301 protein-coding genes, 3 tRNA genes and 1 pseudogene (1 of these 305 only partly in view) are annotated in these 337,670 nt (G+C 44.5%); 133 read left to right on the forward strand and 172 right to left on the reverse strand.

What is annotated here, in order from left to right; all coding sequences use genetic code 11:
• On the reverse strand, window positions 1-603 hold the start of the coding sequence (locus R3D86_11230; protein MEZ5758782.1) for an ABC transporter transmembrane domain-containing protein. It extends 1,191 nt beyond the left edge of the window; only the first 603 of its 1,794 coding nucleotides appear in the window; its start codon is at window positions 601-603; its stop codon lies beyond the left edge, outside the window.
• A gap of 203 nt (window positions 604-806) precedes the next feature.
• On the opposite strand from R3D86_11230, the gene rpmE reads away from it, so the two are divergent.
• Window positions 807-1,031 carry a 50S ribosomal protein L31 gene (gene rpmE / locus R3D86_11235; protein MEZ5758783.1) on the forward strand — a complete coding sequence of 75 codons (225 nt, stop codon included), beginning with the start codon at window positions 807-809 and terminating at the stop codon, window positions 1,029-1,031.
• A 64-nt stretch (window positions 1,032-1,095) separates the two neighbouring features.
• Here the strand turns inward: rpmE and R3D86_11240 are convergent, their stop codons facing one another.
• Window positions 1,096-1,572 carry a DUF1465 family protein gene (locus R3D86_11240; protein MEZ5758784.1) on the reverse strand — a complete coding sequence of 159 codons (477 nt, stop codon included), beginning with the start codon at window positions 1,570-1,572 and terminating at the stop codon, window positions 1,096-1,098.
• A gap of 217 nt (window positions 1,573-1,789) precedes the next feature.
• Between R3D86_11240 and R3D86_11245 the strand changes: the two genes are divergently transcribed.
• On the forward strand, window positions 1,790-2,248 hold the full coding sequence (locus tag R3D86_11245; protein ID MEZ5758785.1) for an Hsp20 family protein: 459 nt from the start codon (window positions 1,790-1,792) through the stop codon (window positions 2,246-2,248).
• Window positions 2,249-2,260: 12 nt separating this feature from the next.
• On the opposite strand, the gene R3D86_11250 is transcribed toward R3D86_11245, so the two are convergent.
• Window positions 2,261-2,449, reverse strand: coding sequence for a DUF1192 domain-containing protein (locus tag R3D86_11250; GenBank protein ID MEZ5758786.1), 189 nt, complete (start codon window positions 2,447-2,449; stop codon window positions 2,261-2,263).
• An 81-nt stretch (window positions 2,450-2,530) separates the two neighbouring features.
• Here R3D86_11250 and R3D86_11255 point away from each other — a divergent pair, with 81 nt between their 5' ends.
• A complete protein-coding gene (locus R3D86_11255; protein ID MEZ5758787.1) occupies window positions 2,531-3,508 on the forward strand; it encodes an NAD(P)H-quinone oxidoreductase in 978 nt (325 codons plus the stop codon).
• On the opposite strand, the gene R3D86_11260 is transcribed toward R3D86_11255, so the two are convergent.
• The gene (locus R3D86_11260; GenBank protein ID MEZ5758788.1) at window positions 3,509-5,185 is read right to left on the reverse strand and encodes a DUF87 domain-containing protein; all 1,677 of its coding nucleotides are present in this window, start codon (window positions 5,183-5,185) and stop codon (window positions 3,509-3,511) included.
• A 262-nt stretch (window positions 5,186-5,447) separates the two neighbouring features.
• Between R3D86_11260 and ykgO the strand changes: the two genes are divergently transcribed.
• Complete coding sequence (ykgO, locus tag R3D86_11265; protein ID MEZ5758789.1) at window positions 5,448-5,573, forward strand: type B 50S ribosomal protein L36; 126 nt, start codon at window positions 5,448-5,450, stop codon at window positions 5,571-5,573.
• 221 nt (window positions 5,574-5,794) lie between these two features.
• On the opposite strand, the gene pyk is transcribed toward ykgO, so the two are convergent.
• Entirely contained in the window at window positions 5,795-7,210 is a 1,416-nt protein-coding gene (gene pyk, locus R3D86_11270) for a pyruvate kinase (protein MEZ5758790.1), read from the reverse strand.
• Window positions 7,211-7,223: 13 nt separating this feature from the next.
• Window positions 7,224-8,684, reverse strand: coding sequence for a hypothetical protein (locus R3D86_11275; GenBank protein ID MEZ5758791.1), 1,461 nt, complete (start codon window positions 8,682-8,684; stop codon window positions 7,224-7,226).
• 158 nt (window positions 8,685-8,842) lie between these two features.
• Between R3D86_11275 and R3D86_11280 the strand changes: the two genes are divergently transcribed.
• The 3 genes from R3D86_11280 to R3D86_11290 are packed head-to-tail and all read left to right on the forward strand — an operon-like array spanning window position 8,843 to window position 10,181.
• Window positions 8,843-9,592 (forward strand): N-formylglutamate amidohydrolase, encoded by a 750-nt coding sequence (locus R3D86_11280; protein ID MEZ5758792.1) that lies wholly within the window; start codon window positions 8,843-8,845, stop codon window positions 9,590-9,592.
• Window positions 9,593-9,603: 11 nt separating this feature from the next.
• Window positions 9,604-9,924, forward strand: a complete 321-nt coding sequence (locus R3D86_11285) for a DUF1244 domain-containing protein (GenBank protein ID MEZ5758793.1) — start codon at window positions 9,604-9,606, stop codon at window positions 9,922-9,924.
• Window positions 9,925-9,929: 5 nt separating this feature from the next.
• Complete coding sequence (locus R3D86_11290) at window positions 9,930-10,181, forward strand: DUF2312 domain-containing protein (GenBank protein ID MEZ5758794.1); 252 nt, start codon at window positions 9,930-9,932, stop codon at window positions 10,179-10,181.
• Window positions 10,182-10,228: 47 nt separating this feature from the next.
• Here the strand turns inward: R3D86_11290 and R3D86_11295 are convergent, their stop codons facing one another.
• Together R3D86_11295 and R3D86_11300 are read right to left on the reverse strand one after the other, a co-directional pair.
• Window positions 10,229-10,480 carry a hypothetical protein gene (locus tag R3D86_11295; protein ID MEZ5758795.1) on the reverse strand — a complete coding sequence of 84 codons (252 nt, stop codon included), beginning with the start codon at window positions 10,478-10,480 and terminating at the stop codon, window positions 10,229-10,231.
• Between the two features lie 111 nt (window positions 10,481-10,591).
• A complete protein-coding gene (locus tag R3D86_11300; protein MEZ5758796.1) occupies window positions 10,592-11,668 on the reverse strand; it encodes a sigma-54 dependent transcriptional regulator in 1,077 nt (358 codons plus the stop codon).
• A 253-nt stretch (window positions 11,669-11,921) separates the two neighbouring features.
• On the opposite strand from R3D86_11300, the gene R3D86_11305 reads away from it, so the two are divergent.
• Genes R3D86_11305 through R3D86_11315 form a run of 3 tightly spaced genes read left to right on the forward strand, consistent with a single transcriptional unit; the run spans window position 11,922 to window position 14,846 of the window.
• Window positions 11,922-13,073: a Re/Si-specific NAD(P)(+) transhydrogenase subunit alpha gene (locus tag R3D86_11305; protein MEZ5758797.1), complete on the forward strand. Its 1,152-nt coding sequence runs from the start codon at window positions 11,922-11,924 to the stop codon at window positions 13,071-13,073.
• A 1-nt stretch (window position 13,074) separates the two neighbouring features.
• The gene (locus R3D86_11310) at window positions 13,075-13,428 is read left to right on the forward strand and encodes an NAD(P) transhydrogenase subunit alpha (GenBank protein MEZ5758798.1); all 354 of its coding nucleotides are present in this window, start codon (window positions 13,075-13,077) and stop codon (window positions 13,426-13,428) included.
• Complete coding sequence (locus R3D86_11315; GenBank protein MEZ5758799.1) at window positions 13,425-14,846, forward strand: NAD(P)(+) transhydrogenase (Re/Si-specific) subunit beta; 1,422 nt, start codon at window positions 13,425-13,427, stop codon at window positions 14,844-14,846. The genes R3D86_11310 and R3D86_11315 overlap by 4 nt, the downstream gene beginning before the upstream one ends.
• Here R3D86_11315 and R3D86_11320 read toward each other — a convergent pair.
• The 5 genes from R3D86_11320 to R3D86_11340 form a co-directional block, all read right to left on the reverse strand.
• Window positions 14,841-15,464, reverse strand: coding sequence for a YigZ family protein (locus R3D86_11320; GenBank protein ID MEZ5758800.1), 624 nt, complete (start codon window positions 15,462-15,464; stop codon window positions 14,841-14,843). The two genes, R3D86_11315 and R3D86_11320, sit on opposite strands and share 6 nt — an antisense overlap.
• Before the next feature lie 114 nt (window positions 15,465-15,578).
• The gene (locus R3D86_11325) at window positions 15,579-16,193 is read right to left on the reverse strand and encodes a putative metalloprotease CJM1_0395 family protein (GenBank protein ID MEZ5758801.1); all 615 of its coding nucleotides are present in this window, start codon (window positions 16,191-16,193) and stop codon (window positions 15,579-15,581) included.
• Between the two features lie 65 nt (window positions 16,194-16,258).
• Entirely contained in the window at window positions 16,259-16,786 is a 528-nt protein-coding gene (locus R3D86_11330) for a periplasmic heavy metal sensor (GenBank protein MEZ5758802.1), read from the reverse strand.
• Window positions 16,787-16,791: 5 nt separating this feature from the next.
• Window positions 16,792-17,151, reverse strand: coding sequence for a hypothetical protein (locus tag R3D86_11335; GenBank protein MEZ5758803.1), 360 nt, complete (start codon window positions 17,149-17,151; stop codon window positions 16,792-16,794).
• Window positions 17,148-17,723 carry an RNA polymerase sigma factor gene (locus R3D86_11340; GenBank protein MEZ5758804.1) on the reverse strand — a complete coding sequence of 192 codons (576 nt, stop codon included), beginning with the start codon at window positions 17,721-17,723 and terminating at the stop codon, window positions 17,148-17,150. The genes R3D86_11335 and R3D86_11340 overlap by 4 nt, the downstream gene beginning before the upstream one ends.
• A 222-nt stretch (window positions 17,724-17,945) precedes the next feature.
• On the opposite strand from R3D86_11340, the gene R3D86_11345 reads away from it, so the two are divergent.
• Window positions 17,946-18,479 (forward strand): hypothetical protein, encoded by a 534-nt coding sequence (locus R3D86_11345; GenBank protein MEZ5758805.1) that lies wholly within the window; start codon window positions 17,946-17,948, stop codon window positions 18,477-18,479.
• 45 nt (window positions 18,480-18,524) lie between these two features.
• On the opposite strand, the gene R3D86_11350 is transcribed toward R3D86_11345, so the two are convergent.
• Both R3D86_11350 and R3D86_11355 read right to left on the reverse strand, forming a co-directional pair.
• A complete protein-coding gene (locus tag R3D86_11350; protein MEZ5758806.1) occupies window positions 18,525-19,547 on the reverse strand; it encodes a 2-oxoacid:ferredoxin oxidoreductase subunit beta in 1,023 nt (340 codons plus the stop codon).
• Window positions 19,544-21,406 carry a 2-oxoacid:acceptor oxidoreductase subunit alpha gene (locus R3D86_11355; GenBank protein MEZ5758807.1) on the reverse strand — a complete coding sequence of 621 codons (1,863 nt, stop codon included), beginning with the start codon at window positions 21,404-21,406 and terminating at the stop codon, window positions 19,544-19,546. The genes R3D86_11350 and R3D86_11355 overlap by 4 nt, the downstream gene beginning before the upstream one ends.
• A gap of 183 nt (window positions 21,407-21,589) precedes the next feature.
• Between R3D86_11355 and R3D86_11360 the strand changes: the two genes are divergently transcribed.
• Window positions 21,590-22,927 carry an MATE family efflux transporter gene (locus R3D86_11360; protein ID MEZ5758808.1) on the forward strand — a complete coding sequence of 446 codons (1,338 nt, stop codon included), beginning with the start codon at window positions 21,590-21,592 and terminating at the stop codon, window positions 22,925-22,927.
• Here the strand turns inward: R3D86_11360 and R3D86_11365 are convergent.
• Window positions 22,920-24,281 carry a CapA family protein gene (locus R3D86_11365; protein ID MEZ5758809.1) on the reverse strand — a complete coding sequence of 454 codons (1,362 nt, stop codon included), beginning with the start codon at window positions 24,279-24,281 and terminating at the stop codon, window positions 22,920-22,922. The genes R3D86_11360 and R3D86_11365 overlap by 8 nt on opposite strands.
• Before the next feature lie 139 nt (window positions 24,282-24,420).
• On the opposite strand from R3D86_11365, the gene R3D86_11370 reads away from it, so the two are divergent.
• The 5 genes from R3D86_11370 to R3D86_11390 all read left to right on the forward strand — a co-directional run bounded on the left by R3D86_11370 (window position 24,421) and on the right by R3D86_11390 (window position 28,247).
• Window positions 24,421-25,071, forward strand: a complete 651-nt coding sequence (locus R3D86_11370; protein ID MEZ5758810.1) for a hypothetical protein — start codon at window positions 24,421-24,423, stop codon at window positions 25,069-25,071.
• 68 nt (window positions 25,072-25,139) lie between these two features.
• The gene (locus tag R3D86_11375; protein ID MEZ5758811.1) at window positions 25,140-26,279 is read left to right on the forward strand and encodes a TonB family protein; all 1,140 of its coding nucleotides are present in this window, start codon (window positions 25,140-25,142) and stop codon (window positions 26,277-26,279) included.
• Between the two features lie 33 nt (window positions 26,280-26,312).
• Window positions 26,313-26,615 carry a hypothetical protein gene (locus tag R3D86_11380; protein ID MEZ5758812.1) on the forward strand — a complete coding sequence of 101 codons (303 nt, stop codon included), beginning with the start codon at window positions 26,313-26,315 and terminating at the stop codon, window positions 26,613-26,615.
• A 126-nt stretch (window positions 26,616-26,741) separates the two neighbouring features.
• On the forward strand, window positions 26,742-27,479 hold the full coding sequence (locus tag R3D86_11385) for a hypothetical protein (protein ID MEZ5758813.1): 738 nt from the start codon (window positions 26,742-26,744) through the stop codon (window positions 27,477-27,479).
• Window positions 27,480-27,569: 90 nt separating this feature from the next.
• A complete protein-coding gene (locus tag R3D86_11390) occupies window positions 27,570-28,247 on the forward strand; it encodes a hypothetical protein (GenBank protein MEZ5758814.1) in 678 nt (225 codons plus the stop codon).
• Here R3D86_11390 and R3D86_11395 read toward each other — a convergent pair.
• A complete protein-coding gene (locus R3D86_11395; protein ID MEZ5758815.1) occupies window positions 28,224-28,994 on the reverse strand; it encodes a bifunctional sulfur carrier protein/thiazole synthase protein in 771 nt (256 codons plus the stop codon). The genes R3D86_11390 and R3D86_11395 overlap by 24 nt on opposite strands.
• A gap of 37 nt (window positions 28,995-29,031) precedes the next feature.
• Window positions 29,032-29,235 carry a sulfur carrier protein ThiS gene (thiS, locus tag R3D86_11400; protein MEZ5758816.1) on the reverse strand — a complete coding sequence of 68 codons (204 nt, stop codon included), beginning with the start codon at window positions 29,233-29,235 and terminating at the stop codon, window positions 29,032-29,034.
• Window positions 29,236-29,324: 89 nt separating this feature from the next.
• Here thiS and aroQ point away from each other — a divergent pair, with 89 nt between their 5' ends.
• From aroQ to aat, 4 genes are read left to right on the forward strand one after another with little or no spacing between them, the layout of a single operon-like run.
• The gene (gene aroQ, locus R3D86_11405; protein ID MEZ5758817.1) at window positions 29,325-29,762 is read left to right on the forward strand and encodes a type II 3-dehydroquinate dehydratase; all 438 of its coding nucleotides are present in this window, start codon (window positions 29,325-29,327) and stop codon (window positions 29,760-29,762) included.
• Window positions 29,763-29,790: 28 nt separating this feature from the next.
• Window positions 29,791-30,255: an acetyl-CoA carboxylase biotin carboxyl carrier protein gene (accB, locus tag R3D86_11410; GenBank protein ID MEZ5758818.1), complete on the forward strand. Its 465-nt coding sequence runs from the start codon at window positions 29,791-29,793 to the stop codon at window positions 30,253-30,255.
• A gap of 11 nt (window positions 30,256-30,266) precedes the next feature.
• On the forward strand, window positions 30,267-31,622 hold the full coding sequence (gene accC / locus R3D86_11415) for an acetyl-CoA carboxylase biotin carboxylase subunit (GenBank protein MEZ5758819.1): 1,356 nt from the start codon (window positions 30,267-30,269) through the stop codon (window positions 31,620-31,622).
• A 12-nt stretch (window positions 31,623-31,634) separates the two neighbouring features.
• A complete protein-coding gene (gene aat / locus R3D86_11420; protein MEZ5758820.1) occupies window positions 31,635-32,291 on the forward strand; it encodes a leucyl/phenylalanyl-tRNA--protein transferase in 657 nt (218 codons plus the stop codon).
• Here aat and R3D86_11425 read toward each other — a convergent pair.
• From R3D86_11425 to R3D86_11435, 3 genes are read right to left on the reverse strand one after another with little or no spacing between them, the layout of a single operon-like run.
• Window positions 32,228-32,617 carry a DUF2155 domain-containing protein gene (locus R3D86_11425; GenBank protein MEZ5758821.1) on the reverse strand — a complete coding sequence of 130 codons (390 nt, stop codon included), beginning with the start codon at window positions 32,615-32,617 and terminating at the stop codon, window positions 32,228-32,230. The two genes, aat and R3D86_11425, sit on opposite strands and share 64 nt — an antisense overlap.
• Before the next feature lie 5 nt (window positions 32,618-32,622).
• Complete coding sequence (gene mlaD / locus R3D86_11430) at window positions 32,623-33,069, reverse strand: outer membrane lipid asymmetry maintenance protein MlaD (protein MEZ5758822.1); 447 nt, start codon at window positions 33,067-33,069, stop codon at window positions 32,623-32,625.
• 21 nt (window positions 33,070-33,090) lie between these two features.
• Window positions 33,091-33,480, reverse strand: coding sequence for an NADH:ubiquinone oxidoreductase subunit NDUFA12 (locus tag R3D86_11435; protein ID MEZ5758823.1), 390 nt, complete (start codon window positions 33,478-33,480; stop codon window positions 33,091-33,093).
• A 429-nt stretch (window positions 33,481-33,909) separates the two neighbouring features.
• Here R3D86_11435 and R3D86_11440 point away from each other — a divergent pair, with 429 nt between their 5' ends.
• The 3 genes from R3D86_11440 (at window position 33,910) to R3D86_11450 (ending at window position 39,920) form a co-directional block, all read left to right on the forward strand.
• Entirely contained in the window at window positions 33,910-37,539 is a 3,630-nt protein-coding gene (locus R3D86_11440) for a vitamin B12-dependent ribonucleotide reductase (GenBank protein ID MEZ5758824.1), read from the forward strand.
• 140 nt (window positions 37,540-37,679) lie between these two features.
• Window positions 37,680-39,476 carry a bifunctional diguanylate cyclase/phosphodiesterase gene (locus R3D86_11445; protein ID MEZ5758825.1) on the forward strand — a complete coding sequence of 599 codons (1,797 nt, stop codon included), beginning with the start codon at window positions 37,680-37,682 and terminating at the stop codon, window positions 39,474-39,476.
• Window positions 39,477-39,539: 63 nt separating this feature from the next.
• Window positions 39,540-39,920, forward strand: a complete 381-nt coding sequence (locus R3D86_11450; protein ID MEZ5758826.1) for an acyl-CoA thioesterase — start codon at window positions 39,540-39,542, stop codon at window positions 39,918-39,920.
• On the opposite strand, the gene R3D86_11455 is transcribed toward R3D86_11450, so the two are convergent.
• Window positions 39,917-41,221: an alkaline phosphatase gene (locus R3D86_11455; protein MEZ5758827.1), complete on the reverse strand. Its 1,305-nt coding sequence runs from the start codon at window positions 41,219-41,221 to the stop codon at window positions 39,917-39,919. The two genes, R3D86_11450 and R3D86_11455, sit on opposite strands and share 4 nt — an antisense overlap.
• Window positions 41,222-41,617: 396 nt before the next feature.
• Here R3D86_11455 and R3D86_11460 point away from each other — a divergent pair, with 396 nt between their 5' ends.
• From R3D86_11460 to R3D86_11470, 3 genes are all read left to right on the forward strand, one after another.
• Window positions 41,618-42,676, forward strand: a complete 1,059-nt coding sequence (locus R3D86_11460; protein ID MEZ5758828.1) for an acyltransferase — start codon at window positions 41,618-41,620, stop codon at window positions 42,674-42,676.
• A gap of 331 nt (window positions 42,677-43,007) precedes the next feature.
• Window positions 43,008-43,787 (forward strand): FkbM family methyltransferase, encoded by a 780-nt coding sequence (locus R3D86_11465; protein MEZ5758829.1) that lies wholly within the window; start codon window positions 43,008-43,010, stop codon window positions 43,785-43,787.
• 688 nt (window positions 43,788-44,475) lie between these two features.
• Window positions 44,476-45,519, forward strand: coding sequence for a glycosyltransferase 61 family protein (locus tag R3D86_11470; protein ID MEZ5758830.1), 1,044 nt, complete (start codon window positions 44,476-44,478; stop codon window positions 45,517-45,519).
• Between the two features lie 190 nt (window positions 45,520-45,709).
• Here R3D86_11470 and R3D86_11475 read toward each other — a convergent pair whose 3' ends face one another.
• From R3D86_11475 to R3D86_11515, 9 genes are all read right to left on the reverse strand, one after another.
• The gene (locus tag R3D86_11475; protein ID MEZ5758831.1) at window positions 45,710-46,441 is read right to left on the reverse strand and encodes a class I SAM-dependent methyltransferase; all 732 of its coding nucleotides are present in this window, start codon (window positions 46,439-46,441) and stop codon (window positions 45,710-45,712) included.
• A 108-nt stretch (window positions 46,442-46,549) separates the two neighbouring features.
• A tRNA-Lys gene (locus R3D86_11480) sits at window positions 46,550-46,625 on the reverse strand.
• 75 nt (window positions 46,626-46,700) lie between these two features.
• Window positions 46,701-47,840: a tRNA guanosine(34) transglycosylase Tgt gene (tgt, locus tag R3D86_11485; protein MEZ5758832.1), complete on the reverse strand. Its 1,140-nt coding sequence runs from the start codon at window positions 47,838-47,840 to the stop codon at window positions 46,701-46,703.
• Window positions 47,837-48,877: a tRNA preQ1(34) S-adenosylmethionine ribosyltransferase-isomerase QueA gene (gene queA, locus R3D86_11490; GenBank protein MEZ5758833.1), complete on the reverse strand. Its 1,041-nt coding sequence runs from the start codon at window positions 48,875-48,877 to the stop codon at window positions 47,837-47,839. Before queA ends, tgt begins: the two co-directional genes overlap by 4 nt.
• Before the next feature lie 8 nt (window positions 48,878-48,885).
• Window positions 48,886-49,359: a peptidylprolyl isomerase gene (locus tag R3D86_11495; GenBank protein ID MEZ5758834.1), complete on the reverse strand. Its 474-nt coding sequence runs from the start codon at window positions 49,357-49,359 to the stop codon at window positions 48,886-48,888.
• 10 nt (window positions 49,360-49,369) lie between these two features.
• Window positions 49,370-49,921: a peptidylprolyl isomerase gene (locus R3D86_11500; protein ID MEZ5758835.1), complete on the reverse strand. Its 552-nt coding sequence runs from the start codon at window positions 49,919-49,921 to the stop codon at window positions 49,370-49,372.
• Window positions 49,922-49,942: 21 nt separating this feature from the next.
• Complete coding sequence (gene coaD / locus R3D86_11505) at window positions 49,943-50,452, reverse strand: pantetheine-phosphate adenylyltransferase (GenBank protein ID MEZ5758836.1); 510 nt, start codon at window positions 50,450-50,452, stop codon at window positions 49,943-49,945.
• A gap of 4 nt (window positions 50,453-50,456) precedes the next feature.
• Window positions 50,457-53,177, reverse strand: coding sequence for a DNA gyrase subunit A (gyrA, locus tag R3D86_11510; protein MEZ5758837.1), 2,721 nt, complete (start codon window positions 53,175-53,177; stop codon window positions 50,457-50,459).
• A 312-nt stretch (window positions 53,178-53,489) separates the two neighbouring features.
• Window positions 53,490-55,109 carry an OFA family MFS transporter gene (locus tag R3D86_11515; protein ID MEZ5758838.1) on the reverse strand — a complete coding sequence of 540 codons (1,620 nt, stop codon included), beginning with the start codon at window positions 55,107-55,109 and terminating at the stop codon, window positions 53,490-53,492.
• Window positions 55,110-55,301: 192 nt separating this feature from the next.
• Here R3D86_11515 and R3D86_11520 point away from each other — a divergent pair, with 192 nt between their 5' ends.
• Complete coding sequence (locus tag R3D86_11520) at window positions 55,302-56,807, forward strand: hypothetical protein (GenBank protein MEZ5758839.1); 1,506 nt, start codon at window positions 55,302-55,304, stop codon at window positions 56,805-56,807.
• A 4-nt stretch (window positions 56,808-56,811) separates the two neighbouring features.
• On the opposite strand, the gene R3D86_11525 is transcribed toward R3D86_11520, so the two are convergent.
• Window positions 56,812-57,279, reverse strand: coding sequence for a YbaK/EbsC family protein (locus R3D86_11525; protein MEZ5758840.1), 468 nt, complete (start codon window positions 57,277-57,279; stop codon window positions 56,812-56,814).
• Window positions 57,280-57,447: 168 nt separating this feature from the next.
• Here R3D86_11525 and R3D86_11530 point away from each other — a divergent pair, with 168 nt between their 5' ends.
• Together R3D86_11530 and R3D86_11535 are read left to right on the forward strand one after the other, a co-directional pair.
• Window positions 57,448-58,155 (forward strand): TerC family protein, encoded by a 708-nt coding sequence (locus R3D86_11530; GenBank protein MEZ5758841.1) that lies wholly within the window; start codon window positions 57,448-57,450, stop codon window positions 58,153-58,155.
• Between the two features lie 183 nt (window positions 58,156-58,338).
• Window positions 58,339-59,808, forward strand: a complete 1,470-nt coding sequence (locus R3D86_11535; GenBank protein MEZ5758842.1) for a serine hydrolase — start codon at window positions 58,339-58,341, stop codon at window positions 59,806-59,808.
• A gap of 47 nt (window positions 59,809-59,855) precedes the next feature.
• Here R3D86_11535 and R3D86_11540 read toward each other — a convergent pair whose 3' ends face one another.
• Complete coding sequence (locus R3D86_11540) at window positions 59,856-60,044, reverse strand: hypothetical protein (GenBank protein ID MEZ5758843.1); 189 nt, start codon at window positions 60,042-60,044, stop codon at window positions 59,856-59,858.
• A 417-nt stretch (window positions 60,045-60,461) separates the two neighbouring features.
• Here R3D86_11540 and R3D86_11545 point away from each other — a divergent pair, with 417 nt between their 5' ends.
• Window positions 60,462-62,306 carry a hypothetical protein gene (locus R3D86_11545; GenBank protein ID MEZ5758844.1) on the forward strand — a complete coding sequence of 615 codons (1,845 nt, stop codon included), beginning with the start codon at window positions 60,462-60,464 and terminating at the stop codon, window positions 62,304-62,306.
• A gap of 688 nt (window positions 62,307-62,994) precedes the next feature.
• On the opposite strand, the gene R3D86_11550 is transcribed toward R3D86_11545, so the two are convergent.
• From R3D86_11550 to ssb, 3 genes are all read right to left on the reverse strand, one after another.
• On the reverse strand, window positions 62,995-64,785 hold the full coding sequence (locus R3D86_11550) for an L-lactate permease (GenBank protein ID MEZ5758845.1): 1,791 nt from the start codon (window positions 64,783-64,785) through the stop codon (window positions 62,995-62,997).
• A gap of 739 nt (window positions 64,786-65,524) precedes the next feature.
• Window positions 65,525-66,139 (reverse strand): cytochrome c oxidase assembly factor Coa1 family protein, encoded by a 615-nt coding sequence (locus tag R3D86_11555; protein MEZ5758846.1) that lies wholly within the window; start codon window positions 66,137-66,139, stop codon window positions 65,525-65,527.
• 141 nt (window positions 66,140-66,280) lie between these two features.
• A complete protein-coding gene (ssb, locus tag R3D86_11560; protein MEZ5758847.1) occupies window positions 66,281-66,748 on the reverse strand; it encodes a single-stranded DNA-binding protein in 468 nt (155 codons plus the stop codon).
• A 148-nt stretch (window positions 66,749-66,896) separates the two neighbouring features.
• On the opposite strand from ssb, the gene uvrA reads away from it, so the two are divergent.
• Entirely contained in the window at window positions 66,897-69,737 is a 2,841-nt protein-coding gene (gene uvrA / locus R3D86_11565; protein MEZ5758848.1) for an excinuclease ABC subunit UvrA, read from the forward strand.
• A gap of 399 nt (window positions 69,738-70,136) precedes the next feature.
• Window positions 70,137-71,513 carry a methylenetetrahydrofolate--tRNA-(uracil(54)-C(5))-methyltransferase (FADH(2)-oxidizing) TrmFO gene (trmFO, locus tag R3D86_11570; GenBank protein MEZ5758849.1) on the forward strand — a complete coding sequence of 459 codons (1,377 nt, stop codon included), beginning with the start codon at window positions 70,137-70,139 and terminating at the stop codon, window positions 71,511-71,513.
• On the opposite strand, the gene R3D86_11575 is transcribed toward trmFO, so the two are convergent.
• Window positions 71,481-72,323, reverse strand: coding sequence for a phytoene/squalene synthase family protein (locus R3D86_11575; protein MEZ5758850.1), 843 nt, complete (start codon window positions 72,321-72,323; stop codon window positions 71,481-71,483). The two genes, trmFO and R3D86_11575, sit on opposite strands and share 33 nt — an antisense overlap.
• A 153-nt stretch (window positions 72,324-72,476) precedes the next feature.
• On the opposite strand from R3D86_11575, the gene R3D86_11580 reads away from it, so the two are divergent.
• Together R3D86_11580 and R3D86_11585 are read left to right on the forward strand one after the other, a co-directional pair.
• Window positions 72,477-72,623 carry a hypothetical protein gene (locus R3D86_11580; protein ID MEZ5758851.1) on the forward strand — a complete coding sequence of 49 codons (147 nt, stop codon included), beginning with the start codon at window positions 72,477-72,479 and terminating at the stop codon, window positions 72,621-72,623.
• Between the two features lie 14 nt (window positions 72,624-72,637).
• The gene (locus tag R3D86_11585) at window positions 72,638-73,114 is read left to right on the forward strand and encodes a urate hydroxylase PuuD (GenBank protein ID MEZ5758852.1); all 477 of its coding nucleotides are present in this window, start codon (window positions 72,638-72,640) and stop codon (window positions 73,112-73,114) included.
• A 73-nt stretch (window positions 73,115-73,187) separates the two neighbouring features.
• Here the strand turns inward: R3D86_11585 and R3D86_11590 are convergent, their stop codons facing one another.
• From R3D86_11590 to yajC, 6 genes are all read right to left on the reverse strand, one after another.
• Entirely contained in the window at window positions 73,188-74,552 is a 1,365-nt protein-coding gene (locus R3D86_11590) for a serine hydrolase (protein MEZ5758853.1), read from the reverse strand.
• Between the two features lie 127 nt (window positions 74,553-74,679).
• Window positions 74,680-75,342 (reverse strand): OmpA family protein, encoded by a 663-nt coding sequence (locus tag R3D86_11595; protein MEZ5758854.1) that lies wholly within the window; start codon window positions 75,340-75,342, stop codon window positions 74,680-74,682.
• A gap of 154 nt (window positions 75,343-75,496) precedes the next feature.
• On the reverse strand, window positions 75,497-75,871 hold the full coding sequence (locus R3D86_11600) for an Mth938-like domain-containing protein (GenBank protein MEZ5758855.1): 375 nt from the start codon (window positions 75,869-75,871) through the stop codon (window positions 75,497-75,499).
• Entirely contained in the window at window positions 75,871-76,821 is a 951-nt protein-coding gene (gene secF, locus R3D86_11605; GenBank protein ID MEZ5758856.1) for a protein translocase subunit SecF, read from the reverse strand. Before secF ends, R3D86_11600 begins: the two co-directional genes overlap by 1 nt.
• An 11-nt stretch (window positions 76,822-76,832) precedes the next feature.
• Window positions 76,833-78,449 carry a protein translocase subunit SecD gene (gene secD / locus R3D86_11610; GenBank protein ID MEZ5758857.1) on the reverse strand — a complete coding sequence of 539 codons (1,617 nt, stop codon included), beginning with the start codon at window positions 78,447-78,449 and terminating at the stop codon, window positions 76,833-76,835.
• A gap of 36 nt (window positions 78,450-78,485) precedes the next feature.
• On the reverse strand, window positions 78,486-78,821 hold the full coding sequence (yajC, locus tag R3D86_11615) for a preprotein translocase subunit YajC (protein MEZ5758858.1): 336 nt from the start codon (window positions 78,819-78,821) through the stop codon (window positions 78,486-78,488).
• Window positions 78,822-78,924: 103 nt separating this feature from the next.
• On the opposite strand from yajC, the gene R3D86_11620 reads away from it, so the two are divergent.
• Window positions 78,925-79,761, forward strand: a complete 837-nt coding sequence (locus R3D86_11620; GenBank protein MEZ5758859.1) for an ATP-binding protein — start codon at window positions 78,925-78,927, stop codon at window positions 79,759-79,761.
• A 373-nt stretch (window positions 79,762-80,134) separates the two neighbouring features.
• On the opposite strand, the pseudogene groL reads toward R3D86_11620, so the two are convergent.
• From groL to R3D86_11695, 15 genes and pseudogenes are all read right to left on the reverse strand, one after another.
• Window positions 80,135-81,789 (reverse strand): annotated as a pseudogene (gene groL / locus R3D86_11625) (chaperonin GroEL).
• Window positions 81,790-81,839: 50 nt separating this feature from the next.
• Window positions 81,840-82,127, reverse strand: coding sequence for a co-chaperone GroES (locus R3D86_11630; protein ID MEZ5758860.1), 288 nt, complete (start codon window positions 82,125-82,127; stop codon window positions 81,840-81,842).
• Window positions 82,128-82,278: 151 nt separating this feature from the next.
• Complete coding sequence (locus R3D86_11635) at window positions 82,279-82,476, reverse strand: hypothetical protein (protein ID MEZ5758861.1); 198 nt, start codon at window positions 82,474-82,476, stop codon at window positions 82,279-82,281.
• Complete coding sequence (locus R3D86_11640) at window positions 82,473-83,201, reverse strand: phosphatidylserine decarboxylase (GenBank protein ID MEZ5758862.1); 729 nt, start codon at window positions 83,199-83,201, stop codon at window positions 82,473-82,475. Before R3D86_11640 ends, R3D86_11635 begins: the two co-directional genes overlap by 4 nt.
• Window positions 83,202-83,311: 110 nt before the next feature.
• Complete coding sequence (locus tag R3D86_11645) at window positions 83,312-84,742, reverse strand: Na+/H+ antiporter NhaC family protein (protein ID MEZ5758863.1); 1,431 nt, start codon at window positions 84,740-84,742, stop codon at window positions 83,312-83,314.
• 66 nt (window positions 84,743-84,808) lie between these two features.
• Complete coding sequence (locus R3D86_11650; protein MEZ5758864.1) at window positions 84,809-85,015, reverse strand: hypothetical protein; 207 nt, start codon at window positions 85,013-85,015, stop codon at window positions 84,809-84,811.
• A 19-nt stretch (window positions 85,016-85,034) separates the two neighbouring features.
• Entirely contained in the window at window positions 85,035-86,084 is a 1,050-nt protein-coding gene (locus tag R3D86_11655; protein ID MEZ5758865.1) for a GNAT family N-acetyltransferase, read from the reverse strand.
• A gap of 24 nt (window positions 86,085-86,108) precedes the next feature.
• Window positions 86,109-86,435 carry a DUF1491 family protein gene (locus R3D86_11660; protein MEZ5758866.1) on the reverse strand — a complete coding sequence of 109 codons (327 nt, stop codon included), beginning with the start codon at window positions 86,433-86,435 and terminating at the stop codon, window positions 86,109-86,111.
• A gap of 6 nt (window positions 86,436-86,441) precedes the next feature.
• On the reverse strand, window positions 86,442-87,914 hold the full coding sequence (locus R3D86_11665) for a hypothetical protein (protein ID MEZ5758867.1): 1,473 nt from the start codon (window positions 87,912-87,914) through the stop codon (window positions 86,442-86,444).
• 123 nt (window positions 87,915-88,037) lie between these two features.
• Entirely contained in the window at window positions 88,038-89,243 is a 1,206-nt protein-coding gene (locus tag R3D86_11670) for a glycosyltransferase, exosortase A system-associated (GenBank protein MEZ5758868.1), read from the reverse strand.
• Window positions 89,243-90,448, reverse strand: coding sequence for a TIGR03087 family PEP-CTERM/XrtA system glycosyltransferase (locus R3D86_11675; GenBank protein MEZ5758869.1), 1,206 nt, complete (start codon window positions 90,446-90,448; stop codon window positions 89,243-89,245). The genes R3D86_11670 and R3D86_11675 overlap by 1 nt, the downstream gene beginning before the upstream one ends.
• Before the next feature lie 121 nt (window positions 90,449-90,569).
• A complete protein-coding gene (locus tag R3D86_11680) occupies window positions 90,570-92,912 on the reverse strand; it encodes a tetratricopeptide repeat protein (protein ID MEZ5758870.1) in 2,343 nt (780 codons plus the stop codon).
• A 26-nt stretch (window positions 92,913-92,938) separates the two neighbouring features.
• Entirely contained in the window at window positions 92,939-94,300 is a 1,362-nt protein-coding gene (gene prsR / locus R3D86_11685) for a PEP-CTERM-box response regulator transcription factor (GenBank protein ID MEZ5758871.1), read from the reverse strand.
• A 3-nt stretch (window positions 94,301-94,303) separates the two neighbouring features.
• Window positions 94,304-96,403, reverse strand: a complete 2,100-nt coding sequence (gene prsK, locus R3D86_11690) for a PEP-CTERM system histidine kinase PrsK (protein ID MEZ5758872.1) — start codon at window positions 96,401-96,403, stop codon at window positions 94,304-94,306.
• Window positions 96,404-96,408: 5 nt separating this feature from the next.
• Window positions 96,409-97,731, reverse strand: coding sequence for a TIGR03013 family PEP-CTERM/XrtA system glycosyltransferase (locus R3D86_11695; protein MEZ5758873.1), 1,323 nt, complete (start codon window positions 97,729-97,731; stop codon window positions 96,409-96,411).
• Between the two features lie 402 nt (window positions 97,732-98,133).
• Here R3D86_11695 and R3D86_11700 point away from each other — a divergent pair, with 402 nt between their 5' ends.
• The 6 genes from R3D86_11700 (at window position 98,134) to R3D86_11725 (ending at window position 107,181) form a co-directional block, all read left to right on the forward strand.
• Window positions 98,134-99,564, forward strand: coding sequence for a mannose-1-phosphate guanylyltransferase/mannose-6-phosphate isomerase (locus R3D86_11700; GenBank protein MEZ5758874.1), 1,431 nt, complete (start codon window positions 98,134-98,136; stop codon window positions 99,562-99,564).
• A gap of 92 nt (window positions 99,565-99,656) precedes the next feature.
• Entirely contained in the window at window positions 99,657-101,342 is a 1,686-nt protein-coding gene (locus R3D86_11705; protein ID MEZ5758875.1) for an amidohydrolase, read from the forward strand.
• A 147-nt stretch (window positions 101,343-101,489) separates the two neighbouring features.
• Window positions 101,490-101,873 (forward strand): GntR family transcriptional regulator, encoded by a 384-nt coding sequence (locus R3D86_11710; protein ID MEZ5758876.1) that lies wholly within the window; start codon window positions 101,490-101,492, stop codon window positions 101,871-101,873.
• Window positions 101,874-102,030: 157 nt separating this feature from the next.
• Complete coding sequence (locus R3D86_11715) at window positions 102,031-102,735, forward strand: hypothetical protein (protein MEZ5758877.1); 705 nt, start codon at window positions 102,031-102,033, stop codon at window positions 102,733-102,735.
• A 135-nt stretch (window positions 102,736-102,870) separates the two neighbouring features.
• Window positions 102,871-104,586 (forward strand): amidohydrolase, encoded by a 1,716-nt coding sequence (locus R3D86_11720; protein MEZ5758878.1) that lies wholly within the window; start codon window positions 102,871-102,873, stop codon window positions 104,584-104,586.
• 138 nt (window positions 104,587-104,724) lie between these two features.
• Window positions 104,725-107,181: a transporter substrate-binding domain-containing protein gene (locus tag R3D86_11725; GenBank protein MEZ5758879.1), complete on the forward strand. Its 2,457-nt coding sequence runs from the start codon at window positions 104,725-104,727 to the stop codon at window positions 107,179-107,181.
• Here the strand turns inward: R3D86_11725 and R3D86_11730 are convergent.
• From R3D86_11730 to R3D86_11750, 5 genes are all read right to left on the reverse strand, one after another.
• Window positions 107,162-108,583: an MBOAT family O-acyltransferase gene (locus R3D86_11730; protein MEZ5758880.1), complete on the reverse strand. Its 1,422-nt coding sequence runs from the start codon at window positions 108,581-108,583 to the stop codon at window positions 107,162-107,164. The two genes, R3D86_11725 and R3D86_11730, sit on opposite strands and share 20 nt — an antisense overlap.
• Window positions 108,580-109,674, reverse strand: coding sequence for a GDSL-type esterase/lipase family protein (locus R3D86_11735; GenBank protein MEZ5758881.1), 1,095 nt, complete (start codon window positions 109,672-109,674; stop codon window positions 108,580-108,582). Before R3D86_11735 ends, R3D86_11730 begins: the two co-directional genes overlap by 4 nt.
• A gap of 58 nt (window positions 109,675-109,732) precedes the next feature.
• Window positions 109,733-112,348, reverse strand: a complete 2,616-nt coding sequence (gene pepN / locus R3D86_11740) for an aminopeptidase N (protein ID MEZ5758882.1) — start codon at window positions 112,346-112,348, stop codon at window positions 109,733-109,735.
• Between the two features lie 32 nt (window positions 112,349-112,380).
• Window positions 112,381-113,520 (reverse strand): methyltransferase domain-containing protein, encoded by a 1,140-nt coding sequence (locus tag R3D86_11745; GenBank protein MEZ5758883.1) that lies wholly within the window; start codon window positions 113,518-113,520, stop codon window positions 112,381-112,383.
• Window positions 113,521-113,641: 121 nt separating this feature from the next.
• A complete protein-coding gene (locus R3D86_11750; protein MEZ5758884.1) occupies window positions 113,642-114,001 on the reverse strand; it encodes a response regulator in 360 nt (119 codons plus the stop codon).
• A 173-nt stretch (window positions 114,002-114,174) separates the two neighbouring features.
• Here R3D86_11750 and R3D86_11755 point away from each other — a divergent pair, with 173 nt between their 5' ends.
• From R3D86_11755 to hisN, 7 genes are all read left to right on the forward strand, one after another.
• On the forward strand, window positions 114,175-115,044 hold the full coding sequence (locus R3D86_11755; GenBank protein MEZ5758885.1) for an N-formylglutamate amidohydrolase: 870 nt from the start codon (window positions 114,175-114,177) through the stop codon (window positions 115,042-115,044).
• Window positions 115,045-115,466: 422 nt separating this feature from the next.
• Window positions 115,467-116,276 (forward strand): hypothetical protein, encoded by an 810-nt coding sequence (locus R3D86_11760; protein ID MEZ5758886.1) that lies wholly within the window; start codon window positions 115,467-115,469, stop codon window positions 116,274-116,276.
• Window positions 116,277-116,337: 61 nt separating this feature from the next.
• On the forward strand, window positions 116,338-118,323 hold the full coding sequence (locus R3D86_11765) for a S9 family peptidase (GenBank protein MEZ5758887.1): 1,986 nt from the start codon (window positions 116,338-116,340) through the stop codon (window positions 118,321-118,323).
• Between the two features lie 111 nt (window positions 118,324-118,434).
• Window positions 118,435-120,264 (forward strand): translational GTPase TypA, encoded by a 1,830-nt coding sequence (gene typA / locus R3D86_11770; GenBank protein MEZ5758888.1) that lies wholly within the window; start codon window positions 118,435-118,437, stop codon window positions 120,262-120,264.
• A gap of 146 nt (window positions 120,265-120,410) precedes the next feature.
• Window positions 120,411-122,819 carry a transporter substrate-binding domain-containing protein gene (locus tag R3D86_11775; GenBank protein ID MEZ5758889.1) on the forward strand — a complete coding sequence of 803 codons (2,409 nt, stop codon included), beginning with the start codon at window positions 120,411-120,413 and terminating at the stop codon, window positions 122,817-122,819.
• Between the two features lie 112 nt (window positions 122,820-122,931).
• Window positions 122,932-123,195, forward strand: a complete 264-nt coding sequence (locus tag R3D86_11780; GenBank protein ID MEZ5758890.1) for a hypothetical protein — start codon at window positions 122,932-122,934, stop codon at window positions 123,193-123,195.
• Between the two features lie 69 nt (window positions 123,196-123,264).
• On the forward strand, window positions 123,265-124,074 hold the full coding sequence (gene hisN / locus R3D86_11785) for a histidinol-phosphatase (protein MEZ5758891.1): 810 nt from the start codon (window positions 123,265-123,267) through the stop codon (window positions 124,072-124,074).
• Here hisN and R3D86_11790 read toward each other — a convergent pair.
• The 3 genes from R3D86_11790 to R3D86_11800 form a co-directional block, all read right to left on the reverse strand.
• Window positions 124,069-124,293 (reverse strand): MAPEG family protein, encoded by a 225-nt coding sequence (locus tag R3D86_11790; protein MEZ5758892.1) that lies wholly within the window; start codon window positions 124,291-124,293, stop codon window positions 124,069-124,071. The two genes, hisN and R3D86_11790, sit on opposite strands and share 6 nt — an antisense overlap.
• Window positions 124,294-124,296: 3 nt before the next feature.
• A complete protein-coding gene (locus tag R3D86_11795; protein ID MEZ5758893.1) occupies window positions 124,297-124,539 on the reverse strand; it encodes a hypothetical protein in 243 nt (80 codons plus the stop codon).
• Between the two features lie 118 nt (window positions 124,540-124,657).
• Window positions 124,658-125,599 (reverse strand): alpha/beta hydrolase, encoded by a 942-nt coding sequence (locus R3D86_11800; GenBank protein MEZ5758894.1) that lies wholly within the window; start codon window positions 125,597-125,599, stop codon window positions 124,658-124,660.
• 93 nt (window positions 125,600-125,692) lie between these two features.
• Between R3D86_11800 and R3D86_11805 the strand changes: the two genes are divergently transcribed.
• The 3 genes from R3D86_11805 (at window position 125,693) to R3D86_11815 (ending at window position 126,926) form a co-directional block, all read left to right on the forward strand.
• The gene (locus tag R3D86_11805) at window positions 125,693-126,007 is read left to right on the forward strand and encodes a hypothetical protein (GenBank protein ID MEZ5758895.1); all 315 of its coding nucleotides are present in this window, start codon (window positions 125,693-125,695) and stop codon (window positions 126,005-126,007) included.
• Between the two features lie 132 nt (window positions 126,008-126,139).
• A complete protein-coding gene (locus tag R3D86_11810) occupies window positions 126,140-126,736 on the forward strand; it encodes a peroxiredoxin (protein MEZ5758896.1) in 597 nt (198 codons plus the stop codon).
• Window positions 126,737-126,849: 113 nt separating this feature from the next.
• Window positions 126,850-126,926: transfer RNA gene (locus R3D86_11815), tRNA-Arg, on the forward strand.
• A gap of 169 nt (window positions 126,927-127,095) precedes the next feature.
• On the opposite strand, the gene R3D86_11820 is transcribed toward R3D86_11815, so the two are convergent.
• From R3D86_11820 to R3D86_11880, 13 genes are all read right to left on the reverse strand, one after another.
• Window positions 127,096-130,212 carry an efflux RND transporter permease subunit gene (locus tag R3D86_11820; protein MEZ5758897.1) on the reverse strand — a complete coding sequence of 1,039 codons (3,117 nt, stop codon included), beginning with the start codon at window positions 130,210-130,212 and terminating at the stop codon, window positions 127,096-127,098.
• An 8-nt stretch (window positions 130,213-130,220) separates the two neighbouring features.
• Window positions 130,221-131,726 (reverse strand): efflux RND transporter periplasmic adaptor subunit, encoded by a 1,506-nt coding sequence (locus R3D86_11825; GenBank protein MEZ5758898.1) that lies wholly within the window; start codon window positions 131,724-131,726, stop codon window positions 130,221-130,223.
• A complete protein-coding gene (locus R3D86_11830) occupies window positions 131,723-133,072 on the reverse strand; it encodes a TolC family protein (GenBank protein MEZ5758899.1) in 1,350 nt (449 codons plus the stop codon). The genes R3D86_11825 and R3D86_11830 overlap by 4 nt, the downstream gene beginning before the upstream one ends.
• 121 nt (window positions 133,073-133,193) lie before the next feature.
• The gene (locus tag R3D86_11835) at window positions 133,194-133,520 is read right to left on the reverse strand and encodes a hypothetical protein (GenBank protein MEZ5758900.1); all 327 of its coding nucleotides are present in this window, start codon (window positions 133,518-133,520) and stop codon (window positions 133,194-133,196) included.
• Window positions 133,521-133,582: 62 nt separating this feature from the next.
• Entirely contained in the window at window positions 133,583-135,907 is a 2,325-nt protein-coding gene (locus R3D86_11840) for a heavy metal translocating P-type ATPase (protein ID MEZ5758901.1), read from the reverse strand.
• Between the two features lie 91 nt (window positions 135,908-135,998).
• A complete protein-coding gene (locus R3D86_11845; GenBank protein ID MEZ5758902.1) occupies window positions 135,999-136,565 on the reverse strand; it encodes an AraC family transcriptional regulator in 567 nt (188 codons plus the stop codon).
• A 482-nt stretch (window positions 136,566-137,047) separates the two neighbouring features.
• Window positions 137,048-138,211 carry an NnrS family protein gene (locus tag R3D86_11850; protein MEZ5758903.1) on the reverse strand — a complete coding sequence of 388 codons (1,164 nt, stop codon included), beginning with the start codon at window positions 138,209-138,211 and terminating at the stop codon, window positions 137,048-137,050.
• A 50-nt stretch (window positions 138,212-138,261) separates the two neighbouring features.
• Entirely contained in the window at window positions 138,262-139,050 is a 789-nt protein-coding gene (locus tag R3D86_11855; GenBank protein MEZ5758904.1) for a peptidylprolyl isomerase, read from the reverse strand.
• On the reverse strand, window positions 139,050-139,736 hold the full coding sequence (gene narI, locus R3D86_11860; protein ID MEZ5758905.1) for a respiratory nitrate reductase subunit gamma: 687 nt from the start codon (window positions 139,734-139,736) through the stop codon (window positions 139,050-139,052). Before narI ends, R3D86_11855 begins: the two co-directional genes overlap by 1 nt.
• On the reverse strand, window positions 139,733-140,446 hold the full coding sequence (gene narJ / locus R3D86_11865; protein MEZ5758906.1) for a nitrate reductase molybdenum cofactor assembly chaperone: 714 nt from the start codon (window positions 140,444-140,446) through the stop codon (window positions 139,733-139,735). Before narJ ends, narI begins: the two co-directional genes overlap by 4 nt.
• A gap of 48 nt (window positions 140,447-140,494) precedes the next feature.
• Window positions 140,495-142,123, reverse strand: a complete 1,629-nt coding sequence (gene narH / locus R3D86_11870; GenBank protein ID MEZ5758907.1) for a nitrate reductase subunit beta — start codon at window positions 142,121-142,123, stop codon at window positions 140,495-140,497.
• Window positions 142,123-145,851: a nitrate reductase subunit alpha gene (locus R3D86_11875; GenBank protein ID MEZ5758908.1), complete on the reverse strand. Its 3,729-nt coding sequence runs from the start codon at window positions 145,849-145,851 to the stop codon at window positions 142,123-142,125. Before R3D86_11875 ends, narH begins: the two co-directional genes overlap by 1 nt.
• Before the next feature lie 83 nt (window positions 145,852-145,934).
• A complete protein-coding gene (locus R3D86_11880) occupies window positions 145,935-148,856 on the reverse strand; it encodes an MFS transporter (protein ID MEZ5758909.1) in 2,922 nt (973 codons plus the stop codon).
• Window positions 148,857-149,006: 150 nt separating this feature from the next.
• Between R3D86_11880 and R3D86_11885 the strand changes: the two genes are divergently transcribed.
• Window positions 149,007-149,747 carry a Crp/Fnr family transcriptional regulator gene (locus tag R3D86_11885; GenBank protein ID MEZ5758910.1) on the forward strand — a complete coding sequence of 247 codons (741 nt, stop codon included), beginning with the start codon at window positions 149,007-149,009 and terminating at the stop codon, window positions 149,745-149,747.
• Window positions 149,748-149,798: 51 nt separating this feature from the next.
• Here the strand turns inward: R3D86_11885 and R3D86_11890 are convergent, their stop codons facing one another.
• Complete coding sequence (locus tag R3D86_11890; protein ID MEZ5758911.1) at window positions 149,799-151,064, reverse strand: alginate export family protein; 1,266 nt, start codon at window positions 151,062-151,064, stop codon at window positions 149,799-149,801.
• 181 nt (window positions 151,065-151,245) lie between these two features.
• Window positions 151,246-152,490 carry a tyrosine-type recombinase/integrase gene (locus R3D86_11895; protein MEZ5758912.1) on the reverse strand — a complete coding sequence of 415 codons (1,245 nt, stop codon included), beginning with the start codon at window positions 152,488-152,490 and terminating at the stop codon, window positions 151,246-151,248.
• Window positions 152,491-152,907: 417 nt separating this feature from the next.
• Here R3D86_11895 and R3D86_11900 point away from each other — a divergent pair, with 417 nt between their 5' ends.
• Window positions 152,908-155,340: a TonB-dependent receptor gene (locus R3D86_11900; GenBank protein MEZ5758913.1), complete on the forward strand. Its 2,433-nt coding sequence runs from the start codon at window positions 152,908-152,910 to the stop codon at window positions 155,338-155,340.
• Window positions 155,341-155,433: 93 nt separating this feature from the next.
• A complete protein-coding gene (locus R3D86_11905) occupies window positions 155,434-156,540 on the forward strand; it encodes an alkaline phosphatase D family protein (GenBank protein MEZ5758914.1) in 1,107 nt (368 codons plus the stop codon).
• Here the strand turns inward: R3D86_11905 and R3D86_11910 are convergent.
• Window positions 156,533-157,060, reverse strand: coding sequence for a hypothetical protein (locus R3D86_11910; protein ID MEZ5758915.1), 528 nt, complete (start codon window positions 157,058-157,060; stop codon window positions 156,533-156,535). The genes R3D86_11905 and R3D86_11910 overlap by 8 nt on opposite strands.
• Window positions 157,061-157,199: 139 nt before the next feature.
• Here R3D86_11910 and R3D86_11915 point away from each other — a divergent pair, with 139 nt between their 5' ends.
• Window positions 157,200-157,970 (forward strand): enoyl-CoA hydratase, encoded by a 771-nt coding sequence (locus R3D86_11915; protein MEZ5758916.1) that lies wholly within the window; start codon window positions 157,200-157,202, stop codon window positions 157,968-157,970.
• Between the two features lie 64 nt (window positions 157,971-158,034).
• Here R3D86_11915 and R3D86_11920 read toward each other — a convergent pair whose 3' ends face one another.
• Together R3D86_11920 and R3D86_11925 are read right to left on the reverse strand one after the other, a co-directional pair.
• Window positions 158,035-158,595, reverse strand: a complete 561-nt coding sequence (locus R3D86_11920; GenBank protein MEZ5758917.1) for a hypothetical protein — start codon at window positions 158,593-158,595, stop codon at window positions 158,035-158,037.
• 59 nt (window positions 158,596-158,654) lie between these two features.
• On the reverse strand, window positions 158,655-159,380 hold the full coding sequence (locus R3D86_11925; protein MEZ5758918.1) for an NAD-dependent deacylase: 726 nt from the start codon (window positions 159,378-159,380) through the stop codon (window positions 158,655-158,657).
• A gap of 85 nt (window positions 159,381-159,465) precedes the next feature.
• Here R3D86_11925 and R3D86_11930 point away from each other — a divergent pair, with 85 nt between their 5' ends.
• Window positions 159,466-160,689, forward strand: a complete 1,224-nt coding sequence (locus R3D86_11930) for a glycosyltransferase 87 family protein (protein ID MEZ5758919.1) — start codon at window positions 159,466-159,468, stop codon at window positions 160,687-160,689.
• Here R3D86_11930 and R3D86_11935 read toward each other — a convergent pair.
• The 7 genes from R3D86_11935 to R3D86_11965 all read right to left on the reverse strand — a co-directional run bounded on the left by R3D86_11935 (window position 160,670) and on the right by R3D86_11965 (window position 168,951).
• Window positions 160,670-161,617 carry a glycosyltransferase family 2 protein gene (locus R3D86_11935; GenBank protein MEZ5758920.1) on the reverse strand — a complete coding sequence of 316 codons (948 nt, stop codon included), beginning with the start codon at window positions 161,615-161,617 and terminating at the stop codon, window positions 160,670-160,672. The two genes, R3D86_11930 and R3D86_11935, sit on opposite strands and share 20 nt — an antisense overlap.
• Before the next feature lie 24 nt (window positions 161,618-161,641).
• Window positions 161,642-162,013 carry a GtrA family protein gene (locus tag R3D86_11940; GenBank protein ID MEZ5758921.1) on the reverse strand — a complete coding sequence of 124 codons (372 nt, stop codon included), beginning with the start codon at window positions 162,011-162,013 and terminating at the stop codon, window positions 161,642-161,644.
• A 33-nt stretch (window positions 162,014-162,046) separates the two neighbouring features.
• The gene (locus tag R3D86_11945) at window positions 162,047-163,057 is read right to left on the reverse strand and encodes a DUF1611 domain-containing protein (protein MEZ5758922.1); all 1,011 of its coding nucleotides are present in this window, start codon (window positions 163,055-163,057) and stop codon (window positions 162,047-162,049) included.
• Window positions 163,054-165,060 carry an FAD/NAD(P)-binding protein gene (locus tag R3D86_11950; GenBank protein ID MEZ5758923.1) on the reverse strand — a complete coding sequence of 669 codons (2,007 nt, stop codon included), beginning with the start codon at window positions 165,058-165,060 and terminating at the stop codon, window positions 163,054-163,056. Before R3D86_11950 ends, R3D86_11945 begins: the two co-directional genes overlap by 4 nt.
• A gap of 59 nt (window positions 165,061-165,119) precedes the next feature.
• Window positions 165,120-167,099 (reverse strand): NAD(P)-binding protein, encoded by a 1,980-nt coding sequence (locus R3D86_11955; GenBank protein MEZ5758924.1) that lies wholly within the window; start codon window positions 167,097-167,099, stop codon window positions 165,120-165,122.
• Window positions 167,100-167,218: 119 nt separating this feature from the next.
• Entirely contained in the window at window positions 167,219-168,181 is a 963-nt protein-coding gene (locus R3D86_11960) for a DUF6282 family protein (protein ID MEZ5758925.1), read from the reverse strand.
• A 14-nt stretch (window positions 168,182-168,195) separates the two neighbouring features.
• On the reverse strand, window positions 168,196-168,951 hold the full coding sequence (locus R3D86_11965; protein MEZ5758926.1) for an aldolase/citrate lyase family protein: 756 nt from the start codon (window positions 168,949-168,951) through the stop codon (window positions 168,196-168,198).
• Window positions 168,952-169,051: 100 nt separating this feature from the next.
• Between R3D86_11965 and R3D86_11970 the strand changes: the two genes are divergently transcribed.
• From R3D86_11970 to R3D86_11990, 5 genes are read left to right on the forward strand one after another with little or no spacing between them, the layout of a single operon-like run.
• Window positions 169,052-170,095: a tRNA-dihydrouridine synthase gene (locus R3D86_11970; protein ID MEZ5758927.1), complete on the forward strand. Its 1,044-nt coding sequence runs from the start codon at window positions 169,052-169,054 to the stop codon at window positions 170,093-170,095.
• A gap of 15 nt (window positions 170,096-170,110) precedes the next feature.
• The gene (locus tag R3D86_11975) at window positions 170,111-170,452 is read left to right on the forward strand and encodes a cupin domain-containing protein (protein MEZ5758928.1); all 342 of its coding nucleotides are present in this window, start codon (window positions 170,111-170,113) and stop codon (window positions 170,450-170,452) included.
• Window positions 170,453-170,454: 2 nt separating this feature from the next.
• Entirely contained in the window at window positions 170,455-171,543 is a 1,089-nt protein-coding gene (locus R3D86_11980; protein ID MEZ5758929.1) for a histidinol-phosphate transaminase, read from the forward strand.
• A 1-nt stretch (window position 171,544) separates the two neighbouring features.
• Complete coding sequence (locus tag R3D86_11985) at window positions 171,545-173,041, forward strand: aldehyde dehydrogenase (GenBank protein ID MEZ5758930.1); 1,497 nt, start codon at window positions 171,545-171,547, stop codon at window positions 173,039-173,041.
• 21 nt (window positions 173,042-173,062) lie between these two features.
• Window positions 173,063-173,611, forward strand: coding sequence for a hypothetical protein (locus R3D86_11990; protein MEZ5758931.1), 549 nt, complete (start codon window positions 173,063-173,065; stop codon window positions 173,609-173,611).
• A gap of 3 nt (window positions 173,612-173,614) precedes the next feature.
• Here R3D86_11990 and R3D86_11995 read toward each other — a convergent pair whose 3' ends face one another.
• Both R3D86_11995 and R3D86_12000 read right to left on the reverse strand, forming a co-directional pair.
• The gene (locus tag R3D86_11995; GenBank protein MEZ5758932.1) at window positions 173,615-174,958 is read right to left on the reverse strand and encodes a hypothetical protein; all 1,344 of its coding nucleotides are present in this window, start codon (window positions 174,956-174,958) and stop codon (window positions 173,615-173,617) included.
• A gap of 86 nt (window positions 174,959-175,044) precedes the next feature.
• Window positions 175,045-176,670: a thiamine pyrophosphate-binding protein gene (locus tag R3D86_12000; GenBank protein MEZ5758933.1), complete on the reverse strand. Its 1,626-nt coding sequence runs from the start codon at window positions 176,668-176,670 to the stop codon at window positions 175,045-175,047.
• Between the two features lie 102 nt (window positions 176,671-176,772).
• Between R3D86_12000 and R3D86_12005 the strand changes: the two genes are divergently transcribed.
• The 7 genes from R3D86_12005 to R3D86_12035 all read left to right on the forward strand — a co-directional run bounded on the left by R3D86_12005 (window position 176,773) and on the right by R3D86_12035 (window position 184,447).
• The gene (locus tag R3D86_12005; GenBank protein MEZ5758934.1) at window positions 176,773-177,588 is read left to right on the forward strand and encodes an IclR family transcriptional regulator; all 816 of its coding nucleotides are present in this window, start codon (window positions 176,773-176,775) and stop codon (window positions 177,586-177,588) included.
• Window positions 177,589-177,652: 64 nt separating this feature from the next.
• Window positions 177,653-179,092 carry a 4-hydroxyphenylacetate 3-monooxygenase, oxygenase component gene (hpaB, locus tag R3D86_12010; protein ID MEZ5758935.1) on the forward strand — a complete coding sequence of 480 codons (1,440 nt, stop codon included), beginning with the start codon at window positions 177,653-177,655 and terminating at the stop codon, window positions 179,090-179,092.
• Window positions 179,092-179,478 (forward strand): hypothetical protein, encoded by a 387-nt coding sequence (locus R3D86_12015; protein ID MEZ5758936.1) that lies wholly within the window; start codon window positions 179,092-179,094, stop codon window positions 179,476-179,478. Before hpaB ends, R3D86_12015 begins: the two co-directional genes overlap by 1 nt.
• Window positions 179,478-180,311: a class III extradiol dioxygenase family protein gene (locus R3D86_12020; GenBank protein MEZ5758937.1), complete on the forward strand. Its 834-nt coding sequence runs from the start codon at window positions 179,478-179,480 to the stop codon at window positions 180,309-180,311. Before R3D86_12015 ends, R3D86_12020 begins: the two co-directional genes overlap by 1 nt.
• Window positions 180,308-181,669: a reductive dehalogenase gene (locus R3D86_12025; GenBank protein MEZ5758938.1), complete on the forward strand. Its 1,362-nt coding sequence runs from the start codon at window positions 180,308-180,310 to the stop codon at window positions 181,667-181,669. Before R3D86_12020 ends, R3D86_12025 begins: the two co-directional genes overlap by 4 nt.
• Window positions 181,670-181,750: 81 nt before the next feature.
• Window positions 181,751-183,082 carry an MFS transporter gene (locus R3D86_12030; GenBank protein MEZ5758939.1) on the forward strand — a complete coding sequence of 444 codons (1,332 nt, stop codon included), beginning with the start codon at window positions 181,751-181,753 and terminating at the stop codon, window positions 183,080-183,082.
• 18 nt (window positions 183,083-183,100) lie between these two features.
• Complete coding sequence (locus R3D86_12035; protein MEZ5758940.1) at window positions 183,101-184,447, forward strand: MFS transporter; 1,347 nt, start codon at window positions 183,101-183,103, stop codon at window positions 184,445-184,447.
• 37 nt (window positions 184,448-184,484) lie between these two features.
• On the opposite strand, the gene R3D86_12040 is transcribed toward R3D86_12035, so the two are convergent.
• Complete coding sequence (locus R3D86_12040; GenBank protein ID MEZ5758941.1) at window positions 184,485-185,573, reverse strand: serine hydrolase domain-containing protein; 1,089 nt, start codon at window positions 185,571-185,573, stop codon at window positions 184,485-184,487.
• Between the two features lie 241 nt (window positions 185,574-185,814).
• Here R3D86_12040 and R3D86_12045 point away from each other — a divergent pair, with 241 nt between their 5' ends.
• The gene (locus R3D86_12045; GenBank protein MEZ5758942.1) at window positions 185,815-186,705 is read left to right on the forward strand and encodes a hypothetical protein; all 891 of its coding nucleotides are present in this window, start codon (window positions 185,815-185,817) and stop codon (window positions 186,703-186,705) included.
• Window positions 186,706-186,761: 56 nt separating this feature from the next.
• On the opposite strand, the gene R3D86_12050 is transcribed toward R3D86_12045, so the two are convergent.
• The 5 genes from R3D86_12050 to R3D86_12070 are packed head-to-tail and all read right to left on the reverse strand — an operon-like array spanning window position 186,762 to window position 191,144.
• Complete coding sequence (locus tag R3D86_12050; GenBank protein MEZ5758943.1) at window positions 186,762-187,433, reverse strand: glutathione S-transferase N-terminal domain-containing protein; 672 nt, start codon at window positions 187,431-187,433, stop codon at window positions 186,762-186,764.
• A 51-nt stretch (window positions 187,434-187,484) separates the two neighbouring features.
• Window positions 187,485-188,618 carry an ABC transporter permease gene (locus R3D86_12055; protein ID MEZ5758944.1) on the reverse strand — a complete coding sequence of 378 codons (1,134 nt, stop codon included), beginning with the start codon at window positions 188,616-188,618 and terminating at the stop codon, window positions 187,485-187,487.
• Entirely contained in the window at window positions 188,615-189,544 is a 930-nt protein-coding gene (locus R3D86_12060) for an ABC transporter ATP-binding protein (protein MEZ5758945.1), read from the reverse strand. Before R3D86_12060 ends, R3D86_12055 begins: the two co-directional genes overlap by 4 nt.
• The gene (locus R3D86_12065; protein ID MEZ5758946.1) at window positions 189,541-190,482 is read right to left on the reverse strand and encodes an HlyD family efflux transporter periplasmic adaptor subunit; all 942 of its coding nucleotides are present in this window, start codon (window positions 190,480-190,482) and stop codon (window positions 189,541-189,543) included. Before R3D86_12065 ends, R3D86_12060 begins: the two co-directional genes overlap by 4 nt.
• A gap of 2 nt (window positions 190,483-190,484) precedes the next feature.
• Complete coding sequence (locus R3D86_12070) at window positions 190,485-191,144, reverse strand: TetR/AcrR family transcriptional regulator (protein MEZ5758947.1); 660 nt, start codon at window positions 191,142-191,144, stop codon at window positions 190,485-190,487.
• Between the two features lie 146 nt (window positions 191,145-191,290).
• Between R3D86_12070 and R3D86_12075 the strand changes: the two genes are divergently transcribed.
• The 3 genes from R3D86_12075 (at window position 191,291) to R3D86_12085 (ending at window position 194,426) form a co-directional block, all read left to right on the forward strand.
• Window positions 191,291-192,499, forward strand: coding sequence for a PAS domain-containing sensor histidine kinase (locus tag R3D86_12075; GenBank protein ID MEZ5758948.1), 1,209 nt, complete (start codon window positions 191,291-191,293; stop codon window positions 192,497-192,499).
• Between the two features lie 71 nt (window positions 192,500-192,570).
• Window positions 192,571-193,023, forward strand: a complete 453-nt coding sequence (locus R3D86_12080) for a gamma-glutamylcyclotransferase family protein (protein ID MEZ5758949.1) — start codon at window positions 192,571-192,573, stop codon at window positions 193,021-193,023.
• Window positions 193,020-194,426 carry a serine hydrolase domain-containing protein gene (locus tag R3D86_12085; protein MEZ5758950.1) on the forward strand — a complete coding sequence of 469 codons (1,407 nt, stop codon included), beginning with the start codon at window positions 193,020-193,022 and terminating at the stop codon, window positions 194,424-194,426. Before R3D86_12080 ends, R3D86_12085 begins: the two co-directional genes overlap by 4 nt.
• Before the next feature lie 22 nt (window positions 194,427-194,448).
• Here the strand turns inward: R3D86_12085 and R3D86_12090 are convergent, their stop codons facing one another.
• Window positions 194,449-194,856, reverse strand: a complete 408-nt coding sequence (locus R3D86_12090; protein ID MEZ5758951.1) for a carboxymuconolactone decarboxylase family protein — start codon at window positions 194,854-194,856, stop codon at window positions 194,449-194,451.
• 282 nt (window positions 194,857-195,138) lie between these two features.
• On the opposite strand from R3D86_12090, the gene R3D86_12095 reads away from it, so the two are divergent.
• The 6 genes from R3D86_12095 (at window position 195,139) to phoU (ending at window position 201,891) form a co-directional block, all read left to right on the forward strand.
• The gene (locus tag R3D86_12095) at window positions 195,139-196,326 is read left to right on the forward strand and encodes a porin (GenBank protein MEZ5758952.1); all 1,188 of its coding nucleotides are present in this window, start codon (window positions 195,139-195,141) and stop codon (window positions 196,324-196,326) included.
• Window positions 196,327-196,546: 220 nt separating this feature from the next.
• On the forward strand, window positions 196,547-197,584 hold the full coding sequence (locus R3D86_12100) for a PstS family phosphate ABC transporter substrate-binding protein (protein MEZ5758953.1): 1,038 nt from the start codon (window positions 196,547-196,549) through the stop codon (window positions 197,582-197,584).
• A 70-nt stretch (window positions 197,585-197,654) separates the two neighbouring features.
• Window positions 197,655-199,025 carry a phosphate ABC transporter permease subunit PstC gene (gene pstC, locus R3D86_12105; protein ID MEZ5758954.1) on the forward strand — a complete coding sequence of 457 codons (1,371 nt, stop codon included), beginning with the start codon at window positions 197,655-197,657 and terminating at the stop codon, window positions 199,023-199,025.
• The gene (pstA, locus tag R3D86_12110; GenBank protein ID MEZ5758955.1) at window positions 199,018-200,346 is read left to right on the forward strand and encodes a phosphate ABC transporter permease PstA; all 1,329 of its coding nucleotides are present in this window, start codon (window positions 199,018-199,020) and stop codon (window positions 200,344-200,346) included. Before pstC ends, pstA begins: the two co-directional genes overlap by 8 nt.
• Window positions 200,347-200,351: 5 nt before the next feature.
• Window positions 200,352-201,158, forward strand: coding sequence for a phosphate ABC transporter ATP-binding protein PstB (pstB, locus tag R3D86_12115; GenBank protein ID MEZ5758956.1), 807 nt, complete (start codon window positions 200,352-200,354; stop codon window positions 201,156-201,158).
• 16 nt (window positions 201,159-201,174) lie between these two features.
• A complete protein-coding gene (phoU, locus tag R3D86_12120; GenBank protein MEZ5758957.1) occupies window positions 201,175-201,891 on the forward strand; it encodes a phosphate signaling complex protein PhoU in 717 nt (238 codons plus the stop codon).
• Here phoU and R3D86_12125 read toward each other — a convergent pair.
• On the reverse strand, window positions 201,888-202,802 hold the full coding sequence (locus tag R3D86_12125) for an AEC family transporter (GenBank protein MEZ5758958.1): 915 nt from the start codon (window positions 202,800-202,802) through the stop codon (window positions 201,888-201,890). The two genes, phoU and R3D86_12125, sit on opposite strands and share 4 nt — an antisense overlap.
• Window positions 202,799-203,728, reverse strand: a complete 930-nt coding sequence (locus R3D86_12130; GenBank protein ID MEZ5758959.1) for an AEC family transporter — start codon at window positions 203,726-203,728, stop codon at window positions 202,799-202,801. Before R3D86_12130 ends, R3D86_12125 begins: the two co-directional genes overlap by 4 nt.
• A 123-nt stretch (window positions 203,729-203,851) precedes the next feature.
• On the opposite strand from R3D86_12130, the gene R3D86_12135 reads away from it, so the two are divergent.
• The 3 genes from R3D86_12135 (at window position 203,852) to R3D86_12145 (ending at window position 206,328) form a co-directional block, all read left to right on the forward strand.
• Window positions 203,852-204,601, forward strand: a complete 750-nt coding sequence (locus tag R3D86_12135) for a hypothetical protein (protein MEZ5758960.1) — start codon at window positions 203,852-203,854, stop codon at window positions 204,599-204,601.
• Between the two features lie 117 nt (window positions 204,602-204,718).
• The gene (locus tag R3D86_12140) at window positions 204,719-205,456 is read left to right on the forward strand and encodes a hypothetical protein (GenBank protein MEZ5758961.1); all 738 of its coding nucleotides are present in this window, start codon (window positions 204,719-204,721) and stop codon (window positions 205,454-205,456) included.
• A 110-nt stretch (window positions 205,457-205,566) separates the two neighbouring features.
• Window positions 205,567-206,328, forward strand: coding sequence for a hypothetical protein (locus R3D86_12145; GenBank protein MEZ5758962.1), 762 nt, complete (start codon window positions 205,567-205,569; stop codon window positions 206,326-206,328).
• A gap of 2 nt (window positions 206,329-206,330) precedes the next feature.
• Here R3D86_12145 and R3D86_12150 read toward each other — a convergent pair whose 3' ends face one another.
• Both R3D86_12150 and mtnA read right to left on the reverse strand, forming a co-directional pair.
• Window positions 206,331-207,935, reverse strand: a complete 1,605-nt coding sequence (locus R3D86_12150; protein MEZ5758963.1) for an amidase — start codon at window positions 207,933-207,935, stop codon at window positions 206,331-206,333.
• A complete protein-coding gene (gene mtnA, locus R3D86_12155) occupies window positions 207,928-209,007 on the reverse strand; it encodes an S-methyl-5-thioribose-1-phosphate isomerase (GenBank protein ID MEZ5758964.1) in 1,080 nt (359 codons plus the stop codon). Before mtnA ends, R3D86_12150 begins: the two co-directional genes overlap by 8 nt.
• Before the next feature lie 104 nt (window positions 209,008-209,111).
• Between mtnA and R3D86_12160 the strand changes: the two genes are divergently transcribed.
• On the forward strand, window positions 209,112-210,998 hold the full coding sequence (locus tag R3D86_12160; GenBank protein MEZ5758965.1) for an amidotransferase 1, exosortase A system-associated: 1,887 nt from the start codon (window positions 209,112-209,114) through the stop codon (window positions 210,996-210,998).
• Between the two features lie 86 nt (window positions 210,999-211,084).
• Entirely contained in the window at window positions 211,085-212,155 is a 1,071-nt protein-coding gene (locus R3D86_12165; GenBank protein ID MEZ5758966.1) for a glycosyltransferase, read from the forward strand.
• A 63-nt stretch (window positions 212,156-212,218) separates the two neighbouring features.
• On the opposite strand, the gene R3D86_12170 is transcribed toward R3D86_12165, so the two are convergent.
• From R3D86_12170 to R3D86_12185, 4 genes are all read right to left on the reverse strand, one after another.
• Window positions 212,219-212,295: transfer RNA gene (locus R3D86_12170), tRNA-Pro, on the reverse strand.
• Between the two features lie 89 nt (window positions 212,296-212,384).
• Window positions 212,385-212,867, reverse strand: a complete 483-nt coding sequence (locus R3D86_12175) for a DUF192 domain-containing protein (GenBank protein MEZ5758967.1) — start codon at window positions 212,865-212,867, stop codon at window positions 212,385-212,387.
• A 138-nt stretch (window positions 212,868-213,005) separates the two neighbouring features.
• On the reverse strand, window positions 213,006-213,617 hold the full coding sequence (locus R3D86_12180) for a cold shock domain-containing protein (protein MEZ5758968.1): 612 nt from the start codon (window positions 213,615-213,617) through the stop codon (window positions 213,006-213,008).
• A 363-nt stretch (window positions 213,618-213,980) separates the two neighbouring features.
• Entirely contained in the window at window positions 213,981-215,642 is a 1,662-nt protein-coding gene (locus R3D86_12185; protein ID MEZ5758969.1) for an amino acid carrier protein, read from the reverse strand.
• Window positions 215,643-216,171: 529 nt separating this feature from the next.
• Here R3D86_12185 and R3D86_12190 point away from each other — a divergent pair.
• Both R3D86_12190 and R3D86_12195 read left to right on the forward strand, forming a co-directional pair.
• A complete protein-coding gene (locus R3D86_12190) occupies window positions 216,172-217,410 on the forward strand; it encodes a sodium:proton antiporter (GenBank protein MEZ5758970.1) in 1,239 nt (412 codons plus the stop codon).
• 125 nt (window positions 217,411-217,535) lie between these two features.
• The gene (locus tag R3D86_12195) at window positions 217,536-217,973 is read left to right on the forward strand and encodes an iron-sulfur cluster assembly scaffold protein (protein MEZ5758971.1); all 438 of its coding nucleotides are present in this window, start codon (window positions 217,536-217,538) and stop codon (window positions 217,971-217,973) included.
• Here R3D86_12195 and R3D86_12200 read toward each other — a convergent pair.
• The 3 genes from R3D86_12200 to R3D86_12210 form a co-directional block, all read right to left on the reverse strand.
• On the reverse strand, window positions 217,970-218,758 hold the full coding sequence (locus R3D86_12200) for a DNA-binding domain-containing protein (GenBank protein ID MEZ5758972.1): 789 nt from the start codon (window positions 218,756-218,758) through the stop codon (window positions 217,970-217,972). The genes R3D86_12195 and R3D86_12200 overlap by 4 nt on opposite strands.
• Complete coding sequence (locus R3D86_12205; protein MEZ5758973.1) at window positions 218,752-219,585, reverse strand: DUF692 domain-containing protein; 834 nt, start codon at window positions 219,583-219,585, stop codon at window positions 218,752-218,754. Before R3D86_12205 ends, R3D86_12200 begins: the two co-directional genes overlap by 7 nt.
• A 69-nt stretch (window positions 219,586-219,654) precedes the next feature.
• Complete coding sequence (locus tag R3D86_12210) at window positions 219,655-219,921, reverse strand: hypothetical protein (GenBank protein ID MEZ5758974.1); 267 nt, start codon at window positions 219,919-219,921, stop codon at window positions 219,655-219,657.
• A 250-nt stretch (window positions 219,922-220,171) separates the two neighbouring features.
• On the opposite strand from R3D86_12210, the gene R3D86_12215 reads away from it, so the two are divergent.
• From R3D86_12215 to R3D86_12225, 3 genes are read left to right on the forward strand one after another with little or no spacing between them, the layout of a single operon-like run.
• On the forward strand, window positions 220,172-220,999 hold the full coding sequence (locus R3D86_12215; protein MEZ5758975.1) for a mechanosensitive ion channel: 828 nt from the start codon (window positions 220,172-220,174) through the stop codon (window positions 220,997-220,999).
• A gap of 8 nt (window positions 221,000-221,007) precedes the next feature.
• Window positions 221,008-222,108 (forward strand): histidine kinase, encoded by a 1,101-nt coding sequence (locus R3D86_12220; protein ID MEZ5758976.1) that lies wholly within the window; start codon window positions 221,008-221,010, stop codon window positions 222,106-222,108.
• Window positions 222,098-222,913 carry a response regulator gene (locus R3D86_12225; GenBank protein ID MEZ5758977.1) on the forward strand — a complete coding sequence of 272 codons (816 nt, stop codon included), beginning with the start codon at window positions 222,098-222,100 and terminating at the stop codon, window positions 222,911-222,913. The genes R3D86_12220 and R3D86_12225 overlap by 11 nt, the downstream gene beginning before the upstream one ends.
• A gap of 47 nt (window positions 222,914-222,960) precedes the next feature.
• Here R3D86_12225 and ggt (R3D86_12230) read toward each other — a convergent pair whose 3' ends face one another.
• The 3 genes from ggt (R3D86_12230) to R3D86_12240 form a co-directional block, all read right to left on the reverse strand.
• A complete protein-coding gene (ggt, locus tag R3D86_12230) occupies window positions 222,961-224,685 on the reverse strand; it encodes a gamma-glutamyltransferase (protein ID MEZ5758978.1) in 1,725 nt (574 codons plus the stop codon).
• Between the two features lie 175 nt (window positions 224,686-224,860).
• A complete protein-coding gene (ggt, locus tag R3D86_12235; GenBank protein ID MEZ5758979.1) occupies window positions 224,861-226,666 on the reverse strand; it encodes a gamma-glutamyltransferase in 1,806 nt (601 codons plus the stop codon).
• Window positions 226,667-226,762: 96 nt separating this feature from the next.
• Window positions 226,763-227,227: a GcrA family cell cycle regulator gene (locus R3D86_12240; GenBank protein MEZ5758980.1), complete on the reverse strand. Its 465-nt coding sequence runs from the start codon at window positions 227,225-227,227 to the stop codon at window positions 226,763-226,765.
• A gap of 172 nt (window positions 227,228-227,399) precedes the next feature.
• On the opposite strand from R3D86_12240, the gene R3D86_12245 reads away from it, so the two are divergent.
• The 4 genes from R3D86_12245 to R3D86_12260 all read left to right on the forward strand — a co-directional run bounded on the left by R3D86_12245 (window position 227,400) and on the right by R3D86_12260 (window position 231,401).
• A complete protein-coding gene (locus R3D86_12245; GenBank protein ID MEZ5758981.1) occupies window positions 227,400-228,215 on the forward strand; it encodes an ABC transporter permease in 816 nt (271 codons plus the stop codon).
• 83 nt (window positions 228,216-228,298) lie between these two features.
• Window positions 228,299-229,537 carry an aspartate aminotransferase family protein gene (locus tag R3D86_12250; GenBank protein ID MEZ5758982.1) on the forward strand — a complete coding sequence of 413 codons (1,239 nt, stop codon included), beginning with the start codon at window positions 228,299-228,301 and terminating at the stop codon, window positions 229,535-229,537.
• A complete protein-coding gene (argF, locus tag R3D86_12255; GenBank protein MEZ5758983.1) occupies window positions 229,534-230,490 on the forward strand; it encodes an ornithine carbamoyltransferase in 957 nt (318 codons plus the stop codon). Before R3D86_12250 ends, argF begins: the two co-directional genes overlap by 4 nt.
• A complete protein-coding gene (locus R3D86_12260; GenBank protein ID MEZ5758984.1) occupies window positions 230,487-231,401 on the forward strand; it encodes an Hsp33 family molecular chaperone HslO in 915 nt (304 codons plus the stop codon). The genes argF and R3D86_12260 overlap by 4 nt, the downstream gene beginning before the upstream one ends.
• A 9-nt stretch (window positions 231,402-231,410) precedes the next feature.
• Here the strand turns inward: R3D86_12260 and R3D86_12265 are convergent, their stop codons facing one another.
• Both R3D86_12265 and R3D86_12270 read right to left on the reverse strand, forming a co-directional pair.
• A complete protein-coding gene (locus tag R3D86_12265; GenBank protein ID MEZ5758985.1) occupies window positions 231,411-232,697 on the reverse strand; it encodes an aminotransferase class III-fold pyridoxal phosphate-dependent enzyme in 1,287 nt (428 codons plus the stop codon).
• The gene (locus R3D86_12270) at window positions 232,687-233,748 is read right to left on the reverse strand and encodes a phosphotransferase (protein MEZ5758986.1); all 1,062 of its coding nucleotides are present in this window, start codon (window positions 233,746-233,748) and stop codon (window positions 232,687-232,689) included. Before R3D86_12270 ends, R3D86_12265 begins: the two co-directional genes overlap by 11 nt.
• A 180-nt stretch (window positions 233,749-233,928) precedes the next feature.
• Between R3D86_12270 and R3D86_12275 the strand changes: the two genes are divergently transcribed.
• The 7 genes from R3D86_12275 (at window position 233,929) to R3D86_12305 (ending at window position 241,071) form a co-directional block, all read left to right on the forward strand.
• On the forward strand, window positions 233,929-234,684 hold the full coding sequence (locus R3D86_12275) for a c-type cytochrome (GenBank protein ID MEZ5758987.1): 756 nt from the start codon (window positions 233,929-233,931) through the stop codon (window positions 234,682-234,684).
• A gap of 99 nt (window positions 234,685-234,783) precedes the next feature.
• Window positions 234,784-235,923: a hypothetical protein gene (locus tag R3D86_12280; GenBank protein MEZ5758988.1), complete on the forward strand. Its 1,140-nt coding sequence runs from the start codon at window positions 234,784-234,786 to the stop codon at window positions 235,921-235,923.
• Between the two features lie 190 nt (window positions 235,924-236,113).
• The gene (locus tag R3D86_12285; GenBank protein MEZ5758989.1) at window positions 236,114-236,419 is read left to right on the forward strand and encodes a hypothetical protein; all 306 of its coding nucleotides are present in this window, start codon (window positions 236,114-236,116) and stop codon (window positions 236,417-236,419) included.
• Window positions 236,420-237,523: a hypothetical protein gene (locus R3D86_12290; protein ID MEZ5758990.1), complete on the forward strand. Its 1,104-nt coding sequence runs from the start codon at window positions 236,420-236,422 to the stop codon at window positions 237,521-237,523.
• Window positions 237,524-237,748: 225 nt separating this feature from the next.
• The gene (locus R3D86_12295; protein ID MEZ5758991.1) at window positions 237,749-238,378 is read left to right on the forward strand and encodes a 2OG-Fe(II) oxygenase; all 630 of its coding nucleotides are present in this window, start codon (window positions 237,749-237,751) and stop codon (window positions 238,376-238,378) included.
• 257 nt (window positions 238,379-238,635) lie between these two features.
• The gene (locus R3D86_12300) at window positions 238,636-239,934 is read left to right on the forward strand and encodes an aspartate aminotransferase family protein (GenBank protein ID MEZ5758992.1); all 1,299 of its coding nucleotides are present in this window, start codon (window positions 238,636-238,638) and stop codon (window positions 239,932-239,934) included.
• Between the two features lie 114 nt (window positions 239,935-240,048).
• Complete coding sequence (locus R3D86_12305) at window positions 240,049-241,071, forward strand: hypothetical protein (protein ID MEZ5758993.1); 1,023 nt, start codon at window positions 240,049-240,051, stop codon at window positions 241,069-241,071.
• Between the two features lie 11 nt (window positions 241,072-241,082).
• Here R3D86_12305 and R3D86_12310 read toward each other — a convergent pair whose 3' ends face one another.
• The 7 genes from R3D86_12310 to miaA form a co-directional block, all read right to left on the reverse strand.
• Complete coding sequence (locus tag R3D86_12310; protein ID MEZ5758994.1) at window positions 241,083-242,453, reverse strand: DUF839 domain-containing protein; 1,371 nt, start codon at window positions 242,451-242,453, stop codon at window positions 241,083-241,085.
• A gap of 108 nt (window positions 242,454-242,561) precedes the next feature.
• Entirely contained in the window at window positions 242,562-243,920 is a 1,359-nt protein-coding gene (locus tag R3D86_12315) for a hypothetical protein (GenBank protein ID MEZ5758995.1), read from the reverse strand.
• A gap of 160 nt (window positions 243,921-244,080) precedes the next feature.
• Window positions 244,081-245,658 carry an FMN-binding glutamate synthase family protein gene (locus R3D86_12320; GenBank protein MEZ5758996.1) on the reverse strand — a complete coding sequence of 526 codons (1,578 nt, stop codon included), beginning with the start codon at window positions 245,656-245,658 and terminating at the stop codon, window positions 244,081-244,083.
• A gap of 176 nt (window positions 245,659-245,834) precedes the next feature.
• Window positions 245,835-246,854 (reverse strand): ketol-acid reductoisomerase, encoded by a 1,020-nt coding sequence (gene ilvC, locus R3D86_12325; protein ID MEZ5758997.1) that lies wholly within the window; start codon window positions 246,852-246,854, stop codon window positions 245,835-245,837.
• A 26-nt stretch (window positions 246,855-246,880) separates the two neighbouring features.
• Window positions 246,881-247,399: an acetolactate synthase small subunit gene (ilvN, locus tag R3D86_12330; protein MEZ5758998.1), complete on the reverse strand. Its 519-nt coding sequence runs from the start codon at window positions 247,397-247,399 to the stop codon at window positions 246,881-246,883.
• A 21-nt stretch (window positions 247,400-247,420) separates the two neighbouring features.
• On the reverse strand, window positions 247,421-249,175 hold the full coding sequence (locus tag R3D86_12335; GenBank protein MEZ5758999.1) for an acetolactate synthase 3 large subunit: 1,755 nt from the start codon (window positions 249,173-249,175) through the stop codon (window positions 247,421-247,423).
• 234 nt (window positions 249,176-249,409) lie between these two features.
• Complete coding sequence (gene miaA / locus R3D86_12340; GenBank protein MEZ5759000.1) at window positions 249,410-250,297, reverse strand: tRNA (adenosine(37)-N6)-dimethylallyltransferase MiaA; 888 nt, start codon at window positions 250,295-250,297, stop codon at window positions 249,410-249,412.
• Between the two features lie 72 nt (window positions 250,298-250,369).
• Between miaA and serB the strand changes: the two genes are divergently transcribed.
• The 3 genes from serB (at window position 250,370) to R3D86_12355 (ending at window position 253,109) form a co-directional block, all read left to right on the forward strand.
• Window positions 250,370-251,245 carry a phosphoserine phosphatase SerB gene (serB, locus tag R3D86_12345; GenBank protein ID MEZ5759001.1) on the forward strand — a complete coding sequence of 292 codons (876 nt, stop codon included), beginning with the start codon at window positions 250,370-250,372 and terminating at the stop codon, window positions 251,243-251,245.
• Between the two features lie 41 nt (window positions 251,246-251,286).
• Window positions 251,287-252,405 carry a PQQ-dependent sugar dehydrogenase gene (locus R3D86_12350; GenBank protein MEZ5759002.1) on the forward strand — a complete coding sequence of 373 codons (1,119 nt, stop codon included), beginning with the start codon at window positions 251,287-251,289 and terminating at the stop codon, window positions 252,403-252,405.
• Between the two features lie 92 nt (window positions 252,406-252,497).
• The gene (locus R3D86_12355) at window positions 252,498-253,109 is read left to right on the forward strand and encodes a porin family protein (GenBank protein ID MEZ5759003.1); all 612 of its coding nucleotides are present in this window, start codon (window positions 252,498-252,500) and stop codon (window positions 253,107-253,109) included.
• Window positions 253,110-253,170: 61 nt separating this feature from the next.
• Here R3D86_12355 and R3D86_12360 read toward each other — a convergent pair whose 3' ends face one another.
• A complete protein-coding gene (locus R3D86_12360; GenBank protein MEZ5759004.1) occupies window positions 253,171-253,695 on the reverse strand; it encodes a peroxiredoxin in 525 nt (174 codons plus the stop codon).
• Between the two features lie 177 nt (window positions 253,696-253,872).
• Here R3D86_12360 and R3D86_12365 point away from each other — a divergent pair, with 177 nt between their 5' ends.
• The 8 genes from R3D86_12365 (at window position 253,873) to R3D86_12400 (ending at window position 262,246) form a co-directional block, all read left to right on the forward strand.
• Entirely contained in the window at window positions 253,873-254,991 is a 1,119-nt protein-coding gene (locus R3D86_12365; GenBank protein MEZ5759005.1) for an aminotransferase class I/II-fold pyridoxal phosphate-dependent enzyme, read from the forward strand.
• Between the two features lie 156 nt (window positions 254,992-255,147).
• The gene (locus tag R3D86_12370) at window positions 255,148-256,272 is read left to right on the forward strand and encodes an aminotransferase class I/II-fold pyridoxal phosphate-dependent enzyme (protein ID MEZ5759006.1); all 1,125 of its coding nucleotides are present in this window, start codon (window positions 255,148-255,150) and stop codon (window positions 256,270-256,272) included.
• A 22-nt stretch (window positions 256,273-256,294) separates the two neighbouring features.
• Window positions 256,295-257,422, forward strand: a complete 1,128-nt coding sequence (locus R3D86_12375) for a histidinol-phosphate transaminase (protein MEZ5759007.1) — start codon at window positions 256,295-256,297, stop codon at window positions 257,420-257,422.
• Between the two features lie 26 nt (window positions 257,423-257,448).
• Entirely contained in the window at window positions 257,449-258,567 is a 1,119-nt protein-coding gene (locus R3D86_12380; GenBank protein MEZ5759008.1) for a histidinol-phosphate transaminase, read from the forward strand.
• Between the two features lie 31 nt (window positions 258,568-258,598).
• The gene (locus R3D86_12385; GenBank protein MEZ5759009.1) at window positions 258,599-259,723 is read left to right on the forward strand and encodes a histidinol-phosphate transaminase; all 1,125 of its coding nucleotides are present in this window, start codon (window positions 258,599-258,601) and stop codon (window positions 259,721-259,723) included.
• Between the two features lie 149 nt (window positions 259,724-259,872).
• Window positions 259,873-260,439 (forward strand): aminotransferase class I/II-fold pyridoxal phosphate-dependent enzyme, encoded by a 567-nt coding sequence (locus R3D86_12390; GenBank protein MEZ5759010.1) that lies wholly within the window; start codon window positions 259,873-259,875, stop codon window positions 260,437-260,439.
• Window positions 260,440-260,455: 16 nt separating this feature from the next.
• Window positions 260,456-260,995: an aminotransferase class I/II-fold pyridoxal phosphate-dependent enzyme gene (locus R3D86_12395; protein MEZ5759011.1), complete on the forward strand. Its 540-nt coding sequence runs from the start codon at window positions 260,456-260,458 to the stop codon at window positions 260,993-260,995.
• Window positions 260,996-261,118: 123 nt separating this feature from the next.
• The gene (locus R3D86_12400; protein MEZ5759012.1) at window positions 261,119-262,246 is read left to right on the forward strand and encodes a histidinol-phosphate transaminase; all 1,128 of its coding nucleotides are present in this window, start codon (window positions 261,119-261,121) and stop codon (window positions 262,244-262,246) included.
• A gap of 59 nt (window positions 262,247-262,305) precedes the next feature.
• On the opposite strand, the gene trxA is transcribed toward R3D86_12400, so the two are convergent.
• From trxA to R3D86_12465, 13 genes are all read right to left on the reverse strand, one after another.
• Complete coding sequence (trxA, locus tag R3D86_12405) at window positions 262,306-262,623, reverse strand: thioredoxin (GenBank protein ID MEZ5759013.1); 318 nt, start codon at window positions 262,621-262,623, stop codon at window positions 262,306-262,308.
• Between the two features lie 76 nt (window positions 262,624-262,699).
• Entirely contained in the window at window positions 262,700-266,146 is a 3,447-nt protein-coding gene (addA, locus tag R3D86_12410; protein ID MEZ5759014.1) for a double-strand break repair helicase AddA, read from the reverse strand.
• Window positions 266,146-269,100 carry a double-strand break repair protein AddB gene (gene addB / locus R3D86_12415; protein ID MEZ5759015.1) on the reverse strand — a complete coding sequence of 985 codons (2,955 nt, stop codon included), beginning with the start codon at window positions 269,098-269,100 and terminating at the stop codon, window positions 266,146-266,148. The genes addA and addB overlap by 1 nt, the downstream gene beginning before the upstream one ends.
• The gene (locus R3D86_12420; GenBank protein MEZ5759016.1) at window positions 269,100-270,818 is read right to left on the reverse strand and encodes a phosphotransferase; all 1,719 of its coding nucleotides are present in this window, start codon (window positions 270,816-270,818) and stop codon (window positions 269,100-269,102) included. Before R3D86_12420 ends, addB begins: the two co-directional genes overlap by 1 nt.
• A gap of 1 nt (window position 270,819) precedes the next feature.
• Window positions 270,820-271,296 (reverse strand): tRNA (adenosine(37)-N6)-threonylcarbamoyltransferase complex ATPase subunit type 1 TsaE, encoded by a 477-nt coding sequence (gene tsaE, locus R3D86_12425; GenBank protein MEZ5759017.1) that lies wholly within the window; start codon window positions 271,294-271,296, stop codon window positions 270,820-270,822.
• Complete coding sequence (locus R3D86_12430; GenBank protein ID MEZ5759018.1) at window positions 271,293-273,770, reverse strand: PAS-domain containing protein; 2,478 nt, start codon at window positions 273,768-273,770, stop codon at window positions 271,293-271,295. The genes tsaE and R3D86_12430 overlap by 4 nt, the downstream gene beginning before the upstream one ends.
• 175 nt (window positions 273,771-273,945) lie before the next feature.
• Entirely contained in the window at window positions 273,946-275,241 is a 1,296-nt protein-coding gene (gene ahcY / locus R3D86_12435; protein ID MEZ5759019.1) for an adenosylhomocysteinase, read from the reverse strand.
• A 145-nt stretch (window positions 275,242-275,386) separates the two neighbouring features.
• The gene (locus R3D86_12440; GenBank protein ID MEZ5759020.1) at window positions 275,387-275,674 is read right to left on the reverse strand and encodes an HPr family phosphocarrier protein; all 288 of its coding nucleotides are present in this window, start codon (window positions 275,672-275,674) and stop codon (window positions 275,387-275,389) included.
• Complete coding sequence (locus tag R3D86_12445) at window positions 275,671-276,081, reverse strand: PTS sugar transporter subunit IIA (GenBank protein MEZ5759021.1); 411 nt, start codon at window positions 276,079-276,081, stop codon at window positions 275,671-275,673. Before R3D86_12445 ends, R3D86_12440 begins: the two co-directional genes overlap by 4 nt.
• 68 nt (window positions 276,082-276,149) lie before the next feature.
• On the reverse strand, window positions 276,150-277,034 hold the full coding sequence (rapZ, locus tag R3D86_12450; GenBank protein MEZ5759022.1) for an RNase adapter RapZ: 885 nt from the start codon (window positions 277,032-277,034) through the stop codon (window positions 276,150-276,152).
• Between the two features lie 5 nt (window positions 277,035-277,039).
• Window positions 277,040-277,447 (reverse strand): HPr kinase/phosphatase C-terminal domain-containing protein, encoded by a 408-nt coding sequence (locus tag R3D86_12455; protein MEZ5759023.1) that lies wholly within the window; start codon window positions 277,445-277,447, stop codon window positions 277,040-277,042.
• Between the two features lie 11 nt (window positions 277,448-277,458).
• Window positions 277,459-278,904: a stimulus-sensing domain-containing protein gene (locus R3D86_12460; GenBank protein MEZ5759024.1), complete on the reverse strand. Its 1,446-nt coding sequence runs from the start codon at window positions 278,902-278,904 to the stop codon at window positions 277,459-277,461.
• A gap of 244 nt (window positions 278,905-279,148) precedes the next feature.
• Window positions 279,149-279,772, reverse strand: coding sequence for a response regulator transcription factor (locus tag R3D86_12465; GenBank protein ID MEZ5759025.1), 624 nt, complete (start codon window positions 279,770-279,772; stop codon window positions 279,149-279,151).
• 238 nt (window positions 279,773-280,010) lie between these two features.
• On the opposite strand from R3D86_12465, the gene R3D86_12470 reads away from it, so the two are divergent.
• Window positions 280,011-281,615 carry a phosphoenolpyruvate carboxykinase gene (locus tag R3D86_12470; GenBank protein MEZ5759026.1) on the forward strand — a complete coding sequence of 535 codons (1,605 nt, stop codon included), beginning with the start codon at window positions 280,011-280,013 and terminating at the stop codon, window positions 281,613-281,615.
• A 52-nt stretch (window positions 281,616-281,667) separates the two neighbouring features.
• Here the strand turns inward: R3D86_12470 and R3D86_12475 are convergent, their stop codons facing one another.
• Window positions 281,668-282,267 carry an N-acetyltransferase gene (locus tag R3D86_12475; protein MEZ5759027.1) on the reverse strand — a complete coding sequence of 200 codons (600 nt, stop codon included), beginning with the start codon at window positions 282,265-282,267 and terminating at the stop codon, window positions 281,668-281,670.
• 72 nt (window positions 282,268-282,339) lie between these two features.
• Here R3D86_12475 and R3D86_12480 point away from each other — a divergent pair, with 72 nt between their 5' ends.
• On the forward strand, window positions 282,340-282,837 hold the full coding sequence (locus R3D86_12480; GenBank protein ID MEZ5759028.1) for a J domain-containing protein: 498 nt from the start codon (window positions 282,340-282,342) through the stop codon (window positions 282,835-282,837).
• A 19-nt stretch (window positions 282,838-282,856) separates the two neighbouring features.
• Here R3D86_12480 and R3D86_12485 read toward each other — a convergent pair whose 3' ends face one another.
• The 7 genes from R3D86_12485 to R3D86_12515 all read right to left on the reverse strand — a co-directional run bounded on the left by R3D86_12485 (window position 282,857) and on the right by R3D86_12515 (window position 286,795).
• A complete protein-coding gene (locus tag R3D86_12485; GenBank protein ID MEZ5759029.1) occupies window positions 282,857-283,363 on the reverse strand; it encodes a CYTH domain-containing protein in 507 nt (168 codons plus the stop codon).
• Between the two features lie 3 nt (window positions 283,364-283,366).
• On the reverse strand, window positions 283,367-283,693 hold the full coding sequence (locus R3D86_12490; GenBank protein MEZ5759030.1) for an aminotransferase class V-fold PLP-dependent enzyme: 327 nt from the start codon (window positions 283,691-283,693) through the stop codon (window positions 283,367-283,369).
• Window positions 283,639-284,499 carry an aminotransferase class V-fold PLP-dependent enzyme gene (locus R3D86_12495; GenBank protein ID MEZ5759031.1) on the reverse strand — a complete coding sequence of 287 codons (861 nt, stop codon included), beginning with the start codon at window positions 284,497-284,499 and terminating at the stop codon, window positions 283,639-283,641. Before R3D86_12495 ends, R3D86_12490 begins: the two co-directional genes overlap by 55 nt.
• Before the next feature lie 13 nt (window positions 284,500-284,512).
• On the reverse strand, window positions 284,513-285,169 hold the full coding sequence (locus R3D86_12500; GenBank protein ID MEZ5759032.1) for a DUF3137 domain-containing protein: 657 nt from the start codon (window positions 285,167-285,169) through the stop codon (window positions 284,513-284,515).
• A gap of 131 nt (window positions 285,170-285,300) precedes the next feature.
• The gene (locus R3D86_12505) at window positions 285,301-285,435 is read right to left on the reverse strand and encodes a hypothetical protein (protein MEZ5759033.1); all 135 of its coding nucleotides are present in this window, start codon (window positions 285,433-285,435) and stop codon (window positions 285,301-285,303) included.
• Window positions 285,436-285,536: 101 nt separating this feature from the next.
• Window positions 285,537-286,010 carry a LemA family protein gene (locus R3D86_12510; protein MEZ5759034.1) on the reverse strand — a complete coding sequence of 158 codons (474 nt, stop codon included), beginning with the start codon at window positions 286,008-286,010 and terminating at the stop codon, window positions 285,537-285,539.
• Window positions 286,011-286,033: 23 nt separating this feature from the next.
• The gene (locus tag R3D86_12515) at window positions 286,034-286,795 is read right to left on the reverse strand and encodes a hypothetical protein (GenBank protein MEZ5759035.1); all 762 of its coding nucleotides are present in this window, start codon (window positions 286,793-286,795) and stop codon (window positions 286,034-286,036) included.
• A gap of 129 nt (window positions 286,796-286,924) precedes the next feature.
• On the opposite strand from R3D86_12515, the gene R3D86_12520 reads away from it, so the two are divergent.
• Window positions 286,925-287,965 (forward strand): AI-2E family transporter, encoded by a 1,041-nt coding sequence (locus R3D86_12520; protein MEZ5759036.1) that lies wholly within the window; start codon window positions 286,925-286,927, stop codon window positions 287,963-287,965.
• Between the two features lie 44 nt (window positions 287,966-288,009).
• Here the strand turns inward: R3D86_12520 and R3D86_12525 are convergent, their stop codons facing one another.
• The 9 genes from R3D86_12525 to R3D86_12565 all read right to left on the reverse strand — a co-directional run bounded on the left by R3D86_12525 (window position 288,010) and on the right by R3D86_12565 (window position 297,602).
• Complete coding sequence (locus R3D86_12525; GenBank protein MEZ5759037.1) at window positions 288,010-288,333, reverse strand: metalloregulator ArsR/SmtB family transcription factor; 324 nt, start codon at window positions 288,331-288,333, stop codon at window positions 288,010-288,012.
• Between the two features lie 160 nt (window positions 288,334-288,493).
• Window positions 288,494-289,660 (reverse strand): isovaleryl-CoA dehydrogenase, encoded by a 1,167-nt coding sequence (locus R3D86_12530; protein ID MEZ5759038.1) that lies wholly within the window; start codon window positions 289,658-289,660, stop codon window positions 288,494-288,496.
• A 15-nt stretch (window positions 289,661-289,675) separates the two neighbouring features.
• Window positions 289,676-290,542 carry a hydroxymethylglutaryl-CoA lyase gene (locus tag R3D86_12535; GenBank protein MEZ5759039.1) on the reverse strand — a complete coding sequence of 289 codons (867 nt, stop codon included), beginning with the start codon at window positions 290,540-290,542 and terminating at the stop codon, window positions 289,676-289,678.
• Window positions 290,535-292,526, reverse strand: coding sequence for an acetyl/propionyl/methylcrotonyl-CoA carboxylase subunit alpha (locus tag R3D86_12540; protein ID MEZ5759040.1), 1,992 nt, complete (start codon window positions 292,524-292,526; stop codon window positions 290,535-290,537). The genes R3D86_12535 and R3D86_12540 overlap by 8 nt, the downstream gene beginning before the upstream one ends.
• A complete protein-coding gene (locus tag R3D86_12545; protein ID MEZ5759041.1) occupies window positions 292,519-293,307 on the reverse strand; it encodes an enoyl-CoA hydratase-related protein in 789 nt (262 codons plus the stop codon). The genes R3D86_12540 and R3D86_12545 overlap by 8 nt, the downstream gene beginning before the upstream one ends.
• Window positions 293,308-293,310: 3 nt before the next feature.
• Complete coding sequence (locus R3D86_12550) at window positions 293,311-294,918, reverse strand: carboxyl transferase domain-containing protein (GenBank protein ID MEZ5759042.1); 1,608 nt, start codon at window positions 294,916-294,918, stop codon at window positions 293,311-293,313.
• Between the two features lie 82 nt (window positions 294,919-295,000).
• Window positions 295,001-295,936 (reverse strand): tRNA-dihydrouridine synthase, encoded by a 936-nt coding sequence (locus R3D86_12555; protein ID MEZ5759043.1) that lies wholly within the window; start codon window positions 295,934-295,936, stop codon window positions 295,001-295,003.
• Between the two features lie 3 nt (window positions 295,937-295,939).
• Entirely contained in the window at window positions 295,940-297,169 is a 1,230-nt protein-coding gene (locus R3D86_12560; GenBank protein ID MEZ5759044.1) for a serine hydrolase domain-containing protein, read from the reverse strand.
• A 58-nt stretch (window positions 297,170-297,227) separates the two neighbouring features.
• Complete coding sequence (locus R3D86_12565; protein MEZ5759045.1) at window positions 297,228-297,602, reverse strand: hypothetical protein; 375 nt, start codon at window positions 297,600-297,602, stop codon at window positions 297,228-297,230.
• A 114-nt stretch (window positions 297,603-297,716) separates the two neighbouring features.
• Between R3D86_12565 and R3D86_12570 the strand changes: the two genes are divergently transcribed.
• Both R3D86_12570 and R3D86_12575 read left to right on the forward strand, forming a co-directional pair.
• Window positions 297,717-298,616, forward strand: coding sequence for a LysR family transcriptional regulator (locus R3D86_12570; protein ID MEZ5759046.1), 900 nt, complete (start codon window positions 297,717-297,719; stop codon window positions 298,614-298,616).
• 13 nt (window positions 298,617-298,629) lie between these two features.
• Entirely contained in the window at window positions 298,630-299,505 is an 876-nt protein-coding gene (locus R3D86_12575) for an AEC family transporter (protein ID MEZ5759047.1), read from the forward strand.
• Here the strand turns inward: R3D86_12575 and R3D86_12580 are convergent.
• Entirely contained in the window at window positions 299,502-299,768 is a 267-nt protein-coding gene (locus R3D86_12580; GenBank protein ID MEZ5759048.1) for a BolA family protein, read from the reverse strand. The two genes, R3D86_12575 and R3D86_12580, sit on opposite strands and share 4 nt — an antisense overlap.
• A 97-nt stretch (window positions 299,769-299,865) precedes the next feature.
• Between R3D86_12580 and R3D86_12585 the strand changes: the two genes are divergently transcribed.
• Genes R3D86_12585 through cobT form a run of 3 tightly spaced genes read left to right on the forward strand, consistent with a single transcriptional unit; the run spans window position 299,866 to window position 303,225 of the window.
• Window positions 299,866-300,345, forward strand: coding sequence for a J domain-containing protein (locus R3D86_12585; protein MEZ5759049.1), 480 nt, complete (start codon window positions 299,866-299,868; stop codon window positions 300,343-300,345).
• Between the two features lie 24 nt (window positions 300,346-300,369).
• Window positions 300,370-301,359, forward strand: coding sequence for a cobaltochelatase subunit CobS (cobS, locus tag R3D86_12590; GenBank protein ID MEZ5759050.1), 990 nt, complete (start codon window positions 300,370-300,372; stop codon window positions 301,357-301,359).
• A gap of 21 nt (window positions 301,360-301,380) precedes the next feature.
• The gene (gene cobT, locus R3D86_12595) at window positions 301,381-303,225 is read left to right on the forward strand and encodes a cobaltochelatase subunit CobT (GenBank protein ID MEZ5759051.1); all 1,845 of its coding nucleotides are present in this window, start codon (window positions 301,381-301,383) and stop codon (window positions 303,223-303,225) included.
• On the opposite strand, the gene R3D86_12600 is transcribed toward cobT, so the two are convergent.
• On the reverse strand, window positions 303,222-304,073 hold the full coding sequence (locus R3D86_12600) for a cupin domain-containing protein (GenBank protein ID MEZ5759052.1): 852 nt from the start codon (window positions 304,071-304,073) through the stop codon (window positions 303,222-303,224). The two genes, cobT and R3D86_12600, sit on opposite strands and share 4 nt — an antisense overlap.
• Window positions 304,074-304,137: 64 nt before the next feature.
• On the opposite strand from R3D86_12600, the gene R3D86_12605 reads away from it, so the two are divergent.
• The gene (locus R3D86_12605) at window positions 304,138-304,389 is read left to right on the forward strand and encodes a GIY-YIG nuclease family protein (protein ID MEZ5759053.1); all 252 of its coding nucleotides are present in this window, start codon (window positions 304,138-304,140) and stop codon (window positions 304,387-304,389) included.
• On the opposite strand, the gene R3D86_12610 is transcribed toward R3D86_12605, so the two are convergent.
• Window positions 304,370-305,767, reverse strand: coding sequence for a sulfatase-like hydrolase/transferase (locus tag R3D86_12610; GenBank protein ID MEZ5759054.1), 1,398 nt, complete (start codon window positions 305,765-305,767; stop codon window positions 304,370-304,372). The two genes, R3D86_12605 and R3D86_12610, sit on opposite strands and share 20 nt — an antisense overlap.
• A gap of 172 nt (window positions 305,768-305,939) precedes the next feature.
• Here R3D86_12610 and R3D86_12615 point away from each other — a divergent pair, with 172 nt between their 5' ends.
• Together R3D86_12615 and R3D86_12620 are read left to right on the forward strand one after the other, a co-directional pair.
• Window positions 305,940-306,185 (forward strand): GlsB/YeaQ/YmgE family stress response membrane protein, encoded by a 246-nt coding sequence (locus R3D86_12615; protein ID MEZ5759055.1) that lies wholly within the window; start codon window positions 305,940-305,942, stop codon window positions 306,183-306,185.
• Between the two features lie 35 nt (window positions 306,186-306,220).
• Window positions 306,221-307,234 (forward strand): MsnO8 family LLM class oxidoreductase, encoded by a 1,014-nt coding sequence (locus R3D86_12620; protein MEZ5759056.1) that lies wholly within the window; start codon window positions 306,221-306,223, stop codon window positions 307,232-307,234.
• Between the two features lie 45 nt (window positions 307,235-307,279).
• Here R3D86_12620 and R3D86_12625 read toward each other — a convergent pair whose 3' ends face one another.
• Window positions 307,280-308,275: a hypothetical protein gene (locus tag R3D86_12625; protein MEZ5759057.1), complete on the reverse strand. Its 996-nt coding sequence runs from the start codon at window positions 308,273-308,275 to the stop codon at window positions 307,280-307,282.
• Between the two features lie 167 nt (window positions 308,276-308,442).
• A complete protein-coding gene (locus tag R3D86_12630; protein MEZ5759058.1) occupies window positions 308,443-308,940 on the reverse strand; it encodes a super-infection exclusion protein B in 498 nt (165 codons plus the stop codon).
• 126 nt (window positions 308,941-309,066) lie between these two features.
• On the opposite strand from R3D86_12630, the gene R3D86_12635 reads away from it, so the two are divergent.
• The 3 genes from R3D86_12635 to R3D86_12645 all read left to right on the forward strand — a co-directional run bounded on the left by R3D86_12635 (window position 309,067) and on the right by R3D86_12645 (window position 311,661).
• Window positions 309,067-309,231 (forward strand): hypothetical protein, encoded by a 165-nt coding sequence (locus R3D86_12635; protein ID MEZ5759059.1) that lies wholly within the window; start codon window positions 309,067-309,069, stop codon window positions 309,229-309,231.
• Between the two features lie 144 nt (window positions 309,232-309,375).
• Entirely contained in the window at window positions 309,376-310,446 is a 1,071-nt protein-coding gene (locus R3D86_12640) for a fumarylacetoacetate hydrolase family protein (GenBank protein MEZ5759060.1), read from the forward strand.
• 72 nt (window positions 310,447-310,518) lie between these two features.
• Window positions 310,519-311,661 (forward strand): alpha-hydroxy acid oxidase, encoded by a 1,143-nt coding sequence (locus R3D86_12645; GenBank protein ID MEZ5759061.1) that lies wholly within the window; start codon window positions 310,519-310,521, stop codon window positions 311,659-311,661.
• A 12-nt stretch (window positions 311,662-311,673) separates the two neighbouring features.
• On the opposite strand, the gene R3D86_12650 is transcribed toward R3D86_12645, so the two are convergent.
• The 7 genes from R3D86_12650 to R3D86_12680 form a co-directional block, all read right to left on the reverse strand.
• Window positions 311,674-312,876: a dicarboxylate/amino acid:cation symporter gene (locus tag R3D86_12650; protein MEZ5759062.1), complete on the reverse strand. Its 1,203-nt coding sequence runs from the start codon at window positions 312,874-312,876 to the stop codon at window positions 311,674-311,676.
• 24 nt (window positions 312,877-312,900) lie between these two features.
• Complete coding sequence (gene ppk2, locus R3D86_12655; protein ID MEZ5759063.1) at window positions 312,901-313,635, reverse strand: polyphosphate kinase 2; 735 nt, start codon at window positions 313,633-313,635, stop codon at window positions 312,901-312,903.
• Window positions 313,632-313,946, reverse strand: coding sequence for a DUF2834 domain-containing protein (locus tag R3D86_12660; protein ID MEZ5759064.1), 315 nt, complete (start codon window positions 313,944-313,946; stop codon window positions 313,632-313,634). The genes ppk2 and R3D86_12660 overlap by 4 nt, the downstream gene beginning before the upstream one ends.
• Window positions 313,947-314,015: 69 nt before the next feature.
• On the reverse strand, window positions 314,016-315,527 hold the full coding sequence (locus tag R3D86_12665; GenBank protein MEZ5759065.1) for a YifB family Mg chelatase-like AAA ATPase: 1,512 nt from the start codon (window positions 315,525-315,527) through the stop codon (window positions 314,016-314,018).
• Window positions 315,528-315,597: 70 nt separating this feature from the next.
• Window positions 315,598-316,578: an amidohydrolase family protein gene (locus tag R3D86_12670; GenBank protein MEZ5759066.1), complete on the reverse strand. Its 981-nt coding sequence runs from the start codon at window positions 316,576-316,578 to the stop codon at window positions 315,598-315,600.
• Between the two features lie 34 nt (window positions 316,579-316,612).
• Entirely contained in the window at window positions 316,613-317,992 is a 1,380-nt protein-coding gene (locus tag R3D86_12675; GenBank protein ID MEZ5759067.1) for a sodium-dependent transporter, read from the reverse strand.
• 11 nt (window positions 317,993-318,003) lie between these two features.
• Entirely contained in the window at window positions 318,004-318,990 is a 987-nt protein-coding gene (locus R3D86_12680; GenBank protein ID MEZ5759068.1) for an amidohydrolase family protein, read from the reverse strand.
• Window positions 318,991-319,145: 155 nt separating this feature from the next.
• Here R3D86_12680 and R3D86_12685 point away from each other — a divergent pair, with 155 nt between their 5' ends.
• The 5 genes from R3D86_12685 to R3D86_12705 are packed head-to-tail and all read left to right on the forward strand — an operon-like array spanning window position 319,146 to window position 324,531.
• Window positions 319,146-320,564: a PLP-dependent aminotransferase family protein gene (locus R3D86_12685; protein ID MEZ5759069.1), complete on the forward strand. Its 1,419-nt coding sequence runs from the start codon at window positions 319,146-319,148 to the stop codon at window positions 320,562-320,564.
• Window positions 320,565-320,618: 54 nt separating this feature from the next.
• On the forward strand, window positions 320,619-321,563 hold the full coding sequence (locus R3D86_12690; GenBank protein MEZ5759070.1) for an arginine deiminase family protein: 945 nt from the start codon (window positions 320,619-320,621) through the stop codon (window positions 321,561-321,563).
• A 9-nt stretch (window positions 321,564-321,572) separates the two neighbouring features.
• The gene (locus R3D86_12695) at window positions 321,573-322,928 is read left to right on the forward strand and encodes an amino acid permease (GenBank protein MEZ5759071.1); all 1,356 of its coding nucleotides are present in this window, start codon (window positions 321,573-321,575) and stop codon (window positions 322,926-322,928) included.
• Complete coding sequence (locus R3D86_12700; GenBank protein MEZ5759072.1) at window positions 322,925-323,710, forward strand: BtpA/SgcQ family protein; 786 nt, start codon at window positions 322,925-322,927, stop codon at window positions 323,708-323,710. Before R3D86_12695 ends, R3D86_12700 begins: the two co-directional genes overlap by 4 nt.
• A 2-nt stretch (window positions 323,711-323,712) precedes the next feature.
• Window positions 323,713-324,531 carry a PfkB family carbohydrate kinase gene (locus R3D86_12705; protein MEZ5759073.1) on the forward strand — a complete coding sequence of 273 codons (819 nt, stop codon included), beginning with the start codon at window positions 323,713-323,715 and terminating at the stop codon, window positions 324,529-324,531.
• Window positions 324,532-324,534: 3 nt separating this feature from the next.
• On the opposite strand, the gene R3D86_12710 is transcribed toward R3D86_12705, so the two are convergent.
• From R3D86_12710 to R3D86_12725, 4 genes are read right to left on the reverse strand one after another with little or no spacing between them, the layout of a single operon-like run.
• Window positions 324,535-326,244: a hypothetical protein gene (locus R3D86_12710; protein MEZ5759074.1), complete on the reverse strand. Its 1,710-nt coding sequence runs from the start codon at window positions 326,242-326,244 to the stop codon at window positions 324,535-324,537.
• 9 nt (window positions 326,245-326,253) lie between these two features.
• Window positions 326,254-327,048, reverse strand: coding sequence for a class I SAM-dependent methyltransferase (locus R3D86_12715; protein ID MEZ5759075.1), 795 nt, complete (start codon window positions 327,046-327,048; stop codon window positions 326,254-326,256).
• The gene (locus tag R3D86_12720; protein MEZ5759076.1) at window positions 327,045-327,380 is read right to left on the reverse strand and encodes an SMR family transporter; all 336 of its coding nucleotides are present in this window, start codon (window positions 327,378-327,380) and stop codon (window positions 327,045-327,047) included. The genes R3D86_12715 and R3D86_12720 overlap by 4 nt, the downstream gene beginning before the upstream one ends.
• On the reverse strand, window positions 327,377-328,339 hold the full coding sequence (locus tag R3D86_12725; GenBank protein ID MEZ5759077.1) for a glycosyltransferase family 2 protein: 963 nt from the start codon (window positions 328,337-328,339) through the stop codon (window positions 327,377-327,379). The genes R3D86_12720 and R3D86_12725 overlap by 4 nt, the downstream gene beginning before the upstream one ends.
• 213 nt (window positions 328,340-328,552) lie before the next feature.
• Between R3D86_12725 and R3D86_12730 the strand changes: the two genes are divergently transcribed.
• Genes R3D86_12730 through R3D86_12740 form a run of 3 tightly spaced genes read left to right on the forward strand, consistent with a single transcriptional unit; the run spans window position 328,553 to window position 332,656 of the window.
• The gene (locus tag R3D86_12730; GenBank protein ID MEZ5759078.1) at window positions 328,553-330,403 is read left to right on the forward strand and encodes an FAD/NAD(P)-binding protein; all 1,851 of its coding nucleotides are present in this window, start codon (window positions 328,553-328,555) and stop codon (window positions 330,401-330,403) included.
• Window positions 330,403-331,794 carry a hypothetical protein gene (locus tag R3D86_12735; GenBank protein MEZ5759079.1) on the forward strand — a complete coding sequence of 464 codons (1,392 nt, stop codon included), beginning with the start codon at window positions 330,403-330,405 and terminating at the stop codon, window positions 331,792-331,794. Before R3D86_12730 ends, R3D86_12735 begins: the two co-directional genes overlap by 1 nt.
• Before the next feature lie 25 nt (window positions 331,795-331,819).
• Entirely contained in the window at window positions 331,820-332,656 is an 837-nt protein-coding gene (locus R3D86_12740; protein MEZ5759080.1) for an MBL fold metallo-hydrolase, read from the forward strand.
• A gap of 33 nt (window positions 332,657-332,689) precedes the next feature.
• Here R3D86_12740 and R3D86_12745 read toward each other — a convergent pair whose 3' ends face one another.
• Both R3D86_12745 and R3D86_12750 read right to left on the reverse strand, forming a co-directional pair.
• Window positions 332,690-336,031 (reverse strand): hypothetical protein, encoded by a 3,342-nt coding sequence (locus R3D86_12745; GenBank protein MEZ5759081.1) that lies wholly within the window; start codon window positions 336,029-336,031, stop codon window positions 332,690-332,692.
• A 279-nt stretch (window positions 336,032-336,310) separates the two neighbouring features.
• Window positions 336,311-337,670, reverse strand: a 1,360-nt coding sequence (locus R3D86_12750) for a calcium-binding protein (GenBank protein ID MEZ5759082.1), incomplete at its 5' end; no start/stop codon positions are given.

Below are 337,670 nucleotides of genomic sequence, written 5' to 3' on the forward strand. Positions count from 1 at the left end.
TACGCGACGACCAAGAATAATCAGCGGCGCTACAATAAACGGAATCAATAAAAACACATAGGCCGTCAGCAGCCAGTTGGTCACCAGCATCATTATCAGCCCGCCGACCAGGGTCAGAAGGTTCCGAAGAGCGACGGATGCCGTGGAGCCCACCACAGACTGTATTACCGTTGTATCGGTATTGAGCCTCGAAAGAATATCGCCCGAGCGGTTATTTTCGAAAAAGACCGGGCTAAGGGTTAGAACCTTGCTGAAAACTTCACGTCTGATGTCGGTGACGACTCGTTCCCCAAGCCAGGTGACCAGATAATAACGGGCAAAAGTCGCAACAGCCAAAACCACCGCAACACCAAGCAGGGCGAGAAAATATAAATTGATCAGATCGGCACTGACAGAGCTAAACCCCATATCAATAATCCGCCTGATCGCCTGCGGTATTGCCAGAGTCGATCCTGCCGCCACCACAAGCGCAATCAATGCTTTTATTATTGTTGATTTATAAGGCGAAAGAAAAACCCATAACAGATTGATTTCTTTTACCTTTCTCTTTGGCGCCTCATCTTTATCCGCACCATTTCCCGTGGTATTGTTATTCTCAGCCATTACTTAAAAACTGCCGCCTTTTTCTAACTTGTAGCAGGGATATAGCATCTGAAAGCCTGCTAAACAATGAAAGATAAGGAAAAGTGTCATTTTTTAGGGAAAAAGTGAGAATTAGGCACATTCCTGCTTGCACTTGGCAATCCTCTTGGGTATAAGTCCCAACAAATTTGCTCATACGAGCCAGATTAAAAAGGTTTTTTAATATGAAAAATGATATTCACCCAGACTACCACATGATTAAAGTGGTCATGACTGATGGCAGCACCTATGACACACGCTCAACCTGGGGCAGTGAAGGTGACACACTAACACTTGATATTGATCCTAAATCACACCCGGCATGGGTTGGTGGTACAAAACAGGTTCAGGACAAAGGCCGTGTTGCCCAGTTCAACAAACGTTTTGCCAATTTCAAACTGTCAAAATAAATTTATTTTTGATCGGTAAAAATAAGGCTTCCTTAATTAAGGAGGCCTTTTTTATTTGCCTTGCTTAAATCCCGTCAATTTTGCCCATCAGGTTATGAACCGGGTTATCCTCTGCCGCCGGAATGTCATATATAATCCGGTCAAGCCGGACAATGCGGGTAAAGAGCGCCCGGGCCCGACTTGAATAATTCATGAAATCCCTGGGAAAATCTCTGGTGTCACAGCCGATCGGATCATCAAATAACTGATGATCACTGATACGGGATTTTTGCTCGCCTGCCTGTTTTTTTGATATTTCCCCTGAATGAACCCCTTTTTGCATCAGACACCATGACATTGACTGCATAATCCCGGCCGTCATCCGATTGGATTCAAGGGTATAATAGCCCATTTTTTCGGCACCGAGATGGCTTATGTCCCTGTTTTTATCGTTCTGAAGGTATTTTACGACCAGTTTACTGAGATCAAGGGCTTCCTTATAAAGCTCATCAAGCAGCTCTGAATTGATTTTTCCGTCATTAACCACAGCGTTTTTAATCATAATAGTCCTTAGTGTTTCGACCTTTTTTATAAAATATAACGGTTAATAACATATTTAAATATTGAAATCCAAAAATCGCTTCCTATCTAATATTTGTAAGGCCGAATAGAACGTTGCCAGACGGGACGTTATAAACCTTACAAAGTAAATATTAACCTCTGCACCCGGTCATAAGACGGAAGCAGAATTATATCGCTTAAAGAGAAAGGATATGAAAATGAGAGCATTAGACTTAAGCCCACTTCTTAAATCAACAATCGGTTTTGACCAGATGAACCGGATTTTTGAATCAGCGGCAGGAAACAATGATATTTCCTACCCCCCATATAATATTGAAAAAATCAGCGAAGACGATTACCGCATTACCATGGCCCTTGCCGGTTTTAGCGAAGATGATCTGAAAATCGAACTGGATAATGGCGTTCTTACCATTTCCGCCGATGGTGGCGAAGACGAGGCAGACGCGGAAAGATACCTCCACCGCGGCATTGCCAAACGCGCCTTTACCCGTCATTTCAGACTGGCCGATACGATTAAAGTGCTCGGTGCCCAGTTTGAAAATGGCCTGTTGATGATTGATCTTCAGCGTGAAGTACCGGAGCATCTAAAGCCCCGTACAATTAAAATCGGTAAACCTGCTGAGGTAAAAAAGCTCGTCGATGAAGATGCTGCCTAATTTACAGCACCCCTAATTAAATAAACTGTCCGCGTCCGCGTGGGCAGTTTTTTTATGGGCTTTTTCAATTTCTGTACGCCTGACTTCTGATTTAAGAATAGCAATCCTGTCATCCAATGCTTCTATACTGTGAACGCTCAGGTCTTCTTTTACGAGCTGTTTTAAAAGCGGCACTTTCGGCCTGTCAAAGTCGTCGTCCATAATTCTTACCCATATTTATCGCATATACATTTATTATTCCATTCTCTATAAAATAACAAATCTGTCAATTAGGATAATGCAATGAAGGTGATAAATATAAAAAATTTCGGTGGCCCCGAAATGCTTGAAATTTCAAACAGCGAAAGGCCAAAACCTTCGGCTGATCAGATCCTGATTAAAGTCTTTGCTGCCGGCATCAACCGTCCTGATATTGTTCAGCGAAAAGGACATTATCCGCCACCGCCCGGGGCGTCCGATATTCCTGGTCTTGAATGTGCCGGTATTATTGAAGAAATTGGCAAGAATATTACAAAATGGAAAGTCGGGGATAAAGTATGCGCCCTGCTGACCGGTGGCGGCTATGCCGAATATGCGCTGGCCCATCAAGGATGCGTCCTGCCAGTTCCCAATGGTTTTTCCATGGAGCAGGCAGCGGCCCTGCCGGAAACCTATTTCACCGTCTGGTCCAATCTTTTTGATCGGGGAAAACTTAAAGCCGGGGAAACTGTGCTTATCCACGGCGGCACGTCCGGCATTGGCACCACCGCCATTCAGATGGCGAAAATATTCGGAGCAACAGTGATTACCACCTCTGGAACAGATGAAAAATGTGGCATCTGCAAATCAATCGGTGCGGATCATACCATCAATTATAAAACGCAGGATTTTTCAGAAGAAACAATTAAATTAACGGGTGGCAAAGGGGCTGATGTGATCCTTGATATGGTTGCCGGGGATTATGTTGCAAAAAATATCAGCGCCTTAAATGAAGACGGCAGGACAGTTATCATTGCCGTTCAGGGCGGCGTTAAAGCAGAAATTAACGTGCTGCCTATTATGACAAAACGCCTGATGGTTACCGGGTCAACCTTACGCCCGCGTGATAATGATTTCAAATCCGCGATTGCAAAGGCACTGAAAGAAACTATCTGGCCATTGCTGGAAGCGGGAAAAATAGCGCCAGTTATTGATAAAATTTTTCCGCTTGAACAGGCGTCAGAGGCCCACCGCTATCTGGAAAGCGGTGAGCATACCGGAAAAATTATCCTGAAAATCTGATTATTGGCCGGTACGTCGCCATCTTTCGATTGTTGCCCTGACAAAATTCGGATCTTCCAGTCCCAACTGCCAGTCCACAGAATAGGACGGGCTGCCACTGCTTGGCAGATGATCTTCATCAAGTTTGTCAACAAGCAGCCGAACCGGAGCCTCCACCCCTTCCCCAACTGCCAGTGCTTCACGGTTTTGCAATGATGACAATGAATTTAACGACCCTTCTGCCCCCTCGGGCATGACGTGAGACACAAATTTCTGGTCCCGTTCATTGTTAAGACGCATGGCAAAAATAGTTCCGCACTGGGAAAGCGCTGATTCCGAGACATCCGCCGGTCTCTGTGATACAAGACCAAGTGAAACACCATATTTCCGGCCTTCCTTGGCAATCCGCTCAATCGCTTTTCGGGTCGAATTAAAAATTGTGCTGTTGTCTGTCGGCACATATCTGTGGGCTTCTTCACAAACCAGCAGAATAGGACGGGCATCATTACCACGGCTCCAAACCGCAAAATCAAATACTGCCCGGCTGATGATGGATACCACCACATTCACAATTTCTGATGGCACACCGGAAAGATCGATGGTTGATACCGGTTTATTGTTCACCGGAAAACGAAGCAGGTTTCCAATGATTGAATTCAGGGTATCATTGACCAGCATGCCCGAAAACATAAAGGAAAACCGTGTATCCCGACGCAGCTCTTCAACTTTATTTTTAAGCCTTAGATATGGTGTCAGGGTTTCCGGATTATCCAGCTTGCCCATTTCCTCATCAAGAAATCTCATAACAAATGACAGTTTATAGGGGATTGGCGTATCAACAGTAATACGTTCTGCCGGGTATCCTTCGTTATTACTGACCCGAGCTTCATAAATACAGCGCCTCAGCACATCAATTTCGATCATTCGGTCATTGCTGTGATAGGCCCCGATAAACATTTCCACATGTTCTTCAAAATTCATCATCCAGTATGGAAGACGCAGATTGTTAATATCAAAATGCTGCGCACAATCAGAAAAAGCACTTTCATATTCATTATGGGGATCAAGCATGATGATATGAGCATGGGGAAGTCTTTCAACCATTCGTCTGATCAGCAACGCCACCGTACATGACTTACCGGTACCGGTGCTGCCGAGAATGGCAAAATGTTTTCCGAGTAAAGCATCAATATTAATAGAAGCCGGTGTCAGATGCTGTGGATAGACATGACCAAGATGAAAGTGATTATTGTCATTATCGCCAAAAATACCTTCAATATCCCGCAGGCTAACCGGGAAAATGGGTTGTCCCGGCAGTGGAAAATCGGTGACACCACGATCAAAAATCATACCGCTTTCCGTGTAAGGCGCGCGGATACCGTGACCCAGATAATCCAGTGTCATAATCGCCTGCTCAAAACGTGTGTCGTTATTTTGGGAAATAATATCCCGGACTGTTACAAACAGATATCCCTTTGAAACTTTAATTTTCAGGATTGTCCCGATCTGGCCCGGGGAAAATTCGGCATCTTCACTGTCCATATTCGCCATTTCGCGCAGAACGCCAAGATTACAGATCGCTTTGGCGCCATTCCCGCTTACTTCGATAATTTTTCCAATCTCACGTGTGGGCTCAATTTCTCTCAGTTCAATAGTGCTCATATCATTCTCATGATTTTTTAAAACCTGTTTATCCATAAGTCACTTTTCCCTCCGCAACACATAAACGGACTATTGCCTTCAATGCCGAAAACTATAAGGGCTCAGAGCTAAAAAAACGGTTAAGATAAGTTTAAATTTGTACGAATGGGGAAATTATTATTTTTTTCAAATTTTGCACGGAAGTCATTGACATTTAACATCGGTCCATATAGGTTCCACGAAAGTTTTTGGAAAGTGCTCTGAAACATCAGCCTGAGCAGGTGAATTGTGAGCCAAAATTAAAAATACGAGACAGATTATGAAAGTCGTAAATTCGTTAAAATCGCTTAAAAATCGCCATCGCGATTGTCGTGTCATTCGCCGCAAAGGCAGAACATTGGTTATTAATAAAACCAATCGTCGTTTCAAGGCACGTCAAGGATAATTTTATTGATTATACTATTAAAGATATTTGACACAACTATCTAATATATAGTAATTTAAGAATTGTTATAGACCTCAGTGTCTGTGGCAAACAGGAGATCGAGCTTCCCCCCCAAGGGCTCGATCTCCTTCATTTTTAGGGCCTTGTTTTCTATAACATAAGGATTGGCCAACCCCCTCATTTTGTTATTATATTCCGGCTGGTAAAATTTTATACGTAAATTATTCTACCCGGGCAATCCTGAGAACATTGGTTTTACCGGGGGTGCCAAATGGCATACCCGCCATAATGACGATTCGGTCCCCGGTTCCGGCATAACCATATTCAAGGCAGATTTTACAGGCCTTATCGATCATGTCCTGAAAATTTACCGCATCCTGTGAGTAAACGCAGTTAAGCCCCCAGACCAGCGCAAGCCGTCTGGCTGTCGCAATATTCGGTGTCAGCACCAGTAATGGTGTTTCCGGTCTTTCCCGCGACGCACGAAGGGCGGTTGATCCGGACCCGGTATAAGTAACGATAGCCCGGGCTTCAATGGTCATTGCCACCTGTTTCGCCGCCGCGCTGATGGCATCGGCGGTTGTGGCTTCCGGCGTGGTATTATCCTTACCCAGCATTCTTAAATAACTTGGTTCGCTTTCAATGGTTTTGGCAATCCGGTTCATTAATGATACGGCTTCTTCAGGATAAGAACCCGTTGCTGATTCTGCCGAGAGCATAATTGCATCAGCGCCGTCAAACACGGCATTGGCAACATCTGAAACCTCGGCCCGGGTTGGTACCGGCGCATTGATCATACTTTCAAGCATTTGTGTTGCCACCACCGCCGGAATGCCAGCGCGCCTCGCATGGCGAATAATTTTCTTTTGTTTTGCCGGCACCAGTTCCATGGGAAGCTCAACGCCCATATCCCCGCGCGCCACCATCACGCCGTCTGATTCAGCAAGGATCTCATCAATCGCGTGAACCGCCGACGGTTTTTCAATTTTCGCCATTATAGCCGCACGACCTTTGATGATATTTTTCGCCTCCCGCACATCTTCCGGACGCTGGACAAAGGAAAGAGCAACCCAGTCCACCCCCAGATCAAGGGCGAAATTCAAATCTTTTTTATCTTTTTCCGTCAACGCCGCCAGCGGCAGAATTGCACTGGGGACATTGACCCCTTTTCGGTTTGAAATCTCCCCGCCGACCTTGACCGTGGTGGTTATTTTATCTTTTTCCACTTTATCAATAAGCAGCCTGATTTTGCCGTCGTTAATCAGAAGCTCCGTTCTTGGCTCCACTGCCTGATAAATTTCAGGATGGGGCAGTTCCACTCTTGAGACGTCCCCGGGTGTATTATCCATATCCAGTATAAATTGTTGTTCTGGAACCAGTTTCACTTTTTCTTCGGCAAAGACCCCAACACGCAATTTCGGCCCCTGCAAATCAACTAGTATTCCGGTTGGTCTTCCCGTTGCCTTTTCCACTTCACGCACCGTCGCATGAAGCTTTGCCGCCGCCTCATATGACCCGTGGCTCATATTCAGCCGAAAGACATCAGCCCCCGCTTCCGATAGTTTTTTGATCATTTCAAAATTTGATGATGCGGGACCAAGTGTGGCTATAATTCGGGTTCGACGACGACGGTGCATAATTTATCCTGATCTATTTTTTAAAAAAGGCGTTGCAGGCACGATAAAGATTATAAATATCCACTTTTGAGCTAACGGCATAGGTCGTGTGGATCGATAGAACCGGAATACCAAAATCAATCACATTCATATCCTGACGGGAAAATTCACCGCCGATGGTTCCCCCACCGGCAGTTCCGACCTTGTAAGTGGCGGTCTGCCAGGGAATATTGGCATCATCAAGCACTTTACGGATATAGGCGATATATTCGGAATTGGCGTTAAACCCGCGACCATATAATTTCAGATTTACGCCGTAGCCAAGCCGCGGAGCATTCAGTGGCTCCCATGCGCTGGGGCGCATCGGATTAATACCCGGATTAACGTCGATGGAAATCATATTTGTTTTTGAAAGTGCGCGACGGACATAGCTTTCACGCATATTCTCCCCCATTTTGGCTTCGATAAGGCGGGATATCAGGTTTGAAAAATACTGTGATTTTGCCCCTGTATTGTTGACATTACCGACTTCTTCGTTATCGACAAGATGGGCAATTGCCGTTTTTTGCGGGGTTCCAATATCGAGAATCGCCTGAACATTGGTATAGCTGGCAAGGCGGTCATCCTGTCCATAGGCCGCAACCATCGAGCGATCAAATCCCATATCCCGGCTTTTCATTGCCGGAACCAGCAGCAATTCTGCCGATACAAGATCACCGCGGCTGATATTATATGTGCTTTTCAGGTAGGCTTCGACCTGATCTGACACATCACCACCCCTTGCCCCCGGAATATGGGCAACAATCGGGTCCATATCTTCAGCGGTCAGCAATTCATCAACCTTTTTGCTGCCATAACCACGGTCCGTATGCGGTGAAATTTCAGGGATCACAAAGACCGGATCATTTTCATCCATTCCCACATTAATCTGTACTGTGGTGCCGTCTTTCCTATCAACCCGGCCAATAAGAGCAAGTGGTATATTGGTCCACTGATGACGTTTCAAACCACCGTGATAATTGGTTTGAAACAGCGCAAACTGTTCTTTGCCATAAAGCGGAATATTTTTAAGCTCAAGCCTTGGACTGTCAATGTGGGAACCGATCACCTGAAAACCGGTGGAAAAATCATCCTTACCGATCACAATCAGCGAAATGGCCCGATCCCGGTTATTGTCGTAATATTTGGCTCCCGGCGTCATCGGGCTGTCATCTCGCAAGGGTTTAAACCCATTGGCTTCGGCAATTTTGATTGCTTCGGTTACAAATGTCAGCTCTGAACGCGCCTTATCCATAAATTTTTTATAATCTTCGGCAAAAGCAAATATTTTATCCTTGTCCGCCTGGCTCATCCCAATCCATGATGACTGACAATCCATATTTTCATTACAGGCAGCAGCATTGGCCGTTGACATCGCTGCCCCCAGACTTCCAGTCGCAAGCAACCCTGAAATCAGAAAAGTTTTTAAATAATTTGTTTTTAAATTTAATGACATTTTGCCGCCCTTCATTTTTATTTATTTCATTGAAATATTAATCATAGCGGTCATGCCGTGTACAGGATAAAATTGTTTCGAAACTTTATTTTTTCCTACACATCTTATGGTAATCCGATATAAAAATACCAACCCGATTCATCAAAAAGCAGGATACGATGGCATTTGAAATTATTAATCCGCACGGCAAGGCCAATATTGTTCTTATCTGTGAACATGCCAGCAATCATATTCCAGATGACTATGAAAATCTAGGGCTGAGCGAAGAACAGCTTTCGCTTCATATTGCCTGGGACATTGGCATCGGCGCGGTTACAAAAAATGTTGCCATGATGCTTGATGCTCCTGCCATTCTGGCCCGCTTTTCAAGGCTCCTGATTGATGTCAACCGCGCCATTGAACAGGATGGGTTGATCCCGGTATCCAGTGACGGTCATCATATCAGCGGCAATCAAAACCTGTCAGACGACGAAATTGACGCTCGTATTAACCGGTTTTATAGGCCCTTTCATAATGCCACTGAAAAGCTGATCGAGACAAAAGCAAAAAATGACCATGCACCACTGATTTTTAATTTACACAGTTTTACACCGACGATGAACGGGTTTGACCGACCATGGCATGCGGGCATGTTATGGAACCGCGACAACCGACTGGCCGCAGAAGTCCAGAAAAGACTTGAGGGCTACGGCTGCACTGTCGGTGATAATTTGCCCTATTCCGGTCAGGACCTGTTCCATACCATGAATACTCATGGCGATCGTCACGGTTTTCCCCATGTCGGCATTGAAATCAGGCAGGATGAACTTGAAAATGAAGCAGGCATTGAAAAATGGAGCCAAATACTCGCAAAAGAAATTGAGGCAATCCGGAACATACCAGAAATGTCGCATATTAAAAAATTTTAAGGAGCAAAAAAATGGACGAACAGACAAAACTTGAGATAGAAGCCGCTACTTTTCGCCGCATCATTGCCCATCTGCAATTGCGGAGCGACGTCCAGAATATTGATCTGATGGGACTGGCCGGGTTTTGCCGCAACTGCTTTTCAAAATGGTATGCGGCCGAAGCGGCAAAGCGCGGCATTGAAATTGACAAAATGGATGCCCGTGAAATGGTTTACGGTATGCCCTATGATGCATGGACTGATAAATATCAAACCCCGGCAACAGACGAACAAATGAAATTAATGGACGAAAGTCTGAAGAAAAACGATGAAATGAAAAATAAAGGAAAGTAAATAATATGGTAGAAGCAGGTGGCATCGCAGCCGATGCCTTGCGTTCATTCATAGAACGCATTGAACGACTGGAAGAAGAAAAAAAAGCCCTCGCCGATGATATCAAAGATATCTATGCAGAAGCTAAATCAACAGGATTTGATGTAAAAATCATGCGCCAGATTATCAGACTGCGCAAAATGGATGAAGGTGACCGTCAGGAACAGGAAGCACTCCTGGATCTTTATACCCATGCACTGGGTATGATCAGAGGATAACCGCCCGTTAGAATCCAATAAATTTCGGCCGGTGTTAATTCGCCGGCCTAATTTTTTGACCGGATCGCATCAACGATCTGTTGGGTGCGTTCATCGTCATTGGCACTTTTAACACTTAAAATGGCCCATGCAATGGTGATAATCCAGACCGGAAAGGTCAGACCACCCAGAATTCCCAGTGAAAAAACAAACATTACAACACTAAGCAGCCATAAAAGGCCGTTTAACAGTGCCTGAAAAATTTTACCCTTAAATAAAAGCGCAAGCGGGGGACAGATAATTGCAACAAGATAAATCATGATTGATCCCTGATAATTGGTGATCTTTCAAATTTAATACGAATAGAACAAATTTCAAGCACTTATAATGCGGCTCGTCGCAGGGAAATGTTCTTTTGTCTCAATATGCTTTTATTTATCTTCGTCAAGCAAACCCATTTCCGTCGCTTTACGGTAAAGGGTTGACCGCCCGATATTAAGACGTTTGGCAATTTCCGTCATCCTGCCCTCATAACGGATATAGGCATAACGGATCATCAGACCTTCAATATAATCAATTGAATAGACGTCGGCATTTTCATCATAGATGGATGTATTATGAAATTCTTTTGGAATTTCCAGTGTGCGTTTAAGATCATCAATCCGGCGGTTGTGTTTTTTATTTTCATTGGCCATGCGTTCAATATCGGCAAGGATTTGCGGAAAATCCTTATCGGTGATCATTTCCCCTTCCGACAGAATGACCGCCCGCAGAACGACATTTTCAAGTTGACGGACATTTCCCGGCCAATGGTAACTGTTTAGCAGCATAATGGCATTAGTGGTCAGCGATTTTATGGTTCGGCCTTCCTTCTTGCAGATTTTCTGAATGAAATGAGCGGCCAATGTCTGAATATCACCGTTTCGTTTATTCAGTGGCGGTAAAAAAACCGGAAATACGTTCAGCCGGTAATATAGGTCTTCGCGAAACTGGCCGGATGCGGTAAGGCTTTCAAGATTTTTATTAGTCGCTGAAATAACCCTGACATCAACGGGCACTGTCCTTTCACCACCGACCGGGTCCACTTCCCCTTCCTGAAGCACCCGAAGCAGTTTTACCTGAAGTTCTAGTGGCAGCTCGCCAATTTCATCAAGGAAAATGGTACCGCCATCTGCATCAACAAATTTACCGGCATGATCCTCCTTGGCATCGGTGAAGGCTCCCTTGGCATGACCAAACAATATACTTTCGACCAGATTGGCCGGAAGAGCACCACAGTTCACAACAATAAAGGGTTTCTCTGCACGACCGCTGGATAAATGAATAGCTTTGGCAAATATTTCCTTACCAACACCACTTTCCCCTTCAAGCAGCATCGGCACATCGGTCTCGGCCCCCTTATGGGCAAGCATAATAGCTTTCCGCATCACTTCACTGCTACCGATTATTTTGGAAAAAGCATCCGGCGTAGCTGATTTGGATTTATCTTTATTATTCTCATTGACCATTTTGAATGTTCGCTATTCTTAATTTGACCTTTTATATTTTGTATCAATACGGGACAAAAGTTAAGAAATATACAATTTTGCTTAATTAATGTGTCAATATGATACAGGAAACGTCCACATGATATTCCAAAATGACAATGCCGATATTTTATTTTTGCCCTATTCTTTTGGTTAATTTCTGCTAAGCTTTCCACTACCGTAAATGATACTCGTCAATCATTTAACAAGAATTGATCATATCAAGAGGTTACCAATGATTATAGCAATACCAAAAGAACGTCGGGAACACGAAAAGCGTGTTGCGGCGACCCCTGATACTGTCAAAAAACTGGTTGCTTTGGGCTTTGGCGTCATTGTTGAAAAAGGTGCCGGGGCAAAAAGCCAGATTTCAGACAGTCAGTATGAGGACGCCGGTGCAAAAATTGCCGCCGATGCAAAAGCCCTCTATTCGGCAGCCGATATCATTTTTAAAGTACAAAGACCCCTTCTGGCTGGCGAAGGGGACATTGATGAACTGTCCTTGATAAAGGATGGCTCAACGCTCATAGCCATTCTTGACCCGATCAGAAATCCGGATCATGTAAAGGCATATGCCAATAAAAATATTTCAGCCTATGCCATGGAATTTATGCCCCGTATCACCCGGGCCCAGAGTATGGATGTGCTGTCCAGTCAGTCTAATTTGGCTGGTTATGCCGCTGTTATTAACGCCGCCGCCGAATTCAGCCGTGCTTTTCCGATGATGATGACGGCTGCGGGCACAATTGCCCCGGCCAAGGTGATGATTATGGGGGTCGGTGTCGCCGGATTGCAGGCAATCGCCACGGCAAAACGGCTTGGTGCCGTTGTTTCGGCAACCGATGTCCGATCCGCCGCCAAAGAACAGGTTGAAAGCCTTGGGGGCAAATTCGTTATGGTTGAAACCGATGAAGAAGGCGAAACCGCCGCCGGATATGCCAAGGAAATGAGCGATGATTATAAAAAGCGCCAGGCGGAACTGATTGCCGAAACCCTTAAAAAACAGGATATTGCCATCACGACAGCGCTTATCCCCGGTCGCCCGGCACCAATTCTGATCACCGATGAAATGGTCGCCAGCATGAAGGCCGGCTCCATCATCGTCGATCTTGCCGTTGAGGCAGGCGGCAACTGCACACAGTCAAGGCCCGGTGAAGTTGTTACATCTGATAACGGCGTGATCATTATCGGCCACCTTAATGTGCCAAGTCAGCTGGCAGCAGACGCCAGCGCCCTATATTCAAAAAACCTGCTTAATTTCATCACACCGCTGGCGGGCGAGGAAGCGGGCACCCTGAATATTGACTGGGAAGATGAAATTATTGTCGGCACCCTGCTTACCAAAGATAAGCAAATCGTCAACGAACGCCTGAAGGGAGGAAACTAGTATGGACCAGATTACACATGTGACAGATACCCTGCACGGGCTTGGCATGTCACCCTTTGTTTCACAATTCTCACTTTTTATACTTTCTGTTTTTGTCGGATATTTTGTGGTCTGGAGCGTGACACCCGCACTTCATACGCCGCTTATGGCCGTAACCAACGCTATTTCGTCGGTCATTATTGTCGGCGCCCTGATCGCAGCAGGACCGGCGGAAATGAATATAGCCAAAATCCTTGGCATTGTTGCCATTGCACTGGCGGCTGTGAATATCTTTGGTGGCTTTGCCGTCACCAAACGCATGCTGTCCATGTATAAGAAAAAAGCACCGGTTGAAAAAAAGAAAGGGGATAAATGATGTCAGAGCAAAATATTGTTGATATCACCGCTATCGCCTATCTGATTGCCGGTGTTTTATTTATCCTGGCACTTCGCGGACTGTCGTCCCCTGAAAGTTCACGAAAAGGCAATTATTACGGTATGCTCGGCATGACCATTGCCATTGCAACCACACTCGCTAATCCTGAGATTGTGTCCTACACCTGGATTGTCGTTGCGCTTATCATCGGCGGCGGCATAGGGCTTTTGATCGCTTCGCGCATTGCCATGACGGCAATGCCGCAGCTGGTGGCGGCTTTCCACTCGCTGGTGGGCCTTGCTGCAGTGCTGGTGGCGGCGGCCGCCTTTCTGGTTCCTTCCCATTTCGGGGTGGTTGACGCAATGGGCCATATTCTGATGTCCAGTCGTATTGAAATGTCCCTTGGGGCCGCGATCGGCGCCATTACCTTTTCCGGCTCTGTTATTGCCTTTGCCAAACTGAATGGCAATATGTCCGGCGCTCCGATCATACTCCCTGCCCGGCATCTGATTAATGCGGCAATCGGGATCGCCATATTCGCGCTGATCGGCTTTTTCGCGGTTGATGAGGCTTCTGCCTCAAGCCAGGGTAATATTATGTGGCTGATTATCGGTCTTAGCTTCCTGATCGGCTTTCTGATTATTATCCCAATCGGTGGTGCCGATATGCCCGTTGTCGTCAGTATGCTGAACAGCTATTCCGGCTGGGCCGCGGCCGGTATTGGTTTTACATTGCAGAATAATGCACTGATTATCACCGGTTCCCTCGTCGGATCGTCCGGGGCAATCCTAAGCTATATAATGTGTGCGGCTATGAACCGGTCCTTTATCAGCGTTATTCTTGGCGGCTTCGGCGGTGAAGATGCCTTGGCGGGCAGCGGTGAAATTGAAACCCGCCCCGTCAAACAGGGCGGTGCTGACGATGCGGCCTTTATTATGAAAAATGCAAGTTCCGTTATTATTGTACCAGGATACGGAATGGCCGTTGCCCAGGCGCAGCATGCCTTACGTGAAATGGTTGATATTTTGAAAGAGGAAGGCGTAACGGTAAAATATGCCATTCACCCGGTGGCCGGACGGATGCCCGGGCATATGAATGTGCTGCTGGCGGAAGCAAACGTGCCATATGATGAAGTTTTTGAGCTGGAGGATATCAATAGCGAATTTTCAGCAACTGATGTCGCCTTTGTCATTGGCGCCAACGACGTGACCAATCCGGCCGCCAAAACGGATAAATCAAGCCCGATTTACGGTATGCCCGTGCTTGATGTAGAACTGGCCAAAACCGTGCTTTTCGTGAAACGCGGCATGGCCTCCGGCTATGCCGGGGTTCAGAATGAGCTATTCTTCCGGGATAACACAATGATGCTGTTTGCCGACGCCAAAAAAATGGTCGAGGATATAATTAAAGCGTTATAAGCCCTCCGGCAGATGAAAAATAACACGCCCGCTTGTCTTATCGGTGATTTCCGATATGGCAAGCGGTGCCTCCCGCCCATCCATCCTGATTTCCCAATTGACCTGCTGATTAAACTCTTTCTTGAGATCAAGCACCCTATAGGATTTTAAAATCTGTTCAATCATGCCCTGAAAACTGTAATCGGATGTGCCGCTGATAACCACTTCCGGTATTTTTTCACCGCGCTCCAGCTCCTCAAGTGCGTGATTGACACAGCCCCCATAGGCGCGGACAAGCCCCCCTGTCCCCAGCTTAATACCACCAAAATAACGGGTCACAACGGCGGTGATTTCACCAATACCACTGCCCAGCAGAACATTGAGGATTGGTTTGCCCGCTGTTCCATTCGGCTCCCCGTCATCGGAAAAGCCAAGCACCTGACTATCATCCGGACGCCCCGCAACATAGGCCCAGCAGTTATGCACTGCATCAGCATATTTTTCTTTTATGTCGGCTATAAAATTCCGCGCCGCGTCCACATCCGGTGTATGTTGAATATGAACGATAAACCGGCTTTTTTTTATCACTTCCTGATAAAAAACTGTGTTTTTTGGAATATCATATGAAGAATTGGTCATAAGGATTGAATAGCATATCTGAAACAATATTCAAAGAATTGACATTTCAACAATTAAATTTCTGGAGAATTTTAATATTTTACTTTAATTAAATATTATAACTCAATGATAATATTAACTTATCAGACTAAAATTATTTCCTGATTTTTGTGAGTTTTCTGTCAGGCCATTGCCATTTTCATAAGCTTTTCGAACCGTTAAAGCGGACGTCTTACCAAAATTATTGACATCAAATGAAGGATTGATTTGATCAGCATTGCCTGTCTCTTCCCTTTTTTTATCGAGGAGTTCTGCCCTCGCCTTATTTCGGGCGGCAACAGCGGCTGCGGCAACCTTTCGGTCCTGTGCAGACGGCTTTGCCGGTGCCAGTGCTGCTGCAATAACCACATCCAGTTTGGCAACGGTCGCCTCGGGGTCCCCCTCTATCGGGGCGACATCAATGGACACTTCACCACCAACCGCGTATCGCTTGCCATCAGGACCCACAGAATAGGAAAATGAAGCACTGCCTGCAAATTGTCCGCCGGCATTTTTGTGCGCCGCTTCATGGGCACGAACTTCCTGATCCACTTTTTTAAGGCGTTCTACCTCCGCCTGTCCCTCTTCATTTAGTTCAGAACTTTTCCCAATATTAAATGGTGCAGAGTTTATTTCAGCAGCAGGCGGCTTTTCACCGCCCGCATTCGCAGATTGGAAAGATGGTAAGGGTGTCGATAATATCGATATCATATTTCTAGGATAAATCAGCTTTCTTAATCATATGTTAAGCTGACAATAAACAATTCTTCTCTTAATTACCAGTCACGGCGCTGGTCATTCTGATCCGGCTGTGGTGGCATACGATTGTCATTGCTGCTTCTGCTTCTAAAATCGCGTCTTGGCGGGTTTTTATAACGCTCAAATATTGCCTTTCTTTCAGCAGCATCCAGATTACCTACCACTCTGACAATGACTTCATGAGTAGGACTGACCATTTTCTGATAAATTCCATTATAGTCCTGCATCGCCTTTTGGAGCTTCTCTGCATCAAGCGGATCTTCCGCAATAATGGCCATAATTTCCGCCCGTTTGGCCACAATACTTTTATAAATCGGAATGAGCTCATCACGCTTACTGCGCATGGCAAGATAAATTTCATGTTTTCCACTGCGCGGGAGCGGTTCCATCAGTTTTGAAATTGAATGGTCGAATGTAAGGCGTGTCATTCTGATCTCTCTGGCCTTATGCTGGGCATAAAGATAACCGATTACAAAAAAGTTAACCCCCAAAGACAGCAGCATCACTATGCTGACCCAGTTCATTTTCAAAGAAAAATTCTTCATTCTCATCATTCCTCAACAAAGATTAATTCTTCAACATTCAGAAGCGCATCTTCACTATCATTCAGGCTGGTCCCTGCATCCGCCACAATCATGCTGCCCTGGTCAATTTCAGCAATTTCATCTTCTGCCAGAGCCGAACTACCGGCACCACCCATATAAATTCCCATTACAAGCGCTGCCGTCAAACCGGACAGGCGCGGCACAAGAAAAACAATCCAGTCACTAAGTTTCCAGGAAAATCCTGAGGTCTGATCAATTTCATGAGGGACTCTCATGATTTTATCAATCAATGCCCTGCTTGGTTCCGGGCTGTGGGTCTTTTGATAGTCATTAAGCAATTCATTTAATTTAGCGTCATTCATCATCCGATCTCCTTTAAGAGACTTGCTTTATCATCTTTCAATATATCGGCCAGATTTCTCCGGGCCCTTACCAAATATGATTCAAGCGCATTTAAACTAACTTCCATAACATCCGATGCTTCCCTGTTTGAAAGCCCTTCAAAATAACAAAGTATAATTGCCATCTTCTGGCGCTGCGGCAATGCATCAAGAGCTTCCTGAACCTGTTCGGAACGCTGGTTTACTTCAATTACATTTTCCGCACTCATATCATCCGACGCCACTGTTTCCAGCATTTCCACATTATCCTGTGGTTTTCTTTTGCGTCCGACATCGTAACATAAATTGGTTACCACCCGATAAAACCATGTTGTAAAACGGGTTTTTCTGGCCGGATCCCAACGGCTGGCATGTTTCCATACCCTGATAAATGCTTCCTGCATCACTTCTTCCGCTTCTGAAACATTACCTAAAATTTTGGTCGCGTACCCCAGATTTTGGGATAGATGTCTGTCAACCAGCATGCCATAGGCCGTTTGGTCACCGTCACCGATACGCAGCATCAAATCTTCGTCGGTTATCGCATCTGTCCCCATATACGCACCATAATTTCATTACCATTTAGCCATTATACGCTGTCAATTAAAAAACCCAGCGCAGCCTTATGAATAAACTATAAGCCTTTCGGCCCGGAAAAGCACATATTTTCCTGAAAAACATCCAACATGAATAAAACTGAAACCAGGTCTTGATTAAAGAAAACAACTTCTATATAAGCGCACACGAATTTAACCTATTAACCAATTTCTGAATTTTTTATGGAAATTTCCACAAAACCTGTCGCCTTTATAAGGTTTCTCGAAGATCAGAGAAATCTGGACTGCCATCTATTTAAATGGGATACGCACTTACCTTCGGAAGCAAAGGCACTGGAGGGATTTTATGCAATCTGGCGCTCAAAGTTTGATGGTCAAAATTTTCCTGCGTGGAAAGATTTCAAATTTGAGGATTTCAAAGGCTGGCATAGCAATCTTCGTGTCATGACCCTTGGCAAAAATTTAAGTGATCCGAAGCATAATTTGATTATCGGCCAGACATTTTCCCAGTATTGGGGCAAAAGAACCATTTATGAACAGATACAGGATGGCAACCCGCCCTCAAAAGACACCATAAAAAAATATTATCGGTATCTGCAATATATCTATGATCATCACTATGGATTTAATATTGGTGCCATTCCAAAAAATGACGGGCGTCTGTCATCGGTTCTCTGGCTTGAATTACCCCTGGCCGATAACGGACGGGATGTGACCCACATAATTTCGGCAATCTATACAGGGATAAGAGTATAAAAGTGGGGAATGTTATCTTTCCCCGCTTATTATAACTTTATATCTTTAATCAACAGTCCAGGTACGCCCCTTACGGATCAGGGCATTGAAATCATCGTTACCATTCTTTTTCGCCTGCTCAATCTGCTTGTGAACGGCCTGATCATAACTTTCTTCCTGAACACAATAAATCACACCGCACACAACAGGAAATTCAGGTGATTTCAGCTCCACAAGCATCTGTGCCAAAACCTTGTTGGTTTCATCATGGACGAGAATATCATCCTCGGTGATACCGTTTTCCCCGATGACGACGGTTTCAAGTGTAAATTTATCCCGGTTGAAAATAAGCCCTTTATTACGGTCTTGTCCGTAAATAAGCGGTTTTCCGTGCTCCGCATAAATCTGTGTATTGGCCGCTTCCTTTTTTAAGGTAAAGCCTTCAAATACCTTATCATTAAAGACAATACAGTTTTGGAATATTTCGACAAATGACGCACCGACATGGTCTTTTGCCCGTGCCAGGGTTAGTGGCAGTTCCTTAAGCCCCGTATCAATGCCACGGGCAACAAAACGGGCCCCGGCCCCAAGCGCAAATGCGCAGGGCGACAACGGCAGATCAACTGAGCCATAAGGCGTTGATGGTGATCTGGTGCCCAATTTTGATGTCGGTGAATACTGACCTTTTGTCAGACCATAAATCTCATTGTTAAAGAGCATAATCTGCATATTCACATTGCGGCGAAGCACATGAAGCATGTGATTGCCACCAATACTCAGTCCATCCCCGTCACCGGTAACCAGCCACACATCCAGATCGGGATTGGCAAGTTTAACACCAGTGGCCACCGCAGGCGCCCGGCCATGGATGGTATGGAAGCCATATGTTTCAACATAATAGGGAAAACGCGATGAACAGCCGATACCGGAAACAAAGACAGTATTTTCAGGCGTTGCCCCGATATTTGCCAAAGTCATCTGCACCGCTTTCAGGATCGCGTAATCACCGCAACCCGGACACCAGCGAACTTCCTGATCGGTTTCAAAATCCTTGAAAGTCAGTTTTTTTACATCTGTCTGCTCGTTCATGATCTCTCTCCCGCCTGTACACGGATACATTCAAGTATTTCAGAAATTTTAAAGGGCTGCCCTGTTACCTTGGTCAGTGAATAGGCATCCAGCAGATATTCAGCCCTAAGCAGGTGGTTCATCTGCCCGTTATTCATTTCCGCAATAATAACCTTGTCAAAACTTTTTAAGAGGCTTTCCAGATTTCTAGGCAGCGGCCAGATATTGCCAATATGAACATGGGATACGTCAATTCCCTCTCCGCGTGCGCGTTTTACCGCCTGATGGATTGCGCCACGGGTCGAGCCCCAACCGACGACAGCCAGTTTTGATCCCTCTTCACCCAGCGATACAGACTGCTCGGCAATATCATTGGCGATATTAGTAATTTTTTCAGCGCGGATGTTTGTCATTTTCTGGTGGTTGGCAGGGTCATAGGAAATATGACCGCTATCATATGATTTCTCAATGCCGCCAATTCGGTGCAGTGTTCCCGGCGTTCCCGGCTTTGCCCACGCCCGCGCCAGTGTCAGGGGATCCCTCTTAAACGGGTGGAACCCTTCCGGATTGGTGCAGAAATTGACCTGGAATTTTTCAAGTTTATTAATATCCGGCAGTTTCCATGGCTCTGACGCATTGGCAATATAGCCGTCAGAAAGCACCATAACCGGTGTCATATATTTGGTTGCAAGTCTTACCGCTTCAATCCCTACATCGAAACAATCCTGCGGGTTAGATGTGGATAGCACCACAACAGGCGCGTCGCCGTTTCGTCCACACACCGCCTGATAAAGGTCTGACTGCTCGGTTTTTGTCGGCATCCCTGTTGATGGCCCGGCCCTTTGAATATCAATAATCACCACAGGAAGTTCAGTGCTGATGGCAAGGCCGATGGCTTCAGTTTTAAGGGCAATACCCGGACCAGAACTTGAGGTCACGCCAAGGCTTCCGGCAAAAGAGGCACCAATGGCCGAACAGATAGCGGCAATTTCATCTTCCGCCTGGAATGTGATAACACCGAATTCCTTGAAACTTGACAATGCATGAAGCAGGCTTGAAGCCGGTGTGATCGGATAAGAACCCAGCATAAGCGGTATTTCACCAAGTTTTGAACCGGCAAGCAGCCCCCATGCTAAAGCCTGGTTCCCATTGACTGTTCTGTATTCGCCCGGCTCTTCCTTATGTTTTCCAACATGGTATCGATGCAGATTTGAGGATGCTTCAACCGTTTCGCCGTAAGCGTGACCCGCATTAAGGGCCGCAATATTGGCCTGTGCCACATCAGGCATTTTTTTAAATTTTTCTTCAAGCCAATCGGTAATCGGTTTACGCGGACGACCAAACATCCAAAGCACAAGACCCAGTGTCCACATATTTTTAGAGCGTACGGCATCCTTGTTGCCAAGCCCGAATTCCTTAACCGATTCAAGTGTCAGTTTTGTGATATCAAGTTTCTGGATCTGATAATCGCTTAAACTGTCATTTTCAAGTGGGTTATCAAAATATCCCGCCTTATCAAGATTCCGTTTGTTAAAGGCCCCCTCATCAACAATGATAAGCCCGCCTTTACGCAGTCCCGGCAAGCTTACTTTTAACGCCGCAGGGTTCATCGCCACCAGCACATCCGGCTCATCCCCAGCCGTGGACACTTCCACCGAGCCGAAATTGATCTGGAACGCCGATACCCCAAACGTGGTACCGACCGGTGCTCTGATCTCGGCCGGGAAGTCGGGAAAGGTTGATAAATCACTGCCTTCAAGGGCGGTTACGACGGAAAATTGAGTTCCTGTCAGCTGCATTCCGTCACCGGAATCTCCGGCAAAACGAACACAGACTGAATCAAGTTCGTCAAAATCCTGTGCGGGGTTTTGCACATTCATTTTTTGGTCCTTACTCTTAAATCACACATAGTATATAGCGTTATATTCACAGATACTATTTTTTATGTAATTTTTTTAACAATTAAAATATAGTCCCTTTAATGGAAAAATCATATCATTACAACAACACAAAACCGAAAAATATAGATATTTTTTAATGCATAAATCAAAGTTCGGCCCTTTATGACCACTGTCCAAAAAAACTCTGCAATATCCCTTCAAATGTGGCAAATCGCCATACCCAGCATACTGGCCAATCTTTCAACACCCCTTCTTGGCCTGTCAGACAGTTTTATTATGGGCCACCTGTCCCATGAACGCTACCTTGCCGCTGTTGCCCTTGGCTCGGTTTTTTTCAGCTTGCTTTATAACGGGGTCAATTTTCTGCGCATGGGCACAACCGGCCTCGCGGCGCAGGCCCATGGCCGGGAAGATGAGCTCAGCCTGAACCAGCTTTTTATCCGTGGTCTCATCAGTGCCACGGCCATAGGCCTCTTATTTATTCTGTCACAAGTCATTCTGGCCAGACTGTTTTTTATGTTCATGACAGCGGAGCCATCAGTAACCACCCTCACTCAGCAGTATTTCAGCATCCGTATCTGGGGCGCGCCGTTTGCGCTGATGAATTATGTCGCTGCCGGTTGGCTTCTGGGCCTTGGCCGGGCGCGGGAAGTTCTCTATATCCATCTTTATATGAATATCAGCAATATTCTGCTTAATTTCCTGTTTGTTTATGGCTTTGATTTGACGGTGGATGGTGTTGCGCTCGGCTCCCTGCTCTCTGAAAGCTCCGCCTTTTTGCTTTGTATTTATTTTATCAGACGTCATTGCGGTCATTATTTTAAACTGCCGCTTTTTGACCCGTCTGTGCTTGAAAATATTCTCTCGCTTCCGGCTTTTAAAAATCTGTTCAGCTTAAACCGCGATATTTTTATCCGCACCATGTGCCTGACCCTGACTTTGGCCAGCTTCGCATTGCTGGGAACCCGCTTTGGTACTGAAATCCTTGCCGCCAATGCGGTATTGATGAATTTGCAGAACCTGACCGCTTTTGGCCTTGACGGTTTTGCGCAGGCGGCCGAAGTGCTGGTGGGTAAAGAAATCGGCCGAAAATCACCTGAAAATTTACGGACCGCCGTCATAATTTCCGGCAAATGGGCGATTTTTACCGCCGCCGCCTTCAGCGCTTTTTATCTGCTTTTCGGCGATATGATCATTCACCTGCTGACCAGCCTTGATACTATCCGCGAAATTTCAGCCAATTATCTGATTTGGGTGATACTATTGCCGCTGCTGTCGATCTGGAGCTTTCAATTGGATGGCATTTTCATTGGCGCCACTGCCGGCGGTGCCATGCGAAATGGCATGGTAATCTCAACCATCTGTTATGCCATCTGCGTTTATACCCTGATCCCGCTTTGGGGTAATCATGGCCTCTGGGCGTCTTACAGCATATTCATTGTCATGCGGGCCATTACCCTCGCTATCAGATATCCTGAAATTGAGAAGCGGGCTATCTGACCTTCACAAAACCAATATCACCGCGAATGGTGATTTCCGTGCCGTAAGGTTTCGAGCGTTCAACCAGATCATTTAATATTTTCTGCGCCAGTTCCCCTTTGGCCAGTAAGGGGCGGCCCCTCACCTGTTCGGGCAGGCCATAGCCCAGCGTGATCGGGTAAAGGGCAAGTTCTTTCATCTTTTGCCCGTCAAAAGTCGGCATGGCAATCACGGATTCCCATATTTCACGTAATGCCGGAAAACCGCTGGTGCCGCCCTTATATCGTTTATCATTGAAATCGGCGACATGGGCATTGTCATCAAGGCCGTATGGGGCATAATTTTCCGCCGGAAGCCTGAGCAGGGTTTCATTCTGGAACATAAAATCCCCCAAGCTGTAAATGATCGGCCGGTCCTTATAAATTTCAATCCCGCGAAGGGCATGGGGCCCGTGGCCGACAAATAAATCAGCACCGGCATCAATGGCGGTGCGGGCAAATTCACCAATAAAATCGGCAGGGATTTCGCGGCGGCCTTTTTCCTCATGGGCATGGATGGTAACGATCACATAATCGGCCAGTTTTTTGGCATTCCGGACCACCGCATTTATGTCTTCAACGTCGCTCGCATTTGCCACTGTCCGTTCCCCGGCGACGTCGCCTTTTTCGAACCACTGGCCATATATATTAATGGCATTTGGTCTGCTTTCCGATGTGCCGCGCGCACCCCCGTCCTGATCCGTAAATAATCCCAGGCTTTCACCGGTCGCCCGCATATTTTCAAACTGATCTTCCGGCAATATATAGGTTTTTGAATATCGCAGCGGGTTTAGTCCGGGACGGGCCGGTACATTATCGCGTGAACGCCCGGCCGCCATATGGCGGGCGAATGTCGATGCAATCGAAATAAGCGCGACCCGTGCTTTGCCGGTTTCGAGGAATTTTGCCTCACGCGCTTCGGCCAGGCTCATACCGACACCTGCCTGAACAAGCCCCGCATCAGCCACATATTTTGTCGTCAGTTCCATCCCCTTAACTCCATAATCACCGGTATGGTTGTTGGCGCGGGAAACCATATCAAACCCGGCCCAGGCCAGTTCCTTCGCCAGTTTCGGCTCCCCCCGCATATAGGTACCGCCACTTTCGGCCATCGGGTACATTTCATAATCATGAAACAGCATTTCCAGATTGGTAAAGGCCATATCAGCCCCGCGGATCAGATCAATCATTTTAAGAAATTCCGGTTCCTTATACGGCGACAGTGGCCGGGTAATAATGCTGTCCCCGGTCAGCGCCATGGTAAAGTCGCCGTCTGCCTGCTGATGCTGGGCCTGTGCTGCGCTCATCATTACTATTGATAACAGTAAAAATCTCATGATCTTCCCCTTTCCTCTCCCTATCCCGATTGTAATCGGCGACAGGCCCCAAATCAACAATATTGAAATCGCAGAAATATAGCCCTATAATAATGTTCACTTTACAAATTTGGGTGTTACAATTTCAATTGGGGGCAAAATGTTAAAAAAATTAATCACTATTTTCATTTTCTCACTTCTCAGCCTGCCTACTGTGGCCAAGGAAGTTGAAAGTACAATAAATCTGTACGGAAATGTTTTTACCTACGGTATCCCGCCATGGATAGACCCGAACGCAGCTGATTTTAAAGAAGAAGATTTACTCAAAAAAAGCAAATATTTTAAAGATCAGAAAGGACCGAGCTTTATTATCGAAGCTATTCCCGTTGATCAGGAATTTGACAGCTGGACGACTATTTTTGCCATTAAAGCCCTTAATTTAGGTCAGGCAGTTCCAATTTCCCGATGGGAAGATCAGACATTAAATACTTTCCGGCAAACCTGTGGCGATGTCTCTATCGAATATCTTGATACCGGGTCGACAGCTTCTTTGGTGCAGATTATCTGCCCAAAAGTTCTCGGATATACCCAGGATGGATATAATGACGGCGTCGGCGAAATTGCTTTATTCGCTTTTTATATCAGTGGAACAACCCTGATCAGTCATTATATTGAATGGAGGGGAAAAGCTTTTCATCCGCTGGATAAAGCGGCCTGGCCAGTGGACGATAATATGTTATCAAAACAGATATCTGCACTAAAGAAAACGACAGTAATAAGCAAAAAAGGCATCATAAAATTTGCCGATTAAAGTCATTATAAATAGCCAAACCAGACTGTTTGCTAAAACGTACCCGATGGTCTAAACTAAAAAAAAAAATGAAGGGGGAAATTATGGTCCGTCGAATTTTTATCATACTTATCCTGATATTCAGCCACGCCGCCCTCGCAGACGAAGTGGCGGATAAGGCAGAGTTTCAAAAGCTCTACGCCCAGTTTAATGATTTATATGCAAATTCCGAAGACATTGACCCGATCATAGAGGTCGCAGAAAAGCTATATGAACTCGCGCCGAAAATTTATGGCAAAAATTCTCAGAATACTGCCGTTGTTACATATAATCTGGCTAGCCTTTACCTTGAAAAAGCGGGGTCAGCAGGACTATCCGACTACGACAATAAAGCAAGGGATCTCTTTGAAGATTATTTTCAGATTCTAGACAAAATCGACGCCCCAAAAGACAAAAATTTCGTCAATCAATACCTGTATTATTTAAAGTCAATAGCTTTAGAAGCCTATCAGGATGCTCTGCCTTCACGAGTCAAAAAGTTGCATATAATTGCCCGTGAACTTGACTATTCGCAGAATGAACTGGCTGATATAGAATTTCAGCTTGGTCTTTTGCTTTTTAAAAATAATGATTTTCATAAATCGTTAGATTATTTTGAATTATCGAACGCCAATTATATAAAATCATATGGATCTGAGCATTTCAAAGTAGGTGAAACATATTTTTGGATTGCCAAATTACAAATGGGCGACAAAAAACGAACCTCTGCAGAAACCAGTTTTGAAACTGCGCTTAAGATATTTGACAAAAATCCCGAGTTAAGTAAGGAACTGAAACAGAATACGCATGCATTTATGGTACAACTTTTTGAAGACATGGGACTGTCTGACAAAGCAACTCTTCATTGCCAGGCCATCGCAGAGGAGCGTCCAAAGGACTTTGATCAATATATAAAGCCGATATATAGAAAAAACCCTACTTTTCCTGAACTTGAATCATATGAAATAGCAAAACTGAAAAAAGAACCAGCAGAAGTTACCCTAAATTTCGATGTCGATACCAATGGATTTACAAAAAACATAACAGTCATTGAATCCAGCAATCAAAAATTTAATGAAAGTTCCATAGAGGCAGCAAAAGGGTTTCGATATGCGCCAACTATCAAAGATGGAAACCTCACATATACAAAAGACGCAAAAGTAAAAATAGTGTTTGGCATTTCAAAATAATCCATAATTTTCTTTCAAAAGACGGAATATAAATTGAAAAAACAATTCTACTTAGTATTTATGATATTATTCAGCCACGCTGCCTTCGCCGATGAAGCAGCGGATAAGGCAGAGTTTCAAAAACTCTATGCCCAGTTTAATGATTTATATGCAAATTCCGAAGACCTCGATCCGATCATAGAGGTCGCAGAAAAAGTCTATGAGCTGGCTCCAAGGGTTTATGGAAGAGATTCCAATGAATATGCTATTACCACCTATAACCTGGCCACTCTTTATGATGCCAGAGGCATAAATGATATTGATAAAATAACCAATGAACAAAAATTAAAAGACTAGCTAAAAGCTTCCGACTTATATAAAAAATACTTCAGAATGCAAAACCTTAGAAAAGTGCCAAAAGATATTAATTATATAAATCAGTATATCCCGTATATTGTTGCCTATTATAATTCACATCCAAATGTGGCGGAATTAAAAATTTCTGATACCTTACTGGAAATAGCATATAGTCAAAATTTACCTGACACCGAAATGGCCGATCTGGAATTATATATTGGCATAATTAGATCCAAATATGTTGGTATAGTCTATGCCGTGGAAAATTTTCAGAAAGCCGTTAATTTATATAGTTCCGATAAGGCTGCCAATACCACCAAAATTGCCGAGGGTCTGTTTTGGTTATCCCGCCATGATATAGGGCTAAAAAAATACGATGCCGCAGAGAAGAAATTAACCGAAGCGGTTATCCTTTTAGATAATAACGGACAAGAGGAACAATTACTTAAAAATGAAGCCCTACAACTACTGGCAACAATGAAAATATTGCAGGAAGATATTGATAGTGCGGAAAACTATTATAAGGAAATAATAACACCCGAAGACCATACAGGATATCTGATCCCAATTGACAAGCCGGAATCATATCCTCCTATGACGGATATTTTTCTAAATAATATTCCTGCGTTTGTTCAGGTACAATTTGATGTTGATATGTTCGGAAAACCTTTCAATATTAAAATCCCCTATTTAGAAGTGATGGAAAAAAACTGGCTGGCACCAGTAAACATCAATCAGTTTAGCGAGTATATTATTAAGTTGGTTGCGGACACCAGATATCTGCCGCCACTTCGAAATAATGAGAAAATAGTTATGAGGGACGTTAAAGATACTATTATCTTCCGCCCCAATCTGGTGCATTAGGAAAGTATAAATATAACCCAAGGATGAAAATGTAAAAGCTGTTTTAGATAAAGATATGACTGTTATAATTTATTTCAGACTAGAGCCCAAATGACCGTAGAAAATCTAAAAAAACTTGGCCTTCTTTTCATCGCAGTATTTGCGATGGCTGCCGTTTATGATTTTTCTAATGTGCCCCCTACTGTTCATGATAAAAATGAGTTGCCATTTATTTTTTCGATTTGGGGTTGGTCAGTTTCACAGGAATTAAAAGTAGGTCCGAATTTTTATTCTGATGATGAAATTTTATGCAAAGGTACACATTGTGGTTGCGAGATTAAAATATACCCAAATGAATCATTATATGCTGAACTCGATGATCTTTTGGCTTCCCTTCCTGATGGCTTTGTAGATTCTTATTTACCAGACTCTGCTGTTATATGGCAAATAAGCCGAAGTAACGCTAAAATCTATGATGATAAAAACAGAATGAATAGGAACACTGAATTATGGTCATTTGAGAATTCTACAAATATTTTTTACAGCAATAGTTTTGGTGATATTCTAAACAAATCATACAGTCAAAACACAACGTATGGTCAATTCAAAAATCAAGAAAAATTTTTCAGAAAAGACGATTTAAACAAATTATCACAAATTCTAAAATCCAAATCTACTGGCATAGATTCAACATGTAGTGAAGAAAAAATAGACAGTATATTCAATAATATTGATTTTAAACTGGTAGCTTCAATAAGATGGTATTCAAATCAACCCGGCAAGTGGTGATGACGGGTCGGCGTAGCGTTTTTTCGGCATCCTGCCGCTTAGGTACGCATCCCTGCCCGCTTTAACCGCATGGTTCATGGCGCGGGCCATTCTGACCGGGTCCTTGGCTTCGGCAATCGCCGTATTCATCAGCACCGCATCGCAGCCAAGCTCCATCGCCTGCGCCGCTTCCGACGCGGTCCCGACCCCGGCATCCACCAGCACGGGTACGGTCGCATTTTCAACAATGATCCGGATCCCGACCGGGTTTTGTATACCAAGGCCGGAGCCTATCGGCGCACCAAGCGGCATAATGGCACAGCAGCCGATATCTTCGAGTATTTTGGCCTGGATCGGGTCATCATTACAGTAGACCATCACCTGAAACCCTTCTTTGATGAGGATTTTGGCGGCCTCCACCGTTTCCGGCATATTGGGGTAGAGCGTTTTCTGGTCACCCAGTACTTCCAGCTTCACCAGGTCCCAGCCGCCAGCTTCGCGGGCGAGCCGCAGGGTTCGGACCGCATCATCACCGGTAAAGCATCCGGCCGTGTTGGGAAGATAGGTATATTTTTTCGGATCCAGATAATCGACCAGCATCGGCTGCCCCGGTTTTGAAATATTGACCCGGCGCACGGCAACGGTGACGATTTCCGCGCCCGATGCCTCGACCGCCAGTTTCGTTTCCTCAAAATCCTTATATTTGCCCGTACCGACTATCAGGCGGGAACTATATTCCTTTCCCGCGATTACCAAATTATCCGTCATATTCCTTATTTCCCTGGATTTCTTTAAGATTTATTGTTCAGCCACCCCCGATGAAATGAACAATTTCAAGATTATCCCCGTCTGTGACCTTTACCCTGTGAAATGTGCTTTTTGGGACGATTTCACGGTTATGCTCGATCGCCACCTTATCCTGTTCGATATCAAGCTTGGCCAGAAGCTCGTCAAGACACAGAGGCGTTTCAAATTTTAGCGCATCGCCGTTTATCGTTACATTTATCATTATAATAGCCTTAAATTGATAATGACTGTTTTCAAATTACAATTATAGTATTATATACATATCTAATGATAATAAGTCAGTAGAGAATTATGACAAAATCAATATTGGTGATCAATGGCCCAAATTTAAACCTTTTGGGTACACGGGAACCAGATATATATGGCGCAGAGACTCTGGCCGATATCAAAGACAGAATGACTGAAAAAGCGGCATCGCTTGATCTTGAGGTGGATTTCCGCCAATCCAATATAGAAGGGGAAATTGTCGGCTGGATTCACGATGCCCGGGGAAGTCATGACGCCATTGTCATAAATGCGGGGGCGCTGACCCACACATCAGTCGCAATTATGGATGCACTTCTCGCTGTCGGCATTCCGACAGTCGAAGTCCATCTTTCAAATATTTTCAAAAGAGAGCAATTCCGCCATCATTCCTATATATCATCCGTCGCAGTCGGTATGATTACAGGGTTTGGTGCTGCCGGTTATTTAATGGCTGTTGATGCCGTTAAAAATATAGTTAAGTAAAACGGGAATTATTAAAAGGAATACACGAATGGCAAAAATGCAAGTGGATACGAAGTTAATACGTGAACTCGCCGATATGCTGAATGAAACTGATCTCACCGAAATTGAGGTAGAGGACGGAGAACTTAAAATAAAGCTGTCACGCGGCGGTAAAGCGGTTCATGTCGCTCATGCGCCGATTGCGGCAGCCGTGCCTGCCCCTGCAGCACCAGCAGCAGAAGCCCCTGCTGCCGCACCTGCCGTTGCCGCTGCAGATCATCCGGGTACAATTTTCTCCCCCATGGTTGGAACCATCTATACATCCCCTGATCCGACATCCGACCCTTTCATCAAAGTGGGCGATAAGGTTTCCGCCGGGCAGACCATCCTGATCGTAGAAGCCATGAAAGTGATGAACCAGATTCACGCAGCCAAGGCCGGGACAGTAAAAGCCATTCTTGTTGAAAACGAACAACCGGTCGAATATGGCGAAGCCCTTGTAATTATTGAATAGCGGATGATAGCATGATTGAAAAAGTACTCATTGCCAACCGCGGTGAAATTGCCCTTCGTATTCACAGAGCCTGCCATGAAATGGGCATTAAAACCGTTGCTGTGCATTCAACGGCTGATGAAAGCGCGATGCATGTAAGACTTGCGGATGAAAGCGTTTGTATCGGCCCGCCGTCATCAACCGACAGTTATCTTAATATCCCGGCAATTATCTCCGCTGCGGAAATTACTGGCGCCGATGCAATTCATCCGGGATATGGCTTTTTATCGGAAAGCGCCAAATTTGCCGAAATTATTGAAAAGCACGGCATAATATTCATCGGCCCGACGGCAGAACATATCAACCTGATGGGCGATAAAATTTCCGCCAAGGAAGCGGTTAAAAAAGCCGGCATACCCGTGGTCCCCGGCTCTGACGGGGCCGTCAACGGTTTTAAAGATGCCGCTAAAGTGGCCGCAAAAATCGGCTATCCGGTCATTGTCAAAGCCGCATCCGGCGGCGGCGGCCGGGGAATGAAGATCGTCCACAGCGAAACCGAACTTGAAATGGCGGTGAGTTCCGCCCAGCGTGAAGCCGCCGCGTCATTCGGCGATGGTACAGTTTATCTGGAAAAATTTCTGACTACGCCAAGGCATATTGAAATACAGGTACTGGCCGACACCCATGGCAATGTAGTGCATCTGGGTGAGCGGGACTGTTCACTACAGCGCCGCCATCAAAAAATTCTGGAGGAAAGCCCTTCCCCGGCCTTAAAGCCGGAGGAGCGCGAAGAGATTGGAGAGATTTGCCGCAAAGCCATACAGGCCATCGGTTATCGCGGTGCCGGAACCATTGAATTTCTTTATGAAAATGGCGGGTTTTATTTCATTGAAATGAATACCCGTCTACAGGTTGAACATCCGGTTACGGAAATGATTACCGGCATTGACCTTGTGCGGGAACAGATCCGTGTTGCTGACGGGCTGCCGCTCCAGTTTTCACAGAAGGACATTACCTTTTCCGGTCATGCCATCGAATGCCGTATCAATGCGGAAGACCCCTTTACTTTTGCCCCTTCACCGGGCCAGGTTAAGGATTATCATACCCCGGGCGGTCTTGGTGTGCGGGTCGATAGCGGTCTTTATGCCCGCTACAGAATTCCGCCCTATTATGACAGCATGATTGCCAAACTGATCGTTCACGGTAAAACCCGTAATGAATGCCTGATGCGCCTGCGGCGCTCGCTCGAGGAATATGTAATTGACGGCATAAAAACCACCATTCCCCTTCATCAGAAACTTATTCATGAAGAGGATTTTATCAACGGAAATTACAATATTCACTGGCTTGAACATTATCTGGCACGACTGGCAAAAGAAGATAAATAAAGGTTCCGGCATATGGAGATCACAAGAGAACTCCTGCTAAGTGCTTATATGCAGGGTATTTTTCCCATGGCGGAAAGTGCCGATGCCGATGATGTTTTCTGGGTTGATCCGGACGAGCGGGGCATTTTTCCGCTGGATAAATTCCATGTTCCCAAAAAACTGGCAAAGACAATTCGTGCAGAACCGTTTGATGTTCGCATCAACACGGCCTTTCGCGATGTGATGCTGAAATGCGCGGAACCGACCGATAATATCGACCGTCAGAACACCTGGATTAATGATATTATTTTGCAGCGTTACTGTGAACTTCATGAACTTGGCTATGCCCATAGTGTTGAATGCTGGCAGGATGATACACTGGTCGGTGGTCTTTATGGCGTTTCCCTGAATGGTGCCTTTTGTGGTGAAAGCATGTTTCATACTGTCACCGATGCCAGCAAAATCGCCCTTGTTTATCTGGTAGCCCGGCTAATTGTCGGGGGTTATGTTTTACTGGATACCCAGTTTGTGACTGACCATCTAAGCCAGTTTGGTGCCATTGAAATTCCGCGGCTTGATTACCGTCAGCGCCTGAAAGAAGCCCTTGCCGTTGAGGATGCTGATTTTTATTCGCTGCCCGAGGATGCAGACGGATCAACCATTTTACAGTCAATCACCCAGACATCATAAACCGCATGTTCAAGCGGTGATACCGCCGGGGAAGAGGCAAACATCCAGCCGGTGAAGATTTTTTGTGGCTCGCCACCATGACCAAGATCATTAATTTCAAGAAAGGCAACCGATTCCGGCGTTTCTTCCGGCGGGTTTGAGCGGCAGTTCCGCATGGTTATTTCCAGCGTGCCGAATTTGGCGGTTTGATCACGGGCGATGTCAAGTGTTTCAAGTTTGGCCGTAATTTTATCAAGCGCACCCAAGGTCACGACCGGCACCTGCTGGGCATGAGCTGCCGCCGTCAAAAGACCTAGAAAAATGATTGTCAATGTTCCGCGTAACATAACCGTTACTCGCTTTTATCGCCACTTGAAAATTTGCTTAACAGCCCCAGAAGGTCAACCGCCCCCTGCGTTTCAATAATCTGATCACCCGGCGCAAGCATCACATCACTGCCACCCGGGTCAAGAACAAGATAATTTCCGCCCAGCAATCCTTCCGAAGTAATTTTGGCAAAGGTATCTTCAGGGAGTTTGATGCTCGGATCGATATTAATTTCGACCACCGCGCCATATGTATCATGATTAAGATGCAAACTGGTGATACTGCCAACCTTGATGCCGCTGATTTTGACTTCACCACCAACGGCAAGGCCGTCAATTTTGTCAAATTCGGCCGTGTAGCTTGCCCCGCTGGTGGCACCGACACCGGAATTACTGAAAGCAAAATAGAGAAAACCGCCGGTAATAAGCAGGACTATTGCCCCCATTATCGTCTCTACAAGATTACTTCTCATATAATGCTCCTGATTATGGGTTTAACTGCCAGGGGTCCAGGCTTCATAATCGCCTGTTGATTTCTGCCTGACACCGCCTTCTGATAATGCGCCCTTTGGATAATAGGCATTTACAGTGCCGGTCTGGTTGGGAAGGTGTTCTTTTTCCCAGCTTTTAATGATCCTTGGACTTTCAAGTGGCGTCTGATCAACAATTTTATGCAGCCAGGCATGCCACTCCGCCGGAATGGCGCTTGCTTCGATTTCACCGGCGAAAATAACCCAGCGTTTTTTACGGTCCTTGGATACATAATAACTGTTTCCGAGCTTATCCTCGCCCACTTTTACGCCCTTAAAATATGTGTGTAAAAGGGTACCGATCGTCCCAACATGCCACCAACCGAAAATTCGTCTAATCAATCTAACAATCATATTTTATCCACTTATGATGTGAGCCACGTATAAATTTATATCACACTCTATACCCTGTGTGCGTAAAGAGAACAACCTTTAAAGCAATTGGCCACATTTATAATTCCTGATTTTGTTTGGAAAGATTGGTCATATTAAGGCGACGCTTTCATGTCCGCTTCTGAATTATGCCTTTGGCACAATAAATTACAGTCATTTATGGATGTAAATGATTAATTCTGGTCTGTTGTGCCGACTCATCAAAAGCACAACATCTAGGTTTACTTTTTACGTCAACCACAAAATATACTAAAAAACGCTTTATGATTTATTGCAGGTAAGTTAGTATTTCGGTCAGAATCATTACATAAAAATGAAACAAAATTTGGGTCAGTTTAGTCAGTATTTTAATCATTTTTAAAAGGAACAGGACAAAAGGCAGGAACAGAAATGAAGATACAAAGATTTTATACGAAATCATCAAAATCAGCTTACGAAGACATTGATTTTCGTAAAGCGGATAGCGAGATTCGCAATCCTGATGGTGAAGTGATCTTTGGTCTTAAAGGCTTCGAAGTTCCAAATGGCTGGTCACAGGTGGCATCGGATATTATTGCCCAGAAATATTTCCGCAAAGCCGGTGTTCCTGCCCGCTTAAAAGCGGTCCCTGAAAAAGATGTGCCAAAATGGCTGTGGCGGCATGAGGCGGATCAGGATGCGCTTTCCGCCCTGCCCGAAGCGGAAAGATACGGCCCGGAAACCAGCGCCAAACAGGTTTTTAACCGGCTTGCCGGAACATGGACATACTGGGGCTGGAAGGGCGGCTATTTTGAAAGCGAGAAAGACGCCCGTTCCTTTTATGATGAGCTTAGCTTTATGCTGGCAGCACAAATGTGTGCGCCCAATTCGCCGCAATGGTTTAATACAGGCCTACATTGGGCTTACGGTATCGATGGGCCATCTCAGGGCCATTATTATGTCGATTATGAAACAAAAAAACTGACAAAATCGAAAAGTGCCTATGAACATCCGCAGCCCCATGCCTGTTTCATTCAGGGGGTGAGTGACGATCTGGTCAGTGACGGCGGCATTATGGATTTATGGACCCGTGAAGCCCGCCTGTTCAAATATGGCTCGGGCACCGGCAGCAACTTTTCCAACATTCGCGGGCTTGGGGAACAGCTTTCCGGCGGCGGGTCGTCATCCGGCCTGATGAGCTTTTTAAAAATCGGTGATAAAGCGGCGGGCGCTATCAAATCAGGCGGCACAACAAGACGTGCGGCAAAAATGGTAATCGTCGATATTGACCATCCGGATGTTGAGGAATTCATCAACTGGAAAGTGATTGAGGAGCAAAAAGTTTCCGCCCTAGTCACCGGATCAAGAATTACTGAAAAGCACGCAAAAGCAATTATTGCGGCCTGCGATGCTGAAACGGAAGATGGCTTTGATCCCAAAATAAACGAAGAACTTAAAAAAGCGGTTATTTCAGCGCGTCGTGATCTTATCCCGGAAAACACCATTCAGCGCGTCATCGGCTTTGCCAAACAGGGCTTTACCGACATTGATTTTAAAACCTATGATACCGACTGGGATTCAGAGGCCTATTCAACAGTTTCAGGGCAGAATTCAAACAATACTGTCCGCGTCACAGACGACTTTATGAAAGCGGTTGAAAATGGTGATGACTGGAACCTGACACGCCGTGTTGACGGTAAAATCCATAAAACGGTTTCCGCCATGGACCTGTGGGAAGATATCGGCTTAAGCGCCTGGCAATGTGCTGACCCGGGATTACAGTTCCACACCACAATCAATGACTGGCATACCTGCCCCAATTCGGGGGAAATCAGGGCTTCAAACCCCTGCTCGGAATATATGTTCCTTGATGATACCGCGTGCAATCTGGCATCCCTTAACCTGATGAAATTTAAAAGCGCAGCAGGTGAGTTCGATGTTGAAAGTTTCGAACATGCCACACGTTTATGGACAATCGTGCTTGAAATCTCGGTCATGATGGCGCAGTTCCCATCACAGGAAATCGCCCAGCGCAGCTATGATTTCAGGACCCTGGGGCTTGGTTTTGCCAATATTGGTGCATTGATTATGTCCTGCGGTTATTCCTATGACAGTGACAAGGGCCGCGCCCTTTGCGGTTCAATCAGTGCGCTGATGACCGGTGTCTGTTATAAAACATCAGCGGAAATGGCGTCCGAGCTTGGTGCTTTCCCGAAATATCATCAAAACCGCACCCCAATGCTGCAGGTGATCCATAATCATCGCACCGCTGCCTGGGGCAAATCCTACTACCGCGGGCTACACACAAAACCGGCACCGCTTGATATTGCAAACTGTCCCTATAAAGATATTGCCATTGCCGCCGGGCGCGCATGGGATGTTGCGTTGGCCATTGGTGAAAAGCATGGATACCGAAATGCTCAGACTACGGTCATTGCCCCAACCGGAACAATAGGACTGGTGATGGATTGCGATACCACTGGCATTGAACCTGACTTTGCCCTTGTTAAATTCAAGAAACTTGCCGGTGGCGGTTATTTCAAAATCATCAACCGTATGGTGCCGGAAGCTCTTAAAACGCTTGGCTATACACCAAAGCAGATCGGCGAAATTGCTTCCTATGCGGTCGGGCATGGCAATCTGAAACGTGCCCCTCATATCAATCATGACAGCCTTAAAGCCAAAGGCTTTGCCACAGCACAGATTGATCAGATCGAAAAGGCGATTGAAAGCGCCTTTGACATCACATTTGCCTTTAACCGCTGGACCCTTGGTGATGATTTCTGCACGGAAGTTCTTGGCTTCAGTAAAGAACAGATCACCAATCCACAGTTTAATATGCTAAAAGAGCTCGGCTTCACCAAAGCCCAGATTGAAGAAGCCAATGAACATTGCACAGGGACATTTACCCTTGAAGGGGCCCCTCATTTAAAAGAGGAACATTTACCTGTCTTTGACTGTGCCAACCCATGCGGTAAAAAAGGCAAGCGGTTCTTAAACGCCAAAAGCCATATTTATATGATGGCCGCTGCCCAGCCGTTTATTTCCGGGGCCATTTCAAAAACCATCAATATGGAAGCCAATGCCACAGTCGAAGACTGTAAGGATGCTTATAGGCTTTCATGGCGCCTTGGTCTTAAAGCCAACGCCCTTTACCGGGATGGCTCAAAACTGAGTCAGCCGCTTAATGCTGTCATACTGGAAGAAGAAGAAATCGAAGCATTGCCGCTATTGGAAAAAACAAGGGCGGTCACAGAAAAAATTGTCGAGCGTGTCATTGAACAGTCGACCACAGCAAAGCGCCGCAAACTGCCAACAAGACGGAAAGGATATACCCAAAAAGCCAGCGTCGGCGGGCACAAAGTCTATTTGCGTAGCGGTGAATATGACGATGGCACACTTGGTGAAATTTTCATCGATATGCATAAGGAAGGGGCGGCCTTCAGAAGCCTTATGAATAATTTTGCCATTGCCCTTTCCATTGGTCTTCAATATGGGGTACCGCTGGATGAATATGTCGATGCCTTTACCTTCACCCGTTTTGAACCATCAGGTCAGGTGACCGGCAATGATGCCATTAAAATGGCAACATCGGTGCTTGATTATATTTTCCGCGAGCTTGCGGTTTCCTATCTTGGCCGCACGGATCTGGCCCATGTGGTGCCGGATGATCTGATGCCGGATTCTGTTGGCACAGGTGGTCAGGAAATCAGTGCTGATGAATTTATCGCCCAGACTGATACCGCCTTAAACCGTGTTATTGGTCTGACCAGCACCGGATATGTCAGAAAAAGCAATCTTTATGTTCTTAAGCAGGAAAGCATTGAAACATCAAAAACCACATCACTGGCGGTTACTGAACAGGCAAAAATCGCTGTTGGTGCTGAGGAAATGACTGAAACCACACTGACCCAGGAAAGCAGTCGGTCAAGCCTGATCCTTGAAGCCAAGATGAAAGGTTACGAAGGAGATGGCTGCGGCGAGTGCGGAAATTTCACAATGGTTCGTAACGGCACCTGCCTTAAATGTGATACTTGCGGTGCTACCAACGGCTGTTCATAAAAAAATTGAAAAAACTTGATTTTATCTGTCAATTCAGACGTAAATTTTACCAAATATTTACCTGATTGGCGCAGTTTGTATTCTTTGGATAATGAAACTCTATCCAGATTAGACAAGAGATAAATTAAGGTTCAATTTTCATGACTGGCAAGTCTGGCGCATCACCGTTTTTGTTTTTAAATCAAAAACCGACTTTGATTTCACGCTCAAAGTCCTTTGATGTATCAAGCCCGGTCACCGACGGAATAGCCATTATCAATGTGGAAGGCGAAGACAGCTTCAGGCTTATTTCAGCCAACGAAGTCTTTCTTCAGGCAATTTCCAGTGAAGGCCAAAACCCGATCGGCAAATATATTAATATGCTGATCTGGGGTGATAATGTCGAAGATAACAAGCTTCAGTCGCATCTTGAAAAATCCCTTATTGAAAGAAAACCGCTGGCTTATATCTGGCAGTTGGTCATTGAAGGAGAAAAGAAAAGCCTGCTCTGTAAAATTATCCCGCTTCGCACTAAAGAAGGCGATATTGCCCAGATCACAGTGTCCACTTCAGATTTTGATGATAGTGAAAATCTTGAAATCGAGGTAAACCGCTATAATTATTATGATGAGCTTACGGGTCTTCCCAATCGGTTTAAATTTTATGAAGAGCTTGAAAGAATGCTTTTTGAAACCAATTCAACCCGGGATGGTTTTTTTGATCGAAAAGGCATTGAAGGCGCTGTTCTTTTCGTTAATGTCAGAAAGCTTCAGCGCATTAATGAAAGCTATGGATATGAAAAAGGCGACGATGCCCTGCAGGCTGTTGCCAAAATGCTGCTTGAAACCATCCAGGAAAATTCAATTCTGGCCCGATTTGCCGATGACCAGTTTGTCATATTTCTGTCGGGAAGATACTTTGAAAATGTAAAACGCGAAGCCGAAACGCTGGCAAAATCCATCCATCATAATTTTGCCACGCGGGCGACATCAACAAAGAATGATCCGCGCATTTCTGTATCTGTTGGTATCGCAACCGGGCTGGCAAACGTCAAAACCATCGAACAGCTTATTCAGCACGCCCATCTGGCCATGAAGCGCAATAAAAATGTCAGCTCCAATCAAACCGTCATTTTTAATCCGGAACTAAAAACGCAGGCTGCCACTAAGCTGCGCCTTGAAACAGAATTTCGTGAAGCTCTGGCCGCTGATGCGCTCGAGCTTTACTATCAGCCTGTGATTAATCTACAAAATGGCCTGATCAGCGGTTTTGAAGCCCTCGCCCGCTGGAATAATTCCCAGCGCGGCAGCATTTCCCCACTTGAATTTATTGCCCTTGCCGAAGAAGCCGGGCTTATTATCCCGCTTGGTGAATGGGCCCTGACCACTGCCTGTAAGGACCTGAAATCATGGATTGATAATAATCTGCTGGCATCATCATTATTTATGGCGGTAAATGTCTCCAGCTCCCATATCATTGCCGGTAATATTGTTGCCCTGACCCGTGATGCCCTTGCCAAAAGCGGCCTTGACGGTAGCAATCTAAAACTGGAACTGACAGAATCGACCATCATGGAAAATTCGGATATTGCCCGGAATATTCTGCTTGATCTTAAAACCTATGGGCTTTCCCTAGCTGTGGACGATTTTGGCACCGGATATTCATCGCTATCCTACTTAAGCCGCATTCCGGCAGACACAATTAAAATTGACCGCAGCTTTACCAGCATGCTTGACAGCAATCAGGAAGGGAACAATATCATTAAAGTGATTATTGATCTCGCCAAATCCCTTGGCATGACCATTATTGCCGAAGGGATTGAAACAAAAGCCCAAATGCAAAAGCTGAAAGAGCTTGGCTGCCATTATGGTCAGGGGTTCCTTTTTTCCAAGGCCATGAGCGCCGATAAAATACCTGATCTTATCAATGATCAGCCCTTCAAAAAAATCATAAAATAATCACTCGAAATTTTCCGCCCAATTAGGCATAATCAGATTAAAATTCAACACAGCGGGGTATTTATGAATAAATTATCTGATCGCCAGCCCACCATCCGAACCTTGCCAAGGCACAGCAATATCAATTCAAACGGTCACATTTTCGGTGGCTGGATATTATCACAGATGGACAGCGCCGCCGGTGTCGAAGCCATCCGTTATGTCGGCGGCCCTGTCGCAACCGTTGCCATTGAGGCCATGAAATTCCATGCGCCCGTTAATGTCGGGGATTGGTTAAGCGTCTATACCGACATTACAAAAGTCGGCAGAACGTCATTGACCATCCATATTGAGGTGATGGTGCTCAGACGCGATGAGGATAAGGAAATTATGGTCACCGAAGGCGACTTTATATTTGTCGCCCTCGATGATAATCACCGCCCGAAAGAAATCAATAAGTCCTAATTGAACAGGAATTTTTTCATTTCGCCATAAATTTTGGTCTGCTGAATGATCCCCATCAGCTCGTCCGGATCATCAAGCCCGTATGTATAGATCGGCACATTGACCCCGGTATGGGCCTGGTCATTGATATTGTTGGTGCCATAATAAGCGCCAAGCTCATTACCGCCTTTGGTCAGAAGCAGCTGATAAAAACCTGGAATATGATCCCGGCGCAGCGGACCGAAATAAGCCTCCGGCTTATAAATGATCTGTGTTGCCTGACCGTGGTCGGCGGTGACAATAACCGCTGTGTTACCTTCTTTCTTGGCAAATTCAACGGCCATTTTGACCGTACGATCAAAGGCAAGCATTTCACTGATGGTGCCGCATGGGCGGGCCACATGGGCCTGCTTGTCAATGGACGCGCCTTCAATCATTACGAAAAATCCCTTATCCTTATTTTTAAGGGTATCAAGGGCATATTTCGCCATTTCCTCTAATCTTGGAATTCCTTCATATTTGGGGTTGGCCTCGCATGCCGCTGGCTCGGGGAAGATCACAACACGGTCTTCATCAATTTCAATAAAATCGGCACCCTTTCCACCGGGGCCGACCCATTCAACCGGCATATGACCGTTTGAAAAAACGCCGAACACTTTTTTCCCGGGCTTTAAGGCCAGAAGCTCATCCCGTTTTGTCAGAACCGTATAACCTTGCGCTTCTGCCTTTTCCTTTACAGTGCGACCCCCTGCCTCTTTCGCTGGTAGCAGGTTATATCCACCACCCAGCATGACATCGACGTTATGATCAAGCATCTGTTCCACTATCGGTGTATCGTTAAAATTGGCACATGCTTTTGAGCCGGTCATAAAACAATACCGGTCCTGGGCATGGGCGGCAAAAGCCGCCGGTGTGGCATCGGTAATAATCGCTGTGGTCACAAGTCCGGTTTTAAATCCTTTTTCCTGCGCTTCCTCAAGGATTGTTTTATAGGGGGAGCCATCAAAAGCGCTGACCGCAATCCGCCCTTGACTGGTGCGATTCCCGGTGGAAATGGTGGTACCGCCACTGGCGCTTTCACCGGTAAACTGAATTTTGGTCGGGTCCTCAATCATCAGCTGCTTGACGATGACCGAGCCACGGTTTTTCATTTCATCAACATAAAGCCCCGCCTCCCCGTCAAATTCATAATCACGGGTCAGGGCAATTTCGGATTCCCCCATCCCATCCCCAATCAGCAGTATGATATTTTTCGGTTTTGCATAGGCCGTAGACGTAATGACAGCAACAGACACTGTCAGCAGGGCAATAAGTCGTTTCATTTTTTTTCCTTTATTTCTTTGCCTTTATTTAAAGCAAGTTTGCGGCAATTTAACAAGAGGAAATGAAACAATTGTGACAGGCCTAAAAACCTCGGCCAATGAGGTGGGGGTGGGATTGGAATGAGCTACTTTAAGATTGATTTTGTGGAAATGGCAGGACTCACCTGCTTTGGGATTTTCAAGAGACCACTTTCGACCCAAAGCGGACAGTCAGTTAAAAGCAGTAATTTCTTAATATTCAATTATTCTCCATCAAAGCCTCTGAGACTCTTCAATCATTTTAAGCTCTTCATATAAATAGACAACGGATCAATTCATACCTTTGGATTGTTGAACTTATTTCATAATTAATATACAAAATAGACCTTTGAGTTTACTGTGATCGGGACTTATAGGTTGAAAGCAGATCTAAAAATTTTAACGGCCTTTCGTTTTTTTGCTGCGCTTTGGGTTGTACTGTTTCACCTGGGAAGCCGTGTCGAATTTGGGGATAATTATTTCACAAAAATGATTGAGAATGGTGCCCGTGGAGTTGACTTTTTCTTTATATTATCCGGGTTTGTCATTTTCCACGTATACGAGCAAAGTATTTTGGACGGCTTATTCTCCCCTAGGCGTTATTTGATAAAACGAATTAACCGCATATATCCCTTGCATTTAATGATGACGCTTACTTTCATCATACTTATCTTTCTACGCAGCATAACAGGCATTAGTCATGAGCTAGATTTAAAAATGACTGATGTTCTAGCATCAATTTTGTTATTGCATTCTTGGAATGTAACAGATGGGCTGGTATTAAACGGTCCGTCATGGACTATTTCTGCTGAATTTTTTGCATATGTATTATTCGGCTTAGCTGTGATGGGTTATCAAAATCGTAGAATCCCGACGAAGACAATTATATTTACAATTATTTTTACTTTTACTTTAGCCCATTTGTTGGCAATTAATCTTGAGAAAACAGCATTTATGCATTTAACATTTGATTATGGTTGCTTCCGTATTATACCCCTTTTTACAATCGGAATCTTACTTAGACGATTTGCCCCGTGGATTAATAAAGCATTGTCATTGGCATTCGGTGTGATAGGTATATTGCTTTTCCTTTACCTATCTGTGGTGCCGTCTGTTGATTATATGCTTATCGTGCCTTTTTCTCTTATGATAATTAGTGGTGCAAATCTATCTGGACAGAAATGGGTTCCACTGAATCAGAAAATTTTTACTTATTTAGGCGAAATCTCATATTCAACATATATGGTTCATGGATTAATCATCATTATTTATTTTGATTTGTTACCTAAAATTCTTCCTTCGCTACCTCAACTGTTTTCCAACTATATTGATGTACTAATTGTTTTATTGGCTGTTTTATTAGGGTCCGTATTTAGTTATCACCTTGTTGAACGTCCTGCTCGCATCTATTTAAACAATTGGTTCGCGTCGGATTAAATTTTAAATGAACAGACCATCTATTGCTCAACATCAAAAATTGATCAAATCAGGCCTATATAAACGATTACTCAAACCTGTAACCATTCAAACCACGCCTAATTGCTCTCAATAAACTTAAGGAGAATTAAACGATTCTGAGGTTGGGTATAAGGGTTGAAATGGTTCTGAAAAAGACTCTTTGCCTATGCTATGAGTTTCTTAGGTTCACCCAAAACATTGACTGAGTGTAGTAATCTTCTATGATGATTTCTTAAACAAAAAGGGGGGCTTATATGTTCATTCACAGACAAAGAATAAAACTGACTGCATACAGAGAGGCAAATGTTATATGATAAAAAAAACACTTATATCTTTGGCGAAGACTATTTTGCCAAAGAGCATAAAAGATTACCTGTTTCATTTTGCATTCAATGTAAATCACAGTGAATTTGAATATTTCGCCTATAAATATGCCAATGCGCCAAACATGAAGTTTGCGTTACTCGCCATCAAAAATCTGGAGTTTCATCCTGAAAAAATCTTAGACATTGGTGCTTATCATGGGGATTGGGCGAGAATGGCGCATGATGTCTGGCCCGAAGCTTCTTTAATAATGATTGAAGGCAATGAAGAAAAACGCTCCATTCTGGAAGTGGTCGCCAATGACCTACAGGCGGACTTGAAAATAAACCTGCTGGGAGCCTCAGACGGCGAACAGGTCGAATTCATTGTCATGGAATCCGGATCATCTGTATTTGAAGAGGAAAGCCCGGTTGAGAGAAAAAAACAAAAAAAGACCCTGACCACGCTCGATAGTTTGTTAGAGGGAGAAAATGTCGATTTTATAAAGATAGACACGCAAGGATATGAACTTGAAGTGTTTAGGGGAGGCATTAAGACATTGGCAAAAGCCCAGGCTGTCTTAATGGAGGTATCCCTTATCGAAATAAACAAGGGTGCCCCCCTGATCGAAGAAGTGCTGACCTTCATGAAGATGCAAGGGTTTGTAAGTTACGACATTGTAGAAATTCATCGTCGGCCATTGGACGGCGCCACCAATCAGATTGATATTTTATTTGTAAGACATGACTCTTTTTTGATTGCGAATAAAGCCCATTACGAGGAATAATTCAGGACAAGTCCAATTTTAAGGCGGTTTCGTAAAAGTAACTGTCTCCACAATTGTTCCCAGTCAGCAGGGCAATAAGTCGTTTCATTTTTTTTCCTTTATTTCTTTGCCTTTATTTAAAGCAAGTTTGCGGCAATTTAACAAGAGGAAATGAAACAATTGTGACAGGCCTAAAAACCTCGGCCTATGCGGCGGATATTAAATTAAAAAGAACTGCTGACAAAGTGCATTTGTGGAAATGGCAAATCGCATTTTAAATGAGTGTATCGAATGGCCGCTTCCGACCCAAAGCAGACATTCAAAAACATGCCAGATGCTCCTCATGAATAATAAAAATAACCACTTTACTTCATACGGCATGGACGATTTAGGATAAACACTGATACATGCCTGTTAAATTAAAATGACCTCTAACATCCTGAAGCCTGCGTCAGTAGGCAATATAGTTCGTTCCTATTATGGAGTTTTTATTATCGAGAATGAACTTGTTTATTTTTACTTCCTAAGGAATTTTGCTGCCCAATGTTCACCCTCAGTATCGTAGATTGTGTTCTAAACTTTAACTTAAGACACTCTATACTTAGTAAATTAAAAAGATTTAATTACGGTTTTGTTCCAGTATGATATATTTCGTGTTTATATTAAAAATAAAAACCAAAGAAGATCAGTAAAAAATCAGGGGGGACAAGTGTATTATAGATTTTTACCAGTTTATAATGTCTTGAGGGAGCTTTTCCTCCCATCAAAAACAGTGGATAAATTTTGCATCAGTGAAGAGATTGTTTGCGAAGCTTCTCAAGAATATATGCCTGGTATCTCGATGGAAGATCATTACCGCAGTTTGGTCACGCATGTCGTAAAAGGCACTACTCCTGAACAGCAATGGCGAAGAACCAAAAAAAGGATGGTTGTTCATGAAGCTACAGTAAAGTTTAAATTTAAGAACGTGTTAGCCACACCTGCCGGCTTTTTTTCTCTTGATGGGCAACATATTATCGGCAAAAGACACTTGATAAATCCGATATTTTCAAAAACTATACACATAATTGATAAAGGGTTTTTCGCATCCAGTTTTGTTACAAATACATATTTCGGTCATTGGCTGATTGATGGGATTGCAACATCGTTGCTAAAGGAAAAAGATGAAGAACTATATCTTTGGGCCCCACCCAGTTGGGGCCACACAACGACATACTTAGATATCCTTGGGATCGAAACTATAAAACATGACTATGTTTTCTTCAAAAACATGACGTATTGTTTTGACAGAGGAATGAATACCAACCGGAGAGCACGCATAAGAAAACTCAAATCAGTTATTTCTACCAAATCAAGCAGTCAAAAAGGTAAGAAAGTATACGTCAGGCGTGGTCAGACCGGCATATCAAGAGTAATAAATAATGAAGATGCGTTAAATGATCAATTAAAGAAGATGGGCTTTCTAATAATTGACGTAGACGCGCCAGCCGAAGAAATAATAAATGCCTGCAGCGGAGCGGAGCTGACACTTTCCATAGAAGGGAGCAATTTTGCTCATTTATTACTGGGTGCTACCACGGGAGCAACTCACATTATTATAAATCCTGCCGCTCAGTTCAATAATCTACTGGCTGATTATATGCTTGCATTAGGCGACACTATGCATACTGTTGTTGCTGAAAGTGAAGGTGCTGGATATCGTGTCGATATTCCTCGTTTAACTAAACTAATTGAAAATATTTTACGTAATTAAAATCATGTTAATCAGAGAATCCAAACCTGGCTCGGATAGATAACTCAAGACTTAGACCCTTATTTTTGTGAACGCACTAACACCATTTTATACACATGGAAATATTATTCATTTGCATTAATAATCTTTACAAATCGACCGTACGCTTCAGGTCGAAATCGGACAATAGTTATCACCAAATTAAAACACTTTATTTTGTCGTAACCAATCTATACCCGCAGTCAACTTCATGTTTATCAAGCAATTCGCCGTAGCGTTCCGCCCAAGCACCGGATTTTAAATCAGCGTCAAGCTTTTCCAATCCTTTTGAAACATCCCTGAGGACCCAAAATGACGAAATAGCATCACGAACCCGTTTATCGAGATAGGCCGTCGGGCGCCGCCAATAAGCGGCCAGAAACCCATCCGAACAATCATGTGGAATGGGGACCGAAGATATCTCAATCGGACCCAACCAATTCTCAAATTCTTCAAGCCTGGGCATTTGTTTCTCGTCAATTGTGATAAGGTCCGGAAAATAATCGGCAAGCCAGAACCCCCTAAAGGCAGGATCAAAAGTTAAAATACTTATTTTACCTCGCGTTACCCGGCGCATTTCTGAAAGGCCTTTTTGCTGATCTGACCAGTGATGAACGGTCAGAATGGCCATTGAAACATCAAAGGATTTGTCCTTAAAAGGAATATTTTCTGCATAGCCTTGTATAATTCTGGCCTTTGAAGGAGGGCGTTGATTAATCATCTTCATGGAAGGGTCAATTGCTGTAACGTCCTTGTCTGCCGGTTCGTATGAGCCGGTACCGGCCCCGACATTCAGAACTGTTCGGGCATCCCCGAGAGAAGCGTCTATTAACCCCGCAATTCTATATTCAGGATTTCTAAGATTTGAATAATTAAGGCCGATTGTATCGTAAAGAGTGTTCATGCAAAAATCCCCAACCGCTACAGTCTTCAATATCAGAGAATTAATTTCAAGAAAAAATAGTCCAAAAGCAGAAAAACCCTGATGGCCAACTGGCGATCAGGGTTTTTTTGGTGAGCCCGACAGGATTCGAACCTGTGACCTACTGATTAAAAGTCAGTTGCTCTACCAGCTGAGCTACGGGCCCTCATAAATAGGTGTGCGGAACATAAGGCCACTGGACTAATTGGTCAATAGTAATTTATGACTTTTTTCGTTTATTTTACGTTAATTCCTCAATATCGCCCAGTTCCCGCATGGCATGGAATTCATTAACAAATTTATTTAAGGATTTTTTTGAAATAGCGTCGCGTAATCCGGCCATCAGATCCTGATAATAGGTCAGATTATGTTCGGTCATCAGCATCGGCCCCAATATTTCCCCGCTTCTGATCAGATGGGAAATATAGGCCCGGCTATAATGACGACAGGCCGAACATCGACAGTCCGCATCAATGGGGCGCGGATCATCGGTATGGCGGGAATTTTTCATATTTATCGCGCCGCGCCGGGTAAAGGCCTGCCCCGTGCGGCCAGACCGCGATGGCATCACGCAGTCGAACATATCAATCCCGCGCTGGACCGCGCCAACAATATCATCGGGCTTACCCACCCCCATCAGGTAACGGGGTTTATTTTTGGGCATTTCCGGCATGGTAAAATCAAGCACGTCAAACATCACATCCTGCCCTTCCCCAACCGCAAGACCGCCAATGGCATAGCCGTCAAAATCAATATCTTTCAGCACGGTCGCCGAATGATGACGCAGTTTTTCAAACACACCGCCCTGCACAATGCCGAACAGGGCGTTCTGCGCCGCATGGTCCGAGCCGTTATGAAACGCATCATAGGACCGCTTTGCCCAACGCATGGAAAGCAGCATGCTTTCCTCCGTCTGCTTTTCTGTTGCCGGATAAGGCGTACATTCATCAAAAGCCATAACGATATTGGCACCCAGACGCCGCTGAATTTCCATACTGCGCTCGGGGCTCAGCATATGTTTGCTGCCGTCAATATGAGACTGGAAGGACACCCCGTCCTCGCTGATTTTGCGGAGCTTGGCCAGCGACATCACCTGAAAACCGCCGCTATCGGTCAGGATCGGGCCCGGCCAGTTCATAAATTTATGAAGCCCGCCCAGTTTTGCGATCCGCTCAGCCGTTGGCCGCAGCATCAGATGATAGGTATTCCCCAGGATAATATCGGCACCGGTTTCGCGCACTGTTTCCGGTTTCATCGCCTTGACCGTTGCCGCCGTCCCCACCGGCATAAAGGCCGGGGTACGGATTTCGCCGCGCACGGTTTTGATAATGCCGGTACGGGCATTGCCGTCTGTAGCGGTTATTTCCATGGAAAAGCTCATAACTGATCCTCCCGAAAAAGCAGGCTGCTGTCGCCATATGAATAAAAACGGTATTGTTCTTCTATAGCATGGGCATAGGCCGCTTTCATATTGGCAAATCCGGCAAAGGCACTGACCAGCATAAAAAGGGTCGATTTCGGAAGATGGAAATTGGTCATTAAAATATCAACAACGCGGAATTGATAGCCCGGCGTGATAAAAATATCCGTTTCCCCGTCAAAGGCATGGATCATACCCTCAGCGTCCGTTGCCGATTCAAGCAGCCTGAGCGATGTTGTGCCAACCGCGATAACCTTATTCCCGCGGGCATGGGTTTCGTTGATGAGGCCGGCAACTTCGGCACTGACCTGACCATATTCCGCATGCATTTTATGATCATCCGTATCATCCACCTTTACCGGTAAAAAGGTTCCCGCCCCGACATGGAGCGTGACAAAGGCATTGTTAATGCCTTTTTTTTCCAGGTCGGTCAATAATTGTTCCGTAAAATGAAGCCCGGCTGTCGGCGCGGCAACCGCCCCGTCATTTTTGCTATATACGGTCTGGTAATCCTCTTTATCCTGGTCATCAACCGGTCTTTGCGAAGCGATATAGGGCGGCAGTGGCATAACCCCTGCTTCATTTAAGGCAGTCCGCAGATTATCGCCGCTAAAATTAAACTGGATGGTCACTTCGCCCGCATCCCCCTTTTCAAGAACGCAGGCTTCAAGTTTGCCGTTAAAACGGATAACATCGGTCGGTTTTAATTTCTTTGCTGGCTTGGCAAACGCCTTCCATACCCCGCCGGACATATTCATATGCAGGGTGATTTCCATTTTTGCATCACGGCGTGTGCCGGTAAGCCGCGCCGGAATAACCCGGGTATCATTGAATATCATCAAATCCCCGGCATTTAAATACTCAGTAAGGTCGGTTACCTTTCGGTCGGAAAGTTCTTCGCCCTTAACTACAAGCAACCGCGCCCCGTCGCGTGTGGCGGCGGGGCGTAGGGCAATAAGCTCTTTGGGAAGCTCAAAATCGAACTGGTCAACCTTCATAAACTGATTTATGCGTCTGCAGCAACCTGCATTTTCACAATTTTGTCCGGGTTGCCGTTCATGGAAAAATTCATTCCTTCGCCACGTTTTAGCGCATCAACATGCTCCATACCGTCAATCACCTGTCCCCATACGCTATATTGCCCGTCAAGGAAGGTGGCATCACCAAAACAGATGAAAAACTGGCTGTCGGCACTGTCCGGGTCCTGCGCCCGTGCCATTGAACAGGCACCGCGGTGATGGGGTTTATCGGAAAATTCCGCCGGCAGGTTCTGACCCGATCCACCCATACCTGTGCCATCCGGGTCACCGCCCTGCGCCATGAAGCCATCAATCACCCTGTGGAAGGTAAGCCCGTCATAAAAACCCTGTCTTGCCAGTTCCTTAATCCGTTTGACATGTTGTGGGGCAACATCTTCATAAAGTTCAATGGTCACGCGACCGTCTTCAAGATCAAGATAGAGTGTGTTTTCAGCGTCCATAATATTTTCCTTATTCTTTAACGTCTGCAGCAACCTGCATTTTTATAATTTTATCCGGGTCTGCAAAATCCGGACCTTCGCCATATTTAATTTTATCAACATAGCGCATACCCGATACCACCTCGCCCCAGATTGTATATTTCCCATCAAGATGCGGTGAAAAACCAAGGCATATAAAAAACTGGCTGTCAGCACCGTTAATATCATCTGGGCGGGCCATGGAAACCATTCCGCGATAATGGGACATGTCCGAAAATTCGGCATCCAGTTTCTGCCCGGTCCCATCTCCGCTTCCATCAGCCGGTCCACCAGTCTGGGCCATAAATCCTTCAATCACCCGATGAAATGGAGAGCCGTCATAATAACCCTGCCTAGTCAGTTCCTTAATTCTTTTCACATGATTGGGGGCAACATCCGGAAACATTTTAATCACCACCCGACCAAACTCAAGATCCAGATAAAGTGTATTTTCAGGGTCAAGATCTTCTGTCTGCGCCATTGCGGCAACCGGCATACTGAATAAAAAAAGGATGGCCAAAAAAGCCTTTAGGGATGTTTTCATCTTCAAATCCTGTTTTTCTGATTAAATTTTGCCAAGTTTTGTCAGCACATCATTGCGAACTGACTTTGTGACAAACTTGTCTATTTCACCGTCATATATGGCAATTTCCTTCACAAGTCGAGAGGCAATTGCCTGAAGCGACGGATGCGCCATCATGAATACCGTTTCAATATCGGCATTAAGCTGATCATTCATAGCGGTCATCTGGAATTCATATTCAAAATCCGATGCGGCCCGAAGCCCCCTGATGATCACTGTGGCATTTACTTTTTCAGCAAAGCTCATCAACAATGTATCAAATCCGGCAACCTCAACAGTTGCCGCATTTTTTTTATTAAGATGTTCAGTTTCTCTTCGGACAATTTCAATACGCTCTTCCATCGAAAACAGCGTTTTTTTGGACGGATTTGTCGACACACCTACTATCAGGTGATCAACAAGTTTGGTCGCCCGTTCGATAATATCCAGATGACCAAGAGTTATAGGATCAAACGTACCGGGGTAAAGTCCAATTCTTTTCTTTGGTAGCATTTATTTACTCCTCAGACGCCGTTTCCTCATCAGAAGTATCCCCAACGATTTCTTCTGCTTCCTCTTCATCATCGTCTGATTCCATAATCCGGTCAACAGAAACTATCTTTTCCTCATCGCCGACCTTGAACAATGTGACCCCCTGGGTACTGCGTCCGGCAATACGAACATCATGAACCGGGACCCTGATCAAACGTCCCTGATCGGTCACCATCATCAATTGGTCATTTTCCTCAATCGGGAAAGCGGCAACAACATCACCGTTACGTTCCGAGGTTTCAATATTAATAATACCGCTACCGCCCCGCCCGGTAACCCGGTATTCGTATGACGATGTGCGTTTACCATAACCGTTCACCGTAATGCTTAAAATAAATTCTTCCCGTTCTTCAAGTGCGGACAGACGATCTTCATCAATTTCAGCCGGTTTTTCCGGATCTTCTCCACGCCGTTTGGCCGCAGCATATCTGAGATAGGCCAATTTTTCATCCTGATCCATATCCACATGATGGAGTATTGACATGGACACGACCTCGTCCCCCTTGGCGAGTTTAATACCACGCACACCATCGGAATTACGCCCTTTGAACAGACGCACGGCTGTCGCCGGGAAACGAATACATTTTCCACCTTTGGCCGCGATCAGAATGTCATCATCTTCCGTACAGGCAGAAACGCCGATCAGACGATCCCCTTCAGAGAGACGAATGGCAATTTTACCATTTGCACGGACATTTGAAAAATCAGAAAGCAGGTTTCGCCTTATATTCCCTTTCGATGTGGCAAAGACGGCATGGAGCTCACCCCAGCTGTCTTCATCTTCCGGCAGCGGCATAATTGCCGAAATGGTTTCGCCCTGCTCCAGCGGCAGCAGATTAATCAGCGCCTTACCCTTGGAGGTAGGTGAACCCAGCGGCAGTTTCCAGACCTTAAGTTTATAAACCTGACCAAAATCACTGAAGAAAAGGATCGGCACATGGGTGTTGGACACAAACACATTGCTTAAGATATCCTCATCCTTGGTGGTCATGCCACTGCGGCCTTTGCCGCCACGGCGCTGTGCCCGGTAAGTATCAAGCGCCACCCGCTTAATGTAGCCTGTGTTGGTCACCGTCACCACCATATCCTCAACCTGGATCAGGTCCTCGTCCTCAAAACCAAAGGCATCGGCGGTAAATTCGCTGCGACGCGGGGTGGCAAATTCGTCCCGATAGGCGACAAACTCATCCCGCATTATGGAGTAAAGACGCTGACGGCTTCTTAAAATATCAATGAAGTCTTCATTTTTTTCAGAAAGTTCCTTGAGCTCCCCACCAATATCATCGCGACCAAGCGCCGTCAGACGGTGGAGGCGCAGTTCCAGAATAGCCCGAACCTGTTTTTCTGAAAGTTTATATTTCCCATTAACAATCATCCGTCCCGGCTCATTGATAAGTTCAATATAACCGGCAACATCAACCGCATCCCAATCTTCAGCCAGCAATGAATCACGGGCATCCGCCGGATTGGCAGACTGACGGATCATCGCCACAATTTTATCAAGGTTATTAACCGCAATCACAAGACCGACCAAAACATGGGCCCGGTCCCGGGCTTTGCCAAGTCTGAATTTGGTGCGACGGGTAATGACTTCTTCTCTGAAGCGAATGAAATTTTCAATGATATCAAGCAGGGTCAGAACCTGCGGACGGCCACCGCAAAGTGCCAGGACATTGGCACCAAAACTGGTCTGTAGCGGGGTATAACGGAAAAGCTGGTTAAGAACCACATCGGCAACCGCATCACGTTTCACTTCAACCACCACACGAACACCGTCACGGTCACTTTCATCGCGGATATCGGCGATCCCTTCAATTCTTTTACTGCGGACACAATCCGCAATATTTTCGATCATCCGGGATTTATTAACCTGATAAGGCACTTCGGTAATGATAATGGCCTCACGACCCTGTTTAAACTCCTCTACATGAGTGCGTCCACGCATGACGATGGACCCACGCCCTGTCATTTCCGCTGAACGGGCCCCTGCTCCACCCATAATCAGGCCACCGGTCGGAAAATCGGGGCCCGGGACAATGTCAACCAGTTCCTCAACCGTTATTTCCGGATTATCAATATAGGCACAGCAGGCATCAAGCACTTCCCCCAGATTATGGGGCGGAATATTGGTTGCCATACCCACCGCAATACCGCCAGCGCCATTAACCAGAAGGTTCGGAAAACGCGCCGGAAGAACTGTCGGTTCATGCTCACTTTCATCATAGTTTGCCTGAAACACCACCGTATCCTGATCAATATCCTCCAGCAGGCCGCTGGCGGTCTTGGCCATCCGTGCCTCGGTATAACGCATGGCCGCCGGCGGATCACCATCCATCGAGCCAAAGTTACCCTGCCCGTCAATCAGCGGCAGTCTTAAGGAAAAATCCTGTGCCATCCGCACCATGGCATCATAAATGGCACTGTCACCATGAGGATGGTATTTACCCATAACATCCCCGACCACACGGGCCGATTTACGGTATGGTTTTGTCCAGTCATAGTTATTTTCATACATGGAATAGAGAATACGGCGATGAACAGGCTTTAGCCCGTCGCGCACATCCGGCAGCGCCCTTGATACGATCACGCTCATCGCATAATCAAGGTAGGAAGTTTTCATTTCCTCTTCAATGGTGATATTGGAGATGTTTTTGTCCGGATTTTCGGAGACGGTATTATCGGTCAAATTTTTGCCCTTTTGGATTACTTATTCTTTTAAATTTGCCGCATAATTTCTACTCTGAAAAATGCGGCAAACCTGACCCCCGTTTATACAAAATATATCCCCCTATAGCAAGCCGCTGGACCATATTTATAGCCTTTTTAAGCAATTATTTTTCTGACAGAAAGTTGTCTTATTTTTCCCAATAAAATCAATAAGTTATAGTGATTATAAATATTAGATTTTCAGCAATAAAAATAAGCCCGCAACCTTAACCGGAAAACTGATACAATATTATCCCGGAAAATATAAAAATTCTTCAAAATGACTTGAATTTTAGCTGGCAAAAAGGGCCGATGCCTTCTGTAACGCAATTGTAAGCCCGATCAGAAACGGAATACCCACAGCGAGCCAGGCAAGAACCCCTAATAAACCAAACTCCCCTCTTGCCGCAGTTTCAGCATGGGAGGCTATATTATCCTCGTGTGACTGCGCCCGCTCATGTGCAAGTTCATCATCGCTCATAGTGACATCGTCTTTTACCGGGCGCACCAACAGGTTACAGATCAGCCCGACCAGCAAAAGCCCCGCCATCATATAAAGCGTTCGGTCATAGACAAGATTGGCGGCCATGCCGCTTTTCAGCTGTGCTTCCCGCACCGCCGCAATCAGTAACGGTCCGGCAATCCCCGCCACCGACCAGGCGGTCAGGAGCCGTCCATGGATTGCCCCGACCATCTGGGTGCCAAAAATATCAGCCAGATAGGCAGGCACCGTGGCAAAGCCGCCACCATAAAGGGTCAGGATAATACAGATGGCAATAACGAATAATCCCGCCAGGCCCATATGGCCAAGGGTCGGCAGACTGCAGTATAGCAGGATACCAAGAATGAAAAACACGCTGTAAGTATTGGTTCGCCCCAGTTTATCGGAAAGCGAGGCCCAGAATAACCGCCCGATACTGTTGAAAAGGCTGATCAGCCCCACCAGCCCGCCGGCAGCGGCAGCAATCATTGCTATTTGTTCCGCTGTTGGCGACGCATCCCCCGCAAGTCCCAGCAGTCTTGCACCAAAGACTTCCTGAAACATTGGGCTGGCCATGGATATAACCGCTATCCCCGCCGTTACATTTAGGCATAACACGGCCCAGATCAGCCAGAATTGCGGTGTTTTCCATGCCCGATCAAGATGGACATGGCGTGATGTAATTTTATTATTCACTGTCGCATTTTCCGGCGGTGTCCAACCCGTAGGCTGCCAGTTGGTCGGCGGCACCCGAAAGCCAAAGGCCCCGGCCGACATCACCAGAAAATAAAGGGCCCCCATGATGATAAGTGTCGTTGCCACCCCAAGGGTACCATCCGCTTCAAAATGCGCCATCAGCGCCACCGCCAGCGGAGCGCCAATCATAGCCCCGCCGCCATAACCCATAATGGCAAAGCCCGTGGCCATACCGCGACGGTCAGGAAACCATTTAATCAAAGTCGAAACCGGTGATATATAACCAAGCCCCTGCCCGATCCCGCCAAGCACCCCGCAGCCAAGATAAACCAACCATAATTGATGCATAAAGACACCGATACCACCTATCATCAGCCCGCCGCCCCAACAAAGCGCGGCGATGAAGCCTGCTTTTCTGGGTCCGGCATGTTCTAGCCATGCGCCCCAGATTGCCGCGGAAATACCGAGCATGGCAATGAAGGTTTCAAAAATATGGGTTACCTGTGAGACAGTCCAGTTGCAGTTTGTGGTGGTCAGGGCAGTGAAAAAACCGATATCACGGCATGCCGCCATATCCGGATAATCTATTTGCATACTCATCGGCAGCCAGAAGACCGAAAAACCGTATGCCATACCGATACAAAGGTGAATGGCCAACGCCGCCGGTGGCACCAGCCAGCGATTAAAATTGGGCCCGGCAATAATATGCTGTCTTTCCAATGAACTCATAGCCATCTTTGATTTCCCCTTCATTTCTTCCCTGATTTTTATCAGTCTATAACTGCCAAAAGATTTAGTCCAGACTGGAATAAAGACCTTTCCAAATAGCAGATATTGAGAATTCCAGTAAATAAGGATAAAATTACAAAGTGAAAAAAGGCACTCTATAAAAAGAGCAATAAATTAAAAAGGATAGGAATATTTTTTGTGTCGAACTCAAGTAAGTCAGATCAAAAAAAATATATCAATAACAATGAGTTAAAGGTAATATCTTCACTTAAAAAATTTTATCAGGAAAGCAAAAATACAGTTTTAAACAATGCGGCACAAGGCTGGTTTTTTACCGCTAGTATGGACAGACACTATATAGAGAATAACAAGTCCGCAGGGAAAAGGAAATTGCCGCCAACAGAATTAAAAATCAATCATGTAAAAAAAATAAAAAATTCTGCCCCTGTTCGAAATGCTGCTCATACTATTGATTTTTTAAATGAAGAAACGGATAACGTCCTGAAATATAATAAGTTAATAGATCTTATTACTAATTCTGATCCAAATTTAATTATGGATAGCTTTGTTGATAAGACGGAAGCGGACATATCAGCAGCACAGGATATCTGCTTTTCAGCCGACGCGCTCAATATTGTAATTATAGGTGGCGGAATTACGGGCTTATTTTTGGCTTCTAATCTTAAAAATACACTTGGAAAAAAAGCTAATATTCTTGTCCTTGATAATCGTTCAGATTCTGAACATTTCAGAAAGGTCTTTGACCGGGAATGGGTAACCCATATTCATGCTGAACTTGTACAGAAATATACACCACCAAATATCTGGCATTTGCTTGAATGTTTTGGTTTGGGTGATTTGGCGGGACTACCAATAAATATGATGGAAGCTCTGTTCATGCTTTCGTGCAAAGAATTAGGCGTTCAATTTTATTTTTCGCCGGAACCGGATTATTCCAAACTTAACCATCCGGCAATTTCTCTGTTTTTTGATGCTACGGGGGGACGATTAACAGGATGTGAATACGGCATATCAACCCCGCTGGAATTTAACCTTAAACTGCCTAACAAACCAATGGACTATAGCTTTGCCGGCGTAAAACAGCTTTTTAATAAGCCAGGGACTATGCCAGATTTTATCGACACCACTTTAAGAGCATCTGGTCCCTTTCATAGTCCATATTTGGACCAAACAAGAATTCTGACACATCTGTTTAAAATTACCGGAATACCTCAAAGCCTTTTTAATGAAGTTCTGGACTTTATTCTTCCGATAAACAGTAAAAACACTTTTTATATCTGGAATGGTGTTCTGATAGAGGAACTCAATCACGGTCTGGTGCTTATCAATATTTCTATAGAAGAATACGAAAACCTATCATCAATAATAGATCAGCCAATCAGCTTAACATCGTTCAGGGAAGATAACGCCAATTCCTTAAATGTCCTGAATGATAATATTAATTCATTGATTGATAAACTTATAGATTTGGACGAAAACAACACCATAAAAATCAATCCGCCCTTTCGTTATGCACCCTATATAAATCTGAATGGGGAACTGGGCACTTTTCAAGGAAAACAGATATTCCCTGTGGGAGACAGCTATTTTTGCGGTCATCCTAAAGTTGGTAACGGATTATGGACACATCTAGGATTTATCAATCATATTGTGCAGGAAATTCAAACCAGCCTTAATTCATGAATATTCAACAAACCTCAATCAAATCCGCCTCTATTACTTCAAATAAATTTTGCGTATTTGCGTTAAAAACAGCATTCGGCGCACCGGCCGCCGCCCATACATTTTCATATGTAAAAAGCGCAATATCAAAATAAGTTTTTATCGGTATAAGATGCCCAATCGGGGCTACGCCGCCAATGGCAAAACCGGTTTCCGATCTTATACGGTTTGGATCCGCACGCTTCAGTTTTTCGCCTATTTTATGCGAAACCTTTTCCAGATCAACTTCATGCCTTCCACTAACAAGTAGCAGGACAAGATCACAGGTCGTCTCTCCCTCAAAAATGAGTGACTTGATAATCTGTCCCACTTCACAGCCACAGGCGGTCGCTGCTTCCTTTGCTGTTCTTGTACTTTCCGGCATTCGTTTGACCCTGATATTTAGACCAAGATCCGCTGCTGCCTGCTCCACCCGTTTTATACTTTTTGACATTTTAAGGACCCATTTATTTTTGAAAGCCGTCATAATGCAGATAAAAAAAACGACAGCAAATTAAAATAATCCGTTTTCAGGTGCATTAATTTTTTTGCCATGTATATTTCAAGAAATTCTAAGTACAGGCATATCAGCTATAGGGATTATTAAAAAGGTTTTAAAAATATGGAATTGTTTTTTGATCCGGCAATCTGGGCAGCATTTGTAACCTTAACATTGCTGGAAATTGTGTTGGGGATTGATAATCTGATCCTTATCTCCATTCTGACAGATAAGCTTCCTGAACATCAAAAACCACTGGCCAGAAAACTCGGTCTCGGGGCGGCATTGCTGACAAGGCTGTTATTGCTTTCTCTGGTCTTTTGGATGGCCCATCTTGAAAAAACACTTTTTATCGCTTTTGACCATGAAATTTCATGGCGGGATATTATGCTGATGATCGGCGGACTTTTTCTGCTGGCAAAAGGCACACTGGAAATCCACGATAAAATAGAAGGGGAAAATCAGGCCGAAACCACCAATTCCAAACAGGCTGCATTCATGGCGGTAATCGTGCAGATTTCCATTATGGATATTGTATTTTCCTTTGATTCCGTCATGACCGCTATCGGGATTGCTGACCATCTTCCTGTCATGATTGCTGCCATTCTGATTTCCGTTGCCATTATGGTTCTGGCCGTTGATCAGGTCAGCCGGTTTATCAATAATCATCCGACCGTAAAAGTTCTCGCACTGAGCTACATGCTCCTGATTGGTTTTGCTTTAATTGGTGAAGGGTTGGAAATGCAAATCCCCAAAGGGTATCTTTATTTTGCCATGGCATTTTCATCATTTGTTGAAGCTATCAATATGGCGGTGCGAAAACGATTGTAGCCCAAAAGCAGATTACGAAACATCCAGTGCTCTTTTTAGCGCCGATCAGGAGATAATAAAAAGCATCCCCTTCAAAGCCATTTGTCGCATCAAATGGTTATTTGATCGAATTCAGGTTGTTATATCAAAGAATAATAAGCTTACTGACACCGGAAAAGAACAAATTCCGGAAGGGCGAAGCACATGACATCACTGATCACTCGAAAAATAAATCTTTCAGAACAGCCATTAATATTATTTTTGTCCATGGCAATTTTATTGCTTTTTGGTCAGTGGGCACAAGCGGATGATCTGGATGATTTTATAAAAGCTCAGATGATCGAGCGAAAAATACCGGGCTTGCAGCTGGCTGTTGTCAGGGATAATGAAATAGTGAAAACGGCAAATTACGGCATTGCCAATCTACAGGACAATGTTCCGGTCACCGATAATACCGTTTTTACCATAAATTCCATTACCAAAGCCTTTGTCGGTGTGGCTGTCATGCAATTGGTTGAACAGGGAAAAATTGATCTGGACGCTTACCCTCTTGACTATATAACGGATATCCCCGAAGCGTGGAATATTGTAACAATCAGACAGCTTCTGACCCATACATCGGGCCTTCCGGATATTATGTCAAATGATGCAAAACTGATTTCCGATCAGGGTGACGGCGCCGCATGGGACCTTGTAAAACAATTACCAATGGATTTTAAACCCAACACACAATTCAGATATAATCAGACAAATTATCTGCTGCTTGGAAAAATCATCGAACAGGTAAGCGGTGTAACTTTTCAGGACTTTATCCGGAAAAACCAGTTAGCCAAAGTGGGCATGCCCCGGACAATTGAATCCGGCTTTGCCCATATGGAAATGGTCATTCCCGCCCAGGCCCGCGGATACACATACTATAAAACCGGCAATTTGACCAATGTGTATGAGGAATTTCCCCCTTACCTACGTACTGCCGCGGGGATGAGCTCAAACGCTGCAGAAATGGCAAAATGGCTGATTGCCCTTCAAAGCGGTCAATTGCTCGAAAGCAATAGCCTGACCACCCTCTGGACACCGGCCATGCTGGATAACGGCAAAACCGGCGGTTTTAACAGATTTCTGAACGGTTATGCATTGGGCTGGCCTGTTGTCCTGAGAGCAGAGCATCCCGCCGCTGCGCCAGCCGGTGGTGACCGCGCTTTTGTGATTTTGTATCCGGAAGATAAACTGTCGGTCGTTATTCTGACTAATCTTATGGGGGCCGGTCCTGATCAGTTTGCTGATGAGGTGGCCGGATATTTCCTGCCTACATTAAGTATTAATAATGGATTTGGCCTGTCAAAAGAACTTAATGAATTCAGATTAAACCTGGAGAGTGAAGGGTATGATCAAGCCATACCGCTTGCTCAGAATATGAACTACATTTCCTTTGTTGAAAGCGAAATGAACAACTGGGGCTATAGACTGCTAAACAATTTAAGAAAAGAGGATGCATTGGAAATATTTAAACTTAATGTCTTTCTCTTTCCTGACCACGCGAACACCTATGACAGTCTGGCCGACGCCTATAGCCGGCTTGGGCAGATTGATGAAGCCATACGCAATTACAACAAGGTTCTTGAGCTGGAGCCAAACAATCGAAATGCCAGATATCAGTTGGAAAGGCTTCGGTAATTCTTACTTTCAGTTAATTTATAAATGGTTAGGCGCTGTTTCGTTTTTTATCTTTTAGCCGATTTGACAAATTCATTTTGTCTGAACCTGAATGTTGACCAGTCCTCATCAATCGCCACCATCCGGACAGTACTATAGCCCGCATTCATCATAGCGTCCCAGCCATGATCGCGGGTAAGTTCCGACTTATATCGTTTTGATGTTTTTTTTATGGTAAACGAACCAGATAACGGCATCCTTGACCGCTTTCCCAGATATTATTTTTGAAAGGGCGTCAATTTCTTCCTTCCTGATCACAAAACAAAGTGAAAACCGGATTTGACCCGCCTCTCTCTCGTCTCTGATAACAGAAATTTCCTTGGGTAATTTTCTGATTTCCCCGTCAAAACTGTCCGGCGCATTCAGAACAAGAATTTCCCTTTGATCCTTAAGGTTCAGTTTTTAAAACTATTCATTTCAAATTCGCCATGGATAGTTTTGAAGGTTTTTATAATAGCCAATGCTTTTATTCAAATTATAGCGATATTGATTATACTGGATGAATAGGTCAACTGTAGTGAGAAATCACTTGCATTGTGTAATAAATTAAGTTGTGTTAATGTCTTAGTAAATTAATTAAGTGAAATAATTAAAGTTTTTATTGGGGGTTTCCGATGCATATCACAAATAAAATTATAATTAGTATTTTAATGCTATTTCTCTCTCAATCATTTGTTTTTGCAGATGAGAATACAATTGATGACTTAATTAAAATTGTGAAGAAAGGAGATTATCAAGAAAAATTATCTGCTGCAAAACAGCTTGAAATGTTGGGTTCTCAGGTTAAAGGAAAGGAAAAAGAGCTTTCAAATCAATTTAAAAATATTGAATCTCCTGAGTTGGCTGTTCAGATTTTATCCACTTTAATTTCAATGGAAGCGGATGATAAGGGCGTTTATAAAACTTTTAGCAATTATTTAAAATATAAAGAAAACAAACGTGAAGAAAAATTAAAAGCTGAAAGTTACTTAAGGGAAATATCAAATATAAATAAGATTTCACCGTCGCTAATTGAGTTTGTTAAATCTTATCGTGATGATAAAAAAAGAGATCAAATTCTCCTCTATGAGGTGTTAGCATCATTATTAGAAAGAGAACCAAAATATATAGATCAAATAGTTTCAGAAATTTCTACAAATCCAGAAGAATCAATCAGAACATTAACTGAGCTAAAGGGTGGTGTTGCCCAATATCTTCCTCAGGTAATGGCTAAGATAAATGAAAAACCAATTGCGGTTATGGATTTTGTAAGGAAGCATGGCGATCTTAATAATAGTGTCCTGATTGAGTATGCGATAAAAAGAGCAAAGGAAACTCCTGCAACAAAGAGATTGGGATTATCAATAATATATTTGGGTCCATATTATTATCACTATGAATGGTTGGATGCCATAGAAGCCCTGACTGAAATGTCAAAAAATAATGATAGCGCTCGTGAAACTTTAATAGAACTATTATCAACAGATTGGTGGTATATTATTCTGGAAGCTATAGTCAGAAATGATGACAATGATCCAAAGCTCGCTGCTTCAGTAAAAGAACATCTACTCAAAAGATTGCCTGAAATAGTAACAAAAGATATTGAGCTTAGTACGATAAAATATAATCCTGTTAATGACCATGTTACAACACAACCCTATATTTTTAATGGATATCGTGCATGTTATACGCTTAGCAAGCTTGGTTTAAAGGGCGAAGAGGAATTAAACATTATTAAGAACACCATTGTAAACTCACCTAGTGAATTTACTGTTGGCGGGTGTTTATTGGCATTGATGAATTGGGACGGTGATAGTAGGAGCAACATTCAGTTTCTTGAAAATTATCTTACTATTGATTGGGAAAAAGAATTTAAAGAGTCGAAAGATTATATGGGTAGACCAAAATTAGCTAATAATTTTAGGTATGATATTTTGCAGATGAGGCAAGATTTTAATACGAGTGTAATTCCATATAATGCTGCTGCAGTAATAATGAGCATAGACCCAACTAATCAGAAAGCTACTGACGTAATTCATAAATATCTTGATGAAAGTATCCCATTAATTAAACAAATACATTATCGATTTTTAAAAAGAATGTCATATCAAAGTTACTATTATGATAAAGAGGGTTTTTATGCGTATCAAGTTGAGTTCTCACCAATTGAAATTTTGAGTAATAAATACGATGTGGGAGGAACAGAGTGGAATATGCTGGTTCTGGAAGCATTAAGCTCAGAAAATGAATATCAAAATCTAAATGCCGCCCATTTATTGCTAGATAAAAAACCACCTCTTATATCAATGGAAATAAAAACAAAGTTACTGGAGAAGATTTCCGAGAAACCTACGGACCCGAAGATAGCTGTCTATATAGAAGTATTGCGTGAACATTTTCCAAACGATGAAGATATAAAGAAATTGGTCTATACAAGGTATAGCCATTATTGGAATTTGCTATATAGAAATATATTATGATCCATTGACTTAACGGTCATTCATGAACAACTTTTTCTTATGGTTTGTGCGGAGTTATCGGTTCTAAAAACTTTAATTAGAACTACCTTGACTGTCCGATTTGGGTCGAATGCTGGCATTCATTATATTTATCAATTTTTTTGATTGTTATAATTTATCTTGAAGCCAATATAAAACTTTAATTTGGGCCGAGGAATTTGTTTTGATTGCTGAGTTAATAGATTTATTAGTAGTGGGTATTATATACCTAATCGGATTTTTAATCGTATTAGGACCAATATATTTAGCTCTTAAAATTTCCAATAAGTATACCAGAAAATATCTCGACTTGGACGATCCGTTTAAGAAAAATCGTAATCCCAAAAATGTAATAGTATTTGTTGTAGTTGTTTTCCTAATCGTTTTGATACTAAATTTTTTACCCAATATGAGTAATTCAGCCACTAAGGATGCCTACTTGGACGCAGGGAGGGGCATGGAATTACGAAATGGAAGATTGCAAATACCTGTAGTGGTCACCTACTTATATTCATTGTCCGCTTTGGGTCGGAAGTGGCCATCCAGCCAATCGCTGCCCAGAACCGTATCATATTAAATCCTCAATGAGGGACGTCTATCTTTCACTAACTTTGTCGCTAGGATCTTTATTTCTATAAAGGTCTAACGAGTATTAATATAGAGCATTAATTCAAGTAGCACGCGCTCTGTTCTTACCGCTGCCATATTTAATGATCAGGGCGCAAGCGGCAACAATAATGGTTGCCATGACTATAAATCCTGCGTTTAAAACGCCATTTGTGCCAAATGAAATAATACCATAACCGATTGATCCGGTAAAAAGAGCATAATAGATAAAAATTGGCAGTGTTTTTCTGATCACTTCGCCTTCTCGCCCCACCAACCCAACGACAGCAGATGCAGCAACCACATTATGCACACAAATGACATTACCGGCAGCGCCGCCGACGGCTTGCAAGGCAACAATCCATGTGGGGTCGGCGGCAATTCGTTCTCCAACACCAAACTGGAATAGGGAAAACATCATATTGCTTACAGTATTACTTCCGGCAACGAATGCACCAATTCCACCAATGAATGTGGAAAAGAACGGCCATGCTGATCCGGCAACAGCGGCGACACCCTCGGCAAGGACGATAGGCATCTGTTCATAACCAGCCGCACCACCATCAGAATTTAAGAAAACCTGCACCATAGGAACAGTAAAAACCAACGCTGCGCCGGCTGAAAGAATTGTTCGTGCAGATGTTTTCCAGGCGTGGACATATGATCTAAAATCCATGCCGTGAATAAAATAAGTAATTATTGAAACCGTAACAAAAAGGGCCGCTGGTGTATAAAAAGGCTGGATCGATTGTCCAAGCCCGGTGCCAAATATATTACTAATTGTAAAGGTCAGAAACTCACCACGCAACATTGATGAAAATGGAAGTTGCGGCAATCGGGTGAGTATCAATAATGCAGCGACAATCATGTAGGGTAGCCATGCTCTGGTCATGCTCATGGGTTTGCTTTTTGTTGCTGTTTCTTTTATCTCAAACCCTCCGATCCAATGGGGATTCCAGTTTTCCTTGTCGTCAAACTGCCAAATTTCATTATCCTTCGGCATCAGAAACCCTGACTTGGCGGCATATACAACAATCGCGAGGCCAATCAAACCACCAAAAAGAGAGGGGAACTCTGGCCCTAAAAATAGAGCAACAAGTAAATACGGAACCGTCATCGCAAACGCTGAAAATAAGGCAAATTTCCAAATTTTAAGCCCTTCGACAAAAGACCGGTTTTTACCAAAGAAATAAGTCATCGATGAAACAAGAAACAGTGGAATAAAGGTTCCGGCCGCTGCGTGCAGGATCGCAACTTTCGCAGCAATGAAAGAAATAAAATCAAGCCATTCGAGACCAAGAGACTGTGAATAGGCGAGCACTTCCGGGTCTCCATAAAGACCAGTGCTAATCCCTGTTAACATTGGTGTGCCAAGAGCGCCAAATGAGACAGGAGTACTTTGAATGATCATTCCGGCAACAACCGCAGCCATTGCAGGAAACCCAAGGCCGACCATAAGCGGCACAACAACCGCAGCCGGCGTTCCAAAGCCTGCCGATCCTTCGATGAATGATCCAAACAACCACGCGATAATGATCACCTGGATGCGTCTATCCGGGGTAATGTCTGAAAAACCCCTGCGGATCGTTTGAATGGCACCACTTTCCTGCAATGTATTCAAAAGCAGGATTGCACCAAATATAATATAAATTAGCTCTAACGCGTCAACCAGTCCGTTAAATGATGCCGCCATAACCTTTACAAATGGCACCTGCCACACTGCGAGCGCCAGTCCCAATGCTACCAAATAAGAAATTGGCATAGCACGACTGGCGGGCCAGCGTAACATTACCAAAAATACGGCGACAGAAAAAATTGGCAATAAAGATATTATCGCAAGCATACCTGTGTACACGATACTTTCCCTCCCTAAATCCTAATTTTACTGCACCTTTATTTTGAGCTCACAGTGTCAGTTATGACATACTACATGCGAATTATCCTTTCGTCCAGATCGTCAGATTTAACATGCTTTTATGGCTGAATTAAATTGTTAGAAGTCGCCCAGATGGCCGACAACTGCCGAAAGTGATAACTAGTCTGTTTAGCTGCTTCTGACCCTAAGCGGACAGTGATTATAAGTAAATTTTGCAAGTATTGAAACTGGATTTTATAAGCTATATTAATCTCCTAAAAACTTAATTAATTTGTTAAGATGAGCGCTGCTAACGTAAAAAGGGGAATAAGAATGAAAAGAATTTCTAAAGCAAACGCACTTTGGTTCCTTGGAGCATTGGTGCTACCTTACTTGTCTTTGTATGTAGCGCACTTTTTGTTATCCCTTATCTGGGAAAGTACCAAAGACATGCCTCGTATATTCTTATTGCCTGTTGATATGGTTCCTTATTTTCTTTTAATTGGCGTATTATTATATTGCTTTTCAGAAATTCATTTTAGTACTTGGTGGTCAAAAGTCCTTGTTATCTCGTCCTTACTTATCAATTTATGCACAATTGGCCCAGTAATTTTACTTATAGTGGTATGCGATGTATGGAATGACTGCTTTTAAAATTCCGTGAACGTTAAGAAGTCACTTCATGAACGTCGCATTGGGTCGGAAGCAGTCACTCGCAAATGAATTAAAATCAAATAATTTAATTAGATGGAGTAACCACTTGTATTTTTTGTTCAGTGGCTTCATCAATTACAACAACTTCGTATAAATGCCACCTTTCAAATTTCTTGTATGCAAAAACATATGCTTCAGCATTACCTTTTGGTCCAGAAATTGAGTACTGTAAGCTAGCTTCACCAGTAGGTCCGCTTGTTGAAACTGAACCAGTAACAAAGAAACCTGCATCTATTGGTGTTCCAATTAATTCAATAACATTTGAATTTTCTTGTATTTTAGCAAGTGATAGATCGAAAGCCTCGCCTTTGAGGGCCCCGGAAATTCCAACAAAAAACAATGGGAAAACAACAACAAAAATTATTAATGCTGCATTTCGCCATTTCTTTTGAACAGTCTTAAAGTGTTCAAAATCTCTCCATGTTCTATTTTGCCACGCCCATTCGTTACCTTTTGCCCCCAAAATAAAAATCATAATTAAATTAACAAATGGGATAAACATAAGAAGTGCAATGTAGGTACTATTACCAATACCCCATACCCAGTTTAAACAAAAAGCTCCCCAGTTCCAGTCCTTAAGTTCCGGTGGCAAAATAGATTTTTTCCCCAATCCAGATACATAATTTACCTCTTGTGTCATTCTTCCCCCTCCAAATTCAAAATGCTAATAATAGTCGAATACTTTAGTCAACTATTAAGATACTTCAATATCTGCTTTGGGCAGATTGCAGTCTTATATATTATCAAAAAAGCCCCGCAGTGCGGGGCTTTTCATTAGAATTTAAAACGGGATTTCGTCGTCAAAATCGGAACCGCCACCGGTGTCCTGATTAAAACCGCCGGAGGAGCCACCGCCGTAATCACCGCCGCCGTAGCCGCCGCCATCGCCGCCTTCGCCGCGGCCGTCAAGCATGGTCAACTCGCCGTTAAAGCGTTGCAGCACCACTTCGGTGGTGTATTTTTCAACGCCCTGCTGATCGGTCCATTTGCGGGTCTGGAGCGACCCTTCAACATAAACTTTCGAGCCTTTTTTAAGGTAGTTTTCAGCAACTTTACAAAGATGCTCGTTAAAGATCACCACCCGGTGCCATTCGGTGCGTTCGCGCCTCTCGCCGGTGGCCCGGTCTTTCCATGTGTCGGAGGTGGCGACGCTCAGCTGCACGATTGGTGAGCCGTCCTGTGTGTGGCGGATTTCAGGGTCACGGCCCAGATTTCCGATTAAAATTACTTTGTTAACGCTCCCCGCCATAATCATATTTCCTTATCTTAAATTCGAATCCAGTTGCCCTTACAATAGCCACTCACTCCTATGATTGCAACCAAGAACAAAATAAGAACTTTACTTATTTTTCGAATCCCTTAAATTGCACATATATTGGTCTAAAAGGGTGCATTCAATGCTGACTGAAATTTCCGTTCGCGGGGCAAGGGAACATAATCTTAAATCGGTGAATGTGGATATTCCGCGTGATAAGCTTGTGGTGATTACCGGGCTTAGTGGCTCTGGCAAATCATCACTGGCGTTTGACACGATTTATGCCGAAGGGCAGCGCCGCTATGTGGAAAGCTTAAGCGCCTATGCCCGCCAGTTTCTTGAAATGATGCAAAAGCCCGACGCCGATCATATTGAGGGGCTGTCCCCCGCCATTTCGATTGAACAGAAAACAACGTCCCGAAACCCCCGTTCAACCGTCGGCACCGTTACCGAAGTTTATGATTATATGCGGCTGCTTTATGCGCGGATCGGTATCCCCTATTCCCCGGCAACGGGCCTACCCATCACCAGCCAGACCATCAGCCAGATGGTTGATAAAATCATGGAAATGCCGGAAGGGACAAGGCTTTTCCTGCTGGCGCCGATTGTCCGGGGTCGCAAGGGCGAATATAGAAAAGAATTCATGGACCTGCTTAAAGCCGGTTATCAGCGGGTCAAGGTTGACGGCGAATATTATGAAATTGAGGACGTCCCCGACTTAAATAAAAAAATAAAGCATGATATTGAAGTGGTGGTGGACCGCGTCGTGGTCAGGCCAGACCTTGAAACCCGGCTTGCCGACAGTCTTGAAACCGCCCTTAACCTGTCGGACGGGCTGGTTGTCGCCGAAGTGGCGAATGACACAGCCGAACGGACATTATTTTCCGCCAAATTTGCCTGTCCCGTATCGGGCTTTACCATCGAGGAAATTGAACCAAGGCTATTTTCATTCAATAATCCCTTTGGTGCCTGCCCGGTTTGTGACGGCCTGGGCCAGAAGCTTTATTTTGATCCGGACCTTGTGGTGCCGGATAGAAAACTGTCGCTTGATAAGGGGGCACTGGCACCGTGGGGGAAATCAAATTCACCCTATTATGCCCAGACCCTTGAAAGCATTGCCCGTCATTATGGGTTCAAGACATCAACCCCGTTTGAAAATCTGCCGGAAAAGGTTCAAGATGTACTGCTCCACGGCAGCGGTGATGAGGAAATTGAAATCACCTATAACAGTGACAATATCAAAAGTTATGTGGTTAAAAAAAGCTTTGAAGGCGTGATCGGCAATATTCAGCGGCGCTGGCGCGAAACCGACAGTTCAATGATGCGTGATGAGCTTGCCCGTTATCAAAGTGCCACGACTTGCGATGCCTGCGATGGTCACCGGCTTAGACCCGAAGCCCTGGCCGTTAAAATTGACGGCAAGCATATCAGCGAAATTACCGAACTTTCCGTACGTAAATCCTATGAATGGTTTGATGGCTTAAGCGCCAAGCTGACAGATAAGGAAAATGAAATCGCCTACCGGGTGCTCAAGGAAATAACCGAACGGCTTGGATTTTTAAACAATGTCGGTCTTGAATATCTTAACCTGTCGCGAAAATCAGGCACCCTTTCCGGCGGGGAAAGCCAGCGTATCCGCCTCGCCAGTCAGATCGGCTCCGGTCTGACCGGGGTGCTTTACGTGCTAGATGAACCGTCAATCGGCCTTCATCAGCGGGATAATGGCCGACTTCTTAAAATGCTTTGTAATCTGCGTGATATGGGCAACACCGTTTTGGTGGTCGAACATGACGAAGAAGCTATTCTCACCGCCGATCATGTGATTGACATGGGCCCCGGTGCCGGTGTCCATGGTGGTGAAGTGGTGGCACAGGGTACGGCAGCCGAAATTATGAAAAATAAAAAAAGCCTGACCGGTCAGTATTTAAGTGGCGCCCTAAAAATTGCGGTGCCGGACGAGCGGCGCAAAGGGCATTATGCCGGTAAAAAGCGAAAAGAAATTGTGATAACAGGGGCCAGCGGCAATAATTTAAGGAATGTCACGGCAAAATTCCCGCTTGGGGTCATGACCTGTATCACCGGAGTATCGGGCAGCGGTAAATCAACCCTGACAATTGATACGCTCTATAAAGCGGTTGCCCGCAAACTGAACCACAGCCGTGTCATTCCGGGCAAGCATGAAGATATCACCGGGCTCGAATATATTGATAAAATTGTTGAAATTGACCAGTCGCCGATCGGTCGCACACCGCGGTCAAACCCGGCGACCTATACCGGCGCCTTTACCCCGATCCGTGACTGGTTTGCCGGTCTGCCGGAGGCCAAGGCCCGCGGCTATAAACCGGGTCGTTTCAGCTTTAACGTCAAGGGTGGCCGCTGCGAAGCCTGCCAGGGGGATGGGCTTATAAAAATTGAAATGCATTTCCTGCCTGATGTTTATGTGAAATGCGATGTCTGCAAGGGAAAACGCTATAACCGTGAAACCCTGGAAATTAAATTTAAAGGGAAATCAATTTCCGACATTCTGGATATGACCGTGGAAGACGGCGTTGAATTTTTCGCGGCCATTCCAAGCGTTCGGGACAAAATTAAAATGATGCAGAAAGTCGGCCTTGATTATATCACTATCGGACAGGCCGCCACCACCCTATCCGGCGGTGAAGCCCAGCGGGTCAAACTGTCAAAGGAGCTTTCCAAACGCTCAACCGGACGCACACTTTATATTCTGGATGAACCGACAACCGGCCTTCATTTCGAGGATATCAAAAAACTGCTGGAGGTGATCCAGGCACTGGTGGATATGGGCAATACGGTCATCATCATTGAACATAACCTTGATGTCATCAAAACCGCGGACTGGATTATCGATATCGGCCCCGAAGGCGGTAGCGGCGGCGGCATGATTATCGCCGAAGGAACACCCGAGGACGTCGCCAAGGCGAAGGGCAGTTTTACCGGAGAATATCTGGCAAAAATACTTTAAATTAGAACGCTCTTAAATGTGTCATTTTGGCGCATTTTATGGTTAATTTTTGGTGTACGCGCGGATAATTTTCATAATATATTGCACTATTTTGAACTATTTTTTGCCAAAAAATGACAAATTAACCTATTGATTTTAAATGACTTTAAAGCACTACAGTCCGATTTTCCAAAAATTCTCATAAAATTTTTAATTTTGTTAACCTTTTGTTAACCTTTTCGTCCTATATTGAAATCATTACAGATGCCCAAACATAACTGTAATACCATAATACTCAACTTACTCCATTTTGATGCGCCTGCTTGCCCAAGCAGGCGTTATCATTTTTAGGCCCTTTTTTCTTTTTGATATTGATCAGAAAAATGCTATCAGCATCAAAACTAAATTCGGGCAGACTTTATGACAATTTCCCCTGTACATATCATTGGCGGCGGCATGGCCGGAACGGAAGCGGCCTGGCAACTGCTCAAAGCGGGCATTTCCGTCATCCTGCATGAAATGCGCGGGGTAAAGGGCACCAATGCTCACCAGACAGACGGCCTTGCCGAGCTGGTCTGCTCAAACAGTTTTCGGTCAGACGATCCTGAAAATAACGCGGTCGGGCTGTTGCACGAAGAAATGCGCCGAATGGGCAGCCTGATGATGGAAGCGGCAGAAAAGACAAAAGTCCCCGCCGGAAGCGCCCTTGCTGTTGATCGGGATCTGTTCAGCCAGTATGTACAGGAAAAATTACTGGCAAGTCCGCTTTTTACGCTTGTACGTGGTGAAGTCGATACCATCCCGCCCGAAGACTGGGGCAGCGTGATTATTGCCACCGGTCCCCTCACCTCTGACGCACTGGCTAAGGCCATTCTGGATATTACCGGGGTTGATGAGCTACAGTTTTTTGATGCGATTGCGCCGATCATTTATAAGGACACGATCGATTTCAGCAAAGCCTGGTTCCAAAGCCGATATGATAAGGGTGATGGCGCGGATTATATCAACCTGCCGATGTCAAAAGACCAATATTATCAGTTCATTGAGGATATAACAGACGCCGAAAAATCAGACTATAAGGAATGGGAACAGGATATTCCGTTCTTTGAAGGCTGTATGCCGATCGAGGTTATGGCCGAACGCGGCCCTGAAACCCTTTCCTTCGGTCCGATGAAGCCGGTCGGCCTTAAAAACCCACATAGTGATGAAAGGCCCTATGCCGTTGTTCAGCTCCGTCAGGATAATAAACTGGGCACGCTTTATAATATGGTCGGCTTTCAAACCAAGCTTAAGTATAAGTTCCAAAAGGAAATTTTCAGAAAAATTCCCGGACTGGAAAAGGCCGAATTTGCCCGACTTGGCGGACTTCATCGAAACACTTTTATCAACAGCCCCAAACTGCTTGATGATCAGCTCAGGCTTAAATCCATGCCGCGTCTACGCTTCGCCGGGCAAATCACCGGCGTTGAGGGATATGTGGAAAGTGGTGCTATGGGGCTGATGGCAGGGTTTTTCCTGGCAGCGGAACAGCTTGGTAAACGTGTAAATTCCCCACCGATTGTCACCGCCTTTGGCGCCCTGATTAATCATATTACCGGCGGTCATATCGAAGGGGCCGGAACCGCCAAAACATTTCAGCCGATGAATGTTAATTTCGGTATTATGCCACCGCTGGACTATAAAAAAATTGACGGTCAGAAAATAAAGCGAAAGGACCGCAAACCCCATAAATCAAAAAGGGCGCTTGAAGCCCTTGATCACTGGTTAAACAACCCCGAACAGGGCACTGAAAAATAAACGGCACTGACGTGGAAACATGCTCGCCTTTTCATTCAGCTTAAAGGGGTCATACCCGGCACGGCGGATCATATTAAGATAACTGCGGCTTAAGGCGGACAGCAAAAATAATGGCCTCACATCCTTATTGATGCTTTTTTTATCTTTTGCAATCTGATTTAGATAGTTTGTTGCTGACTGATGAAGGCCCTGGATCAGCCGTTTAATATTTTCATTTCCCTCCAACGCCATCAGATCACTTTTTCTGACCTCAAACTGATGCATAATATCCTGTGGCAGCGATAATTTTCCCTGCGCCAGCTGAAATCTGAGTGCTCGGATCGTCCCGATCAGCCCCCACACCATCCCAAGATCATAACAAAGCGATAAGGTATGCTCATCCTGCTCACCGCAAATCTGACCTGCGAGTTTCATTAAATTACCCGATGTTGCCCCCAGATATTTTTCAAAATCGGCAATTGTATTGGGGTTTTCATCATAAATATCGGCTGACCGGGCATCAATTATACTGATAAAACTGTCTGCGGACAGGCCATGCCTATGAAAAGCATCGGATAGTGGCAACACCACTTCGTGATTGCGTGGGTTGCCCGCGACAATTCCTTCAATCGCTTCCCGCCACCACTGAAGCCTGATTTCACCCAGCATTGGTTCGCTCACCGCTTCCCTGATTTTTGCCACTTCATGATTAAAGCTATAAAGGGCAAAAAGATCTTCCCGTATGTCCGCCTTGGCAAATAATGTGATCAGAAAACGGTCATAATCATATTTTTTGACCTGTTTTGCACAATATGTTTCTAATTCTGACATGGGCCCTAAATGACTGAAATTAAGTAAAGTTACAAGAGTCTTTTTGACGCAAGGTTAATTTACTGTTAAGTTTACACTCGTTCTAAGGAAACTTACAGGATAATCCGAACCATAAGGGACGCAGAACTTAAAATTAAACACGAGGGTTAAAAAATGGGTAAAATTCTAGAATCACTACCACTGACCATAGTCGCAGGTATCGTACTGACCGTGATTATGATTTTCGCAACTGATGCAATTTATGACAGCCAGATGAGCGCGCCGGAAGCCGCGATCTCTGATGTTATGAACAATATGTAAAGGAGGGATTTATTATGGACACAGAACTGTTTTTAATTCGTTACCTCCATGTACTTAGCGGTATTATGTGGATCGGCATTCTCTGGTACTTCAACTTTGTGCAAATTCCAAGCATGCCGAAAATTCCGGATGAACAAAAACCGGCAATCGGCAAAGTGATTGCACCGGAAGCCCTATTCTGGTTCCGTTGGGGTGCTTTCTTCACTGTTTTCTTTGGTCTCGCACTGGCCTGGAGAAACGGATATCTGGTTGAGGCACTGATGCTTCAGCAGCCAAATATCGGCTTCGGTATGTGGCTTGGCCTGATCATGGCCTTTAACGTCTGGTTCATTATCTGGCCGGCACAGAAAATTGCCCTTGGTATTGTTGAAGCGGACGCAGCATTAAAGCCAAAAATGGCCCGTCGTGCCATGCTTTTCAGCCGTACCAATACAATGCTTTCAATCCCAATGCTTGCCAGCATGATTTCGGTTCAAAACCCGATCATGTAATCAGCATTTGAGCATATCAATGAAGAAAAGCCGGGTTAAAACCCGGCTTTTTTTATTCTTTTTCTTGGTTACCTTATGTTAAAGCCTCGACGATTTTTTGTATGAGCGCTGTTTCAAAGGATACACCGTCAATTTCGCGTCTGTTGTCATTGCCCTGCCTTACGACCACCAGATCAAGGCTGGGAATAATAAAACTGTGATTTTGATTATGCCCGCGTGACATAAATAAGTCCTTTGGCACCCCCGGCAGGTCATCCATCACCCAGAATGAATAGCCGTAATTATTGGGTGTTGATCCATCCTTGCGCTGGAACCGGCTTGTTGCCAGTTTGAGCCACGCTTCCGGCACCAGTTGTTCACCTTTCCAACGACCGCCATTGAGCCAGAGATAGGCAAGCCTGGCATAATCCCGGGCCGTGCATCGAAATGTGCTTCCCGCAATAGAATTAAACCCATATGGGCTTTTGCTGCCATCGGCACCATAAGCATCACAGCCTATCGAACCACCAACGCCCCAACCCTGATTATCGGCAAAATTAAGTTCAAAACTGTCGGAATAGGGCATATCCCGATATTGATTATTGCGAAGCCCTATGGGCATGCCAATTGGGCCGAGTACTTTATCATAAGTATATTCACCAAGAGTTTTGCCGGAAATATTCCGCATGGCCAATGCCATTTGTTCCATGCCGAAATTGCTATACATGAAATCGCTTCCCGGCGCGAACAGAAGCTGTTCGTGGGAGGCGACCCCTTCAAAATTCCACCAGCCAAAACAATATTCATACATCTGATATGCGCCGCCGTAGCCCGCTTTATGCTGGCGTTTAGCAGTCCCCAACCAAGGTTCCGGCCCGGCATGTCCGGAAGTCATCGAAAGCACATGTTTGACCTTGATTTTCATCTTTCTTTCATCAGTAATGGGCTGGTCCCAGATCTGCGGGATAAGAGAATTTTCCCTGCTTTCCCCAACCAGAAGACTGTCCAGGCTGACTTGGTCTTTAAATTCATCAAGAAAAACACCCGCCCCGGTGCCAAAGACCGATTTGGTTGACGACTTCATATCGTTGCAGGTTTTCGCTGTCCAGTTTTTCGGCCCGCCCTTACGGCCCGTAACATAGCTTTCAGCAATCACTGCGCCCTTATGAATGATCAGGAGCGCTGCCCCACGACTTAAACTTACCGGGGACTGGTCATGAAATGAAACCGCTTTTTCAAGTTTTTCAGCATTAATGCCGGACAAATCCCGCGGATGAACACTGCGCCAACCGCCCTGATCCTCCGGTGGCGGGAAATAAATATCGCCTTTTGCAGCTGCATTTTGCGCCCTCGCACCTCCAGTAACGGATAATGTGGCGAGCCCGGCACCAGCGGCACCATAAAAACTCTTTGATAAAAATTGCCGTCTTGAAAGTTCACCGGCTGTTTTAACTGTCAATTCTTTGCTCCCCACATTACTGAAAGATTGTTTTATCAGAAACTTTGATATCTTAGCAAGGACCGCGCAAAAACAAAAAAGGCCGGACCATCTGATCCGACCTTAAATTACAGTATGGAGTTTTCTATCAGGTAACAGGGGACAGAGCAATTTCAACCCGGCGGTTTAAGGACCGGCCTTCAGTTGTGCTGTTGTCGGCAATTGGATAGTCTTCGCCCAAACCTTTAACAATAATTCTCTGGCCAATAATACCTTCATTCATCAGGACGTTGGCAACCGACTGGGCCCGGCGCTCGGACAGCATCTGGTTATAGCTGGAAGACCCGGTTGAATCGGTGTGCCCGAGCACATCGACATAGGTCTTATCATATTCCTTTAGGACCAGTCCTACCGAATGCAAAACATCGGAAAAATTGGGGTTCACATCCGCGCTATTGGTGGCAAAGGTAATATTGCCAGGCATATTCAGGATGATATTATCGCCGTTTCTGACCACCTGAACCCCGGTGTTCTGAAGCTGCTGACGCAGCTTAGCTTCCTGACGGTCCATATAAAAACCGACGCCACCACCGGCAAGTGCGCCGACACCGGCTCCGATCAGCATTGATTTACGGGTATTGTTACCACCGACTATCGCGCCGCCAATGGCCCCGACCACAGCGCCAATTCCGGCACCAACGGCTGTGTTGGATGTTTTTTTCTCGCCTGTATAGGGATCAGTCGCGCAAGCCGACAGCAGCAAGGCTGAGGTCAAAATAAGGGTTACTGGTTTACGGGTAATCATTTTCATATCTGGTCATCCATTAATTTTTAAATTTTGATAATTATTGAAGAGCGGAAATTAATAAAAGCTTAAACATAAAATTTTTTCTATTATTCTGCTTATGTTCAGACAACTTATATGACAGGGAAAAATGTTAAAAATAGGGCGTAGACTAATAAGGTCAGATTGCAATAAGTGCCGCTGTAACCTTACGGCCTTCCTGTAGCAGGACATTATAGGTCCGGGCTGCGGCCCCGGTATCCATCACCTCAATGGCAATGTCATTCTGGCCAAATTTCTGACGGATTGTCTTATCGAGAAACGCCATTCTTTCCCCCATACCAATAATGAGGATTTCGACATTTTCTGCCGCCTCAAGAATAGGAGACAGGCTTTCAAGGGTAATATCGTCCTTGTTGGTCACAGCCCAGGGGTAAAACCCGTTCGGAGTGATCAGCATTGAGCCTTCAAAGCGACTTTCACCCATGCGAAAGCCCCCGTCACCATAACCGGCAATGAAGGCTTCTTCGCTGGATTTTATTTCATTAAATTCCATTACCTGAACTGCTCTGGGATATGTTCCTTATGAGGTTCCGGCTTTGCCGTCGGTTCACGGTTTAGGTCAAACCACATAAGCACAGGCGATGCAATAAAGATCGATGAATATGTACCGACAAAAATACCCCAGATCATCGCCGCCGTGAAACCATGGATCACTTCTCCACCAAAGTAAAACAGCGCAAACAGGGCAATGATCGTCGTAAATGACGTCATTGTTGTACGGGAAAGCGTTTCATTAAGGGTATGGTTTAACAGTTCCGGTAAGTCCATCTTGCGGTATTTACCAAGATTTTCACGAATGCGGTCATACACAACCACCGTATCGTTAAGGGAATAACCGACAATGGTCAGGAGTGCCGCAATAATATTCAGGTTAAATTCAAGCCGGGTTAATGAAAACATGCCGATAGTTATAAGCACATCATGAATAAGCGCAATCACTGCACCAAGACCAAACTGCCATTCAAAGCGCACCCAGATGTAAAAGAGCACCGCCCCTATCGCCAGAAGCACTGATAATATTCCTGATTCAATAAGGTCACCGGAAACCTTGGGGCCAACAGATTCCGTCCGCTCAAATCTTACATTATCGCCGATACCCTGTTCCAGGGTGGAACGGACAATATCAACAACCTCACTTAAGGACTTATCTTCCTGATATTCTAGGCGAATGAGAATTTCATTATCCTGCCCAAATGTCTGCACGGCCACATCGCCAAAGCCAAGCTCACTGGTGAGGCTCCTGACTTTCCCGACATCCGTGGCATGATCCGTATGTGCTTCGATCAGAAAACCGCCTTTAAAATCAATACCGAAATTGAGGTCTTTAACAATATAGAGTGCAATTGAGCTGATTAGCAGCAATGACGACAAAACATAGGCAAATTTCCGCACACCAATAAAATTAATATGTGTATCTTCCGGAACCAGTTTAAGTAGTTTCATGGGTTCCTCCTTTAAAGTACAAGACTGCTGAGGCGTCGTTTACGCACCCAGGTGACAATCATTAATCGGGAAAGGCTGACCGCCGTAAATACGGAGGTAAAAATACCGGCTGCCAGGGTAACGGCAAACCCCTTAATCGGCCCCAATCCAAACTGAAACAGAATAAGCGCGGCAATCAGTGTGGTCACATTGGCATCAACGATGGTGCTGAGCGCCCGGTCATATCCCACCTCGATAGACGGGAGAACGCTCTTGCCGCGTTTTATTTCTTCACGGATCCGCTCAAAAATCAGCACATTGGCGTCAACAGCCATCCCGACCGTCAAGACCACCCCCGCAATACCGGGAAGTGTCAGGGTCGCTCCAAAAAGCGAAAGAATGCCAAATATCATAAAGATATTAACGGTAAGGGCCACATTGACAATGAACCCAAAAAATCCGTAAGTCAGCATGACAAATATCATCACAGCCGAAAGGCCTATAATAGAGGCTTTCTTGCCTGCTTCAACAGAATCTGCCCCCAAATCCGGGCCAACTGTTCTTTCTTCTTCCACAGTGAGTGGTGCTGGAAGGGCACCTGCTCTAAGCAGCAGCGCCAGATCGCTGGCTTCCTTCGCGGTAAAGCCGCCGGAAATGCTGGCCGACCCGCCAAGAATAGCCGTATTAATCCGCGGTGCGCTGATGACTTTACCGTCAAGCACAATAGCAAATGGTTTGCCGACATTGGCCCTTGTCGCATCGGCAAATAACTTTCCACCTTTTGTATTAAAGGTAATATTGACAACAATCTGGTTGTCCTGATCCACACCCTGATTTGCCTGCGCCAGGTCTTCACCGGGCACCATTACCCTGTTTTTGATGGCATAATAGGCAAGCGGATTACCATTTTCATCAACTTCATAGGAAGGAAGCACGCTCGTTCCCGGCGGGACACGGCTGTTTTTGGTCAGGGTCGCCATACTCACAGTAAGATCTGTCAGGTGAAAGTTCATCTGGGCTGTCGTGCCGATAATCGTTTTAAGCTCCTGAGTATCCTTGATACCCGGTACCTGTATAAGAACGCTGTCTTCGCCGTTCTGCTGAATGGTTGGCTCTTTGGTTCCCATGGCATCAATACGGCGTCTCAATACTTCAATTGACTGGGCGACGGTCTGGTTTTTCTTGTCAATGACCGCGGCTTCCGACAGATGCAAATTAATGACCGGTCCACTGCCATCCTCAATAACAAGATCATCCGCGCCGATTGACGTCATACTGGCACCGACTTTTTCAATAGATGATCTTATAACGCGGGTGGCGTTTTCCCGGTCAGCCGCATTATTTAATGTGACAACAAGTTCTTCACCGCGAATGGTAATTCTGTGCGTAATTTTCTCATCGCGCAGGTCATCCCGGATATTATCCCGCTTGTCTTCAAGCATTCTTTTGATCACTTCACTGACATCGACCCCCATCAGCATGTGTGCTCCACCCTGAAGATCAAGTCCGAGTGTTACCCTGCCACTTGGCATAAAGGATGGTAATTTTTCAAGCTGTTCATCGCTAAGAAAATTTGGCAGGGAAAGCAACATTCCAAAGAATGAGACGAGTAGAATTGTAATTACTTTCCAGCGCGGGAATTCGAGCATTTTCCAGATCCGTTTATAATTTTCCGTCTAAACTAATTATTTTTTATCGTCATTTGCCGGGGCCGGTTTACCCTGTACCTGACTGATTGTCGCCCTTAGCACCTGAATTTTAACATCCGGCGCAATTTCCAGTTCGACTTTTTCATCATCGATGACTTTGGTAACTTTGGCGATAATCCCACCCGATGTAATGACCTTGTCACCACGTTTCAACGCTTCAACCATTGCTTTATGTTCTTTAGCGCGTTTTTGCTGTGGTCTGATCAGCAGAAAATAGAAAACAACAAAAATCAGAATAAATGGCAGAAAATCCATCAGGCCATTTGCACCTGGCGCACCCGCACCCTGTGCATATGCTTCAGAAATAAACATTTTATATTCCTCGTTATTATTATAAAAATTATCTATTGGATATAAGCGCATGACAGCGTAAAAACAAGGATAAAGCTTTTATTTTTGAGGAATCGACCAAAACATGCCTGAAATTGACAATAAAACATTATCAAGAATTGCCGATGCACTGGATCGTCTGGCTCCGCAGGCGCTTCCAAACCCTAGCCTGGAAGGAGCGGATGCTTTTGTCTGGCAGGTAGACCCGGACCGTTTGGTCGGCATTAAAAACGTCAATCATGTCGATCTTGATATCCTTAAAGGAATTGACCATGTGCGCGATATCCTTATTAAAAATACAAAACAGTTCGCAGACGGTCACTCCGCCAATAACGCTCTGCTCTGGGGCGCGCGCGGAATGGGAAAAAGTTCACTTGTCAAAGCAATTCATGCCTGGATAAAAGATCTGGTCCTGATTGAAATCCACCGGGAGGATATCCCAAGCCTGCCAAGGCTGCTTGATATCATTCGGGCGTCGAATAAACGCTGTATTCTATTCTGTGATGATTTATCCTTTGACCATGATGATGGTACCTATAAATCATTAAAAGCCGTCCTTGAGGGCGGTATTGAAGGCCGGCCGGACAATGTTATCTTCTATGCCACATCAAACCGCCGCCACCTGATGCCCCGCGATATGATGGAAAATGAGCGGTCAACTGCCATTAACCCATCCGAAGCCACGGAAGAAAAAGTATCCCTTTCCGACAGATTCGGCCTGTGGCTGGGTTTTCATAGCTGCAATCAGGAAGATTATCTTTCAATGATTGATGGCTATCTAGACCATCACGGGATCAAAGCGGACAGAAAAAACATCCATACTGAAGCTTTGACATGGTCAAGGACCAGAGGCGCACGCTCAGGGCGTGTCGCTTATCAGTATATGCAGGATTTGGCTGGAAGAATGGGTATTAAACTATAATTTATCTTTATGCATCAATAAGATAAAAACTATCTTTAATGTGATCCTGAACCAGGATTTTAAAGGCAGTTTTCTTTTTCGCAGTGGGCATTATTAATGGCTTGTTTTCGGTCGCGTCCAACCGGGAAAGATAATATTCTACGCTATAAATGTCGGAATGTTTATTCATAATTTTTTACTCAAGCTTTAAGCGTTATTAGAGAGAATCGCCTGTTTTTTTAAGTAACTTTTTATACCCGATAATCATTACACTTTAATTAAATCCAAATTGTGGCAAATTTTGACATCCGGCCATAAAAAAGGCCGAAGAAACTCTCCGACCTTCATATAGTACATTAATTTAAGCTTGTAAAGCGCTGTTTTATATAGGGGTTTAGAAACCGCCCATACCACCCATGCCGCCCATACCGCCCATGCCACCCATATCAGGCATTCCACCGGACTTTTCTTCAGGGATTTCAGCAACCATGGCTTCTGTAGTAATCAGCAGACCGGCAACAGAAGCTGCATCTTCAAGAGCTGTACGAACCACTTTGGTCGGGTCAATAATACCAGCACCAACAAGATCTTTATATTCACCTGTCTGTGCATCAAAACCAAAGTTGATGTCTTTCTGCTCTTTCATTTTACCGGCAATCACAGCCCCATCATGACCGGCATTTTGTGCGATCTGACGGGCTGGTGCTTCAAGGGCACGGCGCACGATATCAACACCAACAGACTGGTCGGCATTGTCGCCTTTAACGCCTTCAAGCACGCGAATGGCATAAAGAAGTGCAGCGCCGCCACCTGGGACAATTCCTTCTTCCACAGCTGCGCGTGTTGCATGAAGCGCATCATCAACGCGGTCTTTTCTTTCTTTCACTTCAATCTCTGTCGCACCACCAACTTTAATCACGGCAACACCGCCGGATAGTTTGGCAAGACGCTCCTGAAGTTTTTCACGGTCATAATCGGACGATGTAGCCTCGATCTGTGTACGAATTTGTGCACAGCGCGAACCGATATCTTCTTTTGAACCGGCACCGTCAACAATCACTGTATCTTCTTTCGTGATATTGACGTTTTTCGCTGTACCAGCATATTAAGCGTAACCGTTTCAAGTTTGATACCCAGATCGTCAGAAATAACCTGGCCACCTGTCAGGATTGCGATATCTTCCAGCATGGCTTTACGGCGATCACCAAATCCAGGGGCTTTGATCGCGGCAATTTTTAGACCACCACGAAGTTTGTTAACAACAAGCGCAGCAAGTGCCTCACCTTCCACATCTTCTGCAATGATCAGAAGCGGACGGCTGGACTGTGCAACAGCTTCCAGAATTGGCAGCATTGTCTGCAGATTTGAAAGTTTTGATTCGTGAAGAAGAATATACGGATTATCAAGATCAACCGACATTTTTTCAGCGTTTGTAATAAAATATGGGGAAAGATATCCACGGTCAAACTGCATTCCTTCCACAACATCAAGCTCTGATTCAAGACCTTTGGCCTCTTCAACAGTGATCACGCCTTCTTTACCAACTTTTTCCATGGCGTTTGCAATCATCTGACCAATTTCTTTTTCACCATTGGCAGAAATGGAGCCTACCTGCGCCACTTCTTCACTTGTAGAAATTTCTTTTGAACGTGATTTAAGTTCTGCAGAAACTTTGTTGACGGCAAGGTCAATACCACGACGTAGATCCATCGGGTTCATTCCTGCAGCAACTGATTTAAAGCCTTCCCGAACCAGTGCTTGTGCAAGCACGGTTGCTGTTGTGGTACCGTCACCGGCAACATCATTGGTACGTGAAGCGACTTCACGGACCATTTGTGCGCCCATATTTTCATAAACGTCTTTAAGTTCGATTTCTTTTGCAACCGATACACCATCTTTTGTGATGCGCGGTGCGCCAAATGATTTTTGAAGGAGTACGTTACGACCTTTTGGACCAAGCGTTACCTTCACTGCATTGGCAAGGATATCAACACCGGCAACAATACGTGCGCGGGCATCAGTTCCAAATTTTACGTCTTTAGCAGCCATTTTTAAAATTCCTTATTTTTGCTAATTTTCATTACTGATTGAGGCGCCGATTATTCAACGATGCCTAAAATATCGGATTCTTTCATAATCAACAGTTCTTCACCGTTAACTTTGATTTCAGTGCCGGACCATTTTCCGAACAGCACTTTGTCACCTGCTTTAACATCAAGTGGCGTGACTTTGCCATCTGCGGCTTTTACACCGTTACCTGCAGCAATGACTTCACCTTCGCTTGGCTTTTCCTGTGCTGTATCAGGGATGATGATACCACCCGCTGTTTTCATTTCATTTTCAACGCGACGTACGAGGACGCGATCGTGTAAAGGACGAAATCCCATTTTCTCTACCCCTTTTTTGGGTTGTTAATATTAAAGTGTTAAATCAATGTGTGTTAGCACTCATCATGTGAGAGTGCTAACAGCTGTAGAGAACAGATAATCGTTACAGGGAAATAGTCAAGGCGTGTATGAAAAAAAATTATATTTTTTTCTAAGATTTTTTCCGGCTTTTAAAAATAATGCTCACAGCACCAATCAACCAGAGCACCGCTCCTCCCACAGCAAGTTCCATGAAACCAATATTTACCAGCCGCCAGATAAGGTCAAAAGCCACAAGGAAAAGGGTTGAGTAAACAACAAGAATTATAAAGCTCCAGCTAAAGCGATTTTCATCTTTATTCCAGATCATAATTGCTCCCCTTCAATTTTTTTCAGCTCTTCGGCTTTAAATAAAATACTTTCACCGCCGACAACCACATCACCGATTTTAACGGCCGGTGTAAACTGATCAGGTACATCGACAACAACGGTACTGCCCAGATGAATCCTTCCCAGGCGCTGGCCTTTTTCAATTTTATCTCCAACCTTTGGCCAGACTTCGATTCTGCGTGCAAGCGCACTGGTGATCAGGCGTACTTTAATAAGTCCCCAGTCAGACTGGATATGGATAATTTTCTGAACCGGACCCATCTTTTCTTTCAGATAAACCATATTATAGGCTTCACCGTCCATTAATGTATCGCCCTGGTCTTCCACTTTGACGACAATCCCGGCAACCGGGGAGCGCTGAACATGAACATCCCAGAATGTCAGGGCAATGACCACATAATTAATACCGTCCTTTTCATCAATATAACGGATACTGCCATCAGCCGGCGCCACCATATCATCACCAGCCGGGATATTACGGTCGGGATCTCGGTAAAAGAATGCCATGAAACCTTCATCAATATTACTGGATGTCACCCAATCGGCAACCTGCTGTGTCGGCCAGCGCTTATTCGGGCCGAGCAGATCAAATATAAGCGGTGAAGGATATGGAAAGCGGACCGCCCAATATCCAATAACCATACAGCAGGCGGCTAATATGGCAATTTGCCAGAAAATGACTTTTATCGCTTTGAATATATTCATTTTTGTTACGTCACCCGGTATATTTTGTATGTATTATATTCAACTGCACCTGATGTTATCCTGTTATTATTAAAATAAGACTAATGGTATACTGCAGATCAGCAATAGCTTTATATTATCAAATAGAGCAATATGGTTGTTGCGCCTATTGTAAGCGCATAAGGAAGCTGGGTAATCACATGATCCATATGATCGCTGCCTGCCCCAATTGATGCCAGAACTGAGGTATCAGACACCGGTGATGAATGGTCGCCGAAAATACCGCCCCCAACAACCGCGGCCAGTGTTTTATAGACGATTGGGTCATCCGCTACCCCGCCTGAAAACCCATAAGCAATAGGCAGAACAAACGGGATCATCAAGGCAAATGCTCCCCAGGATGTTCCTGTTGAGAAGGATATCACCGCCGTAATAAAAAATGTTGAGGCCACAAGCAGGGTTGGAGTCATGAAATCTTCGGAAAATGCCATTATATATTCCGCAGCCCCAAGCCCTTTGGTCACTGAATTAATGCAATATGCCAAAGCCGTGATAATGATTGCCGACATAACACTCTTGGCCCCTGCAATACCGATTTCCGTAAGGTCGCTGAAATTTTCCACATATTTTTTGATATAAAGCGACGTGCCAAGATAAATCACCGCCATAATAAAAGCTTCCAGTATCATCAGTCGGCCAAAAGCAAAATACGTGACAATCACCGTGCCAAAGACAATAATGATCGGCACTGCAAAATCCCAGAACAGATAGGCTTTATCAAATTTTTTCTCGAAAAGTCCGCCACCTTCATCGCTGACCATGGGAATGGCACCATCCCGCAGAACCTTGCCCTCTTCCTTTGCTCTTTTTTCAGCCTTTCTCATAAAGGAAAAATCAGGCATTATTTCAAGGCTTATCAGCATGGTAAAGATCACCAGCAAAATCGGATAAAGATTATAGGGGATAGACCCGGCAAACAGGGTAATGGCTTCATCTATTGAACCGATTGGTCCCCCCTCTTTTGCAATCAGGCCACCGATATAAGCCCCCCAGGACATAAAAGGTACCAGCACACAGACCGAGGCTGTGGTTGAATCTAGGATAAAGGCAAGTTTCTCGCGTGAGACTTTGGCATTATCGGTTAAGGGCCGCATCACCGGGCCAGTCATCAGCGGGCTAAAATAATCATCAACAATTAAAAAACCCATCAACCATGTGGTAAACTTTACTTTTCTGGGTGATGTTCCTGTTTTTGATACTTTATCTGCAAAGGTTACCAGCACCCCAGCACGCTTGAACAATTCAAACAGGATGCCGATAAAAATAATAATCACACAGATACGGATAAATTCCCCGCCCAGACTGTTTTCTATCAAACGGACCAGTCCACCTGCAGGATCAAGCCCGTATAAGGTCGCCAATGGATCATAATCGAGCATCATGACCCCGATCAGACATCCAGCAAATAATGAAAAAATGGCACTTCTGGTCCAGAAAGCCGTAACAAGTGCAAAAATGAGCGGCACCAGTGACCACACCCCGTAATTAACCGCTGTTTCCATAATCATCCCTCTTTACTTTTTTAGGATATTAAAGTCACGGTTCCGGGAAGTACAGAATTTAAGCCATCAAATGCGCGCTTTTTTATCCACCCATTTCTGCCAGATGATAAAGCCCCCCGCTAAAACGGCAGTGATAAGCAATAGCGCTTCCACAAATGTCGCCCTTTCAAGGTTGAGCAATAATGTCGGATCAATCCAGAAGGATACGAGCAGGCATATAAAACAAATGCCCCGGGCGACAAGCAGTCTTTTTCTTGGCCGGGCATTGCTCATTTTTCATCCTTTTCTCTGTCTAACGCCCCAATGCCGCTTTTAATTTTGCCAGCATATAGGCAAAGCGCCCTTTAAAAGTGGGCGGGAACGCGATTATATCAATAAGGTCATTATAATATTCCGATCCCCATTGTGTTTTATAACCGGAATCACCAAGACCATTATTGATATATTTTATACCTTTAACGATGGCATCGGAAACAAATTCCACTTCCATTCTGACACCCGTATTAAAACGGGCAACTTTTTCATCATAGCTGCTGGTCAGATAATATCTTATTCCCCCGGCATCCAGAGCCACTTTTTTACTGACCGGTTCACCATCAAGATATATTATCCAGACACTGAGCGCTTTTTTATAAAAGTCATCCTTAACCAATTCGTTCCAGTAGGTCTGTTTTTCCCGCCCCATAAAACGCGGCTCTCCGGATTTGGATACCCATGCATTGCTTTCGACCGTTTCAATATCCTTAAATATCTTTTCCCAGATCGCACTATCCACGTCGTTAAAATGCTTTAATTCCACCTTGCCCAATGCGTCCATTTTACGGGCGTGGGAACGCATTTTCTGACGCCTGTTTGCACTGAAGCCCGACAAATAGTCCTCAACACTGGCAGGAGGCGCCATGCCGTAATTGGCACCGATCGTCATTGTTATGATTTTCCAGCTATTCTGTTTCAGCTTTTCAGTCAGTGCATTAACAAAAGGATCGTTGCTTTCCACCGGTCCCATCCGAAAGCCGTATATTCCTGGTATTTCACCTAATTTTGCTGCCGCATTTTCAATAAGGACGCTTTCCGGACCGGTATTGACAATTCCGCGATGCGGAAAATATGCCCCCGGAAGTGATGCAAATTTAAGGGGCCCCACTTTCTGATAGGCGTAGGGAATAATGGCGCAGTTACTATCAGTCCCGTCAACATAGATATACTCAATGTTCCTGGTCCAGCTGTTTGATGACTGAACAAGGTTAAGCCATGATTGAAACCAGCTCTTTCTCAGGAATCTAATGCCCGGAGCGCCGCCAGCATCCATGCTTTTCCAATATTTTTCTGACAATTCAGTCATTAAACCACTCAATTCAATCCGATTTTAGTTCGTTGGCGAATACACGCCCTTATTATCTTCTATTTCCAAAACCCAGAGATCAGGATCGAAATCAATCTGACGCGCGATATAGTGGTCCGCATCACGTTCTTCAATAAATGCCTCACCCTTTGGCTGTTGCCACGACAGGGTACCATCCATATCCCGGCTTTGTGTGTATATTTTGCACCCTTGTCCATAAACATACTGTTTAATCAGCAACAAACCCCGATCTTCATCGCCCTTATGATTTACAGTTGCAGACATAGACATATTCTCACAGCGTCTGATTTCTGCCCCGACAATCAAGCTGGTTTTAAGTCTGGCTTCCAATGAAAATCAGGCCTTTTTCCGGCTGGATTCTGATGGGCTACGGCCCATCCCGACGGTGCTGTTGCTGACCCTTTTCAGTTCCTCTATTTCGGCAGAAATATGCCCTCTTTTCTCTTCGCTCATTGGCGCAATTTTCTCAACCTGGGCAATCAGCCGATCCAGCCCCGCACTTACCAGATCAAATTTTGCCGTGACATGATCCGATGCCTTGGATACATCACTTAAATCTTTGGCAGTTTTATTCAGGTCTTCCAATATAGCGTTTTTAACAAATGCCGTATCAGACGCCTTGCTCACTTCTTTATTAAGGGAAGTGATCAGTTTTTCTATATTGCCTGATATTGTCTCAAATGTTTTATCCTGCCCCTTATCCAGTTTTTTCTGAATTTCCTCAATTTTCTTTGAATAATCCTCAAATCTTTTTGAAATATCCTTTGACGCATCTGTTGATTGTTTCGTCAGCTGATCAACAAGTTTCTGCAGCTCTTTTGTTTGTTCAGCGGTCGTTTTGCCAATCTGTTTCACATAATCATCAAGGGTTTTTACAATCAGGCCATTGACTGCTTCTTCCTGTTTCTCATTAATGGATTTGGAAAAATCCTTAAATGTTGAAACGGTTTTATTAAGGGCTGATTCAACAGATTCAAACTGCACCGCTTCCTGTTCTTTGGTTTCATAATTAAACAGATCCTCAATCATTTTCACCACTTCACTTGCGCGATGATAAATATGTCCCATAAAAACTCTGAACAGTCCCGCCATAAAAACACCGACACCAATACAAAGCGCAAATGAAGACGCCCCCATAAGGAATATTTCATTACCAACAAGTGTTCCATCCTCAGACTGCAATGCTCCGGCAAAGGAAACGATAAACAGCAAAAAGCCGATACCGATCAATACCCGCGGCATTGGTCTCATAAACCATACAGAAAGCCTGGAATTTAAAACACGGTCAATTTTAAAAATCTGTGACGCCGGTGCCAATACGCTGACAATGACCGGATTGATTACCTTTGCTTTTCCCTTATCAATAAAGGTTGTTTTTTTACGTATATCCTTTTCCTGACGCTCAATTATATAAGACGCATAAGGCACCGCAAATTCAGCATAAACCAACTTGAATTCTGACATAACTTTCAGAAATTTTTCTTTTGTCACATGCTGCGCATTATCTGTTGCTCTTGGCAGTTCCGAAATTCTGCCTTTCAGGGAAACCAGACCGACAATATTAACCACGGCCGGGATCAGAAATGCGAATAAAAACATAAGAAGTGAAAATGTTGACCAGTAACTGGCAATACCCCAAAGTGAACTACCATCCAGAAGCCGGGTAAAAATGCCATTTACTTTAATATCAAAAACAAACTGCAATAATGAAAACAGCCCGGAATTTAAAAAATATGCCGCGACCGCCGAACCCAGCAAAGCGATCATAAATAAGAGGTTTCTGGGTAAATTATCTCTGTTTTCCTGCATTCTTCCTGCTCTTTTATTGTCTGTTTTTTTAACTTATACCGCAATGTTAAGGCGAATTAATTAATTAACTTATAACATTAGGACTATTAAATAAATGTCAGTACCATAATCATTGCTGAATATTTATTTCTTTGTAATTCTTTCATATATTGCCGGATAATTGGCAACTGAATTTTTCCAGTTACGAACCTCTTCAACATAATGCCTTCCGGCAGCATGGAATTTCGGCCACTCTTCCCGCATTTCTATAAGATCACAGATTTTCTTTGCCAGTGCAATCGGACTGTCGGGCTCAAACAATATGCCGGTTTTACCGTCTTCAATCAGTTCCCGGTGACCGCCTATATCGGATGCCGCCACCAGCTTATGCTGTGCCATTGCCTCCAGCGGTTTAAGCGGGGTAACCAGATCCGTCAGCCGCATTTTTTTACGCGGATACACAAATATATCCACAAGATTATAATAATCCTGCACTTTATCATGGGGCACTCGGCCGGTAAAAATAACCCGGTCTCCCAGACATTTCTTTTCCGCCAATTCTTTTAAAGCCTTTTCCTGAGGACCCCCGCCAACCAATAGCAGGCAGGCATTTGGAATACGGATAATAATTGAATTCATCGCCCTGATCAGAATATCAAGCCCTTCATAATCATAAAAGGATCCGATAAAGCCAAGCACGGTCATCTCTTCAAGGCCGAGCTTTTCCTGTAAATCCTTATTTGCTTCATGCGGGCCGGAAAATTTGGTTATATCAACGGCATTGGGAATAAGGGTGATTTTATCGGCTTCAATGCCGCGGCTGATCAGATCCTGTTTTAGGCCGTCACAGATAGTGGTGATTGATGCCACATTTTTCACCACATAGGTTTCAAGCCACTTGGTGATATTATAGCGAAGGTCCCCTTCCCGTGTTGTGCCATGGCTGACGGCGGCATCTTCCCAGAAGGCACGGATTTCATAATGAACAGGGATATTATATTTACGACCGATTTTTAATGCCGCCAGTCCGTTCAGCACCGGCGAATGCGCGTGGATAATATCCACTTTTTCGCTTTTCACGATTTGTTCAATCCGGTTGCTTAAGGTTCTCACCACATTCCATTGATTAAGGACTGGAATTTTATTCAAAATCCAGCCACTGGGACGGGTCCGGTAAAATTCAAGACCGTCAACGGTTTCCTTATCCTGATATGGGGCAATATGCTTGATGCCTGTCACCTGCAGTGTTTCAAGGCCAAGTTTTCGTTGTTCAGATAAAATCTGAAAACTTCGGAATGTATAGCCGCTATGAAGCGGGATCGAATGATCAAAAACATGGAGTATCCGCATCAGTCAGCCTTTCTTTTAAATTCGTCAATCGTCCTGTCTATACAGGTTGACATAAGGTCCATTCCTCTTTGCCAGGTGTGATGGCTTAGAACTCTGGCCCTGCCGTTTTCTGAAAATTTTCTTTGGCGTTCAGGGTCGGCAAAAAGGCTCATAATTTCTTTTGCATAATCTTCCGGCTTTGTTGCCGCCAGAATATGTTCCCCCACTACCGCATCAACCCCGCGGGCAGCCAGATGGCTCGATACAACAGGAAGTCCCATGGCCATCCCTTCAAGTATTTTATTCTGTGTTCCGCGGGCTATAACCAGCGGGGCCACCATGACCTGACAGGATTGAACATGTTTTCTGATATCATCAACGGTCCCGGTCACCATCACGCCGGGTAGATCATTGAGGTTCAATACCGATTGCGGTGGTGCAGCACCAATCACTTTGAATGTAACATCCGGATATTGTTCACGAATAATTGGCAAGACATCATGACAGAAATTTATGATACAGACTTCGTTTGGATAATAATCCATCCGGCCGACAAAACAGATACTGTTTTTTTGATAGTCAACATCTATCGGTTTGAAAAATTCACTGTCTACACCGTTGGGGAAATATCCGCTGGCGACGCCCGTGCCATAACTGTCAAGGGTTTCCACCTCAAAATCGGTGGCACAGCTGCAAAGATCGAATTTTTTTGCCAGCCTTTTTTCGTCGGCTTCAAGTTTCCGTCCTTCAAGGGCAAAGCCGGCGCTAATCGGCCATTTCTTATAATCCACATAGGCAAGCCATTTCTGACTGTCCATATCACAGAAATCAAGCATTTTGGGTGTATCCGTGACATGCTCAACATATTGTGCGGCCGATGAGCTGAAGACGACAATAAGATCAAACTTTTGTGTTTCAAGAAGCTGGTTTACTTTTTTCTGTAGCGCGCCTGAATAAAAATATCCCATTGACGATGGATCGCTTGATAACAGCCGCGAAACCATCCTGATTTTCTGAATAAACTCATTAATTTCAACCAGAATAAAGTCATGACAATAGTCTTTAATTCCCTGGCAATCCGCCGTTTCCTCGGATGAGCGCGAAAGAGAGGCAACAGTCACCTGATGGCCCTGCTCATGCAGATATTTGACCATATTAAAAGATCTGATCTTATCACCACGGGTGGGCGGATATGGAAAACGATGACTTAAAAACAGTATTTTCAACGGGCTAACTCAATTTTTTATTATAAATGCATTTATCTAATATCAATTAGCGCAAATTTATTAATATTTTCCTTGTCTTTGGAACAATTTGACTATTTATCAACTGAACTAATAGGAATATTTACTGAACCGGGTCGATAAGCGTTTCACTATTCGCATTCGCCTGATTAAGACCCGCCATCACCAGATCAGATCTGGCCCCTGCTTTCGCTGCATTTTGATATGATTTAATGGCATCTTCCCTTCGGTCCTGTTCAAGAAAAAGCTTTCCTTCAAGTAAAAAGGCTTCTGCTCTGGTTGCAGGATCAAGTTTCAGCTGATTGACAACCAGCCGGCTTCCCTCATAATCGCCATCCGTTTTTGCCAGACTGATAAGTTCTATCTGTAGCGGCCAGATATCAGAAGCATATTTTAAACCGTCTATTAACAATGGACGGGCTTTTTCCGCTTCATCGCTCAAGCAGTAAGCGCGGGCAAGCATTACATATACATCGCCATCACGATTATTAAGTGAATTGGATTTTAATAAATTAACCCGTGCACCAACATATTCTTCAAGCATAAGCTCCGCTTTTCCAAAAACTTTATAGGAAAGCGGATTTTCAGGAAATTCCTGAACCATTTTCTGTCCCAACGATTTTGCTTTTTCAAAATTGCTTTCTTCAAAATAAAAATCAGCTAACGTTTCATGGACTGAGACCAGATCCGGTTTAGCAAGCGTTGCCGTGACCAGATAACGTTCTGCTGCAATCAGATCCCCGCTTCCCCTTGCCATTTCATAAAGCTGCTCATAAGCAGGAATATACCCCTCATCTTTTGCGAGAATATCATTAAGAGTTCTGACCGCTTCATTATTGTTTCCTGATTTCAGCTCCAGTTTTGCAAGATTGATGCGTCCCTGATTAAAATTATTATCAAGATCAATCGCCCGCCTGAAATTGCTTCTTGCCGCATCCAAATTGTTCATCGCCAGATAGCCAAGGCCAAGCAGGTTATAACCGATGGGACTGCTTCTGTCCTGATCGATCAGTGCTGCCGCATTTTCAATGGCTTCCTTATATTTTTCTTTTTTTAGATTTTGATATGTCTCTAAAATAAGCCCTTTATTGACCGACGGGTTCTTATTCATCATCGACTGGAGGTCGAGCTTGACCCCAAATTCCTCACCATTGTCAAATTCTTCAACCTGTCTGACCTGATCAGCACTAAGCCGGTCCATATTTTCAATTGAGGCACGTGACAGATATCTACTCGCCTTATCATCATCCCCGGCCAGCAGATAAGCATCCCCCAGCAACGTCAGGTCGGTAATATCCAGTTTCTTAATATCCGCCAGATAATCAAGCACCTCGACGGCCTGCTGATATTTTTGCTGTTGCATTAACGCGGCGCCAAGAATACGGCGGGCATTTACATGGTCCGGCTTAATTCTGATCAGACGGCTAAGTGCCTGTTCAGATTGAGAATAATTCCCCGTGGCATAGTCCAGCTTACCTTTAAGCAAAAGTCCTTCAACCGAATTGTTATAGGCATCACCGGCCCTGTTTAAATAACCGCTTGCCGTTCTGATATTATTACCTTCCGCAAACAGGGTTGCGATCATAAAATTGGCATATCCATCGTCCGGTTTTTGTGCGAGAATTTTTCTAAGCACTTTCATCGCATCATCTTTTTCCCCCAAATCATAGAGAACACCGGCCAGCTTTGCTTCAATTCCAATATCATCCGGCTTATAAAAATTAGCCCGGGCAAAATAACGATATGATGCGCCAGCCCCTTGCCGACGGTGAACCAACTCCCCCTTTAAGGCATAAAGATCAGCATTCAGTTCATCTTTTGCCAAAGCATTATCAACATTGATTTCCGCTTTTTCATATTCCCCTGCCATATTATAAAGCACGGCCAGCGGCTGGTTCAGCTCTAGCCTGTCTTCCTGAAGTATCGTATCAGCCCGATAAAAATTAACAAAAGCCTGCTTAAAATCACCCATCGCGTAATAGGCCTGCGCCCGCACCAGATATACCTCTCCGTATGTATCCGGGGCCGCCGCTTCAAACTGCACTTCATCTAAAATTTCCTGGTACCTGCCTAGGAGAAAATATGCTTTACCGAAATCGGCAAGGAGCAAGGATCTGTCGATACCAAGCGCTTCTGCCCGCATCAGTTCATTCAGGGCAATATCGCCACTTCCAAGCTTTATATATTGCCTTGCCATATCCTGATGCAATTCACCATTTTCCGGATTATCAAAAAGGGCCGACCATTTTTTATCGATCTGGGCAATGAGCGCATATCTTTCCAGTTCTTTTTTGGTTGGCTCGCGCGGGACATATTTTTCTTCTGCTTTTTCCGGGCTACCTTCCATATTTGGAACCGATACAACCGCCTGCTGCGCTTGGCTTGTAACGGCAATGGACATAAAGCCCAAACCCAAAATTGCAAAGATTTTATATCCCGCCTTCATGTTCACCTATACCCTCCGAAACCTGTTCATTTATCTATGTTTAAATCATATTGCTTGACTAATCCATAGAAGGTTGGCCGGCTGATGCCAAGAAGTCTTGCTGTTTCGCTGATATTTCCATTGGTCAAAGACAATGCTTTTAGCATTGCCGCCTTGTCATTTTTTTCTCTGATCTCTTTAAGGTTAAGCGTTTCAATATGGTCGTCACTATAATCAATCTCCAGATCATCCAGGGTGATTTTTTTACTATCGCTCATAATCACGGCCCGTTTTATCCTGTTTTCCAGTTCACGAACATTACCAGGCCAGTCGTATGACGCAATGGCCCGCGCCGCATCCTTATCAAAACTTTTTGCGCGTTTATCATAGGCACGGGAAAATTTATTCAGAAAATTTTGGGCAAGCAGCAACGCATCCCCGTCCCTGTCTTTAAGATCCGGAATATTCACAACAATTTCACTGAGCCGGTAAAATAAATCTTCGCGGAAGCGGCCGTCTGTAATCTGATCTTCCAGTCGTTGATGAGTGGCACTGATTACCCGCACATCAACCGGAATTTCCTTACGCCCGCCGATACGTTCAATCACGCGTTCCTGAAGAAAGCGGAGTAATTTTACCTGCAAAGGCAGCGGCAGATCACCAATCTCGTCAAGAAATAGAGTTCCCCCTTCTGCCAGCTCGATTTTTCCCTTTACCTGTTTCATCGCACCGGTAAAGGCTCCTTTTTCAAAACCAAATAGCTCGCTTTCAATCAGGTTTTCAGGAATTGCCCCGCAGTTTATGGCAATAAACGGCATATCTTTTCGTTCGCTCAGTTCATGCAGCGCCCGGGCCAGAAGCTCCTTACCCGTTCCGCTGCCTCCTAAAAGAAGGACCGAAACCGATGTCGGCGAAACACGCTCGATCACACTGCAAACCTGTTCCATCTGCTCCGATGCAGTGACCAGACCGGGTAAGCGGGTTGCCTCCTCCTTTTGCTGCAGTTTCTTATTTTCCTGCTCAAGATCATAAAGCCTGAAGGCCCGGTCAACGATAAAACCGATTTCATCCGCATCGACCGGTTTCTGATAAAAATCATAGGCACCTTCTGAAATCGCCCTTATCGCGCTTTCCCGCGCCCCATGGCCGGACGCAACGATAATTTTTGTGTCCGGATGCTGCAATAATATCTCATTTAATATGGCAAAACCTTCCGTTGTCCCGTCAGGGTCAGGTGGCAGACCAAGATCAAGCAACACCACCGCTGGCTGATATTTTTCAACAAGCGTCATCGCTGCCTGCCGTTCACCGGCAATCAGTGTTTCGAAATTTTCAAAATTCCATTTATACTGTCTTTGAAGCCCTTCATCGTCTTCGATTACCAGTAATATCCGTTTTTTTTCAGTAATTTTTTATTCCTTTTTTAAATAGATCGTTACCAGCGTACCAGTCCCGGGTTTACTTTTTACTTCCATCCGCCCGGACATGTTTTGAATTAACTGTCGGCTCTCATAGGCGCCAATGCCATAGCCACCCTCTTTTAATGACCTAAATGGTCTGAACAGCTCGTTTCGAATAAATTCCTTATCCATTCCTGTACCGCTGTCCGCCACTTTTATCATCACGTAATTTTTATCCTGGACAAGTGATATTTCAACTGGTTTCTGATCCTCACTGGCATCCAGGGCATTTTGAATAATATGCATCAAAACCGTTTCAAGATCATCCTGATTGCTTAAAGCGGAATATGTATCCTCCATCCCATTAAGGGTAACGTTATGTCCCGCTGTTTTGAATGTCTCTACACTTGCCGTGATCACTGGCTTTATATCAATAACGTCAAAATTTCTCGTTTTTGACGGCTCATTAACAATATTAATACGGGAAAGCAATTCATTCATCTTTTCAACAGTGTTTTTGACTGTAAGCTTCATATCCTTTTGAAATTCGGGGTTATCCCCGTGTTTGTCCGCATTACGTTGAAGCAATGAAAGCTGGCTTGCCATATTCTTAATATCATGGATCACGAAAGCAAATTTTCGGTTAAATGCATCAAATTCACTGGCAATTGATAACGCTTTTAATGTTTCCTGTTCCGCCAGATAACTGGCGATCTGAAGGCTGACAGTTTTTAGAATATCTATGGTTTCCCAGTTCAGTTCCCGTGCCGCTCTTGGCTGATAAATGATTATGAAACCGATCATCCGGTTATGATGAATCAGCGGGACCAGAAGCCAGAAATCAGGATTTTGCGATATCCATTGCGGAATTATTATATCGGTTTCTGGAATTTTTCCGCCTTCAATATCATTCAGATCAACGACCCAGTGATTTTTTTCAATATAGTTTACAAACGGATCTTCAATCTGCAGTTCCTCATCAATTTCCCGTCTGAAATTCCACATGGCAATCTGGCTGTAACTGTCCGGCTTTTCTAGATACCAGAGCGAGCCACCCGGACTGTCCATAATATTGGCGACGGCCTTAATGGCCCGTTCCTGAATATTATAATGATCTTCTGACGCCGTCATCGTTTGAATGAAGCGCAGCCATTCTTCACGATAATCAAATTTATACATGAAAAAATATTTGTTCAGCAGCACCAGAATTGTTGATCTGATCCTGCCGGAGTAAATAATCACGACAAACCCGATAAAGGCCGCAAAAATAAAGCTGACCTGAAGAATTTTTCCCCAGTCACCGCCAAAGCTCCGGATATAATATCCCAGTACGGAAATCGACATCAGATAGGCAATGCCCGCTATCAGGGAAACCATATGAAAGGCGGCTTTACGGGAAAGACTTACCCCGACAGACCAGTTTGCCCGTCTGGAAATGGCCACTGCCATAAGCGGTACGACTATTATATTGACCACACCGCGCGCCTGGAAAAGATCCGGATCAATCAGGGCATATAGCACAGAATCACTGTAAAGCAGGAAATTAAAGGCATATATTGATCCCAGCCCCAGACAGAAAAAGCGCACGCCCCAGCGGTTCTCACTGGCAATATTTCGATATAAATTTTCAACCAGCAGCAAAATGGAAAATGAAACGAGTAATTTATTAAATAACGGCAATCTGCCGATCATACTGCGGTCTATTATACCCCATTGGGAAGCAAAATTGGCGCCTTCAATAATAAAACCGATAATGATAAAAACGGCTATTATCGTCCCAGCCCTATTACTGTAAGTTTGGTTGCCCTGCGAATTCCAGATATGACGCAAGTGGTTATAAAGGAACAGCGCCCATAACACCCCTTTTAGCCAGTCAGCAAAAGGGATCAGATAAGACAGTGTTAATAAGGCTATATTGGTGGTATAGGCTCCGGCAACAGCATCAATGACATGGATAAATCCCCAGAGAATACTTGCCAGAACTGCAACTGACAGCCAGATATTTTCCTCTTTATACTGTTTCTTATCAATAAGAAGCCCAAACAGAACGGCATAGGCCATTGCTGCCAATCCATAAGTCATAAAACTGATGTTAAGAGCTAAACTCCCCACTTATATTACCTAACCCCATCGGGCCATAACACTACGCGGATTGTCTGAACCAGGATGAGCAAATCAAGAAATATTGAATAATTTTTAATGTAATAAAGATCATACTCCAGTTTGCGACGGCTGTCTTCCTCTGATGCACCGTAAGGGTAATTAAGCTGCGCCCAGCCTGTAATCCCCGGTTTTACAGTATGACGTTTATCAAACATTGGAATTTTCTGTGTTAACTGTTCAACAAAATAGGGGCGCTCCGGTCTTGGGCCAACAAAGCTCATATCACCGCGCAACACATTGAAAATCTGCGGAATTTCATCAATTCGGGTTTTTCTGATAAATTTACCGACGAGTGTAACCCTGGCATCATTTTTCTGCGCCCATTGCGGTACGCCGTCCGCCTCGGCATTTTGGGTCATGCTACGGAATTTGAGTACATCAAAATTTTTACCCATCAGTCCCGTCCGTTCCTGACGGTAAAAGACAGGACCCTTGCTTGTCAGTTTCACAGCGAGCGCCGTAATAATTAAAAGCGGCATACTGACAATAAGCAATGTGGCACTGGCAAGAACATCAAACAATCTTTTTACAAACAGATCACGTTTTTTGGTGTTATCAAAGCCATCAGAAAAGATCATCCAGCTCGGATTAAACATCGCCAGATTAAGGGCACCAACCTGCCGTTCAATAAAGCTTGCCGCTTCGGAAATATAGGTGCCGTTTATTTTACAGGCAAGGAGGTCACTAACCGGAAGTGTACCGCGCCTTTCTTCAATAGCAACAACAATTTCCTGACAGGCTCTCTTCTCCACCAGTCCTTCTAGGCTTTCAATATCTTTGTAATTTATTGCATCTTCTATTTCATTTTCATTTTCACCCATCCTTAGAAAGGCAATAAATTTCACATTTGAAGTTGATTTATCATCGCTTTCAAGTACACGTTTTGCCCTTTTTCCAGCACCAAGAACAATAACCCTGGTTTCAATACTTTCATGATCGACAAAATGTAAGAAGAAAAACCGTACACTGATCAGCATCAGATAGGTCAGAATGATTGCGTAAACCGAAACACTTCGCCAGATATCAATGTTAGGAAACATATAAAGTGCAATTGATATGGCAAAAAAGGACAGAATCATGCTGACCGACAATCGAACCGCCGAAATTCTTATATCCCGACAGGTTTCCAGCCGGTAAAGACCGGTCGCCAGCAAAACAAGATAAACAATAACAACATAAAATATCTTTTCAGCCGTATAATCATTAAATCCCGGTACCGGATCACCAATCTGATCGAACCTGATCGCCAGTGCCAGCCAGATAACGAGATACAGCATAATGCATTCAATTGCTGCAAGATAAAGTATTGATTTTGGGATATAATGTTTAAAAATTCTAATCATTGAAATATATTTGAACAGTATTTTTCACTTGAAACGATCTGCTGGATGATCAATTCAGATATACTATTTTATTCCCTTTCTTATTAAATTGAATAAATCAGCATTAATTTTAAAAAAAATTTCATTTGATTCGTTCATTATTCAATTTAACCTGTTGTTATTATTTAGTTATAAACTATGGAAAATTATCACAGCTTTGTGAAAAAACTGTTAAGCGCCCTTACATAAATAAATATTTGAATTAAAACAACTGTCCGTCATTAATAATGAATTAAATTTATCGCTATATAAAATAGGACTAATTTATAAAAAGGCATAAAAGGCAAAATTAAAGTCATGACAAACAGAAAAATAACGCCCGTAATATTATCCGGTGGCTCAGGTACCCGTCTGTGGCCGGTTTCCCGTTCCCTTTATCCAAAACAACTGCTGCCACTGGTCAGTGAACAGACAATGATTCAGGATACGGTTTTAAGGGTAAAAAATCCTGACCATTTTAATCAGCCGCTTTTTATTGCCAATGAAGAACATCGCTTTATCATCGCCGAGCAACTCAGAAAAATCGGCTTTGAAGATGCGAAAATAATTCTTGAACCGGAGGGCCGCAATACTGCCCCCGCTGCCGCACTTGCCGCCCTGCATATTCAGATGACGGACCCCGCCGGGCTGATGCTTATTATGCCATCAGATCATGTAATCGCCCATGAAGAAGCTTTTCAAATTGCCCTGAATATTGCCAGGAAAGCTGCTGAAGAAGAAAAAATGCTTACCACCTTCGGCATAGTTCCTGACAAGCCGGAAACCGGATATGGATATATAAAATGCGGTGACAATCTGGAAAGCGTATATGGTTGTAATTTGGTTGATAAATTTGTTGAAAAACCTGATCTGAAAACGGCAAATGAATATTTAAATGCTGGCGGTTATTACTGGAACAGTGGCATCTTTCTTTTCCCTGTCGCCCAGTATCTGGATATTCTGGCGTCTCACGAGCCGGAAATGCTTATAGCCTGTAAAAAAGCCATTGAAGGCGCTAAAAATGACATGACCTTTATCCGCCCGGATAAGGAAAGCTTCCTGAAATGTCCTTCAAATTCAATTGACTATGCCGTCATGGAAAAAACCGATCAGGCCGCTGTGGTTCCCGTTGACATGGGCTGGAATGATGTCGGGTCATGGAATGCGCTTTGGGATATTTCCGAAAAGGATAAGGACGGCAACGTCATTAGCGGCGATGTCATTTCCCATGAAAGCAAAAACTGCCTCTTAAAAACGGATGGGCCGGCCCTGGCCAGCGTTGGTCTTGAAAATCTAATTGTCGTGGCGACAAAAGATGCGGTTCTGGTTTGTGATAAACATAAAACCCAGGACGTAAAAGCCATTGTTGATAAGTTAAAAGCAAGCGGACGGGCGGAACATATCAGTCACACAGTTGTTTACCGCCCCTGGGGATCATACCAGACGTCCGATGCTGATGACCGCTTCCAGGTTAAAAGACTCGTTGTTAACCCGGGTCAGATTTTATCGCTGCAGATGCATCATCACCGTGCAGAACACTGGGTTGTGGTTAAGGGGACTGCCGAAGTCACCATTAATGACAAGGTCTCGACTTTAAGTGAAAATGAAAGCTGCTATATTCCAATCGGCGCAACACACAGGCTTAAAAATCCGGGGAAAATTCCGCTATTCATTGTTGAGGTGCAGTCAGGCTCCTATCTTGGTGAAGATGACATTGTCCGCTTTGAAGACACATACGGACGCTCATAATAATCAACCTGTTAACGATATTAAGTTGAAAAATATCCCCTATATTGTCTAAACTGATTTTTATAAATCAAACAAAATATAGGGGAGAGTTTATGATCAGAAACTTTTTAATTACAGCCTGTGTCGGTGCACTTATTTCCGCCCCGTCATTTGCCCAAAGCTGCAAGGACGCTGATATCGTTCTTAAAAACGGGGCTGTCTATACGGTCGATGAAAATAATCCATCCGCAGAAGCCGTCGCCATACTGGGCAATAAAATTATTTATGTCGGGGATAATATCGGCGTAGAGCGTTATGCCTGCGGTGATGCCAATGTCATTGATCTCGCTGGGAAGGCCGTTTACCCGGGCCTGATTGATGCTCACGGCCATTTAAATGGTGTCGGCTTTCGCGAAACGAGCCTGAACCTGCAAGGCATTAACAGTCTCGCGGATATGCTGGCGAAGGTTAAGGAATATGCCGATGCCAATCCGCATATGGCGTGGATTAACGGACGTGGCTGGATTGAAAAGGTCTGGCCGGAAAACCGCTTCCCAACCCGGCAGGAACTGGACGCCATCGTCCCTGACCGCCCTGTTTATCTGACACGCGCGGACGGCCATGCCGCCGTCATCAATACCGTCACGATGAATCTTGCAAAAATTACCGGCAAAACGGTTGCCCCCAAAGGCGGCGCCATCAACCTTGATGAAAATGGTGAGCCGACAGGCATGCTGATTGATAAGGCAAAAGACCTTGTTACACCGCTGATCCCGCCGGTAACGCGTGAAGAAAACAAGGAAGCCTTCCGTGTCGCGACAGAGCGGGATGTGCGCCTCGGCTGGACCGGATTTCATAATGCTGGCGGCACTTATGATGATTTCGTCCAGATGAAGGAGCTTCATGCAGAAGGAAAACTGAAGCATAGGGTTTATGATGCTGTTCGCCCGATGCTCTATCCGGAAGACGCGGAAAAAGTTTATCAGTCAAGTGGGGAAATTGATCCCGGACATTATGTGACATTACGCCAGTTTAAAATCACTGTTGACGGGGCCCTTGGCTCCCGCGGGGCCGGTTTTATTGAACCCTATGCCGATTATGATACCGTTGGGCTGGTCAGATATAATGAGAATGACCTTAAACCGATATTGGTTCGCGCCCTAAAAACCGGCATCCAGATTCAGATCCATGCCATTGGTGATGCGGCGAACCGCATGGTGCTAAACGCGTATGAACAGGCGTTAAATGAAGTGCCCAAATCACAGCGTAAAGTGATCAATCCGCGCTGGCGCATTGAACACGCGCAAAATGTTCAGCCGGAAGATGTTGACCGCTTCATTGATCTGGATATTTTACCATCCATGCAGCCGAGCCATGCCATTGGCGATCTTCACTTTGCCGGTCAGCGTCTTGGCATTCCGAGGCTTGCCAATGCCTATTTATGGCGCACATTCATTGATAAAGGCACTATTATCCCGGGCGGCACCGACCAGCCGGTAGAAATTGGCGATCCGCGTATTGAATTTTATGCCGCCATAACCAGAAAGGATCTTGACGGATTTTCCGGTGAAGGATGGCATCCCGAACTGGCTGTCAGCCGCGAGGAAGCCTTAAAAATGTTTACAATCTGGGCCGCTACAGCGGCATTTCAGGAAGATGTTCTGGGCTCAATCGAGGTCGGTAAGCTTGCCGATTTCAGTATTTTTGATAAAGACCTGATGACCATCCCTCCTGAAGAAATCATGTCATCAAATAATGTCATGACCATTGTTGATGGTAAGATCGTTTACCAAAAATAAAACAAATGAAATAAAAATTTAATCAGGCCGCTGAATTTATTCAGCGGCCTTTTTATTTAGCACCTAAATTTTTTGCTTGTAATATTATTATTCCAATTGTACCCTTACTACAACTGGTACATATATTTTTTTATGAGCACTCAGGAAATGGAAATAACAATCGATACAGAAAGCGACATACCGCTTTTTTCCCAGCTGGTAGACCAGATTAAAGGGGCTGTTCAAATTGGAATTCTATCCCCTGACGACCCTTTGCCTTCCATAAGGCAGCTCGCCAATGACCTTGACCTGAATAACAAAACCGTTGCCAAAGCCTACCGCATGCTGGAACGGGACAAGGTTGTCAGAACCAAAGGGTATCGCGGCACTTATATCCATGCCGATGCACGGAAAAACTGCACCAGAGATTTAAACAGCTGGATTTTAACAGAAATAAGTCAAGTTATTGAAAAACTTAAAGATTCCGGGGCAACAGACAGTGAAATCAGGATTGCCTTTGCCGATGTCATGAACAACAGAAACCAGGACTAAAAAGATGAATATATCTATTTTATTAAATTTTGTGATTATAAGTCAGCTATTTTTACTGTCCTATTATTATCCTCGGAAAATTATAGACCGTATCCATTATATGCTGACCCATTACCCGGCATCTGATTATCCAAAATTATATCCGGGAAACAATAAAATGGAAAAGGCCGGAAAAAGCCTTCGAATATTTAAATTAATTTCATGGTCCACTCTTACCCTGGGCATTATATTACTGCTAATTGCCAACATCACCCATACCGAAATAAAGGACAGTATGGTGGTAATTTTTGGACTTATTCAGTTTATTCCCTTCGCATTACTCGAAAAGGCAGAATTAAATCATTATCGATTAATGAGGACGGAAAACCAGAACAGGATTAGAAGTGCCGATCTGAAAAGGCGACGCTATTTTGACTATATTTCCCCAACAGTTTTAATCACAGCCGTCATTACATTTCTGTGTTTTATTGCTTTCAGTTTCTACCGGATTATTTTAAATCAGACCTTTATGAGTGACGGTGTGATATCGCTGACTGCAATTTTACTTATGCACTTATATTTTGCCACATTGGTTGTCTGGGTTATGTATGGAAAAAAAATTAACCCACTTCAAACGGCGAAGGACAGGGAAATTTATATAGGGTCTGTAATCAGAATGACCGTCTATGTCAGTATTGCCGCCAATTGCTTTATGCTAATTTATGGATTGCTTCAACTCTATCAGCTGGACCCATGGAAGCCCGTTGCCTTAAGCCTATATTTTCAGCTTTGTATATATCTTGGGCTTGGTACAATGCTGAGAACAAATAAAATTGAACATATAAATTTTGAAGTTTACCGGGAAAATAAAATAACTATCTGATAAAAACTTAACCCCTAAAACATTAAAAATTCTGGAAAACTTATATAATTTCATGAAAAACCCATTGATATTTGCTGTCAATCGGGCCTATCCTGCTTGGGACAAAATATCACAAAATTCTATGAGGAAATAAGAATGATAAAAAATTTACTACTCGCTACAGCTGCGGTCGGTCTGCTTGCCGCCTGTACGGCAAAAGAGCCGGAAGGCGAACAAAACAGTAAAACCAACATGGCTGCTGCCTGTACCCCGGCCGATATCGTGCTGACCAACGGGACCATTTATACTGTCAATGACAATAACCCAACCGCCGAAGCCATCGCCATCAAAGATCATAAATTCATTTATGTCGGCGACAATGATGGCGCCGGACGCTATGCCTGTGGTGATGCCAATGTCATCGACCTTGCCGGTAAGGCCGTTTATCCGGGACTGATTGAAAGTCACGGCCACCTTGCCGGTGTCGGTTTCCGTGCTGTAAGCCTGAACCTTCAGGGCATTGACAGTCTTGCTGAAATGCTGGCCGCGGTTAAAAAATACGCGAATGAAAACCCGGATCAGCAATGGATCAACGGCCGTGGCTGGATTGAAAAAGTCTGGCCGGAAAAACGTTTCCCGAACCGTCAGGATCTCGACGCCATTGTCCCTGACCGCCCGGTAACACTGCGCCGTGCAGATGGTCATGCGCTCGTTGCCAACACGAAAGCCCTGGAAGCTGCCGGCATCACCGGAAAAACTGATAACCCGGTCGGTGGCCATATCAACCTTGATGAAAATGGTGAACCAACCGGTATGCTGATTGACACCGCTATGGGATATATGCGCGGACTTATACCTAGCCCTACTCTTGCCGAAACAAAAGCAGCCCTTCAGGCGGGTACCGAAAGAAACGTATCACTCGGCTGGACCAATTTCCAGGATGCCGGAAGTTCCTATGAAACATTCGGATTAATGAAAGAACTCCATAATGAAGGAAAACTTGCCCACAGGGTTTATGAAGCAATGGCCTTTGGCGAAGATTCAGAACGCCTGATTAAGGAAGGCGCACAAATTGATCCTGAAGACTATCTCACAGTCCGTGACATTAAAGTTGTGATGGACGGGGCACTCGGTTCCCGTGGTGCTGCATTCATTGAACCTTATGCCGATTATGACACACGTGGCCTCATGCGCTACAAAGTCGATGAACTTGAGCCAATGTTAAAAGCGGCCCTGAAAGCCGGGATTCAGGTTGAGACCCATGCGATCGGCGATGATGCCAACCGTAAAGTTCTTGATGCCTATGAAATTGCCCTGAAAGCAGTTCCCAAATCCCAGCGTAAAGTAAATGATCCACGCTGGCGCATTGAGCATGCACAGAATGTACAGCCAAACGATGTGGACCGGTTCATTGATCTTGATATCATCCCATCAATGCAGGCATCCCATGCTATTGGCGATCTTCATTTTGCCGCTGACCGTCTGGGTATTCCACGTCTGGCCAATGCCTATCTATGGCGGACATTCATTGACAAGGGAACCATTGTTCCAGGCGGCTCTGACCAGCCGGTGGAAATTGGTGACCCGCGCATTGAATTTTATGCTGCAGTTGCCCGAAAAGATCTTGATGGCTATTCCGGTGAAGGATGGCATCCGGAACTTGCCGTTACACGCGAAGAAGCCTTAAAAATGTTGACCATCTGGGGTGCGATAGCCGCCTTCCAGGAAGACAGACTGGGATCAATTGAAGTTGGCAAATTTGCCGATGTCGCCGTCTTTGATAAAGACTGGATGAAAATTCCGCTAGACCAGATCATGTCATCACAAAACGTTTTGACCATTGTTCATGGCGACATAAAGTTCCAGAAATAGAATTATTTCAACAATCATCAAAAAGGCCGCTTTACACATGCGGCCTTTTTTTGTTGCATTAACCAAATAGTTAATATCCAGTGCTATATTTATATGTTAAATAAAGTAAAGAACCTATCCTCTAGACGGGGAACTTATTTGAATAATTTAAAGCGCTATATTCTATTGGCATTTTTTTGTCTGACGTCCCATTTTGTCCAGACCAGTTTCGCACAGGACCTTAATCTTACAAAGGAAGAAAATGAATGGATTGCTGAGCATCCGGTTATTCGCGCGGCTGGTACAACCGGATCGCCACCAATTGAATTTATGCGGGACGGTGAACCAACCGGTTTTTCCATAGATTATCTGAAGCTTGTTGCTGAAAAGGCCCATCTTAAACTTGAATTTATTAACGGCTATTCCTGGGCTGAGCAAATTGACAATATCAAAAACAGAAAAATTGATATTCTGCACAGTGTAAGTCCGACGCCAGACCGTTTTGATTTTATCAATTTCACAGATGCCTATGTAAATTTACCTTATGTCTATTTTGGGCGAATAGGATCGGACCGGATTAATATGGTCGAAGATCTGATTGGGAAAAAAATTGGTGTTATCGATGGCTGGTCTACAACAAATATTTACCGTAAAAATTATCCTGAGTTAAACTTATATCCGCAAAAGGATTCAATCGCGGGGCTTAATGCCGTCTCTGCCGGCCTGATTGATGTTTTTATCGTACAACTTCCCGTTGGAAATTATGTGATTAGCAAAAATTTTATTTCCGGTCTGGAAGTTGTCGGTCAGAAATTTGTCCCTGAAGATATTAAGGGGGAGAACCTGCATTTGGGCATCAGAAAAGACTGGCCCATTTTAGCAAACATTATCAAAAAAGCCGCAGCATCAATTTCAGTAAAGGAACTAACTGAAATTTCCAACCGATGGTTACTGGAATATAATTCACCCAAGGATTTAGGCTTAACACTTGATGAGTTAAAATGGCTTTCTGAAAATAAGGAAATTCGCGTCGTCGTGGATTCAGGTGCCGCACCCATTGATTTCATTGATCAAAACAAGAATATAAGTGGTATTGCCGGTGAATATCTTAAAATTATCGGCACAAAATTAGGGGTAAAATTTGTCTGGTCAGGCAACCAAAATCTTGACCAGGGGCTTAATATGATAAAAGAAGGAAAAGCTGAAATCGTCTCCGGCATTTCTTCAACCCCTAACAGACTTGAATATCTGAGCTTTTCTGAGCCCTATTACACAATCTCCAGCGTGATCTTTGGCCGTTCCGATGGCAAAATTTTTGATACAATCAATTCGCTTTCTGGCTATAAAGTGGCGACGGTTATGGGCTTTGCCATAAATGAATACCTTGAAAAGAATAATCCTGACGTAAAAATTGTCCAATTCAATAGCATTAGAGACGCCCTTCACGCGGTCAATGATGGGAAGGCGGATGCCTTTATCGGCAATATTCCTGTTGCCACCAGCATTATTACGAGCGACGGTCTGATACAGTTAACAGTGGTCGGGGAAACACCTATCAGGACGAATGTCAGCATTGCCACGACTAACAAACTCCCGCTGCTCGCAAGCGCCATTCAGAAAGCCCTTGCCTCAATTGATGAAAATGAGAGGACAGGAATTACCGGTAAATGGCTTACTTTTACAGTTGAAAAAGTGCTCAATTATAACCTGATATGGCAGATACTGGTTGTCGCAATTGCAATTATTTCCGTCTTTATTATCTGGAACCGTAGTCTGAGAAGAGAGATCAGCCGCAGAATAGACGTTGAGAAAGAGCTTAAATACTCAAGGGAACAGGTGAAACAGGCTCTGCTAGAAGCAGAAAAGGCAAATTCGGCTAAATCAGCCTTTCTGGCGAATATGTCGCACGAAATCAGAACGCCACTCAACGCAATAATCGGTTTTTCGGAAGTTATGACGTCGGGGCTTTTTGGCAAGATTGGCAACTCAAAATATCTTGAATATCTGGAGGATATTGAAAATAGCGGCAAGCACCTTGCTACTGTTATCAATGATATTCTGGACTTATCAAAAATTGATGCCGGTAAATGGCAGTTCTATGAAACAGAATTCAGGTTATCCAAGATTATCAATTTTTCTATGGAAATGTTCCGTGGGATTGCTGAAAAAAATGAGGTATCACTTAGCAGTGACATTATGCCTGAAATAAGCAACCTCACTATTCGTGGTGACGAAAACTGCTTAAAAAGAGTGATCATCAATCTTTTATCAAATGCCATTAAATTTACAAAACCCGGAGGATCTGTAACGTGCAAAGCCTTTTCTGATCCTGAAAATAACATTCATATTGAAATTAAGGATACAGGGATCGGCATCCTTCCGGAACGGATTGAACATGTCACAAAACCCTTTAACCAGGCCCATGAAAATGAACTTCTGAATGAAGAAGGCACAGGGCTCGGCCTTTCCATAGTTGACAATCTGATCAGTCTCCATGGCGGCCGATTTATCCTGACAAGTGAATATGGCGTTGGAACCACAGCAACCTTTATCATACCTTCAGTCAGAATTGTCAGCTTTGGACAATTTCATGAACTTAAAACTGGAAATAGATAAACGGTGCTTCCTTGGTTGATATGGCGACCAAGAAATAAAGTACACCGACGATCAACCCTGACTGAATGACAACAGGAATTCTGCAATAAAGCGTCTTCCAGCCATAAGTCCAGTTCAGTGGCGTATATTGAAGAATAAACGCCAGCACAAGGATTGCCCCGCCAACCATATTTATCGGCAGTGATGTGACTTCAAAATGCGTCATCGCTTTTGCATAATGAATGGCACTGTCAAGTGATCCACCACGGAAAAGAAGCCTTGAAAAGGCAACCACATTGAAAATCCAGAACCACTGTGCGGCAAGTCTTACGCCGTGATATTCTGGTTCAGAAATGCCTTCTGCTGCCCTTTTATTTCGTCTCCAGCGTTCAAGACCGACAAAAGTACCATGAAGGGCACCATAAAGAACGAAATTCCAGCCGGCTCCATGCCAGATACCAATCGCAACAAACGTTACCATCAGATTAAAGTAAACATTGCCATAGCGTGAGCCACCAATGCCGAAGAACAGATAATCCCGGAAAAATGAGGACATGGAAATATGCCAGCGCTGCCAGAAATTGGAGACACTGACCGCCTGATATGGTCTGTTAAAGTTTATCTGAAGCTCATAGCCAAGCGTTCTGGCAACCCCGCGGGCAATATCGGTATAACCGGAAAAATCCATATAGACCTGATAGCTGTATGCGTAAACGGCCACCAGCAAAAATAATGGTGAATAAAGTTCAGGATTTGCAAAAGCGGGATCAACAAAATGCACCGCAAGAACATCGGCAAAAGCGACCTTTTTAATAAAACCGCGGATCATCAGGGCAACCCCGGTTTCCATGGAATCCGGTTCTTCCTTATGATCATTTTTAAGCTGGGGCAGAAAATGAGACGCCCGGACAATCGGTCCGGCAACCAGCTGCGGGAAAAAGGCCACAAACAGCGCAAAGTCAGTGAAGCTTTCAACAGCTTCAGTCCTGCCCTTATAAATATCAAGCGTGTAACTGATACTTTGGAAGGTATAAAATGAAATACCTATTGGCAGGAGTACATTGAGCAACGGTATATTGACACTAAAGCCAAGCATGGTGAGCAGATCATTCATGCTGTCAATGAAGAAATTGGCATATTTGAAATAGGCCAGAATGGCTATACTGATAATAAGCGATAAAGCAAGCCAGCGTTTTTTAACACTGGAATCCTCAGCATTCTGGATTTTTGGGCCGATATAATAATTTATAAAGGTGATTGCCAGGATAAGACCGCCGAAACGCCAGTCCCAGCACATATAAAAGAAATAGCTGGCAACCAGCAAAAACAGTTTTCTGAGTTCCGGAAATTTACCAAGAACTATTCTTGCTCCGAATAATACAACAAGGAAGAAAGTAAGAAACTGGAATGACTGAAAAATCATTTTGCGCCTCCCTTGGCAAGCAGGTGATCCTTGTTTATTTCTTCAAGCATAAGATTGGCCACATAGTTCGATCCTTCAGCATTAAAGTGAATGGAATCGGCATAATACTGATGACCACCGGGGACCAGCTGGTCAAGCCTAAGGACAGGAATGCCATACCCTTTACTGATTTCCTCCATAATATCATTATGGCGGTCATAGACGTCATGAAGTCCCTCAATACTGAAACATCCGTCTTTTGATCTGGAAAAAGCTGATAACTCATACTGGTCTTCTTCTGACATATCCCGGGTATAGGCTCGGGGGTTCCTGACAACAAGCAAGGGTACCCCGGCATTCTGGATAGATTTTAAGACTGCCTCAAAATTATCGCGAAACGGTTTTTCATTTAAACTTTTCGGGTCTGTCGTCTGCTCGACTTCCGGTCTGAGCGCCCGAAGAATAGCCGTATTTTTAACAAGAAGTTCAATGGAAAGCACCCAACTCGGCAATGGAATATTCATCAGACCATGATTTTCCTGCGGCACACCGCCGTCATCACAGTAAAGAGAAACATTGTTAAAGCCGCTGTAAAACACCACCAGATCCAGATCAAGGGGTTCAAGCACTTTTTCAAAAAGCTGCTGCTGATCGGCAAAATAATATCCTGCAATTCCGCCGTTGATGACACTGATTTTCTTATCGGGAAACTGTGCCTGAAGATCAGCCTGCAGCCGGTAAGGAATGGTCTCTTCATTGACCGGGTTCAGCATTCCCATCACCGATGACGCACCAAGCATGGCAATGCGGATTTCATTATCCTGCTTTTTCGCCGAAATTTCCGGGCTTCTGAGCCCAAGTGAATTTGAACGCACCACCCTATAACCCTCATCAACGTCAATATTGGGTTGAATAAGCTTTAGCTGGTATTCGTCGTTGAAATAATAAATGCCGCCATCGTCTACTGTCTCAACCGGTGCGTCTTCATCACCTTTCATATAAGCCCGAAACTGTAACGCAGCTTCGGCCCCGCCCAGCAAAAAAATTGCCAGTATAAAAGATATCCAAACTTTACGGTTTCCACGCGAAGGAATTTTGTCTGACTGATCCAATTAATCCTGCCCTTATAAAATTTTTTTCTAATATAAACGCATATTATTAAAAAAATAATTAACTCAGACTTTTTGAAACAATCTCATAGACATGTTTTGAAAGGTTTTTCTGTTTTAATATTTCTTCCAGCGTTTCCACCATCAGTTTCTGTCTGTCTGCATCATAAGCTTTCCAACGTGTCAGCTGCTTTGCCAGCCCGGCCGCAATATGCGGGTTGAGCGGGTCAAGCGCTTTGATATTCCGTGCCAGAAATTGATACCCCCTGCCCGATTTATCATGGAAGGATACCTGATTAAGGGCACAAAAGACACTGATCAGTGACCGTACACGATTGGGCATTTTCAGATCAAAATCTGGATGACTGTTCAGAAATTCCACCCGGTCCAATACATCAATCCGCGATGATAACGCCTGGGCGCTGAACCATTTATCAAGCACAAGTTGATCATGGTGCCATTTATCATAAAATTTTGTGATCGCTTCTTCCCGGCCTTCAACATCGCTATCCACCAGATAGGTAAAGGCGGCGATTTCATCTGTCATATTTGTTGCTGTATGGAACTGTTCATTGCAGAGTGTCACGATATTCTGATCGGCAATTTCAATCAGATAGCCAAGCACCATATTTTTTAAACGCCGGCGCCCGGCAGCATTCGAACTATATTCGTATGGTTCGTTGGTCTGGCATTCATTATAAATACGAAGAAAATCATCTTTCAATGCCTTCGCCAGCGATCCGACAAGATGCTTTCTTGACAAATGAATACCATCAACATCAACCGGGCTCATCTGCTGCCCCAGCAACCCTTCTGCCGGCAGGCTCAACATTTCACCGATAAATGCACGGTCAATTTTTTTATCATTCAGCACCAGCCGCATGGCATTTATAAAGGACCCGTCAACCATTGGGGCGCGCCCCTCTTTCTGGTCCTCAATCATTTTCAGGATAATATCCGTTGATATTTCCTGCACCGCTTCCCAGCGGTTAAAACTGTCACTGTCATGGCCAATCAGAAAGATCTGTTCTTCACGGTTTAAGTTGCTTTTCAGTTTTACCGGCGCTGAAAACCCACGCAGCAGAGATGGTACAGGCTTCTCATTTATATTTTTAAAATAAAATGTCTGTCTGTCCTCTTTCAGGTTTATAAGCTCGGTTCCGCTTGAGAGCATTTCACGACCATCCTTATCAAGAAGTCCCAGTTCTATCGGAATATGCATTGGCTTTTTATTTTGTTGACCCGGCGTATCCGGCACAAACTGCGCAATTGTAAGCTCATAGCTTTTGGCCACTTCATCATATTTTCCGGCAGCAGTCAGTTCCGGTGTCCCCGCCTGACTGTACCATAGACGAAACTGACCAAGATCAACGCCTGAGCCATCCTCCATGGCACGGACAAAATCTTCGCATGTTACCGCCTGTCCGTCATGTCTTTCGAAATATAAATCTATGCCTTTTCTGTATTTTTCCGGTCCCAGAAGTCTATAGATCATCCTGATCACTTCCGAGCCTTTTTCATAAACGGTCATGGTATAGAAGTTATTGATTTCTATATAGGATTCCGGACGAACCGGATGGGCCATCGGTCCGCTATCCTCGGCAAACTGATGCTGGCGAAGGCTGCGCACTTCATCAATGCGGCAGACAGCACGGCTGCCCATATCGGCTGAAAACTCATGATCGCGGAACACGGTCAGACCTTCTTTAAGGCTTAACTGAAACCAGTCGCGGCAGGTAACCCTGTTTCCGGTCCAGTTATGAAAATATTCATGTGCGACTACTTTCTCAACAAAGGAAAAATCAGTATCAGTTGCCGTTTCCGCCTTGGCGAGAATGCATTTGGTATTAAAAATATTCAGGCTTTTATTTTCCATGGCACCCATATTGAAATGACTGACCGCCACGATATTAAAAATATCCAGATCATATTCCAGCCCGTAAACATCCTCGTCCCATTTCATGGATGCTTTCAGCGATTTCATGGCATGGGGACATTTATCCAGATCTTCTTTTTCCACATAAATCCGTAACGTGACATCAGTGCCACTTTTGGTGATAAAATGATCTTCCAGATAGTCCAGCTTCCCACCCACCAGGGCAAAAAGATAACATGGCTTTGGGAATGGATCGTGCCAGACCACGAAATGGCGGCCATTTTCTGCCTCACCCGCTTTAATCTGGTTTCCGTTTGAGAGAAGCACAGGATATTTATCCTTGTCCGCTTCAATCCGCACTTTATAAACCGCCATAACATCAGGACGGTCGATAAAATATGTAATGCGGCGAAAACCCTGTGCCTCACACTGGGTGCAGAACATACCGTTTGACATATAAAGCCCTTCAAGCGCCGTATTGGCGGCAGGGTCAATGTCATTGACAATGACCAGATCAAATTCATCCGGCACATTTTCAATTGTTAAATAGTCATCGTTAAGCGCGTATGGAACTTTTTTGCCATCAAGCTGAATGGAAACCAGCTTTAAATTTGAACCGTTAAGAACAAGCGGCGCATGAGCCGCCCCCTGGCGCTTCACTTGCATGCGTGACGTCACATGGGTCACATCATCATGAAGATCAAAATCAAGATCGACGGTTTCAATTAAAAAATCTGGTTTCTTATAATCGGCAAGATATTTGGTTTTTGGCGCATCTGATTTCGCCACAGTTTCTGACATACTTATTCTTTCTAAAACTTTACTTTTTTATATTAACAACAGCCGCCCTGACCCGGGTTTGTTGTTATTCTTTTTGTGCCCGCTTTGCTTTCTTCCGGCTTTCTTTCGGAAAGACCGCAACAACCCCCTTTAAAGGGAATATCATCGGTAACTAGCACATGGGGCTCAATTGTAATCATCTGATCTTTATAGGGTTCCATCTGCATTTTGGTAAAGAGTTTATCACTAACCGCCATTCTTTTGCCGCGCGGGAATTTATTTCCAGCTTCATCGATAACTTCTTTCCAGGGCCCTTTATACATGACAGCCTGATTTTTATCAAAGGATACTGCATCATCACCTTTCCAGGCCAGAATTGTCATTGACCGATACTCAATACCCTCAACAATCTGCCATGGTTCTTTATCAAATTTATCGATGCTGACACCATAAAAGCCAACATCTTCCAGAAGTCGGCCGAATTCATATTCCTGAAACGCCCCTGAAATACAGCCGCTCCAAAGCTTTTCATCATTCTTTAAATGGTCTGGTGAAATTTCATCGGAAACAATATCTGAAATAGCAATTCTGCCGCCAACTTTGAGAACGCGGAACATTTCTTTAAACAGCTGTTTCTTTTCATTATCGGAGACCAGATTAAGGACACAGTTACTGACAATAATATCAATGCTGTTGTCCGCTATCATTGGGGATCTTTCGCCGATTTCCTGAATTTTCTGCTTCAGCGCACCGAAACCTTCACTATCATGAACCGGATTTTCACGTAAATAGTCATCAACCAGCCCCATATCGGTTTTCAGATCCTGAATATTGCCCTTTTTAAATTCGACATTGGTATAACCGATTTCCTTAGCAACAATCGGTGCATTTCTGCGCGCCAGATCAAGCATATCATCAGTCATATCAACACCGATCACACGGCCCGTCTCACCAACCACCTGCGACGCTATGAAACAGATTTTACCGCCACCTGATCCCAGATCGAGAACCACGTCCCCTTCACGGACATACTGGGACGGATCACCGCATCCGTAATCCTTTTCGATCACTTCTTTAGGAATTATTTTTAAATATTCGGCATTATAATCAACTGGGCAGCAAAGCTCTGCCTGGCGTTCATTGGCTCCTTCGGCATATCGCTTCTGGACCGAGGCGGTAATTTTCATATCCATGAATATTTCTCACATTAAATATCTTGTCTGCACATATCGTGTCTGATGGGCAGAATAATGGATACTGCCCATCTACGACAATCAATTTATTGTGAAATATGAAATTAAATTTGCAAATCTTTTATGCGGCGAGGATACGTTCCACTTCATCAACCAGATCACGTAAATGAAACGGCTTTTGAAGAAGCTTTGAATTTGGTGGTCGCTCTGAGCTGCGATCCATAGCAACGGCTGCGAAACCGGTAATAAACATAACCGGAAGATCTTCATACATTTTGGTTGCCCTTCGGGCCAGTTCAATACCGTCCATACCCGGCATGACAATGTCGGTTAGAAGCAGATCAAATCGACCGGATGAAAGATGCGGCATCGCTTCGATACCATGGGAAACTGTAACCACTTCATATCCTGCCTTGGTTAATGACCGCGACAGGAAATTACGCATTGTATCATCATCTTCCGCCAATAATATTCTTTGCAAAATATGTCACCCTCTAAAAAAATTTTACCTTACTTTTTTAACCCTTATAATCATGACGAGTTTAATTATTCGTAAAGTTTAAGGGTAAAAGATGCTTTTTTCTGTTTTTTTTATCATTCTTCCTATAGCCTGTTGCTTACACAGTATACAGGATCTTTATAAAAAACGACTATATGAAATTATATTCCGTAAATAAGGCAAACCCAAAAACAAATAATATTCTTTATAACTGCCCCCATAGCGGTGAAGAATTCCCACCTGAGTTTTTAAATCTGATCGATATCGACAAACAGACCCTGCTTCTGTCCGGAGACAGTTTTGTTGATAAACTTTTTGATGAAGTCGGCAATAACGGCTCACAATTATTTAAAAATCATTTTGGCCGCAGTTTTATAGACACAAATCGCTCGGCTTATGAACTCGATCCCACAATGTTTTATGGGGATATATCTTCGCCGCTGCTTTCTGAAAGTACAAAAGTTAAACTGGGATATGGGTCCATTGCCAAGCTGGCTTATAACCGAAAAGAAATTTATAAGGATAAAATTCCTTTTACCTATGCTCAGAAAATTATTGATGACTATTATATTCCTGTTCATGAAAAACTCGGCAGTCTCATTAATGAAGATCATGAAAAATTCGGCTATTCACTGCTGGTAGACTGCCACTCCATGCCATCCTATGAATTTCTTGACCATAAGATATCCTCTACGAAACAACCTGATATTATTCTCGGGGATTTACACGGGAAAAGCTGCCATAGCGCTATTACACGCTTTGTCGCTGATCATTTTAAGAAATATGATCTTACCGTCGTCCATAACACACCGTTCGCCGGCGGTTATAATACGGATCATTATTCTGATCCTGCATCTAACCGTCATGCCATCCAGATTGAAATTAAAAAATCGCTTTATATGGATGAAAAAAACCGGACTTTAAACAAATATTTTGAACCGCTGAAAATCATCATTAGTTCACTTTGCTATCATCTTGATGAGAATATTGAAGCTCTCGTCAACCAAAATAATAATACCAAATAAAAATGGCCATCCTGAAAATCAGGATGGCCCAAGTTTAGGGAGGAAATGCTCTGTTGAGCGGTTACAAGGTTCCTACACCTAGAACCCTGTACATACATAGATAAGAATTATTTCCCGGATTGCAAGCCTAATTTTCTCATTATTTTACAACAACTTAAGTAAAACATTATTATCACACTGTGTCTTTTATGCAACAATCTAAAGTTATACTTTTCTCTTTATAAATCAAATAGTTAACAATAATTACTCGTGAATTGCCACATAAATACAACGATCAATTTTTTGTGAATTTTCTAAGATATTTTTGCTTTTTAAAAATTCAAAAGATGAAAAAAATTATCCCGGATAAATTGGCAGTTGTTCATCGAGTCCATTTCATATAATTTTATCTTGCTGGAATAATCTGGAAAGAAATGTAACAAGTGCTTGATTTCAATAACCCAATTGTCATGTTGATGGTCCTGCCCTGCCTGATAACTGTTATCGGGCATGCTCTATTTCGTTTTTTTGCCGGCGAAGGACTTGGGCATACACTTGCCAATTCATCCCTGATTATTGCTTTCATAGTCACCCTTTTGCTTTTTTACGGACTGCCGACCCTGCCAATCCGTACCAATACCGATCAGTTATTCTTTATTTGTCTGATTTCGCTCTGCTTTGGCTTTCTTCAGGACCGATATCCCAAAATCAGCTTCCTTTCTCCGCAGATCCATATCGCCCTGATGATACTGGTTGTGTTCTGGATATATTCGAATAATGGCGCCTTCCCGGTTATCCGGGCTGATATATTCTCGCTTGCCTATATTACGATTATATCGATCATCCTGTTTTTAAAATTAGAAGAAATTCAGTATAATGATCTTCAGGCACCAGTCGCACTGTTCTGGACGGCAGTCGGGCTTTATGTTGTGGCCAAAGGTTCCAACATTCCGCTTAGTGAAAATATCATGATGATTTTAATTGCGTCGCTTGGCACTTATCTGATTCTGAATTTTCCAAAACCCAAATTTACATTCGGTGCATCAGCCCTTTACCCGGGCTATCTGATCATTCTGAGCGTGGCGATGCAGATGTTTAATGTTGATCCAGGCCTTGCCCTATCATTGATCATTCTGACAGCGATTTTCTATACTGAAAATATCATTAATATGTTACCCAGTGATTATGCCACACCGCTGATCCGGCTTGTATTGCCCGGGCTTCCTATCGGCTTTGCCTGGCTCTTCTCTTAAGTTTGCAATTGATAAAATGACCTGATAGGCTCAATTCCATATTATTCGGAGGGGCAGAATTATGAAATATTTATTGACCGTAATTGTTGTTATTCTAACCAGTATCAATGCAAATGCCAAAACCATGACATTGGTCGACATGCTCAATGTTCCCAGCGTCAGGGACGTACAGATTTCCCCGGACGGCAAAAACATCCTGTTTGAAAAACAGCAAGCCGACTGGCAGAAAAATACTGAAATTTCAACAATCTGGCTCGCGTCCCTTGACGGCAGCAGGCTTTTGCAGGTGACATCGGCAAATTGGAACACCACGTCTGCACGCTGGTCACCGGACGGTAGTAAAATTATATTTTTAAGCAGCCGCGGTGATGACAAAACCAATCAGATATATTTAATGCCGTCCGATGGCGGTGAAGCCGAGCGACTTTCCAATCATCTGACAGGTATAACCTCCCCCGAATGGTCAGCGGACGGAACGGAAATATATTTTCTGGCCCGTGATGAACAGGATAATAATGAGAAAAAACGTGAAGAAAAAAAGGATGATATTTACAAGTTTGAACAAAATTATCAGCAACGCCATCTCTGGAAAATCTCTCTCATCAATGGTGAAGAAAGCCGCATTACAGAAGGTGATTACAGCGTAAACAGATTTGATTTATCCCGTGACGGCAAACATATCGTTTTTCATAAAGCCCCAAACCCGCTTCTTGATGCTGACCTTGACGCAGAAATCTGGACTATGGACCGTGACGGTAGCAACCAAAAAAGAATTACCGATAATAAAAATTATGAAATCGGCGCTGAACTGTCACCGGATAATAACACAATTCTCTATCTTTCCTGGACTGATGAAAATGACCAGCCCTATTTTGAAAGCAACCTGTTTATTGTGCCTGCAAGTGGCGGTGAAATAAAACAGCTTTTAGGCAGTTTTGATCATGATATTCAGGACGCACATTGGTCAAAAGACGGCAAATGCATTTATTTTAAAGCCAATCTTGGCGTCCATAATGAGCTTTTCAGTGTCAATCTTTCAGACGGGAAAATAACACAGTTAACAGACGGCAAACATACGGTATCAAGCTGGCAATATGATCCGAACACAAACCGTCATATTATGTCATTAAGAACCGCCCATAATAATGGTGATTTCTGGTATCTGAATAATGGTGCGCCTAAAAAAATAACAGCCATTTTTGATCATCTGGAAAAGGATTTTGAACTGCCCGAACAGAATGTGGTTCAGTGGAAAGGCGACGATGGTGTCACCGTCGAAGGGACAATTATTTATCCGAACGGCTATAAAAAAGGCCGCCGATATCCACTGGTGGTTCAAACCCATGGCGGTCCGCGCTCTTCCGATCAGTGGGGCATATATAGCCCGACGTCCTATGCCACAGTGTTGGCGGCAAACGGTTATGTCATTTTACGGCCGAACTATCGCGGCAGTCTGGGGTATGGTGATGCTTTTGTTCGTGACATGGTCGGTCATTATTTCAACCAGTCTCATCTGGATGTAATGGCCGGTATTGATTATCTGATTGATCAGGGAATTGCTGACGGGGATAATCTTGTCAAAATGGGTTATAGTGCAGGCGGCCATATGACCAATAAACTGATAACATTTACAAACAGATTTAAGGCCGCCTCATCCGCAGCGGGAACAGCAAACTGGATATCCATGTATAGTCAGTCCGACACCCGTATTTACCGAACACCATGGTTCGGTGGCACACCCTGGCAGAAGGATGCCCCTATTGACAGTTATTGGGACAATTCACCGCTTAAGGATATTTCAAATGTCAAAACACCGACATTGATTATTGTCGGTGGCGCTGATACCCGTGTGCCGCAACAGCAGTCCATCGAACTTTACCGCGCCCTGAAATCAAACGGGGTGGACACGGACCTTTATATTGTCCCCCGTGAAAATCATATCTGGAAGGAACTCAGACATTATCTTGGAAAAATGAATGTGGAAATGTCCTGGTTTGAAAAATATGTCAAAAACCGTGATTTTGAATGGGAAAAAGCCCCGGAATAACAGGCTTTATCAGACAATATTCAATTATTTTGCGGTTTAAATGGACTTGTCATAAAGAATCTCTATACTGCGCGCACTTTAACTCAGGCATCAAAGATAGAGAGCCACAATATGACCTTACGCAATATTGCCATTATTGCCCACGTTGACCACGGCAAAACAACCCTTGTCGACGCCATGTTCAAACAAAGCGGTATGTACCGCGACAATGAACAAGTCGAAGAATGTGCTATGGACAGCAACGACATCGAAAAAGAACGCGGCATTACCATTTTTGCCAAATGCACAGCTGTCGATTGGGGCGATCACCGTATCAATATTGTTGATACGCCGGGCCACGCCGACTTTGGTGGTGAGGTTGAACGGATCTTAAGCATGGTGGATGGAGTTATTTTGCTGGTGGACAGTGCCGAAGGGCCAATGCCGCAGACAAAATTCGTGACCGGAAAGGCTCTGGCCCTTGGCCTTAAGCCCATTGTTGTCATCAATAAAATTGACAAACCTGACCGCCGCCCTGACGAAGTCCATGATGAGATTTTTGACCTGTTCGTCAGTCTTGACGCCAATGAAGATCAGCTTGATTTTCCTATGCTTTATGCTTCCGGCCGTGATGGCTGGGCTTCACTTGACCTTGACGGACCTAGGGAAAATCTGGATCCGCTTTTTGAAACGCTGATTAATTATTATGAAAAACCGGCCATGCGGACCAAGGAAATTATTGACGAGCCCTTTACCATGCTTGCGACACTGCTTGACCGTGATAATTTCATGGGCCGGGTGCTGACCGGCCGTGTCCAAACCGGAAAGGTAAAAGTCAACGACCCGATCAAAGTGATTAACCAGTCCGGTGAAGTGGTTGAAACCGCCCGCGCCACCAAACTTATGTCATTCGAGGGGCTTGAGCGTGTCCCGGTTGAGCAGGCCATCGCCGGTGATATTATTGCCATTGCCGGACTTTCCATTGGTACGGTTGCCGACACCATTTGTGCCCCGTCAGTAAGCAAGCCGCTTCAGGCACAACCGATTGATCCACCGACCCTGTCGATGCGCTTTTCCGTCAATGACAGCCCGCTTGCCGGACGCGAAGGCACCAAAGTTACATCACGTATGATCCGTGATCGGCTTGAGCGCGAAGCAGAAGGCAATGTCGCCGTAAAAATCACCGAAAGTGAAACCAAGGACAGCTTTGATGTCGCCGGGCGTGGCGAGCTTCAACTTGGCGTTCTGATTGAAACCATGCGCCGGGAGGGTTTTGAGCTTTCCATTTCACGTCCACGCGTTTTATATCAGCAGGACGAAAAGGGCGGCCGCACAGAACCATACGAAGAAGTGGTGATTGATGTGGACGAGGAATATTCTGGGGTCGTCGTTGAAAAAATGGCAGAACGCAAAGCGGAAATGATCGACATGCGATCCTCCGGTGCCGGAAAAACCAGAATTACATTCATCGCCCCGTCACGTGGTCTTATTGGCTACCACGGCGAATTTCTGACCGATACCCGCGGAACCGGTATCATGAACCGTACTTATCACAGCTATGGCCCCTATAAAGGCCCAATACAGGGTCGCCGGGTCGGCGTTCTGATCAGCATGGGGATGGGCAAAGCGGTTGCATATGCCCTTTGGGGACTTGAAGACCGCGGTGTCATTATGATTGATCCGCAGGAAGAAGTTTATGAAGGCATGATTATCGGTGAACATTCACGGTCGAACGATCTTGATGTTAACGTGCTTAAAGGAAAGCAGCTGACCAACATCCGTGCTGCGGGCAAGGATGATGCTATCAAGCTGACCACTCCACGCAGATTGACCCTTGAGCAGGCCATTGCCTATATTCAGGATGATGAACTGGTGGAAGTAACGCCGAAAAGTATACGTCTGAGAAAACGCTTTCTTATTCCACATGAAAGAAAGAAAGCCGCAAGAGCCGCTGGCCAGTAACTATCAGCGTGCAAAGTTAAGATTGATTTAATCTCTTTACCCTAAAATACCTGAATAGTTTTAAACGGGTAGTGTGGGGATTTAAAGAAATTTTGATATTTGCTTTTCTAAAAAAACTTATTTCTATTCAGGTAAGATCAGATTTATTGATCTTTACACTCGCATTTTTTTGTTTCTGTTCATCGGAAAGCTATTCACAGACAAACAGAAATACAGAAAAGTTTATTTTATCGGCAGAGGAACAATTATGGGTTTCCAGTCATCCTGTTGTCCGTGTAACAAATCAAATGGACTGGGCCCCAATTGACTTTGTTCAGGGGGGCGAAGCCACGGGTTTTTCCATTGATTATATTAATCTGGTTCTGCAAAATGTAGGACTAAGTGCAGAATATATTAACGGATACAGCTGGGATGAATTACATAAACAAACCGAAGAAAAGAAAATTGATATCATCCACAGCCTGATCGAAACGGAACAACGGGATAAATATTTCCTTTTCTCAAAACCTTACCTGAATATTTCTTTGGGCTATTTTGCCAAAAAAGGGAGCACAAGAATTCGCTCACCTTCGGATCTCATTGGCAAGACCGTAGGCGTAATCAGTTCATCAGGAACTGAAACAACCTATAAAATGAATTACCCAAACATCAGGGTTGTTGAATATTCCAATATTTTAGAAGCACTCATTGCGCTTTCAAGTGGAACCATTGATTTATATGTCGGGCGCATTCCCGTTGTGAATTATACGATTAATAAAAATTTCATGGCCGATCTGGAACTTGTCGGTGATGTCATATTACCAGCCTCCACTCCCGCCAATCAGGTACGTCTGGCTATAAGAAATGACCTTCCCATTCTTCTTTCAATTCTTGAAAAAGGTATGGCCGCTGTGACGGACGATGAATATAATTTGATCGTCAATAAATGGCAGGCACAGTCCACACAAAATCAGATAGTTAGCCTTACCGAGGAGGAAAAAGACTGGCTTAAAAAGAACAATACCATACGCGTATCTGCTGTTCCAAATTTAACACCTCTCGAATTTATTACAGAAGAGGGAAAAATAAGCGGTATTACCGGTTCTTATCTTGATAAAATTTCCGAAATACTGGGCGTACGTTTTATCTGGGCTGGAAACCAAAGCTGGCCCGAAGGCTATGAAATGATAAAAACTCAGGACGCCGATATTATTTCCGCTGCAAGTATGACGCCTGAACGAAGCAGGTACCTAAACTTCAGTGATCCTTATTTGTCTCTGACCAATATGATCCTTTCAAAAAACAGAAATTCGACTTATACGACGATGGATGATCTTAAAGGCAAGACCATTGCACAGGTTAAAGGATTTGCCGTCACCGCATTTATAAAACAGGACTATCCGGAAATTAATGTTATCGAAGTGGAAACAATCAGAGATGCTCTTATCCTTATAGAAAAAAATAAGGTAGAAGCATTTATTGGCAGCATCCTGGTAGCCTCTCCAATAATGGCGGAAGAAGGAATTGATGACATTGTCACAGTTGGTGAATCTCCATACAAGATTGAGGAAACAATCGGTATCAGATCTGACCTTACTTTACTGACCAGTGCAATTGACAAGGCGATTAATGCTATTTCAGCCATGGAAAAAACAGCCATAAATCATCAATGGATGTCACGCAAACCACAGCCAAAACTAAATTATACTCCAATTATCGCTATCGCCGGATTTCTGATCTTTATTACAATAATTATCCTGATATGGAATACGGGACTGCGCCGCGAAGTAAACCGCCGCATTATAATTGAGAAAGAATTAAAAAAATCACAGAAAGAAGCAGAACAAGCCAACACGGCGAAATCTGCTTTTCTTGCAAATATGAGTCATGAAATCAGAACCCCGTTAAATGCCATTATCGGATTTTCGGAATTTATCAATTCTGGCATTTACGGCGAAATTAAACAACCGAAATATAAAGAATATTTATCAGATATCATTAACAGCAGCAGGCACCTGGCAACTGTCATTGATGACATTCTGGACCTTTCAAAAATCGAAGCTGGAAAACTTCAGTTGCTTGAAAAAGAATTTGATCTGAATGATTGTATTGTTGATGCATTAAAAATGGTACAACCGATTGCGAATTCAAAAAACATACTGCTTAGCTATAGAAGAACATCAGCTATTTGTCTTGGGGATAACAATGCCCTTAAAAGAGTAATCATAAATTTATTATCCAATGCCATAAAATATACTAATTCAGGCGGAAAAGTTAATTGCTTGCTTTGCATTCTGTCGGACGGTACCGTAAAAATCGGAATTTCGGATACCGGTATCGGCATTCCGGCTGACAGAATTGAACAGGTCAAAAATCCTTTTGAACAAATTGAAAATTCTTTTGATATAAATGAGGAAGGCACCGGTCTTGGGCTTTCAATCGTTCAAAAATTAACCGAACTGCATGGCGGCAATTTCACCTTGGAAAGTGAGCTTGGCGTTGGAACTGTTGCAACGATCATATTACCCAAGTCCAGAGTAATCATCAGAAAATTTGAGCATCGCTTAACCAGTTAAAATTTGCTGGTCGTAAAAGCAACCAATCGATAAATTTTGATAATCCTTTACCGATCATTAACTGGCTATTGGTATATTGATTGCCGAAGTTCATTAGCCGAATGAGGAAAAAATGACCCATTTTTTATCGTCTGACCAGAACCCAAATGGCCACAAGCTCGAAGACGTTCTGAGAAAAGTAAGAAACGATATTATTTATCGTGCAACAAAAATTATGGATGACAGCAGGCCGGAAGCACAGCATGTCCTGAACAACAACATCGAAATATTGGGAATGCTTGCAAAATCAATCAGCCTTGCCGAAGACAGCACAATGGTGCTTAATAAAAGCTTCGGCACCAGTCAGAGCGGCGCCCCGCGCATAGGCAAAGAATAAACAGCCTTCCCTGCTTGACAAATTTCCCAAAATCCTTGAAACACAGAAGACAGTTTCAAGGATTTTATAATGAGTGATCAGGACGATCTGAAAATATATACGGATTTTATGCATGAACTGGCCAATGCCGCCGCTGCCGTAAGTCTGAAATATTTCAAAAAACACATTGACGTTGAAAACAAAGGCTCCAAACTCGGCACAAGTTTCGATCCTGTCACCATCGCTGATCAGAATACCGAAAAAGCGATACGTGAACTTATCCGGACGTGCTTTCCCGACCATAATATCAGCGGCGAAGAACAGGCAGCTGAACAGAAAGGCAGTAACTTTACATGGGTGATTGACCCGATTGACGGCACCCGCGCCTATATTACCGGCATTCCTACCTGGGCAACACTGGTGTCCCTTCATGACGGCCATAAACCGATCGTGGGCCTGCTGGATCAGCCTTATTTAAAAGAACGCTATATTGGAACTTCAAGGGGGACGTTTTTTAACGGCACTAAAATCTCTGCCCGGCCATGTGATGATATCTTTAAAGCAACGATTTCAACCACAGACCCGTTGCAGTTATTTAACGGACCCGTTGAACAGGATGCTTTTTTCCGTGTGGCGTCACGGGCAAAAATGATGCGAAATGGCTATGACAGTTATGCTTACGCCATGATCGCGGCAGGTTTTATCGATATTGTTATTGAAAGCGGCCTTGAACCTCATGATATTCAGGCACTCATCCCGATTATTGAGGGCGCAGGCGGCATTGTCACCAACTGGCAGGGCGGCCCCTGTGATAAGGGAGGCCAGGTCCTTGCCTGCGGTGATAAGCGCCTGCATGAGCAGGTTGTTAAACTGCTTAACATCACGACAAGTGATTTATAAATATTCCATCCCGGCCAAAAGTACCTGCACGGCCATAATAATCACAATCACCGAACCGATCGTATAAAATGTGGCGCGCACTTCATGAGTCTGTTTGGTGGCATAAACAATCGTGTGTATTAGCCTTGTGGTAACAAATCCATAAAACATAATCTGCGCCATCATCAATGTTGGGCCAATCACCACATAAAACAGTCCTATTGCCAGAAAGGCCGGAATATTTTAAAGATCATTACGGTGAAGCCGACGCGAGCGATCAACATAATCATTGAGTTCAAGTTGCTCCGGTTTCGGATCCTTATTGATAAGACCCACCTGAATATCTTCCGGGCTTACAAGCCCTGAATTACTTTTAAGCATCCGGTAAACGGTCATCCAGCCCTGCCCCATAATTTTCAGTACCATAATGGCGGCCGCAATCATATAGGTAACAAAAACCGGATTTTCCAGTGTAAAAGCATTCATTTTCCTCTCCCTCAAAAAATGACCAAAATATAAGTAAAAACTCTACGCCTGATTATACCAGACGTCCAGCAGGAAAAGATGTGCCAAAACGGATATTAAAAAAAGTGCTAAAAAGGAATTAAGGCGTGAAAAAATTCACAATTTTATCAAGCACCAGATTCCTGATCGGATCGATTTCACGGTACATTTCATGGCGGGAACCGGCGATGGTTTCAATTTCGATATTCTTCGCATCATTTAAAAGACGTAATGTGGTTTCATTTTTGACCACAAATTCCTCTTCTGCCAGCAATACCAGTACAGGTATCTTTATAGCATCGGCATAACCCGGTGACTGAATGATTTTAAAGCTTTTGATAACGCCTGCGAGCCAGCCGTAAGTCACACCGCCGATAAATAGACCGGGATTTTGGTCAATTGCCTGCTCTGCCCAATTATATCTTTGCCGGTCATGGGTCAGCTGGCTAAAAGCGGTTTTATGATCAATCATTCTCCTGTTTCTGGGCTGCCCGGGCGCAAAAGATGATGAAAACCCAAGCAGGTTGGCCAGCTTAAAATAAATTTTGGCAAGCCCGGCAATCAGTGTGGAACTGGCAACCAGATCAAAAAAAGGCACCAGTAAAATAGCCCGCTTGAACACACCGGGATAATCATGCAAGTATCGAAAGCCAATTTGCCCGCCCATGGAATGGGCGATTAAATATAATGGACCCGTCTTCAATTCCGGTTTTATTATCTCTTCAACAATCTGATTCATATCCCGGACCAGAGCACCAAAATCGGGATTATGACTTTTTAGCGGATCATTCAGCAGTCGCCCGGAAAGCCCCTGTCCCCGGTGGTCATAAGCATATACCGTAAAGCCACGTGCCTGAAGCGCTTCTATAAACTCAGTATATTTCTCAATAAATTCGCGGTGCCCGCTCACCAGCAGAATGGTGCCTTTTTCCTCATGTTCAGCTGGGAAATGGCCGACCCGCAGCCGCATGCCGTCCTGTACGTCAAAAAAACGCACAGTGCCATTTTTCGGTAGGAATTTATTTTTAAGGGCCTGATCCATTATTTACTTTTACCCTTCCAAAAAATAAAGCACAATGGCTGAATTGGGATCAACACCCGACACTGCCAAAAATAAAAAAGAAAGGAAATAATTATGGCCACAGTATTGGTGCGCTACCACCTGTCCAATATTCCGCCCCGCTCAGATGTTATGGAAATCATGATGCAGTCAGCCCAAAATAAGTTCAAAGATATGCCCCATCTTCACAGCAAACAATTTTGCTATGATGAAAAAACCGGTGATGGCCTTTCCGTATATTTGTGGGATTCACGTGCCAATGCCGAAGCTTTTTTTACAAAGGAATTTATCGATAATTTCACGGAAAAATTCGGGGCGGTACCATCTCTCGAATATAATGACACATTACTGACGGTGGATAATCGGCTTGGCGATATACTCATTGACTAATAAGTAAAAAAGAGGTCTTTTTTTCATTTTATTTTAACAATAAACTCCTTGAAATAGAGTGGCAAAATCTCTATTTTACAATCATTCTAATGATTATCAGAAAATCACTCACACATAAAAATGGAGACCATAATGTCGCTTATAAATAAGAAAGCCCCGGACTTTACCGCTCAGGCCGTCATGGAAAATGACGAAATTAAATCCTTAAACCTGCATGACTATCTTGATGGTGATTATGGTCTGGTATTCTTTTATCCGCTTGATTTTACATTTGTCTGTCCGTCTGAAATTATTGCTTTTTCGAACCGTATGGACAAATTCAAAGCCCTCGGCTGTAAAGTGATCGGTGTCAGCATTGACAGCCAGTTTTCACATTATGCCTGGCGTAATACACCGGTTGAAAAAGGCGGCATCGGCAAAATCAACTTCCCATTGGTGGCCGATATCACAAAATCAATAGCTTCTGATTATGGCGTCCTTAAGGATGGCGCAGTCGCTTATCGTGGGTCTTTCCTGATCGATAAATCCGGTAATATCCGTCATTATGTCATTAATGATCTGCCGCTTGGCCGCAATGTCGATGAAAGCCTCCGTATGATCGAAGCATTACAGTTTACCGAAGAGCATGGCGAGGTTTGCCCTGCCGGCTGGAACAAGGGGGATGAGGGTATGAAGCCATCCGCTGAGGGAGTCGCCAGCTATCTTGAAGGCCACGCAAGCGCGCTTTAATCTGCCTGAAATACGCAAAATGAAACCCCCACCAAATAGTGGGGGTTTTTTATTTTTTAAACCATTGCCTTTCCTGTCAGGATTAAGTAGTCTGCGCCACACTTACCAACCGCGCACCCGTAGCTCAGCTGGATAGAGTGCTGCCCTCCGAAGGCAGAGGTCATGGGTTCGAATCCCGTCGGGTGCGCCAATGTTTTCAACAAGTTAAGAGAAAAATTATTTTTTAAAACTTACATTGGCTACAACGGGGCTACTTAATAAAAAAATAACTTCTTCGGATTGAAAATCCGCGTGTCGGTGGTTCAAATCCGCCCCTGGGCACCATCACTTCAATGCAATAATTCAATTTATACCCAGAACTAAATAGTCCTTTTCCTCCATAAATAATAAATGACCGGGACGACAAGAAGCGTAAGCACCATGGCACTGACCATACCGCCTACCATCGGGGTGGCAATTCGGCGCATCACTTCGGAACCCGTACCAGAGCCATAAAAAATGGGTAGAAGCCCGACAATGACAGAACCCGCCGTCATCATCACCGGCCGGATACGTAGACCGGCACCATGAAGGACAGATTTTACAAGTCCTTTATCATCCGGCTGAATATCCTTATCCCTGCAATTATCAAGATATTCATTATAGGACTGATTAAGATAGACCAGCATGATCACACCAATTTCAACGGCAACACCCGCCAGCGCAATAAAACCGACCCCAACAGCTACCGAAAAATTATATCCTTCCAGATACATAAGCCAGATACTGCCAACCATAGCCAGTGGCAGCGTTCCCATAATGATGGCGACTTCTGTAAAATTACGAAAATTCAGATAGAGCAATACAATAATGATCATCAGGGTGAGCGGCACCACATAACTAAGCTTTTCCTGTGCGCGAAGCATATATTCATATTGACCTGACCAGTTGATGGAATATCCGGGCGGCAGATCAAGCTGTTCCTGAACGGCGGCCTGAGCGGATTTCACATAACTGCCGACATCAACGTCGGCAATATCAATGAAAACCCAGCCGTTTATCCGGGCATTTTCACTTTTAATGCCGGGGGGACCATCCTCAATATAAATATGTGCCACATCCCCAAGAGATATACGCTGCCCTTTCGGGGTCACAATCGGCAGCAGGGAGAGCTGCTCCGGTCCATTCCGGTAATCCTGTGGATAGCGGATATTAACCGGGTATCTTTCAAGGCCCTCAACCGTCTGTGTCACATCCATTCCCCCTATGGCCGTAGCGATAACCTGTTGGACATCAGCAATATTAAGACCGTAACGTGCTGATTTTTCACGATCAATATCGATCTTGACATAGCGGCCACCCGCCACCCGCTCCGCATAAACGGAGGTTGTCCCTTGAACAGTGGGCAGGATTCCTTCAAGCTTTCGTCCGATATCCTCTATAACGGAAAGCTTCGGCCCGGCAATTTTAATGCCCACTGGTGTTTTTATTCCGGTTGCCAGCATATCGATCCGGGTTTTGATGGGCATAACCCACGCGTTGGTAACTCCCGGAAACTTAACCAGCGCATCCAGTTCGTTTATAATGTCCTGAGTGGTCAGGCCCGGCCGCCATTCTTCCCTCGGCTTCAGTTTTATAAAACTTTCAATCATGGTCAGCGGTGCCGGATCGGTTGCCGTATCGGCCCGTCCAATTTTACCCATGACCAGCTCCACTTCCGGCACGGTGCTTATTAATTTATCGGTTTGCTGCAACAGTTCTCGCGCCTTACCAATCGATATGCCGGGATAAGTTGTTGGCATATACATCAAATCCCCTTCATCAAGGGGGGGAATAAATTCATTACCAATTTTGTTAACCGGCCAGAAACCCACCATAAGAATAACCAATGCCGCGGCCAGTGTTGATTTAGGAAATTTAAGAACTATGCCAAGAAAAGGCATATAAAGATTGGTCAGAAAGCGGTTTATCGGGTTTTTATGTTCAGGCATAATTTTTCCGCGAATAAAATACCCCATAAGAACCGGTACAAGTGTAACAGCCAGCCCTGCCGATACCGCCATGGCATAGGTTTTGGTAAAAGCAAGTGGTGAAAACATCCGGCCTTCCTGCGCTTCAAGTGTAAAAACGGGCAGGAAACTGACCGTAATAATCAACAAGCTGAAGAAAAGAGCGGGACCAACCTCGCTTGCAGCCTTGGCAACTATTTGCCACCTGTTCTCGTTGGTAAGGGGCGTTCTCTCCATATGCTTGTGCATATTTTCAATCAGAACAATGGACCCATCAATCATGGCGCCAATAGCAATGGCAATACCCCCAAGTGACATGATGTTGGCATTTAAGCCTTGTAAATGCATTATGATAAAGGCGGTTAGGATGCCTGTCAGCAGACTGATGATTACCACCACCGATGATCTTAAATGAAAAAGAAAAACGACACAGACAAGCGCAACTATGACAAATTCCTCAATCAGTTTTTGCCAGAGATTGTCAACGGCCCGGTCAATCAGGCCGCTACGATCATAGACCGTCACAATTTCTACCCCTTCCAGCAGACCCTGTTTTAACTGTTCAAGCTTTGCTTTTACCCCTTCTATGGTTTTTTCTGCATTTTCACCGAAACGCATAATGACGATGCCACCTACTGTTTCACCTTCACCGTTTAGCTCTGCAATACCACGGCGCATTTGCGGACCCGTTCCAATTTCAGCGACGTCCTTAAGCAGTAACGGCGTCCCGTTCTGGTTAACGCCAAGTGGGATATTGCCGATATCCTCTTCATTCTGAAGATAACCGGAAGCACTGATCATATACTCCGCTTCTGCCATTTCGATGACCGAGGCACCAATTTCCTGATTGCCTCTCTGGATAGCCGTCTGAATGTGTGAAAGCGGAATACCAAAGGCTCTTAATTTATCAGGATTAACCTTTACCTGATATTGTTTGACCATCCCGCCTAGCGGCGCCACTTCAGATACACCATGAACCGTCTGAAGTTCAAATTTTAAAAACCAGTCCTGTATTGAACGAAGCTCACTTAAGTCATGCTTTCCGGTTCGGTCAACTAGCGCATAAAGATAAACCCATCCTACCCCGGTGGCATCAGGCCCCAGTTTTAACGTTGCAGTAGACGGAAGTGTAGGTGCAACCTGGCTTAAATATTCAAGCACGCGGCTGCGCGCCCAATAAAGGTCCGTATCTTCATCGAAAATAATGTATACATAACTATCTCCAAAAAATGAGTAGCCACGAACAGTTACAGCTCCCGGCACGGATAGCATGGCGGTTGTCAGCGGATAGGTGATCTGATCCTCAACCACCTGCGGCGCCTGCCCGGGGTAATTTGTTTTAATGATGACCTGCACATCCGAAAGATCGGGGATGGCATCAACCGGCGTATTCCTTAACGAATATAACCCGATGGCAATCAAAATAGCTGTGGACAGAAGGACAATAAAACGATTGGCGACCGACCAGTGAATTAATGCTTTTATCATGATTTTTCCTACTCTTTACCAGCTGGCCTAATGTGCGTGACTTCAAACATGCCGTCACTTGGTTTTTCAACGATCATTTCAATTTCCGATCCTGCGCCAAGGGTAGATATGTCAATTGACAAGGCGATGCTGAAATTCATAGTCATACCCATCATTCCCAGATTTTTAATAGGGCCGTGTGTCAAGTTTACGGTACGGTTTTCAATATCCACGCTGTTGATTTTGGCGAGCGTCCAGTTTTCCGGATCGTCAAGAGAAGACCCCATATTCATTGTGACATCGTCCTGATTATCATTATGATCCATTCTCTTGAAATCAGCCGTTTTACTGGATTCTGAATCGATCAGGAACTGCGCAGATACCACAACCTTATCCCCCGCGTTGATACCCGATAATATTTCCGTATTCTGGTCATCAACACGCCCAATTCTAACGATAGCGGACCTGAACTTACCGCCGTCTAGGGCAAGAACAACCCGGTCATTACCCCCGGTCCTGATTACCGCATCTTTCGGTACAATCAGGCTTTCCCCATCCTGCCGAGTATCCAGTTCAACCTGAGCAAACATATTGGGTTTTAGCCTGCCGTTTTTATTTTCGAACCGGAGCCTTACTTTCAGCGTTCTGGTCATCGGGTCCAATGCGGGTTGAACATAATCAACCATACCCTGCCATTTTTCACCGGGAAGGTAATCAACCATCATGGTAACCGGCGTGCCATTTTTGACATATGCCGCCTGCCTTTCGAAAACTTCAGCCTCAACCCAGACCTGATCCAAATTGCCAATCGACATCATTGTTGTCCCCGGCATGACGTAGAAGCCCTGACGGATATTCAGGTTGTCAACAACCCCGGATTTCGGGGCATAAAAGGTCACCGTTTGTTTTACTTTTCTTGTTTTTTTCAGGGTTTCAATGGTGCCTTCAGGAATTTGCAGCGACTTCAAACGATCTTCCGAAGCCGATATTAACTGACTATTGTTTCGGCTGAGCGCAACAACCAGTTCTTCCTGTGCATTGACTAATGTTGGTGAATATAGATCATAAAGCGGCTCCCCTGCATTTACCGGGTCACCCGTCGCTTTGACATAAAGCTTTTCAATCCAGCCTTCCACCCGCGGGTGGATATGGACAAGCTGATCTTCATCATATTCCACATATCCTACCGTTTTTATAATCGAACTAATATTTTGCATTTTTGCCGTGGTGGTACGAACACCAAGGTTGTTGACCACATCCGGCGAGATTTTTACTGTTCCGGCTTCATCATTCTGGCCGTTTTTTGCATCTTCGGCATAAACAGGAACCAGCTCCATTCCCATTGGGGACAGCCCCGGCTCATCGCGTCGGTAATTGGGGTCCATCGGCGCGACCCAGTAAAGCGGTTTTTGTTCTCCTCCTTGATTACCACCCTCATCTGTGAAGCCGACGAATGAACTGACCACAAGCGTCAATATTGATCCGGCTATGGCAGCAATTATCAGTAAAAGGATATTTTGTTTATTCAGTGTCATTTTGGCTCTCCAAAATCGGCATTATCTGTCAGGCTGTCTGTATCAGCCGTTGTGAAATAATAATTAAGTTCAAGAATGGTTTTCTGACGATCGACATCAATATTCAGCGCATCAATTTCTGCGTTCAATTCTGCAATCCGGGCGCGGACCACTTCGGCAAAATCACCATCATCATTGGTATAGGCGGTCAGGGATGCCTCGGCCTGCTCATTCATTTGGGGAAGCAGCTTATTTTCAAAAAGCGCTTTTCTTTCATCCAGTCGTATCAGTTTTGCTTTTGACGCTTCGAAGCCCGCTTTTAATTTTCGCAGTAGTTGCCATTTTTCGGTTCTTACGGCCTCCCTTATGGAAATGGCTGAACTATATTCCTTATCCTGCCTGTTTGCTGTAAAGAGAGGGACACTTAGAGAAACACCCACAGTAATATTATCCGGCCGACTGTTGCCGAATGGATCACTGCTTCGATGCCCATAAGTGGCATTTAGCCCCCAGGAAGGCTTATATTTTTGTCTGGCAAGATCAACGCCCATAGCCGTAGCATCAATTTTATTTTCAAGGGCTTTCATTAATGGATGATCGCTCAAACGGTTCAAAAATTCCTCATCATTTATCATTACGGCATCATCGGTATATTCAGGGGCCAGCAAAGGGATTTCGGGCATCTGATCAGCGATCATAACGGTTGAAAAACTATCATTTTCAGCACTAAGCCATTCTGAAAGTTTTTCAATATACGTATCTTTTGACTGATTTAGCATGGTCACCCGATCATTAAGCCGGGTCAGTTCCAGCTGCGCCCGGACAATATCCTGCTGTCTGGTTTTTCCCATCGCGGCCGAGTAGCTGGACATGGCGATTTCCGAAAGCTGTTCAAATAATGATCTATTCTTTTCTATCAGCTCAATGGATTTTTGCGCCCGGTAGGCTTCAATCCATAATCCACTGACAGTGACCTTAACCTGCGCTTTTCTATCCTGTCTCTGATATGGAAAGGCGTGCGCTTCAAGCTTTAGCTGTTCTCTTTTGATATTGAGACTATTCCCTTGGGGAAACATCTGGCTAACACCAATCCTGATCTGGGTCATTCCATCCTGATTAAGGGAAAAATTATTGGTCGGCACATTGGAAAGCCCCAATGATATCTGCGGATCGGGGAGTGATCCTGCCGCCACACTCATGGATTTTGTTGCGTCCTCCATGTGTCTGTTGCCCTCGATCCAGGGATCATTTTGCTGCGCACGCTTTACGGCCTGCTCGATATATATTGGTTGACTGGTATTTTGGGCCAATACCGGGCCTTCTATGGTTAAAGTTGCTAAAACCATAATAATGAATGTTCTAATCATTATGTCTTACTCCTCTTGGCTCACGCCAGAGCATCTTGATTTTTTCCTTAAGAAAAGAATTTCTCCACTAACAGGTCTGAAATATTGAGGACTGACCTCAATCAGACACACTTATCCTGCGTTAAGCAGAAATTGGTGGACGAAATAGAGAAGTAAGAGGCTGGGAACTTATTGAAATGACTGGGATATCAATTTGCTGAGTAGAAACATACTCAAAACCGGTTAAGGAAAATTCAGGCAGTATGCAGCTGATAGCAAGGTTGCAATCCATGGCACATACCGGATCGTCATCACAACAATCCATCTTGCCTGACGACATGAACATTATTTTATGATCCATTTTATGCATGTTCATATCACAGCTGCTCCCGCCTTGCGCGGCCAATGCCTGTCCGGAAAGGACAATCAAAATAAGAAGTGCTGTAAATATTTTCTGTTTCAACTGCATAAATCGCCTTCAATAGTTTTAAAAGTTATGACAAAGCCTACTTCTTATTTCAATCATTTTTTCTACATTTTAACCAGTCTGAGCCTTAAGGCATTACTGACGACCGATAGTGATGAAAGGCTCATTGCCGTTGCCGCAATAATCGGCGAGAGTAAAATACCAAAAAACGGGTACAATACACCTGCGGCCACGGGAACCCCCAACGCGTTATAAATGAAGGCCAGAAACAAATTTTGTTTAATATTTCCCATAGTGGCGTCCGATAATCTTCTGGCACGGACAATAGCATTTAATTCACCACGCACCAGAGTGATGCTGGCACTTTCAAGCGCGACATCAGCGCCAGTTCCCATGGCAATGCCGACATCCGCTTGGGCAAGGGCTGGCGCATCATTTACGCCGTCCCCCGCCATAGCAACAATTGCACCGGCCGCCTGTAATTTCTTAATAATATCAACCTTTCCAGCCGGAAGGACCCCTGCCTTAACATCATCAATGGCAAGTTTGGCCGCAACGGCACGGGCCGTTTTTTCCTCATCCCCGGTGACCATAACGATCTTAAGGCCTTCATTTTTTAAATCCAGCAGTGCCTTGGGGGTGGTTTCCTTAATGGGATCAGCAACCGCAATCAGCCCGGCCAGTTTGTTATCAATTGCTTGCATCATAATGGTTTTGCCTTCTGACCTTAAGGTTTGTGCTTGTTCCAATGCAGCGTCAGTTGAAACACCCAGTAATTCCATCATCTTACTATTGCCAAGGGCAACTTTCTTACCGTCAAATTTTCCACTGACACCCTTGCCTGTTTCCGTTTCAAAATCATCAATTGCTGCGGCGGAAATGTTTTTATTTTCGGCACCCTTTACGATCGCTGTGGCAAGGGGGTGTTCACTCTTTTTTTCCAGTCCACTGGCGACACTCAGTATTTGTTCTTCTTCAAAACCATCCATCGCTACAACATCGGTTAAGGCGGGTTTTCCAACTGTTAATGTACCCGTTTTATCAACGATAAGGGTATCAACACTTGTAAACCTCTCAAGCGCTTCGGCATTTTTAATGAGTACACCTAATTGGGCGCCCCGTCCCATACCAACCATGATTGACATTGGGGTAGCAAGGCCGACGGCACATGGACAGGCGATAATTAGAACAGAGACAGCCGCCACAAAGCCAAATGTAAAGGATGGCTCGGGACCAAAAATATACCATACTGTGAATGCAACAACGGCCGACAAAATAACGGCCGGGACAAACCAGCTGGCAATCAGGTCAGCATATTTTTGGATTGGCGCTCTGCTTCTTTGCGCATCCGCAACCATATTTACAATCTGTGACAGCATTGTTTCAGAACCGACCCGTTCGGCCTTAAAATTAAAGCTTCCTTTTGTGTTTAAAGTAGCCCCGGTAACTTTATCACCAACTGACTTTTCAACCGGAACCGGTTCACCAGACAACATACTTTCATCAACGAATGAACGACCTTCAACCACTTCACCGTCAACCGGGACTTTCTCGCCGGGCCTGACACGCACTATGTCTCCAACATTTATTTCTTCAATGGGTACTTCTTCCTCTGTTCCGTCATTTTTAATCCTGATCGCTTTTTTAGGGGCAAGATCAAGAAGGGCGCGGATGGCACCCCCTGTTTTTTCACGGGCCTTAAGCTCCAATACCTGACCAAGCAGCACCAGTACGATAATGACAGAGGATGCCTCAAAATATACGGGGACAAGGCCATGGTCAGACTTTACCTGATCCGGAAAAATATCGGGAAGAAAAAGAGCAACTATACTGTAAAGATAGGCCACACCTGTGCCTAAACTTATCAATGTCCACATATTCAGGTTCATTGTTTTAACGGACTTATACCCCCTCACAAAAATGGGTTGGGCCGTCCATAAAACAACAACAGAGGCGAGCAGGAACTGTATTATATAGGATGACTTGGGTTCCACGAGTTGATGGATGGCAGGGAAAATATGACCGCCCATTTCAAGGATGAATACGGGTAATGCTGCAATAAACCCTATCTTCAGCCGCTTTGTAAAATCAACAAGTTCCGGGTTTGGCCCTTCATCACCACTGAACACACCCATCGGCTCAAGCGCCATGCCGCAAATCGGACAATCGCCTGGATGATCCTGAATGATTTCCGGATGCATGGGACAAGTATATTGGGTACCCTTCGGCATTTGCTCCGGCGCAGAGCTCTTTTCAAGATATTTTTCAGGATCGGCTTCAAATTTTGAATGGCAGTGTGACGAACAAAAATAATAGTCATTATTTTTATAACTGCTTTGATATTTTGCCGTCGCAATATCAACAGTCATTCCGCATACAGGGTCATGGGCCTGTTTTTTAGTATGATTATGATTACATTCGCTATGCATTTAATTTATTCCAAAATGATAATATTAAAAGCAAGGATACAGTATTATATCACAAAAGCTGTTACAGAACTCCGGGAAAGATTTATATATTTTACAGATTATCGATCGTTTTTCTAAGTTTTGTATTTTTCAGTTTCTTAAAGTGGCTCGGGCTGAGCCCGGTTACCGACTTGAACTGATTACTAAGATGTGCAAGGCTGCTATAGCCTGTCTGAAAAGCTATCTGGCTTAAAGTCAGTTCATCATAGACAAGTAATTCTTTTACCTTTTCTATTTTTTGCAGGATAAAATACCGCTCGAGCGTAATCCCTTCCACGCTTGAAAATAAGCTGCTCAAATAATTATATTCATAGGCAATATGCCGGCCCAAATATTCAGACAGATTTATATGATGAAGCCCGTCCTGCAATTGAACAAGGTCAATAACGGCTTTTTTTATGCTTTCGATCAGCCTGCTTTTTTTATCATTGATCAGCTCAAACCCCAACTTCTCAAGGTCTTTCTCAAGATTAATAATTTCTGTTTCAGAAATAACTATATTTCCCAGATCAACTTCGCCAAGCGATACACGCGCAGAATTTATCCCTCTTTTTGCAAGAATATCTTCCACCACCATAATGCAGCGGTTACAGACCATATTTTTAATATATAGTTTCATAATCTAACAATGATTATACCTAAACCACATGTCAAGATGTGCTGAAGAAGAAAAATTGCGATGTTCTGTTGTTCAATTTTTATATGAATAATCTAATTGAACTTTACGTTCGTATTAAGTAAGCGGTGTTCAAGAAATGACTTTATATTATCCAATAAATGGTACAAAAATGGCTCCAATAGCACTTTGTACCACCTACATAACATATTGATATTATTTAATAAAAAATGATGGATATCCGCTCCGCCCCCGGGCACCATCATCACACTTTCTTCTTTCAAGCCAATAAGTTATTGCATTTCTTGCTAAGTTAATCATTGATTGTCACAATAATGACTTCAGTATACATTGTAACATCCTGTCTAATCATTCATATTATTATATTATGCTCATCTCTTGGCACAATGCCTTATCTTTTACCTTTTCAAGAAGTTGATTTTTAGTATCCGGAATTAAGCAAAATGGAATTCATGAATACTAGATCACGTTTCCCTTCCATCTGGACGCTTGCTGAATAACATAGGTGAATATTCAACCAGGTAAATCATGAAGCATATCACCCATAATGAAGCTGACAATGTTACCAAATTGATTTTTTGTGAGGGAACGATAATGGGGCCAATAACCCTGACCAGAGCGGCACACTGGATAAGAGAAAATGCCAGCATCGTAGATCTTGAGGCTTTTAAATTTCTGCCTGTATGCCCCAAGGTCACACGACAGATCATCCCCAAAATCATCGTTCCAATAGCTCCAATGGTTAGAGCATGAATAATCATTGGCATTGTCAATATATTCAAACCGGTCAATGAGATAAGAAATAAACCAATAATCAGCCAGCAATATCCCAGATGCAGCACCCAAAGCATTGGATCATGTCGTGTTTTAAGAGTATGATAATGTCTCATCCGAATGAGATGAATAAGAGAAGAGATTAGGGCAGCAAAAAACAATACTAGGCTGTTCGGGAATAAAGCAATTGAAAGAACAACCGCCAACAAAGAAATGAGTGCCGCCGCATCCATTTTAGTCTGCGGTGTCTGGTATAAATGTAACCCCGTCTGACGCAAGGCGCCAACAGTGAAAGCAGGAATGATGCGCCCCCCAACCAGAGAAATCATCATCAGAATGATTATAATAGCGATATAAAGTGGTTCCAATTCCTGAACCAGAAGAAACCACAGGTCACACGCAAATAAACCTGTAAGGAAGGATAAGAAAATAAAATTTCGGGTATTCCAGCTTTTTAAGAGAGGAATTGTCAGTGAAATTGTCAATGCCGGAAGAAAAAGAAGTTCTGCGATAACAATCCCCCAGTATGGCAGTCCAATATCAATATTAACAGCGAGGCGGCCAAACAACCATAACAGACACAGACCCGCTAGATGAACTTGTCTTGCCGGGGCACCGCCGGTCCAGTTGGCAACGGCGGTCAGAAGAAAGCCTGAAACTATGGCCAGGACAAAGCCATAGATCATTTCATGGGAATGCCAGGAAACCGGATCAAAATAAAAAGACGGAGGTGAAATTTTTCCTGAATAAATAAAAGCCCAAATAAAAATATTTATGACACTGTAGGCCGCTCCCAGAAAAAAGAAAGGACGAAAGCCCCGCCCTAAAAATGGATGTTCAAACAAGCTTTGCAAAATGATCTCCGTTATTTCATTTAATCATATAGGAACACTGCCCCCCAAGTTTACTGGACCAGTGGTGTTTTTTCCCCCTCCAACTGAAATCCGCCTATTTTTGACCGTCCCGCAAGAAGCTGTACATATTGCTGAAAAGCCTTGTTCCAGCTTTTCTCCTCTAGCTCACTTTTAATCCACTCTACAACATTTTCAAAGGGTAGCTGCGCCCCTTCAACCCTTTTATTAACCTTTATTATATGATAACCTACAGCTGTCTCAACGGGCTCCTGGCTGATCTCTCCTTCCTTAAGACGAAGCAGTGCCGCCTCAAATGCCGGCATTGTCTGCCCTTTGCTTATCTGGCCAAGACGTCCGCTGTCCTTAGCGGATGAACAGGCGGATTCGGACCTTGCAATCTGTTCAAATCTTTCCGGTATATGCATAACTTCTTTTAAGGCAAATTCTGCTTTTTCTTTGGCCAGTTGCCTAAGTTCAGCATTATCCGGAGGGGCTAGGTATAAAATATGAGATACATCAAATAATGGAGAAGTAAAAAACCGATGCTTGTTTTGCTCATAATAGTGCCTGCACGTTTCCTCGTCCGCTTTTGGAACATTTAATTCGCGGCTTAGCAAGGTTTCAATAACGCTATCCGGATTTTTCATGGCTTTCTTTCTTTCACATAATCCGAGCTCTGCCGCCCTCTGAATTAAAATCTCCCTGATAATAAGGGCCTTTGTTGCCCTATACTTCGCCTCCGAGAAATTATCTGCCGGATGATATTGTACCTCTGCATTTATTTCATCAGGAGAGATTTTAATACCGTTAACAGTAATATCCTGAGCAGCGGCTGACATTACTTGGCCCTCCTGCGGACTATCTGATATGGCCTAAATACATATCCTACCGGTACACTTAAGGCATGGACCAGCCTTGTGAACGGGAACACCACCAGTAAAAACAGACCTAAAGTGATATGTGCCTTAAAGATAATGGCCACGTCCGAAATATATTCATGCGCACCTCCCCTGAAAGTGACAATATGTTGCGCCCAATCCATAAATTTCACCATCTCATGGCCATCAAGATGCTGCATGGAAACGGTGATGGTGATAAGACCAAGAAGAAGCTGAAACAGCAACAGAAACAAGACCATTATGTCAGCAATTGAGCTGTTGGCTCTGATACGATGGTCAAAAAGACGTCTGTGAATTAACATCAAAATACCCACTAAACAGAAAATACCGGCAATACCACCGGCGGACATTGCCAGTATCTGTTTAGCTCCATGGGAAATGCCCAGAGCATCAAATATGACAATCGGGGTTAAAAGCCCAACCGCATGCCCGGCAAGAATAAAAAGAATACCGACATGGAACAGAATGCTGCCCATAATCAGCTGCTTACGGCGCAAAAACTGGCTTGACTTACTTCGCCACGAATAAGGGTCACGGTCAAACCGTAATAAGCACCCAAGCAGAAAAACAAAAATTGAGATATAGGGAAAGATTTGAAACAGGAAAAAATCCAGTGCACTGCTCATTTTGTAATCCTTTCGCTTTTGGTATCATGATATTCACTAAATCTTGCGACTAATTCATCCGCCCTTGGGCAGCCCGCCTCACCATTATTGTCTAAACCATTATTTTCAAATGCGAACTGTTCCTCCCATTCTCTGTCGACCTGAGCATTGCTATAGGCCGCACCTGAAGCCTGCCTGATTGCCTGCTCGACGGCACGAGCATCGGGTTTTCTTGAAACGGTTTCGATGATTGCATCAAAAATTATGGCATATTTTGACTGGCGGTTCTCAAGACGTTTTTTCAAAGCAGACAGAATATTTATTATGGTATTTAGATTTTCTTTTGCGTCTTCCTGTGACTGAATCGAACAGAATTCCAGAAATATTGGAAGATAGTCGGGTGTTTCGGCCATTTGAATAGATAGTCCAACATTCTGAAAAAGTTCACTCAAATCAGCCAGTGCCTGTCCACGGTCTCTTGAATCACCGTGGACATGTTCAAACAGATGGAGGGATAGGGAGGGCGTCCGGTCAAAAAGGGCAACATACCCTTCCTGTAAATCCAGCAGGTCAGTCCGCTTCATTTCCTGAAGAAAACCTTCTAGTCGTTTGATTGACTTCGAAGATAACCATTTTTCATTCTTCAGAATCTGCTGACATTCATTCAGATTTCGTATGTGATCTTCCGTCGGATAGGTTAGCAGGAAACCGAGTAATTTCAGAGTTCTCATCGTCTTTTCCAATTTTGTATTCCAGGTAACAGCTTTTTTATAAACATCTTATTGACCTTTATTTCTTGCAGCGCCACTGCCACAGCTTGAGTTATGCCGAGCCGCCCCTTCATAATGGTCACGAGTGAAAATGGTGTTTACTCTGTTGCTTTTTGTACTGCCGGACTGGCCGCGGGACTGCTTAGGACTTTCAAAGAAATCATAGCTACTATTGCTATGACCGGAACAGCCGTTCCCGAAACTGAAGCCGCAACCACCACTTTCCGCAAAAGCATCCATTGTTTCTTCACGGTGCCCCGTTGGAATAACATAGCGATCTTCATAATTGGCGATAGCCATGGTTTTATACATATCTTCAACTAGTTCTTTGGTTAAACCAACTTTTTCCAGAAGATCGGCTTTTTCAACTCCTTCAATTTTTTTGCCTCGCATATATTGGCGCATTGTCATCATCCGGCTCAATGCCAGCCGGATGGGGTCTTCCGCACCGCCTGTGAGCATATTGGCCAAATATTTAACAGGAATCCTCATATCATTGATATCCGGCATTACGCCGTCCTGTGATTTGATTTTTCCTGCTTCATATGCAGACTGAACTGGTGAAAGGGGTGGGATATACCAGACCATAGGCAGAGTTCTGTATTCAGGATGAAGCGGGAATGCCACTTTCCAGTCGATTGCCATTTTATAAATCGGTGACTTCTGCGCCCCTTCTATCCAGTTTTCAGGAATACCCTGCCTGCGGGCTTCCTCAATTATTTCCGAGTCATGCGGATCTAGGAAAATGTCAAGCTGGGCTTCATATAGATCCTGCTCATTTTCAACACTGGCCGCTTCTTCAATACGGTCAGCATCATAGAGGATTACTCCCAGATACCGAATACGACCAACGCAGGTTTCAGAACATACTGTGGGTTCACCGTTCTCAAGTCGTGGGTAGCATAATGTACATTTTTCCGCTTTTCCGGATTTCCAATTATAATATATTTTTTTATAAGGACAGCCGGACATACACATGCGCCAGCCCCGGCATTTATCCTGGTCCACCAGTACCACACCATCTTCCTCACGCTTATAGATAGAGCCGGAAGGACAGGATGCAACGCAGGTCGGATTAAGACAGTGTTCACACAACCGGGGCAGATACATCATGAATGTATTTTCAAATTCGCCGTAAATTTCCTCTTCAATATCCTTGAAATTATAATCTTTACGTCTTTGTGAAAATTCGGTCCCGAGAATCTCTTCCCAGTTTGGACCCCATTCCACTTTTTCCATTCGCTCGCCCGTAATCAGCGAGCGTGGCCGTGCCGTCGGCATGGTTTTGCTTTCAGGTGCTTTCTGCAAATGGTCATAATCAAAAGTGAATGGTTCATAATAATCGTCAATTTCCGGCATGTTGGGATTTCCGAAAATATTCGCCAGAATGCGCCACCGCCCACCCTGCTTCGGATGAATTTTGCCATTATTATAGCGCTTCCATCCACCATTCCATTTATTCTGATTTTCCCATTCTTTTGGATATCCAATGCCGGGTTTGGTCTCAACATTATTAAACCAGACATATTCAACCCCCTCGCGAGAAGTCCAGACATTCTTACAGGTAACCGAACAGGTATGACAGCCAATACATTTATCAAGGTTTAGAACCATGCCTATTTGAGCGCGTATTTTCATTATTCTGCTACCTCCTCATTCACTGTTTCTTCCATCCAGTCAACCTGATCCAGCTTCCGAACCATGACGAACTCATCACGGTTTGAGCCAACAGTGCCGTAATAATTAAACCCATATGAAAGCTGAGCGTATCCGCCAATCATGTGGGTTGGTTTGACAGTCGTTCTTGTCACTGAATTATGGATGCCCCCTCTGGCATTGGTGGTTGGACTGCCCGGGGTGTGAACCAGTTTTTCCTGTGCATGATACATCATCAGCATACCCTGATTGACCCGTTGGGAAACAACCGCGCGGGCAACAATGACTCCATTACTGTTAATAATTTCCAGCCAGTCATTATCCCGCGCATTAATTTTCTTTGCGTCTTCTTCACTAAGCCAGACGATTGGCCCGCCGCGGGACAGGGTAAGCATATGAAGGTTATCCGAATAGGTCGAATGAATACCCCATTTCTGGTGTGGTGTTATGAAATTCAGGGCGATTGATGGCCCCTCATTTCCTTCATTCTGTGCCAAACTATTAACTGTTCTCGTATTGATCGGCGGACGATAGGAAACGAGACCTTCACCAAAATCAATCATCCAGGGATGATCCTGATAAAGCTGCTGTCGCCCGGTCAGTGTCCGCCAGGGAATAAATTCGTGAACATTGGTGTAACCCGCATTATAGCAGACATGTTCTGATTCAATTCCGCTCCAGGTTGGCGAGCTGATAATTTTGCGTGGCTGTGCCTGAATGTCACGAAAACGGATTTTCTCCTCTTCCTTGGGACGGGCAAGATGAGTGTGATCACGACCGGTAATTTTCCCCAGGGCCGCCCAGCTTTTAACGGCAACCTCGCCATTTGTTTCAGGTGCCAGTGAAAGTATGGTTTCACAGGCGTCAATATCCGTTTCAATTTTTGCCCGTCCATCCTTTTCACCGTTCAGGGCCTTTAAGAATTCAACTTCTTCTTTTGTGTCCCAGGAAATACCTTTACCGCCATTGCCAACATTTTCCATCAGCGGACCAAGGGTCGTAAACCGTTCATAAGTGGCGGGATAATCCCGTTCAATGACCTTCATAACCGGCGCCGTTTTTCCGGGAATAAGATCACATTCCCCTTTACGCCACTCTTTAACATCCGGTTGTGCAAGTTCGCCCGGTGTATCATGCTGAATAGGGGAAAGGACGATTTCCTTTTCTGTCCCCAGATTGCCTTCGCAAAGTTCAGAAAACTTTTTCGCAATCCCTTTATAGATTTCCCAGTCCGATTTGCTTTGCCATACCGGATCAATCGCTTTTGAAAGCGGGTGAATAAACGGATGCATATCCGATGTATTCAAATCATTTTTTTCGTACCAGCTGGCTGTTGGCAGGACAATATCCGAATAAATACAAGTGGTTGACATTCTAAAATCAAGAGTAACCACAAGATCAAGTTTGCCCTCCGGAGCTTCATCATGCCATTGAACCTCCCGAGATCCTTTTGCCCCCTCCGCTCCAAGGTCTTTGCCCTGTAACCCATGCTGTGTTCCCAGGAAATGCTTAAGGAAATACTCATGTCCCTTGCCGGACGAACCAAGAATATTTGACCGCCAGATAAACATATTGCGAGGCCAGTTGACCGGATCATCCGGATTTTCACAGGACATTCTGAGGTCGCCTGATTTAAGACGTCCTACAACATAGTCAATCGGATCTTTACTGGCATCACCCGCTTGTCGAACCAGATCAAGCGGGTTTTCCTCCAGCTGCGGCGCAGACGGAAGCCATCCCATTCTTTCCGATTTTATGTTGCAGTCAATAAGTGAACCTTCCCATTTTTTCCTGTCTGCAAGGGGGGAAAGAATTTCATCGACTTTCAATGTTTCATAACGCCATTGGTCTGTATGCGCATAAAAGAATGATGTTGAGTTCTGGTGTCGTGGCGGCCTGTTCCAGTCCAGCGCAAAGGCCAGTGGTGTCCAACCGGTCTGTGGTCTTAATTTTTCCTGCCCGACATAGTGTGACCACCCCCCGCCAGACTGGCCGATACAACCACAAAAAACCAGCATATTAATACAGGCCCTATAGTTCATATCCATATGGTACCAATGGTTCATTGCGGCACCTATGATGATCATGGACTTGCCTTTTGTTACATCGGCATTTTTTGCAAAAGCACGAGCAACCTGAATGACCTTTTCTGCGCTGACACCGGTTATGCTTTCCTGCCACTTTGGCGTATAGGGTATATTTTCATCATAACTTGCAGCAACATTATTGCCCCCCAACCCTTTACGGGCAATGCCGTAATTGGCACAAAGCAGATCAAAGACGGAGGCTACAGGTGTTTTCTTGCCGTTAAGTTCGAGATATCTGACCGGTACATTCCTTTTAAGAATTTCTTCCTGCTTGTTGGTTTTAAAATATCCATGCTCGTGGCTTTGTCCTGCAAAATAAGGGAAGCCGACTTCCAGAATATCATCATGGTTTTTCAGTAATGATTTTAATGGTCTGATTTTAGATCCTGATTTTGAATCAGCGGGCGAAATATTCCATTTCCCGTCTTCGCCCCACCTAAAACCGATAGATCCTGTTGGCACGGAAATTTCATCCGTTAGCTCATCAAAAACCACCGTTTTCCAATCAGGATTATTTTTTTCATTGAGTGAATTATCGAAGTCCGAAGCCCGCACCATCCGGCCCGGCGCGAATAAATCCCCCTTCTCTTCCAGCTTAACCAAGAATGGCATATCACTGTATGTCCGGCAATATTCATCAAAATAGTCCGATGTATTCTCAAGATGAAATTCCTTCAGGATGACGTGTCCCATCGCCATGGCCATGGCCGCATCTGTACCCTGACGCGGATTAAGCCAGATATCGCCAAATTTTGATGCCTCTGAATAATCCGGAGTTACAGTAACAACCTGTGTTCCTTTATAACGTGCTTCAGTCATAAAATGGGCATCAGGCGTACGGGTCTGAGGCACATTTGACCCCCACATAATGATAAATCCCGAATTATACCAGTCTGCGCTTTCCGGTACATCCGTCTGCTCGCCCCAGCTTTGTGGCGATGCGGGCGGCAGGTCGCAGTACCAGTCATAAAAACTCATACAGACCCCGCCGATCAGGGACAGATAACGTGATCCGGCGGCATAGGAAACCATCGACATTGCAGGAATAGGGGAAAATCCTATGATACGATCAGGCCCATACTGCTTGATCGTATAAATATTGGATGCTGCAATAATTTCGTTAACCTCATCCCAGTCTGCACGAATAAACCCGCCACGGCCCCGTACTTTTTGATAGGACTGTCTTAAAACCGGATCACTTTGTATATAATTCCAGGCCTTTACCGGATCCCCACCCACTTCACTTTTCGCATCACGCCATATCTTAATCAGTTTTTTTCTGATCAGCGGGTATTTCAGACGATTGGCTGAGTAAATATACCAGCTGTAACTTGCACCACGTGAACATCCCCTTGGTTCATGGTTTGGCAGGTCGGGTCTGGTCCTCGGATAATCAGTCTGTTGCGTTTCCCAGGTAATGAGGCCGTTCTTCACATAAATCTTCCATGAACAGGACCCGGTACAGTTTACGCCATGAGTTGAGCGAACTATTTTATCATGAGCCCAACGATCTCTATAGGCCGATTCCCAAGCCCTGTTTTCTTCAGTCGTTATACCATGACCGTTTGAAAATTCCTCTCTGTCCTGGGAAAAATAACTGATACGATCTATAAAATAGCTCATCGCTACGGCTCCTTAAGTTATTATTTATTCTTAGTTTATGGGGATCACTCCTGCTTCCCCTTGATTCAAATCAAGCGTTTTCATCATGGGTTCCTATAGGCAGTACCTGGACGTAAATAGGCCCACCAGTTAAGGATCAGGCAGAAGCCATAAAAGGCTGCAAAACCATATAACGCATATTCAGGCGTTTTAAGGTTGATCTGCTCACCCAGAACCTGTGGCACGATAAAGGCACCATAAGCCGCAACCGCGGAAGTCCATCCGAGAACCGGCCCTGCCTGTTCCTTATCAAAGATGATTGCAATTGTTCTGAAGGTTGAGCCATTACCTATACCAGTTGCGGTAAACAACACTAGGAACAATAGGAAAAATGGAAGGAAAAATTCTTCCGGTGTTGGTGAATTAAATGCAGCCTTCATATAATAGGCGACACCCAGAGCACTGGCGACCATAACAGCAGAGCATATTTGCGTGACCAGAGACCCACCAATCCTATCGGATATCCAGCCGCCGACCGGCCTTATCAGCGCACCGATAAAGGCGCCCATCCAGCCATACATCAGAGCACTGGGGCCATTGGGATTGGATATATTATGTGTCATTACACCATCAGGTCCCATTATATGCTGAAAGCCGAATATCACTTTTATCGAAAGCGGAAATGCCGCCGCAAACCCGATAAATGATCCAAAGGTCATAGTATAGAGAACCGTCATTATCCAGGTGTGAGGGTGCCTGAAAATCTGATACTGGTGTGTCAAATTTTTTCCAATTTCACCAGGAAGCGATTTTAATGCCATTACGGTTGCAATGATAACGGCAGGAATTACCACATACTTGCTCAAATCTACGCCCGCACCATTGGCACTGGAAGGTAGTATTAGCCATAATCCTGCGGCTGCAGCGACGAAGCCAATTGCCAGCATAACGCCGATTTGCAGAAACGCCATTGGTGGCGCACCCAAATCGGGCGAAACATGTTTTGCTTTAATATTATCCATACCCAGCCATGCAGCTATTGAAAGCGGGATCAACAGAACAAGCCAGACATACCCTGCATTATGGATATAGGTTTCTGTTCCAGCTGGAATTTTACCAATCAATGTTCCGCTATAATCCTGCAACACCATTGGCGCACCGCCGAATACTGCAAATGTCATGATTAGCGGGATAAGGATTTGCATAGTTGTAACCCCAAAGTTACCAAGTCCAGCATTTAATCCCAATGATAAGCCTTTGATTTTTTTTGGAAAAAAGAAACTTATATTTGACATTGATGATGCAAAGTTTCCTCCGCCAAGACCAGACAGAAGGGCCAGTGCCTGGAATACCCATAATGGAGTATTAATATTCTGCAAGGCCAGACCGGTACCCAATGCTGGTACAATCAGAAGAGCGGTGGTCATAAAAATGGTATTTCTGCCGCCTGCCAGCCGTATGAAGAATGTCGATGGAATTCTGAGTGTGGCTCCGGATAAACCGGCAATCGCGGCAAGTGTGAACAGTTCTGAATTCGCAAAGGGGAACCCAAGATTGAGCATTTGAACTGTAATAATACCCCAATACATCCATATGGCAAACGCACAGAGCAAACAAGGTATGGAAATCCATAAATTACGGTAGGCTATTTTTGAGCCGTATGTTTCCCATTGAACCTTGTTTTCGGGATCCCAGTGTACTAGCCCCTGATGCTTGAATTCAAGATCCTTATCTTTCCTTTCAACGATATCTTCTGTTTTAAATTCAGGAAGCCATTTTGGTTTTTCAATTGCGCCTTCCATATAAAGAATTGATGCATGCATCCAAAGAAGCGCTATCAGAGTAACGACAAACAATAGCATAAAGCAGCTGGTCCAAATACCTGTCACATCCTTCATTATCCCAAACATTATAGGAAAAACAAAGCCGCCAAGTCCACCAACCAGGCCGACAATACCGCCAACGGCACCGACATTATCAGGATAATAAACCGGAATATGCTTATAGACCGCAGCCTTTCCCAAGGACATGAAGAACCCTAAAATAGCTGTTAGCCCAACGAATGGCCACAAGCCAATTTCCAATGAAAATGAAATTGGTCCATCGACACCATGAACAATATATTCAGTTGATGGATATGACAGAAAGAAGCATGCAATAACACAGGCGCTCAAAGTCCAGTACATAATGGTTCTTGCCCCAAAGCGATCGGACATCCATCCACCAAGGGCCCTAAAAATTGAGCCAGGTAAGGCATAAGCGGCCGCGAGCATTCCGGCTGTGCCAATATCAAGGCCATAAACCCCAACATAATACCTGGGAAGCCATAAAGCCAACGCAACAAAAGCACCGAAAACAAAGAAATAATAAAGCGAAAAGCGCCAGACTTGAAGTTTCTTAAGTGGCTCCATCTGTTCAAGAATGCCGCGCGGCTTTATTTTTTTAAGCCGTCTTTCCACAAGCTTAGGATCATCCTTAGTAAAAACATAGAAAATGATAGCCGCTACCAACATTATTATGGAGTAAGCTTGTGCCAGTCCCTGCCAGCCCAACCAGATTAGGAGTATTGGGGCACCAAAGTTAGTAAAAGCGGCACCGACATTACCAACCCCGAAAATTCCCAGTGCCGTCCCCTGTTTTTCCTGCTCATACCATTGGGAAATATAGGCCACCCCTACTGAGAAACCACCACCAGCCAATCCTACCCCCAGTGCCGCCAACAGATATAACTGGTATGTATTTATTGAAGATAAAAGATAAGTGGATAAGGCGGATGCGATCATTGTAAGTGTCATTACAATTCGTCCACCATACTGATCTGCCCAAATCCCAAGTAATAAACGGCTCAGTGAACCTGTTAGAACAGGCATAGCAACCAGAATACCAAATTGTGTATCGGATAGTCCCAAATTCTGTTTAATCTGCAATCCTAATATTGAGAAAATGGTCCATATTGCAAAACATACAGTAAATGCAAATGTGCTTAGTGTAAGTGCTCTATTTTGGTCAGTTTTTGTAATTATCATAATAGCCTCCGCAGCCTATCTAACTAATGGGTGACTTTGACTTGTTTAAATTTACTTCTTGGCCTATTATCGCACTCAAAGGGAATGTCTGACTTGATTCAAATCAAGGTGAGGGAAAGCTAATAAAATGCTAATGGGGTATTGTTAGTAATGAATATACTCACAGAGTTTAATCATTTAAAAAAACCACAACTATTCGAAAAGCTTTCTGAAGAAAGTCTGCGAAGAATACTTGAATGCTCCATCTTAAAGAAATACGAGAAAAATAGATTACTGGTTCAGCAGGGTGATACACCAAAATTTGTTTATTTGGTGATGAGTGGATCAATTAAAACTTTTCGGATTAATGATGAAGGTGAAGAAGCAACTATCCGAATGCTCGAACCTGGTGATACCTGTATGGAAGCAGTTATGTTTATGGGGGGACCTTCACCAATTAATGTACAGACAATTACAGATTCAGAAACTTTGTTAATTCCTGAGCGGATAATTAAAACACTTGTTTTCGAGGATACTCAATTTTCGGTCAATCTTTTAAGAATTGTGACCCGCCATTATAAAAATGCGATGCACCAGATAGATGCTATGAATATTAAATCTCCTCTTCAGCGAATAGGATATTATTTTTTGCTTAAACATATTGAGCAAGGAAATGAAAGTCTTGAATTCAAACTCCCCTTTAAAAAACAAATGGTTGCAAATTATCTGGGTATGACACCTGAAACTTTTTCACGGTCCTTAAAGCAAATGAGAAATATGGGGGTCATAGTGGAAGATGATAAGATAAGTTTAAAAGATGCACGCAGCCTTTGTCTATTTTGTGATTCCGATACCGCAGCATTATGCGCGGATCATAACAAAGAAGATTGTCAATTTTGCCTGCTACATTAAATTAATAAATTAACAACCTTCTTTATTTTCTGATTTATATCTTTCTCTTTTTTAGAAGCCCGCACCCAACTGAAACCAGAATTTCTTACGTCCCGGAATGTTTGCAGTGCCGTTATAATCAGCATATTTCAGAAGAACATTAAGATTTTTTATTGGTCCTAAATTCAGGTTAGCAAATGTCTTTCCGACGGATAAATTAAGCTCGTTCCCAAAATCTCCACTGAGCGATTGATCATCATCAAATTTGTGATAAACAGCGGTGATCACCATTCCATCAACCAGATGATCAACTCCGGAAATTTTATATGCCGCGCTTAGATAATAGTCACGCAAGCCACTTATTGGGGTGGCTAAAAACGCATCAGCCCATCCGTTAAATTTATGAAGCGTCGCCAGCGGGGTCTGAAAAGCCGCAGTGCCATCACTACCCAACACCTCATATCCGGCTTTCAGAGTAAATCCATACCCTGCAACAGATGGTGCAATATGATAATAGGTTTCAGAGAATGACAATGGATTATTGGCATTTTCACTTTGAGATGCGATTTCAGCTTCATAGGAAAAATCCCAGTCAGCATTAATCGGCAAAGTACCCGTTGCCCTTAACCCGAACGTTTTTGAGGATTGAGACGCCAACTGTTTGAATTCTATCCAGTACCCATAGCCGACTAGTTTAAGTTCTTTGCCCAAACTATAAGCGGCATTAAAAGCGTGAATATTGGAATCAAGATCACCTAATGGATGCTTGTTGCCCTGTATACGGTTAACATTATAGCTATAGAGATAGAGCCACTCGAAATTTTTAAGACTGTTATTTTTAAACTGAACGGCGTCCAGAGTTTGATCATTTTGCCGCCAGTCAACCGAACCGATAAAACGTTGATTATCAAGATCGATCTTCTGACGACCAACGGTAAGTTTGCTTTTTGGTATTCCATTCCATGACAACCAGAACTGGTTGAATTCAACGCCGTCAGGATCGACGATGACCGGATAGGCCGTCCTGCCGTTCACTGTGTCATTAAATGCATCATTTCCAATATGTGTAATAAACTGCCCTTCTGCCAATGCCTGGAACCTTTTAAATTCACCCGTTTTAAAACCAATATTCGCTCTTATTGTTGAGGCGTTTGCATTTTCCAGCGGGAAGTTATCCTGTTCCACATGTTCATACCGATACCTTAACTGGCCAATAAGTGAGCCATTTTTAATAATATCTTCAATATCATTTTCAGCCAGTGCCTTCCCGGATCCGAATGCATAAAGCCCAACAAAACCAATTAAGGCAGGAGACAATAGTTTATTTAATTTAGACATTTAATTTCACCCAGTTGAACAATCTTATTGCTCTAAGGATGAAGGAAGTGAAGTATTTCACCTTGATTCTAATCAAGCTAAATTTTTCTTCGATACATTCGCTAGTATTGCAGAATATTAAGATAAGTTCGCTATTTTAAAATACTAAATTATTAGGGTTTATATGATAGATAAATCTTAACTATTTAGAGAATTTAATGACCTTGGCTTTCTTACCCTTTAGTGAACCAGCTATGGCACCTGAAATGCGATCAGCAGCGGCACGGGCCGGATCATCTGCAATATGGGCATATCTGGCGGTGGTTTTAGGATCAGAATGACCTAACAACTTTCCAACAATCGGGAGGCCTAACCCCGCTCCCGCACCCACACTGGCAAAGGAATGGCGAAGATCATGTAACCTTACATCATTTAATTTGGCATTTTTGCGGATGCGAAGCCAGACCCTTGGAAGGCCTACAAAATACCCCTCATTGGAATAACTTGGAAACACATGTTGATTACCATTAATAGGCACAATTTGATCCAGCAATTGCAAGGCTGGCTTACCAAGGGGGACTATTTTCTGCCCTGTTTTTGAACCCTTGAGCCGCAAGCATCCAAAATCAAAATCGACTTCTTCCCAGGTTAACGAAAGTATTTCCATCTTCCTACACCCGGTAAGGAGTAATAACCTTATGGCGTCAAGAGCGGGCGGATATTCACCCATATTTTCGGCTTCGATTAATGCTTCACCAAGTCTTGAAATTTCTTCCGGTGATAGAAATCTTTCTTTTTTCTTGTCTGGATATCTTTTTACACCCTTTACCGGGTTATCATTTCGAATGCCTTCATCCACAGCAAATGACATTATTCCACCCAGTAGCCCAACAGTCCTCGTCGCTGTCCCTTCCCCACCGGCGACACGCGCAAGGCCATGTTTTTTGGTTTTAATATTCTTGGCTGTTTTACCACGGGCAATATCATGGAGGAATTTTCTTACATCAGCAGAATTTAAATCCTTAACTTTTTTCCTTCCCAGTAAAGGTTTTATATGGCGTTCAATACGACCAATATCGGTAGCAATAGTTGAAGGTTTCTTGGTCGCGCATCCGTATTTTAAATAATCATTACAAAGCTCAGATATTGTATTAGCCTTTTTTTCAAGCTGTTTCTGTGCCTGTGGGTCTGATCCCTTAGCGACCTTTCCAAGCACACCTTTTGCTTCTTTACGGGCTTCCTCGACCGATAAAGGGCCGTATTTACCAATAGTATATCTCTTGGTCGGGTTTCCGCGACCGCCGGGCCGATACTGGACAATAAATACTTTATTCCCCGCCGGTGTAATCTTGAGGCCAAAACCTTTTAATTCACCGTCCCAGATAAATTTATCTTTATCTTCTGGCTTTAATTTATCTATTCCATTTTTGGTAATTTTCGAACCCATCTGATTACTTCCTTATTTGGATTGCTAGCAAGCACATAGCAAGCACCAGCAATCACATTTAGTATATTTCACGGAAACAGTATATCACAAAATATGTTTATTTATCAATAGTTATATAAAATTAAGAAACATAAAGAAACATAGGCACCTGCCCTCCGAAGGCAGAGGTTATAGGTTCGAATCCCGTCGGGTGCGCCAATTTTTACTGCTTCAAAATTGCCCTTTTAAGCGTCCGAACACTCCCCCAAAAAAGAGTCTTAATTCTGATATAATTGACTCGTCATACTGCAACAAAAGCATCAATTAAATATCACTTTTCCTTAAACGGCCTGTCACAAATCAAGATCATATTCCCCCCTGCCTGAACGGGCGAATGTCCAAAGAGGACAAAGTTAATTATTTAGGAATATAATCAAAATGGAAACTACACCTGAAAAACCAGAAATTCGGACATCAGAATTTTGGAAAAGCCTGCTCTGCACTTCTGCCATAGCCGGCGTTATAATGGTTTCTCCGGCATTTGCCGCAGATGAGGCCGCAGAAAAAGCGAATGAAGAACAATCCGTTCAATCCACAACGGCAGCTGCTGCCGCAGAGGCGGCCGTCGCCGACTCAGACAAGGAAGAAGTGATTGTTGTTGTTGGCAAGCCGACGACATACGCCAACAACGCCACTGACAATGTGATGATCGAGCAGGAATCAACAGCAGCAAGTGTCCTTTCCGTGATTGATAACCTGCCCGGTGTTAATATCAGTGAAGGCGGCACCTTCGGGTCTGATGACTGGTCAACCACCGTCAATATGCGTGGTTTTACCGTTGGGCTTAGTGAACAACAGATCGGCATGACCATTGACGGCCTGCCAAACGGTAATTCAAACTATGGTGGCGGTTCAAAAGCCAACCGCTATATCGATTTTGAAAACCTTGCCCGTGCTGAAGTATCACAGGGAACAAGTGATATTTCCTCCGCATCCCACGAGGCTCTTGGCGGCACTATCAACTTTGTTACCAATAATCCGCTTGATGATCAACGTCTGCGCGCCAGCCTCAGCATTGGTGACCATAATGCAAGACGCTATTATTTCCGTTACGACACTGGGCATCTGACCGACAGCACCACCGCTTATTTAAGCTATTCCCGTCAGTCAAATGACGCCTGGATCGGCTTGGCCGGCGGCACCGAGCGCGATCATATTTCCGCAAAATTTGTAACCGAACTGGACAACTGGACCATCACTGGTCGTTTTTCATGGGATGATGCCAATGAAGATAACTTCCAGCGCATCAGCCTTGCCCAGTTTGAGGAAAACCCGGACTGGGACCGTTTGACCGACACCATCACCGGCATTCCTTATGTTGACCAGGCATATCGCCCATCATGGTCAACGCTTCGGAACAATTATTTCACTTACCTTCGTGCGGCATATGAAGATGACGCCTTAAAAGCAACCATCACCCCATATTATCATGTACAAAAAGGTCGTGGCGACTGGGTGCCACAATATATTGTCGATGTTACCGGAGGCACAACAAGCATGCCATCGGGCGTACGTGACCTCCATACCGGTCCGGACACCATTTATGGCGGTTCATTCGGTGGCGCTTATTCATTTGTTGATGCCATGGGTACTCCCCTTGCCCCGATTGACGGCTGTACAGCCCGTCTGACATTCCCATATGGCGGCGGCGGTGCCGGCGATAATCCGGCCTGTTATCAGGCGGATGCCAACCCGGCCAGTTCTTATCGTCATACCCATTATAACAAGCAACGTATCGGCCTGACCGCTGATGCCCAATATGAAATCGCTGAAAATAACATTCTTCGTGGCGGTTTATGGTGGGAACGTGCCGACCGCGATGAAAGCCGCGACTGGCACCGTATCATAGACCCGAGAAGCTCGCATATGTTTGATAATGCGGCCTACTGGCGTCAATATGACCGTAACTTCATCACCGATACATTTATGCTTTATGGTGAAGATACACTGACCCTTGGCGATCTGACCCTGAATGGTGGTCTTCGTAAATTCTTCGTTGATCTGACCAGAAAGGATAATTTCGGAATAGACTCAGAGGCTAAAGTAAATTCAGACTCAAAAATCCTGTTCACTGCCGGCGCCATTTATGAAGCGACGGATGAAGTTGAGCTCTTCACCGGCTTTTCACAAAACTATGCCGCGATCAAAGATAACATCATTGAGGAAAGCGCCGCGATTGTTGGTGTGGACGGCGAAAAAGCCGATAACTATGACCTTGGTCTTCGCATTCGTAATGACTGGATCCGGGCAAGTCTGACCGGTTATTACATTAAATTCTCAAACCGGATTGTTGGTATTCCTGTTGGTGATGTTTCCGGGATCGATTACGCCTCACAGATTGATACGGTTTATCAGAATGTCGGCGGTATCGACTCCAAAGGGATCGAAGCCAGCATTTCTGCTGACATTACAGACAGCTGGAACCTATATTCATCGCTGACCGTCAATGACAGTAAATATAACCAGACCATCGGCAACGTTACCAAGGATAAGAAAGTGGCGCTTGCCCCTGAATTCCAGCTGGTGGGAACATTAAGCTATCAGAATGACGGCATCTTCGGTGGTGTGTCAGCCAAACATATCGGCAAACGCTGGGGCGATTTTGCCAACACGGAACGCCTTCCATCGTCAACGATATTTGATCTCTGGATCGGCTATGACATTGAAATGCAGAACGGCCCAAGCAACATGCGTGTCTCGCTCAATGTCAATAACCTGATGGATAAAAGATATCTGGGCGGCGGTACACCAGGCGGTTACTTTATCGGAACAGGTCGTCAGGTGATGGCAAACATCACATTCGACTACTAGGATAATAATAACTTAAGCCAATATAAACTTGAGGGAAGCCTAAAACCAGGCTTCCCTTTTTTACTTTCCCTTTTTTACTTAAAGGACAGACAGATGAGCAAAATAAACAGACGCGAATTTCAGATCGGGGCCGGACTGACCCTTGCCGGCTTTTCGGCGCTCGCCACCAACCGGGCGACTGCAAAGGGCATCGACATGCCAAAAGTGATGGGGGATAAGCCCTTATCGCGTATTCTTTTCGGCTCCTGCTGCCATCAGGATAAGGAACAACCGATCTGGTCTGGGGTCCTAAACAAAAAACCGGAACTATTTTTGTTTTTAGGGGATAATATTTACGGGGACAGCCGCGATATGGCCGTGCTTGCCGCCAAATATAAAAAGCAGGCCCCGAATTTTGAGGCGATCAGGAAACAGGCGGATGTCATGGCCATCTGGGACGATCATGATTTTGGTGAAAATGACGCAGGTAAGGATTACCCGTTTCGTGATCAGTCAAAAGAGCTCTTTTTTGATTTCTGGGACGTGCCGAAGGGAAGCAGCCGACGTCGTGACGGCGACGGTATTTATACATCGGCCCTTTTCGGGCCCGAGGATAAGCGAATTCACATTATCCTGCCGGATTTACGCTATAACCGTGACCCGCTTAAAACCGTGGACAGCATGGATAAGGCGAAGGACAGGGAAATTGCCGGTTTCGGCCCTTACCTTCCGGTTATGGGAAAGAACAGCACCATGCTTGGCGAAGCGCAGTGGCAATGGCTTGAGCGGCAGATGCAGGTCCCGTCAAAAATAAAAATTATCGGCTCGAGCTTACAGTATATCGCGACCCAGCCGGGCTGGGAATCCTGGGCTAATTTCCCCCATGAACGGCAGCGGCTGATTGAACTTATCAGAAAATACCGGGTCGAAGGGGTCTTTTTCATCAGCGGCGATACCCACTGGGCCGAAATATCATGCCAGCAGAAGGACGCGCCCTACCCGCTTTGGGATATGACCTCAAGCGGCCTGACGGAAATATGGCCCAATGTAAGCCCCAATGCTTACCGTTGGAACGATATCAGCTACGCCGGTCAGAATTTCGGTGCGCTTTATATTGACTGGGAACTAAATGACCCGCTGATCGTGTTTGAAATTAATGACGCAGGCGGAAACCGGGTATTCAGCCATTCGATCATGTTAAGCAGTCTTGGTTTCAGCTGAAAAAACTGACCGAACGCAGCAGCTGTATCAGAAACAGGATCGCAAAAGAAATCCCGGAAAGTGCAAGCGCCCAGACAAACCGCCGCCGTTTAAGATCGCGGAGCAGGGAATTTTTCTGAATTTCATAGGCCAGTTCAAGTTTCCAGTCACTTTTATCAAAGGCGTCAAGATAACTGTCGAGGTCCGGATACTGTTCTTCCAGCAGGTAATAGCTGCGTTGAAGGTTTACCCCCTTAACCCCCAGTTTCGGCGCCGCACTGCGCGACGGGTAAAGCACATAACCGAACATGGCAATCGGCACCACCGCCAGCACCCAGAAAATCAGTACATAAAGCGTGGTATTTGCCGGGTCTTCCGGTGCCATTTCGCCGATTTTGGCAATGGTGCCAAGCGAAAATATAAAGCCGATGCTGACAATCTGCGCCTTTACATCATAGGCGCGGACCGCATTTTGAACCTGGGAAAGCGAATTTTGTAAAATTGAAAGTTGAACACTATCCATTGTCTCAGTATTGCTCATTTCGTGCTCATCCAATAAGATAGGTGGAGTATATATTTATGGCACTCTCTACGCCTCTCTGATGACAAAATTGTGTCAGATTTGTTAAAGTTATATGACCATCATTTTTTACTAAAAATGAATAAATAAGGACAAAAAAATGCCAAACACCCTTGAAATCTGCCGCGAGGACCGCGTGGTTCTTATCCGCCTTAACCGGCCGCAAGCGTTAAATGCCCTGAATAGTGAAATCATGCGGGAACTGATCGCGGAACTCACCCCCCTTGATAAGGACCCTGATGTGGGATGCTTCATCATTACCGGGTCGGAAAAGGCCTTCGCCGCCGGTGCCGATATCAAGGAAATGCAGTCAAAAACTTATATGGACATGTATACGCATGATTATTTTGCCGACTGGCAGAAATTCTGTGACTTCCGGACCCCAAAAATTGCCGCCGTGTCGGGCTTTGCCCTTGGTGGCGGCTGCGAGCTTGCCATGATGTGCGATTTTATCATCGCGGCAAAATCAGCCAAATTCGGCCAGCCGGAAATCAAACTCGGTGTGATCCCCGGCATGGGTGGTTCGCAGCGGCTGACCAGACTGGTCGGCAAATCAAAAGCGATGGACATGATCCTGACCGGGCGGATGATGGATGCCGAAGAAGCGGAGCGATGCGGCCTCGCCGCGCGGGTGGTCGATGATGAAAAACTGCTAGGGGAAGCGATGGAAGCGGCAAAAGCCATTTCCAGTTACAGCAAACCCGCCGTTATGCTGGCCCGCGAAGCGGTCGACCGCGCGCTTGAAGGTTCCTTACGTGAAGGGCTTATTTTCGAGCGGCGCATTTTCCATTCCCTTTTTGCCACCGAGGACCAGAAGGAAGGCATGGCCGCCTTTGCCGAAAAACGAAAACCGGATTTTAAGGGGAAGTGAAAAAATGGGGAAAACATGTTATTTTGATCTAACTGCTACCCTTTGATCACTAATTCACTGTTTCTCAATTGTTGAAAACAATATCGTCCCAAAACTCTATTTTATTACCCGGAATTGAATACCAATCTTTATCGCTTCCAAGTCTTACGCCAAAATCATTCCCTAGATAACTCCAGAGATTGGAGCCATATTCAATTATGTCTGTCTGCATAACCGAATATACGGGGTTACCTGCTTTCACGGGCAATGTAGGCATATATCGATGGCCATAAATAGGGATCAGTTTGGGGGCATTGGACAACATAATTCTTACGGCATCGATTACCTCTTCCTGATCAATTGGTGTATCACCCCATTCTTCAATCCAGTAACCACTTCTTTTGACTTCTCTCATTACACCTTCCAAAGGCCATTCAAGCCAATTTCTAATTTCTTCATCAGTAACACGCCTCCAGTCAGCAAATCCTTCTGAAACAGGCAAGGCATAAGCCAACAAACATTTTAAATCAGGTGGAAAAGAGAAACGATGTATTTTCTCTATAGCAGCGAATTCATTTTCAGTAAGTCCAACTTCAAATTCGATACCTTTTTCTTCCAATCCGTCTACTATGATCTGTAAATCCATTACTTTTATCCATTAAATTTATTAGGTAAGAGTAATATCAACTCTAATAAAAACATAGTTTATCCCCCATTCAACAACCAATCAATAAATTCAGGGACGATTTGGCTGGCGGGGCCGTAATGCCCGTCGCTGAACTGATCGGCGTTTAGGGACGGCTCAAGATTAAGTTCCACCGTTTTGGCGCCCGGATTTTCATTGACCACCTGAGTAAACCCGGCGGCGGGATAAACATTGCCCGATGTGCCGATGGAGATAAACAAGCCGCAACGGCGGAGATAACGGTATATATCATCCATCCGCATCGGCATTTCCCCGAACCACACCACATTGACCCGCATTTGGCCCCGGGTTTTACAATTTGGACATTCGCTTTCCAAACTCATTTCATCAAGCCAGTCGGAAATTTCGCCACAGTTCTGACAGCGGGATTTCAGCAGTTCGCCGTGCATGTGGATCAGCTTTTCCGACCCGGCCCGCACATGCAGATTATCGACATTCTGGGTCACCAGCCAAAAGCCACCCGGCCAGTCGCGTTCAAGCCGCGTCAGAGCCAGATGCGCGGCATTGGGTTTTATTTTTTCGTCCAGCAAAGTGGCCCGCCGCATATTATAAAATTCATGAACCAGGGCGGGATCACGGCGGAACGCGTCCGGTGTGGCCAGATCCTCCGCCCGATAGCCGTTCCAAAGCCCGCCACGCCCGCGGAAGGTGGGAAGGCCGCTTTCCTGCGATATACCGGCGCCGGTCAGGACAACAATGGGGGTACTGGCTGAAATAATCATCATTCCATTCTAATCGCATCCATCCAAACTGCCAATTGTTTGTTTCAGTCTAATCTGCTAAAAACCTAACGTGAGGAAAAATAAAATAATGCTGAGCACTAAAATAAAATCATTGATGGACCGCTTTGATAAACGGACACGCGACATGCTCGCCTTAAGCATTGGGGTATTGGGGATAATTTACCTGATCTGGAAATATTTTTCGCTGATTGGCAAGGATCTGACTTTCAAATATTTCTGGCTGGCCGGGCGGCTCTGGTCCGGGGGGATGAACCCTTATGGCCCCGATTATCAGCATGTGGGCGAAAGCCTTTTTGAAACATTTAACGGGCAGCCCTTTTACTACCCGCCCAACTGGTGGCCGGTGTCCGGCTTTATGGCGCTTTTTGATTATACCACCGCCACTGAAATCTGGCGGCTGATCAATGTGGCGGCCATCATTGGAGGCACATTATTGCTGCGGGCGGCACTAAAACGGGCAGATATCAATTTATCCACGCCCGCTCTTGTTCTTTATACCGGGCTGGTGGCCCTGATGCAGTCAACCATCATTGTCCTGCAACAGGGGCAATCAACGGGACTGGTTTATTTTGGACTATGCCTGGCCATTTATGCGACCCTCTATTCAAAGCATTTTCTGCTGGGGCTGGGCATGGCCATTATGCTGCTGAAACCGCAGATTGGTGTACCGGTATTTTTTGGCTTTTTCCTTTTAAAACAAAATTATAAATCCGTTTTTTATACCATTGCTTTAACCTTTATAATGATGCTGCCGGGCTTTATCAGTCTTGGTTTTTTTGAAACCCTCTTTTCTTACCTCGCTGGCCTTTCCGAGCATTCACAGTTCCTTACCAATTCCGCGAAACTTTCGACCGGCTTTAAAAACATCGTCTATCTTATTGCAAACAGGGATATTTCCAGTACGCTCGCGACACTGCTATCACTGATCGGCGTCTGGGGGGCGGCGATTTATTTGCAAAAAATTGTCTATGAAAAATTTGATGGTGGCGGGGCGGCAAAACTTTGCCTTTATTATAGCGCCGTGATTTTCGCCACGCTCTTTTTCGCGCCCATTCATGAATATGACATGATTTTGGTCGCGCCGGTTTTATTGCTTGTGGCGGTGCTTGGGACCAACCGTCAGCTATTGCTTGCCATTCCCTTTTTGCTTATGGTCCGCTCAGGCAATATCGGTGATCTTTTTGGCCCCGCCTCCGTTGATCAGGCGCGCTTTTACGGCAGCGTGGTTTCAACCGTCGCGCTTATTGCCATGATCGCCGTTTTCGCAAAAATCAGTCGTCAGGAAGATTGATAATATTTTTTGTCATATAAAGCGGCCGGTCCTTGGTTTCATTAAAAATCCGGCCCAGATATTCACCAATAATGCCAAGAAATAAAAGCTGTAGACCGCCGAGAAACAGGATCACCACCATTTGCGAGGCATAGCCATCAACGCTGACACCATAAATAAGGGTGCGAATAAATATAAACACCGCATAGATAAAGGAAACAAACGAAATCAGTATGCCGATATAACTGGCAAGCCGCAATGGAAGGGTTGAGAAGGATGTAATCCCCTCTATCGCGAAATTCCACAGGTTCCAGTAATTCCATTTGGTGTTTCCAGCCACCCTTGCATGGCGTTTATATTCGACCGCAATGGTCTTAAACCCGACCCAGGCAAAAAGCCCTTTCATAAAGCGCTGCCGTTCGGGCAGCTTTCTGATGGCGTCAATGGCACGGCGGCTTAACAGTCTGAAATCACCGGCATTTCGCGGAATTTCAACATGGCTCATTTTTTTCAAAATCCGGTAAAAATAGGTGGCTGTCATTTTTTTAAACCAGCTTTCACCGTCCCGTTCAGTGCGGACGCCATATATATTATCATAGCCCTGTTCCCAGAGCGCAATAAACTGCGGGATAATTTCCGGTGGGTCCTGCAGATCGGCATCAAGGATAATGGCCGCGTCCCCGCTCATCATATCTATCCCGGCCGACATAGCGGCTTCCTTGCCGAAATTGCGGCTTAAATCGATAAAAACCACCCGCTTATCTTTTTCGCAAATTTGCGTAATCAGTTCAGCGGTTTTATCAGCGCTTCCGTCATTTATGAAAATCAGCTCAAGCGTATAATCAATATTCTTAAAGACGTCAGCGATACGCAAATAGCATGTCTCTATGACCTCTTCCTCATTATAACAGGGAACAATCACTGATAATTTTCTGTCTTTTGACATCATGACCCCTTTCTTATTTATTATTCATTATTCGCTTTGGCTTAAAAAAGTCCAGAATTTCCCGACAATAAAATTCCATATAAAAACCACCCCAGTGGCTATGATCTGCCTTAACAGATATGGGATAAATCCAAGCATATACATAATTGATGTATTAATTATGAATCCGGCGGCCACCATAAGTATAAATTTGGGGATTGCTTTTTTATGTTGCGCATCCGAGCGGAAAGTATAGCGCAGATTAAGCAGATAATTCAAAATCGCCCCACAGGCATAACCAATCATGGTCCCCGTGACCGGCGATAAACTGAACATCTCAACCAAAATCACCAGCACCACATAATGCAGGGCGGTGCTCAGCAATCCGACAGCCGTGAATTTTATAAATTCTTTTCCCATCCGACTGTTTTTGCCTGAAATATCTATGATAATCTACCCCAGCATATGATCAATAATCGCGCCTGTTCCCATAATCAGCGGATCAACGCAGGGAAGCCCCAGCCGACTTGACAGATCATTCAGATAATCCTGCCGTTCGCTTTCACTTAAACCGGATGTATTGATGCTGACCCCCACACATTTAATGTTTGGATTGGTCAGGGAGCCGAGCGAAATTGTCCGTTCAATCACCTGTTCAATGGTCGGAAGCGGAAAATTATCCCATTCTTCGATGGCCGTCCTGCCCGCTTCATGGCAGACAACAAAGGCATCCGGCTGTGAACCGATCAGAAGACCCATGCTGACCGGGCTATAACCGGGGTGGAAAATACCGCCCTGCCCCTCGATCACGTCCCAGTGGTCCGCATCATTATCAGGGGAAAGAAGCTCCGCCGCACCGGCCAGGAAATCGCAGACCACCGCGTCAATGGGAATGCCCCTGCCCGCAATCATAATGCCGGTCTGGCCACTGGCGCGGAAATCGGCGTTTATGCCTTTTTCCCGCATGTCCCGTTCCATGGCAAGGGCGGTGTATTTTTTACCGACGGCGCAGTCCGTACCGACCATCAGCACCCTTTTTCCTGTTCTTTTTCGTCCTTTACCAACCGGAATATTGGCGGGCGGTACACGGACATCAATTAATTTTGATCCTGATTTTTTTGCCGCCTCAACCAGCCTTGGAACATCATTAAGTTTTTTATGAACCCCGCCAACAATATCAAGTCCGGCGAGCAAAGCATTTTCAAAGGTTTCCAGCCATTGATCCGGAATACCGCCACCAACGGATGCGGTACCAATCACCAATGATTTTATGCCCGCTGCTGCCGCTTCTTCAACCGACAGTCTTGGCAGCCCGAGATCAAGACCATTTTCAATCAGGTTTAGCTGCCCTTTACAAAGCTCAGGCCGCCAGTCGACAATGCCGGAGCCTGTTTTGGCATAGGTTTTCCGCGTTTCTTCCCCCAGAAAAATTAGGTAAGGAGCTTTTATTTCAATTGTAATCATGCGTTATCCATTAAATACTGATCTGCGAGTACTTCCCTGACCGCGCGGTGGGCCTGATCAATGGCGGCATCGGTAAAGGGGCTTGCGTCCGCATCCGAATTTGCAACCGACATCCGGCCAAGCTGCTGACGCGCGACGACACAGGGGCGATCATCGGTCGGATACATTGACCATTCGTATGGTTCCGTGATGGTATCATAAGCATAGGCGTTGCCATGGGGCCAGCGGTTTACGGTTATGGCAACAATATCCCTTGCCGCATCAAAGCCGGCGGAACCCAGCATGCGCTGAAGCTGTTCCCTGATATTGCGCTCAAACGTTTCAAACGGCGTGTTTAAAAGATCATAGCGGCCAAGCCGCAGTTGTTCACGGCGCAGCTCCCCGGGCGCGCATGGTGCACGGTGCATTTTAACCACCACCGGTTCATCAAGATTTTGTGGGGCTTTATAGCCACCCACATCAAAAGGAAAATGCAGGCTGGTTGATGTATGATATAAGCCTGGTGACGTGATCGAGCTAGTCCCCAGTTTTTCAAAGGCCTTACCGTCCCTCAGCAACACATTGGTATAAACCCTTGGCGCTTTAATGCCATAAAGCATGGCTTCTTTCTGTTTTTCGGAATAATCATCACAAATATAGGGGATGACATTGTGCCAGCAGGCATAAATAACATTCCTTGATTTCACGGTTTCGGCCTTGCCGCCCTGCATATAGGTGACATCAACATCCTTTGCGGTTTTTGGGTCGCCATTATGCTTCACTTTAACCGCTGTGCTGTTAAGACGAAGGCGGGTTGAATTTTCCGGCCGGTCAAGGCGCGCATAATCGACCTTTGCCATAAAAATATCATCAATCGAATGACCGGGAATGGCGTCGGGGATAAGCTGGCGCACCGTCATACGGGTGATAGTCGCATTACCGTCCGGGAAATAAATACTGTCTTCGCGATATTCATGTTCCCGGCCATGCTGGGATCCGGCAATATGATGCATCGGGCTTATTTTCGGGGTTGGTTTAAGCTCAAGATGATCAAAACCCGGCATACCACCAAGCTGCCAGCAGAAAAGTGCCGGAACCTGTTCTGCCCCGACATAGAAACGGAAGTGAAGCCCCGGACTATAAAGCGGCAGCACAGCTGCATCCACCCCAAGCTCATCGGTCACATACTGGGCATATGACATGCCGGCGAGTTTTCGTTTCTTCTCCTTGTCAGTAAGTCCCTGAAAGGATTTTGCCACAATCTTTTCGCTGTAAAGGCGTTTATATTCGGCCCTTAATTTATCGGTCAGTGGCGCTTTGTCAAAAAATTCGTCCCAGCCTTCCTCGGCATCACGGTCGCGTTTCACCAAACCGTCGCCACCAAATGTTTCCTTATCGAAAAAGGTAGAACCGCCAAGTCCGATGTTCCGGTGATGCCTGATCATATCCTTGGTTTTTTCGTGATAGGCATCGGTATCAATCCCCAGTTCACGAAGGTAGCTCATGGCCACCGTGCTGTAATTGGTTGGCTGTTCAATATTCAATGTGCCGCCATTGACCAGAATTTTCTGGCCATTATACATATATTCATTGCGTTTGGCGTGACCGCCAAAATCATCATGATTATCAAGGATCAGGATTTTTGCATCCGGTCCCGCACTTTGACGGTAAAACCAGGCGGCGGACAGGCCACTGATTCCGCCCCCGACCACAACAAGATCATATTTCTCGCCGTTTTGTTTGGCTGAAAATGTCTCACCGTCCCGTACCATATGGGCCGTTTCAAACGACCCGTCATGACTGCCCCGCATCCCCGCTTTTGCTGGCGGATAATAACCCGGTTCAGACTGCATTGGTTTATTCTGATCCAGTGCCTGCATTGCCCTAACCAGTGACGGACAAAGAATTGCCCCGGTTACGGCGATACTGGCCCCGCTCAAAAAATCACGACGGATAATTTTACGGTCCATTCCCAGTTCTTTATCAGAAAAATGACCTGTTCCCGTATTTTTGTTTTTGCTCATATCAGTCCCCTTTTACGTATGTTCGCAGGCTATCACACATTGAAATGATAGAACAATCATTAAGTTTGGCTAATCTTAAATTCATCTGCGAGAACCTCACGGACAGCGCGGTGTGCCTCATCAATAGCCACATCGGTGAAGGGATTTGCCGCCGCATCGGAATTGGCAATGGATATCCGGCCCAGCCTTTTACTGGCAATAACGCAGGGCCGGTCTTCGGTCGGATAAAAGCACCAGTGATAGGGTTCTGTCAGGCTATTATATAAATAGGCATTGCCATGCGGCCAGCGATTGACCGTTATGGCCGCAATATCACGCGCTGCATCAAACCCGGCGGGACCCAGCATACGCTGGAGCTGATCACGGATATTCCGCTCAAATGTCTCAAAAGACATATTAAAAAGCTCGGTCCGTCCGGCTTTAAGCTGGGTACTGCGGTCCGCCCCCGGTTTACAGGGCGCACGGTGCATTTTAACCACCACCGGTTCATCCGGTCTGATCGGCGCTTGATAACTACCCACCTGATAAGGCGGATGAAGGCTGGTTGTTGTATGAAATTCGCCTGGCGAATGAATGTTATGGGTATTGAGCTTCTCAAAGGCGCGACCATTCCGCAGCAGCACATTGCTATAAACCCGTGGCGCTTTAATCCCGTATTTCATGGCGCCGCGCTGTTCTGCCGAAAAGTCCCGACATATATAGGGAATAACCATATGCCAACAGGCGAGAATACAGTTTCTGGCTTTTACGATGCTTGGTCCGTCTTCACGCATATAGGTGACATTTACCGCCTTTGCAGTCGCCGGATCACCCATATGCGCAACATTAATCACCGGCGCATTCAGCCTTATCCGGGTATTGTTTTCCGGACGGTCTAACTGCTTATAATCCGTCGGTGCCGTGAAAAGATCATCAAGCGTCTGCCCGGGAATGGCATCTGGTACCAGTTGCCTGACTATGCTGCGGGTAATGGTCGCGTTGCCATCAGGAAAATATATTGATCTTTCCTTATGTTCATCCTCCCGTCCATGCTGCGGCCCGCCAATATGATGAAGCGGGCTTATCATGGCGGTTGGCCTGAGCGCAAGATGGTCAAACCCGGGATATCCACCCTGCTGCCACAAGTATAAAGCCGGGACCTGCTCCGGCCCCATATAAAATCTAAAATGGGTTTTTGCCTGAAAAAACGGTAGAACCGATGGATCAAGTCCCAGAAATTTTGTCAGATAATCATTATAGCTGGTAAGAGCGAGCTTTTTCTTCTTTTCACTATCACTTAAATTTATAAGTGTCTCTGCACGCACCTCTTCGTTATAAAGACGGATAAGATCTCTCTTTGCCTGCTCTCCAAGGGGGATTTTCTCTACATACTCACCCCAGCTGACTTCATCAGGCTTATTATAAAGACCTTCAATTCCGAATGTCTTTTGGTCAAAAAAAGTGGACGACTCGTATCCGGTTAGCTGAAAATGGCGGACCATCGGATCTGTTTTTGCGTGATAGGCTTTTAAATCTATCCCCAGTTCATTGATCAGCCCACGGGCAACGGTGCTGTAATTTGTCGGCTGTTCCAGATTAAGGGTACCACCATTCACAATGATAGTACGGCCGTCCAGCTTAAATTCATTACGTTTGGCATGACCGCCAAAATCATCATGATTATCAAGGATCAGGATTTTTGCATCCGGTCCCGCACTTTGACGATAAAACCAAGCGGAAGCAAGACCGCTGATCCCACCACCGACCACCACCAGGTCATACTCCTCCCCCGTCTGCTTTCCTTCAATTAATCGGCCATCACGGATAGTGTGGGATGTTTCGAATGATCCGGTATGACTGCCGCGAAGGCCGGTTAATGCCGGGGGATAATAGCCTTCCCGGTCCTGACGGGGAATGCTGGCCTCTTCCGCAGCTGCAGCCATCATTGCCGGCCCGGCCATGGCTGCGACCGCTCCTATGCTGACCCCGTTTAAAAAATCACGACGGTCAATTTTCTGGTCCATTCCCAGCGCTAAATCTGAACTCGTTTTTCCCTTCACTGCCCGCTCCCCATCATTTTTATATTTTAATCAATCATGCTGAAATCAAAATGTCAAACACTTGAAAAACAGCATCACTTCAAAATTATGATCAACAGGAAAAACAGGTAATTTTAAAATCAGGAAATCCCGAGCAGATCAGCCGCATTGCCACCAATCATTTTTTTGATATCCGCGTGGGCATAGCCAAGATCAAGACAGGTGGCGATAACATTTTTGAACCCTTCTACCGGGGTGGGGTTCCCCACCTGCCCCAGGTCTGAGCCCAGAATGGTTTTTTCAATGGTTCCTGCCTTGATCAGTGCATCAAGATTTTCAGGTGTATAAAAATGAAATTTTGAACCCGGTACAAACATACACATCGAATGTTCCAGATAAGCCCCCATTCGAACCAGTTCGCCCATTTCTGCGTAAGTGGCATCAATCAGATAGGATGGGTGATTAACCAGAAGTTTTTTTACACCGCGTTTTTTGGCTTCCTCAAGCAGCGGGAAAATTTCTGTAATATGTAAATGGCCACCGGAAAGAACGATATCCGCTTCGGCAATCATATCAAGAATGAATTTTACCTCGTCCAGCACAACCCCATTATCATCCAGCACGGAAAGCTCAATCGGCGCCAGCATTTTTTCCTTCGTGGTCGGGAATTTTTTGTCAAAATCCTTGTCGGATTTATGATGGGCAATATGGTTGCGCGATGAAAAAGTTGGCATCCAGACAAGCTTTGCCCCCAGTTTAATGCCATGGTCAACAGCATATCGGTTTATTCCGCCGGTTGAGTTGTTCAGCGGTACACCGGAAAACATTTTGACATTCAGATCCTGAAAATGGTTCATCAGCAGTTCGGTGACCGGCGTTGCCGAATAATAATGGTCCTTAATCAATATAGCCCGCATTTTTGCGGCCGATCCTTCACGCATCACATCAATATGATCAATGCTTCTTGGCATAACGCTCGGCCCGCTGTGACAATGAAGGTCAATTGCCCCTTCCAGTAATTGACTGAGAAGGGCATCATCATATTTTGCCGCTGGTGACTGATCGATAGTGGAGTTAATCCGATCCGGAATTTTTTTAACCATTTTTTTTCCTGAAATTACCTGAAATTTTTAACGAGATTTTTTAGCCCCGTCTGAACCAGTTTATGTTCAGATCCAACTGTAAACATGGTGACGCCAAGTTCCCGCAGCATATCCCTTTCTTCAACGCTGCTGTAAGCGGCAAGTCGAATGCCTGCTTTGCGCGCAACGGCGCAGACATGCTTGACCGCATCCACCACAATAGGGTCGTTCGGAGACGCTGCCCCATAGCCGACAGTTAAATCCATCCGCCCCAAAAAGAGGCAGTCAATATTTTTAACTTTGACAATTTCCTCAATTTTTTCAACCGCCTCTACATCCTCGATCTGGGCGATAACAGTGGTTTCATTATCGGCTTCATCAAGATAGTCATTCATCGGCCGCGTACCATAACCACCTGCCCGCTGTGTTCCGGCAAAGCCGCGCTTGCCGCCACGATATCTTCCACCCGCGGCAATTTCCGCCGCTTTTTCCGGCGTTGCCACATGGGGAACAACCACCCCGGTTGCCCCGCAGTCTAGCGGGTAAAGCATTCCCGTTGCCGTATTATTCTGTATTCGTACAAACATCGGCATATCAGCGGCACGCCCGGCCAGAATACAGGAATCCATTGTCGCAAGATCAAAGGGGCTGTGCTCCTGATCCAGCATGAGAAAATCCAGACCGCTATCGGCCATGACCTCGACCATGACATAGGATGGCGTTTTGACAAATACCCCGACCAGCTCTTCACCCGCCAACAGCCGGTTTCTGAAAGTTGATTTTTTGCTCATTTTGACGATCTTTTGCTAAATTTCATTACATTTGTCTTGATATTTGGAACAGAGTATCAATAATTGAGAAATTGTCAATTGGAGTGACCCAGAAAATTTAATGAAAAAGCTTAATGTCAAAACAGGAAAAACCCGCTTAAAAAACCCGCTTATCTGTGGTTCGGGTGAGCATTTCATCGAGCTTGACGGCATAGAACGCGCGCTCCGGGCCGGGGCCGGGGCCGTTGTCATAAAATCAACCAACGAATCCGACGCTGCCAAATCCCAGCTGGAAAAAACCGATTATGCCCTGCTCGACAGCAATTTTGATAAACTGCCCTGGGATTTTAACCCGCCGCGTGATGCATCACTATTCAATCGTTCCGGTCTTCACCCAAAACCGTTTGATGAATGGCTTGAAATTGCCGTGAAAGCCGACAAAATGGCCGCAGAATATGACGCCTATTCAATTGCCAGCCTAATCCCCGCTAGTCTTGATCAAACTATTGATTATGCTAAAAAAATAGAACAGGCGGACATTCGCATTCTTGAAGTCAATGTTGGCGCCCCACATGGTGATGAAGCGGCAAAAGGGGCAATCCTGCTGGAGCGGCAGGCAGCACATATAAAAGAAATCACCTTGGCTTTAAGGAAAGCGGTCAATATCCCGCTCTGGATCAAACTGACCGGACAAAGCCAGGAAATACCGGCAATGGCTATGGCTGCCAAGGAGGCTGGTGCCGATGCTGTCACCCTGATGGGGCGATATATGGCTTTTATCCCGGATATTCATACGCAGGCCCCCATGCTCGGCACACATGCTGCCTACGGCGGGCCGTGGGCATTACCGCTGACCTGTCACTGGCTGGTAAAATCACGGGAAAAAGTGGGTAAGAAATATCCGCTTCTGGCAACAAATGGTGCGAGATCGGGGCATGACATCGTCCGCTTTATGCTTGCTGGCGCCAGCGGCGTACAGATGACGAGTGCCATTTTCAGCGGCGGCTATGGTGTCATCACAGATGCCATAAGGGAGTTACAGGATTATCTCAATGAAAAAAATATGGATGCAGCCAACCTGATCGGACTTGCTGCTGACCGTGTAAAAACATATGCTGAACAGGAAAACAGAAAAGATTACTGGCGTCAGTTTACGCCCAAATAAAGATAAGGAATAATCATGCAAATACCAAAAGTTGACTGGTCAAAAATGCCCTGGAAAAAAATCCGTGATGGTGTCTATCAGAAAGCCTTTACCGGTAAAGGGGCGACAATCGCCATGCATAAACTTGAACCACAGCATGAACCGCGCCCCCATAAACATGAATATGAACAGATCGTCTATATTATGGCCGGGGAAGTAGATTTCCATGTCGGTGATGATGTTCACCGACTTGGCCCAGGCGGGCTTTTGGTTGTGCCGCCAAATGTGATGCATCATGCCGAAGTTGTCGGTGATGAGGATGTCTTAAACCTTGATGTATTTTCACCGGCGCGCAGTGATTTTTTTGAGCAAGCCTGAATATGACAAAAATTAAACCAAACAAATTTATCAGGGACTCACCGGCGCAACCACAACCGCCAGCCGAAAATAAACCACCACAGTTTAAGATCAATATGGCCCTGAATGAAAGCCCCTACCCGCCCAGCCCAAATGCACTTGAGGCTTATCATGAGACGGCAAAGTTTTTAAACCGCTACCCCAATTACAGTTCTGCGGAATTACGGCTGGTGCTCGGTGAAAAATACAATCTTGATAATACGCGCATTATGTGCGCGGCAGGGTCGGAACAGATTTTAAGCTATATCGCCCGCGCCTATATCAGCGAAGGCGACGAAGTCATCCACCCCAGATACGGGTTTATGGTGTACCGCTTTAACATTGCCATGCAGGGGGCCAAATCAGTTCCTGTGGAACATGATGATTTCATCGTCAATGTTGATTATATTCTGGACGCAGTCACCGAGAGAACAAGGCTTGTGTTTCTTGATAACCCGGGAAATCCGACGGGAACCTATGTGCCTTACACCGAAATTGTCCGCTTAAGAGAAAATCTGCCGGAACAGATATTACTGGTGCTTGACGCCGCATACGCTGAATTCGCCAGTGAAGCGGACTATGACGCCGGGTTTGAGCTGGTTGATAAACATGAAAATGTCATTGTCACCAGGACCCTTTCAAAACTTTATGGCCTAAGCGGCCTACGCATTGGCTGGGCATACAGCACGGAAGAAATTATCAATACCCTGCTTCATCTTAAAGGCGGGTTTAACGTTTCTAAACCGGCACAATCGGCGGGTGCGGCCGCCGTCCTTGATCAGGATTATGCTGATAAGGCCCGGGACAAATGCCGTGCAGGAATTGATTATCTGACCCGTGAGCTGCGGGCAATGGGGCTTAATGTCACCTCAAGCGTGTGTAATTTTGTCATGCTTCATTTCCCAGATGGGCGCGATCAGATGAAAGCGGCAGACCAGCATTTAAAAGAGTGCGGCATTATGGTTGGGCCGCTTGGCGCTTATAATCTTTCAAGCAGCCTTCGGATCACCGTCGGCACCGATGATGAAAATCGCGCCTTTATCAATGCCATGAAAGATTTTATGGAAAAATAATATGACCTTACCGGATTATTCAGAATGGCAGAAAATGGCTGCCGAGTTTAAGCATCAGACGAAGGCTTTTATCGGTGGAAACTATGTTGATGCCTTAAGCGGCAAAACCTATGAAACCATTAATCCGGCAACGGAAAAAATGACAGCCCATGTTGCTGCCTGCGATAGTCATGATGTGGACATTGCCGTAAAGTCTTCCCGCACTGCTTTTAATAACGGGCACTGGTCACGTATGGCCCCACGCGACCGCGGCGCCATATTGCAAAAACTTGCCGGACTGGTGCTTGAGAATGCCAATCTGCTGGCCCTGATGGAATGCCTTAATGTCGGCAAGCCGATCATGGAGGCGCGGATGGCGGATATCAACCTCGCCGCTGCCGCCTTAAAATGGTACGGCGAAGCGATTGACAAGCTGACCGATGAAATTATTGCCACCCCGGATAATGTCCGTGCCACAATAACCCATGAACCGATGGGCGTGGTCGGTGTGGTGGTACCATGGAATTTTCCGCTGCTTATGGCTTGCTGGAAAATTGCCCCGGCTCTTGCCGCAGGAAACAGCGTTATTGTCAAACCATCGGAACAAACCCCGCAGTCAATTTTGAAACTTGCTGAACTGGCCATCGCTGCCGGCCTTCCCGAAGGCGTGTTTAATGTGGTGACCGGACACGGAGCGGAAGCCGGAGCGGCCATCGGTCTTCATCATGATATAGACTGCCTGACTTTTACCGGCTCAACCGCCATCGGCAAAAAATTTCTGGAATATTCAGGTCGTTCAAATATGAAAACCGTGTGGCTTGAATGTGGCGGCAAAAACCCCAACATAGTTATGGCCGATTGCCCTGATATGGACAAAGCCGCGTTAAGCGCCGCCAATAATATATTCTTTAATCAGGGTGAAATCTGTGCCGCCGCTTCGCGGCTTCTGGTGGAGGAAAAAATCAGAGATGAATTTATTGAGCGCGTCGCAGCCATCGGTAAAACCCGCGTGCCCGGCGACCCGCTTGACCCGAAAACTAATCTTGGGGCCATCGTTGACCGCAATCAATTTAACAAAATAAATCACTATATTAAAAAGGGTGTTGAGGAAGGGGCCGACCTCGCACTGGGCGGAGATACGGTGAAAGTAAATGGTTCCGGATATTATGTGAACCCGACCATTTTCAAAAATGTTAAAAATGACATGACCATTGCCCGTGAGGAAATATTCGGACCGGTTCTGGCCGCCATCAGTTTTACGGATATTAATGATGCTATCCGCATCGCCAATGACAGCCCATATGGCCTCACGGCCGGCATCTGGACCCGTGACATCAATGTGGCCCATAAAGCGGCCCGCGACCTTCAGGCAGGAAGTGTATCCATTAACAGTTATAGCTCAATCGATATTGCCCTGCCTTTCGGCGGATATAAACAGTCCGGCATCGGTGTTGACAAATCGCTCCATGCCATTCACAAATATACCAATATAAAATCAACCTGGCTCGAGCTGGACTGACACACAAATTTGGGGGAACATATGAAAAATACTATTATCATTTTTTTGAGCTTTTGGACACTCACATCAATTTCCTGGGCGCAGGTAGATCAGGGAATAATTGATGATGCAGTCGAGGCGGCAAAATGGGATATGGATTGTAATGAGTTGTCCTGTCTTTTTAAGCGGGATATCTACCACAACAAGGGAGATGAAGTAGATATCATTTCAGTATTCATTGAAATTAATAAAAAGACAAAAGATATTGACCGTATGGTGATCTTTTATCCTGGTACGGCAAGTGTTGAAAATGGTGGATTTATAAGCTTTTTTAGAACGATTGAGAAAGACGGCGAGTTTTCAATTGAAGGCAATAAGGAATTTATTACGCGATTGCCTTTTGATTTTTGTGTAGAAGATGGATGTCAGGCAACTGTGATCCCCGATGAAAATGGTCTCATCAAATTTGACCTTAAGGAACAACTATTAGACAGTTCACATTTATGGTTTTTATATCAGAATGAAGGGCAATCTGTCAGGGCATTATCGTCCCTATTTAGTTTTCAGGAACAATATGCCCAACTGCCATAATATTTAGGCGACCTGCTTTCTTGGTGTCATGCCGACCTGACCTTTAAATTCACTGTCCTGAACGTAAAGATTGGCAAGGCCCTCAGCGACATATTCTTTTGTAAAGGTCAGATCACGTCCCTGATATTTACAGTTGGCAATGACCTGATCAATAATGAATTTCGGCTGGTAAGCGGCTAGTGCTTTCCCGGCAACATTAACAATCTGGTCAACAGTAAACTGAAAAATATCTTCCGTAAGCTCGAGACCGGATTTTCTTGCCACCCCTTCATAAATGGCCCGGAATGCTTCAAGGGACGGATCCTTGGTTTCCAGCTTATAAGGAATACGACGTAAAAATGCCGGATCCATAAGATCATCCGGTGCCATATTGGTCGAAAAGATCACCAGTTCATCAAATGGCAATTCAAATGACTTGCCCGAATGAAGTTTCAGAAAATCTATCCGGCTTTGCAGCGGCACGATCCAGCGGTTCAGAAGCTGTTCGGGGCTGACCTGCTGTCGGCCAAAGTCATCAATGATGAAAGTTCCGTTCAGCGCTTTGATATGGAGCGGTGCTTCATAATATTTACTGACCTCATTATATTTAAGATCAAGCATTTCCATATTAAGCTCACCCCCCGTGATCACTACAGGACGTTTGCAGGGTACAAAACGTTTATCGACCATTTCACGGAAGAGTTTGCGGCGTTCCTCTGGCGGGTTTTCCACTTCAACGCTGTTATGAACGGACGCATCAAACACTTTGATAATCGTGCCGTTCACTTCAATCGCATAAGGAATATAAATAACAGTGTCATAAATATGGGCCACTTTTTCGGCAACTGTCGTTTTACCGTTCCCGGCGGGACCATATATCAGAATGCTCATGCCCGAATTTACAGCGGGGCCCAGACGGCGGGTAAATTCATCCGGCACGACAATATCAGAAAATGCTTCTTCAATATCCTCGGGGGAAACACGCTCATCACCGATCGCCTGGTCCCGGACCTGTTTGCTGTATGCTTCTAGGGACACAGGGGCCGGACCAAAATACTGATTCTGGTTCAAGGCATCCTGCACAAATTTTCTGCCCGCTGATGTCAGATTATACCGCAGGGTTCCCATCCCCCCTGTTGCGCTGGTAATGGTGCCGACTGATTCTATTAATTTCCGGTTTGTCATCACCTGCAGCGCATGATCAACCACATTGGTCGGAAGCTTGATTTCATTGGAAAGCTGGACACCAGTTTCCATATTTTCAAGATACATTCCTTTACCGATTAATTGCAGTACGATGTTCGGATCGTAACCAACTTCACTAAGTTTTAATGGGGCTTTTGGTTCATAATACATATTTGCACTCACTCTTTTCCTTTTATCTCCAAAAGGATAGTTGCAAATATTTATTAAACCACGGTTACAAATAGATAAAATTGTCCGCAAATAACGTATTAATTTCCGCGGACACGTTCCCGGAAGTATAAATGCCATGGTTGCGGCGTATCTTCCAGCCTTACCTGAACCTCTATAAGTACTGGTCCGTCATGGGCGAACCCCTCCTTAAGCGCAGCCCTTAGCCCTTCGGGACTGTCAGTGCGGCATGACTTAACCCCGAAGCTTTCCCCAAGTTTGACAAAGTCCGGATTTATAAGATCGGAAGCAATCACCCTTCCTTTATGAGTTGTTTGTTGTATGCGTTTGACATTGCCAAAGCAGTTATCATTAAAAACAACACAAACCATCGGAATATTAAACTGAACGGCCGTGGCCATTTCCTGAACATTGAACATAAAGCCGCCGTCTCCGGCGACGGTCACGACTTTTTTGTCCGGGTTTGCCACCTGAACGCCAAGCCCGGTGGCATATGAGTGGCCCAGAGTTCCCTGATAACTCGGGTATAAATAAGTGCGTGGATGATAAACCGGGAAACCATCCCGCGATGCATAGCCCACCTGGGTCAGATCCGTGACAAAATGCCCGTCTTCCGGCAGCTCGTCCCGTATCACTTTCATATAGGCGACCTGCGGGGCCATGATATTGACTTCCTTTGCCACCTCGGCCTTAACCGCGGACATTTCAGCAACCGACCATTTGGGCGGGCAGCTTCCAATTTCCTTGTTCAGTGCCTTTAACCCCTCTGCCGCATCACAGTGAATAGCTAGGTCAGGAGTACTGAGGCGGTTCATTTCCTCTTCATCAATATCCATACGAATAATTTTCAGATTGTCATCAAGTCCCCAATCATCGATCTGCGGTGTCATGCGGCTTCCAACACCCAGAACCACATCTGCATCTTTCCATAAATAATGTCCTGCAACCGGTACCATGGCATAATCATCTCGCGCGTCCATCACACCCAGCGAATTGACCGACACCACCACCGGCACCCCGAGAGCTTTACTAAGTGCACGAACTTCCGGCGAAGCATCAATGGTACCACCTCCGGCAAAGATTACCGGACGATGCGCATTTTTTAGCATTTCTGCCGCTTTTTTAATTTTAGCCAAATCCGGTTTTTTGGGGGACTTTTTTTTAAAGACCTCAGCCTTTTCAACATCCTCGACCATCGGCATGATATCCATTGCCATTTCGATTTCGACGGGGCGGACCCGGCCATTTGAAAGCGCATCAAATGCACGGGCCATCGCCTCAGGCGTATCGGATGGTCGGTCAATCCTGTGGGCCATTTTTGTTATTTTTTCAGCAATTTCAAGCTGGTCACGGATTTCATGAAGCTGACCGGTTTTTCCGTTAATTTTTTTTGATGGTATCTGACCGCATATACACAGCATCGGCGTATTACAGGCATACCCCGTGGCAATTGCTGCGCCGGCATTTAAAAGTCCCGGACCCGGCACCACGAAAAAGGCACCAACCTTACCCGTTGACTGGGCATAACCATAGGCCATATAAGCTGCCCCCTGTTCATGGCGGGCATGGATGACGTTAATTTCATTACGCCGGTCATACATGGCACTGAAACTGTAATCAAGATGAGCGCCAGGCACCCCGAACACCTGATCAACTCCGTTGGCAATTAAACTATCGACAATGGCCTGCCCACCTGTCATCTTCATCACATACACCTCTTATTCGTGTTCCATTATTTAATACTTGGTTTCAGTATTTGAGATTTATAACATTATGTGTATAATTACAAGTCTATGGGAGAATAATGCGTGAACAAACAAAAAGATATTGCTGATAACGGCTCGATGGTGCGCTCTCTTGCCGTGACTTTTAAACTTCTGGACACCATGGCCAATGCCGGTGAACCAATGAGAATAACGGAAATTGCCCGGCAGCTGGGCGAAAGCAAAGCCAAAATACATCGTCACTTAAGCACTCTGCGCAGTCTGGGGGTGGTTGAGCAGGAAAAAACGTCGGAAAAATACAGGCTGGGCTGGAAACTTTTCCGCCTTGGCCAGGCGGCGTTTGAACAGTTTGACCTTAAATCCATTGCCGAGCCACATATGGCCCGTCTTCGTGATTTGACCAACCAGTCTGCGGTGCTTGCTGTTCCATCCGGCGGAGAAGCCATGGTCATTGCCAGCATGGATAACAGCAGTGATACATCATTGAGGATTTCTGCGGTTCCCGGTGCCACGCCACCAACCACGGCTTCGGCGCAGGGACGTATTGTTCTTGCCTACGCCACAGATGATCACAGGGAACAGCTGCTTGGTGGACCACTAAAAGCCTATAATAAAAAAAGCATCACTGATATCACCGAAATCCGTAAACGCCTAAATCAGATCAAAACCCGTCTTTATGAAACATCCATTGAGGAAGTGATGCTTGGATTTAGCACCATTGCCGCCCCTATTTTTGATTCTGATGAAAAACTCATTGGCACAGTTGGCATCATCGGATCGGTACAATATATTGCCGATCCGCCTAACCCGCAACAGATAGCCCACGTGCAAAGCTGCGCTGCAACCATATCAAAAATATTTAACTCAAGTGCCTACGATGGCATTGCCGATCCATTTTAATCTTTATTTTCGGAACAACGTATCGTATAATGAGACATTATTAAAATATTAGCTGGAGCAAAAAATGGCCATTCGGACCGGAAAAGAGTATTTGGACGCGATATCAAAACCAAAAGATATAAGAATTGATGGTGAAAAAATTACCAATGTGGTGACCGATCCCCGCTTTGCCGGCGGGGCCAAAACCATGGCAATGATTTTTGATCTTCAGCACCGTGAAGACCTGATTGATAAAATGACTTATGAGGAAAATGGCGAACGCTATGGCCTCTCCCATAAAATGATCAAAACGAAAGAGGATCTGGCCCAGCGCAAGGAAATGTTCAAAATCTGGTCCGATGCCAGCTGCGGCACCTTCGGCCGCAGTCCTGATTATATGAATGTCTACCTGATGGCCATGAATGCGGCCGCTGACCAGTTTGGCGACTTTGCCGATAATGTCAGAAACTATTATAAATATATCCGCGATAATGACCTTTCGATGACCCATACTCTGGTAAACCCACAGGTGGACAGATCAAAACCGGTCGAACAGCAGGATAAAGATCTGGCCGCAAAAATCGTTGAAACCAATGATAAAGGTATTGTCATTCAGGGGGCCAGAATGGTTTCCACCCTGTCCGCCTATGCCGATGAAATCCTGGTTGTCCCATCCGGCATAATCCAGAATAATCAGGAAGCGGCCCCCTATGCTTTTGCCTTCGGCATTCAGACGGATGCCCCGGGGATCATCCATATTTCCCGCCCGTCCGTCGTTCATCAGAATGAAGGCCACCCGATGGATTACCCCCTTTCCGGTCGTTTTGATGAAACCGATGCCATGATTATTTTTGATAATGTATTGGTTCCCTGGGAACGGGTTTTTACCCATGGCGACGTGACCATGTGTAATGAATTTTACAAGCGGACCAATATCGGTGCCCATATTCTTGACCAGTCAACAGTCAGGAGCCTGGCCAAGGCCGAATTTTACCGTGACCTTGCCTTTACCATCGCCGACAGCACAAAAACAGACGGCTTTATCAATGTGCAGAATATGCTGGCTGAACTGATGACCACTGTTGAACTGGTCCGCTGCGTCATTACCGCCGCCCATGCGGAGGCCAAACTGGTCAATGGGGTTATGTCGCCCAATGCTGCACCTTATGCCGCCCTGCGGCTACGATACCCGGATATGTATCAGCGCATGTGTGAAATTATCCGTATCCTTGGTGCCGGTGGTCTTGTTGCGGTGCCGTCTTATGCCGAATTTGACAGTGATACCAAAGATTTCGTTGAAAAATACTTCCAGTCTGCAAATGGTGACAGCCGCTCACGCACAAAACTGTTCCGCCTTGCTTATGATGCGTCCATTTCAAGCTTTGCCGGACGTCAGCAGCTTTACGAACGCTATTATTCCGGCGACCCTGTTCGCGCAGCGGCAAATATGTATAATAATGCGGATAAGGAACCGGGAAAAAGCCGGATATGGTCATTTCTAGATGAATATGAAAAGAGCCTTTGATGAGCGAAAAATGGAAAAAAGTTGAGGATATCAAAACACCGCCCGGTCCGGTGACCTTCACGATGGAGCATTCCCAGAACGGCTACCGCATGAATGCCATATGCTACAGCCTTAAGCAGGAAGAAAACCGTAAAAAATTTAAGAAAGACTTTGAAAAATATATGGCTGATTTTGGCCTGAGTGAGTTTGAAAAGGAGCTGGTTCGAAGCCGTGACTGGCTTAAAATGATTCATTATGGGGTAAGTCCCTACCTGATTGGAAAAATGGCTCAATGCTTTGATTTAAGCTTTATGGATTGGGGGGCCTTTATGCGCGGCGAACAGGCAAAAGATTTCATGGAAAGAAATATTCCCCTACTGAAAAATTACAATAAGGATAGTAAGTAATGGCGAATTTTGTTGGCGGGATATGCACATCCCATAACGGGGCCCTGATGCATGGCTGGGATTACCAGCTGCGTGAAGACCCGATCTGGACGCCGCTGTTTGAAAGCTATGATCCGGTAAGACAGTGGATAAAGGATAAAAAAGTAGATGTCCTGTTCTTTGTTTTTAATGATCATATCAGCAATTTTTTCTTTGACTGCTATCCCACTTTTGCCATCGGCATCGCTGAACAATATGAACATGCCGATGAAGGAAGTGGCCCACGTGACCTTGCCATTCCATATGGCGACGTGCCCTTTTCCCGTTATATGGCCGATTATCTGATCCGTGATGAATTTGATCTGGCTGTCTGTCAGGAAATGAAACTGGATCATGGCATCATGGGACCGACCCCTTATATGCTGGACCAGCCATGGCCGGTAAAATTTGTACCTTTCTGCGTCAATGTTATCCAGCACCCTATCCCCAGTGTCAAACGCTGCTGGAAACTTGGAAAATCAATCCGCAAGGCGATTGAGGCCTACCCGGAAGATATCAATGTTGCTGTGGTTGGCACAGGCGGCCTTTCCCATGAACTTCAGGGTACCAATTTCGGTCGGATCGAGCTCGACTGGGATAATGAATTCATGGATAAATTTGAAGTTGAACCGGAAAGCATGCTTGACTGGGACGTGAAGGAATTTATGGACCGTGGCGGCTCGGAAAGCGCCGAAACCGTGATGTGGTTTGCCATGCGCGGCGCCATGAACAAAAAGGTAAAACGCATTCACCGCAATTTATACCGTGGCATGCTGACCGGGATGGCGGTTCTGGTTTTTGAGGATGCTGAATGAATATATTCTCGCGCCGCAACCGACCCCCGTACCTCGGCACATATCCGATGGAAAAAATAAGGCGCGTAGATAGTCCCACCACCCTTATCATAGAAAACGAAGTTAAACGTGTTCCCCGCCGGGCGGACGGCTTTATCCGGGCCGATCACGGTGACTTCGGTGAACAGCAAAAACAGGCCCGCATCCGAACCGGGTCGTCAACGACTAAAGGGGCAAAGGTTCCCTTAAACGGCGCCTTCGGTGATAATATCAGAAGCTTTATCCCGCTTCAGGACGGGGACGTTGCCGCCAAAAAAGCGCCCATCCCGGATGATCCGGAACTGATTGCCAATAATATGAAATCGCTTGCCTATTTCCTGGATGCCGATGTGGTCGGTATCTGCGAAGCAAAAGACTATTGCTGGTATTCCCATGATCGGGACGGAAAAGAAATTAAGGCCCGCCATAAATACGCCATCGTTATTCTGATTGATCAGGGATTTTATACCAATGATGCCTCAACCGGCGATGACTGGATCAGCGGATCACAAAGCTACCGCGCCTATCTGCGCGGCGCGGAAATCGGCAATATCATGGCCGCTTATATCAGGAACCTGGGCTATGAGGCGCGTAATCACACGGCTATGGATAGTGAAGTTCTGCATCTACCGCTCATTCTGCTTGCCGGTCTGGGGGAGCTAAGCCGCATTGGTGAAGTGGTGATTAACCCTTTTATCGGACCACGGTTTAAATCGGTGGTGGTGACCACCAATATTCCCCTTAAAACCGATAAACCCATTGATTTCGGCTTACAGGATTTTTGCAGCAAATGCCAGAAATGCGCCCGTGAATGCCCTGTCGGGGCAATCCCTTACGGTGATAAAATAATGTATAACGGCTATGAAACTTGGAAACCGGATGTGCCAAACTGCACCAGTTACCGGGTTTCTAACCCGAAAGGTGCCGGCTGCGGCAGATGTATGAAAACCTGCCCTTGGAACAATGAAGGGATACTGGCTTATCGCATCGCCACCTGGATAGCGATAAAAATCCCGTTCATGCGCAAATTTCTGGCTCGGCTTGATGATTTTGTCGGCAACGGCAATCAGAATAAAACCCACCGCTGGTGGTTTGATCTTGATAATGATAATGGCAAAATTGTCATTCCCAAAGCCACCAATGAAAAGGGTATTCATCCGGATAAAAAGCGACCTAAAAACCACCGGATATCCTATTATACGGTGGATAGTTTACCAAAGTTTGATGAAAAAGGGGCATGGCCCTTTGACCGTAAACGCGGATGGGCGTTGAAAGACAAACTGGAAACACCGGATGAGGCACGAAAAAGGGCAGAAAAAACAAGTAACAGGCCATCTTGAATTAGCTGGATAAAACTCTAAACTGCTCTTAATATAACAGAATAATAATAAGCATAATTTGATTACTCAGGGGAGGAAAATTTGAGTTTAGAAAATGTGCAGGAAAAAGAACAGAAGTCGCTCACCTATGCCTGGTTTGTCGCCATTCTGCTTATGCTGGGATATACACTTTCCTTTCTTGACCGGGAAATTCTCTCCCTTCTCATTAATCCGATCAAGGTAAAATTTGGCCTTACCGATTTTCAGGTAAGTCTGCTGATGGGCCCCGCTTTTGCAATTTTTTATACTGTTATGGGCGTCCCCCTTGGCTGGGCGGCAGACCGTTATAACCGGACCCGCCTTATAGCTGCCGGTATGACCCTCTGGAGCGTTATGACAGGTTTTTGCGGCCTTTCGGCAAATTTCTTGCAGATATTCCTGGCCCGGATCGGAATCGGGGTTGGCGAAGCCGTGCTAACGCCGAGTGCGGTTTCACTGCTTTCCGATTATTTCCCAAAAAATAAACTGCCCTTCGCCATGAGCATTTATTCCATGGGCCTTTTTATCGGTGGCGGTATGGCCCTGATCGGTGGTGGCGCTGTACTCACCGCACTGGACGGGGTGACATGGACTATTCCTTTATTCGGGACACTGGAATTCTGGCAGATCGGCTTTCTGATTGCCGGAATGCCCGGCGTTTTACTGGCCATCATTATTTTTATGGTCAGGGAACCCAAAAGAAAGGAAATGGCAACGGACTTAAGCGGCGCTGAGCAAAAAGCCTCCTTTGCTGTCGCCTTTGATTATATGTGGCGTCATAAAAAACTGTTTCTTTGTCTTTTTATCGGCGGTTCCATGGTCGCCATTTTACAGTATCAGTCGCTCTGGTACCCCGAACATTTAATGCGCGCCTTTGACTGGGACAGGGCCCAGGCCGGGAAAGTCGCCGGTTACCCGACCGTGCTTGGCGGTATTGCCGGGCTGCTGCTGGGCGGACAATATATGAGCGTTCAAAGCAAAATGGGCCGGAAGGACGTTGCCGTAAAGCTCGCTTTCTTCAGCGCTGTCGGTATCGGCATTCCCGCAGTACTGATGCCGATTATTCCATCAGTCATGTTTAAAATTATCGGCATTTCCATCGTTAAATTCTTCGTCGCCATGCCGCTGATTGCCGGCACCACCGCGATTAGAATGGCCGTGCCCAACCAGATGCGCGGACAGTTCACCGCCATGTATTTTGTTTTTGTCGGGCTGATCGGGGCAACGCTTGGGCCGGTGATGCCGGGCTATATCACCACATTTATTTTCAATGAAAATACGGAGATGCTCAATTATTCACTATCCATTTCGGCGGCCCTTACCATTCCGTTCAGCACCATACTTCTCTGGATCAGCTGGGGCGAATATAAAAAGCATGTCTATAAAGACGATTGATAAGAGGGAGAAAATTAGGTGAGTGAATTAAAACCACTAGCAAGCGTTGAAGAAAAGCTGGACCACAGCATTACCTATGCCTGGATCATAACGGCGATGTTAATGCTATGCTATACATTTTCGATGCTGGATAGGGAAATTATCTCGCTGCTGGTTGATCCGATCAAAGCAAAGTTTCAGGTTACGGATTTTGAAGTCGGCCTGCTGATGGGGCCGGCGTTTGGCATTTTTTATACGGTGATGGGAATTCCGCTTGGCTGGGCGGCGGATCGCTATAACCGAAAAAACCTGATCACTTTTGGTATTACCCTCTGGAGCTTCATGACCGCCTTTTGCGGCCTTGCCGGAAGCTTCGTTCAGCTTTTTATCAACCGGATCGGCGTTGGCGTTGGCGAAGCCACCCTGACCCCGAGCGCCTCTTCGCTGCTTGGGGACCTCTTTCCAAAAGATAAACTGCCGCTTGCCACCAGTGTCTATTCACTTGGTGTATTCATGGGTTCCGCCCTTGCCATGATCGGCGGCGGTATCCTGCTTTCCCATATCAAGGGCGTGACCGTCACATGGCCGATTGTCGGCACCCTTGAATACTGGCAGCTTACCTTTGTTATTGTCGGGCTGCCCGGTCTGATTCTGGCGCTTATTGTTTACCAGATTGTTGAACCCAAAAGGCGCGAACTCGCCCTGGACGCGACAGGAAAAGTGGAAAAAGTATCTATGGTGAGTGCCTTTTACTATCTGCTTGACCATAAAAAACTGTTCCTCAATTTCTTCCTCGGTGGCTCCATCATTGCCACGATCGGTTATCATTCCGCGTGGTATCCGTCGCTCTTTATGCGCACATGGGGCTGGACCGAACAGGAAGCGGCTTTTGCCACCGGTTTTCCGTCCCTGATCGGCGGCACAACCGGGCTGATCCTCGCCGGGATAATCATGAGCGAAATGGTCAAAAAAGGCACAAAGGATGCCGCCCTAAAAATCGCCTTTATCTCCGCGCTTGGTATCGGCATACCTGCAGTCACCATGCCACTGATGCCATCAGGGATGCTGGCGGTTGTTATCATGATTTTTGCCAAACTGTTTGTCGGTATTCCGCTGATCACTGGCATTGCCATGATCCGCATGTCGGCCCCGAACCAGATGCGCGGACAGTTCACCGCCCTCTATTTCGTTTTTGTCGGTGTGATCTCAACCAGCCTGGGCCCGGTCATTCCCGGCTTTTTCACCACTTATATATTTAATGAAGATGTCGCCATGACAAGATATTCCCTTGCCATTGCCGCCGGGGTTGTGGTGCCGATTGGCGCCACTCTGATCTGGCTTGGCTGGCAGGAATATAAAAAGGTTGTCTATACGAGGGAAGATTAACTTCCCCCGCTAAGCATATAAAATTAAAAGAATAAGTTTATTTTTTTGTGTCCGGCAGTATGGTGTCGAGCACAATATCTTTGACCGCGCCGCTGCTGACCCGGTAGCGGTTCATGAACACAATCACCGCGCGGTCCATATCAACAAACCGTTCGAAATAGGCAACAAAGCCCGCGACCTGACCGCTGTGGCTGGTGGTGTTAAGCCCGCGGTCTTTTCCAACGCGCCAGCCCAGCGCATAACCGGTTTCGGTGCCGTCCGGCAGCACACCGGAAGTCCACATTATTTTTTTGGAAGCTTCAGAAAGGAGCCTGGTGCCATGTAGCGCCGCATCCCATTTCGCCATATCCGCGGCGGAGGAAAGCAGCCCCCCTGCCCCAAGGGTTGATGTGGTCTCGGTCGCGTTTCTATTGATCAGCTCCCCCCGTTTATTGACCCAGTATCCTTCAGCGCGGCCTTTGATAATTGCTTCCGGGTCGGCAAAGCGTGTCTGTGTCATGCCAAGCGGCTCAAAAATACGTTTTTTTAAGACTTCGCCTAGCGGCATATGATCAACCTGCTCGACAACCATACTGGCCAGATAATATCCGGTGTTGGAATAATACCAGCCCGTCCCGGGGGCAAAATCCATCGGCCGGCCATTGGCAATTTTAATCACGTCCTGCGGGGTCAGCCGAAGGCGGTAAACATCATATGTATAAATTTCCTCATAATCGGGAATGCCGGATGTGTGGTTGAGCAACTGCTTAACCGTGACCCCGAGCCAGTCTGTCGGCAGGTCGGCCAGATATTTTGATATCGGATCATCAAGGCTTAATTTGCCTTCCTCCACCTGCATCATGGCGGCGGCGGACACAAATTCCTTGCTGATGGAACCGATCTCAAACACATGATCTTCCGCCACATCCACATCCAGTTCGACATTGGATTTGCCGTAGGTGCGAACGAATTCAAGCTTGCCGTCTTTGGCCACCGCCACCAGGGCGCCCGGCACATTATTATCCGCCATATAACCCCTGATCCGCTCATCCATTTTTTGAAGCTCGGCTTCCGATGGCTTCACATACTGGGCATAGGCCGCTGTCGAACTAATAAGGACCAATAAGGCCGCTAATATGGATTTCATGACTTCCTCCCGAATTTTTATGATCCGGTCAAACTTAACAGGCTTTAAAATGCAATCCAAATAATTTAATGAGGAAATTTAGCGGCAACACCACCTTGGACAAAAAATAAAAAACCATCTATAGTTTAAGTGGTAAACATCCGGAAAATCAAATTGGGGGAATTATGACAAATCAATTTACGCAGTCTTCTTTGATTATTCCTTTGATCATTTCAAAATTTCAAGGAAAGGTCGAATTACCATGATGATGCTTGTCGGCATGGGGATAATGATAGGGTGGTTTTTAGTTAGCCTGTTTATTGTCAATTTTTTTTATAAAAATGCTGCGATCCGTGGTTGGATTAACGATCCGCTTGAGAGGCCTGTCCTAAGAAAATTTATAATATTGGCGCTTGCATCATTGCCGATAGCACCCGATATTTTACTTCATTATTACCAGAAAATGACATTGCCTTTTGTATGTGATAATCAAGGTGGATATCAACCAAATAGTCCTGTTAAATTAACATCAATAATAAATTGGGAAGATCCTTACGAGTATCTTGTTTTGCCCAACGTAGAATTTACCGAGTGGGAGCGAGTAGAAGGTGGGCGAAAAGGTAATTCAGAATGGAATCAGGGATTTCCACCAGATAAATACCGATTTAGATATTTCCCCAGCGGGTCTGAGGAATGTATCGAGCTATCCTATTTACATCGGAATCTTGATAGTCACATTGAGGCTCTTAGATTGAAGTATAGCGAAAATGGTTACCCATTAAAGCCAGTTACAGATGAATGCATAGGCGTTGAATATATAGATGAGTTTAGTGCCATATACCAAATTAGGGGTGGTGGCTTTTTTCGCGGTGGAAATATTAAATCTGTTGAAGATTCAGGGTTTGGATATTCTATCGAAAAGAATAGCCGGCAGTTAGTAAACCCAAATTCGAACGCAATCGTTCGTAGTTTTAATGTTATTTACGCTAAGTCACCGATGCCTTTTTTCAGTCTATTTTCGCCAAGTTCGGCACTTTCTATAGGCTGTAAAGGATTGTTCAAAGATAGACAAATTGATGTATACGCGACAGGGATGTCGCGGACTTTAGCAGAAGAATACGGTTTTTTTGATTTTAGTGAAGATAATAATTAATAAACGGACCAATTAATCAATAGTCTCAAAATAAAACTATTTCTTCCCCTACCTCTTTATTTCTGCACCATTTTAAATATTTGTTTGGCGCGTTCGTCGTCATCAAGCGGTTTTTCCTCCTCCGGTGGGATGTTGACGCCGCGCTGGCAAGCGGGCCGCGCATTCATCTGATCCATCCAGCGCTTAAGATTATCAAGTCCGTCAACCGACATGCCGCCCCATTCATAACTTCTGATCCAGCACCAGTTGGCGATATCAGCGATCGAATAATCATCGCACAGCCATTTCCGCCCCTCTAAGTGGGTATCAATCACTTCAAACAGCCGCCGGCTTTCGTTTTGGTAACGGTCAATGGCCGGCTGATATTTTTCCGGGAAATAGCGGTAAAACACATTGGCCTGCCCCATCATCGGGCCGATGCCGCCCATCTGAAACATCAGCCACTGGATAACCCGGCTGCGTGCCTTGGTTTCGTTTGGTAACAGCAGACCATATTTATCAGCCAGGTAAATCATGATGGCGCCGCTTTCAAACACGGCGAAATCGTCATTTTCCCGGTCAACTATCGCCGGTATGCGGCCGTTGGGGTTGATTTTTAAAAACCAGTCCTGTTTCTGTTCATTTTCCATCAGCTTCAGGTGGTGGACCGTATAGGGCACCCCGAGTTCTTCCAGCATGACGGAGATTTTATAGCCGTTCGGCGTTCTGGCCGTATAAAGATCAATCATTGTGATACCCTTTTATTTAATTTTTCGAATAATTTAACAGGCTTTCCTGCCTTAATCCAGTGTCTGTTTATAGCGCAGCATGGCGAAGACGCCGACCACAACCATAATGACCAGAAGCGGCCAGAAGGAGGCAAAAAGGTCGGCACTTCCCGCCCCTTTCAGCATAATGCCGCGCATCAGCCGCATGAAGTGGGTCGCGGGCAGGCACTGACCGATCATCTGCGCCCAGCGCGGCATGCCAAGAAACGGAAACAGAAAACCGGACAGGAGTATTTGCGGCAGCAGCATAAAAAAGGTCATCTGCAGCGCCTGCATCTGGGTTTCTGCAACGGAGGAAAAGAAAAACCCGATCATCAGATTAACAATGATATAAAGGGTCACGGCCATAAAAAGCGTGCTGAAATTGCCGCTCATGGGAATATCAAAAATAAATTCGGAAGCGAGCAGCACAATAAGTGTCTGGATATAACCGATAATCACATAAGGCGCGACCTTGCCGACCATCATTTCCATCGGCTTGATCGGCATCGCCAGCAGGTTTTCCATGGTGCCACGCTCTTTTTCGCGGGTGATGGCCACCGCCGTGATCATGGTCATGGTCATGGCGATGATAATGCCGAGCAGCCCGGGAATAATGTTATATTGGGTGATCCCCGCCGGGTTATAGCGTTTATGCAGCACCACATCGACCGCCGGAGGCTTATCGGCAAGATCGGAAAGCCCCCCTTGCAGGTCCCGTTTTAAACCGAGGCTGACAATTTCCCTCATGGAATTAACGGCACCGGAGGAGGCCGACGGGTCGGTCGCATCGGCCACCAGCAAAATTTGCGGTCTTTCCCCACGCACCAGATCGCGGGCGAAATTTTCAGGGATCATCAGGATAAAATTGACCTTGCCCTCTCGGATCAGGTTTTCGGCGTCCTCATCCGTTTTGGGATGATCGGTAATATTCATGAATGTTGAATTTTCCGCCGCCTTGATAATGGAACGCGACATGGCCGACTGGTCCCGGTCAATAAGCGCCGTCGGCAAATGGCGCGGGTCAGAATTGATGGCAAAACCAAACAGGATTAGCTGCATGATCGGCACACCGATCATCATGGCAAAGGTCATGCGGTCGCGCCGCATTTGCACAAATTCTTTGAGGAGGACCGCTTTAACACGGGCAAAGGACAAGGATCTCATTTGAAATTATCCTCCGTTTTGGTCATCAGATGAATGAACACTTCCTCAAGGCCGGGCTTTTTTTCCTGCCAATTCAGGTTTTCATCATTTAAATAAGGGCTGATCGCCTGCCTTAGTGCGTTTGCGTCCATCCCGCTTACATGAAGGGCGGTGCCAAAACGGGCGACATTCTCAACACCATTGGCCCCGGTCAGTTTTTTGGATAGGGCGGAAAGCCCCTTCCCCTCCACCCGCCAGGTATGGAGCCCGACCCGTTCGACCAGTTCATGGGACGGCGCATCAATCAGTTTTTTCCCATAAGCAATATAGGCGATATAATCGCACTGGATCGCTTCATCCATATAATGGGTGGACACCAGTATGGTCACCCCCCGGTCGGCCACATCATGAATTGTGTCCCAGAATTCCCGGCGCGCTTTCGGGTCAACCCCGGCGGTCGGTTCATCGAGCAGCAATAGTTCCGGTTCATGCATCATACAGGCGGCAAGGGCAAGCCGCTGTTTCCAGCCACCGGACAACGAGCCTGCCAATTGATTGGCCCGCGCATAAAGGCCAAGGTCCTTAAGCGTTTCATCAACCCGTTCGTTCCGTTTATCCATTTCATACATGCGGGCAACAAATTCAAGATTTTCGCGGATGGTCAGATCTTCCCAAAGGGAAAATTTCTGGGTCATATAGCCAACCCGCTTTTTTATCTCGTCCGACTGTTCAATAACATCAAACCCGAGACAGGTGCCTGAACCATCATTGGGCACCAAGAGCCCGCAAACCATTCGGATTGTTGTGGTTTTACCCGACCCGTTTGGCCCCAGAAAGCCGTAAACCGCGCCGCGCGGCACTTTAAGGTCAAAATGGTCAACCACGGTTTTATCGCCGTAAACCTTGGTCAGCCCTCTGACATCAATGACCGTTTCAACATTTGTCATTTCAAGGTCACTTCCACCGGTTGCCCGTTATGAAATTTTTCGGGCGTCGAGGGTATTGCTTCAACCAGATAGACGAGCTTTTTTCTTTCCTTTTCAGAAAAAATAATAGGCGGCGTAAATTCGGCACTATCCGAAATATAAATAATCTCACCCGACAGGCCGGAATCACAACCATCACAGTTTAGCCCGACTTGTTGGCCTGGGGTTACAGTGCCAAGATCGCCTTCTTTTACAAAAAAGCGGATACGTTTCTGATCCGGCGGCAGCAGGGCAAGGACAGGTGCCGTCGGCCCGGCAATTTCACCGACCCGGCGATAGACCGTTTCAATCCGGCCCGAGACGGGCGCAAAAATACTACGGTCGCGAAGTTCCGTCTCGGCGCGGGTGATGGCGGTTTTTCTCGCCTCCACATCGCGTTCTGCCGCTTCAATCACATCGGACCTTGCCGGCAGTTGAATAAGATCAAGCCTTGACTTTGCCTCTGTCACCCGGGCACGGCTGGCATCAAGGGTTGCCTGATCCTGATCAAGACGGGCAGCCGAAAGAACCCCGCGGTCAACCAGATTTTTTGTCCGGTTATATGTCTGTTCCGCCAGCGTAAAGGACGCCTGTGCCTGCTTTAATGTTTCCTCTGCGGCTCGGATTTCCTCCGGGCGGCCACCTTTACGCAAATTCATCAGCTGTGCTTCAGCAGCGGCACTTGCCGCCTTTGCTTCATCAAGCTGGGCCTGCGCCCGTTCACTATCAACAGAAAATAACAAGTCACCGGCGTCGACCTCATCCCCTTCCCTGACGTCAAGAGCGGTCAGGATGCCCGCTGCCCGTGGCGCAAGGTTTAATTGCCGTCCTTCCACATAGCCCTGTAATGCGCCGCTATCATCACCATTACTACAGGATGCCAGCATCAGCCCGAGACAGAATATAACCATTTTACGCATAATTAACCCTCCTGCGGCAGACGTATGCCGTTTAAATAAATATCCAGGTGAGCGGATATTAGGTCCTGAACCGAAATGCCCGGCTCTCCTTTTCTCACAAACACACCATTCCAGACCATCTGCATCAGGATCACACTAATCAATGTTCTGGTTGCATAGTTCACATCAACATTTCTAAATTCACCACTGGCAATGCCTTTTTTGATAACAGACCCCAGTGCCGCCATAGTGACATCAATCACTTCACTTCTGTAATAATCGGCATGTTCCGGAAAATTGCCCGCTTCGCCAATAATGAGAAGTGGAATAGTGCTTATTTTTTTATTGGTCAGATTTTCACCGACAATCATCAGCATTCTTCGCAAGATATCTGAGGCCGACTCACCGGAAAGATCATCCGGGACATGTTCCGAAATATTTTTAAGGGCTGTGGCAATTGGCTTGATCGTGCGGCTGATGAGGGCCTTTAACATTTCTTCCTTGCTTGAGAAATAAAGATAGACCGACCCTTTGGAAAGACCGGCATGTTTGGCAATATCCTCGATCCGGGCAGCGGCGAAGCCACGATCCCTGAATTCTATCAGGGCACCATCAAGAATATCATCCGGTCTTTTTTCCGGCCTTCGACGCCATTTTGGTTCTGCTTCAATTGCTTCAATCATATTCAGTCCGACAATTCATAAAATCATTATTAAATAAATAACCGGTCATTTATTTAATTGCAAGTAAATTTTAGATATCCAATTAACAGAAGTTTAAGGTTATACTCATAAAATCAGTGCTCAAATTTGAAAGTGTCAGGATTTTCATGGATACTGCCCTAATGGAACTTGAAAAAGCTCAACAGCAGGCAACTCAGGCGGCGGAAAGATTAAAAAACATTGTCAATACAGTGTCGGAAGGCATTTGTATGTATGACGATTGCGGTACAATAACGTTCTGGAGCCCGAGCTGTGAACAAATTCTTGGCTTCAGTGAAAAAGAAGCCCTGGGCAAACAGCTTGAAAACCTTATTCCCATTGATAATAAATACCCATCAAGCCGTAAGCTTTTTAAAAAAACGGCTGCGGATGAATCCGAACCCCCTACCCTGATATTTGATGCAAAAAATAAAAACGGCAAAACGACTCCGCTTGAGCTATCCCTTACTGGTTGGGAAGAAGAAAGCGGATGGGTCCATGTTGCCGTCTTTCGCGATATGGGCGAGCATTTTACCCATCAGGTTGAACTAGAAAAAGCCCTGAAAAAAGCGAATGAGGCAAATCTGGCCAAAACCCAGTTTCTGGCCAATATGAGCCATGAGCTTAGAACGCCGCTTAATGCGATTATCGGTTTCAGCGAACTGATCCTTAATCACAGACTTAAGGAAATGAAAGCTGAGGAAATTCAGGAAGATATCAACATCATTCATGCATCAGGACAGCATTTGCTTGCCCTTATCAATGAAGTGCTTGATATTTCAAAAGTGGAAGCCGGAAAAATGGAACTGAATATCTGGCCTGTTGATATTCCGCCCCTGGTCAAAACCGCCTGCCAGCTTTCGGAAACACTGGTCAAGGAGCAGAATAATCTACTGGTGCTGAATTTTTCCAAAGACCTTAAAGTAATGAATCTTGATCCGAAAATCACCAAACAAATCCTGATGAACCTGATTAATAACGCTGCCAAATTCACCAAAGGAGGCACAATTACGATTGTCGTCAGGCAGGAAATGAGGAGTGACAGACTTTGGGCGATTATAGAAGTGATTGATACAGGCATCGGCATTAAGGAAACCGCCCTTGACAGCGTGTTTGAACGGTTTTCACAGGTTGATGACAGCCATACCAGAGAGCATCAGGGAACAGGCCTTGGACTGGCGCTTGTTAAAACGTTTGTTGAATTTATGGGTGGCACAATTTCGGTTGCCAGTACTTATGGTGCGGGCACAACATTTACCGTTGAAATTCCTGATGGCGATCATCTTGAAGCGACAATTGAACCGTCAGTTACACCAGAAACACTTCCCGCGCTTTAAATTCATTCCTATTTCTTTTATCATCTGACATAATTTCAGTTCTTCAGTTCATAGAATTAAATGGAAAAGCGATGACACGGGTAAAGGTTTTTTATTATGGTCTGTTTATGGACCCTGATTTATTACGGGAACAGGGCCTCAATCCGGATAAACCCGTCATCGCCCGACTTGATCATTATGAACTAAGACTTGGTGAACGGGCTACCATGCTGCCCAAGTCCGGTAGTGAGGTTTGGGGAACGGTCATGAGTTTAAACGAGCAGGAGCTTAAAAGTCTCTATACCCCACCGTCCGTTGCTGATTACAAACCCCGTCAGATTGAGTACCACACAGAAAATGGCGACAAACTTAATGCTGTTACCTATATTCTTCCGGAAGGATATCCGCTTTCACCACCCAAAAATGCCAACTATGCAAAAAAACTTCTAACTATTTGCAAAAAAATGAATATTCCCCCATTTTATTGTGACCATGTTCGCGCTATGGTCAGGGCAATAGAAAATAAGGGGATAGCAAAAGAATGAAACAGGCTAAACTATTTGCATTATGTGGTCTACTCTTACTAACTGCCGGCTGCAGTGGTGAAAAATCAGCTGATCCGATTTCACAGGACAGCTTTGATCTGAAACAGGAACTGCAGGCGCTGACCAATGATAAAAACAAGGCCCCGACGGAAATTGCCGGACTGGAAATGATCCTGATAAAAAATGGTAAAATCGTGTTCGAGGATGCCGAAGGCATGGCCAGATATATTGACGGTGCTAATGTTCCTCTTACCGTCAATCATAAAGTCCGCATTGCGTCGATTTCAAAATTCATGCTGACCCTTGCTTTTATGACGCTGGTGGAGGAAGGGAAAGTTGATTTGGATGCTGATATTTCAGATTATCTTGGCTTTAAACTCAGAAACCCCAATTTTCCTGATAGATCCATAACGGCAAGACAGGTTTTGGCCCACATTTCCTCCATACGCGATGGCAGCTATTATTATATGGGAATTGATCAGAATTTTAAGGATTTCTTTATTCCCGGCACTTCTGAAAAAAGCGCAGAACATTATGAAAGCGGCGCCCATTTTGCCAGTGGTGAAAATCAGGGACCCGGTGACTTTTTTACATATTCCAATTTAAATTTCGGCATTATTTCAGGCATAGCGGAAAATGTTTCCGGAATGCGCATGGACCTGTTTGTCAAGGAACGGCTGCTGGATCCGCTTGGGCTTGATGCAAGTTTTAATGTCTGCACACTTTATGAAAACGGTTTTAGCAGGCTGGCTACTCTTTATCGGCGAGGCAATGACGAAACAGCGTGGAACCCAAGCGGTCCATGGATTGAACAAGTCGATGGTGATCCGATCAGATGTTATTATGATGGTCCCCTGGTTGCCCGTGGTGAAACACCGGATTTCAGGGAACTTGAAACCTACCAGATCGGCAATAATCCGACCCTCTTTTCGCCTCAGGGTGGATTGCGGGTTTCAGCAAGCGATCTTGCCGTCATTATGCAAATGATTTTAAATGACGGTAAACATAACGGAAATCAGATCATCCCCAAATCAGCCCTTGATAAAATGATGACCCCGGTTTGGCACTATGATGAAACCCTTAAAAACGGCCACACGGGTGGCGAAGCAGCCATTGACGATGATCGGGCCACGGGCATGATGACCACATATGGCCTCTCCACCCATATCATTGATTTGAAGGATTGGGGGCTAACAGAAAAAAGTAGAAAATTTTATGGCCACCTCGGCTCGGCATATGGGCTTCAGGGTCAGTTCTGGTTTGACCCGGAAACCAAAGACGGCATTATTGTTTTTGTTACCGGTCTTGGCGACGACCCGACCAAAGCAAAAGCGACCATTCCTCTATTAGCCATTGAGGAAGCCGTTTTAAGATTGGGTTTAAAAGGACTGGAAATTCACTGAGATTATATTAATTTCCGCTGATTTAACTTTTATCTTTATCAAACACATCATCTACCGGGATTTGTAAACCGTTGGCGATATGATTGGTTTTTGCCGCAAGTGAAACGATTTTAAGGATTTCCCCATGCTGTGCATCCGTCATTCCCTTCGCCCGGGCTGCTGCCGTATGGGAATGGACGCAGTAAGCACATGAATTGGCAATTGATACGGCGAGGTAAATCATTTCCTTGGTCAATGGGTCAAGTACGGTTGGTTCCGCCATCACCCTTTTTACATCTGCCCATGTTGTCTCAAGCAAATCTTCATCAAAGGCGATATAATACCACATATTATTGATAAAATCTGAGTTACGCGTTTTTCTTATATCATCAAACACTGCCTTCACACGCGGATTTTGTTCAATATTTTCTTCTGGTTTATATGTTGACATTTTGGCATCCTGTTTTATAAGGTTATATTATAACAGTCGTTATTTTGTACCCCTAATTTATATAATTCAAGGTCATATAATTTATACATGTAAAATTCAGTGAAATTAAGAACTGTTAAGTTCTTTTTTACTTTTTTTGTTTTATCCACAGGCTGTCATAAATTTGTAATGAATATGTCATCTATATGTAACGAAACTTTTGTAAATGTTTCATCAAAGTCAGAATCGAAGTATTTCAAACACGAAACATTAGAACCAAACTCAATTTTTTAAGGAAATATAATGCCTACACCTAAATCAATTATTGCAGCTGTCAGTACCGCCGCATTACTTGCAACCACCTCACTCGCAAAAGCTGAGGATGTGAACGTCAGCTGGAAAGGTGCCCCTGAATTTTCCAGCGCTGATGGAAATTTTAAAATGAAAATTCGTGGTCGTCTCTTCACTGACTGGGCCACAGCATCTGATAACAGTGGCAAAGTTCTCGATGCCACAGAATTTCGCGCTGCTCGTCTGGGCGTCGAAGGCGTTGTTATGAAAGACGTGAAATATAAGCTTGAACTTGATTTTGCCGGCAACAAAACAGCTGTTACCGATGCAACACTTGTCTGGGACTTAAAACCGGTATCCGTTGAAGTCGGCCAGTTTAAAACACCGACATCGCTTGAAGAACAGACATCAAGCCGCTTTACCACATTCCTTGAACGCGGCAGCTTCACAGATGCATTCGAATTCAGCCGTATGATCGGTATAGCAGCAAACTATGACGAAAATGATGTGACTGTTAAAGCCGGTGTTTTCCAGGGCAATGCCAATGGTGGTAGCGGAACCGTTCAGGGTCGCACTTATGCCGGTCGGGTAACGTTTGCACCAAAGATCGGCAGTGACGGCAGCTTCATTCATGTTGGTGCTTCTGCTTTCCACCGCGAAAATGATGATAATGTATTGACATTAAGATACCGCCAAAGAGCACAGAGCCATCTGGCCGGACGCTATGTCGACACAGGTGCATTGGCTGGTAAATCAGACACATTTTATGGTGTTGAACTTGCGGGCGTTTCAGGACCTTTTTCTGCACAGGCAGAATGGGGTTGGATGAAAACCACAGCTCTGACAGGTGGAACAGACGCTAAATTTAATGGCGGCTATGTTGATGTAAGCTATTTCATCACAGGTGAAAGCCGTGGCTATAAGAGCGGCACCTTTGACCGCGTAAAAGTCACAAACCCTGTCTTCAGTGGTGGCGCTGGCGCATGGCAGATTGCAGCACGTTATGATGTCATTGATCTGACAGACTCAGCAGCCGCTGTAATTGGTGGAAAACAGGAATCATGCATTATCGGTGTTAATTGGCATTTAAACAATTATTCACGCGTTATGGCCAACTATTCAAAGTCTGAAATCACTGGCGGTTCTTTTGATGGCGAATCCATTGATGCATTTGGGTTACGTTTCCAGGTTGACTGGTAAGATGTAAAGTATCTTTTTTTAGTATTTTTGAGCAAAAGGCAGAACAATGTTTCTGCCTTTTTTCTTTGTTTACAACATGTTAGTATACATTGTAATAAAAGCTTCATATTTCTGTCACATAAGCGCAACGAAGCCTCGTTATTTTCTCATCAAGTCAGAAAAAGGATGATTCCTTTTTAAATTCAAAGTATATTTTGAAACATATTATGGAGAAAAAATAATGTTCAAAAACCTGAATAAGACTCTCGTCGGTGCATCACTGATCAGTGTGTCTTTGATTAGCGCTGCTGAAGCCCGCGACCAAATTCGCATTGTCGGCTCATCGACAGTGTTTCCCTTCTCAACAGCCGTTGCAGAGGAATTCGGGCGGTCAACGTCTTTTAAAACACCGGTTGTTGAGAGCACAGGTTCCGGTGGCGGATTTAAACTTTTTTGTACAGGCGTCGGTGAAGCGACTCCGGACATTACAAATGCGTCTCGCGCAATTAAAGGCTCTGAAATTGACCTTTGCGCCAAAAATGGTGTTAAGGACATCGTGGAAATTACAATTGGTTATGACGGCATTGTTCTTGCCAATTCCAAAGAAGCAAAGCTCATGAATTTTAAACTTCAGGACATCTGGCTCGCACTTGCAAAAGACGTCGTTGTTGATGGTAAAATTGTTCCAAATCCCTATAAAACCTGGAACGAAATTAACCCTGACCTGCCAAACAATAAAATTGAGGTTCTTGGTCCTCCTCCAACATCCGGTACCCGCGATGCATTCGCCGAGCTAGCTCTTGAAGGCGGATGTAAAACTTTCCCGGAAATTGAAGCAATTAAAGCGCAGGATGAAAACCGTTACACGGCACTTTGTCATACGATCCGTGAAGACGGCGCCTATATTGAAGCCGGCGAGAATGACAATCTGATTGTTGGTAAACTTCAGGCTAACCCAAATGCAGTTGGTGTTTTCGGATACAGCTTTCTGGAGGAAAACAGCGATGTTATTCAGGGAAGTACAGTTGAAGGTTCTGCCCCTACTTTTGAAAATATTGCAGATAAAGTATATAAAGTATCCCGTTCCCTATTCTTTTATGTTAAAAAGGCACATGTCGGTGTCATACCTGGTATAAAAGAATATTTAAGCGAATTTCTGAGTGATAAAGCTATGGGTGATTTCGGTTATCTTGCAGAAAAGGGACTTATTCCTTTAACAAGCGAAGAGCTGGCAAAAGTACGGGTGACAGCAGAGAATCTGACACCTCTAAAAAAATAAACCAATAATAGAAAGGCCGGTTTAATGCCGGCCTTTCACCATCATAATTATTTAATGTGGTGCCGATTTAATGAGTGCATATTTATTATTTATAATCCTAACACTTATTTTGACCTGCTTTTACTATATAGCTAAAAAGCGGTCTCTTTTGTTAGTTGATGGCGACATAAAAAAATTGCACTCACTTCCCACACATTACGGATGGGCAGCAGGCGTAAACAGTTTTATTCCCGGTTTTATCATTTTAGCGATTTGGACGATTTCAAAAGACAGCCTGATTAATAAGCTTCTGATATCCCAACTGGGATCAGAAGCGGCATCATTACCGGCATTTGAACTTAATGTATTACTGGATAACATAAAAAATTACGTTTCAAATGGCACAGGCGATGAAAACCTGGCTGTATATGCCGAATATTACAGAACTGTATCAGAAAAAATTGCCTGGAGCTTCTTTTTAGCCTCCATAGGTGCCAGCTGTATTGCCGGCTATTATACACTCTATAAAATGTCGCCTAAAGTAAATTCAAGAAATCATCTTGAAACGATCATCAAAGTATTGCTTCTGGCATTTTCAGTCATCGCCATTATTACAACAATTGGTATTGTCTTTTCATTACTGTTTGAAAGCATCCGGTTTTTTGATCAGATATCCATCACGGAATTTGTTTTTGGCACCAAATGGAGCCCGCAGACAGCGATCCGCGCTGATCAGGTCGGAAGCTCAGGGGCATTTGGGGCCGTTCCATTATTTATGGGCACAATGCTGATCACGGTTATTGCCATGCTTATAGCCGGGCCGATTGGTCTTCTTTCAGCGATTTATATGGCGGAATTTGCCAATAAAAAAATCCGTAAAATTGCGAAACCTCTGCTTGAAATCCTCGCGGGTATTCCCACCGTCGTTTATGGGTTTATCGCCGCTCTGGTTGTGGCTCCCTTTATTCGGGACACAGGTGCCCTGCTTGGACTTGAAATAGCATCCGAAAGCGCTCTGGCCGCCGGAATTGTTATGGGGGTTATGATTATTCCCCTTATTTCTTCATTATCAGATGATGTTATAAGCGTCGTGCCACAAAGCCTGCGTGAAGGATCACTCGGGCTTGGCGCAACACAGACAGAAACGATTTTAAAAGTGATCCTACCCTCCGCACTTCCTGGGGTTGTAGGTGCACTTCTTTTGGCAACATCCCGGGCAATCGGGGAAACAATGATCGTTGTGATGGCTGCCGGAATGGCTGCCAATCTGACCATAAACCCGCTTGAAGCCGTAACCACCGTAACCGTGCAGATAGTCGCCCTGTTGACCGGAGACCAGGAATTTGCCAGTGCTAAAACCCTGTCTGCCTTTGCCCTTGGGCTGGCACTGTTTTTCACCACATTGGCACTTAATGCTATTGCATTAATAATTGTCAAAAAATATAGAGAGCAATATGACTGATACCTCCGACAATGATCAGGCAACAGCCCGGGTAACCTGGCATTCAGAAGAACAACAAAATCGTCTGAAAAGCCGATATAGAAAAGAAAAAATATTTAAATTTTTCGCTATGTCCAGCCTTGCTGCTGCTATTGCCGCTCTTTTGGTGGTTCTTGGCAGCATTATTATTACAGGCTCAAGCGGTTTTACTGAAACACGTATTGAAATGGATATTTTCCTGGATAAGGCTGTCCTGGGTGATCTGCCAACAAACGACAGACAGGAATTTGAGAAGCAGGTCGCAGGAGCCAACATCAACAGAATACTTGTCAGCTCGTTGCAAAAAGAATTTCCCGAAGTCACAAAACGTTCAGATGTCTTTGCTCTCCTGCGTCTGTTCAGTGTCGGTGCCCAAACGGATATTCGCGATGTCATTCTGAATGACCCATCAGTCATAGGCGAAACTGTACCAGTTGATCTTCTTGCTTCAAGTAATGTTGACATGCTGATCAAAGGCAATATTTCAAGGGATATACCGGAAACAGACCGGAAAATTTCTGACCAGCAGATTGCCTGGGTTGACAAGCTAAATAATGCTGAAAAAGTAAAGCAGGGATTTAACTGGTCCTTCTTCGTCTCCGGTGACAGCCGCGAACCTGAACTTGCCGGTATCTGGAGCGCGACGATCGGATCATTCCTCACTTTGCTGGTGACATTTTTGATTGCTTTCCCGATTGGGGTCGGTTCCGCCATATATCTTGAGGAATTCGCGCCTAAGAACCGGATTACCGATCTTATTGAAATCAATATCAACAATCTGGCCGCTGTGCCTTCAATTATTTTTGGCCTGTTGGGACTGGCTATATTTATTAATTATATTAATCTTCCACGTTCTGCACCACTGGTCGGGGGTCTTACACTGGCACTTATGACATTGCCGACAATTATTATTACGTCCCGTGCTGCATTAAAAGCGGTTCCCCCGTCAATTAAGGAAGCCGCCATTGGACTGGGGGCATCACATATGCAGACAGTCTTTCATCATGTGCTCCCCTTAAGCATGCCTGGTATTCTTACTGGATCGATTATTGGCATGGCACAGGCCCTTGGTGAAACAGCACCACTGATCATGATCGGAATGGTCGCTTTTATTGTGGATACACCGGGAAGTATAATGGAAGCATCAACCGCACTTCCCGTACAGGTCTATTTATGGGCAGATAGTCCTGAACGTGGCTTCCTTGAGAAAACATCTGCTGCTATAATGGTGTTACTCGCATTTCTCATAATCATGAATGGATTGGCCATCTGGCTAAGGCAAAAGTTTGAAAAAAAATGGTAGATAATATGAATATGCAATCTTCTAAAAATGATATCGGTGGCCAGCAAAAAGCCATTACACCAAAAATGCGCGCCAGAAAAGTCAATGTATTTTACGGTGAAAACCATGCTCTCAAAGATATCAATCTGGATATTAATCCCAATGAAGTGACGGCATTGATCGGACCTTCAGGTTGCGGAAAATCAACATTCCTGCGTTCACTGAACAGAATGAATGACATTATTGATATCTGCCGTGTCGAAGGCACAATCACTCTCGACGGAGAAGACATCAATGATAAATCAATTGACGTTGTCCAGCTTCGTGCCCGGATCGGGATGGTTTTTCAAAAGCCAAATCCGTTTCCAAAATCCATATATGACAATATTGCCTATGGTCCACGCATTCACGGTATTGCCAAGAACAAGCATGAGCTTGACGAAATTGTTCACTCGAGCCTTAAGAAAGCGGGACTTTGGAACGAAGTCCACGACAGGCTTGATGCATCGGGAACTTCCCTGTCCGGTGGACAGCAGCAAAGGCTTTGTATTGCAAGAACGATAGCTATTGAACCGGAAGTGATCCTGATGGATGAGCCCTGCTCTGCGCTTGATCCTATTGCAACGGCCGTAATTGAAGAATTGATTGACGAGCTTAAAAGCCGATATGCGATCGTCATTGTCACCCATTCAATGCAGCAGGCAGCAAGGATTTCACAAAAAACAGCATTTTTTCATTTGGGCAAATTGATGGAACATGGTGATACGGCCACAATATTTACCAATCCAACACATGAAAAAACAAGAGATTATATTACCGGTCGCTACGGATAGCGAATAGGAGACCTTAATGACACATTCACATATCGTTAGTTCATTTGACGAAGATCTTAACAGACTCAGAACGAAAATTGTCAATATGGCAAACTTGGTTGCCAGACAATTTTCCGATGCTGAAAAAGCTCTGGTAAGCAAAGATCTTAAGCTGGCAAAAATTGTCAGGGAAAATGATGAACAGGTCGATCAGCTGGAACAGGAAATTGAGAAATCGGCAATCGAGTTGATTGCCATGCGATCCCCTATGGCCGATGATTTGCGGGAGATTATTTCTGCCATTAAAATCAGCAATGCCCTTGAGCGCATTGGTGATTATGCAAAAAATCTTTCAAAGCGGGTTATTGTTCTGAATGAAACCAATAAGTTTGATGCCAATTATGCTGTACTTTCACAGATGGTCAATCTTATCAATATCATGAACAAGGATGTCATTGACGCCTATGTCAATAAATCCGCTGAAAAAGCCATTTCCGTCTGGACCCGAGATATCGTTGTCGATAATCTTTATGACACGCTGTTTCGTGAGATGCTGACCTATATGATGGAAAATCCGGAACTAATTACACCGGCAACCCATTTGCTTTTTGTTGCTAAAAATATTGAACGTGCCGGTGACCATCTGACCAATATTGCTGAACTGATATACTATATTGTTGAAGGCATTCCACTTGAGCTTAACAGGCCAAAAGGCGATAAAAGCAGCGAAGTTATCACAGAAGACCTTGATTAACCGACAATATGCATCACCAATGGAACGGTGACTACCGATACCAGGGTTTGAAGCGATATAATAGCCGCCATTAAGGGGGCGTCCCCGCCCATGGTTTTGGCAAGTGCATAGGCCGTGGATGAGGTTGGTACCGACGCAAAAATGACGGCACAAGCCGTCATTAATGGGTCAAGCTCAAAATAGAGTGCGCAGGCATAGACTGTTACCGGTAAAATAATCATTTTTGTCAATGTCGCTATTAAGCTCGGTATTATATGTATCCCGCCCCCGACAAATCGAAGTCCCGCCCCGACACAAATAAGCGCCAGCGGAAGTGCGGCCGTGCCAAGGTTGGCTGTAAAATCATGTAATATCGGGAGGTTGCCCCATCCCAGAATGTTAAATATAAGGCCGATAGCGATGGAAACGATAAATGGGTTTCTAATAATTTCAGAAAGGATACTTGGTTTCGATCCGTTTTGCCCTGATAAAATCATGATCATAAAAATAATGGTCAGAACATTTGAGAATGTCACCATGATCGCAACTGCCAGCGCCCCTATTATTTCCCCCTGCTCCCCGAGAAACTGACTGATAACAGCAAGTGCAAGAAATGAATTATGCCGTCCGCTTCCCTGAATGACCGAAGAAAGAGCGGGTGCGTCCATTCCATAAATCCGGCTGAATAGCCAGGCACAAAAAACCGAAACCAGAAACCCCGCCATCATGGACAGGGAAAATGTCCCGAGTGAATATCCGGAAAAATCAATAATCGACGTTTTATTAAAAAGAAGCGCCGGAAATAGCAGCCAGTAAGTCAGTTTATTGATCTGATGCCAGATATCATCCGATAAAATCAATGATTTCCGAAGAAGCTTTCCAAGCAGAATGATCAGAAAAATCGGTGCAACAATATAGATCAGATCAATCATTCCACACCTTCAGTTAACCATATAATCATAACCGGAATTATCGGAACCGATAATAATGTTTCCAGTGAAATCAGTGATGCCATAAGGGGCGCATCACCACCCATTTGCTTTGCCAGCGGATAGCTTGCCGTGCCGGTTGGTGTCACAGCAAAGATTGTTGCGACCATAGTGACCACATGGGACAGTTCAAAATATTTTGCCAGCAGGTAAACCGTCATTGGGTAAATTATAAATTTTGCCGTGCAGGCAATAATTACGCTCGATAATATTTTTTCTCCCGGTTCCCTTATCCGAAGACCCGCCCCAACACAAAGAAGGGCGACAGTCAAGGTCGTCTGACCCACACTTTGTGTGAACTGATGTAATATCGGAAGATAACCCAACCCAAGTAAATTGAATATCACTCCAAGCAGGATAGCAATAATAAACGGGTTTCGCTTTAAATCTGAAAGGATCATGGTCAGCCCGCTTTTTTGACTTGAAAGCATAACGGTCAGACTGACATTAATCACAATATTTGTATAGGTAACAAGGACAGCTATGACAATTGCACCAATCAGTTCACCCTCATCCCCATAAAGCTGACTTACAATCGCCAGTGCCAGAAAAGCATTATGTCGCCCACCGCCCTGCATGACCGATGTGAGTGCAGGTGTCCCCAAACCGGCAAACTTTCCTAAAATATAAGCCCCTAAAATTGCCATAGAAACGCCTGCAATAAGGGCAATTGACAAGGGGCCAAATGAAATTTCCGAAAAATTGATGACCGATGTTTTATTAAATAAAAGGCAGGGAAATAAAACCCAATAGGCCAGCCTGTTTATATTATTCCACACATCATCATCAGAAATTAAATGGTGTTTTAAAATGTACCCGGTCAGGATAATCAGAAAGATCGGTGTAATAAGAAGTGTCAGGTTCAACATTTTTATTTTTTAATCCTCGGGGCCATAAGGCAATCACAAAAAATTTACCGCCCTTTGATTGCACAGTAAAGAAGATCGCTTCATAATGGGTATAATTATTTTGATTTGAAAGACACAATCATCATGATCAAATGGATTGTCACTGCCTTATTTCTGTTATTGATGCAACCTTATTCGGTTTTTGCCGAAAGTAACGACGCACAAACAGGTTATTTTACTATGTCCGGCAGCCTCAATTCCATTTTAGGAGAAGACGAAGCAAAATCATTTGTAGATTTGATCGACCCAAACACAATGATAACCTGGGAAATTGATGTTCCTGAGAATTATGATCCCGCAAATCCCCCTGGTGTTATGGTTTATGTCAGTCCACAGAATAGTGTCAATATTCCTAATGGCTGGCTTGAGATAACCAGAAACAGGAACTTGATTTTTATTGGTGCCCGGGAATCCGGCAACAAAGTTCAGGCAGATAATCGTATCGTTATGTCCGTAATGGCTTTACCGCTAATTCAGAAGACATATAAAATCAATACCAACAGAATTTATATATCGGGCTTTTCAGGCGGCGGTCGTATTGCCAGTATAGTTTCAACCAAATTTCCTCATATATTTAATGGAGCTCTGTATAATTGTGGTGCCAATTTCTGGGAAGATGTCAATGATCAGAGATTAAACCTCATTAAAAGTCATAATTATGTATTTTTAACAGGCACGAAAGATTTCAATCTCGATGACACAAAAAATGTTTATGCAAAATATAAGAAAGCAGGCGTTAATAAAATTAAACTTATGGTCATCCCAAGAATGGGACACTCAAATCCGAAAAAAAGTCAATTTGAAAACGCTCTGCAATTTCTTGATGAACGATGACAGTTCCCTTTATTTGTAATTTTAACGAGATTGTGTTATGATAATTCTAACAAATTTAGAATTTAACTTAATAATTATAGAAATATTAAATAATAATACAATTTATAGGAGAATAAAATGACGATAAAGGGTTTCTTTACTTGGATTTTCTTATCCTTCTTTTTAACTTGTGCATGTTTTGCGCAAGGACCAAAAATCGGTGAATTCATAATGGAGGCTACACCGGCAGATATTCTAAATTCAGATGCATCAAAAAATGAGAAATATATAGGTCAGGATGAAAAAATCTCGTGGGAAATTTACGTTCCCGAAAATTATGATCCAGCAAATCCTCCTGGCATTATGGTATTTGCCGGTGCTCCTCGTGATGTCAGGCCTCCTAACGGTTGGCTGGCAACAATGAGAGACAAAAATTTAATTTGGGTTGCTGCCCGCAATTCAAACAATGGGGCTTCAATTTATCAAAAAGAATATCTAGCAATGATGTCTGTTCCCCTGATCACAAAAGATTATCAAATAAATCAAGACCGCATCTACATAACAGGGCAAGCAAGGGCCGCTGCACGTGCCATTTTAAATCACCCTGATATTTTTGATGGAGCGATCTTTACCGGTAGTCGGGTTTGGGAAAACAACGCTGAAGAAAAATTAAAAGATATAACCACTCAGCGTTTTGTCTTTGTCACGCGGGAAAAAACCAATCTCCCACAGGGAAACCGCTATGCATATTATAAATTCAAAAACGCAGGGATAAGCAATACTGAACTTGTATATGTTCCGGATACACATCGATATACCCGAACAAAATTTTCCCGTTCAATTGAATATCTGGATAATCAGGAAACAATAGAATAATCCAGAGGCAATAAAAGTTTGCATCTTTTGCCAACATATGAGAATTGTAACTGTAAATCAGACATTCTGACATGTTGGCAATATAATACTTGAAGTAGGTTTGGGTTTAAATGAAATATGCAATTCTCTTCATAGCCTTATTTTCAACTTTAAACTTCACTTTACCAATCCGCGCCCAGGAACAAAACACAATTACAAATGGTGAAATTACCGTTGGAACGACTATGTCTGAGGTTCTTGGAACAGATTCAGCAACCAATTTTAAAGATATATTAGATCCAAATGAAACCATAAAATGGACAATCAATATACCGGAAAATTATAACCCTGCACTTCCTTCTGGTACGCTGGTTCAGATGAGACCAGTGAATCTTGCCAAAATACCATTCGGTTGGCCTCCGTTATTAAATGAAAAAAACCTGATCTGGATATCACTAAATAAAGCAGGTAATCTTAAAGCCGAAAAAGAAATGCTCATTACTGTTCTGTCAATAGTTTACATTCAGGAGCATTATAAAATTGATACAAGCAGAGTATACATTGCCGCATCAAAAGACAGCTGCATTTCAGCAAGTCTAACTATGCAAATATATCCGAATATATTCAAAGGTGTTATTTACACAACTTGTGAACCAATTAACTGGCGTGATAAAATCCCCCCAACAATTGGCGAAATGAAAAATAACGGTTATGTTTTTGTTTCAAGCCGCGAAAATGAAATCAGACGCGTTATGCAGAGAGCAGAAAAAAAATACAATGATGCCGGCATCAAAAAAACTAAATTTCTCAATGCGCCCAACATGAATTATGGCAATAGTCTTTCCGCCCAAAAATTCAAACAAGCAATAGAGCTTCTGGACGACCTGCATTAATATCATTCATAAAGATAGGGAATAAAAGTCGGCTTGCGTCTGGCCTTGCTGACCTGTTCAAAATTATAGGCGGCTTCAATAAGAGTTGCTTCCGAATAGGCCCGACCAAAAAATGACAATGATACAGACAGTCCATGAATATACCCCATTGGCACCGTAATTGACGGATACCCGCTTACAGCGGCATAGGAGGCTGTCCCCCCGCCACTTGGATGATCCCCATTGATCAGGTCCTGGCTGTTTGCCGGATTTCTAGACGGCATTACGATAAGATCAAGCTCATTCTGATCCATCAGGGCATCCATTTCTTTCTGCATTTCCAGATTGCTGGCGGCGACCGCTTCAAGATATTCTTCATCCGATAACGGCCCCATATTTTCTGATGCAATAAATGTTTCCTGTTTGAAATAGGGCATTTCCTGTGCTGCATGAGCATTGTTAAATTCAATAAGATCTGCCAGGGTTCTGCTTTTTACGGAAACTGGCGTTCCTTCAAGATAGGCATTCAAATAATGCTTAAATTCATAATGAAGCACGATACCTTCCGCATTTTCAATCGTTGACTGGTCCCCGAATTCAAGATTATCGACAATCACCGCGCCCGCAGTTTTCATGGCTTCAATATTACGATCAAAAATTTCAGCCAGTCCGTCACGCATCCTGAAAGGGCTTCTGACAACGCCGATCCGCTTTCCTTTAAGTCCATCGGCAAGCAGGTGATTTTCATAACTCACTTTAATATCCGGCTGCTCCATTGTTTTTGGGTCTTCCGGGTTCTGACTGACCATCGCCGTCAGCAAATAGGCGGCATCCGCCACAGTCCGGGTCATGGGGCCCGCCGTATCCTGAGTGGCGGCGATGGGAACAATGCCGGTCCTGCTGACAAGCCCGACCGTGGGTTTAATACCGACAATACCGTTATAGGCGGACGGACAGACAACGGAACCATCGGTTTCAGTGCCAATGGTTAAAGTTGCCATATTGGCCGCTGCTGCAACACCCGATCCTGAGCTGGACCCGCAGGTATTGGCCGTGAGCAGATATGGGTTTCGCGTTTGTCCGCCTACCCCGCTCCAACCACTGGAGCTGTGCGATGATCTGAAATTTGCCCATTCACTTAAATTGGTTTTACCAAGGATTATGGCACCCGCCGCCCGCAAATTTGCCACCAGTGGCGCATCATTTGTCGCATAATTATCAATCAGCGCCAGTGACCCGGCCGTGGTCGGCATATTATCCATAGTATCAATATTATCCTTAAGAAGAACCGGAATTCCATGAAGCGGACCACGTGTGCCTTTCTCAGTGCGTTCCTTATCAAGTTCTGCGGCTATTTTAAGAGCATCCGGATTGACCGCAATCACCGCATTTAGATGAGGACCTTTTTTATTAAGGGCTTCAATACGGTCAATATAAAGTCTGGTCACCTGCTCAGCAGTATATTTGCCTCTGTTATAGGCATTATTTAAGTCTGCAACAGTTATTTCATCAAGTTCAAAATCAGCAATAGACTGTTCCTGTGCCTGGCTGATACCTTTTGTTTTTTCAGTATTGTCACATGAAATAAGTATAAGTGATGCAAGCAGCATCATAAATAGTCTAACCATTTTCCTTCCCCTTAAAAAAATCCCTCAATCCTTTATCATATGGTGCCGTAATTATTTGACTTTCTGTTATGATACCACTGACCAGTTTATTCGGCGTCACGTCAAATGCCGGACATCTGGTTTTAATATTTTCCGGCGCAATGCGTCTTCCCAAAATTGATGTGACCTCATCCCCGCTTCTTTCCTCAATCACTATATCGCTACCGCAAACGGTATCCATATCAATGGTTGATGACGGACAGGCCACATAAAACGGTATCTGATAATAGTCTGCCAGAATAGCCACGCCAAGGGTACCTATTTTATTGGCAACATCCCCATTTGCCGCCACACGGTCGGTGCCAACGATCACCATATCAATCTGTCCTGTTGCCATCATATGGGCTGCCATATTGTCGGTTATCAGGGTAACATCCAACCCTGCCCTTTGAAGTTCCCAACTGGTCAGCCTTGCTCCCTGCAAAAGTGGTCGGGTTTCATTGGCATAAACCTTAAACCTGATTCCGTTTTGATGGGCCAAATACATTGGTGCTGTTGCAGTGCCTGATGCTGAAGTTGCAATTGAGCCTGCATTACAATGGGTCATAATCCCCATGCCGTCTTTAATGAGCGGCGCGCCCATTATGCCCATTCCATTGCAAAGGGCTATATCTTCAGCATGGATTTTTTCTGCTTCATCAACCAGTGATTCGTATAATTCCCGGGATGTGCCTTTTTGCGCTTGACCCAACCGGGCAACCATACGCTTCATCGCCCAGCTTAAATTAACTGCTGTCGGACGGGCGCTATCCAGAAAAGCGGCCTTTTCTTTTGCCATTTTTATAAACTGATCCACCGGCAGGTTGACACTGTCCTTTAGTGCCACGCAAAGTCCATATGCGGCCGCAATGCCAATGGCCGGCGCCCCTCTTACTTTAAGCTCCCTGATTGCCTGCCAGACCTGCTCGACGGACAGCTGTTGTTCCATCACTTCCTGATGCGGCAGCAATGTCTGATCCAGAAGATATAAATCCCCATTTTTCCATTCAATGGCATGGGGCAATTCTGATACCGATATACTATAATCCGGCAAGGTAATTATTCCTTAATCATGATCCCTTATTATCTTTTCTTAATTTAATATGTTCATTACTATGAACGCAAACATAATGCTTTAAAACCGGGGCAAAAAATAAAATGTGCGGTATCGCAGGAATAATAAACTTATCCGGGGAAACTCCCCCTAAAAACTTGCTGACAAAAATGACCGATATAATTGAACATCGTGGGCCTGATGGCTCCGGTGATTATTTTTCAGGCGGGGTTGCCTTTGGCCATCGTCGCCTATCAATTATTGACCTTGCTGGCGGCCATCAGCCAATGGTGACATCAGATGACCGCGTCAGCATTACCTATAATGGTGAAATTTATAATTTTCCTGAACTGCGTGAAGAATTAAAAGCACTGGGCTATCACTTCCAGACCAGCAGCGATACGGAAGTGATTTTACAGGCTTATCATGCCTGGGGACCAAAAAGTGTTGAGCGGATCCGCGGCATGTTTGCCTATGCAATTCATGACAAAAAGAAAAACGAGGTGTTCATTGCCCGTGACCGCCTCGGCATCAAACCACTTTTTTATGCTATGCTGGCAGATAACAATTTTGTTTTTGCGTCCGAACTTAAGTCACTTTCCCTGCATCCGAATTTCAATAATTCACTGCGTCCGGAAAGTATTGAGGAATATTTCGCGCTTGGCTATGTGCCAGAGCCCCATACCATTTATAAAAATGTTATGAAACTTGAACCGGGTCATACGCTTCTGATCCATCTGGATTCCGGAAAAATTGAAAATAACCAGTATTGGAACATCCATTTTAATACATCCTATATCGGCTCATTCGAAGATGCCACACGCGAACTCGACCGTCGGGTTGAGGAAGCGGTCAGAATTAGAATGCGGGCTGACGTGCCACTTGGAGCATTTCTGTCCGGCGGCGTGGATTCCGGTGCTGTAGTCGCCAACATGGCCAGAAACAGCCGGGAAGCCGTCAACACCTGCTCAATCGGTTTTGAAGAAGCCAAATTTGATGAAGCGGATTATGCAAAAAAAGTCGCCGATCAGTATAAAACCAATCATCAGACAAAAGTGGTTGATCCTAATGATTACTCCCTTGTCGACGGACTGATGGATTATTATGACGAACCCTATGCCGACAGCTCTGCCCTGCCCACTTTCCGGGTCTGCGAACTCGCCCGTCAAAGGGTTACTGTTGCGCTCTCGGGAGATGGCGGCGATGAGAATCTTGCCGGATACAGACGTTATAAACTTCACATGTTTGAAGAAAAAATGCGCGGCATGTTTCCTGTTTCCTTCAGAAAGCAGGTTTTTGGTTTCCTGGGGTCTGTCTATCCAAAGGCGGACTGGGCCCCGCGGGTATTCAGAGCAAAAACAACATTCCAGGGTCTTGCCCGCAGCAGCGTTGAAAGTTATTTCCATGGCGTTTCCATATTCAAGCCGGAAATGCGTCATATGCTGTTCTCAAAATCGCTAAAAAGCGATTTGCAGGACTATAACGCGCTTGAAATATTCAACAAACATGCCGAGCAGGCCAATACTGATGACCCTCTGTCTCTCATTCAGTATCTGGATATAAAAACCTATCTTCCCGGCGACATCCTGACCAAGGTGGACAGGGCCTCCATGGCTTATTCTTTGGAAGTGCGTGTCCCGCTTCTGGATCATGAACTGATCGGCTGGATCGCGACGCTGCCGTCCGATTACAAACTGCACGGCAACGAAGGAAAATATATTTTCAAGAAATCATTGGAAGGACAGCTGCCCAATGATATCCTCTACCGGCCAAAAATGGGTTTTGGTGTGCCGCTTGGGCACTGGTTTAGAAATGAATTAAAAGAAAAAATCAAAGAAACCGTTCTCAGTGAACAGATGCTCGACAGCGGTTATTTTGAAAAAGCTTATCTGGAGAGACTAGTAAAAGATCATCAATCAGGCATTCGCGATTATAGCGCACCTCTTTGGACCTTGATGATGTTTTATCAATTTTTATCCAGACACGGATAAATATGGAAATTTTAACCCTCACAACGCTGTATCCAAATTTGTTGCAGCCGAGACATGGAATCTTTGTCAAAAACCGGCTCAGCGCGATGGACGCAATAGACGGTTTCAGGCGAAAGGTAATTGCCCCGGTTCCTCATTTCCCGATGATGGGTATGCTGAGCGGACGTTACAGGCTTTATGAGCAAATGCCATTTCATGAAGTTCAGGATAATATTGACGTTTATCATCCAAAATATTTCACTCTTCCCGGGTTAAGCATATTTGATAATGCCACATCAATGGCCAATGCCGCCGAAAATATACTTAGTGATCTTTATCCGGACGAAAACGACTTTGATATTGTCGATGGGCAATATCTTTATCCGGACGGGGTTGCCGCTTATAAGCTTGCCAAAAATCATAATAAACCACTGATCCTTACCGCGCGGGGAAGTGATGTAAATTACTGGATGGACAATAAAAAAGCCCAAAAACAAATTCTGGAAGCCATTGATTATTCAGACAAAGTCATCTGTGTCAGTGATGCCTTAAAGCAGTCCCTTATTGATTTTGGCGTTGATGAAAATAAAATCATCGTCATCATAAACGGTGTGGACCCAAGCGTTTTTAATACGGCAGTCGACGCCAATCCGCTTCGTGAGGATTATTTTTTAAGTGTCGGCAATCTTATCCCGTTAAAAGGTCACAATTTAACGTTGAACGCATTCTTTGACCTTTCCAAAACACGCCTGATCATTATCGGTGATGGTGCGGAACGCCAAAATTTAAAAAAGCAGGCAGAAAATCTGGGTATCAAAGGACGCGTACAGTTTATCAAACATGTTGACCAGAATAAGCTTGCCGAATTTTATGCCGGCGCAAAAGCAACGATCCTGATGTCATCGATGGAAGGGATGCCAAATGTGGTCTTGGAAAGCCTAGCGACCGGAACACCGGTCATTGCCTGTGACGTAGGTGGTGTATCCGAAATTCTTAATGAACAAAATGGCATCCTGCTTGATGAACGTTCGGAATACGCACTGGCAAACGCGGTCAGGTCATTGGAAACCCTCGTTAAGTCGCGCGATGAAATAGCCGAAACTGTCAAAGACTTCAGATGGGATAACGTTGCTTCAAAGCAATATGAGGTTTATAAAGAAGCTCTATCTTCAATATAAAATCTTCAACTATTTTAAAAAAATTATGTGGGAGAAAAACCATTTTTCAGAAATGTTTTAAGATGGTCGGGGAGACAAGATTCGAACTTGCGACCCCCTGTACCCAAAACAGGTGCGCTACCAGGCTGCGCCACTCCCCGACCTTAAAACACAATTTGTAAAAACAAATAGTGGTTGGGTTAATACGCCAACAATGAAGCGTGTGCAAGAATTATTTTTGGAAAATTTATTATTTATCTGTATTTCCAAATGTCGGATAGAGTATCTCGTCACCAACATTAATTCCCAGCTTGTCGGTAAGCCCTCCATTTAACTCGAGCGCCGCTTTGGCTGGCCCTTTTGACGGGATTTGCGACAGGTCTTTTGGCTTGGCTGATTTGGCAATATTTATAATTTTTCCCGCTTCATCAATGAACACAATGTCCAGCGGGATAAATGTATTTTTCATCCACATGGCAATATTTCTGGCCCGGTCATAAATAAAAAGCATGCCACTCATTTCCGGCAGATGATCCCTATACATCAACCCATATTGTCTGTGGTTATCATCAAGTGCCAGTTCAATATCAAAATTATAAACATTATCAGCCGTTTTAATGGAGAGAGTGTCACGCGGAAAATTTGACTGAGCCTGAGCTATTGTCCCTAGAGAGAACAAAAAAAAGAAAACGGCTATAAGCGTCAAAAAACTTTTCTTCTGTTTCAAAAACATTTGAATTCCTCTCATAAAAACTTTGTCATTTCACCAACAGCATAATGACAGGAAAGAAAGGCTTTTTAAAGGCGTTTTTTATCCTTAAAAAGTAAAATTTTCAAAGAGTTGAAAGGAGCCGGTTTGATTGGGGATCACTTACTGATCTTTTTTAATGGCATTGACCATTAAACCACGTTCACCATCTTCGATTACAACGGAAAGTGACTGACCGGGAACCAACTGATCAATATTATAATGCCTGAGGACTTCCATATGAATGAAAATGTCCTGTCCGCCGTCACCACGATTTACAAAACCATAGCCACGAACTTTGTTGAACCATTTAACCACAACATCCACAAAATCGTCGTCAGAATAATCTTTATCTTCAATAAGGAATTTTGGTTCTGTTTCTTTTTTCTCGACCGCTGTGGACAGATCAAATGTCAAAATTTTAACAGCCTGGCGTCCTTTTGGACGGTTTGCAGATAGGCAGGTAACTTTTGTGCCTTCCGGTAGTGAGCCACGCTCATGTTCTTTAAGGATGGAGAAATGAACCAGAATATCACCCTGTTTGCGATTGGCTTCATCATCGGCTTCAATAAATCCATATCCTTTGATGTCATCAAACCATTTAATCGAACCCGAAATTTCATCAAAATGCTCTGATGCCGAGTGACCACTCTGTTCGTTTGTTGTTGTTGCCGATCCAGATTTTAATTCTGTGTTATTTTCTGTTGGCACACCTTTAATTGCGCTGCTACTCATCCTATCGAACTTCCCATTTCTAAATAACTCTCCACTCACACCCTGACTTTTACGTTACTAAACTAACGGCGCTCAAGCAACCCGAACCCGCGATTTATTAGAATAAAAGTCCGCCCATTTTATTTGCATAATACAAGTTTTATGCGGGTAATTTCGTTTCTCAGTTATAAATTCAATAATCTCCTTCGAGAATCTTATTAAAAAACAACTATAAAATCAAGAAATTACTCTATCGCTATTATTGTAAATATCAAATTATTAATAAAGTGTTAATTTTAGTACACGCTCAAAAATTTGAAAAATAAAAAGGGCTGGATTTCTGATCCAGCCCTTTTTTAAGAAAATCCCGCAAAAAAGTTTTTGTTATTTTATTTTCTTCGCATAATCTTCAACCATATGCTTAACTTCTTTGCGCATTAAAAACATACAGATCACGTTGGGAATGGTCATAAAGGCAACCGTAATTGCCGCAAATGTCCAGATAACTGTTGTATCCGCAAATGAAGCAATAAAAAAACCAATGACGTAAACTATCCTATAAGGCAATATACCGCCCGTCCCGACCAGGAATGTAATTGCACGGTCACCATAATATGACCAGGCGACCGCCGTAGAGAAAGCAAATAGTGCCAATGAGATTGCCACTATATATTTACCATTTTCGCCAAGAAAACTTTTGGTAAAGGCGCGGCTGGTAAGCGCCGCAGAGTGAAGCAATGATTTTCCGGATACGGAAACATCTGCATCGTCAAGCTTACCATCCGAAACGGCTAGCTTTCCTGAATATGGCTGATCATTTTTGGAAAAGACCACGTCTTCTGCAACCGAGCGGGCATTAAGAACTGTAACATCCCCCGAAATCAGTTTTCCGGAAACAATATCAATTTCACCGCTATAGGTTTTGATGATATCCCCTTCAATGAAATTGATATGCTTATAAAGTTCTGCTTTATCAGCCTCATTCTGATCACTATAACTCCCCGCAATAATACTGAAGTCAGCCATCTGGAAGGTGTTTTCATATTTTTCTGTCCAGGCACCGGATGATAAAATAACCAGACCGGTCAGCGTACAGATCATAATTGTGTCAATGAAGGGCTCCAGCAAGGCAACCATACCTTCTGATACCGGTTCTTCTGTAATTGCTGAGGAGTGAGCAATGGCTGAAGAGCCCTGCCCGGCTTCATTTGAAAAAAGTCCGCGCCCGACGCCCTTATTCGCGGCAAAGGCGAATGCTGCCCCAAGGAACCCGCCTGCCGCGGAACTACCTGTAAAGGCACTTGAGAATATGGAAATAAATGAAGGGATTATATTTTCATAGTTACTTAAAATAACACATAAGGAACCTGCAAGGTAAAGGAAGGCCATTGAAGGCACTATCCGCGATGCAAAGGCTGCAATCCTGGTAACACCGCCAATAATAACAAATCCAAGCAATAATGATGCAATACCCCCAACGACCATTTCATTAAAGTCAAAAGTTTCACGCATGACCTGGGCAATATTATTCACCTGCGGCATACTTCCGGATCCAAATGAGCTAAGCACGACCGCTGCCGCAAAAAAGATAGCCATTGGTTTCCAGCCAAGTCCACGGTCCATTACATACATCGGGCCACCTGCAACTGTTCCATCGTCTGAATCAACCCGGTATTTATGGGAGAGGGAGACTTCAACAAATTTTGTTGTCATCCCCATAAATGCCGTCGCCAGCATCCAGAAAATGGCTGTTGGACCACCAATATAAACGGCCAGACCTACGCCGCCAATATTTCCAGTACCGACAGTTCCTGATAGAGCCATTGTCATTGCCTGAAAATGCGAAGTCTCGCCATGGGCTCCATGCTTTTTACTTTCCTCTTCCGGGTCAAACAATACCTTCCAGGCATGCCTGAAAAATCTAATTTGTGGAAATTTCAGATATACTGTGAAAAATAAACCGATACCGAGTAGATAAAAAGGAAACCAGGGGGCGGCGCCAATCATACTGTCGATTGAAACCAGAAAATTATTTACTTCTAACATATAATCCCTCTTAATTTGTCATTTATAGTTTTTGTCAATTATGACTTATTCTTTTTAATTTATGTGTAACATTATCGCGTTTGGTGCCAGCCGTATAGACTTTAATGTATTTTTTTGAGAAATATGGAAATTACCCCATATAGTTTTAGGATAAACAACCCTAAAACCACAGCCTTATTTTCTCACTCATGTATATTTCCCTGAAAAGTCAAATTATATCCCCAAGACAAAAAAATGGATCATCTTTCAAAATAAAAATGTGTGAGTCCCAATGATAAAATCGCAAAAAAAACTGCGGCTGAGGGCGGAATTACTTCACCAAATTCCGACCTAATAACCCGTAAATAATTGCTATTTTATAAAATATCCTTTTTTTTTAACAAGTGCTGGACAGAACAAATCTAATTTCATATAAACCTTCAACTATATATGAGAATATATGAAAAATTCGCCCTAACCCGGGGAATTCAGGGGGTCTGGAAGCGGATAAATTATCCGCATGTCGTTGGTTTCTAATGGAGGAAAAAATATGAGCATTATGACTGTGACAAGTATTGTGGTCACGATTTGCGCTTTATTCTCTTATCTAAATTATAAGTATATTAAACTTCCGGTTACTATCGGCATTATGGCCATAGCACTGATTTTTTCGACACTTATTATGCTGTTGGAGGGTGTGGGGCTAAATATTGCACCTACTGTAAACTCAATTATGGGTGACATTGACTTTTCTAAAGCTGTTCTGGATGGCATGCTCAGCTTCCTGCTTTTTGCAGGCTCGCTTCATGTACCCGGAAAAGTACTGCACCAGGAAAAATATGTTGTTGGAATTCTTGCCCTTCTCGGGACTTCATTCTCAACCATGCTGGTGGCAACACTGGTTTATAACCTGTTCCCGATGCTTGGTTTCGAAATTTCATTTATCAACTGTATTCTTTTCGGCGCACTTGTATCACCGACAGACCCGATTGCGGTTATGGCCATCTTGAGAAAAGCCGGCGTTTCCAAGCCACTTGAAACAAAAGTGGTTGGTGAATCCCTCTTTAACGATGGTATCGCTATCGTGATTTTCTTGACCGTTCTGTCCATCAGCACTGAAGGTGCCGCAACCCCGGGCCATGTGGCGATGCTCTTCCTGGAAGAAGCTGTTGGCGGTGTTATTCTTGGTATTGTCCTCGGGTCCATCTGTCTGGCCATGGTCCGTACAGTTGACAACTATCATGTGGTTGTCTTTATCACTTTGGCCACTGTTATGGGCGGATATGAAATCGCAAAAGCAATTCATACATCTGGTCCGATTGCCATGGTTGTTGCAGGACTTATTGTTGGTAATATCGGCCGTTCAAAAGCCATGTCTGAAAAAACCAAGGAAATTCTCGACAACTTTTGGGAACTGATTGACGAATTCCTGAACGCAATTCTGTTCATGCTTGTCGGTTTCAGCCTGCTGATCGTTGAATTTAATCAGTCAGCTCTTGTCGCGGGTGTCATCATGGTTCCGTCTCTACTTTGCATCCGTTACCTGTCGGTCTTTATCCCGGTAACCATTCTGCAAAGATTTAGAAGCTTTAGCCCAGGCACGGTCAACATCCTGACCTGGGGTGGCCTCAGAGGCGGATTGTCATTGGCAATGTGTCTGTCACTACCGGCAAATGACCTGCGTGACTTCATGCTGCTTGTTGTATATTGTATTGTGCTATTCTCAATTCTGGTACAGGCACTCACAATCGGTAAACTTGCAGCAAGATACACTGCACCAAATGAATAACGTTGTTTAATTTAAGCACGTTATTTATAAAAAGATTTTAAAACGAATGATAATGGCCTGTGTCACCACAGGCCATTATTCAGTTATAAAGTTCTCAAGCGAATTTATTTTTGGATGGTCAGAATATGATCGACAAGCTATATCAGAAAACCATTCTTAAACACGCATCCAATGCCTGCGCCCACGGTGCATTGGAAGATGCGGACCACAGTGTCACAGTTCATAATCCCATGTGCGGTGACCGGATAAAGGTCTATATTAAGCTTCAGGACGGAACATTAACTGACTTCAGCCACGAAGCAAAAGCATGCGCCCTGTGTCAGGCTAGCGCCTCGGTTCTCGGCGAACATTATCTTGGGTTAACAGAAAAAACACTGAACGAGTTACTTGATAAAATCAAAACCTCGCTTGAAAATATCGAAGGGCCGGAACATAACGATTGGCCGGATAATAAGTGGCAGGATATGGATGTTTTTAATGTGGTCAGAGACCATAAAAGCAGGCGGACTTGCGTGACATTGCCGTTTGATGCACTTTTGCAGGCGTTTAAAGAAGTCGATTAGACTTTCAGATATTCAAGTTCACAAACCAGCCCTTCCAGTATCCAACCCTTGAAAAGTTCTGCCGCCCGCATTGATGCGGCTTCACCATACTCATCAAGCAACTGTTCACATAAATCAGGAAAGCTTTTATTTTCTTTTGCCAGATTAAGAAGAGCTGCTTCATCATCAGGAACCGTACGGAAAAAACATTTTAAATCCGACTTCCACTGAATACAGTTTGATATTTTCGGATATTCTTCAGGCATAATCGGATGATCATCATTTTCATCACTGACCGTTGACCAGACCGCCGGCGTATTCCATTTATAGCGGCTCATAATGAAGGAAGGTTGTAAATGTATGCGAAGAGTGGTCCACGCCTGCGCCGGGATTTTTGCGACATCCTCAACACTGACTGCCCCGGCATCAGGGGCATCAAACACATCATTGAAATTCCATTCAAAGTCTGCCATTTCAATTGCCGGAATAATGCCTGAATAGGCTTCCGTTTCCATCAGAAATTGAACCATATGCTGCCCAAAATAGCGTAACGAGGGGTGGGTTGAAGGATAGCTGTCAATATACCCAAGGCAGATATCTTCAAACATATCATCCCCCACCAGTGAATGGAGAACCGGGAAATCTTCGACAAGGGTTTCGACCAGTCTTGATTTATAAGCATGCGCATAAATATGAAGCCGCATTTCGGGTCCGATTTTTCCGCCTTCCTCAATTTCCAGCAGAAAGGCGTCTTTTGCATCCTGCATGACCGCCGCTTTAAACTTTGTCTGAAGAACCTTTAACATTGCCTCTCACCGATGGCCCTTGCCCGCTTCACTTCCTCAATTAATTCGGCAAGCGGCGGGATATGATCGTCCCGTTCAATCATGGTGGTAATATGCCCAAGTTTTCGGACAGTATAGTCATAAAGCTCCCAGACATCGTCAATGACCGGGTGGTCGTGCGTATCAATAATATAATCACCATTATTTTCGTGCCCAGCCAGATGAATCTGGCAAATTCGCTGTGGGTCCATATAATCAATATAGGTTTTTGGATCAAAATCATGATTAAAACCGCTGACATATATATTGTTGACATCAAGCAAAATCAGACAGTCCGCCTCTTCCGACAGGTGGCGCAAAAATTCCCATTCTGTCATGTCTGAGGCCTTATAGGTCACATAACTTGAGGCGTTTTCCAGCAATATTCGCTGACCAAGAAAATCCTGAACCTGTTTCACGCGACCAGCCACATGATTAAGTGTTTCCTGGTTATAGGGAAGTGGCATCAGATCATGGGTATTATGCCCCCCATGGCTGGTCCAGCAAAGATGATCGGAAATCCATTTTGGCTGCACCCGTTCAGCCAGCATCTTAAGATCGTTGAGATAATCCATGTTAAGAGGATCGCTGGAGCCGATGCTCATGGAAACGCCGTGCATGACAAGTGGATAGCGTTCTTTAATCCGGTCAAGATGGTATAATTGACGCCCGCCCTTCACCATATAATTTTCTGAGATTATTTCGAACCAGTCAATGGGCGGGTCACCTGACAAAATTTCCTCATAATGATCTGTGCGCAGACCTAGTCCATAACCCAGAAAATCATTGTCAATTTTGGAATTTTTCATAATTACCCTTATACCATAAAAAAAGCGGCAACCGTTATGAGGTTACCGCTTTTTTTAAAATCTGCAATATTACATGCTTTTTTGCATTACTTTACCGCCTTTTGCGGCACAATCAGCTGCTGACATCATCAGGAAGCCCTGGCCTTTGCAGGCACCTTGTCCTTTACAGGCGTTTGCTGCTGTTTTGCAGGCATTTTGACCTTTACAGGCATTGACACCCATACATTGAACTTGTGGTGCTTCCTGTGCGGTAACTGTTGCACCTGATACAATTGAAAATAGTCCGGCTGCTGCCACTGCCACTGCAAGACCTGTTTTTGCCATTGATTTGCTCATTATTTCTGTCCTTTTGGTTATTTGTGATTAATTCCTAAAATCCCCCAATTGAAGAAATATACAGTTACTGAAGAAAACTAAATACTCAACGTTTATCACATTTATGTGATTTATTATGTGGCAATGATGGTGCTGGGATAATGTGGCTAAAATGAGGCATCCATATTTCACCAATAATAAATTTATATTGCAGAAAAGTCTTATTCGCCCTATTTTTAATAGCTAAAAATACTAATTAAGAGAGAAAAAAATGGAAGAAAGCGTTACACAATATACGGATATGATTGTTGAGCTGGGCACTCAATACGGACTTAATATAATCTTTGCTATTCTTATTCTGATCATTGGTTTCTGGATCGCTGGACGCATCAAAAACATGGTTATGAAAGTTTGCTCAAAAAGTCAGAAAATAGACGATACTTTGGCCGTTTTTTTCTCAAGTCTCGCCCGGTATATAATCATAATATTTACCATACTTGCCGTATTGGACAGGTTTGGTGTTGAAACAGCAAGTCTTATTGCCATACTTGGTGCCGCATCCCTGGCAATCGGGCTGGCGCTGCAAGGTACACTCAGCAATGTTGCCGCAGGTGTTATGCTGCTTATCTTCCGCCCCTTCAAGGTAGGAGAATTTATCGAAGGTGCCGGCCACGCCGGAACTGTTAAAGCCCTTGGCCTTTTTGTGACTGAAATGGCAACAGGGGACAATGTAAAAATCATCATCCCAAACAGTCAGATCTGGGGATCATCAATTAAGAATTTCTCTGCCAATGAAAACCGTCGCGTCGATCTGCTGATCGGTATTGGATATGACGACGATATTGATAAGGCTATAGCAGAAATCGGTGCCGTACTGGATGCGGATGACCGGGTATTGAAGGACCCTGCTTCAGCAATTTTTGTTGGTGAGCTAGGCGCGAGTTCAGTTGATATTGTTGTTCGCGCCTGGACAGCAAACGCCAATTACTGGCCACTTAAGGCAGCACTGACAAAAAACATCAAGCATCGTTTTGATGAAAAAGACATCAACATTCCTTATCCGCAACGGGATGTTCATATTGTCTCAAGCGTGAAATAAGTGTTCAGTTGGCTAATTTCTTTGAAAGACAATTAAAGAAAAAAGAAAGCTTATTCTGGAAATTACAGATCGCGGGATGGCTTGCCTTTGGCGCTACCCGCGCTTTAAGTTTGTTTGCTGACCGTGAAAGTTTTGTTTTCCAGATCACGGTTATCACGTCCGTTTTAAGTGGTTTTATTATAACCGTCATTCTCAGGTTAATTTACAGAAGACTTAAAAATAGTGATCTTCCACCTTTAACAATGGTCCTTTCCATTATTACTTGTATCGTGATCTCTGCCCTTATTTTAAGCGCTATCGATACCTGGGTGGTCCAGCAGACTTTCTATATCAATATCAGGCTTTATGAATTTGTTATTGGCCGTGCACTGTATGACCTCTTTGTGCTGATGATCTGGACCGGTGCCTATTTCATTGTCAATTACCAATTCCTTTTGATGGAACAAAAAGAAAAATATTTACAAGCCGTCGCCCAGGCTCATCAATCGCAGCTTCAAATGCTTCGCTATCAGATCAACCCACATTTCCTATTCAATACATTAAATGCCATTTCAACCTTGGTCCTTGATAAACAGTCAAAAGAAGCAAACGGCATGCTGACCAAGCTAAGTGCTTTTTTACGGTTCAGTCTGGTTAATCAGCCAACTCAGAAAATTACCATTGATGAGGAGGTTTATGCACTCTGGCTTTATCTGGATATTGAGAAAGTCAGGTTCGAGGATCGCCTGCAACTGGATTTTCAGATTTCGGACGATGCAAAAAAGGCTCTGATCCCGAGCCTGTTGCTCCAGCCATTGGTCGAAAATGCCATAAAATATGCCATCGCGCCTATGGAAAAGGGTGGCACTATTTATCTTAAAGCCGATCGTGATGGTGATCGATTAAAAATTATATTAGCCGATACCGGACCCGGTTTATCAGATCAACCGGCCAAACATAAATTTAATGAAAATTCAAGTGGCGTCGGACTGGTCAATACCAAAAACAGGCTTAATCAGCTTTATCCCGCTAATCACACAATTGATATCCGAAACCGCGAGGAAGGTGGACTTCAGATAATAATTGATATTCCATTTGAATTGGAGGAAGCTTTGGATCATGCAGAATAAAAAAATCCGTACCCTACTTGTTGATGATGAACCGTTGGCCCTTAAGGGGCTCACTTTAAGACTGGAATCATTCGAAGATATTCAAATTGTCGGAACCGCATCGAATGGCCGTGAAGCCATAAAAAAAATCAGGGCGGAAAAACCGGATTTGGTTTTTCTTGATATTCAGATGCCCGGCCTTGACGGGTTTGACGTCGTAAAAGCTCTTGCCAATGAACAGCTTCCCATCATCATCTTTGCAACCGCCTTTGATAAATATGCCATCCAGGCTTTTGAAACCCATGCCTCGGATTATCTCCTGAAACCAATTGATGAGGAGCGGCTGGAAAAAACGATAATCAAAGTTCGAGAACAAATTGCAGAGCATATCGCTATTGAGCAAAACGCAAGACTTATAGATCTGATCCGTTCCCTTGATACGCCGCCGGCGATAGAGCTGTCGGAGATACTGACATCTGACGATATTTCAAACAAAAAACAGTTTGAAAGTCATTTTAACATCAAAGACCGTGGGGAAATTACCCTCGTCGATGTCAGCACCATTGAATGGATTGATGCAGCGGGGGATTATATGTGCCTTCATACAAGTGATAAAACCCATATCCTACGTGAAACTATGAAAAATATGGACAAGCGTCTTGATCCGGAAATATTCAAACGTATCCATCGCTCAACCATCGTCAATATCAATATGATAGAAAAACTTCAGACGGCAGCCGGTGGGAAATATATTATTACCCTTAAAAACGGATCAGAACTGCAGGCAAGCCGCAATTATCGAGAAGCACTTAGCCGGTTCCTATAAAAAAGGCGGATCCAGTGATCCGCCTTTTCACTGTTATATTAAAAAAATTAATAGCCGATGGCAGCAGCATCCATGCTTCGGGTATCGGCTGCCCCGTAGAATATTCCATCCCTGTACATTATGGATGAAAGGGAACCAATGGTTATTTCCCTTGGAGCAATAATGTGCCCCATTTTAACAAGGATATCTTTAGTATCCTTGCTGATGCCATCTTCCATCATGACCACATCAGGAAGCCATTGATGATGAATACGCGGCACAGCCAGCGACTGCATCGCATTCATATTAAATTCCAGTGTGTTCATAATTGACTGGAACACGACTGTAATGATTGTGCTTCCTCCCGGACTGCCGGTAACAAAATAAGGTTTGTCATCTTTCAGTACGATGGTCGGTGTCATTGATGATAGCGGCCGTTTACGGGGTTGGACCGAATTTGCCTCACCACCGATCAAGCCATATCCATTCGGTGTTCCCGGCTTGGCAGAAAAGTCATCCATTTCATTATTCATCACAATGCCGGTGCCTGCTGCCACTTTATGGTTACCATAACTGAAGTTCAGCGTATATGTGTTGCTGACGGCATTACCGTCTTTATCCATAACGGAAAAATGCGTTGTATCCGGGCTTTCACTAACTAGGTTAAGCGCCGGTGCAATATCACTAGAGCGACGGGCCTTGTCCATCGGGATTTGTGCCCGGATCAGCTGTGCATATTTTTTGCTGGTCAGATCCGCAACAGGTACATCAACAAAATCCGGATCGCCAAGATATTTACTGCGATCTGCGTATACCTGACGCATGGCTTCAATATAAAGGTGAAGTGTTGCAGCACTATTATGTCCCATTGAACTAAGATCATCATTTTCCAGCATATTCATCAATTGCACCAGATGAACCCCGCCGGATGAAGGTGGAGGCATGGTTACAACCTTATACCCTTTATAAGTTCCGATAATTGGCTCACGTTCCACCACTTTATAGGCTGCCATATCGTCCATGGTGATCAAGCCGTCCTGAACTTTCTGGTCAGCTACAATGCGCTTGGCAATTTCACCTTTATAAAAAGCATCTCTGCCACCGTTCATTATCTGATTAAGCGTCCAGGCGAGATCAGCCTGTTTGAGAACTTCGCCATACTTATAGGAAGAGCCGTCCTTTTTATAGAATATTTTGGCGGCAGCTTCATTTTTTATCAGGACCTCTTTCCTGTTATTTAAGGAGCTTTCAAGATAATTGTATACCGGGAAGCCATTTTTAGCGAGATTATAGGCCGGTTGCATCACTTCCTTTAAAGACATGGTCCCGTAATTATTAAGTGCATGAATCATGCCGGCAACAGTGCCGGGCACTCCGGATGCTTTGGCTGTGTATTTTGAACGGGCATCGTCAACACTGCCGTCTTCATTCAGATACATATCACGGTGCGCCGCCCCCGGGGCCATTTCACGGTAATCTAAGGCAATCGACTTATTTTCTTTGGCTAAATGAATGACCATAAAGCCGCCACCGCCTATATTACCGGCCTGTGGATAAGTAACAGCAAGGGCAAAGCCGACAGCCACCGCCGCATCAACGGCATTGCCGCCTTTTTTCAGGATATCCACGCCAATTTGAGTTGCCATTTTTTCACGGGATGTGACCATGCCGTTTCGTCCGATTACCGGAACAAATCGGTCTTTTGTATCTATGCGCGGCGTTTGCTGCGCAAAAGTGGACGGAACGCAAAAACTTACGAAACTGACCACCAATATTAAAAACTTTAATTTCATCTTTTCTCTCTCTAAAAAACTCTAAAAAAATATGTAAAGTATGCTCATCCTGTTTTGTTTATTCTGGGACGACTCCTTCTATTCAATGAAAGACTACCCAATAATGCCCCCCTACTACAACTATAAAAAAGGCGGACTTTTATAAGCCCGCCTGATTAGATTATTTTATGGAATGTCAGTTAATGCCGATGGTCAGGGCATCCATGCTTCTTGGGTCAGCAGCACCATAATAATAGCCATCTTCATAAATGATGGAATTGGTACTACCCAAAGTTCTTTCCCCGGCATTGAATTTATGTCCCATGGCTTTCAGAATATCGAGCGTATCCTGACTGACACCACTTTCAATTGTTGTCATATCCGGCATCCATTGATGATTGATCCTGGCTTTACTTGAAGCCGCCGCCACATTCATATCAAATTCAAGCACGTTCATCACTGTCTGGAAAACGGTATTGATAATTGTACCGCCCCCTGGGCTTCCAGTAATCAGGAAAGGAACACCATCTTTCAGGACAATTGTTGGTGTCATGGAAGAACGGGGACGCTTATGTGGCTCCTGTGCATTGGCCTTGCCACTGATATTTCCATTTTCATCAGGCTCATATGGAAGCGCATCAAAGTCATCAAGCTCGTTATTCAGCAAGATGCCTGTTCCTGTTGCCATAATACCGTTTCCGAAACCAAAATTCAGAGTATAGGTATTGCTGACAGCATTGCCTTCACTATCCATAACCGAATAATGTGTAGTTTGCGGACTTTCATAAGGAAGGTCTTTGGTCGGGGCGACTTCGGAACTTGCACGGGCCCGGTCCATTGGAATACGCGCACGCATTTCAGCTGCATATTTCTTATCAATCAAGGCCGCAACCGGAATATCAAAGAATGCCGGGTCACCCGCATAAAGACTACGGTCGGCATATGCCTGTCTCATGGCTTCAATATAAAGATGGAGAACTGCCGCACTATTATGGCCCTTTGCTTTAAGATTATCATTTTCAAGCATGTTCATCATTTCAATCATATGAACACCACCGGATGATGGAGGCGGCATTGTCACAATATCATAACCTTTATAGGTGCCCCTGACAGGTTCACGTTCGTAAACCTTATAAGCCGCCATATCATCCATTGTGATGATACCGTCATTTGCCGCCATATCAGCGGCAATTTTTTCTGCAATTGATCCTGTATAAAAGGCGCTTGTCCCCTCATCCATAATCGCTTTTAGTGAAACGGCAAGGTCTTCCTGCTTTAAAATTTCACCTGTGCGGTAATTGCTGCCGTCAGCCTTATAGAATACTTTTGAAGCGGCAGGATCAGCCCCCAGACGTTCCTTGCTCCTTGCCAGGGAAACTTCAAGCTGGGTATAAACCGGGACACCTTCATGGGCCAGTTTATAGGCCGGTGCAACAACATCGGCCAGGCTCATGGTGCCATATTTCTCAACAGCCAATGCAAGTCCGGCAACCGTACCCGGCACACCGGATGATTTACGGCTGTATTTGGCGAGTGTCTGATTAACTTTACCGTCTTCAACATAAAGATCATGTCTTGCCGCACCAGCGGACATTTCACGGTAATCAATGGCAATTTCCTTATTTTCCTTGGCAAGATGGATCACCATAAACCCGCCACCACCAATATTACCTGCCTGCGGGTAAGTAACAGCCATCGCAAAGCCAACTGCCGCAGCTGCATCAATCGCATTTCCGCCTTTTCTTAAAATATCAGCGCCAATTTCTGTTGCAATGGATTCACGTGCACTGACCATGCCATGACGTCCTACGACGGGTACAAAACCATCTCTGGAACTGAATTCTGGAAGTTTATATTCAGAATCCGAAACTCTCGGATAACTAATTGCCGCCGACTTTACGGCCGCTTCATTACCGCCCCCGTTATTTTGCAGCATTGGATACATAAAGACCAATGCGCCACCGACGATGGCGGCGAGCAAATATTTAATGCCATTACTCATGAGGATTTCCTTTTCTCTTTCCCTAATAATTATTGCCTGCGAGCTTAATATGAAAAACCGCAGGATGCAAATTATTATAAAAGAGAGAAAAAGCTTTTATTTTACCGGGGTCGCCATAATCCGGCGGCGGGTATTACGACGTGAACGGCGTGGTTGCTGAACCTGATAGGCTTCAACACAATGCGCTGCACAATAAGGGAATGTCGGCTGCGAAGGCTTTCCGCAAAAATGAAAATTAGGCTCGCCCGGATGACCGATCGGCCATTTACACATGCTTTCTGTCAGATCTAGAATGGTCACTTTTCCTGAAGAAGGGGTTGACTTAACTTTTTCCTTCTTGTTGGTCGGGGCTGCTTTTTTCTTGGACGTCGCAGCTGCACGCTTGGCCGGGTCTGCTTTAACCGGTGACGGACGTGAGGCCAGACCCATACGGTGTGCTTTTCCGATCACCGCATTTCTTGTTACACCTTCGGCAAGTTCCTTGGCTATTTGGCTCGCGCTTAACCCTTTGTCCCAAAGTTCACGGAGTTTTTCAACGCGATCATCTGTCCAAGCCATCATTAGTCCTTAATTGTTTTCATTAAAGTGGTATATATATCATAAATGTCAATTAATACCATGTAAATTCCACGGCTATTTAATCTTCTCAGGCCGATACGTCAAGATGAGATTGCGCTGTCCCACTTTTTTATCCTATAAGAAGTTCAGTCAACTTTAATCACAAGGATCCAAAATGGCAACAACCGACAATCCCATAAATGAATTTGGAACCAAGCGGCTGGGATCCTTTAACTGGTCCGGGTTTCGTACACTTTATGAGAAAGAAGTAAGGCGCTATTGCAAGGTTTTTGGCCAGACCGTGGGGGCCCCTGTGGTGACTACGCTGATGTTTATGATGATTTTTACCCTGGCCCTTGGCGGGACGGGTCGTTATATCGGCGACATACCCTATGCCACATTCCTCGCCCCCGGGCTAATCATTATGTCTATTCTGCAAAACAGCTTTGCAAATACGTCTTCATCCATTATCGGCTCAAAAATGCAGGGCAATATAGTCGATATTCTTCTGGCCCCGATAGGAGCAAAAGAAATTTCCCTTGGCTATGCACTGGGTGGTATCACCCGCGGGCTGATGGTTGGCGTTTTTGTCATGACGGCAATGTTTTTCATGGCCGATATTTCATTTATTCATATCTGGGCCATACTCTATTTCAGTGTTTCAGGCGCCATGATGTTGTCGCTTCTGGGAACCATGACAGGGATATGGGGACAACGTTTTGATCAGACATCGGCCATAAATAATTTCGTTATTATGCCGCTTTCGTTTTTATCCGGTACATTTTATTCCATTGAACGGCTCAGCGGCATCTGGTTTTCCATCAGTCAACTTAACCCATTCTTTTACCTGATCGACGGTTTCAGATATGGTTTTACCGGACAGGCCGAAGCCAACCCTATGATCGGTGTCATTTATATTCTGGCACTGAATATTATACTCTGGTTTATCACTTATAAAATGTTTAAAAGTGGCTATAAACTGCGCGCATAGCCCGGATTAGTATTTTTTTACTTGAAACTTTGCCCGTTAAGGACAATATTCGCGTTTTTCCCGGTGAAACTGGAGGGTTTAGGATGAAAAACAGTCAGGATAACAACCAAGAACAGAGCATAATATCGCCAATATTGCCAACATATGCCCGTATGGATGTTGGTTTTGTCCGTGGCTCAGGTTCGCGACTTTATGATAAAAACGACAATGAATATCTTGATTTCGGCAGTGGTATTGCTGTTAATTGCCTTGGCCATTGTCATCCGAAACTTGTGAAAGCTTTATCGGATCAGGCAGGGAAACTCTGGCACACATCAAATATTTACGAGATTCCAGGTCAGGAAAAGCTGGCCAAAAGGCTAAGCAACCTGACATTTGCCGACAGTATGTTTTTTACCAATTCCGGCGCGGAAGCGGTTGAATGTGCCATAAAAATGGCCAGACGTTACCATAATGCCACCGGACATCCGGAACGCTACCGTATCATCACATTTGAAGGCAGCTTCCATGGCCGTACCCTGGCAACTATTGCTGCCGGTGGTTCAGAAAAACTGACCAAAGGCTTCGGCCCTAAAGTTGACGGCTTTGATGTCATAAAATTTTACCGCAACATGAAAAAAGTCGAAGATCATATTACCGAAGAAACAGCAGGTATTATGATTGAGCCAATCCAGGGCGAGGGTGGTATCCGTCCCGTATCAACAGAAAATCTGCAGATACTGCGTGAACTGGCTGACAAGCACGGCATTTTGCTAATTTTCGATGAAATTCAATGCGGTGTCGGCCGCACAGGAAAACTTTTCTATCATGAACATGCCGGGGTTACCCCGGATATTATGGCTATTGCAAAAGGGATTGGTGGCGGCTTCCCAATGGGGGCCTGTCTGGCCATCGAAAAAGTGGCGCAGCATATGACCGTCGGCACTCATGGGTCTACTTATGGCGGCAATCCGATGGCGATGGCGATGGGAAATGCGGTTCTTGATGTGCTGGCGGAGGAAAATATCCTCGAAAATGTCACAAAAATGTCAGATAAGTTGCGTATTGAGTTAATGAAACTGAAGAAAAAATACCCTGAAATTATTGAAATGGTCAGGGGGTTTGGCCTTATGATGGGATTAAAATTACATATTGAACCAAGGGATTTTGTCGTTCAGGCATTTAAAAACAAATTGCTGCTGGTTGGTGGCGGTGAGAATACAGTCAGGATTTTACCACCCCTTAATATCAAGGCAGAAGATATTGATGATGCTATAAAGCTTCTGGATAAAACCTGCACGCAAATCTTAAAAAGAATGCATAACCCCGGCGATAAAAAATGACAGACTATAATTTAAAAAAAAACCATCGGCATTTTATTGATATTTCGTCGCTTTCCAAAAGCGACTGCCGGGAAATTATTGAAATTGCCAAAAAGCTGAAAGCGGAAGCCAAAAAACAGGATGGCAACGGCTTTATCCACGCGGATGCCCCACTTAAAGGGCAGGCACTGGCGATGATTTTTGAAAAACCAAGCACACGGACACGCGTTTCATTTGAAATGGCCATGCATCAGCTTGGCGGGAAAGCTGTGGTCCTTCAGGGCAATGATATGCAGCTGGGACGTGGCGAAAGCATTTCTGACACCGCAAAAGTTCTGTCGGGCTTTGTGGATGCCATTATGCTGCGGGCAAACAGTCATGAAGCTTTGCTGGAAATGGCTGAAACATCCCGCGTGCCAATTATCAACGCCTTGACCAATTTTTCCCATCCCTGTCAGATCATGGCGGATGTTCTGACCTTTGAGGAACATGCAGGGCCGATAGCGGGCAAAAAAATTGCCTGGTCAGGGGACGGAAATAATGTTGCCGTTTCATGGATCCACGCAGCGGTAATGTTTAACTGTGAACTGTCCCTTGCCTGTCCGAAGGAATATTCACCGCTGGAACAGGTCATGGGCTGGGCCAGAAACAATGGCGGCAAAATCACCCTGACCGAAAGTCCGGAAGCTGCAGTTAAGGATGCCGACTGCGTCATTACCGATACATTTATCTCCATGGGCGATGATAATGCGGAAGAAAGGCTTAGAGACCTTGCCCCTTATCAGGTAAACGCAGATCTGATGAAAACGGCCAAAAAATCAGCCATTTTCATGCACTGTCTGCCTGCTCACCGTGATGAGGAGGTCACCGCCGATGTTATTGATGGCCCGCAATCCGTGATCTGGGACGAGGCGGAAAACCGCCTGCATATACAAAAAGCAATCCTTATGTGGTGCTTTGGAAAGTCGCTATGAGCGAAGAAAATGCTTTTCCCCTGTTTGAGGACAGCTGCCTTCCCTTTCAGATAGAAAATCAGGATATCAAAGGTCGCATTGTCCGGCTTGGCCGCTCCGTCAATGACATTCTCAGCAACCATAATTATCCCGATCATGTCAGCAAACTTTTGGGCGAAACCCTTGCATTCACGGCGCTGATCGGTTCCCTGATGAAATATGACGGCATTCTGACCACGCAGCTAAAAGGGAATGGCCCATTTCGGGTACTGGTCAGTGATTTTCTGAAAGAAACGGAAAACGGCATCGGCAATATCCGTGGCTACGCGGCATTTGATGATGTGATGAGTGATAGTGATACGCTCACCGATATGTTTGGTGAAGGCGGTTATCTTGCCATTACCATTGATCAGGGCAAATTCATGGAACGTTATCAGGGCATCGTCAAACTGGATGGGGAAACCTTTACCGAGGCTGCCGAAGAATATTTCAGAAGTTCAGAACAGCTTCCTACGAAAGTGATGCTTTCGTGCGAAAAAGATGAAGAGGGAAAATGGCAGGCAGGCGCCATCATGATCCAGCATTTTGCCAGAAGCGCAGTTGGTGAACACAGCCGCGATCAGGAAGAAACGGAAGATCACTGGAATACTGCATCAATCCTGCTGGGCAGCCTTAAAAAGTCAGAGCTGCTGGACCGGAACCTTTCTTTACAAAACCTGCTGATCCGGCTTTATCATGAAAGCGGCGTTCGCATATTTGAACATACCGATGTCGCGGCCGGCTGTCGTTGTTCGGAAGAAAAAATCAGAACCGCGCTTTCAAGCCTGGATATGCAGGACCTTCAGGATGTGGCCGATGACGGCATTATCACCGTCACCTGCGATTTCTGCACCAAAGATCACAAGTTCGAACTTGCCAAACTTATGCATTAACGGCCGAAATTATCCCAGAGTGCTGAACACCTTATCAATAGCCGTTAGGGCCTGATCGGCATTTCCTTTATTAAATATCAGTGGCGGTCTTATTTTCAGGCAATTATTATAGCGCCCGGTATAGCCCATCAACACCCCTTCATCCTTGAGAAGCGTGGTAATATGACGGAGCTCAGCATCCCTCATCGGTGTTTTGCTCGCCGGGTCGGAAACCAGATCAAGTCCCCAGAACAACCCCACCCCCTGAATATTACCGATGAAGCCATATTTTTTGGCTAATTTTTCAAGTCCCGTTTGCAGGTAGGCACCAACCTCGGTCGCATTTTCAAGCAATTTCCGTTCATCAATTTCATCAATCACCGCCGATGCAACGGCGGCTGAAACCGGATTACCGCCGAAGGTATTAAAATAGCGGTCAATTTCTGAAAATTTCCGGGCAATTTCGCGCGTCGTCACAATGGCCGCGACCGGGTGCCCCGCTCCCATCGGCTTGCCGATTGTCACAATATCCGGCATAACGCCGTAACGTTCAAAACCCCACCAATAATCCCCAAGGCGGCAATACCCCGCCTGAACCTCATCACAGATGACAAGGCCGCCTGCGGCCCTCACCTTATCTGCAACAAGATTGGCATAATCACCCGGCGGGATCAGAATGCCGTTTGAATCAAAGGATAAATCAAGCATGGCCGCTGCCAGTGAAATGCCCTTTCCTTCCAGTTTTGCAATGGCATTCTCCACTTCGTTCGCATAATGGGCGGCCATTTCCCCTTCATCCTTACCCGCATGGGGGCCACGGTATGTGTTTGGCGGCTCAAACGTTTCAAGCCAGTCAAACTGGCCAAAATTTTTGCGGCGCTGGTCCATCGCCCCAATCACTGTTGAATTGCCGTGATAGGCGGCATCGGTGACAATCACCCCATCATTGCCGCTGACGCAGCGTGCCATTTGCAACGCCAGGTCATTGGCTTCGGTCCCGGTACAGACAAATATGCAGGTATCCAGCTTTTCCGGAAATTTCGCCGCCAGTTTTTCCGCCAGCGCCACAACATTTTCATGGATATAGCGGGTATGGGTGTTCAGGGTCGATGCCTGATCACAAAGGGCTTTGACCACTTTCGGATTACAATGACCGACCGAGACCACATTATTATAACAGTCAAGATATTTTCTGCCCGTTTCGTCATAAAGCCAGACACCGTCCCCCTTCACCACATTGAGCGGCTCATCGTAAAAATGGGCGTATGTCGGGCTTAACGCTTTTTTCCGTCGTTGCCAGAGGGCATCATTGGTCATTAACTTTTCCTTTTTCATTTGCTACGTGAAAAACACTGGTCATTTCACTCTGATCAAGGGCAATCAGATTTTCAAGCATTTTTACCAGCCTTGGATAACCACTTATCAGGTTATTTTTATTACGGTCATTATTTTTAATACGAAAATCCATCAACTGAATGGTCAGTGCCGCCCTCAGAACCAGCAGATCATAAAGAAGATCAACTTCTTCAGCATAAAGCGGGAATGAACGACTAAAGCCCTCAAGATAAAGACCGCCATATTTTAAGGGATCATCGGTCAGGCCGACAAAGCGGGTCAGCGGAATGGCCGCGTCCTGGATCACCGGCGCGTGGACAATATCGCCAAAATCAATCAGCCCTTTAAATCCGCCTTTAGAGATCAGCATATTACCATCATGCGCGTCATTATGGATTGTCTGTTTTCGGAAACTGTTTAATTTCGGCAGCACATTTTTTTCAAAATGATCAAGCAGCGGAAGCACCAGCCGTTCAACCTCGCCAAATTGGCTTGTCCGTAATGTCGGGCTCAAAACCACACCCCGGCTGATATCCCACGGCATAAAATGGCCTTCAGCACTGTGGGAAAAATCGGTCAGAGCCATACATAATGCCCCCTGAAATTTTCCCGCCTCAAAAATAATGGCTTCATCCGGATGTGTCTGATGGCCAAAAGGCACCCCGTCAACATAGCTTAAGAGCCGCATGACATGCTCCTGCCCTGCATCATTGTGGATTAAGGCAAAATCATTGCCCTCCATGCTCATGATATTACGCGGGATGTTTAAATCAGGAGCCTTTTGCTCAACATGTTTCAGCACTTTAACCTGATAATCAATAACACCTCTGTCTTCATGGGCACTGGCGACTTTAAGCACATATTTATGACCATCCGGTGTTGTGAGAAGATGGTTCTGGTCTCGCTCCCCCGCAAGCGGCTTTATAATTCCGGTAAGACCATAATATTTTTCAAGCTGATCAGAAAGAAATTTGGCCGCAAAAGTCGGCGGGTCAAATTTTAAATCACTGGCATTAAATGAAGCATTCTGCATGGTTAAGCCATACAATAAAACGCATTGGTCCAGAAGTTTTATTTTTGAAATTCTTAAAAATCATTCCTAAAAAATCCTGATCACATTTTTGTGATCATAAAATGATTGCTATAAAATAAACCCATTCAGTGATATGGTTTTTCCCAATATCATCTCAAAATAATTAAAGGGGTAGGAACCATGTCGATCGCTCGTCTTCTTTTTTTAATTACTGTTTGTTGTGTACCACTGTCATTTGCCAGTGCCCAGAACCCGTTTGAAAACCCAAAAAACCTGACCGTGCTGCCGAAGGATATATCGCCGGAAAGGCTTCGCGGCATTATGCGCGGCTTTACCTTTGCCACCGGGGAGCGCTGTACATACTGCCATGTCAGGATCGAAGATGAAAAAGGCGCCCATTTTGATTTTGAATCCGATGACAAGGAAACCAAGAAAATCTCCCGTGAAATGATGAAAATGGTCGGCAGTATCAATCAGAATATCCGCTCCCTCAACCGTGGCACCGATCATCAGTATACCCGCGTCATGTGCACCACTTGCCACCGCGGGCAGGCAAACCCGATGCTGATCGAACAGGTCATGAATGAGCAGATCGCCGATGGCGGCACCGCCGCCGCCAAGACAAAATATAACGAACTTAAAGATAAATATTACGGCAAGGGCACCTTTGATTTCAGCGGCTTTACCATGGCGGAATATGCCAATAGCCTGCTCGAGGAAAATAAGCTTGATGCTGCCCTGGATATGGCCATGTTCAGCACGGAAATCGCGCCCGGTGACAGTTATACCCACACCATGGTTGGTAATGTTTATATGAAAGAAAAGAAATATGCCGATGCCATCAAGGCTTATGAAGCCGCACTTGCCATCAGCCCCGATGAAGGCAGCCTGAAAAGACAGATTGATGCCGCCAAAAAAGCAATGGCCGGTCAGTAATTCACGTGTGACAGAAATTTAATTTTACTGTCATAAAAATATAGTGTCCCTTCGATAATTTCTGATAAGATTTTATCATATTTTATTGAAGGGATTATCATGTCCAGAATATCAATTCGTTTTTTATTCATTTTTTCATGCATTATTTTTTCCGGTGCATTCGCCCAGGCCGCAGGAAAAACCGAAAATGTCATCCTGATCAGCCTTGACGGTATGCGCTGGCAGGAAGTTTTTAACGGCTTTGACAAACGCTTTCTCGACCAGGAAGAATACGCAAAATACCACTACACTTACGCGGATTTCAAAAATAAATTCTGGGATAATAATCCCGAAGCGGCGCGAAAAAAACTGTTTCCCTTTTTATGGACCACGGTTGCGACAAAGGGACAACTTTACGGCAACCGCGAAAAAGGCAGCAATGCCAATATCACCAACAGCTATCATTTTTCCTATCCCGGCTATAATGAAATCCTGACCGGCTTTGCCGACCCGCGCATCAACAGCAATGACAAAGTGCTTAACCCCAACAAAACCTTTCTCGAATGGCTTGATGAAATGCCGGACTATAAGGGTAAAACGGCCGCTTTTGCCTCATGGGATGTTTTTCCCTATATCATCAATCAGCAGCGCAGCCATGTTTTCCTGAATGCCGGGTTTGACGATATGACCCCGCTTAATGACCGTGTTAAGGTTCTGAATAAACTGCAGCAGGACACACCAAGCCCGTGGGACAGTGTCAGAATGGATGCATTCACCTATAATTTTGCCACCGAATATATGAAAGCAAACCATCCGAAAGCGCTTTATATTTCCTTCGGTGAAACCGATGATTTTGCCCATGACGGCTTTTATGACCAATATATGCTCGCCGCCCACCGCGCCGATGATTTTATTGGCCGCATTTGGCAATTTGTTCAAAACGACCCACAGTATAAGGATAAAACCACCCTGCTCGTGACCACCGATCATGGCCGCGGTGATGACAGTCTTGAAAGCTGGAAAAGCCATGGCGCCCACGAAGGGCCAAACGGCAATGTCGCCTATTTTAGCGGCGATGATCAGATCTGGATGGCGGTGATCGGCCCCGATACACCGGCGAGCGGCGAAATGAAAAATACGGACGACGTCAAGCAGGCACAAATCGCCGCCACATTGATGAAACTTCTGGGCCTTGATTATCAGGGCACACATGAAAGCCTAAAAGCCGGAAAACCGATTGAGGCAATGATTAAGAAATAAAAGACGCTTTAACAGGTCAGCCGGAAAATAGAGATAAGAATTTTCGCCAAATCAAAATAAAATTAGACGTCCGCTTTCGACCCAAATCAGTCATTACAAAGTTGGGAAGAGTTCCTCTAAACTTGACAGTTCAATGGAAATTGCTACTGTTAATTTGTACTTAGTATCTACATCCTTGGGGTTCTCAATAGTGAAAAATGTGGTCTTCCACATAATTGTAATTTTACTTTTATCTTCTTGCGGAGAAAAAAACGCATCAAATGAAGGTACAAATGGCAATCATAAAACAGAGGTTCAACATATAAATAAGGTTGAAGCCAATGGTATTATTATTGAATATACACCAAGTGACCTTAGAGACATATCTCAAACCAATAGGCTTATATTTGAAGCGGCATATTCAAGAATATTAGGGAAAGTAGAGGTCATTATAAGATCTGCAAAATTCAAACTGGAAAGGTCAGATGACTTTAACCTATGTTTTTTCTACCATTGAATGATTTTCGGATCGCCCAAAAATGACAAATTTGTTTTAGATGATAATAGATACTCACATATCTTAATCTCAGATACATGTGTAGTTGTTTCAGCAATATCCCAGCTTGAAAATAATATTGTTATAAGTGAAAAAGCTCCCCGTAAATTTAATATCATTCGTAAAAGCTCAGGTGAATTACTAAGTGAGAAAGTGAGTTATTATGCCTTATGGCAAATGTTTGGAGAAGAACATCCAGAGGTCGATCTTTGGGCAGATAATGGAATGCTGAAACTTCCGGATAAAGTTACTTCGGATCAATTGGTAAGATCTATTAATGCAGGAGGTAGATATCTGGATGCAGCAATTGAAGTCGTTTATCGCAGACAAAAGTCAATAATTGATAATGCGCATTCATTGATTATGGATAAAAAAGACGAAGGGGTAAAGGTTATCCAACATCAAGAAACTTCTCCTGAGGTAATAGAAGCATTTCTGGAAACCAATTTGCTTGCCAATGGAATTATGAATGAAAGAGAAAAAATGATGAATATTTTTCTAGCAAAATCCGCAAAACCTTACGATCAGCAAGTTTTGGAACAACTCTTTTTAGGATTAGACCGAGAGGTTGAAGATAATCGAGGTGATGCTGAAAAAGATTATAAGAAAAAAACTGAAAAAACACTAAATATTACATTTGGAAGTCCAGAAGGCAGACCAGCTTATATGACCCCTAGGTATCTTGAAATGGGTGCGTTATTAGCTCTGGAATTGGGAGATAAAGCTATTGCATCTTTTGCGGAAAAATATAAATCTATAATTGTAAATAATATAATGCAAAATTTGGCTGATTTTAAAGTGATCTCAGTATTAGCCGCTCGTTCTGAATACGGAGAAAAGCTTATCATGGATTTGTTGAATAAAGTGGAGTTTGAACAGAAAGTAATACCAGTCATCCAAACACGCATTCAAGACCTCATACTAAATCGGAAGGAGCGTTCAATTCAGCTGGATGAAATCATTAAAGTGCGGTGTAATAGCCCAAATTCTTTTTTTCCTAATGGCGATAAAGACAGAGCAATGTATTTTTGTACAAAGTTAATCGAGCCATCGAGCGAAAAGTGAACGTTCGCCTTGGTCGGAAACGGACAGTCAATGACCATCCAATGACACGTGCTTTAAACCTGTATTTATCTGCCCATATTTTAAGAAAAAATAGATATATACACGGGTAAAAATATTTGCTACAGGGTGAGAATTGCAGAATCTATCTGCGTGGAAAACTTTTATTTTCAATTTTGCTCGAACAGAGCTTGTTGTCATAACAGTCAGCAGAGTTTAACCGAGCAAATGCTTCCCATACCAGACCCGTTAGAAGATACCGATATAGATCAAGCTGTGCTTTTTGGCTCAATCTGTGATGATCTTGTGGCGAAATCTTACAGTGTTCAATTAAATGCTTTGCCGCAGGCACTTGTAAAATTATTAAGTGACCGGGCAAGTTATGAAGACACCCTTCAATATCAACCTGCGGGAATTGGCCGGGAAACAGACCATCACAAAAATCAAACCATTCGCCGCACTGATATTGTGTGGATCGGTAATGAAATATTCCCCGATAATAAATGGAACGAATGGGCAGATAATTTGAAAACGGCGCTCAACCGTGATTTATTTCTGGGGCTTCAATATTTTGAAAGCCATTACGCCCGATATAATGAAGGCGATTTTTATAAAAAGCATCTCGATGCTTTCAAAGGGGCCGACAACCGCAAAATATCGGTGGTGCTTTTTTTAAACGATTCATGGCAAGATACCGACGCCGGTGAATTAAGGCTTTTTGTCGGGCCTGACGATAAGGAACAAATCCTGATTGCTCCCGAACTTGGCACCCTGGTTGTTTTTCTAAGCGATCTTATACCGCACGAAGTATTACCGACCAACCGTACACGTTATTCAATCGCCGGTTGGTACCGATAGTTTTTTGAATTGAGGCTTAAGGATTTAAAAACAGAACAAATAGTTATCAAGTTCAAAATACAAAAAAAATAATCATCTACTTTTCGAATGTCCGCTTTGGGTCGAAGCAGGCAGTTACTTTAAACTATAATTAAATATATCTAAAATCATTCCTGAATACTCTTCTTTCTAAGTACATATTTTGCCGCTTGCTTTTACGAGAATAAAAATGTTACGGCTGATGATATAAATTTTGCCTAAAATTAAGGGAGGGTCGGGTGAAAGAAAATGAAATATTAAACAGAGCCGCTTCAACATTAATCCGTTATGGCGGGGAATTTTCATCATTTGTCGCTGATCATGCCAAAGGGTCCTATATTTATGACAGGGCCGGACGGGAACTGCTTGATTTCACGTCCGGTCAGATGAGCGCCATTCTTGGTCACAGCCACCCTGAAATTGTGGGGACAGTCAAATCCTCTATTGAGAAGCTGGATCATTTATTCAGCGGCATGTTAAGCGAACCTGTTGTTGATCTGGCGGAAGCGCTTATCAAGCTTACCCCCAAACCCCTTGACCGGGTTCTGTTGCTCAGCACCGGTGCTGAATCAAATGAAGCGGCGCTCAAAATGGCCCGCCTTTATACTGGGGGCTATGAAGTCATCGGCTTTGCCCAGTCATGGCACGGCATGACCGGCGGTGCATCATCCGCAACATACTCGGCCGGACGAAAAGGATATGGCCCGATGAATGTGGGCGGCATGGCGATTATGGCCCCCAATTTATATCGCCCGACATTTGGAAGCACAGAAAATTATGACTGGAAAGCAGAACTGGACTATGGCTTTGATCTGATAGACCGGCAATCCACCGGGCAATTGGCGGCTTTCATTGCCGAGCCGATTTTAAGTTCCGGTGGTATTCTTGAATTGCCGGAAGGCTATCTTGCCGCGCTAAAAAAACACTGCGAAAAAAGGGGCATGCTGCTTGTCCTGGATGAGGCGCAAACGGGGCTGGGCCGCACCGGTGAAATTTATGCCTTTATGCGCGATAATATCGTGCCGGATATTCTGACCCTGTCCAAAACCCTTGGGGCCGGACTGCCGTTATCGGCCGTTCTGACATCCGCCGAAATTGAGGAAAAATGCCATGAACGCGGCTTTTTATTTTATACGACCCATGTGTCCGACCCGCTGCCCGCTGCGGTCGGTTTAACGGTAATTAATGTCCTGTTGCGTGACAGGCTGACCGAACGCGCGGCAGTGGCCGGAAAGCGTTTAAAAGCCGGGCTTAAGGATATTATGGGCCGTTATGATTGTATCGGGGATGTCCGTGGTCGCGGGTTGTTGCTGGGGATGGAAATTGTTCAGGATAAAAAATCCAAAAAACCGGCCTCAGAACTTGGCAGCCGCATTACCAATAAAGCCATGGACCTTGGACTAAGCATGAATATCGTTAATCTGCCGGGAATGGGCGGGGTTTTCCGGATTGCACCGCCCCTTACCGTTTCTGATCAGGAAATTGATCGGGGATTATCCATTCTTGATGATGCCATTGCGAAAGCGACGAATATTTAAAACAACCCAGCTAAGAAAAAATTGAATTTTCAAGGTGTTTTGATTAGTATTACTGACTTCAGTTTCATATTTAAACCTTCATAATTTACCATTATCTGTTGATCGGAAATTTGAATGATGCGTCTTAATAAATGGTTTTTTCAGTGTCTGTTTCTTTTCAATATTTTAATCTTGCCGCTTTCCGCCTGCAGCGGCAATGACGACCCGGTCGGCACATGGGAAATCAACTACCAGGACGCTGTCGGGCAGCATTATCATGATGTACTGGAACTCAAAAATGATGGGAGTTATATCAGATACGGCACAACACTATATGCTGACAAAGGCCGCTATTCATTTAAAGATAATATTATGTATTTTGAAAGTGATGTTAATAGCAATGTCAAACTGCAAATCCCCTATAAACAGTCTGACAGCAACAGCCTTCGGTTTGAACCCATAGTCCCGCCAAACAGCGGCCAACAATGGACCCGTGTCAATCATCCGCCATATTTTCGGACAATTGAAACTGACGATCGCTTCATTCCTGCCGACATTGAACAGCTGATGTTAACCGCCCTTCAGAACGAGGCCAGAGGGTCATTTTCCGACATAATTCCGACCGGCATTGACATCAATGAGCTTAAAAATGGACAATATCAGATTAATTTTACTTTTCTGTCCTCTTCAAACAACAAAAAGCTGGATATCAAAGTAAAGCCCTACGATTTATCTGTTAAGATCACGGATAATGCAGGTTTCCGGCAACTCCCACTTACCTCCGATTTTCTTGATTTTCCAGATATCGTCTCTGCTGCAAGAAAGGCCGGCTTAAAGGGTCCTGTAAAACGGGCAGATTTAAGGGTTTATCCCTCTTATGGTGCTGTCTGGTTCATTAACACGCCCGGTCAGGCCGCCAATATATCAGCATCAACCGGTGACCATATTAAAGAAGATGTCACCGGATATATTGCCAATTATGAAGCGGACTGGAACCATGCGGCACAGATCTGGGCGGAGGTAATGGCAAAATACACCAGGAACGATAATAAAGATGAAGGTTTCTGGTCCGCAGATCATTCAAAATACACTGATAGTGCCTCCTGTAATCAAAATGGCGGCGTTTGGATGGTGAGTGGTGGTGGCTGGTGTAATTAAGTGGTTATGATTTAAACTGAAAATTTATCCCAGGGACCCGTAATCGCAAGGGTTTTTGTCGGACTTTGTATATTAACAAAGAGGATACTGCCATCCGGCGAGAAGCAGGCCCCGGCCGTTTCACTGTCCACAATCAGTCTGGCAAACGGATATAACGCCCCATCCGGCGTCACGCCCCGCATGTAATTATCGGTGTTATCATAATTATCCTCACAAACGATCAGGTGACCGAATGGCGCTACGGTAAGATTGTCACCAAAACTGAATGTATTCCTTACATCAGATTCCAGGAAAAGCTGCAACTTGCCGGGGGCGTCATTTTCCCCATCGGTGCCTTCTTTTACCGACGGCTGGTATCTCATAATCTGGCCAAAGCCTTTTACCCCACCATTGGTGCAGCAGAAATATAATTCATTATCTCCCCATGTAATTCCTTCACCACGGGCAAAGAAAACACCGCCTTTTTCATGACCTCTCAGTCTAAGGTCATCTTTTGGGCTATCCGTATCGTCAAGATCGATCCAGCGGGCCTCATGCCAGTCCCCTTGCTTAAAGGTAACCCCGTCCCAGTTGCGGCTGTCCCCCCCTTTTTCCTGCCCTTTAAAGCCCAATGCCTGTAATTTGCCGCCCTTATCCAACTGGCCGTATACATTCGGAATAAAGCGATAAAACAGACTGTTCGGCCGGTCTTCCGTCATATAGACAATCCCTGTGCTTGGGTCGACTGCCGCAGCTTCATGATTAAACCGGCCGAGCCCTTTTAATGGTTCAGGCTTACTAAATCTGTAACCGCCAAGTACAGGAACTTCAAACGCCCAGCCATGCGAATGACTGCCAAATTCCCCGGCAGGGGATACAATTTCCTCGCAGGTTATCCAGCTTTGCCAAGGCGTTATTCCGCCGGCACAATTTCTAAGTGTTCCGATCAGGCTTCTGTATTCATTAACGCGCTCACCCGTTTTTGTATCATAAATAATGGTCGTCGTCCCACCAGGCAGCGGAAAGCCTTCACTGGTCTCATCAAAGGCCACAGACTGCAACCCCCTTTGCATTTTTGTCATATCAGGATCATGATTATCCATTCCAATTTCATGGTTCCGGACCAGCGCCACCTGTGACCCGGCAAGACTAAAACAGCCCATGCCGTCTGCCCGGTCCGGGACTATATAGCCGTCATCCATCCTATCACCCATTTCTGAGATAACTTTGTAGGAAAAGCCTTTTGGTAAATCAAGAATACCGTTTGGATCGGAGACCAGTTGCCCATATCCTTTTATATTATGATTGTTTGCAGCAAAGGATCTATCCGTAAAACTATTTAGAAGCCCTGCAAAGGCAAGGGTACCTGCCCCAGCAACAAATTTTCTTCGTGTCCAGCTCATTGCAATACTGCCTTTCCAATCAATCTACAAAATTCCAATCCGATAGTTTCTATCTTACCCCCCGAGTTCAAACAATCAAAGTGAAATTTAGATGACAATTAAGAGACTTTAAATATCCTGAAAGCTGTTTAAAATCTGTTTCCAGGGCAGTCTTTGCATTGGCCCGCAGCGGATTTTATAGTCGCCGATCACCAAACCCCCAAAATAATCCACATCATTTGTTTTTGCCAGAAGCAGGTCTCCAAGTGTATCAACATCAAGCACCGCGAGCTTGATTGAGTATTGATGACATTTTTCGACAAAAACCGGTAATTTTTCCCAGGCAATTTCTCTTCTGGACGCAAGTTCATGCAGTTTGACCCCGATAACTTTAATTCCACTATATTTATATTTTTCCAGATGCAATTCACACGATGTGGAATTCAACATCACTGCACGTCCATAACGCTTTAATGATGATACAATAAAATTTAATTTTACGGTTGGTATACCTTCAGGAAATCCGACAAGATAAAAAACAATATATTTACCGATATCCGGTGTAATTCTGCTGCAGTAAGACGTATATTTCATCAGCATATCCATATTATAAACAGTTTCATAGCTGACGGGAATATTAAGTATGGGCCTATAATTGGTCACATCCAGATTTTTAAGTGTATTAATAGCTTGGTTAAGGACAGTATAATCAAGATCCAGCTTTTCGTCTTTGCTATAAAACTTACCAAGAACGTCATATCCTATCCTTAACCGCTCCGGGTGAGAAATGGATTTGTTTATACTTCCAAGATAAGGCTTAACGATAAATGTTGTGATGGCTTCATGCTTCACATCCCATATCGGCCGAAAGCCAAAATTATATTTACTCTTTTTTTCTGATTGTTCTGATCTCAATTCGTCATCTGACATAGATTGATTTTCAGGTGAATTTTCGTTTGCCACAGCTTCCAGCATAGAGCCAAGATTTTCTGAACGGAAAAAAACCTCGCCATTTACTTTCTTCAAAGCCGTTTTAACAACAATTTCTTTTGTGTCAGATGAGCCAAGGAATTTCTCGGTCAAACTTTTAAGGATTTTGGCACAGATCAATTCGGCCGCTCTGTCAGAAGTCGATGCGAATACAATTACAAACTCATCATCTGAACGGTTAAAAAACACATCCTTGCTGCTAATATAGCTTTCAGTAATTGAAATAAAAGAATCGTGAATATTTTGGAGTAGTGCCGGCCAGCTATCACCCAATCTGCTTTTTATACTATCGAGCCCCAGTAACTTAATCTGTCCAGTTTCAATGAGGGTAGACTCATAAAGTATTTTTTCCAGATTGGCTGTGGCATTTTCACTTAGGATAAAGCTTTTCTGCTTGCTATCAGCATATTTTACTCTTCTGCCATGAAACCCTTTTTTGGCATCTTTTTCAGTCGAATTTGAAAAAACCCCAATAATTGAGTCTAAGATTTTGTTCATATATATCCCCCAAAAATATTACAGAAATCAAAATTTTTCTGTAAAGTTAAAGTCTATTTCTCCTTAAGATTATTCTATCCGGTCCATACTATAGCATATTTTTAGCAAAAGTCACTAGGACGGGATGATTTACAATATTTATACAACCGGAGCTATAAATTTAAAACCGATCAGCAGAGGCCAGTTTCCAGTCAGAGGAAAAAGCAGGGTTGATATTTTTACCCAGCAATTCCCCGTCCGTTAGCCCAGGATAAAATTCGGCAAAGTTTTTTCGGCTTCCATCATCCATATAACGCTCAATATGTGCCGGGATCAGTTTTCCCGGATGATCAAGACCCATGGCCCCTAGAATTTCAGTGAAAGAATGAATTGTTGAATGATGAAAGTTGGCAACGCGTTTATATTTATCTTCAACATCCAGTGACTTCCATCTTGATTTATCCTGCGTTGCTATACCGGTTGGGCATTTATTTGTATTGCAATGAAGCGACTGAATACAGCCGAGTGAGAACATCATTGCCCTTGCCGAATTACAGGTGTCAGCCCCCAGAGCCAGTTTGGTCACCATATCATATCCCGTTGCCACCTTACCGCTGGCAATTAGCCTTATATCGGCGCGTTTGTTAATTCCAATCAGACAATTATGGACAAATGAAATCGCTTCATTGATTGGTGTCCCCAACCGGTTGGTAAAAGCAACCGGCGCAGCCCCCGTCCCGCCTTCTGCCCCGTCCACGGTTATGAAATCAGGAATAATTCCGCTTTCAAGCATTGCCTTGCAGATTCCCATAAACTGGCTTCTGATGCCGATACAAAGCTTAAAGCCGACAGGTTTGCCGCCGGAAAGTTCTCTTAGTTCAGCCACATAATTCAACAACCCTGATGGTGTCGAGAATGTGGAATGGGACGGCGGTGATATGGCATCAATGCCGACTTCGAGCCCTCTTATCTCTGCGATTTCCTGATTAACCTTGGCTCCCGGCAAAATGCCGCCATGGGATGGTTTGGCCCCTTGTGATAATTTAATTTCGATCATTTTCACCTGATCCTGTGACGCTTTTTCCTGGAATTTCTCACGGTTAAAACTGCCGTCCTTATTCCGACAGCCAAAATAACCCGTACCAATCTGCCAGATCAGATCACCGCCCCCTTTTATATGATAAGGACTAAGGCCCCCTTCCCCTGTATTATGGGCGAAATTTCCGTGCGCTGCGCCTTTGCTCAGGGCGGTAATGGCATTGGGACTTAATGCGCCAAAGCTCATTGCCGAAATATTCAAAAGTGATGCGCTATAGGGTTTCGTGCAATTCACTGCGCCGAATAAAAGCCGGGTGGCTTCTTTTGGAACCTCGACCGGGGATAGGGAATGATAGGAAAATTCGTAGCCGGGCTCTGTAATATTATGTTGAGTTCCAAAGGGAATGGTTTCAAGCTCCCCCTTGGCTCTCTGATAGACAAGTGAGCGGATTTCCCGACTGAAAGGACGCCCATTCAGTTCGCTTTCAATAAAATATTGCCTTATTTCTATGCGTAAGGATTCAAGAAAATAGCGGAAATGGCCAATCACCGGATAATTTCTTAAGATCGTATGTTTTTTTGAAAGAATATCATGAACGCCGACTATGATATATGGCACAATGATAATCAGAAAATAAATCGATGGTTGCCAGAACTGATAGCCGACTGCCACAGCGGCAAGGCTGAAAACAGAAATAAAATAAAACACCCTTCTCATCATTAACCTATCCTCCGGGATTTTTATAACTAATAAAACCTACCCGATATGGTTGCCACATTCAAACCATGATCAGGACATAGACAATTAATGTTCTTAAATTCTGGCAGATGAACAAGAAATAAAAAAGCCTCCGGCAGTTATACCGGAGGCTTTCACTTGATTTTATGTTCAGAAATTTAGTTTCTGGTTTTATCAACCTTCTGGTTTTCTTTAAGCCATGGCATCATAGCCCGGAGTCTTGCACCGACCTCTTCAATCTGATGGGATTCACCTTTGGCACGGGACGCTTTCAGTTTGATCTGGCCAACTTTATTATCAAGCATGAAGTCATTGACAAAGCGACCTTCCTGAATATCCGCAAGAATGCGTTTCATTTCCGCTTTTGTGTTTTCATTTATAACCCGAGGGCCGGACATATAGTCTCCATATTCAGCCGTATTTGAAATTGAATAGCGCATATTGGCAATGCCGCCTTCATACATCAGATCAACAATCAGTTTAAGTTCATGCAGACATTCGAAATAGGCCATTTCAGGGGCATAGCCTGCTTCAACCAGCACTTCAAATCCGCATTGAACAAGCGCTGATGCACCACCACAAAGGACCGCCTGTTCACCAAACAGATCAGTTTCACATTCTTCCTTAAAGTTTGTTTCAATAATTCCGGCACGTCCGCCACCATTTGCTGAACCGTAGGAAAGGGCAACATCAAGAGCGTTTCCTGTCGCGTCCTGATAAATAGCAACCAGAGTTGGAACACCGGCACCTTTCAGATATTCGGAACGAACCGTATGGCCAGGGCCTTTTGGGGCTATCATCGACACATCAAGATCTTTACGTGGTTCAATAAGCTTGAAATGAATATTAAGTCCATGCGCAAACATCAGGGTCGCGCCTTCTTTCATATTTGGCGCAAGATCATTTTTATAAAGGTCTGCCTGTAATTCATCAGGCACAAGAACCATAACCACGTCGGCCCATTTGGCACCTTCTGATGCTGTCATACATTTAAAATCGGCGGCTTCTGCTTTTTTACGGGTGGATGATCCTTCGCGCAACGCTACAGCAATTTCCTTGACACCGCTGTCACGAAGATTGGCGGCATGGGCATGACCCTGGCTACCATACCCGACAATCAGTACTTTCTTGGTCTTGATCAGATTAACATCTGCATCTCTATCGTAATAAACTCTCATATAATTATCTCCAAAAAATTCTTATTTTAATCCTGTAATGTTTTTAGGCCGCGCTGCATGGCTGCAACACCTGTGCGCACAACCTCGACAAGGCCCAGATCGCTCATCAGTTCGATGAATGCTTTAATCTTTTCTGACTTACCTGTCACCTCAAAAACAAAACTTTTTGCTGTACTGTCAACGCGCCGGGCACGAAAGGCTTCCGCAACACGTAACGCTTCAAGGCGCTGTTCCTTATTGCCAAAGACCTTAACAAGGGCAAGTTCACGCTCCACAGACGGGCCATCTTCGGTCAGATCACCAACGCAGTGAATGGGGACAAGACGGTCAAGCTGTGCTTTGATCTGTTCAATAATTTTTGGTGTCCCAATGGTCACTACGGTTATCCGGCTTTCAGTACCGGCAATATCCACTGGGGCCACGGTCAGATGCTCAATATTGTAGCCACGACCCGCAAAAAGGCCGATAACACGTGCAAGAACACCTGCTTCGTTATCAACAATTATTGATAAAGTATGTCTTTTTTTCTGAGGCTTAATTGTCATATTTTTAACGGCGCTGGTTTATTAAACCAGGGCTGCCCCTCCTTCAAATTCTTTCTTTTCGACCTCATCCTGTAAGATCATTTCATTATGCGCTGCCCCCGATGGTATCATCGGGAAACAGTTGGCAAGCTTTTCCACACGGCAGTCAACAATAACCGGCCCCGGTGCTTCAATCATTTTCATGATCGTTTCATCAAGCTTTTTGGGATCGTCTACCCTGAGACCGGTAGCACCATAGCTTTCAGCAAGCTTAACAAAATCCGGTAAGGATGCCGTATAGCTGTTTGAATATCGACCATCATGGTTCAGGTCCTGCCACTGGCGGACCATGCCCATATATTCATTATTCAGAATGAATATTTTGACCGGCAGGTTATATTGCATGGCCGTTGAAAGTTCCTGAATATTCATCTGGATCGACGCTTCCCCGGCCACATCAATCACAAGTGATGTAGGATGAGCAATCTGAACACCAATTGCCGCAGGGAACCCGTAACCCATGGTGCCAAGACCACCGGACGTCATCCAGCGGTTTGGTTCATTAAATTCAAGATACTGGGCCGCCCACATCTGATGCTGACCAACTTCAGTCGTATAATAAACATCCATGTCTTTGGTAATAGCCTGAAGTCGCTCAACCGCATATTGCGGCATGATCACATCATCACGCTTTTCATAATCAAGACATTGACGGCTGCGGCTTTCATTAATTTCTTTCCACCATTTGGCCAAGGCATCCTGATCAAGCTTATGCCGCCCTTTTTTCCAGAGCTTGATAAACACATCAAGAACCTGTGCAACGTCCCCAACAACCGGAACATCAACATGAATAATCTTATTGATCGAAGACCGGTCAATATCAATATGTATCTTCTTGGACTTTGGCGAAAATGCATCAATTCGACCGGTAATCCGGTCATCAAAGCGCGCACCAACGCAAACCATAACATCACAATCATGCATGGCTATATTGGCTTCGTATGTTCCGTGCATTCCCAGCATACCCAAAAACTGATCGTCATTTGCCGGATAGGCACCAAGCCCCATCAGTGTGCTTGTGATTGGTGCACCCGTCAATTGAACCAATTTACGGAGCAGTTTGGACGCATTGGGCCCCGAATTGATAACACCACCACCCGTATAAAAAATCGGTTTCTTTGCGGTCGCCAGCAAATCCACAGCTTTCAGGATCGCATCTGGATTTCCTTTTAATGCCGGACGATAGCTCCGATGTTCAATCGGTCCTGAATGCTGTTTTTCACTGGTTAGGATCTGAACATCCTTTGGAATGTCAACAACAACAGGCCCCGGACGACCAGTCGTCGCCACATGAAAAGCTTCATGAATAACTTCCGAAACTTTATCGGTTTTTCGAACCAGATAATTATGTTTGGTGCAATGACGTGTAATACCGACCGTATCGGATTCCTGAAACGCATCAGACCCAATAAGAGAAACAGGAACCTGTCCCGTCAGACAGACAATGGGAATACTGTCGAGCATGGCATCGGCAAGTCCGGTAATTGCATTGGTTGCCCCCGGACCGGATGTCACCAGAACAACGCCCGGTTTACCGGTTGAACGTGCATATCCTTCTGCCGCGTGAACAGCGGCCTGCTCATGGCGAACCAGAATATGCTGTATCTTTTTATGTTCATGAAGCACATCATAAATCGGCAGCACAGCACCACCGGGATATCCGAAGATAACCTCCACCCCCAAATCCTCAAGGGATTTGATGATGATCTCAGCGCCGCTCATTGCTTTCGAAGACATAACTCTGGCCTTTCCTAGTTTCATTACCGATTAATTTTCGGTGTTTTCCATTCATAAAGCATGTTTTAAATCTGGATTAAAGGATAGGTTTATAAAGACATCTGCCTTTAATCACAAACAAAAATATGCATAATTAAATTTTCAAAATTTAAGTCAACTTAACGTTATAAAATTATCAAGTCAACCAATTTATTGAAATATAATTACAAAAATATAAATTTTTCTTTAATAAAATTACAATTTATGAGATTGCCAATCATAAAACTGGTTTCTAAACCAGGTCATCTGGCGTTTAGCGAACTGTCTCGTTGCGGTCTGGGCTAGTGTTATGGTCTGCTCAAGATCGATTTTTCCTTCAATAAAATCAATTATTTGTGGCACGCCTAAAGATTTCATAACCGGCAGGTTAGTATCATATCCCAGCGACAATAACCCTTTCACTTCCTCTATTGCCTGCCCATCCTCAATCATTTTCTTAAATCTTAAGTCGCAACGCGCATAAAGGTCTGCCCGGTCTCTTTCTATTACATATTTCTCAATCTGAAAGTCTTCTTCCTGAAGGCCACCAAGTTCCGGTTCCTGCTGCCATTTGGCCAGACTTCTTCCGGTTGACAATATAACCTCAAGGGCACGGGCAATGCGCTGACTGTCATTTGGGGCCAGGCGGCTTGCCATTTCAGGATCGATTTTCAATAATTTATTATGGGCCGTATCAGCACCAAACTCATTCACCTCTGCTCTTACCTGCTTTCTGATAACAGGATCAATTTCCGGCACTTTTGAAAGTCCATTGACCAGCGCCTTCAGATAAAGCCCCGTACCGCCGACAACTATCGGGACCCTGCCCCTCGTATGCACATCATCAATGACGCCACGGGCAAGATCGCGCCACCGCTCGGCCGAGCATGGGTCATCCCCTTTCAGATACCGGTAAAGATGATGTGGTACTAAATTAAGTTCATCAGCATCAGGACAGGCGGTTAAAATATCCAGCTCCCGATAAATCTGCATACTGTCGGCATTGATAATTTCACCGCCCTGTTCTTTCGCCCATTCAAGTGCTAGCGATGATTTACCACTGGCCGTTGCACCGCCCAGAATGATAATTTTTTTATTACGCAAAATACCGGTTCCCTATTTCTTATCAATACTGTAGATATACCAGCTGACTAAAAAATTCTACAGGCATAATCAATGACACAGGTTCTGACACTTATTTCAAACGCCGAACAGGCCGCCATTACAGATGAAATCAGGGATAAGTATGCAAAATTACTGAAAGCCAGTCATACAAGCTGGCTCAATAATAATATTGCCCTTGATATATTCTTTAATAAAGAAGCTGATGATGATGTGATCTCTATGCTGAAAGAAGAAAATTTTGATTTCGCCATTCAGGACCCTATCACCAGACGGAAAATGCTGCTGCTCGCTGATATGGACAGCACAATAATCCAGGTTGAATGTATTGATGAACTTGCCGATTTTCTGGGGATAAGAAACGAAGTATCCCACATCACCGAAGCCGCCATGCGCGGTGAAATCGATTTTAAAGGAGCCCTAAAAGAGCGGGTTTCCCTGCTGGCCGGATTAAAAGTCAGTGATCTTGAAACAGTTTTCAGGGAACGGGTAACCCTGACACCCGGGGCGGCAACGCTGGTTAAAACAATGAATGCAAATGGTGCCAATACTGTTCTTGTTTCGGGCGGCTTCACTTACTTTACCGGGCGAGTTTCCGAACTGACCGGTTTTAAAGTAAACCGGGCCAATATTTTGCTCCATGAGAATGGTGAGCTAACCGGAAAAGTTGGTGAGCCAATTGTTGATTCAGATACAAAAATCAATACCTTAAAAGAATTTAAGGTAAAAGATAATCTGGAGGATTTTGAAACCATTGCCGTAGGGGACGGCGCCAACGACATCCCAATGTTGCTGGGTGCAGGACTAGGGGTCGGATACCGTCCATTTCCAGCGACGGCAAAGGCTGCAGATGTTGTTATCAATCATGCCGATCTCACTGCACTGCTTTATTTACAGGGTTATGCAATAAGTGATTTTGTAGACGAGTGACAATATGATACACTCCCTTTCATTATAGGGAGCTAAAAAATATGAAAATAACCAGTATAAAGTCTGTCATTCTTTCAATATTAATCACGGCACCTGCCATTGCGCAGAAAGCCGAGCTTGATAAACTTGTTTTGCCGGATGGCTTTTCAATAGAGGTTTATGCAAATGTCGGCAATGCGCGCCAAATGTCGCTTGGTGATGATGGTACCGTTTATGTCGGCAGCCGCGGAGGCGCCGGTGGCCGGATATATGCAATTCCTGATGCCAATGGTGATGGCAAAGCAGATGAAGTGATTGCGATTACAGGTGGGCTCAAATCCCCATCCGGACTTACTTATCATAATGGCGATCTTTATATCGGGGCCATAAGCCGAATTTACCGCATTAAGGATATTTCCAATAATTTCAGAAATAAACCAAAGCCAGAAGTGCTCACGGCAGACCTGCCCGACAAAACTCACCATGGCTGGAAATTCCTGGAATTTGGTCCTGACGGACTACTCTATATACCTATTGGCGCGCCATGCAATATTTGCGAACCCGAAGCGGTATTTGCCTCAATCAACACCATGGATGTGAATAATCCGGAAGCAGGCATTACCCAGTATGCCAATGGTATCAGAAATACAGTTGGGTTTGACTGGGACCCCGTTAGCGGCGATTTGTGGTTCACGGATAATGGTGGTGACGGCCTAGGTGACGAAATGCCAGCTGATGAGCTAAATCATGCATCTAAAAAAGGCCTTAATTTTGGTTACCCTTATATTCATCAGGGCGATACACCTGATCCTGAATTTGGAAAGGGCAAAGACCCGGCTGATTATACACCTCCGGCTCAAAAGCTTGCCCCACATGCTGGTGCCATTGGTATGGCCTTTTATAAAGGGGATATGTTCCCGGAAAATTATAAGAATAACATCATTATTGCAGAACACGGGTCATGGAACCGCACGCAGGCCGCAGGCCATACCGGTCACAGACTTACACTAGTAACCATTCAGGATGGTAAAGCCGTTAAATATGAGCCGTTTATAACCGGGTTCCTGCAAAACAACAAAGCCTGGGGTCGGCCGACAGATGTTCTTGAGCTTAAAGACGGAAGTTTGCTGATCGCTGACGATGAGGCAGATGCTATTTATAAAGTGACCTATAAAAAATAAATGGTGAAGCATAATCATGGATATAAGGAAGAAAATATTAAACTTTTGGTAACCCGTATATGTAAAAATACTTAAAAACAAAGGATTACACTATGAAAAAATTACTTATCACAACATCATTACTGACAGGGTTATTGCTTCCACTTCAAAGCTTTGCACAAAGCCATTCTACCGATGGCCTATATGTAGGTATTGATGGTTCTTATGACCAGCTTAAAGATAATATTCTGGCAACGCCTGAAAATATCTATAGTGCTGATGGCGTAGACGTTGGTATTTTTGCCGGCTACAGACAGTCACAGGATCAGTTCACTGTCGCGGCAGAAGTCCGATATGGTTACAGCTTTGCTTCAAGAAAAACGTCAGTAGCGCCAATTGATGGCTTTGCCCTCACCCATGAATTTGGTGCTGCCGTCTTGCCGGGTTTCTGGCTTCATGATCAATTCCTGGTTTATGGGCGTCTGGGCTATACAAGAGCAACACTGGTCGACACAATCAGCGGTGTAGAATATACAAATACGGACGGAGCCGTTGAATATGGTGGCGGTGTAGAATTTTTCCCTACCAATAATGTTTCTATTCGATTTGAATATACAAGAGCCACATTCGAAGGCCAGCCAACAATCACTTTTAACAGCGTTCTTTACGATGACTGGAAAGTCAGACGTAACCGCTTCCGGGCGGCGCTTACAACAGCATTCTAAAAAAATAACCAATAAAAAAGCCGGTAGAGATACCGGCTTTTTTTATTATATTTCTGAATTTTTATTTCAAAGATTTGACATAATTAAACATCGTATCCGCATCCGAAACCTCAAATGGGTCGGTCGGACAATTATCGCTATATCCGGGTTCTGCAAAGAGCTTAACAATTTCACCATCATCGACCAGCATGGAATAACGCCAGCTGCGCATTCCAAAACCGAGATTTTCTTTATTCACGAGCATTCCCATCTTACGGGTAAATTCACCGTTTCCATCAGGGAGCAGAAACACATTTTTTGCTTTCTGGTTTAAACCCCACTGATACATGACAAAGGCGTCATTAACCGAAATACAAACAATTTTATCAATGCCGAGGGCTTTAAAATCGTCATAAAGCTCTTCATATCTGGGAAGATGGCTTGTTGAACATGTCGGTGTAAAAGCGCCCGGCAATGAAAATACGATCACTTTTTTGCCGCTGAAAATTTCATGGCTGCTTAAATCTTTCCACTCAAAGGGGTTTGGTCCGCCGAGCGCGTCGTTTCTTACTCTGGTTTTAAAAATAACTTCCGGAACACGTGTCATGTTTAATTCCTTTAAATTAAAATTTATCATATAGTTAGTTTATACATTGGATCAGTTCCAAAGTAAGATCAAAATTGACCTATGTCCACCAAAAGAATTTTCCTTGCCAGACGTATAATATATATTACATATAAACCAACGAGATTTACAATCTTTTCAGAATCAAAGAGGATAAAAATGACAAATAATGTAACCCGCCGTGACTGGCTAATCGGCGGATCGGCACTGGCCGGAACCATGCTGGTTACAAAAATGGCTGCGGCACAAACAGTGCCTGCTGCAAACCTGAACCCCACCCCGGAAAATCCTATTCGTGCCGGATTTAACGAAAATGTCTATGGTCATTCCCTGAAAGCAAAAAAAGTGATGGTGAAAGCGGCTGAGACAGCCCATCTTTATGACTTTTTCGGCCAGCGTGTTTTAAATAAAGTAATTTCAGAAATGGAAAATCTGCCAGGTGATCATATTGCGATTGAAAATGGATCAACCCCATTCCTGGAAAAAGCGGCTTTTGCCTGCGCGATTAAGCAAGGCAAGGTACTCACCACCAACCCTACATATTCCAGCACTCCAGGCACAGCAAAACAGCTGGGACTGGAAGTCATTGCCGTTCCGGTTGGTGAAGATATGAGCATTGATTTGGACGCTATGCGCGCCGCAATGACAGATGATGTCAAACTGGTTTATTTATGTAACCCCAACAACCCGATCCCAAGTATCATTGAGAAAAATGCCCTTCGTGATTTCTGTATTGAAATGTCAAAACGGGCTTTGGTTCTTATTGATGAAGCTTACTACGAGTATGTAAATAATCCTGACTTTGCCTCCATGAAGGATCTTGTCACGGAATACCCCAATATCATTATCTGCCGGACTGCGTCCAAAATCCATGGCTTTGCCGGCGTTCGTATTGGATTTGCATTTGCCCATCCGGATACATTACGTCTTATCACCGGTCCATTTAACCTGTCACTAAGTAATGTTGCTGTTGCCGGTGCGATTGAAAGCTATCAGGATATTGAATATCAGAATTTCATTAAACAGAAAAATCGTGAGTCCATGGATATACTTGAAAATATGTTCAAGGAACTTGGACTGCGGTATGTCAAATCAAATTCAAATTTTGCCTTTTTCCATGCGGGCCGCCCGTCAACGGAAGTAGCAGAAGCCCTCAAACAGCATGGTATTTTAAGCGGTCGCCCCTTCCCACCTTTCACCGACTGGGTACGGATGAGCACTGTAAAACCCGAAGAAATGCAATATGTTGTAGATGTCTATAAGCAATTATTTGCCTGATAAAAAAGCAAAATAAATTCATAATAGTCAATGGCCGGATACTGATCCGGCCATTTTTTTATGCCTCTAATTTGTCTTGGACTTTAATTCACAATTGTGATTATATGTTACAATATAGCAATAAACAAAATATAGCCAATATTGAAAGACATTATCATGACCACCAATCTTACGCGTCGCCAATGGCTTGCGGGGACTACGACAGCAGCCGCAAGTAGCCTGTTACTATCTGGTGTAAAAGCATCTGCACAGACTTTTATGGCCCCGAATGTCAATCCGACGGCTGAAAATCCAATTCGTACCCACCTTAATGAAAATACATATGGGCAGTCCCTTAAAGCGCGTAAGGCCATTGCTGACGCGGCTGACGATGCCCATAAATATGCATTTGAGGATATTTTCAAGCTGATTGGTTTGATGGCAAAGCTGCAGGATATTCCGAAAGAATATGTTGGCATTGGTGCCGGATCCACCGAGTTTCTGGAAAAAGCAGCCGTCTTTAATGCACTTGATGGCGGCGATCTTCTATTGCCGACACCTACTTACGGTGATATTGGCCGGTTCAGTCGGGCTCTTGGCTCCAACCTCATTGAAGTTCCGGTGGGCGAGGATATGGCCATTAATCTTGATGCCATGAGAAGAGCGATGACAAAAAATGTAAAGCTCATATATCTGTGCAATCCAAACAATCCGATCCCGACAATCATAGAAAAAAATGCCCTAAAAGAATTCTGCAATGAATTTTCACCGCAGGCGACAATTCTGATTGATGAGGCCTATTTTGAATATGTTGATAATCCGAATTACGAAAGCATGATTGATCTGGTCAAAGAAAATAAAAATATCATTGTTACAAGAACAGCATCAAAGATACATGCCTTTGCCGGCACACGGATCGGTGTTTGTTTTGCCCATCCCGATATTATCAAACGCATGTTTTCACTTTTTGCCAATACATTAAATCTATCGGCTATGCGTGGTGCATATGCGAGTTACCAGGATTTTGAATATCAGAATTTCCTGAAGCAAAAAAATAAGGAATGCCAGAAAATTATCTATAAAATGCTGAATGACATGGGACTTGAATATAAGGAAAGTAATGCAAACTTCCTGTTTTTCAACGCCGGTCGCCCGTCAAGGGAAGTGGCTGAAACTATGAAAAAACATCACATTTTAACCGGCCGTGAGTTTAAGCCATTTACCAACTGGGTTCGCTTAAGTCTTTCAAAACCGGAAGAGATGCAACTTTTCGCCGATATTTATAAACGTGAATTTGGATAATAATCACATCAGGGAGGATAAAATGAAACATAACATAACAAGACGGGATTGGCTGGTTGGCAGCAGTGCTATTGCCGGTGGTTTGATACTGGGTGGTGCCGCAACAGCACAGGAAATGGCCCAGATGATGAATATGGGCGCACCGATCAGCAAGGACAACCCCATCCGTATGACCAATAATGAAAATCCTTACGGTATCAGCGATAAGGTCATGAAGGTTATTATTGATGCCTACAAATTGGCTCATACATATAATTTCACGACCGGTAGAAAACTGGTCAAGGTTATTTCTGAAATAGAAAATATCCCGGAAAATACCATTGCGGTTGGTGCGGGATCAACAGAATATCTGATGGCTGCTGGCGCCCTTTGCGGCATTGCCGGTGGTGATCTGATTGCCGCTTATCCGACATATGCCAGCATCACCAGAAGTGCCCAGAATTTTGGTGCCAAACTGATCTCTGTTCCTGTAGGTGAGGATATGAGCATTGACCTTGAGGCCATGAGAAAAGCCGTCACAAATAACACCAAATGTATTTATCTTTGTAATCCCAACAATCCGATCCCCAGCATTATAGAAAAAAATGCGCTTGAACAATTCTGTCTGGAAATGTCAAAAAAAGCGATGATTGTGATTGATGAAGCATATTATGAATATGCCGGTGATCCGAATTTTTCCACAATGTCGCATCTGGTCAAAGACAATCCGAATATTGTTGTGCTCAGAACAGCTTCAAAAATACATGCTTTTGCCAATGTGCGTATCGGTTTCGCCTTTGCCCATCCTGATACCCTTAAAGAGCTGCTTAAATTTCGTTCGAACACAACGTCCTATCCGGCATTAATGGGCGCAATTACCAGCTATCAGGATAAGGAGCACCAAAAATTCATTATTGATAAGAATCGTGAATCATTGGAAATTCTTTATAAAATGTTCGATGAACTTAATATGCGTTATATCAAATCAAATACGAATTTTGTCTATGCCGACGCCGGACGCGATGCAATGGAAGTGCATGACAAATTACTCGAGTCAGGTATACTGATTGGGCGCAAATTTGAACCATTCACAAACTGGATCCGGATCAGCACGGCCAAGCCAGAGGAAATGGAATATTTTGTGAAGGTTTATAAAAGGGACTTTGGCTGATTATTTATTATTGAAGGGGAGGTAAAATGACAAAACTGACGAGACGTGACTGGCTGAAAGGGACAACAGCCGTGGCCGGTGGGCTTGTGCTTGCAAAAGCAGCGCAGGCACAAAGTGTAACCGTGGAAGGGTATGTTCCGACTCCGGAAAACCCGATCCGGATGAGTTCAAATGAAAATCCGTATGGTGTAAACCGGGCTGCCCGTAATGCCATGAACAAATCCTATGACGTCGCTCATAAATATGGCAACAGCGGGCAGCGTGAACTTATGGAGCTGATCGCCGGGCGGGAAAATATATCAACCAAAAATATAATGATTACGGCGGGGTCTTCTGAAATTCTTCATACGCTCGCCCTGATCACTGGTCTGGAAGGCGGCAGCATTCTTGCCCCCAACCCGACTTTTGATAATAATTTCATGAAATATGCCGACAGAATGGGCATCAATAAAATCCGGGTTCCCGTTGATGAGAATATGGCCATTGACCTTAACGCCATGCGTAAAGCCATGACCGATGATGTCCGGATTATTTATATTGTTAATCCGAACAATCCCACGCCGACAATATTGCATGCGGACGAACTGAGTGATTTCTGTAAGGAAATGTCAAAAAAATGCTACGTGTTTGTTGATGAAGCCTATTATGAATATGTGGACGATCCCAATTATAAGACCATGATCCCACTTGCGGCCGAAACGGACAATATGATTGTGACTAGAACCGCTTCCAAAATTCATGGCTTTGCCGGGGTTCGTATCGGGTTTGGTTTTGGCACAACGGCAATGCTTCAAAAAATCAAGGATAAACTGACAGGCTCCGTCAGCACCGTCAGTGTCCATGGTGCCCTCGCCAGTTATAAAGATACCGATTATCAGGATTTTGTGATCCGTAAAAACAAGGAATCCCTGGCCATTCTTTATAAGCTTTTTGAAAAGCATAATCTGCGCTATATCAAATCCAATACCAATTTCACCTATTTTGAAACCGGCATGGAAGCCAGTGAATTTGGAGAACGCATGAAAAAATACGGTATTCAGGTCGGACGCCCGTTTGAACCTTTTACAAAATGGTGCCGGATCAGCACCGCCAAACCAGAAGATATGGACTATTTTGTAGAAGTTTACGAAAAAGAATTTACCTGAATTATAAACGAGAATAATAAGGAAAAAATATATGAGAGAATTGACAAGACGTGACTGGCTAAAAGGCACCTCATCACTGGCTGCAGCCAGTCTTGTATTTGCAACATCAGCCGCACAGGGGCAAAGTGTAACGGTTAAGGGATATGTCCCGACTAAGGACAATCCGATCCGCATGAGTTCCAATGAAAATCCTTATGGCATTACCCGCTCTGCCCGAAATGCCATGACCGCTGCCTATGATGTATCGCATCTTTATAGTGGGTCCGGTCGCCGCGAATTATCGGAGCTCATTGCACAGAACGAAGGAATCTCCCCTAACAACATTGCTATAGGATCAGGATCAAAAGAATTTCTGAAAGCGATGGCACTGATCGCAAAACTGGAAAATGGCAGCGTCCTGGCCGCAAACCCGACCTATCATGATCTCGTTCGCTATAGCGGTTGGGTGGACTCAAAGATACACTGGGTTGATGTCTCAAAAGAGGATATGTCCACTGATCTTGATGCCATGCGGGCGGCTTATACAGATGATGTAAAAATCATATATCTGTGTAATCCGAACAACCCGATCCCGACCATTATGCATAAAGATAAACTACGGGACTTCTGCATTGAAATGTCAAAAAAATGTTATGTATTGGTTGATGAGGCCTATCACGAATATGTAACTGATCCCAATTATGAATCCATGGCAAAGCTGGCTGCAGAAACCGATAATCTGATTGTGACCAGAACAGCATCTAAAGTTCATGGCTTTGCAGGAATTAGGGTTGGTTTTGCTTTTGCCAAACCGGAACTTCTTGATCTGATCAATAAGCGCATTACAGGCACCGTTAATACTGCCGCCGTGCATGGTGCGCTTGCCAGTTATAAGGACAAGGAATATATAGATTTTGTCCTTCAAAAAAATAAGGAAGCACTGGATATTGTCTATAATTTGTTTGAAAAGCATAATGTCAGACATATCAAAGCCAACAGCAATTTTACATTTTTTGAAACCGGCATAAATTTTGATGAGGTAAAAAAACGTTTCCTCAATCACGGTATTGATGTAGGAAGACCGTTTCCACCCTTTTTAACCTGGTGCCGGGTAAGTACTGCAAAACCTGAAGACATGAAATATTTCGCTGAAGTTTACGAAAAAGAATTCGTCTAAGTCTTTTTACTAGCCAAATTTTAAAAGGTATTCTGGATCATTCAGAATACCTTTTTTTAATGCCTTAACGAAAAACGTGACATTTATAGAAAAACTGATATCTTTAGTTACATTATTTCATAACAATTTAAAAATACAGGGAACAAAAAATGTCAAACGAGATATCAAGACGGGATTGGCTTAAAGGTGGCTCCGCCATGGCCGCCGTTGCAATGGTTATGGGTAGTCGCGCTTATGCGCAGAATATGGCTGTGCCGGGCTTTGTCCCGACACCGGAAAATCCAATCAGACTGGGAACCAATGAAAACCCCTACGGGCTCTCAAAGTCGGCGCAAAAAGGGATCGTTGACGTCTTTAATATTGCCCATCAGTATGGCCGCGGACGCTATATGGACCTGGTCGATGTTCTGTCAAAAATGGAAGGCGTTGACCCTAAAAACATGACATTTTCCGCCGGGTCCGGTGAAATATTGAAAACTCTTGGGCTTATAACATCTGTTGAAGGCGGCAGCGTGTTATCCGCAAACCCGACTTATCATGATCTGATCCGTTATGCGGAACGTCGCGGTGTCAAGATTAAGCAGGTACCGGTTACAGACACGATGACGATTGATCTGGATGCCGTCAGAAAAGCCTATACAGACGATGTAAGCATTATTTATCTGGTAAATCCTAACAACCCGCTTCCGACCATCATGGAAAAAAAACAAACTTAAGGAATTCTGCCTTGAGATGTCCAAAAAATGTCTGGTCTTTATTGACGAAGCCTATCATGAATATGTCGATAATCCGGATTATGAAACGATGGTGCCTCTGGCCACACAAAATGAAAATATTATGGTGGCCAGAACCGCTTCCAAAATTCATGGCTTTGCCGGTGTCCGGCTTGGGATCGCCTATTCTTCTGAAAAATGGATTAATAAACTTCGTGAATTTATGACAGGGTCAGTTAGCCAGCTCGCTGTTGCCGGTGCTGCCGCCAGTTATCAGGATATTGAAACACAGAATTTCTGCCGCCGTAAGAATAAGGAAGCGCTTCAGATTACCTATGATCTATTTGATAAGCACGGTGTGGAATATGTAAAATCAAATGCCAATTTTGTTTTCTATAAAACCGGACTTGATATTGAAGACGTCAGAAAAAGATATCTGGAAAACGGCATCATCGTTGCCCGCCCGTTCCCGCCATTCCTTGACTGGTGCCGGGTCAGTATGGGCAAGCCGGAGGATATGCAGTATTTTGCAAAAGTATTTGAAAAAGAATTTGTATAAATAATTATACTACCCAATTTTAATAAGGCATCGCATCGCATTGCGGTGCCTTTTTCTATTTAAGTGACAAATTGATAATTTTTGTTATCCTTTCAGTGTTCAACAAAATGAAGGGAGCTAACAATGACTACTAAAATAACAAGACGGGATTGGCTGATTGGCGGAACAGCCCTTGCTGGCGGTCTGGTGCTGGCCGCCAACGGCCATGCACAGAGCGTAACAATTGAAGGATATGTGCCCACGCCGGAAAATCCGATCCGGATGAGTTCAAACGAAAATCCATACGGGGTCAGTAAGGCCGCCAGCATTGCCATGTGCAAAGCCCACAAATACGGCCATCTTTATGGTGGCGGCGGCGCGCAAAAACCGCTGACCGAACTTATTGCTGGCATAGAAAATGTACCTGTTGAAAATGTTATGGTTGCCGGCGGATCAGGCGAAATTCTAAAAACAATCGCCCTCATTGTCGCCATGGAAGGGGGTAAAATTCTTGCCCCGCAACCAACCTATGACGACACGTTCATGGATTATAGCAACCGTCGTGGCATTGAAAAAATCTGGGTTCCGGTTGCCGATGATTTGTCCATTGATCTGGACGCCATGAAAGCGGCCTACACGGATGAAGTAAAAATAATCTATCTATGCAATCCGAATAACCCAATCCCGACAGTTATGCACGGCGAAAAACTAAAGGCATTTGTTAAAGAGTTTGCACCAAAATGTTATGTGTTCGTTGATGAAGCTTATTATGAATATGTCAATGACCCCAATTATCAGACCATGATCCCGCTGGTCCCGGAATATCCGAACCTGGTTGTTACCCGTACCGCTTCAAAAATTCATGGTTTTGCCGGTATTCGTATTGGTTTTGGCTTTGGATCACCGGAATTTTTGGACAAAATTAAAAGCCTGATGACCGGATCAATAAACGGCCCGGCCATGTGGGGCGCGATTGAAAGCTATAAAGATAAGGAATATCAGCAATTTGTTCTTCGTAAAAATGCTGAAGCATTACAGATCCTTTATGATTTCTTTGAAAAGCATAATATGCGATATATTAAATCCAATGCCAATTTCACCTTTTTCGAAACGGGTATAGATTCAAAAGAAGTTTATGACAGGGTCAGAAAACATGGCATTGCCATTGGCCGCCCTTTCCCACCCCTGCTGAAATGGATGCGTATATCGACGGCCAGACCGGAAGATATGGTTTTCTTCACTGAAGTTTACGAAAAAGAATTTTTCAGTTAAGGCAACAAAAAAGGGCGTCCATAAATAATGGACGCCCTTCATAATCACCAGACACAGGATTAAGCGTGTTCTTTAATCCAGTTTTCAAAATCACCTCTTGAAGTGTTTCCGACTTTCATAGCCGCAACTTTTCCATCCTTAAACATAAGCATTGTCGGAATGCCACGCACACCATATTTTGTTGGTGCTTCGGGATTTTCATCAATATTAACTTTGGCAAAGGTAATATCAGCCATATTATTTGAAACTTCCTCAAATACAGGGCCAAATTGTTTACATGGGCCGCACCATTCGGCCCAGAAATCAACAATCACTGGCTTGTCTGATTTTAATACTTCCTGTTCAAATTCAGCGTCATTCACGGCAATAGTGCTCATTCTTTATTCCTTAAAAATATATTTGCTTTGTCTAGAACTTAAGAAGACGGGCCGCCAGCGTCAAGGGGCAACATGCCTAAAATTCAATTTTATTTAACTGCGCTTCGGGAATTTCCATCAATTGGCCAATATCTGTCCAGAGCAGCAATGAGCGAACCTTATGGTTGGGATAAACATCATTAAGCACAGCGCGGTATGCCGCCATCTGCCGCTGATATATCATTGGAATATTTTCGGCCGATTTTGGCGGCGGACGGTTGGTTTTATAATCAATGATATAAATTTCATTATCGGTCACGGCCAGTCTGTCGACTTGGCCGCTTAAGGAATAATGACCAATCTGCCCGACAATCGGCACTTCCGAACGGCTGTTTTCCCCAAACAGCGCATAAAAATCCTTATTTCCCAGTATATCGATGACCTCACGGGATATTTGAGTTATATCCCCATCCGACAAATCAAGCGCTTTTTGGGATAAATATCTGATCCCCGCTTCTTTTTGTTCACTTTCCGGCAACTGCGGCAAAATTTCCAGAAGCTTATGAATAATCCGTCCGCGATGATAGCGTTTTTTATCCCGTTTCATGGCTTCCGCACTCATAAGCGGGCTACTTATATTTTCTTCCCCTTCATCCGGTCTAGACGGGCTAAGCGGCCGGCTTGGGACCGGTTCTGCCATTGGTGTGGCAAAGGCCCAGTCTGGCAGTTCTGAAACTTCCTTTTTTTCTTCGGCTTGTTCCACAGGCAATATTTTTGGGGCTTCTTTCCTGTGCTCACGTCTTAATATAATTTCGTCACCCTGTTTGATTTCTTCTGTGCCGTCCATATCAAGTAGGGCATTTCGGATCAGATCATACCAGCAATTATCCTTACGGTTACTATGATGATCGTTTTCCCATCCCGTGACATATAACCGATCCTCCGCCCGGGTCATGGCAACATAAAGCAGTCTTTTATTTTCCGCTTCCACATCAGCTTTACGCGCTTCATAGGCAATTTTACCTGCCCCGACCCTCGTTTCCGCATTTTTAACCCAAAGCATATTTTTTGAATATTTTTGCTCATACCAGAACAATGTGTCTTTTAGATCCGCCGCCTGGCAGGAATCCGGCAGGAACACAATTGGTGCCTGAAGCCCTTTGGCCCCATGAACAGTCATGATCCGCACCATGTCGCCACCCTGCTCCATATCCCGTTTGATTTTAATATCACCCTTTTCAATCCAGCTTAAAAACCCCTGCATTGATGAAATATTATTCTGTTCATATTTCATTGCCTGATTTAAAAATTCGTCCACAGGATCGTTTGATTGTTCACCCAGCCGCGCGATCAGTTTTTCCCTTCCCCGAAGTGGCCCAAGCAGGTATGAGAAAAACTCAAACGGCGGATAAAAATCCGCAAAATTTGCAAGTTTTTTCAGATATTCCGCTGCAACTGAAAATGATGTCTTTTCCGACTGCCGTTTCAGGAGCGCTGACCAAAGGCTTTCCCCCTTGCCACGTGAGTTAGCCAGGTCAAATAGATCATCTTCACTCATTCCTATAAACGGGCTCTTCAGAACCGTCGCCAAAGTAAGATCATCGCTTGGAAGCAGGGTAAAATTGGCAATGGCAATCAGATCCATTACCGCCAGCTGATCGGTCAGCACCATCTGATCCAGCCCGGCAACATTGATTTTTCTTTTTTTCAAAGCACGGATCATGAAATGGACGAATTCTTTTCGCTTTTGAACCAGTATTAAAATATCTCCCGCTGTTACCGGGCGCCCTTTTGACGCCAGTATTTCCCCGCATTCCAGCCAGGCTTCAATTTTGTCGGCTATTTTATCGGCCAGTTTCTGTTTTGGATCATGCGCCGGTTTCTGAATGACCGGCGGCGACCAGTTTTCATCTTCTTTCCTTTCTTCCGGTAAAATAGGATCCCATATTTCGACAAGACCCGGCTCATCAAGACGGTGTGTGCTATGGCTGATTTCCTGAACGTCAAAGGAAATTTCAAAGCGAGTGGTTTCTGCCCTAAATACATAATCCACCACTTCAAGGATGGCTGATGTTGAACGGAAGGAAAGATTCATCGGCACATTATTGAATTTGAGATTTGCTTCCGAAACCTGCTTTTTAAAATAGTCCCTTGTCAGGTTAAACTGCTTCGGCTCGGCCTTTTGGAAGGAATAGATCGACTGTTTAACATCCCCCACTGCAAATATTGTCCGGGGAAAGTCTTTATAGTCTTCTTCGTCACGGGTACCGATCCCGGCAAAAAACTCAAGGGCCAGCTTTCGGATGATGTCCCATTGCTCAGGGTTGGTATCCTGAGCTTCATCAATCAGGATATGATCAATACCTTCATCAAGTTTATAGAGTATCCAACTGGCACTGACATTTTTAAAAAGCCCGGCGACTTTCGAAATCAGATCATCATAATCAACCACATTGCGGCTTCGTTTACGGGCATTATAGGTTTTGATCAGCGCATAGCCCATCCTGAGAATTGCGCTGGTATTTTCAAAAAGTGTATAGGCCTTTAACCGTTCATTCACGAAGTTTAACCGTTCAGCTTCCTTCATCAGTGTGTCTAAATCATGCGGGCACTGATCGCTCAGTCTTTTGGTCATAAGCCGTGCCCTTATTTCCCCGTTTTTTGTTAAAAACTCCGCGCTATAATCATAAAAGCTATTTATTCTGTCGGCGTCGTCTTTAATCCATTTTGCAATAGCCTCACCCCTGGTGATATCAGTCGCTGATCCGGTCATCAGCGTTTTGGCTGCACTGTATAATCCAAGTTCATCAAAATGACCATCTTTGCAGGCTTCTGCCAGAATTGTTTCACGGCTTTCCTGCTTTGAAAATTCAAGCAGGTCCTTTAAAGAGGTTTCCAACTGCTTGAATGATGATGAATTGCGCCTTAATAATTCTTCCAAACCAGCCCGCTCATTGGTCAGGCTTTTCATTAATGTTCCGAATGTCTCTTCCGCCATCATGCCGGAAAGATAATTTAAAGTCTCGGCCAGTGTTTCATCATTGCCATCATCAATTTGCTGCAGCATTTCATCCTGTGAAAATTTAAGCAGCTCATGGATCGTAATGTCATCAAGAAGATCAAAATTGGGGGAAATGTTCGCCTCTATCGGAAACCGCCCAAGCAGTGACTGACAGAATGAATGTATGGTCTGGATTTTTAAGCCGCCCGGCACATCAAGCACTTGGGCAAACAGTTTTCTGGCCAGGGTGATCTGATCTTCTGTTGGCGGAGTGCCAAGCACATCCCTAAGCTCGCTATAAAGGTCCTTATCGGCCATGGATATCCATTTGGACAACTGCCCGTTTACACGGATTGCCATTTCCGCCGCCGCCGTATTTGTATAGGTCAGACAGAGTATTTTATCTGGCCGGCTACCTGCCAGCATAAGCCGCAGCACCCGGCTTGAAAGGACAAATGTTTTGCCGGTTCCAGCCGATGCCCCCACCCAGACCGATGATTTGGGATCAGATGCCGCCAATTGTTCTGGGGTTTGCTTTACCATCAGCCATCCCCCCATTCTTTGGTGCGGGCAAGATGATCAAACTCACCATAGCCTTTTTCCAGAGGGTTTGGACTGCTTAAATAAGGGATATGATCATGATCAAATGTAACAACAAGATTTTTTAGCCCTTCATAAGCGGCAATACTTTCTTCCATGACATCAATTTTCTTGCTCTCATTAAAAGGGGTGATTTTTCCTGCCTGCTCACCGCCTGATAGCTGCCAGTAAGAAAGCTCGGACACCGTTGATGCCGGAAGAAGCGAAAAGCCGCCTTTGATGGCAATTGCCGCTTCAAGCGGCAATTGCGGGGCATACCCCGCCTTTAATGCCCTGAGTGTTGGTGGCAGACCGGTTTTATAATCAATGATGCTTAAGCTGCCATCCGCAAACTGATCAATCCTGTCTGCACGGGCGGTCAACTTAAACGGCCCCGACTGTAAATCAATTATAATTTCCCCTTCCGTTTCCGTCAGCAGCGTTTTCATGGTTTTTCGCCGTTCGGTTTCAGTTTCAATAAACCATTTGGCGATCTGTTTAAAGCGTGGCCACCAAAAGGCGCGCACCGTCGGCCTGTCGATGGCATCGGCAAAATAATTGCGGGCTATTTCGATCAGTTTTTCTTCTACATCATCTGGCAGGTGATCTTTATAGCTGCTCATGAAATCCGCCAGGATGTCATGAATAATAACCCCTTTATCAATGGCACCCGGGTCCTGATCAAGCTCGTCCAGTTTTTTCAGTCGCAGTATTTTACTGGCATAAAGGCTGTATGGATCCTGCATCCAAAGCTGGATACGGGTCACGGAAAGCTCCCGTGGTCTAGATAATACCGGCGGCGTCGGTCTTGGCGGATCAATATTAATAGGTTCATCCGGGCGATCAAGCCCCTCGTACCAGTGCAGCCACTTCTCGCTTTCCTCTTTATGATGATCATCCCCGATAAGCGCATGAAGGCGCGATAGCCAGCGAGATTTTACCATTGGCGTGCCGTCCTGCTTTTCAGAACGGGTAATAACCACATTTTCCGCCGATGCGGTTTGCACAAAATCATGGGCGCTAAGACCAATTTTCTGATCGAGATCCGGCAGACCAAAATCCCGCCGCATCGGCCGGCTCATCCAGGGGTCAACCGATGGTTCAGGCGGCCAAATCCCTTCGTTAATACCAGACAGGATCATCAGATCAGCATGCTGCAGCCTTGCCTCAAGCGGTCCCCAAATATTAAGTCGTGGATGCTGACCATATTTTTTTCTGACTGTGACCTTGCTCATGAACTGCTCAAACAGGGCACTATACTGATCCGTTTTAAAATGGCGCAGATAGGGGGCAGCCTCGATCAGTTCTTCAATCAGCTTGGCGGCTTCCTCGCCTGCGTCGCCTTTCCAAAGAACAGTGTCCCCACTTACCTCGTCGGTTGCCGCAAGCTTTTCAGCCATTTCAATATGGGCTCTTAACATCTCCCCAAAATCGGCATTTTGACCCTGAAATAAATTTGCAAATGGCTCAATTATCCGCCGCAGGTCAAACCACCAGTTGGTCAGATCATCGTCAGCAGCACTTTCATGTTTAAAAAGCATTTCAATGCCGTTAATCCCCGGTGCCGGCCTTACACCACGCAGGCAAAATCGCTCAAATTTTCTGACGCGCTCACGAAAATCCCCAATATTTTTACCCCCCGCCGAGAATGGGTGTTTCAGCGCACTCATCAAGGGGATCGGGGCTAATCTTTCTGTTACCATTTCAGCACAAAGCCGAAGAAAAATTCCAGGTGCCGTATTAAAAAGCGGGGTTCCGGCACTGTCATCAATTTCAATATTCCATCTTTTCAGCTCCCCCGCCACCTGCCGCGCCAGCATCCGGTCCGGGGTAACCAAAGCAGCCGTTTTGCCGGGATTTTCAAGCTGCTCCCGCATCATCAGAGCGATGATCCCTGCTTCTTCCCGTGTTCCGGGCGTAACAATCTGCCGGATATTTCCCATAGCGTCCAATGGGGTCCATTTTAGATCACGCCACTGATCCGTGGTCTGTGCCGGGCGCATGATTTCACGAAATAGCCGTGTTTTTAAATGGTCATTATCTTCATCATTCCCTGACCAGTTATTGACCTCAATCCTGTCGACACCGATGGCTGCCAAAAGATGTTTCATGGTCGCCTGCGGATGACTGTCCTCAATCGCATCCCAACTTTGATCATCAAGTCCCTGATCAACACCTGGCAGGATGACCATCCCCTTTGGTAGTCTTGCTATGACTTCCAGAAGTGCTGATGTTGCCTTGACTGAGCCAGTCGACCCAGCAGCGATGATCGGAAAAGTGGGAGGATTTTCAAGCCATGTTTCCCGTAATCCTGCAAGCAGGGCATTTCGCCGAAGCGCCATATCCATATAACCGGTTTCCGCCAGTACATCCGGCCAGTGCTCGGTCAAAATCTTCAAGAATTTTATTGTTTCCTGCCAGTGGATGGCATATTGCTCTGGGACAATTTCTTCAAGATCGGCAAAGCTGACCTGTTCGGTCTGAACCTGATCGAGCAGTTCCCCCAATGCCTTCGCAAGTACGGCACAACCGGCATTTTCCGGTTTTTCTTCCAGACTTTTATCATACCAGCTATGAATGATATTCATCAGGATCATTTGCCGGATAAAGGTTGGCACAGCCGGTTTTATATCCAGATCGTCATATAATGTTCCACCGCCCATAATCAGCCCGTCTTCGTCAACATCACCAATCGGCTGCATATTTGGAAGGATCGTTGATTTCCCGTTACTATATCGTAAAAAAGCATCACGAAGTGAGCGCACAGCGCGGCGGTTGGGAAGCAAAATCAAAACCTGACTAAGGGAAATTGGATCACTGCCAAAGCGGGTTATAACCCCCTCGGCAAGAGCATCAACAAACGACAGATGAGCCGGGATATTATATATTTCGGGATTTTTTCCAAGCCGTCTTGGCATCACTCCCCCTTAAGAAGTTGCTCCGTCCCTTTAACGGATTCCGGTGTACCGACATGATACCATGAACCATCATGGGGCAAACCAAATAAACGTCCCTTGGCGGCAGAATTTCTAAATATTTTTCGAAGGGAAAAAATCTTATCCTCTATCCCCTCAAAACATTCCGGACGCATTATAAGCACTCCGCCATAAAAATAATCACTATAAGGATCATCACCGCGGAATGTCAGGCGGCCATCCTGATCCATATGAAAATCCCCCGGCCCGTCATGTCCATAAGCTTCATGGCGTTTGATAAGCAGCATCAGAATATCCATGTCATCTCGCCAGGCGGTCGCCAGTCTGAGCAGCGCATCCTGATTATGACTGGTCCAGAGCATATCACTATTCAATATAAAAAACGGGTTTTTGCCAAGCTGGGGAAGCGCTTTTTTTACCCCGCCACCACTATCCAGCAATTCATCACTTTCATCGGACAATGTAACCTTTGGTCGCCAGTCTTTCCGCTTCGCGATAAATTGATCAATCTGTTCGGCAAAATGATGTTTGTTGACCACCGCGTTTTTAATGCCTGCTGCCGCTAATGCATCAAGGCTATGGGCCAGCAATGTTTTTCCGGCAATTTTTATAAGCGGTTTGGGAATATTATCGGTAAGCGGCCTCATCCTTTTACCAAGTCCTGCAGCCAGTATCATGGCGTGATCTGGTCCCAGTTTCTTTGGGTTTAATGGAATATTCCTTTTGTCCGGCACCTCACGGTCCATCCAGTCTTTAATATCAGCCAGGACAGGGTGTTCAAAACACCTCTCCAAAAGATCCCACATCCGCGGGATCAGCTTCAGGTAGCTGTCCTTGCCATCCCGCAAAAACAGCCGGGCAAAAATACCGATGATTTTGGTGTCCCGCTGGGCACCTAATATGGCGTAATGTTCCCTGAAAACATCCTCATCCTGGCCTAGTTTTTCAGCCATATAGCTGACCATTTTTTCTTCTGTATCAGGGTCAACATCCCGTCTCGCATCCTGCAGCAGTGAAACCAGATCATAGGCAACATGTCCAATAACAGCATCCTGAAAATCAAGCATGCCGATTTTGCCATTCTCAAGCGCCAGAAGGTTTTCCGCATGATAGTCCCTAAGCACCAGACAGTCATTTGCCGTGCTTACTTTTGCCAGTACCTTTTTCCATAAATCAGCATATTCAAGTCGTTTTTCAAAAGAAAGTCTTTTGCCGGTCAGGGCTGGATAATACCAGTCTGAAAACAGGAATATTTCAGTCAGCAACAAATCCATATCATAGTGGCGAAGCTTATATTCCCCGTCACCGTAGGACAGTTTTGAGGGCGGCTCAAATTTAGCGATCAGGATCAGTTCATCAACCGCCTTTTTATAAAGCTCAAGTTCCTGTGACGGATCCTTTTCCAATACTGTTTTAAACAGATTGTCACCCAGATCCTCAAGCAGCAAAAAACCCTGTTCAAAATCACTCGCCAGTATTTTTGGTGCCGCAAGGCCAAGTTCGCACAAATAATTGGCCACAGCCACAAATGGCCTCGTATCCTCAAACTCAGGTGGTGCATCCATCAGCACGGCTTTCTGACCCTTAAGCGCCACCCTGTCATAGCGCCTGAATGAAGCATCCCCGGCCAGGGGGGTTACCACTGCCCCTTCCCATCCGATATCTTTTAAAAACAAACTTATTTTTTCTGATCGCTGCATTTTAAAAATTTAAATCCTTAAGCCTTGACTGCCAATGGTCATCACCTTCAAGGACAATATTTCTAGCCCCTTCCTTTTCAGCCATTGACAGCGTAATTTTAAGATGCTCCTCCGGCAGACTGTCCCCCATCCGGTCAGGCCATTCAATCATTGTCACTGCCGTATCGAACCCTTCTTCTATGCCGAGTTCATAAATTTCATTCATATTTTCAAGACGGTAAAGATCAATATGCCAGACGGTCGGTGTGACAATGTCATCAAGGTCAGGTTCATAAATCTGCACCAGATTAAATGTCGGGCTTGGCACATCTTCATGATAGCCCAGCGCATGGATAATTGCCCGGCAGAATTCTGTTTTTCCTGATCCCAGATCACCATTCAATGCCAGTATGTCCCCGGTTCTAAGCAGGGGGGCAAGGGAAGCGGCTAGACGACGGCTCGCTATAATATCTTTGAGATAAAAGTCTTTCAGGATCATATAGGCAACTGGTTTATTTCATGAATTGTTTCTACCGCTGACAATTCATCAGAAATGGGGAAATTTTTAGGCAGTTTACAGGTCATTTCCGTTCCCAATCCAAGATTACTTTCAACCAGTATTTTTCCGCCATGCTTTTCAATAAATATTTTCACCAGCGACAGCCCAAGTCCTGTTCCTTTTCCTTTAGGAACGTTTGAACCGGTATAGAATTTATCAAAAATATCTTCAAATTCACTATGGCTGATGCCAATACCATCATCCTGTACGCTGATATAATAAAAATCCTCATCCTGCCAAGTTTTAATCGCAACATGGCCGGCTTCCGGCGTAAATTTGACGGCATTACTGAGTAGATTGGAAATAGAATGCTGAATGCGTTTTTCATCGCCATGAACCGACGTCAGGTTTTTATCGAGTGATACATCAAGTTGAATGGATTTCTGCTTAATCCGTTCTTCAAGCTTACTGACGACCCCGTGTATGGTTTCATTAACATCAAAATCCGCTGCTTCGATATAAAGTCCGCCAGCTTCAATGACGGAAAGGTCAAGAATATCATTTATCAAATCAAGAAGATAATCTGATGCGCTTAATATATTGCGCATATATTGATGTTGTTCATCATTAAGCGGTCCCTGATATTCCTTTTCAAGAAGTTCGGCAAAACCAAGCACACTATTAAGCGGATTACGAAGTTCATAAGACATATGAGCAAGGAAATCAGTCTTGATATTTTGTGCTTCCTCAAGCGCCTCATTATGTTTACGAAGAGAATATTCAACCCTGTAGCTATCTGTAACATCAATAAAGATTACAAGAACCGCCCCATCAGGCAGCGGCACAAGGGAGAAATTGATGACTTTTTCGTTTTTCAGTTTAAACTGCCCGGCGGAGGCTTCTTTCTTCACTTCACCGCCAACAATAAGATTTTTAAACTCCTCAATCGGGTTACTGCTTTCAAATAATTCAGCACAACGATTAAGCACATCAATTGCATGCGGTTTCGATTGGAGAAAATCTGACTTAATCTCCCAAATGTTTATAAACCCATCATTGAAAAGCTGAAGCCGTCCGTCCACACCGAACACGGCAATTCCTTCATGCAGATTATCAAGCGTTTCCCGCTGCACGGCAATCAGCGTGTTATAGGAACTTTCAAGAGCAAAATAGTCCGTAACATCCTCATAAAACACCAGCATACCACCAAGAGGATGCTGCTGCATAACGACACGGAGTGTCTTGCCATCAGGCAAATGCATCATTGATTCCACAGGGTCAATCACTTTGGTATAGGCATCAAGCTGCTTTTTCTTCCATTCCGGAAAATTCGCCTGCTCCGGTAATTTTCTTGCTTCCCTTAAAGATTCAAGAATTTCGCCGTAATGCGGATGGCTGAATAACAGACTTTCCGGAAGTCCCCAAAGGCGAACATAGGCTTTATTATAATATTCAAGTCTCATACCGCTATCAAAAATAGCCACGGCTGATGAAAACTGGTCCAGAGTTTCCGCATATGACTCCGTATGATCGGCCAGGCTGCCACGGGCCTCTTCCAGTTCAGTAATATCCTGCGCATAACCAAGAATTGCTTCCTTATGATCATCAATTTCATAAGGAATATTATGAAAATCCATTGAGCGACGCTCGCCATTAATCACCACAAAATGGCTTTCCGAACTGGGCTCACCGCGCTGACTTACATTTTCAGCCATACTCCTGATGCTGACACCAAGTGTGTTAATAGCAAGTTCAAGATTATTTTTAATCACATTGCCAAAACTGCCGCCATCCACCGCTTCTACATATGCTTTATTAACCCACTGCAGATTAAGGTCTTCGCCTCTGATCCAGATTGGAAATTTTGCCTTGTTCAGCGCATTTTCAAGAAGGCGCGCCCGGTCACTTCTTTCCTGTGATTCAAGTGTTTGATATCGCTGGATTTTTTCCGCAATGGTATTATCTTTTATCCAGACGACATAGCAGTCTTCCGACGCTGCCCCTATTGAAATTTTATTGCCTGAAATCAGCAAATGCATATTAAACTGGTTTAGATCTACTGACTGTGAGAACTCTGTTCCATCGGAGAGCAAACTATTCAGATTTGCATCAAATCGTGCCTGGTCAAGAAGGGAAAATCTTGATTTAAGATCATCAAGACTGTCCGGGACGGTCTCATCCTCAAAACGGATATCAATGGTCGAACTGATGAGCAGTTCTTTATTGCTGTTCCAAAGGAGAAAACTGTCCTGACGCTGTGAGATTATTTTTTTTAAATAATCTTCATTATTCATCGTTCTGTTAAGCGCTTTTGAGGTCTGCCTGCGCTGGTAAATTAACCAGAAAATAAGAGAAAGTGTCAGGATAAAAAACAGTACCAGGGCAATAATAAACTGATTATTTTGTTCCGATCCGAAATCAATACCCGCAAAAATATCCGCACTGGCATATGTATTGGAAAAAACAAAGGCCAATAAAGCTGCGTTTAAAACTTTAATATACAATCTAAAGCGAATTGCAAAAAATCCCTTCACGGATATTAATCAAGCACTTATCAAGTCAATAAAATAACCAGTTTAAAAGCAAAAGAAAAGCCCGTTCATAAATGATTAACCATGAACGGGCTTTAAAATCTTAATCTAAGATTATTTAGTATCGATAATGGTCAGACTTGAATGGACCTTCTTGGCTTACACCAATATAATCCGCCTGCTCCTTATTCAGTTTTGTCAGATGAACACCTAAGCGGGCCAGATGAAGCGAGGCCACTTTTTCATCAAGGTGTTTTGGCAGAACATATACTTTATTTTTATAATCAGAAGTATTGTTAAAAAGTTCCATCTGCGCAAGTACCTGATTGGTAAAGGACGCGCTCATCACAAAACTAGGGTGGCCCGTCGCACAGCCAAGATTAACCAGACGACCTTTCGCAAGAACAATCAGACGCTTGCCATCAGGGAAAATAACCTCATCCACCTGTGGTTTCACTTCTTCCCATTTATAATTAGATAGAGCCGCGATCTGAATTTCAGAATCAAAATGTCCAATATTACAGACAATCGCCCGGTCTTTCATTTTTCTCATATGGTCTATGGTGATTACATCAAAATTTCCGGTACAGGTAACAAAAATATCGCCCCGTGATGCGGCATCATCCATGGTGACCACTTCATAGCCTTCCATCGCTGCCTGTAAGGCACAGATCGGATCAATTTCAGTAACCAGAACACGGGCCCCCTGGCTTCTTAAGGAAGCGGCAGAGCCTTTACCCACGTCACCAAAACCGGCAACGACGCAGACTTTACCGGCAACCATAACATCGGTTGCACGCTTGATCCCATCCACCAGGCTTTCACGACATCCATAAAGGTTATCAAATTTTGATTTGGTCACACTGTCATTCACATTAATGGCCGGAACCGTCAGTCTTCCTTCCTTTTCCATCTGGTAAAGCCGTAGCACACCTGTGGTCGTTTCTTCGGAAATACCCCTGATATCATCCAGTAGTTCAGGAAAATCCTTGTAAACCATTGCCGTCAGGTCACCGCCATCATCAAGAATCATATTCGGGCGCCAGCCATTGGGGCCAACAATCGTTTCACGAATACACCAGTTAAATTCTTCTTCATCCATCCCTTTCCAGGCAAAGACGGGAATTTTTGCAGCGGCCATTGCCGCAGCCGCATGATCCTGGGTTGAGAAAATATTACAGGATGACCAGCGCACCTCAGCACCCAGTGCAATAAGTGTTTCCATCAATACGGCAGTCTGGATCGTCATATGCAGGCAACCCGCAATTCTTGCCCCTTGCAATGGTTTTGATTTACCATACTCTTCGCGTAGTGCCATAAGGCCAGGCATTTCTGTTTCTGCAATATCAATTTCACGACGGCCCCAACCGGCCCCTGAAATATCCTTGACTTTATAGTCTGTGAAGTCTGTCATTGGATTGAAGTCCTTTTATATAGTCTTGATATAATGATCATTAAAATTACTATTCCTATACCCGCCTTCGCTTAAAATGGCAAGCATAAAGAAATCTTTATATATCTATATATTGAAAAATATTTAACAACTAACTAAGAATGGTTTAGCTGCCTTCACCGAATTTATCACAGACCAGCTTTTCAATTGCGTTTAGAAGCTGATCCTTTTCCGGTCCTTCAACAAGGATTGTGATTTCCTCACCGATGCCCGCTGCCAGCATCATAAGTCCCATAATTGATGTACCACATACAGACACACCATCTTTTGATACGGTAACTGTTGCATTATATTCACTGGCCAAGCCGACAAATTTGGCGGATGCACGTGCGTGTAACCCCCGTTCATTGCAGATTTTTATTTTCCGGCTGTCACCATTTTCGTCGGTGCTCATTCCTGACCACCGGATAACACATGTGAGGCGATATTGATATATTTACGCCCGGATTCCTGCGCAGCTGTGACCGCTTCTTCCATGGTGCATGGCGTTGAGCGGACGCTGGCAAGCTTGATCAGCATAGGCAGGTTAATGCCCGCGATCACTTCTGCTTTGCTGCTATCCATGACCGAAATAGCAAGATTTGATGGTGTACCACCAAACATATCTGTAAGGATTATCACGCCGTTCCCTTCCTCAACTTCGGTGACTGCATCGAGAATATCCTGACGCCGTTGTTCCATGTCGTCATCCGGCCCAATTGAAATTGCCTTAAGCGCTGTTTGAGGGCCAACCACATGCTCCATTGCAGCAATGAATTCTTCAGCCAGCCTTCCATGGGTAACAACAACCATTCCAATCATATTTTAACCTTTTTTATTAGTCCTGAATGCACAGTATAATCCGTCTTTGGAAAGAGAACAATTCTCTTTTACAAAGAAAGCTCACGGTGGTGAATGTTTACTTTATAATTTTTTTCTTTCAACAAAGCGCCAAGTTTTTCAGCCAAAAAAACAGATCTATGTTTGCCTCCGGTGCATCCGAATGAAATCGTCAGATATGATTTGCCTTCTTTTTTATACTCTGGAAGCAATGTAAGGATAAGCGAAGAAATTTTATCCCAACTGCTGTTAAAAACCGGATCCCGCATGATATACTCTCCAACAACCTCTTCTCTGCCGGTTTTGGCTTTGAGTTTTTCATCATAATGAGGATTTCTTAAAAATCTAACGTCAAAGACCAAATCCGCATCACGCGGCAACCCTTTCGGATAGGCAAATGAACTTACAGAAATGCTTAGTCCTTTTTCCTGCCCCCGTTCAAAATGCTGGGAAAGCACGCGCCTGAGATCATGAATACTATATTCCGATGTATCAAAGATATAATCACTTTGCGCTTTAATGACTTCCATCATCTGTCGTTCACGGGCAATTCCATCACTGACCGGCCTATCCTTGGCCAAAGGATGACGTCTGCGGGTTTCAGAAAACCGGGCAGATAAGACCTCATCTCCACTATCAAAATAAAGAATTTTGATGGAAATTCTTTCCTGTTCCTTTATTCGTGATAGAACTTTAACGATATTTTCCGGCTGAAAATTTCGTGTCCTGGCATCGACCCCAATTGCCAATGCCGGGTTAATATGATCCGGGTCATTTTTCATTGCCAGATCAATAAGACTGGGTAACAGATTAATCGGCAGATTATCTATTGCCTCATATTCGAGATCTTCCAGCACTGAAAGGGCCGTTGACTTGCCTGCTCCTGACATACCTGTGATCAGCAGCAGATTTAAAACATTACTTTTTTTTCTCATTTCATTCATAATTTTAACATTAACCTGATTTTTGCTATAGCAGACCCTGAAAAAGCATCAATTTTATAGAGTGGGATTTTGCAACCATCCTGTTCAAAAAAAGCGGCTTTGGGCAATCGTTCAATTTCCTTTTCCGGCGTCAGTTCAAGTGCCAGTCCCAATCTGCTGGACTTTACATAGCCAAGCTTGATTAAACCCACACCACGTACTTCAATCAGTCCGGCAATATTCGGCGCCGGATGCGCATAAAGAAAACCGTCATCCCCATCGACTTTGACATAATCATCAGAAACCAGTTTGGCCCCCGCATCAATCAGGCGCAGGGCCAGATCTGATTTTCCTGATCCGGAAGGCCCGAAAATTAATATTCCTTTTCCTTCAAACTCAACACAGGAGGCATGATGTAGTGTCACAGCGCTAATCCTCAGTTATCTGCAAGCGGTAATAATACAACGAAGCGCGCACCAATAATATTCTTTTCATCATCCATTCGGTTTTCAGCATATATTTCTCCGCCGTGGGCTTCAACCACCTGCTTACAAATATTGAGACCGAGACCGGAATGTTTGCCGAAAGCCTCTCCCTTGGGTCGCTCGGAATAAAAGCGATCAAAAATATTTTCCAGTTTGTCTTCCGGAATGCCAATTCCCTCATCCTCAACCAGAATTTCGACCATATTATTCCGCCGTTTCATTCTGATCCATATATTGCCGTCTTTGCGGGAAAAAGAGATCGCATTATCCACCAGATTTCGAATCAGCTGCCCAAGTTGCCCTTCAAGACCACGAACAAAATAAGGGGCTGAATTACCGTCACGAAGTTTAAACCGGCGTTGCTTTATATCAAGGTGCAGATGCGGCAGATTATCTTTTTGCGTGGTCAGATAAATATCTATCATGGTTTCAAGCAGTGCAGTCATATTGACCTGCTGCATCATCGAATGGGACATTTCAGCATCAAGCCGAGACACATCTGAAATATCCGTGATCAAGCGGTCCAGCCTTTTAACATCATCGCTGATGATGGCTCTCAGTTTTTGCCGGTTTTCTTCAGTTTTGGCATATTCCATCGTCTCAATTGCACTACGCATGCTGGTCAGGGGATTTTTAAGCTCGTGGGCAACATCGGCCGCAAAACTGGCGACCGCATCAATTTGTTTGGCAAGTATTTCCGTCATATCCTTTAGGGACCTTGAAAGATCCCCAATCTCATCATTTCTGGATGATAAATCTGGAATATTTGATTTTTCCCCCAGACTGATATTATCCGCTGAATGGGCAAGTTTTAATATTGGTCGCACAATGGTTTTGGCAAGAAACAATGATAATAGAAGTGTGATAAGCAGTGACACACAAAAAATCTGAATGATGGTCAGGCGAACGTCCTGAACTGCCGCATATATATCGCCGGTATCGGTTGATAACATTAATGCTCCCAATACCCGGCGGAAGCGCTGTACGGGCACCGCAACTGTGATTATATCCCGCTGATCATCAAGTCTTCTGACCCGGCTGCTGACTTCACCGGCAAGTGCGGTTAATACTTCCGGATAGTCAGTCGCCATTTCATCTTCAAGCTCATGGTAAGTCTCCAGGCTTTCACGATTATTCTGAATTTTATCAAGAATGAGAGAAACTTCCCTGTTTATAATTTCCCAGAAGTCACCGATACCGAGCTTTTTAGGCATGGTATTTTCGACAACCACATTATTGATATTCAGATCACGGCTATCAATCATCAATTCGTTATTTATGGCAAAATAACGGGTGCGAAGTTTGGTAATATTGACCAGTCGAACTAGGATATTTTTTGCCGGTTCAATCAAAAGTTCCGTCGTGTCCGGATCATCTGTCGCCGTCTCCCCCAGCACCCGCCAGATAAATTCAGCGTCTGACTAACTCATCACGTGATTGCATCAGGGTATTCTGGACCTGGTCCACGTATAGAACACCGCCGCCCAGAAAATAAGCGCATTAAGATTCACCGCCAGAATACGATCAGCGGTGAAATTAGTCTTCTTGTTCTTTTAATTTTATATTTATTAGCTCACTATACCTATCCGACACCGTAGTGTCTCTATCCCGTCGAATGTATCACTGATCGGTGAATTTTTCTCAGGCGTTTAATATGACTGCCGTAATGGTTCGGTCATCAACATAGATATCATCATTATAAGCGACATCCATCAACTGGTCCCTGCTTTTCACATGTCCCGGATGCTGAACAAGGGCTTGCAGAATTAGAAATTCGGTGACAGTAAGCTTCACATCTTTCCCATCCCAGTCACAAATATGGCGGACCGGATCAATTTTCAGACGGCCCCGGACAATAACCCCCGTTTCATCCTCGTCTTCAGTTTTTGCTTTTTTAACGGCGTCCATCCGACGCAAAATAGTTTTAATTCGTTCAATAAGAAGACGCTGGGAAAATGGTTTCTTTATATAATCATCCGCTCCCATTTTAAGGCCGAGCATTTCATCAATTTCATCATCCTTGGATGTCAGAAATATAACGGGCAGATTTTGTTTTTCACGCAGACGGCGAAGAAGTTCCATCCCATCCATGCGTGGCATTTTAATATCAAGAACGGCAAGATCGCCAGGATCTTTTGTTATCCCTTCGAGTGCACTGGCACCATCCGTAAATGTGCGAACTTTAAAACCCTCACTCTCAAGGGCCATACTTACGGATGCCAGAATATTCTGATCATCATCGACAAGGGTTATTACTGATGACATCTGGTTTTTTTCCTTTCTTGAACGAATCTTAATATATATTACCACGATTGCTGGTATGAGTTCAAAAAATTGCGTTATAAAAGTGTCATAAATGTGACACTTTTTCCCTTATAAATCAATAGTTTGAAAAATATTCGAAATTTATTTCTCAACTCAGGATAAAATCTTTATTAATTGTAGTCCTAATAAATCAAAATTTATTATTTGAATTATATTAATTCGAAGAAGAGGAAGTATTATGAATAACGTGGGGAAATACGTCAGCTCCAATGGCGTAGAAAACCAAAAAATTAAGAGTGACAAAAATATTTACTGGAATTTTGGCACTGAACTTTTATATGAGCACACGATCAAAGCCGGCCTTGGCCATATTACCAATGGTGGTGCACTGGTTGTGGAAACCGGACAACATACCGGAAGAAGTGCCAATGATAAATTTATGGTCGATGAACCCTCTTCACGGGACAATATCTGGTGGGGCAAAGTCAACAAGGCAATTAGTGAAGAAAATTTCAATAAAGTTGAAGCGAAGATCATTGCCTATCTCAATGAACACGATCTTTATGTACAGGACCTGTACGGGGGAACCGATCCCGCCCACAGAATTTCTGTCAGAACCATAAGTCCTTCACCATGGCACAGCCTTTTCATCAGAAACCTGCTTGTTAATCCAAATAATGAAGACCTTAAAGGTTTCAAACCGGATTTTACCATTCTCCATGCACCTGACCTGATTGTCGATCCAAAAGAGGTCGGTACAAATTCAGGCACAGTCGTCACCATTAACATTGCCAGAAAACTGGTTCTGATTGCCGGCACGTCCTATGCCGGAGAGATCAAGAAGTCAGTCTTTTCTATCCTTAACTATCTATTGCCGGAAAAAGGCATTCTGCCAATGCATTGTTCTGCCAATATTGGTAAAGATGGCGATACGGCTATTTTCTTTGGCCTTTCCGGAACAGGAAAAACAACACTTTCCGCTGATCCTGAGCGTCAGCTTATTGGCGATGATGAACATGGCTGGTCAGATAACAGCGTCTTTAACTTTGAGGGCGGCTGCTATGCAAAAGTTATTAATTTGAGCGCGGAAGCGGAGCCGGAAATTTATGCGACGACGGCAATGTTTGGCACTGTCCTTGAAAATGTGATCTATGATCCTGACACCAGGGAAATTGATCTGAATGATAACAGTCTTGCTGAAAATACAAGGGCTGCTTATCCTATCACCTCTATTCCGAATACAACGGAAGGGGCCCCAGGAGGTGTTCCAAAGAATGTTATTATGCTGACCGCCGATGCCTTCGGTGTCATGCCGCCTATCGCGCGGCTTACCCCGGAACAGGCCATGTATCATTTCCTTTCCGGCTATACAGCGAAAGTGGCCGGCACAGAAAAAGGATTAAGCAAAGAGCCACAAGCAACATTCTCAACATGTTTTGGTGCGCCCTTTATGCCGCGCCATCCGTCCGTATACGGCAATCTTTTACGTAAAAAAATCGCTGAAGGTGAGGTCACCTGCTGGCTGGTCAACACTGGCTGGACCGGCGGCGTTTATGGTGTCGGCAGCAGAATGCCGATTAAATATACACGCGCCCTGCTTCATGCTGCCCTTGACGGGTCCTTAAATAATGGTGAATTCAGGATCGATCAAAATTTCGGCTTTGAAGTGCCGTTAAGCTGCCCTGGAGTTGATACAGCCGTTCTTGACCCACGGGGGACTTGGGCTGACGCTGCGGCATATGATAAACAGGCTGCTCATCTGGTCGGATTATTCAGGAAAAATTTCGTTGAATATGAAGAGCATGTCGACGATGCCGTAAGATCAGCCGGTCCTATAGCCTAATCATAAAAATTAGAAAAAATTTAAGCCCCTGCTATTATTGCGGGGGCTTTTTTTATAGGGTTTTCTTATAAAGTGATACATTTCCTGTATAGGGAATATCCGGATCTATCGGTGCAGGACGACTACGTTGCGTACGATAACCGTTTTTTTCATACATTTTTACGGCCGGAATATTATTATCAAAAACCAGAAGATGCACAGCATCATACCCTCTGTTTTTAGCCAGAATTTCCGTATCTTCAAGCATGGCTTCCCCAAAACCGCACCCTCTGAATTCTGGATGAACCGCCAGGCTATCAAGATAGTATTCTCCCGGAATTGTGTTGGTCAGTTCCTTAAAGACACGGAAATTTTTGGATATTTTTTCCATCTCTTCAGGTGTTCTTTTCCAGGCAACATAAGACAGGGAAACAGCTGCCAATTTTCCTGATGCTTCAAGAACCCGCATATTTTTATAGGTGTAATAATCTTTGTCACTGGCAATAATCGAAGCCCCAATGTCAAAAGGATCTTCGCCATTTTTTACCTGACTGGCCCAGTTGGCTAGATCAATGCCATTGGTATTTGGCCCTGACCCCGAATAATTGACCAGTTCAGCAAGTTCCCTTGCATCTTCAATTCTGGCATCTCTAATGATATGGTTAGGCATCATTTTTTCGATTTAGTCCTTGTTTATCATTCATAAAAACTGCTAGTTATGCTTTTTTAATGCAAGGATGAATTAATGTCACGACCCAAATCTTGGACATTTCCCAAATGGGGAGATTATTACAGGGAACGAGACCCGGTTTCAGTGCGTCTTTGTGATTATGACGGCTGTGACAATCCTGGCGATTATCCTGCTCCCAAAGCCCCTGACAGCAAAGATAAGTGGTATTTCTGTCAGTCCCATGTTGCCGAATTCAACAAAAACTGGAATTATTTTGACGGCCTTTCCCGTGAAGAGGCTATGAGGCGCGCCCAGGAAGAACTGCGAACCGCCAAAGGGTATAAGGGCAGCAGCGCCTATATGGGTGGCGAGACCACATATGGCAAGGAAGAACGCCGGTCAGATGCCCTTGAAATTCTTGATCTGGAAGATGATGCAACAATGGTCGAAATTAAGTCAGCCTATCGACGTCTGGTAAAACTTTACCACCCGGATACAAATATGGGTGATGCTGAAAGTGCCATAAAATTTCAGCAGATTAAAGCGGCATATGAAGTCCTGACCGCTAAATAATTTTTTCCTGAAACAAAGATTACTCAGACAATCTTTCTACAAGATCTTCATAACTGATCCGCCAGCTTTCAAACGGCATATCAGCAATATTGGCATTATAAAATTTGCTTAAGGATGTAACTTCCGGGCCAATCCAATCCGGAAGGGCAATGCTGTCATTGGCGTTTGCAAGTTCCACTTCTGCGATGATGAGCCCCTTATTAACCCCTTCAAATATATCCAGCTCCCACGTCATACCGTCAATTTTATATATTTCACGTTTTTTGATAATGGCATAGTGACTGATTGATGAAAACAGAATGTCCGCTTCTTCTTTTGTGATTTTAAATTCCAGCTCATTTCGCCCCGGCCCTGATTTCTGGGTTTTGATACTCAAGATATACTGATCATCCCGCTCACGCACACGAACTGTATTGCCGCGCTCCCGGGCGATATAACCTTGTCTGATTTTATAAACTCGATCAGGCTGCTGATCCGGCATCCTGCGGATTAAAAATTTTCTTTCAATTTCAACACCAAGGGTCATTTCCTAAAGCTCACCTTCCAAAACATCGAAAAAGCGGTCAATATCCGCTTTATCATTATAAATATGCGGAGAAACACGGATGCTATGCCCTCGAATACTGACAAAAATCTTCTTTTCAGCAAGTGCCGGTGCTATATTCGCCGGTACTCCACCCTTAAAATTTATGCCGATTAAGTTAGGCACGCGTTGTTCCTCACCTGCTACATTAAGGCCAATAGCTGTTGCACGTTTTGCAATATAATCCGTCAGGGTTTTTAAATATTCCGCTATATTCTCTATCCCCAGACCCAGTAAATATTCAAGGACTGAAGCCGCAATTGGCGCATGAATAAAGTTGCTTTTTCCCCCATATCAAAACGTCGGGCACCAGTTTCATAGCCATCCTTATAATCAACCAGCCGGGCAAAATCGTCGGCATCCTTGCGACCGATCCAGCTTTCCTCAAGTGGTTTTCCATCCTGGTTCCGGGGTGCCACATATAAATATCCGAATGAAAACGGCCCAAGCAGCCATTTATATCCCACAACCACCATATAATCCGGATCAACATCTTTAACGGAAAAGGGCATCACCCCCAATGTCTGGGACAGGTCAAGCACCAGCGCCGCCCCCACCTTTTTCGTTTTTTTGCTTACAGCGATCAGATCAATTAATGTTCCATTGGTCCAGTGGGCATTTGCCGTTGCAACAATAGCAGTCTTATTATCGATTGCATTGACCAATGCCTCGGTCCAGTTTCCGTTCTCTGGCCAGCCGACGGTTTCAACGATAGCCCCCTTTTCCTCCGCCAGTACGAGCCAGGGATAAATATTTGATGGGAACTGGTCAGCCAGCACAATAATTTTCTGCCCCGCTGAAACAGGAATATTTTTTGCCGCAACAGCAATGCCATAGGAAACGGACGGCACAATTGCCATATCATCCGGCTTGGCACCGATCATTTTTGCCGTAAGATTATAAATTTGATCTGGAAGTTCAAAAAATTCACTAATAGCAATGGACCATGGCATCATTTTTTTGGCGACTGCGACCTTGCCAATCTCGACCGCTTTTTTGGTTAATGGCCCCATATAGGCGGCATTTAAATATGTCACATCGGCAGGTATATCAAATAAGTTTCTTTGGCATTTAAGCATTATTATTTCCTGATTAAATTCTTGTATTCTGCGTCAATTTAAGTTCTGTAACCATATCAAATATCTGGGCAATGTCTTTAATATTCTGTTTTATCAGTTCAGGATCATTAAGGTTATAGCTCCCTCCTTCAAACGCGTTTCCGTTTCTTTTGATCGCCATATATATGGATCCATCCTTAAACGCCAGCTGCAACTGCTTTATATTGGGAAGCCGGGAAAATTCAAGAAGCCGCTCCATAAATGTCGGGGTCAGCAAATACCTCGCTTCCACCTGGTCTGTGGAATAGACCTCAAACTCACTTTCAAAAACACTGTCTTCCAGCTTCACCCGTTCACCGGATCTTGTCCAGCCGGTCAGAAAATTACCGATTGCCGTGTGATCCTTGGTAATAATGGTTTGGCCCTTAAAATTTTTATGAAAATTAAACTGAACCAGAAAACCGTTAAAAACAGTTGTTGTTGTCCTTCGACCCTTGCTATCCTTGCTTACCGTGATCAGTTTTGCTTCGAACAGTTGAAAATCGACATCCTCAATTTTTCCGGAAATCTGATCTTCCAGCGTTTTTTCATCATATCCCGGAATGATCGAAAGCTGATCAAACGGTACGATCACATGTGAAGAGGGTGTCATTAGATATTCAAGGCCGATATTATGACAAAGTGCCGGCATTAGCTCCCTTTTTGCTTCTCGTCTTATGACGGCCATTCTGCGGTAAAAAAACATACAGACGATGAAAGACAGCCCGACAGAAATTTGAAATAAATCAGTATCACCCTGAGTAAGCAAAATTAAGATAACAATTAAGCCGCAAATAAATACGGCACCAAGAAAGGTTTTAAAGGCTCGCTGCCTTTTGCCTCCAACTCATCCAGCAAAGGCTTAAAACCGCTCCCGTCAAATGAATGCAGCAATTGCCGCATGTCATCAATTGTCATGTCTTTTTGCCTTTAAAGATAATCTGCAGCGTCCACCGGTTTGCGGTCTGCTTCATCCACTTCAAAATAGGGCATCGCTTTAATTCCAAGCATATTGGCGATTATGCTGCTTGGAAAATTTCCACCAGATTTTTCAGATCCGTAACCGCTGAATTATAAAACCGCCGTGCTGCAGAAATATGCCCTTCAACCTCTTCATAGGTTTCCTGAGCCCTGACCATGGTTTCCTGCGATTTCAGATCCGGATAATTTTCGGCAACCGCGAACAAATTCATCATTGCAGACTGTAGCTGTTTGCTGGCTTCAAGATGCTGGGCGACTTCTTCAGGATTGTTTTTATCATAATCACTTGCTGAAATGGTTCTCATTTGCGTTACTTTTGTCAGCACCGCATCTTCATGTTCCATAAATTTTTTGGCAATTTTCAGAATGTTGGGAACCAGATCATGCCTTTTCTTAAGCTGCACATCTATTGATGAGAGGGCTTCTAGAGCATAGTTTCTTTGTTTTATCAGGCGAAGATAAAAATAATAGCAAATGCCGGCTATTGCGAGCAAACCAATCAGTAGAACCACAATAATATCCTTTCTAGAAAAAATTATTTTTGTGGGATCAGCCCCTTCAGCTTCTCCCCGACCTGGTCAGCGACTTTACCTTCCAACTCCTTAACAACATTTCCTGCAGCGTCATTTACCTTGTTTTTGACATCACCAAGCATTTCACTTTGTGCCACCTGACTTACACTTTTATTAACAACACCGAAAATCTGCTTTAGAACATCCGTAGCAATTGCCCCGTTTTCGCGTTTTCCAATATCAGCAATGTCAAGATTGGGGAGGGTTACACCCGCACCACGGCCACCAACCAGGTCACTGGCAATTTGAACTTTAGTTCCATTGATATAGACATGATCAATGATATATTTCAGTTCGCTGTCATCGCTGCTTTCAAGGCCCAGATCAGCTACATATTTATCCACATTTTCCTGAATTTTACCAATATTGTTACCTTTGGTACCGATTTCATAAATCATATCCGGTGCATCAAGACGTATTTCATTAATATGAATAACATCTGACGTCAGACTTTTAATATCCAGCTTAACGCTCATATTATCAATTTTAAAGGCATGTGATGATTTAAAACCTTCAGGATTGCCAATGACAAGTCCAGTAACAGATGCAGCACCATTGGCAGGATCAAGATCAACTTTGGCCAATTCAACATCCGCTCCAATAATTGGCGGCACATAGGTGATAACCCCATGCCTGATCATATCTCCCGCATTTGAAGATAAATAGAACATGGCCCCGCCGCCAATAACCACCAAAACCAGAATACCGATTAAAAGTTTTTTCATTTTTCGTCTCCTACTCGCATTTAAATCAGTTTCACTTATTAGTGGTTTAATTGCAACTATTAATAACTTGACCTTTGGCAGTTTATTAACAACAATCTATAATGAATATAAAGATTAAGAGGCAGAGTAATGGGCATTTTATCATATACTGGCGGATTGGGACTGATCGTACTTTCGGTTTATATTATGGTTGTCGGCCGTGACCTTATTGTCCCGTTTCTGATCAGTGTCGTGATCTGGTATCTGATAAATACACTTGCCGATTATTATCATAAGGTAAAAATAAACAATCGCGCCCTGCCAAAGGCTGTCTGTTTTATTGCCGCCTTACTCACCATGATTACCGCTCTTTATCTGCTGGTGAATATGATCGGTGATAATATTCATAATGTAAAAGCAGCCGCACCGGTTTATCAGGAAAATCTGCTTAAACTTTCCGATCGAATTTACGATCTTTTCGGTATTGAAAACCAGCCCAATCTTACCCAGCTTCTTGGCCAGATCAATCTGCGGCCATTTATAAGCAATATTGCCGGCACCATGGCCGGAATTGCCGGCAATGCCGGATTGATCCTTATTTATGTATTGTTTATTTTCCTCGAACAGGCCAGTTTTAAAGCCAAACTTGATGCCTTGCTTAAGGGCTCAAAACATTCCGAAACTGTCACAGAAATTATCAGCGCGGTTTCAATTAAAATTGAAAAATATGTTGCCATAAAAACATTTGTCAGCATGCTGACCGGGGTCGCCTGTTACATAGTGCTTATCCTGAATGATGTTGATTATGCCAGCTTCTGGGCTTTTATAATTTTTCTTTTAAACTATATACCAACTGTCGGGTCCATGCTTGCGGTTTTATTTCCGGCATTGCTCAGTCTTGTTCAGTTTCCGACCTTTACACCATTTTTAATTATTATATCTTCACTTGGGCTCATTCAGGTGCTCATTGGCAATATTCTTGAACCCAGACTTATGGGGAATTCGCTGAACTTAAGCCCGCTAGTTGTCATGCTGTCACTGGCCGTATGGGGAAGCATCTGGGGCATAGCCGGTATGTTCCTGAGCGTTCCGTTCACAGTGATCCTGATGATCATATTCTCAGAATTTCCAAAAACAAAACCAATTGCCATCATCCTTTCCCATGATGGCAAAATCGGATCGATCAGATAATCAAGAAAAAATAATAAGAAAAATAAATTTATGGCTGACTGGGCTTATTTTTTACAAAATAATTCAGATGTCAGATCAATAAATTTTTCAACCCGCCTATCGCTAATAGAGTAATATATCTGTTGCCTGTCCCGGCGTCTGGCCAAAATACCCTGTCCACGCATTTTACTTAAATGCTGGGATAATGCTGATTGGGAAATATCAAGCTTCTTTTCCAGATCGCTGACACATAATTCGCCTTTCATTAATCGTCCAAGTATGATCAGCCTGTTTGGATTTGCCAAAGTTTTAAGAAATTCAGCAGCCATTCCGGAAATTTGTATGATTTCCGTACCTTCTGCACATTTTCCCTCACCCAATTTATTCATTCAGTTAAACCTAACATATTAATTTCATTAAACTTTTACTAAAATTCTTTAGATTGTTTAATAATCGTTAATATTAGTTAATAAAGTCTTAACAAAATAAATTTTTTAGCCGCTAAATAAAAATATTTTTAAAAGAGAAAAAGAGCAGAACCCCTAGGGTTCAAGCAGTTTCTGAAAACAGCTCACGACCGATGAGCATACGTCTGATTTCACTGGTACCCGCACCGATTTCAAAAAGCTTCGCATCACGAAGCAATCGACCGGTGGAAAATTCATTAATATAGCCATTCCCACCGAGACACTGTATCGCCTGAAGTGCCATTTGCGTCGCTTTTTCAGCGGAATATAAAATACAGCCGGCCGCATCCTTACGGGTCGTTTCGCCGCGGTCACAGGCCATTGCCACTGCATATACATAACTGCGGCAGGCATTTAGCTCAGTATACATATCGGCAACCTTCCCCTGAATGAACTGGAATTCGCCAATCGACTGACCAAATTGCTTGCGGTCATGAATATAGGGAAGCACGACATCCAGGCACGCCTGCATAATCCCTAGCGGCCCACCAGAAAGAATGACCCTTTCATAATCTAGACCGGACATTAATACCCTAACCCCTGAATCCACTGCTCCCAGAACATTGTCCTCCGGCACTTCACAATCTTCAAACACGAGCTCACATGTGTTCGATCCGCGCATACCAAGCTTGTCAAGTTTTTGTGCCGTTGAAAAACCTTTAAATCCTTTTTCAACAATAAAGGCAGTCATTCCCTTTGATCCTGCTTCCATATTCGTTTTGGCATAAACCACCAGCACATCAGCATTTGGGCCGTTTGTGATCCACATTTTGGTCCCGTTAAGGATATAGGTATGCCCTTTTTTCTCAGCTTTCAATTTCATGCTGACAACATCGGACCCTGCACCGCTTTCACTCATGGCAAGGGCACCGACATGTTCACCGCTGAGCAATTTTGGCAGATATTTTTTCTTTTGTTCATCACTGCCGTTTCTGTTGATCTGGTTCACGCACAGGTTTGAATGGGCACCGTAGCTAAGACCGACACTGGCGGATGCCCGTGAAATTTCCTCAACCGCAATCGTATGGGCAAGATAGCCCATTTCCGAACCACCATATTGCTCTGGCACAGTCATACCCAGCAGTCCCAGTTCCCCAAATTTCTGCCACAGGTCTTCCGGAAAATCATTTTCACGGTCAATTGCTTCGGCGCGGGGCGCGATTTCATCGGCTGAAAATTTACGCACCATGTCACGGAGCATATTAATATCATCACTATGACCGAAATTTAAGGATGGATAGGAAACCATTTTATCACCTTTTCATTAATTCTGAATGCGCGCGAGCGCCTTTGTTACAAAACTTGCTATTTCTATAATTTTCTCTAAATCAATGCCTGTACGGATGCCCATTTCCCCAAGCATCGTGAGAACCGCTTCTGTTGCCACATTTCCGCTCGCCCCTTCGGCATAAGGACATCCCCCTAACCCGGCAACCGAACTGTCAAAGGTCCTGATCCCCTGTTCGAGCCCCTCTTTGATATTGTTCAGGGCATTTCCATATGTGTCATGGCAATGCAGTGCCAGATCATTGCTGCTCATTACCGCCTTATGTGCGATCAGAAGTTTCTCAAAATCTTTCGGTTTTCCCTTGCCGATGGTATCGCCAAGGGATATCTGATAACAGCCCATTTTCATAAGTTCCTCAGACACCCTAACGACATCTATTGCGGCAATTGCCCCTTCATAAGGACAGTGGGTTACACAGGAAACATAACCACGCACAGGCAATTTATGATCAAAGGCAATTTCCATAACAGGTTTGAACCGTTCAATGCTTTCTAGAATGGAACAGTTGATATTGCTTTGACTGAAGCTTTCCGATGCAGCCGCAAATATGGCCACTTCGTCTGCAGATGCCTTAATTGCCGCCTCAATCCCTTTGACATTTGGTGTAAGGGCCGCATAAGTGACGCCAGACACCCGGTCAATAGATGTCATGACATCTGCGTTGTCAGCCATTTGTGGAACCCATTTCGGGGAAACGAAGCTGGTCACTTCAATTTTTCTGAGCCCAGTTCGTGACAGCCTGTTGATCAGATCAACTTTTGTGGCGGTGCTGACAAATTTTGCTTCATTCTGAAGCCCGTCCCTTGGCCCCACTTCATAAATGATGACGTCTGTATCACTCATCCCCATCTCTTTCCGCAATTCTGAAGAGGACCTCACCGTCTGATACCTGCATTTCCAGCTTCAAGTCATTAAAGTGAACGATACCCTTGCGTGGCGCTTTGATGGTATGTTCCATTTTCATGGCTTCCAGGATAACAAGCGGTTCACCCTCTTCAACTTCTGCACCATCCTCCACAAGGATATTTGAAACTTTTCCAGGCATTGGCGTGATGACTGTCCCGCTTTTGGCCTGATCATCCTGTTTGTCTGCCCCGGGAATATAATGATGAAGATAGGCGACTTTACCATCACAAAATACTGTAAAATCCTGTTTTTGCATGATGACCTTGCCGCTGATCTTCCGTCCGTCAATCAGAATACTGAAGTCATCCTGAACTTTTTTGAGCAATTTAACTTTAAACGACCTGTCAGAAACGGAAATTTCAAATCCATCCTTAAGGTATGTCACACCAACTTCATGGGAATTGTTATTCGCCGTAAATGTCAAATTTACTTTAAGGTTATGATTCAGCTGCCAGCCGTCTGTCCAATCCCAAACATCCTGTCCTTCCATATGCGGCATAAGGTCTGATAACGCGGCAAGAACCAATACCGGCACTGGCATTTCATCAAAACGTCTTGTCAGCTCAACTCTATGTTTTTCTATAAAACCGGTATCAAAGTCAGCAACACTGAAAGATTTATTCATGAATACATGATAAAGAAATTCCAGATTGGTTTTTACACCGGCGATGGCCGTATTTTTAATGACCCGTCGCATATGCCGGAGTGCTTCACTGCGGTTCTGACCCCAGACAACCAGTTTGGCGATCATCGGGTCATAATAAATGCTGATCTCGTCGCCCTGATCAATTCCACTATCGAGCCGAAAATTAAGATCAGGTGCCGGACAACTGAAATAATTAATTTTCCCTGTTTGCGGCAAAAAATTATTACCCGGGTCTTCAGCATATAGGCGCGCTTCAAACGCGTGACCGTTTAGCTTTATATCATCCTGCTTTAGCGGAAGTCTTTCACCCGCTGCAACACGTAATTGCCATTCAACAAGATCAAGTCCGGTAATCATTTCTGTAACCGGATGCTCGACTTGTAGACGCGTATTCATTTCCATAAAATAAAAGGGTGCGTCCTTTAAGCCATTTTCAACATCAACTATAAATTCAATAGTTCCGGCCCCGCGATATTTTATCGCCTTTGCCGCCCGGGTTGCTGTTTCCCCAATTTCATAGCGCATATCATCACTCAGGTCGGGAGCTGGTGCTTCTTCGATAATTTTCTGATGACGCCGCTGCAATGAACAGTCCCGCTCATGAAGGTAGACGGCATTTCCAACCATATCGGCAAATATCTGTACCTCGATATGCCGTGCCTTTCGGATATATTTCTCAAGCAGCACCCGGTCATTGCCAAATGACGCTTTTGCTTCACGTTTAGCACTGCTGAGGGCCTGTGCAAATTGACCACTATTCTCAACCAGTCTCATCCCCTTGCCACCGCCACCGGCGACCGCCTTGATCAGGAGCGGATATCCAATGTCATCTGCTTTTTCAGATAAAAATACAGCGTCCTGATGATCACCGTCATAACCCGGAACCACGGGAACGCCCGCTTCCTCCATTGCTTTTTTGGCCTGGTCTTTGAGCCCCATCAGTCTGATGGCATCAGCAGTTGGGCCGATAAAACGAATTTCCGCTTCTTCACAGTCGCGGGCAAATTCTTCATTTTCTGATAAAAATCCGTACCCCGGATGAATAGCACTGGCACCGCTTTTACGGGCCGTTGCAATAATTTTGCTGCCATTTAGATAACTGTCCGCGGCATCAGCTGCGCCAATTTCATAGGCTTCATCAGCAAGCCTTACATGGCGTGCCGATGCATCAACACTTGAATAAACAGCGACCGTTTTGATGCCTATTTTTCTTGCCGTCTTTATAATCCGGCAGGCAATTTCACCACGGTTGGCAATAAGAATTTTTTCAAACATCTTCTGTCCAATCGGGTTTTTTCTTGCTTAAAAAAGCATTTAATCCTTTGGCCGCTTCAGCTGACACTCTGGCCGCAGCAATTCTTTTTGCGCTGTCCCGCCTTATTTCGTCAGAAATCGGAACATCATTATAGTCTATGGCCAGCATTTTTGCTTTTTTCATGGCACCTGGCGCATTGCTACGTAAAGTATAGAGCAGGCTTTCAACCTTGCTCTGAAGATCTTCAAAAGACGTATAAATCTCATGAATAAGTCCGATCTCAAGTGCCTTCTCACAGCCGAACCTTTCCCCTGTCTGGAAATAACGTTTTGCGTATCGTCCCCCGATGGCATTGATAACATATGGTGAAATGGTTGCCGGAATTAACCCTAAAGTGACTTCAGACATAGAAAATTTGCTTTGTTCATCGGCATAGACAATATCAGAACAGCTGATCAAGCCAATGGCACCTCCCATATTAGCGCCCTGAACACAGGTAATTGTCAGCTGGGGTAAATGATATAAGGCATTCAGCATGTTGCTTAGCTTCATCGCATCCTGAAAGTTTTCCTCTTCTGAATAGCCCGCTGCCTGCTTCATCCATTTCAAATCAGCCCCTGCCGTGAAACTTGCCCCGGTACCGGAAAGAAGAAGTATATTTGTATTCGGGCAGCTTGCAAGATCATGAAATGCCGCCGTCAGGTCGGCAATCATTTGTGCGTTAAAGGCATTATGCACTTCGGGGCGGTTAAGGATAATACGGGCAATACCGTCTTCAGATTTTTCAAATAATATTGTCATGATTTACATCCTGAATATGCCGAATTTTGTTTCTTTTATGGGTGCATTAAGGCTGGCCGATAAAGACAGGCCAAGGACCCGCCTGGTATCCGCTGGGTCAATAACACCGTCATCCCAAAGCCGCGCCGAAGAATAATAGGGGTGGCCCTGATGCTCATATTGCGCGGTTATCGGCTTTTTAAATTCTTCTTCCTCACTGACTGACCATTTTTCCCCTTTGCGTTCCATTCCTTCCCGTTTTACCGTTGCCAGAACACCCGCCGCCTGTTCCCCGCCCATAACGGAAATTCTTGCATTCGGCCACATCCATAGGAACCGGGGATCATAAGCACGGCCACACATGCCATAATTGCCCGCACCGAATGACCCGCCAATTATAACCGTAAATTTTGGCACATTGGCACAGGACACGGCCGTAACCATCTTCGCGCCGTCACGGGCTATACCGCCCGTTTCATATTTTTCCCCAACCATAAACCCGGTAATATTCTGTAAGAAGACCAGCGGAATTTTTCGGGCAGCGCAGAGCTCGATAAAATGTGCGCCTTTCAATGCCGATTGTGAAAAAAGCACCCCGTTATTGGCTATGATACCCACCGGCATACCGTAAATATGCGCAAAACCACAAACCAGCGTTGGACCATAACGTTTCTTAAATTCATCAAATTCGCTGCCATCAACAATGCGGGCGATCACTTCCCTCACATCATAGGGAATCTTAAGCTCAGTCGGGACTATTCCATACAGCTCTTCAACATCATAAAGTGGCTCAATTGTTTCTTTGGTAACCAGATCATGTTTTTTGCTTCGGTTCAGATTGCTGACGATAGACCGGGTAATTTCAAGCGCATGATTATCATCATCCGCCAGATGATCCGCAACACCGGAAATTCGTGTATGGACATCTCCGCCGCCAAGGGCTTCTGCTGTTACTTCTTCTCCTGTTGCGGCCTTGACCAGTGGCGGCCCGGCAAGAAATATTGTGCCCTGATCCCTGACAATCACATTTTCATCGCTCATTGCCGGGACATATGCGCCACCAGCCGTACAGGAGCCCATAACCACCGCTATCTGCGGAATATTATTGGCTGACATTTTAGCCTGATTATAAAATATGCGTCCGAAATGATCCCTGTCCGGAAATACTTCATCCTGATTTGGCAGATTGGCACCGCCACTATCAACCAGATAAATACAGGGAAGATTATTAGCCGCAGCTATTTCCTGCGCGCGCAGATGTTTTTTTACGGTCAGCGGAAAATAGGTACCGCCCTTAACGGTCGCATCATTACAAATAATGACACATTCCTGCCCTGATACCCTTCCTATTCCGGTAATAATTCCGGCGGCCGGTACTTCAGCATCATAAACCTCAAAAGCCGCTAACTGCGAAAATTCCAAAAATGCGCTACCCTTATCAAGCAGACGTCGTATACGGTCACGCGCCAACAGTTTGCCGCGCTCAATATGACGCTGGCGTGATTTCTCATCACCCCCCAATTCTATTCTGGTAATTTTGTCATGGAGGTCAGATAAAAGCGCATCCATTTTGGTTTTATTCGCCATGAATTCTGATCCTTCCGGATCAATAGAGCTTTTTATGACAGCCATAATTATTCACCCCTGCTTTATGTTGAGGTTTAAAGAATAGCAAATTTCTTATTATAGATAAAATTAATAATATTTATTCTATTCATAGATAATTTCTATTAATAATATCCATTATCTCATCATATTGCCGTTTGGTTCTGATCTCATTGAAAAACACATCCGCCTCCCTATATTGACGCATAAGATAACGGCACCATTGTTTTATCCGGTTAGGCACCAGATTACGGTTTTTAACATCCCTTCTTGCCTGTGCATACTGAACCATAAGAGTGCACGTCTCCTTCCAACTTAAAGGAACAGCATCTTTTTTGATCACATCTGCCAAATTGGGTAATGAAAGGCCGCCCCGACCAATCATAATATCCGCGCACTCACTTTCCCGGATACAGTTCATGGCATCCTCCTTCGACCAGATATCCCCATTGGCAACCACAGGCAGCTTTACATGTTTTTTTATTTTAGCAATCCAGTGCCAGTGTGCCGGTGGTTTATACCCTTCGACTTTGGTGCGAGCGTGGATGGCCAGGCTCGTGGCACCCGCCGCTTCAATAGAAACTGCATTTTCAATGGCTAGAGTTTTATCCTCATACCCAAGTCGCATTTTCACCGTTACAGGAATGTCCTTATTCACCGCTTTGCGAACTTCGCTTACAATACCAAAAACGGTCTCCGGTTCCGTTAAAAGAATGGATCCTCCTCTATGATTGTTTACCGTTTTAGCCGGACAGCCAAAATTTAGATCAATGCCGGGCGCTCCCAACTCAGCTGCCCGATTTGCATTTTCCGCCATCCAGTTTTTATCCTGGCCCAGCAATTGAATAAAAACCGGCGTGCCTGATGATGTCCGTCCGCCTGCTAACAGTTCGGGCGAATATTTTATAAATTGAGTTTTTGATAATAGATGATCATTAACGCGGATAAATTCGGTAACGGCATGATCATATGATCCACCCGCGGTTAATTGTTCGCGCATTGCGAAATCAATTACACCTTCCATGGGTGCCAAAATTATTTTCATTTATTATAAAGCTGGAACGGCTAACGGTTTATCACGCGGCACTATTGAGGTGACAATATTAACTCTTCTCTTGGGCACAGGCTTTTTAACAACTTTTGCAACAGTTATTTTCGGCTCCGGTGTAAATACTTCTGTCCAGAATTTTGCATTAAGATCGCCACCCATTCTGGTTTCCGCATTCAGAAGCATCACAAGTGCAAGATTTTTTTCCGTTGAATAGGCAATTTCTGAACGGAACCCGGCAACAGACCCGCCATGATAAATAAGTTCCGTATCCCCAACATCATAAATGCGCCAACCATATCCGTAATAGGCATTTTTAAGAATAGACCGCCAGTTACGTTTTCTCATCTCTTTTAAAGTGCGGATATGTTTTGTTGTTACCGTATCTATAACAGTTTGGGGATATGCCTGTGGGAATGCGCCCATCTGCGCCATGACCCATTTTGCCATATCAGAAATACTGGCATTGACACCCGCTGCCGGCAAAAGATGATAATAACTTGGTGTTACTTTGGTTTTTGTCCAGCCTCTTTTTGTAAGAACATGGGGTTCTGCATGATTAGGATTTCCCAGAAAAGCCTCATACCCCAGTGAAGCATGCTCCATGCCAAGAGGGTCAAAAATATAGCTATACATAAGATCGGTATAGCTAGAGGAAGTGGCACGCTCAATCACCGGCTGGATCAGACTGTAAAGCACATTTTGATACCCATAACATTCCCCAAGCTTGCAACTTGGATCAATATCCTTGAATTTGGCAATAATTTTTGACATGGGATAATTGGCTTCTACCAGATTATCATAGGCATTATGAACGAGGCTGGAACTTTGGCTAAGGATGTGATTTACGGTTAGATTGTTGGTATAATTGCTGGATTTAAATCTGAATTCGGGAACATAATCGACAATTTTATCGTCCCAGTGAAATTTATCTTCTGCGACAAGTTCCGCAGTGAGGCCAGCAGCAAAAGTTTTGGATACGCTCGCCAGTCTGAAAACAGTATTTTCATCAACAGGTGCAGTTCCCCCTTTTGCGCGAACACCGACCCCTTTCATGGCAATGACCTCACCATTATGGATAATGGCATAGGCACCACCGGGCACATTATTTTTCTTGAGTTCTTCCTGGAAGTCTTTTTCGAAATTGGCAACAATCTCGTCTATCGAAGCAGCGGAGGCAACCGATACGAGACAAAAAAACAATAAACCAACAAAACTTAAAAATCGCATGTATTATTCCGCTTTAAAAAGCAACCCATCCCTTACCCTAAACTATAACCGAAAAGGGTTAATCTTTAAATAATTCATTTATTTTTTGATAACTGTACAGCAAATAAGTGAAAATTGGAACTAAAACTGCAACAATTATCGGTGCCCAGATAGACAAATAGGTCTTTGATGCCAATGTAGGGGAATAAAAAATTGCCAGAAATGAGCCAAAATCACCAATCACAAAAAGCCAGAACAGAACCAACTTGGGCCACTTAAATCCTTTTCTGCTATAGTAAATTAAATTCCCCAACACTATTGCCGGTGCAAAAAAACGTGTGGTTGGAATGATAAAATGATGTTCAAGAACACTTTGTTCAAAGGTTTTCCAGACCAAAAACAGAATAACCAGAGAGACCAGACTTTCCGGCCAGTTTTTCTTAATTCCTTCCATGTAAATGCTCCCTCATAATTTTTATTTGTATTTTTACCTTAAAAATACGGATTTTACAAACACCATAAACATAGATAGTATCTATCAATAAATAAATTAGCGAAAAAAATATCAATGATAGAGAATTATCAGCTTCGTTATTTTCTGGCTGTGGTCGAAACCGGTAGTTTTACAAAAGCCGCCAAAAGGGTTTTTGTCACGCAGCCCACATTATCAGCTGGGATAAAAAAACTGGAAGCGGATCTGGGTAGCAAACTTTTTGACCGCACATCAAAAAGAGTATTCCTGACCGAAAGTGGCACCAGATTTGTTCCCCACGCAAAATCAATTCTTTATCAGCTTAACCTGGCGGAAGCGGATATAAAATCTACCGGTCAGTCGCATCTTTTACGCCTTGGTATCCTTATGACAATTCCAGCAGCGATTATTGCCAATATACTCACAGCATTTAACAGGGAGGTCGGCGGACTGGTAACAGAACTTTTCGAAGGTACGGAGCAGGAAATCCAGAACCGTCTTGATGAAGGAAAAATTGATATTGCCCTGACAATCCTGCGCCCGACATTAAAACTGGAAAAAATACCCCTTTATAAGGAGGGTTATTCGGTTGCGCTCGCAGAACACCACCCGCTTGCCCAGCAAAAGGTGCCGATCCATCCGGCTGAATTTGCCGGTGAGCCAACAATCGTCAGGTCCCGCTGCGAAATTTTGAGTGAAACCAGCCGTTTTTTTACCGATCATAATGTCCGCCCCCGACTTGTTTATAACACTGCCCAGGACGAAAGGGCGCTTTCAATGGTGGCCGCTGGGGTCGGATTTACCACAATGCCTGATCACTACCAGGCAGACGGGGTTAAGCGGATTAAAATGATCGGCTATGATTTTTTGCGGGAAATAGGACTTGTAAAAACCGCTTATCAGTTAAGCGGGGAAAGATCCGCCCTGATTGATCAGTTCTGTACATTTTCAAAGGTCCAGCTGCCGGAAATCACCTTTAACCGGGAGCAACTATGATATTGGAACATTTATGTTTATAGAGCTCATCAACATTATCTTCCCTGTCTTTCTTCTGGCCCTTGCCGGTTATTTCTGGGTCAGGCTTGGCTATGATTATCCCACTGAATTTGTCACCCGACTCAATATGAATTTTGGTGCTCCCTGTCTGGTTTTTGTCGGCATCCTTAATATGGGCAATGACCTTACGACCATGACGACCTTCATGTTTGCTTCGGCCATCGCCATAACCCTAATGCTGATTGTCACGACTATCTTTGTTTTTGCAACCGGCCTGCCAAAACGTGGGTATATAATTGCGCTCTCCTCTTCAAACTGCGGTAATATGGGTATTCCGCTTTGTCTGTTTGCCTTCGGACAGCCGGGTATGTCACTGGCAATCGCCTATTTCGCAGTCGGATCATTTTTTCAGTTTACAGTTTCCCTTTTCATTTCCCACGGCAACATGAATGCGTCTTCCCTATTCCGGATTTCATTTCTGTGGGGGATTGCTGCCGCCCTTTTCTTTATTCTGACGGGGATCACGCCACCAAAATGGATCATGAATACAACCGAACTTCTTGCCGGTGTCACCGTGCCATTGATGCTGCTGACACTTGGGGCCTCCCTTGCCACATTAAGGGTGATCAAGCTTGGTAAAATAATATCAATCGGCCTTTTAAAAATTGCCTTTGGCATGGCGATTGGCATTGCCACCGCCAGCTATTTTGGTTTTGAAGGAATAACCCGCAATGTCCTGATTATGCAGATGTCGATGCCGGTTGCTGTATTCAGCTATCTGCTGGCGTCAAAATATAACCGAAATCCCGAAGAAGTGGCGAGCCTGATCATGACCACCACACTGACCAGCTTTATCACCGTGCCGCTGATGTTGCTTTACCTTTTTTAATCATCCGTTCCCTTTAAATTCAGGGAAAGAGCGTGAATTGGTCCGGCCAGTTCCTCTTTTAAAATATGATAGACCAGACGCTGACGTTCAACCCGGTTTTTGCCGTTTAATTCGCTTGCTGTCATATTGATATGGAAGTGGGTTTCCCCTTCGGGACGGGCCCCCGCATGACCGGCATGTTTATGTGATTCATCAATAACTTCCAAAAATTCCGGATTTATAGATTTATTCACTTTTAATTCAATATTTTCTTTTACAGTCATGAAAGTCTTCCTATTCAGTATGATTTTGAATTGACGATGTTATAATAGGATTGTGCAATCAGAACAACAAGCGAATGTTTAATTCATGAATAACAACATGGCACAAAGACAGTGTGAATGGCAGAATTGCGAAAAGGAAGGTCGGTACCGTATCCAGACCTCCTCGGACCTAAATGATATACACTGGTTTTGCCAGACCCATGCCCGAACATTTGACCTTAGTGTTGTAAATCAGGGGCCATTTATCGGTGCCGCCGGCACAAGCTGGACCAAAAACAATTCACAAACAAAATCCAATTACAATGGATTTGAGCAAGCCGCCAAGGGCATCGATAAGGATATCCGCATTCGCCATGTGGCAAAAAACAAAGTGATCAGTTATACGCGGGAAGACATCGGAAACTTAAAAACACTCGGCCTAGATACCGGGGCAACCACAGATGAAATAAAAAAAGCATATAAAAAACTTGTCAAACATTGCCATCCCGATCAGAATCCCGATCTGGAAAATGGAATATATATATTCAACAAAATTAATGAGGCCTATAACGCCTTGAAAGATAAAGATTTTAATTAAGATAATTAGCAGGCAGACTTTAAAATGACGACACAGATAAGCAAAGACTCCGGCATCCCGGATATGCTTTTAAATGTAAATCAGGTTTTTGGCATTGAGTCCGATATGGAAATTCATGGTTTTTCCGAACCAAATGAACATGTACCGGAAATTGATGAAAATTATATTTTTGATCATGATACAACACTGGCTATCCTGGCTGGTTTTGCGTTTAACCGCCGTGTCATGGTGCAGGGTTATCACGGTACAGGGAAATCAACCCATATTGAGCAGGTCGCTGCCCGCCTGAACTGGCCTTGCTTACGGATCAATCTGGACAGTCACATCAGCCGTATTGACCTGATCGGTAAGGATGCCATCACTCTTAAAGACGGGGTTCAGATCACTGAATTCAAGGAAGGCATATTGCCGTGGGCGCTACAAAATCCAACGGCACTCGTTTTTGATGAATATGACGCCGGTCGCCCGGACGTTATGTTTGTGATCCAGCGCGTGCTTGAGGTTGCGGGCAAACTGACCCTGCTTGATCAGAACAGGGTGATCCACCCTCATCCGTCCTTCCGTCTGTTTTCGACAACCAACACCATTGGCCTTGGCGACACATCCGGACTTTATCACGGCACCCAACAAATCAATCAGGGACAGATGGACCGCTGGAGCATCGTGACTACGTTGAATTACCTGCCTCATGAGCATGAAGAAAACATTGTTGCCGCAAAAATGCCGATGATGCAAAATGAAGAAGACCTGAAAATCATCAAACAGATGGTTCAGGTTGCGGATCTCAGCCGTAAGGGTTTTATGAACGGGGATATTTCAACGGTTATGTCGCCAAGAACGGTTCTGACATGGGCGGAAAATTTTGAAATTTTCAAGGATCTTGCCTTTTCCTTCCGTCTTTCGTTCCTGAATAAATGTGACGAACTGGAACGTCCGGTCATAGCAGAATATTATCAGCGCTGCTTCGGCGAAGAACTGAAAGACGCGCCGGTGATCCAAAAGGCTGAATTTTAATATTACCCGGGTTTCAGACAGGTGAAAAAAACCAACCTACGCAATTTGGAGGATTTTAAAAGGGCCGTATCATCAACGGTACGTGCCCTTGCCAGTGATGCTGAAATTGAAGTCAGCTTCGGTACCGCCCCCGCCCCTGCCGCGGGACAATTGCGTTTGCCAATGGTTTATTCCGATATGTCGGTTGAGGAAATTGCCGAACTGCGTGGCAAAGGTGACAGCTTTTCTCTCCATCGACGGTATCACCGGGATGATCTTCATCACAAATATATGCCCAAGGGTGATCTGGCCCAACAGGTCTTTAACGCGATCGAGGATGCCAGGGTTGAAGCCATTGGCAGCAATGAAATGAAGGGGGTCGCCAAAAACCTTAAAGCCCATATTGAAAAACAGTATAAAGATAAAAATTTTGAAGAACTGGCAAATACCGATAAAAAAGCGCCGCTGGGCGATGTTCTAAAACTGTTGGTGCGCGAACGTCTGACAAATGAGCTTCCGCCATTATCAACCAGAAAAGCGGTTAATAAATTGCGTTTCGAAATTGAAGAAAAGGCCGGTGACCATCTTGACGAACTGGCAAAATGCATAAATGACCAGGATAAATTTTCCATTCTGAGCCGGAAAGTCATCGCCGATCTGGACCTTGCCCGTGAATTTGACCCGGATGAAGAGCCGGATGATAAGGGCGGAGATCAGCTTGACGAGCAGTTTGAACAAACCGACCAGTCCGAAGACGATATTGAAAATGAAATGGACCAGACCGAAGACGGCAGCGAAGAAGGAGGCGAGCCATCCGAGGAGCAGGTAGATGATAATGCCAGTGGTGAACAGAACGGGGAAATGTCCACTGAAGAGCTGATGGAAATGCTTAAGCAGGCACAGAATGAGAATGCCGCCCCGCCAAGAAATGATAATGACCCTTTCGGACTTTATTCAACGGGGCCGGGATATCGCGTATATACCCGTGAATTTGATGAATGTATCGCCGCCGAGGAGCTTTGCGATCCGGAAGAGCTGGCCCAGCTTAGAAAAAAACTGGATCAACAGCTTTATCATCTGCAGGGAATGGTGGCCAAGCTTGCCAATCGGCTTCAACGGTTTCTGATGGCGAAGCAGACACGGTCATGGGAGTTTGATCTGGAAGAAGGCATTCTGGATACTGCCCGTCTGACCAGGGTCGCAACAAACCCGATGCATCCGCTTTCCTTCAAAGTGGAAAATGACAGTGATTTTAAAGATACAGTTGTTACTTTGCTGATTGATAATTCAGGCTCGATGCGTGGCCGACCAATTTCAATTGCCGCCATGTGTGGGGACATTCTTGCCCGCACGCTGGAACGCTGCGGCGTTCGTGTTGAAATTCTCGGCTTCACCACCAAAGCCTGGAAAGGTGGCAAATCACGGATAAAATGGACCGAAAATGGTAAACCGGAAAACCCGGGACGGCTTAATGACATTCGCCATATTATTTATAAATCGGCCGACAGCCCCCTGCGCCGCTGCAGAAGCAATCTTGGCCTGATGCTTCGCGAAGGATTGCTTAAGGAAAATATTGATGGGGAAAGCCTGCTTTGGGCCCATAACCGACTGATTGCCAGACCGGAGGAACGCCGTATTCTGATGGTAATATCGGACGGTGCCCCTGTTGATGACAGCACATTATCATCAAACAGCGCCAATTATCTGGAAGACCACTTAAGGCATGTTATAGAGGTTATTGAGAATAAATCCCCCATCAAACTGTTGGCGATCGGCATTGGCCATGATGTCACACGCTATTATAAAAATGCCATAACCATTATGGATGCTGATCAGTTGGGCGGCGCAATCACCGATCAACTCGCCAATTTGTTTGATGACAGTTAATCATCTTTCTTAAAATAGTCCTTAAGCCATTTTTCAAACTGATCAGAATTTAAAGCGGATTTCAGACTTTCCCTGAAATTTTCCACTTCCTTCGCCGAAATTTTGTTTCCTGCCGACCCTGCATCAAGCTGATCACCATCATAGCGCTGATTGATCATATCCTGCTCTTCGATGAAAAGAGCATATTCACCGAGCAGTTCCGAAATGGTCGGCCCCAGAAAGCCTAACGAAAAAGTCAGGCTTTCCTCAATCGTTTTCCCGGAATGGGCAAAATAGGGTGGAATATAAAGCACATCCCCTTCTTCCACTTCAATGACTTCCCCATCAAAATCATCAGCAAGAACCTTTATATCCAGTCCTGGAATATATTTTTCATGCATGACTTTCTGTTGCCCGACTTTCCATTGGCGCCGGCCGGTCCCCTGAATAAGAAACACATGATAACTGTCCAGATGCGGACCAACCCCGCCACCCGGCGGCGAATAGCTAACCATCACATCATCAATCAGCCAGCATGGTGAAAAGGTAAAAGCATCAATTATCTTTTTTGTTGGCGGATGATTTTTTTCAACATCCTGTACCAGAAGGCTCCAGCCTTCCTCACCAAGCGTACTGAATTTATCTTCTTCAAAAGGACCATGCTCACATTTCCAGCTCATTGAATAGATAATTCTTGAGCGGACATCTTCCTCAAGCGAAAGTCCTGCAAGCTCATCAGCCGTAATCAGGTCATCCAATATGTCCTGTGGCAGTGCATTTTTGACAAAAAAGGGTTTTTTATTCCAGTATTTACTGTAAAAATCCTCTATCCCCGGCAGGGATGGAATCTGAATGGTCTTTATGTTCATATTGGGTCGCTTGATCATTATCATACTTTAAAATGCGTTATAGCATCAGGGAAATAAAAATTAAATGTCTGACTGGCTTCTTTATATATTAAAATGTGGCGACGGCAGCCTTTATACCGGCATTACCAATGACCTTGAAAAACGCCTAACCGATCATGAAACCGGAAATGGCGCCAAATACACCCGTGGGCGCGGGCCATTTCAGCTTGTCTATTCGGAAAAACTCAAAAACAGAAGTGAGGCTTCAATTCGCGAAGCGCAAATTAAAAAATTAAGCCGGACAGAAAAGCAGCAGCTTATAAATCAGGATCATTAATCTCCGTCATCCATTTTTTAAGCATCGCTTCAAGGTCTTTTCTGATCTGCTGATGCTCATCCACCGCAATCAGATTTTCTTTTTCTTGGGGATCGGTTTTCAGATTATAAAGCTCGTCCAGCAGTTCCGCATTTGCGCCCTGCTTAAAGCGTTTGATCAGTTTCCAGTCCCCGAACCTGACCATCCGCAGGTGGGCAATGCCAAAATTTTCCATATTATACTGGGCGAATACGGGTCTGGGTGCTCCCTCTTCTTTTCCTTTCAAGGCTGATGAAAGATCATGACCGACCGTGGTATAATCTTTCGGAGCTTGAAGCCCTAGCATACTAAGGATCGTTGGGTAAATATCCGTATTGGATACCGGCATTTCAACGACCGAATTTGATTTTGCCACACCGGGCCAGCGGATGATCATCGGTATTGTTATGGCCTCTTCAAACAGATTGGCGATATTTTCACTGCCGACCACATGATCACCGGCAATGGCCCCCACCGCGCCACGGCCGAAATATCCATGCTGACCGATCACCATGCCATGATCACCGGCATAAATAACAATTGTGTTTTCAGAAAGCCCCAGACGGTCAAGTTCAGCCAGAACCTCACCCACAGCCCGGTCAAGCGCATGGACGGCCCCATAATAATTATGGGTCATTTTTTTAAGCCATGCCCGGTCAATACCCGGCTCATCCGGCACGTCCGGGTCAACATTTCTGACCGCGTCAATATCCTCTTCCGGCACCTCATACCATGGGCGCTGGGGTTCGCGGAACATAATGGTCAGGGCAAATTTTTTATCCTTGTTACTGTTCAGAAAGTCTTTGGCATAACCGACAAACAAATCCGACGTATGACCCTTTACCTCCCTGACCTTTCCATTTTCATCAAGGATCGGGTCAAACGCTTTTGAATCCTGCTCATAGCCGACAAAATAATCAAACCCGCGTTTTAACGGGTGCCTTTCTGTCGCTTCGCCCAGATGCCATTTACCGATCAGGCCGGTTTTATAACCCTGTTTTTTAAGGACTTCCGGCCATAAAACTGCCGATGTTTCAAGACCACGATCCGCATATTTTTCGTTCAGCATCAGAAAATCACTGACGCCCACCTGACTGGGATATTTTCCGCTCCAGAAAGCGGCACGACTGGGTGAACATACGGGTGCGGCGGCATAGGCATTTGTGAAGCGCACACCTTCGGCTGCAAGCTGGTCAAAATTCGGAGTAACGGCTTTTTTGTCTCCATAAGCCCCCATCACTCTTCTGGCATGGTCGTCAGGGACAATGGCCAGAATATTCCACTGTTTTTCCGCCAGAGCCATACTCAACGAAAAAAAATATCCGACTATAATAAAAACCAAATAGGCAAGTTTCTTCAAAACTCTTGTTCCCTGAAATTCCCCGCTTCAAATCATATCCAATATAATAATTTTTAACAGACAATTTTTATTAAATATTGATCACATTAAGCACCAAAAATAATAAAGATTGCTAAATCTTCACTTTCTGGCACAATATTCAGGCAAGTTAACAAAATAGAGAGGGAACAACATGAACGGAATTATTGGTTCAATTATCATTGGGGCTATTGCCGGCTGGCTTGCCGGAAAATTCATGAAAGGGGCCGGGTTTGGCATACTCGGCAATATTATCGTCGGTATCGTTGGTGGTATCGTTGGTGGTTTTGTATTCGGCATGCTTGGTATTTCTATGGGCAATGCGCTGATCGGATCGCTGATTACTGCCACCATCGGTGCCGTGATACTCCTATTTATAGTAGGACTGGTGAAAAAATAGCCTGAACGGATGATCGGCAATAGAACTATAAAAAAATGATAAAATTATCCGTTGTTGATCAGTCGCCAGTTCAATTTGGATCAGAAGATAAAAGGCCGGCGCCGCAATTATCCGCGACGCTGGCCAAATTTTGTGAAAAATGGGGCTATCACCGATACTGGCTTGCCGAACATCATAATACCCATTATTTTTCAGGTCCCAGCCCCGCTCCGTTAATCAGCCATATTGCCACCGTGACGGAAAAAATCCGTGTCGGGAGTGGTGGTGTGATGCTGTCTCATTATAGCCCATATATGATTGCGGAACAGTTCAGGCTGCTTTCCACATTATTTCCGGACCGCATTGATCTAGGAATTGGACGCGCACCCGGCGGGGACGGGTTGGCCAGTATGGCGTTGGCCTACCCGGGGAGTGCCACTCATGGTGAGCTTTATTCAAGGCAGGCTTTTGATCTTAGAAATTTATTATATGGTGAGCTTGAAACTGATCATCCCTTTAAGAATATTATAGTTTCCCCCTATCAGGATTATAATCCGGAACTCTGGATGCTTGGTAGCAGCGGCGGCAGCGCCGCCCTTGCCGGACATCTGGGCTATTATCTTTCGCTTGCCCTGTTCATCGCGCCGACAGGACAAAAATATGACATTATAGAAAATTATCTGTCGGCATACGAGAATGCCGGACATAAACATAAGCCAAAAATAATGATTGCGATTGGTGCTTACTGCGCCGAGACGGCGGAGGAAGCCGAATTTATCGCCGCCCCTCAGCTTTATAAAAAAACGGTTCAGCAGACCCGCGGTCTTGATAGTGGCTGGATCTCGCCGGAGGAAGCATTAAGAGAGATTGACAAATTTTCTGACCGTGAACTAAGGCTCTATAATCTGCTTAAAGAAAGTTTCGTTATTGGATCGCCAGAAGAATGCGCAGAAAAAATCAACGGGCTTGCCGCCTATTGGCATACGGATGAATTTGCCATCCTGACCGTGACCCATGATTTTGAAAGCCGCTTAAAAAGCTATCAGCTTCTGGCCTGTCAGATTATATAAACAATTTTTTGATAACTATCAATGGAATGAGATTTGTATTTTATTTTAACTAAACTTTCTACCCAAAACATCAAGCTTTTCATACATTTTTTTGTTAGTGAATTCTGGATATGTTAGATTCAAAAAATCATTCCAAAAATTATCAGTATTTGGAAATACTTGCTTTTTGTGGAATTGTCTAATACGTTCAATTTTATTCAAATCCACTAATTTTGCATTTGGGTGTTCTTTTTCCGACCATACATCTACCCTCTTAACATAACCAATAAAATTGTTTAATTCAGCATTGCGATTCAGAATATTAGAGTTATCCAACTTAAATTTTTTATGTGCATATTCCATCAATTGAACCTGACGCTCTCCATTGAGATTTTCCAGACCATATAAATCTATAAATCTCTCTTTTTGTGTAGGATTTATTATGAAATAATCAGGCTCTTCCTCAACCTCAATATATATATCTCCATCCTCCCCAAAATCATCACTCGGTGAACCTCCTCCATAATAAATTTTATTTTCCTCTTTTAACTTTTTGTACTCACCATTTTTATTATTTCCATCTTCTAAGTCGGCACTTTCTGTTTCACCTTGTTCTTCTTCCAACTCTTCAATCTTAGCTTTTTTATTGAGCACTTCCTCCCGCAACTTTAATGCTTCCAATTCCACTTTCAAAGTCTTTGCCTGTTGACCAAGTTTTTCACGCTCCCAAACTCCGTCTTTTTGGGCCGTGAAACTAAGTCCTATCTCAATGCCTTTTAATTGAACAAATTGTACTGCTGATTCAATATATGGAAGGAGGCAAGCATAAAGTGATCCAATTATAATTGCCCAGAAAACAGTATAATACAAATGTATATGTGAAGGATCACTATAATACCATTCGATATACTTTATTTTTACAAGTGGTTCTAAATCAGAAGTAAAGAAAAAATAGATCATTTTCCAATTAAAGATTATCCAGAAAAAAGCTATACTTCCAAGTAATGGATTTGTAATTCTAGTTTTAAATACCTCAATTAATGATTTAATTGCATTTACCATTTCAACCCCTCAAGTTAAATATTGAAACTTCATTGTATTATATTAAACTTTTACTGCTTGGAATTCTACGGTTAGGTTTGGATAAAGAAATTGTGCTTTAAAAATGTCATGTTCAGTTTATTTATAACTAATTGGTTTTTAGACAAAAACGTTTCAAGCTGTTCTTGCTAATCCAATAATTGTGTGTTTTTAGTTAAATGGTCTCTAGCCCAAGGTTGCAAAATATATGGAAAATTCAAAACTCCCGATGAAACTTCACTAGCTCTTAGTATGATACCTTTGTGTTCAAGGGAGCAAACAGTTCCATTTGCTACAAAAGCGATTTGTGAATCAACATTCTCCACAATATATGGTCGCAAGAACTCTTTTTCATTAGAAGAAAGGTTAGTTAATGCTTGTTTTGATGCTCTATTTATAGAATTACTTTGAATCTTATTTACCACAATTTCAAATAGTTTAATCGCCCACATAGAAATTACTGCAACACTGGAAAACAAAAAAATAAAACCTATAAAAGTTTTATACTCGGATTGGATATTATTTATACCAATTCTAGCGATAAATTCGTCTGGGCCAAATAAAATAAATCCCGTACAAGTGGCTATAATGAAGAGTGTCGTAGCACTTTTTTCAATTAATTTTGCAAAAAAACCTAGTATATCCATATAAACTCCCCAATCTCTTCTTTTAAAGCTAGGTTCCAGTCTAACTGAGGCTATACATAAATACAAATTGAATACTAACCTAGCATAATTTTTACTATTTCTGGATAGAAGCAATTACTTAATCTATTGAAGGAAAGTTTCGTTATTGGCTCTCCAGCAGAGTGCGCAGAAAAAATCAAAGGGCTTGCCGACTATTGGCATACGGATGAATTTGCAATCCTGACCGTAACCCATGATTTTGAAAGCCGCTTAAAAAGCTACCGGCTGCTGGCAGAAGAAGTTGGTTTATAACAATTTTGATATATCAGAACTCATAAATATCACATTGACAGCATAGCATTTTTGCCATTAGCCTGATTACAGCGGACAATCTTTACAAAAAATGGGAGGTTGGGTTGTCCGGATCATCATAAAAAATTACGACAGGAGATCGTTATGAAGCATTTTCTCGTCCTATTATTCACTTTCATTAGCAGTGCGGCATATGCCGCCGTGCCCAGCAGTTCGCCGGATACGCCTTTTAAACTGGCCACATTTGATGCAGATGGCATGACCCGGATTGGATTGGTTTTAGGCAACGATACAGTTCTTGATATTCGCGGCGCAAATGCTGCACTAAGCGCGGCTGAAAATATGAACTATGCTCGAATGCCGCGCAATATGCTGTCCCTGATTGAAAATTATGATCATATAAAATCGCGTCTTTATCAGATCGCCAATTATTATAATGGCAAAGCTGATGGCCGTTCATTTGCTTTCAAGCTTTCGGATGTAAAATTGCAGGCACCGATAAAATGGCCCTATAATATTGTTGCGGCGGCAGCAAATTATCAGGATCATACCCGTGAAATGTCAACCGCTGATCGCCCGGCCTTAAAGCCGGTAGACCCGGATGTTGACCCACCGGTCTTTTTTGCAAAATCACCCCGGTCCACAATTCTGGATCCCAATTCGGAATTTCCTATTCCCAAAGGACCGCCGCTTGGCCGCGCCTGGGATTTTGAAAATGAACTGGCCGTTATTATCGGCAAAAAAGCGGACAGTGTCAGCCTGGAAGATGCCAAGGATTATGTATTCGGTTACAGCATTATTTTCGATGTCAGTGCCCGGGCCGATCCAAATTTCCCGCGCCAGGAACATGGCGGGTTTAACTTTGGCACCAATTGGTTTGAAGGGAAAAGCCGGGATAACGCCGCCCCGTTCGGCCCCTTTATCACACCGAAGGAATTTATCGGCGATAGTGCCAATTTAAATATCAGAACCGTGATTAATGGTGTTGAAAAACAAAATGGCAATACCAAAGATATGATTCATGATGAACCAAGACTGATCAGGCATGCGACATCGATCCTAACCCTGTATCCGGGTGATGTGATTATGACCGGCACACCGTCGGGGGTCGGGGCCGCGCGTAACCCGCCGGAATTTCTCCATCCCGGGGATCATATTGAAATGTCCATTGAAAAAATCGGCACACTGGTAACAAATATTACGGAGGAAAAATAAAAGAGCATATTTTTAAGATGTTAAATCATTCTGTCTCTTGTCGGTGGCAGGGCTTGTCGTTAAGATGCTGAAATGTTTGGACCAAATATAAATAAATGTCTTAATATTAATGACTTTCGTGACGCAGCCCGCCGCCGCGCCCATAAAATGGTCTTTGACTATATTGACGGGGGCGCGGACGATGAAAAAACCCTTGCCCGTAACATTGATGCCTATGATGATTATGAACTTTTATATAAAGTCCTTTCCGGCGTTGATAACCCGGATTTATCAACCAGCCTTTTGGGCCAGAAAATTGATGTTCCGTTTATTCTTTCCCCCTCTGCCGGGAATAGACTGTTCCATGATCATGGGGAACGCGGCCCGGCACTGGCCGCCCGGCAAGTCGGCACGATTTATTCGCTTGCCACCCTTTCATCAATCAGTATCGAAGAAATCGGAGCCCTGACCGATGGGCCGAAATGGTTTCAGCTTTATGTCTGGAAAGACCGGGGACTGGTTAAGGAAATGTTGGACCGGGCCAAGGCCGCCGGCTTCACGGCCATGATCCTGACTGTTGACCTGCCGATAGCCGGCAACCGGGAACGCGACCCCAGAAACGGTTTTACCATTCCACCAAAAATCGGCCCAAAACAAGTCTGGCAGGCAATCAAAGCACCAATGTGGTCACTTGATTATCTGGTTAAACCCAAAATCACCTATGCCAATCTTTCCAGCACCACGTCGGCCATAACCCTTAATAATTTTATTCAGAGCCAGATGGACGCAAGCTTTAACTGGCAGGATGCCGAATGGCTGCTGGGGGAATGGAACGGACCGTCCGTCCTCAAAGGCGTGGTCAGAACCGATGACGCGGTCCGCGCCGAACAGACCGGCTTTAACGCCATTTCCATTTCAAATCATGGCGGACGGCAGCTTGATACTTCCCCCGCACCGATTTCAAGACTTGAACCGATCAGGGACGCGGTATCCGATAAAACCGAACTGATTGTTGATGGCGGCATCCGGCGTGGTACTGATATTTTAAAGGCCCTCGCCATGGGCGCCAATGCCGTCAGCTTTGCCCGTCCCTATCTTTATGGTCTGGCCGCTGGTGGTGAAGCCGGGGCCATCCGCGCGGTCGAGCAAATCAGAGATTCCCTGATCCGTGATATGATTTTGCTTGGTGCACCGTCCATCAGTGCCATTGATAAATCATTTATCAAACTGAAATAGCTATTTATAAAATCATTCTTCGATATAACGGTCCATGACCGCCGCAGCAATCAGATCACCCCAGACATTGAGTGTCGTATGGGCCCGGTCAAGAAACCAGTCCACGGACAATATAAGGCCAAACCCTTCGACCGGAATGCCGATCACGGACATTATCATCAAAGTCATCAGATAGCCGCCCTGCGGAATTCCGGCAGAGCCGAATGCCGCCAGTACGCTGAGCAGGATAATGGTCAGATAATCATCGGACCCTAGGGATATACCGTAAACCTGGGATAAAAATATGGCGGCCGCCGCCTGATAAACGGCGGAGCCATTCATATGGATGGTGGAACCCAGCGGTATGACAAAACGGATCGCGCTTTTTTTCAAGCCGTGCTCCTCGGTATATTCAATACAGGTGGGCATGGTTGCCGATGAGCTGGATGTACTGAAGGCTGTAATCACCGCCGGCATAACATCGCGGATATAGCCAAGCCCTTTTCCTGTTAAGGCTTTCATGACAAAAAAGAGCAATATACCCTGAAGAATAAGTCCGCTTACAACAGTCAATACATAAGCGCCCACGGCGCTAAAACCGGAAATCACCGCGGCGCCGCCACCGGCCTGGGCAATCGGCAGGGCGACAAGGGCAAAAATTCCAAAGGGCGATAGATACATAATCCATCCCACTATTACCATCATAACGCTGTTTATTGCTTCAAAGAAGTTAACAATGACTTTGCCCTTTTCACCGATCACTGTCAGGGCAGCCCCGAAAATTACTGAAAATACAACAAGTTGCAGCAGTTCCATATTGGCGGCGGAAGCGACTATATTGGGTGATATCATACCGAGTAGCACGTCACCGACACTTGCGCGGGACTGGGTAATATCGGCGTCAGGAATTGTGTTCAGCTGAAAATTTGCCCCCGGATCAATTATTTCAGCAACAGTGATACTTAAAACGGAGGCGATAATCATCATCACAACAAAAAAGCCAAGGGTAATAGCGCCGGATCGTCCCATATGACGGATATCGCCCAACGATGAAATACCGGTAATGATGGCCGCAACTATCAGCGGCACCAGAATCATTTTAAGGGCGTTTAGAAATAATGTCCCCATCCATGAAAACATCAGCGCGTCTTCGCCCATCGTCCAACCGGTAATAACCCCGAGAATGACGGCAAAAATAATGACATAAAGCAATTTTACGGAATGATCTTTTGCCATTTTCCCTTTTCCCTCCCTGCTTCCTTACCTGCCATAGGAAAAGATAATATTTTCATCCGGTGCCTTAATCCGGCTTTCCCCGTCCGGATAATCAACATTGGCCATGATATGCCTGATCACATTGAGCCTGGCAGTCTTTTTGCTGTCGGTTCGTACAATGTACCACGGCGTGATCGGATTATCGGTCCGCTTGAACATTTCATTCTTCGCCGCAGTATAATCGTCCCAATGCTCTATGGCGACCTCGTCAATCGGGCTGATTTTCCATTGTTTTAGGGGATCAGTGCGGCGTTCCTCAAGCCTTTTTGCCTGCTCATCCTTTGAAATATCAAGATAATATTTCAATATCTGAATACCCGATTTGACCAGCATCTGTTCAAATGTGATGACCGTATTGATAAAATCCTCATATTCACTGTGACTGCAAAATCCCATCACCCTTTCAACCCCGGCACGGTTATACCAGCTCCGGTTCATCAGCACCATTTCCTGTGCTGACGGCAGATGGCCGACATAGCGCTGAAAATACCATGAACTCCGGTCTTTATCCGATGGTTTTCCAAGCGCCACAACCCGGGTTTCCCGCGGGCTTAAATGCTGAATGATGCGCTTGATTGTGCCGTCTTTTCCGGCGGCATCCCGCCCTTCAAAAATAATCAGAATTTTACGGTCATAACTGATGATATCCCGCTGCAGCTTAACCAGTTCAATCTGCAGCTCACGCAATTCCGATTTATATGCTTCTTCAGTAATACTCATCCGTTACCTCCTGCTTTTTCACGGGCATAAAGATAGGCCGGGAGCGCGCAGCTCAAACCCACCGTCAGATTTAAAACTATAAATAAATAAGGATTTGGGCCATTTGATTTTTTTCGCACATTAAAAATATAAATCCAGAAAACCAAAGAGGAAATAACAAGATCAGTGGTAAACCCGGCCGTTGCACCATTTGAAAAAAGGGCACTGATAAAATTTGGGATACTTATCCCTTCCTGCTCAAAAAACTGACCCAAAAATATAAATGGAATGATTGCGCCGACTATCGCCAATATAAGATATAAATTTTTCATCTGCCAAACCCTCCCCGATCATATCTAAACTTTTAGCAGATTGGTAAAAGGCCGTCACCTTTTTAAAGGTTAACGCATCTGCCTTTTCTGACGAAAGCCGATCGCTTCGGAAAGATGAACTTTATTGATATTCTCCGCCCCGTCGAGATCGGCAATGGTGCGTGCTACGCGAAGGACGCGGTGATAGCCACGTGCCGTCAGTTTCATCATTTCCACCGCACGCATCAGAATTTCGCGGCACTCATCATCAAGCGCGCAGACCGCTTCAAGCGCTTCGCCGTCCACTTCCGCATTTGAGGAAACACCCTCAAGGTCAGCATATCTCTGCTGCTGGATTTTCCGTGCCTTTGCCACCCGCCTGGCCACCTCTTCGCTGCCTTCGCTCGCGCTGGGCAGTGCCAGGTCATTGGCACTGACCGCCGGCACCTCGATATGAATATCGATACGGTCCATCAGTGGGCCGGACACTTTTGACTGATAATCTATCGCACATTTGGGAACCCTGCTGCAGGCAAGCGCGGGATCATCAAGATGGCCGCATCTGCAGGGGTTCATGGCTGCAACAAGCTGAAATCTTGCCGGATAGGTCACATGTTTATTGGCGCGCGCCACCACAACTTCACCAGTTTCAAGCGGCTGACGAAGACTGTCAAGCGCCACACGCTGAAATTCCGGCAATTCGTCAAGAAACAAAACCCCATGATGCGCCAGCGATACTTCACCGGGCCGCGCCTTTAACCCGCCACCGGTCAGTGCCGCCATCGACGCTGAATGATGGGGGTTTCGAAACGGTCGCTTTCTTGAAATATTATGGTCAGTCAGGTTCCCGGCAATGCTGTCTATCATGCTGCTTTCCAGTACTTCCGCCGCGCTCATCGGTGGCAAAATGCCCGGAAGCCGCGCCGCCAGCATTGATTTACCCGATCCCGGCGGTCCGGTCATACAGATGTTATGACCGCCTGCCGCCGCAACCTCCAGCGCGCGTTTGGCGCTTTCCTGTCCCTTAATATCCTTTAGATCAAGATGAAAAGCCGGGGTATCATCGATCACTGCTTCTGGTGGGCTGAGTTGCTGCTGCCCTTTTAAATGATTGATCAGGGACAGTAAATTTTCCGGCGCAATGATATCAATATTCTGCGCCCATGCCGCTTCACCGCCGGTTGCCGCCGGGCAGATAAGTCCCAGATCCTCCCCACTGGCGGTAAGGGCCGCCGGCAACACGCCTGGCACCGCCTGAATGCGCCCGTCAAGACCCAGTTCCCCCAGCACCAGATATCCCTCCAGTGTATCACTGGGGAGTGCCTCCATCGCCACCAGAATTCCTAATGCTATTGGAAGGTCAAAATGGGATCCTTCCTTCGGCAAATCGGCGGGCGCCAGATTAACGGTTATCCGCTTGGGCGGCAGGGCAAGCCCGATCGCGCTTAGGGCCGAGCGCACCCGTTCGCGGCTTTCCGCCACCGCCTTATCTGGAAGCCCGACAATGGTAAAGGATGGGAGGCCGGAGGCAACATGAACCTGAACATCAACCAGCCTTGCTTCAATTCCCAGAAAAGCAACCGTTCCGATATGTGCAACCATATGAGTATCCCCCCAAAAGACCACTTAAACCAGCCGCAACCCTACCAGAATTTTTAAATTCGGCACAAGACTAAATATTAAAAACTTTCAATGCATTACCGGAACGGATTGCTTTACACTGATCATCGGCTAGCAGCGCCGTGTTGGCAAATGCCCCTTTGGTGTCAAACACCTGATGCGGCCAGTCGGTACCAAACATGACATGCTCGTGACCAACAATGGAAATAAGATACTGCATTGCCCGTGGATCATAGTTGATACAGTCATAATAAATATGACGAAGATAATCTGTCGGCTTTCTTTTCATTTTGCGGCGCTCGGCAAGCTCCACCTCATCCCCTTTTTCAAAGCGGCCCACCAGATAGGGAAGCGCCCCGCCCCCGTGGGATGCGATCAGTTTAAGGTTTGAATATTTATCAAAGAAACCATCAAAGATCATCCGTGTCACCGCGAGTGTGGTATCAAACATAAAGCCCACAGACCAGCTTAAATCATATAAGCCCATATCCATGGAAAGCGCTCCGGGCGGGTCAGTCGGGTGCAGTAATACGGGCAGGCCGCGCCGGTCAATTTCGGTCCAGATCGGCGCAAATATCGGATCGGTCAGGCTGCGCCCGGCGATATTGGCCAGCACCATAACCCCGCTCGCACCCAAAGCACATGTCCGCTCAAGTTCCTTTACCGCGCGCTCGGGATATTCCCATGGCAGGGACGTATACCATCGGATCCGGTCCGGATATTTGTTCTGTGCCTCAACCATGCTGTCATTTGAAGCAACGGCTGCCTTGCAGCTAATTTCTTCTCCACCCCAGTAAACATTCGGGCAGGTCAGCGAAACAATAGAAATATCAATACCGGTTGCGTCCATCTGTTTAATGCGCAGATCATAATCAAAATGACCAGGCTGCGGGAAGGCAACAGGGGTATTTTCCTTGAATATTTCCTCCTTGCCATCCGGGCGCAGCTGAAGATTATATTCGCCGCCGAACTCGCGCAGAATTTCGTACCATTCTTTGGTATAGGCATGTGTGTGGACGTCAATGACCGTCATTATTGTAACTCCTGTAAATACTTAGATTTATTTATTAATTATAGAAACTGGCGATAAATACAATTGCAATAGCACTTGGCACAAGATAGCGCACGATAAAATGCCAGTATTTATAATATGTTGGGTTGGTGTTGTTGGTGAATTCCTCGCGCCGCATTTTTTCCGTGATCATCCAGCCGACAAAAATGGATATTAATATTGACCCCAATGGCATCGCAAGATTAGCCGTCAGATATTCTACCGAGCCGAATATGGTCAGATCTTTTAATGAACTGATAAATGAAAGCGGTCTGATTTCCGACCAGATATTAAAGGAAAAAACATTAAAAAGCCCTACCAGCCATGTCGCAATGCCAACGATCAGTGCTCCGGCCACGCGGCTTACACCGCGCTGGTCCTTAAACCATGCCACCACCGGTTCAAACATGGATAGGCCGGTACTAAGAGCCGCCAGCAACAGAAGCGTAAAAAACAGAATTGCAAAAAAATCACCGCCCGGCATTTGCCCGAAGGCAACCGGAAGGGTCACAAACATTAACCCTGGTCCCTGATCCGGCACAAGACCATATTGGAAAACTATGGGGAAAATCATCAGCCCCGCCAAAAGTGCAACAACCGTATCCATTCCGGCGATAACCAGACTTGAACGTGGAATTGAAACATTATCGCCGATATAGGCACCATAAACCAGCATCCCTGCACCGCCGACGCTTAATGTCAGAAGTGCCTGCCCGACAGCAAGCAGGATCACAGACATGTTAATTTTGCTGAAATCCGGGGTAAACAGAAAATCAATTGCGGCGGCCGCATTCCCGTTTATAAGTGAATAAATTACCAGGCAAAACTGAATGATAAATAAAGCCGGCATGATCATCTTCACCGCTTTTTCAATTCCCTTACGGATGCCTTTACCGACAATGAACATAATAAGTCCCATAAAGACCCCGTGCCACATCGACATACGCACCGGGTTTGCTTTGATATTGTCATAAAGCATTCCGGCATTTGACGCATTAATACCGTCAAAACCGTCAGTTATAGCAAAAGATAGAAAATCAAGAATCCAGCTGGCAACAACACTGAAAACGGTCAGCAAAAAATAAGCACTTAAAACCAGCAGCCAGCCAAGAGCCCCCCATTTAGGGCTTAATCCTTCCTGCGTGGATACTTTTTCAAGACAAAGTATCGGGTTGCACTGGCCGCGACGACCAACCATAATTGTGGCAATAAGGGCAGGAATGGAAATTACCAGAATGAATGCCAGATAAATGATTATAAAGGCCCCGCCGCCATTCTCACCAACCAGATACGGGAAACGCCACAAATTTCCTAGTCCGATTGCACTGCCCAGTGCCGCAAGAATAAATGCAAATTGAGAAGACCAGTGTTCATTTGCGGTAACATTATCTGACATTTCCAATTCCCCTATATTTTAAATATACGCTGTGCATTTTCACTGCGAATTTTATGTTTTGTTTTTTCCGGCAGATTATTTACCCGGCCGAGGCATCCGGCCATGTCCCCAAGGTTAAAAGGATAGTCGGACCCATAAAGAACATGATCTTCCCCGCCAACATGTACGCATAGCTCAAGCGCTTCTTGCGCGTAAGTGACGCTGTCATAATAAATATGCTTTAAATACTCACTTGGATGCCTGCTGATTTTCACCTTGGCCCGTGCAGTCGTGTCAAATACACGGTCAAACCGCCCGGCAAGATACGGAAGCGTTGCCCCGGCATGGGAAGCAATCAGCTTCAGGTTAGGATAACGGTCAAAAAAACCATCAAAAATCATTTTTGAAACGCAGAGTGTTGTATCAATCATAAATCCCGTGGATGCGATCAACGCATATCGATCAAGCTCCATCAGTTCGGTACCGATTGGAAAAGTCGGGTGAACCAGAACCGGAAGTGACCGGTCATCCAGCTCCTGCCAGACGGGAGCAAAAAAAGGATCAGTTAGATGTCGCCCATTAATACTGCCATGGACAATCGCCGCCACCGCCCCCAAATCACAGGCCCGTTTTAATTCCTCCACCGCCAGATCAGGATGTTCCCATGGCAGGACAGCCATCCAGCGAATATGTTCAGGAAAATCCACCTGCGCCTTGGCAAATTCATTATTCGTCATTACTGCCGCTTCCAGGCTTTCATCACGACTGCCCCACAAAACACCGGGAGGCGGCATTGAAACAACTGCCATATCCACCCCCGCTTTTTCCATATTTTTAATACGAAGCTCAAAATCAAAATGGGGCGGCTCCAACACACAAAAGCTTGCCCCCTTGTAGCATACTGTCCAAGGACTATCGAGGCCGACTTCCACCGTCAAATCAGGCCCCCCTTTCCTCATTAATAAATCAAGCCAGCCAGCCGTATACATATGTGTATGTACATCAATAACTTTGCTCATTTATCCCCTTACTATTTGTGAATTTTTTCTCAACTAAAACTCTATACTTATTCACTAAACCAGTATAGAGTTAGAAAAACGAAATTTTACCAGTACAGTTTTGATCAATTTATAACTGTACCTAACTTTTTATGTAAAATTGTACTGCAATGTTGATGAACAAAACCCTCTATAGCCAAATTGCTGCCAAAATTGCCGAACAGATTGAAAATGAAGTTTACCTGCCCGGGGATAAATTACCCTCAATCAGAAAAGCATGTCAGCAATTTAAGGTTAGCGTTTCAACCATTCAGCAGGCCTATACCCAGCTTGAAAATTTATATCTTGCGGAAGCGAGGCCCCAGTCCGGTTATTATGTTCTGGCACAGAATGAAAATCTGACCGAGGAACCGGAAATGACCGATACGGGAACACCGATCCCGGTTTCGGTAAATGACGGTATTTTTCAGGTGATCAAGGAAACGGAAAAATTTAAGTATAATTTTGGTGCGGCTTATCCTCATCCCGATTTTCTGCCCGTTGCTCAGCTGCAAAAAACGATCCGGAAAATTTCAAGACACTATTTAAAGGAAGTCTTGACGACAGGCTCATCGATTGATGTTAATTTACTGCTCAGGCGCCAGCTGGCCCAGCGAATGACCTATGCCGGATGTCAACTGTCTGCCGCTGATATTGTCACGACAAGCGGATGCAAGGATGCCCTTTCCCTGTGCCTGAATGCTGTTGCAAAAAAAGGAGACATAATCGCTATTGAATCTCCGGCATTTCCCGGGCTTCTTCAAACCATTGAAGCCTTGGAAATGAATGCACTGGAAATCCCGACTCATCCGAAAGAAGGGATCAGCATTGATGCTTTAAAGCTGGCCCTTGAACAATGGCCGATCAAAGCCTGCGCCCTGATCCCCACTTATAATAATCCGCTTGGATCATCCATGCCCGAGGATAATAGAAAGGCATTGATTGAACTTCTTAAGATGCGCGAAATACCGCTGATTGAAGATGATCTTTTCGGTGACCTTGGCACCTATGGACGACGCGCAAATGCGCTTAAATCCTATGACCGGGATGGACTGGTACTCAATTGTTCATCTGTATCAAAATCATTGGGCCCGGGGCTAAAAGTCGGATGGATTTCTCCGGGGCGGTATTTAAAAAAAATTCAGAAACTTAAATTTTTAAACAGCGTAACGGAATCAACCTTATCACAAATGATTGTCGCTGAGTATTTTGCGACAGGCAATTATGACAAACATATTCGGCGTATCCGGAATATTTATGCCCAGAATAGAAAACTGATGGCCGCATGCATTTTGGAACATTTCCCCAAAGGCACAACAATTTCAAATCCATCCGGCGGGTATATGCTTTGGGTGGGACTACCTGCCGGATTTAATACCTGGAAACTTTATAATCTGGCGATTAAAGACAAAATCTCATTTCTACCGGGTATATTATTTTCCCCGACAGGCAAATATAATAATTTTTTACGCCTTAATGCCGCTATCCCCTGGAACAGTGAAACTAAAAACGCCATTATAAAATTGGCAAAACTATCATCCCAAGCAATAGATTGACAGCGACTATCAATTCCGCCTAACGTGCTAAATAAAAAAGCCAGGAGTAAATTAATGGGGAATATGTCATGGGGCGTAAAAAGCGCCCATGGAAACCTTAAATCAGTTCTGATGCACCGTCCCGGTGTTGAAATAGATGTCGTTACCGAAGAAAATAAAAAAGTTTTTAATTTTGATGAACCCGTGAACCGCGAAATATTCCAGTCGGAATATGACATTATGGTGGGACAGTTTAACAGCCATGGTGTTGATCCGGTTTTTCTGACAGATGTCCTTAAAGACGACGAAGACAGCATCAATTATATAAAACACCGCCCGAACATGACCTATACACGCGACCTTGCCGCGGTGTTTAAAACCGGTGCCGTCCTGATGGGACCGCACCTGCTTGGACGCTGGGGTGATCAGGATATTGTCGGCCGTGCCTTAAAAAAACTGGGCATTCCCATTCTTGGCTCAATTGATTGCCCGTCCTTTCTTGAAGGGGGCGGTGTTACGATGATCGGTGATAACACGGTTGTGGCCTCCATATGTGACCGCGCCAATCAGTCAGGGACCCGGGATCTGCGTAATCTGGTGCTGGGTGAAAATGCTAAATATTTTCTGGAAGTGCCGCTGCCACCCGGTCATATTCATATTGACGGGCTTTATATGACCCTTAATGATGATCTGGCAATCTGCCACAGCCCTGCCCTTAATATACTGCCATGCAAACTGTATCAGGCTGGCGTTTCCGAGCCACGCCATATCATGTTTAATGAATTCCTTGGCGAACGGGGCATTAATATCATTGAAATTAATGAGGAAGAAATGCGTGGCGGCCATCTTAATCTGGTAGTGACACATCAGGGTAAAAAAGCAATAGGTTTTGAATGCGCGGAGCGCCTTTCAAATGAAATGGCTAAATACGGGTGGGAAGTTTCAACCTTCCCCTCAGATACCCTATTCAAAGGGAACGGGGGTGCCCACTGCATGACAATGCCCATGCATGTAACTTAAGGAGCAAAAATGAGCCTGCAGAGAAAGCTTGGATTTACCACCATATTCGCCATCGTGACCGGAAATATTATCGGCTCCGGATTATTCTTTACCCCGGGCGAACTGGCCGCGGTTGCCGAAGCAGAATGGCAGGTTTATTTCTTCTGGGCCTTATGCGGTTTTATTGTTCTTTGCGGTGCCCTGACCTATGCCGAGCTTTCCATTCTTCTGCCGCGTCCCGGGGTAATGTATCATTCGCTTAACGAAGCTTATGGCCCATTTGCCGGCTTTTTTCAGGGCTGGGTGCAGATTCTGATCAGCGGTCCCGGGTCAATTGCCGGGGCATCCATATTTTTTGGCGAACTGGCCAATCAGGTTCTTGGCATTGAAAATAATGAACTCAGGCTTATGTGGGGGGTCCTGGCCATTATATTTTTTGCCATTGTCAACCTTCAGGGCATATCAATGGGTGGTAAAACCCAGGTGATCATTACCACCGCCAAACTGGCCGGGATCATGGGGCTTATTATCGGGGCCATATTTTTTGCTTCCCCCATCGAATGGGTCAGTGAAACGGCAAAAGCAACAACGGAAATTGATCTTTGGAGTACGATGCAGTTTATCGGCCTTGGTGTCGGCATTGTTCTTTTCACCTATGACGGCTGGGCCGACGCCTCACATTTGGCCGGCGAAGTTAAGAACCCAAAAAAGAATTTACCGCTTGGTATCGGTATTGGTGTGATGGCCGTGATAGCCATTTATCTTTTGATTAATTATGCCTTCTTAAGCGTGGTGCCGCTTGACTTCATGCGCGATAATCCAACTATTGTTGCGACCACCGTGGCTGAAGCGGCTTTTGGATCAAAAGGGGCAATAGTCATCCAGATCCTTATATGGATTTCCATATTCGGAGCTATCGGCGGGCTGGTCATGTCCATCCCGCGGCTCTATTATGCCACCGTATCCGACTTTACCGAGGATGCCTCAAAAACATTCATGGGTCCGTTTTTTAAGGCGCTATCCTATCTTTCGCCGAAAACATCGGTGCCGTCAGGATCAATCATTTATTCGGCGGTAATGGCGATTATCTTCCTGCTGTTTTTTGGAACCTTTGCCAAAATCGTCAATTTTCTGGTGGTGCCGCTCCAGTTTATCAATATCTGGATTGTTTCCAGCATATTTATCTTGCGTCCGCGCTTAAGCAAACCTGACGATTTTAAAACGCCACTTTACCCGCTTGTGCCGCTGATTTTCATTTTTACAATGTCAATTCTAATCATAAGCGCACTTATTTATAACACGGAACAAAGCCTTTATGGCATTGCGCTGTCTCTAACCTCCATCCCTGTTTATTTCATTCTAAAGAACGCAAAATCAAAACCATGACCAATTTCAAATCGCTTTTTAAAAATGAAAAGCCAATCATTGCGATGATTCATTTACCACCGCTGCCGGATTATGAGAACTCCCCCGGTATGGATGCCATTATCGAAAGTGCCCTTCATGATTTAAGCATCCTTGAAAAATACGGCATTGACGGTGCGTTGATTGAAAATGAATATGACAGACCCCACCGGGTTAAGGCAGAACCGCAAACAATCAAGGCTATGACCGAAGTGACCAAAGCTGTGGTCAAGGCCAGTAGAAATTGTGTCATTGGTGTGGAAATACTCCTGAATGATGCTAATGCTTCCCTTGATGTAGCGAAAGCAGCCGGGGCACAGTTTATCCGAACCGACTATTTTGTTGACCCTATGTCCCGACCCGAATATGGCGAATTTGACATTGACCCGGAAGCGGTCATCAAATACCGGAAATCCATTGATGCAGAAGATATCCTGATCATGGCGGATATTCAGGTTAAATATGCAAAAATGCTTGTTAAACGCACCATAGAACAGTCGGCAAAACTGGCCACAGACCATCATGCAGATGCCGTCGTTGTCAGCGGTGATGCCACTGGTGATGCCCCGGTTATTAATGACCTGATCAATGCCGGCAAAGGCGCGGGTGTCCCCGTAATCATCGGCAGCGGCACCGATGCGGACAATGCTGTTGAGCTATTATCCCACTGCGACGGCGCCATTGTCGGCACGGCCCTGATGCAGGATCAAATTGTCAATGCAGCACGGGTCGAAAAATTACTGAAAGCTTTGGGAAGGCTATAAAAATGAAAATAGCATGCGTCGGCGATTGCGGGGTTGATCGCTATCTTCCCTCAAACAGGCTTCTTCCCGGTGGTATCACCGCCAATTTCACACGCCAGGCACGCCGCTGCTTCAAGCCGGATGATGAAATCAACATTATTTCCATGGTCGGTGATGATGACCCGGAAGCCAGGGTTGCAGTGGACGCCGTCAATATCGACGGTATCAATTGCTACATTAATACCCATCCGGGTTCCACGCCCGTACAATATATTGAGATCGGGGAAAGGGGGGAAAAAATTTTTACCAGATACGACCCCGGTATCCTTGAATATTTTGATCTGAACAATATGCAGCGGGATGTGATACAACATGCCGATCTGGTGATGACCCCGGTTTACTGGCAAATCCATAATGTTTTTGAAAAAGTTCTCGCCTCGCCCATCTCTGGCACACTGGCCGTTGATTTTTCGGATTTTTCCACCGATCCTGATTTCGACCTGCTTGAACGAAACATCGAAAAAATAGATATCGCCTTTTTCGGTCTAAACCATAATCAGACTGAAATGATCAGCCGCATAACCACAATTGCAGAAAATACAAATAAGCTGATGGTCATTACGTTAGGGGATATGGGCAGTATCGCCATAATAGGGCAAATTAAAATCAGCCACCCCGCCGTGCCCGTCGATCAGGTGGTTGATACCACCGGAGCCGGCGATGCCTTCGCTGCCGGATTTTTATCAAGCTATATGCATGATCAGAAAATTGATCTGGCCCTTGAAAAAGGCGCGATCATCGCCGCCGAAACCATTCAGCATGTCGGTTCGGTCCCGACCTGATTATTAGTTCCGAAGCAGATAATATTCCATACCCCCGACCGTTTCCAGAAGGTCATATCTGCTTTTTATATACTGATATATTTTAAGTGAATTTTCCGTGTTATATTTATCATCCGGCGTATAGAACACCATGCGCGGCGCGTTGGTTTTAAGTGTCGTCATAACATCATCATACTGTTCGGCTTTATGAATACCGAATGAGCTGTTAAAAAAACGAAACGGATTTTTCCGCCCTGTAATATAATAAATTTCTGAGTTTGATGGAAATGCAAATATGGTTTCATTCTGACCGACATGCTTATCCACCAGATCAATGATATGATGGTAGGTTGCCGCTTCATTTTCCCTGAGCCAGAGACCTACATTTCCCGCAAAGAAAACTTCATTTTCTGCCGTTCTTTCACCACGCAGTATTTGCGGGATAAAGCGGTTAGAGGACTGCCCTGCATGGAAATAAAGGGCAATTGTGCATATATAAAAGCTCAATAAAGCCATACAGTTTCTTTTTAATGCATTGGCTGAACCCCACATCCATAATATGGCGCAGAGCGACAGACCAACCGTATAATATAAATAAATGAAAATCTGATAATGCACAGTGACCAGAGCATAAAAAATCGCAATAAACGGCAGGGCCGATAACATCAACCTATCCTGATTCCGGCCACAAATTTTCAAAAAAGATACTATTCCCAACACAGGAGTAATCAGGATTAACAAAATCCAGTATAGGTTATTCAAAAGCACATCAAATGGCGGCAGTTTGGTGATTGAAACCACACTGAAAATCAGAAAATCCAGAAAACTTCTTTTCTGTATAAAGTTGAGCTCCGTCAGTGACATCGCCGAAATAACCGTGTCATTATACCAGCTCGAAAGTGAACCATGATAAATATGATAAATAAGAAGCGGTGCCGCAGCCAGAATTCCCCCGATCAACATTTTGCCCAAAATTTTAAGAAGCGTTTTATTATCCACCGACACACGGAAGAAACCGTTTATCAGTAATGACAAAGGCCATAACCCGAATAAAATTATGGCGGAAGCAGGCACTTTCATAAACAGATAACCGCTAAGACCCAAAATCATCACTGCAAATAAAAGTTTGGAAATCACCGCATTTTTAAGCGATATATTTTCCGCCTTCGAATAAAGAATATAGCACACCGCCCCCATTGAAGTTATAACGCCGGAAAGCTGCCGAAACAGGAACAGTGTGATCAAAAGATAGCCGATGACCAGAAATTTATATTTGTAATTTTCCGGTATTTTCTGAAAAGCAACAATGGTCAGGATTGTCAGGAAAAGGCCATACCAGTTGGCTGTCGGATTTAAATATTGAATGAAGGAAAGCGATGAAAGTACCAGTACCCCACATAATGCCACGACCGGGCCTTTGGGGTTCAGGAGCCAGAAAATGAGCGCCGCCTGTATAAGCCCCATAATCACAATAGGAATTCGCATACTGACCATTTCATTTCCAAACAGGGCAAATGCCGCCGCATTGATGAAATTGATATACCCAAAATGAACATCATGAATATCCAGATTCAGTATTTCACCGGATAAAATCCTGTCCGCTACATGGGCATAGGCCCCGTCATCCGGAGGATACCAGTAATGGTTATAAAAATGCAAAAGCACACTGAAGCTGAAAACCATACCAATGGCGAAATAGATATTTTGTTTTGATAGAGCGACCATTTTGTTCATGATCGGCCCCTAATCTTTCCGCCAGACGGAAAGAGTGGCGAATGAAAAACAGGCCCCGATGAAATTGGCATAAAAAAGCCGGTCAATCAGAAATGTCAGCTTCACCAGCCACTTGCCACCTATATTTAAAAGTGGAAACGCATCGGGATTATAAAACAGTACATAGGATAAAAGTCCGGGATAATGCAGGCGCAGCGGATTAAAACCGGCATTTTTAAAAAAGCCTTTTAGTTCGGAAACGGCAAAATCCCGCTCTGTTTCTTCATCAAAAAGTGGGTTCTTCTGATATATTTTCCGGCGCACCCACTTTGTAACCGGGTTGCCGTAAGTCGGTTCGAAATTAATGAACATGCCGCCCTTTTTAAGCCCGCCGCTTAAGTTCTTAACAACCTGTGCCGCATGGTTTGGGACATGATGAAGCCCGCCGATGAGAATGATTATGTCAAAATTATCTGCTTCCGGTTGAAATCTGGTCGCATCTTCCTGCCGGATATCAAGGTCCGGATGTTGAGATTTTAAATCATTCACCACAACATCACTATAATCAAATCCACTATAGTCAATATCCAGCCCCAGATGATCGATAATCAGGGTTCGTCCTTCGGCAAATCCACACATGGCTTCAAGCACTTTATATTTTTTGGCCTTATCGAACGCCAGCCCTTTAAGACAGTGGTGCCAGATCAATTGCTTGATCAGCAGATGTTTTTCGCCGCTTCTGGCTTCCTTATATTTTCCGGCGATTGAATTAAAATGGGTCTTCTGCTGCTCAATAAGCTGCTTTTCCTGACTGTCGGGTTTCATATGTGCGTCTCACCCGTTGCCACAAATGAAATTCCGGCAATAATCAAGGCCACACCGATCAGGTGGGAAACGCTTAAATTTTCCTTTAAAATAAAATATCCGGCGATCTGGGTGGCGACCACAAGTCCACCTGCCGCAATGGGAAAGGCAAGGGATAAAGCAATTCTGGTTACAATCACATACCAGATCAGAAAGCCAAGTCCGTAAAAAAATATGCCGGCAATCCCCTTAGTGGATATCAGTGCCCCGTCAGATTGTTTAAGAAAAACGAGTCCGGTGACACTCGTGATGATGTAGACCAGCATAATTAAAATATTTGACAGAATGGTCATGGTTTAATCCCCTTCCGATCGGCAGCATAATTTTCACTGATAATATAAGGAGGGCGCCCCTGTAGTGATTTATGAATACGGGCCAGATAGATACCTATGATGCCGATATTAAAAAACAGAACACCAAATAGAAGCGATGTAACCCCGATCGTTGATGCCCAACCGGGCACAGCGACCCCTTGGGTATAAATATAAAAAGTATACCCCAGTTCAATAAAGGACAGAATACTGGTAATCGCCCCGATCCATACCCCGATTTTAAGGGGCACTGTTGAATATGATATGATGGCACCTGTAGCGAGCCTTATCATCCGCCCTAATGTAAATTTGGTTGATCCCTGATGTCTTGAGCTGGCAATAAACTTTACCTGCCTGACATCAAAGCCTACCCATTGGATGGCCCCTCTTAAAAATATATCCACATCCCCGAAGGAAATAATTTCGTCTCTTACCTTACGATCAATAAGCCGGAAATCTGAACTGCCCTTTTCAAGGGGAAGGTCGGAAAGTACAGAAAAAATCTTATAAAACTGCTTTGAAAAATATCGCTTAAAGGGCCCTGCCGTTTCCTTATCCTCACGGATGGTGTTAACGATCTTGGCTCCAGCTTTCCATTCATTAACCAGTTTTTCAATCACTTCCGGCGGATGCTGAAGATCACCGTCCATGCTGATGATTGCCTGCCCCTTCGCCAGCTTTAGCCCCGCAAAAATCGCATGCTGATGTCCAAAATTTCTGGAAAAGCGGATGGCTCTGACCTCCGGATAATTATTACAGGATTCCTGAATATTGGACCATGTATTATCCCGGCTTCCATCATCAACCAGAATAACTTCATATGATAAGCCAATGTTTTTTAAGGATAAATCCAGTCTTTCCACCAGTGTGGAAATATTATCCTGTTCGTTATAAAGCGGCACTACGACCGACAAAACCGGGTCCGATTTACTTTCTGTCACTCTGGCCAACCTCTTTTAATCCTAAAATCTGTTCTTAAATCAATGTCTTGGCATTTTCATTTTTGAAATGTCAGCATAGAGGATTATAGCTAATTAAAGGTTAAACTTTTAACGAACTTGCCGAATAACCATAAAACTGAATAGGGATAAATCATACTTGCAATTTAACCCTATTCCCTCTACCGTACCCTTAATCAGATAAGGGAACAAAAAATGAAAAAAGACATCACCCGCCGGGATTTTTTAAACGGAACACAAATTGCCATTGGCGCAACAATTATGACCCCATGGATCGTATCATGCGGCGTTGAACCAAATGCAAAATCGACAGATAATGGATTTACATTAAGCAAAGATTATTATCCGCCTGCCAAGAACGGTCTGCGTGGCAGCCATGATGGCTCATGGGAAACTATGCATGCGCGCGTAATGGGTGAAGACTGGCAAACCGATATCATTGATGATGAATATGATCTGGTAATTGTAGGCGGCGGGATCAGCGGCCTATCATCGGCTTATTTTTATCGTCAGAAACACCCCGATGCCAAAATTCTTATCCTCGATAACCATGACGATTTTGGCGGTCATGCCAAACGTAATGAATTTAAGCATGGTGACAATACCCGCATCAGCTATGGCGGCACAGAAGCCATTGACACACCATCTTCCTACCCACAGGTGGCACTTGATCTTTTAAAGGATATCGGCATTGATCTGGATAAATTCTACACCGCCTTCAAACAGGATCTTTATCCGTCCAAAGGGCTTGGTTTTTCAATCGTGTTTGATAAAGAAAATTTTGGCGAAACAAAACATGTGACCGGTTACGGTCAGAAATCATGGGAAGAATTCGCGGCCGAAGCACCACTGACGGACAAAGCAAGAGCGGATTTCATCCGCGTCCAGACGGCTGAAGTCGATTATCTTGAAGGAACACCGGTTGAGGAAAAATTCAAAATCCTTAAGAAAACAGGATATTCAAGCTTCCTTCGTGATTATGTGAAGGTTGATGAACAGGTCATCAACATTTATCAGCATTGGGGGATGAGCTTCTGGTGTGTTGATATGGAAGAAGTTCCAACAACATCCGTTCAATATTATGATGGCGGTATTCCTGGTGTTGATTATACATTGCCAATCCATACCGGTCGTGGGGATGATCCCTATATTTTCCATTTTCCCGATGGCAATGCCTCTGTTGCGCGTCTCTTGGTTCGAAAACTGATACCTGAAGCAATGCCGGGTACAACCATGGAAGATGTCGTGACCACGAAAGCCGATTATTCGAAACTTGACCGCAATGATCAAAATGTCAATATCCGCTTAAACAGCACTGTCGTTCACGCGGTTAATACAGAAGATGGAAAAGCCGTAGAAGTAACCTATGTGCGTGATGAAGTACCTCATAAGGTTCGCGGCAAAAAATGTATCATGGCCTGCTATAATATGGCCATTCCTTTTATCTGTCCTGAAATGTCTGAAAAACAAAAGGAAAATCTGGCCTTTAATGTGAAAGTTCCGCTCGTTTATACCAAAGTGCTGATTAATAACTGGCAGCCGTTTATCAAAATGAAAACCAGCTTCGTTTATTTTACCGGCGGTTTTTATAAACAGGCCGAGCTGGATTACCCAGTCTCCATTGGCGATTATAAATGTTCTGAATCCCCTGATGAGCCGATTATCGTCCATATGTGTCATGTGCCCTTATTTACCGATATAAAAGGCCCGGAACAATGGCGCGAAGGACGCCGGCAAATCCTGACAACCACCTTTGAAGAATTTGAAGGCCACGTCAAAGAACAGCTTACACAGGCTTTCGGCGAAGTCGGTTTTGATGCTGACCGCGATATTGAGGCTATTACCGTCAACCGTTGGCCGCATGGGTATGCCTATAGCAATGACCTGCTCTGGGGTGAGGAATTCGCAGAAGAGGATAAACCATGGGTTATTGGCCGTCAGCCATTTGGCAATATTCACATTGCCAACTCAGATTCTGATGCCAATGCAACAACAAAAGCAGCCATCAAAGAAGCCCACCGTGCAGTGAAGGAAATTCTGGCCTGATGAAAAAAGCGGTTTTAAGCGAAATTGACTGGCCGGAATTCGGCATCGGCGAACGCCCGGCCGATATTTCACTGGATGAATATCTTAAAAGACTTCAAATGGTTCGTGAGGCCATGGAAGTCCGTGGCTATAGCCATCTTCTGATTTATGCTGACCGGGAGCATTTCGCCAACCTTACATGGATGTGCAATATTGATCCGCGTTTTGAAGAAGCATTGCTTATTTTACGCTTTGACGCCAAACCCCTGATCCTGATCGGTAATGAATGCGAAGGGTATTTGCCCCACAGCCCGCTTTATAAAAGTGGCGATATGCGATCAGAGCTTTATCAACCATTTTCACTGCTTAATCAGGGGCGTGATAAAAGCAGAACGCTAGGCGAAATATTTGCCGAAGAAGGCATGGATGAAAACGCCAGAATCGGCGCAGTCGGTTGGAAATATTTTGGGGAAAATGAGGATCCTGCAGGACAACTTGCCCTTGATATTCCCAGCTTTATTGCAGATGCGGCACGTAAAGTCGCCGGCCATGATCAAGTCGATAATGCAACCGATCTTTTCATGCATCCGGGATATGGTTTTCGCTCTGTTGTTTCTGTCGATGAAATTGCCATATTTGAATATTCCAACATTAAAACATCAGAAGCCGTAAAAAGAATTTTGTTCGGCATGCGTGAGGGAATGAGTGATTTTGAGGTTGCAAAATTTATAGAATGGGATGGAGAGCCGCTCGGCTGCCATCCGACCTTTGCCAGCGGAAATCTCCCCGGTCTATGTGGACCACAAGGCAGAATCTTAAGCAAAGGTGATGTCTTTTCATTTAACGTCTGTTACTGGGGAAGCAACATTTGCCGTGCCGGCTGGGTCGCGGAAAGTGCCAATGATCTGCCCGCCGGAGCTCAAGATTATATCAATGCTTTTGCAGCACCCTATTTTGAAGCCATGGCAAACTGGTTTCGGAATTTGCGGATCGGCACCAAAGGCAAACTGCTCCATGATATAATTTATGGAACACTTCCTTTTGAAAAATTCGGTATCTTTTTAAATGCTGGCCATCTCATTCATCTTGATGAATGGGTCAGTTCGCCGATCTATGAGGGATCGGACCTGCCCATCCGCTCCGGTATGATGTTTCAGGTAGACGTCATCCCCTCGTCCCCCATTTACGGTTCAACCCGAATGGAAGACGGCATTGTTATTGCTGATGCGGAGCTGCGTGCAAAGCTTAAAATAATCCATCCGGAATGCTATGATCGTTGCATGAAAAGACGCGATTTCATGATCAACACACTCGGGTTTGATTTGCCGGAGGAAATATTGCCTCTGTCCAATATTCCGGCCATTGTCCCACCATGGTTCTTAAAACCGGAGCATATTCTGATACTGAAATAACAACAACGGATATAGGGTTAATCACATGCTGCAAAAATATTTATATTTTTTGATTTTCTTCATGATATGTCAACCCTCCTTTGTGAATTCCGCAGAACTCTGCCATATTGCCAATGCAGGTTTTTATGTATCAGACGGAAGTAGTAGTGTGTTATTTGATGCATTATTTGCGGACGGTCTGGAAGGTTATGCAACAGCCACTAAACAACTTGAGGAAAAACTCGAAAATGCAGAAGAACCATTTGATAATGTAAAAATGATAGTCGTCACTCATTTTCATGATGATCATATGAAACCTGCACCGATTATAAAGCATTTGTCTTCCAACCCCAAAGCCGTGGGTCTTATGACCGAACAAGCCTATAACATATTAAAAGATGATAATCTGTCCGAAAATAATGACCATAGAATAATGCACATTACACCTTTTATTGGAACACAGCATTCATATATTGATTTACCCTTTCCAACCACAGTATTTGGTATCAGCCATGGTGAGAAAAACCCAACTGAAAATATTGGTGTCATGATTGAAATTGACGGACAATCAATAATGCATGTAGGCGATATTGATGCCAAACTTGAAGATCTCCTCAAGGCCGGAACCAATCTGGCCAAGATAGACTGGTTACTTATACCTTATTGGGCTCTTACCGATGAGGAAGGAATTAATTTGGTAAAAACCGCCTTTAATGCCAGACATATAGTACCAATGCATTTTAATACAGATGAAAATAACTGGATTAAAGAGCATGGTGGTATGACAGCGATCAAAAATAAAATTTATGAGTCTTTACCTAATATGGTTAAACTGGACAAAGAAATGCAGTGTATAAATATAAACGGTAAGAATGTCCCCTGAAATAATGCATAGAAGACAGATCTAAAATACTATTTACCACACGATCTTTTCTATATTCTCAAAATCAATGGATCCGCCATCATCAAAAGTAATTGTCCCGCTGGCATCATGGGAAAGCAGAATTTCACCGGCATTGTCATCAGTTGATTGAATGGATGAACCATTATCAAGGGTCAAAGTCCAACCAACTTCATGGAACTCACCACTAAACCCATCTAGATTTATTGTGTCAGTCCATGCCATTCCACTACCACCATCGACAATATCATTTCCCTGGTGGGCGAGGAATGTAAGCGTGTCATCGCCATCCCCGCCAAATAACTTATCATTTCCAGCACCGCCATCTATCTGGTCATTGCCGGTTGAGGTCCAGATTACATCATCGCCATCCCCACCATGAACAGTAATACCCTGATCATAGGTATATTTGCTTGAGGTCATATCGACTATGTCATTACCATCGCCCATGTCAATTTCTTCAATATTCTGTATTCTGGCCTCACTGCCGGACGCGAAGCTACTTATCCCATCATCTAGGAATAAGGCATCATCTCCGGAAGAGCCCTGAATTGTGTCATGACCATCCCCACCATCAAAAACATCACTTGAACGATTATGGCCAGCTAAACCAGCATTTTCACCCGTTTCAACGTTATGGGCTTTGTTTCCGTTCCAAATACTGTCACTGTTATAGATCAAGGTATCGTCCCCATCACCGCCCTGCAAATTTTCGGCACCGACGGTCCCCTGAACGGTAATTCCGTGAACCGGGTCACTAATCTCTAAAAAGACGCTTACATCAACATTAACATCTTGATAGTCATGATCTCCGCCATCATCAAGATCTTCCCAGTTTTGATTTCCATCTTCAGAACTATCAATCATATGATTAACACCGTCAGAATTGAGGGCCATATCGCTGAAATAAGCTGGCGCATTTTCAGCGCTGGAGAGAGCATGCCCATCCACCATCGGTGTCCAATGACCGTTAATTTGCTCAAAAGTTACGGTTTCACCGCCTGACAGACCCGAATTTTCATCATTACCGTCCGGAATAATGAAAAACCCGACACTCGCGCCACCCGGATAATCGCTTGTATTAAATGTTATCATATTATCTGAAAAGCTTTTGACATTATCCTCAACAATCATTCCGCCAATCGGATTGCCGTCCGCATCAGCAACATAAAAACCATGGGAACTGTTATATCCGGCATCAGAAGATACATAATTGACATTTAACGTCACTATCCCACCGGCTGATATATCGTAAACACCATTTGACTGATTAAGCTCGACAGAAGATGGTTCCTGCTCATTCCCTTGGGCATTTTCAGCATTATTGTTTTCTGACGAATTCCCAGGTGCTTCCTGATCACCATTACCATATCCGTTATTGTCATGAAATTCATTTTCATCTTCTTGATCGTCGTCACTATCATGGTGTCCGTGATCATGATCCTCACTTTGGTGACCGTGACCGTGATCATCATCTTCATCATCTTCATCTTCATCTTCATCATCGTGATGGTCGTGATCATCATCTTCATCATCTTCATCATCGTGATGGTCGTGATGGTCGTGATCATCATCATCATCATCAATGTTTATTTCCTGTAATGCAGCAGCTTGCGCTTGAGCAGACTGCTCTGCCGCAGATTCCACTGCCAAAGAATTATCAGCAAACTGAATCGTTTCTACAGAATCAATAATATCCGTGCCATTTCGGCCTCCCACTGTATCTTCAATTGTATATGTACCATCATCATTTTCAGTTATAATATAATCTGCCTGGTTACCTGAAAGTAATACTGTATCATTACCAGCACCCCCGACAATCACATCGTCGCCGGCAGAACCCGTAATGGTATCATGACCCGATCCGCCGTCAATCTTCTCAATATCCGTCAGCACCGTATCGCTGAAGTCCATATTGTTATTCGATCCGTCACCGGCAATCGACACGCCGCTGTGGCCATCGCCACTGATTTCCTCAATACTGTCTTCCGGATTAAAATGATTGTTGATACCGATCGTTACATTATCGTCAGTCGCAACAATCCGGTCCGACCCGCTGCCACCGTCAAAATCATCATAGCCGTCACCCTGACCAATCTCAAAGGTATCATCACCTTCACCGCCCGATAACGTATCATTACCAGCACCCCCGACAATCACATCGTCGCCGGCAGAACCCGTAATGGTATCATGACCACCATAACCAAATATTTTTTCCCCTGCCTGAGTACTTTCAAGCGTGTTATTCGAATTATTTCCCTCTATAACATTGATTTCTGGTTCGCTAACGACCTGCTCATTTACCGGATTTTCTGAAGTTCCCTGTTCCGGCTCATCCTCTTGGGTATTTTCAGCATTATTATTTTCTGACGAGTTTCCGGGTGATTCCTGATCACCATTGCCGTTGCCGTTATTGGCTTGGTTTCCGCCTTCTGTCCCTTCTTCTTCATCATCCTGGGCCTGCTGGTCTTCTGAACCGGCTTGCTGCTGCTCGTCCTCTTGGGCATTTTCAGCATTATTATTTTCTGACGAGTTTCCAGGTGCTTCCTGATCGCCATTGCCATTGCCGTTATTGGCTTGGCTTTCGCCTTCAGCTCCTTCTTCTTCATTTTCCGACTGGGCCTGCTGATCTTCTAAACCTGACTGATCCTGTTGAAAGTCAAGGCCAACAACATTCTGATTTGTAGGTTGCCCATCTGAATTTTCCGATGAGTTATTTTCTGCTAAAGAATTCTGATCATATGACACGTCATTATTACTAACGTCGCCATTTTGCCCCGAAGAAGAGCTGGATAATTCTGAATTTTCTTTATCGGAAAATTCAGCCTCCAATAATGCGTGCATTTCAGCAACATGACTACCCCCACCTGATGATGGGTCTTCGGTACTGTCCACGCCCGAGCCATCTTTAAAAGTTACAGCTTCTTCTGTAACGGTGACATCATCGGGTCTCTCAAATTTGATGGCACCTGAAGATCTGCCTGCGGAAAACAGAAAGTCTTTCAGATGTACGCCACTGTCATAAAACCCGAAAATATTTACACTGTCCTGACCAGGACTCTGAAATTGACTATGTTCAGTAGAACTTATGGACCCAAAATCAATCGAATGCTCAGCTTTTTGTTTGTAATCCGCTTGGAGGTCTAGCTTTTCACCTTTTTCGTCACTGATTTTGTCTGAAATATGAATATTTGAGCGTGTCTGCGTATCTGATGAATGATCCCATTTTTCCCCTGACAGACGGTGTTCAGGATTTTCAAAATTTTTATCGCTAATCTCTTGATAAAAATATGGATCATCATCAATCTGATTTATAACTTTCGAATTTTGTCCTTTTGATGATTGGTCAGCCATCATTCTCTCCACAAGCAAAGTCGCTCACTAACAATTTGATTATTTTTATCAGAAAATAGTGAAGAAGTGGTTGTCTTTGATGGTAAATGATTTGTTAAAATTATTTTATGACATCATTAAAAAATTAAATAAAATTCTTTATTAACAATGTTTTATATAAAATTAGAAATATGTAAAATAGGAAAATATTTAAAATTTTATTCAAATTAAAACGAAAATAATAAAGGCATTCCATCTGAAATGCCTTTATTCATTCTGGGTATAATAAGTTGGCAGACAATTTTACCAGCTTATTTTCTCTATATTCTCAAAAGTGATAGATCCGCCTTCATCAAAAGTAATTGTGCCATCAGCATCATGTGAGAGCAGCATTTCACCGGCATTGTCATCCGTTGACTGAATGGATGAACCATTATCAAGTACAAGCGTCCAGCCGACTTCATGCTCAAGTCCGTTAAAGCCGCTTAGCTCAATTGTATCAACCCATGAGCAACCGGAACCTCCATGAACTTTATCATCGCCATCGCCAAGACCAAAAATGAAAATATCATTTCCATCACCGCCATGAAGATTATCATTTCCGGTTCCGCCTATTATTACATCATTTCCATCTTCACCATGAATTGTATCTTTGCCTGATCCGCCAAATAGTAAATCATTGCCGCTGCCACCATGAATGGTATCCAGGCCACTACCACCGTAGATGGTATCGTTTCCGCTACCACCAAATAAGGCATCATTTCCAGCGCCGCCGTAAAGCTCATCATCTCCACACTGACCGTTCAGGTCATCATTGCCGCTTCCTCCAACCAGTATATCGTCATTCCCGCCGCCATATAGCTTATCATTACCCCCCTCGCCATCAATATAGTTTTTATTCTCATCACCATAAATCTGGTCATTGGTGTCATGTCCATATGTTTCATCATATCCTTCTGGTACAGCCGGTCCTTCATCAAAATTTTCTTCCGGCACGCCAATTTGTGCATTGGCAAAAGAGGTTTCAGCATCACTATTGCTGACCTCAGTAGACGTAAGTGCCGCTGTAAGATTAAATTCCTGATGACCTTTCGGAACCGAAATACATAGCCCTTCAATTTCCTCAGGACTAAAGGTCCAGGTACCATCATGATTATTGATCCCGACTGGATTCATCTCCCCATTGACAAAGAAAGTATCATCCGGCACGCCGCCTATAATAACATCGGAAAGATTTTCAGAACCATCTGTATCAGTAAGGGCTGTTGCAATCGTTACGGCAAACAATTGTGTGTTTTGAACCAGATTATTTTGATCATAACTGATCGTTTTAATAAAATAATCACTATTTCCTTCAACCCCGTTGGTCACATCTTTATCAGCGGTGAAAATAACCTGATCAAATGTAACACCGCCCCCAGGATTTATTGACAATGGCATTTCACCACCCCCGGCGATACCGGTAAATGTGCCATTTCCGACCACCACACCATTTTCGTAAAGTGTGTAATAGCCGATTTCGTCCTGTGATGTATTATCATCATTCTGAAATAGATGGGTAATGGTTAAGTCCATGGAAGAAATACTCTTGTCCAATGAAATAATAAGCTCCTCGGACTGATTTAAATTCTCAACATAGCCAATTTGTTCGTTCGGGCCATCA

Source organism: Emcibacteraceae bacterium, assembly GCA_041396985.1.
GTDB lineage: Bacteria > Pseudomonadota > Alphaproteobacteria > Sphingomonadales > Emcibacteraceae > Pseudemcibacter.

Bases quoted from the DNA above. Each gene is read 5' to 3' on its own strand.
- R3D86_12360 (MEZ5759004.1), bottom strand. From the start codon at position 253,695: ATGACACGTGTTCCGGAAGTTATTTTTAAAACCAGAGTAAGAAACGAC.
- R3D86_11245 (MEZ5758785.1), top strand. From the start codon at position 1,790: ATGAGAGCATTAGACTTAAGCCCACTTCTTAAATCAACAATCGGTTTT.
- R3D86_12645 (MEZ5759061.1), top strand. From the start codon at position 310,519: ATGTTTGGACCAAATATAAATAAATGTCTTAATATTAATGACTTTCGT.
- R3D86_12075 (MEZ5758948.1), top strand. From the start codon at position 191,291: ATGGATACTGCCCTAATGGAACTTGAAAAAGCTCAACAGCAGGCAACT.
- R3D86_12180 (MEZ5758968.1), bottom strand. From the start codon at position 213,617: ATGAGTAGCAGCGCAATTAAAGGTGTGCCAACAGAAAATAACACAGAA.
- R3D86_12445 (MEZ5759021.1), bottom strand. From the start codon at position 276,081: ATGATTGGAATGGTTGTTGTTACCCATGGAAGGCTGGCTGAAGAATTC.
- pyk (MEZ5758790.1), bottom strand. From the start codon at position 7,210: ATGCACCGTCGTCGTCGAACCCGAATTATAGCCACACTTGGTCCCGCA.
- R3D86_11585 (MEZ5758852.1), top strand. From the start codon at position 72,638: ATGGACACAGAACTGTTTTTAATTCGTTACCTCCATGTACTTAGCGGT.
- R3D86_12495 (MEZ5759031.1), bottom strand. From the start codon at position 284,499: ATGCTTAAATGCCAAAGAAACTTATTTGATATACCTGCCGATGTGACA.
- R3D86_12465 (MEZ5759025.1), bottom strand. From the start codon at position 279,772: ATGTCATCAGTAATAACCCTTGTCGATGATGATCAGAATATTCTGGCA.
- R3D86_11855 (MEZ5758904.1), bottom strand. From the start codon at position 139,050: ATGTCAGCCGCTGCTCAGGATATTACTGTTAACGGTATTAAAATCTCT.
- R3D86_11555 (MEZ5758846.1), bottom strand. From the start codon at position 66,139: ATGACACAAGAGGTAAATTATGTATCTGGATTGGGGAAAAAATCTATT.
- R3D86_11915 (MEZ5758916.1), top strand. From the start codon at position 157,200: ATGCCAAACACCCTTGAAATCTGCCGCGAGGACCGCGTGGTTCTTATC.
- R3D86_12195 (MEZ5758971.1), top strand. From the start codon at position 217,536: ATGATCGACAAGCTATATCAGAAAACCATTCTTAAACACGCATCCAAT.
- R3D86_12500 (MEZ5759032.1), bottom strand. From the start codon at position 285,169: ATGCCGGCACTTTGTCATAATATCGGCCTTGAATATCTAATGACACCC.
- R3D86_12395 (MEZ5759011.1), top strand. From the start codon at position 260,456: ATGTCCAAAAAATGTCTGGTCTTTATTGACGAAGCCTATCATGAATAT.
- R3D86_11325 (MEZ5758801.1), bottom strand. From the start codon at position 16,193: ATGATATCGATATTATCGACACCCTTACCATCTTTCCAATCTGCGAAT.
- R3D86_11900 (MEZ5758913.1), top strand. From the start codon at position 152,908: ATGGAAACTACACCTGAAAAACCAGAAATTCGGACATCAGAATTTTGG.
- R3D86_11825 (MEZ5758898.1), bottom strand. From the start codon at position 131,726: ATGACACTGAATAAACAAAATATCCTTTTACTGATAATTGCTGCCATA.
- pstC (MEZ5758954.1), top strand. From the start codon at position 197,655: ATGAGTGCATATTTATTATTTATAATCCTAACACTTATTTTGACCTGC.
- R3D86_11830 (MEZ5758899.1), bottom strand. From the start codon at position 133,072: ATGATTAGAACATTCATTATTATGGTTTTAGCAACTTTAACCATAGAA.
- R3D86_11525 (MEZ5758840.1), bottom strand. From the start codon at position 57,279: ATGTCAAAAAGTATAAAACGGGTGGAGCAGGCAGCAGCGGATCTTGGT.
- narJ (MEZ5758906.1), bottom strand. From the start codon at position 140,446: ATGAGAACTCTGAAATTACTCGGTTTCCTGCTAACCTATCCGACGGAA.
- R3D86_12730 (MEZ5759078.1), top strand. From the start codon at position 328,553: ATGAAAAAAGACATCACCCGCCGGGATTTTTTAAACGGAACACAAATT.
- R3D86_12305 (MEZ5758993.1), top strand. From the start codon at position 240,049: ATGATGCGTCTTAATAAATGGTTTTTTCAGTGTCTGTTTCTTTTCAAT.
- R3D86_12050 (MEZ5758943.1), bottom strand. From the start codon at position 187,433: ATGATTGATCTTTATACGGCCAGAACGCCGAACGGCTATAAAATCTCC.
- R3D86_12570 (MEZ5759046.1), top strand. From the start codon at position 297,717: ATGATAGAGAATTATCAGCTTCGTTATTTTCTGGCTGTGGTCGAAACC.
- R3D86_11630 (MEZ5758860.1), bottom strand. From the start codon at position 82,127: ATGGGATTTCGTCCTTTACACGATCGCGTCCTCGTACGTCGCGTTGAA.
- R3D86_11350 (MEZ5758806.1), bottom strand. From the start codon at position 19,547: ATGAACGAGCAGACAGATGTAAAAAAACTGACTTTCAAGGATTTTGAA.
- R3D86_12165 (MEZ5758966.1), top strand. From the start codon at position 211,085: ATGGACGCAATAGACGGTTTCAGGCGAAAGGTAATTGCCCCGGTTCCT.
- argF (MEZ5758983.1), top strand. From the start codon at position 229,534: ATGACAGACTATAATTTAAAAAAAAACCATCGGCATTTTATTGATATT.
- aat (MEZ5758820.1), top strand. From the start codon at position 31,635: ATGGAGATCACAAGAGAACTCCTGCTAAGTGCTTATATGCAGGGTATT.
- R3D86_11315 (MEZ5758799.1), top strand. From the start codon at position 13,425: ATGATGTCAGAGCAAAATATTGTTGATATCACCGCTATCGCCTATCTG.
- R3D86_12565 (MEZ5759045.1), bottom strand. From the start codon at position 297,602: ATGGAAGGAATTAAGAAAAACTGGCCGGAAAGTCTGGTCTCTCTGGTT.
- R3D86_11820 (MEZ5758897.1), bottom strand. From the start codon at position 130,212: ATGATAAAAGCATTAATTCACTGGTCGGTCGCCAATCGTTTTATTGTC.
- R3D86_11575 (MEZ5758850.1), bottom strand. From the start codon at position 72,323: ATGTCAGAATTAGAAACATATTGTGCAAAACAGGTCAAAAAATATGAT.
- ilvC (MEZ5758997.1), bottom strand. From the start codon at position 246,854: ATGAGAGTTTATTACGATAGAGATGCAGATGTTAATCTGATCAAGACC.
- R3D86_12740 (MEZ5759080.1), top strand. From the start codon at position 331,820: ATGCTGCAAAAATATTTATATTTTTTGATTTTCTTCATGATATGTCAA.
- R3D86_12270 (MEZ5758986.1), bottom strand. From the start codon at position 233,748: ATGCAGAATGCTTCATTTAATGCCAGTGATTTAAAATTTGACCCGCCG.
- R3D86_12335 (MEZ5758999.1), bottom strand. From the start codon at position 249,175: ATGTCTTCGAAAGCAATGAGCGGCGCTGAGATCATCATCAAATCCCTT.
- R3D86_11875 (MEZ5758908.1), bottom strand. From the start codon at position 145,851: ATGAGCTATTTTATAGATCGTATCAGTTATTTTTCCCAGGACAGAGAG.
- R3D86_11395 (MEZ5758815.1), bottom strand. From the start codon at position 28,994: ATGACGGATAATTTGGTAATCGCGGGAAAGGAATATAGTTCCCGCCTG.
- ggt (MEZ5758978.1), bottom strand. From the start codon at position 224,685: ATGAAATTAAAGTTTTTAATATTGGTGGTCAGTTTCGTAAGTTTTTGC.
- R3D86_11425 (MEZ5758821.1), bottom strand. From the start codon at position 32,617: ATGTTACGCGGAACATTGACAATCATTTTTCTAGGTCTTTTGACGGCG.
- R3D86_11445 (MEZ5758825.1), top strand. From the start codon at position 37,680: ATGACTGGCAAGTCTGGCGCATCACCGTTTTTGTTTTTAAATCAAAAA.
- R3D86_11895 (MEZ5758912.1), bottom strand. From the start codon at position 152,490: ATGGGTTCGAAAATTACCAAAAATGGAATAGATAAATTAAAGCCAGAA.
- R3D86_11700 (MEZ5758874.1), top strand. From the start codon at position 98,134: ATGACAAACAGAAAAATAACGCCCGTAATATTATCCGGTGGCTCAGGT.
- R3D86_12085 (MEZ5758950.1), top strand. From the start codon at position 193,020: ATGAAACAGGCTAAACTATTTGCATTATGTGGTCTACTCTTACTAACT.
- tsaE (MEZ5759017.1), bottom strand. From the start codon at position 271,296: ATGATCCTGAAAGACTTTTATCTCAAAGATATTATAGCGAGCCGTCGT.
- R3D86_12735 (MEZ5759079.1), top strand. From the start codon at position 330,403: ATGAAAAAAGCGGTTTTAAGCGAAATTGACTGGCCGGAATTCGGCATC.
- R3D86_11840 (MEZ5758901.1), bottom strand. From the start codon at position 135,907: ATGCATAGCGAATGTAATCATAATCATACTAAAAAACAGGCCCATGAC.
- ggt (MEZ5758979.1), bottom strand. From the start codon at position 226,666: ATGAGTAATGGCATTAAATATTTGCTCGCCGCCATCGTCGGTGGCGCA.
- R3D86_12185 (MEZ5758969.1), bottom strand. From the start codon at position 215,642: ATGTTAGAAGTAAATAATTTTCTGGTTTCAATCGACAGTATGATTGGC.
- R3D86_12205 (MEZ5758973.1), bottom strand. From the start codon at position 219,585: ATGAAAAATTCCAAAATTGACAATGATTTTCTGGGTTATGGACTAGGT.
- R3D86_11705 (MEZ5758875.1), top strand. From the start codon at position 99,657: ATGATCAGAAACTTTTTAATTACAGCCTGTGTCGGTGCACTTATTTCC.
- R3D86_12710 (MEZ5759074.1), bottom strand. From the start codon at position 326,244: ATGAACAAAATGGTCGCTCTATCAAAACAAAATATCTATTTCGCCATT.
- R3D86_11985 (MEZ5758930.1), top strand. From the start codon at position 171,545: ATGACCTTACCGGATTATTCAGAATGGCAGAAAATGGCTGCCGAGTTT.
- ahcY (MEZ5759019.1), bottom strand. From the start codon at position 275,241: ATGACAGACTTCACAGACTATAAAGTCAAGGATATTTCAGGGGCCGGT.
- hisN (MEZ5758891.1), top strand. From the start codon at position 123,265: ATGAGTGATCAGGACGATCTGAAAATATATACGGATTTTATGCATGAA.
- accB (MEZ5758818.1), top strand. From the start codon at position 29,791: ATGGCAAAAATGCAAGTGGATACGAAGTTAATACGTGAACTCGCCGAT.
- R3D86_12045 (MEZ5758942.1), top strand. From the start codon at position 185,815: ATGATGATGCTTGTCGGCATGGGGATAATGATAGGGTGGTTTTTAGTT.
- R3D86_11580 (MEZ5758851.1), top strand. From the start codon at position 72,477: ATGGGTAAAATTCTAGAATCACTACCACTGACCATAGTCGCAGGTATC.
- R3D86_12025 (MEZ5758938.1), top strand. From the start codon at position 180,308: ATGAATATATTCTCGCGCCGCAACCGACCCCCGTACCTCGGCACATAT.
- R3D86_12515 (MEZ5759035.1), bottom strand. From the start codon at position 286,795: ATGAAAAAACTTTTAATCGGTATTCTGGTTTTGGTGGTTATTGGCGGC.
- R3D86_12525 (MEZ5759037.1), bottom strand. From the start codon at position 288,333: ATGAATAAATTGGGTGAGGGAAAATGTGCAGAAGGTACGGAAATCATA.
- R3D86_11810 (MEZ5758896.1), top strand. From the start codon at position 126,140: ATGTCGCTTATAAATAAGAAAGCCCCGGACTTTACCGCTCAGGCCGTC.
- R3D86_12280 (MEZ5758988.1), top strand. From the start codon at position 234,784: ATGTCCAGAATATCAATTCGTTTTTTATTCATTTTTTCATGCATTATT.
- R3D86_11880 (MEZ5758909.1), bottom strand. From the start codon at position 148,856: ATGATAATTACAAAAACTGACCAAAATAGAGCACTTACACTAAGCACA.
- R3D86_11275 (MEZ5758791.1), bottom strand. From the start codon at position 8,684: ATGTCATTAAATTTAAAAACAAATTATTTAAAAACTTTTCTGATTTCA.
- R3D86_11940 (MEZ5758921.1), bottom strand. From the start codon at position 162,013: ATGGGAAAAGAATTTATAAAATTCACGGCTGTCGGATTGCTGAGCACC.
- R3D86_11375 (MEZ5758811.1), top strand. From the start codon at position 25,140: ATGAAGGGGGAAATTATGGTCCGTCGAATTTTTATCATACTTATCCTG.
- R3D86_12295 (MEZ5758991.1), top strand. From the start codon at position 237,749: ATGCTTCCCATACCAGACCCGTTAGAAGATACCGATATAGATCAAGCT.
- R3D86_11960 (MEZ5758925.1), bottom strand. From the start codon at position 168,181: ATGGTTAAAAAAATTCCGGATCGGATTAACTCCACTATCGATCAGTCA.
- R3D86_11835 (MEZ5758900.1), bottom strand. From the start codon at position 133,520: ATGCAGTTGAAACAGAAAATATTTACAGCACTTCTTATTTTGATTGTC.
- R3D86_11800 (MEZ5758894.1), bottom strand. From the start codon at position 125,599: ATGGATCAGGCCCTTAAAAATAAATTCCTACCGAAAAATGGCACTGTG.
- R3D86_12095 (MEZ5758952.1), top strand. From the start codon at position 195,139: ATGCCTACACCTAAATCAATTATTGCAGCTGTCAGTACCGCCGCATTA.
- R3D86_11345 (MEZ5758805.1), top strand. From the start codon at position 17,946: ATGGAAATTTCCACAAAACCTGTCGCCTTTATAAGGTTTCTCGAAGAT.
- R3D86_12020 (MEZ5758937.1), top strand. From the start codon at position 179,478: ATGGCGAATTTTGTTGGCGGGATATGCACATCCCATAACGGGGCCCTG.
- R3D86_11780 (MEZ5758890.1), top strand. From the start codon at position 122,932: ATGACCCATTTTTTATCGTCTGACCAGAACCCAAATGGCCACAAGCTC.
- R3D86_11980 (MEZ5758929.1), top strand. From the start codon at position 170,455: ATGACAAAAATTAAACCAAACAAATTTATCAGGGACTCACCGGCGCAA.
- R3D86_11670 (MEZ5758868.1), bottom strand. From the start codon at position 89,243: ATGCGGATACTCCATGTTTTTGATCATTCGATCCCGCTTCATAGCGGC.
- R3D86_11905 (MEZ5758914.1), top strand. From the start codon at position 155,434: ATGAGCAAAATAAACAGACGCGAATTTCAGATCGGGGCCGGACTGACC.
- R3D86_11935 (MEZ5758920.1), bottom strand. From the start codon at position 161,617: ATGATGTCAAAAGACAGAAAATTATCAGTGATTGTTCCCTGTTATAAT.
- R3D86_12475 (MEZ5759027.1), bottom strand. From the start codon at position 282,267: ATGATGCCTAACCATATCATTAGAGATGCCAGAATTGAAGATGCAAGG.
- R3D86_11330 (MEZ5758802.1), bottom strand. From the start codon at position 16,786: ATGAAGAATTTTTCTTTGAAAATGAACTGGGTCAGCATAGTGATGCTG.
- R3D86_11540 (MEZ5758843.1), bottom strand. From the start codon at position 60,044: ATGCCGTTATCTGGTTCGTTTACCATAAAAAAAACATCAAAACGATAT.
- pepN (MEZ5758882.1), bottom strand. From the start codon at position 112,348: ATGTCAGAAACTGTGGCGAAATCAGATGCGCCAAAAACCAAATATCTT.
- R3D86_12055 (MEZ5758944.1), bottom strand. From the start codon at position 188,618: ATGAGATCCTTGTCCTTTGCCCGTGTTAAAGCGGTCCTCCTCAAAGAA.
- R3D86_12060 (MEZ5758945.1), bottom strand. From the start codon at position 189,544: ATGACAAATGTTGAAACGGTCATTGATGTCAGAGGGCTGACCAAGGTT.
- ssb (MEZ5758847.1), bottom strand. From the start codon at position 66,748: ATGGCGGGGAGCGTTAACAAAGTAATTTTAATCGGAAATCTGGGCCGT.
- R3D86_11310 (MEZ5758798.1), top strand. From the start codon at position 13,075: ATGGACCAGATTACACATGTGACAGATACCCTGCACGGGCTTGGCATG.
- coaD (MEZ5758836.1), bottom strand. From the start codon at position 50,452: ATGCTACCAAAGAAAAGAATTGGACTTTACCCCGGTACGTTTGATCCT.
- R3D86_12585 (MEZ5759049.1), top strand. From the start codon at position 299,866: ATGGCACAAAGACAGTGTGAATGGCAGAATTGCGAAAAGGAAGGTCGG.
- R3D86_12630 (MEZ5759058.1), bottom strand. From the start codon at position 308,940: ATGGATATACTAGGTTTTTTTGCAAAATTAATTGAAAAAAGTGCTACG.
- R3D86_11455 (MEZ5758827.1), bottom strand. From the start codon at position 41,221: ATGAAACGACTTATTGCCCTGCTGACAGTGTCTGTTGCTGTCATTACG.
- ykgO (MEZ5758789.1), top strand. From the start codon at position 5,448: ATGAAAGTCGTAAATTCGTTAAAATCGCTTAAAAATCGCCATCGCGAT.
- R3D86_12260 (MEZ5758984.1), top strand. From the start codon at position 230,487: ATGAGCGAAGAAAATGCTTTTCCCCTGTTTGAGGACAGCTGCCTTCCC.
- addA (MEZ5759014.1), bottom strand. From the start codon at position 266,146: ATGGTAAAGCAAACCCCAGAACAATTGGCGGCATCTGATCCCAAATCA.
- R3D86_11295 (MEZ5758795.1), bottom strand. From the start codon at position 10,480: ATGATTTATCTTGTTGCAATTATCTGTCCCCCGCTTGCGCTTTTATTT.
- R3D86_12315 (MEZ5758995.1), bottom strand. From the start codon at position 243,920: ATGAACAAAATCTTAGACTCAATTATTGGGGTTTTTTCAAATTCGACT.
- R3D86_12390 (MEZ5759010.1), top strand. From the start codon at position 259,873: ATGTCAAACGAGATATCAAGACGGGATTGGCTTAAAGGTGGCTCCGCC.
- R3D86_11890 (MEZ5758911.1), bottom strand. From the start codon at position 151,064: ATGTCTAAATTAAATAAACTATTGTCTCCTGCCTTAATTGGTTTTGTT.
- R3D86_11365 (MEZ5758809.1), bottom strand. From the start codon at position 24,281: ATGAGATTTTTACTGTTATCAATAGTAATGATGAGCGCAGCACAGGCC.
- serB (MEZ5759001.1), top strand. From the start codon at position 250,370: ATGACACAGGTTCTGACACTTATTTCAAACGCCGAACAGGCCGCCATT.
- secF (MEZ5758856.1), bottom strand. From the start codon at position 76,821: ATGAAACTACTTAAACTGGTTCCGGAAGATACACATATTAATTTTATT.
- R3D86_12080 (MEZ5758949.1), top strand. From the start codon at position 192,571: ATGACACGGGTAAAGGTTTTTTATTATGGTCTGTTTATGGACCCTGAT.
- R3D86_11910 (MEZ5758915.1), bottom strand. From the start codon at position 157,060: ATGAGCAATACTGAGACAATGGATAGTGTTCAACTTTCAATTTTACAA.
- R3D86_12580 (MEZ5759048.1), bottom strand. From the start codon at position 299,768: ATGACTGTAAAAGAAAATATTGAATTAAAAGTGAATAAATCTATAAAT.
- trmFO (MEZ5758849.1), top strand. From the start codon at position 70,137: ATGACAATTTCCCCTGTACATATCATTGGCGGCGGCATGGCCGGAACG.
- aroQ (MEZ5758817.1), top strand. From the start codon at position 29,325: ATGACAAAATCAATATTGGTGATCAATGGCCCAAATTTAAACCTTTTG.
- R3D86_12135 (MEZ5758960.1), top strand. From the start codon at position 203,852: ATGATCAAATGGATTGTCACTGCCTTATTTCTGTTATTGATGCAACCT.
- pstB (MEZ5758956.1), top strand. From the start codon at position 200,352: ATGAATATGCAATCTTCTAAAAATGATATCGGTGGCCAGCAAAAAGCC.
- R3D86_12690 (MEZ5759070.1), top strand. From the start codon at position 320,619: ATGGGGAATATGTCATGGGGCGTAAAAAGCGCCCATGGAAACCTTAAA.
- R3D86_12615 (MEZ5759055.1), top strand. From the start codon at position 305,940: ATGAACGGAATTATTGGTTCAATTATCATTGGGGCTATTGCCGGCTGG.
- R3D86_12670 (MEZ5759066.1), bottom strand. From the start codon at position 316,578: ATGACGGTCATTGACGTCCACACACATGCCTATACCAAAGAATGGTAC.
- R3D86_11795 (MEZ5758893.1), bottom strand. From the start codon at position 124,539: ATGAATGCTTTTACACTGGAAAATCCGGTTTTTGTTACCTATATGATT.
- R3D86_12380 (MEZ5759008.1), top strand. From the start codon at position 257,449: ATGACAAAACTGACGAGACGTGACTGGCTGAAAGGGACAACAGCCGTG.
- R3D86_11965 (MEZ5758926.1), bottom strand. From the start codon at position 168,951: ATGAGCAAAAAATCAACTTTCAGAAACCGGCTGTTGGCGGGTGAAGAG.
- R3D86_12705 (MEZ5759073.1), top strand. From the start codon at position 323,713: ATGAAAATAGCATGCGTCGGCGATTGCGGGGTTGATCGCTATCTTCCC.
- R3D86_12665 (MEZ5759065.1), bottom strand. From the start codon at position 315,527: ATGGTTGCACATATCGGAACGGTTGCTTTTCTGGGAATTGAAGCAAGG.
- R3D86_12375 (MEZ5759007.1), top strand. From the start codon at position 256,295: ATGAAACATAACATAACAAGACGGGATTGGCTGGTTGGCAGCAGTGCT.
- R3D86_12530 (MEZ5759038.1), bottom strand. From the start codon at position 289,660: ATGGTTTCCTATCCATCCTTAAATTTCGGTCATAGTGATGATATTAAT.
- R3D86_12505 (MEZ5759033.1), bottom strand. From the start codon at position 285,435: ATGACAATTGATGACATGCGGCAATTGCTGCATTCATTTGACGGGAGC.
- R3D86_12520 (MEZ5759036.1), top strand. From the start codon at position 286,925: ATGGGCATTTTATCATATACTGGCGGATTGGGACTGATCGTACTTTCG.
- R3D86_12485 (MEZ5759029.1), bottom strand. From the start codon at position 283,363: ATGACCCTTGGTGTTGAAATTGAAAGAAAATTTTTAATCCGCAGGATG.
- cobS (MEZ5759050.1), top strand. From the start codon at position 300,370: ATGACGACACAGATAAGCAAAGACTCCGGCATCCCGGATATGCTTTTA.
- R3D86_12245 (MEZ5758981.1), top strand. From the start codon at position 227,400: ATGGCAACAACCGACAATCCCATAAATGAATTTGGAACCAAGCGGCTG.
- R3D86_12065 (MEZ5758946.1), bottom strand. From the start codon at position 190,482: ATGCGTAAAATGGTTATATTCTGTCTCGGGCTGATGCTGGCATCCTGT.
- addB (MEZ5759015.1), bottom strand. From the start codon at position 269,100: ATGCCAAGACGGCTTGGAAAAAATCCCGAAATATATAATATCCCGGCT.
- R3D86_12370 (MEZ5759006.1), top strand. From the start codon at position 255,148: ATGACCACCAATCTTACGCGTCGCCAATGGCTTGCGGGGACTACGACA.
- R3D86_12265 (MEZ5758985.1), bottom strand. From the start codon at position 232,697: ATGACCAATGATGCCCTCTGGCAACGACGGAAAAAAGCGTTAAGCCCG.
- R3D86_12625 (MEZ5759057.1), bottom strand. From the start codon at position 308,275: ATGGTAAATGCAATTAAATCATTAATTGAGGTATTTAAAACTAGAATT.
- R3D86_11665 (MEZ5758867.1), bottom strand. From the start codon at position 87,914: ATGCAGGAAAACAGAGATAATTTACCCAGAAACCTCTTATTTATGATC.
- R3D86_12560 (MEZ5759044.1), bottom strand. From the start codon at position 297,169: ATGCGATTTTTAAGTTTTGTTGGTTTATTGTTTTTTTGTCTCGTATCG.
- R3D86_11260 (MEZ5758788.1), bottom strand. From the start codon at position 5,185: ATGGATAAACAGGTTTTAAAAAATCATGAGAATGATATGAGCACTATT.
- R3D86_12200 (MEZ5758972.1), bottom strand. From the start codon at position 218,758: ATGTTAAAGGTTCTTCAGACAAAGTTTAAAGCGGCGGTCATGCAGGAT.
- thiS (MEZ5758816.1), bottom strand. From the start codon at position 29,235: ATGATAAATGTAACGATAAACGGCGATGCGCTAAAATTTGAAACGCCT.
- R3D86_11950 (MEZ5758923.1), bottom strand. From the start codon at position 165,060: ATGAGCAAAAACAAAAATACGGGAACAGGTCATTTTTCTGATAAAGAA.
- R3D86_12240 (MEZ5758980.1), bottom strand. From the start codon at position 227,227: ATGATGGCTTGGACAGATGATCGCGTTGAAAAACTCCGTGAACTTTGG.
- R3D86_12090 (MEZ5758951.1), bottom strand. From the start codon at position 194,856: ATGTCAACATATAAACCAGAAGAAAATATTGAACAAAATCCGCGTGTG.
- R3D86_11755 (MEZ5758885.1), top strand. From the start codon at position 114,175: ATGAAATTATATTCCGTAAATAAGGCAAACCCAAAAACAAATAATATT.
- R3D86_11465 (MEZ5758829.1), top strand. From the start codon at position 43,008: ATGATAAAAAAAACACTTATATCTTTGGCGAAGACTATTTTGCCAAAG.
- R3D86_11710 (MEZ5758876.1), top strand. From the start codon at position 101,490: ATGGAAATAACAATCGATACAGAAAGCGACATACCGCTTTTTTCCCAG.
- R3D86_11620 (MEZ5758859.1), top strand. From the start codon at position 78,925: ATGCCTGAAATTGACAATAAAACATTATCAAGAATTGCCGATGCACTG.
- R3D86_12070 (MEZ5758947.1), bottom strand. From the start codon at position 191,144: ATGATTGAAGCAATTGAAGCAGAACCAAAATGGCGTCGAAGGCCGGAA.
- R3D86_12720 (MEZ5759076.1), bottom strand. From the start codon at position 327,380: ATGACCATTCTGTCAAATATTTTAATTATGCTGGTCTACATCATCACG.
- R3D86_12700 (MEZ5759072.1), top strand. From the start codon at position 322,925: ATGACCAATTTCAAATCGCTTTTTAAAAATGAAAAGCCAATCATTGCG.
- R3D86_12575 (MEZ5759047.1), top strand. From the start codon at position 298,630: ATGTTTATAGAGCTCATCAACATTATCTTCCCTGTCTTTCTTCTGGCC.
- rpmE (MEZ5758783.1), top strand. From the start codon at position 807: ATGAAAAATGATATTCACCCAGACTACCACATGATTAAAGTGGTCATG.
- R3D86_11695 (MEZ5758873.1), bottom strand. From the start codon at position 97,731: ATGCTGTATCTCGTTATCTGGCTGGCACTGGCGATCAGGTTCGATCAG.
- R3D86_11450 (MEZ5758826.1), top strand. From the start codon at position 39,540: ATGAATAAATTATCTGATCGCCAGCCCACCATCCGAACCTTGCCAAGG.
- R3D86_12550 (MEZ5759042.1), bottom strand. From the start codon at position 294,918: ATGGCTGTCATAAAAAGCTCTATTGATCCGGAAGGATCAGAATTCATG.
- R3D86_12275 (MEZ5758987.1), top strand. From the start codon at position 233,929: ATGTCGATCGCTCGTCTTCTTTTTTTAATTACTGTTTGTTGTGTACCA.
- R3D86_11805 (MEZ5758895.1), top strand. From the start codon at position 125,693: ATGGCCACAGTATTGGTGCGCTACCACCTGTCCAATATTCCGCCCCGC.
- R3D86_12650 (MEZ5759062.1), bottom strand. From the start codon at position 312,876: ATGGCAAAAGATCATTCCGTAAAATTGCTTTATGTCATTATTTTTGCC.
- mlaD (MEZ5758822.1), bottom strand. From the start codon at position 33,069: ATGAGAAGTAATCTTGTAGAGACGATAATGGGGGCAATAGTCCTGCTT.
- R3D86_12470 (MEZ5759026.1), top strand. From the start codon at position 280,011: ATGAATAACGTGGGGAAATACGTCAGCTCCAATGGCGTAGAAAACCAA.
- R3D86_12100 (MEZ5758953.1), top strand. From the start codon at position 196,547: ATGTTCAAAAACCTGAATAAGACTCTCGTCGGTGCATCACTGATCAGT.
- R3D86_12440 (MEZ5759020.1), bottom strand. From the start codon at position 275,674: ATGAGCACCGACGAAAATGGTGACAGCCGGAAAATAAAAATCTGCAAT.
- R3D86_12535 (MEZ5759039.1), bottom strand. From the start codon at position 290,542: ATGAGTGATACAGACGTCATCATTTATGAAGTGGGGCCAAGGGACGGG.
- hpaB (MEZ5758935.1), top strand. From the start codon at position 177,653: ATGGCCATTCGGACCGGAAAAGAGTATTTGGACGCGATATCAAAACCA.
- R3D86_12160 (MEZ5758965.1), top strand. From the start codon at position 209,112: ATGTGCGGTATCGCAGGAATAATAAACTTATCCGGGGAAACTCCCCCT.
- R3D86_11240 (MEZ5758784.1), bottom strand. From the start codon at position 1,572: ATGATTAAAAACGCTGTGGTTAATGACGGAAAAATCAATTCAGAGCTG.
- R3D86_12210 (MEZ5758974.1), bottom strand. From the start codon at position 219,921: ATGAGCAAATCAATGGCAAAAACAGGTCTTGCAGTGGCAGTGGCAGCA.
- R3D86_11500 (MEZ5758835.1), bottom strand. From the start codon at position 49,921: ATGAAAACATCCCTAAAGGCTTTTTTGGCCATCCTTTTTTTATTCAGT.
- R3D86_11290 (MEZ5758794.1), top strand. From the start codon at position 9,930: ATGGTAGAAGCAGGTGGCATCGCAGCCGATGCCTTGCGTTCATTCATA.
- R3D86_12420 (MEZ5759016.1), bottom strand. From the start codon at position 270,818: ATGCAGCGATCAGAAAAAATAAGTTTGTTTTTAAAAGATATCGGATGG.
- R3D86_12365 (MEZ5759005.1), top strand. From the start codon at position 253,873: ATGACAAATAATGTAACCCGCCGTGACTGGCTAATCGGCGGATCGGCA.
- rapZ (MEZ5759022.1), bottom strand. From the start codon at position 277,034: ATGAGAAAAAAAAGTAATGTTTTAAATCTGCTGCTGATCACAGGTATG.
- R3D86_12715 (MEZ5759075.1), bottom strand. From the start codon at position 327,048: ATGAAACCCGACAGTCAGGAAAAGCAGCTTATTGAGCAGCAGAAGACC.
- R3D86_11635 (MEZ5758861.1), bottom strand. From the start codon at position 82,476: ATGATCTGGAATAAAGATGAAAATCGCTTTAGCTGGAGCTTTATAATT.
- R3D86_12320 (MEZ5758996.1), bottom strand. From the start codon at position 245,658: ATGATGAGAAGGGTGTTTTATTTTATTTCTGTTTTCAGCCTTGCCGCT.
- R3D86_12385 (MEZ5759009.1), top strand. From the start codon at position 258,599: ATGAGAGAATTGACAAGACGTGACTGGCTAAAAGGCACCTCATCACTG.
- R3D86_12685 (MEZ5759069.1), top strand. From the start codon at position 319,146: ATGAACAAAACCCTCTATAGCCAAATTGCTGCCAAAATTGCCGAACAG.
- R3D86_11320 (MEZ5758800.1), bottom strand. From the start codon at position 15,464: ATGACCAATTCTTCATATGATATTCCAAAAAACACAGTTTTTTATCAG.
- R3D86_11300 (MEZ5758796.1), bottom strand. From the start codon at position 11,668: ATGGTCAATGAGAATAATAAAGATAAATCCAAATCAGCTACGCCGGAT.
- R3D86_12620 (MEZ5759056.1), top strand. From the start codon at position 306,221: ATGATAAAATTATCCGTTGTTGATCAGTCGCCAGTTCAATTTGGATCA.
- R3D86_12400 (MEZ5759012.1), top strand. From the start codon at position 261,119: ATGACTACTAAAATAACAAGACGGGATTGGCTGATTGGCGGAACAGCC.
- R3D86_11715 (MEZ5758877.1), top strand. From the start codon at position 102,031: ATGGAAAAGGCCGGAAAAAGCCTTCGAATATTTAAATTAATTTCATGG.
- narI (MEZ5758905.1), bottom strand. From the start codon at position 139,736: ATGAGCAGTGCACTGGATTTTTTCCTGTTTCAAATCTTTCCCTATATC.
- R3D86_12145 (MEZ5758962.1), top strand. From the start codon at position 205,567: ATGAAATATGCAATTCTCTTCATAGCCTTATTTTCAACTTTAAACTTC.
- R3D86_12130 (MEZ5758959.1), bottom strand. From the start codon at position 203,728: ATGTTGAACCTGACACTTCTTATTACACCGATCTTTCTGATTATCCTG.
- R3D86_12290 (MEZ5758990.1), top strand. From the start codon at position 236,420: ATGATTTTCGGATCGCCCAAAAATGACAAATTTGTTTTAGATGATAAT.
- R3D86_12480 (MEZ5759028.1), top strand. From the start codon at position 282,340: ATGTCACGACCCAAATCTTGGACATTTCCCAAATGGGGAGATTATTAC.
- R3D86_11515 (MEZ5758838.1), bottom strand. From the start codon at position 55,109: ATGGCTATGAGTTCATTGGAAAGACAGCATATTATTGCCGGGCCCAAT.
- R3D86_11970 (MEZ5758927.1), top strand. From the start codon at position 169,052: ATGAAAAAGCTTAATGTCAAAACAGGAAAAACCCGCTTAAAAAACCCG.
- R3D86_12175 (MEZ5758967.1), bottom strand. From the start codon at position 212,867: ATGTTTTTGAAACAGAAGAAAAGTTTTTTGACGCTTATAGCCGTTTTC.
- uvrA (MEZ5758848.1), top strand. From the start codon at position 66,897: ATGCTGACTGAAATTTCCGTTCGCGGGGCAAGGGAACATAATCTTAAA.
- R3D86_11645 (MEZ5758863.1), bottom strand. From the start codon at position 84,742: ATGGAAACAGCGGTTAATTACGGGGTGTGGTCACTGGTGCCGCTCATT.
- R3D86_11250 (MEZ5758786.1), bottom strand. From the start codon at position 2,449: ATGGACGACGACTTTGACAGGCCGAAAGTGCCGCTTTTAAAACAGCTC.
- R3D86_11340 (MEZ5758804.1), bottom strand. From the start codon at position 17,723: ATGGGGACAGATGCGATAACCGACGAAGATTTGATGCTGCGTATCGGT.
- R3D86_11745 (MEZ5758883.1), bottom strand. From the start codon at position 113,520: ATGGATATGAAAATTACCGCCTCGGTCCAGAAGCGATATGCCGAAGGA.
- R3D86_12660 (MEZ5759064.1), bottom strand. From the start codon at position 313,946: ATGAAAAATTTATATCTTATATTGGCGATAGTCGGCGCAATCATTCCA.
- R3D86_11595 (MEZ5758854.1), bottom strand. From the start codon at position 75,342: ATGAAAATGATTACCCGTAAACCAGTAACCCTTATTTTGACCTCAGCC.
- R3D86_11975 (MEZ5758928.1), top strand. From the start codon at position 170,111: ATGCAAATACCAAAAGTTGACTGGTCAAAAATGCCCTGGAAAAAAATC.
- R3D86_12680 (MEZ5759068.1), bottom strand. From the start codon at position 318,990: ATGAGCAAAGTTATTGATGTACATACACATATGTATACGGCTGGCTGG.
- R3D86_11305 (MEZ5758797.1), top strand. From the start codon at position 11,922: ATGATTATAGCAATACCAAAAGAACGTCGGGAACACGAAAAGCGTGTT.
- R3D86_12215 (MEZ5758975.1), top strand. From the start codon at position 220,172: ATGGAAGAAAGCGTTACACAATATACGGATATGATTGTTGAGCTGGGC.
- secD (MEZ5758857.1), bottom strand. From the start codon at position 78,449: ATGCTCGAATTCCCGCGCTGGAAAGTAATTACAATTCTACTCGTCTCA.
- R3D86_11680 (MEZ5758870.1), bottom strand. From the start codon at position 92,912: ATGAAGGCGGGATATAAAATCTTTGCAATTTTGGGTTTGGGCTTTATG.
- pstA (MEZ5758955.1), top strand. From the start codon at position 199,018: ATGACTGATACCTCCGACAATGATCAGGCAACAGCCCGGGTAACCTGG.
- R3D86_11930 (MEZ5758919.1), top strand. From the start codon at position 159,466: ATGCTGAGCACTAAAATAAAATCATTGATGGACCGCTTTGATAAACGG.
- R3D86_12555 (MEZ5759043.1), bottom strand. From the start codon at position 295,936: ATGAAAATAATTTTGGCACCCATGGAAGGTGTAATTGATTTCGCAATG.
- R3D86_12190 (MEZ5758970.1), top strand. From the start codon at position 216,172: ATGAGCATTATGACTGTGACAAGTATTGTGGTCACGATTTGCGCTTTA.
- R3D86_11440 (MEZ5758824.1), top strand. From the start codon at position 33,910: ATGAAGATACAAAGATTTTATACGAAATCATCAAAATCAGCTTACGAA.
- ilvN (MEZ5758998.1), bottom strand. From the start codon at position 247,399: ATGACAATTAAGCCTCAGAAAAAAAGACATACTTTATCAATAATTGTT.
- R3D86_12605 (MEZ5759053.1), top strand. From the start codon at position 304,138: ATGTCTGACTGGCTTCTTTATATATTAAAATGTGGCGACGGCAGCCTT.
- narH (MEZ5758907.1), bottom strand. From the start codon at position 142,123: ATGAAAATACGCGCTCAAATAGGCATGGTTCTAAACCTTGATAAATGT.
- R3D86_12675 (MEZ5759067.1), bottom strand. From the start codon at position 317,992: ATGTCAGATAATGTTACCGCAAATGAACACTGGTCTTCTCAATTTGCA.
- R3D86_12150 (MEZ5758963.1), bottom strand. From the start codon at position 207,935: ATGGTTAGACTATTTATGATGCTGCTTGCATCACTTATACTTATTTCA.
- R3D86_11885 (MEZ5758910.1), top strand. From the start codon at position 149,007: ATGAATATACTCACAGAGTTTAATCATTTAAAAAAACCACAACTATTC.
- R3D86_11360 (MEZ5758808.1), top strand. From the start codon at position 21,590: ATGACCACTGTCCAAAAAAACTCTGCAATATCCCTTCAAATGTGGCAA.
- R3D86_11545 (MEZ5758844.1), top strand. From the start codon at position 60,462: ATGCATATCACAAATAAAATTATAATTAGTATTTTAATGCTATTTCTC.
- R3D86_12350 (MEZ5759002.1), top strand. From the start codon at position 251,287: ATGAAAATAACCAGTATAAAGTCTGTCATTCTTTCAATATTAATCACG.
- R3D86_12040 (MEZ5758941.1), bottom strand. From the start codon at position 185,573: ATGAAATCCATATTAGCGGCCTTATTGGTCCTTATTAGTTCGACAGCG.
- R3D86_12310 (MEZ5758994.1), bottom strand. From the start codon at position 242,453: ATGAGCTGGACACGAAGAAAATTTGTTGCTGGGGCAGGTACCCTTGCC.
- R3D86_12745 (MEZ5759081.1), bottom strand. From the start codon at position 336,031: ATGATGGCTGACCAATCATCAAAAGGACAAAATTCGAAAGTTATAAAT.
- R3D86_11530 (MEZ5758841.1), top strand. From the start codon at position 57,448: ATGGAATTGTTTTTTGATCCGGCAATCTGGGCAGCATTTGTAACCTTA.
- R3D86_11640 (MEZ5758862.1), bottom strand. From the start codon at position 83,201: ATGAATATATTCAAAGCGATAAAAGTCATTTTCTGGCAAATTGCCATA.
- R3D86_11720 (MEZ5758878.1), top strand. From the start codon at position 102,871: ATGATAAAAAATTTACTACTCGCTACAGCTGCGGTCGGTCTGCTTGCC.
- R3D86_11765 (MEZ5758887.1), top strand. From the start codon at position 116,338: ATGAAATATTTATTGACCGTAATTGTTGTTATTCTAACCAGTATCAAT.
- R3D86_12140 (MEZ5758961.1), top strand. From the start codon at position 204,719: ATGACGATAAAGGGTTTCTTTACTTGGATTTTCTTATCCTTCTTTTTA.
- R3D86_11945 (MEZ5758922.1), bottom strand. From the start codon at position 163,057: ATGATTACAATTGAAATAAAAGCTCCTTACCTAATTTTTCTGGGGGAA.
- trxA (MEZ5759013.1), bottom strand. From the start codon at position 262,623: ATGAGCACTATTGCCGTGAATGACGCTGAATTTGAACAGGAAGTATTA.
- accC (MEZ5758819.1), top strand. From the start codon at position 30,267: ATGATTGAAAAAGTACTCATTGCCAACCGCGGTGAAATTGCCCTTCGT.
- R3D86_11600 (MEZ5758855.1), bottom strand. From the start codon at position 75,871: ATGGAATTTAATGAAATAAAATCCAGCGAAGAAGCCTTCATTGCCGGT.
- R3D86_12000 (MEZ5758933.1), bottom strand. From the start codon at position 176,670: ATGAAGATGACAGGTGGGCAGGCCATTGTCGATAGTTTAATTGCCAAC.
- typA (MEZ5758888.1), top strand. From the start codon at position 118,435: ATGACCTTACGCAATATTGCCATTATTGCCCACGTTGACCACGGCAAA.
- R3D86_11845 (MEZ5758902.1), bottom strand. From the start codon at position 136,565: ATGAAACTATATATTAAAAATATGGTCTGTAACCGCTGCATTATGGTG.
- R3D86_11370 (MEZ5758810.1), top strand. From the start codon at position 24,421: ATGTTAAAAAAATTAATCACTATTTTCATTTTCTCACTTCTCAGCCTG.
- R3D86_11280 (MEZ5758792.1), top strand. From the start codon at position 8,843: ATGGCATTTGAAATTATTAATCCGCACGGCAAGGCCAATATTGTTCTT.
- R3D86_11650 (MEZ5758864.1), bottom strand. From the start codon at position 85,015: ATGAGCAATGCCCGGCCAAGAAAAAGACTGCTTGTCGCCCGGGGCATT.
- R3D86_12225 (MEZ5758977.1), top strand. From the start codon at position 222,098: ATGCAGAATAAAAAAATCCGTACCCTACTTGTTGATGATGAACCGTTG.
- R3D86_12640 (MEZ5759060.1), top strand. From the start codon at position 309,376: ATGAAGCATTTTCTCGTCCTATTATTCACTTTCATTAGCAGTGCGGCA.
- R3D86_11535 (MEZ5758842.1), top strand. From the start codon at position 58,339: ATGACATCACTGATCACTCGAAAAATAAATCTTTCAGAACAGCCATTA.
- R3D86_11495 (MEZ5758834.1), bottom strand. From the start codon at position 49,359: ATGGACGCTGAAAACACACTCTATCTTGATCTTGAAGACGGTCGCGTG.
- R3D86_12600 (MEZ5759052.1), bottom strand. From the start codon at position 304,073: ATGAACATAAAGACCATTCAGATTCCATCCCTGCCGGGGATAGAGGAT.
- R3D86_11655 (MEZ5758865.1), bottom strand. From the start codon at position 86,084: ATGACTGAATTGTCAGAAAAATATTGGAAAAGCATGGATGCTGGCGGC.
- R3D86_12695 (MEZ5759071.1), top strand. From the start codon at position 321,573: ATGAGCCTGCAGAGAAAGCTTGGATTTACCACCATATTCGCCATCGTG.
- R3D86_11285 (MEZ5758793.1), top strand. From the start codon at position 9,604: ATGGACGAACAGACAAAACTTGAGATAGAAGCCGCTACTTTTCGCCGC.
- R3D86_11390 (MEZ5758814.1), top strand. From the start codon at position 27,570: ATGACCGTAGAAAATCTAAAAAAACTTGGCCTTCTTTTCATCGCAGTA.
- ppk2 (MEZ5759063.1), bottom strand. From the start codon at position 313,635: ATGAGTATTACTGAAGAAGCATATAAATCGGAATTGCGTGAGCTGCAG.
- R3D86_11255 (MEZ5758787.1), top strand. From the start codon at position 2,531: ATGAAGGTGATAAATATAAAAAATTTCGGTGGCCCCGAAATGCTTGAA.
- R3D86_12355 (MEZ5759003.1), top strand. From the start codon at position 252,498: ATGAAAAAATTACTTATCACAACATCATTACTGACAGGGTTATTGCTT.
- yajC (MEZ5758858.1), bottom strand. From the start codon at position 78,821: ATGTTTATTTCTGAAGCATATGCACAGGGTGCGGGTGCGCCAGGTGCA.
- queA (MEZ5758833.1), bottom strand. From the start codon at position 48,877: ATGAAGGTTGACCAGTTCGATTTTGAGCTTCCCAAAGAGCTTATTGCC.
- R3D86_11335 (MEZ5758803.1), bottom strand. From the start codon at position 17,151: ATGATGAATGACGCTAAATTAAATGAATTGCTTAATGACTATCAAAAG.
- R3D86_12250 (MEZ5758982.1), top strand. From the start codon at position 228,299: ATGAAAAACAGTCAGGATAACAACCAAGAACAGAGCATAATATCGCCA.
- R3D86_12540 (MEZ5759040.1), bottom strand. From the start codon at position 292,526: ATGTTTGAAAAAATTCTTATTGCCAACCGTGGTGAAATTGCCTGCCGG.
- tgt (MEZ5758832.1), bottom strand. From the start codon at position 47,840: ATGAGCTTTTCCATGGAAATAACCGCTACAGACGGCAATGCCCGTACC.
- R3D86_12015 (MEZ5758936.1), top strand. From the start codon at position 179,092: ATGAGCGAAAAATGGAAAAAAGTTGAGGATATCAAAACACCGCCCGGT.
- R3D86_12545 (MEZ5759041.1), bottom strand. From the start codon at position 293,307: ATGACAATATTATTTGAAAAATCTGAAGACGGTATTGCCCGTATTATC.
- R3D86_11730 (MEZ5758880.1), bottom strand. From the start codon at position 108,583: ATGATTTTTCAGTCATTCCAGTTTCTTACTTTCTTCCTTGTTGTATTA.
- R3D86_12125 (MEZ5758958.1), bottom strand. From the start codon at position 202,802: ATGATTGATCTGATCTATATTGTTGCACCGATTTTTCTGATCATTCTG.
- R3D86_11475 (MEZ5758831.1), bottom strand. From the start codon at position 46,441: ATGAACACTCTTTACGATACAATCGGCCTTAATTATTCAAATCTTAGA.
- R3D86_11355 (MEZ5758807.1), bottom strand. From the start codon at position 21,406: ATGAATGTGCAAAACCCCGCACAGGATTTTGACGAACTTGATTCAGTC.
- R3D86_11435 (MEZ5758823.1), bottom strand. From the start codon at position 33,480: ATGATTGTTAGATTGATTAGACGAATTTTCGGTTGGTGGCATGTTGGG.
- R3D86_11925 (MEZ5758918.1), bottom strand. From the start codon at position 159,380: ATGATGATTATTTCAGCCAGTACCCCCATTGTTGTCCTGACCGGCGCC.
- R3D86_11920 (MEZ5758917.1), bottom strand. From the start codon at position 158,595: ATGGATTTACAGATCATAGTAGACGGATTGGAAGAAAAAGGTATCGAA.
- R3D86_11990 (MEZ5758931.1), top strand. From the start codon at position 173,063: ATGAAAAATACTATTATCATTTTTTTGAGCTTTTGGACACTCACATCA.
- phoU (MEZ5758957.1), top strand. From the start codon at position 201,175: ATGACACATTCACATATCGTTAGTTCATTTGACGAAGATCTTAACAGA.